This is a genomic window from Butyricimonas sp. DFI.6.44 (genome assembly GCF_022132345.1).
Lineage (GTDB): Bacteria > Bacteroidota > Bacteroidia > Bacteroidales > Marinifilaceae > Butyricimonas > Butyricimonas muris.
In genome coordinates this window covers 111,975-440,702 of the sequence record NZ_JAKNJD010000002.1, presented here as the reverse complement: position 1 = coordinate 440,702, position 328,728 = coordinate 111,975, and the positions used below count along the sequence as shown (strand labels likewise).

276 protein-coding genes, 6 tRNA genes and 7 pseudogenes (1 of these 289 cut by a window edge) are annotated in these 328,728 nt (G+C 47.5%); 159 read left to right on the top strand and 130 right to left on the bottom strand.

The features are described from left to right. Positions 1–141 precede the first annotated feature (141 nt). Positions 142–891: an N-acetyltransferase gene (locus L0M98_RS05205; protein WP_227215274.1), complete on the bottom strand. Its 750-nt coding sequence runs from the start codon at positions 889–891 to the stop codon at positions 142–144. Positions 892–1,247: 356 nt separating this feature from the next. Here L0M98_RS05205 and L0M98_RS05200 point away from each other — a divergent pair, with 356 nt between their 5' ends. From L0M98_RS05200 to L0M98_RS05190, 3 genes are all read left to right on the top strand, one after another. After that, a complete protein-coding gene (locus L0M98_RS05200) occupies positions 1,248–2,309 on the top strand; it encodes an NAD(P)H-dependent flavin oxidoreductase (protein WP_227215273.1) in 1,062 nt (353 codons plus the stop codon). 238 nt (positions 2,310–2,547) lie between these two features. Next, positions 2,548–3,897 (top strand): MATE family efflux transporter, encoded by a 1,350-nt coding sequence (locus L0M98_RS05195; RefSeq protein WP_186975133.1) that lies wholly within the window; start codon positions 2,548–2,550, stop codon positions 3,895–3,897. Then, on the top strand, positions 3,894–4,493 hold the full coding sequence (locus L0M98_RS05190) for a Crp/Fnr family transcriptional regulator (RefSeq protein WP_099292101.1): 600 nt from the start codon (positions 3,894–3,896) through the stop codon (positions 4,491–4,493). Before L0M98_RS05195 ends, L0M98_RS05190 begins: the two co-directional genes overlap by 4 nt. Here L0M98_RS05190 and L0M98_RS05185 read toward each other — a convergent pair. The 4 genes from L0M98_RS05185 to L0M98_RS05170 all read right to left on the bottom strand — a co-directional run bounded on the left by L0M98_RS05185 (position 4,465) and on the right by L0M98_RS05170 (position 7,894). Further along, complete coding sequence (locus L0M98_RS05185; protein WP_227215272.1) at positions 4,465–5,088, bottom strand: phosphoglycerate mutase family protein; 624 nt, start codon at positions 5,086–5,088, stop codon at positions 4,465–4,467. The two genes, L0M98_RS05190 and L0M98_RS05185, sit on opposite strands and share 29 nt — an antisense overlap. A gap of 9 nt (positions 5,089–5,097) precedes the next feature. Then, positions 5,098–5,520, bottom strand: coding sequence for a Fur family transcriptional regulator (locus tag L0M98_RS05180; protein WP_099292099.1), 423 nt, complete (start codon positions 5,518–5,520; stop codon positions 5,098–5,100). A 6-nt stretch (positions 5,521–5,526) separates the two neighbouring features. Continuing rightward, the gene (locus L0M98_RS05175) at positions 5,527–7,398 is read right to left on the bottom strand and encodes a heavy metal translocating P-type ATPase (RefSeq protein ID WP_227215271.1); all 1,872 of its coding nucleotides are present in this window, start codon (positions 7,396–7,398) and stop codon (positions 5,527–5,529) included. A 148-nt stretch (positions 7,399–7,546) separates the two neighbouring features. Beyond that, positions 7,547–7,894, bottom strand: a complete 348-nt coding sequence (locus L0M98_RS05170) for a winged helix-turn-helix transcriptional regulator (protein WP_227215270.1) — start codon at positions 7,892–7,894, stop codon at positions 7,547–7,549. A gap of 166 nt (positions 7,895–8,060) precedes the next feature. On the opposite strand from L0M98_RS05170, the gene L0M98_RS05165 reads away from it, so the two are divergent. Then, on the top strand, positions 8,061–8,594 hold the full coding sequence (locus L0M98_RS05165) for a DJ-1/PfpI family protein (RefSeq protein WP_099292096.1): 534 nt from the start codon (positions 8,061–8,063) through the stop codon (positions 8,592–8,594). A 78-nt stretch (positions 8,595–8,672) separates the two neighbouring features. Here L0M98_RS05165 and L0M98_RS05160 read toward each other — a convergent pair whose 3' ends face one another. From L0M98_RS05160 to L0M98_RS05150, 3 genes are all read right to left on the bottom strand, one after another. Continuing rightward, complete coding sequence (locus tag L0M98_RS05160) at positions 8,673–9,710, bottom strand: inorganic phosphate transporter (protein WP_227215269.1); 1,038 nt, start codon at positions 9,708–9,710, stop codon at positions 8,673–8,675. Positions 9,711–9,715: 5 nt separating this feature from the next. Next, positions 9,716–10,366 (bottom strand): DUF47 domain-containing protein, encoded by a 651-nt coding sequence (locus L0M98_RS05155; RefSeq protein ID WP_099292094.1) that lies wholly within the window; start codon positions 10,364–10,366, stop codon positions 9,716–9,718. An 88-nt stretch (positions 10,367–10,454) separates the two neighbouring features. Continuing rightward, positions 10,455–11,453, bottom strand: coding sequence for a 4Fe-4S binding protein (locus L0M98_RS05150; RefSeq protein WP_227215268.1), 999 nt, complete (start codon positions 11,451–11,453; stop codon positions 10,455–10,457). 133 nt (positions 11,454–11,586) lie between these two features. Between L0M98_RS05150 and L0M98_RS05145 the strand changes: the two genes are divergently transcribed. After that, a complete protein-coding gene (locus L0M98_RS05145; protein ID WP_227215280.1) occupies positions 11,587–13,851 on the top strand; it encodes a cation:proton antiporter domain-containing protein in 2,265 nt (754 codons plus the stop codon). Between the two features lie 72 nt (positions 13,852–13,923). On the opposite strand, the gene L0M98_RS05140 is transcribed toward L0M98_RS05145, so the two are convergent. Both L0M98_RS05140 and L0M98_RS05135 read right to left on the bottom strand, forming a co-directional pair. After that, positions 13,924–14,388 (bottom strand): hypothetical protein, encoded by a 465-nt coding sequence (locus L0M98_RS05140; RefSeq protein WP_141560945.1) that lies wholly within the window; start codon positions 14,386–14,388, stop codon positions 13,924–13,926. Between the two features lie 188 nt (positions 14,389–14,576). Then, a pseudogene (locus L0M98_RS05135) lies at positions 14,577–15,662 on the bottom strand (DNA polymerase III subunit gamma/tau); the annotation flags it as partial. Positions 15,663–16,233: 571 nt separating this feature from the next. Between L0M98_RS05135 and L0M98_RS05130 the strand changes: the two are divergent. The 7 genes from L0M98_RS05130 (at position 16,234) to L0M98_RS05100 (ending at position 24,141) form a co-directional block, all read left to right on the top strand. Then, entirely contained in the window at positions 16,234–17,715 is a 1,482-nt protein-coding gene (locus L0M98_RS05130; protein ID WP_227215267.1) for a 4Fe-4S binding protein, read from the top strand. 20 nt (positions 17,716–17,735) lie between these two features. Beyond that, a complete protein-coding gene (locus L0M98_RS05125) occupies positions 17,736–19,133 on the top strand; it encodes an aldo/keto reductase (protein WP_227215266.1) in 1,398 nt (465 codons plus the stop codon). Between the two features lie 188 nt (positions 19,134–19,321). Then, on the top strand, positions 19,322–21,640 hold the full coding sequence (locus L0M98_RS05120; RefSeq protein ID WP_227215279.1) for a TonB-dependent receptor domain-containing protein: 2,319 nt from the start codon (positions 19,322–19,324) through the stop codon (positions 21,638–21,640). An 11-nt stretch (positions 21,641–21,651) separates the two neighbouring features. Then, the gene (locus L0M98_RS05115; RefSeq protein ID WP_227215265.1) at positions 21,652–22,164 is read left to right on the top strand and encodes an ECF transporter S component; all 513 of its coding nucleotides are present in this window, start codon (positions 21,652–21,654) and stop codon (positions 22,162–22,164) included. Between the two features lie 11 nt (positions 22,165–22,175). Then, complete coding sequence (locus L0M98_RS05110; protein ID WP_099292085.1) at positions 22,176–22,367, top strand: Sec-independent protein translocase subunit TatA/TatB; 192 nt, start codon at positions 22,176–22,178, stop codon at positions 22,365–22,367. After that, positions 22,364–23,155 (top strand): twin-arginine translocase subunit TatC, encoded by a 792-nt coding sequence (gene tatC / locus L0M98_RS05105; protein WP_227215264.1) that lies wholly within the window; start codon positions 22,364–22,366, stop codon positions 23,153–23,155. The genes L0M98_RS05110 and tatC overlap by 4 nt, the downstream gene beginning before the upstream one ends. Before the next feature lie 41 nt (positions 23,156–23,196). Further along, a complete protein-coding gene (locus L0M98_RS05100; RefSeq protein ID WP_370645580.1) occupies positions 23,197–24,141 on the top strand; it encodes a DUF362 domain-containing protein in 945 nt (314 codons plus the stop codon). A 93-nt stretch (positions 24,142–24,234) separates the two neighbouring features. On the opposite strand, the gene L0M98_RS05095 is transcribed toward L0M98_RS05100, so the two are convergent. Further along, positions 24,235–24,423, bottom strand: a complete 189-nt coding sequence (locus tag L0M98_RS05095) for a hypothetical protein (RefSeq protein WP_227215262.1) — start codon at positions 24,421–24,423, stop codon at positions 24,235–24,237. A gap of 218 nt (positions 24,424–24,641) precedes the next feature. Here L0M98_RS05095 and L0M98_RS05090 point away from each other — a divergent pair. Together L0M98_RS05090 and tpx are read left to right on the top strand one after the other, a co-directional pair. After that, positions 24,642–24,718: transfer RNA gene (locus L0M98_RS05090), tRNA-Arg, on the top strand. Between the two features lie 250 nt (positions 24,719–24,968). Then, a complete protein-coding gene (gene tpx / locus L0M98_RS05085) occupies positions 24,969–25,475 on the top strand; it encodes a thiol peroxidase (RefSeq protein ID WP_099292081.1) in 507 nt (168 codons plus the stop codon). 135 nt (positions 25,476–25,610) lie between these two features. On the opposite strand, the gene L0M98_RS05080 is transcribed toward tpx, so the two are convergent. Then, positions 25,611–26,987: a tryptophanase gene (locus L0M98_RS05080; RefSeq protein WP_099292080.1), complete on the bottom strand. Its 1,377-nt coding sequence runs from the start codon at positions 26,985–26,987 to the stop codon at positions 25,611–25,613. 258 nt (positions 26,988–27,245) lie between these two features. Continuing rightward, positions 27,246–28,550 carry a DEAD/DEAH box helicase gene (locus tag L0M98_RS05075; RefSeq protein ID WP_227215261.1) on the bottom strand — a complete coding sequence of 435 codons (1,305 nt, stop codon included), beginning with the start codon at positions 28,548–28,550 and terminating at the stop codon, positions 27,246–27,248. A 236-nt stretch (positions 28,551–28,786) separates the two neighbouring features. Here L0M98_RS05075 and L0M98_RS05070 point away from each other — a divergent pair, with 236 nt between their 5' ends. Together L0M98_RS05070 and L0M98_RS05065 are read left to right on the top strand one after the other, a co-directional pair. Beyond that, on the top strand, positions 28,787–29,035 hold the full coding sequence (locus L0M98_RS05070) for a DNA-binding protein (RefSeq protein WP_099292078.1): 249 nt from the start codon (positions 28,787–28,789) through the stop codon (positions 29,033–29,035). A 148-nt stretch (positions 29,036–29,183) separates the two neighbouring features. After that, positions 29,184–30,362 carry a class I SAM-dependent rRNA methyltransferase gene (locus L0M98_RS05065; RefSeq protein ID WP_227215260.1) on the top strand — a complete coding sequence of 393 codons (1,179 nt, stop codon included), beginning with the start codon at positions 29,184–29,186 and terminating at the stop codon, positions 30,360–30,362. A gap of 81 nt (positions 30,363–30,443) precedes the next feature. Here L0M98_RS05065 and L0M98_RS05060 read toward each other — a convergent pair whose 3' ends face one another. After that, entirely contained in the window at positions 30,444–31,277 is an 834-nt protein-coding gene (locus L0M98_RS05060; RefSeq protein WP_227215259.1) for a PepSY-like domain-containing protein, read from the bottom strand. 151 nt (positions 31,278–31,428) lie between these two features. Here L0M98_RS05060 and L0M98_RS05055 point away from each other — a divergent pair, with 151 nt between their 5' ends. Further along, the gene (locus L0M98_RS05055; RefSeq protein ID WP_227215258.1) at positions 31,429–32,631 is read left to right on the top strand and encodes an MFS transporter; all 1,203 of its coding nucleotides are present in this window, start codon (positions 31,429–31,431) and stop codon (positions 32,629–32,631) included. 149 nt (positions 32,632–32,780) lie between these two features. Here the strand turns inward: L0M98_RS05055 and L0M98_RS05050 are convergent, their stop codons facing one another. Both L0M98_RS05050 and L0M98_RS05045 read right to left on the bottom strand, forming a co-directional pair. Continuing rightward, a complete protein-coding gene (locus L0M98_RS05050; protein ID WP_099292075.1) occupies positions 32,781–33,389 on the bottom strand; it encodes a response regulator transcription factor in 609 nt (202 codons plus the stop codon). Continuing rightward, positions 33,376–34,080 carry a hemerythrin domain-containing protein gene (locus L0M98_RS05045; RefSeq protein ID WP_227215257.1) on the bottom strand — a complete coding sequence of 235 codons (705 nt, stop codon included), beginning with the start codon at positions 34,078–34,080 and terminating at the stop codon, positions 33,376–33,378. Before L0M98_RS05045 ends, L0M98_RS05050 begins: the two co-directional genes overlap by 14 nt. Before the next feature lie 298 nt (positions 34,081–34,378). Between L0M98_RS05045 and L0M98_RS05040 the strand changes: the two genes are divergently transcribed. The 6 genes from L0M98_RS05040 (at position 34,379) to L0M98_RS05015 (ending at position 43,581) form a co-directional block, all read left to right on the top strand. Beyond that, entirely contained in the window at positions 34,379–34,906 is a 528-nt protein-coding gene (locus tag L0M98_RS05040) for a sigma-70 family RNA polymerase sigma factor (protein ID WP_186975092.1), read from the top strand. Positions 34,907–34,979: 73 nt separating this feature from the next. Next, positions 34,980–36,032, top strand: coding sequence for a FecR family protein (locus L0M98_RS05035; protein WP_227215256.1), 1,053 nt, complete (start codon positions 34,980–34,982; stop codon positions 36,030–36,032). A gap of 366 nt (positions 36,033–36,398) precedes the next feature. Continuing rightward, the gene (locus tag L0M98_RS05030) at positions 36,399–39,755 is read left to right on the top strand and encodes a SusC/RagA family TonB-linked outer membrane protein (RefSeq protein ID WP_227215255.1); all 3,357 of its coding nucleotides are present in this window, start codon (positions 36,399–36,401) and stop codon (positions 39,753–39,755) included. Between the two features lie 11 nt (positions 39,756–39,766). After that, a complete protein-coding gene (locus L0M98_RS05025; RefSeq protein WP_227215254.1) occupies positions 39,767–41,236 on the top strand; it encodes a RagB/SusD family nutrient uptake outer membrane protein in 1,470 nt (489 codons plus the stop codon). Positions 41,237–41,255: 19 nt separating this feature from the next. Continuing rightward, positions 41,256–41,954: a DUF4843 domain-containing protein gene (locus tag L0M98_RS05020; RefSeq protein WP_227215253.1), complete on the top strand. Its 699-nt coding sequence runs from the start codon at positions 41,256–41,258 to the stop codon at positions 41,952–41,954. Between the two features lie 25 nt (positions 41,955–41,979). Beyond that, positions 41,980–43,581 carry a PKD-like family lipoprotein gene (locus L0M98_RS05015; protein WP_227215252.1) on the top strand — a complete coding sequence of 534 codons (1,602 nt, stop codon included), beginning with the start codon at positions 41,980–41,982 and terminating at the stop codon, positions 43,579–43,581. 80 nt (positions 43,582–43,661) lie between these two features. Here L0M98_RS05015 and L0M98_RS05010 read toward each other — a convergent pair whose 3' ends face one another. From L0M98_RS05010 to L0M98_RS04985, 6 genes are all read right to left on the bottom strand, one after another. Continuing rightward, positions 43,662–45,728, bottom strand: coding sequence for a cation:proton antiporter (locus L0M98_RS05010; protein WP_099294481.1), 2,067 nt, complete (start codon positions 45,726–45,728; stop codon positions 43,662–43,664). A gap of 15 nt (positions 45,729–45,743) precedes the next feature. After that, positions 45,744–47,645, bottom strand: a complete 1,902-nt coding sequence (locus L0M98_RS05005; protein ID WP_099292067.1) for a dipeptidyl-peptidase 3 family protein — start codon at positions 47,643–47,645, stop codon at positions 45,744–45,746. 2 nt (positions 47,646–47,647) lie between these two features. Further along, the gene (locus L0M98_RS05000; RefSeq protein WP_227215251.1) at positions 47,648–48,496 is read right to left on the bottom strand and encodes a hypothetical protein; all 849 of its coding nucleotides are present in this window, start codon (positions 48,494–48,496) and stop codon (positions 47,648–47,650) included. Positions 48,497–48,499: 3 nt separating this feature from the next. Further along, positions 48,500–49,174: a TrmH family RNA methyltransferase gene (locus L0M98_RS04995; protein ID WP_099292065.1), complete on the bottom strand. Its 675-nt coding sequence runs from the start codon at positions 49,172–49,174 to the stop codon at positions 48,500–48,502. A 161-nt stretch (positions 49,175–49,335) separates the two neighbouring features. Beyond that, a complete protein-coding gene (locus tag L0M98_RS04990) occupies positions 49,336–49,605 on the bottom strand; it encodes an HU family DNA-binding protein (protein WP_099292064.1) in 270 nt (89 codons plus the stop codon). 147 nt (positions 49,606–49,752) lie between these two features. Then, positions 49,753–51,297: an NAD(P)/FAD-dependent oxidoreductase gene (locus L0M98_RS04985; RefSeq protein WP_186975083.1), complete on the bottom strand. Its 1,545-nt coding sequence runs from the start codon at positions 51,295–51,297 to the stop codon at positions 49,753–49,755. A gap of 175 nt (positions 51,298–51,472) precedes the next feature. On the opposite strand from L0M98_RS04985, the gene L0M98_RS04980 reads away from it, so the two are divergent. Further along, the gene (locus L0M98_RS04980) at positions 51,473–52,228 is read left to right on the top strand and encodes an SDR family NAD(P)-dependent oxidoreductase (RefSeq protein WP_186975082.1); all 756 of its coding nucleotides are present in this window, start codon (positions 51,473–51,475) and stop codon (positions 52,226–52,228) included. 150 nt (positions 52,229–52,378) lie between these two features. Here L0M98_RS04980 and pbpC read toward each other — a convergent pair whose 3' ends face one another. The 11 genes from pbpC to L0M98_RS04925 form a co-directional block, all read right to left on the bottom strand. Continuing rightward, positions 52,379–54,748: a penicillin-binding protein 1C gene (gene pbpC, locus L0M98_RS04975; RefSeq protein ID WP_227215250.1), complete on the bottom strand. Its 2,370-nt coding sequence runs from the start codon at positions 54,746–54,748 to the stop codon at positions 52,379–52,381. Positions 54,749–54,759: 11 nt separating this feature from the next. After that, positions 54,760–55,716: a methionyl-tRNA formyltransferase gene (fmt, locus tag L0M98_RS04970; protein WP_099292061.1), complete on the bottom strand. Its 957-nt coding sequence runs from the start codon at positions 55,714–55,716 to the stop codon at positions 54,760–54,762. After that, positions 55,709–57,172 (bottom strand): LptF/LptG family permease, encoded by a 1,464-nt coding sequence (locus L0M98_RS04965; protein ID WP_186975081.1) that lies wholly within the window; start codon positions 57,170–57,172, stop codon positions 55,709–55,711. The genes fmt and L0M98_RS04965 overlap by 8 nt, the downstream gene beginning before the upstream one ends. Before the next feature lie 212 nt (positions 57,173–57,384). Continuing rightward, positions 57,385–57,762 (bottom strand): START-like domain-containing protein, encoded by a 378-nt coding sequence (locus tag L0M98_RS04960; protein ID WP_099292059.1) that lies wholly within the window; start codon positions 57,760–57,762, stop codon positions 57,385–57,387. Positions 57,763–57,895: 133 nt separating this feature from the next. Further along, complete coding sequence (locus L0M98_RS04955; protein ID WP_099292058.1) at positions 57,896–59,224, bottom strand: YihY/virulence factor BrkB family protein; 1,329 nt, start codon at positions 59,222–59,224, stop codon at positions 57,896–57,898. Positions 59,225–59,300: 76 nt separating this feature from the next. Next, the gene (locus L0M98_RS04950; RefSeq protein WP_099294477.1) at positions 59,301–60,581 is read right to left on the bottom strand and encodes a cysteate synthase; all 1,281 of its coding nucleotides are present in this window, start codon (positions 60,579–60,581) and stop codon (positions 59,301–59,303) included. Positions 60,582–60,675: 94 nt separating this feature from the next. Further along, a complete protein-coding gene (locus L0M98_RS04945) occupies positions 60,676–61,770 on the bottom strand; it encodes a hypothetical protein (RefSeq protein WP_227215249.1) in 1,095 nt (364 codons plus the stop codon). Positions 61,771–61,907: 137 nt separating this feature from the next. Further along, positions 61,908–62,873 carry an Acg family FMN-binding oxidoreductase gene (locus L0M98_RS04940; RefSeq protein ID WP_237961670.1) on the bottom strand — a complete coding sequence of 322 codons (966 nt, stop codon included), beginning with the start codon at positions 62,871–62,873 and terminating at the stop codon, positions 61,908–61,910. Beyond that, positions 62,863–63,486: a TetR/AcrR family transcriptional regulator gene (locus tag L0M98_RS04935; RefSeq protein WP_099292056.1), complete on the bottom strand. Its 624-nt coding sequence runs from the start codon at positions 63,484–63,486 to the stop codon at positions 62,863–62,865. The genes L0M98_RS04940 and L0M98_RS04935 overlap by 11 nt, the downstream gene beginning before the upstream one ends. A gap of 303 nt (positions 63,487–63,789) precedes the next feature. Beyond that, positions 63,790–64,032: a helix-turn-helix domain-containing protein gene (locus tag L0M98_RS04930; RefSeq protein ID WP_227215247.1), complete on the bottom strand. Its 243-nt coding sequence runs from the start codon at positions 64,030–64,032 to the stop codon at positions 63,790–63,792. Positions 64,033–64,515: 483 nt separating this feature from the next. Beyond that, positions 64,516–64,588, bottom strand: a tRNA-Lys gene (locus tag L0M98_RS04925). 218 nt (positions 64,589–64,806) lie between these two features. Between L0M98_RS04925 and L0M98_RS04920 the strand changes: the two genes are divergently transcribed. From L0M98_RS04920 to L0M98_RS04910, 3 genes are all read left to right on the top strand, one after another. Beyond that, entirely contained in the window at positions 64,807–66,222 is a 1,416-nt protein-coding gene (locus L0M98_RS04920) for a S41 family peptidase (protein ID WP_227215246.1), read from the top strand. After that, entirely contained in the window at positions 66,213–66,776 is a 564-nt protein-coding gene (locus L0M98_RS04915) for a ComEA family DNA-binding protein (RefSeq protein WP_227215245.1), read from the top strand. Before L0M98_RS04920 ends, L0M98_RS04915 begins: the two co-directional genes overlap by 10 nt. A 69-nt stretch (positions 66,777–66,845) precedes the next feature. Beyond that, the gene (locus tag L0M98_RS04910) at positions 66,846–69,368 is read left to right on the top strand and encodes an AsmA-like C-terminal region-containing protein (protein WP_227215244.1); all 2,523 of its coding nucleotides are present in this window, start codon (positions 66,846–66,848) and stop codon (positions 69,366–69,368) included. A 57-nt stretch (positions 69,369–69,425) separates the two neighbouring features. Here L0M98_RS04910 and L0M98_RS04905 read toward each other — a convergent pair whose 3' ends face one another. Then, positions 69,426–70,391 carry a hypothetical protein gene (locus L0M98_RS04905; protein WP_237961669.1) on the bottom strand — a complete coding sequence of 322 codons (966 nt, stop codon included), beginning with the start codon at positions 70,389–70,391 and terminating at the stop codon, positions 69,426–69,428. Between the two features lie 684 nt (positions 70,392–71,075). Then, positions 71,076–72,056 carry an alpha/beta hydrolase gene (locus L0M98_RS04900; RefSeq protein WP_227215243.1) on the bottom strand — a complete coding sequence of 327 codons (981 nt, stop codon included), beginning with the start codon at positions 72,054–72,056 and terminating at the stop codon, positions 71,076–71,078. A gap of 87 nt (positions 72,057–72,143) precedes the next feature. On the opposite strand from L0M98_RS04900, the gene L0M98_RS04895 reads away from it, so the two are divergent. The 3 genes from L0M98_RS04895 to L0M98_RS04885 all read left to right on the top strand — a co-directional run bounded on the left by L0M98_RS04895 (position 72,144) and on the right by L0M98_RS04885 (position 75,043). After that, positions 72,144–73,034 (top strand): DMT family transporter, encoded by an 891-nt coding sequence (locus tag L0M98_RS04895; protein WP_227215242.1) that lies wholly within the window; start codon positions 72,144–72,146, stop codon positions 73,032–73,034. A 695-nt stretch (positions 73,035–73,729) separates the two neighbouring features. Beyond that, the gene (locus L0M98_RS04890; RefSeq protein ID WP_227215241.1) at positions 73,730–74,365 is read left to right on the top strand and encodes a hypothetical protein; all 636 of its coding nucleotides are present in this window, start codon (positions 73,730–73,732) and stop codon (positions 74,363–74,365) included. A 27-nt stretch (positions 74,366–74,392) separates the two neighbouring features. After that, positions 74,393–75,043, top strand: a complete 651-nt coding sequence (locus L0M98_RS04885) for a hypothetical protein (RefSeq protein ID WP_227215240.1) — start codon at positions 74,393–74,395, stop codon at positions 75,041–75,043. A gap of 149 nt (positions 75,044–75,192) precedes the next feature. On the opposite strand, the gene L0M98_RS04880 is transcribed toward L0M98_RS04885, so the two are convergent. After that, positions 75,193–75,265 (bottom strand) — tRNA-Arg (locus L0M98_RS04880). Between the two features lie 170 nt (positions 75,266–75,435). Here L0M98_RS04880 and L0M98_RS04875 point away from each other — a divergent pair. The 11 genes from L0M98_RS04875 to L0M98_RS04825 all read left to right on the top strand — a co-directional run bounded on the left by L0M98_RS04875 (position 75,436) and on the right by L0M98_RS04825 (position 88,345). Continuing rightward, entirely contained in the window at positions 75,436–76,227 is a 792-nt protein-coding gene (locus L0M98_RS04875; protein WP_099292049.1) for a M48 family metallopeptidase, read from the top strand. 320 nt (positions 76,228–76,547) lie between these two features. Beyond that, the gene (locus tag L0M98_RS04870; RefSeq protein WP_227215239.1) at positions 76,548–79,328 is read left to right on the top strand and encodes a TonB-dependent receptor; all 2,781 of its coding nucleotides are present in this window, start codon (positions 76,548–76,550) and stop codon (positions 79,326–79,328) included. Between the two features lie 20 nt (positions 79,329–79,348). After that, entirely contained in the window at positions 79,349–80,554 is a 1,206-nt protein-coding gene (locus tag L0M98_RS04865) for a DUF4876 domain-containing protein (RefSeq protein WP_227215238.1), read from the top strand. 21 nt (positions 80,555–80,575) lie between these two features. Then, the gene (locus tag L0M98_RS04860) at positions 80,576–82,105 is read left to right on the top strand and encodes a DUF6850 family outer membrane beta-barrel protein (RefSeq protein ID WP_227215237.1); all 1,530 of its coding nucleotides are present in this window, start codon (positions 80,576–80,578) and stop codon (positions 82,103–82,105) included. Positions 82,106–82,119: 14 nt separating this feature from the next. Further along, a complete protein-coding gene (locus L0M98_RS04855) occupies positions 82,120–83,004 on the top strand; it encodes an ABC transporter ATP-binding protein (RefSeq protein ID WP_227215236.1) in 885 nt (294 codons plus the stop codon). A gap of 22 nt (positions 83,005–83,026) precedes the next feature. Further along, entirely contained in the window at positions 83,027–83,695 is a 669-nt protein-coding gene (locus L0M98_RS04850) for a hypothetical protein (protein ID WP_186975070.1), read from the top strand. A gap of 20 nt (positions 83,696–83,715) precedes the next feature. Continuing rightward, a complete protein-coding gene (locus L0M98_RS04845) occupies positions 83,716–84,927 on the top strand; it encodes a DUF4857 domain-containing protein (protein WP_227215235.1) in 1,212 nt (403 codons plus the stop codon). An 11-nt stretch (positions 84,928–84,938) separates the two neighbouring features. After that, the gene (locus L0M98_RS04840) at positions 84,939–85,487 is read left to right on the top strand and encodes a hypothetical protein (RefSeq protein ID WP_186975068.1); all 549 of its coding nucleotides are present in this window, start codon (positions 84,939–84,941) and stop codon (positions 85,485–85,487) included. A 116-nt stretch (positions 85,488–85,603) separates the two neighbouring features. Then, a complete protein-coding gene (gene nudC / locus L0M98_RS04835; RefSeq protein WP_227215234.1) occupies positions 85,604–86,434 on the top strand; it encodes an NAD(+) diphosphatase in 831 nt (276 codons plus the stop codon). 131 nt (positions 86,435–86,565) lie between these two features. Beyond that, on the top strand, positions 86,566–87,588 hold the full coding sequence (locus tag L0M98_RS04830; protein WP_227215233.1) for a sensor histidine kinase: 1,023 nt from the start codon (positions 86,566–86,568) through the stop codon (positions 87,586–87,588). Positions 87,589–87,595: 7 nt separating this feature from the next. Beyond that, complete coding sequence (locus tag L0M98_RS04825; protein WP_227215232.1) at positions 87,596–88,345, top strand: LytR/AlgR family response regulator transcription factor; 750 nt, start codon at positions 87,596–87,598, stop codon at positions 88,343–88,345. Between the two features lie 70 nt (positions 88,346–88,415). On the opposite strand, the gene L0M98_RS04820 is transcribed toward L0M98_RS04825, so the two are convergent. The 13 genes and pseudogenes from L0M98_RS04820 to L0M98_RS04760 all read right to left on the bottom strand — a co-directional run bounded on the left by L0M98_RS04820 (position 88,416) and on the right by L0M98_RS04760 (position 103,579). Next, complete coding sequence (locus L0M98_RS04820) at positions 88,416–89,174, bottom strand: tetratricopeptide repeat protein (RefSeq protein ID WP_099292039.1); 759 nt, start codon at positions 89,172–89,174, stop codon at positions 88,416–88,418. A gap of 31 nt (positions 89,175–89,205) precedes the next feature. After that, positions 89,206–91,035: a BatD family protein gene (locus tag L0M98_RS04815; RefSeq protein WP_227215231.1), complete on the bottom strand. Its 1,830-nt coding sequence runs from the start codon at positions 91,033–91,035 to the stop codon at positions 89,206–89,208. A 50-nt stretch (positions 91,036–91,085) separates the two neighbouring features. Further along, entirely contained in the window at positions 91,086–91,892 is an 807-nt protein-coding gene (locus L0M98_RS04810) for a tetratricopeptide repeat protein (RefSeq protein WP_099292038.1), read from the bottom strand. A 12-nt stretch (positions 91,893–91,904) separates the two neighbouring features. Further along, positions 91,905–92,957 carry a VWA domain-containing protein gene (locus tag L0M98_RS04805; RefSeq protein ID WP_227215229.1) on the bottom strand — a complete coding sequence of 351 codons (1,053 nt, stop codon included), beginning with the start codon at positions 92,955–92,957 and terminating at the stop codon, positions 91,905–91,907. Between the two features lie 149 nt (positions 92,958–93,106). Beyond that, positions 93,107–94,099 carry a vWA domain-containing protein gene (locus L0M98_RS04800; protein WP_099292036.1) on the bottom strand — a complete coding sequence of 331 codons (993 nt, stop codon included), beginning with the start codon at positions 94,097–94,099 and terminating at the stop codon, positions 93,107–93,109. 74 nt (positions 94,100–94,173) lie between these two features. Beyond that, positions 94,174–95,211: a BatD family protein gene (locus L0M98_RS04795; protein ID WP_227215227.1), complete on the bottom strand. Its 1,038-nt coding sequence runs from the start codon at positions 95,209–95,211 to the stop codon at positions 94,174–94,176. A gap of 26 nt (positions 95,212–95,237) precedes the next feature. Next, positions 95,238–96,116, bottom strand: a complete 879-nt coding sequence (locus tag L0M98_RS04790) for a DUF58 domain-containing protein (RefSeq protein ID WP_099292035.1) — start codon at positions 96,114–96,116, stop codon at positions 95,238–95,240. Between the two features lie 167 nt (positions 96,117–96,283). Further along, a complete protein-coding gene (locus L0M98_RS04785) occupies positions 96,284–97,276 on the bottom strand; it encodes an AAA family ATPase (RefSeq protein ID WP_099292034.1) in 993 nt (330 codons plus the stop codon). 369 nt (positions 97,277–97,645) lie between these two features. Beyond that, on the bottom strand, positions 97,646–100,102 hold the full coding sequence (priA, locus tag L0M98_RS04780) for a replication restart helicase PriA (RefSeq protein WP_227215225.1): 2,457 nt from the start codon (positions 100,100–100,102) through the stop codon (positions 97,646–97,648). A gap of 213 nt (positions 100,103–100,315) precedes the next feature. Continuing rightward, the gene (gene pfkA, locus L0M98_RS04775; RefSeq protein ID WP_099294467.1) at positions 100,316–101,296 is read right to left on the bottom strand and encodes a 6-phosphofructokinase; all 981 of its coding nucleotides are present in this window, start codon (positions 101,294–101,296) and stop codon (positions 100,316–100,318) included. A gap of 136 nt (positions 101,297–101,432) precedes the next feature. Beyond that, entirely contained in the window at positions 101,433–102,275 is an 843-nt protein-coding gene (locus L0M98_RS04770) for a 4-hydroxy-3-methylbut-2-enyl diphosphate reductase (protein ID WP_227215223.1), read from the bottom strand. Further along, the gene (gene cmk, locus L0M98_RS04765; protein ID WP_227215221.1) at positions 102,259–102,960 is read right to left on the bottom strand and encodes a (d)CMP kinase; all 702 of its coding nucleotides are present in this window, start codon (positions 102,958–102,960) and stop codon (positions 102,259–102,261) included. The genes L0M98_RS04770 and cmk overlap by 17 nt, the downstream gene beginning before the upstream one ends. A 53-nt stretch (positions 102,961–103,013) precedes the next feature. Further along, positions 103,014–103,579 (bottom strand): annotated as a pseudogene (locus L0M98_RS04760) (virulence RhuM family protein). A 467-nt stretch (positions 103,580–104,046) separates the two neighbouring features. On the opposite strand from L0M98_RS04760, the gene L0M98_RS04755 reads away from it, so the two are divergent. The 11 genes from L0M98_RS04755 to L0M98_RS04705 all read left to right on the top strand — a co-directional run bounded on the left by L0M98_RS04755 (position 104,047) and on the right by L0M98_RS04705 (position 118,440). Further along, positions 104,047–104,592 carry an RNA polymerase sigma factor gene (locus tag L0M98_RS04755; RefSeq protein WP_099292027.1) on the top strand — a complete coding sequence of 182 codons (546 nt, stop codon included), beginning with the start codon at positions 104,047–104,049 and terminating at the stop codon, positions 104,590–104,592. 57 nt (positions 104,593–104,649) lie between these two features. Then, positions 104,650–105,804 (top strand): FecR domain-containing protein, encoded by a 1,155-nt coding sequence (locus L0M98_RS04750; protein WP_227215219.1) that lies wholly within the window; start codon positions 104,650–104,652, stop codon positions 105,802–105,804. 166 nt (positions 105,805–105,970) lie between these two features. Further along, positions 105,971–109,513 carry a SusC/RagA family TonB-linked outer membrane protein gene (locus L0M98_RS04745; RefSeq protein WP_227215217.1) on the top strand — a complete coding sequence of 1,181 codons (3,543 nt, stop codon included), beginning with the start codon at positions 105,971–105,973 and terminating at the stop codon, positions 109,511–109,513. Positions 109,514–109,524: 11 nt separating this feature from the next. Further along, positions 109,525–111,081 (top strand): RagB/SusD family nutrient uptake outer membrane protein, encoded by a 1,557-nt coding sequence (locus tag L0M98_RS04740; RefSeq protein ID WP_227215215.1) that lies wholly within the window; start codon positions 109,525–109,527, stop codon positions 111,079–111,081. 11 nt (positions 111,082–111,092) lie between these two features. Beyond that, positions 111,093–112,109, top strand: coding sequence for a hypothetical protein (locus L0M98_RS04735; RefSeq protein WP_227215213.1), 1,017 nt, complete (start codon positions 111,093–111,095; stop codon positions 112,107–112,109). Positions 112,110–112,124: 15 nt separating this feature from the next. Next, positions 112,125–112,877 (top strand): fibrobacter succinogenes major paralogous domain-containing protein, encoded by a 753-nt coding sequence (locus L0M98_RS04730; protein WP_099292022.1) that lies wholly within the window; start codon positions 112,125–112,127, stop codon positions 112,875–112,877. A gap of 81 nt (positions 112,878–112,958) precedes the next feature. Beyond that, the gene (locus L0M98_RS04725; RefSeq protein WP_227215211.1) at positions 112,959–114,173 is read left to right on the top strand and encodes a TlpA disulfide reductase family protein; all 1,215 of its coding nucleotides are present in this window, start codon (positions 112,959–112,961) and stop codon (positions 114,171–114,173) included. A gap of 27 nt (positions 114,174–114,200) precedes the next feature. Further along, positions 114,201–115,460 (top strand): thioredoxin family protein, encoded by a 1,260-nt coding sequence (locus L0M98_RS04720; protein ID WP_227215209.1) that lies wholly within the window; start codon positions 114,201–114,203, stop codon positions 115,458–115,460. Positions 115,461–115,467: 7 nt separating this feature from the next. Then, complete coding sequence (locus L0M98_RS04715; RefSeq protein WP_227215207.1) at positions 115,468–116,631, top strand: TlpA disulfide reductase family protein; 1,164 nt, start codon at positions 115,468–115,470, stop codon at positions 116,629–116,631. Positions 116,632–116,804: 173 nt separating this feature from the next. Beyond that, complete coding sequence (locus L0M98_RS04710) at positions 116,805–118,082, top strand: sugar MFS transporter (RefSeq protein WP_227215205.1); 1,278 nt, start codon at positions 116,805–116,807, stop codon at positions 118,080–118,082. A 112-nt stretch (positions 118,083–118,194) separates the two neighbouring features. Continuing rightward, positions 118,195–118,440 carry a hypothetical protein gene (locus L0M98_RS04705; protein WP_099292018.1) on the top strand — a complete coding sequence of 82 codons (246 nt, stop codon included), beginning with the start codon at positions 118,195–118,197 and terminating at the stop codon, positions 118,438–118,440. A gap of 4 nt (positions 118,441–118,444) precedes the next feature. Here the strand turns inward: L0M98_RS04705 and L0M98_RS04700 are convergent, their stop codons facing one another. From L0M98_RS04700 to L0M98_RS04685, 4 genes are all read right to left on the bottom strand, one after another. After that, entirely contained in the window at positions 118,445–119,023 is a 579-nt protein-coding gene (locus L0M98_RS04700; RefSeq protein WP_227215203.1) for a LutC/YkgG family protein, read from the bottom strand. Positions 119,024–119,140: 117 nt separating this feature from the next. Continuing rightward, positions 119,141–120,508 carry a lactate utilization protein B gene (locus L0M98_RS04695; RefSeq protein ID WP_227215278.1) on the bottom strand — a complete coding sequence of 456 codons (1,368 nt, stop codon included), beginning with the start codon at positions 120,506–120,508 and terminating at the stop codon, positions 119,141–119,143. Positions 120,509–120,608: 100 nt separating this feature from the next. Then, positions 120,609–121,346 carry a (Fe-S)-binding protein gene (locus L0M98_RS04690; protein WP_186975049.1) on the bottom strand — a complete coding sequence of 246 codons (738 nt, stop codon included), beginning with the start codon at positions 121,344–121,346 and terminating at the stop codon, positions 120,609–120,611. Positions 121,347–121,410: 64 nt separating this feature from the next. Then, the gene (locus tag L0M98_RS04685) at positions 121,411–122,910 is read right to left on the bottom strand and encodes an L-lactate permease (RefSeq protein ID WP_227215201.1); all 1,500 of its coding nucleotides are present in this window, start codon (positions 122,908–122,910) and stop codon (positions 121,411–121,413) included. A gap of 208 nt (positions 122,911–123,118) precedes the next feature. Between L0M98_RS04685 and L0M98_RS04680 the strand changes: the two genes are divergently transcribed. Genes L0M98_RS04680 through L0M98_RS04670 form a run of 3 tightly spaced genes read left to right on the top strand, consistent with a single transcriptional unit; the run spans position 123,119 to position 125,397 of the window. Further along, positions 123,119–123,706, top strand: coding sequence for a YIP1 family protein (locus L0M98_RS04680; RefSeq protein ID WP_099292014.1), 588 nt, complete (start codon positions 123,119–123,121; stop codon positions 123,704–123,706). A gap of 4 nt (positions 123,707–123,710) precedes the next feature. Then, positions 123,711–124,160, top strand: a complete 450-nt coding sequence (gene smpB, locus L0M98_RS04675) for an SsrA-binding protein SmpB (protein ID WP_186975046.1) — start codon at positions 123,711–123,713, stop codon at positions 124,158–124,160. Position 124,161: 1 nt separating this feature from the next. Continuing rightward, complete coding sequence (locus L0M98_RS04670; protein ID WP_227215199.1) at positions 124,162–125,397, top strand: zinc-dependent metalloproteinase lipoprotein; 1,236 nt, start codon at positions 124,162–124,164, stop codon at positions 125,395–125,397. A gap of 205 nt (positions 125,398–125,602) precedes the next feature. On the opposite strand, the gene L0M98_RS04665 is transcribed toward L0M98_RS04670, so the two are convergent. Continuing rightward, positions 125,603–127,489 (bottom strand): amidophosphoribosyltransferase, encoded by a 1,887-nt coding sequence (locus tag L0M98_RS04665; protein ID WP_186975044.1) that lies wholly within the window; start codon positions 127,487–127,489, stop codon positions 125,603–125,605. Positions 127,490–127,824: 335 nt separating this feature from the next. Between L0M98_RS04665 and L0M98_RS04660 the strand changes: the two genes are divergently transcribed. The 15 genes from L0M98_RS04660 (at position 127,825) to L0M98_RS04590 (ending at position 145,191) form a co-directional block, all read left to right on the top strand. Beyond that, positions 127,825–128,241, top strand: a complete 417-nt coding sequence (locus tag L0M98_RS04660) for a DUF1573 domain-containing protein (protein ID WP_227215197.1) — start codon at positions 127,825–127,827, stop codon at positions 128,239–128,241. Between the two features lie 82 nt (positions 128,242–128,323). After that, a complete protein-coding gene (locus L0M98_RS04655; RefSeq protein ID WP_227215195.1) occupies positions 128,324–128,698 on the top strand; it encodes a hypothetical protein in 375 nt (124 codons plus the stop codon). A gap of 132 nt (positions 128,699–128,830) precedes the next feature. Further along, the gene (locus L0M98_RS04650; protein ID WP_099292008.1) at positions 128,831–129,181 is read left to right on the top strand and encodes an NADH-quinone oxidoreductase subunit A; all 351 of its coding nucleotides are present in this window, start codon (positions 128,831–128,833) and stop codon (positions 129,179–129,181) included. Next, positions 129,172–129,735, top strand: a complete 564-nt coding sequence (locus L0M98_RS04645; RefSeq protein WP_227215193.1) for an NADH-quinone oxidoreductase subunit B — start codon at positions 129,172–129,174, stop codon at positions 129,733–129,735. The genes L0M98_RS04650 and L0M98_RS04645 overlap by 10 nt, the downstream gene beginning before the upstream one ends. A gap of 25 nt (positions 129,736–129,760) precedes the next feature. Next, positions 129,761–131,383 carry an NADH-quinone oxidoreductase subunit C gene (locus L0M98_RS04640; RefSeq protein ID WP_227215191.1) on the top strand — a complete coding sequence of 541 codons (1,623 nt, stop codon included), beginning with the start codon at positions 129,761–129,763 and terminating at the stop codon, positions 131,381–131,383. A 112-nt stretch (positions 131,384–131,495) separates the two neighbouring features. After that, entirely contained in the window at positions 131,496–132,572 is a 1,077-nt protein-coding gene (nuoH, locus tag L0M98_RS04635) for an NADH-quinone oxidoreductase subunit NuoH (protein WP_099292006.1), read from the top strand. A 10-nt stretch (positions 132,573–132,582) separates the two neighbouring features. After that, entirely contained in the window at positions 132,583–133,107 is a 525-nt protein-coding gene (locus tag L0M98_RS04630) for a 4Fe-4S binding protein (RefSeq protein ID WP_227215189.1), read from the top strand. A gap of 15 nt (positions 133,108–133,122) precedes the next feature. Next, positions 133,123–133,635, top strand: coding sequence for an NADH-quinone oxidoreductase subunit J family protein (locus L0M98_RS04625; protein WP_099292005.1), 513 nt, complete (start codon positions 133,123–133,125; stop codon positions 133,633–133,635). Positions 133,636–133,710: 75 nt separating this feature from the next. After that, positions 133,711–134,010 carry an NADH-quinone oxidoreductase subunit NuoK gene (gene nuoK / locus L0M98_RS04620; protein WP_099292004.1) on the top strand — a complete coding sequence of 100 codons (300 nt, stop codon included), beginning with the start codon at positions 133,711–133,713 and terminating at the stop codon, positions 134,008–134,010. A gap of 70 nt (positions 134,011–134,080) precedes the next feature. After that, complete coding sequence (gene nuoL, locus L0M98_RS04615) at positions 134,081–135,979, top strand: NADH-quinone oxidoreductase subunit L (RefSeq protein WP_227215187.1); 1,899 nt, start codon at positions 134,081–134,083, stop codon at positions 135,977–135,979. A gap of 95 nt (positions 135,980–136,074) precedes the next feature. Continuing rightward, positions 136,075–137,565, top strand: a complete 1,491-nt coding sequence (locus L0M98_RS04610) for a complex I subunit 4 family protein (protein ID WP_227215185.1) — start codon at positions 136,075–136,077, stop codon at positions 137,563–137,565. 130 nt (positions 137,566–137,695) lie between these two features. Continuing rightward, positions 137,696–139,120: an NADH-quinone oxidoreductase subunit N gene (locus tag L0M98_RS04605; RefSeq protein ID WP_227215183.1), complete on the top strand. Its 1,425-nt coding sequence runs from the start codon at positions 137,696–137,698 to the stop codon at positions 139,118–139,120. 283 nt (positions 139,121–139,403) lie between these two features. Next, entirely contained in the window at positions 139,404–140,561 is a 1,158-nt protein-coding gene (locus L0M98_RS04600; RefSeq protein WP_369860928.1) for an efflux RND transporter periplasmic adaptor subunit, read from the top strand. After that, on the top strand, positions 140,558–143,659 hold the full coding sequence (locus tag L0M98_RS04595; RefSeq protein WP_227215179.1) for an efflux RND transporter permease subunit: 3,102 nt from the start codon (positions 140,558–140,560) through the stop codon (positions 143,657–143,659). The genes L0M98_RS04600 and L0M98_RS04595 overlap by 4 nt, the downstream gene beginning before the upstream one ends. A 158-nt stretch (positions 143,660–143,817) precedes the next feature. Beyond that, entirely contained in the window at positions 143,818–145,191 is a 1,374-nt protein-coding gene (locus tag L0M98_RS04590) for an efflux transporter outer membrane subunit (protein ID WP_227215177.1), read from the top strand. A 690-nt stretch (positions 145,192–145,881) separates the two neighbouring features. Here L0M98_RS04590 and L0M98_RS22650 read toward each other — a convergent pair. Further along, entirely contained in the window at positions 145,882–146,256 is a 375-nt protein-coding gene (locus L0M98_RS22650; protein WP_317198005.1) for a hypothetical protein, read from the bottom strand. On the opposite strand from L0M98_RS22650, the gene L0M98_RS04585 reads away from it, so the two are divergent. The 3 genes from L0M98_RS04585 to L0M98_RS04575 are packed head-to-tail and all read left to right on the top strand — an operon-like array spanning position 146,164 to position 150,014. Then, positions 146,164–146,874, top strand: coding sequence for a FimB/Mfa2 family fimbrial subunit (locus L0M98_RS04585; RefSeq protein WP_317198004.1), 711 nt, complete (start codon positions 146,164–146,166; stop codon positions 146,872–146,874). The genes L0M98_RS22650 and L0M98_RS04585 overlap by 93 nt on opposite strands. A 42-nt stretch (positions 146,875–146,916) precedes the next feature. Beyond that, positions 146,917–149,070, top strand: a complete 2,154-nt coding sequence (locus tag L0M98_RS04580) for a fimbrillin family protein (protein ID WP_227215173.1) — start codon at positions 146,917–146,919, stop codon at positions 149,068–149,070. A gap of 32 nt (positions 149,071–149,102) precedes the next feature. Beyond that, on the top strand, positions 149,103–150,014 hold the full coding sequence (locus L0M98_RS04575; RefSeq protein ID WP_227215171.1) for a hypothetical protein: 912 nt from the start codon (positions 149,103–149,105) through the stop codon (positions 150,012–150,014). Between the two features lie 172 nt (positions 150,015–150,186). On the opposite strand, the gene L0M98_RS04570 is transcribed toward L0M98_RS04575, so the two are convergent. Continuing rightward, positions 150,187–152,487 (bottom strand): bifunctional dihydroorotate dehydrogenase B NAD binding subunit/NADPH-dependent glutamate synthase, encoded by a 2,301-nt coding sequence (locus tag L0M98_RS04570; protein WP_227215169.1) that lies wholly within the window; start codon positions 152,485–152,487, stop codon positions 150,187–150,189. A gap of 172 nt (positions 152,488–152,659) precedes the next feature. Here L0M98_RS04570 and L0M98_RS04565 point away from each other — a divergent pair, with 172 nt between their 5' ends. The 9 genes from L0M98_RS04565 (at position 152,660) to L0M98_RS04525 (ending at position 162,794) form a co-directional block, all read left to right on the top strand. Next, positions 152,660–152,998: a translation initiation factor gene (locus tag L0M98_RS04565; protein ID WP_186975030.1), complete on the top strand. Its 339-nt coding sequence runs from the start codon at positions 152,660–152,662 to the stop codon at positions 152,996–152,998. A gap of 12 nt (positions 152,999–153,010) precedes the next feature. Continuing rightward, complete coding sequence (locus tag L0M98_RS04560) at positions 153,011–154,345, top strand: sigma-54-dependent transcriptional regulator (RefSeq protein ID WP_227215167.1); 1,335 nt, start codon at positions 153,011–153,013, stop codon at positions 154,343–154,345. Positions 154,346–154,707: 362 nt separating this feature from the next. Then, on the top strand, positions 154,708–154,830 hold the full coding sequence (locus L0M98_RS04555) for a potassium-transporting ATPase subunit F (protein WP_222621151.1): 123 nt from the start codon (positions 154,708–154,710) through the stop codon (positions 154,828–154,830). Positions 154,831–154,835: 5 nt separating this feature from the next. Continuing rightward, the gene (kdpA, locus tag L0M98_RS04550) at positions 154,836–156,542 is read left to right on the top strand and encodes a potassium-transporting ATPase subunit KdpA (RefSeq protein ID WP_227215165.1); all 1,707 of its coding nucleotides are present in this window, start codon (positions 154,836–154,838) and stop codon (positions 156,540–156,542) included. Between the two features lie 22 nt (positions 156,543–156,564). Next, positions 156,565–158,598: a potassium-transporting ATPase subunit KdpB gene (gene kdpB, locus L0M98_RS04545; RefSeq protein ID WP_227215163.1), complete on the top strand. Its 2,034-nt coding sequence runs from the start codon at positions 156,565–156,567 to the stop codon at positions 158,596–158,598. A 9-nt stretch (positions 158,599–158,607) separates the two neighbouring features. Continuing rightward, positions 158,608–159,186, top strand: a complete 579-nt coding sequence (locus L0M98_RS04540) for a K(+)-transporting ATPase subunit C (RefSeq protein ID WP_186975026.1) — start codon at positions 158,608–158,610, stop codon at positions 159,184–159,186. A gap of 301 nt (positions 159,187–159,487) precedes the next feature. Then, positions 159,488–160,192 carry a hypothetical protein gene (locus tag L0M98_RS04535; protein ID WP_227215162.1) on the top strand — a complete coding sequence of 235 codons (705 nt, stop codon included), beginning with the start codon at positions 159,488–159,490 and terminating at the stop codon, positions 160,190–160,192. 14 nt (positions 160,193–160,206) lie between these two features. Continuing rightward, positions 160,207–161,331, top strand: a complete 1,125-nt coding sequence (locus L0M98_RS04530; RefSeq protein ID WP_227215160.1) for a sensor protein KdpD — start codon at positions 160,207–160,209, stop codon at positions 161,329–161,331. A 14-nt stretch (positions 161,332–161,345) separates the two neighbouring features. Beyond that, positions 161,346–162,794 (top strand): HAMP domain-containing sensor histidine kinase, encoded by a 1,449-nt coding sequence (locus L0M98_RS04525; RefSeq protein WP_227215158.1) that lies wholly within the window; start codon positions 161,346–161,348, stop codon positions 162,792–162,794. Between the two features lie 171 nt (positions 162,795–162,965). Here L0M98_RS04525 and glgP read toward each other — a convergent pair whose 3' ends face one another. From glgP to L0M98_RS04500, 5 genes are all read right to left on the bottom strand, one after another. Then, positions 162,966–167,210, bottom strand: coding sequence for an alpha-glucan family phosphorylase (gene glgP, locus L0M98_RS04520; protein WP_227215156.1), 4,245 nt, complete (start codon positions 167,208–167,210; stop codon positions 162,966–162,968). Between the two features lie 5 nt (positions 167,211–167,215). Continuing rightward, positions 167,216–168,565, bottom strand: coding sequence for a glycoside hydrolase family 57 protein (locus L0M98_RS04515; protein ID WP_099291987.1), 1,350 nt, complete (start codon positions 168,563–168,565; stop codon positions 167,216–167,218). Between the two features lie 93 nt (positions 168,566–168,658). Further along, positions 168,659–169,942, bottom strand: a complete 1,284-nt coding sequence (locus L0M98_RS04510) for a glycosyltransferase family 4 protein (RefSeq protein ID WP_099291986.1) — start codon at positions 169,940–169,942, stop codon at positions 168,659–168,661. A 35-nt stretch (positions 169,943–169,977) separates the two neighbouring features. Next, entirely contained in the window at positions 169,978–171,921 is a 1,944-nt protein-coding gene (locus L0M98_RS04505; protein ID WP_227215154.1) for an amylo-alpha-1,6-glucosidase, read from the bottom strand. A gap of 85 nt (positions 171,922–172,006) precedes the next feature. Then, complete coding sequence (locus tag L0M98_RS04500) at positions 172,007–173,989, bottom strand: alpha-amylase family glycosyl hydrolase (RefSeq protein WP_227215152.1); 1,983 nt, start codon at positions 173,987–173,989, stop codon at positions 172,007–172,009. 375 nt (positions 173,990–174,364) lie between these two features. Here L0M98_RS04500 and L0M98_RS04495 point away from each other — a divergent pair, with 375 nt between their 5' ends. After that, entirely contained in the window at positions 174,365–174,979 is a 615-nt protein-coding gene (locus tag L0M98_RS04495) for a WbqC family protein (protein ID WP_227215150.1), read from the top strand. A gap of 126 nt (positions 174,980–175,105) precedes the next feature. Here L0M98_RS04495 and lpxB read toward each other — a convergent pair whose 3' ends face one another. Continuing rightward, entirely contained in the window at positions 175,106–176,242 is a 1,137-nt protein-coding gene (lpxB, locus tag L0M98_RS04490; RefSeq protein ID WP_227215148.1) for a lipid-A-disaccharide synthase, read from the bottom strand. 148 nt (positions 176,243–176,390) lie between these two features. Between lpxB and mtaB the strand changes: the two genes are divergently transcribed. The 8 genes from mtaB (at position 176,391) to L0M98_RS04450 (ending at position 184,062) form a co-directional block, all read left to right on the top strand. Next, complete coding sequence (mtaB, locus tag L0M98_RS04485; RefSeq protein WP_227215146.1) at positions 176,391–177,692, top strand: tRNA (N(6)-L-threonylcarbamoyladenosine(37)-C(2))-methylthiotransferase MtaB; 1,302 nt, start codon at positions 176,391–176,393, stop codon at positions 177,690–177,692. A 13-nt stretch (positions 177,693–177,705) separates the two neighbouring features. Further along, on the top strand, positions 177,706–178,725 hold the full coding sequence (locus L0M98_RS04480; protein WP_227215144.1) for an NAD-dependent epimerase/dehydratase family protein: 1,020 nt from the start codon (positions 177,706–177,708) through the stop codon (positions 178,723–178,725). Beyond that, positions 178,722–179,564: an EFR1 family ferrodoxin gene (locus tag L0M98_RS04475; RefSeq protein WP_227215142.1), complete on the top strand. Its 843-nt coding sequence runs from the start codon at positions 178,722–178,724 to the stop codon at positions 179,562–179,564. Before L0M98_RS04480 ends, L0M98_RS04475 begins: the two co-directional genes overlap by 4 nt. 197 nt (positions 179,565–179,761) lie before the next feature. Continuing rightward, a complete protein-coding gene (locus L0M98_RS04470) occupies positions 179,762–180,412 on the top strand; it encodes a hypothetical protein (protein WP_227215139.1) in 651 nt (216 codons plus the stop codon). 67 nt (positions 180,413–180,479) lie between these two features. Next, complete coding sequence (gene nhaA / locus L0M98_RS04465) at positions 180,480–181,817, top strand: Na+/H+ antiporter NhaA (protein ID WP_227215137.1); 1,338 nt, start codon at positions 180,480–180,482, stop codon at positions 181,815–181,817. Positions 181,818–181,859: 42 nt separating this feature from the next. Further along, positions 181,860–181,944: transfer RNA gene (locus L0M98_RS04460), tRNA-Ser, on the top strand. Positions 181,945–182,217: 273 nt separating this feature from the next. After that, complete coding sequence (locus tag L0M98_RS04455) at positions 182,218–183,447, top strand: site-specific integrase (RefSeq protein WP_004309953.1); 1,230 nt, start codon at positions 182,218–182,220, stop codon at positions 183,445–183,447. A gap of 84 nt (positions 183,448–183,531) precedes the next feature. After that, a complete protein-coding gene (locus tag L0M98_RS04450) occupies positions 183,532–184,062 on the top strand; it encodes an ORF6N domain-containing protein (protein WP_004309954.1) in 531 nt (176 codons plus the stop codon). A gap of 96 nt (positions 184,063–184,158) precedes the next feature. On the opposite strand, the gene L0M98_RS04445 is transcribed toward L0M98_RS04450, so the two are convergent. Then, positions 184,159–184,410 carry a hypothetical protein gene (locus L0M98_RS04445; RefSeq protein ID WP_227215135.1) on the bottom strand — a complete coding sequence of 84 codons (252 nt, stop codon included), beginning with the start codon at positions 184,408–184,410 and terminating at the stop codon, positions 184,159–184,161. Between the two features lie 286 nt (positions 184,411–184,696). Here L0M98_RS04445 and L0M98_RS04440 point away from each other — a divergent pair, with 286 nt between their 5' ends. The 4 genes from L0M98_RS04440 to L0M98_RS04425 are packed head-to-tail and all read left to right on the top strand — an operon-like array spanning position 184,697 to position 186,235. After that, a complete protein-coding gene (locus tag L0M98_RS04440) occupies positions 184,697–185,230 on the top strand; it encodes an antirestriction protein ArdA (protein ID WP_227215133.1) in 534 nt (177 codons plus the stop codon). Positions 185,231–185,286: 56 nt separating this feature from the next. Continuing rightward, the gene (locus L0M98_RS04435; RefSeq protein WP_227215131.1) at positions 185,287–185,499 is read left to right on the top strand and encodes a hypothetical protein; all 213 of its coding nucleotides are present in this window, start codon (positions 185,287–185,289) and stop codon (positions 185,497–185,499) included. Positions 185,500–185,519: 20 nt separating this feature from the next. After that, positions 185,520–185,741, top strand: a complete 222-nt coding sequence (locus L0M98_RS04430) for a DUF3873 domain-containing protein (RefSeq protein WP_010803493.1) — start codon at positions 185,520–185,522, stop codon at positions 185,739–185,741. Positions 185,742–185,752: 11 nt separating this feature from the next. Further along, on the top strand, positions 185,753–186,235 hold the full coding sequence (locus L0M98_RS04425) for a DUF7258 domain-containing protein (protein ID WP_227215129.1): 483 nt from the start codon (positions 185,753–185,755) through the stop codon (positions 186,233–186,235). Positions 186,236–186,454: 219 nt separating this feature from the next. On the opposite strand, the gene L0M98_RS04420 is transcribed toward L0M98_RS04425, so the two are convergent. The 10 genes and pseudogenes from L0M98_RS04420 to L0M98_RS04375 form a co-directional block, all read right to left on the bottom strand. Continuing rightward, complete coding sequence (locus L0M98_RS04420) at positions 186,455–186,775, bottom strand: hypothetical protein (RefSeq protein WP_010799827.1); 321 nt, start codon at positions 186,773–186,775, stop codon at positions 186,455–186,457. 6 nt (positions 186,776–186,781) lie between these two features. Continuing rightward, positions 186,782–187,249 (bottom strand): DUF3872 domain-containing protein, encoded by a 468-nt coding sequence (locus L0M98_RS04415; protein ID WP_044214499.1) that lies wholly within the window; start codon positions 187,247–187,249, stop codon positions 186,782–186,784. Positions 187,250–187,262: 13 nt separating this feature from the next. Further along, positions 187,263–187,844, bottom strand: coding sequence for a conjugal transfer protein TraO (locus tag L0M98_RS04410; RefSeq protein ID WP_227215128.1), 582 nt, complete (start codon positions 187,842–187,844; stop codon positions 187,263–187,265). A 3-nt stretch (positions 187,845–187,847) separates the two neighbouring features. Then, on the bottom strand, positions 187,848–188,783 hold the full coding sequence (gene traN / locus L0M98_RS04405; protein WP_227215126.1) for a conjugative transposon protein TraN: 936 nt from the start codon (positions 188,781–188,783) through the stop codon (positions 187,848–187,850). A 33-nt stretch (positions 188,784–188,816) separates the two neighbouring features. Further along, complete coding sequence (traM, locus tag L0M98_RS04400) at positions 188,817–190,142, bottom strand: conjugative transposon protein TraM (protein ID WP_227215124.1); 1,326 nt, start codon at positions 190,140–190,142, stop codon at positions 188,817–188,819. Then, complete coding sequence (locus L0M98_RS04395; protein WP_227215122.1) at positions 190,120–190,416, bottom strand: TraL conjugative transposon family protein; 297 nt, start codon at positions 190,414–190,416, stop codon at positions 190,120–190,122. Before L0M98_RS04395 ends, traM begins: the two co-directional genes overlap by 23 nt. 4 nt (positions 190,417–190,420) lie before the next feature. Continuing rightward, positions 190,421–191,044 carry a conjugative transposon protein TraK gene (gene traK / locus L0M98_RS04390; RefSeq protein ID WP_004309966.1) on the bottom strand — a complete coding sequence of 208 codons (624 nt, stop codon included), beginning with the start codon at positions 191,042–191,044 and terminating at the stop codon, positions 190,421–190,423. Between the two features lie 20 nt (positions 191,045–191,064). Then, positions 191,065–192,047: pseudogene (gene traJ, locus L0M98_RS04385) on the bottom strand (conjugative transposon protein TraJ). A 19-nt stretch (positions 192,048–192,066) separates the two neighbouring features. Then, the gene (locus L0M98_RS04380; RefSeq protein ID WP_227215120.1) at positions 192,067–192,693 is read right to left on the bottom strand and encodes a DUF4141 domain-containing protein; all 627 of its coding nucleotides are present in this window, start codon (positions 192,691–192,693) and stop codon (positions 192,067–192,069) included. 11 nt (positions 192,694–192,704) lie between these two features. Then, positions 192,705–193,916: pseudogene (locus L0M98_RS04375) on the bottom strand (TraG family conjugative transposon ATPase); the annotation flags it as partial. Positions 193,917–194,372: 456 nt separating this feature from the next. Here L0M98_RS04375 and L0M98_RS04370 point away from each other — a divergent pair. Both L0M98_RS04370 and L0M98_RS04365 read left to right on the top strand, forming a co-directional pair. After that, positions 194,373–195,533, top strand: a complete 1,161-nt coding sequence (locus L0M98_RS04370; RefSeq protein ID WP_007665536.1) for an energy transducer TonB — start codon at positions 194,373–194,375, stop codon at positions 195,531–195,533. Between the two features lie 65 nt (positions 195,534–195,598). Continuing rightward, on the top strand, positions 195,599–195,889 hold the full coding sequence (locus L0M98_RS04365) for a hypothetical protein (RefSeq protein WP_005856047.1): 291 nt from the start codon (positions 195,599–195,601) through the stop codon (positions 195,887–195,889). 88 nt (positions 195,890–195,977) lie between these two features. Here L0M98_RS04365 and L0M98_RS04360 read toward each other — a convergent pair whose 3' ends face one another. The 17 genes and pseudogenes from L0M98_RS04360 to L0M98_RS04285 form a co-directional block, all read right to left on the bottom strand. Next, positions 195,978–196,697 carry a hypothetical protein gene (locus L0M98_RS04360; RefSeq protein ID WP_005856055.1) on the bottom strand — a complete coding sequence of 240 codons (720 nt, stop codon included), beginning with the start codon at positions 196,695–196,697 and terminating at the stop codon, positions 195,978–195,980. 4 nt (positions 196,698–196,701) lie between these two features. Beyond that, positions 196,702–197,622, bottom strand: a complete 921-nt coding sequence (locus L0M98_RS04355; protein ID WP_005856057.1) for a relaxase/mobilization nuclease domain-containing protein — start codon at positions 197,620–197,622, stop codon at positions 196,702–196,704. Continuing rightward, positions 197,588–197,971: a MobC family plasmid mobilization relaxosome protein gene (locus L0M98_RS04350; RefSeq protein WP_005856059.1), complete on the bottom strand. Its 384-nt coding sequence runs from the start codon at positions 197,969–197,971 to the stop codon at positions 197,588–197,590. The genes L0M98_RS04355 and L0M98_RS04350 overlap by 35 nt, the downstream gene beginning before the upstream one ends. 145 nt (positions 197,972–198,116) lie before the next feature. Further along, positions 198,117–199,082 carry a toprim domain-containing protein gene (locus tag L0M98_RS04345; RefSeq protein WP_007665528.1) on the bottom strand — a complete coding sequence of 322 codons (966 nt, stop codon included), beginning with the start codon at positions 199,080–199,082 and terminating at the stop codon, positions 198,117–198,119. A gap of 163 nt (positions 199,083–199,245) precedes the next feature. Continuing rightward, positions 199,246–200,319 (bottom strand): AAA family ATPase, encoded by a 1,074-nt coding sequence (locus L0M98_RS04340; protein ID WP_005856070.1) that lies wholly within the window; start codon positions 200,317–200,319, stop codon positions 199,246–199,248. Then, positions 200,309–200,662, bottom strand: a complete 354-nt coding sequence (locus L0M98_RS04335) for a helix-turn-helix domain-containing protein (RefSeq protein WP_005856071.1) — start codon at positions 200,660–200,662, stop codon at positions 200,309–200,311. Before L0M98_RS04335 ends, L0M98_RS04340 begins: the two co-directional genes overlap by 11 nt. A gap of 252 nt (positions 200,663–200,914) precedes the next feature. Further along, positions 200,915–201,319, bottom strand: a complete 405-nt coding sequence (locus L0M98_RS04330) for a helix-turn-helix domain-containing protein (protein ID WP_005856072.1) — start codon at positions 201,317–201,319, stop codon at positions 200,915–200,917. A gap of 3 nt (positions 201,320–201,322) precedes the next feature. Then, positions 201,323–202,552, bottom strand: a complete 1,230-nt coding sequence (locus L0M98_RS04325; RefSeq protein ID WP_005856073.1) for a site-specific integrase — start codon at positions 202,550–202,552, stop codon at positions 201,323–201,325. Between the two features lie 176 nt (positions 202,553–202,728). Beyond that, positions 202,729–204,048 (bottom strand): annotated as a pseudogene (locus L0M98_RS04320) (TraG family conjugative transposon ATPase); the annotation flags it as partial. Beyond that, entirely contained in the window at positions 204,045–204,380 is a 336-nt protein-coding gene (locus L0M98_RS04315) for a DUF4133 domain-containing protein (protein WP_227215118.1), read from the bottom strand. The pseudogene L0M98_RS04320 and the gene L0M98_RS04315, both read right to left, overlap by 4 nt. A gap of 10 nt (positions 204,381–204,390) precedes the next feature. Further along, positions 204,391–204,561 (bottom strand): annotated as a pseudogene (locus L0M98_RS04310) (DUF4134 domain-containing protein); the annotation flags it as partial. Between the two features lie 116 nt (positions 204,562–204,677). Beyond that, on the bottom strand, positions 204,678–206,384 hold the full coding sequence (gene ltrA / locus L0M98_RS04305; protein WP_227215116.1) for a group II intron reverse transcriptase/maturase: 1,707 nt from the start codon (positions 206,382–206,384) through the stop codon (positions 204,678–204,680). Positions 206,385–206,496: 112 nt separating this feature from the next. Further along, positions 206,497–206,631 carry a hypothetical protein gene (locus L0M98_RS22575; protein WP_255723009.1) on the bottom strand — a complete coding sequence of 45 codons (135 nt, stop codon included), beginning with the start codon at positions 206,629–206,631 and terminating at the stop codon, positions 206,497–206,499. A gap of 420 nt (positions 206,632–207,051) precedes the next feature. Continuing rightward, positions 207,052–207,177 (bottom strand): annotated as a pseudogene (locus L0M98_RS04300) (DUF4134 family protein); the annotation flags it as partial. Positions 207,178–207,341: 164 nt separating this feature from the next. Then, the gene (locus L0M98_RS04295) at positions 207,342–207,971 is read right to left on the bottom strand and encodes a hypothetical protein (protein WP_227215115.1); all 630 of its coding nucleotides are present in this window, start codon (positions 207,969–207,971) and stop codon (positions 207,342–207,344) included. 2 nt (positions 207,972–207,973) lie between these two features. After that, positions 207,974–208,402 (bottom strand): DUF3408 domain-containing protein, encoded by a 429-nt coding sequence (locus tag L0M98_RS04290; protein WP_227215113.1) that lies wholly within the window; start codon positions 208,400–208,402, stop codon positions 207,974–207,976. Between the two features lies 1 nt (position 208,403). Then, on the bottom strand, positions 208,404–209,186 hold the full coding sequence (locus L0M98_RS04285; protein ID WP_172344835.1) for a ParA family protein: 783 nt from the start codon (positions 209,184–209,186) through the stop codon (positions 208,404–208,406). A gap of 236 nt (positions 209,187–209,422) precedes the next feature. Between L0M98_RS04285 and L0M98_RS04280 the strand changes: the two genes are divergently transcribed. The 14 genes from L0M98_RS04280 to L0M98_RS04215 all read left to right on the top strand — a co-directional run bounded on the left by L0M98_RS04280 (position 209,423) and on the right by L0M98_RS04215 (position 226,012). Further along, positions 209,423–209,632 (top strand): hypothetical protein, encoded by a 210-nt coding sequence (locus L0M98_RS04280; RefSeq protein WP_124317539.1) that lies wholly within the window; start codon positions 209,423–209,425, stop codon positions 209,630–209,632. Between the two features lie 199 nt (positions 209,633–209,831). Continuing rightward, positions 209,832–210,254, top strand: coding sequence for a conjugal transfer protein MobA (gene mobA, locus L0M98_RS04275; protein ID WP_046151803.1), 423 nt, complete (start codon positions 209,832–209,834; stop codon positions 210,252–210,254). Next, complete coding sequence (gene mobB, locus L0M98_RS04270) at positions 210,239–211,507, top strand: conjugal transfer protein MobB (protein WP_227215104.1); 1,269 nt, start codon at positions 210,239–210,241, stop codon at positions 211,505–211,507. The genes mobA and mobB overlap by 16 nt, the downstream gene beginning before the upstream one ends. Positions 211,508–211,526: 19 nt before the next feature. Continuing rightward, the gene (gene mobC / locus L0M98_RS04265; RefSeq protein WP_227215102.1) at positions 211,527–213,536 is read left to right on the top strand and encodes a conjugal transfer protein MobC; all 2,010 of its coding nucleotides are present in this window, start codon (positions 211,527–211,529) and stop codon (positions 213,534–213,536) included. A 58-nt stretch (positions 213,537–213,594) separates the two neighbouring features. Beyond that, entirely contained in the window at positions 213,595–214,926 is a 1,332-nt protein-coding gene (locus L0M98_RS04260) for an ATP-binding protein (RefSeq protein ID WP_227215100.1), read from the top strand. Between the two features lie 289 nt (positions 214,927–215,215). Continuing rightward, positions 215,216–216,520: a DUF4099 domain-containing protein gene (locus L0M98_RS04255; protein ID WP_227215098.1), complete on the top strand. Its 1,305-nt coding sequence runs from the start codon at positions 215,216–215,218 to the stop codon at positions 216,518–216,520. Between the two features lie 26 nt (positions 216,521–216,546). Continuing rightward, entirely contained in the window at positions 216,547–218,634 is a 2,088-nt protein-coding gene (locus L0M98_RS04250; protein WP_227215096.1) for a type IA DNA topoisomerase, read from the top strand. Positions 218,635–218,944: 310 nt separating this feature from the next. Continuing rightward, a complete protein-coding gene (locus L0M98_RS04245) occupies positions 218,945–219,829 on the top strand; it encodes a radical SAM protein (protein ID WP_059026296.1) in 885 nt (294 codons plus the stop codon). 10 nt (positions 219,830–219,839) lie between these two features. Continuing rightward, positions 219,840–220,262 (top strand): DUF1934 domain-containing protein, encoded by a 423-nt coding sequence (locus L0M98_RS04240; RefSeq protein ID WP_059026297.1) that lies wholly within the window; start codon positions 219,840–219,842, stop codon positions 220,260–220,262. A 19-nt stretch (positions 220,263–220,281) separates the two neighbouring features. After that, a complete protein-coding gene (gene asnS / locus L0M98_RS04235) occupies positions 220,282–221,625 on the top strand; it encodes an asparagine--tRNA ligase (protein ID WP_149919161.1) in 1,344 nt (447 codons plus the stop codon). Between the two features lie 18 nt (positions 221,626–221,643). Then, positions 221,644–222,489 carry an RteC domain-containing protein gene (locus L0M98_RS04230; RefSeq protein WP_059026299.1) on the top strand — a complete coding sequence of 282 codons (846 nt, stop codon included), beginning with the start codon at positions 221,644–221,646 and terminating at the stop codon, positions 222,487–222,489. A gap of 219 nt (positions 222,490–222,708) precedes the next feature. After that, positions 222,709–223,068, top strand: a complete 360-nt coding sequence (locus tag L0M98_RS04225; protein WP_195438395.1) for a helix-turn-helix domain-containing protein — start codon at positions 222,709–222,711, stop codon at positions 223,066–223,068. Continuing rightward, positions 223,031–225,076 carry a bifunctional DNA primase/helicase gene (locus tag L0M98_RS04220; RefSeq protein WP_227215094.1) on the top strand — a complete coding sequence of 682 codons (2,046 nt, stop codon included), beginning with the start codon at positions 223,031–223,033 and terminating at the stop codon, positions 225,074–225,076. Before L0M98_RS04225 ends, L0M98_RS04220 begins: the two co-directional genes overlap by 38 nt. Before the next feature lie 414 nt (positions 225,077–225,490). Further along, complete coding sequence (locus L0M98_RS04215; protein WP_227215092.1) at positions 225,491–226,012, top strand: dihydrofolate reductase family protein; 522 nt, start codon at positions 225,491–225,493, stop codon at positions 226,010–226,012. Here L0M98_RS04215 and L0M98_RS04210 read toward each other — a convergent pair. Next, the gene (locus L0M98_RS04210) at positions 226,009–226,386 is read right to left on the bottom strand and encodes a winged helix-turn-helix transcriptional regulator (protein ID WP_073348143.1); all 378 of its coding nucleotides are present in this window, start codon (positions 226,384–226,386) and stop codon (positions 226,009–226,011) included. The genes L0M98_RS04215 and L0M98_RS04210 overlap by 4 nt on opposite strands. A gap of 171 nt (positions 226,387–226,557) precedes the next feature. On the opposite strand from L0M98_RS04210, the gene L0M98_RS04205 reads away from it, so the two are divergent. Beyond that, positions 226,558–227,457, top strand: coding sequence for a radical SAM protein (locus tag L0M98_RS04205; protein WP_227215090.1), 900 nt, complete (start codon positions 226,558–226,560; stop codon positions 227,455–227,457). Then, positions 227,457–228,371 (top strand): dihydroorotate dehydrogenase, encoded by a 915-nt coding sequence (locus tag L0M98_RS04200; RefSeq protein ID WP_227215089.1) that lies wholly within the window; start codon positions 227,457–227,459, stop codon positions 228,369–228,371. Before L0M98_RS04205 ends, L0M98_RS04200 begins: the two co-directional genes overlap by 1 nt. Positions 228,372–228,723: 352 nt before the next feature. On the opposite strand, the gene L0M98_RS04195 is transcribed toward L0M98_RS04200, so the two are convergent. Beyond that, complete coding sequence (locus tag L0M98_RS04195) at positions 228,724–229,302, bottom strand: DNA-3-methyladenine glycosylase I (RefSeq protein ID WP_227215086.1); 579 nt, start codon at positions 229,300–229,302, stop codon at positions 228,724–228,726. A 138-nt stretch (positions 229,303–229,440) separates the two neighbouring features. On the opposite strand from L0M98_RS04195, the gene L0M98_RS04190 reads away from it, so the two are divergent. Further along, on the top strand, positions 229,441–229,968 hold the full coding sequence (locus tag L0M98_RS04190; protein WP_227215084.1) for a GNAT family N-acetyltransferase: 528 nt from the start codon (positions 229,441–229,443) through the stop codon (positions 229,966–229,968). Between the two features lie 508 nt (positions 229,969–230,476). Here L0M98_RS04190 and L0M98_RS04185 read toward each other — a convergent pair. Together L0M98_RS04185 and L0M98_RS04180 are read right to left on the bottom strand one after the other, a co-directional pair. Continuing rightward, complete coding sequence (locus L0M98_RS04185; RefSeq protein WP_227215082.1) at positions 230,477–231,559, bottom strand: trypsin-like peptidase domain-containing protein; 1,083 nt, start codon at positions 231,557–231,559, stop codon at positions 230,477–230,479. 21 nt (positions 231,560–231,580) lie between these two features. Then, a complete protein-coding gene (locus L0M98_RS04180) occupies positions 231,581–232,939 on the bottom strand; it encodes a YbjN domain-containing protein (RefSeq protein WP_227215081.1) in 1,359 nt (452 codons plus the stop codon). 295 nt (positions 232,940–233,234) lie between these two features. On the opposite strand from L0M98_RS04180, the gene L0M98_RS04175 reads away from it, so the two are divergent. The 6 genes from L0M98_RS04175 (at position 233,235) to L0M98_RS04150 (ending at position 242,215) form a co-directional block, all read left to right on the top strand. After that, on the top strand, positions 233,235–236,099 hold the full coding sequence (locus L0M98_RS04175) for an ATP-binding protein (RefSeq protein WP_227215079.1): 2,865 nt from the start codon (positions 233,235–233,237) through the stop codon (positions 236,097–236,099). Between the two features lie 29 nt (positions 236,100–236,128). After that, complete coding sequence (locus tag L0M98_RS04170; RefSeq protein ID WP_227215077.1) at positions 236,129–237,328, top strand: class I SAM-dependent methyltransferase; 1,200 nt, start codon at positions 236,129–236,131, stop codon at positions 237,326–237,328. Between the two features lie 128 nt (positions 237,329–237,456). After that, complete coding sequence (locus L0M98_RS04165) at positions 237,457–238,665, top strand: MFS transporter (protein ID WP_099291974.1); 1,209 nt, start codon at positions 237,457–237,459, stop codon at positions 238,663–238,665. A gap of 114 nt (positions 238,666–238,779) precedes the next feature. Beyond that, entirely contained in the window at positions 238,780–240,318 is a 1,539-nt protein-coding gene (gene gadC, locus L0M98_RS04160; RefSeq protein ID WP_099291973.1) for a putative glutamine/gamma-aminobutyrate antiporter GadC, read from the top strand. Positions 240,319–240,432: 114 nt separating this feature from the next. Next, positions 240,433–241,395 (top strand): glutaminase A, encoded by a 963-nt coding sequence (gene glsA / locus L0M98_RS04155; protein WP_186978564.1) that lies wholly within the window; start codon positions 240,433–240,435, stop codon positions 241,393–241,395. 142 nt (positions 241,396–241,537) lie between these two features. Then, positions 241,538–242,215, top strand: coding sequence for an ion transporter (locus tag L0M98_RS04150; protein ID WP_186978563.1), 678 nt, complete (start codon positions 241,538–241,540; stop codon positions 242,213–242,215). A gap of 15 nt (positions 242,216–242,230) precedes the next feature. On the opposite strand, the gene L0M98_RS04145 is transcribed toward L0M98_RS04150, so the two are convergent. The 3 genes from L0M98_RS04145 to L0M98_RS04135 all read right to left on the bottom strand — a co-directional run bounded on the left by L0M98_RS04145 (position 242,231) and on the right by L0M98_RS04135 (position 246,129). Then, positions 242,231–243,748, bottom strand: a complete 1,518-nt coding sequence (locus L0M98_RS04145; RefSeq protein ID WP_227215075.1) for a PAS domain-containing sensor histidine kinase — start codon at positions 243,746–243,748, stop codon at positions 242,231–242,233. 173 nt (positions 243,749–243,921) lie between these two features. Beyond that, positions 243,922–245,319, bottom strand: coding sequence for a glutamate decarboxylase (locus tag L0M98_RS04140; protein WP_099291970.1), 1,398 nt, complete (start codon positions 245,317–245,319; stop codon positions 243,922–243,924). Positions 245,320–245,454: 135 nt separating this feature from the next. Further along, positions 245,455–246,129: a pentapeptide repeat-containing protein gene (locus tag L0M98_RS04135; protein ID WP_227215073.1), complete on the bottom strand. Its 675-nt coding sequence runs from the start codon at positions 246,127–246,129 to the stop codon at positions 245,455–245,457. 320 nt (positions 246,130–246,449) lie between these two features. On the opposite strand from L0M98_RS04135, the gene L0M98_RS04130 reads away from it, so the two are divergent. From L0M98_RS04130 to L0M98_RS04120, 3 genes are all read left to right on the top strand, one after another. Then, the gene (locus L0M98_RS04130; RefSeq protein ID WP_227215071.1) at positions 246,450–248,096 is read left to right on the top strand and encodes an AMP-binding protein; all 1,647 of its coding nucleotides are present in this window, start codon (positions 246,450–246,452) and stop codon (positions 248,094–248,096) included. A gap of 169 nt (positions 248,097–248,265) precedes the next feature. Continuing rightward, positions 248,266–248,847: a DUF4251 domain-containing protein gene (locus L0M98_RS04125; protein WP_099291967.1), complete on the top strand. Its 582-nt coding sequence runs from the start codon at positions 248,266–248,268 to the stop codon at positions 248,845–248,847. 192 nt (positions 248,848–249,039) lie between these two features. Further along, positions 249,040–250,689, top strand: coding sequence for an AMP-binding protein (locus L0M98_RS04120; RefSeq protein WP_099291966.1), 1,650 nt, complete (start codon positions 249,040–249,042; stop codon positions 250,687–250,689). 40 nt (positions 250,690–250,729) lie between these two features. Here the strand turns inward: L0M98_RS04120 and L0M98_RS04115 are convergent, their stop codons facing one another. The 8 genes from L0M98_RS04115 to L0M98_RS04080 form a co-directional block, all read right to left on the bottom strand. Continuing rightward, the gene (locus L0M98_RS04115; protein ID WP_227215069.1) at positions 250,730–251,857 is read right to left on the bottom strand and encodes a metallophosphoesterase; all 1,128 of its coding nucleotides are present in this window, start codon (positions 251,855–251,857) and stop codon (positions 250,730–250,732) included. Between the two features lie 67 nt (positions 251,858–251,924). Continuing rightward, positions 251,925–253,292, bottom strand: coding sequence for a DUF4302 domain-containing protein (locus tag L0M98_RS04110; RefSeq protein WP_227215067.1), 1,368 nt, complete (start codon positions 253,290–253,292; stop codon positions 251,925–251,927). Between the two features lie 5 nt (positions 253,293–253,297). Then, positions 253,298–254,158, bottom strand: coding sequence for a zinc-binding metallopeptidase (locus tag L0M98_RS04105; RefSeq protein ID WP_227215065.1), 861 nt, complete (start codon positions 254,156–254,158; stop codon positions 253,298–253,300). A 25-nt stretch (positions 254,159–254,183) separates the two neighbouring features. After that, on the bottom strand, positions 254,184–255,743 hold the full coding sequence (locus L0M98_RS04100; RefSeq protein WP_227215063.1) for a RagB/SusD family nutrient uptake outer membrane protein: 1,560 nt from the start codon (positions 255,741–255,743) through the stop codon (positions 254,184–254,186). Positions 255,744–255,776: 33 nt separating this feature from the next. Beyond that, positions 255,777–259,388: a SusC/RagA family TonB-linked outer membrane protein gene (locus L0M98_RS04095; protein WP_227215061.1), complete on the bottom strand. Its 3,612-nt coding sequence runs from the start codon at positions 259,386–259,388 to the stop codon at positions 255,777–255,779. A 147-nt stretch (positions 259,389–259,535) separates the two neighbouring features. Beyond that, positions 259,536–260,726 (bottom strand): FecR family protein, encoded by a 1,191-nt coding sequence (locus L0M98_RS04090; protein ID WP_227215059.1) that lies wholly within the window; start codon positions 260,724–260,726, stop codon positions 259,536–259,538. Positions 260,727–260,826: 100 nt separating this feature from the next. After that, positions 260,827–261,390, bottom strand: a complete 564-nt coding sequence (locus tag L0M98_RS04085) for an RNA polymerase sigma factor (protein WP_227215058.1) — start codon at positions 261,388–261,390, stop codon at positions 260,827–260,829. A gap of 384 nt (positions 261,391–261,774) precedes the next feature. Then, the gene (locus L0M98_RS04080; protein ID WP_227215056.1) at positions 261,775–262,704 is read right to left on the bottom strand and encodes a calcium/sodium antiporter; all 930 of its coding nucleotides are present in this window, start codon (positions 262,702–262,704) and stop codon (positions 261,775–261,777) included. Positions 262,705–262,860: 156 nt separating this feature from the next. On the opposite strand from L0M98_RS04080, the gene L0M98_RS04075 reads away from it, so the two are divergent. Further along, positions 262,861–264,123: an Nramp family divalent metal transporter gene (locus tag L0M98_RS04075; RefSeq protein WP_227215054.1), complete on the top strand. Its 1,263-nt coding sequence runs from the start codon at positions 262,861–262,863 to the stop codon at positions 264,121–264,123. Positions 264,124–264,128: 5 nt separating this feature from the next. Here the strand turns inward: L0M98_RS04075 and L0M98_RS04070 are convergent, their stop codons facing one another. The 8 genes from L0M98_RS04070 to L0M98_RS04035 all read right to left on the bottom strand — a co-directional run bounded on the left by L0M98_RS04070 (position 264,129) and on the right by L0M98_RS04035 (position 281,009). Continuing rightward, entirely contained in the window at positions 264,129–264,686 is a 558-nt protein-coding gene (locus L0M98_RS04070; protein WP_099291954.1) for an RNA polymerase sigma factor, read from the bottom strand. A gap of 431 nt (positions 264,687–265,117) precedes the next feature. Then, positions 265,118–267,802, bottom strand: a complete 2,685-nt coding sequence (locus tag L0M98_RS04065; RefSeq protein ID WP_227215052.1) for a zinc-dependent metalloprotease — start codon at positions 267,800–267,802, stop codon at positions 265,118–265,120. A gap of 87 nt (positions 267,803–267,889) precedes the next feature. Continuing rightward, positions 267,890–268,765, bottom strand: coding sequence for a putative zinc-binding metallopeptidase (locus tag L0M98_RS04060; RefSeq protein ID WP_227215050.1), 876 nt, complete (start codon positions 268,763–268,765; stop codon positions 267,890–267,892). 20 nt (positions 268,766–268,785) lie between these two features. Next, entirely contained in the window at positions 268,786–270,171 is a 1,386-nt protein-coding gene (locus L0M98_RS04055; protein WP_227215048.1) for a RagB/SusD family nutrient uptake outer membrane protein, read from the bottom strand. 29 nt (positions 270,172–270,200) lie between these two features. Next, positions 270,201–273,827: a SusC/RagA family TonB-linked outer membrane protein gene (locus tag L0M98_RS04050; protein WP_227215045.1), complete on the bottom strand. Its 3,627-nt coding sequence runs from the start codon at positions 273,825–273,827 to the stop codon at positions 270,201–270,203. A gap of 82 nt (positions 273,828–273,909) precedes the next feature. After that, entirely contained in the window at positions 273,910–275,049 is a 1,140-nt protein-coding gene (locus tag L0M98_RS04045; RefSeq protein WP_227215044.1) for a FecR family protein, read from the bottom strand. A gap of 234 nt (positions 275,050–275,283) precedes the next feature. Next, on the bottom strand, positions 275,284–276,495 hold the full coding sequence (gene rocD, locus L0M98_RS04040; RefSeq protein ID WP_227215277.1) for an ornithine--oxo-acid transaminase: 1,212 nt from the start codon (positions 276,493–276,495) through the stop codon (positions 275,284–275,286). Between the two features lie 125 nt (positions 276,496–276,620). Next, a complete protein-coding gene (locus L0M98_RS04035; protein ID WP_237961668.1) occupies positions 276,621–281,009 on the bottom strand; it encodes a translocation/assembly module TamB domain-containing protein in 4,389 nt (1,462 codons plus the stop codon). Positions 281,010–281,365: 356 nt separating this feature from the next. Here L0M98_RS04035 and tsaD point away from each other — a divergent pair, with 356 nt between their 5' ends. Genes tsaD through L0M98_RS04020 form a run of 3 tightly spaced genes read left to right on the top strand, consistent with a single transcriptional unit; the run spans position 281,366 to position 284,011 of the window. Next, positions 281,366–282,436: a tRNA (adenosine(37)-N6)-threonylcarbamoyltransferase complex transferase subunit TsaD gene (gene tsaD / locus L0M98_RS04030; RefSeq protein WP_227215040.1), complete on the top strand. Its 1,071-nt coding sequence runs from the start codon at positions 281,366–281,368 to the stop codon at positions 282,434–282,436. Between the two features lie 16 nt (positions 282,437–282,452). Continuing rightward, positions 282,453–283,382, top strand: a complete 930-nt coding sequence (locus L0M98_RS04025; protein ID WP_099291947.1) for an NAD(P)-dependent oxidoreductase — start codon at positions 282,453–282,455, stop codon at positions 283,380–283,382. Continuing rightward, positions 283,382–284,011: a SagB/ThcOx family dehydrogenase gene (locus L0M98_RS04020; RefSeq protein WP_227215038.1), complete on the top strand. Its 630-nt coding sequence runs from the start codon at positions 283,382–283,384 to the stop codon at positions 284,009–284,011. The genes L0M98_RS04025 and L0M98_RS04020 overlap by 1 nt, the downstream gene beginning before the upstream one ends. Before the next feature lie 88 nt (positions 284,012–284,099). Here L0M98_RS04020 and L0M98_RS04015 read toward each other — a convergent pair whose 3' ends face one another. Continuing rightward, the gene (locus tag L0M98_RS04015; RefSeq protein ID WP_227215036.1) at positions 284,100–284,747 is read right to left on the bottom strand and encodes a hypothetical protein; all 648 of its coding nucleotides are present in this window, start codon (positions 284,745–284,747) and stop codon (positions 284,100–284,102) included. 95 nt (positions 284,748–284,842) lie between these two features. Continuing rightward, positions 284,843–285,484, bottom strand: a complete 642-nt coding sequence (locus L0M98_RS04010) for a DUF6266 family protein (RefSeq protein WP_227215034.1) — start codon at positions 285,482–285,484, stop codon at positions 284,843–284,845. A 718-nt stretch (positions 285,485–286,202) separates the two neighbouring features. Between L0M98_RS04010 and L0M98_RS04005 the strand changes: the two genes are divergently transcribed. The 12 genes from L0M98_RS04005 (at position 286,203) to L0M98_RS03950 (ending at position 296,186) form a co-directional block, all read left to right on the top strand. Continuing rightward, the gene (locus L0M98_RS04005; protein ID WP_227215032.1) at positions 286,203–287,501 is read left to right on the top strand and encodes a hypothetical protein; all 1,299 of its coding nucleotides are present in this window, start codon (positions 286,203–286,205) and stop codon (positions 287,499–287,501) included. Between the two features lie 29 nt (positions 287,502–287,530). Then, the gene (locus L0M98_RS04000; protein ID WP_227215030.1) at positions 287,531–288,502 is read left to right on the top strand and encodes a hypothetical protein; all 972 of its coding nucleotides are present in this window, start codon (positions 287,531–287,533) and stop codon (positions 288,500–288,502) included. A 22-nt stretch (positions 288,503–288,524) separates the two neighbouring features. After that, a complete protein-coding gene (locus L0M98_RS03995) occupies positions 288,525–289,124 on the top strand; it encodes a hypothetical protein (RefSeq protein ID WP_227215028.1) in 600 nt (199 codons plus the stop codon). Between the two features lie 47 nt (positions 289,125–289,171). Next, the gene (locus L0M98_RS03990; protein ID WP_227215026.1) at positions 289,172–289,432 is read left to right on the top strand and encodes a hypothetical protein; all 261 of its coding nucleotides are present in this window, start codon (positions 289,172–289,174) and stop codon (positions 289,430–289,432) included. Continuing rightward, positions 289,429–290,454: an MvdC/MvdD family ATP grasp protein gene (locus L0M98_RS03985; RefSeq protein WP_227215024.1), complete on the top strand. Its 1,026-nt coding sequence runs from the start codon at positions 289,429–289,431 to the stop codon at positions 290,452–290,454. The genes L0M98_RS03990 and L0M98_RS03985 overlap by 4 nt, the downstream gene beginning before the upstream one ends. A 321-nt stretch (positions 290,455–290,775) precedes the next feature. Then, positions 290,776–291,528 carry an outer membrane lipoprotein-sorting protein gene (locus tag L0M98_RS03980; protein WP_099291944.1) on the top strand — a complete coding sequence of 251 codons (753 nt, stop codon included), beginning with the start codon at positions 290,776–290,778 and terminating at the stop codon, positions 291,526–291,528. Position 291,529: 1 nt separating this feature from the next. Continuing rightward, positions 291,530–292,744, top strand: a complete 1,215-nt coding sequence (locus L0M98_RS03975; RefSeq protein ID WP_227215022.1) for an ABC transporter permease — start codon at positions 291,530–291,532, stop codon at positions 292,742–292,744. Beyond that, complete coding sequence (locus L0M98_RS03970; RefSeq protein WP_227215019.1) at positions 292,741–293,973, top strand: ABC transporter permease; 1,233 nt, start codon at positions 292,741–292,743, stop codon at positions 293,971–293,973. The genes L0M98_RS03975 and L0M98_RS03970 overlap by 4 nt, the downstream gene beginning before the upstream one ends. 111 nt (positions 293,974–294,084) lie before the next feature. Then, a complete protein-coding gene (locus L0M98_RS03965; RefSeq protein ID WP_099291941.1) occupies positions 294,085–294,768 on the top strand; it encodes an ABC transporter ATP-binding protein in 684 nt (227 codons plus the stop codon). Then, positions 294,765–295,922, top strand: coding sequence for a hypothetical protein (locus L0M98_RS03960; protein WP_227215017.1), 1,158 nt, complete (start codon positions 294,765–294,767; stop codon positions 295,920–295,922). Before L0M98_RS03965 ends, L0M98_RS03960 begins: the two co-directional genes overlap by 4 nt. A 104-nt stretch (positions 295,923–296,026) precedes the next feature. Beyond that, positions 296,027–296,108: transfer RNA gene (locus L0M98_RS03955), tRNA-Tyr, on the top strand. Between the two features lie 5 nt (positions 296,109–296,113). Beyond that, positions 296,114–296,186: transfer RNA gene (locus L0M98_RS03950), tRNA-Gly, on the top strand. Between the two features lie 130 nt (positions 296,187–296,316). Here L0M98_RS03950 and L0M98_RS03945 read toward each other — a convergent pair. The 3 genes from L0M98_RS03945 to L0M98_RS03935 all read right to left on the bottom strand — a co-directional run bounded on the left by L0M98_RS03945 (position 296,317) and on the right by L0M98_RS03935 (position 298,536). Beyond that, on the bottom strand, positions 296,317–296,514 hold the full coding sequence (locus tag L0M98_RS03945) for a hypothetical protein (RefSeq protein ID WP_099291938.1): 198 nt from the start codon (positions 296,512–296,514) through the stop codon (positions 296,317–296,319). Positions 296,515–296,716: 202 nt separating this feature from the next. Further along, positions 296,717–297,751, bottom strand: a complete 1,035-nt coding sequence (locus tag L0M98_RS03940; protein ID WP_227215015.1) for an AI-2E family transporter — start codon at positions 297,749–297,751, stop codon at positions 296,717–296,719. Positions 297,752–297,867: 116 nt separating this feature from the next. Further along, positions 297,868–298,536: a Crp/Fnr family transcriptional regulator gene (locus tag L0M98_RS03935; RefSeq protein WP_099291936.1), complete on the bottom strand. Its 669-nt coding sequence runs from the start codon at positions 298,534–298,536 to the stop codon at positions 297,868–297,870. Between the two features lie 221 nt (positions 298,537–298,757). Between L0M98_RS03935 and hcp the strand changes: the two genes are divergently transcribed. Next, on the top strand, positions 298,758–300,401 hold the full coding sequence (hcp, locus tag L0M98_RS03930) for a hydroxylamine reductase (RefSeq protein ID WP_227215276.1): 1,644 nt from the start codon (positions 298,758–298,760) through the stop codon (positions 300,399–300,401). 40 nt (positions 300,402–300,441) lie between these two features. Here the strand turns inward: hcp and L0M98_RS03925 are convergent, their stop codons facing one another. Beyond that, entirely contained in the window at positions 300,442–301,230 is a 789-nt protein-coding gene (locus tag L0M98_RS03925; protein WP_099291935.1) for a C40 family peptidase, read from the bottom strand. Positions 301,231–301,363: 133 nt separating this feature from the next. Here L0M98_RS03925 and L0M98_RS03920 point away from each other — a divergent pair, with 133 nt between their 5' ends. Together L0M98_RS03920 and rlmD are read left to right on the top strand one after the other, a co-directional pair. Beyond that, positions 301,364–302,059 carry an SIR2 family NAD-dependent protein deacylase gene (locus tag L0M98_RS03920; RefSeq protein ID WP_099291934.1) on the top strand — a complete coding sequence of 232 codons (696 nt, stop codon included), beginning with the start codon at positions 301,364–301,366 and terminating at the stop codon, positions 302,057–302,059. Between the two features lie 118 nt (positions 302,060–302,177). Next, a complete protein-coding gene (gene rlmD / locus L0M98_RS03915; RefSeq protein ID WP_227215013.1) occupies positions 302,178–303,581 on the top strand; it encodes a 23S rRNA (uracil(1939)-C(5))-methyltransferase RlmD in 1,404 nt (467 codons plus the stop codon). Positions 303,582–303,638: 57 nt separating this feature from the next. Here the strand turns inward: rlmD and L0M98_RS03910 are convergent, their stop codons facing one another. Continuing rightward, entirely contained in the window at positions 303,639–304,283 is a 645-nt protein-coding gene (locus tag L0M98_RS03910; RefSeq protein ID WP_227215011.1) for an LruC domain-containing protein, read from the bottom strand. Between the two features lie 747 nt (positions 304,284–305,030). Between L0M98_RS03910 and L0M98_RS03905 the strand changes: the two genes are divergently transcribed. The 9 genes from L0M98_RS03905 to L0M98_RS03865 all read left to right on the top strand — a co-directional run bounded on the left by L0M98_RS03905 (position 305,031) and on the right by L0M98_RS03865 (position 309,513). Beyond that, positions 305,031–305,324, top strand: a complete 294-nt coding sequence (locus tag L0M98_RS03905; protein ID WP_004289507.1) for a hypothetical protein — start codon at positions 305,031–305,033, stop codon at positions 305,322–305,324. Between the two features lie 18 nt (positions 305,325–305,342). Beyond that, the gene (locus L0M98_RS03900) at positions 305,343–305,519 is read left to right on the top strand and encodes a hypothetical protein (RefSeq protein WP_004289506.1); all 177 of its coding nucleotides are present in this window, start codon (positions 305,343–305,345) and stop codon (positions 305,517–305,519) included. Between the two features lie 14 nt (positions 305,520–305,533). Further along, positions 305,534–305,866, top strand: coding sequence for a hypothetical protein (locus L0M98_RS03895; protein ID WP_004289505.1), 333 nt, complete (start codon positions 305,534–305,536; stop codon positions 305,864–305,866). An 11-nt stretch (positions 305,867–305,877) separates the two neighbouring features. Beyond that, the gene (locus tag L0M98_RS03890) at positions 305,878–306,174 is read left to right on the top strand and encodes a hypothetical protein (RefSeq protein WP_004289504.1); all 297 of its coding nucleotides are present in this window, start codon (positions 305,878–305,880) and stop codon (positions 306,172–306,174) included. Positions 306,175–306,178: 4 nt separating this feature from the next. Further along, positions 306,179–306,436, top strand: a complete 258-nt coding sequence (locus L0M98_RS03885; protein ID WP_004289503.1) for a hypothetical protein — start codon at positions 306,179–306,181, stop codon at positions 306,434–306,436. A gap of 474 nt (positions 306,437–306,910) precedes the next feature. Beyond that, positions 306,911–307,198: an LPD11 domain-containing protein gene (locus L0M98_RS03880; RefSeq protein WP_004289501.1), complete on the top strand. Its 288-nt coding sequence runs from the start codon at positions 306,911–306,913 to the stop codon at positions 307,196–307,198. 36 nt (positions 307,199–307,234) lie between these two features. Further along, positions 307,235–307,468, top strand: a complete 234-nt coding sequence (locus L0M98_RS03875; protein WP_004289500.1) for a hypothetical protein — start codon at positions 307,235–307,237, stop codon at positions 307,466–307,468. A gap of 756 nt (positions 307,469–308,224) precedes the next feature. After that, positions 308,225–308,608, top strand: a complete 384-nt coding sequence (locus tag L0M98_RS03870) for a single-stranded DNA-binding protein (protein ID WP_004289499.1) — start codon at positions 308,225–308,227, stop codon at positions 308,606–308,608. Positions 308,609–308,985: 377 nt separating this feature from the next. Next, a complete protein-coding gene (locus tag L0M98_RS03865; protein ID WP_004289498.1) occupies positions 308,986–309,513 on the top strand; it encodes a hypothetical protein in 528 nt (175 codons plus the stop codon). Positions 309,514–309,789: 276 nt separating this feature from the next. On the opposite strand, the gene L0M98_RS03860 is transcribed toward L0M98_RS03865, so the two are convergent. Then, the gene (locus tag L0M98_RS03860) at positions 309,790–310,179 is read right to left on the bottom strand and encodes a hypothetical protein (RefSeq protein ID WP_004289496.1); all 390 of its coding nucleotides are present in this window, start codon (positions 310,177–310,179) and stop codon (positions 309,790–309,792) included. Between L0M98_RS03860 and L0M98_RS03855 the strand changes: the two genes are divergently transcribed. After that, a complete protein-coding gene (locus L0M98_RS03855) occupies positions 310,173–310,487 on the top strand; it encodes a hypothetical protein (RefSeq protein ID WP_004289495.1) in 315 nt (104 codons plus the stop codon). The two genes, L0M98_RS03860 and L0M98_RS03855, sit on opposite strands and share 7 nt — an antisense overlap. A gap of 181 nt (positions 310,488–310,668) precedes the next feature. Here the strand turns inward: L0M98_RS03855 and L0M98_RS03850 are convergent, their stop codons facing one another. Together L0M98_RS03850 and L0M98_RS03845 are read right to left on the bottom strand one after the other, a co-directional pair. Beyond that, entirely contained in the window at positions 310,669–310,950 is a 282-nt protein-coding gene (locus L0M98_RS03850; protein WP_005777181.1) for an HU family DNA-binding protein, read from the bottom strand. A 434-nt stretch (positions 310,951–311,384) separates the two neighbouring features. Then, positions 311,385–312,017 carry a recombinase family protein gene (locus tag L0M98_RS03845; protein WP_004289492.1) on the bottom strand — a complete coding sequence of 211 codons (633 nt, stop codon included), beginning with the start codon at positions 312,015–312,017 and terminating at the stop codon, positions 311,385–311,387. Positions 312,018–312,252: 235 nt separating this feature from the next. On the opposite strand from L0M98_RS03845, the gene L0M98_RS03840 reads away from it, so the two are divergent. The 7 genes from L0M98_RS03840 to L0M98_RS03810 all read left to right on the top strand — a co-directional run bounded on the left by L0M98_RS03840 (position 312,253) and on the right by L0M98_RS03810 (position 318,835). Next, positions 312,253–313,302: a hypothetical protein gene (locus L0M98_RS03840; RefSeq protein WP_004289491.1), complete on the top strand. Its 1,050-nt coding sequence runs from the start codon at positions 312,253–312,255 to the stop codon at positions 313,300–313,302. Positions 313,303–313,328: 26 nt separating this feature from the next. Then, on the top strand, positions 313,329–313,781 hold the full coding sequence (locus L0M98_RS03835) for a hypothetical protein (RefSeq protein WP_004289490.1): 453 nt from the start codon (positions 313,329–313,331) through the stop codon (positions 313,779–313,781). Positions 313,782–313,791: 10 nt separating this feature from the next. Further along, positions 313,792–314,190, top strand: coding sequence for a hypothetical protein (locus L0M98_RS03830; protein WP_005777184.1), 399 nt, complete (start codon positions 313,792–313,794; stop codon positions 314,188–314,190). Further along, positions 314,187–314,765 (top strand): hypothetical protein, encoded by a 579-nt coding sequence (locus tag L0M98_RS03825; protein WP_004289488.1) that lies wholly within the window; start codon positions 314,187–314,189, stop codon positions 314,763–314,765. Before L0M98_RS03830 ends, L0M98_RS03825 begins: the two co-directional genes overlap by 4 nt. A 2-nt stretch (positions 314,766–314,767) precedes the next feature. Beyond that, the gene (locus L0M98_RS03820; RefSeq protein ID WP_005777197.1) at positions 314,768–315,610 is read left to right on the top strand and encodes a hypothetical protein; all 843 of its coding nucleotides are present in this window, start codon (positions 314,768–314,770) and stop codon (positions 315,608–315,610) included. Between the two features lie 221 nt (positions 315,611–315,831). Further along, positions 315,832–317,289 (top strand): MobV family relaxase, encoded by a 1,458-nt coding sequence (mobV, locus tag L0M98_RS03815; protein ID WP_004289486.1) that lies wholly within the window; start codon positions 315,832–315,834, stop codon positions 317,287–317,289. 55 nt (positions 317,290–317,344) lie between these two features. Beyond that, positions 317,345–318,835, top strand: coding sequence for an OmpA family protein (locus L0M98_RS03810; RefSeq protein ID WP_004289485.1), 1,491 nt, complete (start codon positions 317,345–317,347; stop codon positions 318,833–318,835). A 295-nt stretch (positions 318,836–319,130) separates the two neighbouring features. Here L0M98_RS03810 and L0M98_RS03805 read toward each other — a convergent pair whose 3' ends face one another. The 7 genes from L0M98_RS03805 to L0M98_RS03775 all read right to left on the bottom strand — a co-directional run. Beyond that, the gene (locus L0M98_RS03805) at positions 319,131–322,133 is read right to left on the bottom strand and encodes a fimbrial protein (RefSeq protein WP_227215010.1); all 3,003 of its coding nucleotides are present in this window, start codon (positions 322,131–322,133) and stop codon (positions 319,131–319,133) included. A gap of 54 nt (positions 322,134–322,187) precedes the next feature. Then, entirely contained in the window at positions 322,188–323,234 is a 1,047-nt protein-coding gene (locus L0M98_RS03800) for a FimB/Mfa2 family fimbrial subunit (protein ID WP_227212378.1), read from the bottom strand. Positions 323,235–323,269: 35 nt separating this feature from the next. Beyond that, entirely contained in the window at positions 323,270–324,250 is a 981-nt protein-coding gene (locus L0M98_RS03795; protein ID WP_224200307.1) for a fimbrillin family protein, read from the bottom strand. Positions 324,251–324,521: 271 nt separating this feature from the next. Continuing rightward, complete coding sequence (locus tag L0M98_RS03790) at positions 324,522–325,616, bottom strand: fimbrillin family protein (RefSeq protein ID WP_004289480.1); 1,095 nt, start codon at positions 325,614–325,616, stop codon at positions 324,522–324,524. Between the two features lie 85 nt (positions 325,617–325,701). Continuing rightward, on the bottom strand, positions 325,702–326,727 hold the full coding sequence (locus L0M98_RS03785; RefSeq protein WP_004289479.1) for a DUF5119 domain-containing protein: 1,026 nt from the start codon (positions 326,725–326,727) through the stop codon (positions 325,702–325,704). Continuing rightward, the gene (locus tag L0M98_RS03780) at positions 326,724–327,986 is read right to left on the bottom strand and encodes a DUF3575 domain-containing protein (RefSeq protein ID WP_004289478.1); all 1,263 of its coding nucleotides are present in this window, start codon (positions 327,984–327,986) and stop codon (positions 326,724–326,726) included. Before L0M98_RS03780 ends, L0M98_RS03785 begins: the two co-directional genes overlap by 4 nt. Before the next feature lie 304 nt (positions 327,987–328,290). Further along, positions 328,291–328,728, bottom strand: partial view of a recombinase family protein gene (locus tag L0M98_RS03775; RefSeq protein ID WP_004289476.1) — the 3' portion only. Its footprint extends 222 nt past the window's final position; the window shows 438 of its 660 coding nt (coding positions 223–660); its start codon lies beyond the right edge, outside the window — the gene reads right to left on this strand; it ends in the stop codon at positions 328,291–328,293.

The following is a 328,728-nucleotide window of genomic DNA, read 5'->3' as shown; positions in this document are numbered from 1 at the left end:
TAGAATACATGCCTGTCACGCATGGGGTCGCGGGTTCGAGTCCCGTCCGGACCGCAAAAAGTCTGTAAATCATATGATTTAGAGACTTTTTGCTTTTAGCTACATGACGATTATCAACGAGGAAAAGCTAAAATGATAATTTCATTTTTTGAGGATTCTCTCCAAATAGCTGACATCCAGCAAATTCACCGTCTCGAAATTTCCTTTATAAAACACTCCCCAGTTATTGAAAACGCAAGGTAATTCCTTTGCTTTTTGCAATGTATCCATTTGAATTAAAGACACGGGAACGTTGTTCGTTTCACAATACTGTTTTATGAGCTCGATTTTTTGATAGATATAGGGACATTGCATATCGTAATAAATTGTCAGCACGTTGCTTTCAATCTTCTGCTTTTTGGCATTTGGCGCGAACGCCGGTATTGTTCCGTCAAAAGAAAGTGCAAGCAATTCATATCCATCATCGGTAGCATCAACAACCTCGAAGCCGAATTTCTTCGCGAATGATTGGTCGGAAAGCCAAGATTTTTGCTTCTTTGCCCCGAGCATACAAATGCCGGATTTACCTTTCTCTTTGGCATCAGCCAAACAATACTCCATCAGTAATTTTCCATACCCTTTTCCCTTATCACTACCAAGAACCCACAAGCAATAGACGTAATAATAATTGTTTCCAATCACGGGAACCCAAGCCGTTTCAAGAGGAGCGTATTCAATAAAAACCGTAGCCTTCGCGTTCAATTTTCTAAAGACATGACCTTCACTCAGCCTGTCCGAGAGCCATTGTCGTTTGGCGTCAATACCCTGATGGGGCTTTTTACTGCGGATGATGCAGCATAAATGCTCGTTGGTCAGGTTCTCTGTTGTTAAGTTTACAAAATCAGTATTCATGTGCATCTCGCTTCAAATTAGATATTATCAATCAACCGGTTGCAATTGTATCGCTCTACTATCCATGTTATGAAGTTCAAATGTAGTGAATTTATACCGTTTTCCCGTGTACTATCATCAACTTATTTAGCCTAAAGCTAGTATATTTCATAAATTTATTATTACCTTTACACCCTGAACAGTGTAAGTTTATTCTGATCGTTATCGTATGTATTTTTGTCGGACTGGTGACATCCGCTCTTTTTTCATCGTTGAATCAGACCAGTATGACTTTCCTTGTTTTGTTAGTAATAGCCCTAAAAAACTGTCGTGCGGACTGAAAAGGGCACATGTTAAATATCAACGATGTTGTAAAAATGAAATCATTTTTTATTGGTAAATACGAGATCAAGCTGCCTATTATACAGGGCGGTATGGGTGTCGGTGTATCATTGAACAAACTGGCTTCCGCCGTGGCTAACGAAGGCGGAGTCGGAGTTATCTCGGCAGCGGGATTAGGACTCCTTTACCCTCAATTCAAAGGGAATTATCTGGAAAAATGCATTTACGGGCTTAGCGAGGAACTTCGGAAAGCCCGTGAAAAAACATACGGTGTTATCGGCGTGAATATCATGGTAGCCCTTTCCAACTTTTCGGATATGGTGCGGACGGCTATCGCGGAGAAAGCCGACGTTATCTTTGCCGGGGCGGGGCTTCCGTTGAATCTCCCGTCATTCTTGACAAAGGACAGCAAAACCATGCTGGTACCCATCGTATCCTCGGCACGGGCAGCAAAGCTGATTTGCGAGAAATGGCTGACGAATTATAACTATCTCCCCGATGCACTCGTGGTGGAAGGCCCGAAAGCCGGCGGACACTTGGGTTTCAAAAAGGAACAAATCGAGGATGAAAATTACTCTCTCGAACATTTGATCCCGGAAGTAGTGGAAATAGCGAAAAGTTACGCCGCACAGAAAAACATTCCGGTTATTGCCGCCGGGGGTATATCCACCGGAAAAGACATTGCCCGGTTCTTGAAGCTCGGCGCCTCGGCAGCACAAATGGGTTCCATCTTCGTACCCACGGAAGAGTGCGATGCCTCCACGGAATTTAAAGAAGTGTACATTCACTCGGATAAAAAAGACGTTCGCATCATTCAAAGTCCGGTAGGAATGCCCGGTCGTGCTTTCGACGGGGAGTTTATCCGGGACGTTGCCGAGGGTAAAAAGAAACCTAAATCCTGTCCTTTCCATTGCATCAAAACTTGCGACTACACCAAAAGTCCTTACTGCATTATCAAGGCGCTTTACAATGCCGCAATCGGAAATCTAAAGGAAGGATACGCTTTCGCCGGTCAGAACGCCTACTTGGCGAACAAGATCAGCAGCGTGAAAGAAGTTATCGCCAAACTAAAGGCGGACTTTTCATTGAGTTTATAAAGTTCATAAGGTTTATAAGGTTTATAAAGTAACGGATGTCCTTCGGACAATGCTAATCGGCAGTTTGAGTTGCCGCAAACAAAGCACCCCACGGGGGTCTACGAACTTTATAAACCTTATGAACTTTATAAACTTTATGAACTAAATATATTTTCCCCGCTTTTTTACCATAAAGGTAACTTTTCCCAAAAATCATAGCCGTACCTTTGCAGCCGGAAATAAAAAAAACGAAAAGATTATGATGCAGGACAGTATTGATTTCGGGACGATGAATATTCCCAAGTTGTTTCGCAAGATGTTTATTCCCACCTTGTTGGGAATGGTTCTTTCAGCCACTATCACGATTATCGACGGGATATTTGTGGGACGCGGCGTGGGGAGCGACGCACTTGCGGCGGTAAATATCGTTGCCCCGTTCTTCATGTTGTCGGCGGGTATCGGTCTTATGTTCGGCGTCGGGGCTTCTATCGTCGCATCCATCCACTTGGCACACAACAAGGTGAAAGTTGCCAGTATAAATATCACGCAGGCAATTACCGTATCGTTAAGTATCACGGTTCTGCTGTGCGCCTTGGTCATGCTATTCAGAACAGACATGGCTTACCTGCTCGGCAGTTCCGACCTCTTGCTGCCTCTCGTGTTGGAATACATGAATTGGATCGTGCCTTTCCTTGCCTGCAATATGCTATTGAGCGTGGGATTGTTTGTCATTCGTCTGGACGGTTCCCCGACGTTCGCCATGATGTGTAGTGCCGTTCCCGCGGCGATAAATCTAGTGCTGGACTATGTCCTCGTGTTCCCGTTGCAGCTCGGTTTGGCGGGAGCCGCCATCGCTTCGGTAATCTCGGTCGTGGTCGGGAGTATCATGATACTGGTTTACCTGCTTAAATATAACAAGGTATTGTATCTTTACCGCCCGAAATTTTCCCTCAAAAGCATACGCTTGACGATAAGAAATATCGGGTACATGATAAAACTGGGCTTCTCGGCATTCCTCAACGAGGCCGCCATTGCCTGCATGATGCTCGTCGGTAACTACGTTTTCATCCATTATCTCGGAGAGGACGGCGTGGCGGCGTATAGCGTTGCCTGCTACTGGTTCCCGATTGTTTTCATGGTAAACAACGCCATCGCGCAATCCACCCAACCGATCATCAGTTACAACTACGGCGCGGGACAATGGATACGGGTGAAGCAGGCATTCCGGCTCTCGTTGAAATTCGCTATCATTTGCGGGGCTCTGGCTTGTCTCGTGACCATCGTGCTATGCCCCGCGGTGGTGTCCCTCTTCCTCGGCAGCACGGGTAACGCGCGGGAAATTGCCATACAGGGCATCCCCTACTTCGCGCTCGGCTTCCTGTTCTTCGCGCTTAACATCGTGTGTATCGGGTATTTCCAGAGCATCGAGAAATTCAAACAAGCGACGTTCTTTACCGTCCTCCGGGGTATTGTTATCATCACCGTGTGCTTTGTCAGCCTCCCGCTCCTCTGGGGAATAAAAGGGATATGGCTGGCGGTACCGTTCACGGAATTGATTACCTTTGCCATTATCGTATCGTACTATTTACGCCAGCACTTTAAAAGATGAAAGATACCACTTTGCAGATAATAACGAGTCGTTTGTCCGCCACCGAGCATGAAATACGGACACTCTTGGAGAACGCGGAGGAACAAACGTTCTCCCACAAGGATATCATTGTCCACGAGGGGGAATCGAACAGTAACCTTTATATCATCACCCGCGGCGTGTGGCGTGCTTACACGTTCAAGGACGGTTCGGAAGCCACTCTGTGGTTCGCCGGCGAAGGCGAAATCGCTTTCTCCACGTGGGGATACGTGGCAAACATCCCTTCCCGTCTGACCTTGGAAGCCGTGACGGACAGCGAGGCTTATTGCCTGACCAAAGAGAAACTGGAACAATTGTACCGTTCCTCCGTGCAGTTGGCAAATCTCGGGCGAAGGATTCTTGAAAACTTCATGCTGGAAATCGAAATCTCTTGGCTGGACTCGTATAACCGCACCGCTTTCGAGCGCTACGTGATGCTCCTGCAAAAACAACCGGAAATCATACAGTCCGTTCCCTTGAAGCATATAGCGTCGTACCTTGGTGTCACGGCTCAATCCCTCAGTCGCATCAGGGCACAGTTGGTCCGGCTCACGGAATCCACTCCACCACTCCCGTGACGGGATGACGTTCACGCCAGTTCATGAAATCGGTGTACGTGCGGACGCCGTCCCGAAGGACTGCCTGATAATACTCCACGCCCATGATTTTTTCGTCATCGGGAGTTTCGTGTTTCAGCCTCAATATAGCTCCCCGTGTTTCCGGTGTCAGTACTTGAGTGATTCGCTCCGCCATCCGCTCGAAAAAACCGTCATAACGGGAACCACCCAATATATGAATCATGTCAATCTGCCACTCGTCACCCTCCCGGTCGAGGTAATAAGCGTGCCACTCGATACAGTGCTCGTCGGTATCCAATGAATTGATACATTCCACCCGCCGGATAGCCGGATGCTCTGCCAGCTTCGCCATAGCGGCAAAACTGTCGGCAATCACGACGGGATTGGAATAGACGTGAAAGTCGATATCCAGATGCTTCACCAGTAAACCCGTTTTTACCGATCCTACCAACCGGGGTTCCACTCCCACCGACCGCCAAATAGCCTCGATGCCGGTATCCGCGATAATTTCCTTGGCTCGCCGCAGGTTACGGAAAGCTAAATTTTCGATCGTTTGCCTCGGGCAAGTTGCGGGTTGCAGGTTCTTACTGTCCATAGATATATCTCATTTTTTCAAGGCACAATCTTCACACAAGCCTTTCAGCACGTAATTGATGCTTTCGAGGGTGAAGTTCATCGGTAAATCGACTGTCGGCACGTGTATTTTTCGCAGGCAATAGGTTTTGTGACAATTCCGGCAATAGAAATGGGCGTGCAGGTCGTCGATAGAACAGGTACATTCATTACTGCACACGGAATACTTCAATGAACCGGAACCGTCGTCGATACAATGAATCAAGTGATGATCCAGAAAAAGATTGATCGTCCGGAATATCGTGGACTTATCTACCGTGTCCAGCTCGTTCTCCAGATCAAGCAGGCTGAACGCCCGCGTAAACCGTAACATACCTTTTAATATCAGCAGCCGCATGGCGGTGGGTTTAATTCCCCGCCTTTCCAGTTTATCCAAATATACCGTTTCTTCCATAATCCTTTATTTTACCTGTATCCTTATCGCATTGAGAATCGCCAACAGGGCAACCCCGACATCGGCAAAGACGGCCTCCCACATGGTAGCGACCCCGAATGCCCCAAGCACCAGTACTACCAGCTTCACGCCGAATGCCAACGCAATATTCTGCCACACCACGCGGCGGGTAGCTTTTCCGATCTTGACGGCGGTTGCAATCTTGCCCGGCTGATCGGTCTGTATCACCACGTCGGCAATCTCTATCGCGGCATCGCTCCCGAGTCCGCCCATGGCAATCCCCACGTCAGCGAGGGCAAGTACCGGGGCATCGTTGATCCCGTCACCCGCGAAAGCCACTTTCCTGCCCGGCTCGGCTTTCAACTCTTCCAACCGAGCCACTTTATCTGCCGGGAGTAAATCGCCGTAAGCTCTGTCGATACCCAAACTTTTCGCTAATTTAGTAACAATTGCCTGTTTATCTCCCGATAATAACTCAATATTATTAATATTTAAACTTTTTAATGCCGCAACCGCATCTGCCGCATCTTCCTTCGGCGCATCCGCCAACAAGAGATAGCCCGCGTACACGCCGTCCACCGCGCAAACGACTACCGTTTCCGGCACGCTCGCCAAACCCGCAGGATACGTCACCCCGTTCGCGTCCAGCAACCGCGTGTTCCCGACCAACACTTCCCGCCCGTCGACACGGACACTCAACCCGTGACCGGGTAATTCTTTCGCATCCGTCACCGCCAGCGGCTCGATTCCCCGCAACCGGACGTACCGTACGACCGCTTTCGCCACGGGGTGCGTGCTATTTCCCTCTGCCGCCGCCACGATTGCCAGCATCGTGTCCGCCTCGAAACCGTTCCCGGCGTGTGCCTCCCGTACCTCGAACTCACCCCGCGTGAGTGTACCCGTTTTGTCAAACACGACCGTGTTTACCCGCGTGATCGCATCGAGATAGTTTCCCCCTTTGAACAGGATCCCGTGACGGGATGCCGCCCCGATTCCCCCGAAATACCCCAGCGGGATACTCACCACGAGAGCACACGGGCAAGAGATCACCAGAAACACGAGGGCACGATACAGCCAATCGTCAAAGACATAAGCAAATCCCGGTTGCGCCAGCGAATAGATAAAGGGCAACAACACGATCAATACCGCCAACCCCGTCACCACGGGCGTGTACACCCGGGCGAAACGACGGATAAACAACTCCGTCGGTGCTTTCCGTTCCGTGGCATTCTGCACCATTTCCAGCACGCGCGCCAGCTCGCTCCGGTCATAAGGTCGCATCACCCGTACCCGTACCACCCGATCCATGGCGATCATCCCCGCCAACACGGATTCACCTTGCCGGATATCCCGGGGCAAACTCTCGCCTGTCAACGCCGACGTGTTGAATGCCGCCGTTTCGCCCAGCATCACGCCATCGAGCGGCACCCGTTCCCCCGCCTTCACCTCCACCGTCTCGCCAACCTGCACGTTTGCCGGGACTTCCGCCACGACACTGCCCCCGCGAATCACCGCCGCCACTTCCGGGCGCACGTCAAGCAACGCCTTCACGCGGGAACGAGCACGTTCCACCGCTGCGTCTTGAAACTTCTCCCCGACGGAATAGAACAGCATCACCGCCACTCCCTCCGGGTATTCCCCGATATAAAAAGCCCCGAGTGCCGCCACGCTCATCAACATAAACTCGTTAAAATACTCCCGTTCCCACAGGCAGCCAACAGCTTCCCGCAACACGGGCAAACCTACCGGAAGAAACGCCACCGCGTACCACATCGCCCTCACGTGTCCCTCCCCGAACCACACCGCGTTTCCCCATGTCATCCCGATCCCGCCAACCAACAGGATAAATGACACGATCTCTTTCACGTATTGTTTCATAACCTTTCGTTTTATTTCCGGTAAAGGTACAGAGATAATCTTGCAACCAAATTGCAAAAAAAAACAGAACACACGCGTTCCCGGCATTACCGTTCACACGCGTGTTCTCCGAGTTGACACTCTGTATCCGCTTGAAGACGCTAACGCGTCAGTGTCCTTCCCTGCTTTCCACGATCTCCGGCATGTGCTGCATCGCCCAATCGACGAGCGTCCGGATATGGGGCATCAAGCTTTCGCCCGTTCCCGTCAGTTGATACTCTACCCGCGGGGGTACTTCAGCGTACACCTTGCGCGACACTAACCCGTCCGCCTCGAGGGTACGCAGGGTCACAGTCAGCATTCGCTGCGAGATATCCGCAATAGCGTTGTGAATATCCCGAAAACGCATTGTTCCGTTCGCTTCCAGCGTCACCAGCACCAGCATCGACCATTTGTCCCCCAGACGACTCAACACGTCACGTATGGGACATTTCCCGTTAGCGTGAAAATTTTTCATTTTTTTTATCAATATATCCCGTTTAGTATCAACATTACTAACATCCGTGTAACTATCTTATCTCCAAGTACGTTCTTGTTTTTACGAATTAGATAGCATACTTTTGCTATACAAAAGTAATAAACTTACTTAATAGAACTATTGTTTCACGCTAAAAAAATACATTATGGCAAAGAAAGTTGCAGTTTTGGCAGTAAACCCGGTCAACGGGTTCGGTTTATTCCAGTACTTGGAAGCGTTTTTCGAGAACGGGATACCTTATAAAGTATTCGCGGTTGCCGACACGAAAGAGATCAAAACAAACTCCGGTATCACCCTGTTTGCCGACGACGTGATCGCTCACCTCAAGGGACACGAGGATGAATACGACGCACTCGTGTTCGGTTGTGGCGACGCCATGCCCAAGTTCGGCGAGAATGCCGGGAAACCTTACAATCAGGATATGCTCGCCGTCATCAAGGCTTTCGGCGACAAGGGGAAAATTATTATCGGTCACTGTGCCGCAGCCATGATGTTTGATGCCACGGGTATCAGCACCGGCAAGAAAGTGGCAGTCCATCCGCTGGCAAAAGCCGCCATACAAAAAGGCATCGCTACCGACGAGAAATTCGAGATCGATGGTAATTTCTACACTGCCCAGACTGAAAACACGATCTGGACGATGATGCCGCAATTGATCGAGAGATTGAAAACGAATTGACCCGGTGATTGCCGAATCCCTCATTCTTGAAGTCCCCAAGTGTGGGGACTTCAAGAATAAAGGTATCAAAAGTCAATTTCAATTGCCCGGCATCGTCATGAACAACCCCATGATCCAGTACACGAGTCCGGACATCACGATGGTCGCGGGGATAGTCAATACCCATGCCGCCACGATATTCGTCGCCGTTGCCCAACGGACGGATGCCACACCTTTCGTGATGCCGACGCCGATAATGGCACCGGTGATGGTATGCGTGGTACTCACGGGAATACCCAGAACTGCCGTTCCCATCAACGTCAACGCACCGGATGTTTCGGCACAGAATCCTTGGACGGGTTTCAACCGTGCCAACCCGTCGCCCAAGGTCTTGATCACTTTCTTTCCCCCGACGATGGTACCCAAGGCGATCACCGAGTAGCAAGTGACGATCAACCACACGGGCACGTGGAACGATCCCGTGTTCTCGTACAGGTATTCACTCACGAAAGTGTTGCTACCTGCCACGCTATAAAGCAAAATAGCGATGATACCCATCGTTTTCTGGGCATCGTTCGCACCATGTCCCAAACTGAATATAGCGGAAGAGAATAATTGCAATCCTTTGAACAAGCCCTCGACTTTCAACGGGTGTTTGCGTCTGAATATCAACATCGTCAGGCACATCGTGAAAAAACCGAGTATCATACCGATAAGCGGGGAAAGCACGATGAACACTGCAATCTTGATAATCCCGGAAGCCACGAGAGCATCGCTCCCGAAGGTGAACCACACGGGACCGATCAACCCGCCGATCAAGGCATGGGACACGCTGATAGGCATCCCGAAATGAGTACACAACCATACCCAGACGACCGAGCCGATCAAAGCGGCGAAAATCAGGTATTCATTAATCCGGGAGGCTTCCACGATCCCCTCTCCCATCGTGTACGCCACGCTCACGCCGAAGATAAAAATAGCGGCGAAATTCCAGAACGCCGCCCAAAGCACTGCCATAGTGGGAGAGAATACACGAGTGGCGACGATCGTCGCTATCGAATTTGCCGCATCGTTCATCCCGTTCAGGAAGTCGAACAAGAGAGCGATCACGATGGCTAAAAGAACTATTGTCAGCATAACGATCAGGCAAATTTGATGATAATACCCCTCACGATGTCACTCACGTCCTTTGCCCGGTCGGTAGCATCTTCCAGTACCTGTCCTATATTTTTCAATTTAACCAACTCTATCGCGTCTTTCTCGTTGGCAAACACGTCACTCATGAATTCTTCATACAGGTTATCCACGTCATGCTCTATCTGCTTGATCCGGACACATTTCTCGTTAATCTCCTGCGGTCTTTTCTGGAGTTGATCCAACTCGTCCATGATCTGCCCCAGAATCCGGGCATCCTCGACGATACATTGCGCCATGGCAACCATCAACTGGTTGACGTTTTTCGGCCGATACATCAATACCCTTTTTGCCGCGTCATGGATAAAATCCAACAAAGTATCCATGCTGCTTCCCAGACGATTGATATCCTCCCGGTCGAAAGGGGTCACGAATGTCTTGTTCAATTCCTCGTAGAGCCGTGCCGTGATCTGATCACCACTATGCTCGTAATCTTTGACTTTCTTGTACAAAGTCTTTTGATTTTCAGGTTTCCGCTCTTGCAAAAGTTCAACCAGAAGTTTCGCGGCAGCCTCGATATTAACGGCTTGCTCGATATATAAAGGATAAAACTTTTTTTCCTTTACGACAAATAATTGAAGAAATCGGTCTATTTTCATTTCATTATTGATTAGTACGCAAATGTACAATCCTCCCGCGTATTACAGTGTTAAATTATCACAAAAATATTACATTTTCCGCGAACGTTTACACCCGGGCGATCGAAAGAAAACAAGTGAAAAAGACCAGCGTCGTACCTAGCCATAAACGTTCCGCGGCAAGAGGCGAAAGTCCCCAAAAACGATACTCCAAAGCACCGTGGCGGCACACGGCGAGGCAATCGCCGCACAACGTGCAATTCACCGCCGGACGCCCCTTGAGGATGCTCTCCCGGGGCAAAGCATCATAGCGGCATACCCGCGCACAAGCCATGCAACGCGTGCAACGGTCGTTTACCCGGAAACGCCACGGGGATATATACTTCAAATAAGACACCAAGGTACCCGCCGGACAATAGGTTGAACAATGCGCGGCTATTTTCCGTCCCCGGGATACAAGCACGATTATCCCGACGCCTGCCACTCCCGCAAAGGCAGCTATTAGCGAGGCATAAATCACGGGAACATGAAATAATCTCAATCCCAAAGCCACAAGGATAAACACCGCAAGTACCGTCCAACGGATGCCGGCTCTTGTGCCCGGCTTTATCCCCTGCCGCTTGCCGTTCTTCCCCGCCGCCAGACTGTCCCACGCCCCGAAGTAACACAGCTGACTGCACCACGCCCCCCCGGAAAGCAATATCGTGCTCAAGAACAAGAAGGGCATGAAGGACATTTCTCCCCGGTAGAATACCCCGACCGGAATCAATCCCGGTATCGGGAAGTGTAACTTGCCGGACATGAGGAAAACGGTATCCGCAAAAATACCCAGTGCCAGTTGAAAGAAAAATACCACGGAAAACAATAACCATATCCGCCGCCGCCAAACGGCACGCTTCGCCCTGTCGAACATCTTTAAATAAAGCCACCCGCCGAACAGTGCCGCCAACACGACCTGCAACCAACCACCGCCGGGCAACAAGCGTTCCGCCAGCAATAGCGGCGGTCGCACCATTACCTGCACGAGCGAGAGCAACGCTCCCGTGACCAGCATCGTCACGACGGCACCCGTAACTCCTTCTTTTTTTACATGGTTATTTTTAATCATAACGGGGCAAAGATAATATTTTCGAACCGCAAGCTTTATCCTCGAAATAGAAAATATACAAAAACATGCCGTCATCCCGTATATCCAATCCATAAAAGCATTAACTTTGTCGTCGATAATAATAAACAGCTATATGTCGGGCATTCCTGTTTTAATTTCGGATCTGGCGGTCATTCTTTTTTCTGCAGGACTGATAACCATTATTTTTAAATGGCTAAAACAGCCGGTCGTGTTAGGATATATCATGGCAGGCATCATCGCGGGACCTTACACGTTCGGCGGTCCCATGGTCACAGACTCGGCAAATATCCAAATATGGGCCGATATCGGGGTTATTTTCCTCCTGTTCGCCTTGGGACTCGATTTCAGTTTCAAAAAGCTGATGAATGTCGGCGGTACCGCCATGATTAGCGCCCTCACGATCGTGGGAGCTATGATGATGTTGGGATACTCTGCCGGACTGGCACTCGGCTGGGGGCACATGAACAGCCTCTTCCTCGGGGGTATGCTGTCCATGTCGTCCACGACGATTATTTTCAAGGCTTTCGAGGACATGGGATTACGAGGGCAACGTTTCGCGGGGGTAGTCTTCGGTATCCTCGTCGTGGAAGACCTTTTCGCCGTTGTCTTGATGGTATTGTTGTCCACCTTGGCGGTAAGCAAGCATTTCGAGGGAATGGAAATGGCAAACAGCATACTGAAACTTGTCGCTTTCCTTGTTTTTTGGTCGATCACGGGTATTTTCCTGATACCCACTTTTCTCAAAAAAGCGAAACAGTGGTTGAATGCCGAAACACTGCTCGTCGTGTCGCTAGGTTTATGCCTCGGCATGGTTTTATTGGCAGTTAAGGCGGGTTTCTCTGCGGCATTGGGGGCATTCGTCATGGGTTCGATTCTGGCTGAAACCGTAGAGGCGGAGAATATCGAACACTTGATCAAGCCGGTAAAAGATCTTTTCGGGGCAATATTCTTTGTTTCCGTCGGCATGATGATCGATCCCGCCATGCTGATCGAGTACTGGTTCCCGATCTTGTTGATCACCGTCGTGGTCATGGTGGGACAAATTACCTTTTCCGCTTTCGGAATACTACTTTCCGGTCAGAACTTGAAAATAGCCATCCAGTCCGGTTTTTCGCTCGCGCAAATCGGCGAATTCGCGTTTATCATCGCGTCACTGGGAATGTCGCTGCACGTGACGGACGAATTTCTCTATCCTATCGTTGTTACCGTATCGGTCATTACCACGTTCTTTACCCCCTACATGATCCGGCTATCGGAACCGGCTTACCGGTTCGTGAATAATCATCTGCCCCAAGCATGGATTCGCTTCCTTGACAGGTACAGCACGGGAACAAACACGATACACCATAAAGGGATGTGGACCCGGCTACTGAAGGCCTTATTACGTATCGTGATTACCTACACTATACTCTCTATCTTCACGATCGTCCTTTTCCTGCAATACCTCACGCCGATTATCCGACAGGAATTACCGGGGATACAAGGCGGAATAGTCAGCGCTATTGCCATATTGTTGCTGATTTCCCCGTTTCTCCGTGCCATGATGATGAAGAAAAATCACTCGGAAGAGTTTCAACACCTCTGGAACGACAGTAAATACAACCGGGGACCGCTCGTGTCGCTCATCGTGCTGCGTATAGCCTTGTGTATCGGAATTGTCATGTTCGTGATTTCCAGCCTCGTGAACGTGGCGGCAGGACTTTTATTGCTGATCGCGAGTGCCATTATCCTGTTTTTCATTTATTCCAAACGACTGAAGAAGTATTCTATCCTGCTGGAAAGGCGTTTCCTGCGTAATTTCACGGCACGCCAACAGGAGCAAGAACGCAAATCACCTATCAAACAACGTTTCGTGCAACATTTGCTCAACCGGGATCTTCATTTGGCAGATTTCGAGGTGTCACAATCCTCTCCCAGCGTGGGGAAAACATTAAAAGAATTGAATTTCCGCCAATCCTGCGGGGTTAGCGTGGTAACTATCATCCGCGGCGAGGAACGCATCAATATCCCCGGCGGCGAGGAACGTTTGTACCCGTTTGACCATATCATCGTGGCAGCGACAGATAAAGAGATCGAAGTGTTCCGTAAGTTCGTGGAAGACCGGGTGGAAAAAAGAAAACAGGAACTGGAACAGCAACGCCCGCCCGAAGTCAGTCTGGAACAATTCATAATCGAGGAAAACACCCCGCTGGTAGGGCATTCCATCCGGGAATCCGGCATCCGGGATAAAGCCGCCTGTCTGGTCATCGGTATCGAGCGCAACGGCACGTCCACCATGAATCCCACCCCGGACACCATTTTCGAGGCAGGGGATGTCGTGTGGATCGTGGGCGAAAGGGATAAATTAATCCATTTGGCAGACGGGGAAACGATCTAAATTCCTCCACACAAGCTGACGCTTATTCTGTGATTTAATGCTTTCAGTTCCTGTCATTCTCTAATCACAGAATCACTCTATTTCCAACCCGAAAAGGGCTTTCAATTCACCGACAGCGGGATTAATAGTCACGAAATGTTCAAACTTATCTTTAGAGGTAAACAGACGCTTCTTTTCCTCCCCGTTATTTTTTTCCACGTAGATTTGCACGTTCAGCGTGATATACCCGTTATTCAGTTTCTTCATCAAGAAAGAAAGTAATGCCGGATGTAAATCCATGACTCTGGTCAACAGGAAATCATTATCCACTTCAATCGTAATGACAAATCCCTCCACTTTAGGCGCGTGGGACAAAAGGGCGATCTTCGCCGCCTTATCCTCCTCACCCAAGGTAGCGAGGAATGTTTCCAACGCACCCGACACGTCGGCAAGAGAGAATTCACTTTGAGCCTTCACCCGGTTATCATCAGTTTTTACACTCTGTCTCTCCCGCGGCTCGTTGTGTTTCTCCTTCGTTTCTTCCAATGCCTTTTTCAAATTGAAAGAATGTATATTCTCGGGCTTTCCGCCTGTCTTCGGAGTTACAACGCTGACACGCTTCTCCTCCGCGGGTGGCGTCACACTTACACTGTCCCCGTTCGCTTGCTGGAATTTACCGCTAAATCCTTCGATCTTTAATAACCCGGCAAACTCCTCTATACTAAGGCTTTTTTTTTTAGCTCATTAATCTGGCACAATTTAATCAGAGTGAGTTCCACACACAAGCGTTTCTCCATGCGAATTTTATACTGCATCTCGCATTGCTCGATGACTTTCAAGGCGTCGAAGATGAAATCGGGAGTTACCGTCTGTGCCTGTTGCAGGTAACGCTCTTTGATGGAAGCACTCACTTCCAATAATTGTACTGTTATCGACTCTTTCGCCACTAATAGATCGCGGAAATGTCGACCGAGCCCCGATATCAAGTTTCCGGCATCGAATCCCTTTTCCATGATCTCGTTGAAAAGCAAGAACGTTTCGGCCACCTTCCCGGCATAAAATAAATCGGTTAACCTGAAATAGTAATCGTAATCCAACACGTTCAGATTCTCGATCACTTTATCGTAGGTCAAATTCTTACCGCAGAAACTGACAACCTGATCAAAGATAGAAAGAGCGTCACGCATCGCCCCGTCAGCCTTTTGGGCGATCACGTTCAAAGCCTCCTCCTCGGCCTGTATTCCCTCCTTTGTCGCAATACGCTTCAAATGCTCGATCGTATCGGGCACCTTAATCCGGTTAAAGTCATATATCTGGCAACGCGACAATATGGTCGGCAGAATCTTGTGCTTTTCCGTCGTCGCCAGAATAAATATGGCATGGGCGGGCGGTTCTTCCAATGTCTTCAGAAACGCATTGAAAGCCGAGGCACTCAACATATGCACCTCGTCGATAATATACACGCTGTAACGCCCCACCTGCGGCAATATCCGTACTTGGTCTACCAATCCGCGGATATCATCCACGCTATTGTTCGAGGCGGCATCCAGTTCATGTATGTTCAACGAACGCCCGCTGTTAAACGCCCGGCAGGACTCGCATTCGTTGCAGGGTTCCGCGTTGGGTTGCAAATTCATACAATTAATCGTCTTGGCAAAAATACGGGCACACGTCGTTTTCCCGACACCGCGCGGTCCGCAAAACAAATAAGCCTGTGCCAATTGTTTATTGAGGATAGCGTTTCTCAACGTGGATGTGATCGAGTGTTGCCCTATCACAGTATCGAAACTTGCAGGTCTGTATTTACGCGCCGAAACAATATAATTCTCCATGAATAATAACTTTCTATTTACTTGTGACTTTCTTTGAACATCGGTCTACAAAATTACAAAGTAAAATGAATTATCACTCCACAAAATCAATTTATTTTTCCTACCGACATCAAACAACTGACATTCCACGATTTATGCCCCTTCCCCCCCGACATGTCAAATATTTTCAGGTTTCCTCTCGTTTTCGAGAAAAAATTCTAAAACGCTCCATAATATTATTCTTAATATAAATGATAATAACACGTATTTCCGAATTATTAAATTTTATTTAAATACAATTTAAATTCTATTATTTTCCTATTATAATAGGCTTTGAATAGGAGTTGAATGGGAATTGAATGGGAGATGCTACAAATCAACTACAAGTATGATACATTATATATAAATATAAATTAACTTATTTTACACGAAACTCTGGAGAAAACAGAGCTATATTTTCCCACGACTCCGTTTTAGTGGAATTGATTTATTTTCGTCATTAGTTTACATTTTTTCGCTTTAAAGCAACAAGTGTATTAACCAGAGTATTACCCGGATATCTTTGCCGAGTAAACTCAAAAACAAAGACGTGATGCTACGAAAACTCAGATTGACACTTGCTATGATTTGCTTCGCGCTCATCACCCTCCTCTTCCTCGATTTCACGGGAACGTTGCACGGGTGGTTCGGCTGGCTGGCAAAAATCCAATTCCTCCCCGCCGTTCTGGCACTAAACGCGGGAGTTGTCGTATTCCTCGCCCTCCTCACCCTGTTGTTCGGACGAGTGTATTGCTCCGTGCTCTGCCCCTTGGGTGTATTTCAAGACGTGGTGGCATGGTTCGGGAAACGGCGGAAGAAACTACCCTACTCCTACTCCCCCGCTCTGTCGTGGTTGCGGTACGGCATGCTTGGAGTCTTCATTATCGCGCTCGTCGCCGGGATAGGTTCCGTCGTCGCCCTGCTCGCGCCTTACAGCTCTTACGGGCGTATCGCCGCAAACCTCTTCGCCCCGGTATGGCAATGGGGTAACAACCTACTCGCTTACATGGCACAACGGGCGGACAGCTACGCTTTCTACGAGACGGACGTGTGGCTGAAGAGTCTGCCGACCTTCATCATCGCCGTCGTGACTTTCGCGGTAATCGTCATACTGGCATGGCGCAACGGACGCACGTACTGCAACACCCTCTGTCCCGTGGGCACCGTGCTGGGATTCCTCTCCCGCTACTCGCTCTTCCGGGTAACGATTGATGCCGACAAGTGCAACGGGTGCAGCCTATGTGCCCGCCAATGCAAGGCAGCCTGTATCAATCACAAGGAACACCGCGTGGATTATAGCCGTTGCGTGGCATGCATGGATTGCGTCGCTACTTGCAAACATGGTGCTATCCGTTACGAACGCCGCCACGCGCAACCGTCGCAAGCGGGTGAAACATCCGCGGTAAACAAAACACGCCGCGACTTCCTGTCCGTCGCCACGCTACTGGCAAGCACCACCGTGCTAAAAGCACAGGAGAAGAAAGTGGACGGCGGACTTGCCGTTATCGAGGACAAGAAAATCCCTCATCGCGACACGCCACTCACGCCTCCCGGCTCTCTCGGGGCTCGTAACATGAGCCGGCATTGCACTGCCTGCCAACTATGCGTGACGGCTTGTCCCAATGGAGTGTTGCGCCCGTCGGGCAGCCTGCTCACGCTGATGCAACCGGAAATGTCCTACGAACGGGGGTATTGCCGACCGGAATGTAACCGTTGTTCCGAAGTATGCCCGGCAGGAGCCATCCTCCCCATCACGGCAGCAGACAAATCCTCTATCCAAATCGGTCATGCCGTGTGGGTAAAAGAAAATTGCGTGCCGCTGACCGACGGCGTGGAGTGCGGCAACTGTGCCCGCCACTGCCCCGCGGGAGCTATCGAAATGGTGGCATCGAACCCGGACATGACGGACTCTCCCCGGATACCCGTGGTAAACACCGAACGCTGTATCGGCTGCGGTGCCTGCGAAAACCTGTGCCCGGCACGTCCCTTCAGTGCCATTTACGTGGAAGGACACGAGATGCATAAAACCGTTTAACGTTTAAAAGAGGAAAAGATATGGACAACAAGAATAAAAAAGAGATAAACCGACGGGAATTTTTGAAAGTACTAGGCGCAGGAACGGTCGTCACGGCAGCCGCGTTACACGGTTGCCGTCCGCGGAATAACTCCGCCAACGGCAACATGGCAAACAAACAAACGGGTGAAATGACCTATCGCGTCAACCCGACAACGGGCGACAAAGTTTCGCTGCTCGGGTACGGTTGCATGCGTCTGCCGACCATCGCCAACTCCAGCGCAAGAGATAGCCAAGACGAAATCGACCAAGAAATGGTAAACCGGCAAGTGGACTACGCCCTCGCCCACGGGGTAAACTACTTCGACACGTCGCCCGCCTATTGCCGGGGACTCTCGGAACACGCCATGGGCATAGCCCTCAGCCGACACCCGCGGGACAAGTATTTTATTGCCACTAAATTATCTAACTTCTCGCCCGACACGTGGAACCGGGAATCATCCCTCGCCATATACCGCAATTCGCTTAAAGAATTGCAAACGGATTACCTCGATTACATGCTGCTCCACGGCATCGGCATGGGGGGAATGGAAGCCCTGAAAGGACGTTACCTTGACAACGGCATGCTCGACTTTCTGGTCGCAGAACGTGAAGCGGGACGTATCCGCAATCTCGGTTTCTCCTATCACGGTGATATCGAAGTTTTCGACTATCTGCTATCACGACACGACGAAATCAAATGGGACTTCGTGCAAATCCAACTCAATTACGTGGACTGGAAACATGCCAAGGAGGTAAACACCCGCAACACCGATGCCGAATACCTGTACGGGGAACTCTCCAAACGAGGTATTCCCTCCATCATCATGGAACCCCTGCTGGGCGGACGTCTGGCAAACGTGCCCAATCACATCGTCAGCCGCCTGAAACAACGTCGCCCGACGGATAGCGTGGCATCGTGGGCGTTCCGCTTCGCGGGCTCGCCGGAAGGTGTATTAACCGTATTAAGCGGCATGACTTACATGGAACACTTGCAAGAGAACCTTGCTACTTATTCCCCGCTGGAACCCTTGACCGATGATGAAAAAGTATTTTTGGAAGAAACGGCTCAACTGATGCTGAAATACCCCACGATTCCCTGCAACGACTGCAAATATTGTATGCCCTGCCCGTACGGCATCGACATCCCTTCCATCCTCATTCATTACAACAAATGCGTGAACCAAGGGAATATACCCGCCGGAAAACAGGATGAAAATTACCGTAAAGCACGACGTGCATTTCTCGTCGGTTATGACCGTAGCGTCCCGAAACTACGGCAGGCAAGCCATTGTATCGGTTGCAACCAATGCGCACACCATTGCCCGCAGAACATCGACATTCCCGGCGAACTGCACCGCATCGACAGGTTCGTGGAACAATTGAAAATTGAAAGTTGAAAATTGAAAATTGAAAAATCAATTAACCTGTAAAAATGGTAACAACAACTGTAATTCATGTCACAACAAAGTAAACCGGATAACCTAACTTCGCGTCAAAACAAAAGAACCACATCATGACAGAAAGCACAACAGAACCACAACATGCTGACGCACACAACCTGCAACTCGCCGAAGGCGAATGTAACCTGCAACCTGCAACTTGCCGAAGGCAATCCCTCATCGACTTATTGCACGACGGCGGGTACTCCTGCGTTATCGCGAAAGGAACGGAAACCCGTACTTTCAGCCAACGCGGCGTTGCAGACCTGTACGACCTGCTGGAACAAGAGCCCTCGTTCATGAAAGGAGCGCGGGTAGCGGACAAAGTGATTGGCAAAGCGGCAGCGGCACTCATGGTGTTGGGCGGCGTGGAAAGCGTCTACACGGACACGATTAGCGAACCTGCCCTAGCGCTGTTGCGTGAAGCCAACATAGAGGTATGCTTCACCAGACGCGTCCCTCTCATAGAGAATCGCGCCAAAACAGGCTGGTGCCCGTTGGAATCCGCCTGCCTCGATATTAAATCGGCACGGGACATCTTCCCCGTGATACAAAACTTCATATCAAAAATAAGAATGACTAAAAAATTGGCATGTGCCTTGTTTACATGTATGCTCCTTGGCACGGGGTTACAGGCACAATCACGAAAGGACACGACCGAAGTCGCCCGTAACTACACCATTAACGAGGTCGTGGTCACCGGGACACGCAACGAAACGGATGCACGTCAGCTTCCCATGACCGTCACCGTCGTGAACCGGGAAACAATAGAAAAACGCCTTGAACCCTCGTTACTCCCTATTTTGACGGAACAAATCCCGGGACTGTTCATCACCAGCAGGGGTATCTTGGGATACGGCGTATCGACAGGGGCTGCCGGGGGCATGAACTTGCGGGGTGTCGGGGGAAACTCCACCACCGGGTTGCTCGTGCTCATTGACGGTCACCCGCAATACATGGGACTCATGGGACACCCCATCGCCGACGCCTACCAATCCATGCTAGCAGAACGCGTGGAAGTTGTACGGGGTCCGGCATCCGTGCTCTACGGGTCGAACGCCATGGGCGGTGTAATCAACATCATTACCCGCCAACAACGGGATGACGCGGTGAAGACAAGCGCCCGCCTGAGTTACGGCTCGTACAATACCCTCGTGACCGAAGCCGCGAACAGCGTGAAACGAGGCAGATTCAGCAGCATCGTGACTGGTTCATACAACCGCACCGACGGCCACCGCGAGGACATGGGATTCGAACAATACGGCGGGTACGCCAAACTGGGATACGAATTGAACAACACGTGGAGCATGTACGGCGACGTGAACGTCACACACTTCAACGCCTCGAACCCCGGTACGGTCAACGCCCCCCTCTTGGACAACGATTCCCGCATCACCAGAGGCATGACCTCGTTCGCCCTAACCAACCGTCACGAGAAAACATCCGGTGCGTTGAGTTTCTTTTACAACTGGGGACGCCACGAGATTAACGACGGCTATTCCAGAGGAAAAGAACCGCTGGCGTACCGCTTCCACTCGAAAGACATCATGCTGGGCGTATCCCTGTACCAAAGCACAACCCTGTTCAAGGGCAACCGGATAACCCTAGGCGCTGACTTCCAACACTTCGGCGGTGAAGCTTGGAATCGTTTCGTCACGGACGGGCACGAGGAGGAGATATCCGACAAATCGGAAAACGAAATCGCAGGATACGCGGATTTCCGGCAAGCATTGACAGAATGGCTCACCGTGGATGTAGGAATACGCGTAGACCACCACTCGGTAACGGGTACGGAATGGATACCACAAGCCGGATTGTCGGCATACCTGCCCAACAACAGTAGCCTGAAAGCGATGGTAAGCAAAGGCTTCCGCAACCCGACGATAAAAGAGTTGTACATGTTCCGTGTCGCCAACCCGGATTTATTGCCGGAACGGCTGTGGAACCACGAGCTATCTTACACGCAACGCCTGCTGAACAACAAGCTTCATTACGGGATAAATCTTTTCTATATCAACGGGGAAAATATCATCAGCCCGCAAATGGTAGACGGACGCCGAATGAACATCAATACCGGGAAAATAGAAAACTGGGGAGCGGAAGCCAACGCGGCTTACCGTATCCACCCGGAATGGAATATCACCGCCAATTACAGTTGGCTACGCATGGTACACCCGATAGTGGCGGCACCGGAGCATAAGCTATTCATCGGGGCTGACTTCACGAGGGGACGGTGGAGTGCATCGACAGGCGTACAATACGTGGCAGGACTTTACACCACGGTTGACCCGGTGGAGAAGAAAGAGAGTTTCGTGCAGTGGAACGCGAGAGTCAGTTATCGCCTGAGTCCCTTCACCCATGTCTTCGTACGGGGAGAAAACCTTCTGGCACAACGCTATGAGATAAACGACGGCTTTCCCATGCCCAAGGCTACATTCATGGGGGGAATAAATTTACACTTCTAAAACGAACAAATATGAAAACAACAGCAATTCAATTGTACACCTTAGACTACAAAGAAGCGAAAACCTATCTTGCGACATCGCTCTTCATCGTCGGCAACATGGTGCTGCCACAATTATGCCATCTCGTGCCGCAAGGCGGGACCACGTGGCTGCCGATATATTTCTTTACCCTCATCGGTGCTTATAAATACGGTTGGAAAGTAGGACTGCTCACGGCGGTATTCTCGCCCGTGCTCAACTCCCTGCTGTTCGGTATGCCGCCCGCGGCTGCCTTACCGGCGATTCTGCTGAAATCCGTGCTACTGGCTGTAGCCGCAGGATACGCCGCCCAACGATTCAAACGTGTTTCCATCCCACTTCTCCTTGCGGTTGTATTATCTTACCAAATCACGGGCATACTCGGGGAATGGGCTATGATTGGCGACTTCACCCGTGCCGTGCAGGACTTCCGTATCGGATTGCCGGGAATAGCCCTGCAAATCTTCGGGGGATACTCGTTTATTAAATACATTATTAACAAATAAAAATTCAGCTTATGACATCCATGATTTTATTCCTCATCGGGACACCGGAAATATTGTTTATAGCGCTTATAGTACTGTTACTTTTCGGCGGAAAGAAAATACCCGAATTAATGAAGGGCATCGGTAAAGGTGTTCGCAGCTTCAAGGACGGAATGAACGGTATTGAAACCAAAATAGAAAAAGACACAACCGAAGAGAAATGAATGCGACGGACAACATAAAGGAACAGACCTTTTGGGAGCATCTCGACGAACTGCGCGGCTGCTTGATACGAATAGGCGCGGTCGTCGTGATATTCGGGATAGCGGCGTTTCTGTTCAAGGACGAAACGTTCGCTATCATTCTGGCTCCCAAAAGCGACAGCTTCATCATTTACAAAGCATTCGCCTTTGTAAGCGAACGGCTGTCACTGCCGGGTGTCGCCCCGGAAGCCTTTTCCGTCAAATTAATCAACACCGGACTGGCGGAGCAATTCGTGATACATATGCGGGCAGCCATATACACGGGCATCCTCATCGCTTCACCCTATATCATCTACACCTTGTTCCGGTTCATCTCTCCAGCCCTGTACAGCCAAGAGAAAAAATACGCCGCACGGGTAGTCGGGAGTAGCTACGTGATGTTCATGCTGGGTGTCGCACTAAGCTATTTCCTGATATTTCCACTGACATTCCGCTTTCTCGGTACATATCAAGTGAGTGGCGAGGTGGAAAACATGATTTCCCTGCAATCGTACATGGATACCCTCATGATGATGAACCTGATGATGGGCATCGTCTTCGAGATACCTATCCTATGCTGGCTGCTAGCTAAATTCGGGTTGCTCTCTGCCGCTTTCATGCGCCGTTATCACCGTCACGCGATAGTCGTAATCCTCGTGCTCGCCGCTATCATCACCCCCACGTCGGACGTCTTCACCCTGTTAATGGTATCGCTTCCCATGTGGCTACTGTATGAAATCAGCATTTTAATTGTTAAACATACACGTTAAAAAGTTTATATATGAAAACGAATCTGTTACCTATTTTAATTATGACACTCGTGTCACCACTTACAGCATTCAGCTATAATTCACCCTCGAAAGAGGAAAGCAAAAAAAGCCTTCCCAAAGTTTACATGGTCAAAGAAATCAGCCCGGAAAGCCTTCTCCGCATATACGAAGCACTTGGGCGAGAAGCCACGGGAAAAGTAGCCGTTAAGATTTCTACCGGAGAACCGGGCGGCAACAATTACTTGAAACCCGCGCTTATCGGCGATCTCGTGAAAAAAGTAAACGGTACCATTGTCGAGTGTAACACCGCTTACGGCGGCGGACGGGCAAACACGACCGCCCACCTGCAAGCAGCCAAAGACCACGGTTTCACAGCCATCGCCGAAATCGATATCATGGACGCGGAGGGAGAAACAGCACTCCCGGTCAAGGGTGGCAAGCACCTGAAAGAAGACTTCGTGGGTTCGCACTTTCTGAATTACGACTTCACGATTATCCTTTCGCACTTCAAGGGACACGCGATGGGTGGCTTCGGTGGCGCGATCAAAAATATGTCGATCGGCATCGCTTCCTCGGCAGGAAAAGCATGGATTCATAGCGCCGGAAAGACAAAAGACGACCCGTGGAGCAACCTGCCCGAACAAGACGATTTCTTGGAATCCATGGCTGAAGCCGCCAAAGCCATCGCCGACCATTGTGGCGAAAAGATTCTCTATATCAGCGTAGCCAATAACCTATCGGTCGACTGTGACTGCGCCTCTGCCCCCGAAGATCCAAAAATGGGCGACATCGGCATCCTCGCCTCCCTAGACCCCGTGGCTTTGGACAAAGCGTGTGTCGATCAAGTGTACTCTTCACCTGATCACGGACGTATCCACTTGATCGAACGGATGGAATCCCGCCACGGCATACACACGCTCGTCCACGCCGAGAAATTAGGCATGGGCAGCCAAAAGTATGAATTAATCCTACTGGACAAGGAATAACAAAGGAAGTATTAATCCTCCACCCTGTTTATAAAGGAAATTAAAAACCGCTTACCGGACTCTACCCAAATTAAGAGGCTGCCGAACAGCCTCTTATTTCTCCCGAATCTTCTTCAAAAACGTCATAAAACCATAAACCGTATCAAATATACATCTTTTCCTTCCCGATACTTTCAACTCCGCTTCCAAAACCTTTTCCAACGCAGACAGCACGTTATCACAATCCGAAATACCAAATCCCGACACTTGGGATACTTTTTCCATCAATTCCATTCTGTTCATACTTCCATTATTTAATTATAAAACAAAAATATCCCCTATCTTAATACCATTTCAAATAATAAGACAAAACCACTGATTTACGAGACAAACCACCCCAATTACCAGACAATATCTATATCCTTCTGAAATTTCTGCAAATAATATAATAAAAAGTATCCCTCAAAGTTTGCATTTATAACGGAAAGCACTATATTTGCACCGTCAAAAAAATGACACCCGGTTCGGTAGCTCAGTTGGATAGAGCAACGGCCTTCTAAGCCGTAGGTCTTGGGTTCGAATCCCAACCGGATCACCACATTTAAAACAACTTACTTATTTCCAGTAAGTTGTTTTTTTATTAAGAACATATTTAAAAACGTAACTCTTTACTCTATTTTTAGGTCAAGTTCCTATAGAGAAATATATTTTCATTCTTCATCTCTTTTCGCAAACTTTTTTAAGGAATAACCCGTAGAACAAATTGTAAAATTTCTTTTTGCGAAACAAGAATTAAAATTATACATTTGAAGATACATATTAAGTCAAACATTTAAATTTTAAACACTATGGCAAAAGTAACACTTGCTGGTAACAGTATAAACACGAAAGGTAACTTACCTTCAGTAGGTTCCGCGGCTCCGGATTTCTCGTTAGTAAAAACGGATTTGTCCGAATTGACATTAGCCGACCAAAAAGGAACACGTGTTGTCCTGAATATTTTCCCGAGTCTTGATACAAGCGTATGCGCTACATCCGTACGCACTTTCAATAAATTAGCCGCAGAGATGAAAAATACGGTGGTACTTGCTATATCAAAAGACCTCCCTTTCGCTCACGCGCGTTTCTGCACGACGGAAGGAATTGATAAAGTAATCCCTCTATCTGCATTCAGGGATCATAAATTCGGGGAGAAATACGGGGTGGAAATGATTGACGGCCCATTAGCAGGTCTATTGGCTCGCTCGGTTGTCGTTATTGACGAAAACGGGAAAATCGTTTATGAAGAACTCGTACCGGAAATCACACACGAACCTAACTATGACGCCGCATTGGCATGTTTGAAAAGTTTATAAGGTCCATAAAGTTATAAAGTTCATAAAGTACAAGTAAACACCCAAAGCTTCAACAAGCTAACTTTATGAACTTTAAATTCCGAAGGAATAACTTTACAAACCTTATAAACAAAAAGGGGCTTTCGCCCCTTTTTATTATTTAGCACGCTCTAATTGAACAGTAAAGTGACGCATTAACGGTGCTTCCCAAGTAATTTGGAAACCACGAGTAATCTGCTCACGACGATCAAATACATTTTTCAAGGCAACGGCTATCACGTCCATATGATTGTTCGTGTACACTCTTCTCGGGATAGCCAGACGCAAAAGATCCAAACCACCGAAACGGTTTTCACGAGTTACCGGATCACGGTCAGCCAAGATATAACCGATTTCGCAACCGCGAATACCGGCCTCCAAGTACAATTCTACCGTCAACGTCTGAGCCGGGAATTCTTCTTTCGGTACATGAGTCAATACTTTCGGGGCATCGATAAACAAAGCGTGACCTCCGGCGGGACGTTGATAAGGAATTCCAAATTCATCCAGACGTTTTGCCAAGTATTCCACTTGTTTGATACGGGTTTCAAGATTATCGAACTCTGTATTTTCATCCAAACCGATAGCCAGAGCGTTCATATCGCGACCGTTCATACCACCATAAGTCAAGTACCCCTCGAACTGCACGCAGAAGCCCTTAGCTCCCTCGAACCAGTCTTGGTGGCGGGTAGCGATGAAACCACCCATGTTCACGATAGCATCTTTCTTCGCACTCATGGTCATACCGTCAGCGTTATCGAACATCTCTTTCACGATCTCTTTGATCGTCTTATTTTGATAACCCTCTTCACGAGTCTTGATAAAATAAGCGTTCTCAGCGAAACGAGCCGAATCGAACAACACGCGTTTGCCATATTTATCGGCGATAGCACGCACTTCCTTGATATTTTTCATGGAAACAGGCTGTCCTCCTGCCGTGTTGTTCGTAACCGTCACGATAATAAACGGAATCTTGTCAGCATGTTCTGCCAACACTTTCTCCAATTTCACCGGATCCAAGTTTCCTTTAAACGGAATCTCCAATTGGGTATCTTTTGCCTCGTCGATAGTCACGTCCCAAGCGATAGCCTTACGTCCCTCGATGTGCCCCTTCGTGGTATCGAAGTGAGAGTTACCGGGAACGATATCGCCTTCTTTTACTAAATAAGAGAAAAGCACGTTCTCGGCAGCGCGTCCTTGGTGAGTCGGGATAATATAATCGAATCCGGTCAAACGGGTAATCATATCCTTCAACTTGAAGAAAGAAGATGCCCCGGCATAACTTTCATCACCCAACATCATTCCTGCCCATTGGCGGTCACTCATGGAACCGGTTCCGGAGTCCGTAATCAAGTCTATATACACTTGCTCCGAACGTAATTGAAACACGTTGTAGTGAGCCTCTTTAATCCATTGTTCTCTCTCTTCACGAGTACTTTTACGGATGGGTTCAACCATCTTAATCTTCCAAGATTCTGCAAAAGGTAATTCCATAATCTTTAAACTTTAAATAGTTAATGATATAAATAATTATAATATGATTTTCCAATCAAACAACCTTAAAAGGTCATCATGTTAAATAAGGAAATAATAAATGTGAGGACACGAAAGACCACCACCTCTAATCAACAAAGGTGTCGCGCTTCTTAATATTTAAGAAAAGTTTACTTACTAATATGACGCACTTATCTTTCATCGAAGCAAATTTGGGAAAAATAATAAAAAAGACCAAGGAAATCTTGGTCTTTTTTATTATTTCTTTTTTTTCTTCGCGTTTCGCTTCCGCATCACGTTTCGTCGATTATCTTCCGCCGTGTAACTATTTTTGGCTTTCTTCTGGTGGAAAGCACCTCCCCCTTGTTGTCGTCCCTGCTGGTAAACGATATTACTTGTCTGCACCTGTTCCTCTTCCAGCAACAACTGGGATATTTCCAACTTCTCCGGCAAATCCAACACCTCCACGCTTTGATTAATCAACCGCTCGATATCCATGAAGCGGTCTTCCTCTATCTCGGACACGAAACTGATTGCCACTCCCTCTTTTCCCGCACGAGCCGTACGCCCGATGCGATGCACGTATTCCTCCGCCAAAGAAGGAATATCAAAGTTTATTACATGAGTCACATCCTGCACGTCAATACCGCGTGCCGCCACGTCTGAAGCCACGAGGATACGAGTTTCCCCTTCTTTAAAAGCACGTAAAGCGTTCAACCGGGTATTCTGTGCCTTGTTCGAGTGTATCACGCTCAACTCTCCTTTCCAATGATCCGCCAAGCGTTCCACGATCCGGTCGGCATTCTTCTTTGTCTCCGTAAATATCATCACTTTCTTGTATCTCTCCTTATCCGCGAGCAATACTTTCAACAAATTGATTTTCGTCGTGATATTCGGCACGTCATAACGGAATTGCTCCACGTGTTCCACCGGGGTTGCTTGACGTGCAACTTCCACCCGCACCGGTTCTTTCAAGAAATCACGGGATAGACTTTCTACCGCTTCCGAGAATGTAGCCGAAAACAACATCGTTTGATGCTTCTCCGGTAATACTTCGAATATACCCTTTAATTGCGGCAAGAACCCCAAATCCATTAACCGATCGGCCTCATCCACCACGACCGTTTTAATCATTTTCGTCCGGATGATACCATTATAATATATATCCATAAAACGACCGGGTGTGGCGACCAATAAATCTACCCCCTCGAACACCTTATCTTGTTGAGTCCTTATATTCGTACCGCCATACACGCCCACGCAACGGATATCCATATATTCCGTCAGCAATTCAACACTCTCGCACACCTGCACGACCAACTCCCGCGTAGGCACAACCACCAACGCTCTCGGCACCAACCCTTGCGCGTAATGCAACTTCATCAACATCGGGATCAGATAAGCCAGCGTCTTTCCCGTACCCGTCTGTGCTATACCGATAAGGTCTTTCCCGGAACGACTGACAGAAAAAACCTCTTCCTGAATAGGGGTCGGGTTCTCGAAACCAGCCTCTTCCAACGCCATTAAAATCTGCTTATTTATATTCAAATCCTGAAATCCCATAGGTATCATGTTTTAAGTCTATTTATCCGCGAAGGTACAAAAAAGTAGGCACTCGGCAGAAATAAATTTATTTATAAAATAAATTGCATCTAAATATCAAAAATATCACACTCATATTCAAAACGATACGACAAGACATACCCGTTACAAAAAACGCCATAATCAATCCTATATTTGTTTTTTTCAAAATAATGTTCTAAATTTATTGCAGGTAAAACCTCTAAAATTACTACGCTATGACTTATACTATTACTTTTAACGAGTTAAGGAAGATCAAAGACATGTTACCCCACGGAAGTATGCAAACTATTGCAGACGATTTGGGCATCAGTACTGACACAGTGCGTAACTACTTCGGAGCCGATAATTATGACAACGGAGGTTCTAGTGCCGGAATTCACGTGGAGCAAGGACCGGACGGGGGAATTGTAGTCTTAGATGACACTACCATTCTGGACAAGGCCAAGGAACTCCTGAACGTGTAGAAAAAAATTAGAGCCGGGAACTGTCGAAAAAACGTTCCCGGTATTTTTTTACCGCTTTTTTATCTACTTTTGCAACGGCAAGTTCACGGTATAAACTTGTAACCTGCCAACTTGTAACCTGTAACGTCGCACGGCGACATAATATATTATGAGCAAAATAGTACTAAAAGCCGGTAAAGAGAGATCCTTGTACAGACTTCACCCGTGGGTATTCTCGGGTGCCATCGCCAAAAAAGACAATGACATCCAAGAGGGAGATGTCGTGAATGTATATGACCACGACAATGAATTTCTTGCCGTCGGGCACTACCAGATCGGGAGTATTGCCGTGCGTGTACTCAGTTTCAAAGAAGAAACGATTGATTATCCTTTTTGGGTAGAACGCATCCGTCAAGCATACCACACCCGCGTTGCCATCGGTCTGGCAACGGCATCGAATAATAACGTTTTTCGTTTGGTACATGGTGAAGGAGATGATCTTTCCGGGCTTATCGTGGACTATTATGCCGGGGTAGCCGTGGTACAATTCCACACCGTGGGCATGTACAAGGCAAGAGAAGAGATCACGAAAGCCCTTCTCGAAGTCATGGGCGACAAAATCACCGCCATATATGACAAATCGGAAGGAACTCTCCCCTACAAGGCAGGACTGAACCCGGAAAACGGCTACTTGTACGGACACACTGATAACTTTATCGCCACCGAAAACGGACTGAAATTCAACGTGGACTGGCTCGAAGGCCAAAAAACGGGTTTCTTTATTGACCAACGGGAAAACCGAAGCCTTTTGGAACAATACTCTCAAGGAAAAAACGTACTCAACATGTTCTGTTACACGGGTGGCTTCTCTTTCTACGCCATGCGAGGCGGAGCAAAACTCGTGCATTCGGTTGACGCCTCGGCAAGAGCTATTGAACTGACCAACCAAAACGTGGAACTGAACTTTCCCGGTGATTCCCGCCACGAGGCATTCGTGGAAGACGCTTTCAAATTCTTGAATCAATCCCACGACAAATACGACCTCATTATCCTCGATCCCCCGGCATTCGCCAAACACCAAAACGTACTTGACAATGCCATACAGGGTTACAAAAAACTCAACCGCAAAGGTATCGAAGTCGTGAAACCGGGTGGTATCATCTTCACCTTCTCGTGTTCTCAAGTGATGACGAAAGACTTGTTCCGCCAAACTGTGTTCACTGCGGCGGCAAACACCGGACGCAAAGTCAAAATATTACATCAATTGACACAACCAGCCGATCACCCGATCAGCATTTATCACCCGGAAGGGGAGTATTTGAAAGGATTGGTGTTATACGTGGAATAGCATTTAATGAAAAGAGTATCCGAAAAGTTATTTTTGGATACTCTTTATCAATCTAAAACAGTTCACTAGAAAACAAATATCTTAATCTAATCGAATACTACCATCGGGATAAATCTCCACGGATATATCCATTGAATGTTCTTTCTTTAGCAGGAAATGATACACGTTATCACCGGAAGCATACTGGATAAAATGTATGTTGTCTATCGAAAAAGTATTATACGCTTCACCTTTCAGCACATCCAATACCACTTGCGGCACATTTGCCTCCAGTACAGGCCATGAAGTTTTGATCCAGCTATTATCGCGAGCGAACAGAACTTCTTTTACTTGATTTTCATCAAGGATATCCACTTCCAAGATTCCGTCTTGCCAACGTTCATCATGGACAACCAATGCTTTCGGATAATTTTGCGTGATAAAACTACTGACTGTTGCCGGTAAATCTACCGCGTTTTCCTCCGCTTGTTTTATCAATTCACCCTCTTCATCAAAATAAAGATACATCTCTTGATTAGCATTTTCTATCTCCAGACGATACACGGGAGATGTATTCACCCGATCCACGTACTCCACATCCTCAACTTTCCAAGAGCCGTATATACTTCCGGTAAATCCGGTTTTTACCTTTTCCGGCAGATTAGCGTACAGCATATCTTTCTCCGTCATCACCCATTCGCCGTCTTTACCGAACCAAGCCTCACATTCCTGCCCCGCCTCACGGAATTCAGCTTTCTCATACACACCGTTTTTCTCCCATGTCACGGCTGTCGCGTTCGGGAACTTCGCCGTAAAAGCTTCCACGACACTCTTTCCCGGCTTGTAATTCTTATCATCATCATCGTCATCATGACAAGCGGCAAAAACAAATAACGAGGCAATCCATAGGGTTACCATCAAAATCTTTCCTCTCATAATCTTTCCTATTTATCTGTTTAACATTATGTTCCTACTATCCCTTCTAACGAAAAACAGGAGCAGAAGGTTTCTATCGAAAAAAAACAAAATAACAGGACAATCTGTTCGCGGATTGCTTACTTTTGCACCGGAATTTAAGGACTATGAAATGGATAATTGTCAAGAAATAAGCACATCCGGGAAAAGCACGAAAGACAATATCATCTCGATATGCGTCTTCTTGTCGGGATTCTCTTGTTTTGCACAGTTGTATTATTTTCAACCGTTATTGCCCGATCTTGCACACGAGTTCAACCTATCGGCAAGTTATAGCAGTCTGGCTATTTCGTTTTCAACCTTAGGTATGGTCATCGGACTATTTACCGCCATGTTCGTGGCGGACAGTATCCCAAGAAAAAATTTAATCAGTGCGGCACTATTGTCCTCTTCTGTCGCCTCGGTAATCTGTTCGTATTCAAATTCCTTTTCCTTGCTCGTGGCGCTCAGTGCCTTAAAAGGCTTTTTGCTATCGGGAGCGACATCCGTATCGCTGGCATACATATCGGAAGAAGTATTACCCAAGAACAAAGGTAAAATCACCGGGTTATACATCGCCGGAAACGCACTCGGGGGAATGGGCGGACGCGTGATTTCCTCCTATCTCAGCACGGAATTCTCGTGGCGGACAGCATCCGCTTCTATCGGAGTGTTATGTGCCGTCTTCGCGATCTTATTCTTGATTTTCAGTCCTCGTTCCATTAATTTCAAGCCGAAGAAAGAGAACTTCAAATCACTCATCATTTCCAATTTGCATTTGCTCACTTCAGCCAAATTACTCCCGTTCTATCTGATTGGCTCACTTATGCTGGGAATATTCGTGAGCCTGTACAATTATCTAGGTTTCTACCTCGTGAAAGAGCCTTTCAATTTTCCGGATTACTTGATTCACTACATTTACTTCATGTACATTTTCGGGGTATTCGGTTCTATCGCTACCGCAAAACTCACCGCACGATACAACCATTTCAAGATACAGAAAACCATCGTATTATCGTCCGTGGCGGCACTCCTGCTGTTGTACGTGAACAATTTCTGGATCGTCACTCTGGGGTTAGCTATTTTCACGTTCAATTTCTTTGTGGTGCATGTCATTTGTAACCGTGTCGTGAGCGACTACAATCTACAAAAACGCTCTGTCACCATATCCATATACCTTCTCTTCTATTACATGGGTTCCAGCGTATGGGGATCAGCCACCGGCGTCGTCCTCGACAACTTCGGCTGGCAATGGTTTATCGCCACGCTCATCACCCTAACGTTCATCCTATACGCCATCGCTTACAGGGGCGCACGGTTGATGCGGGAAAATTAAAAAGCTCCCGTCTGTACGACGAGAGCTTTTTGGCAAAATTTTTTCAATGGCTTACGTTGAAAAGAAAAATCATATTATTAACATTACAAAGATCTCGATTTTACTCTTTCCCCACAATCCCCTACATTAGGTATATTTTCGACAAAAAATCATTCCACCTCATTAATATCGATGAGATTATTCAAAATAGCATACACCGTAAGTCCCGATACGGACTTAATCCCGGTTTTCCGGATGATATTTTTCCGGTGCGTGATGACCGTGTGCACGGATATATGATGCTGGTCGGCAATCTCCTTATTGATTTTCCCTTTTGCCAATGACACCAATATTTCTTTCTCCCGCTCGGAAAGTTCATTTTTATCTGCCGCGTCAGACGGAGCATTCAGCGCATCCAGCGATTGCAACAACTTTTGTGCTATCTTCTCCGAATCATCCGAGATGTCGATCACCGTGTGATATTGTTTCAACACTTCCGGTTCTATATATTGATATACCAAAGCTACTAAAGCCGCATTTCTCATTCCCTCGAACAACTCTTCCAAGTGTTGTCGCCTTTTCGGCTCCACGGTCGAAGGATTAATAATAATAATATCCGGTTCGAGATGATTTATCTTCTCCACGCAATGATAGCAATCGGCAAGTGAGGCAACAACCTCAAAATCATGCCTAATCTCTATTAACTTCCGCAAACCGGTCGATATGATCATTGACGGCTCAATAATAACAATCCGATAACATTTATTATTGCTTGCCATACTGTTGTTCTAATTTCTTGACTAACGGGATTAGAATTTTATCCTCGATTAAAGAATGTTTGCTTAAATCCTCTTCTAATGAAAATATACCGAACAGCACCCGGATACGCATTTCCGACAGCGCATCTCCTTGTAAATACTTCATTATAATATTTTTCAAGTCATTCAGTTTATCATCTATATTACTGTGATTCTCCTTGAATTCCTCGATCTCGTAATTTCCCGAACGACTCCCGTGCACGATACCGGAAATATAGGGGAAAACCGTGTCCTCCTCGTAGGCGAAATGTCGGATAACCTCATTCTTATACTCGTTGAAAAAAAGATGAAGTATCTTTTTATGATGTTCCTCGCAATTCTCGGAAATCTCCTTCAACTGTTCCTCTATCACGAACATCCGGCTATTGAGATAATAATCATGAGAATTTTTCAAGTAAGCAATCAACTGGTCTACATCCGGCCCGATACGCTCGATTTCCTTATCCGTGGGCAAATACGCTTCATTGCTGTACACGTTACAGATCATCAGAAACAGAGGGCAAGATACATGATTCGCCTCACAACACTCCTTTACGGTCTTGTCCCCGAATCCCAGATTCAACCCGAAACGATGCAAAAGCAACAAGAGCGAATAATCGGCATGAATAACATCTGCCAGTTTCATATCAGCAGAAAATAAACGTGAATTCATAGTAGTATTTTTATCACAAATATTGGAAATATTCGACTCTCCACCAAGTTTATTCATCAGTTTATAGAATTATTTATAATATTTCACGACATCAAAAGTACAAAAGTATCCGAAGCAATAACATCCTCAAAATCGGGTAAAAGCACGGGCACCCATCCCCATAAATGGGGATTATATCCCTGTAAATCGAATTATCCTTCGTATTTCACACAAGATCGCCAATATATAGTAAATGAAATTTATTGTTCATTAAAGAAGAAATTATAATTTTGTCAGGAATATATCACATAAAAAACAAATGGAAAAGGATCAAGTCATATTACTGGAACAACTTTTCAATCGTTATTTTAGTCATCTGGTTCTTTATTCCAGAAAGCTGATCGGAGCACAAGAACCGGCGGAAGACATTGTTCAAGATGTATTCCTGCACTTGTTCGAAAGTAAACGCCTGAAGTACGCGACTCCTTCATTTTTATTTACTTGTGTGAAAAACGCTTCTTTAAATTACATAAACTTCTCGAAAAAGAGAATGGTTCCCCTCTCTCCCGCTCAAGAATTTATCCCGGATAAAGATGTACAGGAAGAAATCGCCCACATGCAACAACTGGAACGACTGGATACTGCCATTGAATCTTTACCTGCCAAATGCAAAGAGATATTCAAGCGGGTATATTTACAAGGTCAACGCTATGAAGATGTCGCCACACAGTTGGAAATCTCTTATCACACCGTGAAGGCGCACATGACAACCGCCTTTAAACATTTACGAAAACACCTTTTAGTATTACTTTTCCTTCTTCGAAATGTTAAATTCAAGAGAAAGTGAAAAAAAAGTTGGAAAAATGACTAGGTAGATTCTGCGTCATATTTGTTATTATTATAAACAATATCACAGAACCATGCCAAACGAGCAAGAAAATATAGACGAACAAATCATCCGGGATTGGGTTGAAATGAAAAAACTACAACATCCCGGATATTGGACGCAGATGAAGGATAAACTTCAAATTGCCATCCGCCGAAAGCATAAAATACGAATAGTAAAATATGCTGCCATATTCATGTTACCTGTTTTAGCATGCGGACTTTATCTCTTGCTGGATAATCCTCATCACACTCCCCCGCGGACAGAACAAACTTTGGCAAAAATATTACCGGGTGATAAAAAAGCTATTCTATATACATCAGATGGTAGTTCACTCGTCCTTTCCGAGGATACACTCTCGTTGACAGAGATCAACGGAACCCGGATACTATCCGCGAAAGACGAAGGAATTGTCTATACCCCGCAAACAACGAGTAACACGATAGAAATCTATAACACGCTTGTAGTTCCTCTTAAAGGAGAATATAACATCACTCTCTGCGACGGAACCCAAGTATGGCTAAACTCCTCTTCCTCATTGAAGTATCCCGTTATCTTTTCAGATTCCGTTCGGAAAGTACACTTGGAAGGCGAGGCTTTCTTTATCGTGACCGAGAATAAAGAAAAACCGTTTATCGTGACAACAAAAGATTACTCCGTCAAAGTACTGGGAACAGCTTTTAACGTGATGGACTACAATGATGACAATTATTCTCACACGACACTGGCAAAAGGAAAAATCGAAATATTACACGGGGACAAACGCCAAATATTAATCCCGGGCGAGCAGGCAGTTCTGAAAGACGGGAAAATATCCATAAAGAAAGTAGACCCGCACTATTACACCACGTGGATGAACGACCGTTTCTACTTTGACAGCGAATGTCTGGAAAACATCATGAAAAAATTATCCAGATGGTACGATGTACAAGTAACATTCAAGGATGAAGCGGCAAAACAATATCATTTCGAGGGAAGCGTACCTAAATACAGCAGCATCAAAGAAATTTGTAATATTATAGAATTAACGACACACGTGAGGTTTGAACTGGAAAAGAATAATATAATTGTTAAACTAAAGGAATAGAGGATGTAAATGTCATTTCTGTATCTTGATATCAATCTGAAATGACACGATAAACGAATCATTAAAAAACTTAATACTGAACTGAAAAGTATCGGTAAACGGGAGAATTATACAATGAAGTATCACTATCTAAAACGAGAATTTATGTCATTAATCCAACGTTTATTACTTGTTTAAGCGCACGTTTCAAAACGCCGCACAAATAACAAACTATCATCTATATATCAAGTGATTAGCATTTTACTGCAATCCCTATAAAAAAGTTTTTTTCTCTCCTTTTTTACGATTAATAAACGTTCGTTTATTGAGCATGACTTTTATGGTAATTAATACTTAAGATAATTAACATAAACCATAACACAACTTATGAAAAAAAATATCAATAACCTACTAAAACGGTATCTGTTAATTACATTTACCCTATGTTTTGCCTCCCTCTCGTTTGCAGGGAACGGAACTCAAATTCAGGACAAAATCATCAGTGTCGATTTCAAAAATGAAACTTTGGCAAATGTCCTCAAAGAACTAAAAAACAAAACAGGTTACGAATTCCTGTATAACTTGGAAATAGTTAATAAAGCTCCGCTCGTCACCGTGAAAGCAGAAAAGAAACCTTTCACGCAAGTTTTAACCCTCTGCCTTGAAAATACAGATTTCACGTATCAGATTATCGACGATACGGTCGTTATAAAATTAAAGGAAGAAAATGATAATACACCACAGAATAAAGAAATCAACGGTGTCGTACTTGACGAGAACAACTCCCCTTTACCCGGAACAACGATCATGATAAAGGGAACACAAGTAGGTTCCGCCACGGATAAAGACGGCAAATTCAAACTGACACTTCCGAATATCAAGAACATCACACTGGTGGTTAGTTTTCTTGGTTTTGAAACACAAGAAATCGAGCTATCAAACCAGAAAGAGATCAAGATCATTCTCCGGGAGAAAAAAGAAAGTCTGGAAGATGTCGTGATTACCGGTTACGCTAACGTAAAAAAATCCAGCTTCACGGGATCAGCCATCCGGGTAGAGAAAAAAGAATTGTTAAAGGTTGCTTCACGAAATGTCATATCGGCATTACAAGTCTTCGATCCCTCTTTGCGCATCATGAAAAATAACGACATGGGGTCCGACCCGAATACTGTTCCCGAATTTTACATCCGCGGACGTTCCGGCGTGGGCGTTATGGAACTCGACAAAAATTCCGTATCCAAAACGGCCTTACAGAACAACCCCAACTCCCCCCTGTTTATCATGGACGGGTATGAGGTAAAAATAGATAAAGTGTACGATTTCGACCCGAACCGGATAGCGAACATCACGATTCTGAAAGATGCTGCCGCAACGGCCTTGTATGGTTCCCGTGCCGCCAACGGTGTGATTGTGATTGAAACCGTGGCTCCACAACCCGGCAAACTCCGTGTTTCCTACGACTTCATGGGAGAATTAACTGTACCGGATATCTCTGACTACAACTTGATGAACGCAAGTGAGAAGTTGGAGGCTGAACGCTTGGCAGGCTTCTTTGACTCTGAAGCTCCCGTAGAATACCAAAGCCTGCAACAAGAATATATCGAGAAAAGAAACAACATCATGGCAGGCGTGAACACCGATTGGATTTCCTTGCCCTTGAGAAATCCCTTTAATCACAAACACAGCCTGTTTGTCGAGGGTGGTTCCAACGATTTTCGATTCGGCATCACCATGCGTTATGACGTACAAAACGGAGTAATGAAAGAGTCCGGGAGAACTCGTATCGGCTCTTCTTTTATGCTGGATTACCGGGTAAAGAACTTACAATTGCGCAACGAAGTCAGTTATGATGTTACCAAAGGTACAAACTCACCTTACGGGGATTTCAGCGAATATACCCGCCGCCTACCTTACGTGTCTTACAAAGATATTGACGGAAACTACGTGAACGACTTGAAATGGCATATTAACGATACCCGTTTAAATCCTTATTACGAGGCAAAACTAATGAAGAATTTCAGTCACAATAATTACAGTTCACTGACGGATAATCTGGGTGTGAACTGGTATATCATGGACGGATTCCAAATGAAAGCCCAATTCTCAATCACGAAAACAAACGAGTGGTCTTCCGTTTTCGTCGATCCGGAATCTGCCACGTTCAAGAATAGTACCGAGGACTTAAACGTACAAAAAGGGACATTGGACAAGAGCGATTCCGAAACAATAAACTGGAACTTCAAAGCATTCGCCAATTACGTGAAGACGTTAGGCAATCACAACATCAACTTCTCGGTCGGAGTCGAATTAAACGAGAACAAATACAGCTACGAGAGCACCACTTTCCGCGGGTTCCCTTCCGGAGAGCTAAGTTCCCCCATGTACGCTGAAAAATCGGATGCTCCCACATTCTCCGATAATCACACCCGTCTATCCAGCGTGTACGCCGCTTTAAATTATTCTTTTCAAGATATTTATCTACTAGATGCCTCCTACCGCATGGACGGTTCTTCCGAATTCGGGGTAGATAACAAAACAGCTTCATTCTACGCTATCGGTGCGGGAGTCAATTTCCATAAATACGATTTTATGCAGAAATTGGATAAAATCAGCCAGCTAAGATTAACTGGTACTTACGGACAAACCGGTAAAGTAAACTTCCCCGCTTACGCCGCAAAACACACGTATAAAATCTCTGACAAGTATTACGGCACGGGCAACGGACTGACGCTATTCTACATGGGTAATGATAAATTAACATGGGAAAAGACAAACGAATTAAACCTCCGTCTGGTTCTGGGATTATTTAACGACAACATCACATTGGAAGCCGATTGGTATAACAAATTGACTAAAGATTTGATCACGGACGTGACTATTCCGGTATCCACGGGATTCGAGTCTTACAAGGATAATCTTGGAGAAGTACGAAACCGGGGATATGAAATAATCCTGCGTGCCAACGTGTACAAAACGCAAAACTGGGATGTTATCCTGTACGGGAACATGGCACATAACAAGAACCGGATCATGAAAATCTCCGAGTCGTTAAAGGCATACAACACCCGTGTTGACGAGGAATTCGCCAAATTTGAAAATGATAAAAAGAACTTAACCTATGCCAAACCGCTTATAAAATACGAGGAAGGCGGTTCATTAACAGCTATTTGGGGTATGAAATCCTTGGGTATCAACCCCAGCGACGGAAAGGAGATATTTGTAAACCGGGACGGAACAATTTCTTACGATTATGTTTCCTCCCAACAACAGATTCTCGGAGACAAGGAACCGGATGCACAAGGTAGTTTCGGGGTAAACCTGCGTTACAGGAATTTCTCGTTGTTCGCTTCCTTTATGTATGAATTCGGCGCACAAGTATACAACACGACTCTCGTGGAAAAAGTGGAGTGCGTTGACCTGCGTTACCAGAATGCGGATAAACGCGTACTGACACAACGCTGGGAATCAGCCGGACAACGTACCACACTAAAAGACATCAAGGATAGAAGCGAAACTACACGCCCGACGTCCAGATTCGTACAAGACTACAACGCGATAGATTTCACCTCATTGAGTTTAAGTTATGATTTTAATCGTGAATTAATCCATCGTTTCGGTTTGAGTATGCTCCGCCTGCAATTCCAAATGGGTGATGTCGCTCACATCTCGAATGTGAAACAAGAAAGAGGACTATCCTACCCTTTCAGCCGTACATTTAATTTCTCTTTAAATGCAACTTTCTAAATCATGATGCTATGAACAAAATAAAATACTATATCATTCTGGCAACCATCACTTTGTTTACCTTGAACGGTTGTGGAAACTGGTTAGACGTTTCTCCTGAAAATCAGGTAACGGACGAGAAATTATTTGATGATTATTCAGGCTTTCGTAATGCATTGAACGGAATATATCAGGAACTTTCTCAACAAGGTCTATACGGGCGGGAACTATCGTGGGGATTGATAAGCGTACTCGCACAGGATTACAATGCCGACAGGTTGAATAAAGCTTACCCGGAAGTCGCAACTTACAACTACGATCTGGCAGATACCAAAAAAATGATTGACAATCTATGGATACAGATGTATAATGCCATCGCGAACTGTAACAAATTAATTGAAGAGATTCAAAAAAAGGACGGAACATTCTTCCCGTTGGGAAAAGCAGAAAAAGACTTAATCGAGGGAGAAGCCCTTGCCTTGCGCGCATTCATTCACTTCGATTTATTACGTTTATTCGCCCCGTCCCCAAAAGTGAACGCAACCGGTACGTATTTACCTTATTTCACGACTTACCCGTCAAAATATGAACCGAAACAAAAAACATCCGATTTCTTGCAACTCGTGATCGGTGATCTGTCGAAAGCCAAAGATCTGGTAGCCCACTTTGATTCTACCCATGTAACAGAAACCGGTTTGTATTCCGCTACATGGAGATACACCCCGCAAAGTATAAATTTAGGTCGTTTCTTCAATTCCCGCGGTATCCGACTAAATTACATAGCCATTCACGGTTTGCTCGCCCGGGTATACATGTATGCCGGAGATGAACCAAATGCCGAGAAAGAAGCTCGTTTCGTTCTGGAACATTTTGTAGCATCAGAAGGTGGTGAAGACGCGTTACGTTTTGCCTCAACAAGTGAATTAACTTCCGGTAAAGGATTGCATACCAAGTATAAATCGGAAATTATGTTTGCCTTGTATGATGACAAATTAACGGACTTATACGACGAATTTAAAACCACGAACAACACACGTTTCGCACTAAAAGCATGGACGGACTTCTTCACGGAAGACGGGGACGATTCGAGAAAGAATCTGGGTGAATATAATTATGAAACAGGATTGTACAACTTATTAAAGTGGCAATCTTTCGACACGGAAGTTCCCGATGTCACTCCGAATTTTAACCTGATTCCGGTATTGCGTCTGTCTGAAATGTATTATATCATCAGCGAATGTCGCTATAATACCAGCGATGCGACGAACGCCCAAGTATACTTGCAAAAAGTCAGAGACGCGTACCAAGCTGACAACCGGACAGTTGACATGAATCGTTACCAGAAGGAATTAACGCTGGAAATGAAAAAGGAATATTTGACGGAAGGTCAACTGTTTTTCTTTTACAAACGCTTGAACATAGCCATCGAGAATAGCGGAGAAACCGTAAACGTGGGAAACAAATTTGTACTTCCCATCCCGGAAAAAGAAGATGTATTCTAAACGATAAAGGAGAACAACTATGAAAAAAATATTACTATTCGGTTTATTAGCATGGTTATTGAACGCTTGCAGCAAAGAAAATATCCCTTTATATGACTCACAACATTACGTGCAATTCGTGAATGATTACACGGACTCAATGGAGATATCGTTCTTCTTCTACGGTTCGGCACAACAAATAGAAATACCGTTACCCGTAAAACTCGTGGGTATGCCCTTAACCGAGGCAAAAGAAATAGTATTAAAAGCAAACAGCCAATACACGACGGCTTCATCCTCTCAATTCGCACTACCTGACAAAGCTTTGTTTAAAGCCGGACAAACAATGGACACGCTTTACATCACGTTAAAACGGGAAGGCTTGAATCAAAAAGTTCGGCTGGTTGTCGATATCGCTGACGGTACGGAAATACTTAGCGGGCAGAGCCTTTATTCCCGACAAATTATATGGTTCAGCACGGAGATATCCCGTCCGGGATGGTGGGACAGTGACGTGGAAGATGTTTTCTTGGGAAAATACTCCATACCTAAATTCCAGAAATTAATTGACGTCACGGGAACCGGTGACTGGGAAAACAAAAACTATGACGAGCGTAGAGCCCTTGCCTTGCAATTCAAACGGGAATTATTACGGTTACGTTATGCCGGAACGCCTTATCCGGACGAAGAATTGGGATTAGACGATATGTCCACGGATATCCCCGTGTTAGGTTATTAATCATCACATGAAAAGAAAGAATATTATGAGAAAATTAATGATATTATTTTTGGCATGGTTCATCTGCGGATTAAGCGCATGCGTGGACGACGACGGGAATTACAATTATTTGCCTCAAGATTTAGTGACAATAGAATTACCGGGAAGCTCAAACTCCGGCTCCTCCTGTATCGAGGGAACGGAATTTGTTCTCGAACCCAAAATTACTTGGAAGAATCCGGAAGATGAAGCCCACTTCACTTACACGTGGCTCGTTGACAAGGACACCATTTCACATGACAAGGTGTTGAAATATGTTTTCCCGGAGATCAAAGACTTTTACGTGTCATTATACCTGACAGACGAGAGGACAAATATTTCCTATAAAAACAGCGGAATGTTTATCCTCCGCGTGGAAACTCGTTATAAAACCGGATTCATGGTACTTTATAAAGAAAGTAGCGGAACGTCCCGTCTTGGATTCATAAAAGTACCCGGTAACGGTGAAACACCGGATGGATTTGAATACTGGAACGAAAAAGAATTGTACAAACAATTTCACGAGGGAGAAGACCTGGGAAGCAACCCGGTGAGATTAATTCAACATTTCTCTTCAAGTTACAGTGCGGATGATCAGGTTCTCGTTATTCAACGCGGTGGACAAGGTCCTTTAGAACTGGATGGAGTAACCCTAAAGAAAGTTATACTGACAGAACATGAATTTGTAAATGAAAAAGTTCCCGAGATATTCGAACCCGTGGATGTTTGCTACAACGAGAGAATAAACCTGTTGTTAAACAGCGACGGGAGCCTGTACAATCGCATGATTACCGTTTCGAATGCTTTTCAATCCAATGCTTATAGCAATATACCTATGAATATAGACGTGGATAACGGTGTCAGCGGTGGTAATATCACACTATTGGCACAACCGGCAAATTCCTCGATGACAAACACGATTTTAGCGTATGACGCCACACCGGAACACAAACGTTTCATTCTGGTTTCCATGGCAGGAAACAACCGTGCGGGAATGGCTGTCGTATCCTCAAGTACGGGGGAATGGCCAGAAAACTATGTACCACTGGACAATCTGGGTGATTACAATCTGATATACGCCTGTCCTTGTAAAGACGACTTGATGACCAGTTGGAACGACTCCTATTTTTACTTCATCTTAAAAGATGTAAACGGGAAACACTGGATACAATCTTGCTACATGCCGTCTTCATCTATCGGGAAATTACAAATTAACCCCGTTAGTGACATATTGAAAGAATTACCTAAAGGAGATCAGATTACCGCTAAAACAAAATTCTTATGCCACCGCTCCGGTGATTATCTGTTCTTCACAGGGGGCATAAATAACGATATACTCTATTGTTATCAAGTGAACACGAACAAAACAACCGTATTCTTCAACGCGGGAGCCACGATCACGGCTTTAAGTTTCAATGAAGGATACACGATGTTCGGTTATACCGGAATTGCTATCGGAACCGCAAACGGGAAAGTTCATTTTGTCGATGCTTCCAGAAATTCCATTATATCAGAGGGCAACCCGACTATATACAAGGAATTTGAAGGATATGGCGAAGTTGTCGATATTATCTACAAACACACGTCGGCCATGATGCAATACAATTAATTCACCTAAACATAAACACAACGAAGGGGTGACTATCATTTAGAAAGTCACCCCCATTTCTATTTATCTTGTAAATAGCACTAAACAAGATACCTGTTATCCGTTTCTCCCGCCTGAATGGGGTACACCAGCACAAAGCCGTTCATCTGGAAATACTTGCTCAAGTAATTCGGGATACGATTCATACTCGCGTGGTAAGAAATCCGATCTCTCCGGCTCATGATCACCCACAACATATCATTCTCTCTCGTTTCACGGAAAATAATCAAGAAATCGTCCCAATCGTCGAAAACGGTAAATTCCGCTTCAATCGGACGCTTTTTATAGATATCCTTCAAATATCCCAAAGTCGTTTCCGTCCCGTAAAATATAGCCTTACCTCCCGTGTTCTGGATAATATTCCAGACCTTGTTTACCCACATGGAAAAACCGACCTCTTTCTCCGCCTGTTCCGGGACAACAATCAAATGCCGTTTCACCGTGGCAATAGGCTGCATCGGACGATACACCAAAGTATTCACGTTACTCTGCCCTAATATTCCCTCGGTCATATTACCCAAAAATGAAGAAGTCGCTCTTTTTCCTTGGTGCAATCCCAACACGAGATCCGTGATCCCTTGTTCCTTTATCACGCTGATAATAGCGTTTACCACGTTCAAATCGTAGCGTAACAAATCATTTAACCTGTTATCCGTCGCGGATGCCGTCGTCACTGCCATATTCAGCACTTTCTTTGCCTGTTTGAAAGCAGCCTCATCCGACACTTTATTATTAATGACGTTCAAAGCAAATAACCCGTCCTTATTCTTTTTCGATTTAATCGCCGTACTCAAATTTACCAGTTCCGTCACATTTCTTTCGTATGACACGGGAATCAAAATACGCTCTTTATGTTCCTCCATCTCCCCGTTGTCCTCCGGTTCCTCTGCCATCGCTATATTGTGCGCCCCCTTTTGTGCGGCAAAAGAAGCCATCGTACAAGTAACCAAAATCATCAGAATCGTACCGTTCAACACGCTTTCGTTCAACAGCCGAATCGGCTCTCCCGCGGGTGTTTCTCCCAAGATCACGTTATATCCCACCATAACGGCAGCCAAAGTTGCCGCTGCCTGCGCATTACTCAACCCGAAAATCACCCGGCGTTGATCCAGTGACAAGCGAAAAGTCTTTTGTGTCAACCATGCAGCCGCGTATTTAGCAACCGTGGCAACCACAATCATAACGACTCCAACCTTTATTGTTTCTATATTCGTGAAGAAAGCCCGGTAATCAATCAACATCCCCACCCCCAACAGGAAAAAAGGAATAAAAATAGCATTCCCGACGAACTCCACCCGGTTCATCAAAGGAGAAGTCGAGGGTATCAACCGATTGAGAGCCATTCCGGCAAGGAACGCCCCGATAATGGATTCCAGTCCTGCCAGCTCCGCCAGATAAGCACCGAGGAATACCATAACCAACACAAATATATACTGTGAAATATTATCGTCACATCGTTTGAAAAACCAACGTCCGACCAAAGGAAACACGATCATCACGAAAGCGAAGAAAATAATAATTGCCGCCCCCAGCCGATACCAGAACCAATCATCCATATCCCCCACCGCCATCTCGACAATAACCGTCAACACCAACAACGACAAGGTATCCGTGATCATGGTTCCCCCCACAGTAATCCCTACGGACTTATCTTTCGTGATACCTAATTTGCTGATAATCGGGTAAGCGATCAACGTGTGCGATGCGAACATACTCGCCAGCAAAACGGATGTCAACATCGAAAAATTCAACACGTAAAGTCCCACCAATGTCCCCAATGCCATGGGAATTAAAAAGGTGTACATACCGAAAGTCAGACTCTTCCATTTGTTCTTCTTGAAATCGCCCAAATCAATCTCCAGTCCCGCCAAAAACATAATATACAGCAATCCGGCAGTCCCGGAAAGAATGATACTACTATCTCTCAATACCAGATTGAACCCGTTAGGACCAATCACGGCTCCCGCGATAATCAATCCCAACAAATGGGGAATCCTCAATTTATTCAGCAACAACGGGGCTGCCAATATAATAATCAGAATCAACAAAAACTTCAATACCGGATCGGTCAACGGTAAAGTAATATTAGCAAGTATTATTGGTATCATATACATTCTTTATAATCACATATTCCCGTATTCCAGCATCTGTGCCAAGAAATCCGTCGGATACGTTATTTCCACATCCGTGATGTTTCCTTCTTTTTCTACTAATTTATATTCAGGATTCACGAAACCGGCATACGGGGCAACATTCAACTTCCGGTAACGTTCCAAAACTTCTTGATGCAAAACGGGATCAATCCGCACACCATACCCCTCGATCAAATTCCGGGCTCCCTCGAAATCCCCTTCCGACTTCACCCGCTGAATCTCTGCCAGTAACTTACCGAATAGTTGACGTAACGCGTCATAATCCCGAATGGTGAAATAAGTCTTACCGTCACGTACCACCCGTTCGATCACGTTTGACGCTTTCCCTTTTTCATACACCCAAGACGCTATCAATTGACGGTTGCGCATGTGCGACTCTTCCAGATTATTTCCTAACTTCACTCGTGTAAGTTGCACCATCAAACCATTGCGTATATAATTGCAATACTCGCTTTTAGCCACATCCAAAGACGGGATAACCCCCAGTTCGACCAACTTCGGGTCCATGACATAATAGAGCGCGAACAAATCAGCCCTCGTTTCTTCTATCGTGGAATAATAATTCTTCAAAGCCTCTTGTCCCACCCCGGGCAACATTTTGCCGGAACCATGTCCTAGACATTCATGCAAATCCGTGTGCACGTTTCCACCCAGATAACCGTATTTCCGCACCAACTCCTTCTCCTCTTCTGAATAGGCGAACTCGTCCAGCACGCCGGAAGTCAACGAGGTTTGATTGTACGCGTACGTGATATTATCCAAAGTCACGGATTTACTCCCGTAGCGCTCCCGTATCCACTCGGCATTCGGGAGATTGATCCCGATAGGAGTTGCCGGATGACAATCCCCGCCCAACATGGCAGCCTGTACCACACGGGCAATAATCCCCACGACCTCGCTCTTTTTAAAACGTTCGTCTATCGGGGCATTCCGTTCGAACCACAAGGCATTATCCGCCAACTTACGAGTGCGTTTGCAAGCCTCTTCATCCATAATCTGTACCACAGACTCCCAACTTGCCTTGTACGCCAGAGGATCACCGTACACCTCGATAAAACCGTTTATAAAATCAACGGGGGCAGCACTTTCTTTCACCCACTCGATCGAATACCGGTCAAAAAGTGCAAGGTCGCCCGTCCGGTAATATTGTACCAACAAATCTATAATTTCCTTCTGATGCTCGTTACAAGCGTATTCAGCCGCTTTCTCCAAGTTTTCCACAACACGGGTAAGTTCTTTACTATACTTTCCCCCGACATACCACACCTCTTCCCGTAACCGCCCCTGTTCGTCACGCACAAGCGTGGAATTTAATCCCCAAGAAATCAATTCATTCTGTTTCTTTTTCTCCCGATAAAATTCCTCTACCTCCTTTTGCGTCACTCCCTCGTAATAATTATTCGCGGAAGCCTGCACGAGATCTTTTCCATCGTCAAGCACCACCCGTTTAGCCATATAGTCCGGATCAAAAATCACTCTCTCCAATTCCCCGTACATTTCCTCTTCTCCAACCGCCAACAGAAGCGATTTAAAGTATTCCGGGGTAAACTCCGGGATAAATTTCTCCATCGAATAATGATGATGAATCCCGTTAGCAAAAAACACTTTCTTGGCATACACCAGAAAATGCTGAAATTCCTGTGCTTCCAGATCTCCTTTATAATCCCGCAGGATTTTTTCCAACACCTTCCGCAAGCGAAGATTATACCTGTTATTCTGGTCCCAGAGGATGTCCCTTCCCGCCAATGCCGCACGACTCAAGTAATAAACAAACAATTTCTCCTTCAACGTCAAACTGTCGAACACGGGAACATCATAACGCAATATCTTTATATCATCAAATTGCTCCAAAAAATACTTCTTCTCATCCATTTCTACTCTGTTTTAGATTCTTCATGCCCGGCAACTTTAAACGAATCATATATTCGCCGGACAACACCCCGGGCAATATCGTCACCTTTTTTATTACTTGAAACCAACTGGTAAAGTTTCAGTCCGTCGGCATAAATCGTGATATTAAATTCATATTCCGTACCCCCTTTCACGAATGTTCCCTGCATGACAATACCAATCATGTCCCCCATCTGTGCGTACGCCTTATCATTCTTAAAATCAAATACTCCGCGCTGATTCTTTGCATCATTCAAAGCCCCCTCGGCCGCTCCTTCCAAATCAGCTTTTCCGACTTCCGGGACATATTCCGAAAACATGAACGTTAAATCCACCCCGTAACCCGAATACGAATACACATCCATCTCTTTGATTAAGGCTTGTACTTCCTCCGGCAACCGGTTACGGAGCATTGCACCGGCTGATTTCATTGCTTTCGGGGTTGTCAGTGAAACCCCACCGGCATAACTTCCCGTGTACCATTGTTGTTTCAACACCGGAACATCCGAACCCCCGAATTGTGCCTTATATGTTTTGGTAAACTCACCTACCAGCAAACCGATAAACAACACCATCAGCAAAGCCCCTATTGCCCCGGCTATAATCCCTTTCTTGTTTTTCTTTCCCGCGGGTTTTGACAAATCGCCTTTCTTCACCTGCTCTTCCGTCAAACATACCTCCCGTTGAAAATCCTCAAACGTTTTTTCCGGATGACGGACTTTCCAATCTTTAAAGTTATCCTCCAGTTTCCGGTTACACAAGCCGCAAACCACCATGTATTCCGATTTCACCTCGTTAAGATGATTGCAATGTTTACATTTCAAATAGTACATAACTTACTGATTCTGATTAAACCGTTCTAATATCTGTTTTGATGCTTTAACGGAGCGTTTATACCAAGTGAACAACACCCGTTCCCGCTCCTCTTCCGACAGATGCCAGTCGATATCCGTCTGTCGCAACCGTTGCACGACACTATACATCAATAAAGCCGCGCATACACTTACATTATAACTTTCCGTGAAACCGTACATGGGCACTTTCACAAATTCATCCGCTCTCGCCAATACCTCGTCCGACAATCCGGTCAACTCCGTTCCCATGAAAAAAGCCATTTTCCCCGCTTGCAAATCCAACTGATCTATGTATGTATCCCGCTCGTGCGGAGTCGTTGCAATAATCCGATACCCTTGCGCACGCAACGTTTCGATTGCCTCTATCGTGTTATTCTCTTTCTGCCTGTGCCGATGTATCGTCAACCAATCGGAAGCTCCCATAGAAATTTCCGAATTATCGTGAAAACTGTTCTCCCCCTCGATAATATGCACGTTCTGAATCCCGAAACAATCACAAGAACGCAAGACTGCACTGCAATTGTGTTCTTGGTATAAATCCTCCAGCACCATCGTGACATAACTCGTCCGCTCGTTCACCAATCTTGTAAATAAATCATTTTTATAGTCCGTCACGAACTCGCTCAAATACTCTACTTGTTCTCTAATCGAATGCATATAAACAGTTTATAAAGTTACAAAGTTCATAAAGTTTATAAGGTAAAAGTACAAAATTTCATGAATAATACGAACTTTATGAACCTTAAGAACTTCATAAACTTTACAAACACAAAAAAAGGGTGTCTTTCAACACCCTCTTTTTATCTTCAAAATGGTAATTATAGTTGGCCTTCCAATTCAGCACCAGGTCTAAATTTCACCACTTTCTTTGCCGGTATCTGGATAGTCTTTCCCGTTTGTGGGTTTCTTCCGCTTCTTGCACTTCTCTCAGAGATAGAGAAAGAACCGAAACCTACTAATGCTACTTTATCCCCACTTTTCAAAGATTCACCAACAGTAGCAACAAAAGCCTCTAATGCTTTTTTAGAATCTGCTTTAGTCAAACCAGCTTTTTCAGCAATTGCGTCAATTAATTGAGCCTTATTCATAATCAATAGTTTTAGGATTAGAACTAATAAATTTTCTTATATGTCGACAAATGTAGGTATTTTCTCGATTAAAGCAAATTTTTTACGAAAAAAACAAATCAAATTAATACTCGTACAGCCGCTAAGTCGCAAAATCACCCTTTTCTTTTAACAAATGACCTCGGCACACCCTTCCCCGTCCATCGCAGCGGAAACAATCCCTCCAGCATACCCCGCTCCCTCACCACACGGATACAATCCCTTTATTTGGGGATGCTCCATACCTTCCGCCTCCCGCGGAATCCTTAAAGGTGAAGACGTCCGACTCTCCACGCCTAACAGAACAGCCTCTTCCGTGATAAAACCTCTCGCCTTCTTCCCGAATTGCTCCAATCCCGTACAAAGTCGACGGTACACCACTTCCGGCAACCACTCCCCGAACAACGTGGCACGTACTCCCGGTTTATAAGATGTCCTAGGCAAATTCTCGCTCAAATGCCCCCGCAGAAAATGAGTCAATCGTTGTGCCGGAGCGTATAAATTTCGTCCGCCTTCTTCCCATGCCATTCGTTCCAAATCCTCTTGGAACTCCATTCCGGCAAACAAACCGTTATAATTCATCCCGACCAATTCCGCCTCCCCGATAGAGGTCACCATGGCGGAATTTGCCCATGCCGTGTTCCGTCCCGAAGCCGACATACCATTTACCACCTGTTGACCGGGTCCCGTGCAAGCGGGTACAACCACACCTCCCGGACACATGCAAAAGGAATAAACACCCCGACCGTCCACGTTTGTCACGAAACTATACTCCGCGGCAGGCAAGAAATCCCCTCTCCCTCGCGGATTATGATATTGAATCCGGTCAATCAAAGCCTGCGGGTGTTCCAGCCGTAATCCTACTGCAAACTCTTTCGGCTGCATCAACACGTCACGGGCATGCAGCATCCGATACACGTCACGGGCAGAATGTCCCGTCGCCAAAATCACATGCTCCGCCCGAATCTCTTGATTACCAACGACAACACCCCTCACCCGATTTTCCTCTATAATAATATCCGTCACCCGGCTGTTAAACCGTACTTCTCCCCCGTATTGCTCTATCGTTTTACGGATATTGACAATCACCTGCGGCAACTTGTCCGTACCGATGTGCGGGTGCGCGTCTATCAATATACTCTCGGAAGCCCCATGATATACCAGAATTTCCAGAATACGATTTACATTTCCCCGCTTTTTGGAACGTGTAAACAATTTCCCGTCCGAAAAAGTCCCGGCTCCGCCTTCGCCGAAACCGTAATTCGAATCCTCATCGGCAATCCCGGTTTTATACAGACTGTTCAAATCCAACTTCCGCTCTTCCACACGTTTACCTCTCTCCAACACAATCGGTCGTTTCCCCCGCTCGATCAGCCTCAACGCCGCGAACAATCCCGCCGGACCTGCCCCCACGACTACCACCGTTTCCGCTTGTGATACATCTTTGTACAACGGAACAAATTCCCTCTCTTTCTGTTCTATCCGGTCTATATGCACTCCCACTTTCAACTGTATCACAACTTGACGTTGCCGTGCATCAATAGACTTACGAAGAATCTCTATATGTTTGATTCTCTCGCTATCCACGTGCAATCTTTTCGCTAACAAATCATCGACGATTTCTTTATCATGCGCCTCTTCCGGTGTTATTCTTAATTCTATCTCTTTATACATAGTCTTATGTGGCTTCGCCACGTTGCAGGTTACAAGTTACAGGTTACAAGTTGTAAGTTACAAAATCCAAAAGTAAGAAAAATTTCAAGCCCTACCCATTTTTCACATTTCCAAATTTCCAAATTCATCAATTAACACCTACCTTCGCACAACAGATTTTTAAATAAATGTACTTATGAGCAAGATAGCATTAATCACAGGAGCAACTTCCGGTATCGGAAAAGCAACAGCCATTAAATTAGCTGAAATCGGGTATGACATCATCATCACCGGACGTCGGGGTGACCGTTTAACCGCTTTTGAAAACGAATTAAAAGCTAAAGGAACCCGTGTACTGGCACTTCAATTTGACGTCCGCAATCAACAAGAAGTTCACGATGCCATTTCCGGTCTGCCGGATACGTGGAAAAATATAGATGTACTCTTGAACAATGCCGGACTTGCCGTGGGTACTTCTCCTATTCAAGACGGTATTCTGGATGATTGGGAACGCATGATCGACACGAACGTGAAAGGCTTACTCTACATCACACGCGAAGTCGCTCCCTTGATGATTAAAAATAATAAAGGACACATCGTAAATATAGCCTCTGTCGCCGGTAAAGAAGTATATCCCGGCGGAAATGTTTATTGCGCCACCAAACACGCAGTGGACGCCCTTTCCAAAGCCATGCGGATTGACATGCTGAAACACAACATCAAAGTAACCAACATCGCCCCCGGCATGGTAGAAACCGAATTCTCCGTTGTTCGTTACAAGGGTGACCAACAAGCTGCCGATAATGTTTACAAAGGGATCATCCCGCTCACGGGAGAAGACATCGCCGACACCATCGTCTTTGCCGTCACCCGTCCCGCGCATATTTGCCTGAACGACATCCAAATCATGCCTACCGCCCAAGCAAGTTCCAGAGATGTGAATAGACAATAATGGAGTCGAAAGTTCATAAGGTTTATAAAGTTCATAAGGTTCATTGACCCTGCGGGCGCTTTGTTGATGACAGCAAAGCTGTCAATGAATGCTGTCCAAAGGACACCCGTAACTTTATGAACCATATAAACTTTATGAACTTTACAAACCTTACTTTTCTCCATCCACCACCACAAAACTCTGTCGTAGCGTATTCCCCTTGGCATCCACTAAATGCAGAACATGCCGTCCCGGCGCAACATTCACCTCTAATTGGTGATGATAACGGGTTGTTCCCAAAAATTGATTGTCAATATGCCAATAAACCACTGTCGACGGCTCCCGGTGAGCCATTTCAAATACAACCCCTCTCACGATACCCCCTAAATCTTTAGGAATAAACACTCTTAATCCCCGTTGAGGATAAATCATTTCCATCACGTCATCCTGTCCCCGTTGGCAATCCGCACGATAAGGCGGCAATTTCTTGTAATCCGCATGCGTGCGGGCATAATACCACTCCTGCACGGGCGATAACACGAACCAAGGCTCTATCTTCATCTGATTGACGGACTCGCATTCCGAATCGATGCGATACTTCCCCGCCAAATCCAAATTTACCAAACGATGATAAGGACAAACGGCAGTCTTCTCTCCCGCACGGGCTATCCACACGGTATCCGTTTCCGGGCAAATATCGGAAGCCCGATAGCCACTCTTCCGGCACACGGTCATTTCCACCATTTCTTCCCTCGGCATATAAAAACGTTCATCCGTTCGCAACAGGGATGCCACTTCAAACAATATCGGTGCGGCAGCTCTCACCCCGATCAGTCCGGGACGCCCTTCGCCGTCCGCATTACCAACCCACACCCCAACCACGTACTCCGGGTTCACCCCGACCGCCCAAGCATCCCGAAAACCGAAACTCGTTCCCGTCTTCCAAGACAAATTCATTGAAGATGCAAAATTCTTCCACCCCGACTCTAAATCCGGTCGTTCCACGTCCTGTAATGCCTTGAGAGTAAGCCAAACCGCCGAAGCCGTTACCACATTTTGCCTAATAACCGTACTATCTGTCACCTCGTCCCCCCATACCCGCAGACGCCTAAATTCGTGGTCAAAACCAGCCCCGTCACATTCCGAATAATGCCTCAGAATAGAAGCCATCCCCCCGTACATATTACACAAATCCCACAACTTACATTCCGCCCCGCCCAAAATAAGGCTCAACCCGTAATTCTCGGCCTTACGATCCAAGGTGGTTATTCCCATCTTTTTCAAATCATCATAAAAATGCTCCACCCCGTACTCCCGCAGCAAACGAACGAACGGAATATTCAAAGACATGGACAATGCTTTCCCCGCGGGTACAATCCCTTGAAAATCTTTATTAAAATTAGAGGGGGTATAACTCCCGAAACGGGAAGGCACATCCGACACGATTGTCCCCGGCAGGATGTAACCGGATTGCTGCATCAAAGCATACAACGCCGGTTTCAAAATACTACCGGAACTTCGGTTAGAAGTAATAATATCCACTTGATTGCCCCCGTTTTCCCTCACTTTCGGACTATTCCCCACGTATGCCCGCACTTCCCCGGTCGGGATATGTGCCACCAACACGGCAGCGTTATAAATATGATTATGCCTCAATACCTCTATATGCCTCGCCACGATCTCGTTCACCCTAGCCTGCAATCGCGAGTCTATAAAAGTAGAACTGATCTGTCCTCTCCTTTGCCCGTAAGCCTTCGCCAACAAATGCGGGGTTATACACTCCGGGCTGTACACCTGTTCGGGCAAAGGTTCCGCTATGGCAACCGTCAGATCATCTTCACCGAAATACCCCGTTTCGTGAAGCTCCCGCAATAACTTATCCCTTTTCGCCTTCAGTTCCGGCATATTCTTCCCCGGATACATTAACGCGGGAGCATTCGGCAATACCGCCAAAAGAGCCGCTTCCGCCCAACTCAATTCATCCGGTTGACGATTGAAATACTTGAGTGCCGCCGTCTGTATCCCCACGATATTCCCCCCGAAAGGAGCATGATCGGCGTACATATTCAAAATCTCCCATTTATTGTAACTTTGTTCCAACCGAAGCGCGAGGAACATTTCCAGAATCTTCTCCGGAATCGTTCTAGGCGGGTTCTCTCTGGAAAGGCGTACCACCTGCATCGTCAAAGTACTCCCCCCGCTTACCACCGAACCGCTTCGCACGTTCAGCCATAAGGCACGTGCCACAGCCAAAGGGTCAACCCCCTCGTGCGTGAAAAATCGTTTATCCTCAAAACAAAGTAAGGCTGCCACGTACTTTCCCGACAGACGCCCCCGACCGGATACCCGAAACTGCCCGTCCCCGGCAACAGTCATTCCCATGATCTCACCCTCACGGTCAAGAATCACGGTTGAATAAGGAACCCGAAATAAAGGGGCGGGCAAGAAATACCACCATCCCAAGACAAAAGCGAGTAACACGCACCCCCCTATGCACCTTCGGAGCATCGGTCTTCGCATCTTATCCCGCCCGATATGCATACGCGATTATATTACAAGGTATACTCTCCGATATGGAAGCCTCGCAAAAACTCTTCCGTTCCCATCCGCTTCTTACCGGATAACTGCAATTCTTTCACCCGGATAATTCCCCCGTTCACGAGGATATCCAAACTCTTTTTCCCGTCAGACACCAATACAACTTCCTTACCATGCTTTTCCGGAATCCGTTCGGCTACAAATATCTTCAACGAGATACATTCTCCCGTAGTCTTGTGCTTCAATTCCGTCCACGCGGTCGGGAACGGCGACAACCCGCGGATATGGTTATATATCGTATCCAGCTCCCGCTGCCAATCTATCTTCATATCCTCCTTGAAAATCTTGGGAGCATGTTTCGGCTCACGTCCCGACAACAACCCAATCTGATCCTGCAAAGGATACTCCCCCTCTGCCATAGCCTCCACGGTCTTTACCAACAAATCCGCCCCGACAGTCATCAATTGATCATGCAACTCTCCGGCAGTCATGGTATCGCTGATATCCACCCGCTGTTGAAAAATCAGATTTCCCGTATCTATCTCGTGTTTTAAAAGAAAAGTAGTCACTCCGCTATATTTCTCCCCGTTTATCACCGCCCAATTGATCGGTGCGGCCCCACGGTAATCGGGTAACAAAGAAGCATGTAAATTAACCGTACCCAAGGGCGGCATATTCCAAACCACTTCCGGCAACATCTTGAACGCCACCACCAACTGCAAATCCGCCTCAAATGCTTTTAACTCCGCCAGAAATCGCTCGTCACGGAAACGTTCCGGTTGCAACACGGGCAATCCCCGCTCCACGGCAAATTTCTTCACTGCGGACTCCTGCAACTTTTGCCCTCTCCCCGCAGGCTTATCCGGATTCGTCACGACAGCCACGATATTTTGTCCTGCCTCCAATAACTTCTGCAAAGGATACACCGCGAAATCCGGCGTTCCCATGTACACGATTCTCAATTTACGCATCCTTTTTCTTCTTTTTAAAGAATCCGACAATCTTCTTGATAAAATTCATGTAAGACTCACTGCTCATTATAGCCGAATCGGTCATCGCCGTGTAGGTCAATATAGCCCCCAACGGCAAAAGAATCACGGAAGAAATCCACATTCCCTGCCACGGCTCCAATGCTCCCTCGCGTGCCGCACGCTCTCCCATCATCCATATAATGTAATACATGATAAACAAGAATATCGACACAACCACGGGTGCCCCCAGACCTCCTTTTCGGATAATACCTCCCAAAGGCGCACCGATAAAGAAGAAAATAAAACAAGCGAACGAAAGCGTGAACTTCCGGTGCCACTCGATATTGTACCTGCGGATACTCGCCTCGTCCCTAGAATTTACCTGCAAATCCCATCTATGCTTTTCCTGCGCACTCTTGGCAAACTTCAAAGCTGCATCCACGGCACTCTTCTGCTCCTGTATGTCAAAATTCTGATACAAACTATCCAAATCCCTCGCTTCCCCTCTCGTTTCCTCCACGAACACACTATCCCGTTGTGGATTCCGTTCTTTCTTTATCAGATAATTATCACTCAACATACCTTTGATTGTTCCTTTTTTCTGTCCGCTCAATCGTTTCTGCAAAGAATCAACGGCATTCTCCAACTGAACGATATTCAACATCCCGTAACTATCCTTGAACAGATCATCATCCGAACGTTGCAATTGATTATCAGCCAACGGGATCACGAAAAACTGTTTATCGAATTTCACCCTCCGGAAAGGATATGTATCCTTATTCCCCGACTTTCCGCCCTCGTCCGTGTAAGTAAAACCGTTATACAACTGCACTTCCATAAACAGTCCGGACTTATCGGCTTCCATTATCCCGGAATCGGCTATCGTCGTTTCAAAGTTTCCCCTTCTGGTGTTTTTCGGGTGACTGTAAATCAGCATGTCATACATCATCCCCGTCTTCTTGTCTATCTTATCCACCTTAATACTATACCCCTCGATATCATTAATAAACACCCCTTCTTTCAACGACAATTCCGGTTTCTGTTTCTTGATATCATAAAGCAAGGTACTGGCTTTCAGATTCGCGTAAGGAAGCACGTTATTGGAAAAGAAGAAAGCCGCAATCGTGAACAGGATAATTAAAAAAATCAACGGTTGCATGATCCGGTATAAAGAAATACCCGCCGCCTTCAATGCCGTCAACTCGTAATTCTCTCCCAGACTCCCGAAAGTCATGATAGAGGCCAAAAGCACCGCCAGAGGCAATCCCATCGGAACCAAGGTCAAAGCCACGTAAGACAACAAATGTATAATCACGTCACCATCCAATCCTTTCCCCACGAGATCGTCAATGTATCGCCACAAAAATTGCATAATCAAGACGAACATACTAATAAAAAACGTCGCCACGAAAGGACCTACAAAGCTTTTCAGCATATACAGGTGTAGTTTCTTCATCTTTAGCACCTTATATTATTTTTTCTATTTTTCTATCTAACTCTTCACGAATGAATTTACAAAGATAGGAAAAAGTTTATAAGGTTTATAAAGTTCGTAAAGTTTATAAGGTCAATAATTCAATTGACAGCTTTACTGTCATAAACAAAGCGCCCGCAGGGTCTATGAACTTTATAAACCTTATAAACTTTCAACCCGACGTGCTTCGCACGTCATCCCCCCACCGTCCGATGAAGCATCTCGACTTGTTTATTCCACAACTCGATTTCGTCCGCTTCCTCGTCATCATCCACAAAGTCCGTGATAATCAGAGCGACCTCTTCCGTTAAAGGTTCCACGTGCAGAGAAAATTCGAAAAACTCCTCTTCATCGTCCGCGTCCAGCCACTTGAAACGCACGAATGAATTTTTCTTCATATCCACAAGCTCGGCTTGCTCATCAACACCATCCCACACGAATGTGAAGATATTTCCGGCATGTTTCACATCATCGGAAAACCACTCCGCTAACCCCGGCGCGGTACTTAGACGAGAGAACAATATACTTACCGATGATGAGAAAATGTACTCTAAATCGATTCTTTTCCTCATACTTCATTCTATTTGTTCGACAATATATGAAAGTTTTACGGAATATGCAAAAAAATGCTACGTTCCGACCCGTCTTTTTTATCAAGAATCATAGATTGTCCCTACAAATCTGCATGTTACAACTATTTTATTTTCACACCAGAGAATCCCCGGCAAATCCCTTTTGAATAGCTTCCGAAAATTGTTTTTTCCATGCTTCGTTCCTACTCTCGTGGACACGCGAAAAACGAATAATAATATCCCCGACAGACATCGAGTGCAGGTCAAAAGCCGGGTAATAAAAATAATCTTCCTCTTCTTTCGCTTCCACCAACAAATGCAAATCCACCAATTCTTGAAGCACCAGACGCAACTTTCCCGTGTTAATTTTCAATTCCTTGTTAATCATCCCCAGACTGGGACCGCCGTCACCGTTAATATACACCCGTGCCACGTACTTCATGATTTTCAAAGCACATTCCAGCGTTTCCATCCACGCCTCGTCCCCCAGCAACTCATTCCTGTACATGAAATGACGATTGCGAAAAATATAACACAACTCCGTCCCCCACAACACGACACTCCAACTTAACTGCAACCACACCAACAACAACGGCAACGCCGCCAAACTACCATAAATCGCGTTATAAGAACTCACCCCTATCTGGAAACGGATATAAAACCATTGTATCACTTGATACACTGTCCCCGCGATCATCGCCGCCACAAAAGCATGCTTGAACTTGACCGGGGTAGCCGGCATAAACATATACAGGAAAATAAACAACATCCACACCAACAGATAAGGCAACAACTTGATAAACATCGTCAACACGGAACTGATCAAAGGAAAATTATCCTGCCAATAAGAAGAGGTCAGAAAAACATTCACACTACTGATCAAGATCATCAGAATAGGGGCAATAAAAATAATCGAGAAATAATCCGTGAACATCCGCCTTAAATTGCGTCCCTTGCGTACTCCCCAGATCCGGTTCATTGTCAACTCCGTACTATTCAGCACCCGAATAACCGCCCAAAGCAAAATGACAATTCCCACACCGGTCACCACTCCGCCTTTCGCGTTCTGTATAGCCCCGTTCACGTATCCCAACAACTGTTGCGCGAACTCCTGATTATCCCCCAGACGTTTCAAAAACTCATCTTCAAGCGATTTATTCGCCCCGAAACCGGTTGCAATAGCGAACGCCAACGCCATCAAAGGTATAAATGCCAACACGGAATAAAACGTGAGAGCCGAAGCCGAAATCGTACACGCGTCCTTTACAAAACGATTGAGCGAAACGACAAGGATAGACAAGGATTTTTGTAAAAACTCCGTGATAATAAAACGGTTCCCGTAATCCCGGCGCAATACCATATAATGATAATCCAAATCCAATAAACAATCCGTGCGGCGGGCAAACTCTTGCCGATACCGCCGGAATAAGTCCATAACCTTATGTTCCTTGAATACATTCATAATCTCACATTCAAACCCCAAAGATACAAAAAAGGCTTGTTTAACACAAGCCTTTTAGTTTATAAGGTTCTACCCCCTACCGTCCTATCAACTCCCGGACTTGTTTCTTTACCATTTCCGGGTCGGGATTCACGGGGAATACCAAATGGGGCTTCTGTTGCACGGGCTTGAATTCCTTCCTGTAACGCCCGATACCACCACCCGTGATATTCAGCATAATCACGGCATCTTCCTCAACCCGCTGTTCCTTTACCGCTTGCATCAAAGTAGCCGTAGCAACCCCGGCGGCAGGTTCTATATCAATACCTTCCAATTTCTCGAACAACTCCTGCGCCTTCATGGCTTCCTCGTTCGTTGCCAACATCACGTCCCCCCCCGTCGCTTTCAACGCGTCGTAAAGTCCTCCGGTCAAAGAATAAGGCGGTTTACGGTTTGACAACACCTTGGCACACATCTCCTTCACTTCCTCGCGCGCCGTATTCTCGTCCAGTTCCACCAATGCTCTGGAATTTGCTTTCCACGAATCATATATCAACGTGAAAGGAATATTCTGAGAAACAATCAATTTCATCAAATTCGAGCCGTAGCGTCCGTCCGCGATAAAACGCTTGTTAGCTTCCCACGCGGCAATAGCACCCGTTCCGCTTCCCACGGCTTGGAAATAGTAATCCGGGATACGACCAATCTCCTGCACAGCCGACAACACCGTCGTTCCCATCCCGTCACGACGGGCCACGTTCTTGGCTCCTCCCTCCGGAAAAAAATACTCCATCTCACAAATAATATTGGAAAGATGTATCGCATCAAAATAATCACACCCGGCTCCCGCGCAAACCAACTTCACGCAATCATTCCAAGGCTCATCAGCCCAAATTGCATTTAAATTATCTTCCGGTATACACAACAACAACGGAATCCCATTCTCAGAGCATACTCTACCGAAAGCCCTCGCAGTGTTTCCGGCAGAAGCAACTACCATGATCTTATCGCTGTTCCTGTTAATACGGGCACACACGGCATACGCCTCGCATTCCTTAAACGAACCCGTCTTCATCAAAGCACCCCGCTCCGGCCAATAACCGTTGAACGTGATGTACAAATTCGACAATCCCAAATATTCCGCCAGCCCCTCGCTCTTGTAAGTCACGGGCGCACCCGAACCTTCCAGCGTCCGGCAAATCGGTAACCAATTAGCATACTTGTATATACCGGGCAAATCATTTCTCACTTCAAATTGACGATTCGCGTAATTAGCAAAAATCAAAGCCGCACCATCTTTATGGGGGCAGTCCAACTCCCATTGCCCGTCCTCGAAAGATGTTCCACAGCACGATGATTCTAAATGATAACGTGTCATATCTTCACTCCTTGAATTGTACATTTCTTCAGTACAAAAGTAAAGCATTCCGAACACCCGCGATAGGGTATAAATACCACTTTTTATTTTAGATTTAAGATTTTAAATTCTCCACGTATTCCGGCACCGTCAACCGGAATATATCCCGCTCCGTCACGCGGCTGCCGAAAAAATTCTTGTACCGTTCGGCTTCCGCCTCCACGCTGGAACTATGGGGATAAAGCACCACTTGAATTTCAGCATCCGGGCGAATCATCCGGGCTAACAACTGCCGGATCTCGAAATCGGCAGAAGGCAACGAGTAGCCGATAAACACGATACGCTTCGCCTCCGACAGTTCTATCGCCGCATTCTGCCATACCAACTTGATTTGTATATTACTCAAATTCTTCAAATAGGTCGGCAACAAAAGATTACTCTGCAATTTAATCGAACTGATATCCGGCATCCCGTAATTCTTCCGGCAATGCCGGCAATACGCCGCCTTCATAATAGCAATCTCCTCCCCGAAACGCACGTACATACGCTGGCACAAAGGACATTGGAACCAATTCATAGAACCATGCAACTTCAATAACTTGATATTATACCCGCCGTATCCCACGGCAAGCAATCCCGGTTTAATCGTGTCGTCGTTCGCGTCCCACGAACTCACGTAACAACAGTAATCCACCACGCTCAACTTCTCCGGGTGCGTATTCTCGATCGCCCGCTTCAAAGCATGATCGAACAACACGTCCCAATTCGTGGTAATCACCGACACCCGGTCTTCCCCGTCCTCCATGCGACGTCGGGCAATCCCGTTGATATACTCCGCGAACTCGTCGACATAATCACTGCACGCTTCGTTTTTCTTGAAACTATAATTTACCGCGGCACCCATCAGCGCGTTAAACTCCTCCCGCAACTCCACAAGCGCCCGGGAACTGTAACGCCCGATAGAAAGTCCGTCCCAGATACAACGGTCGATAGGCGTGAACACGTCCTCCAGTTGCACCTTACAATAATGATCCTTGTAAATATGTAACTCCTCCTTCAAAAAACCGATAAAACTATCTCTCGCCCGAATCAACCGTTCATCATCCCGCGTAAAATTCTCGTCGAGAATAGTATCAATGATCTCACTCTGAACCAGACCACCTGCCTCTTTCGAAAACCCCGAACCCAAAAAATAAACCGTTTTATTCATATGATCGCATTCTAGTTAGCCTACACAAAAATAACATTTATTCCGTGTATCTTTATGACATTCCGGTTAAATTCACAACTCAAAACTCTATTCCCACCTTCAAGGATATCCCGTCATGATAAAACCTCTCTTTAAATTCAGCCGTGACATACCAACAACTCCCCCACGTTCTTGCGCGGAGAATAAGGCACGGGCTTCGCGTACCCTATCCTGAGAATCAGCGTCGGATACTCCCTGTTTATCGGAAGCAAATCCCGCATTTCCGCGGCTAAAGCATACACTTCACACGGCTGGTTCAGATATGCACAAGCGACACCCGCTTCTGTCGTTTTCAGCAAAAAACGCTGTAACGTTCGTCCCAAACCTATCCACTCCATGAACGTGTTGCTCCGGGTAGTAAACAGAATCAAATGAGAGGACGATTTTATTTTCTCCCCGTCTGTCTTATTCTGCACCGCCGCCTTCAAAAAACAACGGACTATCGGCTTCGCCATCATCCTTGGCAGAGGCGGATTACCGAAGACCTTGTAACTCAATCCGTCGTTAGTCCCGTTAATCTGTTTCGCGTTAAAACGCATCCAAGAAAGCAACTCTCTTTTAAACGCCTTGTCATTCATCTGTACCTCATTACCTTTAATAATATACCCTGTCAAGCTATCGGCAAATGCAGAACCGACAGGCGTCGAATACAACCGGATATTATCCTCCACGGGAAGCGATTCAAACAATCCAAGCACCTCTCCCGACAACTTTCTGCCGTCATAAATACTCCGATTCGTTTGCCGTTTCTCTATCTGATAGAATAAATGCTCCTTGGCGACATCTTCATCCTTCACGCACCGGATTTCTATTCCTTCCGGGTTACATCCGACGACACGAGCCTTGTAACCGAAATGACGGGCAGAGATTAGCAGATTTTCCAACGCGCATCCCAAACTGATAAACAATTCCCTGTTATCAGCATCGACCACAGGCAGGGCAACTTCAAACTTCGGCAAAATAACCATTCCGTCACCCGCGAGCGCAAACCTCCAAGGCTGTGTATTATGTCCCGACGGAGCCTTGGAAGCATATTCAATCATGCTCAGAAAATCAGCGTTCATCACCACCATTTTCAAAATACTTATCCACGAGCGCATCTATTCCTTGACCGATTTGCTCCCAACCGGAATCCTGATTAATGGCAATCCCGTTAAACACCGGGCAGAACTCCTCCAACATCACCAAGTAAGTAATGGAAGCCGTCAGCATCGACGCCATCACCTCTATTTCCTTACGCGGGTAATCGGTCAGTTCACACACCTTCTCTATCAAGTTCACCCCGATCTTTTCCCGCTGTTCCCTCAACTTCACGATCATATCATTACCCGAAGAGAGTTCCCAACGGTAAAGCCTCTTCAACGTGGGATTACTCCGCAATTGTTCGATTTGTCCCCGGAACATTTTTTTCAAGAATCCCGGCAATTGCTCCCGGTCAAGAACCTCGACAGGAAAATTTATCCAAAAATCATGCTGCCGTATATAGGCAGCCATAAGTCCGTCCACCGAACCGAAATAACGATATATCAATATCTTGGAAACACCGGATTGAGCGGCAACAGCATTAACGCCTATCTTCTCGAACCCGTTCTCGATAACCATCTTTTCAATCGTGTCAAGCAAACGTCGTTCCGTCGCCTCCCGATCCCTCTCTCCAAAACTATTTTTTTCTTTCATACATCAATATGTTACCATTCGGAAACAAAAGTATGTTACTTATCGGAAACATACAAGCATATCGACAAATATTTTATTCGATCCCCCTAGATTCCCAAGGTAATCCCACCATACTCCTACCTCTACGGGGTTACAAACTCCTTCTAAAACCCTTACAGCACTATTAACAAAAGGCGAAATAACGGAGTTCAATCCGGTTTGGAAGTAAGTTGAGGTAGGATTACCATAGGATTACCTTGGAATCACGCTAGGATATACCATTATAAATAGTCACCTAACTCGATCACCTGAACCTAAAAACATCTATTCGTTTGAAAATTCGGATATTGGAATATCCTTCAAGAAATCGCTCAATGAAATTTCAAAATAATCACAAATCGCTTTTAAGGTAGACACGGTAATATTAAATTTTGCAAGTTCTATCCGAGAAACATTAATATCCGTCGCAATCAAAAAATCAATTTGCGATATACCTTTCTTATCTCGAAGTTCCTTTATTCTTCGGGCTATCTCCTTCAATAATATCTCATCCCTACGCTTTTTCATGCCCTAAAGAAATAAATCAGCAAACAAAAATTCACCAACTTCTATGTTGGTGTACGAATAATTTATTATCTTTGTAGCACAGTTTTCGTTAAATACCACACATCGAAAATAAATTTTCTTCTAAAAGCATTTAACGGGACTGTTTAAAACCGTGATTTAAAGGGAAAGCCGCAGTGATGTACCTTTCAACCAACCTTTATCTCGCAATAACGGGAACCTTGAGGGTGTTTCTTCTGACAAGTTGGCACCCTCATTTTTTTATATACAATATCAAAAAATCCCCTTCCCTACCCTTAGTCCCCCCTTTCTCCCGACTAAGAACACAGCAACATCGTAGCAAGATGCCCACTGGTACATACTTTTGGGGACACTATCGGACACTATCCACCATCATCTTTTCACGTGAGCCACTATTCTCGTGTTACTATTGTGATACAAATATAAAAAAAGGCTCTCTAAACGATTGTTTTAGAAAGCCTTCCGTGATCCAACTGGGACTCGAACCCAGGACCCCAACATTAAAAGTGTTGTGCTCTACCAGCTGAGCTATTGAATCCTTCAATTGTATTTCTCAATTGCGGATGCAAAGGTATACCTTTTTAGTTTTCTCACAAATTTATTTTCCATTATTTTCTCAGTTTTTTATCTAAACAGAGGTAAAGGATTCATTTTAATTTGTTTAGAGCGGGAATAATTTTATTTTATAATTAATCCTTGGAAGTCTCGTTAATTTTCACGAAATTTAGCAACTCACAACTTTAAACTATACCTAATATGAACGGCGTAAGAAAAATCATGTATTTATTCGCATTATTATCAGTATTTATCGCTTGTCAAGACGATGATGATAATGACAAACTCACGAAAGAAGAAGAACTAACTCTACGGGCTAATCAATTCATTCACGACAACATGTCGATGTTTTACCTTTGGAACAAAGAAATGCCTGCCATTGATCCGCAAAAAGAAAAAGATCCGATTGAATATTTCGAGAAATTACTGTCATCGAAAGACTCTGCCTCCATTATCACGGACGACGCGCAAGGGCTCATGGAATCCCTTACCAACACGGGGGAAACATTCGGTTATGACTTAGCTTACTTCGGTATTGCTGACAACAAATACTGTGCGGTTATTAAATACGTATACCCTAACACTCCCGCCGCAACTGCAAATTTAAAAAGAGGAGATCTTATCGTCAAAATCAATTCCGCTTATATCACAAAAGATAATGCTGACGAATTAAACCAAAACGGAACAATTCAACTTACCAAAGCTAAATTAGAAGGTAATTATCTCATTGAAACGAACGCAGTTACGCTAACTTCAAAGAAAATGGAAACAGATCCTGTACTCATTCGCAAGGTTATCGAAAAAGGAAACCACAAAATCGGCTACCTCATGTACACGGACTTCGCCTCTTCTTTTAACAATAGTCTGGAAGACGCTTTTAATTACTTCAAAACAGAAGGAATCACGGATCTCGTTCTTGACCTCCGGTATAACCACGGGGGTGACGATGCAGCATCTGCCCTGATGTGCAGTGCTATCGCTCCGCCGGATAAAGCGATTGAAGGAGAACTTTTATCATATGAAAAATGGAACTCCGAATGTCAAAAAGCCTTTGAAAGTGATTCCCGATTCGATACACAACTCCACCGTTATTTCAAAAAAGTAGATTGTAATTTGAATTTACCCAACAAACGAGTTTATATACTCACTACCAGAGAAACTATCTCGGCATCCGAATACACAGCAATCTGTCTGGAACCGTTTATGAAAGTCATCCGAATCGGACAAAAAACATATGGCAAGTTTACCACAATGGCATTAATGCAACCCACGAAAGAAGACACTAACGGCAAAATTGTGGCAGATGAAGAACTCTCGAATTGGCTAATGGCACCAATCGTTTCAAGATACACGAATGTCGACGGGTATCCCTCGGACGCAGTGAAAGGATTAGAACCCAACTATAAAGTGGAAGACCAACTCTTACCCCCGGCCTCGACACTAGGTGCGGAAAATGAACCCTTGTTGGCAAAAGCGATAGCCATAATCACGGGAGAAAACAAGTTAAGCCCGAGAAGTGCCTTGCAATCGACACCGGATTTCAAACAAATACACAGAACGTTTAATGATATCAGAAGCAATCGTATCATTATAAAGAACAACAAACTATGCCCTTAAGGAGATCGGAAAAAAGAGGAATTATATTCTTGGGTATCATGATACTTGCCCTTTTCGTCCTGCCCCAAGCAAGCCGAAAACCGGAGTGCGGGTTATTCCTGCTCGCGAGTCCGGAAACACCCGACACGACAACAGCCTCCATCCCGTCCGCCCAAAAACATCTCCCCTCCTCGATTGAATTAAACACGGCGGACAGTTCCATGCTGGTAAAAATAAAGGGAATCGGTCCCTACTATGCCGCAAAAATCATTCGCTACCGGGAGCAACTCGGGGGCTTCCGTTCCGTCACTCAACTCAAAGAAATTAAATTCCAATACCTTGATATAGATACCCTTCTCTCCCGCTTTACGGCAAACCCAGACCTGATCAAGCAAAGAAACCTTGACACAATGGACTTCAAAACCGTACTGAAACATCCCTACCTCGCCTACGAAGACGTGCAACTCATTTTCAATGCCAAACGGAAATTCGGTAAAATCAACTTCTCGATTTTAAACTCGGAAAAAATTTTACCGTTATATAAACTGCAAAAAATAAAACCTTACTTCAAATAATTTGTATAACTTTGTAACAATGGCTTGAATTTGCCTTTGCAATAACACACACGTAAATATATATAAGACATGAAAAAAGTATTTATCACATTAGCAATTATCATCGTGCTGATTATTGTCGCTCTTATGGTTATCCCCGTCTTTTTCAAAAGCGACATACTTCGATTGATCGAGGAAAAATCCTCTAAATATATTCAAGCGGAACTGGCCATCGGCGACGTTGGCTTGAGTATGTTCAAGAATTTCCCGAATCTTAGCGTTACTTTAGACGACGTGATGATTTCCAAGGAAGAAAATAACACCCGCGATACGTTGATCAACATCCCGTATTTCGAGGCATCGGTGAATTTAAAGTCCCTTATTTCAGGGAATGAAATTATTATTAATAACGTTCTGCTCAAAGACTGCTTCTTCAGTCCAAAAGTTAATGCCGAAGGAAAAGCTAATTGGGATATCATGGTACCTTCCGACACAACAGACGTGGAAACGCGAGAACCGGAAGCGACAAAAGAAGAACCGGCTTCCGACTCTGAAACCGCTATCGCTTTCAACAATATCGAGGTCAGAAATCTGGTATTGGATTATAAAGATTATCAAGCCTCAACGTTCGCTCACGTGGACGCGGTGAATTTGAACCTGAAAGGGAACTTCTCGGAAACGAACACCATTCTCAACGTGCTGCTTTCCCTAAAAAACATTTCTTTACGCCAAGGCAACAGCGTGTGGGTAAACAACACGGATTTCAACTGGCAGGCGGACATCGCCGCGAATCTAAAAGAGATGCAATTCAACATTCAGAAGAATGACATGGCGCTCAACGATTTAAAACTTGACCTGATCGGCAGCTTCGGTATCATGGAAAACGAAAAATACTCTATGGACTTGAAACTGAACGCTCCCGACACGAAATTCGAAAGTTTACTCGCTTTAATACCTAAAGATTTCCAAAAAGAACTCGAGGGAGTAAAAACTTCCGGTGAATTCCAACTGAGCATGGAAGCCAAAGGAGAATATTACGAGAATCATCTTCCGGCTATCAACCTGCATTTCAATATCTTGAACGCGAGCCTAAAATACCCGGAATTACCGGAATCGGTAGAAAAAATAAACCTGAAACTGAACGTGACCAACCCGGGCGGGACGGTAGCACAGACCGTGGCAAACCTAAGCACGCTCACGTTCACCGTTGCCAACAACCCGTTTAACATGAATATATTGGTTTCCAACTTGGACGATCCGACATTCAAAGGTGGCATGAAAGGAGTTATCAACTTCGAGAGCTTGAAAAAAGCACTTCCTCTTAAAGACATCACTCTTAGCGGAATATTGACAACCGACCTTTCTTTCGACGGGAAATACCAGTATATAGAAAAAGAACAATACGAGAAATTTACCGCTAACGGTAAAATAGCGTTGAAAAACGTACTGTTCAAGAGTGCGGATTTCCCGGAAGGCATCTCTGTCCCGTCGGGAGAAATAACGATCACACCCGCACGCCTTAACTTACAGAATCTACTGGTCAAAATCAAATCTTCGGATTTCGGGTTACAAGGATACGTGGCAAACTATCTGCCCTACGTGTTTAAAGACCAGACATTAAAAGGTAACTTCACGCTGACATCCAACACGATCAACGTGAATGAATTTATGACAAGCACGACATCCGGTTCGACATCTGATGCCGAAGCCGCCCCGGTAAAAGACACGACGGCAGTTCAATCTTCTGATGCCGAAGCCCCGGAAGGTATCGCCATTCCCAAGAATATCCAATTGGCTTTCAACACGAACATCAAACAAGTCCTGTACGACAGTCTGGTTATCAAAACCATCAAGGGAAGCATCGAAACAAACGGCGGTATCGCCACGCTAAAGAACTTGAGCATGGATATGCTGGAAGGCAATCTGCTCATGAACGGTTCGTACAACACCGCGAATCCGGCGAAACCATCCGTTGATCTCAACCTGCGGATATCGGATATTGATATTAATTCCGCTTACCACGCTTTCTCGTTTGTCAAAGAAAGTATCCCGATCGCCATGAATTGTAGCGGTAAAATCTCGGCAGCCATGAAATTCAGTTCGGAACTGGACAAAGAAATGAGCCCGATCATGACCACGGCAAACGGTGGCGGCAATTTGTCCACAACCGGATTCTTGATCAAGGATAACCCGGCCATGCTGCAACTCGCCAGCTTGCTGAAAAACGACGAATTAAGCCGCCTCAGTATAGCGAACTTGAAAGTTGATTTCAAGATCAACAACGGAAACATCACGGTTGAACCTTTCACGACAAATATAGCGGGTAACCCGACCACGTTTCAAGGAACACAAACGGTTGACGGCAAAATGGATTACGTGATGTCAATGAACATCGCCCGCAAATATTTCGGGAAAGACATTGACAACGTACTCAAAGCCATTCCCGGCGCCGACAATATCAAATCTCTCGACGTGGACGTGAAGATAGGCGGAACCTTATCCAAACCCACGGTGACACCAGACTTGAGCAAGGCGTTGAAATCCATTCAAAAAGAAGCCGGCAAAGAACTCAAAAACAATATCCTGAAAGGATTAGACAAACTATTCAAATAAATAATGCAATTTCCGATTAGGTGGGTTGATACTCACCTAATCGGAAATCATAAACCATCAAAGGCTTCCCACCAACCTCCGTTGTTCCTCGAAAAACATCACCCGTTGTTTCTCTCCGCTAACGGTTATCAGCGTGGAAGAACGTTTCAACGACTGTAACCAACAACGCAACCGCTCGTAAGTATACGAATCCCGTGAAGTGACCATATTCAAGGTAAAAGCCTTCAACATGCTCAGATGAAAATCACGAGAACCGAAATAACAATAATTCGTGTCGAGATTAATATTGGACAGATAAATAAGCATCTCGTTCCCCGTATCCGTAAAACGTCCCTTCGCAGCGAAATGCTCCATATCATCCAACAAATGCATTAAATCCTCCTTCAAAGCAACAACATCTTCCGGGGTAATCAAATTGATACTAGCGAAAAACTTGATATCCGTCACGAGGTAATGGAACACAAGATGATCAAAAATAAAATAACTTGATTTAAGCTGTCGGGTAACCCGCAAGTACTCCTGTTGCATACTTGCCAACTGTGGCGTGATTTTCACTTCGCTGTAATGCTTTAATGAATCGACATGGCTATACTGGTACAACCACTTGAAAAGATAAAAGCGTGTAATGTTGGAATAGTAATAACAAAAAGACCTCGGCAGAATATTGGTCGACTGTCCGGCTTCCCAATCCTCCCCGTCCTTTACCATGGCAAGCAAATTGATAAACTCTCTCATCATCTTATAATCCGACTCTAACGGATTCGCGTACTCCACCAATTTCAATTGAAAAGGTCTGCTCTTCCCGGTATCCGCTTGTGCCAGATTATCGAGCGAGATACCCAGTTCTTTCGAAACAGTCATTACCTCGATAAAAGTAAAAGGAACTTCGCCCCGCAACCTTCGATATACAGCCTCGCGTTCGATATACAGCATATCTACCAAGGTGTTTGTCAGCTCGGCTCCTCTCGGAATTCTCTTTCGCAATTCCGAGAGGAAACCATCATACAGTGTAACTTCTTTCATGTTCATGTGCGATAATTTATTTAACAACCCTCTACAAAAGTAGAGGATTTTCAAGCGAAACCTCTGAAACAAAATAACGATATTATGACTAATTTCGACACAGTACCCTGTTTTTTCCTCTTGAAATAAACATCCAACATTAGCCCCATTCACCCGCTTCTTAAAAATGAAAATCTGACAGGGATGTCCTTTCCTTCTGTCAATCATTCAAGCGAGAAAAAGAACTTCTACAGTTCACGTAAAAACGCTCCCGCGAGTACTTGATTTACGTCTACAAAAACAAAACAATCTTTCATAACTTTACATCAGTTCAAAAAAGATAAATATCAAATAAAAACCTTTGCCATGAAAGCTAACCCTCGAAACACGAATGACCATCACGAATTTAAATATATTATTACTGTATTCGGTTCATTCTTTTTTTCAAATTTGTTTAACACGGGGACAATAAGTCCCCGTGCTTTACACCCTTGGAGTACTTTTACCAACGTAAACGATACAAACTATTCAGATTGTTCACCTCAATGTGTACACGAAGATCTCCAATCGTAGGCAAGAGGACACCTCGTTCCGAACGCGGACTAACGGAACGGGTTTCAAAAGAGCCTCTCGGGGTCCACGCTTCCTTTCGATGATGACCCAAATACTCCATTAACCACGCGTGGACCCCAACCTTACGAATAATTACCCTAAAATCTCCCACCAACGAAAGATTTCCCGGTACACGTTTTCCCGTACCTCTTTCCCGGAAAGCACCAAATCGTGCAAACCGCCGGGAATAGCGACAATATCGACATCGCCCCGGATATTTCGGGCAATCCGTTTGATATCCTCCACGTTCAGAATAGAATCGCGGGTCTGAATCTGTTCCTTGTCTTTAATATCCGTAACCGACTTTTCAGAATGTAGTATTAAAAAGGGAGCATTTACTGAAAACGGCTTCATCAACTCCCGTTGCGCTTTATATATCGCCCGCACCCATCCCAAATTAACACGGGGTGCAACATGCGGTTTCCATGTCAAATCATAATCCCACTCCCCCAGACACACCTGATGAAGATACTTCCCGTACTCCTCCGCGAATCCGCCCGCAACCTTTATTTCCGGCATATATTTACCCACCCAAGCGACCAACGGCAATAACTTTCGCACCACCCGACTCTGGTTAAATTCGAAAAACGGGCTATTCAGCACGAGAGCGTCAAAAAGCGGATTGTCCCGCTTTTCCTTGGCAAAGAGCGTGATGATCAACCCACCCGTGGAATGTCCCATTAACACGGTTTTCCGGATCCCCTCCTCACGGATAATCCTCAACGCCTCCTCTATCTCTTCAAAATAGGTTCTCAAATCCCGGATATCATTGAATTTCTGGCGAGGCAGCCACGAACGACCGTATTTTCTCAAATCCAAAGCATAGAAATGAATCCCCCGTTCATTAAACCGGAATGCCATCTCTTTTTGGAAAAAGTAATCATTAAAACCATGGATGTAGAGTACCGCCAACCCCTTGTCCGTTATTGCCAAACGACGTACCAAAACGCTCACAGCCTTTCCCTCGTAATCATCCCGCAACGAAATACTCCGTTGTTCAAACCCGTCTTTCAAAATATCTTCCGTGTAAGAAGTCGTCATGGCATTCATCGTATTATGGATTACATCTTCCAAATGTATAATTATTTACCGTGATTCATCCTTCTTTTAGAGATTAAATTATAATTTCGCTCCGGACGAAAATCATACAAATAACATAAAATGAAAGAAGCCTTTATCAAACTACACGTATCTATCATTCTTGCCGGGGCAACGGGAATATTCGGGAAACTGATAACGCTGAACGAAGGATTGCTGGTTTGGTATCGCATGATGTTCGCCACTCTTTTATTCTCGATCATATTGTATTTCAAGAAAGAATTACACAAGATCGCTCTCGGGGATACGCTCAAAATAGGTGGTGTCGGGTTACTCCTTGGATTTCATTGGGTTTTCTTCTACGGAAGTATCAAGGCATCCAATGTATCGATCGGGGTGGTATGCTTCTCGCTGACAGGATTCTTCACGGCATTTTTGGAACCCCTAATTTATCGGCGCAGAATATCTATCAGAGAAATACTGTTCAGCTTGTTGACGTTGTTCGGCATTATTCTAATCTTCCATTTCGACACCCGTTATCGTCTCGGGATCTGTCTGGGTGCCATATCTTCCGCCCTCGCCGCCCTTTTCACGATCACGAATAAAAAAATCGGAAGCAAGCACGTGACAAGCACGTTGCTATTGTATGAAATGGCAGGCGGATTTATCGGACTCTCCTGTTTATTACCTCTTTACTTGAGCTACTTTCCCGTACCAACGATACTCCCCGATTTATCGGATTTCATCAACCTGCTGTTATTGGCGTCAATCTGTACGATCGGGTTGTATATTCTCCAGATTCAAGTACTAAAAACAATCTCGGCATTCACCGTCAACCTAAGCTACAATTTGGAACCCGTGTACAGCATCTTACTGGCCATGTTACTCTTCAACGAGGCGAAAGAACTGAACATCTCTTTTTATATCGGACTCATCATCATCATACTCTCGGTTATCCTGCAAACGGGAAGTGTCTTTATCAAAGATTCTACTACGAAAAGAAAAACCGTCTGAATTACCTGTACAATTAAATACACTCTTTATGTTTGGGATTTTTCTTTTCGATTTACCATCAGGCGGTTGTAGGGGTATGTGATATATAAGAATTCGGACAAAATTCGAAGAGAACCCGTGGAAGTCCTGTGTCAAACACGAATCACTTTCGAATCACTCCCGTTTCAAAGGCGCTTGGGAGCGTTTTTGACACGGGAGTAATTCTATAATGATATAGTTGCCTGTACTGATTACGTCGGATTCAGCACGGGATATCGGTTGCTTAAAAGCGTGTTCATGTCTTAAAAGAGGGTGTTCGTGAAAACACGTGAGCTCTTTATGAAATATGGTTGGAAAAGGGTAAAGCGGGAAGTATCTTTGTATTAGAAAAGTTCTTTGACATGTTGATAAATATTATTTGACGAGACTGACAGAATCACAGAATTCAAAGTAAAAAGCGTTTTCATGCATCTACATGCAATAATTCCCAGAAAATAACGCACTATTAAAAATTAGTTGTATATTTGTATTGATCGACATAACGCAAGGGCGGGGAAACCTGCCAATTAATGACAGGCATTTTTTATGCCTGTTATCTCCATACGGCGGTTTCCGTACCCCCGTGAGGAGTGTTAATGCACCCTCGGCCCTTGCGGTGTCGATCAACGGGACAGGCGGAACCGTCTTTTTTTCTGCCTTCACTAATACAGCATATCATGGATGATTTGACTCGTATGAATTCCGTTGTAGAAGGGGATAATTCCAAGAAAAGTTATTGTATCGTTACAAGCAATCAGTTAATGTATGGCATCTCTAGGCAACAACTTGAAACCCTGCAACACAGGATTAAATTATTTCGGGAGCGGGAAAAGACAGCACGCAAAAGAATGAAAGAAGATCGCAAAGATTTTTGGTTTTCTATAGAAATGGATATGAATCTTGGTGAAACGTGCGATGATCCAAGAACTTATTATTACATTTTTTCTTCTGTCGGAAATATTCAGTGTATCACTTATTCACAGGTAAAGGCTCTTTCTGACGCGCTTCAAACTTTTTTAAAGGATAACACGAGGCTATTACGTCTTCAACACATTGATGATTCGACATGGGTTCACGAGGATCGAGAGAATTTTCTGATAGAGATACGGGAAGACGAATTAGCGAACGAGCGCGAAAACCTAATTGATGATAACATGGATGTTTCAAAGGGTATCAATCATGGTTGCTGGGATGCTAAACCTACATTTTACTACACGCTATATATTAACGGACAAAATTCGGACAAATTATCTCCCCCCGAGTTTGAAAAACTTGAAAAAACACTGGCTGATTTTTTACGGGAAAACAAGTGATTTTATAATAACAAAAAACGAATTACCATGAAAAATGACAACATTCCCACTTGTGCCACGAGTCAAGATGAGCCCGGGCAGAGTTATTATTTAAAACTCGGAAGAGAAGCCATTCACGGGTTATCTCTCGAGGATTTGGAATCTCTTTATGAAGCGATAAATGATTTTTTGGATAGAGAAGATGAGATTCTCATGGCTAGCGAGGATTTAACCCCTGATTTTGAAAAGAGTACCGAAATTTATAAGATAACCACTTTTAATGACGGAATTTTTGATGCGAATTATAGCGCTTATGCCTTTAATGTAGAAATAGAAAGTACTCCTTCTTCAGTAATACTGGACTTATTCTTGTCCCTTCTCTCGTTCTTGAATCAAGTCGAGAAAATGGATATACAATGTTCTATCCCGGGGCTGAAACTTCAAAAAATCAAATCAACACAATCGAGAAAAAACAATCTTGACGTCCTGTTACTGGAAGAAAATGACGCTCAAAAGAAAATAGAGGTGATAAAAGATACACCAATGATTGTAAAAAGCGAAACACTAACAAAAATAAGCATGGCTCCCAAGATTAAATATAACGTGCAAATTAACGATCAGGATTTCGATGGTTTATCTCGCGAACAAGTCATAAAAATTCAAACCGCAATCGGTCGTTTTTTAGAAAACGTGGTGTAACAAAACACGGATAATTTGAATTCCCGCAAGCGAGTATAGCAATTGTTCAAACTATACAAATTTCCCGATTGAATCAAAAAAATCAAACCTTGTTTATCGTTGATATACAAGGTTTGATTTTTTATCTTGTCATGTTTCAGACATTCCAGTGAACTCGGCGGGAGTCGAACCCACAACCTCTTGGGCCGTAACCAAGTGCTCTATCCATTAAGCTACGAGTCCTTTTTCTTGAGCGATGCAAAGGTAATATAATTTCTTTTACACGAATCATACGGGGGAAAATATTTTTCAAATAATCTGCAACTATTGCCTTATCTACGGGAAATATATATTTTTGCCCACCAAAATAGAGATACGTAACAAAACATACATAATAACATAAACAATTAAAAATGAAGAATTTATTTATACTTATCTTTTTAGTCGCCGGAGTGACGACATTGCAGGCGCAAATCAAAATCGGTAAAATGAAGATTGACACGAAAAAAGCCATTCAAGCCGGAAAGGACGCGGCAGGAGCAATCACTCTTTCCGATGAGGATATAGCAAGCATGAGCAAAGAGTACATGCAATGGATGGATACTCACAATAAACTAGCCGCACCGGATAGTGAATTAGGTAAACGATTAGCCAAGATCACGGCAAACTTTCCGGAAATAGAAGGTTTAAAGTTGAACTTCGGCGTATATGAAGTCGTGGATGTCAATGCGTTCGCTTGCGGGGACGGTAGCATCCGGGTATGCGCCGGATTAATGGAACTCATGACGGATGACGAAGTACTTGCCGTTATCGGACACGAGATCGGGCACGTGGTTCACCACGACTCCAAAAACGCCATGAAAAACGCTTATCTTCGTTCTGCCGCTAAAAACGCCGCGGGAGCCTTGAACGAGAATGTATCCAAATTAACAGACTCCCAACTAGGCGATTTGGCCGAAGCATTCATGGGTGCCCAATTCTCCCAAAAACAAGAAAATGCCGCGGATGATTACGCTTTTGATTTCTGTATCCGGCAAAATGTCGACCCGTATGCCATGTCAAAAGCTTTAAATAAGCTGGTTGAACTTTCAGCAGCCGGCGGTGAGAAGGCGAATCTCATTCAAAAGATGTTTTCTTCTCACCCCGGAAGTGCCGAAAGAGCTGCCCGTTTAAAAGAAAAAGCCGATAACCTGCAAAAGAAATAATCAAACGTTTTCTATACGGTAAGATGTAGCGGCAGAATAGGTAATTCCCAATCTGCCGCTACATCAATAAATGAAACTCACCTCTATTAGCTATTAATCGCTACGCCAATTCATTACAACACTCGTACAATTATCTTACAACAAGTCTGTTACAAGCCATAAAGACACACCACCACAAATAGGGATGCCGTTTTTTAAATATCCTCATTTATGGTGATGGATTCGTATTTTGTGATGCCGTAATTTTGTGACGTAAAAATATTCACAGGGAATCAACCGTGGCAACCAATAATACACGAGTAACAAATTGTAATAAAGATATGATTATTAATAAATGTATATGGATAAAAAATAACAGATTATGTAGGCTATTTATTCTATTTTCATTTATCCTTTTCACCCTACCCGGTTTCGGGCAAAAAAACACGTGTCATTTACAAGGTACCGTACAAGACAAAGAATCAAAAGAAGTATTGGAATTTACCACCGTATCTCTAAAAAACGACACGATACAATTAAACACGGTCAGCGACAAAACCGGACGTTTCAGTTTCAGAAACATCAAACCGGGAACATACACCTTGAGCCTGTCGTTTATCGGGTATCTTCCCCTTCACCGGACAATCTCAATTCATCGGGACACAACTTTGTCTTTTCACATGCAAATCGACACGATCACGTTACAAGACATCATTGTCACGGCATCCGAATCACGAGGTTTAACCTCCTCTTCCAAAATAAACCGGGAAGCCATGAATCTGCTGCAACCGTCAAGTTTCACGGATATTCTCTCTCTGTTGCCGGGAGGGATGACCAAAGATCCGTCCCTCGGGAGTGTAAACAAAATACGATTGCGTGAAGTAGGGATATCCAGTTCCGATTACGACGTAACTTCACTCGGGGTTTCTTTTCTGATTGACGGTATTCCGTTAAGCACGGACGCGAATATGCAGCAAATACCGGGAAGCTATCAAGGCGAGTACGACTACAATCGCAACAGTATCGGGAAAGGTGTCGATACGAGAACTCTGTCAACCGATTTCATACAGTCGGTGGAAGTCATCCGCGGTATCCCTTCCGTGGAATACGGGGAACTCACGAGCGGACTGGTAAAAATCACCCGTAAAGCGGGAGTCCACCCGTGGGAAATACGCCTAAAAACTGATGCCGGGAGCAAACTCGTCTACGCCGGAAAAGGACTGGCAACCCGAAACGGCTGGACTATCAATTTCGGAATCGACTATATGGACTCTAAAATAGATCCCCGCAATAATCTCGAAACATTCAAGCGCCTCACGGGCTCCGTACGCATCGGGCGTACTTGGAATATATTGACGTGGAACCTGAACGCGGACTACGGAAGTTCGTTCGATAATGCCAAGAACGATCCGGAACTCTCGTACAAAAAAATAGATAAATACAAATCGACTTACAACCGCGTGGCTCTAGCCAATTCTCTATACTGGAATTTCACGAATAACCGATTGCTAAAAAGCCTCTCGCTATCCGCGGCAATAGATTACTCGAAAGACCAAATCAAACGTACGAAATACATTTCCCTTGACAAGGACACCCCTATTCCCGACAACACGGAAGAAGGGGAACACGACGGAATATTTCTTCCCTACCGCTACACGGCACACCTGAAAGTAGACGGTCAACCGTTGAACGCTTATAGCAAAGCGATGGGAGAACTGGGATTCAACATATCGGGAGTAGAAAACGCGATGAAAATAGGTGCCGAATGGAGGATGAATAAAAACTTGGGGAAAGGACAGGTATATGACTTGACCCGTCCTCTCTACCCCTCGATGAAAGCACGTCCCCGCCCGTATGACGACATCCCGGCAGAACACACGCTGGCATTCTTCATCGAAGACAGGATAACCGTACCCGTGGGTACACACAATTTCCAAGCGGCAGGAGGTGTCCGTACCCTTATCCCATTGAACATTGATAAAGAATACAAGATTAACGGTAAAACTTATTTCGACCCGCGGGTAAATTTATTATGGAAATTCCCGACCACCTACTTGTTCAACAGAATCCTGAATATCCAACTTGCCGGGGGTATCGGTTGGAACACGAAAATGCCCGTCATGACACAACTCTACCCGGATACCCGATACGTGGATCTCACACAATTGAATTACTACCACACGAACGAAGAGTACCGCCGATTGAACATGATGACTTATAAAGTAGACGTCACCAATTTTAAACTAGAACCTGCGCGCAATCGCAAATGGGAAGTTCGATTTGACTTCGATTACAGTCAAAACAACTTCTCCATGACCTACTTCAGAGAAAAAATGACATCCGGTTTCCGTACTTCTTCCTTCTGGCGTACTTTCGATTACAAAAAATACGATGCTTCCGCGCTTGATCCCGGTTCCATACAAACACCCCCGGATATCAACACGCTCCCTTACAGCACAGACACCGTGATTTACACCTTCGGTCAAACCACCAACGGCAGCATGATCATCAAGGAAGGAATTGAGTACCATTACACATCCAAACGTATCGAAAGCATTCGCACCAAGATCACGATAAACGGGGCATGGTTCAAATCGACCTATCACAACAGTCATCCCGTCTACCGGAATGAAAGTACGCTCATAAACGGGGCACAAATCAAATACGTCGCCCTGTACCCGGATGATGACGGGTACATCAAACAGCAATTCAACACGAACTTCGCGTTCGACACGTATATCCGTCCCTTGGGACTTAGCTTTGCAACATTCGTGCAGTGCTTGTGGATTTCCAGCCAGCAAAGCAAATGGAAAAGCGGAACGCCATTAAAATACGTGGGTATAGACGGGATAGAACACGATTTCACGGCAGATAATCTCTCTGATCCCGTGCTCCAGTACCTCGTGAAACAGTATAATAAAGAACTATTCATAAAAAGGACAGACCCCATTTCCATTAGCGTACATTTTAAAGCAACCAAAAAATTTATGCGGGATAAAATAAACTTGTCATTGTTCGTGAATAACATACTTGATTATAACCCGGATTACAAGGAAAACAATTTATCCGTCAGACATTACGTGACGCCCTATTTCGGCATGGAACTGAACTTGAATCTATAACCATTAAATAACACCATAAAATGAAACAGTATTTTATTATTTTCAGCTTAATTGTAACAAGCATCTTCAGCTTATCATCCTGTAACGATGATAACAATTCGATCCGGACAACGGTCTTTACCCTTACGACAGAAAACCCGAAAGACCTAACCGATCCGTCGGTTAGCAACCTGACGGCCAGCTTCAAGAACATCAACACGGGAAGAACGACCACGAGTAACGCTTTCTCCGGTAATCAGCTTGAAGTCGAATTAACCGAAGGAATATATCATATCACGATTGAAGGTAACGTGAAATACTCTTTCGAAGAACAAGAAATGAATACCAAAATCAAAGGTTACAAAGAATCCGTGAACATCACCGGAGAAACTGCCTCATCCTCGTTGACCTTGTTCTTATCTCAAGAATTATCGGATTTCGTGATTGCCGAAATATTTTTTACCGGAACAACCACTCCTGAAGGCAAACAATATGACGGGGATAAGTTTATCAAAATCTACAACAACTCCGACACGGTCCTTTACGCTGACGGACTTTCCGTATTGGTGTCAGAATTCCTGACGGTTACCAAACAAGACTACACCCCGGACATCATGAGCAAAGCCATGGCGGTAAATGCTATTATCACCATCCCCGGCGACGGCACGGTGTATCCCGTGCAACCCGGCGAATCGATCATCATCGCCGACAACGGCATCGACCATCGCGAAGCGAACTCGCAGTCGTTCGACTTGAGTAAGGCGGACTTCGAGATATTCTATGACGAAACAAACGATATTGACAACCCCGCTGTAACGAATATCAAGACACCCTACGATAGATTCCTTTTCCACAACCGGGGATCTAAAAGTATGGCCCTCGCCCGTATCCCGAATATAGAGGAGTACGTACTTGATTCTGTCAATATGTATCATTACGAGTACACCTTCGTCTTTGGCGAACACGTGATACCCATGGATGGAGATTGCCTCCAAGTGCCGAACGAGTACATCATCGATGCCGTGAACATGACCATCCCTGCCGAATTCCAATGGATCGTAACCTCTCCTTCCTTGGACATGGGCTGGACTCACTGCGGTGAAATTGACAAAGACCAGAACCGTTACAACAAAAGCGTACGCCGGAAAGTGCTGCCGACCACCGTCAACGGGATAGAGAAATTACAAGACACGAACAATTCGACCTTAGACTTCGAGGCGGATGCCGTTCCTTCATTAGCTAAATAACTATTATTAAACAAGTAAATCATGAGGTCTTTATTCATTCTGATTTTCAGTTTAACCGTTTTATTCTCAAGTAGTCGGGCACAGGATACCCTTTCGGTAAACACCCGCACGCGGGTATTTTTCTCCCCGGGAGAAAACTTCGTGTCACAAGCGTACCGCAACCCGGCATTACAATATTACGCTCATTCTTTTTCATTGACCGAATTACAAATTGGCTGGGAGCAAACGAGTGCCGACAAGGCACTCCTGCCCCAGTTAGGTTCAAAGACTCAGAATTTTAATTTTAACGTATCGTCATATATTTCATTACGGGCAAATAGCAAAACTTGGGGCAATGCATATTACAAAAACGGGAAACGGAACAACGTGCAATGGAACGAGACCTCTGATTTTTTAACCGTCTATCCTTACGTCATGGCGGACACGCTGGGCGGTAACCTGAAAACCGAAGAATACTACTTCGCCGGAGGGTACGCGCAAGCGGGCAAACACTTCACGTGGGGTATATTCGCCAATTACAGGGCACTCATCGAGTATCGTAATCGGGATCCCCGTCCTAAAAACGTGGTTTCCGACCTCAAAGGCTCCGTGGGCATCTCCGCGAGAATAACACGGCGTTATGACGTCGGTCTTGCCATCCACGCGGGCAAATACAAGCAGACAAACGACGTTAAATACTACAATGAACTCGGTACACTTACCGAATACCATCTCTTTGGACTGGGAACGGACTCCCGCCGATTCTACGGTAAAAACTCCAGTGTTTACTATAACGGGCACCGGTACGGGGCAAGCGTCGAACTCTTTCCCCGCGCTAAAAAAGGACTTTCTGCGGCTGTCGAATACGAGCGATTCACTTTCGAGAAAATCATCTCCACCCTCAACAACCTGCCTCTGAACGAACTGAACCAAGACGAAATAAAAGCCGAGGTAGCGTACATGACACGTACCCCTCGCGAACAATGGGGACTAAAACTCAACGGCAGCTACCGGAACCGCAAGGGCACGGAGAACCTTTTCGGCGACCCCACCACGGGTGTTTACCCGCAAATCGGCAGCACGGAACAATTATCCGTCAAGAGAAACAACCTCTCACTCTCTTTCCTGTACGGCAGAGAATACAGGGAAAAGCAATTCTCGTGGAACATTCTGCCGCAAGCAGAGATGAACACGTTCAAGATGACTTACCTCGACCCTGCCCGACTCATGAAACTGAACGACCTGACCGGACGAATGAATGTATCACTCGCTAAAAGCATAAAGAAATCCACTTTCCGCCTCGATGCGGAAGGTGAATACCGCTACAACACGGACGCGGAATTACAATTAACAGATATAGACGAAACCACGCGACGCCTGCTGGAACCGGTAAACACGGTATACGCAAACCTCTCAACCGACAGCTGGGCTTCCGATATTTCACTTCGCTGGGATTACACGCTTTCCCGCGGGGACAAAGGCATTTTTATCAAAATCAACTGGCGGCATGATGCCTTCAAGGGCGACCTTCAACGGGAAACCTTACAGGCACATTGCGGCTTCACGTTTTAAACAACAACAACTACATGGAAAAAGTCATTGAATGTAAAAACATCACCCACTACTACGGCGAGAAACTCATTTACGAGAACTTGAGTTTCGACGTCGAGAAAGGAAAGGTGTTGGGATTACTCGGGAAAAACGGTACCGGGAAAACCACGATCATCAACATCCTCAACGGTTACCTACAACCCCGGTCGGGAGAGTGTTTTCTCCTTGGGGAAAACATGAACCACCTCACTCCCGCCACTAAAGCTAAAATCGGGTTATTGCTGGAAGGACACGTCCAACATTCTTATTTCACGATAGAACAGATTGAAAAATATTACAGCGCCTTCTTTCCCAACTGGAAAAAAGAGGCATTCTACGAACTCATGGAGAAACTGAACGTGGTTCCTCTCCAGAAGATCAACCACATGTCATGCGGTCAGCGTTCGCAAGTGGCACTGGGACTTCTTTTCGCCCAAGACCCGGAACTGCTCATCCTCGATGACTTCTCCATGGGACTCGATCCCGGTTATCGCCGCCTCTTTGTCGAATACCTCAAAGACTTCGCCGCAAAAGGCGACAAGACCATCTTCCTCACGTCGCATATCATTCAAGACATGGAACTCCTGATCGACGACTGTATCATCCTCGACTACGGACGCTTGTTGATACACAAACCGACACGCGAAATCATGGATAACTTCCACCGTTTCCGTTTCTCGCTTCCCGACGGGCAATCCCCTGCGAAACACGACGCCCTGTGGAACACGGAGAAAGTCAACGGCTTATGGACAACTTATTCTTTCGAACCCGCCGACAAAGTCCGGGAAATACTCGTCCCGCGAGGAACGGAACTCCCCGGCTTGCAGATGGAAGAACTAACCCTAGAAGACGCGTTCATCGGGTTGACCGGGAAATATTAATCACTAAAACGACATCAAGATCATGAATAAAGCACTACTTTTTAAAGAGTGGATCAAAACCCGCTGGATACTCCTGCTCATCTTCGCGGTATTCGCGTTGGGCATGGCATACATCGCCCTGCGTATATCCAGCGCCTCCCGCAACGTGGGTATACCCCACCTCTGGGAAGTATTTATCCAGAAGAACGTTGTACTTCTCGATCAATTGAAAATGTTTCCCCTGCTGGCGGGCATCATCCTCGGCATAGCGCAATTCATACCGGAAATGGTAAAGAAACGCTTCAAACTGACCTTGCATCTCCCCTTGGGCGAAAACCGTATCATCTTCTTGATGCTGGCGTACGGGTTTACAGCGTTACTCCTCGCCTTCGCCGTCTGCTACGGTTGTTTTCTCTGGGGACTATCCCTCAACTTCCCCCGTGAAGTCATCGGGGCATGGTTCTCTACCACACTCCCGCACATGCTGGCAGGTCTGGCAGCCTACCTGCTCACCGCTTGGATTATACTCGAACCCACGTGGTTACAGCGCATCTGCAATGCGATTATCGCCCTGCTCCTCCTCTCGCTCTTCATCACGGAAGGCGTACCGAGAGCGTTCACCCCCATGCTTCCCTACCTGTGCGGGGCAATCATAATCCTGTTCCTGTTTCCGAAGATATCCATCCGCCGATTCAAACAGGGTATGCAATAACGATCAAACATCAAGAAAACATGAAAATAAAGATACTATATATCGGGCTTTCCATATTCCTTTTATCATGGATCATCCCGTCACTCGTGCAACTCACCACGGACTCCTCTGTCCGTTACCCGTTCACGTATTACAGTTCCGTGATTAACCAATTCTGTTACATCGATCCCGCTGACGAACGCCTCATGGGCAAGGACCTCGACGGCAACTCGTACACGGACGCTGAATTCAACCGGGTACTCCCCATGTTCTATTACCGGCAATTGGCAATGGAAAACGCCTTGCCCGACTCCATTCAAGGGGTTCCCGTGGATTTACAGGCGATCGCGCGCAATAACTTTTTCTTCTGGTACAAGCCCAAGGACAAAAACACACCCGTGATCGAACTATACCCCATGTTCGAGTCATGTTCCGGGAAAGTAGACCTCGAAAACCCCGACGACATGTTCCGTCTGAAAGAGCGTATCGAATTTATCGACATGGAAACGAACCGGGTGAACGAAGAGAAATCCGCCCGCTTCCAGCAAGCCCTCGATGCAGCCGGATTCTCTGCACCCGCACAATGGGTGGCGGGCATCCCCTCCAGTATGAAATCATACGACGAAGGTTATTTCGTACTCGACAACCGCAATAACCTCTTCCACGTGAAGATGACAAACGGCAAACCTTTCATCAAGGACACGAAAGTCGGAACAAGCATCAAAACGCTCGCCATGTTCCCCAAGGAAATGGAAAACCGGAGCCTCTACGGCTTCCTGTACGACACGGACGGCACCCTCTATTATCTCTCCACCGACGGTTACCGCCTCGTGAAGGTACTGGAAGGCATCAACCCGGACATCGACCGCATATCCGTCATGGCAAATATGTTCTATTGGACAGTTGTCAAGGAATCACCCTCGGGCGAATACACCTATGCCTTGGAAAACGGCACGATGAAGCAAGTGGCAGACCTCTATCGCCCCGCCACTCCCTCGACGTGGGACAAGGTATCTCCTTACCTCTTTCCCTTTACCGTGGGGTTCGGCGACAGCTCCAACAGCTACATCTATCCCCGCGTATCGGCTTACCATTTCACAGCCCTAGGACTCGGCGCTTTGCTGGCGATCATAACACTCGCCCTCTACCGCCGTCAAAAACCTTACGCGAAATACACGGCAGCCGTCATCTCCCTGTTCACGGGCGTAGCGGGTTTTATCACCGTTTGCCTTATAGCAAGAATTAAAAACTAAATTATATCATCATGAAGAAATCAACACTTATAATCATCGCTACCGGCATCGCCGCTTGTTCTATCGTTTCATGCAAAAGCAAACCCAAGAACACCCAAGCCGATGCACAAAAGCAAACCACGAGCATCACCGAGAAAGCATTAAAAGTCAATGATCTCCTCGCCGTGGCTGACCAACGTGTCAATGACACCATTGTCTTCCAAGGCCCCGTGAAGCACACCTGCTCCCACTCCGGACGCCGTTGCTTCATCTCCGACCCCACGGACGAAACCACGATCCGCGTAGAAGTCGGTGGTAACATCAAATCCTTCAACCGGGAATTAGTCAATTCCGAGATCGCGGTAACCGGTGTTCTTAAAGAACAACGCTTCTCGAAAGAATACATCGACAAATGGGAAAAAGAACTGAAAGAAGAAGAAGCCAAAGGTGAAAAAGATGAGGCTCACTGCGATTCCGAGAAAAACAGCATCCTCAAAATGCGCGAATGGATGAAGAAAAACAACAAAGACGCCTACGTCATTTACTACGTCGAAGGCATCGACTACGATATTGTAAAGTAGTTTAAAATCGCATAAAAAGAGAGGATGTCAAAAGTCTGTTGTACTTTTGACATCCTCTCTTTTTATCCTACCTTTGTCCCCTATAAATAGTTATTCAAAACTCAGCGTATAACACCATGATACAGGACATCGCACCACATACATTCTCAAACGCCTATTCCAATCGCAAACCCGAAACAACAGACTTCGCCCTCTGTTTCAATAACCGTACAGTTCTCCTGCACGAGCAAAACGGTGCCATACGTTTCCCCCGCTTCAGCGAGTTGAGAGGTGACACGGACACACTTTTCCAATCCGCCACCTACCTGTTCTCCATAGATGATGACCGATTCTATTGGATAGACCGACCTGCCGAGGAACAAGGCGAGTTCCGTTTAGTCGATATCTCCGTGTTCAGAAAAGCCTTTCCCCGTCATTCCGCTTTCGCCGGAATCACCGCTTACAGCTTGCACAAGTGGTACGACAACCATCGTTTTTGCAGTCATTGCGGGGCAAAAATGTCTGCCCACGACAAAGAACGCATGATGCATTGTGAAAAATGCGGGAACATGGAATACCCCAAGATCATGCCCGCCGTGATCGTTGCCGTCACGAACGGCGACAAAATACTGTTATCCAAATACGCCAACCGCGAATACACGAGATACGCCCTCCTCGCCGGATTCACCGAAATAGGCGAATCCGTGGAAGAAACCGTACGCCGGGAAGTCATGGAAGAAGTCGGCCTGCACGTCAAAAACCTCAAATACTACAAAAGTCAACCTTGGGCATTCTCCGACACCCTACTCATGGGCTTCTTCGCAGAAGTCGAGGGAAATGACCACATCACCCTAGACAAAGACGAACTCGCCGTCGCTGAATGGTTCCCCCGCCGGGAAATCCCCGCCAACGAATCGGACATCAGCCTCACGAGCGAAATGATCGAATATTTCAGAAACAACAATTAGTTCGCCTGCGGCGAGTTGCAAGTTGCAGGCGAACCTTTTTCGCTTTCCCTCCCTCTTTTTTCGTTTTACTTCTCCCGAAAGAGCAAGGTTCAATTATTTTTTTTTTCTTTGTAACGACAAAAAATACGACTATGGATGCTTTTGACCTCTACATATCCCGAAAACTGCCGCTAATCAGTCTGATCAGTGCGATTTTCATCATATATCCCAACCTCTCCTGCCTCCCGTGGGAAATCAACATGATGTCGGCCGAGAGTTACCCGCTGTATTTCACCTACTTCATTTATCGTTTATTATTCTTCTGGGGGTTGATAGCTTGGTTGATACGCTACAACCTACGAACGTTACCCACGGCAGCATTCCGTCAGCGTTTGGGACGTACCTTTCTCGTCACGCTGGCTGTTTACCTCGTCTTTTTGGGAATTTCGTACACGGTATCCCGTTTCGGCATCCGCACGGACTTCCGGGGTAGCACGCTGATCTCCCAGTTCTCCGTGACCTGTGTCCTGTGTACCGTGGTCGGATATATCTCCATGCTCTACTCTAAACAGCGTGAAAAAGAGAACGAAATCGAGCGCTTGCGCTTCGAGAACCTGCAAAGCCGCTGTGACGCCCTCGCGAACCAGATCAACCCGCACTTCTTCTTCAACTCGTTGAACGGCATATCCTCCCTCATCCGCAAAAAAGATGATGAAAAAACATTGACCTACGTCAATCAATTATCGGACATCTTCCGCTATATCCTGCAAAGCGATCACAAGGGACTCGTTTCCCTGCGCGAGGAACTCGAATTCATACAATCCTTCCGGTATGTCATGGAAGTACGTTTCGCCAACAAACTGGTATTCTCCATCGACGTGGATGAACGACAGAAAGACACGCTGGTACTACCGGTACTCTCCCTGCTCCCGATAGTGGAAAACGTTATCGTACACAACCGCATTGACAGCGAGTACAAAATGACGATCTCCATCCGTCTTACCGAAAACGGGGAACTGGTTATCACCAATCCCGTGTACCCGAAATTAACCCCGCCCGACACGAACGGAACGGGACTCAATAATCTTAGAAAACGCTTTGAATTATTAATGAATCAACATATCCGGATAGAACAAGATAACGAGACATTCCGTGTCTGCCTCCCATTAAAATGACATTGCCATGAGAGTATTGATTGTAGAAGACGAAACCGCCGCTTACGAGAACCTCGCCGACATCATCACGAGTGTAAACCCCGGTATCCGGATCGCCGGTAATACGGAAAGTGTCACGCAAACCGTCCACTGGCTGCAATCCAACCCGTCACCCGACCTGATCTTCATGGACATCCACCTCTCCGACGGCTCTGCATTCGCCATCTTCGACAAAATCACCGTGGAAACCCCGATTGTTTTCACCACTGCCTACGACCAGTACGCCATCGAGGCTTTCCGCGTAAACAGCATCGACTACCTGTTGAAACCGGTAAAAGTCGAAGACATCCGCCATGCTCTCGACAAATACAGTAAACTCACCCGCCAAGACATCGTGCAATACCTCGCACAACTAACCCAACTCACTGTATCCCCGAAATACCAAGATCGATTATTAATTCCACACAAGGACAAGCTACTCCCCGTCAACCTGCGTGACGTCGCCTGCTTCTACACGACAGACAAAAACACCTGCATCTACTTGAAAGACGGAAACAAATACCCTTATTCCAAAACACTGGAACAGATCATCACCACTCTCGACCCGGCACGTTTCACCCGGGCAAATAAACAATTCATCGTGGCAAAAGACAGCGTCACGAACATCACCATCTGGTTCGACAACCGTCTACTCGTCACCCTCGACACGGAAGTCCCCGAACGCATATACATCAGCAAAAACAAAGCTTCCGAATTCAAATCGTGGCTCGTCAGCTAAAAAACAAAAGGATTGTTCATTTATTTTGAACAATCCTTTTGCTGAAATCATTTTCTACGAGTAGTTATCTCTATATCTTTTCCAAATCGGCTTTAGTAACCCATCCCTCGTTTCCGTCGGCCAGACGCACGTTGTACCATTCGCCCAAAGAACCGAGAACCTGTACTTTCAATCCCTCGTGGACGACAAACAATTCCGTTCCGCTACTGTCGGGAGCACCGCGTACCACCACGCTAGGAGTCATGATTATACCGCTATCCCTGTTGGTCATACGATGATATTGTTTCGAGGCAAAAAATATCGTCATGATCGACATGAGCAGCAGGATCACTCCCACAGTAAACCAACTCTTCTTTAAAGAAACGGATGTCGCGTAGAAAAACAATGCCGCCATGATCAGAAAACCGATAAAAAGAGCCACGGAAATATAAGCCCACAGATCAGCCGTGAAAGCGGTCACGAACGCATTATACCAACGTACAAGAAACAATTCCGGCAGAACCTTGATATTATCCACCGTGGCCTGTTGTGCCAGTTTTAGATTATACTTGGCGTCTTTATCCCCGGGGTTGAGCAATAAAGCCCGTTCGTAATTCAAAATGGACAGAGCGATCTCTCCCAACTTGTAATAACAGTTTCCCAAGTTATAATACACGGAAGCCGACTCCATGTCATCAGCCAGAATCTCGTTATACAAATCTATCGCTTTCTGGTAATTCCCTTCTTGATACATCTTTGTCGCCTCGTCTTCCAAAGCCTTGGTATCAGTGGCAAACGCAACAATACCGGATAACAGCAAAACCAAAATTATATATACCTTCTTCATCATTTTCAATTTTCAATTGTACATTTTCAATTGCCTAAATCGCTTTATCCAACTTCGTGATAATGGATATACTATCCTTGTATACCTTATCCATTTCCTCCCCTTGGTTCGCCCCGGGAGCGTAACGGGCATATTCACAATGATCAAGTACATCTATAAATCCCTGTATCAAAGCCGCATCTGCCCCTCGACGAGTCAAATGATCGTTAATATTATCCCGGTTCAATTCGGAAGCCGCTATATTCAATTTATAGCTGACGTATCCCCACATTGCGTTCAAAACTTCTTGATAGAATAGTTCGGAATTACCCGCTCTCATGGCAACCGCGGCAGCTCTCAAACGCTTCTGAGCCATTTTGTTTGCCGTCTTACTCTTCACGCGTACCAAATCGGCATTCGCTTTAATCCGGCGACGGTTCAGTATCATTCCGATCACAAACAACACGAAAGGTATGATAAAACTCAACCAATAGGACATCGTCGCGAAATACTGTATCCCTTTCGGACGCAAGTCACTCTTACCGGACTTGATATAACGGATATCCTGTCCCAACACGCGTACATCTTCTTTTTTGAACGACTGTAATGCCGCTTCTCCCGCGTTGGAACTTGCCTCATTCCCTTTCGCCACACGAATCGTGTATTCATCCCCTTTCAGCATCTTGTAGGTACTCGACTTCGGATCGAAATAAGAATATTGCACGGCAGGAATCTTGTATTCACCCGCGTAACGGGGTATCACGATGTACTCGTAAGTAACCGTCCCGGAAGTCCCGGTAACATCTTTCGTGATCTTCGGATCATACACGTCAAAGTCGTGCGGGAAATTAATCTTGGGCGCGTTCAATAATTTCATATTCCCGTTCCCCCGCAAAACCACTTTATAAGTCAACGCGTCATTTGCCCGCAATGTATCGGTAGATATCGACGTGTTCATGGAAAGAGTCCCGACCATACCGCTAAAGCCCAGAGGCTTCCCGGTTTCCGGCAAACTCTTCACGGTAATATTTACCGGATCACTCTCGCAGAGTACCCGCACATCCCGGTATCCTCCGAAGAAATCGTCAAATATACTACCGGAGCGCCCCGTGGTACGCTGCCGAATCAAACAAACAATCTCATACGGGTCGATCGTCAAAGTTCCGGCGTGTTGCGGGAACAGAATCAATTGCTGTAATACTCCCGCCTGATCGTAAATCTTACCATTATACTCTTCCCGGTTCAACCTGATCTGTTGTATCTTTTTCTCCTCGGTCATGAATCCGTCAAAAGCGGGAATCTTCTTCCATTGCAAATCCGCCAGATTCACACGGGAATACACTTTCAATGTCAATTCCAAGCTCTCGCCCACGTACAAAGACTTACGGGATACTTCTACCTTCAAAAACAAATCATCTTTCTTTATTGAAGCACTCCCCCGCTCTTCCCGCTGTTGAGTGGTTCCCCGGTTTCCGCCATTCGTGTTTCCTTGAGTGTTCCCGGAGCCTTTGATTACCTTAATTTTTATAGCCTCTGATTTATGTTCCTTTCCGTCAATGGTGATTGTCGCAGGCTCTATCGTGTATTCACCCTCCTCCCGTGCCTCCAACACGTACGTGTAAGTAAACTGTGAGCTTTGCTCCATTTTACCGTTTATATTGGAGAAACTCATCGAAGTACTTAACGAGGGACCCGCCAGCAGATCGAATCCTTTTAACGTCGGAACCTGCAAATTCTCACCTTGCTTGTTCAACGTGTAGGAAAGTCTGAATTGCTCCCCGACTTCCACCACGGAAGGTGCCGAAACCTCGAATGTCGTCTTTTGGGCAAATACCTTTGTCCCCCCTATAACACATAACAATAATGCTATAATTAATGACCTCATCTTTGTTTATTCTTTTTATTCTGTTATACCCTTTGACACGTACCGCGAAGTTACCAATTCTTTTCAATCTTCATCTTTTTCGCTTTCTGTGCCTGAGCTTTATCTTTTTGTACTTTTTCCTGCGTCTTCTTCTCGTCTTCCCCTAAAGCCTCCAGCAAACGCTCGGCATCCTCTTTGGATATTTTAGGTTGCTGCTGCTGTTGTTGCTGCTCCTTCTTATCCTGCTGATCTTTGTTTTGCTGGTCTTTATTTTGTTGATCCTTATTCTGGTCTTGCTGATCTTTGTTTTGATCTTTATCCTGTTGATCTTTATTTTGATCCTGTTGATCCTTGTTTTGTTGATCTTGATTCTGATCCTTATTTTGGTCTTGGTTCTGGTCTTTATTCTGATCCTTGTTTTGATCCTTGTTCTGGTCTTGGTTTTCTTGTTCCTGCTTCATCTTGCGGGCAAATTCCAGATTATATTTGGTTTCTTGAGAATTAGGACGATTCCTCAGCGATTGCTTGTAAGCCTCAATACTTTCGTCCAACTTATTCATGGACAAAAGGGTATTTCCGATATTGTGGTACAATTCGCCCAGTTTTTCCTTGTTCTTTTCGTTTTGAGCCAAAGATTGGAATTGCTGCAAGGCTTCGTCATATTTCTTTTGCTTGTACAAAGCATCTCCCAGATTAAAGGCTCCCTCGTAAGACTTCACCTCCATGTCCAACGCCTTACGATATTCCACCTCCGCTTTCTCGAAATCCTGATCTTTAAACAAATCATTTCCTCCGCGAATAAATTTCCGTTCCTGTTGCGCCCATACCGGCAAACTTACCAGCACCGCGAATATCATTGTCATTAAAACTTTCATCATAACACGCTCATTTTAATGTTTACTTTCAACACGCTTTTCTTCCGTACCGAAGATATTAATTTTCAAGAAGTTTTTGTTCTTGCGTCCCAATATCATGAAATCCAATAACACGAAAATCAAAGCCATAATCAAAAAATACTGGTACTTATCGGCGTAATCTGCAAAAACCCGTTCTTCCAGCAAAGTCTTATCCATCCGGTTTATCTCGTCCAGCAACGTGTTCAATCCCACGTTAGAATTACTTGCACGGACGAAAATACCTTCCCCCGCTTTAGCAATCGCTTTCAACATATCTTCATCCAACTTGGAGATCACCGGATTGCCGCTCCCGTCTCTCATGTACTGACCGGGGTTACCCTTTTCGGGAACCGGAGCACCTTGCGCCAATCCCATCCCGATCGTGTGGACGTAAATCCCATTCTCCCGGGCCGCCTTTGCCGCCGCAACAGCATCATCCTCGTGATTCTCCCCGTCCGTGATCACGATAATGGCTTTCGACGCTTCCGTGTCCGGGGTAAATGACTTGGCTGCCAGATCTATCGCTGTCCCGATCGCCGTTCCTTGAATCGGAACGATGTCCGTATTGATACCCGACAAGAATAATTTAGCAGAAGAATAATCCGTCGTGATCGGCAGTTGCACGTATGCATCCCCGGCGAACACGATCAACCCGACCTTATCGTCGCTCAATTTCTCCACCATACGGGAAATAGCCTGTTTAGCCGCATCCAACCGGCTGGGCTTTATATCCTGTGCCAGCATGGAATTGGACACATCCAACGCGATAATCAATTCGACACCTTCTTTCTTTACTTGTTGTAACTTGGAACCGAATTGGGGTGCGGCAACTCCAAGAATAACAAAGAACAACGCGAACAATACCATCACGAATTTCCACGTCGCCCGCTTGGGCGATTGCAGAGGCATCAACGTTGCCAACAATTCCGGATTCCCAAATTCCACTATCGCCTTTTTCTTGCGTATCCTAGCCACCACGTAAAACACGATCAGCAAAGGAATTACTAACAGTAAGTATAATAAATCAGGATGTGCAAACCTAAACATAACCCTTTCAATTTTAGATTTAATAATTTTAGATTTTAGATTGATGACTTTCCATGTCCCTCTCCAATCTCTATATTTTCATTTTCACTTTCAGACCTTAGATTAAACCTGCATTCCCAAATTTAAAATCTAAAATCTAAAATTTAAAATCAAGGAATTTTCCTCAATAACGTGTATCTGCCTAACGCTTCCAGTATCAGCAATAAAGCTCCAATCAAGGCAAAATAGAAGAAGTGTTCGTTCTTGCGGCTGAAATGCTTCACCTCCACTTTGCTTTTCTCCAATTGATCTATTTCCTTATATATCTGCTCCAGTTTCTTGTTATCCGTGGCACGGAAATACTTACCTCCGGTCATATCGGCTATCTGAGTCAAAATATCTTCGTCAATCTCCACCGGCATCCGTTGTAACTGCACGCCGAAAGGAGTTTGCACGGGATAAGGAGCCTCTCCCAGCGAACCGACACCTATCGTGTACACCCGGATACCGAAGGTCTTCGCCAATTCCGCCGCCGTCATCGGTGCAATAGCCCCCCGGTTATTGATACCGTCGGTCAAAAGAATAACCACCTTGGATTTCGCTTTGCTGTCTTTCAAACGATTCACGGCATTTGCCAATCCCAGACCGATAGCCGTTCCGTCCTCGATCATCCCGCTTTCAATATCTTTCATCACGTTGACCAACACCGCCTGATCCGTCGTCAAGGGACTCTGCGTGAAACTCTCTCCACTGAATACCACCAACCCGATCCGGTCTTGGGGACGTTCCAGTATGAACTTCGTGGCAACTTCTTTCGCGGCTTCCAATCGGTCGGGAGTAAAGTCCCGAGCCAACATACTACCGGAAATATCCAATGCCAACATGATATCTATACCTTCACTATTATACGTTTGCCAACTCGAACTGGACTGTGGTCTGGCTAAAGCAAATACCAGAAAAACGATAGCGAACACCCGAGCCACAAACAACAGGTGACGCAACCAAATCCGGTTTCCCCGTTTCATCAGCTTGAACACCCGAATAGAAGAAAATTTCATATCGGCATGCGACTGCTTCTCCTTAAAAATATACCAGATAATCATTGGCACCAGTACCAACAATAACCAAAAGTATTCGGGGTTTGCAAATTCATATCCAAACATATTCTCTATTTTAAATTTTAGATTTCTTGATTTTAGATTCTGAGAATCATAAATCAAAAATCATAAATCGTAAATTAATTCTTTTTCTCCTCTTCACTCTTTGCCGCTTCCGCCGCTGCTTTTTCCGCCGCCTCTCTCTCCTGTTGCTCTTTCAACTCTCGTTCCAGACGTTCTTTTTCTTTCTCTTCCCGGATCGTGTCATTCGTTTCCTGCACGAAATCATAAGCGATATCCAAGTTACGCACGTTCTCGTCCTGTAACGGTTCCGCCTTGGCGAACTTCACGTAATCGGCAGTTTCGAACATATCCGCCAACTTATCCCGCTGTTTGGCATTCACCTTTTCGCACTTCTCCAAAGACTGTAAAGTCTCGAAAGAAGTTTGCTCCATCGCCGAAATACCCAACTCACCGTCCAAATAGTTCCGAATCGTATCAGTCAACTGCGTGTAATATTCTTTTGTCTTACCACTTTGCCATAACTTCTCCTTCTTGATCTCTTCCAAAGCCTTCATGGCAAGCACGTAAGGCGGTATAGCCGGTTTCTCGTGCCCGAAGAGTGACTTGCGTGATTTCCGCACCTTGATAATCCAAATTATCAACAGGATTACCACGACACCCAATAGAGTCCATAATAAATAAGGCAGTATCTCCGCGAACGTCCACGGGGCAGCCAAAGGCATCACGATGTCGAAATTCCCTTTCTGCGGATCGACCACGAAAGTATTCACTATCAACTCCAACGGGTCGGTTCGTAGCGTGTTGTTATAACTTTCCTGCTGTATCTCGATAGGCATAGGCGGAATCATGAACACTCCCGAATCGAAAGACGTGATCACGTAACTTTCCTGCACGAGTATCCGTCCGTCTTTCTCTTTGATAGAATCCCGAACAGGTCCGGAAATAATTTCCACACCTTTTGCCAGAGTGTCTTTCAATTGAGGAAACACGATCTTCAATCCCGGTTCAGCCTTTACCTTCATTCTGAAATTGATCTGGTCACCGATCATGATATAATTGGTATCAAGCTCCGCCGCATATTCCCGGCTTTGAGCTTTCAATCCCCCGATACCGTACAGTAGCAATATTACGAATAGAACAACTCTATTTTTCATTTTCAATTCTCCATTTTCAGTTTCAATTAATACCCAGCCCCTCTTCTCTTGAACAATGCTATCAATGATCTCACGTAATCTTCATCCGCGCTGATAGATGCCATATCCACCCCGGAATGTTTGAATATCCTGTCCAGTTCTTTATCCCGTTCCAAAGCGTACGCCTCGAATTGATCACGAACCTTCTTGTCGGAAGTATCCACCCACACGCTCTCTCCCGTTTCGGCATCCGTCAAGTACATTAACCCCACCGGCGGCAACACCTTTTCCCGACGATCATACAATTGCAAAGCCACGACATCATGCTTTTTGTTCGCGATAATCAAAGGATGTTCAAAATCATGTTCATCCATAAAATCGGAAATCAGAAAACAAGTACAACGCTTTTTAATCGCGTTCGTCAAGTATTGCAAAGCCATCGCGATATTAGTCTGCTTGCGTTCCGGGTAGAAATCCACCAGTTCGCGGATAATATGCAGGATATGCGTACGTCCTTTTTTGGGCGGGATAAACTTCTCTATCTGATCCGAGAAAAAGATTACCCCGATCTTATCGTTATTCTGGATAGCCGAGAATGCTAACACGGCAGCGATCTCCGTGATCTGATTCTTCTTCAATTTCGAAACCGTTCCGAAATTACGCGAGGCACTCACGTCAATCAGCAACATCACCGTCAATTCGCGCTCCTCCTCGAATATCTTCACGTAAGGATGATTGTAACGGGCGGTCACGTTCCAGTCTATACTGCGGATATCATCCCCGTACTGGTACGCCCGCACCTCGCTGAAGGTCATACCCCGTCCCTTGAAAGCCGTGTGGTACTCGCCGGCAAAGATATTGCTTGACAACCCCCGCGTCTTTATCTCGATCTGCCTAACACGTTTTAATAAATCTGAAGTCTCCACCTTAATAATTTTAGATTTATAGATTTTAGATTTTAGATTCCAACCGCACAAGACTAACGCTTTTTCACTCTAAATTCTAACTCAATTCTAAACTCTCTCGCCATCAAATTGAAAATCTCAGATTGAAAACATGTCATTTTCAATTTTCAATTTTCAATTTTCAATTTCTAAGGTACTTCAACCGTGTTCAAAATCTCGCTGATAATGTCCTCGCTGGTCAGGCTATTGGCTTCTGCCTCGTAACTCAACCCGATACGGTGGCGCAACACGTCGTGACAAACGGCACGAACATCCTCCGGAATCACGTACCCGCGGCGTTTGATAAACGCGTAAGCTTGAGCCGCTTTCGCCAAACTGATACTTGCACGAGGTGAAGCACCGTAAGCGATCATGGAAACAAATTTCTCCAAACCGTGTTCTTGCGGGTAACGGGTAGCGAACACGATATCCACGATATATTTCTCGATCTTCTCGTCCAGATAAACTTCTTTCACGACCTCACGGGCACGCAAAATATCCTCCGGTTGCAAAATGGTATTGGCTACCGGGAACGTCTTTTCCAGATTCTGCCGAACGATTAGTTTCTCTTCGTCTTTCTTCGGGTAATCAATCACCACTTTCAACATGAAACGGTCAACTTGAGCTTCCGGCAGCGGATAAGTACCCTCTTGCTCTATCGGGTTCTGTGTTGCCATTACCAAGAAAGGCTCATCCAGTTTATAAGTCATATCGCCTATCGTCACCTGACGCTCCTGCATCGCTTCCAACAAAGCGGATTGCACTTTTGCTGGGGCACGGTTAATCTCATCCGCCAGAATAAAGTTAGCGAAAATCGGACCTTTCTTCACCACGAACTCCTCTTTCTTCTGGGAGTAAATCATCGTACCCACCACGTCGGCAGGCAACAAGTCCGGGGTAAACTGGATTCGACTGAATTTAGCGTTAATAATATTGGCAAGGGTATTAATCGCCAAGGTTTTCGCCAACCCCGGAACACCTTCCAACAAAATATGCCCGTTAGAAAGCATACCGATCATAAGTCCCTCCACAAGATGTTTCTGTCCTACAATCACCTTGTTCATCTCCATCGTAATCATATCGACAAAAGAACTCTCTTGTTGTATGCGCTCGTTCAATGCTTTGATATCAACCGTATTCATATCATTGATTTTTATATTTGATTTATTAATACTACATTTTAACGTCAAAATTATCACCTCGGTTTCAAACTTCACGGAAAAGAGTTTTTTTTACTTCTCTTCCCTCGTTTCTGTTTTTCCAAAAATAGGTATTATTCCGGCAAATGTTAAAATCAAGGATACTAAATAATGTTAATGCAAATTTTAAGGTTTTCCCAAATAATTTCTAATCTCGTCTTAAATTACGGATTATTACCGATATACGATTATATTTTTAACATTTGACTTGTTCTACTAGCACATTAATTAACAATCAAACTTCAAAAATCAGCTCAATTCTCCCTTCCGTTCACTTAACAATAAGTAGAAATCTGCCTATTTGCCTTCAGATTATAATGGATCCACGTCAAAATAAACTTTCAATCCCTTGCCGGACTCCCCTTTCAATAACTCGTCACACTTCTGCCGAATAAAAGTCTTCAATTTCGACAACGAAAGTCCCTGCTCCGCCTTGATCAGCACTTGTATACGGTACATTTTCCGCACCCTTGCCACTTCCGGCTCCGCCGGACCGCATACCCGACGTTCCAATCGTTCCCGTAACTTTCGGGCTAATTCATTCGCGGCATTACGCAAAGAATACTCGTTCACGTGCCTTAATTCTATCTGGATTAACCGGGAAAAGGGCGGATAATGAAACATCTCCCGTTCCCGTGACAAGAAAGAATAGAACCCGTGGAAACTCCCTTTTTCCACCAACCGGTACACCCGGTTCTCCCGGTCGGCAACTTGAATAACCACTTTTCCTTGTTCCCCTTTCCGACCGCTACGACCACTTACCTGCATCAACATATCGTAAGCCCGTTCCTCGGCTCGGAAATCGGGAAAACTGACCAAACTGTCGGCATCCATAACTCCCACCAATTTCACCCGCTCGAAATCCAACCCCTTCGAAACCATTTGCGTCCCGATCAATATATCCAGATTCCCCGCCTCGAACTCTTCAATCAAAGCACGAAATTTCACCTTGTTGCTCATCACCTCCAAATCCATGCGTGCCACGCGTGCCTCCGGGAAATACTGTTTCACCTCCTCCTCGATTCGCTCCGTCCCCGGCGTGCGATTCACGTAATGTCCCTGACCGCACTCCTCGCAAACAGTCGGCACCGGACGCAGGCTCCCGCAATAATGGCAATTCAGCGTATTCCGGAAACGATAATAAGTCATGCTTACATCACAATGCTTGCATTTTAAAATAGCCCCGCAATGGTTACACTGCAAAAAAGTGGAATACCCCCGCCTATTCTGGAACAGAATTACCTGCATACCCCTCTCCAGCACCCGCTTCATCTCCTCGTACAACACGGGAGTAAAACTCCCTTTCATCATTTTCTTCCGGCGATATTCTTTCACGTCCACGAACATCAATTCGGGCATCATGACCTCCCCGAAACGGGTGGTCAGCTCCACGAAACCGTATTTACCGCTCATGGCATTCTGGTAACTCTCGAACGAAGGCGTGGCAGAACCCAGCAATATCTTCGCCCCATTCATCTTGCCGAGCATAATAGCCGCGTCCCTGCCATGATAACGGGGAGCGGGTTCTTTCTGCTTGTAAGAAGCCTCGTGCTCCTCGTCGATAATAACCAATCCCAAATCCCGGTAAGGTAGGAAAATAGAAGAACGTACCCCGAGTACCACGGGATAAGGATTCTCCCCGTTCTGCCTGCGCCACATCTCGGCACGGGCACTGTCCGTCATTCCCGAATGGTATACCCCCACCCGGTCGCCGAACACCCGCCTCAACCGTTTCACGATCTGTACCGTCAAAGCAATCTCCGGCAAAAGATACAACACTTGCTTCCCCTGCCGAATCGTTTCCTCTATTAAATGTATATACACCTCCGTCTTTCCCGAGGAAGTCACCCCTTGCAACAACACGCAGTCCCTCTCCTTGAAATGCCCCCGCGCTTGTTCCAACGCCCGTTCCTGCTCTCCCGACAAGGCATGCATCTCCTGCACCTCCTCCCCCGTGCTATCCAAACGGCTTACCTCTATTGTCGCGACTTCCAGCACCCCCCTCTCGCACAATCCCTTCAACGCCGCCGTCGAATTACCGATCACGCCGGTAAACTCCGCCTTAGGCAACGAATCCGTGTGATGCTCGTCGCAATACATAATCCAGTCACACAACATTTTCTGTTGCGCCTTCGCCCGTTTCAACGAATCCATAATCTCCCCCAACTCTTCCCCCGAAAACGCTCTCGCCCAACGCACCAACCGTTCCAATTTAGGTTTGAACAAATCATCCACGGACTCTTTCACTTGAATAATCCCTTGCTCCAACAACGAACGCACCGCCACGTACACGTCTTTCCGTCGCAATAACTTTTCCACCTCCGCCATGCAAATTTCCCCGTTCTGTCGGAATACCCCGATCACCTCCCATTCCATCGGACTCAACTCTACCCCTCCCGTTCCATCTTCCTGCCAATCCGCGGCAAGACAAAGACTCGTGTAACTCTCCAAACGCATGGCGACAGGCAACGCCGCCCGTGTCACCTCTCCCGGCGGAGCCATATAATATTCGCTCAACCACAACAAAAATTTCAAATGAGAAGCGGAAAGAGCGAATCCCTCCTCGATCACCCGCTCTATCGGACGTGTCTCGAATCCCACGGGCGGGTTGGAATGCAACGCATAAACAACCCCCGTGTAACGCTTATTCTTCACGAACGAAACGACAACAAGCCCCCCTACCGCTACCGTTCCCTCGAATTCCGTCGGTACCGAATAAGTAAAAAAATTCTCCACTCCCAAAGGGATGATAACGTCAGCGAACTGCAAAATAATTTATGATTTACGATTTATGATTTACGATTTATGATTTAAATCACCAACTCATCCTCTGTTTATAGAGGAAACCAGCGAGTAAGCGAGGGCAGAAAGAGAGCTTGCTCTCGGTTTGCCGAGCGGGAGCTGGTTCGAGACCGGCTCTCGGGCTCACTTGGCAGCGTAGCTGACGGAGGAGTTTAATCTTAAATCTAAAATCATAAATCACTAAATTGATAAGATTTCCGTCAACCCCAACAAATTATGATTCAACGGTTTGGAATTTTTAATCGCCTTGTTGAACGGCACATGCACGGTATCCTTGTTCATGATACCCACCATGATACTGGTCTGGTCGTCCAGCAAAGCATCTACCGCCGCCACGCCCAACGTGCTTGCCATCACGCGGTCGAATGCCGAAGGAGAACCACCTCGTTGAATATGCCCCAACACGGTCACCCGCACGTCATACTCCGGGTGCTTCTTGGATATCTTATCCGCGATCGTGTAGGCTCCTCCCGACTTGTCACCCTCTGCCACGATCACGATACCACTCGACTTATGAGGTTTATAATCATGTTCCAAAAACTTGTCCAAATCATTCACGTCCGTTTCAATCTCCGGCACCAACACCGCTTCCGCACCCGTGGCAACAGCCGAACGCAAGGCAATAAACCCGGCATCTCGTCCCATCACCTCGATAAAGAACAAGCGGTTGTGGGAACTCGCCGTGTCGCGTATTTTATCGACAGCATCCACCACGGTATTCACCGCCGTATCGTAGCCGATCGTGTAATCCGTACCGTACAGGTCGTTGTCTATCGTACCGGGAACCCCCACGACAGGCACGTTATGCTCTTGACACAACAAGCGGGCGCCGGAGAACGTACCATCTCCACCAATCACCACCAACGCGTCCAACCCGTTCTGTTTCATCTGCTCGTAAGCCTTTGCACGTCCTTCCACCGTGCGGAATTCTGCACTACGGGCTGTCTTCAAGATCGTTCCCCCGCGTTGTATGATATTACTCACGTCATGAGATTCCAGTCTTTTCATGTTTCCCTCGATCAACCCCTCGTAACCGTCATAAATCCCGTATGCCTCACAGCCATTAAAAATCGCCGCTCTCACCACCGCCCGAATAGCGGCATTCATCCCCGGAGCATCCCCCCCGGAGGTCAAAACACCTATTCTTTTAATCTTTCCCATAATCATTCAATTGAAAATTGAAAGTTGAAAATTGAAAATGCCAATTACAACCTATCAATTTATATTCTTACTTGCTCTACTTCAATCCAAAATCGTAACTCCAAAATTTACAATCACAAATCGTAAATCATAAATCTTAAATCACCGCATTCTTTATTTCTTCCATCACCCATCTCGGTGTCGATGTTGCTCCACTGATTCCCACACTTTCCGCCCCCTCGAACATCTCACCGCTCAAATCAGCTACACCTTGCACGAAATAAGTTCTCGGATTCGCTTCCCGACACACGGCAAACAACTGTTTGCCGTTAGAACTCTTCTCCCCGCTCACGAACAGCACCACGTCGTGTCGCACCGCGAACTCCCTCAACTGCGGGATTCGATTTGCCACCTTGCGGCAAATCGTGTCATTCACCTCCACGCCGCCGCGGGCACACGCTCTCACCAACTCCTCGATCCGCTTGAACCCGTCAAGGCTTTTCGTCGTCTGCGAGAACAGGATAACCAATCGTGAAAAATCTATCTCTTTCAAATCTTCCTCCCGCTCCACGACCAACGCTTCCCCGTTCGTCTGCGCTACCAACCCGTTCACCTCGGCATGTCCCCGCTTCCCGTATATCACGATCTGTCCGCCGTTCGCTTTCACCCGTTCGTATGCCGCTCTGATTTTCTGCTGCAAATTTAATACCACGGGGCACGAAGCGTCTATCACTTCAATATTATTTTTTTCCGCCAAAGCGTAGGAACTCGGCGGCTCGCCATGCGCCCGAAACAATACCCGGCAATCCCGCAAGTCGGCAAACGCCTCGTGGTCTATTGTCCGCAACCCCAATCCCTTCAAGCGATCCACCTCCAGATTGTTGTGAACGATATCCCCGATGCAATAAAGTTCCCCCTGCTGCAACTCCTCCTCGGCCTTGGCGATAGCGTTCACCACGCCGAAACAGAAACCGGAATTCTCGTCAATCTCTACTTTCATATCGTGAACGAATGAGCTTTATCATTTCTTCTACTTCCTCCTCCACCGTCATATCGCTATTATCAATCAACACGGCATCCGGCACCCGTACCAACGGGGCTGTTTCCCGGTGCTCATCGATATAATCCCGCTTGCGCACGTTCGCTTCCACTTCCTCGTACGTCACCTGCTCCCCTTTTCCCTTCAACTCCTCGTACCTACGTCGCGCCCGTACCTCCGGACTCGCCGTCATAAAGAATTTCACTTCCGCGTTCGGAAACACCACGCTACCGATGTCCCGACCGTCCATAATCACGCCACCGGCACTCGCCATTTCCCGCTGTTTCTCCACCAGCAACTCCCGCACGTAAGGCAACGAAGCAACCAAACTCACGTTATCCGACACATCCAGTCTCCGGATAGCCTTCTCCACGTACTCCCCGTTCATGTAGGACTCGTAACGTTTCTTCTCGTCATTGTACTTGAAACCGAAAACAATCGACGGAAGTACTCGTTTCAACCCCTCGTCGTCCACCTTGCCGTCACGAATCAACCCGTCCCGCATCGCTCTCAAGGTCACGATCCTGTACATCGCACCCGTATCTATATAAGTATATCCTAAACGTGCCGCCAAAATCTTGGAAACAGTACTTTTTCCCGTCGAAGAATGCCCGTCCACGGCAATTATCAAACCTTTCTTTTCCATTTTCATTCAAATCTATTCAATGTGCGAAGATACAAAGAACTCGCGAAAAAAAATCAATTTTTATCTTTCAACCTCTTTATCTCTCTATCAAAATCACTTTCAAGCAATTCCATTTCTCGTTTACGATATATCTCGAACTCTTTTTCTGCCTTTTCTATAGCCTGTTTATGTGATATGTTACCTTTGCCGACAAGTATTTTTCTTTTATGGGCAATAGATTGCCACCTTGCTTCAATCGTTCATCATCCATTGCAAAGCCCTTTTGGATATATTCATGAAGTCGCTGCGTTGCCCAACGACGGAAGCGAGTCGCAACTTGCGACTGAACACGATAACCTAGAGCAATTACCATATCCAAATTATAATGATCTATATCTCTTTTGACTTGACGCTTACCTTCTTGGCGAACTAACAAGAATTTCTTGTGAGTTGCCTCCACCCCCAACTCCCCATCCTTATAGATATTATCTACATGCTGGCTAATATTCTGTTGAGTTGTACTATAAATCTCAGCCAACTGATTTTGTGTCAGCCATACATCTTCATCGGCAAAACGCACAGATACACGAGTTATTTCGTTATCGTCTTGATAAAGTATAATTTTATTTTCTTCTTTCATTGGTCTATTTTTCTTCTTTAAAGAATGGTTCCAGAAACTAGCAATAAATTATTGATGACATATGCAAAAGTAGTGATAATTTCTGAAAGAAACAGTGATGACCCGACTGCGGTTATCGAGAATTGGTAAACAAGAAAACAGCATGTATTCCTATATAAAAATTAAATATACTATTTATTTCCTTCTTATTTAATTTGTAAAATAACCTTTTCATTTCCTAATTAAATCCTATTATTTTTATATTTTAATAGGGGTTGAATAGGAGTTGAATGGGAGTTGAATAGGAGATGCTATAAAGCAACTATAAATAATATAGATATATTATAACTGTTATTTACTTTGTTTTACACTTTACTTCTTATGAACTTCAAATAAAATAACACCTTTTCCAAGTACACATATCAAAAAAGATAATATTTCGACTTTTAAAATATTAACATTATATTTGTGCATTCAACTCACGAGGCATGGAAAACGGCATTAAAAGCATAGACACGTTCAAGGAATTGTACATGAGTCACTTTCAAGCAGTGGTGGGATTTTGTCATACCTATTTGAAAGACCGGGAACAATCCATGGATGTGACTCAAGAAACCTTCTTCAAACTGTACGAGCGGCTCGATGATGCTTATTCCCGTCAAAATGCCATAGCCTTTCTCTATATCACGGCTAAGAATCTCTGCATGGATGTCCTGAGGCACGAAAAATTCAACACGGAAGACGTCGATGAATTGAAAGAGAAATTATATTCCGATGATTTCTTTCTGGATGAAATCACGAACCAAGAAATGATACGTTTCGTTCAAGCCGCCGTTGCACAATTGACCGGTCGCAGTCTTGAAATAGCCCGTCTTGCACTCGACGGATTGGGGAACCAAGAAATAGCCGACACGTTGGGTATTTCTATCAATTCGGTCAAATCGCTAAAAAAAGAGATGTATTCCAAGCTACGAGAAATTATTGGTAAAGAATACGTTATATTATTCTTCGCGAAATATTTATTAAAAATCTAGAAATCGACTCACCCGCTTTTCGACCTCATCCGTATTCAAAGAGTAGAAAGAATGAATATGGAAAAACAAATTATAAAAAGAATCGAAGTCGCACGTCTGGTTGCCCTGCACAAACTGGGGGTTCTACCGGAGGATGAAGAACGGCGGCTGGCGGCGTGGGCGGCACAAAGCGAGGAAAACCGTCAACTTTACGAGAAACTGCTGCACGCGGAAACTTCCCGGAACAACGGGATGCCAACCACCGAGAAAGCGTGGCAGGACTTCACCCGAAGATACCGGGTACGCCCGAAAAGATACGCCACGTGGCGTCGGGTAAGTTACACGGCTGTCGCCTGCTGCGCGGCAGTATTACTCACGACGGGTATTCTGCATTTCTATTCGCGGGATAAAGCCGATGAAATCATGACGCCACGCCCGCTGAACTCGGTGCAACTCGTGCTCGAGAATGGAAACACCATCACCCTCGACCGGGAAGAACATGCCGCTATCAAACAAACTGCAAGTATCCCTCTCGAGATGAATCAAAAAGAAATTGACTACACGACTGTCGAGCAGGAATCACTCCAAGAAATTCCCGTTTACCACAAAATCATTGTACCCAAATACGGGGAATACACCGTGAAACTCGCGGACAACACGGTCGTGAAACTGAACTCGGAAAGTACCTTGAAATACCCGGTAGCGTTCAACGGGGATACCCGGGAAGTGTGGTTAAGCGGGGAAGCCTATCTTGAAGTAACCCGCGATACATCCAAACAATTTATCGTCCACGCGGCAGGGACAGAGATTGCCGTGCTGGGCACGACATTCAACGTGAACGCGTATGACACGGAAAAAGAAGTAGCCACAACCCTCGTCAACGGTAAGGTTGAAGTAAGCAACGAGGTTACCACTCAGGTCATCAGTCCGGGACAACAAGCCATCACCAGCCGGGATAACCCGCTAATAGAGGTGAAAAAAGTAGACACGCGAGTAGTCACGGCATGGGTACGGGATATGTTCTACTTCGACGAGGAACCCCTTGCCTCAATCATGGAAACTCTCGCCCGCTGGTACGAGTTCCGGGTGGTCTTTGAAAATGAAAATGCCAAACAACGTCGGTTCACCCTTGAAGTATCCCGCTATGCTGATATAGACAAGGTACTCAACTTTATAGAGGAAACCCGGGTGGTCAAATGCAGGAAGGAAGGCAATACCATATACATCAAGTAGATAAAAGAAAACAGGTCATGCTACCAACACGACCTGCCACAAATTTAATGATATACACTCCCCCGTCAAAGCGAGTGTAATTATAAACCTATAAAACAAAAGAATGAAAAATGATTGTTTTATTCATGCCCCCGTGCATGAAAAATTAAAAAAATTGTTGCTAATTATGAAGCTAAACGCATTGTTAATGTTGTTGTTTTGCATGAATCTATCGGCGGGAGTCCTCGCGCAAGAGGCTCTCCTGACGGTAGAGGTCGAGAACGGGAGTATCCGTGACGTGATGCAAACAATTAAACAACAGAGTGAATACACGTTTGTTTACAACGTGGAAGAAGTCGGTCACCTCGGGAACCTATCCGTTCACATGAAGGACGCCGATATACGGTCTATTCTGGACGTATGCCTGAAAGACAGCGGGTTGGAATACAGTATTCACGAGAATGTTATCGTGATCCGCAAGGCTATCATCCAAAAGCAAGAAGAGATACGAAAAATCAAAGGTATCGTCACGGATAAGAATAAAGAACCGCTACCGGGTGTGACGGTTATGATAAAAGGGACAACACTCGGGGTGTCGACCAACGCCGAGGGACGGTTCGAGCTCGTGCAACCGAAAGACACGAACAATATCGAGTTGCTCGTGTCCTTCATCGGGATGAAGACGCAAACGATTCGGTACAAGGGAGAAGAGTTGTTAAAGGTGGTACTGGAAGAAGACACGCAAGAGATGGAGGAAGTAGTGGTGACGGGTTACCAACGGGTGGACCGGAGAAAAAACACGAGTGCCGTCAAAACATTAAACGTTGACAATATCATGATTGCTTCCGCAACATCCATTGACCAAATGCTGGAAGGTCGGGTACCGGGAATGATTTTGATGACCAACTCGGGTGAAGTGGGTGTCGTTCCAAAAATTCGTATCCGTGGTACATCGACATTGGTGGGTAATCGTGAACCATTATGGGTAGTGGACGGAATCATCGTGCAAGACCCCGTGCCAATCCAAGCAGAAGAATTGAATGACCCGGACTATATCAACCGCATCGGTAATGCCATCGCGGGACTAAACCCGCAGGACATCGAGCGTTTGGATATATTGAAAGACGCAGCTGCAACCGCTTTGTACGGGGCAAAAGCTGCCAATGGAGTCATCGTGGTTACAACTAAAAAAGGTCATATCGGGAAACCGGTTATCAATTATAACATGACAGCTACCTTTCGTCAGCGTCCGCGTTATTCCGACCGCAAAATAGACTTGATGAACTCCCGGGAAAGAATCCAAGTGTCGCGGGAACTTCACGAGCAACATTATGAATACGATAATAACGCTAACATGGTCGGATACGAGGGATTATTATCAGACCTCTACCAAGGAAAAATTACGGACAAACAGTTTGCCGAAAAAGTGGCACGCTTGGAAACGGTGAACACGGATTGGTTCGACCTGTTGACCGAAGACACGTTCTCGCACCAACACACGTTAAGCATGTCGGGCGGTTCGGAGAAAACCCGTTATTACTCGTCCATCGGGTTCACCCGTGACAATGACGTCATCAAGGGAAATTATAACCAACGTTACACGGCATCCCTGAATCTTGAAACTACATTCAGTCAATGGTTCACCGCTTCCGTTCAGTTACAAGGAAATATCAGCAAGAAAAAATATAATCAGGATGAAATTGCCCCGATGGATTACGCTTACAATTCCAGTCGTGCTATCCCCGCCTATGATGAAGAGGGAGAATACGCGTACTATGAAAAATATGAAAGCACAAGTAACTCATATTGGAATTACAATATATTGAACGAACTCGAAAACAGTTACTCCAAACAAAACGCCTCCGGTATCACGGTCAATACCAACCTGCAATTCCGTTTTACAGACTGGCTGAACGCACAAGCCATTCTTTCCTACACGAATTCCAACACGGAAATAGAAGGCTACTGGGGTGAACACACATGGCATGTCGCCGCTATTCGTAGAGCTAATTACGGGGAAACTCCATGGAGCGAAGGTACACTTCCTTTCGGGGGCGAATTAAAGCACAACGAAACCCGGCAAAACTCTTACACGGCACGTTTGCAGGTGAATGCCAATAAATACTGGGGAGCAGACGAGCAACATAACATCAATGCCAGCGGCGGTTTCGAGATGAGTTCCACGCATTATAACGGTTTCTCGTCTGTTCACAGGGGATATTATCCCGAACGGGGAAAAATGTTCGTGAACAACATCAACGCGGAAGATTACCCTGCCTATGCGGCTTGGGCTGCCAATAATACTCCCTCGATTAAAGATGACCTGTCCAACATTGTTTCGGGTTATTTGAGCATTTCTTACAGTTACCGGAATTATTTTACCCTAAACGTGAACGGACGTACCGACGGGTCAAACCGATTCGGGGACAAGAGTAATGACAAATTCCTTCCCATTTGGTCGGCATCCGGGAATTACAATCTCACGGAACACGATTTCTTCAAACGGGTGTGGCTCAACTACCTGAGTTTTAAAATGTCGTACGGGTACCAAGGGAATATGCTTTCGGATGTTTCACCGGTGCTATTAATGCAAAAAAATCCTTTCGACCCTTATTACAAGGAGATGACCGCATCGGTGAACCAAGTGCCTAACCCGAACCTCAAATGGGAAAAAACGCAATCGCTCAATCTCGGTCTTACGGTTGCCGCTCTGGACAACCGCATCCAAATCGAGGCGGAATATTACTACAAGCGGACAAAAGATGCCTTCATGACCAAGAAAATCGCTACCATAAACGGATTGGATTCTTATAGCATCAACGGTGGCGACATTGAAAATAAAGGATACGGCATCGATGTTACCTTCAACCCTATCAAGAGTAAAACTTGGAACTGGTTGCTGTCGACCTCGTTCTCGAAAGATTTCAACAAAGTGAAAAGCGACCCGGATTCACAAACCTACGATTACGAAGATTTCCTCGACGGTACCGTGGTCGTGAAAAACAAAGCCGTAAATACTTTCTACTCGTACAAGTTTATCGGACTTAGCCCCGTTAACGGCGGACCGATGTTCGATGACTATGAAGACCGCCAATACGAACTGGACGGATTAAGCAAGTACGATACTTTCAAAAAAGTATTAACTGCTTCCGGACGCCGCGAACCGTATATGTCCGGAAGCCTAAGCACGACTTTACGCTACAAGAACTTGCGCATGAACGGGATGTTTGCCTACAGCTTGGGGTCAAAAGTCCGACTATTTAGAACGTTCCGCTATAATAAAGACCTTACAATCGCACCGGAAAGCAATCTTCATCGTGAATTATTGAACCGTTGGAAAAATCCCGGCGATGAAAAACACACGAATATTCCGGCCATTATAGCTCAAAATAGTGGATATTATTTCGATTACAACGAACATTGGTCAGGTGTCAACTTCTACAATATTCAAACATTTGCCGACAACTTATGGGATATGTACGACTATTCGGATGCACGTGTCGTTAGCGGTAACTACTTGAAATGCTCCAATTTGAGTTTCACGTACGAGTTTGGTGAACGCATTCTGCCCAAATTAAGATTAAGCAGACTTGCCATTTCGTTATCAGGCACCAATTTATTCACGATTTGCTCCAAAAAGTTAAAAGGGCAAACCCCTACACAAGGATTCACGGAAGTGTCCTTGTCCGACCGCCCTACTTATTCGTTTAGTTTGAACGTTTCATTTTAAAACAACCTGCTATGAAAAATATATTTATAGTATTCCTCCTATTCACCCTAACGGCTTGTTCCAGCTTTCTTGAAGAGTATTCTCAAGATTTGGCAAAGGTTGAAACCGTCGACGATTTGAACGAGTTGCTATTGGGAGATGCCTATCTTCCCGTGGGATTTTACGAAGCATATAATTCTTCCGCCCTACAACCTTACAACCTATTCATCCATTTCATGTCGGACGAACTGCAACAAGGACCTATCAACGAGAACCGTTTAGAGGTTGCTGACCCGGAGGCATTGTTCGGTTATTTCACTTGGCAACGCCAAGTGGGTATGAATCCCAAGGGAACAAGTATCAGCTCAGAAGACAGATGTTGGAAAAAGAGCTACAAATACATCAACACGACCAACATGATACTGGACGAACTGGATGGTGTAACCGCACGCAATAAAAGTGAAGAACTCGACAAAATCAGAATCGAAGGCGAAGCGTATTTCCTACGCGCCTTGTATTATTTCACCCTTGCCAATCTCTACGCCGCTCCTTACGAACCATCCAAAGCGGCTTCAACCCCGGGTATCCCGTTAAAATTAACCTCTTATATTGAAGATAAGGATTATCACTTGGGGACGTTATCCGAGGTGTACGCTCAAATCATCGATGATTTGGAAAAAGCAGAAGCCTGCTTGAAACAAACGGAACGAGTATCCATTTATCATGCCGATTTAACGGCTACCTATTTGCTGATGAGCCGGGTTTATCTTTACATGCAGGACTACCCGAATACCCGGAAATACGCCCAACTTGTGCTTGACCGCAACGATGCCCTAACCGATTTGAACGGTTTTGCCGACGAAAATGGCAATTTCCTGAATGCCTCGTTGCCCGAAATTCTGTTTTCCATGGGAGGACACCAATTATCAACCGGCATCATGGGATACGAAGGTCGCCGGCACTACGACAACGAGCGCCCGTTCTACATCTCGGAGGAGTTGTGCAACGCTTTTAATGACAATGATTTGAGAAAGAAACACTACATCAAAAAAGAGGGAGATTATTTCATCTTCCAGAAAGTACGGTGGGATATGAAAGAACATGCGGCATCCAAATGTCCTATCTCAGATAACTACTTGTTCCGCACAACCGAGGCATATTTAAATCTGGCAGAAGCCGCCGCGTTGGACAATGACGAGGATACCGCACGCGAGAAACTCCAATTACTACGCAGCAAACGATACAAAACTCCTCCTGCCCTTAACGCCACGGGAAACGCGCTTGTCGATTCCATACGACTGGAACGTCAACGCGAACTTTGTCTGGAAGGTCATCGCTGGTATGACTTACGCCGCTACACGGTATGCGACAAATATCGTTGGTCCAAAGAGTACACACACGTCTATTATGATTTCAAAATGGACCCGGATACATACTCCCAAGTGATTTCCCAAGCTCGTTACTATCGACTGGAGAAAGACGACAAGGCTTACACGTTGGCTCTTCCGCGAGAAGTAATCGAATTCCAGAACACGCTGGGCAAAAACGAACGCCCGGACCGAGAACCATACGAAACTATTAACTATTAATGGAATACAAGATGGACAAAATATTTTACCTTATTATTTTTAGTTTGCTTTTAGGAGCATGCAGCAAGGAAGATTCACTAGAGCCGACTGGCGAACGCGATGATTATTTCTCCGTGTCGGAAAACGCGACAGACCCAGAATCAGTGATAAGACGCAAATTCTATGAAGACCACGGGGTTCACGTGCTTTTCAATGATACTCTTCGACACGAACAACGGGGCACTTACGCGGACGGCACGCCTTACTGGTACACGGAAACAATAGATTTAGGTTACTCTCTTAGAAGTGATGATGGAAAAGACTTCCAATTCGAGTATATAAATACACAAACGACAAAAGAGGAAGCCATCAAGTTTGTTGAAGATTACATACTTCCGCACTTGGGCAAATCGGTCCGGCCCTATTCATTCCTGTTAGTGGATAATCTCTCCGATTGGTACGGGAAAAAATGGAGAACTATTGATTATTACGAGGGTGAACGTTGTCTGGCTCTGAATATGAAACCGGTTCTTGACACGGAGGACGAACAAGCATATAGTGACTATTGCACGATAATCTTCCAATCCATCGTCACGAATAAAATGGGAAAATTAGACAAAGCTATTTTTGATGAATTCAACGCATTCAGCGATGAATACTATTGGTATGATTACGTTGATTTCTACGAGGATTTTTATGATTATTATGATGATTTTTATGACAATTATAAAGATGATTATGATGATACAAAGGATGCTTACGAAGCAGGAGAAATAAATGAAGAAGAATACCTTCAAAACGAGGCTGTACAAGCTTACAATGAGTATTACGCGTACTGTAAACAAATTGCCAACGAGTGTGGATTCATTTCAGTCAGCACGAGAGGATGGTTTCCCAGTTACGCCTCAGACGATAGAAATACTTACGTTAAAGCTATTTTCAATACTCCGGAGGAAGAATTTATGGAGGAGTATAAAGACTATCCTATCGTTCGCACGAAATACAGCTTAATTAAAAAAATAATTAGTGACATGGGATTTGTTTTTTAAATAAATAAACAGCATATGAAAAAGATATTTGGATATATATTAGTCGTGATACTCTCGGTATGTATCGGATGTAACGACGATGACAATAATCGCCTGCCCGAGATAAAACCGGAAGCGGAAGGAACCGTTAAAGACAATGAAGGTAACGAATACGGGTGGGTTCGTTACGCGGGACTGGATTGGATGACCAGCAATTTCAAGGCGGGAGAACGCTATTACGAACAAAAAAGAGTTGACGATTGGGGAGACCTCGTGTATGTGGTCGATACCGATAGAGAACAGGCCGCCATGGATTGGGATAATTACGGCAACATGTACACTTACGAAGAAGCGTTGAAGAATGCAGAATTACTCCCCGAAGGCTGGCGTCTACCTACCGATGACGATTGGAAAAAACTGGAACAAGCCATGGGTATGTCCGAATCGGAGGCTGAAGCAACCGGAATGCGCGGAAGCGTTGAAGGCGCATTGCTCCAACAAGATGCGACAGGTAGCGGGATGTTGCTACGATTGGGAGGATTCGCTTTAGTGTACGGTCGTCCCGCGGATGTACGTCACCGACACTTGAGAGAACACGGTTATTTCTGGACTGCCACGGAAGCAGTATCCGAAAATGACATGACTCTTGCCCCAACCGTGTATTTCCGAAAAGTATCTTGTACCACCTCGCAAATCGAACGAAACGCTACAAAAAGCTATGACACGAATTACGAAGGCAATTTCTCGAAATACATGAGTGTACGTTACGTGCGTGATGCACAAGACTAAACCGCTACTAGAAATAAAATGAAATCAAACGTGAATAAACACGTTTGATTTCATAATGATATAAATTCAAAAACACTCGCAATGAAATTTTTATACATTTTTATCGGGGCACTTTTATTGAGTGCCGCCTGCACTTCTCATGAAGAGAAATATTCCATCCGGGGTAACTTTCCCGGGCTAAAGGACGGAATGACCGTCACGCTCAGAAATATTGAAGGAGAGGATGCCATACTATTGGCAACAGACACTGTTCGCAACGGACGTTTCGAACTACACGGGCAAGTTGCTTCACCTACTTTTTGTGAATTAACAGTTTCAAACCGCCCGCTCGTGACCGAGAAACGTGATGTAAAAAATCAAAAGACTTGGGTTTTTCTTGACAACTCGTGTTTGACTCTTGATGTTCCCCATTTCGACAGTATAGGTTATGTAAGTACGCTTATGCCTTTTGCGAGCGAACGTGTCGGCGCAGTGACGGGTAGCGCACGACAAAAGGAATTCAACAGTTACAGGGAAGAGTTACTACCGTTAGAGTTGGACGCCTTTCAAGCCAACGACACACTTTCCAAGTTAAACTTTTACCACAAGTACGAGTACCCGAAAGAGTTATATGACAAAATCTACGCTGAATTTTACCCGCAAAAAATAGAGAAAGAAAACATCGTGGATAACGCCCGCATGAATTTCATCCGTCAGCACCCGACTTCTCCCGTGTCATTCTATATCGCAGAGAAAATGATAGAAAAGGACTTCACCCGCACCCGGGAAGAACTGGAAGAACTAGCCCGTGTGGCGGAACAAGTTGAGGACTCAATACGCAGACCTCGGTTCCGGAAAAAAATGGAACTGGCAATGAAACGATACAAGGGAATACGCTACGCCGACTTGGAAATGGAAAACACGAAAGGCGAAAAGGAACAATTGTCCAATCACGCACGACCGGGAAGCTACACGTTAATCGACTTTTGGGCATCGTGGTGTGGTCCATGCCGAGCAGCTATCCCTTCCGTGAAAAAGCTATATGACCAATACAATCGGGAACAATTGAACGTGATCAGCATCTCGATGGACAACAAAAAAGCCAACTGGAAGGAAGCGCTAAAAGAAGAGAATATGCCATGGACGCAATTGACTTACTCGGGTGAAAAAAGCTACAACGACATATTCAAGCACTACAATGTCACCAGCATACCGCGGCTCGTGCTTCTTGACCCGGCAGGAAGGGTAGTGTTCAGTAGTCACGACGCGGACGCCCTGCAATTAACCGTACGCCAATTACTGGAAAATAATCAATAATAAATTCGTATTGTAAAAATTACCTGTATGAAAAAAATCTATTTGTTTATCGCTATCTTGTTTGTGCAAATCACGGTGTTCGCGCAGGAAGGCGTGAACTTCCGTGATTTAACTTTCACTGAAGCCCTAGAGGCAGCGAAAAAAGAGAATAAACTCGTGTTCATGGACTGCTACACCGAGTGGTGCGGACCATGCAAGAACATGGCGAATAACGTGTTCCCGCGAAAAGAGGCGGGAGATTACTTCAATCCCCGTTTCGTGTGCGTGAAATATGACATGGAAAAAGGTGAAGGCGTGGAACTGGCTAAAAAATTCGACGTGCACGCCTACCCCACTTTCGTTATCATCCGTCCCGACGGCACGATACAACACAAATTGGTCGGGGGCGACAAGCTAGAAACCTTTATCGAGAGTGTGGAAAAAGGCTTGAACGAGAAGACCTCGCTACTGTACATGCACCAAGAATACGAGAAAGGCAAGATGAGCAATGCCGAACTTTTGGCATATAAAAATGCCTTATCGGATGCTGCCAGTGACGAGAAAGCCGCTAAGGTGTACAAGGAGTTATTGCAACGCCTCACGGACAAGGAAAAGACCGAGAAAGCATACTGGTCGATTTACGAGGACGAAAGTTGCGTGATCGGTTCTCCCATGTTCGACTTCCTGCTGGCGAACCTCGATGCCATCCGAAAGAACACGGGCGAAGAAATCGTGGAGAAATTCTTGTTCTATCACCATGCTAAGATATTACAGGATTACATCGCCGGGTACGCCAAAGAAGACGCCGCCCCCGTGGAGAAAGTGAAAGCACAAATCAACGGCTTCCGTATCAAGGGACAAGAAAGTCTGGAAAAAATGTTAGCCTTGGCAGAACCTGTCAGCCAACGGGATATCGAAAAGGTTGCCGCCATCGTGAAAGCAAAAATACCACACGTGAATGCCGAAGAATTGAAAATGTACGCTTTCGGATTCCGTGCCATCTTGTGGAAAACCCAAGAACCTTATCCCGCTAACTACGGGAAACTCGGCAAAAAACTCACGCAACAAGTTATCGCCCACATGGAAAAAAAGGCTGAAAACTTATCAAGCAACGACCTCACCACTTATGACATCATATTGTCGTGCTTCGGGGATAGATTGGAAAAAGAAGATTACGCTCGCCTTATCGCCCTAGGGGAAAAAGTACTTCCCAATTTACCCGACGACGACGATAAACGCTACACGAAATGGATATTAGACGGATACAAAAAACGTTTGAACAAGGAAAAACAATCTGATAAAAAATAAGATGAACATGAAAAAAAGATACCTATCATTCCTATTACTGGCAAGCGCCATAAGCGCCTGTGACATGAAACCCATGGATCATTTCGTGCTTCGCGGTACCATTCCCGGGGCAATGGACAGCACGGAAATAGAATTAGCTATCCCCGGGGAAAACAAAGAACGTCTTAAGGGATTTATCGTCAACGAGCGATTCGAATTCCGGGGAAAACTGGAACAACCCACTCTCTGCGAACTACGCTTGAATAACCAAGACATCTGTGACCGGAAAAACATAAAAGAAGAAAACAAAATTATTTACGCGGATATCAATTTCTTCGTGGAGAACGGGGAATTGACATTTACCACACCTCACGTGGACAGTCTGCCTCACTCTTTCTGGAAATACGATATTCGTAAAGAGAAAAACTACACACTAACGGGTTCCCCGGCACAAGATATTTATTATGCCTACCAGCAACAAACTATCCCCGCCCGACATCTTCTCCGAACGTTTAGATTCCAAGAGAACAAACAACCGGAAGACGCCAAAAGAATGATAGCGGCACAAGCAGAACTGGCTCGACAAAACCGGGAATTTATAGCGGGCCACTCGAACCTCGCCGTGAATCTGGTGTTAGTCGAGGAATTGAAAAAAGAACCTTTTACTTACGACCAAGGTTATCTTGATGAACTGGAACAACTCTTCGCTTCCTACCGGGATACTTGCCCGAGGCTTAAAAATTTCCGTCAGTACCTGAAAGAAGCGAGCGCATTCGCCCAAGGCAAACCGTTACAGGAAGGAAAAGTGATAACCCCGAAAGGCGACACGCTATCTCTCCTCGCCCAATTGAAGGCGGGACAATACACGTTGATTGACTTCTGGGCATCGTGGTGCGGACCGTGCCGGGCAAGTTTCCCTCACTTACGAGAGATGTACAAGCTGCACGGGGAAAAAGTCAATTTTATCAGCGTATCGCTGGACAAAGAGGAAAAAGAGTGGCAAAAGGCCATGGGAGAAGAAAAGTTGCCTTGGTCCCAGTTCCTCGCTACCCGTGCTTTGAGCAAAGAAGTCGGCAAATACTATAATCTCAAGTCTATACCGACCTTCTTGTTTATTGACCCCGACGGGAAAATCATTTTCTCGGGGCACAGCAGTGACGAACTGGAAGCGGAATTAGCAAAAACACACTAACTAACATCTCTATTTTCTTTATTAGATTGTAAACGAGGTTGTTTCGGCAGCCTCGTTTTATTATTATCCCCTCTCCGGGCAATAATTTTCTACAATTTCATCCATCATTATCAAAAATTAATAACTTTGTAGGACTCTTATGTGTTTACGTGTTTATGTATATTATTAATTAGATGATGATGGAACAAAAGAAAAATTCTTACAGCATGGGGATTATCATTATTGGAATCCTCTTCTTTATCTTCGGGTTCGTCACGTGGTTGAACGCTACCCTAATCCCTTATCTTAAAATCGCTTGCGAACTGCAACACGAGTGGCAAAGCTACCTCGTGACCTTCGCTTTCTACATTGCCTACTTTGTCATGGCACTACCCTCGTCATGGGTATTGCGCAAGACAGGCTACAAAAACGGCATGATGCTCGGGTTGCTCGTGATGGCAGTCGGGGCATTACTGTTTATACCCGCGGCGATGACTCGCACCTACGGTCTGTTCCTGCTGGGACTTTTTATCATGGGTACGGGATTGTCCGTGCTGCAAACCGCATCCAACCCCTACGTGATTGAATTGGGAGCCCCGGAAAGTGCCGCCCAACGGGTGAGCATCATGGGTATTTGCAACAAGGTGGCAGGAGCCATCAGCCCGCTTATCCTCGGGTCTATCATGTTGAAAAACATCGATGCACTGGAAGCAAGTTTAAAGACAATGGATCCTATCCAAAAAGCGGCAGAACTCGACCTTCTGGCATCGAAATCCATCATACCCTACATCGTGATTATGGTGTCGCTCGTCGTGCTGGCGCTGTTCGTGCGTTTCTCTCCGCTTCCCCAGATCGAAGACCCGGAAGAAGAAGAAGGCAGTATCCAACACGGGGGTAAATCAAGTATATTCAGCTTCCCGCACTTGTGGATCGGTATCGTCACCTTGTTCCTTTACGTGGGAGTCGAGGTTATCGCCATAGACACGGTCATCGGGTACGCTAAATCATTAAACATGAACATGGAAGCCGCCCGGGTATTCCCGACCTTCGGCATGATTGCCATGATCGTCGGTTACATTATCGGTATCATCGCCATCCCGAAATACATCACCCAAGAACGGGCTTTAGCTTACTGTGCCGTCCTCGGCGTCATCCTCGGGATATGCACCGCCGTTCTTCCGGCTAACGTGTCTATCTGGTGTTTGACCTTGTTAAGCCTTGCTAACTCGCTGATGTGGCCGGCAATCTTCCCGCTCGCCATCTTCGGCTTGGGACGTCACACGAAAACCGGATCGGCTCTGCTTATCATGGCTATCGCCGGGGGAGCCTTGCTTCCGATGCTATACGGCTCACTCACCACCTGCATGGGCTTCCAAGGTGCTTACTGGATGGTATTACCGTGCTACCTGTTTATCCTCTACTTCGCCGTAGCGGGACACCGGGTTGGCATTAAACATTTATATAATAAATAGTTACAGGTTGCAAGTTGCATTTACCTCCGGCAAGTTGCAGGTTAATCATGAACTTGTAACCCACGGAAAGCGAATGCAACTTGTAACTTGCCAAAGGCAAAATAACAAATTTATGGAAAAAACGAAAGCACTCAAAAACAGAAAGTTATTCGGCATAGCCGCTATTCTATTCCTATGCGTCGGTATCGTCCACGTCGGCTACAAAGCCCTCCAGTTCGCGGATACCCCGGAATGGGGAGCTCCTTGGTATTTTGCCCTTTTCTCCCCGGGAATTATTTACCTTTTCCCCTTGATAGTATCTTTCGCCGCCTATCGCTTTTTCTCGAAGGCAGCCGATAAGGGAGAGGACGGTTTATAAACCTTTACTCCAGAATCACCGTCACTCCTCTTGCCCCGTGAGCCCCGATAACCAGCGCTTGCTCGATATCGGCAGTCTTTGAAGGTCCGGCGATAAAACTACCGTATTCGTAATCATCGAAATCCGGTTGGGTATACGCCTCGTGCATATTATTCACGAGACGAGTGCGATCCAGTATCACCACCAACGCTTCCGCGATAAAAAGCAATGCCTTGTAACGAGTCTGTCGCTTTATCCACACCATCCCGTTTTCCAACACCCCGAACTCTCCTCGCACAACCCCTACATTCGTACCGTTCAACTCTCTCGGATCATCCAACATATCCGGATTCACCGTCGCACAAGTAATCTCCGGCAAATTCGAAGCTATCGACTTGGCATCCGGGTAAGCCTTCCGGATTACCTCGTTCACGTCCTGCCCCTTATCAAGCAACACGTAATTCGCTCCCACCGCTTTCAATATCTTTTCAAATTGCACCAGCGGATCGGAATAAACTAACGGCGTAAATGTCATCTCCGGGCGTTCCACGCGGTCAATCCCGTGAGCTTTTATCCTTGCAAATATTTCATCTTTACTACCCATAACTTATATATTTATGATTTTAGATTGAAGATTTTAGATTTTAAGCCCCTTTCTACCGACTTTACCGTTCCCCAGCAAATGAAGAGAAATCTGAAATCATCAATCATAAATCGTCAATCATTTAATCTTCCCTTTCTTCCACATCTCGTTAAACGTTTCTTTCGTGAATTGTGGTAATTCCCGTCCGATACCCCACGCGTCGAGGTTGTTGTACAGCACGAAACGAGGCATCTTTTCGGCTATCCGTCCTGCTTTTATTGCCGGATAGAAAAGACCGGGACGCTCCATCACGAATTTCATGCCTTTCTCCATAAACTTTTTCGACGCGGCGGCAAGATGCAACGGTGCCAGATTCTGACGCCACTTGTAGATCTGTTCCGCCAGATCTATCTTCACGGGACACACGTTCGAGCAGGAATAACAAAGTGAACATGCCGACACGTTACCCGAGTACTTCTCCGGCGACTTCAACATTCCTAAATTAATCCCGATAGGGCCAGGAATAAAATAAGAGTAAGAATAACCGCCCGTGCGGCGGTACACCGGACAAGTATTGATACACGACCCGCAACGGATACATTTCAGCATATTCACGTGTTCCGTGCAAGCCAGTATATCGGTACGCCCGTTATCCACGATCACGATATGCATCTCCTGTCCCTCGACGGGCTCCTTGTAATGCGAGGTGTATGTCGTCGACGGCTGCCCCGTGGCAGAGCGGGCCAACAAACGGGTATACAGCGCCAACGCCTTGTAATCCGGGATCACCTTCTCCAACCCCATGATAGCGATATGTACCTTCGGGAACGAAGTGCCCATGTCGGCATTCCCCTCGTTCGTGCATACCACGAAAGCCCCCGACGAAGCCACGGCAAAATTAACTCCCGTCATGGCGATATCCGCGTGCAGGAATTTCTCCCGCAAAGCGGCACGTGCGGCATGCGTCAGGTAAGTCGGATCACTGTTCCCCGGTTCCGTGTGCAACTCTTTCTCGAACACCTTCCCCACTTCCTCCCGCTTCACGTGAATGGCGGGCAACACGATATGACTGGGCGGCGTTCCCATCAACTGCATGATCCGTTCGCCCAAATCCGACTCTACGGCATCCACTCCCCGAGCCTTCAAGTAAGGCGTCAATCCACATTCTTCCGATAACATGGACTTACTCTTCACCAGATTCTTCCCCCCGTGTTTCTGAATAATCCCGTACACGATACGGTTGTGCTCCTCGGCATCCTTCGCCCAATGCACGTGTATACCGTTCGCAGTGGCGTTTCTCTCGAACATATCGAGATAATACCCCAGATTACTGATCGTGTGGCGTTTCATCTGACTCGCCATTTCCCGCAACGCCTCCCATTCGGGTACATCGTTCGCCATTTTGTCTCTTTTCTCCCGCACGAAGTAGAGCGCCTGATCGTGCCATGCCGTCCTCTCCTTGTCCGCGATAAACTTCTTGGCTGCTTTAGCGTGTGAACTCATAATATTTAGATTTACGTTATTTATAAATAGTCCATAAGGTCCATAAAGTCTATAAAGTCCGAAGGACACCATGACCTTACGGACTTTATGGACCTTATAGACTTTACAGACCATTACCTAAAATCTCCACCACGTGTATCGTCTTTATCGGCAACTTCTCCCGGCGGATAATCCCCTCCATGTGCATCAGGCACGAACTGTCGGCACCCGTGATGTATTCCGCCCCGGTGGATATATGATCACGTACCTTGTCCTGTCCCATGCAAACGGAAGTAGCCGCTTCTTCCACGGCAAACATTCCCCCGAAACCGCAACATTCATCCACACGTTTCGGCTCGAACACCTCCACGTCCTTTACCAGTGACAACAAATCCCTCAGCTTCGAGTAGCGGGGTATCACCAACTCGCTCGGTGACGAAAGATGCAGCAACCTCTCCCCGTGGCAACTGTTATGAATACTCACCTTGTGCGGGAAACGGGTATCCAGCTTATCCACTTTCACCACGTCGTGCAGGAACTCGCATATCTCGTATATCCTACTGCTGATACAAGCGTGTTCCTCCTTGTGCAACAGTGTCGGGTAATGCTCTTTCACGAAAACCACGCAACTTGCCGAGGGACCCACCACGTAGTCATATTTCTCGAACAACTGTTCCATTCGCCCCGCCAACTTCGCGGAATCCTTCTGGAATCCGCCATTCGCCATGGGTTGCCCGCAGCACGTCTGATCCAACGGGTAATCAACATCTAACCCCAGCGACTTCAATAATTTATACGACGCTACCCCCACGCCGGGATAGATCGCGTTGATGTAACAGGGAATAAATAATCCAATCTTCATAATATATAATATTAGTTACAAGTTTCATTTGCCTTCGGCAAGTTACAACTTGCCGGCTTTCCCATCATGCAAAAAGATACACTACCACCCCGGCAATAATAACATAAGCCAGCGCGTAAGGAATGGCCGCTTTCAATATGCTTCCCTCCTGTCCCTGCTGGTCGCAGGCGGACGTGGCGATAGCGATACTTTGCGGGGAAATAATCTTTCCTCCCGTGGCTCCCGCCGTGTTCGCCGCCGACAACCACGTGGGATCGACTCCCGTGTGCGCGGCAACCCCGGCCTGCAATTTACCGAACAGGATGTTTGCCGATGTATCACTACCCGTCAAGAAGGTTCCCAATGCCCCGATCATGGGTGCAAACAACGGGTAGAGCGCACCCGTCGCGGCAGCAAGAGCCACCGCCAACTGGTTGATCATCCCCGACGTTTCCATGATGGAAGAGAATCCCACCAGACAGATTACCGTCACGATCGTCTTGCGTAACTGCACAACCGACCGCCACAACAGCACGAGCAAAGCTCCCGCCTTTCCGCCTTGAATCAACCCGCCGACAAAGGAACCGATAAAAAGCAACACACCACCTTGTATCAACCACTGTATCGTGTACACTTTCACCTCTCCGCGTATCGTAATATGCACCGTGGAAACCAATACAGACTGCAATGCCTCCCGGATAACGGGAAACAGCGGACTCGTAACCAGTACAAGTGCCATGATCAACACGTACACCATCCATGCCCGTGCAATCTCTCCGCCGGAATAAATCATCCCCGCGGGTTTCTCTTTCCCCCTGTCAATCAATTTCCCAAGCAGAATAATCACGATAATGGCGGCAATACTACCGATAATAGCGGGAGTTTCCGCCCCGATATAGTGAGCGGCAAGATACTGAGCCACCAACGACACCACTCCCACCGACAAACTCAATAACAGGTTTTTCGGCAACGCCTTCAACCGGGGATCGGCTAAAAACGTGATCACGAAAGGCACCAGCAACATCAACACCGACAACTGCAATACCACCGCCGTACTCAACGGGATCACGGGCAACCCCGTTTCCTGTGCCAGCACGATTACCGGAACTCCCACCGCCCCGAATGCCGTCGGAACACTGTTGGCTATCAAACTGACCACCGCCGAGAACATCGGCTTGAACCCGAGGCTGATCAATATCGCCGCCGGGATAGCCACCGCCGTCCCGAAACCCGCCATACCTTCCAGCAATCCCCCGAATCCCCACGTGATCAGCAACACCTGCACGCTTTTGTCCACCGATATAGCAGAAAACTGTTGCTTCAACACCTCTATCTTCTTCGTTTGCAACAGCACGTTATAACTGTATATCGCCATCAGTATAATAAACAAAATAGGAATCAACGCTTTCAGCATCCCGTAAAGAAAAGAATTAATCGTGTCCGGCACCGATAAATTAAAAGCGAACAATGCCAAAAATGCCGTGATAAACAGCGTTATCACACTACTTTTATCACCGGAAACTTTCATCACTCCCATCAGAATAATCAAAATAATAATCGGTAATGCCGCGTACAACGTTTCCATATACATCATTTTAAAGATTAAAATTCGTCATTATCTCCCGCCGCAATCGCTTTCCGCTAAACTTACTCACGTTTAACACTAACGAAATTAAAGAAAAATATGTTACAATATTATCACGATTTATTAATTCCCAATCACCGAATCCGAAATCACTAAATCACCGAATCGATAGAATCTAAAATCTAAAATTAATTCGTACTTTCGCGATATGATAAAAAGATCGGATATCAGAGGTATATACGCCAGAACACGGGAAATGCTGTTCCACCCGGAAACGGAGTGGCGGGCGGTGAAACGGGAAAACATGAATGGCACGGATGTTTTCCGGGGTTACCTTATCCCCTTGGCGGTAGCGGGTTCCGTCTGCACGTTCCTCCTGCAACTGCTGCACACCCCGCCTTTCTACGCTTTCGCCATAGCTGCCATTACTTTGGTCGCCTCCGTTGGAGGTGCTTACGCCACGTATCGGGTAAGCCGCGAGTATCTCACGGACAAAATCACGGAAGCCAACGAGGTAGCCATTCGTCTTTCAGTCTACTGTTCGGGTATCTTCATCGTTTTTCATTGCCTCTCGCAAGGAATGCCCGAAGGTTTTCTCGGACAGCTGACCGGCTTGCTTAGCCTGCTTTGCCTCCGCACGTTATACGTCGGCATAAACCAAATGGGCGGACTCAACGTACAACTTCGCAAAAGTACCCTTGTTATCGTGGGACTGTTGCTCATCGTTTCGCCGATGATCATACAACGGTTACTGGTAATCATATTCCGTGTTCCCACCATCACGCTTAATATATAAAAATATGCAGAACGACATCAATATAAAAAACAAAAGAGCCTCCTTCGACTACGAATTTCTAGAGGAATACACCGCCGGCATCGTGCTGACGGGAACGGAAATCAAATCTATCCGTGCCGGCAAAGCCAGCCTCGTCGACGCCTATTGCTACTTCCACAACGGGGAATTGTGGGTTAAGGGCATGTACGTCGCCGAATACAAACTGGGCACCTACTACAACCACATCGAGCGCCGTGACCGCAAACTTCTGTTGCAGCACAAGGAACTCGTGAAACTCGAACGCAAGACCAAAGAATCGGGACTCACCATCGTCCCTTTCCGCCTCTTCCTCAACGAGAAAGGCATCGCCAAACTACGCATCGCCCTCGCCCGCGGAAAGAAAGAATACGACAAACGGGAAACCCTCAAACAAAAAGACGCCAAACGGGAAATGGATCGTTACATGAAAAGATAATATGAAAAAACTAATATACTGGACACTCTTTCTCGTCGTCCTCGCCGCTTGCTCGAAAGATGATAACGATAGTCTTGAATTATCTTCCGACAACACTTACAATCTGGATAATAACGAACACGTTCTCCGTATCGGGGTAAACAGCAATTCGGATTGGACGGTATCAGGTGCCGAGCGCTGGTGCTCCACCCGACAACTCAACGGGGATTCCGGTGACTCACTGATCATCACCATTACTCCCAATATCGCACCCGATCAACGTTCCGTCACCCTCTCCCTCGCTAATAAAAGCGGAAGCAAAACAGATATAACCATCCGTCAGGCAAAACGGGACGGCGAATACCATTTCCGTCTCCCAGTTATCTTCCACGTCCTCTATTTAAATCCCGGGAACCCGTACCAAAATATCCCGGCAAACAGGATAGAAGAACTCCTCGATGCGGCAAACAGTTACTACCGGAATTATGACGGACAAGGCGGTGACATGAACCTCACGTTCGAACTTGCCACCCGCGATCCGGACGGTAATCCACTTGACGAAGCCGGAATCCACCGTGTACAACGCTACACGAATTACACCATGGAATGCGAAAAATTCCTTGAAAACCAATACGGGGACATCCATCTCATGTGGGACCCGAATAATTATATCAATGTATTTCTTTTCGAGTTCTCCGAATCAGACGGAAGTACAACGGGGATCAGCTTTCTACCGTTCACGCCCAGCTCCCACTCCTTAGCCGGACTCACCCCCTCGGATAGCTATTACACTAAACTTCCCACGAAACAAGTATATGGAGTGGCATTAAACAACCGTTATATAAATAAACTCCTAGTTTATGCTCCTAATAGCTCTCAAGACATCATGGCGACCACACTTACCCACGAACTGGGACACTATCTTGGTTTATACCACGTTTTCTCCATCGGTGAGGCAGTGGAATCGGACTACTGCGACGACACCCCCGATTATAACCGCCAAGAATACATGGATAAATGGAATCAAAATACACCATGGTCGCAAGCCATTCAACGCACCGATCGTAACGGGGCTCCTTTCACGTCCACCAATATCATGGATTATGACTTCAGCGAGAAAAACCGCTTCACGAACGACCAACGTACCCGTGTACGTCACGTCTTGGAATACAGCCCTTTAATACCCGGTCCAAAAATGCCTATTGCAATTTCCCGCAGTGCCGACATGACTGAAAAGAAGGCCATTACAATCAAATAAGCCTCGCTCCGCGACACTAAACTCAATGCCGATTTTACCAACTCGCCCGTCCGCCGGGTAAGGAATCAAATATCTCCTATCGTCCATCTGCCGCAAAGAGAAGCCAGTTCTTTTCCCAAAGATAATACCACCTTGCTTCGGGAAACTTTTCAATCTAAAATTAGCCAGATCATTCAATCTAAAATTTAAAATCTAAAATCTAAAATTAATAAGATCTCTCGTCACGTCCCTCCACCCAGTTAATAAAGGCGGTATTGACCACCTTGTTTCCGCCGGGAGTGGGGTAATTGCCCGTGAAATACCAGTCGCCCGTGTCGTTAGGACAAGCAAGGTGCAGGTTCTCGACGGTCTGGAATACCACTTTCACCTCGGCGTGCAAGCGTTCGTCACGTACCATTTGTGCGATCTTATCGGAAATTTCCTCGTCGGTAAAGGGTGCGTATATTCGTTTCACGTGGTTCACGATCTCTTCCTTCGGTAATCCTTGCTGCGCCTTACAATCCTTGTACACCTCGTCGATCAGATTCTCCATTCCCCGCTCGCGGATAAGCTCGATAGCGGCATTGAAAGCTATAAACTCGTTCATGCGCGTCATGTCGATACCGTAGCAGTCGGGATAACGGATTTGCGGGGCGGAAGAAACCACCACGATGCGCCGAGGTCCCAGTTGATCGAGGATACGCAGGATACTCCGCCGGAGCGTGGTTCCGCGCACGATGGAATCGTCAATCACCACGAGGTTGTCGTTTTCACTGACCGCCCCATAGGTAACATCGTAAACGTGTCCTACCAGACCGTCGCGCCCGGAATCGGAAGTGATAAAGGTACGCAGCTTGGCATCCTTAATCACGATCTTTTCTATACGGGGTTCCCGGCAAATGATGGCATCCAGCGTCTCCTCGCACCACGAGGCTTTGCCCTCGCGTATCTGGCGCTTCTTCTCCTCCACCATGTATTGCTGTATCCCCTTCACCATGCCGTAGAAAGATGTTTCCGCCGTGTTGGGGATAAAAGAAAACACCGTGTTATCGAGATCACCATCCACCGCACGAATCAATTGCGGCGTCAGTAACTCTCCCAATTTCTTACGCTCTTGATAGATATTCCTGTCATTCCCGCGGGAGAAGTAGATACGTTCGAAAGAACAGCTGCTCCGCTTTTTCGGCTCGCGCACGAGTTCTTCGGTAACAGTACCGTCTTTCTTGATAATCAAAGCATATCCCGGTTTGATCTCCTGTATGTTCATGTTCATCCCTTGGAAGGCTGTCTGTATCACCGAACCTTCCGAGGCGACCACTACCACCTCGTCGTCCTTGTAATAATACGCCGGACGAATCCCCCACGGGTCACGAGCCACGAAAGCATCGCCATGACCGAGTACGCCCGCCACGGCATATCCCCCGTCCCAATCGGCACTGCTCCGTGCCAACACGCCGGGCAGGTCGATTGCCTGCTCGATCAACGGGGTAATCTCCTGCTTGGAAAACCCTTTTTCCTTGAAATAATGGTAAAGGTCCTGTATCTCGTCGTCGAGGAAATAGCCCACCTTCTCGAGCAAAGTCACCGTGTCGGAATAGTTCCGCGGGTGTTGTCCCGCCCGGATTAGGCTGTCGAACAACTCGTCGACGTTCGTCAAGTTGAAGTTTGCCGCCAGAGCCAGATTGTGGCTCCGCCAGTTGCTCGCCCGTTTCAGCGGGTGGACATAGTCTATATTATTCTTCCCGAAAGTGGCATAACGCAAATGCCCGAGGTAAACTTCCGACACGAAAGGCAAGTTCTGTTTCGCCCAATCCGCGTCTTTTTCACTCGTGAGGTCGGGAGGAAAATTAGCGTGTATCTTGTCAAACACCTCTTGTATGGGGTTAGCGTCACACGACCGGGCGCGGTCCATGTACTTGTAGCCCGGCTCCATGTCGAGCTTCACTCCAACAACTCCCGCACCGTCTTGTCCGCGGTTGCGTTGTTTCTCCATTAAAATGTATAACCGATTTAAACCGTAAAGATAAGAGCCGTATTTCTTCTGGTAATAATCCAACGGCTTCAATAAGCGAATCAGTGCGATGCCGCATTCATGATGGATTGTATCACTCATATATATTGATTGTTTGTGGATACAAAATTAGTAAAAAACGAGGGAATTACAACACGAGGGAACGTGAAAGTTTATAAACATTCATTATCTTTACCCCGGACGAAAACTCCTCCGTCTGCTTCGCAGCCAAGTGAGCCCGGAAGCCGGTCTCGAACCAGCTCCCGCTCGGCAAACTGAGAGCTTGCTCTCTTTCTGCCCTCGCTTAATCGCTGGTTTCCTCTATAAACAGAGGAGGAGCTGGAATACAGTCATGAACGCTAGAAAAATAACTTGTAACCTGCCGAAGGCAAATGCAACTTGCAACCTGCAACTTGCCGAAGGCAAAATAAACTTCCATGAAAAAGAAAGGTATAGTTATTACACTCGTAACAAGTATCCTGATCGCCGGAGGAATTTATCTCCGGCAGAGAAACAGCGAATCGCTTACCGGGAAGAATGTACCCAAAACTACCGTGGTATTCTTGAAAGACAGCGTGGATTTCGGGACATTTCCCTACGCGGAAATAAAACGTGCCGTGGTACGGTTTCGTAACACGGGGGAACATCCGTTGATTATAAAGAACGCCGTTTCATCGTGCGGGTGTGCCGAAGTAAAATGGAACAAACGCCCGGTAGCGCCGGGGCAAACGGACTCGCTAACCGTGTCGTTCACCCCGAACTCGCTCGGACAGTTCAACAAAAGCGTGGAGTTGACATGCAACACCGTTCCCGACAACCATCTTTTACATTTGAAAGGTTTCGTCGAAGAATGAAAGATTAACATTCTTTATCACGCGATATTCAACCTTGATTTAAAATTAGCTTATATTCGCGTGCCTTTAGTTAAGAAATAGTATGCAGAATGTGTTGAAGAGTAGTATATTAATCCTGTTATTAACGTTTGCCGGACTGAGTGTTACACCGGCTTCGGGGCAGGAATTGCCTTTACAGGAGATCCGCACGGGAGGCTCATGCAGGCATGAGATATACGATACCTCATCGCCCGTTTCATTCATCGCGTTTCTCACGGAAGAGTGTGAAATCATTCTTGGAAGTACACATTTCACGCCGGACACGAAAACCTATCTCGTGTTGTTTTTCATACAGAGATTTAATAAAGATCATATCACCGATTCCGGACATTCCAAGCGGAACTGGTATTTTCATCCCTATTCGACTTTAGGTAAAACCAAATATTACGTCTTTGCCCTAAGAAAGATTATTGTTTAGCTGACGCTAACCAAGGTACAAGTGGAGCCTCCGGCTCCGCGGGCTGCAAGTTACAAGTTTGCAACTCGCGGTATTACTTGTAACTTTTCGACTTGTAACCCATAACTTGTAATCTGTAATTTTTTTTATATTATGAATCTTACATTATTTGTGGTCGTATTAATCACGGCTATCGTGCTGGTAGTTGCCGCCTTGGGTATTGCCCGGCTCATATCCCCCCGCTCTTACAACAAGCAGAAGGGAGAAGCCTACGAGTGCGGCGTGCCTACGCGAGGGAAGTCGTGGATGCAATTCAAGGCGGGATACTACCTGTTTGCCATCCTGTTCCTGATGTTCGACGTGGAAACCGTGTTCCTCTACCCGTGGGCAGTCACCGTACAGGACGCGGGTATCGACGGGTTGCTGAATGTATTGTTTTTCATGCTGGTCCTGATCTTGGGATTGGCTTACGCGTGGAAGAAAGGAGCTTTGGAATGGAAGTAAAAATCAAATCCATGAAATATGAAGAGTTCAACGATAACGAGTATCTTGAACAATTGCACGCGTCCGGCACCAACGTGGTGGTGGGATGCCTCGACGAAGTTATTAATTGGGGACGCTCGAATTCCCTATGGCCGCTTACATTCGCGACAAGCTGCTGCGGTATTGAATTTATGGCAGTGGGTGCGGCACGTTACGATTTCTCCCGCTTCGGGTTTGAAGTGACGCGCGCCAGTCCCCGGCAAGCCGACTTTATCATGGTTGCCGGAACAATCGTGCATAAGATGGCTCCCGTGTTGAAACGCCTCTATGACCAGATGGCAGAACCGAAATACGTGATTGCCGTGGGCGGCTGTGCCGTGTCGGGCGGTCCGTTCCGCAATTCCTATCACGTGGTGCAAGGCGTGGATACCATACTCCCGGTGGACGTGTACATCCCCGGATGCCCTCCCCGACCGGAGGCACTGCTGTACGGGATGATACAACTGCAACGGAAAGTAAAAGTAGAGAAATTCTTGGGCGGAAAGAACAGGAAGGAAAAGAAAGAGATGGAGTAACTTACGATTTATGATTTCTTGATTTATGATTGATTTGATTAAAAATATATACCCGGAAGCAATCATCGAGGAAGGTGCCATTCCTACCCTGACGGTAGAAGCGGCACGTTACCGGGAAGTAGCCCTACGTTTAAAGAACGACGAGGGGCTGGCTTTCGATTTCATGATCTGCATGACGGGGGTAGACTGGGGCGATTCGCTAGGCGTGACCAGCTTATTGCAATCCACGAAACACGAGCACAAGATTTTCTTGAAAACATTCACTACCGACCGGGAAAACCCGGAATTACCCACGGTGGCGGATATCTGGGAAACGGCAAACTTGAACGAACGGGAAGTGTACGACTTCCTCGGTATCCGGTTTATCAACCATCCCGATATGCGGCGTTTGTTCCTACGTAACGACTGGGTGGGCTATCCCTTGCGCAAAGACTACGACGCCAACCCGGAAATAAACCCGGTACGGTTGTATAGCGAGGAAACATTTGACACTATGCCCACGTTCGAGGCAGACTCGCACGGGGGCGAAGTGAGCGAAAAGGAAAATATTCTTTTCGAGGAAGACGAGTACGTGGTGAACATCGGACCGCAGCATCCCGCCACACACGGGGTTCTCCGTTTCCGCGTATCGCTGGAAGGCGAGATCGTGAAAAAAGTGGACGTGAACTGCGGTTATATCCACCGGGGCATCGAGAAATTGTGCGAGAGCCTGACTTACCCGCAAACGCTGGCGTTGACCGACCGGCTGGATTACCTCGCGGCACACCAGAACCGCCACGCGCTATGCATGTGTATCGAGGAAGCCATGGGACTGGAGATACCCGAGCGAGTGAAATATATCCGCACGATCATGGACGAGTTGAACCGTCTTTCTTCCCACCTGTTGTTCTGGTCTACCCTCTGTATGGACATGGGTGCGTTGACCGCTTTCTTCTACGGTTTCCGTGACCGCGAAAAGGTTCTCGACATCATGGAGGAAACCACCGGGGGACGCTTAATCCAGAATTACAACGTGATCGGCGGAGTGATGGCGGATATTCACCCGAACTTGATACGTCGCGTGAAAGAATTTATCAAGTACCTTCCCCCGATGATCAAGGAATACCACGAAGTATTCACGGGCAACGTGATCGCCCAACAACGTCTGAAAGGCGTGGGTATCCTTACCCGGGAAAACGCCATCGCTTACGGGGCTACCGGACCGACCGGACGTGCCGCCGGGTGGTCATGCGATGTCCGCAAGCACACGCCTTACGGGGTATACGACAAGGTAGATTTCAAGGAGATCATCCACCACGAGGGAGATTCGTTCTCCCGTTATATCGTGCGCATCGAGGAAATCATGGAATCCCTGCATATCCTTGAGCAACTTGTGGATAACATCCCGGAGGGCGACTACGCCGTGAAGACCAAACCGCTGATCAAACTGCCGGAAGGTCGCTATTTCAAGAGCGTCGAAGCAAGCCGGGGCGAGTTCGGAGTATACATCGAGAGCCGGGGTGACAAATATCCCTACCGGATGAAATTCCGCTCCCCCTGTCTGCCCCTCGTGTCCATCGTCGATCAATTGACAAAAGGCAACAAGATTGCCGACTTGATCGCCATCGGCGGAACTCTGGACTACGTGGTACCGGACTTGGACAGATAGCAAACAATTGAAAATTGAGAATTGAAAATTGAAAATGAAAAAAGATTTTAGGATTAGAAAGAACGTGGGCTGTGCAGTGGGAATCTAAAATCATTAAATCTAAAATTAGTACATGTTTGACTTTGCAACAATAACACACTGGGTAGATGAACTTCTGAGAAGTTACCTTCCTCAAGCGGCGGCGACACTGGTAGAGTGTATACTCATCGGGTTGTGCCTGTTGCTGGGGTATGCCCTTATCGCGTTGGTACTGATTTACGTGGAACGTAAAGTTTGTGCCTTTTTTCAATGCCGTATCGGACCGAACCGCGTAGGACCTTACGGGACGATACAGAGTGTCGCCGATATGATCAAGATGCTGACCAAGGAATTGATAGAAATCAACCATATTGACCGCTTCCTTTTCAACCTCGCTCCTTTCGTGGTGATCGTCGCGTCGGTACTTGCTTTCGGGTGTATCCCGTTTGCCAAGGGACTGCACGTGATAGACTTCAACGTGGGAATATTCTTCCTGATCGCCGTTTCATCCATCGGTATCGTGGGAATCCTGCTTGCCGGATGGGCCAGTAACAACAAATACTCGTTGATCGGAGCCATGCGAAGCGGCGCGCAGATGATCAGCTACGAATTGTCAATCGGGTTGTCGATCCTCACGGTGGTTGTCTTTACCGGAAGTATGCAACTCTCCACCATAGTGGAAGGACAGGCTGACGGCTGGCTGCTCTTCAAGGGACATATCCCGGCATGTATCGCGTTTATCGTTTACCTGATTGCCGGAACAGCCGAAACGAACCGGGGTCCCTTCGACTTACCGGAAGCTGATTCCGAATTGACGGCAGGGTATCATACCGAATATTCGGGTATGCACTTCGGCTTCTTTTACCTTGCCGAGTACTTGAATATGTTCGTGGTAGCTTCCGTGGCAACCACGTTGTTTCTGGGTGGTTGGATGCCGTTGCACGTTCCCGGTTGGGAAAGTTTCAACCGAATCATGGACTACATTCCGTCCATCGTTTGGTTCTTCGGTAAAACAGGTGTAATTATATTCATTATCATGTGGTTCAAATGGACATTCCCGCGATTGCGCATCGACCAGTTGCTCCGGTTGGAGTGGCGCTATCTGCTGCCGCTCAACCTGCTCAACCTGTTCCTTATGGTCATCGTGGTGGTATTCAAACTACATTTTTAAAGAAAAGATCATGAATAGTATAGCAAGATATTTTAGCACGTTCTTCAAGGGTTTGTTCTCGTTACTGACGGGAATGAAAGCAACGCTCCGGGAGTTTTTCACCAAGAAAACGACCGAACAGTACCCGGAGAACCGGGCGACATTGAAGATGTTCGACCGTTTCCGCGGTGAACTGGTGATGCCACATGACGAACACGGTAACCACAAGTGCATCGCTTGCGGTATTTGCGAGATGAATTGCCCGAACGGCACGATCAAGATTACTTCCGAATCCGTCACGGACGAGGCTGGGAAAAAGAAAAAAGTATTGGTAAAATATCGCTACGATCTGGGTAGCTGTATGTTCTGCCAACTCTGTGTGAAAATGTGCCCGCAAGGCGCCATTCACTTCGTACCCACGTTCGAACACGCGGTATTCACGAGAGATAAGCTGGTGAAAATGCTTCACGACAATTCAATTGAAAATGGAGAATTGAAAATTGAAAATGAAAAAAGTGATAGCAAGCGGGAGGAAATCATAAATCATAAATCATAAATCTAAAATTAATACATGAGTACAGCAGAATTACAAGAAACGGTCTTTTTCATCTTGGCATCGATTATCGTTGTCTTTTCAATCTTGACCGTGACGACCAACCGGATCCTGAGATCGGCGACATACCTGCTTTTTGTGCTTTTCGCCACTGCCGGTATATATTTCCAGCTGGAATACTCCTTTCTCGGTGCGGTCCAACTAACGATCTACGCCGGGGGTATCATCATTTTGTACGTCTTCTCGATATTGCTGACAACAGTCGATAAGACGAAGGTCACTAAACTGAAAAACAGCAAGATGTTTGCCGGGCTGCTCACGGCTCTGGCAGGTGCTGTTATATGCGTCTACATCACGTTGACCCACTCGTTCGGTCCGTCCCGTTTCACGGGAGGCGAGATCAACATGAAGGTCATAGGAAACGCCCTCATGGGTACGGAGAAATACCAATACCTCCTCCCCTTCGAGGCCATCAGTATCCTTTTGCTGACATGTATCATCGGTGGAATCATGATAGCACGAAAACGATGAAACATGCGTTAGCTCGTGCGGCGGGAATCTAAAATCTAAAATCGATAAATCTAAAATTAGAATATGGAACTACACATGGAATATTACTTGGTGATCAGCACGATCATGCTTTTCGCGGGAATCTACGGTTTTATCACCCGGAGAAACCTGCTGGCAGTATTGATCTCCATCGAGCTGATACTAAACTCGGTAGATATTAACTTCGCCGTGTTCAACCGCTATCTCTTTCCCGATCAGATGGAAGGCTTTTTCTTCACGCTGTTCGCCATCGGGGTATCCGCTTGCGAAACGGCAGTGGCAATAGCTATCATTATCAATATATACCGGAACATCCGGAATATACAGGTAAAGAATTTGAGTGAGATGAAACACTAATATTAATTTATGAATTACGATTTACGAATAACAATCTAAAATCATAAATCAAGAAATCTAAAATTAAAACATGGAATATACAGCACTCATATTAATACTACCGTTACTAACGTTTCTGGCGTTAGGGCTTCTGGGGACGAGATTAAAGTCCGCGGTTGCCGGATACATCGGGACGTTATCGATAGCCGTGGCAGCCCTGCTGGCTTATACCACGGCGTGGCAATACTTCACGATGCCGCGGGTAGACGGGATACATGCTCCCGTCATTCCGTTTAATTTCGAATGGCTGCGTTTCACGCAATACCTGCACATAGACCTCGGTATTCTGCTCGATCCGATCTCGGTCATGATGCTTGTTGTCATCACCACCGTGTCGCTCATGGTACATATATACAGCTTGGGCTACATGCACGGGGAAAGAGGTTTCCAACGTTACTACGCGTTCCTCTCTCTTTTCAGTTTCTCCATGCTGGGATTGGTCGTTGCCACGAATATTTTCCAGATGTATATCTTCTGGGAACTGGTGGGAGTATCTTCCTACCTGCTGATCGGGTTCTACTACACGAAACCCGAGGCGGTGGCGGCTTCCAAAAAAGCCTTTATCGTCACCCGGTTCGCCGACCTCGGCTTTCTTATCGGGATACTGTTATTATCCTTCTACACGAAAACATTCTCGTTCGAGATACTCACCTCCGGCGATACCTCCATCTTCGCCGGGGCTGCCGGAACCACCTTCATGGGTTGCTCCGTCATGAGTTGGGCGATGGCACTGATATTCATGGGTGGTGCCGGAAAATCCGCCATGTTCCCGTTACATATCTGGCTGCCGGACGCCATGGAAGGTCCGACGCCCGTGTCCGCGTTGATACACGCCGCCACCATGGTGGTTGCCGGGGTATTCCTCGTGGCGCGTCTATTCCCGGTCTATTTCTTTGAAGCACCGGATGTACTCGTGCTCATAGCCGTGGTCGGGGCTGTCACCTCGCTCTATGCCGCCGTCGTTGCCTGCGTGCAGACAGACATCAAGCGGGTACTCGCTTTCTCCACGATATCACAAATCGGTTTCATGATGGTTGCCCTCGGGGTTTCCGGCATGGACGGTCACGCCGGGTTGGGATACATGGCTTCCATGTTCCACCTGTTCACGCACGCCATGTTCAAGGCGCTCCTGTTCCTCGGCGCGGGTGCTATCATCCATGCCGTGCACAGCAACGAGATGAGCCACATGGGCGGTCTGCGCAAGTACCTGCCCGTGACACACATCACGTTCCTCGTGGCATGCCTTGCCATATCGGGTATTCCGCCGTTCTCGGGCTTTTTCAGTAAAGACGAGATACTCGCTGCCGCGTTCATGTTCAGTCCGGTCATGGGAGTCGTGATGAGCTTCATCGCCGCCCTCACCGCTTTCTACATGTTCCGGTTGTATTACAATATATTCTGGGGCAAAGAAAGCACGCACGAACATACCCCGCACGAGGCGCCGAAGTCCATGACACTGCCGCTCGTGTTCCTTGCCGCGGTTACCCTTTTTGCCGGATTTATACCTTTCGGTAAGTTCGTCAGCAGCAATGGTCAGGAATACATCATCCACCTCGACTGGACGGTAGCAATCACCAGTATCGTCGTGGCATGCCTCTCCATCGCGCTGGCAACGTTCTTCTACCGGAAACCCAACCCGATACCCGATCGTCTGGCAACGACGTTTGGCGGACTGCACCGCGCGGCATACCGACGGTTCTACATGGATGAATTGTACCTCTTCATCACGAAGCGCGTCATCTTCAACTGTATTTCCCGTCCCCTCGCTTGGTTCGACCGCCATGTCATCGACGGCGCCCTCAACGGCCTCGCCGCCATGTCACAATGGGTATCTTACAATATCCGCGGCTTACAATCCGGTCAGGTACAGCAATACGCTTACGTGATCCTGCTCGGTACGGTATTCATATTAATACTGGTATTGATTTAATTGAAAATGGAGAATTGAAAATTGAAAATGAAAGAAGCGTTAGCAAGTGGGGAGAAATCTAAAATCTAAAATCAAGAAATCTAAAATTAATAAATATGAACTTCTTATCCTTATTCGTTCTAATACCAATCCTCACGATGTGCGGGCTTTTCTTCTCGAAGAACCTGCAACAGATTCGTGTAGCGGTTGCCACGGGAGCCTCGCTGTTGTTGGTTCTCGCCGTGGGATTGGTGTTCGCTTATCTGGGAGAACGAGGAGCCGGCAACACGGCCGAGATGTTATTCACCGCCGACACGGTGTGGTATGCCCCGTTAAATATTCATTATTCTGTCGGGGTGGACGGCATATCGGTAGCCATGTTGCTACTCTCTGCCATTATCGTGTTCACCGGAACATTCGCCTCGTGGAAAATGGAATTTCTGCAAAAGGAATACTTCCTCTGGTTTTATCTCCTGTCCGTCGGGGTATTCGGGTTCTTTATCTCGATAGACCTCTTTACCATGTTCATGTTCTACGAGGTAGCGTTGATTCCCATGTACCTGTTGATCGGGGTATGGGGCAGCGGTAAAAAGGAATATGCCGCGATGAAATTAACCCTCATGCTTATGGGTGGTTCCGCCCTGTTGCTCGTGGGAATACTGGGAATATACTTCCACTCCGCCGCATCGGGCATGCCGTCCATGAACCTGCTCGAGATAGCACAAAACCACGCCATGCCGGTAGCGTTGCAACGCTGGTTCTTCCCGCTTGTATTCGTGGGATTCGGCGTACTGGGAGCCTTGTTCCCGTTCCACACGTGGTCACCCGACGGTCACGCCTCCGCTCCCACTGCCGTTTCCATGCTCCACGCCGGAGTATTGATGAAACTCGGTGGATACGGGTGTTTCCGGGTTGCTATCTACTTGATGCCGGAAGCCGCCAAAGAACTCTCGTGGATATTTATCATCCTCACGGGTATCAGCGTGGTCTACGGTGCTTATTCCGCCATCGTGCAAACCGACTTGAAATATATCAACGCCTACTCCTCGGTGAGCCACTGCGGACTGGTGTTGTTCGCCATACTGATGCTGAACCGGACTGCCATGACGGGAGCCGTCCTGCAAATGCTCTCTCACGGTTTGATGACAGCCCTCTTCTTCGCGCTTATCGGTATGATCTACGGACGTACCCACACGCGTGACATCCGGGAGATGGGCGGATTGATGCGTATCATGCCGTTCCTCGGTGTCTGTTACGTGATCGCCGGTCTGGCTTCCCTCGGGTTACCGGGATTAAGCGGATTCGTGGCGGAAATGACCGTATTCGTCGGCGCGTTCCAGAACACGGACACGTTCCACCGGGTATTCACGCTCATCGCCTGCACGTCCATCGTCATCACGGCGGTGTACATCCTGCGGGTTGTCGGCAAACTGCTTTACGGGAAAGTGGTCAACGACCACCACCTCGCCCTCACCGATGCCGTCTGGTACGAGCGCTTTTCCACCATCGTGCTCATCATCGCCATCGCGGGTATCGGTCTGGCTCCCCTGTGGTTGTCCGACATGATCAGCGGATCATTACAATCGGTAATCACGATGTTATATTAAAATTTAATATGGTTTATAAGGTTCATAAAGTTTATAAAGTTCATAAAGTTACCGAAAATATAATACTTCATGAACCTCACGAACTTTATAAACCTTATGAACCTTATGAACTTTATAAACTCAATTCAACATGGTTTACGCTAATTTCTTACTAATGAAAGAGGAAGTATCACTCATCGCGGTGATCGTTATACTCCTCGTTTATGATATATTCGGTTCCCCGAAAAGCCTGAAATACTTTCAGCCTATCGCTTGCATACTCGTGGGAATCCATACCCTGCTGAACCTCTCGCCCAACGTCGAGATCAGTGCTTTCGGGGGGATGTATCACAACCTGCCCATGGGTAGTATCATGAAGACCATCCTCAACATCGGAACGTTGATTGTCTTCATGCAGGCGAATAACTGGCTCGCCAGCGAACGCACCATCATCCGCCGGGGTGAATTTTACATGATTACCCTCGCAACCTTACTGGGTATGTATTTCATGATCTCCGCCGGCAACTTCCTGATGTTCTTCATCGGACTGGAAACGGCATCCATCCCTATGGCTTGCCTCGCCGCGTTCGACAAGTACAAGCAAAAATCCGCCGAGGCAGGCGCGAAATACATTCTTACCGCCGTGTTCGCTTCCGGACTGTCGCTCTACGGTATATCCCTGATATACGGAACCACGGGAACCCTCTATTTCGAGGACATCCCCGCCGGACTCAACGGCAGCCTCATCCAGCTCATGGCGTTCGTGTTCTTCTTCGTGGGACTCGGTTTCAAACTCTCGCTTGTACCCTTCCACCAGTGGACGCCCGACGTTTACGAGGGAGCCCCGACAAGTGTCACCGCATATCTCTCCGTGATATCCAAAGGTTCGTCAGCCTTCGTGTTTATGGCAATCCTGTACAAAGTATTCGCCCCACTCGCGAATGAATGGCAAAGCATCCTCTACTGGATTATCATCGCTTCCATCACGTTGGCAAACTTCTTCGCGCTACGGCAGCAGAACCTGAAACGTTTCTTCGCTTACTCCTCCATATCGCAAGCCGGATACATCATGCTGGGCATCATCAGCGGCACGGCAATGGGTATGACGGGATTGGTGTACTACGTGCTGGTATACATGCTTTCCAACCTCGCCGCATTCGGCGTGATCGCTATCGTGGAACATCGCTCCGGCAAACTCACCATTGACGACTACAACGGGCTTTATTCCACGAATCCCCGCCTCAGTTTCGTGATGATGCTTGCCCTCTTCTCGCTGGCAGGTATCCCCCCGTTCGCCGGATTCTTCAGCAAGTTCTTCATCTTCGCTGCCGCCGCCGAACAGGGATATTACGTGTTGGTATTTGTCGCGTTGATAAACACGGTAATCTCGCTTTATTACTATCTCCGCGTGATAAAAGCCATGTTCATCAACAAGAGCGAGATGCCGATCGAATCATTCCGCTCCGACGGATACACCCGCGTCAGCTTACTCGCTTGTAGCGCCGGTATCCTTTGCGTGGGCATCCTCAGCATCGTGTACGAAAGCATCGGGACATTCAGCTTCGGGAGTTATTAATTTATGATTCATTATTTACGATTTATGATTAATTGACTTTATGAACTTTAAGAGCGGAAGGCTCAACCTTATAAACTTTATAAACTGGAGGTGTGTTTTGACACACCTCCACTTGTGGTAAGAATATTCCCCACCCCGTGGCAAAATTCCACGATATCCCGATTTACGTTTTCGGAGCATGACAAGGGAAAAAAGAAAAATACTTATTGTCTATCAACAAAATAACCTATTTTTACATTTTAACGTACAAACTAGCACACAATTTTCAATAGAATAAGCCAAAATGAAAACCATAAGGAATATGAAGGTAAGACATGCAGTAACAGTTCTCGCGATAACAGTCGCGTTCGGGGCGTGTAAAGACAAGCAGGAACCCGTGCGGCAAATAGTGACGGTAGAGAAAGCGGGAACAGACAATGTAGAAATTTACGGTGAATACGTGGGGCAAATCCGCGCCAAAAGTGCGGTGGAAATCCGGGCGCGCGTGGAAGGTTACCTCGAAGCGATGCTTTTCGAGGAAGGGAAACGCGTGAAGCGGGGACAACCCCTGTTCAAGATAAACAGCGACTTGTACCGGGCACGGGTGGACAAGGCAAAGGCGCAACTGGCAAAAGACCGGGCGCAGGCTGCCAAGTCGGAACGTGACGAGGAACGGTTGCGCCCGTTGTACGAGCAGAAAGCCGCCAGCCAGTTGGATTTGGACAACGCCGTCGCCGCCCTCGAGAGTGCCAAGGCAAACGTCGCCATGAGCGAGGCCGACCTCAAACAGGCGGAATTGGAACTGGACTACACCACCGTCCGCTCCCCCATCGACGGGTATATCAGCGAGCGTTACGCCGACATCGGTTCACTTGTCGGTCCCGGCGGAAAATCCCAACTGGCAACTGTCGTGGAGAGCGACGAGGTGCTCGTGGACTTCAGCCTTCCGGCTCTCGACTACCTGAAAGGGCAAAAACGCAACGTCACCCTCGGGGAGAAAGACGTCAACCGGTCATGGCAACCCAGCGTGACCATCACCCTTGCCGACAACTCGGTCTACCCGCTGACGGGTATCGTCGATTTCGCCGACCCGCAGGTAAACCCGAAGACGGGAACTTTCGGCGTGCGTGCCGAATTACCCAACCCCGAACGCAGGCTGTTGCCGGGGCAATTCACGAAAGTGAAACTACTGCTCGACGTGCGGGAAAACGCCATCGTCGTACCCACCAAAGCGGTCATTATAGAGAAAGGCGGCGCCTACATCTACGTCGTGCGCAGGGATAGCACGGCAGAAAAGCGCTTTATCGAAATAGGTCCCGAGGTGAACAACACCACCGTCGTGGAACGCGGACTGGGACCCGACGAACTGGTCGTGATAGAAGGCTACCACAAGCTGACCCCGGGAGCACTCGTGAACCCGGTCAACGCCGCTATTAAAGAAGAAGAGGAGGTACAACCATGAAACCGGGCTTCTTTATCGACCGCCCCATCTTCTCGGCGGTACTTTCCATACTGATTGTCATCGTCGGCGTCATCGGTTTGTTTCAGCTGCCCGTTGACCAATACCCGCAAATCACTCCGCCCGTGGTTAAAATCTCGGCATCTTACCCCGGGGCAAGTGCCGTCACCGTGTCACAAGCCGTGGCGACACCCATCGAGCAGGAGTTGAACGGTACGCCGGGTATGCTATACATGGAATCGAGCAGTTCCAACTCGGGAGGCTTGTCCATCACCATCACTTTCGACATCTCCACCGACGCCGAACTGGCGGCAGTGGACGTGCAGAACCGGGTGAAACTGGCAGAATCGCGCCTCCCCGCCGAAGTCGTGCAAAACGGCATCAAGGTGGAAAAACAATCCGCCAGCCAGTTAATGACACTCGCGCTCACCTCCGAAGACCCCCGCTTCGACGAAATATACCTCAGTAACTTCGCCACGATGAACGTGCTCGACGTGCTGAAACGTATCCCCGGCGTGGGACGGGTATCCAACATCGGCAGCCGTTACTACGCCATGCAGATATGGATACTCCCCGACCGTATGGCGAACTTCGGGCTGACCATCAAAGACCTGCAAAACGTGCTTAAAGACCAGAACCGCGAGTCGGCAGCGGGCGTGCTGGGACAACAACCCATGACGGGCGTCGACATCACCATCCCGATTACCGCCCCCGGGCGTCTGTCCTCCGTCGAAGAATTCGAAGACATCGTCGTGCGGGCAAACCCCGACGGTTCCATCATCCGCCTGCGGGACATCGCGCGGGTATCGCTGGAAGCGAGTTCCTACAACACGGAGAGCGGACTCAATGGCGAGAACGCCGCCATTCTCGGCATCTTCATGCTCCCCGGCGCCAACGCCATGGAAGTTGCCGACAACGTGAAAAAAGCCATGGAAGAAATCAGCCGCGACTTCCCCGAGGGCTTGGAATACAACATACCGTTCGACGTCACCACATACATCGCCGAGTCCATCCACGAGGTGTACAAAACCTTGTTCGAGGCACTGTTCCTCGTGATTCTCGTCGTGTTCCTGTCGCTGCAAAGCTGGCGGGCATCCCTTATCCCGCTCGTGGCGGTTCCAGTGTCGCTGGTCGGCACCTTCGGGTTCATGCTGGCGTTCGGGTTCTCCATCAACATGCTGACGCTGCTCGGTCTGGTACTCGCTATCGGTATCGTCGTCGATGACGCCATCGTCGTCGTCGAGGGCGTGGAACGTATCATGGAAGAAGAAGGACTGTCCCCCCGCGAGGCAACGGGTAAAGCCATGAAAGAACTGACGGGAGCGCTCGTCGCCACCTCGCTCGTGCTGGGTGCCGTGTTCGTGCCAGTGAGCTTCCTGCCCGGCATCACGGGGATGCTCTACCGCCAGTTTGCCATCACTATCGTCGTGTCCGTGCTCATATCACTGGTCGTGGCATTAACGCTCAGCCCCGCCATGTGCGCCCTGCTGTTGCGCCCCTCCACGGGCAAAAAAGGCTACGTGTTCCGCAAAATCAACGATTGGTTGGCACGCGGTAACCACAAATACATCCACCTCCTGCAACGGGCACTCGCCCACCCCCGCCGCATCGTCGCCGGGTTCGGCATCGCCATCGTCTTTATCTTCGTGCTTAACCGGGTAATTCCCGGCAGTTTCCTACCCGAGGAAGACCAAGGGTATTTCAAAGTGGAACTGGCACTGCCGGAAGGCGCCACGCTCGAACGCACGCGTAAGGTGACCGACCGGGCCATAGAATATATCAAGCAGCATCCCGCCGTCGCCCACGTGCAGAACGTGACGGGAAGCAGCCCCCGCGTCGGTACGGCACAATCGCGCGCCGAACTGACCGTCATCCTCAAGCCGTGGGAAGAACGCAAGAAAGGCGATATGTCCCTCAAAGAAGTCATGGACGACATCCGCACCGAATTCTTCAAGTACCCGGAAGCACAGGTATTCCTTTCCACGCCGCCCATCATTCCCGGCTTGGGCGCGTCCGGCGGTTTCGAGTTGCAAGTGGAAGCCCGCAACGGCGCCACCTTCGAGAACCTCGTCGACGCCGTTGACACCTTGCTCAAATACGCGGCACAAGACAAGGCTCTCGCCGGGGTATCCTCCTCCCTGCAAGCGGAAATCCCGCAGTTATACTTCGACGTCGACCGCGATAAAGCCCAACTGCTCGGCATCCCGCTGGCGGATATATTCTCGACCATGAAAGCGTACACGGGTTCGGTATACGTCAACGATTTCAACATGTTCAACCGGGTATACAAAGTGTACCTGCAAGCCGAGGCACCCTACCGGATGCACAAGGAAAACCTGAACATGTTCTTCGTCAAGACCTCCGCGGGCGACATGGTTCCCCTCACCGCGCTCGGTGCCCCGCAATACACCACGGGTCCCGGCTCCATCCGCCGTTTCAACATGTTCACGAACGCCATCGTGAACGGCGAGGCAGCCCCCGGGTACAGCTCCGGTGACGCCATGCGGGCGATAGAACGGATTGCCCGCCAGCACCTCCCCGACAACATCGGGCTCGAGTGGAGCGGTCTGTCCTTCCAAGAGAAAAAGGCAGAAGGACAAACCGGAATGGTCATGGCACTCGTGTTCATCTTCGTGTTCCTCTTCCTTGCCGCCCTCTACGAGAGTTGGCTGGTGCCTGTCGCCGTGCTGCTCTCCCTGCCGATAGCCGCCTTGGGCGCGTACCTCGGCGTGTGGGTGTTCGGGTTGGAAAACGACGTCTACTTCCAAATCGGGTTGGTAACCCTGATCGGTCTTGCCGCCAAAAACGCCATCCTAATCGTCGAATTTGCCAAAGTAGAGGTGGACAAAGGAGTCGGTGCCGTCACCGCCGCACTCACTGCCGCGCGTGCCCGCTTCCGTCCCATATTGATGACATCCCTCGCGTTCGTGCTGGGCATGCTCCCCATGGTGCTCGCCAGCGGCCCCGGCTCAGCCAGCCGCCACTCCATCGGTACCGGAATTTTCTTCGGTATGCTCGTCGCCATTACCGTGGGTATCGTCCTCGTGCCGTTCTTCTTCGTGCAAATAGAAAAAGTTGTTCATAAAATGAAAAAACGATGAGAGTTCGTAAAGTTTATAAGGTTCATAAAGTGACGGGTGTCCTTCGGACAATGTTTAACGGCAGCGAAAGCTGCCGTAGACAAAGCGCCCCGCAGGGGTCCATAGAACCTTATGAACCTTATAAACTTTATAAACCTTATAAACTAAAAAACACCACCATGAAACAATATACAACCATAACCCTCCTCTTCCTCGTCGGAGCTACCTTCTTTTCCTCCTGCAAGCTGGGCAAAGAATACACCCGACCGGAACTCGATCTGCCGGAACAGATTGCCGACACGCCCGCCACCGGTACGCGGACGGTCGCCGACATCCAATGGCCGGAGATATACACGGACACCGTGCTGCAAGGCCTGATACGCACCACGCTCTCGTATAACAAGGATTTACTGGCAGCGGCGGCACGGGTAAAAGAGAGCAGCTTCGCCCACCGCGTGGAAAAATCCAAACTATTCCCGCAACTCAGTGCCGACGGACTGGCGGAACGGGAATACGACCGTTCCCCCGGCAACACTTTCAACGCGGAAGCCGTTCTCTCGTGGGAACTCGACCTTTGGGGCAAACTCCGCTGGGGTTCACAAGCCAGCCTTGCCGCCTACCTCCAGACCGTGGAAGGACAACGAGCCATGCAAATGACACTCGTGGCGCAAGTGGCACAAGCCTATTTCGAGTTACAGGCATTAGACATGGAACTGAGCATCGTGCGGCAGACCTACGACGCCCGTGTCGAAAGCGTGCGCCTCGCCAAATTGCGTTTCGAGGGTGGACTGACTTCCGAAACGGCTTACCGTCAGGCGGAAGTGGAGCTTGCCAAGACCCGCACCCTCATACCCGACCTCGAGCGAAAAATACGCCTGAAAGAAAACGATATTTCCCTGCTCACGGGACACTACCCCGGTCGCATTCCCCGCGGCAAGAACATCGACGAACAAACGCTGACTCACGAATTGCCCGTGGGATTGCCCTCCACCCTGCTGGAACGCCGCCCCGACTTGCGGCAGGCTGAATACAAGCTGAAGGCAGCCAACGCGAAGGTCGGTATCGCCTACACCAGTATGTTCCCGCAACTGACGCTCACCGCCCGCTACGGACGCGAGGCAGGTGAATTAAGCGACTTTCTTTCCGCCCCTTACTTTTACGTCGGCGGCAAACTGCTCGCGCCCTTGCTGAACGCCGGGAACAACCGGGCAAAACTCAAGGCATCCCGTGCCGCGCTGGAGGCTGAAACGTACAACTACCAGCAAACCGTCCTCACGGCATTCAAGGAAGTCGACAACGCCCTCACCACCTTCTACAAGATACGCGAAATCCGCGAGTCGCGCTCCCGGCTCGAACAAGCCGCCCGCTCGTACATGGAACTCGCCACCCTGCAATACATCAACGGAGTCATCAGCTACCTCGACGTCCTCGACGCCCAGCGCGGTTACTTCGACGCCCAAATCAGCCTCAACAACGCCGTCCGCGACGAACTCCTCTCCGTGGTCAGTCTGTACTCGGCACTCGGGGGAGGATGGGAGACAATTGAAAATTGAAAATTGAAAATTGAAAATGAACGTGCCGCTGAAGCGGGAAAGCCGGGATATTGCTGAAGGTGGCGGTATCCCGGCTTCTTTTCCGGTCTATTTTAGATTGAAGGATCTTCACTGCAACTTGCGTTTGCCCTCTTTTTTCAAACGACACCATGATGCAATATTAAAACAATCAGATTACAAAACAATGAATACATCAATATGCTTTTGTGCTGTTTTTACAATACTTGTCTAATTTTAACCCAACATTACCCAAAATAAACACAATACACATTACTCTGTTTTATAGCAACTTACACTTTTTTTCCCGTTTTACCCTCTCGAAACCCGCGCCACCAAAGGGCTAGGAACCTTCATAACCTGCCCATAACCTGCTTAAAACCTGCTCATAACCTGCTATAGGCAGGTTATAACAACGTCATTACGACAACATATTTAGTTAATCAGACAGCTCGACGCTTTTCCGGGTTCACACAAGCACGGGTACAAGCACTGTCATGGCTATCGGGCAGGCAGCAAACACATCCACGCTTCAAATACATCGCGTTTTTGTCAAAAAACGACTATTATAGCCCAAAATTGAGCGTTTTTACCTTTTTGCACCAAATTACGATTTGGCAAGTGAAAAAAAATACCCTTATTACGATTTGGCAAGTGATATTTTGTTGAATTGTCTCCCCGTGGATTCTATTTTTACTTAGTTTTACATTCTCGAACCACCGCACGCGGTGCTATCCCGGCGAACAAAACACTTATATATAAAAACAGCTTCATGAAACTTTTTCGACGAACTAAAAACAACCTATGACAACAAAAACAATCATCACACGACTCGGGTGCGCCGCCCTGCTCCTCGGCGGATGCGACGTGAAAGACCCGATTCACGATACCCCGCACCCCGACAGCGGACGAATCACGCTCGTGACCGAGTGGCACGACTGCTCGGCAGGTACCGGTATCCCCGCCACCTACACGGTGAAGGTGGGCGAATATTCCGCGACGGTAAGCGGCACGACGGTCACGGTAGACCACCTCTTCGAGCCGGGCAACTACCGCCTCGTCGTCCACAACACGCCGGACGCCATCACCGTGAACGGCACCGTGGCGACCGCGGCAGCGGCTGCCACCCCCGCGGGACAGACCGGAACATTCATACACGCCACCCCGGGATGGCTGCACGCCGGCGTCACGAATGTCGCGATAGAGAAGGACAAAGAACATACCGTCACGGTGGTCGCGCACCAACAAACGCGCCAACTCACGCTCGTTATCGAACCCGCGGGAGGCACGGCGGGTAAAATCGAAAGCATCGAAGGCACGCTTTCCGGCGTTGCCGGAACGCTGGACATAGACGCCGGAACGTGTACTGCCCCCTCGAACGTGGCACTGGCGTTCACGAAGATAACTGACGGCGCGAATACCGGGAAATGGTCGGCTACCGTACGGCTGCTGGGTGTAGCGGACGGGCAACAGAGGCTAAACGCCAAAATCCGCTTTACCGGCGACACCCCCACCCCCGTCACCCTCGACAGCGACCTTTCCACGGCACTCGCCGCATTCAATACCGACAAGCACATGCCCGTCACGCTGGACGGCGCGGTGGTGGAAACGCCCACGGGTGCGGTACTCTCCGCCACGATTACCGACTGGAATCCCGTCAACGGCAGTCCCGTGGTGGCAGACTGACAACATTGGAAACTGATAAGTAATAATTAAAAAAGCAATGATATGACAATAGCAAATTGCAAGAAACTCCTGCTGCTCGCGGCGCTTCCGGCCATGATGCTGGCATCGTGCAGCAAGGAAGAACCGGGTGGCAACGACGCCGACAGCCGCATCCCCGCGGCATTTACAGCCGTGGTGCAACCCACCGCTTTGCCGCCGCATACGAATACCGGTGGCTCGTCACCTGCCACCCGCACAGCCCTCGGCCCCGATGGCAACACCGTGTGGACCGCGGGCGACGTCGTGAGCATCTCCATGCTCACCCCCGGCGGCACGCTGCCCGACGACCTCGTCCCCGGCCGTGCCAACGTGCTTCACAACGTAAACCCGGAGGACGGAGCACTGACCCCTGCCGACGGCACGCCGATGTATTACCCGCAAAACACAGCGGTGGACATCATCGCTTGGCACACGAGCAAAGCCCCTGACGACAATTATATCCTCACCCTGAACACCACCGACCAGACCACCGTCGAAAAACAGCTCGCGCTCGACCCCCTCTACAGTAAATTCGAGGGCGTTCCCCGCGGCAATAATCTCGTCGTCCTCGTATTTCACCACCTGATGAGCAAAGTCAAGTTCGATATCACCCTCGGATTGGGGCTGTCCGGCGGTACGCTGACGGATGTACGACTGGCAGGCTTCCCCGAAGAAGGAAGTTTCGATATGCGTGATGGTTCTATAAATAAATTGGTTAGCCCCGCCGGGTCTGTTCGTGCGCTGAAATCGGGGGTGGCGGCAGATGGAACGGACGCCAGCTACACCGCCCTGCTTATCCCGCAGGATGCAAATTCCACCCCTCGCACGATAGTGGTCACCGTGAATGGCAAGGAATACACCGGCACCATCCCCGCAACCGATGCCTACGCTGCCAACACGATGTACACTTATCCCGTCACCGTGCGCGAAACCGGCGTTGAAGTGGGGATGCCCACTATTGACGTGCCTTGGACGGAAGGCGAACTACCCACCGTGACCTTCAACGGTAAAATATTCCGAATTATCCGCAATGCCGACGACCTCAAGCGTTTTGCTGACGATGTGAATAACGGACAGCAGAACCTCAATGCCCTGCAAACGGCGGACATCGACTTGGGTGGCATTGACGATTGGAAGCCTATCGGTATGCAGTACCTGTCTGAACTTCGGCCATTTACCGGCATTTATAACGGTAACGGATACACTATCTCCAATCTGAAAATCAATAATGCGCAAAATGGATCAGCTGCCGGCCTTTTCGGGATAACAGACGGCGGTGCTCTGCTGACCGGCATTCACCTGCGCAAGGTGGAGATAATATCAGGCAATGCAATAAATGTCGGAACCCTCGTTGGATTTAATGGTAGTGCTTCCACTGTTTCCCTATGCTCCGCTCAGGGGAAAATCAATACGAGCAAATTTGACCCAAATGTCGGCGGATTAGCGGGAACTAACAATGGTACTATTACCCGTTGCCGGACGGACGTCAAGATAATAGTAGATCGCATAAGACTATCAGGACAAAGTTCAGCATACGCCGGAGGAATAACAGGAAGAAACTCCAATGGCCTACTATTTGCCTGCCACGCCATCGGCAGCGTCACTATGGAGGTAAATACATCTGAAAGTAACTCTATATATGCTGGAGGAATTGCCGGGTATAATTCGAATGATTCTGGCTCCACTATCTACTGTTGTATAGCTGAAGGTGATGTCTCCGTTACATCTGAAACAGAAGACATCAATATCTATGCCGGAGGATTGGTAGGCCGTCACTATGGACACTATGGAGGACTACTCAATAGTTGCTATGCCCGCGGCACCGCTACAGCCAGCACTAAAGGGATAACCATCGGCAATATTGGCGCTATCGTCGGATTCATGAGCGGCGGTAATGTAGATTGCTGCTACGGCGCCGGCGTCGGTGGTAAAGGCACATCCAATTGCGGAAATACAGCACGTCTTATCTGCAATATCAACCCTGGAAAGGGCGATATACTCCAACTCATGAGTAGATCCTATTCGGCGCCCGGTACCATCACTGGTTACGACCCCGACGCCACGCCCGCCTATGGTATCGACATCTCCAAGTCTGCGTCTGTAAGTCCAGTCAACTTCTGGTTAGCAGGCGACGGAACATGGCCAGTCTTGTACTTTACCCGGAATACTCTTAAATAACCCATCCATTCACATTAAAACGTAATAACGATATGAAACATAAACTCCTTTCCACCGCCGCCGTACTCCTCCTCGTCCTGCTGACCTGGAGCTGCACCACAGACAACGACCCCGTGCCGGCGCCCGTCACGTCCGCCCCCCGGGAACTGAGCATCACCATCGGTCCCCGCCCGGCATACACTGCCGGAGCCACCCTCCCTGCCACCCGTGCCGTCCAGACCCCCGACGCCGCGCAGTGGGAAACGGGCGATGTCATCTGGCTCCACGTCGGTTTCGATTGGACACCTGCCGGAGGCACCCAAGCGAATAAAACCTATATCTCCGCCCTCCGCTACAACGGTGCCGGGTGGTCTCCCCTCAGTGTGCAGGACTCTATAGACCTCAATACCTCCGGCATCAAGCCTGCCATTGGCGGACCCATTAATTTCTCCGGCTTCAAACGCCACCCCCGTTGGCCCGCCGAAGCCCTTGCCGACGGCACCACCGATGCAAAAGTCCGGTTCGAAGCATACTATCTGGGCACAAGCATCCCCGTTGATGGCATCCTCTCTCTGGGCTATACCACAGACGTGATGACAGGTAGCGATAGCTTCTCTCCCGGCGTCCCTGCCGTCATCAGCCTTGAACACAGGTATGCCCGTATGCACGTTGCAAACGAGGTTGACGGGGCTGAGCTCATGCTTAGTAATGCAAAATACTATTACGAGTGGAATCTTAGTAACATGACCGCTAAAGAACGGGAAAACGGATATTTCTTAAGCGTCCCCGCCAAAAGTGGATATCACTTCGCGGCGATCGACAACAGCTCCAAAGTCTTTCTTAACCGCCGCAACTACAACCTCCTCCCCGGTCGCACCGACGAGTCCGGCAACGAGGTATACAACGGCTTCACCTACACCCTCATCCCGCTGAAGAACGGCACGGTGACGCCCGGTGACTGGTAAAGGAACAAAAATCGGCCCTCGCTTACTCGCCAGTTTCCTCTATAAACAGAGGAGGAACTGAAATACATTCCGAAACGCTAGAAAAGCGACCTGTAACTTGCCGCCTTCGGCAAATGCAACTTGCAACTTGCAACTTGCAATTCGCCGAAGGCGACTCTAAACAAAGGCGACTTCAAGCTTTGAACATCTCGTCAATATGTCGCGCGGCACGACGACCGTCACCCATGGCGAGAATCACGGTAGCACCACCCCGCACGATGTCACCCCCGGCGAAGAGGTCGGACAGGTTGGATTGCATCGTTTCGTCGTTGACCACGATTGTGCCCTTGCGGGAAACTTCCAGTCCGGCAACAGAATTCGGGATAATCGGGTTGGGCGATACACCCACTGCCACCACCACCACGTCGGCATCAATCGTGTACTCGGAACCTTCCACCGGTACCGGGCTGCGACGTCCGCTGGCATCGGGTTCTCCCAATTCCATCTTCTGCACCCGTACTTGTTTCACGCGTCCCCGTTCGTCAGCGATATACTCCACGGGATTCGTCAACGTGATAAACTCGCATCCTTCTTCCTTGGCGTGTTTCACTTCTTCCAGACGGGCAGGCATTTCCTCCTCGCTCCGACGGTAGACAATCATCGCGCGTTCGGCTCCCAGCCGTTTCGCCGTGCGCACGGAATCCATCGCCGTGTTACCGCCACCCACGACCACCACGTTACGACCGTGATATACCGGGGTATCGGAATCCTCGCTGTCGGCACCCATCAGGTTTACCCGCGTCAGGTACTCGTTGGAGGAAAGGATACCGTTGTAGTTCTCCCCGGGAATATTCATGAAACGGGGAAGTCCCGCTCCCGAAGCCACGTAGAACGCCTTGAACCCTTCCGCTTTCAAATCAGCCACGCTGTCGGTCATTCCCACGATAAAGTTCGTGACGAACTTCACGCCCATTTTCTTCAGGTTCTCGATCTCCACGTCCACCACGCTATTGGGCAAACGAAATTCCGGGATACCGTATTTCAACACGCCGCCAATCTCGTGCAACGCCTCGAACACGGTAACGTCATACCCTCTCTTTGCCAGATCCCCGGCACAAGACAGCCCGGAAGGACCGGAACCGATCACCGCTACTTTTATACCGTTAGCCGGGGCAACCTCGGGCACGGATATATGTCCGGATTCCCGCTCGTAATCCGAGGCGAAACGCTCCAGATAACCGATAGCCACCGACGGCTTTTTCAATTTCTGTAAATAGAAACACTTGGACTCGCATTGTTTCTCCTGCGGGCATACCCGCCCGCACACTGCCGGGAGGGCACTCGTGCGCTTCAACACGGCAGCCGCCTGCAAGAACTCACCCCGCTCGATGTTCTTGATGAAACCGGGGATGTCGATACTCACGGGACAACCTTCCATGCACGTCGGCGTCACGCAGTCCATACAACGCGTTGCCTCCCGCACGGCCATATCCGCCGTCAGCCCCAAGTTTACCTCGATGCGCTGGCTCTTGATACGCTCGGCGGCAGGTGTCTCGGGCATCACCACCCGCTCGATCGCGGTACGTTCTTTTCCCGCCACTTTCTGGCGAAGTTCCTGACGCCACGCCTCGTTACGGTCGCTCACGCCACTCTTCACCTCTATATTCTCGTGTTTTACTTCCGCTTCATGTTGTAATTTAACGGCTTCATCATCCTTGAAACCACCCAGACGGGCAAGAATCTCGTCAAAGTCTATCTGGTGCGCGTCGAACTCCGGACCGTCCACGCAGGTAAAACGGGTCTTCCCGCCTACCGTCACGCGGCAGGCACCGCACATCCCGGTACCGTCGACCATAATGGCGTTCAAACTCGCTACCGTCGGTATGTCGTGTTTCCGGGTTACTTTCTCGCAGAATTTCATCATGATAGCCGGACCGATGGTCACCGCGAAATCCACTTTCTCGCGGGCGATCACTTCCTCCATACCCTCGGTGATTAATCCCTTTTTCCCGTAACTGCCGTCATCCGTCATGACAATCACCTCGTCGGAAGAAGCCCGTATCTCGTCCTCCAGTATCACCAAGTCTTTCGTGCGCCCGGCAATCACGGAGATCACCCGGTTGCCCGCTTCCTTGAACGCTTTCACGATAGGCAACAGGGGAGCTACCCCGACGCCACCGCCACAAGCCAACACGGTACCTACTTTTTCGATATGAGTCGGTTTGCCGAGAGGTCCCACCAAATCCGTCACGTATTCGCCAACCTCCAACGCGCATAATTTCCGGGAAGAAACTCCCATCACCTGTACCACCAGCGTGATCGTTCCTCGCGCCACGTCCGCATCGGCAATCGTCAACGGCATACGTTCCCCTTTTTCCCCGACACGCACGATCACGAAATTACCCGGCTTCCGGGATTTGGCAATCAAGGGAGCCTCCACTTCCAGCTTTACAACCTTCTCTGAAAAATAAGTTTTACTTACAATTTTGTTCATAATCCATCTGTTAGTCCATTGAATTTATTTCTGCCCCGCTATCGTTTTCGACTTCAAGCCGCAAAGATAACGAACACGGTTAAAAAAACAACCAATTCATTTTCAATTTTCAACTTTCAATTTTCAATTGTATATATTACTTTTGCCAAAAGGAACAATAATAAAGACTACCATGAGCAACAAGAACGACAAGAAAGGACGCGTGAACGTGGTGTACTCCACGAACCCGGACTTCCGGTACGAGTATGACGAGGAGAACGAGACGGAAACGCTTGCCCCGGAGAAGCAGAACCTGCGGGTGACGCTCGACTCGAAGCAACGCAAGGGAAAGACGGTGACGCTCGTGCAGGGCTTCGTGGGGACAGAGGACGACTTGAAGGAACTTGCCAAATTGCTGAAGAATAAATGCGGCGTGGGCGGATCGGTGAAGGACGGGGAAATCATTATCCAAGGGGAGCTGAAAGAAAAGATACTCGCTATCCTGCGTGACAACAAATACAGGGCGAAATAGCCCCGTTTCTATATGGACAATATTTTAATCATCGACGACGAACCGCAGATACGCAAATTACTTTCCCGCATCATCGGGCTGGAAGGTTACGAGGTATTCCAAGCGGCTGACTGTCAATCCGCGCTGAAACAACTGAAACTGCACCGCCCGCGAGTCGTGCTGTGTGACGTCTTCCTGCCTGACGGGAACGGGGTTGAACTCGTTTCCGCGATAAAGACGCTTTACCCGGAAATGGAAGTGATCCTGCTCACCGCGCACGGGAATATCCCCGACGGGGTGCAGGCAATCAAGAACGGGGCGTTCGATTACATCACGAAAGGCGACGATAACAACAAAATCATCCCGCTTATCAGCCGTGCCATGGAGCAGGCAAAAAAGAATCTCGGCGAAAGCGTGAAATGCAAAGAGAGCCGCGCTTATTCCTTTGACACGATACTGGGCACGTCGCCCTGCCTGCAAGAAGCCGTGGAACTCGCCCGGAAAGTATCGGCGACTGACGTCACCGTGTTGCTCACCGGCGAAACAGGCACGGGAAAAGAGGTCTTCGCACAAGCCATACACCGGAACAGCCGCCGCGAGGCACGGACTTTTATAGCGGTGAACTGCTCGGCGTTCAGCAAAGATTTGCTGGAAAGCGAGTTATTCGGGCATAAGGCGGGGTCGTTCACGGGAGCCCTCAAGGATAAAAAGGGATTGTTCGAAGCCGCCGACAACGGCACGATCTTCCTCGACGAGATCGGGGAAATGGCTTACGAGTTGCAAGCAAAGCTGTTACGGGTGCTTGAAGCCGGGGAATACATCAAGATCGGCGACACGAAGCCCACGAAAGTGAACGTGCGCATTATTTCCGCCACCAACCGGGATTTGAAGCGGGAGATCGAGGCGGGACATTTCCGGGAAGACCTGTATTATCGCCTTTCCGTGTTTCAAATCCACCTGCCGCCGCTACGGGAACGCAAAGAGGATATCGAAGTTCTGGCACGGTCTTTCGTGCAACATTTCTCCCGACAACTGGGAAAAACGATAGAGGGCATGACACCCGAATACCTGAAAGCCCTGCAAGCTGCCGAGTGGAAAGGTAATATCCGGGAATTGCGCAACGTGGTGGAACGCGGCATGATCGTCTGCGACCGACAACTGACGGTGGAAGACCTTCCTTTCGAATTGCAACATAAGCGAAGCGAAACCACCACACAAAATCATTCCGAATTTGAACTTGCCGCCGTGGAAAAACGTCATATCGCCCGCGTACTCCAACACACCCGGGGCAATAAAACCGAAGCCTCCCGGCTGTTGAAAATCGGGCTCACCACGCTGTATCGAAAAATCGAGGAATACGGACTGTAAACCGGCCACACGAAGCGGGTGCACTATTCGGTGATTTGGTGATTCCAACCGTAAAGGAAAGATTCAGAATTGAAAATCATAAATCACCTAATCGCCAATCTCTGAATCATAGCATCTTTCCATTCTGGTAGGCAACCTTTTCAAAATGGAAGGGTCGCACGCTCGTGCGTTCTCCGCCGCATCGCAATAACACTCTTTATACCAACACATTGCCCCTACTCCACCCGTTTTGGTACGCCGATGGCATACACAAGGGGAGTAAACAACAGTATTCACTAAAAAAGAGTAGTTATGGATTTATTTTCATTCGGATTTCTGGTATGTATCCTAAGCGGCGCGGGCTGCTTCTGGTTTTTCTACAAATGTATCGATTGGTTCGAGAAAATTTAAAAGGGAGATTAATCATGTACACGGCATTATTTATCATTAGTATTATAGCATTCGGGTATTTGATGTATGTTCTTGTCAAACCCGAGAAATTTTAAACGGTATGAATACGGAAATTTTAGGTGTTATCGCGCAAATACTCCTGATGGGACTGATTGCCTACCCGTTGGGAAAATATATTGCCAAAGTTTATAGAGGCGAGCGGACGTGGTCGGATTTCATGAAACCGATCGAACGATTGATTTACAAGTGGAGCGGTATCGACCCGGAAGAGGAGATGAACTGGAAACAATTCTTGAAGGCGTTGTTGATCGTGAACCTTTTCTGGTTTATCTGGGGTATGGTGCTTCTGGTGACGCAAGGTGTGCTGCCGTTGAACCCGGACGGGAACGAGGGACAGACCGCACACCAAGCATTCAACACGTGTATCAGTTTCATGGTGAACTGTAACTTGCAACATTACAGCGGCGAGAGCGGGTTGACGTACTTCACGCAATTGTTCGTTATCATGCTGTTCCAGTTTATCACTGCCGCCTGCGGTATGGCGGCAATGGCAGGAATCATGAAAGCACTTGCCGCCAAGACGACGCGGACGATCGGCAACTTCTGGAAATACTTGGTGTTGAGTTGTACCCGTATCCTGTTGCCGCTGTCGCTAATCGTCGGTTTTATCCTGATTATCGAGGGTACGCCCATGGGATTCGACGGCAAAATGGAAGTAACGACAATGGAAGGCACCACGCAAATGGTATCACAGGGACCGACCGCGGCTATCGTGCCGATCAAGCAATTGGGAACGAACGGGGGAGGTTACTTCGGGGTAAACTCTGCCCACCCGCTGGAAAACCCGACTTACTTGTCCAACATGGTGGAATGTATAGCCATATTACTTATACCCATGGCGATGGCGTTCGCGTTCGGGTTCTACCTGCGCCGCCGGAAACTGGGATATTGCATTTACGGGGTGATGCTTTTCGCTTATCTGGTTGGCGTGTGCATTAACGTGAGTCAGGAAATGGGCGGTAACCCGCGGATTGACGAGCTAGGCATCGCGCAGGAAAACGGAGCGATGGAAGGAAAAGAGGTACGCATCGGCTCTGCCGGTACAGCCTTGTGGAGTATCACCACGACGGTGACTTCCAACGGTTCGGTGAACGGTATGCACGACTCCACGATGCCGCTTTCCGAAATGATGGAGATGTTGAACATGCAAATCAACACGTGGTTCGGTGGTGTCGGCGTGGGTTGGATGAATTACTTCACGTTTATCATTATCGCCGTGTTCATCAGTGGATTGATGGTAGGACGTACCCCCGAATTTCTCGGCAAGAAGGTGGAAGCGCGGGAGATGAAAATAGCATCCATCGTGGCTCTGCTGCACCCGTTCATTATCTTGGTCGGAACGGCGTTAGCGGCTTACCTGTACGTGCATGCCCCACAGTTCGTGGCGAACGAAGGCGGTTGGTTGAACAATCCCGGTTTCCACGGGTTGAGCGAGATGCTCTACGAGTACACGTCATCGGCAGCGAATAACGGTTCCGGTTTCGAGGGATTGGGCGACAACACGTGGTTCTGGAACTATTCTTGCGGTATCGTGCTGATTCTCGGTCGTTTCTTGCCCATCGTCGGGCAGGTCGCCATCGCCGGGTTGCTGGCAAGTAAGAAATTCGTGCCGGAAAGCGCCGGTACACTGAAGACGGACACGGTGACTTTCAGCATGATGACATTTGCCGTTATCTTTATCGTGGCAGCCCTGTCATTCTTCCCCGCGCACGCTTTGAGTACGATTGCCGAGCATTTAAGTTTGTAACATTTATTGGAATTTTTGAGATATGAAAAACAATCAAACCACTTCCCTGTTTCCCAAAGAACAGGTAATGGAAAGTTTAAAACAATCATTCGTGAAATTGAACCCGCGGGTGATGATAAAGAACCCGATCATGTTCATGGTGGAGGTTTGCTCCGTGATCATGTTCGCCGTGATGATATACTCTATATTCAACGATGAGCAGGGTTCATTCGCTTACAACGCTTGCGTGTTCGTCATCCTGTTTATCACGCTGCTATTCGCCAATTTCGCCGAGGCAATCGCCGAAGCACGAGGCAAAGCGCAGGCAGACAGTTTGAGAAAAACGAGAGAGGAAACTCCCGCCAAACGCATCGTGGACGGGAAAATCCAACACGTGAGCAGTTCACAATTGAAGAAAGGCGATGTTTTCGAGTGCGAGGCAGGTGACGTGATTCCCTCGGACGGGGAGATCATCGAGGGACTGGCTTCCATCGACGAGAGTGCTATCACGGGGGAATCCGCTCCCGTTATCCGGGAGGCCGGCGGGGACAAAAGTTCCGTGACAGGCGGTACGAAAGTGCTGTCCGACCGTATCAAGGTACTGGTTACCACCCAACCGGGAGAGAGCTTCCTTGACAAGATGATCGCCCTCGTGGAAGGCGCATCCCGCAAGAAAACCCCGAACGAAATCGCGTTGACTATCTTATTGGCAGCATTCACGCTGGTATTCGTGATCGTGTGCGTGACGTTGAAACCGTTCGCCGACTACACGGGAACGGTAATCACTATCGCGGCTTTCCTATCCTTGTTCGTGTGTCTTATCCCGACCACCATCGGGGGACTACTTTCCGCCATCGGTATCGCCGGAATGGACAGGGCACTACGTGCCAACGTGATTACCAAATCGGGAAAAGCGGTAGAAACAGCCGGGGACATAGATACCCTGTTGTTGGATAAAACGGGAACGATCACTATCGGTAACCGGAAAGCGACACGGTTCTACGCGGTGGAAGGTATGGAAGAGAAAGCATTCATAGAGGCTTGTATGCTCTCGTCCGTGTCTGACGAAACGCCGGAAGGGAAGTCCGTTATCGAGCTGGCTCATGAATCCGGCTTGCGCGTGCGGGGATTGCACACGGAAGGCGCACGGATGATTAAATTCACTGCCGAAACCCGTTGTTCCGGTATCAACCTGAAGGACGGTACCGAGATCCGGAAAGGTGCGTTTGACACGATCCGCAAGTTAACGGAAGAAGCCGGGAATAAATTCCCGACGGAAATCACGAAACTGGTCGAAATGATTTCGGCAAACGGAGGTACCCCGCTAGTGGTAAGCATCAACAAGAAGGTTGCCGGGGTTATCGAGTTGCAAGATATTATCAAACCGGGTATTCAAGAGCGTTTCGAACGCCTGCGTAAAATGGGTGTGAAAACAGTGATGGTGACGGGTGATAACCCGCTGACGGCAAAATACATCGCCGAGAAAGCCGGGGTGGATGACTTCATTGCCGAGGCTAAACCGGAAGACAAAATGGAATACATCAAGAAAGAACAAGCCGCCGGAAAGCTGGTTGCCATGATGGGTGACGGAACGAACGATGCTCCCGCCTTAGCACAAGCCAACGTGGGAGTTGCCATGAACAGCGGTACGCAAGCCGCCAAGGAAGCCGGTAACATGGTAGACCTTGACAACGACCCCACGAAGTTGATTGAAATCGTGGAGATCGGGAAACAGTTGCTCATGACACGAGGTACATTGACAACTTTCTCTATCGCCAACGACGTGGCAAAGTACTTCGCCATCGTTCCCGCCCTGTTCATGCTGTCAATCCCCGAACTTGCCGCGTTGAATATCATGGGATTGCACAGTCCGGAAAGTGCTATTCTCTCTGCCATCATCTTCAACGCGATCATTATCCCCATCTTGATCCCATTGGCACTGAGAGGCGTACAGTACAAACCGATCGGGGCTTCCGCCCTGCTCCGCCGCAACCTGCTGATTTACGGTGCAGGGGGTATCATCGTTCCGTTCGTCGGAATTAAACTGATTGATCTAATTGTTGGTTTATTCTTTTAATTGAAAGTCATGAAAAATTTTATAAAGTCATTTAGAATCACTATCGTCTTCTGTATCTTCTTCTCCGTGTTTTATATCCTCGTACTGTGGTTATTCGCCCAAGTAGCCGCACCAAACGACGGCAACGCGGAAATCATCGAGCTGGACGGCAAAATAGTGGGAGCCGCCAACGTGGGACAAACCTTCACGCGGGACATCTATTTCTGGGGACGACCTTCCTGTGCCGGTGACGGGTATGACGCATCAAGTTCCAGCGGTAGCAACAAAGGACCTACCAACCAAGAATATCTCGACGAGGTAAAAGCACGGGTAGACACCTTCCTCGTGCATCATCCCTACTTGAAACGCAGTGAAGTTCCTGCCGAGATGGTAACCGCAAGCGGTTCCGGGCTAGACCCGAACATCACACCGGAATGCGCTTACGTGCAGGCAAAACGTGTAGCCGAAGCCCGGAAGATGAGCGAAGAAAAAGTGTTGTCCATCGTGGAGGAAGCCGTGGAGAAACCGTTCCTCGGTCTGTTCGGTACGGAAAAAGTAAACGTGTTGAAACTAAATGTAGCATTGGAAAAAGCAGCTAATAATAAATGAAAGTTACCGCTATTCCGCGGTAGGGAGAACCCAAGAATCTGGTAAAACTCCCTCCCGGCTTCGCCGTACTCCCTCTATAAACAGAGGGAGAGCTTAGTTACTCAACGTCTTCGGTATGAGGCTCCAGCTCCTCCTCTGTTTATAGAGGAAACCAGCGATTAAGCGAGTGCAGAAAGAGAGCTTGCTCTCGGTTTGCCGAGCGGGAGCTGGTTCGAGACCGGCTTCCGGGCTCACTTGGCGGCGAAGCAGACGGAGGAGTTTTACCGAAGCGGAAATAGTAGTAACACAAAAAGAATTTAACATGAAAAAGAGTTTTAGAATTATTGCATTGGGACTTCTTATGATGGTTCCGTTTATGACAAAAGCACAAGACAAACTGAAAGTAAACGGTAAAATAGACTTCGCCAGCGATTATATTTGGCGGGGAGCCTACCAAAATTCGGGCTTCTCCGTCCAACCCACGCTGGGACTCGCCTACAAGAACTTCTCGCTGAGCGCGTGGGGCAGCCAGAGTCTGACAAAAGCGGACGGAGCGCAGGAGTTTGACATCAACTTGAGCTACTCGTTCAATCGCTTCTGCCTCACCCTCACTGACTACTGGTGGAACGGCATCACCAATCCCTACGGCGACTACAAGAACGACCACCACTTCGAGGTATCGCTGACGTACACGTTCGGGGAAAAATGCCCCTTGACGCTGGGATGGGCAACGATGTTCGCCGGAAGTGACGATAATGACGAGGGAGAGCGTGCCTACTCGACTTATATCAGCGCATCATACGTGTTCAACTGCCCGGCAGAGATCTCGCTTACTCCTGCCGTCGGTTTTACCCCGTGGAAAGGGATGTATTACGCGGAGAAAGCCGGATTCATGGATATTTCTCTGAAAGCAAGCAAGTCAATCAAACTCGGGGAACGCTTTTCTTTGCCTATATTTGTACAGGCAATCGCTTCCCCGGTTTTTGACAAAACCTATCTTATCGCCGGGTGGTGCATCGAGTTCTAAATAAAAACAAGTTCATGGGCAAAGAAGAAAACGTACAATATTTCCTAGACCTAATCAAACGGTCGCGACGAGGCAAGTTTAAAATCTACATCGGCATGATTGCCGGTGTAGGTAAAACTTACCGTATGTTGCAGGAAGCGCACGAATTACTGGAGAACGGCATCGACGTACAGATCGGGTATATCGAAACACATGGACGTACCGGAACGGAAGCCCTCGCACAAGGGCTTCCCGTCATCCCGAGAAAGAAAATATTCTACAAGGCGAAAGAACTGGAAGAAATGGATCTGGAAGGAATCCTGATGCAACACCCCGAACTGGTGATCGTCGACGAATTGGCACACTCCAACGTGGAAGGCAGCCGGAACGAGAAGCGGTGGCAAGACGTCATAGAGTTACTGAATGCCGGAATCAGCGTGATCTCCGCCGTCAATATCCAACATATCGAGAGCCTAAACGAAGAGGTGAAGAACATTGCCGGAATCGAGGTCAAGGAGCGTATCCCGGACAGCGTGTTACAGGAAGCGGACGAGGTCGTGAACATCGACTTGACCGCCGAAGAACTGATCAACCGATTGAAAGCCGGGAAGATTTACCGTCCAGAAAAGATTCAACTGGCGTTGAATAATTTCTTTAAAACAGAGAATATCCTGCAATTACGGGAATTAGCCTTAAAAGAGGTCGCCTTCCGTGTAGAGAAAAAGGTAGAAACGGAAGTTGTCGCCGGGGATATGGGTATCCGGCACGAGAAATTTCTCGCCTGCGTCAGCAGCAATGAAAAGACTCCCCGCCACATTATCCGCAAAGCCGCCCGACTCGCCGCACATTACAATACCACGTTTATAGCCCTCTACGTGCAAACACCGCGGGAAAACGCCGACCGCATCGGGCTCGCCACGCAACGCCATCTACTGAACCACTTCAAGCTGGCTACCGAACTGGGGGGCGAAGTGATGCAAATCGCTTCCCCGCACGTGTGGAAAACCATCGTCAATACTTGCCGCACGAGGCAAATCACCACCATCTGCATGGGGCAACCGAGTTTCAGAATGCCTGCTTCATGGATAAAAATCAACAGATACAGAAAATTCCTAAACGCAATGAGAGAAATGAACATTGATTTGATTATACTCGCGTAATAAAACTGAGAATCATGAATATAAAGGCAAAATTAACGATAGGGATAGGGGTTCTGGTTGCCATGATCATATTGCTGGTCGCCCTGTCGGTAGTAAACTTACAAATACTGACCGCAACCGAGCCGGACAGTCCGGCTGCCGCCCCCGGTCTGAACCGGGCTTTGTTATGGATCGCTATTGTCGGAATTATATGTATCGGTATAGGGATAACCATGTTGATACGCCTCCCCTCCTCGATTAACAAACCGATCAAGGAATTAACCGACGCCATCACCGAAATCGCAAACCATAACTACGAGAAACGCTTGAATATAAAGGATAATCAAGAATTTTCAGTAGTATCCGAGAACTTCAACCGTATGGCACAACGCCTTGCCGATTATCACGCCAGCACGCTGGCACAGATGATGTCGGCAAAGAAATACATGGAAACCATCATCAACAGCCTCAGCGATCCGATTATCGGACTGAATAACGAGATGAAAATCCTCTTTATCAACGACGAAGCCCTGAATGTACTGAACCTGAAACGAGAGGAAATATTGAACCAAGCGGCACAGGATATTGCCCTACGAAATGATCTGCTGCGCAGACTGATACGGGAACTGGTCGGCGAACACCCGCGGGAGAAGCAGGAACCCTTGAAAATCTATGCCGACAATAAAGAAAGTTATTTCCAAGCCAAATACATGACCATCACCCAACCGGGTAAAAACGGCAAAGCCCCCGAAAAGAAAGGGTACGTGATCATGCTCAAGAATATCACGGAATTTAAAGAACTGGATTCCGCCAAAACTACTTTTATTTCCACGATTTCCCACGAGTTGAAGACACCCCTCTCCGCTATTCTCATGAGCCTGCAATTGCTGGAAGACAAGCGAATCGGTGCACTAAACCCGGAACAAGAGGATTTATCCAATAGTATCAAAGAGAACACGGAACGACTGTTGAACATCACGAGCGAATTGCTGAATATGACTCAAGTCGAGGCGGGTAAACTCCAACTGAAACCAAAAATCACGAAACCGATAGAATTGATAGACTACGCTATAAAAGCGAACCGGGTACAGGCAGAGAAATTCAACATCCAGATTGAAGTGGAATACCCCGAAGATAAAATCGGCAAATTGTTCGTTGACAGCGAGAAGATAGCATGGGTATTGACAAACCTGTTAAGCAATGCCATCCGCTACTCGGCGGAGAACAGTAGAGTTATTATCGGAGCCTGCCAAACACAAGACGGATATATCGAATTGTACGTCCAAGACTTCGGAAAAGGCATCGATCCCCGCTACCACAAAAGCATCTTCGATCACTATTTCCGCGTCCCCGGAACAAAAACACAAGGCAGCGGTCTAGGACTTTCCATCTCCCGCGACTTCGTGGAAGCACACAGCGGAACACTGACGGTACAAAGCGAATTAGGAAAAGGAAGCACGTTTACGATGCGATTGAAAGCCTAGATACCATTTTAGATTTAGCGATTTTAGATTTTAGATTGAACTCCTCCGTCTGCTTCGCAGCCACCTCCTCTATAAACAGAGGAGGAGCTGGAATACCACCTTACGCCCCGGGAAACTTTTCAAGCGTCAATATAAAATTACGAAGTCCTTCAATCTAAAATCTAAAATTAACTAAACCCACTTCACCAAAGCAAAATCCTGCCTGTGCGGTAACAAGATATTCTTCGGGAATATCCGTAAGCCCAGCATGAACTGCCCGGGATCATCGGGAGTTACCTCGATCGAGTAAAGTCCCTTACCATTCTCGAAAGAAACGGGAACGAACTCCTGCGTGAAGCAAACCTCAAGCCGCTCGTCTTTCTTCATCATGGCAACCAACTCGATACCCACGTCGTCAAGAGATAATTCCCCAAGCTCGAGAGTAACTTTGGCCTGATAGGATTTCCCGAGAGAAATAATCTGTTTGGATTTATCCGGTAATATCAAACCGTCTACCTGCACGGAATCCCATTCGCGGCTTACCTTCTTCTTCCACTCCGCAATCTGATTCGCCAAAGCATAGTTATTCTCGCTCAAACGGTGATAACGGCGGGACATCGGAAGATAGAATTTATCCTCGTAATCCGACAACATCCGGTTAGACGTGAAGTTTGCCGCCACCTTGGCAATCGTGTTCTTGATAAACCCTGCCCACGAAGCGGAGATCCCGTCGGCCGCCTTATCGTAGAATGCGGGGGCGATCTCCGACTCGATAATATTGTATATCATCTCGGAATCCAGTTCATTCTGAAATTCCTGATTCTCGTATGCCCGTTCCATCGGCAAAGCCCAACCGGCATCCTTCTGGTAACCTTCCACCCACCATCCGTCAAGGACGCTGAAATGCATCACCCCGTTCATGGCGGCTTTCTCGCCACTCGTACCGGAAGCCTCCTGCGGCCGCGTGGGCGTGTTCATCCAAACATCCACCCCTTGCACCATCAGGCGTGCCAAGTCCATATCGTAATTCGGCAGGAACAATATCTTACCCAAGAACTGCGGGTATTTCGACACTTCCACGATACGTTTAATCAAATCCTGTCCCGCTTGATCCGCCGGATGTGCTTTCCCCGCGAAAATAAACTGCACGGGACGATCCGGGTTATTCACGATCTCGTTCAAACGATCGAGGTTGCGGAACAACAGGTGTGCCCGCTTGTACGTCGCGAAACGACGGGCAAAACCGATCGTCAGTATATCATCCCGCAACGTGTCCTGAATATCCACGATCTGTTTCGGGGTAAAATATGCCGTGACCTGCTCGTCCGCCAAACGATGCTTGATATGACGAATCAACCGGGAACGCAAGATGTTGCGCGTCTCGCTGATGATTGAATCGGGCACTTGATAAATACCCTCGAAACAAGCCTTATCGTAATGATGCGTCTTGAACTTCTCACCGAACACACCCCCCTGTATCTTTTTCCACTCGGGAGCCGCCCACGTCGGGTAGTGCACCCCGTTAGTCACGTAACTGATATGTAACTCTTCCGGCATGTAACCCGGCCACAAGTCCTTGAATATATCCCGGCTCACCTTGCCGTGCAGCCAGCTGACACCGTTCACCTCCTGCGACAGGTTCGCTGCGAGGAAGCTCATGGAGAACTTCTCGTTCGGGTCGTTCGCGTTTACCCGTCCCAAAGCCAACATCTGTTCCCACGTGATCTTCAACCGATCAGGCACGAACCAGAAATAAGTCTTCAACATACCTTCCGAGAACGAATCATGTCCGGCAGGAACCGGGGTATGAGTCGTGAACAACGAAGAAGCGCGAACCACTTCCATCGCTTCCGCGAATGAAAGCTGACCGTCCGCCACGTATTCCCGCAGGCGTTCCAGACCGGTAAACGCGGCATGTCCCTCGTTACAATGATAAACATCCGCCTCGATGCCCAGCTTGCGCAAAGCACGGATTCCACCGATACCCAACAATATCTCCTGCTTCAAACGGTTTTCCCAATCCCCGCCATACAGGAAGTGCGTGATACTACGGTCTGCTTCTTGATTATCCTCGTAATCGGTATCCAACAAATAGAGTTCCACCCGTCCCACGTTCACTTTCCAGATACGGGCATACACATCCCGTCCGGGGAAGGTTAAACTGATAGTCAACCAATTACCATTATCGTCACGCGCCGGGACTACCGGAATTTTCGTGAAATCCTGCGCCTCATACTCCGCTTCCTGATTACCGGCAGCCGAGAATTTCTGGGTAAAGTAACCGTAACGATACAACAAACCTACTCCCGTTATCTTGGTTTTCTTGTCACTTGCCTCTTTCATGTAGTCCCCAGCAAGGACACCCAAACCACCGGAATATATCTTCAATGACGAATGTAACCCGTACTCCATGCTGAAGTAAGCGATAGAAGGCTCACTCATCTGCTTTTTTTCCTCCATGTACTTCGAGAACTTATTGTACACGGCCTCTAAACGTGCCACGAACTCCTCGTCATTCTCCAACTCCTTGTAGCGATTCAAAGAAATCTTGTCCAACAAGGCGATGGGATTATGACGAGTCAACATCCATTGCAACGAGTCGATGCTCTTGAACAAATCAATAGCCTCCTCGTTCCAGCACCACCAGAGATTATTCGTCAACTCCTCCAACGCCCTCAACCGTTCCGGGATGGAACGATGAATGATAACCGAAATCCAGTTCGGCGTGGCAGAAGCGCTCTTCTTCTCGATAAACGACCATTGCTCCTCCTCCACGACCGGAAGTTCGGCGATACGTTCGTTCACCTTGCCGACAGCCATGCGGTAGGCATCGTTGTAATAGGACACCAGATTCTCCCACAAGGCAATCTTGGACACTTCTTTCGCGTTCTTGCATATAGCTTGAAAATCCCGCTTGTTCATGGCGGCAACCTCCTTTATCTTGTCGGCTATCTTCCGTACCACTTCCTCGTTATTCCGGTCATCCCGACGAATCACCTCGATACCGGGATGCGCTTTCTTGTAATGGGATTCCACCCACAACCCGAATCCCGCCAAAGTCGTCGTGATAGTCGGCACCTTGAACGCCAGACTTTCCAGCGGCGTGTATCCCCACGGTTCATAGTACGAGGGAAACACCGTCAGATCCATACCCACGAGCAGGTCATAGTAAGGCATATTGAATACCCCGTCATTCCCGTTCAGGTAACTCGGACAGAAAAATACTTTCACTTTGTCCTCCGCCCGGTTCAACAACTGTTCCTCGCCCAGTTTCCGCAACACGGGATCGTTCTGCGGGTCGGACAATTCGTGTGTCATATAGGGCAACACGGTTTCCACCGCTTGATACGGACGTTCCAGATTATTTACCAATTCCCGGTTCACGCCCTTGAAGCCTGCCGGAACAAGAATGAAAGCAAGTATATCCCGTTTGTTTTCCGCATTCCGGTTCAAACGTCCCAACGCCTCGACAAACACGTCCAGTCCTTTGTTCTTGAACTCGTAACGCCCGCTGATACCCACTATCAACGCGTCTTCCGCCACTGCTCTGCCCAACTGTGCCTGAGCAACTTTCAACAACCTATCACGCCCTTCCTGACGTTTTCTCGGGTAATTCGCCTCGTCCGGCGTAAAACTATTCTCGAACCCGTTCGGGGTAACCGTATCCACGTTCTTGCCCAAGAAATGCGCGCACTCCAACGCCGTGATATCACTCACCGTCGTGAAGGCATCCGCCCATTCCGCCGACTTGCTTTCCAACGACTGTTTGGCAGTCACGCCAAAACGCCTTGCCGTTTCCGCGGGATCATAGTCTTTCATCGGATCGTATAACGGCAACCCGTTCCCGGCGATACTACGCCCGAGTACCGTGGCATGAGTAGTGAACACGCACCCGATCTGCGGCATCACGTCCCGCAAGTAAAGCAACCCGCTTCCGGTCATCCACTCGTGGAATTGCGCTATCACCTGCTGACGCGCAGACACATGGTAACGCACGAAACTCTCTATCACTTTTCCCGCCGTGAACCCGAACAACACGGGTTCGATGTAGTCCCACTGTCCCGTGAGCGAATCCACTTGAAACTTATCCCAGAAAGAGGTCAGTATCTGATCTTTCTGCGGTATAAACGAGGTGAAATCCACGAGTATTACCGCCGGGTTACCCGCGATATTCCAACGTCCCACTTTTATACGCAACCCCTCCTGCGCAGCTTTCAAACGCCACGATTTAAACAAGTGGGGATCTTCCGTGAACTCGGGGTTCGGTACATCATACCGCCACACGTCGGGTCCGATCAATATATGGTTGTTCTTGAATTCCCCGGCCATACTCAACACCTTCGTTGAGATCACCGTGTGTATACCTCCAACCTTATTACACACTTCCCAGCTTACCTCGAACAAATAGGCGGGATTTTTCAATTCCAAATTGTTCATACTTTTTAATGTTTTGACTTAACTTTTTTCTCCTTGTCGTCCACCTTTTTTGATGTCTTCGCAGAACTTTCCGCACTCTTTTTTTGAGGCGTCCTCGTCGTTTTCTTTGATTTCACGGGGCTTTCCTCTTTATCGGTGTCCTTTTCATCTACAAGTATACGCTTTTTTTCCATATCCTCCACCCTCAAGATAACATCACTTAACACATTCATGTAATTAATAAATGCCTCGTAAGGAGTTTCGTAAGGAGATACGTAACGGTGGAAATCATTATCCGAGAATAGTTTTGTCCTCATATAATAGAAATGGTCGCTCGATTGCAAACGCCAGTAATCCTTATCCAGAGCCTGATCGTTCAACGCCCTCACCCGAGGTTGTATCTTGAACAACTCCTCGAATGCCTCCGTTTGCAGTTCGTTCCCTAACCATCCTGTAATATCTTTTTCTTCATCCGACCATGAAATCGGGTATGGCACGTGCAAGGGTGCCACGGGTTGATGCTTCTTCACCACCTCTTTCGGCGTCAAAAACTCGAAATCCGTCATGGAGAATATATATTCCGGCAACGATCGCATAAACTCGAAAATACCCGTTTCTGCGGATTGATTCTCGCCGAACGTTTCGTAATTCATAAACAGATTCACTATCTCGCTCTCCGCCGCACTCTCGTTCAACCAACGGGCGTATTTATCCGCCGTGATCGGCCACTCGTTCCAACCCCGCTCGCCAAAACGCATGGAAAGATCATCGCTCAACCGGGAATTCTTCAACAACAACTTCAGTTTCGGGTTCGCCGCATTCGTGTACAGGAAATTCGGACTCTTCCATCCCAACACATGCTTCGCCCCGTCCGTCAGCATCGCTTCAAATCCCATCGCGGCCACCCGCTCCCCGATCAGATCGGAATATATCAACGAAGAATTGCGCAGCGTCACCGGTTTCTGACCGAACAACTCCTCCATTCTCTCCACGTGCCGCTTCACCTGTAACTCGAATTCATCGGTAGACGAGAGGGATGCCAGCGAATGGGGATAAGTTTCCGCCAGAAACTCCACGCACCCGGTCTTCGCCAACTCTTGGAAACTCTCGATCACCTCCGGGGTATGCAGGGCAAACTGTTCCAATGCCGACCCGGAAATAGAAAAACTCACCTTGAAATTCTCCCCGTAATGCTTAATTATATCCATGATTAACCTGTTCATCGGCAAATAGCATTTCTCCGCCACCCGCCGGATTGTCGAGCGATTCACGTACTCGTCAAAATAATCATGACGTTTGCCTATATCAAAAAAGCGATACCTTCTCAGTCTCACCGGTTGATGTATCTGAAAATAGAAACACAATGTCTTTCTCATAACCATACATTTTTAATTGAGAATTGAAAATTGAAAATTGAAAATGACTTCTCCCTTTTCTTCCTTTTCAACCGTCTATTTTTATTACTTAATTTAAATTCCTAACACGTTTTCGTACACCTCTTTTACTTTTAAAGCGGCATTTTCCCATTTCAACTGATTGACTTCCTCCAATCCTTGTTCACCCGCCATTTTACCCAGTGCAGGGTAAGACAGTAAAGCATACATGGCGTCCGCCAACGCATCCACATCCCAATAATCAACTTTAATAGAATGCTTCAAAACCTCTGCCACCCCGGATTGTTTGGAAATGATAGTGGGTACACCCGCCCTCATTGCCTCCAGCGGAGAGATACCGAAAGGTTCGGAAACAGAAGGCATCACGTACACGTCGCTGTACGAGAACATCTTCTGCACGTCGTCCCCCCGCAAGAATCCGGTGAAATGGAACTTTGTCGCTATCTTCAACTGTGCCACCCGACGGATAGACCGGTTGAACAGGTCACCGCTTCCCGCCATAACGAAACGCACGTTAGGATAACGTTTCAAGACTTTGTACGCTGCTTCTATAAAATACTCGGGACCTTTCTGGAAAGTGATCCGTCCCAAAAACGTAACCACCTTCTCTTTCACGCCCCGTTCAACTTCCATGTCCTCGCGTGTTTGAAAATCCACAGCGTTATGAACGGTCACCACCTTGTCGGGATCAATACCGTAACGATTGATCACGATATTACGCGTCAAGTTACTCACGGTAATCACCCGGTCGGCGACCTCCATTCCCCGCCGTTCGATATCATACACCTGTTGGTTCACATGCTCCCCGCTCCGATCATACTCCGTGGCATGCACGTGAATCACCAGCGGTTTGCCCGAAACCTTCTTTGCCACTATCCCGGCAGCATACGTCAGCCAGTCGTGCGCATGTATAATATCAAAATCCTGTTGCGCCGCTATCGTCCCAGCCACCATGGCGTAGCGTGCAACCTCCTCCATCAGATTCGCCCCGTATTTACCGGAGAACTGAAACTTGTTACGGAAAGTGATATGTTCCCCGTGCTCCCCGGTCTTCACCGCTTCTGTCACCGTTCTCTCGAAAGTTTCCGGATCGAGATAAGGCACCAGATTGGAACCGATCTCCATAAAGTTCACGTTCTGCCAGTATTCGTCCAATGTAGAATACTCGCTCATCATTTCTACATCACTCGCATTAATGATCTTTGCAACACTTTGGTCTTCATCACCCCCGGCCTTAGGCATAACGAACATGATTTTGACTCCATGTTTAGCCAATCCCTTCGTCAAGCCGTAACTGGCCGTTCCCAAGCCCCCTGCAATATGTGGTGGAAACTCCCACCCAAACATCAATACTTTCATATTATATAATTTATATGTGTGGCAACATGAATGATTTATTCATATTTTCTAATTAATTCCATGCTTCTCAAGACTTCTCCCACACTCCAAGCCTGAGATATGCTTCCGTTCGGGTGATGTGGAGGATCACCATCATACACTTCGGCAATCGAATATACCCCGTAAAGCGTCATATCATCCTCGAATCCATCCAACAACTCCTTTGCCTCGGGTAAAAACTGTTTCCCGTACAACTTCAAATTCGCTTCTATATACGCCCCGATCAGCCAAGGCCATACCGTACCTTGATGATACGCTTCGTCCCGGTGATTCTGGTCGCCCTCGTAATGCCCGTGATAATTCGGGTTCTCGGGTGACAAGGTACGGAGTCCCTTGGGGGTCAACAATTCTTTGGTAATCACCCTCAACACGCTTTCTTTCATATCGTCGGTAATCGGGGAATAAGCTAAAGAACAAGCGAATACCTGATTGGGTCTTACCCACAGATTCTGTCCCCGCTCGTCCGCATAATCCGCCAGATACCCCTTTTCCTCGTTCCAGAAAGTTTCCACGAACGACTTCCGTATCAACTCCGGCATATCTTTCCATTCTTCAACAAATTTCTTGTCTTTTGCCTCTTCTGCCAACTTTAACGAGTAGCAAACGGCATTGTACCATAACGCATTGATCTCAACGGCATACCCGGCTCTGGCTGTCACTGGCACACCTTTTACCACGGCGTCCATCCACGTCAACGCTTTGCCGGGCTGCGACGCCCAAATCAGACCGTTACCGTCCATATGCAACCCGGGGTTAATACCGTCCCGGAACGCCGCCAGAATCGCTTTCATCTTGCTCCCGTAGGTCTTCCATATCACTCCCGGTTCGTTCAGTGCCTCGTCATACTGTTGCACTGCCCAGAAGTACCACATCGGGGCATCTATCGAGTTATATGCCGCTTTATCCCCCTTACCGATATTCGGGAACAAGCCGTTGTGTAACTGCCGCGACATCGTGTCGAGCACTTCTTTACACTCCTTCAAGTTGCCGCAAGCAGCCAACGTCAAACCGGGCAAGGCTATAAACGTGTCACGTCCCCATCGCCCGAACCACGGGTAACCTGCCACCACCTCCGTGTCTTTACCGTCATGCACGATAAACTGCGAAGCGGAATAGGTCAAACAACTCTCGCAATCGTCACGGTGTTTCCGTTTTTCTTCCAATTGTTGGAACTTACGTTTCAAACCGCCGGTTTTTATTTCCTCCGTCGAAGCGGAGAAAATGATACTCTCTCCTTTCTTGATCGGCACTTCCAAGTATCCCGGCACGAACAAATCTTCCTTGTAATCATACCCGCGTGCCTTCTCCTCCAAGTATTCTATATTATAATACCAGTCGGGTACCGCCACGAACTCGTTCGCCTTGCTCAACTGCATATTCAACGCCGGAAACCCGACGTAGAGCTTCGAACGGATACCGTTTTCAACCGTCTCGTACTTCGTGTTTGCCATCATATTCGCTCGGCTCAACGCATGCGCGTTGCGATAGGCAAGAAACGGCTTCAAACGCAGAAACGTTTCCGAATGAGCGTCTTCCAATGTATAACGTATCAATAACTGTGCCTCATTGTGCACCATCAAAATTTCTTTTTTCAACACGACGCCTCCTACCCGATACGTCAATGTAAACAGCGGATCATATTCCAGATCCACGATATATTTATGCCCGCGAGGCTCGTATATCCCGGGGTATTTGTGTATACCCAAGTTAAATTCCTTGCCGTGCTGAACTATCGTTTCGTCCAACGAGGACAACAACACGTGGTTCTCCCCGCCGAACTCCTTGATCGGCACTACCAGTAACCCGTGATACTTCCTCGTGTTACAACAGACTATGGTCGTCGAAAAATATCCCCCGGCCCTATTGGTCGAAAGCACCTCTCTTTTTAAGGAATATTCCAAGTTAACCAATTCTTCTTTGTTGAAATTCAAATAACTCATGTTTCAATTTTAGATTTAATGATTTTAGATTTATAATTGCAGATTTCATTAATCGTAAATCGTCAATCATAAATCATAAATTATTCTATGATCGTCGTAAGATCATCCCCGTTCTCGCGGGTATATATAAACTTAACTGTCCCCGACCGGGCGACACGTAACGGGTGAAATGTTCCGTCCCGTGGTTTATTCGTCCCGCCCCGTCAAATGCCTTGTCATCCGTGTCCAGAATATAGGTAAACTTACCGGAAGGTGCGTCAAACTTGTAATCCGGGAAAGACTTCTCCGGGTTGAAGTTAAACACGAACATCACGTCCCCCCGCGTAAAGATCAATATCTGCCGCTCGTTATCCCGAACCAGCGGTTCCGGACGCCAATCGAACACGCGGTTATCCGTTACAGCCTGCAACATGGCTTTATCGAAAACGTTGAGGAAACGGAAACGCAGGTTCTCGTCGTCAACCAGACTCCACAACCTCCGGGCATGCTCGTAGCTCCAACCGTTGCCCTCCCGCGGGAAATCTATCCATTCCGGGTGTCCCCACTCGTTACCCATGAAATTCAGATAACCGTCCGCCGCCGTGCCTATCGTCACCAATCGGATCATCTTGTGAAGCGCCATGCCCCGGTCTACAATGACATTCGAGTCAAACACACTCATCGAAGTGTAAACGGCCTTATCCACCAGCCGGAAAAAGATCGTCTTGTCACCCACCAACGCTTGATCGTGACTCTCGGCGTAACTAATCGTGTGTTCCTCATCCCGCTTGTTCGTCAACTCGTAGAACAGATCGCCCACGTGCCAATCCTCGTCCCGTTTCTCTTTCAGCAATTTAATCCAGTAATCCGGCGTACCCATGTTCATCCGGTAATCGAAACCCATCCCCCCGTCCTCTATCGGGGAAGCCACGCCGGGCATACCGCTCACGTCTTCGGCTATGGAAATCGCGTCGGGCAATACTTGATGAATCACCCGGTTTGCCAAAGCCAGATAAGTAATCGCGTTCTCGTCCTCGTTCCCGTCGTAATACATCGAGTATTCCGTGAAACTCCGTTCGATACCGTGATCCCAGTAGAGCATACTCGTGATCCCGTCAAAACGAAAACCGTCAAAATGAAACTCCTCCAACCAGTATTTACAGTTCGACAACAGGAAATTCAACACTTCATGCTTCCCGTAATCAAAACAACGCGAATCCCACAACGGGTGGTGTCCCCTCGCGCCGGGATAGAAATACTGGTCTTCCGTACCGTCAAAACGACTTAACCCCTCCTCCTCATTGTTCACCGCGTGGGAATGCACGATATCCATGATCACCCGAATCCCCATACCGTGTGCCGCGTCAATCAAGGCCCTCAACTCTTCCGGAGTCCCGAAACGGGAACTCACGGCAAAGAAATTAGCCACTTGATAACCGAACGAACCGTAATACGGGTGTTCCTGTATCGCCATCAATTGTATCGTGTTATACCCCAAGTCCACGATCCGGGGCAACACGAACAAACGAAATTCCGTGAATGTCGCCACCCTCCGGTGCTCCGTCGCCATACCGATATGCGCCTCGTAAATCAGGGGATTCTCCGCGCGAGGCGGTCGCTCATTGTGCATCAAATAGGGATGCAGCGGCTCCCATACCTGCGCGCTGTACACTTTCGTGTATTCGTCCTGTACCACCCGTCTGACGTGCGAAGGCAGACGTTCGCCACTCCCGCCGTCCCATTCCACCAGTAGACGATACAGCATCTCGTGAGCCAATACATCCGCCGGAAGACGAATTTCCCAATTCCCGCTGCCCGCTTTGGTAAGCGCGTAATCGGGATGCTTCCGCCAATCATTAAACTCCCCGAGGAAATAAATCGCCGTGGCGTTCGGTGCCCATTCCCGGAACACCCATTCGTTCGCCGTCCGGTGTAACCCGTAATATAAATAAGAGTTACACGAATCAGCCAACCGTGTAGTCCTGTACGTGAACTCCCGCTCCATATCCAGCACCTGACGGTGCCTCCGCTCGATAATCCCCTCGTACGGCTGTAATAATTTATCTTGTTCCACGAGTTTTAGCATCATATATCTTTTTTTAATCAATTACTTTTCAAATCAACCGCTTTAATGTTACAATCCGGTTAGAAAACGGTTACCATTAATTTACGTGGAATCATGGCTTTTGTTCTATTCACGGGTAAAAAATTATCCTCCTTTCTTGCCAACCCGTGAAGTCCCCCACCGAACCGGGACAATATTCTTTTCGCCTTACAATATACAACAATTGAACCACATTCCATACTTTTTAGGTATATATTTGTCAAAAAAGAGAAAATATTACAGATTTCCGTTCAAATGAAAAATTCTTATCTTTGCCACGCTAAAAAAGCCACAAAGCCGACACGTTTGATTTTTCAATCATAAATCAAAAAATCATAAATCGTAAATGAACAAAAATATATGAATATACTCGTCAACACCGCCTATTTTCCCCCGATTCAATACTTCTCGGAGATTAAGAACTGTTCGGAAATACTCGTCGAACAACACGAGAGTTACGGGAAACAAAGTTATCGTAACCGTTGCGATATCATGACCGCCAACGGCGTCATGACCCTCTCCGTTCCTGTCGTGAAAGGGGCTTCCCTCAAGATTCTCACGAAAGACGTACTCGTTGACTATTCCACCAACTGGCAGAAACTCCACTTCAAGGGCATCGAATCCGCCTACAAAAATTCGCCTTATTACGACTATTATATTGACAACCTTCTTCCCTTCTTCGAGCGAAAAGAAAAATACCTCCTCGACCTCAACACGAAAATATTACGCGAGCTCATGGAAAACATCGGTCTTAACCGCCCCCTCGCGTTCACGGAAGATTATTACCCCATCACCGCGAACCACGACGACCTCCGTGACGTCATCCACCCAAAACCGTCCCGCCGCCGCGCAGAACGCCCTTTCACGCCCAAACCATACCACCAGACCTTTGCCGAGCGTTTCCCATTTACCCCTAATCTCAGTATCATAGACCTGCTTTTTAACATGGGGCCGGAAACGGGAGGTTATCTTTAATTCGCTTTCAGCGAATTAAAGGTTACATTTGCCTTCAGCAAGTTGCAGGTTACATTCGCCTTCGGCGGGTTGCATTTGCCTACGGCAAGTTACAAGTTGCTTCGGGAATCTTTTCAATCACTCAATCTAAAATCTAAAATCAGCAAGTTCCTTTATCATCATCTCCGCGAACCGCTCCGACGCACCGGGTTCTCCCAACCGTCCGTTCACTTCACGATAACCGGACAGCATCCGCTCGCGGTTTTCCCCGTTGGGCAGGATAGCGGAAAGTTCCCGCAGGATATTGCGTTCGTTCAGCTTTTGCATAAGCAACTCGGGCACCACCTCCCTCCCCGCGATCAGATTCACGAGAGAGATATATTTCACTTTCACGAAAGTCTTGAACAGGAAATAACTGAGAGCACCACCTTCCCCACTATAACAAACCACTTGCGGAGTTCCGAGGATAGCGGTTTCCAGCGTCGCCGTGCCGGACGTGACCAGCGCGGCACGGGCTTGCTTCACGAGGCGATAAGTCTGCCCGTAAACAATCCGCACGTTCTTCCCTTGAATATAAGGAGCGTAATCGGCATCCATCATCGAGGGCGCCCCCGCGATCACGAACTCGTGGTCGGGGAAATGAGGCATCATCAGCAACATCTTCGGCAGCACGTGCTTCAACTCCTGCGCACGGCTACCCGCCACGAGAGCGATAATCGGTTTGCCCGACAACCCGTTCACGCGGGTAAACTCCTCGAATGATTCATTCTTGTGATCCCGATCGTGGATAGCATCCACCAGCGGGTTGCCCGCGTAATAAACCGGGTAACCGTACCGGGCGTAGAAATCCACCTCGAAAGGGAAAATCACGAACATCCGATCGACCAATCGTTTGATCTTCTTCACCCGTCCCGTGTTCCACGCCCATATCTTCGGCGATATATAATAATAGACAGGGATACCCGCCTCCTTGATAAACTTCGCCACGCGCAAGTTAAAGCCACCGTAATCGACGAGAATCACGACATCCGGTCGCCACGCGAGAATATCCCGGCGACACTCGTCGATATTCGCCTTAATCTTGTCGAGATTCTTCAACACGGTAAGAAACCCCATGATAGCGGTATCCTTGTAATGACGCACGATGTCACACCCGGCGGCACGCATCAAATCCCCACCCCACCCGCGCACCTCGGCGGCAGAGTCATGGTGTCTTAATCCCTTGATCAAATTCGAGGCGTGCAAATCACCCGATGCCTCCCCGGCTATAACGTAATATCTCATCTCTTCCAATATATTATTGACGCGGCAAGTTACAAATTATTTCATCATCGCGCAAAACCGTCCCACCTCGTCATTTTCAATTTTCAACTTTCAATTTTCAATTGCATATCGTATCTTTGCCCCCCTAAGATGTAAAAAACAATCACGCATGAATATAGCAGGGAAGAGAGTGGCGTACGTCACTTTAGGATGCAAACTGAATTTCTCGGAAACCTCCACGATCAAGCACAGCCTCGAACAGGCGGGAGCGGTGACCGCGGGAGAAAAAGAGGGAGCGGACATCTTCGTCATCAACACGTGCAGCGTCACCGACATAGCGGAGAAAAAGGGACGGCAACTGATACGGAAAATCGTGCACCGGAACCCCGGCGCCTACATAGTCGTGGTAGGATGCTACGCGCAGTTGCGGGCACGGGAAATCATGGCTATCGAGGGAGTGAACCTCGTGCTCGGCGCGCGGGACAAATTCAACGTGGCACATTACCTCACCCACCTCGAAGAACAGGAAAAACAAGAACCGCACTCGTGCGACATCTTTAAAGTGGGCAACTTCGACCTCGCTTACTCCTATGGCGACCGCACCCGCAGCTTCCTCAAGATACAGGACGGTTGCGACTATTTCTGCACCTATTGCACCATTCCTTTCGCTCGCGGGCGAAGCCGCAGCGCCACCATCCGCGCCGTACTCGATGCTGCACGGGATGCCGCCGCGCGAGGCATACGGGAAATCATCCTCACGGGCGTGAACACGGGCGACTTCGGGCGGGGCACGGGCGAAACCTTCTTCCAGCTCCTGCAAGCCTTGGACGAGGTGGAAGAAGTCGAGCGTTTCCGGGTATCGTCCATCGAGCCGAACCTATTGACGGACGAAATCATCCGCTTCGTGGCATCGTCGCGCCGTTTTATGCCGCACTTCCACGTGCCGCTGCAATCGGGCAGCAACGAGGTGTTGCACCTCATGAAGCGCCGCTACGACCGGGAACTGTTCGCCGCCAAGGTACGGGAAATCAAAACCCTTCGCCCCGACGCCTTCATCGGCGTGGACGTGATAGCGGGAGCGCGGGGAGAAACGCCCGAGGCATTCGAGGACGCGCGGGAATTTATCGCGGGACTCGACGTGTCGCAACTGCACGTGTTCCCTTACTCGGAACGCGCCGGAACCAAAGCACTCGAAATCCCGTATATCGTGTCGCAAGCGGAAAAACACCGCCGGGTAAACGTCCTGCTCGACATATCCGAACAGAAACTGCGCTCGTTCTACACGGCACACGAGAACGAAACGCGCCCCGTGCTGTTCGAGGACAGCGAAACGGACGGGTCTATACTCGGGTTCACGGATAACTACATCCGGGTGGAACTGCCTTACGACCGGACACTGGCCAACCGCGTCGTGCCCGTCAAGTTAGGCACGATAAACGCGAACGACAACATGAACGGAACAATAAACTAAAACGACAAGCAACATGAATATCCTAGTAACGGGAACAGCGGGTTTCATCGGTTTCTACTTAGCGCGGAAACTACTGGCATCGGGACATACCGTGTATGGTATCGACTCTATCAACCATTATTACGACGTATCACTCAAACTCGACCGCCTGCACGAGTGCGGGATAGACCATCCCGCACCGAAAAAAGAAATCGTGTCCGCGCGATACCCCGCTTACACCTTTTGCCAGATAGACCTCTGCGACGCGGAAGCCGTGAACCAGCTGATGGAAACCCGCCACTTCGACGCCGTGGTGAACCTCGCGGCGCAGGCAGGCGTGCGCTACAGCCTGACGAACCCGGAGAGCTACGTGCAAAGTAACGTGGTAGGCTTCCTCAACCTATTGGAAACGAGCAAAAAAGCAAACTGCAAGAAATTCATATACGCCTCGTCATCGTCCGTGTACGGGAACAACCCATCCGTACCCTTCAAGGAAACGGACAACGTAGACCACCCTATCAGCATCTATGCCGCCACGAAGAAGGGCAACGAACTGATGGCGTTCACCTACGCCCATCTCTACAAGCTGCAAACCATCGGGCTGCGCTTCTTCACGGTATACGGGCCGTTCGGTCGCCCGGACATGGCGCCCATGCTCTTCGCCAACGCCATACGGAACGACGAAACCATACGCGTCTTTAACAACGGCGACCTGTCGCGCGACTTCACCTATATCGACGATATCGTCACGGGAATCGAGAAAATCGTCACCACTCCCGGCGTAATTCGGGAAGATGTACCCGGCGTACCCGCTACCATATATAACATAGGGCACGGCTCCCCCGTGCAACTCATGGATTTCGTCCACCTGCTGGAAGAAAACATGGGACGCGTTGCCCGCAAAGAATTCGTGGGGATGCAGGCGGGTGACGTCTACCGGACATGGGCGGACACCACCCGGTTGAAAGAAGACTACGATTACACGCCCTACACCTCACTGGAAACGGGTATCGCCCGCTTCGCGCGATGGTTCAAAGAATACTACAAGAAATGAGAACGATAAAACGAGTGCGGGCGGTCTACTTCAGCCCGACGGGAACCACGCGGAAAGTGGTCGCCACCGTGGCAAAGCACATCGCGCGGGCGTTGAACGCCACTCCCGGCGAGTATGATTTCACCTTGCCCGAGGCAAGAACCGCCCCGTTGACCTTCGCCGACGACGAACTCGTCGTTTTCGGTACCCCCGTCTATGCCGGACGAGTACCCAACGTGCTACTCCCCTACCTCGCCACCATAGCGGGTAACGGGGCTTTGGCAGTACCCGTCACCGTGTTCGGAAACCGGAATTACGACGATGCCCTCGTCGAACTTCGGGACATCCTCGCCCGCGGCGGGCTCAACCCCGTCGCCGCCGCCGCTTTCGTCGGGGAACACTCGTTCTCCCGCGTCCTCGCGAAAGACCGTCCCGACACGCGCGACCTCGACACCGCCGCCGCCTTCGCGCTTGACGTTGCCGCCACGTGCAACACGCTCCCCACGGAACCGCCCCTCGTCGAAGTACCCGGCACCCCTTATCCCTATCGCGGGTATTACACACCCCGCGACCGTCACGGCAACCCGATAGACATACGCAAGGTGAAACCCCTTACCAACGACCGCTGCAATGACTGCGGACTGTGCGCCAAAGTCTGCCCCATGGGCTCGATTAACCCCGACAATGTGAAAGAAATCACGGGTATCTGTATCAAATGCGGTGCCTGCATCAAGAAATGCCCCCGGGATGCCAAATATTACGATGACGCCGGATACCTCTATCACCAGCACGAACTGGAAGAAACGTACCCGGGAAGAGCCGCGGTCGGCCTTTTCTATTCGGGGACTTATGATTTATGATTTATGATTTTAGATTGAAGGATTTATGAGAGTCGCCTTCGGCGACTCCCCCACGCTTACTTATCTGTAACTTACCTGTAACTTATCTATAACTTATCTGCAAATTCAGATAAATACTTGATAAAGTAAATATTTTTTACTAATTTTAAGTCGTTGAGGAACGTGGGAGGATATGTTACACCTTAAAATCGGCTACCATGAAAACAGAAGACGAATCAAACGAACGACCGCGCAAGTACCGGGTAAACGGAATCACGTTCTACTACCGCAACGGGAAACTATGCGCCATGCCAAGTACCCGGGAAAAAACGAAAAAACCGCCGACGGAAAAACAAATCGAATCGAGGGAAGCCCTCGAAATCGCGACAGATTGCGCGATTAACTTTTTCAGAACCAACGGTATACTGTGCATAGCGTGGGACGCTTACGCGAAGCTATTCCGAAAAAACCGCCTCGATATCTTCAAGATGATTAACTACCCCGTGCTTGACGCTAAATTGCTAGGCGTGGACTACTTCCCCGATTTCTTTTTCTGCAAGGGCAAACTCGTGCCCCCGCGGGAAACACGGGTAAACCGCGAAGACCTGTTGCTCTTTCCCACGTGGGAACATCCCGACAGGGAATACGGCTTATCAAACCCGGACGACCTGCTGATGATGGGGTATTTCTACGAATCGCGCCCCGACATACCGTTGCTCGTCATGACGGATGTCACCCGCGGCGAACGTTTCGCCCAAATCCAACTGCCCGACCTCGGCTACCCGTCGACGGAGACGCTCCACCTCTACCTCTTTTTCTGCTCGCCAGACTGGACGACATTCTCGGACAGCAGGTACGTGAAAGCATGATAATTCTAAATTCTAAATTTTATTTATTAGATTCGCGACGAATTAAATTTCATAAACCGCATGTAAAATGGTCAAAGAAACTTTCAAGTTTTCCATTAGAAGACTGATACAAACCAAGATTAACGGGGGTATTATTCTTCTATTCGTGGCAGTGGCGGCAATGCTTATCGCTAATTCCCCCCTGCAAGAGCATTATGCCTCCCTCTTGTCGAAAAACATTTCCCTCACTATCGGGAATTTCAACCTTTTTGACCGCCATGACGGCAATCCGATGACGTTACTCGACTTCATCAACGATGCTCTCATGGCTATTTTCTTTTTCTCCGTGGGACTGGAAATCAAACGGGAACTACTCGTCGGCGAACTTTCCACCCCGCGCAAAGCCCTGCTCCCGGTGGTAGCAGCCTGCGGGGGTATGATTATGCCCGTTCTCCTGTTCTGCCTCATCGGGCAACCCGGTCTTGCCATGCGGGGAGCCGCCATACCTATGGCGACCGACATCGCGTTCTCGCTCGGGGTGCTTTCCCTGTTGGGTAAGAAAGTCCCCCTCAGCCTCAAGATATTCCTGACCGCTTTCGCCGTGGTGGACGATATCGGGGGTATCATCATCATTGCCCTGTTCTACAGTTCCCACCTCGTGATGAACTACATTATCGCCGCCGCCGCGGTGGTGGCACTCCTTTACATCGGGGGACGGCAAGGCATACACAACAAGTTGTTTTTTATCTTTTTCGGTATTGTCGTCTGGTGCCTGTTCATCAACGCGGGGATACACCCCACCATCGCGGGGGTTATCGTGGCGTTCACCGTGCCCGCCCGCCCGAAACTGCATATATACAAATACGTCAACAACATCCGGGAGAGCCTCAAACGCCTCCCCGAAGACTCGAACGAAATCATTCTCAGCAACTCGGAATTATCCATACTGAAAAGTATCGAGTCGGCGTCCGACAAAGTGGTCAGCCCGCTACAAGCCATGGATGACGACCTGCGCACGCTTGTCAACTATATCATCATGCCGCTTTTCGCTTTCGCCAACGCCAGCATTTCGTTCGAGGGAGTCACGCTCGCCTCGCTGCAAGGCGTGTCGGTAACAATCTTCATATCGCTCGTCGTCGGCAAACTGGTCGGCATCTTCTCGTTCACCTACCTCAGCATCAAGGCGGGGTGGCTCACGATGCCCGACAAAATGAACACTCACACGCTTTTCGGCATCTCCCTGCTCGGGGGTATCGGCTTCACGGTTTCCCTGTTTATCGCCAACCTCTCGTATTCCGGCATAGGCGACGAAGGAGCCATGTTGCTCAATCAAGCCAAGATCGGGATCATCGGTGCCTCTTTATTCGCAGGAGTATGCGGTTACTTTTACTTGAAATACGCGCTGAATAAAAAAACACGAAAATAATTTTGAAAGCCCGATAAAGTCTTTATATTTGCATCCGCATCTGGAGAGGTGGCAGAGTGGTCGATTGCGGCGGTCTTGAAAACCGTTGTACCGCGAGGTACCGGGGGTTCGAATCCCTCCCTCTCCGCTGAACTTACTGGACAGAAATGGTCAGTAAACGGACAAAAAGCTACAAATCAATGATTTGTGGCTTTTTTTATTGCCCGAAAGTCCTGCTTCCAAGACTTCAAAAGTACGGTAAAAGACAAAGTTTCGTTACTAAATCGTTACCTATTCCCTACCGGACAAAAACGGTAACGATTTGTCCTCAAATGACCTGATAATGACTTGATTAGTCCATAGTCTGCATAACTCGAAAACGAGAGGTAAAAATTAATTTTGCAACTAAAAAAAGTGAGTTATGAAATCGACATTCAAGGTTCTTTTTTATTTGAAGAAAGGTTCTGAAAAGAAAAACGGCGAGGTTATGATTATGGCACGCATCACCATAGACGGCAAACTTTGCCAGTTCAGCACGAAACAGAGCATCCAGCCCGACAACTGGAACACGGCTGCGGGCAAAGCCAAAGGCAGGGATGCCGGGAGGATAAACGCCCTTTTGGACGACATACGTTCTTCCCTGAATACCATTTACCACGAAATGCAGCGGCGTGACAACTATGTGACCGCCGAGAAAGTGAAGAACGAGTTCTTGGGACACAGCGAGAGCCACGAAACAATCCTTTCATTGTTCCAAAAGCACAATGACGATGTGAAGCAGCTTGTGGGCATATCCAAGACGATAGCGACCTACCGCAAGTATGAAGTGACCCGCCGCCACCTCGCCGAGTTCATCCGCAGCAAGTACAACGTATCGGACATATCCATAAAGGAGATAAGCCCGATGTTCATTACCGATTTTGAGTTGTATTTGCGTACAGCCTGCAAGTGCGGCTACAACACCACCGCCAAGTTCATGCAGTTCTTCAAGCGCATCATCATCATTGCCCGCAACAACGGCATACTGGTGGGCGACCCGTTCGCCAGCTACAAAATCCGGCTGGAGAAAGTGGACAGGGGTTATCTGACAGAGGACGAAATAAAAATCATCCTTAAAAAGAAAATGGTTTCCGAGCGGCTGGAACACGTCAGGGACTTGTTCGTCTTTGCCTGCTTCACCGGGCTTGCCTATATAGATGTAGCCGGGCTTACGCAAGATAATATATGCAAATCCTTTGACGGCAACCTTTGGATAATGACAAAGCGGCAAAAGACGAATACGGACGTTAATGTTCCCCTGCTGGATATTCCCAAGATGATTTTGAAGAAGTACAAGGGCAAGTTACCGAACGGCAAGATACTTCCCGTAATCAGCAATCAGAAACTAAATGCGTACCTGAAAGAGATTGCCGATGTGTGCGGTATTAAAAAGAACCTGACATTTCACCTTGCCCGCCACACTTTCGCAACGACTACCACGTTGTCAAAGGGCGTACCTATTGAAACGGTGTCCAAGATGCTGGGACACACAAACATAGAAACTACGCAAATTTACGCCCGCATCACCAATAGCAAGATAGGCAGCGATATGCAGGGGCTTGACAAGAAGTTTGTCGGCATCGAAAAGATTTACAAGGAAGTCGCCATGTAATCTTGATTATTGGGAACTGGTCACAATTTGTGACCAGTCCTTACTATTATTCCAACATTGCTAAATCTCCTAAAATATACGATTATGGATTTGCAGATTATCCAAAACAAGATTTTTGAGGTCAGAGGTTGCCGGGTGATGCTCGATTATCATTTGGCAGAACTCTACCAAGTGGAAACACGAGCCTTGAAACAGGCGGTCAAGCGCAATATCAAGCGTTTTCCCAGTGATTTTATGTTTGTTCTCACCAAAGAGGAAGCTAACTTACTGTTATCCATAGGGGTATCACAAAATGTGATACCTCCTGATTATAACTTCGGTGTAGCCATGCCTATGGCTTTCACCGAACAGGGCGTAGCCATGCTTTCTTCGGTTCTCCGTTCCAAAGTAGCCATAGAAGTAAACATTTCAATCATGCGGGCTTTTGTCCTCATGCGCCAAATGGTAATCGGTTACGAGGAACTGTTAAAGCGTATCGAGGAACTGGAGGTAAGCACCGATGTGCAGTTCAACGAGCTGTACCAAGCCCTTACCCAGCTTCTAAGCCAGTCAAAGCAGCAGAAAGAACGCCGTCCGGTAGGTTTCGTTACCTATAACCGTAGCAAAAACGAATAGGTAACGATTTTGGTAACGAAATTCCACCTAACAAACTATATCCCAGTATTGTACATTCTTTCACCTTGCGGGCAGTCCACCGACTACCCGCATTTTTTATATCCTTTTCCACTGGCACATTCCCCGAAACGCCAGCCGTGCGTGGCATGGCTGACTGTATTTCGTGAAAAGAGCCGTTGGAAACCCGCACAAGCGTACCGCAAGGTGAACTTGCCATACCCTTGCCTTTCCCGCCCGCATGGAGTGTTCCCTAAAGGATGAAAGGGAACAAGCACTTTTCCCCTGTTTCCCTATCTGTAAATCTTCCTCATTATGCAGTCCCCCAGCCGGGACAGTCGTTTTTATCATTTCAATAGGCAAAGGTAGCTACGGGGGCTTTTGGCTCTGCAAATTGGGTTTCATCGAAAAAAATTGTTCCAGCTTCCCGTTGGTCGGAAAAAATTTTTGTCGGAAAAATTTGCATAGCAAGACCCCTTCACAAACCAGCCTATGTGAAACGAAAACGACCGACCCGACCGGAAGACGCATAAAAAAAAAGTCGGATTTACGGGAAACAGGAAAAAAGTTCAGTGAAACTTCAACTCCCTCACCTCTCAAATCCGCATAAAATCAAAAACTTAAAAATTACAGCAATATGGAAGCAAAGGTATTATCGGAAGCAAAAGTTTATGTAGGCACTTACGCCAAGTATAACAACGGTTCATTGTTTGGGGCATGGCTCGACCTTTCGGACTATTCGGACAAGGAAGAATTTTACGAAGCCTGCCGGGAACTGCACAAGGACGAGGAAGATGCGGAATATATGTTTCAGGATTACGAGAATATCCCGGAAGCCCTGATTTCTGAAAGCTGGATTTCTGAAAACTTCTTCACCCTGCGTGATGCGGTGGAGGATTTGAGCGACACCGAGCAGGAAGCCTTTTTCGTGTGGTGCAACTACAAAAGCCATGATTTGAGCGAGGAAGATGCGGACGACCTTGTACGTGATTTCCGGGACGAGTATCGGGGACAATATGACGATGAAGAAGATTTCGCCTATGAAATTATCGAGGAATGTTACGACCTGCCGGAGTTCGCAAAGACCTATTTCGATTATGAAAAGTTCGCCCGTGACCTGTTTATGTGCGATTACTGGTTTGATGACGGTTTTGTGTTCCGTGCGGCATAGCCGAATACCAATCCGGGCGGGGTGTCAAAGCCCTGCCCGCTAAAAACGACCAAGCGATGAAACGGAAAAGCATTTGTAAAATCCTTTGGCGGGTGTTCCTGCTCTGCCTTGCATGGCGGTTCACCAGTGTAGCCGGAGCAGGCACGGCGATAACGGCGTATATCGTATTTCGTGCCGCCTGTTTCCTGCTCCGTGTCTGCCTTTCAGTCGTTTATGCGCTGGGCGTAGCTCTGCTTTTCCTGTCGTTGCTTTTCTTACTGATATTATAACCATAAAAAAATAGAACATCATGCAGTCACTTAACAAAAACGGGGTAAGCATTACCCAAACACCGGGAGAAGAAAAGTTCGTGAAATGCTGTTTAGGGGCTTTCAGGGGACAGATTTATTTTCAATATGACTACCGCCACACGGACGGCGAACTTTTCAGCACGGTAGCCAAAACGCTGGACGAGTGCCGCCGCAGGCGTGACGGGTGGATAGCGAAGAAGAACGGAGTAATAAATAAGTAAATTTCAGGGACATGAAAACGACAGAAGTAAACAAGGAGCTTATCGGCAGGCGTTGCGAGTGCATTTTTACGGGCTTAATGGTAACGGGGGTTATTGAGGGCATCCAAGACGACCCGCATTCCACAGCGGTCAAAGTCCGTTTCGACCACCCGCACCAGTGGGGCGATGATTTGTATAATGATGTGTGGGCGTGGGGGCGCAAAACTGACGAGTTCGGCACGCTGCACCATTTGCAACTGTTAGAGGACAAACCGGACTTTCAGATAATGACGGTAGTTTTCGGCGAGCCAATCAGCCGGATAGACCGCAGTGTTTTTGAAGATGTGGAAACGTGGGGTGTCTGTTCCCTGCAAGGCTGGGTAAATAGCTACGAGAGTGTCCGGTTTGTAGCCATAAACGACCATACGGCAATCATTACGGGCGAATACAACATGGAACAGGTAAAGGTGTGGTTAGAGAAGTATGTACCCATAAAGAGCTTAAAAATTAGTTGAGAGAGAACGGCGGCTGTTTGCCGCCGCCACTTTCTTTCGTGAGTGCCGGGAAATAAAGTGGCAAAGAAACCCGCCCTGTTCCCTAACATGAAAAGTCCACCCGCCGAACTGTCAGCGGGTGGACTGCCATAACATACGCCTTGCGTATCATTCCCTATTTGGTGTTCCCTGCCTATCGTTGCTTTTCACGTATATATGCAACCGATAAGGAAATAAAACCTATAAATCTTCATGTTGGAAGAATTTTACACCAAGTATGCACACGGTTTCTTCTTCCTCGATGTCATATTTCCATGTTCGTTTATAGACAAGCATTTCCGTGTCGCAGTCGAACCATTCCATTACAGGCGCATCATCTTCTTCGTCCGCCCATTTGAAAACCTGATTGGACGGCGTTTTCCACAATTCAGCCCTGTCACGTGCTGAAATGCAGTCCTTATCCACAATGATAATGTCACCTACTGCCGGAACTGTATCTGTTTCCAACGTGGTTTCTATGTACCACGAGATACCTTTTATATCCAATTCTATTTTTACCATGTCATTTTATTGTTTAGGGGTCGTTATTGTTTCCGTTTCTTCCTTGCCGTTGTCATTATTGAACGATAGCGAAAGTTGCTGCACCTGTCCAAAGCTATCAATCACATAAATGTCTATCGTCTGCTGGTCTGTCGATGCCGAGGTGTAGTAGAGCCTGAACGTTTCTTTCTCCAGCGGGTACAGGTCATTGGGCAGGAACACCGTGCCGTTATCCATTTCCAGCTTCCCTTTGCCGTCCGGCTGGAAATACCGTATCTGATAGGTAGTCGGCTGGTAATAGCCGCCACGCACCAGTCGGCAGCGTATTTCGGCTGTTTCCCCGACTTTCAGCCTTTTGGGTACTGGCAGCGTTTCGATGCTGAACGGGTACGCCTGCTGAATATCCAAGTTGTCATTACAGGCGGTGACAAGCACAAGGGCGGCCACGATGTAGCAGCCCATGATGATTTTATACATTACATTCTTCATATACATTGTTATATAGCGGTCAGTTGATAATGAATTTCAGTCCCAAAGATACCTGCGAGTGGAATTTGCCTATGTCCGAGCCGAACAACGCCCGTTCCCTTGCGCTGACAAGCAAGGCTATCCGGTCGGTCAGGTAGGCTTCCAGTTCCAGCGTCAGCGCACCGCCGTAAATGAAGCAGTCCTTATCCAGCAGCGTAGAGCCGTCCGGCAACAGCTTTTCGCTTCGGTTGCTTGTTTCATACCCGGCGAGTGCCGACAGTCCCAGCGAGAGAAAAAAGGTCTTTCGCCTGTCCGATAGGAATTTCAGGTAATAGCCGCCCTCTGCGGTGAACTGTTCGACTGGTATTCTCATATCCTTGTAGTCATACTTCTTGTGCAAGTACTCCCCGCCAATCACCCAGCGGTTTGCGTTCTTGGTATAAACGCTGTACGCCGCCCCGATATGGTAGGCAAAATCCGTGTTATCATTCCAGTGTACCCCGTCCGCCATGCCTGCCGTGACCTGCAAGCCTTTCATGCCCGGCAGGTATCTTTGTGCGTGTGCCTGAAACGAGGTCAGGCACAGCGCAAAGAGCATCATTATAAAGATGTGTTTTTTCATTCCCTACTTGATTTTGAGTTCGTTAATCACTTCGGCGGTCACGATGTCGGCGTTCTCCACCCGGATAACCTGATGCCGCCCGCCGTTCTTCTCGTAGAGTTCCACCAACAGCAGCTTGTCGTCAGGAATGGTGAACTTCGGCAGGGCGTACACCGTGCGCACGGTTGTTTTCCCGGCAATCTCTATAACCTCGTTGTAACTTCTGACTGCATCCAGTACCGTTTCCTGAATAGCCGTGCGCTTGGGTACTTTCTTATCGACTATCTTAAACTTGATGAAGTCGGTATCGAAAGGCACGTTGGAACTGTTCTTTGTCTGCGTGTGTACATAGAGCATTCCGTTATAGGTGTAAATCCCCTTGATTAAGAACTGTATGCCGAAACGCTTGCTACCCAAGTGGCGCACTTTCCGGTCGTTGTTCTTGTAGATGCTCTGCATTATCAGCTTCACCAGCAGCGGGCTTTCATTACCCAATTCCCGGAAATAGATGTTCATGCGGGTATGCGAAAAGTCGCTGGTGTCCTCGTTCTCCAAGAAGTCTTTCATTTCGATGTTGAGCATTTCCGGTTCACGGGCGTACTTGGCGTTGAATGAAAAGAAACTCCCGTCCTCGCAGATAACGGAGAAGTTCGTTTCGCCCGGAAAGCCCTCTGTCGTGGCTTTCACCCGGATTACGTTCTCCGCACCGTCCGCCTTGCCCGCTATGATGTGGTTGCTTCCCAAATCCACGTAGCGGACGGCGGCGGGGAAGATGATATGCACCGTCTTGGCAAAGGTCACTTCCACGCCGTAGGGCGTAACCATTTGGCGGTACGGGAGTTTCCGGGTGATGCCCCGGTACAAGTCGTTGCCAGCCGCATACTTCACGGTGTCAGTGGTTTGTGCGTCTGCTGCACACACGCCCAGCAAGAGGGCGAAAAATACAAAAATCTGTTTCATTGTTAATTGAAATTTTAACGGTTGATAAAATGGTTATTGTTGTTTGGCGTAAAGCATCACCTTGTACCCGGCTTTCAGCTTTACTTTTACGGTTCGGAACTTTTTCGCAAGATAGCCGGACGTTCCTTGCAGCAAGCCCCTTGTCACGTCCATAGCCACCTGCTGCCCGGCACTCCGTGCAAAGGAAATGCTTGTACCCAGCCCGCTGCCGATATTCGCCATAGCTTCGTTGAACGCTTCCTGCTCCATAGAGGACGGCACAGATAATCCCTTTTGCCCGTCCGTATCGAACACTGCAAGTTCCACCGGGATGATGTTGCCCGCATACTCAATCGAGGACACCAGTATGTCGAGCCGTTCACCCTGCACCTTTGCCGTCCCCGCCACAAGGGTATTCTTCGGCACAACGATGTTTCCCGCCTGCATGGGTTCGAGCAGCCGGAGTTTCACCGCCTGCCCGTCCGTCAGGGTTTGGTCTTGGTGGATGCAGGCGGCTACCGTGTTCTTTCCCATAGCGTAGCCTGTTCCTACCGCCGTGTTGAAGCCGTAGTTTCGTGGCTGGCTGTAAGCACGGATGAAGTCGGCATCGCTCATGGGCTGCTGCAATCCCGATACGGTTGTTTCCCGGATTGCCTGCACGGGCTGGGCTTGCGGCATTTGGGTGACAGTCCCGGCAACAGGCACTTGTGCCGTTTGCCCGTTCTGCCCGCCGTCATTCATGTATTTTGCCGCCAGCTCGTAGGACTTTTCCAAGAGTGCCATTTGGTCGTCAGCGGTGGGTGTGGCGTTCTGCTGCTGTTGCAGTCGGTCGGTCAGTTCCGCCACCTGCCGCTTCAAGTCCTCTTTTTCCTCGTCCACTGGGGGCGTTTCGTAGAACGTGCTTAACTGGCGATTGATGTCCCGGTAAGCGTTTGCCGAATAAGAAGCACCGCCGCCCCTTTGTGGCTTCGGATCTTCTTCCGGCATCAGGTCAATTTCCGCTTGCGGTTCTTCAGTTTCATCGTCCCCCGTGAAACCGAAGTCCTGCAAGGATTGTATCTTGTCCTGCTGTTTGCGGTTCAGCATCGCCTGCTCGTAAGCCTTTTGCTTGTCGGCTATAATCCCGTCCTCTGCGGGCAGGGGGATGTCGGCGTTGAAACCGCCCACGCTTTCCACATTCACGTCCTCTTTGCCGGAGGGGGCGAATATCAGGTATATGCACCCGGCAAAGGCAAGGAACATCAGCGGGAAGACTATCATTTTCCTGCGCTGCTGCACCTGCTGCGGAGTAAGTTCCCGTTTGGACTTCTTTTCCTTTTCAGGCTTCCCGTCCGTCTGTGGTACGGTCGTGCCGTTCTCATTCTTCTGTACTTCTTCCATATTCCGGTCTGTTTAAGGGGTTGATACTGTTGATTGTGTCATTGCCCTGCAATGGCAGTTGTTTGATATGTTCTATTTGCAGCCGCCTGCCGTCCCGTTTCCCGATATTGTAGATTGATGAAACGGTGATGTAGATAGACAAGCCGCCGAAAAAGAAGAACATCACGAGGATAACCGCCAGCCTTTTGCCCGGCGTAATCCGTCCGCACATTCGGTGCAGGCAGTCGTCCGCCCAGTCCTGCACCTGTTCGATATAGTTTCGTTTCCTTTCCATACGGCTATCTCTTAACGGTTTGCAAATCCTTGTTCTCGGTAATGGTGAACGCTTCGATGATGAAGCCGTGCGGGTTGTTGTCGCTCCGTGTGGCGTTGAGCAGGCGGCACGAGGTCACAAGGCTTCGCACCGTCAGGCTGCTTTCCCGGACAATCAACTGGCGGGCATACGTGTTCACCTTGTAGGGGTACTGGTCGAAGTCGCATTTCACGCTGTCAATCTCCACCGTCTGCGTGACGTTTCCGGAAATCACCCGATTGTAGTAGCCCTTTTCCGCCAAGTCCTTGTAATAGTTGAAAGCGGTCTTGTCGGCGAGGAACAGCGAGCGTTTGATGTTGCTTTCGATAGCCCCCTTGTCGGGTGATAAGGTGAAGAAAAGCTCGTGGAAACGCCGCACGTGCGATTTGGCTTCCACGGGTCTGTTCTGTGCCATGTCCTGCGAGAGTGCCAGCATCAGGCTTTTGCCGTTGTCGAGGACGTATATCTTCTGCCGCTGCTTTTCGGCGAAGCTGTACGAGTTCCACACGGCAAAGCCCGTCACCAGTGCGCACAGGCAGATGAATACCAGCGCAAAGAGCCGGATTTGCCGGAAACTCGTTTCGATGTTCGTTAATGATTTAAATTCCATATACTAAATTTTGATGTTGGTTATTTGAGTAGTTTTCCGGCTACTTTCCCGGTTGCCGCACCCGTCACAGCCCCGGCGATTGCTCCTGCCCTTGTCACGTTGCGGCTGTAAGCCGATGTACCGCCAGCAGATACCACCCAGCCAGCCACCGAGGGAATAGTGAAGTAGCCCACGATACCGATTATCATAAAGATTACATACACGGTGCTGCTCCCGTCAGGTATGAAATTCGGGTCTGAAAGTTCCTGAATGTCCTTTTGGAGCATCAGCGTTTGTATGCGTGCCAGCACGCTGCTGAACAAGTCCGATACGGGCAACCACAGGTAAATGGAGATATAGCGTGAAATCCACCGGGTCAGCGTGCTTTGGAAACCGTCATAGACGGAAATCGCAAACGCCAGCGGACCCAGTATCGAAAGCACAATCAGGAAGAACGTGCGTAGCGTGTCTATAATCAGCCCTGCCGCCTGAAAGAGCATTTCCAGCAACTCCCTGAACCAGTCCCGGACGGACTTCTTGATATTGTAAGCCGCCCTGTCCATGTACATACCCGTCATAGTCACCATGTCGGAGGGCGACCAGCCCAGTTCTTCCAGTTGTCGGTCAAATTCCTCGTCCGATGCGAGGTAAGCCGTTTCAGGGCTTCATATTCCAGTCGGTCTTTCTGCGCCCGGTACTCGTTCATGTCGAAAGTCTGCGTTTCCATAAGCTGGTTGCACCCTTTCACCACTGGCGACAGTACCGTGTTGATAGTCCCTAATACGAACGTGGGAAAGAACATGATGCACAGCCCCAGCGCAAAGAGGCGCAGAAGCGGGTACACGTCTATGGGTTCGGCACGTGCGAGCGACTGCCATACTTTTGCCGCCACGTAGAACAAAGCCCCCAATCCGGCAATACCTTTCGCTACCCCCGTCATGTTGCTGCACAAGGGCATCATTTCATTGTACAGCACCCGCAACACCTGGTGCAGGTTGTCAAAATCCACTGCTGCTAATAACATAGGCATACCGATTTATATGTTACCAGTAGCGTTCATCCGCCGAGCCGTAGAGAGCCAGCACCCGGTCGGTGTCGTTCTTCTTCTTTGCCCGCAGGTAGGACACGGATATGTTCTTGCGGGTGTAGTAGTTCACGAGGTTGCGGTAATTCAATAGGCTTCGGTAGGCATTATCAATAATAGCCAGCCGTTCGGCATCCGTCAGCGACATACCCGTGATGTTCACTACATTCTTCAAGTCCTGCAACACGTCCGAGCTTTCCGACATCAGCTTGGCATAGCCGAACGAGATTGCCGACAGTTCGTCAGGCGTGAAATTCGGGTCTGCCAGCATACTTTGGAAGTTGCGCACGTAGATTTCGGATATTTCCGCCACCAGTTCAATGGACTTCTTCACCTTGATGCCGCCCTTGACAACATCGTGTACCGCTTTGAGCGCATCGTAATAGACTTTTCCCTGCTGGAAAATCTTCTGCGCTTCCATGAAGCCGTCCAGCGTGTTTTTAGCTGTGGTGGAAGTCTGCACTATCTGTTTGGTGGTGTTGATGATGCCCTGCGCCAAGTTGCCGGGGTCTGACACCACCCACTGGGCGGATGCCTTGCCGATGAAGCAAAGGCATACCGCCATAAGGAGAATTGTTTTCTTCATGTTCCTGATTTTTAAGTTGTTGATGATTGTGGACTGCGTTTGCTTTCCGCAAGCCGCTTGATAGCCAGTTCAAGGTTGCCGCCCAGCTTCTCGGCAAGAGCGAACAGTTCCATTTTCTCGCTTTCCTCTGTCGTGAACGTGTAATATTCTTCCAACGAAACTTCTGTGGCGTACACCGCCGACTGCGTGCCGTCCAGCGAGAAGAAAACTTCCTTGTACTTCCGTCCGGGGTGGTTTGCCATGTTGATAGACAATATCTGCGAACGCTCCTTGTCGGTCAGTCCAAGCAGGTTTTGTATGCTGTCGAACTTATTCAAGTATTTTCTTTGGTCTAACAAAATCTTGCAGTCCGAGTTATTGATGATACTCTCTTTCACTATGGGCGAGGAAATAATATCTTCCACTTCCTGCGTTACCACAATCGCTTCCCCGAAATACTTTCGGACGGTTTTGTACAGATATTTTATGTAGTCCGCCATGTTCGCCGATGCAATCGCTTTCCACGCTTCCTCGATTAGTATTAACTTCCTTATACCCTTTAACTTGCGCATCTTGTTTATAAAGGCTTCCATGATGATGATAGTCGTTATCGGGAATAAAATCTTATGGTCTTTGATATTGTCCAATTCAAAGACTATGAAGCGTTTATGCAGCAAATCCAGCTCCTTGTCGGAGTTCAGCAGGTAATCGTACTCACCACCACGATAGTACGGTTCAAGCACGTTCAGGAAGTTGTCTATATCAAAATCCTTTTCCCTGACGTTCTTCTGTTCAAGCTGTCGGCGGTAATCATCCCGGACAAACTCGTAGAACGTGTTGAAGCAGGGCGTTACCGATTTATCCCCCGTGATACGTTCGATATAGGCACTTACTGCATTGGACAACGCCACTTCTTCCGACCGCTTGGGGGCTTCATCGTCCCGCTTCCACAGGGTGAGTATAAGGGTTTTTATACTCTCTTTCTTCTCAATGTCGAATACCCCGTCCTCGACATAGAACGGGTTGAACGCTATCGGGTTCTCGTTGGTGTAGGTGAAATAAATCCCGTCCTCGCCGTGCGTGCGGTTGTGGATAAGCTGGGACAGCCCCAAGTAGCTGTTACCCGTATCGACCAGCAGCACGTGCGCGCCCTGCTCGTAATACTGGCGCACCATGTGGTTGGTGAAGAAAGACTTCCCGCTACCGCTCGGCCCAAGTATGAACTTGTTGCGGTTCGCTATAATTAATGTGTATAATTTTCTATCTATTTAATACTGAATATCATGGATTTATAGCGTAGAATATATCAATATTAACATTTTACAAACATGCAATTTGCATACAAATAGAGTGGTTATAAGAAAACAGAAAAGGATATTTGTTGTTAATGGGTAAATGTGGTAGGAGATGTTTTTATATCTGTTTTCCCTCGTTTTTCAGTGAAAAATAGACATGATACAGGCGAAAAGAAGAATACTGTTTTTCTTTTCGCCTGTATATATATTTTGCTGTCTATAAAAGTAGGTTTAGTTCGTTTTGGATATATAGACAAAGGGATAAACTAAACTTGCAATGTATAGGAAAGCCTTTTCTTGAATATTAAAAGTTAATTTGTTCAAACTTAATAAGAAAAAAATAGCTTAACAAGCTGTTCTATTATTAACTTTCCCTATATTTGAGTGTTGTTTATATAACTGGTTATGAAACATTTTCTACCCATATTATTTATATTTTCTTTCAATCTTGTCAGCCCACTTTTAGCACAAGACAAGAATTGTGCAGATATGTCTGCTTTATTAGAGAACAAAATATGGAAAGTGCAACTTCCTAAAGACAAACAATATGCAATGGAAATGGAATTTCGTAGTGCCGGATGGAGAACTACGTTTCTATATGATGAAAAACAAACCAAAACATTTTATTCCTATTCTTTGCATGGAGATACTATCAAAGTTTTTGAATCGGGTAAAAATTGTATCATTCAAGAACTTACAGATAGTACTCTGACATTCCTTTATCTACCGGAAAGTTTGACAATCGGAGTTGCGCCTGTCAGATGTACAACAGATAACAGTATTCAAGGGCTACGAGAGAACGAAAAACGATTGGATAGTATTTGGCGCAAAGAAGATATTTGGAACAAGGGTACTGCTCCTATCAATAAAACTCAGGCTATCAAAGAATATCCCCGATGGGCTGTATGGGATTATGACTTGGAAAAGTATTTCGTTTCTCAAATGAAATACCCCAAAGAGTTACTGAAAAAGAATGTGGCAGGTCATTCTGTTGTGATGTTTTCCATCGACACACTGGGTTTACCTCGTGAAATCAATATTCTGACTACTATCCATAAAGAGTTTGACAAAGAAATAATTAGATTAACAAAAGAACTTCCACACTGTCTGCCTTGCAGGGATAAGAACGGTAAACGAATAGAATGCTTCCATACAGTATATGTACCATTCTTACCACAACATTATAGAGATAGAGTAAAATCGGACAGCATTGCAGAGGAAGAATTGAAACAAAGTTTTGTGGAATGGGAAACTGTGTCTTATTTTGAAAAAGCAAATCCGTATGCAGTTACCAACTACATCAATGAACGCCTAACATACGACCCCAAGCTATTGAACGGCAAAAAAGAAGCCAAAGGGATTTATACGATACGAATTGATTCTTACGGAGAAATAATAAAGGTAGAAACCTTACGAAGTTGTGGCATACCTGAATGGGATAAGCAAGTATTGCAAATCATAAAAGGTATGCCACGGTGGACTCCTACCATCAATTATTACGGGAAAGGTGAATATCACAACTCCGTTTGGACTGTACCTGTTTTATTTAAAAATGATAATCGGTAAATCCTTGAATGAACATCGTGATTATAATTGAATTATCAAAACAGAAATTAAATTTAAACTAAAAAATGGGAACATTAGGCTGTATAAATGATATGCTACAACGGGACAAAGAGAACCGTGAGCTTCGCAAATTGAATAAAGAAAGGATGAAAGAACATCATAAATACCTCGTAAACAAGGGAAAAAATATTAATTTATCCAACATTTCCATTGAAACGATAGAGGAAATCCGTAAAAATACCATAGCAAAAGAACAGTCAGACCAAATTTATCTATTCAAGGCATATATAATTTTTGCAATATGCCTTTTAGGATTATTTTTATTGGGCATACTTTGTTATAAATTATTCTTCTGAATACCTAACGACATGCTGTCCGAAGAAAAATAAATGAATTTGAAAAGCCGGGCGATAAACATGATTCATCACTCCGGCTTTACTCCACTTATGGCTTACCTAGTTTATCGGCTTCCTTTCTCAACAGCTCGGCTTGTTCATTGAGTAGCCTTGCACGCTCCAACGCTTCCGCCTGCTTCCTGCTGCGATACTCAAAATCTATCACAGAATCGGTTAGACTTTGGATAAAACCGTTATCCCTCTGCCAATTGAATTTGGTTTCCAGTATATCAAAGACTTCCCCGTCTGCCTGTCCTTGCATCAGCAAATAGCGGTATTTCATATCGTTGTCCTGCAACTGCTGCATACGTTCAGCCAAACGGACATTCAAGAATATGGAAACGGAACAGACAACCAGCACTGCCGAAAAAACAAACAATTCCGGACGAATCCAAGAAGCGACCTTGTTGTAAATCCGTTGATAGAACGGTAAGGGCGTAGCTTCCTCTTTATCCGTCCTGCAAGAGCCCAAAGTATCAATCATCACCTTGAAACAACGGTAGGTTTCCAATGTTATTTTCTTGGTGTCCTCTATGTTCTTCTGCTGACCTTGCATCCTGCTCCTTATGTCGTCAAGTTGGCTTTGAATAACCTGCAACTTTTCTTCGGGAACAGCCGAATTACTGTGCAGTTCCGACAACGCTTGTTCGATTGTTCCCAGCCGTTCGAGAGTTTCCTCCCGGCTGGCTGGCGTTACCTGTGCTTCCAGCTTCTCTTTCAGTTCCGTAACCATAGAGAGAAGCCCCTCTAAAATCAAATTGTCTTCCATGTCTTTACAATTTAAGTTGTTTTTTCTTTTTCTTCTTCTTTCTCAAATTAAAATTAGGTTCTTCATCCACTGGGGGAGAAGAAGCGGAAAACAGACCGAGTGAACCTGTTATCAACGGGCTGTCAGCCTTGCTCGGTGCAGGTGCCTGCTCCCGAACGGGTGCGAAAGTTGTTTGCCGTTGGCTTTCGGCAACATTCATTCCTGCATCCCCGAAACATTTATCCAGTTTGGAAAAACTGAAACTGCGGTCTATCTCCGAACCCTTGAACGTGTATTCGCCTTTGGAAATGGATATGCCCTGTATCTCGCTTGTCTGTCCCTTATACTTGAACTGGATAGCAATACCCATTTCCGCTAACCGCTGCTGTAACTGCTGCCAGTTACGGGATTTGCCGATTTCATTCTTCACAGCCGTGTAAATCTCGTATTTCGACTTGTCCGGCTCTTTCAATCGGTGCTGCTTCACCTGCTCTTTCCCCTTGGCGAAATAAAGCCCGTGTTTGGCTTTCAGCTTCTTGCATACCTGTTCGTTACGGTACATGTCGTTCCTGTCCGAAATGCTCTTGCCGTTGTTGTCTATGCGGTTGAACACGATATGCACATGTGGATGTTCCCGGTCTTGGTGGCGCACGATGATATACTGCGTATCGGTGATTTTCATTTCACGCATATACTCCTGCGCAAGCTGTATCATCTTCCCGTCCGTCAATTTAGGTGCATCCACTGCCGAATAGCTTAACGCAATATGTCCTACCGGCTTTTTCAAGTCGGGATTCATCCCGGTCTGCATACAGAAGCTGCGGATTATATCGCTCCGGCTTTCCGTCAGAACCCCGTCCGCATGAAGCAAAACCGCCTGCTCCTTGCCAAGCACATAGTTCACACAGCCCTTAAAACCGCTTCCCTTTTTTATTTTTCCAATCATCCGACAAATGGTTTATGATTTCAACAATCCTATCTTTGAGCTTCAAAAGTTCCACCGCAACCAGTGCGAAACCTCCGGCATTCGCCCGGTGCGCCAACTGATTGATGTTGTTGGCTTCCCCTGCCAGCTTGCGGATGGTGTCCGCATCCTGCCTGTTCAGCCGGGGGATGACCTCTGCCGAAACAACCGCCTGCCGGACATACTCACTGATACGTAACCCGGCTTCCCCGGCTCGCTTTCTGATGGCGTAATACTGCAACTCGGTCAGTTTCGTACTGACTACTTTTTTCTGCTTGTCCGTCCGTTTTTTTGCCGGACGACCGCCCGGCTTGTCCTGTATCTTCTTCATGTCTTTTTACTTTTAGGTGGTATATTAGAAATTGCGACCAACGGGAGCGATTTCCTTTGCGGTGAGCAAAGCAAGATGGTTTCGGTATACCGAAACATAACCTTGCTCTCCAAATAAACCGCCAGCCGTTGGTAGTCCTGCCGGATTAAATGCCCCTGCCTCTCTTTTGTCTTGGGGCGGCACGTTGTCCGGTTTCCTGCTTCGTTTCCTGCACTTGGCTGGCTGCGTTTTTCCGTTCCTGCTTCCTGCCGCACAGGTAATCGTTCAAGTCCGAATATCCCCTGTAATTGTGTGAGAAGTCACGTACACGGTAGGAGTATTCCAACTCGATATCCCGTGTCGCTTCATATCCAGCCTTGTCATTGTCAAGCATACAGTGGATGCGTTCATACGGGGACATCACGTCAAGGGCTTTCGACACATTGGCGGTAGAGTTAAGAATGACATAATCCTGCCTGTCAAGGTCGGGCATGGTCGGACAGTTCCTCATGCGGAGCGTAAGGAAAGAGAGGTAGTCCATGAAACCCTCGAACACCAGACATTTCTCTCTCGGCTCTCCCTGCTGCCGTATATGGGTGATGTCTTTCGGGGCGATGCAGCCTTTGAAAAAAGAGTTGCGCACCTCATAACCTCCTGTCATGTTCGGGAAACCGATAGCGAAGAACGGTCTGCCGTTATTGGTAAAATGGAGTTCCTTACATTCTCTTTTTGCCAGTTCGATATTGATACCCCGTCCCTGCAAGTAACGGAGCAATGCCGGATGGGTAAGGTCACGGACTTCCAAATGCTGGAAACTCGGTTCTTTCCTACGCTGGGGAAAAGAAAAACTGACCGGACGGATGTGCGGTGTCTGTTCCGCTATCCGGTTTAAAAGGTATGGCAAGCTGTCGGAACAATAGAGTTCCTTTGCCAGTGCGATGATGTTGCCGCCCTTGCCTGCGCCAAAGTCATACCAAAGGTTGCGGTCAGTGTTCACCTTGAAAGACGGTTCGTGTTCCTCCCTTAACGGTGATTTGTACCATAAGCCGTTACCCTGCTGCTTGACAGGAGAGTAACCTAAACTATGCAGATAGTCTGCGATGGGTATTTGTTTTACATCTTCGATGTTCATAACATTTTCTTTTTTGGGGATTAAAAAATAGTTGAAAAATGCGCCAGTCCTGTTTAGTTCGTTATATATATACCCGTACCATACTAAACCTGCTTGTTCCGATACAGGGAAATAGTAAGTCCGTTCCTCTTATATATACACCCGGACTAAACCAAACTGACTTTTAATAATGGAAATCGGGATTATAGCGGTAACCCTTGCCCTCTTTCACAATCATGCGCTTGTTCACAAGGAACTTGTTCAGTTCCACATGGATATTGCGCCCACGCTCGTAGCCGATACTTGCATAGCCTTGTTTCAAGGTCTTTAGGACATTCTCGTAACCATATATAACCTGTTTGCCAAAACCGTTTTCCAAAGCCGTCCTGTGCTGTTGCTCCGTCAGTTCTGCCAGTGGAAAGCCCCTGTCTTGGCTGGGCTGCTTGAATACATAACCGTCCACAGCTTCCGGCAATGCGCTGTCGTTGATACGGAATGCGAACGGGTCAAACTCCCGGTCACGTATGTGCATCGCCTTTACCTCGCTTATGTTACCGTCCTGCTGGCTTTTCGTGATTTGCAGGACGGTTTCAGCCTTGTTGTTCAACTCCGTACCGATATGCCCCCTTGTGTTGTCATCCCCCTTGTTCAAATGCAGTACGGTATGGATATGCAGGTTATATCCGCTTGACCAGCGCATTAAGAGGTTGATTAGGTCTGTCGATTCGCTGGGGCTGTTGATGTCGTACATCAAATCACGGATTCCGTCAATGATGAGCAACCCCACATCGGGCATATTTTCCAGCATATAGCCGATAATCTGCTTCCGCTTGTCGGGTGTCTGCTCCCTTAGCACGATGAAAACAAAATCCTCCCTGTCCTTGTCGGTAGGCAGTCCTGCAAGCCGCAAAATACGCTCCATTACCTTATGGCAATGGTATTTGCTCTGCTCGGTATCTACATAGAGGATTTTCCGTTTGTTCGGTGGCAGGCATGCCGAATACTTCAGTACCTCGTCATTCTTCAACGCTGCCGCAACGATAGCGGAGATGTTGAATGTCTTTTTGCTCTTGGCTTTACCCGTGGATGCGCTGAAATTACCCAGCGTGCCAATGGTAGAGCCGTTCACCCAAAGTATTTCGGGCGGCACTTCATAAGTGTCCGTCACTTTCAGATGAATGGTTTTCCAAAGGGCTGCGAAATCCTCTTTCTGCATGGTGACATCCTGCCCGGCTTCTTCTTTCCTCTTATTTTCCATAATTACGGATTTTCCGGTTTGCGCTCTTGGCGATGGCGAGTGCCGCCTCGTCCTTGTCGTTTACCCTTTTTGCAAGGTTTTCCGCCCACGTGAGAAGCTCTTTCCGTGAGAAAAGCAATTTGTTCCCGTATTTGCGGAACGGCACTTCCTTTTTGGCGGTCAGCTTGTAGAGCCGTGCCTTTGAAATCAGAAAACCGTGTCGTTCCAGCACCTCTACCGCCACATCGGGCGTGAGGTTGTCGGGTTCGTTCCTCGGCTGGGTGAATCCAGCCAATGACTGGGAAACGGTTTCGCTCACGATAGCCCGGAGTTCTTCGGGCGTTGTCAAAATAATGTTTGTCATATTTTCTTCCTTTTTTAGTTATTACTTGGCTACCGTCATAGCCGTTGCAACCGGTTGATGCCGCAAAGGAAGAATAAAAGAAACCGATTATTCAATTACTAATCACTTGACACAGACCGGACAACTTGGGACAATGCAGGACATCCGGCAAGATTGGAACGGGATAAAAAAGGGACAAACGATGTATTGGCGATTTTTGTCCTTCCAACACACCGTTTGTCCTATGTATGTTAAGTGATTATGCGAATGCCGCTATTTTACATCCTTTAACCTTTCAAGTTGGGAAACGACTTCTTTTATTACGAAATATTTGCTTCCCGACAGCCCTATGTCCGAACGGGATATGAAACCGAGTTCCTCCCACCGGGCTACGGTCTGCCTGCTCACGCCCGCCATTTTCGCCAATGTCTTTTGGTCTATCAGTTCCCTGCCCTCGAATACGGGGTACTTGTATTTACGGGTGGCATGGCTGAACCTTATTTTCTCTATCGCCTTGTCCACGTCTTTGACGGCGGGGGGAATATATGATTTTACTTGCAGTACGGCTTCTTCTATTTCGTAGCCTGCATATTCGGGATTCTGCGCCAGTTCCCCGTAAATGGCACTGAAACATTCAAGGTGTCTAATCTTCACCGTCTTGGTTTTCTTGTTCGGCATGGCTCAATCGAATTTGGTTAATAACTGCGCATTCCTTATCCGCTCCTCCTGCTCGAAACTGGCGAGGTAGTTCTCCGTGATGGCAAGGCTTGAATGCCCCAAACTCTCGGATATGTAAGCGATGTTCGTTCCGCTACGTTTTAAGACAGTCGCATAGGAATGCCGGGCGGAATAGGTCGTGAAACGGGGGACACCGACAGCTTGGGCTATTTTAGCCAAAGCGATGTTGCAACGGTGCGTTACCCGTCTGACAATATTGGAAATGACAAATTCGTCCTCCGTGTCTTTGGCATACTTGAAAAGGAAAGTATCGGGATTCCCTTCGTCCGGGTTTCCCCACCGTTTTATAATATCCCGCATTTCGGGAGTGAGCACCGCCCTTATTTCCCGTATATGGTTGGACGTGTGCGATGTCTTGGAGCGTACAAAGCAGATTTCACCGTCCACGATGTTCCCATACCGCAAGAAAAGCATATCCCTGAAATTGATTCCGTTGCACAGGTAGGAGAAAAACCAAAAGTCCCGGTACTTTTCAACGGTCTTGCTGCCCTTGTATGTCACGACTTTTTTTATCTGTTCCATCGTCAAGGCTAACTTTCGGCTGTTACCGCTCGGAATCTCGTACTTTCCCCTGCCGAACGGGTATTGGGCTTCTTTCAAAATCCCGTTGCGCCTTGCGTCATTCACCACGCATTTAAGGGCTTTCATATAGAAATTTATGGTGGTGACGGTCTTGCCCTCGTTCCGCAGGAACTTGTCAAGGCGTGACAGCCAGTCCGCAGAAACCGCAGAGAACGGCACGCTGCCGCCTGCGAACCGTTCTATGCTTTTCAACGTGCTGCGATAGTTATAATAGGAATTTACCTGCCCGTTGAGTTTGAATGCGTCTATTTTCCCCTGTATGGCTGTGTTAAGGGTTGTACCAGTACATCTGCCCAACCTCATGCTGAGCGCATCGAAACAGAAGTCCCCACGTTCCGCAAGGGCTTCCACTTGGCTTTTTATGATGGAGAAACTGTTTTCCACGCTTGCCCGTATCTCAATCAGTCTGCGGCTCTTGCTTTCGGCAAGGATTTCCCAGTCCTCTTTGGACAATTCCTTTCCGGTGGAATAATATTTCTGCTTGCGGTTGTGTATCACTTGTATCTTGACAGGGAACAGACCGCTTTTCTTCGCCCTGCGTGCATCCAGTACCGACAGTACGGATATGCCATCTTTTGAATACTTGAACATAGGCTGCCTTGTTTATTGTTATATGTCTATTTTGTACATACGATTTGCATACAAAAATAGAGATTATCGGAAAAAATAGCAAATCAAAAGCCAAATCATTTTCCTAACAATCTCTAAATATCAGCTATTTATATATAAATTCAAACAATATAAAAACGGCAAAAATATAGGGTATTATTACGGTTGGTGGTGATGCCTTTCTTCATGGGCAAATCCGATATGTCGATGTGCAGCGGGCGACCGCTCACCCTGTCCACCATTTTGATGCCGAACGGCGAAAGCGAACTCTTGTAGTTAGTTTCTTCCACGAACAGGCAGAGAGCCTGCCCCAAGAACGTGTAGAAACTTTCCTCTGCCGGGAAATCGGCTTCGTTGCCGGGTATGCCCGCCCAAAAGAGCGTGGGCGTGTCGGTGGTGTTGTGGCGTGGCTTGCACTCCATTAGTGCAAGCTGGCTTCCCACATCGTTGCGTATGCGTTTGAGTTCGTCCCTATCGTCACTCCATGCCATGACGTTGCAGTGGCAGCGCACCGAGATAAGCCCCTTGCTGTGGGCTTCGTTCAGGTACTCGTCTATCCACTCCTTGTTCACTTGGTTGGCACGGGAGTAGCGGGAGAGCGATTGCATATTCCGGGCGGTCTGCTCGAAGTTCTTCAGGTTTTCGGCGTGGTCGTCTATGAAGATGAACTGGTTATAGACGTGGTTACACGACAACAGCACGCCCACCGGGGCGGCAAAACTTAACCTGCAATCGCTTCTGTCTGTGGACAGCTTCTCAAATCGGCAGTCCGTCCCGACCTTTCCGGGCAAATCTTCCACGTCCGAAAGCGTGTGCAGGCACAGAATATCGTCCCCGACACGCATTTCTTCCGGGTACAGCCCGATGTCTTTCAGGCAAGTAGTGTCGGTTTGCGAGAGCGAGAAGTATTTCTCGATGATGCCCGCCTTTCCGTCCTGCCCGGTGATTTCCGATGCCGCCAGCCGGGTAAGTGTGACAAAACCGCTGTCGTTCATAATCCTTTCAAACTGCCCGACCGCTTCGATGAACTTTGCCGCCGCTTCCCTGTCGGCTATCTCCTGCGGGACAATCCTGCCCCGGCAGAGGGTGGAGAAGTCGCTCTGTCGGCGGCTTCTCTCCCTTGTCGTTTTCGTCAGGAACAGGTAGCAGTAATGGTTCAGGAACGGGCGTTCATTGAAGTGCCGTTCAAAACTCCGGGACAGGAAACTAAGCTCGTCCCTTTCCGTGTCGGGCTGGTAGTTCTCCTTGATGAAGAAGTCCTGCTTGTGTACTATGGAGTAGTCGGGCAGCACCTTGATTGCCTTGTACCATGCCGAGTGTATGGCTTCGTACTCGGCACTGGTGACGGTGAACAGTTCGGGCAGTTCCACCCTGAAAGCCACCGTTATGTCTGCATCTTTTGAAATGATGCAGCCGTTCTCCACCGCCAAAAGTGGAAATTTCCTTTCCAGCGTGGTAGCCTTTAATGTATTCCTCATGTTCTTTCTTCCTTTCTTCTTTTGTAGTTGAACAGCCGGGGTATCGCCTTTCGGCTGATAATGAAGCGTGGGTGTCTTTTGCGTGCGGCTGCTTTCATCAGCCCGTGCGTGCCGTACCGTGCGTTGAGCCGGAACGTCTGCCACACGAGCAGCAGCGAAGCCGACACGATGAAACCGATACATAGCCACTGGTTCACGCCTGCCATGAACAGGACGATGAACACCACGAACACGGCGAGCAAGCCGCCGCAAAAGACAAAGAGGTACTGGCTTTTTAAGCCCTTGAATTCCACTGGCTTCCCGATACCCCTGTTTACCGGATATTCAGACATAGCCGCTGGTTTAGAGGAAGAACGACCGCAGGATAGTGGCGGCGACAATCAGGAAGATGCACGCCCCGAACCAACTGGCGGCGGTCTTTGAGGTGTCGGGGTCGCCGCTCGAAAATTTGTTATATACTTTTACCCCGCCAATCAAGCCGCAGACCGCCCCGATTGCGTACACCAGTTTTGTGTCGAGTAGGTCAGCCCCATTGCTGGGGCTTTCCCCTCTAAGAACCGTGCATGAGAGTTTCCCCTCACACGGCTCAAGCAACGCATTGCCATTCTTACTGAAGGAATAGTTCTGCCTCATTTCCTACTAATATTATCAGGGTTAAACTTCTTGTTCTTACATGAGCTGTGTATGAGAATCTTAAACGGTTTTCCGTTGACAGTCTTCTTGATAGTCGTCCATCTTCGTTCATCGTCAATAATCTCTCCACAGATTGGACAGCGCATTTCTTGATGAATCCAAATCATACGCAACAGGTCGTCAATCTCACGTAGTTGGTTCTCCGTGTTCTTTGACTTACGCCGTGCATAGTAAGGAGCATCGGCAGGGTCGTATGGATTAGTATTGGTTCTAACACGCACGTACTTCAATATGGGAGTGTCCGCCAGCCTTTTAAGACTTAAAGTCGTTTCCTTGCCCGACTTCTTGTTCTTGGTTATAGTGGCGAAACACCACTCACGTCCATGCAGTTGTTTGAAATACCTGTCTTTAATCCAGTGCATACCCTTTTTCGGATGCCTGCGTTTTGCCCATTGCCAAAGTGTTTTGTACACCTCGTAGTCCACACGTGAGAATGCTTTCGATGATGCCCCGTAACGGTAATAATTTGTCCATCCGGGAATCATGTGGTTGAGCATCCTTATAAGTGAGGAAGCCTTTGCCGACTTGTTGCCCTTAATCTTCGTGCGAACCTTATCGCAGAATTGCTTCATCGCATCCTTGGACGGTTTGGTCAGAAGTTTGCCGTTGGACTTGTATTCTCGGATGTTGAAGCCAAGAAAATCGAAACCCTCACTGATGTGGGTTATCTTTGTCTTTTCTTCCGATAGCATCAGTCCACGTTCTGCCATAAACTGCCGTATAAGGGGCAGGATAACATTCTCAATTGTTTCCTTATCCTTTGCAGTGACAATAAAATCATCAGCATAGCGCACGAGATTGATTTTAGGTTCAATCCACTTGCGTCCATAAGCAGTAGGCACTGGTTGCCAGTAAGGCTTGACCGCCTTTTGGACGAGGGATTGAAGCCCGTCAAGAGTCATATTGGCAAGAGTGGGAGAAATTATGCCGCCTTGTGGAGTTCCCTCCTCGGTCGGAAAAAGACTTCCATTGAATACATAACCGCTTTTGAGCCATTTTCTTAATACTTCCTTATCCATAGGGATATTGTTAAGAAGCCATTCATGGCTGATGTGGTCGAAGCATCCTTTGATGTCTCCCTCCAGAATCCATTTAGGGGCAACATCCCTTGAAAGGACATTGTGACATTGGGCTATTGCATCTTGGCAACTGCGATACTTACGGAAACCGTAGGAATGTTGGTCGCCTGTCGTTTCCGCAATAGGGTCGAGAGCCATCAGATAGAGAGCCTGCATCGCGCGGTCTTTCATCGTAGGGATTCCCAAGGGGCGTTTCTTCCCGTTCTTCTTCGGTATTTCCACACGACGCAGGGGCATCGGTTGATAGCCACGGCGTTTGAGTGTGTCAATAGCTTTGACTTTTGCCGCATCGGATGACCATCTTACATGGTCAACTCCTGCGGTGTTTTTACCCTTATTAGTAGTAACCCGAACTACGGCAAGATAGCGACCGTAGAACGAGTGGGTCAACAGCCATTGCAAGGATTTGACCTTGCCGTGTCTGCCTTCCCTTTGAGCCTTTACAATACGTGCTTGCAGCTTCCGAACATACTCCTCTGCCTTGTGTCGGTCAATGCTTTTCCAACGTTCGGTATCAGAGAGGACCATATTTTCAGGCGCACACTTTTCTTTCGATTTGTTCATTTGCATTCCTTTCTTTAGAAGTTCTATAAGTTTATTGTAAAGAGTTACCTTGTGGAAGTGGGCACACTTTCGTGTCGGATGATGTGACTCTCTGCCATACATGGCAATGAGGTCAATCCGTATCCGCTCCATTACAGAACGGCATTCGCTTTTTCCACGTTCCTATACCCGCACCCCATATAGGCTTGCCTTGCGGCTTGCTTACCTCCTCAAAGAGGGGGAGAGATACGGGCTTACCACGTTCCATGCAAGTGACGATAATGGGTTAGGTCTGTCCTATCCACCGGCAGTCATTATGTCCGTGCAACCCCACCTGGACAGGGAGTTGACCGACTGCACACCTTTTGGTTCAAGCCTACAGCCTCGCTTTTGGAGCGAAGCCCTCATCATCATTTGGCTTGTTCTTCGTAACGATGTTTATCAGACATTCACATTGGTTGACCATACCATCAAGTCTCGCCCCTCGGCAGAACGATGTTATCTGCCTTAACCTCCACTCACGCTTCGGTCTATTCCTTTCGGAAAGGGTACTTTGTCAGAGCAGCTTCGCACAAAGAGATTACTCGCAATGCACGTACTCTCAGACTACTGCAAACGGAATTGCAGGTGTAATCAATAAATTAAATCATAGTTACACAATCACTTACACGGCTTTCACGTGTCACACTCCGGGGTCGAAATACCCTGTGATTAGGTTCGTGGCTTCGGTGATACCCGCCTGCCCGTTGCCCTGTGCGTAGACACTTACCGCTGCGGCAAGGATAGCCGCCGACAAAAAGATTTTCTTTCTCATTGTGATTTGTTTTTAATGCCGGGCGGCGGGTGGGAAGTCCGCCTTTCCCGGCTGGTGAATAATTTGAAATTTTAGTGGTCGGGAGCAGTCCCGTTTGTCTGTTTGGTTTTCAGGTTGCCAATCAACCGTAGTCACGTTGCTTCATATTGTTACACATTATTATATTACAGGAAATCGTTCATGTCGAACGCTTCGTGTTCCTCGCTTATGTTACCAGTTCCGGCAGGGACAGCAGCCGTAGCCAGTTCCGCTTCGTTGCGCCCCAGCAGTTCCGCCACCTTTGCCAGCCCGCCGTTGATGTTCTCCACCACCGCATCGTAGAGGTTCGTTCCCTCAATAATTGCCAGTGTCCCGGCGGTTTGCCGTTTCTCCGCTTCGGTGGGGTTGTCGGCGTTCGACGTGCGTACAGCTTCGCCCAGTTCGTCAAAGCTCACGCCCGTAGCCCACCCGGTATCATCGTCACCGTCCATGTACCCGGCTATTTCCTCGTCCTCGTAGTCGGGTTCGTCATTCTCGTAACCGGGCGTTTCTTCCGGCTGTCCGTCAGCTTGCGGCGCAAAAATAGTATCATTTTCAGCCGCTTGCGGGAGGTGTCCCGATTTGTCCTGCGCTGTCCCGATTAGTCCGCCCTTGTATCGGCTTTCACCTATCAGCGTGTAGCCTGAAACCCCGTTTCGTGGAAACGGCGTATCATCCGTTCTGCCCGGTGATGTCCGGCTGTCCGTGTAGCGATACCACAGCCATAAGGCGATATAGTACACCAAAAGCCCGGTAAGTATGCAATAGATTACCATAGTCAGACAGGCTTTTGAAAATTACTTTCGTACAGGGTGTTTATCTCGTCTTGGTATTGCTCGAAGTGGCGCAGAAGAATGTTTTCCACGTAGCTGCTTACAGTTACCTTTCGACCGCCTATCACCGTCACGATACGCATCAGCTTCTCGTGCGTGGTACGGCTCACGTACAAGGGCTGTCGGTCTGCCAGTTCCACTTTCTGAAAGTAGGTTTCCCGGTAGTCACCCGAACCGCCCTTGCGTTTGCGGTTTGTCGTTTTCTCCACCCGCACCGTTTCAGTCTGCCGTCCCTCGTGGGCGGTTCCCGTTTCGCCGCCGGGCTGCGGTGCATCATCCGGCTGGCTCTCCCGCTTGGCGGGTACGCCCTGCGAGATAAGTTCTTTCATGAAATCCTCGTCTATCTTCGGCATCCCGCCGCTTTGCTTTGCCATATCATTGTAATTTGATGTAGTACACTATTTCCGTTATCAGTTCTTCCAAGTTGCTTCCCCTTACCAGCGGGCGGCTGGCGGGAAAGAGCGTGGAGCGGAACACCGCCTTTTTATCCGCCACCAGTTCCTTTTTGTAGCGTTTGGTATCGGGGATAAAGGTTTTCATCAGCGGTAGTTCCAGTTCCTTAATGGTCTTGTCATAGGCGGTGTAAAGGTCTGTTTTCTCCCGCCCGTCCACCATGTTCCAAAAGAGGTACAGCCCGGCAAGTCGGCAGGCTTCATTCCTCACCAATAGCTTTTGGATAGCCATTGCGAACGACAGGCTGCTTTCCAGCACCACCTTGTCGGCTGAAATGGGGGTGAAGATATAGTCCATGCCCGCAAGGGAGTTTATCACGCCCTCGCTGTTCACCGTGCCGGGCAGGTCGAAAAACACAATATCCGGCACGTGTCCGGCGGCTATATGTTCGTCAGCCGTTGCAATCGCTTTTTCAGGTGAACTGCACAATACCGGGTAGGCTTTCTTCCCCAGCCGGGTAAACTGTTCATATGCCATTCGCTTGTAATCTTCATCCGCACCGACCTGTTCGGCATCCCGTTTTCGCATTCCGGCAATGGAGTGTTGCGGGTAGTCGCAATCGACCACCGCCACATCGTAGCCTTTGAGGTAGTAGAGGTAACTCGCCGCCAGCACGGTAAAGGTGGTTTTTCCGACCCCGCCCTTTTGGGTGGAAAAGGCGACATAAAGGGGTGTTTTCTCGTTTTCCATATTGCTTTCGTTCATTATTGGTTGATAGATTTATTTATTGCTTTCAATCAATCCAGCCATATGGCTTTCTTTGTTTCCATATTGCAATCTTGAAATATTGAAAGACTGTTTTATTTCAATCTTGTTTTCTTGCTTTCATTCTTTCTTGAAATATTGAAATCCTGCAATCACGTTTTCTTGAAATCATGCTTTCAATCATTCTTTCCTGATTGGAATATTTCTTTCAATCTTGCTTTCAATCTTGAAATCCGATGCAAAAAAAGGGAGAAAAAACGTCCCCTGAAAACCTTGTCCCGATTTGTCCTGCGCTGTCCCGATTTGTCCACCAACTGCCTATTTTACAGCATTATAAATCACCGTTACTTTGCAGCGGAGTAACGAACCGCCGGGGGCGCAGGTGTAAAACCGGGCTGGTGAACGGCAGGGCTTACCGCTTCACGCTAACCCCAATCCGTCCGTGACGGATTTCGATTTTCGTCAGAAAATTCCGATTAAGCGAGAGCAAAGCGAGCTTGCTTGTTTTGCCGAGCGTGAGGAATTTATACAAAATAGCAAGGTGTGTTTTGTAGCATACAAAACCGTTTTCCGTGCCTGAAAACGCCTTGCCCCTTGCGGGGGTAAAAATCACTCCGAAGTCGTAATTTTTTAATTCAAAGAAGTATGGAAACAAGAAGAACCAACAAGGGCGGTCGCCCCGCCCTCGCAGACCCGGCGAAGCATCGCCATGTCCTTTACCTGAATGACCGGGAGAACGCCCGCTTCCTCTCGCAATGGGAACAGTCGGGCGTCACGAGCAAGTCCCGTTTCATCGCCGCCCGGCTGTTCGGCGAGCCGTTCCGGGTGGTGAAAGTGGACAAGTCGGCAGTAGAATATTGCGCCCGGCTGACCGAATTTTATGCCCAGTTCAGAGCCGTGGCGGTCAATTACAACCAAGTTGTTAAGGTGTTGCACGGCAATTTTTCGGAGAAAAAGGCGCTGGCTTTTCTCTATAAACTGGAAAAAGCAACCACCGAATTATCTATGTTAAACCGTCAGGTTATCGACCTGACAAACGAGTGCAAGGAACTATGGTTGCCAAAATAAGCACGGGCGGCAATATGTTCGGCGCACTGGCTTACAACCAAAACAAGGTGGACAGCGAGGAAGCAAAGGTGCTTTTCTCCAACCGGATGCTGTTGAGCGAGGACGGGAATTTCTCTATCGGCGGGTGTATGCGCAGCTTTGAAATGCAGATGCCCGTCCAGCTTTCCACCAAGAAGCCGATACTTCATATTTCCATAAACCCGCACCCGGAAGACGTGCTGACAGACCAGCAGCTTTCCGACATCGCCAAAGAGTATATGCGGAAGTTGGGCTATGGCGACCAGCCTTATTTGGTGTACAAGCATACCGACATCGACCGCCACCATATCCACATCGTGGGGTTGCGGGTGGACGAGAACGGCAAGCCGCTGAATGACAGGTTCGAGCATCGGCGCAGCAAGCAAATCACCCGTGAACTGGAAAAGAAATACGGGCTGCACCCGGCAGAGCGAAAGGAACGTGCCGAACGCCCGGAACTTAAAAAGGTGGACTATGCCGCCGGGGACGTGAAGCACCAAATCGGCAATACCGTGAAAGCGGCTTGCCACGGCTACCGCTTCCAGTCGTTCGGGGAGTACAAGGCTTTGCTTGCCACTTACAACGTGTGCGCCGAGGAAGTCAAGGGGGAGATAAACGGCAAGCCCTATCAGGGCATTGTCTATTCCGCCATGAATGACAAGGGCGAAAAGGTGGGCAACCCGGTAAAGGCTTCCCGCATCGGCAAGTCGGTAGGTTATGAAGCGGTGCAGCGCAGAATGGAAAAATCGGGCGAAGCAATCAAGAACGGGAAACTGAAAGAGCGCACCCGGAAGATTGTAGCCACTGCCATGCAGACCGCCCGCAGCCGTAAGGAACTGGAACAACAGCTAAGGAAGCGGGGTATTGACGTGGTATTCCGTCAGAATGACAGCGGGCGCATCTATGGCGTTACGTTCATCGACCACGACAGCCGGGTGGTGCTGAACGGTTCACGCTTGGGCAAGGAGTATTCGGCGAACGTGTTCAACGAACGTTTTTCGGGCGAAACCGGAAATATACACCAGCCCGAAGTGGCAGCACCACAGCAAGACCAGCCCACGCATCAGGAACAGCCGGGCTTCACGCCGAAAGCCGACATCGTTCCGGGCGTGGCTTCCGTGCTGGGTGCTTTCGGCGGTTTGCTGGGCGGCGGTGCATCAGGCGGTGACGAGCCGCAGGACATCGCCCGCCAAAAGAGAAAGAAGAAAAAGAAGCGCACGAGGCGCATTGACTAACTTAAAAAACATTACAATCATGCAACAGGAAGATGATTTGAGAGGGCTTGCACGGGTCATGGACTTTATGCGGGCAATCAGCATTTTATTCGTGGGAATAAACGTGTACTGGTTCTGTTACTCCACCCTGAAAGAGTGGGGAGTGACCTTTGAAGTGATAGACAAGATACTGTGGAACTTCCAGCGCACCACCGGGTTGTTCTCGTCCGTCCTTTGGACGAAACTTTTTGCGGTGGTGTTCCTCGCCCTGTCGTGCATCGGCACTAAGGGCGTGAAAGAGGAAAAGATAACGTGGACGAAGATACATTGCAGCCTTGCGGCGGGTGTCGTGTTGTTTTTCCTGAACTGGTGGCTGCTGGAACTTCCGCTGCCACACACGGTGGATGCCGTGTTTTATATCGCCACGTTGTCGGTGGGCTATATCTGTATGCTCATGGCAGGTACATGGATGTCCCGGTTGTTGAAAAACAACCTCATGGATGATGTCTTTAATACCGAGAACGAAAGTTTCCAGCAGGAAACAAGGCTTATCGAGAACGAGTATTCGGTAAATCTGCCTACCCGGTTTTACTATAAGAAGAAGTGGAACAACGGCTATATTAACGTTGTAAACGTTTTTCGTGCGAGCATCGTGTTAGGAACGCCGGGCAGTGGGAAATCATACGCAGTAGTAAATAATTACATAAAACAGCAAATCGAAAAAGGTTTTGCGCTCTACCTGTATGATTATAAGTTCCCCGACCTTTCGGAAATCGCTTACAATCATTTACTTAACCACTTGGACGGCTACAAGGTCAAGCCGAAATTTTACGTTATCAATTTTGACGACCCCCGCAAGAGCCACCGATGCAACCCTATAAACGCCAGCTTTATGTCGGACATTGCAGATGCTTATGAAGCCAGTTATACGATTATGCTTAACCTCAATCGCTCTTGGATAAGCAAGCAGGGTGACTTCTTCGTGGAAAGCCCGATTATCCTGCTTGCAGCCATTATTTGGTACTTGCGCATCTATCAGGGCGGCAGGTATTGCACCTTCCCGCACGCCATTGAACTGTTGAACAAGAAATACGCCGATGTTTTCACTATTTTGCGTAGTTATCCCGAACTGGAAAATTATCTTTCTCCATTCGTAGATGCTTGGGAATCAGATGCCCAAGAGCAGTTGCAGGGGCAGATTGCCAGTGCGAAAATCCCACTTTCAAGGATGATTTCACCCGCCCTTTACTGGGTAATGACGGGCGATGATTTTTCGCTGGATATAAACAACCCGAAAGAGCCTAAAATACTGGTAGTCGGCAACAATCCCGACCGTCAGAACATCTATTCAGCGGCACTGGGATTATATAACAGTAGAATAGTGAAGCTGATAAACAAGAAAGGTCAGCTTAAAAGTTCGGTGATAATAGATGAATTACCGACCATATATTTTCGTGGGCTTGACAATTTGATTGCCACCGCCCGAAGCAACAAGGTTGCTGTTTTGCTGGGCTTTCAGGATTACAGCCAGCTTACCCGTGACTACGGGGATAAGGAAAGTAAAGTAATCCAAAATACTGTGGGTAACGTGTTTAGCGGTCAGGTAGTCGGTGAAACAGCGAAAATCCTTTCCGAGCGTTTCGGAAAGGTGTTGCAGAAACGGCAGAGCATGACAATCAACCAGCGGGAGAAATCCACCTCGATAAGCACCCAAATGGACAGCCTGATACCCGCCAGCAAAATATCCAACCTCACGCAAGGTATGTTCGTGGGTGCTGTGGCGGACAATTTCGATGAACGGATAGAGCAGAAGATTTTCCACTGTGAAATCGTGGTGGATAATGAAAAGGTGAAACGGGAAACCGCTCGCTACGTGAAGTTACCGCAGATTATCGACTTCACCGACAAGGACGGCAACGACCGGATGCAGGAAGAGATACAAGCCAACTATGACCGCATCCGTCAGGAAGTCCGGCAGATTGTCGAGGACGAGATAACCCGGATTAAGAACGACCCGGAGCTATGCCACCTTATAAAAGAGGAAGAATAACCGATATTCTTTCCTGACAGACAGTATTTTTACTAATTTTGTAGACAAAGAAATGATTATGAACGAAAACCAAAATACGGAATGGAAAGAAAGCTGGCGTGACGAGTATCTGAAATGGATATGCGGCTTTGCCAACGCCACAGGCGGCAAGATATATATAGGTATGAATGACAACGGTAAGGTAGTCGGCGTTGCCGATGCCGACAAACTGCTGGAGGACATACCGAACAAAGTACGTGACGTGCTGGGTATCATCGTGGACGTGAACCTGCTGGAAGAAAACGGGCTGAAATATATCGAGATTGACGTGCCGCCTTATTCCAATCCTATCAATTATAAAGGTCAGTACCACTATCGCAGCGGCAGCACGAAACAGGAGTTGAAAGGTGCGGCGTTGAACCGTTTTATCCTGCAACGCACTGGTAGGCATTGGGACGAGTTTCCCATAGAGTGGGCAGGCATAGAGGAACTTTCCCCCAGTGCATTAGACCGTTTCCGCAAGGAAGCGGCGAGAAGCGGGCGTGTGGACGAAGATGTGTTGAAAGATACTACCGAAAATTTGCTGCGCGATTTGAGGCTGATTGACACCCAAACCAACCGCCCTACCCGTGCCGCCTTGCTGTTGTTCCACCCCGACCCGGAACGCTTTGTAACCGGGGCTTATATCAAGATAGGTTTCTTCCGGGATGATAAGGGTAACTTAGAGTTTCAGGACGAGGTTCACGGCTCTTTAATGGAGCAGGTGGATAAGGCAATGGATTTGATAAAGACCAAATACCTGATTTACCGCATTTCATACGAGGGCATTTCCCGGCGTGAAACACCGCAGTTCCCGGTGGAAGCTATCAGGGAATCACTGATGAATTGTGTGGCACATAAAGACTATGCCAGTGCCGTACCCATTCAGATTAGCGTGTTCCCCGACCATATCACCTTTTGGAACGCCGGACAGTTACCGGAAAGCTGGACGACCGAAAAACTTTTTGAAAGCCACCCGTCCTCTCCCTATAACCCGCTAATCGCCAACGCCTTTTTCAGAAGCGGGGATATTGAAAGCTGGGGACGTGGCTACAAGCGTATCTTGGAAGCTGTCAGCGCATACAAGTTGTTGCCGCCCAAACTTGAAATGTTAAGCGGTCTGATGATTACCTATTATACCGATATACGTTCGCAGCTATTGGCGCAGCGGGTGGATGAAAGGTATATACCCATTATTGAGTATGCCGCCCAAAATGGGAGTATAAATAATTCAGATGTGCAGAATTTGTTAAATACCAGTAAAACTACTGCTTATCGAATTTTGTCGCAACTGGATAACTGGCTGGAAATACAAGGAACAACAGGAAAAGGCACTCATTATACACTTAAAGGGTTCACAAAGGGTTCATAATTGAATGTTTTTGCTTTTATAAAATGCGAAACTTCCTGTTTAACAAGTATTTGAAAACCATTAAAAGGGTTCACAAAGGGTTCATCGAAAGAGAGTGAAATCAATCACTCTCTTTTTTTATGCCCTTTTCAATTCTGCAACCAATGGTTGCGGAATTTCATCCCACCCGGACAATTTCAGACATCGCAGGACAAATGCGGACACTCTTTTCTGCCTATCCAAATATAGCATATTTAGTCGCTACCTTTGGGCGGGACTATTCCCGTAACCGCTAAAATTTCAATTATTTATGGCAAACAGAATGACCCCGCCCGCAGAGGGGCAGGAAAAAGACGTGCTGCTGGTCTTGGATAAACAGCAGGGCAAGGTGAGTGCCGTCAAGGGTATCGACAAGGAGGGCAATTTGCAGACCGTGCCGCCGACACACGGCGGCGAGTTCATGCAGGTGGACAAGAACAGCGATGTGTTCAGCAACTTCATTTCCAATTTCTTCCGCAAGTTTCAGGACACTTCCGGGCTGGAACTGTTCAGCGTCAGGGCTTCCCAAGCGGAGCAGGACGCAAAGGCAATCGAGGACAACCACCGCAACCCGACACCGGAGGGCGACAAGCGGGCTGAAATGCTTCGAGTACCGAAGCCCGACTTCCACGAGTTCAAGCAGGGCTACCGCTTCGACCCGGCAAAAATCGACTGGGAGAACCTGAAAAAAGTCGGCATCACCGCCGACACCCTGAAAAACACGAATGACTTCGACCGGGTGATGCGTGGCTACAAGTCCCGCAACACCTATACCGTTTCGGGGACGGTGGGCGGCTTCTACCTCAAACCTACCGATGTCAAGCTTTCTTTCTATCAGGCAAAGGACGGCACGGTAGTACCCAAGCTGCACGGCGTGCAGCAGGACGAGAAACTGTTGCAACGCCCGTTCCACGAACACGGGTTCACCAAGCAGGAACAGGGCAACTTGCAAGGCACTGGCAACTTGGGCGGCATCGCCCGAATCAAAGACCCGAAAAGCGGCGAGCAAATCCCCGTGTTCGTCAGCCGGGACAGGTACACGCACGAACTGGAATATATGCGGGCTGACAAGTGGAAATGCCCCGACACCATTTGCGGCGTGCAAGTCAGCCCGGAGCAGAAAGCCGCCTTTGAAGCCGGGCAAGCGGTGAAAATGGAAAACCTGCAATTCAGGGACGGCACACGGCGCAGTGCCTATTTGCAGGTCAGCGCAGTAGAGCGTGGCTTGGAGTTCCTGCCGAAGTCTGCCGTCCAGTTCTTGCAGCCGGGGCAACAGCCCGCAGAGCAGCAGGTAGCCGGGTTAAAGGACGGAAAGGGTGTTGAGTTCAACGGTCATGTGCAGCCCGGCGCACAAGGCAAATCCCCCGACAAGGTGCAGCCGAAAGACGTTACCCCCGCCGCCGAGAGCCGGACGCAGGTAGCGGTCAATTCGGAGGGCAAGACCAACGAAGCCACCAAGCAGGGCAAAGAGCCGTTGAAACAGGGTCAGGACAAGCCCACCGCCAAGCAGAAAGAGAAGCAGGACAAGAGCCTGAAAGCGGACAAGCCCAAGAAGTCCAAAGGAATAAAAATGTAATATCCACCATTAAAAAGTAGAGAATTATGATTGCATTGATAGCAGAAAAGCCCAGCGTGGCAAAGGACATCGCCCGCATCATCGGGGCGACCCAGCGTAATGACGGTTATCTTTCCGGCAATGGGTATATGGTGACATGGGCGTTCGGCCACTTAATCCAGCTTGCCATGCCGGAAGCCTACGGCGTGGCGAACTTCCGCAGGGAGAGCCTGCCCATACTGCCGCCCGATTTCCAGCTAATCCCCCGTCAGGTGAAAGCCGAGAAAGGCTACAAGGCAGACCCCGGCGTTCTGAAACAGTTGAAAGTGATAAAGGAAGTTTTCGACCAATGCGACAAGATTATTGTCGCCACCGATGCCGGGCGTGAGGGTGAATTGATACACCGCTACATCTATAACTATTTGGGCTGTACCAAGCCCTTTGTGCGCCTGTGGATAAGCAGCCTTACCGACAAGGCAATCCGTGAGGGGCTGGATAACTTACAGCCGGGAGAGCGTTACGATAACCTCTACCTCTCCGCCAAGTCCCGCAGCGAAGCGGACTGGCTGGTAGGGATAAACGCCACCCAAGCGTTGAGCGTAGCCGCCGGGCAGGGCGTGTTCTCGCTGGGCAGGGTGCAGACACCCACGCTCGTGATGATATGCAGCCGCTATTTGGAGAACAAGAATTTCGTACCCGCCAAGTTTTGGCAACTCAAAGCGGCGACCGCCAGCGGGGGAATAGTTTTCACCGTCCAATCTACCGCCAAATGGGAGCAACAGCCCGAAGCCATAGCCGCCCTGCAACGGGTAAAGGATGCCGGGCGGCTTTCCGTGAAATCCGTTGAGAGGAAAGAAGTCAGCCAAGAACCGCCGCTTTTGTACGACCTTACCACGCTGCAAAAGGAAGCGAACACGAAGCTGAACTTTTCGGCTGACAAGACGCTTTCCATAGCACAAAGCCTGTATGAAAAGAAAGTGATGTCCTACCCGAGAACCGGAAGCCGCTATATATCGGAGGACGTTTTCGATGAAATGCCGGAGCGTGTCGCCCTGCTGGGGCAATACCCCCGCTTTGCCGGGTATGCCGCCGGGCTGGATGGTGCAGCACTGAACCGCCGCAGCGTAAACGACAGCAAAGTGACCGACCACCACGCCTTAATCATTACCGAGAACCTGCCCGGCGAACTCTCCAAAGACGAGCGGGCGGTTTACGAGCTGGTAGCCGGGCGTATGCTGGAAGCCTTTTCGGGCAAGTGCGTGAAAGACGTTACCACCGCCGTGCTATCGGCGGGAGATACCGATTTCACGGTGAAAGGGTCTGTGATGAAAGTAGCAGGCTGGCGTGCCGTGTTCGGCGAGCAGGAAACGGGCGGGGATGAAGACGCCGCCAGCCTGCCGCCACTCCGAGAGGGCGAAAGCCTGCCGATTTCCAACGTGGAACTGTTGGAGAAGCAGACCAAGCCGAAACCGCTGCACACGGAAAGCAGCCTGCTTGCGGCAATGGAGAACGCCGGAAAGGAACTGGAGGATGCCGAACTGAAAGCCAGCCTGAAAGATGCCGGGATAGGCACGCCCGCCACCCGTGCGGCGATTATCGAAACGCTGTTCGCCCGCCAGTACATCGTGCGTGAGAAGAAGAACCTTGTGCCTACCGACAAGGGGCTTGCCGTTTACAAGATAGTTAAGGACAAGAAGATTGCCAATGTCGAAATGACGGGCATGTGGGAAACCGCCCTTGCCAAGATAGAAGCGGGAAGCATGGATGCCGACACGTTCCGAAAGGGCATCGAGGTGTACGCAACGCAAATCACCGCAGAACTGCTATCGGTGCAGCTATCTGTCGCTACTGGTGAAACCTGTCCCTGCCCCAAATGCAATAACGGGCGCATCCTGTTCTACCCGAAAGTGGCGAAGTGTTCCAACGTGGACTGCACGCTTACCATATTCCGCAACAAGTGCGACAAGCAGCTTTCCGACAAGCAGATTGTCGAACTGGTGACGAAACGCAAGACCGGGCTAATCAAGGGCTTCAAGGGCAAGAACGGCAAGGCTTTCGATGCCTCGCTTGTGCTGGACGAGCAGTTCAATGTCGGTTTTTCATTCCCCGAAAAGAAAGCGAAACCGAAGAAATAGCCTATCTTTGCCACTGAAATTTCATTGTGATAGGTTTTACAACTTATAATAATTGAAATTTTAGTGGTTGCGCCCGGCGGGAACCGGGCGCATTTTCAAAAAACTTTTCAATTTTTTTCTGTTATAACTTCCTAATATACAAAAAGAGTTACCTTTTTGTAACTATCTTACTGTCTTGTAACTTCTTTTTTTATACTAAGTATATTTATATCTTTGCAATCGAAAAAGATACTTAATATATCATGTTTACCACATTGGTATATTTGTTTGGTGTCTTAACAATACATTATTAACTAATAAAAAAAGAATTATGCACTACACTGGAACTATTTGGCGACCGCCTTACGAAGCATACTCAATGCTCATTCAAGTAACAGCTGGATGTACTCACCATTCCTGCAAATTTTGTACTTTATACGAGGATTTACCTTTCAAATTTAGGCTATCACCAATTGAAGAGGTAAAATCGGATTTAAAGGAAGCAAGTTATTATTATAGACACGCACAAAGGGTGTTTTTCACAGGTGCAAACCCATTTGTGCTTAGTGTGAATAAGCTTAAAACACTTGCGAAAATGGTACATCAATACTTCCCTGCTTGTCAGAGTATAGGGTGTTTTGCACGAATTACGGACATTACCCCTAAATCTGTTACAGAATTAAAAGAATTGCGAGAACTTGGATATGATGGAATTACAATCGGAGTTGAAACTGGATATGATGAATCTTTGATTTTCATGAGAAAGGGATTTCTATCAAAGGACATCATTGAGCAATGTAAGAAATTGGAAGAAGCAAATATTACCTATAACTTCTTTTATTTGACAGGAATTTATGGTAGTGGAAAAGGCAAGATGGGTGCAAAGGTAACAGCAGAAATTTTCAATCAGCTTCATCCGCAAATAATTGAATCTTCAATGCTAACAATTTATCCGACTTCGGAACTGTATAAGGAAATACAGGCTGGTAATTGGAAAGAAGAAACTGAAATTGAGAAGTTGGAGGAAATGAAGACTTTGATTGAAAATCTTAAAATTGATGCTCGATTTGTAACGGATGGGGCGTCCAACTTAATTCAGGTTAGAGGCAATTTGAAAACAGATAAACAAAAAATGATTGCTTTTCTAAAACAACAAATAGCAGAGCAAGACGAAGCTTATTTGAGAAGCTATCGTGAAAATCTGCCACATTTATAAAATCTATCTAATGAAAGCGGATATTAGAGTTATAGTAAAAGGTGTTCAACAATATGCTGATTATATTGACGAGATAGTGACTAATGCTATTGGAAAATATTCTATTGTTAATGGTCTGCATATTGTTGAATATCGAGAACTATGTAAAGGTGGACATATCATTGAAAACAAATTGGTAATCAGTAATAAATCTGTTTGTTTATACCGAAGTGGGAGTTTGTTCTCTGAAATGTCTTTCATAGAGGGAGAATGTACGGAATCTGATTATATTAATACAGATGGAGAACTCAATGTAAAAATCAAAACATTGTCTTACCATCCTACAATTGGTGATAACAATATTCATATTGAGTTGAATTATGACTTATTCATAAATAACCAGTTCCTCTCGAATAACTCCCTTACCATATTTATTAATGAAATGGCATTGTAAACTATAATATTATGACTTTATGAAAATAAGAATAATTGATTTGTTGAAAACAACTACCTATAATATTAATGTAAGCGTAAACGGCTGGGTACGAACGCATAGACAAAGTAAAAACATTAGTTTCATTGCAATAAATGATGGTTCAACTGTTCATAATCTGCAAATTGTGGCTGAACATGAAAAGATAAAAAAAGATTTTCTTAAATTGGTAACTACCGGAAGTGCCATTCGGGTAGATGGTATGTTTGTACTATCTACTGGAAATCAGCAGCATGGAGAAATAATAGCCCAAAATATAGTTTTATATGGCACTGCCGACCCACAGGAATATCCTTTACAAAAGAAAGAACACTCGTTAGATTTTTTGCGGAATATTGCTCATTTGCGGATGCGAACAAATATTTTTGGAGCGATATTTAGAGTTCGTCATAATTTAGCTTTTGCTATACATAAATACTTTCATGAAAAAGGTTTTTTCTATTTTAATACTCCCATAATAACTACATCTGATGCAGAAGGAGCAGGAAAATTGTTTGAAGTAACAACGGGTGATAATCAAGATTTTTTTGGTGTCCCGGCGAATCTAACTGTATCAGGGCAATTGGAGGGTGAACTGGGGGCTTTGGGATTAGGGGCTATTTACACATTCGGACCAACTTTTAGGGCTGAAAACTCGAATACTTATCGCCATTTAGCTGAATTTTGGATGGTGGAACCCGAAATGGCGTTTATTGACATCAACGATAACATGGATTTAGCGGAGGACTTCTTGAAATATGTAATTCGCTATGCTATTGAAGCGTGTGAAAGTGATTTGATTTTTTTGAATAATACAGTAAATAGTGGTTTAATCGAAAGGTTACATTCAGTAGTAAATAACAAATTTGTTCGATTGCCATATTCACAAGCAATAGAAATATTGAAACAATCAAACAGAGAATTTGAAATTCCAATAGTGCAAGGCATGGATTTAAGCTCTGAACATGAACGTTTTTTAGTTGAAGAATATTTTTGTTGCCCTATCATTGTTACGGACTATCCTAAAGAAATAAAAGCTTTTTATATGAAGTTGAATGAAGACGGTAAAACTGTACGAGCAATGGATATTTTATTTCCACAGATAGGAGAGATAATAGGAGGTTCCGAGCGTGAATCAGATTACCTGAAATTACGCCAGCGAATGGAAGAATTGGGTATGAATATGAAACAATTATGGTGGTATCTTGAAACACGAAAGTTCGGAACTGTTCCTCATGCAGGATTTGGGTTAGGATTTGAAAGATTAGTGTTATTTGTTACAGGAATGTCAAATATTCGTGATGTGATACCATTTCCACGTACACCGAAAAATGCCAATTTTTAAATCTTTTAAGTTTGAACGGTGCAAAAATACATCAATGAAATATTACTTCGCATTAATGAAGAAATGGAATTGCGTGGTATTGATGAGAATGTCAATACAGAAGATGCATTATATATGATAGACGTTATACGTCCATTGTTTGAAAAATTGCGAGAAATGACTATCGCATACGAATTTCAGAGTGAACAAGAAGAAATTCACTTTTTCAAAGAAATAAAGCCAGATATTCTTGGTAGGTACATATTCTTTCATAAAGTTGTTAGAATTGAAATGAAACGTCCTATTGGCAGTGATGATGTACAGAGAGAATATCTTCATAGCCAATTAAATAGTCTGAAATATTTTTTTGACCAAAATCTTGATTTTTACCAGTATTACCGTTCAAGAGCAACGCATTTAGATACTTATTACTTTGTTCGATATAAAAGTAACTTTCGGTTATGTTTAGATTGCAATTTTTTGGATAAAGACCCTGCTTTTTCAACCGGGTTTGACTATAAAGTGGCAAAAATATTATCTAATGAAATGTTGCGCATATATTTAAATCGCCAGTTACAGTTATTAGATAGAAAAACGCAGATTGCGGAAATACGAACTTCGCTTTCAGATTTTAGTTTAAAATGGACTGGCTCGAAATCTGAAGCAATAGAATGGGGATATGGATTGTTTGCTGCAAAATCCTTGAATTATGGAAATGCTACGATAAAAGAAATTATGGCGTTTATCGAAGCAGCATTTGGCATTGAACTGGGAGATTACTACCGAACCTATTTAAGCCTTAAAAATCGAAAGAAAGACAGAACTGCTTTTTTCACATTCATAGTAGAGCAACTGCAAAAGCGTATGGATGATGATAATCTGTAGATAAGATATTTAGCCAATTAGAAAACTACCATATTATTACCAACTTGGTAGTTTTTCTTTTTATACAGATTAGCAATATGAATAGGACTAAAATATGTAATTTCCCTCTAAAATTCACTCCAAAAGACATTGAGAAAATTTCAACCAAGTTGATATAATCTTGTATTTTTTATCTTAAAGAAAGATGCAATTTTGCGGCAAATCAATTAGTTATCATTTATGGAAATAATAACATTCGAGTCCAAAGCCTATAAAGAACTGGACAATAAGATTACCGCTATTGCCGATTACATCTTCAACCATGCGGAAACGGCAAAACAAAGTGAAGAAGATATGTGGGTGGACAGCTATGAGGTCTGCACGTTCCTGAAAATAAGCGAAAAGACCCTGCAACGCCTGCGGGTATCGGGAACTATCGCCTATTCCAATATCAGGGGACGCTATTTTTACAAGGTCAGCGAGATACGCCGGATGCTGGAAGAACGCCTGATAAGGAGCAACAAGGAGAACATCGACAACTTGATAACCAACCACCAGTTGTATGCTAAGGAAAGAGGAAATCTTAGAAAGAACAAGTAACGGGCTGGCGGTGTTCAAACACTACCTGCCCGGAAACTGGCGCATAGGTCGCAACTTTCTTAACCCGCTGTACGAGGACAGCAAGGCTTCTTGCAACATCTATTTCGACCGCCGGGGTGGCATCTACAAGATGAAAGATTTCGGCAACGACAGTTACAGCGGTGACTGTTTCTTCCTCGTGGGGCAGTTAAAGGGGCTGGACTGCAATAGGGCGGCAGACTTCGTGGAGATACTGGAAATCATCGACCGAGATTTGGGCTTGGGGCTGGCTTCCGGCACTCCAGTTTCCATTCCCCCGGCAACCGTCCGCCGGGCAGTGCCGAACAAACCCGAAGAAAAGCCAGTCAAGCCCTACCACTTCCGGGAACAAAAGTTCCCGCTTGCCGAACTGGTGTACTGGCAACAGTATGGCATCACGCCCGAATTACTGGAACATTACAAGGTCTGTTCACTTCGGGAATATAGCAGCGAAACGGCAGAGGGCAAACCGTACACATACACTTCATCGGTGGCAGAACCTATTTACGGCTACAAGGGGAAACAGCACATCAAGCTGTACCGCCCGTTCTCCACGCCCCGCTTCCTCTACGGCGGCAGCTTCGGCGAAAACTACTGTTTCGGGCTGGAACAACTGCCAGCCAAAGGCGACACGCTATTCATCACGGGCGGCGAGAAAGACGTGCTTTCGCTGGCGGCGCACGGTTTTCACGCTATCTGCTTCAACAGCGAAACGGTGACGATACCGCCCACGCTGGTTTATCGGCTGACGTTTCGCTTCAAGCACATCGTCCTGCTCTTTGACATGGACAAGACGGGCAGGGAAAGCTCACGCAAGCAAGAAAAGCTGTTAGAAGAATTTGGCGTGAAACGCCTGCTGCTGCCGCTTCTGGGAACGAAAGAGGAAAAGGACATATCCGACTACTTCAAAGCCGGGAACACCCGTGAAGATTTCCTGAAACTGTTTATCGAATTTTTAGACAACCTGTATAGCGACACATTGATTATGCTAAAATCATGCGAGATAGATTTCAACAACCCGCCCGCCAAAGCGCAAGAGATTATTTCGGCGGGTGACGTTCCGCTGGGGACACAAGGCAACCTGTTCGGTATCACCGGAGGCGAGGGAACGGGCAAGAGCAATTATGTAGCTGCAATTGTGGCGGGCTGCATCTGTCCGGCTGGTGCGGAAGTAGATACGCTGGGCGTACAGATAACCGCCAACGGCAGGCACAAGGCGGTTTTGCTCTATGATACCGAACAGTCAGAAGTACAACTGTTCAAGAATGTAAGCAACCTGCTGACACGTGCCAAACAGCCGGACAAACCCGATGAACTGAAAGCATTCTGCCTGACGGGTATGTCACGTAAGGAACGCTTACACGCCATAGTACAGAGCATGGATAAATTCTACTACCAGTACGGCGGTATCCAGTTGGTCGTCATCGACGGCATCGCAGACCTTGTAAAGAGTGCTAACGATGAAGCGGAAAGCGTGGCGGTGATAGATGAACTTTATCGGCTGGCGGGTATCTACAACACCTGTATTCTTTGTGTGCTGCACTTCGTTCCGAACGGCTTGAAGTTACGGGGACATTTGGGTAGTGAGTTGCAGCGTAAGGCGGCTACAATCCTTTCGATAGAGAAAGACGAAGAACCCGCCCAGTCGGTGGTAAAAGCTCTGAAAGTAAGGGACGGAAGCCCGTTGGACGTTCCTTTGATGCTCTTTGCATGGGACAAGGAAGCCGGGATGCACGTGTACAAGGGCGAGAAACCACGTGAGGAAAAGGAGAAGCGTAAGGAAAGGGAACTGGTGAATGTCGCACGTGACATCTTCGGTCGGCAGACACGCATCACCTATATAGACCTTTGCGAACAGTTGCAGCAGGTCTTGGACATCAAGGAACGTACTGCAAAGAGTTATATCCGATTCATGCGGGAAAGGGACATCATCACCAAAGACACGGCAAACCAAAGTTTCTTTGTTATAGGTTCATATAATCTTCAATAGAACATAACAAACCATAAACGTATGGACGAAACTTGTGTGGTTCATGTGCTTGTGTCCTGCCATGTTGTGATAACACGGCAGGATTTCTATTATTTGCAAGGTTATTCCAGTGATTTTTACTACTTTTGCAAAAGTAACATAAGAAAATAACGGCGATTGAACAGCTTCGGCTGTGATTTCGTCTTTATATATAACATATACGTTCGCCGAACGTCCCAATGCGAAAACTGGCACTTTTCAAAACGAGGGGATATTCAGCGCAGGATATGCTATGTTTTATCATAGCGTGGTCTTGCCTGTTCCTCGTTTGGGTATTGCCAGTACCTCGCATTGAAGCAGTGTAAGAGCCACGCTTCTTTTTGGGGGTATTGGCGGGCAGTTATCAAAGATTATTAACTGTTAAAACCAATATTTATGGGGCAGATAAAATCATTTATAGCACTATCTCTTGACGGTTTTATTGCGTCTGTCGATGGAGAATTGGATTGGATTCCACAAAGCGTAAGGGCGATACCTAAAAGTTTATTCGAAAATGCTTCTTGCTTATTACTCGGTGCTAATACATACAATTATCTTTTTGAGCATTTAGATGGGCAGGTTTATAAAACAAAGCCTATTTATGTCGTTTCACATTCCGATTATAATATACTCCCCAATAGCAATATTTCATTTCTTACTGAAAAGCCATTGGATGCAATAAGAGGATTAAAGCAGCACCATGAAATATTAGTTATAGGAAGTGCTAAATTATTAACGGAATTAATTCAATTAGAATTATTGGATGAAATAACTATTTGCCATATTCCGGTTTTTGTAGGAAAAGGAATAGGCTTTATCGGAGAAACATTTGGTTCTTATTGGCAGTTAGTAAAATGTCAATCGAATAAGGACGCAATATTTGCGACCTACAACTATAAGAAAAAGCAGGATAGTTAATCATCCTGCTTTTTCTTAATTGATTCCATTTTATTACGATGTTTCAAGATTTCATCGGAATGTTCCAATGCCCATTGGATAATCCCATCTAAAGGCAACATAAGACTTTCACCAAGTGGTGTAAGGCTATACTCTACTTTGGGAGGTATTTCGGGGTATAATTTACGATTTACCAACATATCCGCTTCTAATTTTTTCAATGCTGTAGTCAGCATCTTTTGAGATATGTTAGGAACATTGCGCATTAATTCATTAAAACGCATTGTCCCATTTTTTTGCAATAAGACCAGTATTCTTAAAGACCATTTATCACCAAAACGGTCTATAATACCACACGCTGGACATACCGCTTCTCTATAATGATTTTCTTCCATATTTTTTATCTTTAAATAATTGTCAATCAACAAGAGTTACCTTGTGGTAAGCATCTTACCTTTATGTAAGTTCTTTTTTTATACTAAGTAACTTTATATCTTTGTTTGCGCAAAAGTAACTAAATATATTGGAAATACAAAATTTGGTGTGATTATAAAATGGATAAATCAATGGAATTAAAAAGAATGCAATTTACTGGTTCTGTTTGGAGACCGCCTTACGAAGCAAATTCACTATTGCTTCAAGCCACTATAGGATGTTCACATCATAGGTGTAAATTCTGTAGTTTGTATAAAGACACGCAGTTTAGAGTTGCTTCCCGTGAGGAAGTTGAAAGGAATTTAGAAATAGCCCAGCTATATCAACCAAAGGCACGAAGAGTATTTTTAACTGGTGCAAATCCGTTTGTACTTAGCTTTGAAAAGCTGAAAATACTTGCCACTTTAATAAAGATATATCTTCCGGAAGTGCAAAATATCGGCTGTTTCGCTCGAATTAGCGATATAAAACAAAAGACAATAGAGCAATTGATGGAATTACGTCAATTAGGATATGACCGGATTTCTATCGGGACAGAAAGTGGAGATAATATTACGCTGTCACAAATGAATAAAGGGTATTCTGTTATGGATATTGTTGAACAATGTCGAAAATTGGAGAATGCTGGCATTGAATATAATTTCACGTATTTGATTGGGCTTGCAGGAAAGGGACAAGGGGAACGCAATGCTATTAATACGGCTGATACCTTTAGTTTGTTGCATCCGTATATTATCAATGTACTTTCTTTAACCGTATTTCCCGATACAGTTCTTTATGAGGAAATAGGAACGGGGACATTTGTTGATGCATCGGAATATGAACGGATAGAAGAAATGGAAATGTTTATTGAACGATTCCAACCGTCTAATTGTGTTCATCTTTTAGCAAACACTGTATCTAATCCCATACCTTTTATTGGAGTTCTACCCAAAGAAAGAGAACGGATATTAAAAGAAATACAGTCCATTAAAAATAATTTCCGGGAAGAGGATTTAAGAGATTATCGTAAACACATAAAATCGTTATAATGGCAAAATTAGAAACAAAAATAAGTGGTATTGATTTTAAAAATCCTGTAACAGTTGCATCGGGAACTTTTGGATATGGAACGGAGTTTTCAGATTTCTTTGATGTGTCTTTATTAGGAGGAATATTTGTAAAAGGAACAACACTGTATGCGCAAGAGGGTAATCCGTACCCTCGAATGGCGGAAACTCCATCAGGAATGTTGAATGCAGTTGGGCTTCAAAATAAAGGTGTAGATTATTTTGTGAATAATATATATCCAACAATAAAAGACATAGATACAAATATGATTGTAAATGTTGGAGGAACGACCATCGAATCTTATGTAAAATGTGCCGAAACAGTAGCTACATTAGATAAAATTCCGGCAATAGAGTTAAATATAAGTTGTCCGAATGTAAAACATGGAGGTATGGAGTTTGGAGTAACAACTAAAGGTGCAGCATCCGTTGTTAATGCAGTCAGACAGGTTTACAATAAGCCGTTGATTGTTAAGCTATCCCCAAATGTAACAAATATTGCAGATATTGCTAAAGCAGTAGAAGATGCAGGGGCAGACGCTATTTCTATGATAAATACAATTATGGGGATGGCTATTGACATAAATTCTCGTAAACCTATCTTATCTACTGTAACTGGTGGGTTGTCCGGCTCTTGCATCAAACCTGTTGCATTACGAATGGTTTGGCAAACATATAAGGCTGTTAAAGTTCCGATTATAGGTTTAGGTGGAATATCGTCATGGCAAGATGCAATAGAATTTTTCCTTGCTGGTGCTACCGCTATTCAAATAGGGACATATAATTTTATAGACCCGACTATAAGCCTAAAAGTAATAAACGGCATCAATTCATATCTTGACGAAAATGGTTTTTCTGATATACAGGATTTGACAGGTGCATTAGGAGAGATTTAAGCCAAAATCTTAGTGCAAGGTGCAAGTATATATTTATATATATAGCTTGCACCTTGCACTAACCGCAGAATATTTATTTTCAATGATTTGCATATTTCAAAAGAAAGCCATATCTTTGAATCCGAAAGTTAGGCAGACAAACAGCGGTCAAAGTTGGACAGGCTTAACGGTTGAAAATCGTTACTGTTTCGTTACCTATTTGAAATTTTGAAAGCAAAGTAGCTGACACATAAGCGGTTAGAGTTATAGGTTCAAAATCCTCTCTCTCCGCGAAAGCAAGTCACTGAAAGAGAGTTAGTACACGAAAACTGACTCTCTTTTTGTATCTAAAGGGATTCGAACCCTTTCTAATTCATACATTATCTTTCCGGCAAATGCAATCCGTCAGGTGGTCGTTGATAAACCCCGAAGCCTGCAAGTGGGCGTAACAAATCGTCGTTCCGAAGAATTTGAAGCCGCGCTTTTTCATATCCTTGCTCATCGCGTCGGACACGGGAGAAGATGCCGGGATATCACTCAATGACCGCACGGTGTTGATAATCGGTTTTCTGTCGGGAAAGAAAGAGAGCGTATAGTCGTAGAAACTCCCGAACTCCTTTTGCAACGCAAGGAACAATCTCGCGTTGGTGATTGTCGATTTGATTTTCAGGCGGTTTTTCACGATGCCGTCAAACTGCATCAACCGCTCGACATCTTCATCAGTCATTCGTGCCACCCGCCCGGCATCGAAATCACAAAAAGCCTCACGATATCCTTCCCGCTTCCGAAGAATGGTTATCCAACTCAACCCGGCTTGGGCACTCTCCAGTACAAGAAACTCGAATAGCTTCTTGTCATCGGTTACTAACCTTCCCCATTCCTCGTCATGGTATTTCACGTACAACTCATCGGTTCCGCACCAACCACAGCGTTCGTTTACTATATCTTGCATAATCATATTACATGTTTTCGAGTTTAATTATCCGGTAAATATAGCGTATATTTACCGGATAGTAAAAACAATTACCGAATAGCGAGTAATTTCCCTACCTTTGTCCTCAAACTTATAAATAATCAACGTCAGGCAAACATGGAAAATATAAGTATTCAAAGAGTGACTTCCGGTGATATCCGTCGGTTACAGGAAATCGGCAGGCAGACTTTCTCCGAAACATTTGCCGAGGTAAATACTGCCGAAGACATGGAGAAATACCTGCAAGAGAGCTTCTCTTCAGAAAAATTGTCGGAAGAACTTCATGACCGGAACTCGGAGTTCTACTTCGCGGCTGTTGACGACCATATTATCGGTTATTTGAAACTGAACTTCGGGGCGTCCCAAACGGAACTGAAAGACTGCAAGGCGCTGGAGATAGAACGGATTTACGTGCTACGGGAATTTCACGGGAAAAAAGTCGGGCAACTACTTTACGAAAAAGCCATACAAGTGGCAAAGCAGATGAACGTCGATTATATCTGGCTGGGAGTCTGGGAAGAGAACCCGAGAGCCATAAAATTTTACAAGAAAAACGGCTTTGTCGCATTCGACAAACATATTTTCAAGTTGGGTAACGACGAACAAACCGATATTATGATGAAACTGCAATTGGAAAAACACTGAACGCGAAAAACTGTCGGACTACAGCCTCGCTAAAAAACGATAACTTGCCGAAGACAAAATTCGTCCATTCGTCGATAAAATCAGCCTATTCGTTGATTATATTTTGAAGATCGGGTATTCGGTTATACTTTTACTACACAACTAAAAATAGAAACAAGAGAATAGTGTTTATCATTAAACTTAGACGGCAATAAAGTTTGCAACCACCAGAGGCGGGCGGCACACACAACCCCTCCAATTGATATTCATCCCAACACAAAATTGGTACCTGTGCCACCGCCTCATTTCTTTTCAAAATAACACGGCGAGCCGGGAGGAAGTTCTTTGATTAGGTGATTTAATAAAGCGTTGCTCGTGCGGCAGGAATCATTCAATCTAAAATCTCTAAATCTAAAATTAATAAACTCCTCCGTCTGCTTCGCAGCCACCTCCTCTATAAACAGAGGAGGTGCTGGAATACAGTCTTAAACGCCAGAGAAGCAACTTGTAACTTGCCGAAGGCGCCCCCCTAAATGGCGTCCTTCTTCGCGTATTCGGAGAATTCACAACCGAAGGTGTCGGCGAGGTAATTATCCAATTCGTCGGCTTTGAAAGCCATATTTGTCAAGTTTTTCTGAACTTCCTCGCCGTATTCGGAGAACACATCCGAGATATGTACCCGATAGGAAATGTAAATCTGATTACCGTCCAAACCGAATTGATAAGGACGCACGTCCGCGTTGAGCAAGTATGAAAGCACGGGTTCGAGATTCTTTTTCGGCAACACGTTGAGCGGTGAAGTGCAGAACAGGTATTGGCGATTGTAAACAAACATACGGATCTCGGAACTTCCTTTATGGAATACCCAACTCTCGTATCCCACGCGGGCAAGCACGGGATTAATGCCCATCGCCCCGATGGCTTCCTCGCAGAACACGGCAAGGTCGGTCAACGTTCTTTCCTTGAACACGTTTTCCGGCAATTTGTCACCGCAAGAGGGGCAATATTCTTCCTCCTCGGATATGAACTCGTCGCAACTGTTACACTGCACGTTAAATATCGAGGTATCGAGGTCGGCAATCTGCTCGAGCAACTCGCGCAAAGAGGCAACCGGAATACCGAATCCCATGTTATCGGCATTATTGAGTTTACTTACCGTGATAGCCACCAGCTCGTTGCTGTCGTTGAACATCGGTCCCCCGCTGTTACCGGGATTCACTGCCGCGTCGGTCTGGATATAGTAACTGTCATTCATCAACTGACGGGGCGAAGATACAGTACCCTCGGTAACCGTGAAAGGCATACCGAAAGGATATCCAGCCACGTTGATTCTCTGCCCGATAGAAACTTCGTCGAGGGCGGATAACGCGATCTCGGGAAGCGCGGAGAAATCACCGTCCGCTTTCAGTAAAGCGATATCGCGCGCGGGATTGACCAATACCACACGGGCGTAAAATCTGTTTTTGTCGTTATCTTGCAGAGCCACTTCACGGAACCCTTCCACGACATGATAATTTGTTACAAATAAATCATAGTTTTTCAGGTAGAAACAACTGCCTGATCCGCCGGCATGGTTTACTTTATAGACGGCTTTAAATATATTCTGTTCCATAATGTCAAAATTTCATCCTTGTTATTGATTGTTTCCCAACCCGGCAGCCAGTTCCTGTACTCTACGCGTGTATTCCTCCACGCTAATCTGCCCTTGCATCATCTGCATCTGCAAAGTCTGCACGTTGGCCAGATATTCCTGCATACCGCCCTGCATGGCTTGTTGCATTGCCTGTTGCATATTCTGGGCTACCTGATTCATATCCACGTTAGCGAAAGCGTTGTTCACCATCGTTCCGAAATCCACGTCCTCGTCATCATCATCCGCGTCGAGTTCTCCTTCCATGATGTTATCCATTGCCTCGTGAAGAATCCGCGCCGCCTCATCCCACGGCATGGCCGAAGTCTTCGTCAACGCTCTCGTTACAACAGTATTCACGTCGTCCTGCACGTCATTGTAGAAATACATCTCGTAGAACTTGTACACGATCATCAAGCAACACGTCTGGTAATCCCTCGCCTCGAACGCTTGGGTGGCGCGGTCGTATGTTCCCTCGAAATTCTCCTGTATATTCTTTAGATTGGAACGACGTTTCGGAGAGATAAAAGTTTCCACGAAATACAAGTCTTCCGCCAATTCTTCTTTCGTCATTGCTTGGACACGGGCAACCACGGACTTACCGTAATTCACCACTTCCGGCAGCGGGATGTCCTCCCGGTCCATTTCCCTAACCGCTTTATTCAAGTCATTGAGTAACTGTCCTTGCGGGTGAGCGTAGTAAAGGATTTTCAACAGGGTAGTGTCGAGCACGTTCCACGCGAAACCGTATTTACGGTCAGCCTCGAAGCCTTTCACCGCGTCCATACATTCCCGACAACTCAACTGAATGACCTCGTACACGTTATCAAGCGTTTCCGCGTCGAAAGGCGTTACCTTGGGTTCATAAATACGTACTGCCCCGAACTTCGTTTCGAACTCGTCGTCGTATTTATCTCCCGTGCGGCATATCTCTTCCAACACGTAATACATCTTGTAAGGCTGTGCTAACGCAAGCGGGCAGCTGTATTTGAAGAACAGTTTTTCATCCCGCAACTCAATCTGTGCCAGATCCATGTCATTAAAATTCAAGCCTGCTACCTGACGCAACAAAGGTACTCTGCCTTTGTCCGGCAATGCAAGGAACGGTGCCATAACGTTTACTTGCCCGTCCTCGATCTTTATCGATACCACGATCGAACCGTGCGGAACGTTAAACTCTGTTCCTGCCGAATTACCGTATTTCTCCCGCAAGTCCGGGTTCACGTAATCGAGCAAGGTATGGAAAGCTTTCAGGTAATCTCCGTTCTCGAAGGCTTCCAAGCTTTCGTCGAAGGCATCGACGTTGATTTTACTTTCCGTTGATGTTATCGTGGAAAGATTAAATGTCAAGGTTTGTTTCATGACTTATAAGGTATTAAATAATTAATAACAACTTCACGCACTCATCCACGCCATACACGCGGAAAGTGCGATAAAAGTAGGGAAAAATCTTTTCCCTTCACAGACTGGCGAAAGTTTTTTTTGTTTTCTCTGTAAATATCATCATATTTGATTCGTCCGCAGGACAGGGCAAAACACGGAAGATTAATAAAAGCCTTTTCACAACTAAATAGTGGTATTTTGAGATTAATTATTTACTTTTGCCGGGAAATAGATTGGCAAAATAGAATAGATCCCATTTCCAAAAGACGTGATTATGTCAAAAACAGGTAATACCACTATCTCGAATAGCGAATTAGAGAGTTTGCGAGAAAAAGAACTTATACTCCAAGAACTGCAAAAAACAGCCAAGATCGGGTGGTGGAAAGTGAATTTCGAAACACATGAAATCCAATGCTCGGATTACGTGGTGGATATACTGGGACTTAAAGGGAACACGCTAACAACAAATCAAGTTCTGAACTTGATTAACGAGAAATACCGTCAACGGGTGAGCGCAAACCTCCCGCACTTGAGAAACCAAAACTTCTACGATGAAATATTCCCTATTATGACAAGATTCGGGGAAATGTGGATACATTCCAAAATCGGGAATAGAGTCATTGAAGAGGACGGGACGGTCACGGCTACCGGTTATTCCAAGATTCTGGAAGAAGAAGAGAATATTCTCATATCAAAAGCAAGAGAAGAGAACCAGTTGAAAGAACTGATGTTACGCCAGTATTCCCTGTCACAATCCTTATCCAAATTTCTTAAAAACCCGGATTCAGACCAAGTGATTACCGATACGTTGAAAGAGGTTCTTAAACAATTTGACGGGGATAGAACCTATATTTTCAAGTACGATAAAAAAAAGGACACGCAAAGTTGTATATACGAGGCGACAAAACCCGGCGTGCAACCGGAAATAGATACATTACAAGACATGGATTCCAATCATATCGGGTGGTGGAGCAAACAGATACTCAATAATATCCCGATTATTATCAATCATCTCGACGAGTTGCCCCCCGAGGCAGAAACGGACAGACAAGTACTGGCACGTCAGAATATTGCCTCCCTGTTGGTCATTCCCCTCGCCTCCAGCGACGGGATATGGGGATACATGGGCATCGACATCGTCAATCGTCCCCGCTTGTGGACTCACATCGATAAAGAATGGTTTTTCGCCATATCGAATATCATCAATATTTGTATAGAATTACGCACCTCGGAGAGAGAAGCACGGGAACAACAACAATATTTACAAAAACTATACGATCACATACCTATCGGCTATCTCCGTTTGCAACTGATTTATGACGAGAACGGACAACCGTGCGATTTTAAATACCTTGACTCCAATCCCGCTTTCAACAGAATATCAGGAACACCCCCGAATTATTTCGACGGTAAAAATGCCAAAGATTTCGGAATAGAAGATCCAGAGAGCTTGCTCCGCCTGCATAATATCGTTTTGCAAAAGCAAGCAACGGAAAGCACCCGATTCATGGAAAAAACAGGTTTACAATACCGCCTGACTCTTTATTCGCCGGGAGAAAACGAGGTTGTGGCCTTATTCACGGATATCACGGAGCAACAAAAAGCGATCAAAGCACTCCGGCACAGCGAGGAAGCCCTGCGCAATATATATAAAAACATCCCCGTGGGTATCGAAATATATGACAAGAACGGTGATCTGCTCGACTTGAACGACATAGAAGCCGAGATGTTCGGTTTCAACCGGAAAGAAGACGTGCTCGGGGTGAACTTGTTCGAAAACCCCAATCTTCCGGCAGATAAACTGGAAGAACTACGGCAGGGTAAAGAGATCATGTTTCCGCTTATATACAAATTCTCGAAGATCGACAAGGTATATTACAGCACAAAATACACGGGAAGCAAGAACTTGACCGTGAAAGGTACCTGCCTTTATGACACAAACCATAACGTTGAGAATTACTTGCTTATCGTGATAGACAACACGGAAGCGTTCGAGAACTACCGGAAGATCGAAGAATTTGAAACCTTATTCAACAATATCGCTGAATTTTCCAAAGTGGGTATATGCAGGTGGAACCCGTTACAAAAGACATTCTTCGGCTCGGATGTCTGGTTTTACAACCTCAACCAACAACCCCGTCATGTTCAGGATATCGAGGATGTCCACGAGTTCGTATGCCCCGAGGACACCGTGAAATTGCAAGGGTTTCACCAGCAAGTACTGGAAGGGAAAAGCCGGGAATTCGCGGACGAGGTGAGAGTGCGGGTCGGGCAAGAATGGCGCTGGTTACGTGTCCGCTTTAAAGTCAAAGAATACAACCCGCAAAACGAGATAATCGAAGTGATCGGGTTGAATATAGATATTACCGAATCGAAAGAAACGGAACAGCACCTTCTGAAAGCCAAGTTACGGGCGGAAGAATCCGACCGGTTGAAGTCCGCGTTTCTCGCTAACATGAGTCATGAAATACGTACCCCGTTGAATGCCATCGTGGGGTTCTCGGCTCTCGTCGCGGAAACGGAAAGTATAGAAGAACGGGAACAATATCTTTCCGTTATCCAGAAAAACAATGAACTGCTCCTGCAATTGATTTCCGATATATTGGATCTCTCGAAGATCGAAGCCGGGACATTTGATATTTCTCTCGCTGTTTTTGATGTCAATAACCTGTGCAAGGAAGTCGTTTGCCTGCACACGATGAAATTAACGACAGAGGACGTGACACTCTCGTTTGAGGAGCATATTCCCCGATGTTTTATTTATAGTGACAGAAACCGGATCGCTCAAATCTTATCCAACTTTATCAATAACGCGATCAAATTCACGGAAAAGGGAAGCATCCGCCTCGGGTACCATGTCACGGGCGAACGCATCGAATTTCACGTGCAGGACACGGGAATCGGCATCCCAAAAGAAAATATCGGGCACGTGTTCGAACGTTTCGTGAAACTCAACTCGTTTATACGAGGCACGGGGTTGGGGCTGCCTATCTGCAAAAGCATTATCGAGAAGTTGGGCGGAGAAATCGGGGTGGAATCAACCGTGGGCAAAGGATCTCGTTTCTGGTTCAGCTTACCCTATAATCCGACAATGGAACCCAAAGAAATTGATGAGCAAGCGTTGTTTTTACCGGATTAATTTCCCTATTTTTGCACGAGTAAAAAACAATGTCCGACACGATGCTATTGTCTTCCGAAATACTTGACTTCGTCAGGGAACATCTCGATGATGAGCCCGCTCGATTGCAATTTCAAAGAAAGAACTACCCGGATAACCGGGTGGATATAGCTGTCGAACAAATCCATGCCCGTGCAAGAATCAAAGACAAGCTTCCCTCGTGGTTCGCTCATCCCGGTATATTTTACCCCTCGGCATTAGCAACGGAACAATGTTCGTCGGAACTTACTGCCGGCTACAAGGCATGCTTGATATCGGGCAACACGCTCTGTGACCTCACGGGGGGAATGGGTGTCGATTCTTATTTCTTTTCCCGTTCGACGGGTAAAGTAACCTACGTGGAACAGAATCCCTCGTATTGTGAAGCTGCACGTTATAATTTCAGCATACTGGGAGCGAATAACATAGAAGTAATACACGGGAATGGCACACAAGTAGCGGGGACTCTCGCGGCAGACACGTATTATATAGACCCCTCCCGCCGGACTCATGATAACAAGCGTATCTTCGCTCTTGCCGATTACGAACCTAACGTACTGGAAATAAAAGAGAACATACTCTCCCGCGGCAGCCGCTTGATCGTGAAAATATCTCCCATGGCCGATATCACGGCAGTCCTGCGCCTCCTGCCGGAGACGACCGAGGTACATGCGTTGTCGGTGAAAAACGAGTGCAAGGAGCTTTTGTTTGTACTGGACACGACGCCGGAGCAACACGCGTTAACGATACACGCCGTCAACTTTCCCGCTTCACGAATCGTGCAGAGATTCACTTTCACGCCGGAAGACGAGAGAGAAGCGCAACCCGACATGACGGATACGGTGGGTCAATACCTTTATGAACCCAATAGTTCCATATTAAAAAGCGGTGCGTTCAAGATTCCGGCAAATCGTTATGGGCTAAAGAAATTACATCGGCACAGCCATTTATATACCGGAGATACGTTAATCCATGATTTCCCCGGTAGAATATTTCAAGTGGAAGAAGTCTTCGACTTCTCCAGCAAATGGCTGAAACAGATAGCTAGAACAATCCCGAAAGCAAACATCACTACCCGAAATTTCAAAATATCGGCAAACGAAATCCGTTCCCGAAGCAAGATGAAAGAAGGTGGAGATATATTCCTACTAGCCACGACATTGAATAATGAAAAGGCGGTCGTCATTCGATGCCGCAAACCCGAGAATTGACGATTTCTCGATTTATGATTAGCACAAATAAACGGAGCAAGCGGGGAGAAATCTAATATTTAAAATCTAAAATTAATAATCTTTTCCTTCTCTCTCCCGTATAGGGACTAGAACTAAACGATACCAAAATGAAGATACAAACAGGTCATGGTACGATCACGCTGACTGCGCTTCTTGCCATTTATTCTATTTCTATGGTTACTTCCCTGCCGGGATTAGCCATATCCCCTATCTTGGGCGATCTCGAACATATTTTCAAAGGAGCAAGCGATTTGGAATTACAAATGCTGGAATCCCTTCCCTCGTTTATTATTGTACCCTTTATCCTGCTGGCGGGACGACTTTCCCTACATGTGAACAAAAAACGGATTCTCATTATCGGGTTAGCTATCTTCTTCGGGTGTAGTGTCGTGTACCCTTTCAGCAATTCTCTCGCGCTATTACTTGTTATCAGCGCATTGTTGGGAATTGGTGCCGGAATGATCATTCCTTTTTCCACGGGACTTATCGCGGATAACTTTTCCAAACGCTATCGTACCCGGCAATTGGGTATTGCCTCATCAATCACGAACTTAACGCTCGTATTGGCGACATTCCTCGCCGGAGTCCTTGCCGATATCAACTGGCATTACGCCTTTCTGGTATATTGCCTGTCGGGGATTTCTCTGTTATTCGCCTTTAAACTGGACTCCACACCACATACTGTTGCACCCAAAACGACGACCGCCTCCACTACCCCATCCGCATCAAGCACGAAACACAATTGGCCTGTTTCTTTGATGCTTCTTTATTATTTCATCACCTTTTTGGTTTTAACCGTACCGTTCAATCTCTCCATTTACATGGAAACAATGAAACACTACAAGGATCCGGACATTGCCGGTACGCTTATTTCCGTGTTCTTCCTCGCCATGACAATACCGGGATTTTTTATCAACAACATTATTTCAGTTTTGAAAACATACACGAACTTTATCGCCCTTTGCGCTATTGCCGTCGGTTTTATTTTATTCATACTGAAAGCAGGTCCCGTTATACTGACGATAGGCATTATACTCATCGGGTTAGGTTACGGAGCCATGCAACCGATCATATACGACAAAACTTCCTCAAGCACGGTGGAATCACACGCGACATTTGCCCTTGCACTCGTTATGTCAATGAATTACGTCGCGATTATCACCTATCCGTTCATCACCCAATGGCTGCAAGACCTCTTCTCCACGGACGCCTCCTACTTCCCGTTCCTGCTAAGCATGATACTGGGTGGAGCCTTTACCGTGTACGCTTATTTCAGAAGAAACAGTGCCGCCCTCGGTATGCAAACTCAAAGTTAAATATTGTGAGTAGAACAACCTTCATTTCCCTACTCCCGTATTTATCCCATGCAAGAGAGCAAAATGAACTAACCATCATATTAAATATAACATTCTAAACTAAATTAATTTAAGATGACAACAAATTCAAACACGAAAAGTACCGCGATGAAACTCGGCGTAATGACCTTGGCGATCATGAACGTCGCGGCGGTAGTGAGTCTCCGTGGACTTCCGGCAGAAGCCGTCTACGGATTGAGTTCCGCGTTCTACTACTTGTTCGCGGCCATCGTATTCTTAGTTCCAACAGCACTGGTAGCGGCAGAACTTGCCGCCATGTTCTCCCAAAAAGAGGGTGGAGTTTTCCGTTGGGTCGGAGAAGCTTACGGGAAAAGAGTAGGATTCCTCGCCATATTCCTACAATGGATCGAGAGTACGATATGGTATCCTACCGTGCTGACTTTCGGTGCCGTGTCTATCGCTTACATCGGTCTGGACACGTCAGAGGATGCTCTGCTTGCTTCAAACAAGCTCTTCACGTTGATAACCGTGTTGGCTATCTACTGGATTGCCACGTTTATCTCCCTGAAAGGTTTGGGCTGGGTTGGTAAAGTTTCCAAAATCGGTGCCATGGTCGGAACCATTATCCCGGCAGGGTTACTGATTATCTTCGGAATCATCTACATCTCCACGGGCGGACACAACAACATGGACATGAGCCAAGGTTTCTTCCCTGACCTGACCAATTTCGACAACCTCGTACTGGCATCGGGAATCTTCCTGTTCTACGCGGGTATGGAGATGATGGGTATCCACGTCATGGACGTGAAAGCACCCGCCTCCAAGAATTACCCGAAAGCCATCTTCATCGGCGCGGGTATCACCGTTATTATCTTCGTGCTCGGTACTTTCGCCTTGGGTTTGATCATTCCGGCAAAAGACATCAATTTGACGCAGAGTTTGCTTGTCGGGTTTGACGGTTATCTGAAATACCTGCACATCAGTTGGGCTTCTCCCGTTATCGCCATCGCTTTGATGTTCGGTGTGCTGGCAGGAGTATTGACATGGGTTGCCGGTCCGTCCAAAGGTATCTTCACCGTGGGTAAAGCCGGGTATCTGCCACCGTTCTTCCAAAGAACCAATAAAATTGGCGTACAAAAGAACATTCTTTTCATACAGGGGGCTGTCGTTACTATTCTGGCTCTCTTGTTCGTGGTTATGCCTTCCGTGCAATCATTCTACCAAATTCTGTCACAGTTGACCGTACTATTGTACCTCATCATGTACCTGTTGATGTTCTCCGGGGCTATCGTACTTCGCTACAAGATGAAAAAAGCCGAGCGTCCCTTCGCTATCGGTAGAAAGAGCAACGTAGGCATTTGGATCATCGGCGGACTCGGTTTCTGCGGTGCTTTGCTGGCATTCGTGTTGAGCTTTATCCCGCCTTCCCAGATCAACGTGGGTAGTAACACGGTTTGGTTCTCCGTATTGATCATCGGTTGTATCGTGGTAGTAGCCACCCCGTTTATCATCTACAGTCTACGTAAACCGTCATGGAAAGACCCGAACGCCCAGATCGCTCCTTTCCACTGGGAAGAACAACCGGTACAAGCCGCAACCACGGCTCAAACCACGACCGGAACCACAACTCAAACAACAAACACAACAAAATAGTCTATAAGGTCCATAAAGTAGTATTCCAGCTCCTCCTCTGTTTATAGAGGAAGAGATAGAATACTATCTTACCAACCACTTTACAAACCTTATAAACTATAATAAATTACAGGTATGAAAAAGACAATTACAATGAATGACCTCAAGAACTTAGTTCAAGAGGCACACGCGCAAGTGAAAGATTTGAAGGGAGGAAAAAACGCGAATTACATACCCTTCCTAGACAAGATTGATTCCAACCTATTCGGTATTTCCGTCTGTCTTCCCTCGGGAGAAGTAATCACGGTTGGCGACACGGACTACGTTTTCGGTATAGAATCTGTGTCCAAGGTCTACACGGCAATACTCGTGCTACGTCAATACGGGGCTCAAGCCGTTCTCGACCAGATCGGGGCTGACGCCACGGGATTACCTTTCAATTCCATCATGGCCATATTACTCGAAAACGATCACCCGAGTACCCCGTTGGTAAATGCCGGGGCTATCTCCGCCGACAGTATGGTGAAACCTATCGGTAATAGCGACGCCAAATGGAAAGCCATCACGGATAACATGAAAGAATTGAGCGGTAGTGACTTGCAACTACTGGACGAACTATACAAGTCCGAATCGGAAACCAATTTCAATAACCGTTCTATCGCGTGGTTGCTGAAGAATTTCAACCGGATATATGATGAGCCGAATATGGCTCTCGACTTGTACACCCGTCAATGTTCCATGGGAGTAACGGCAAAACAATTGTCTATCGCAGCTTGTACCATCGCTAACGGGGGACTGAACCCGGTAACAAAACAACAGGTATTCGATGCCTCTTTAGCCCCGAAAATCACCTCTCTAATCGCCACCGTCGGATTCTACGAGCACACGGGCGATTGGCTGTACACGAGTGGTGTCCCCGCTAAATCGGGTGTCGGCGGTGGAGTCCTTGGAGTCGTTCCGGGCATCTTCGGCATCGCCGCTTTCGCTCCTCCATTGGATGAAGCCGGTAACTCCGTGAAAGCACAAGCCGCTATCAAATATATCGCACAAAAGTTGAATATCAACGTATTCGGCGGTGACTATTTGGAAATAAAATAGAAATTGCCCGCGGCAATTTCTAAGTTTCAAGTTGAATTTGCCTACGGCAAGTTACAAGTTGCATTTGCTTTCAGCAAGTTTAAATGTTCAAGTGAAAAACAACTTATAATTTGCCGCGGGCAAACTTATAAATTCATTTATCATGGAAAGAAGTAAAGTTCTGGAAAAAATCCTCAATGCTCTTGTTTTAATAGGTAGTATGGCTATCATCGTGGTGGCATCTATTGAATTATTAAAAGGCAATAACGCGCTAAGTGAAACATTCATACTAAAATTCCACCTGTGGGTATGTTCCCTGTTCCTCGCCGATTTCTTCGTGAGGTGGCACACGAACGGTTGGACGTCTCGTTTCTTCCGGGATAATTTCCTTTTCTTGCTCGTGTCCATTCCTTATTTGAATATCGTGTACGGTTTATCGACGCATATATCCCATTCGGCATGGATCGCCTTGAGGCTTATCCCGCTTGCCCGGGGCATATACGGTGTATCCCTTATCGTCAGTTGGATGACCCGCAGCAAAATCACGAATTTGCTTATCACTTATCTGACCATTTTATTCACGACAATATACTTTTGCAGTATCATCTTCTACTACATGGAACATGACGTCAATCCACCCGTGAAGACCTACTGGGATGCGTTCGATTGGGCTCTCATGAACGTAACGACCGTGGGTTCCAATATTTTTGGCGTCACGAAACTAGGGCAAGTCCTCGCCGTCGTCCTCGCCGCCGCCGGAATGATCTTTTTCCCCATATTCACTGCCTACGTGACAACCAAGTTCCAGAACAAAAGACAAGGAAAAAACGGGAATCAATAAACCGGACAAAACACATCATGCACAACATGACAACGGATGCCGTGCCACGAAACAAGTTCCTTGTCCCAGATCGAAATTCAATTCGATATTGCCACCAAAGTACCTCATGATCGTCTGGCTGATAGATAACCCCAGTCCAACTCCACCTTTGAATGAATCCGCTTTATAGAAACGTTCAAATATTTTCTTCCGGGATTCTTCCGGGATTCCCGGTCCCGTGTCTTGAACGTACAAGCAAACCTCTTTCCCGTTTCTCGCCATGCGATAACCGAAACTGATATAACCTTCGGCGGTAAATTTGATCGCATTATTAATCAAATTGTTTATCACTTGTTTCAATCTCATCGGATCGGTTCTCAGATAGAAACTATTCTCCGGTATCTCCATCCTAAGCTCCACGTTCGGGGGCATATTCAACACTTGCGCGTGATAAATATCCGTGAACAAATCATTTAATGACTGTTCCGAGTAATGAAATTCCATCGTATTCGCCTCAATCTTCGACAAGTCGAGGATATCCGAAATCAGCAATAACAACTGCTCGCTATTGGTATTGATTAATTTGGCATACTCCTTCTTCTCCTCCGTATCAAGTCCCGCATCAGGATCGGTCAACAAATTGGAAAAACCAACGATAGCGTTCAACGGGGTACGTATCTCGTGACTCATGTTCGCGAGGAAAGCACTCTTCAACTTATCGCTCACCAATGCCTTATCCCGCGCATCCATCAGGTTATTCTCTATCATCTTGTGTTCGTGTATACTTTGGCACACACCCACGATACGGTAAGGCATCCCGTTCACTTCTCCCAAGTAAACCGACTGAGCCTCGAACCATTCCCATGTGCCATCCGCACGATGCAAACGGTAGGTATACGGCTTCTTGTTCAAGCTACCCGCAACTTGCCCCGCCAAGGCTCCAAGTAACGTTTCCCGGTCATCGGGATGCACCATATCCGAAAACTCCGCCGAGGATAGATAATCGCTCGCGGGATACCCCAAGTGTATAAACCAACGGGGATCTATAACCATTTTATTCCGTTCCAAATCAAAGAACCAAGGGAATATCTTCGTTTTCGCCAAAGCAAGGTTCAACAGGTATTCTTGCGTCAGTTCACGCTCGTAATTCCGGAAAAGAAAAATAATCTTTGACAAATATCCATTTTCCCTTAACCCGAGGAATTGCCCGTTTATATAGAACTTATCACACCCGTTTAAAACACGAATATAGGTATTAGGTACAAGTTCTATAAATTTCGTCCCTTGATTCAATCGATGAATAATCTCGGGCAAAACATTCCGCATTTCCGAAAACACACCTAGTATTTCAAAAAGATTCTTACCGATAACCTCTTCCCTCTTCCAATTCAAATCCTCCAAAGCACGGGTATTCATTTGTCTGACAACACCGTCATGATTAAAAATAATACTGCCTACAGATAAGGCACTAAAAATAACATCATTAGCGATCATCTGATCACAAACTTGTGACAAAAACACATTTCCCTCTTTTTCGGAATAATGATCTTCCATTACAACAAACGCATTAAAAAAACTTCACATGAACTGTTTATCAAAAGTATATAAAAAAAACATCCAACTATTGATTTATTTAAATTAACAGTGTTATTTTATATTACACGCTACATACTAACAAAGGGGACTTGTAACAAGTCCCCTTTGTTAGTATCATCGAAATGCCCTGATTAACGAGAGTGGTTGAATACTCTTGGTTTCTGCGGTTCTTTCTTGCTCCACATAATAGCACTGTTGGTCGGTTCTTTCAACGTATCGAGTTGTTTCACGCAACGTTTGATGTCTTCCATCAACAAATCGGCAAGGTCAATACCTGTACCTTGACGAACAACGACACGCATGATAATCACGTCTTCCATCGCTTTCGGCATCGTGTAAGCAGGCACTTGCCATCCTTCCACATGCAGGGCGTCGGATAAATCGTAAAGCGTCCAGTTCCGTTTCTTGTCTTCTTTCAATTTCCAGATAAACAACGGGTTCGGCATATCGTTACTGAAGAACTCGAATATACCCATGTCTTGCAATTGTTTTTTCAAGTACAAGCACACGTTGATACAGTTCTGTTGAACTTTCTTGTATCCCTCCTTACCCAAACGCAGGAATTGATAGTATTGAGCCAATACTTGATTACCCGGACGAGAGAAGTTGATAGAAATACTCGGGATATTGGCACCAAGATAATTCACTGCAAAGTTCATCTCCTCGGGCAAATATTGTTTGTCTTTCCATACCACCCAGCCCACACCGGGATACACCATACCGAATTTGTGACCGGAAGTACTGATAGAAAGTACCCATTTCAGACGGAAATCCCACAACGTGTCGGGATCGATGAACGGGTGAATGAAACCTCCCGTGGCAGCATCCACGTGGATACAAATTTCCCAACCCTTCTCGGCATTCAATTTATCCAACGCATCATTGATCTCTTTCACGTTATCATTCAAACCGGTAATCGTTACACCTTGAATAGGCACGACACAGATCGTGTTCTCGTCACACATCTTCACCACATCCTGCGGGTCAAGCGTGATCTTATCCATCGTCACGGGCACCATACGCATCTCCACGTCCCAGTAGATAGCGAATTTCTCCCATACCACCTGCATACAAGTTGAAATAATGAAATTCGGTTTATCGGTGGGAAGCCCTTTTGCCCGACGTCTTTTTTGCCAACGTTTCAACGCAGAGATTCCACCCAACATACAAGCCTCGGAAGAACCGACGGTACTCGTACCCGTGCAATACGGTTTCTCCGGGGAGTTCCATAATTTAGCAAGGATATTCACGCAACGACGCTCGATTTCAGCGGTCTGCGGGTATTCCGTCTTATCGATCATGTTTTTATCCATGTTCTCGGTCATCACTCTACGGGCGTAATCATCCATCCAAGTGGTTACAAATGTCGCCAAATTCAAACGTGAATTCCCGTCAAGCATGGCCTCGTCATGAACCATTTGATAAGCCACTTCGCCCGGCATCATTCCCTCAGGCATCTCGTACTTAGGCGCTACTCGTGCCTCTTCATCCGTCCCAAAAACCGGTGTGATAGGATTTTCTGTCTTCATAATTTAATTAGTTTAGTTTATTTTATAACGAAAAATAAATCGTCGTTCTTTCCGACGGTCGCTAATAATTACGTGATGAAAGCCCGAAGGTTTCAGCCTCGCACCACATTTAACACCCCTTGTTATTTATTGATTCTACTCGTCCTTCACGACAAGCCCTAACAAACGGGACAAATCCAACGCCTGCAATGAAGTAACAACGACTCCCCGCAAATCCTCCGGGTTCAATCGGATTCCCGCCAACTGTGAAGAACGAAAATCCATCCCCTGCAACGTGGCACGGGAAAACTCCGCCTCGGTCAAGTTGCACGTGTCAAAATTCGCCGGGGAAAAAGAACAACGCTCGAAACTGCCGCTCTGCATATCACTATGGGCGAATAACACCTGCTTCATCTTCCCCATGGAAAAATTCACGTACCGGGCATTACAATGATGCAAAAGCACGTGATTTAGACTGCACTCCCCAAAATTCGTCCCCAATAATTTGCAAGCAACAAATTCCACCCGATAAAAGGAACTCTCGAAAAAAGAGACATTCGACAAATCACAATTCTCGAAACGCACGTCACTCACCTGCGCCCCCCGGAACTGGCAACCACTGAACGTCACCCCGTTAAACACACAGTGATTTATTTCCAAATCTCCCGCGTTCGCCCCCTCTACAATTTCTTTCCTGAATATCCGGTCACAAACCTCTTCTTCCGCCAATAACTCGCCCAACATCTCCCCACTCTCCCTTGCGCTCTGCACCATAGGCGGGGCTATCTTCACTTCTCCTTTTTCTTTACCGTTCTTCTGTCTTAATACCATAACTTCTTCGTTCTACCAAAATTTATTTTCCATGGAACACGTTCCAAAAATACGAATAACAATTGAAAATGGGAAATTGAAGATCATTCAATCTAAAATCAATAAACTCCTCCGGCACTCCGTGCCACCTCCTCTATAAACAGAGGAGGAGCTGGAATACAGTCCCTAACGCTAGAAAAGCAACTTGCAACTTGCCGAAGGCAAATTCAACCTGTAACCTGCAACTTGCCGAAGGCAATCTTTATCACCTCCTCGAACTTTTCCGTGCTATTTTCAGTATAACCAAGGATAACATTCTTAACCGATTAATTAGATTTGTCATGGAACAAAGTTTCTTAAAACTAATAGAACACAGCATAAAAGAACACTGGCACCTCCCCTCTCTCACGGATTATCAAGGTGCGGAACATAACTATAAAGACGTGGCTCGTTGGATCGAAAAATTGCATATCTTGTTCGAAAGAAGCGGCATCCGTCCGGGTGACAAAATCGCCTTGTGCAGCCGCAATACTTCAAACTGGGGAATAACCTTTCTTGCCACGCTGACTTACGGTGCCGTAGCCGTGCCCATATTGAACGAATTCCGACCGGACACCATACACCATATCATTAATCACTCCGAGGCTCGCCTGCTCTTTGTGGGTAAATCCGTGTGGGACAACATCGACCACGAGCAAATGCCTAATCTCACGGGAATAATCGCCATGGCGGACTATTCCGTTATCTCCTCGGAGAATGCCTCTTTGCGGGAAACGGCTCTTATCTTGGAAGAACTGTTCAAGTTAAAGCACCCGGAAGGTCTTCAATTAAAAGACATACACTACCGGGTGGAACGTCCCGGGGAACTGGCAATGATTAACTATACCTCGGGGACAACCAGTTCCCCCAAAGGCGTGATGCTACCTTATCGCAGTATGTGGTCGAATCTTCGCTACGCCCTCGACCAGATGGGATACACACCCGGCGAGAAACTCGTGTCCATCCTTACCATGGCACACATGTACGGGCTTGCTTTCGAGTTTATTTACCCGTTCGCCAGCGGCATACATATCTATTTCTTACAGAAGATGCCCTCCCCGAAGATTCTGGGAGAAGTCTTTGCCGACATCCGTCCGCACCTCATCGTGGCAGTACCGCTGATCATCGAGAAAATCATCAAGAGTCGGGTATTACCCCAATTGGAACGTTTCCATATCAAACTGATGCTGAAAATACCCGTGCTCGGCGGTAAAATCCGTCATAAAATCAAACAACAGATACTTGACGCTTTCGGCGGACGTTTCAAACTACTCGCCGTCGGCGGTGCGGCATTGAATAAAGAAGTGGAAGCCTTCCTCCATTCCGTGAAATTCCCTTACACCGTGGGATACGGCATGACGGAATGTGGTCCGGCAATTGCTTTCGACCATTGGCAAACCTTCCGTCCCACCTCTTGCGGCAAAGCCGTCAACCGGATGGAGATCAAAATTGACTCTGATGATCCTTTTAATAAAGTGGGTGAAATATTCACGAAAGGAGCAAACGTCATGGACGGTTACTATAACAATTCCGAAGCGACAGAAGCCGTACTCGCCCCGGACGGCTGGCTTCATACCGGAGATCTGGGGGTATTGGACGCGGACGGTTATCTCTATATCAAAGGACGTAGCAAAAGCCTTATCCTCGGTCCCAGCGGGCAGAATATCTACCCGGAAGAAATTGAAGACATCTTGAACGCACAACCCTACGTGGCGGAATCACTCGTCATCGAACGGGAAGGCAAACTCGTCGCCCTCGTCTATCCCGATGCGGAAGCGATGAAACAAAACAAAGTCACAAAAGAAACCCTTAACAAGATTATCAATGAAACACGCAAGACTATCAACCAGCAACTCCCTGCATACAGCCAGATTGCCCGCATACAAATCCACGAGGAAGAGTTCGAGAAAACCCCGAAACGAAGTATAAAGAGATTTTTATATCAATAACGGTTTTGCCGAAAGCAAAAACATCATTTGCAAAAAACAAATATATTTCGTAACTTAGCAAAAGTAAATATAAACTTGCCACAGGCAAATGCAACTCGCCGAAGGCGTATGAAACCTGAAACTCGCTGAAAGCGAATGTAACTTTGCCTTCGGCAAAACAAGTAACACCATGAAAACATTGAAAAGAATCATTCCAATAGGAATACTTTTATTCTCCTGCCTTTTCGCAGTAGCAGAGAAAAAACAAAAAGCGGACACGGCCGCGTTGAACAAGATCGAGAAACTGATGAAAAGCCGGATGTTCTACATCGAAGTAGACGCGGCATACCCTAGTGGCAGCGGTAGCATAACCATCAACTCCAAATACGGGCAAAAACGTATCGGTGGTGACGGCTATGTTTCTCTGGCAACCAACCAAGGGCAAATATTCATGCTCGACACGGTGGCCACGGGACGCCTGCCGTTCTTCGGACGGGCATATTCGGTACCTTACGGTGAAGGCGGTGGCGTGGAATTCGAGAAAGCCGAAATAAAAGACGAGTCGTTCAAAGTAATCAACAAGCGGAAAAAGAACTATATCGAGTACAAGTTCAATGTCCGCAATAATAACGATGTCTTCAATTTCTATATCGAGGTATACGGCAACGGGAAATGCACGGTCAACGTGACCAGCAACAACCGGGCATCCATCTCTTACAGCGGCAAATTAACCCCGATACCTGAAGACAAGAAAAAAGCGATGGGGCTATAAGGTTTGTAAGGTTTATAAAGTTTATAAGGTTCATAAAGTGACGGGAGTCCTTCGGACAGTGTTTATCGGTAGCAAACGCTGCCGTAGACAAAGCGTCCCGCAGGGGTCTATGAACCTTATAAACTTTACAAACCTTATGGACTTTACAAACTTATTCGTACCTTTGCTATTTGTTTGAAAGTTACCTGAGAGATGGAAGAAAGTTTTATCTATTATATTGAAAGTAGTATCAAGGAAAACTGGGAACGTCCGGCACTGACGGACTACCAAGGAGTAAATTGCAACTACAAAGACGTTGCCCGTAAGATCGAGAAGTTACATATCTTGTTCGAACACGCGGGCATCAAGAAAGGAGATAAAATCGCATTGTGCGGTAGAAACTCCACGAACTGGGGAATCGCGTTCCTCGCCACGCTTACTTACGGGGCGGTTGCCATTCCTATCCTTAACGAATTTAAACCGGATAATATCCACAACATCGTCAACCACTCGGAAGCCCGTTTGCTTTTCGTGGGCAGTGTCGTGTGGGAAGGTCTGAACGAGGCGTCCATGGAAGCGCTGGAAGGGATCCTTGCCATAGAGGATTATTCGACAATCGTATCACGCAGCCATACATTGACGCACGCGCGGGAACGATTGAACGAACTGTTCGGGAAGAAATATCCCGATCGGTTCCGACCGGAAGACGTTTCGTACACGTATGACAAGCCGGAAGAACTGGCGATCATCAACTACACGTCGGGAACAACCAGTTTCTCAAAAGGAGTTATGCTCCCCTACCGCAGTTTATGGTCGAACTTGGCGTTCGCGTTCGGCGTATTCGGGAAAATGCCCGGCGAACAAGTGATCTCCATGTTGCCCATGGCTCACATGTACGGGCTAGCTTTCGAGTTTATATACGAGTTTGCCAGCGGGGCACACGTGTTCTTCCTGACACGTACCCCTTCCCCCAAGATCATAGCGGATGCGTTCTCGACAATCCGCCCGAACCTGATTATTTCAGTTCCCCTGATTATAGAAAAAATCATCCGGAAGAAAGTATTACCTTCTTTGGAAAAGCCGCTGATCAAACTTATGCTGAATCTGCCGTTACTTGACAAGAAAGTAAAAAACTCCATCCGTCAAAAGGTGATCGATGCATTCGGGGGCAACTTCAAGGAATTGATCATCGGGGGTGCCGCACTCAACAAAGAAGTGGAAGAATTCCTTCGTTCCATCAATTTTCCCTACACCGTGGGTTACGGGATGACGGAATGTGGCCCAATACTCTCCTATGCGGGATGGGAAACCTTCAAAAAAGGCTCCTGCGGACGGGCTGTACCCCGCATGGAATTGAAAATTGATTCTCCCGATCCCGCCCATATTGTCGGTGAGATTCTTGCCAAGGGGGACAACGTGATGCTCGGGTATTACAAAAACGAATCGGCAACACACGCCGCATTCACTCCCGACGGATGGTTACGCACGGGTGACCTCGGGTTAATTGACGAAGAAGGCAACCTCTTTATCAAAGGACGTTCCAAGAACATGATTCTAGGTCCCAGCGGACAGAATATCTACCCGGAAGAGATCGAAGACCAATTGAACAACCTGCCCTACGTCTGCGAATCCATCGTCGTGGAAAAAGACGGAAAACTGACCGCCTTAATCTACCCGGATTTCGAGGCAATCAACGCCGATCACAAAAATTCGGACGAGATGATTGCCGCCATCATGGAAGAGAATAAAAAGCAAGTAAACGAAACACTCCCGGCATACAGCCAAATCACCAACGTGAAAATATACAACGAGGAGTTCGAGAAAACCCCCAAGAAAAGCATAAAACGTTTCTTGTATCAATAAAAATATTAAGGCTGCCCGTGCATGGGCAGCCTTAATATTTTTATTCAAATTCACGAGGTTTGCCTTTGTCGTACACCACGTACAACTTATCACCTTGCATCAAAATCCCCCTTCCTTTACCCGCTTCACGGTTCTTTCGGTTATTCACGTTCACGGCAACGACCTTCCCGTCAAAGAAAGAAGTCACGTCGTCAAATATCGTGTGTCCCACGAATACACGCCCTACACCATATCGAGATAAAATCCGATCAACATCGGCGGGCGTAGACGGGCGGTATTTTTCGTCGTCTTTCACCATGCCCCGGAACCAGAAGGGCCCCCGGTCACAATAAATAGAATCGGATAGCGCGGACAAAACCTTCCGCTCCTCCTTATCCAAGAAAACAGAACGCCCCATCTCCTCGTTTACCTCCATCACGCTATTCCCCATACCGGTAAACTCCTTGCTTAACCCAGCATGCACGAAAAGATTATTGCCCACGATCTGCATCAGGTTGCGGGAACGCAACCAACGCCCCAACTCGCTATTCCCGTGCCATAAATCAGCATACTTCATGCCAAGAGAATCCGCCAGATTCGTATATTTACCACGGGTATATTTCAGATTATTGCGCAACACCATTTCTTCGTGATTCCCCAACATGAAAGTCATCACCCCTCCGGCTTCACGTGCTTCCTGTTCCAGTTTATAGATCAGCCAGAAGATAGGCAACACGTCTTTTCCCCGGTCAAATACATCACCAATGATGATAACCTGATTTTTCCCGAATTTCCAATTATAATCTTTCCCGATCACGCCATTGTTACGTAACACGGAAATAAAACTTTCGAGATCACCGTGAGGATCCGAAATAATCAACGTTTTCTCCTTCTGTCCCGTCTTCCATGCCGGGCGTTCTATCGGATGAAGCGGTACCCGAAAACGATGCCCGCCTTTCTCGGACACCACTTCAAGGGTAAACCCCGCGGGCAGGTCGGCGTACACCGTATCCCGCAAAACTCCCCGTTCGTCTACCCGCACCACACGTACTCCCCCGGTAGAATCATACATCACGTAAGGTCCGTCAACCGACAACCCGTCCTGCTGCTTTTCTTTATCTTGGGCAATACACAACCCACTACATAACAGGAAAAATAAAAAAAATATATATTCTCTAAACCATTTCATAATTCAAGCTTTAAAAAACTACCGGGAATCCTCCGTACCCTAATTCCCGGTAAGATATACAAAAAAACTAATCGGCTTCCAATTTCATCCACTTGTTCGGGTCTGCAATACTTCTGATCCAGAACACCTCTTCCGTATCCCGGATAACCGTGAAACCTTTGCTACTAAAAAATGCATCGTAAATAACTCCCACGTGCTCGTTTTTATCCTTGTCATACAAATCTTTATCCGTGAAACCGGAAGACGTGGAATGACTCTTCTTGCTGTTATCGAACCGCACTTGGTTTATCGCGTTATTCAATAAAGTAAATGTACCGAAATCGTAATTATGGCTCTTCTCCTTTCCGTCCGCACTATTAACAGCCGTCACTCGGAATGATCCCTCGTAACCGGATTTACGATCCATCTCCAGCGTAAATTTAACGAAATTCGGATATTCTTCTTTCAAAGCCTCCCATTCCGCTTTCAAGCCATCGCTCATGTCCGTGATAATATACTCGTCATTATTCTTCAACATATCGACAGAAGCGATATACTTGTTAGGGACAAATGTCGGCACCTGTTCGGGAATCAAGTCCAGAGGAGAAAGATCCATGATAAAGAAACGAATCGCCCCGTCGGCATCGTTAGACACGAACTCCCGATTGGTAACGCCATTGCTCAAATCAATTTCCAACCCGTTGAATTTCACCCCGGCAACTTCCACGTCATTATCGAAGCGGCATCCCTCCGCCGTGATGATATACGGGACAGACACCGTGACGGTATTCCCCTCCCCGTCTTTGTAAGCCATCGTGCAAATATGGAATATATCATCCAGTTCCACGTGTCCGCCAACAACCAGTTCACCGTTTACCATCATACCCAATCCGGCATTTCCCAACACGAAATACCCGGCCATTTCCGCCAACTTCTCCACGGTACTCCAATCCGCGGCAGTGGCTTTCTCCATGTTCAACTCCACCCGTGTCTTTTTCCCGATCAATTCAATCACACCGTCCCCCACGTCTTTTACGATAAACTCGAAATCTCCCTCCAGACCGAACCCTTTATTACCGTCCCGGACGGGAGACGCATACCCCGGGTTCGCCAGACGGTGTATCGGACTGTACGAGTCGAACGTCAGCACCAGCCCCTCCGAGAGATTAAGATTGTAAGAATAATCCCCCACCTCCGTCTCGAAATCACTCGTCATTTCCACCCGGTTTTTCTCCTTGAACCGGAACAGGAAAGTAAAACCGCCATAACTCCCTTTCTGGGGATAATAAACAAACTTCCACCCGTCGGCAGCCCCTCTCAAGGCTGTTTCACATTCCGTCCGAAAAGCCTCTATCCGCTCGCTCGGCAACTCGGAAAACACGTACTCATCATCGTCCGAACAAGCTGTCGCCAGCAACATACCGGCAATCATACATAGATATATCAATTTTTTCATACTCATCAAGGATTAACAATTACACCATTCACCACGTCATTCAAAGCCTGCTCGCATCTCGCCTGTAAAGCGTATAAATCAACATTCCAGTTATCCCGGTAATACACGACCACCATTTCCACCTTCTGTTTCAACTTATCCTTCGCCTCCTGCGAGGAAGGCAAATCCAACATGGCCTCCCAATCCTCCACGCTGTTGGAAAGCATAAACCCTACAATCTCCGCGAAATCCTCTCCCGGTTCACTCATCGCGTAACCGGAAAGAAATCCTTGGTCATAAGCATCCTGATCTTTAATTTTATCCCACTCTTCCACGTAATTGGGCGTGATCGTTTCAAACTCTTTCGGGTACTCGATCGTCTGTGCCGCAATATGGGCAAACTCGTGGTGTACGGTCTTCATGTACCGTTTCAGACGAGTCGCGTTCGTCCGGTCGTACTGGTCTACTTCAAAAATCACGATTTTACGTCCTCCCTCGGCAGTACCCTTGGTCACCGTTCCGCTACTCGTGTAGCGCGAAGAACCGATAAACAACAATTGTTTCGGCGATACGCTCTTGAAAAAGGTTGCTCCGCCGACCTCCATGTAAGGTTCACACCAGATATTCAGCAACACATTTGCCAATCCTTTCGCGTTCTCCTCCTTGGGCGGAGTAAGATTATACCCCATACTGGTCTCGACATCCTTCCACTTGTAAATCACCTCTATGTTATAAGGATCCACAAATTTCTCCTGCAACCAAAGGTCCAACTCTGTCAACTCATCACCGGAAGTATCAAAAATAGAGGGTCCCAGATCATCATCGGAACATGCCGTCGCGAAAGCCAGTAACACGAACAACAACAAGCTAAATATATACTTTTTCATAATCTACTGTTTTTAAATTAATACACTACCGGGGATTAGCCTCTACCCCGAAAGCCTGCGCCTCGGACGGGATCTGTATGGCTCGTCGTAAATCATCTCCCGTGAGCGTGATTGCCGGTTCGCCGGAAACCTCGAACGTGTGAACCACGGGTAAATGAAAACGCTTGATATCGAACCAGCGCAAACCTTCCTGCATAAATTCTTTCCTTCTCCAATCGACCACACACTTCAACATGGACATCTGGTCTTCGGATATCGTACCGGAATAAAAAGGCTGCAGATCGGGATACGCTTCCTGACCGTCGTAAAAAGCCTTAATCTTAGCCAAGTCCACCTTGTAAGGGGTAAAATCGGCATGCGCATCATCATTGTTCACCCGAACCCGTTCTCCAAGATACAAGTTGATATCCTCCAAGGCCAGATCAAACTGATTCTTCATGATATACGCTTCTGCACGGTTCAACAAAGCCTCTTCACTCGATAAAAGAGTGGAAACCGCATATCCAACCCCTGTACTAGCACCGATTGTCGTTCGAATAAACAACTCATCAAACTTATACATACGAGCACAACCAGCTGAATTAGTCGAGATTACAAAAAATGTAGCATATGTCCCGGTCACCGGACTACCTGTCACGTTTTTATCCATGAACAAAGAAGCATGTTCATTCTTCTTCATACCATAATGCAAACTAAAAGACTGTGCATCCCTCGCCCACCAACTTTTGGCAGATATCATTAGGAATGGCGACGGTTGGTCTACTTTAAAGTATTTCGAGGCATACGCATCCTTGTCCCCCCATCGCCCGTTCGCTTGAGCAGGATTCCTCAAATCGCGTAACTTGCTTTTCGGGCTGCTCCCCAAGGCAGCTGTCGTATGCACGATAACACTATCCCATTCCGCCTTATACTGGTAAAAACGAGCCGCAAAAGCGTGAGCCGCCGCCTTCGTGAAATGATACTTCGGCACCTCGTACGATTGATCCTGCAACAAAGGCAAACCCGTTTGCAAATCCTCTTCGATCCGATCGTACACCTCTTTCAAGCTATTCCGTTTATAATGCACGATCGCCTCCGTTTCCGGTTTCACGCAATACGGGATTCCTAACATCTGTTCCGCCTTATCCGGATCATAGTGCTCCGCGAAAAGGTTCACCAAAAGAAAATGGCAGAACGCCCTGCACACCAACGCTTCACCCCTGATGGCAGCGTACTCCTTTGTATCCTCTTCATGTTCCAACGCTTCCAGTGCGATATTGGCTGCCGCTATAGACTCGTAATAATTTGTCCACACGTAAATGGGATTATCCGTTCCCGTCCCTGTGCCGTCCTCCCACATGTACATCTGCCTATTCAACGTGGCACGGCTATGCGTTCCGGTTACGAGACGCTCCGCGACATTGTCACTCATCACCTCGCACACGTGATAATAATGTGCCCTCGGGTACGCCGACACCAGCAACTCCTTCATCGCCTCGGGACTGTCCAATTCAGTACGGTTATCCGGGGTCACGTCCAGAAACGAGTTACACGCCGTTGCTGACAAGGCTAACATCCCGACCGTTAATATTTTATATGCTTTCATCTTATCTATTTTAACGATTTACCAATCTTTTCATCAAAATCCCACTCTCAGGGAGAACGTCACTTGTCGAGGGACAGGCAGCGCCACACCGCCCGAACGGAAGAACTCCGGATCCTGCCCGTGCAATTTCTTGTCACTGTACAACAACGCCACGTTAGACATGATACACTTCAACGACATCGAACTCAACCCGATATTTCTCACCCATTTATCATCGAACTTATACGTCAGGCTGATATCCTTCAACCGGATAAAAGAGCCGTCGGCAATCCGTTCCGTGGAATAATTATAAGCATTATAAACTTCCTTGTACTCACTGTTCTTCCGCTCATTCTGACGAACGGAAAGAATAGCGGGTACCGATGTAATATTCTCGTCGCCCGGAATCATCCACCGGTCGAGAAAATCTTTCGGCATAGCCGACAAATCATTATACTCGCTCTTGAAATAATCGTGTAACCGCACCTTGTTCCCAAACTGATAATTCAAGAAAACGGCAAAAGAGAAATTCCCGTACTTGAACGTGTTTTCAAAACCACCAGAGATCTTCGGGTCTACCGGTCCCTCGTATTTCAAGAAGTCCAACTTATTTGTTTCTTGAAAATTAATATCACCTATACAGGAATTACCGTCGGAATCCATCACAGTGGGAATACCTTCACTCGTCAACCCGAGGAAAGGAACAGAGAAAATAGCCCTCACCGGATATCCCTGCCGGGGAGCTCCCTCCGCCTTTACCAGATCCATCACGCGGGGACGGGACTCCAGATTCGTGATCTTGTTCTTGTTATAAGAGAACGTCCAGTTCGTCGTCCAACTAAAAGAAGAATATACCACATTCTTCGTGTTCAATGTAAATTCAACCCCGTGAGACCTCATATCCGCATAGTTAGCGCTCTTCGACTGCTGTCCGCCGATACCGGAAACTCGTACTTTACCGATTAGATCGAATCCTTTTCTCCAGTAGAAATCGGCACTCAAGCTAATCCGGTTATCGAATACACCCAAATCCATCCCCACGTTCGTCTCGTACTGCTTTTCCCATGTCAGATCCTTGTTTTCCAAGGCTCCGATATAAATACTGTTCTCTTTTTCCTGCTGCGTCGGACGTTGTGTTACATCGTTGTACAACACCACCCGCGAATTACTCGACGGTCCCATGCTTGCCGTCAACCCGTAAGTGGCACGCAAGGTCAAGCGGGAAATCTTCTCCAGCGGCTCCATGAACGCCTCGTTCGATATATGCCATGCCCCGCTGACATTCCACGTCGGCAACCAACGGGCGGAAGGAGATTTTCCCAAACGATTGGAACCGTCATAACGCCCCGTGGCATTGAAAACATAAGTTCCCTTGTAACTATACCCCGCCGTGGCAAAAAACGCCACGAAACGGTCGAACTCCTCTTCCATGCCGTAATAAGAAACTCCGGCTTCAATCTGTTGCTTCAACAAATCCGGGTCAAGAAAAGGTACACCCCCGCGCTCCCACTGGTAACCGAATCCCTGATTACTGGATTTCGTGCGGTTCGTGTAACGCAATTCCTCCCCTCCCATCACATTCAACGTGTGTATTCCTTCATTAAAAGAAGTGTTATAATTCACCATTATCCGTTGGTAATAATTCAGCATCGAATTTTCACTCCGGTTATAAAGTCCCCCCTTGGGCATCACCACCTTGGCAGGATATCCCGGCATATCCGGGTCCTCGTACAAAAGTTTGTTCCCGTCCCGAATCGTGGCATCGCCTGCCGCCCGGTAAGCCTCCGCCGCGTTGGAATTATCATACACCCGGTGTTCCCGTGTCGTCTTCACGTAACGAACAGCCCCCAGCACTTTCACGTCCAACCCTTTCAACGGTCGGAATTCCAATTCCGTCTGGAATTTCGTATCCAACATATCGATCTTCAACTTGTTCGTTTCCAACTCGTGCAGAATACTGAACGGGGCATAATTCATCGTGTAATACTCGTAATTACCGTCATCGTCATAAGCCCGCAGCGTCCGGCTCGTGTTCAACGCGTAACTGAAAGGATTGATATCGAAATCACGTTCCACCTCCCCGCTAACGGCATTCGTTCTACGGCTGTTCGTACCCGGTGCATCCTGCATACGCAGTGAACCATTCGTCAACAGATTCACGGTCAACCATTTCTTTATATCAAAAGAAGCATTCATATTCGCCGTGTACCGTTCCACCTTATCCGCTACCGACCAACCGGCATCGTTGAAATAACTCATGGAAGCGTAGAAACGTGATTTATCCGTACCGGAAGACAAACTCACGGAATGCACCTGTTGCAAAGAATTACGGAAAAGAACATCAAACCAGTCCGTGTTCGCCATTTCATACTTTTGCAGGAAAGCGTTCTTCGCTTGTCGCGTATTCTTCAAGCCGAACTTCCCGCTCGTTTCATCGTACATGGAAACCATATCCGCCATCTTCTTGTAAACACCGCCATTTTTCTTCCGGGACACGTCCGCGTAATTCAACCACCCTTTCTCCTCCATCTCCTTGTACACCATCATCTGCTCCTGCGAGTTCATCAAATTATATTGCTCGTAATCCGGCTTCATCCGTATCGTGAACTCCCCACTATAATTCACCTTCATCGTTCCCTTCTTCCCTCTTTTCGTCGTGATCACCACCACGCCGTTCATCGCCCGCGCCCCGTACAACGCTGTCGCCGAAGCATCCTTCAATATCTGGAAACTCTCGATATCGTCGGCATTCAAACCCGCTATGGCTGAACTGATCAGGGTCTCCGAGTCGCCCGAGGATAAATCGTCGGCAGAAAGCTCCACCACGTCCTCCAGTACCAGACCGTCTATCACCCACAACGGTTTCTGGTTACCGTTGATAGAAGAAGCACCGCGTACCCTCAACTTCGGGGATGCCCCGAAAGTACCCGAAACATTCTGTATCTGCACCCCGGCAGCTTTTCCTTGCAGCATACGGCTGATATCATTCGATCCTTCCACCATTACATCTTCCGCCTTCACGATGGCTGCCGCTCCCGTGAACAACTTGCGGTCGATTCTCTGGTATCCCGTCACGACCACCTCCTCGATGCTCTTCAATTCCTCTTTCAACACCACCCGTTTCAACGCCGTCGTGTCGGAAGCCGCTATCAACTGCGTCACGTAACCCACGAAAGAAAATTCCAGCATGGTTTTCGGATCGGTTACCTTCACCGTAAACTTCCCGTCCGCGTCCGTCACCGTTCCCCGCACAACACCCTGCCCGCCGGTACCGTTCTCTTTCACCTTTACCGTCGCTCCCGGCAAAGGCTCGCCTTCCTCGTCAACGACCTTCCCTTTCACCGTGATCTCTTTCTTTACCTTCTCGTCCGCACCGAACAGGATAATCGTGTTGTCCTTGATCCGGAACGAAATCCCCGTACCCTTCAGGCAAGCCTCCAACACCGTTTCAATAGCCAACTGCTTCACGTGCAGGGTAATATTCTTCACCCCCATGATCATGCCATCGTTAAAGAAAAAGGTAAAATCCGACTGGCGCTTCACCTGCTCCATGAATTGCGCGAAACTCCCGTTATTCAAGCTAATATCCAGCTTGACCTGTTGCGCATGTACCGTTCCGAAAGACTGGTACATCGTGAACAAGAGGAGTAGCATTGTTACTTTCATAATTCTGCACATTTTTTTTAATGACCCGTTTTTAGGAGGGTCATATTCTCCATTTTTTTTCATACCTTTGTTTCGTTTAAGTTATTATTGCTGATTAACTTACTCTTGAAGCAAACCGCGTGCCCGCGCAGTTTGCTTCTTTTCTATTTATTTTAATACAATTACAATCCTGTCCTTCACTTGAAAGTGAGCGGTCCGGGTAGATTCGATTACCTCCAGAATCTCCGTGAAATCCTCGTACTTCTTCACCTCACCCGTGAACGTGACATCCTTCAACGACTCTTCGCTGAACACGACATCCACGTTATACCAACGTGCCAAGCGGCGCAACATATCCTCCAGTCGCACGCTCTTGAACACCAACCGCCCCTTCATCCATGCCGTGTAGATTTCCGTATCCACTTCCCGTTTTGTTATTTTATTCCCGACCAGACAAGCCTGTTCACCGGGTTCCAAGCGCACCCGTTCCTTCGTCCCTTTCACTTTTATCCCCACGGATCCCTTCACGAGTGTTGTCGTGATCTCCCGCTCGTCCTTGTACGCCAGAATATTAAATTCAGTACCGTAAACCCGTATTTCCGCGCTCTCCGTTTGTACCTCGAAGCGTTTCTCCGGATCGCAGCTCACGTCAAAGTAAGCCTCCCCCTCAAGATACACTTTCCGGTGCCTCCCGACGAACTCCTCCGGGAAGCGCAAACGACTCTCCGCATTCAACCACACCCGTGTTCCGTCACTCAATTCCAACGAGAACTCGGCGCCTCTCGGAACCGTGATCGTGTTGAACCGTTCTTTCTGCCTCATCGTGCTACCATCCACTTTATACTTGATAATACCGGAGTCCTGCTTTATCGTCACCCTGTCACCCCGGGCAATATGCCGGGAGGACTCCGGCGTCAATTCCACGACCTTGCCGTCAGCCAGTTGAAGAATCGCCTTACTCTCCCCCGCAGGAAGTTCCACCCGAGCCTCTAACCGCGGTTCTGCCGGCAGTACGCCTCGCCCCGGACGGATGTAGAAATAAAAAACAACTGCCAACGGCAATAATATAGCGGCGGCATAACCGACAACACGTGTTACCCGACGCCGTCGAACGGAGCGCTCCAACTGTTTTTTCCGATTTAACAACTCTTCCAAAGGCTCTTTCCGGTTAATCCGCCCGTAGGCCCGCACTTTCTCCGAGAGCATCTTCTCCCCGACAAGCCTGTCAAACAACTCCTTATTCTCCGGAGATACCCCTACCCACTTTTCCAACCATAACTTCTCCGCATCGGTCAACTCCCCCAGTATACACCGGGAAATCATCTCCGACACGCAAAAAACTTCATCTGCCCTGTTCATATTTCTATAATTACGTTTCTATAGAAGAAACACCTCAGGAAATAAAACGGGGGGATGAAAATCAAAAAAAAATAAAAGAAATTTACAAACTTATTAGAAATCAAAGAAAAACATACACGAACATACCCATTCCCAACGCCTGCAAACGGGCTCCCAGCCGTTTCTTTCCCTCCTTCTTGTACTCTTTCGCCGTATCGAGCGCTATTCCCATCCGCTCCGCCACTTCCGATATCTTGTACCCTTCCAGTGAAAGCGTCATCACGTTCCTGTATTGTTGCGGCAATTCCTCTACCACGTGCATCACCCGTGCGTACACGTCTTCCTCCATCACCCTGTCCCAAAAAAGATCCACATCGTCAAATTCCCGTGTAACCATCGCCTCGTATTCCTCCCTCACCCGTTCGTGCCGGAGATAATTGAGACACCTGTTTTTTACCGAATTATAAAGATAGACTTTCAACGCGATCATGTTCTCGAAACGCTTCTTCTGCCCCAGCATCGAAATAAAAAACTCTTGAACCACATCCTTTGCCGCCTCCTCGTCACGAATATACTTCCCGGCAAAAAGTACCATCGGAACATAAAACTGCTCGTACAATATCGTATAAGCCATGTCATCCTCCTTGGCTAAATGTTCTAATAATATTTTTTGCTCATTCTGCATGATCCCTCTTTCAAACACTCGGTTAACAATAAAATATCCGCCATAAACACACGCTCAAATTTCGAAACCAAATTTAAGAAAAATAACTCATACTCTCCAAACAAAGTTTCCTTTTTTGTCCTATATCCGGATTTATTTACCGTCACTTCAAGATACACGTACCCATGGTTCCCCCGTGGGAACTCCTGACCAGATCCTGACTAAGTCCTGATAGCCGGGAAACACCCGAAGAACTCCCGTTGAGATAAGGGAGTAATAAGGGAACAAAGACGTTTCACCTTCGATACAAAGACGTTTCAAAGACGTTCACGAACGTAAATGAATGGTCTTTGACTGGAGAGTGAAAAGGATGTGAAAAATGATTACCCCGGTTATAGTATCTGATTACACGAGCAAGTAAAGCGTATATGCCGCATAAATGGCAAACAACACGATTCCCTCCCCCCGTCCGATACGGAAACCCGTGCGCATAAAAGGCAAAAGGAGTAAGGAAGAACCCACCATAACCCCCATGTCCAGCCAATTGATCTGGTTCGTTTCCACGGGAGCGATAGTTGCAGTCAATCCAAGTACCGCCAGTAAATTGAAAATATTCGAACCGACCACGTTGCCGATAGCTATATCCGTCCGCCCCTTGACAGCTGCCACCACGGAAGTTGCCAACTCCGGCATACTCGTGCCTGCCGCCACGATCGTCAACCCGATGACCGCCTCACTCCAACCCAAGGTTTTCGCGATAATCACGGCATTATCCACGAGTAATCCCGATCCCCAGACAAGCAATCCCAACCCCGCGACCATAAACACGATATCCAACACCCAACTCTTTGTCGGTCGAATCTCTTCATCGGTTTCAGCCACTTCACCCCGTTTCGCCTTGTAAATACAATACACCATATACGCGCAAATCCCGGCAAAAAACAATATTCCCGCCCATCGGGCAAATACCCCGTTACGGAAAATGACAACGAACAGAACCGTCGCCAATAACATCACCGGCATATCAAACCGGATCAACCGGGGATTCACCCGCAAGGGATAAATCATCGCCGAAATACCGAGTATCACGCATATATTGAAAATATTCGATCCCATGACGTTCCCCACGGCAATCCCCGGCGTACCGTCCAACGCGGACTGCACGCTCACGAGTAACTCCGGGGCACTCGTCCCGAACGCCACGACAGTCAATCCCACCACCAGCGGTGAAATTCCCAAACGAACGGCAAGCGAAGAACTCCCTTTCACCAAAAAGTCCGCCCCGAAATAAAGCACCGCGAGCGAAGCAACTACAAGAAGAACCGGTACAAGCATAAAAGCTAAAAGTTAAAAGTTAAAAACTAAAAGTTCATGTTCACGGAACAATTATTCATCGTTATTCGTACTTTTGAAGTTTCAAAAATAGAAATAAATTTACACTATCAGCTCTTAACTTTTAGTTTTTAGCTTTTAGTTTTTAACTCAATCGGCATGTTAAAGCATTTCAAGGAATTACTCAACACGGCAAAGCATACCCCGAAACTGGGGGGACTGGAAATATTCAAGTATATCGGACCGGGGCTACTCGTCACCGTGGGATTTATCGATCCCGGTAACTGGGCGTCCAATCTTGCCGCAGGAGCTGAATTCGGTTATGCCTTATTGTGGATGGTTACACTCTCGACAGTCATGCTTATCGTCCTGCAACACAACGTGGCGCACCTCGGGATTGCCTCCGGATTGTGCCTTTCGGAAGCCGCCAGCGAACACTTGAAGCCCCGCTATGCTAAGGGGATTCTCTATTCCGCCATGCTCGCCTCCATATCCACCTCGCTCGCCGAGATTCTGGGCGGCGCCATTGCCTTGCAAATGCTATTCGATATTCCCGTACGTGCCGGCTCCTTACTCGTGTTGGTGTTCGTTGTCATCATGCTTTTCACGAATACTTACCGGGTGATCGAGAAATGGATCATCGCTTTCGTGTCAATCATAGGCTTGTCATTCATATACGAACTTTCACTGGTAGACATTGACTGGAACGAGGCACTTCCCGCGTGGGTAACGCCCGCTTTCCCCGAAGGCTCCATGGTCGTGATCATGAGCGTGCTCGGTGCCGTGGTTATGCCTCACAATCTCTTCCTGCACTCGGAAATTATCCAGAGCCGACAATGGAACATACAGGACGATAAAATCATCAAGAAACAACTGCGTTACGAGTATGCCGACACGATACTCTCCATGGTCATCGGTTGGGCAATCAACAGCGCCATGATACTGCTTGCCGCCGCCACGTTTTTCCGTAGCGGAACTCCCGTCACGGAGTTAGAGCAAGCCAACTCATTACTCACGCCGCTGTTGGGTAATAACGCCGCCCTAATCTTTGCCGTGGCACTTCTGTTTGCCGGAATTTCCTCAACCATCACTTCCGGTATGGCTGCAGGATCTATCTTCGCCGGCATATACAAGGAGCCTTATGATATTAAAGACAGTCACTCCAAAATCGGCGTACTGTCTTCCCTTATTCTCGCCTTTGCACTAATCATGTTAATATCCAACCCGTTCCAAGGACTGATTTACTCGCAAATGGCTCTTAGCGTACAACTCCCGATCACGATCTTCACGCAGGTACACCTTACCTCGTCCTCCAAGGTCATGGGAAAATACAAAAACTCCACTTACACGAAATGGCTGCTGTACGTCATCGGGGGAATCGTCACGGCATTGAACGTGATGCTGTTGATCAGTTTCTTTTAAATCATTCAGAGCAGGAACAACAACACGGAATCTTTCAGTTTTTCACGCAAGAATTTAAAACTACGGCTCTTTTGCGTTTTCACCGTGTGGATTGTTATGCCCAGCTTTATAGCGATCTCCGGACCGGTAAACCCTTGAATACTCAACTCCATAATCTCCCTAGCTCCCTCGGGCAACTCTTTCATATAATTGTAAAGCTGACGTAATAACTCGTCCCTCACGGTAACGGCAAACATCTCGTCAGAAAACTCTTCTTCTGTTTCCTGTATGATTTTCTGTTCTATCCCCTTGCGGATTTGTAGATTTCTCAGATAAATCAACGCATTATTGTAACACGCCCGGTAAAAGTAAGAGGTCAACTCTTTCATATCCGGAAAGTGCCTGGAAGATTTCCAAACAGCCACCAACACCTCCTGCACGATATCCTGCGCCTGATCTTTATCCCGTATAATACCGTTCACATACGAACAGAGAACTGAATAATACTTCTCATACAATTCTTCCCATGCCCGTATATTCTTTTTATTAATACCTTCCAGTAAAGAATCAAAATCAAACGACATAAACAGGATTTTTAAGATCGTAACAAAGATATGGATAAAATCAATATCTTCCATTATGCTCTCCACAAATATAAACCAATAAACACGGCTCTTTCATTTAAGAAAGAATTACACAATCTTTCTTGATATTAAATAATTGAACTAATGAAATTTAACTACAAAAAGCAACAAATAAAACTACACTTTCCTTGCTCTCTCGTATCACTCTCTTTTCCCCCTCGTTCCCGAAGGTCTTTAAAAGGACTTTAAAACGTGTTTAAAAGGACTTTGTTCCCTAACTTCAGTGGGAACTCTACGGGAATATCATGGGAATACATCGAAATCACCCCGGTGAAAACTGGGTATGATTCCAAAAAACTTCCCCTTCTGTACAGAGAGTTGGAAGGGGAAGTTTCAACATCAAACTTTAAATTTTGAACTCTAAACTTCTACTATTTGCTAAATGAATAACTCGTATCCAAACTAGTCAGTATATACTCGTAAAGTCCCCTGTCCGCAGGATCAGCTGTTGCAATCTTACTCTTTACCAAAGCATAGATTTTTTTTAACATAGGAACGATCTCGTTTTGCATATTTGCCAGAAACATCGAATTTATATCACCTTGGAAAGGAAATTCATTTTCTCCAAAACGATTCTTTAGTATTGAGCAAGCCACGGTTCCTTTACCTTCACGATTTTCTATCTCTTTCAACTTGTTATAAACCATATCACTCATTCTTATATCACCTATTCCATAGGCACGAATCTCTTCTAACGAGGGGTACAACATCTTGGTAAAGCACGGGTCGCTTTGTGCCGAAGTGACACCCACCATATTGTTACGTACGACACGATAAAACATATTCACATGCATGACCGTCCACTTTTGCATAATTTGCTCCTCTTCCGACAACTTTTTTCCCAGCCGAGTAGAAGCAAATATTCCCGTGTACAAATCATCATAATATTCCCGAAGCGAGTAAGCCTTCTGGTCCCCAGCGATATGTGACGACCGTATCACATTCGATGTGTAAGTCCTTTGTAATAATGTCATAAAATGTCCACAAAACTCGCTTGAAATATTCTCGTGTAAACCGAACTTGCCAGTCAATTCGGGAGCGTTAATCCAACCACAATCACGCAATTGCCCGATTACCCAAGCTACAGCTTTCTTTTGCACCTCTCGGTCTACCGGTTTAACAGCCTCCCCCTTCGTACCATCTTTCACCTGTGTCAATTGAATCCCGCCAATTTGGTAAGCCACGTTCATCAAGTAACGCATATATTGCATAACTATATTCCCGTAAATCTCTTTCCGGTACCTGAAATCCGGGTCATCCGTGATCCACTCGTCGAGATGTGCCAAAATGTATTTCAAATTCTTAATACCGTATTCACTGGCTTTTAAAGGGTCATCCCCCAAATCTTCCTCAAGGGACGAAGGGTCGCACCGAATTATAATCTGCTGGCGACCGTAACGGTAAAAAGGATCGCCCGCCTTCTCGTCTATCCACCGCTCGGCGATTGCCGCCTCTTCCCACTTATCTTTTGCATCGGGAATCGGGGTATAGAGCCACTTGATAACATACTCGTCATACACACCCAACTCGGGAGGTGTCAACTTCACACCCCGGTCCCCCGGTTGCGCCACGTAATTGTAACGGGCGTAATCCATGATAGAAGACGTTGTCCCGTATTTTTGGGTAAAGGAAGCAGAACGCAACGAATCGACCGGGATAGCGGCAGAACCGGCCATATTATGCATCAGTCCCAGCGTGTGCCCGATCTCGTGCGCCACGACGTAAGTCATCGATTCATCAAAGATCTCTTTCGGCATCTTCTTTGTCCTTACCCGGGGATCGACTTGCGCGGTCTGCACGAAACGCCAGTTATTAATCAACTTGACGATATCATTGTAAATAATCACAGAAGCATTGATAATCTCTCCGGTTATAGGATCCACCCAAGAGGGTCCCATAGCGTTCGCTACCGCCGTAGGAGAGTAACGCACGCAGGAATACTTCAAGTTATCCGGGTCAAAAGTCGTATCGGCTACCGGGAAATCCCGTACCTGCACCGCATTCTTGAACCCAATCTTTTCGAAAGCCTTGTTCCAAGTCAAGATACCAGCCTTTATGGGAGCTTTCCACTCTTCCGGAAAAGCATCGTCCACGTACCACACGATTGGCTTCACGGGTTCTACCAACTCCCCCCGTTTCCATGCTTCCATGTTCTTGGGCTCCAAACGCCAGCGGTTGGCAAGATAATAAGGGCGCAATCCATCCTCTTTCTGCGACAACTCGAATTTTGAAAGAGCAATCTCCCCGTATTTATCATTCATGGTTGGGAACACACCGACTCGGGAATCCTGTATCCTTGGTTTCATCTTATCCTCCGGCAGCAGAAGCATCGAAATATTGGAACGCACGGAAATCTTTCCAAGCTGTGCCATATACATTCCTAGACCTAATTCCAACGAAACCCGCTGATTTATCTCCACGGAAACATTATCATCAAAAACTTTTATTTTCCCGAAATAAGGCTTCTCGTTCTCTTTCTCGTTCTCCACTAAAGAAAAATTTCCCAATAGTCCCCCTCCTTGCGGAGAGAGCTCCGGATTATTGTACAACAAATCCGTCACCTCGAACACGATAGCCGTGCTATCGTCATTATAAGTCTTCACGGGGAAACGCTTGTAAAAATCCGACATATAATTCTGTTCCAAGGCTTTCTTCGCCCAAGGCTCGTCAGTCCCTAACGTAACTGCCCGGTTCGGGATATTGAACAACACGGAAGAATCCTGCAACTCAATTTTCAAATGCAAGGGATTGAGGTATTTATACCCCACGTTCACAGCCATTGCGTCTGAAGAAGCCGAGATCGTTCCGCCCAACAGAACTTCCCGCCCCAAGTGCTTTAAAGGATACTCGAAATAAATCTTTTCTCCCACTCTATGGATGGTCATCAGACCGCCCTTCACTTCCACTCTTCCAGGTTCCTGGAGAAATTCCGCATATTTACTTAAAGGTTGCGGACTTTCCGCTTTCTTGTTCTTTTTCCTGTTGCCCGTTCCATCCGCGGCAAGACAAGGGAATCCCAGTGCTACTAAAAGTAGCATCACATACAATCTTTTCATTTTAAACATTTTTAAATTAAACAATGATTATTGCCGCACAAGGCGACGTTTATTCCGTGATTCTATGATTCCTTTAATTGGTAATCGTTAATCCTTTTTATTTTCAATTGTTTTATTTCCGATCTCTCGTAAATCAATTTTGTAATTTTCCAAAATATACTCTCGCAAAATATCGTACTTCTGTTGCACCAACGGGTATTCCAAATCCGACGCCCACTCCTCCGCGGTTCGGCTGACCATGCTATCAATAAAATATCTCAAGTCTTCACTCTTATCCAACATACCTGTCTGCCAATCCACCCGACCGCACCACTCGGTACCGTTACTCATCGCAACAAACCCTCTGGCACGGGCATAATTGGGAGAATCAGGGTTATCAGTGTCCGCCTCGTAAGAATAATCACTTACCGCATAAAACTCGTCCGGTATCGTGATTATTCCCCGGGTAATCCAATCTCTCAACAATACTCTTTGAAGCTCGGATTTAAAAGCCTGCTTCATTTCCCCCGGCATATCGACCAACACGTCCGAACAGCAACCGACCGCAATCTGCCCCTGGGCTACACGAGCGTAAATAGTGCCACTGCCACCCTCCAGCGTTCCTGCGAGAAAGACCTTCCGGGGCATATACTTTTTATGAAATTCCTCCGGGTAAAACCTGAACCAGATTTCATCCAGCAAATCCAGCATATTCCCCGCGTATAGCGGGTCGGGAGCCGTGTAAGAGTAAATCAAACTGCCGCCCCCCTGTCGCCAACTGAAATCAGCCTCCGTGTACTCGTACAAGAAATAAGTCCCGTACTTGTCAAATAAACTCACGATGCGGTCATCCGCCGGGGATTTGCCTTGCGGCAACACGTAACCCTGCTCCAAAGGTTCGACGTCCCCGAGTTGCTTATCCTCGGCACAAGCACCCGTTAAAAGGGCACTCCATAATATCAAATACAATCTTATCGCTTTCATAATATTTTCAATTATCAGTTTTACTCTATGACACCTTTCCTTGCCGGGACATAAGCCGACGGGTTCTGTTTCAACAGGACATTATTACTTATTGCCGTATTGGGAATCGGTATCGTGTAAAGCGGATCCCTCTCCTCCAACGTGTAGACAACCCACGGGTCGTATTCTGTCACTTTGTATTTATGCGATATGGAAGGCATCCCGTAGCGGCGCAAATCAAACCAACGCAGCTCGTCAAAACAGAGTTCCCGGCGACGTTCCAGACGGATTTCATCCAATAGGACAGCCTCATCCGTGATAGACGCATCCTCGTATCCCTCTATCCGGTAACGACGCAATGTATTCAAATCTGACAAGGCTTCCGTTTGCTCTTTCTGCTGCGCATAAGCCTCCGCCCGGTTCAGGTAAGCCTCCGAAAGCCGGATCGTGTTCACCGGGGCTCCCCAGTCCATAACCGTTTTCTTCGTGCACATCCCCCACGGGAACCATAAATCCAGACGCCTGTCCTCACCCGTGAACTTCGACATCAAATCCTCGGACGGAACATATCCATAGGGAATCTCTATCCAAGCATTATACACCCACTCCACCTCGGTATGCTTGTAACTTGCCATCTCGAACTCGGAATACATCCCTACTCGCGTGTAATCCGTCAATCCCGCTCCGGTCTTTATCGCCGCCGTGGCTGCATCTATCGCCTCCTGCCACTCCTCCATATACAGGAACACCCGGGACAGCAGCACCTGTGCCGCGGAAATATTGATCCGGAAACTTCCTCTCTTCTTCGGGTATTTCTCGAACAATTCGATAGATGCCTTCAAATCTTCGACGATCTGCCGGTACACGTCCTCCACCGTACCCCGGTCTATCCCGTTTTCCGTCAGATCGGCAGTCAGCTTCAACGGTACCCCAAGAGCATTTTTATTGTAATTATAAGGCTCGCTGTACAAATTCACCAGCATAAAATAGTAGTACCCACGTAACGCGTAAGCCTCCGCTTTTACCTGTTCCTTCTCTTCCGGGGAACCTATCGCCCCGTCAATCCCATCTAGGGTTGCATTCACACCCACAATCTTTTTGTAAGTCAGCGTGTACGCGTCTACCGCGTAAGACTCTCCACCCCACATACTCGGCTGCCACGTGTAATGACCGAAAAACTGTGTCGCGAAAGTATTCTCTTCGTCGCCCCAATAGTAAGACGGGTCCAATTCCAAATCATCATCAAAATAATAAAGCGCATCATAAGCAACATCCACGTACCCGGAACCCAGCAATAACTGGCTAAAATCAGACACAGTCGTCACGATTACCTCGTCCTGTGACTTTTCCTCTAGGAAATCAGAACACGCCGCCAACAAGAACACGCCCATCCATACTATATCCTTTATAAACTTAAATCTTTTCATGATCTTATCGTTTTCCATTATTCAATCCACTAAAATACCACTTGCAATGACAACGAGGTCACGCGCCGCGCCGGCCAATTCCGTGTTTCCGGATCCAGACCGTCCCATTTCTTGTCCGAAACCCACATGAACGGGTTCGTCATACTCGCTTTTACCTGCATCCGCTGAATGTAAGCCCGTTTTAACCATTCAGGGTTCATCTCGTAAGACAGCGAGAGTGAACGGCAACGAATAAAATCCGTGTTAGCGACCCATACATCAGACATATTATACATCTCGTACAAATTCTTGTTACCATAACCGCCCCGCTCTACCGCCGGCAACAATATCTGCTCTTTGCCCGCACCCGGGAGGGAAGGGATGCTCGTGTAAGCATCATCACCCGGTTTCTTCCAGCGACCGAGTAATTTCCTTGACACATTTTGTTCCGGCTTAGGCAATCCCGAACCATCTGAAAAAGAAGCCGTGTACAGCTCCGGCAAACGATCATGCCCGCCCCATTGCACGGCAAACAAAGCGTACAACGAAAGCCGTTTATACTTGAACAGCATATTGAAACCTCCCGAGAAATCCGGCACAAGTTTCCCGGACTTCACCAAATAGGCAGTCGGGTCAAAACCGTTCTCCACGTCCATATTTTTAAACACCGGCAACCCGTTCTCCGGGTTCAATTTATCGAACTCGAAAGAATAGAACGTGGAAAAAGGACGCCCTTCCATCACGGCGGAACCATCCAAGTAACTATCAACAGAATTCCAACGGTCATTCTTGTCCACCTTATTGCGTGTCACGGAGGTATTAACCGAAAGCTGCCACGTGAAATTCTCCGTCCGGACTGGAACCACATCAATCACGAAATCATACCCGTAATTCTTCATCGAAGTACCGGAAACAACTCCACTCGATGTTCCATTCTCGACAGCCACCCCACGGGCTGCAAGCACGTCGCTCACCTTTTCAAAATAATTAGCCGTAAAATTCAACCTCCCCTCAAACAAGGAACCATCAATCCCGATATTATAAGTTTTCGTCTTCTCCCATCCCAAATTCGGGTAGGGCAACGAGCTCACGATCAAGACATAATCCTTGTACGCCCCGTCAATTCCCCCGTCCCTTGCTGTCAGGTAAGGCGAAACCGAAGAAACAGCATTTCCCTGATAGCCATAAGAACCGTACAAATCCAGATTATCGATCCAAAATTGTCCCAACAGGAAACTCTCCTGCCCGAGCCGCCATTTCGCCCCGATCGACCACGTCGGTTCAAAGCGTTTATTCTTATCCTGAGCGAAACGGTTGGAAGCATCCAAGCGAGCGCTAAAATTCATCACGTAACGTTCCTGGTAAGTATAAGCCGCCAACATATATTCGCTGAGTTTATTATCCACCCGGTTAATCACCCGTGTTTCCCCATTCACGTAAACACTGTTATCCAAACGTTCACCCTCGCTACTTTCAAAAAAGGAAGGAGGAGTGGTAAATGTCTCACCCCGATTCGGCAAATAACCGTAACGCTTTTGCGTGTTTCCCTTGGTCGTGAGAGCATTGGTCTCGATACCCACTTGCAACGTCATCCGGTGCTTTACCCCGAACAAACAGTCATACACCAGACTATTCCGGATCATGATAGAAGTATTGTTCGTCAGGTCTGTTTCCAGAATACCGCCATTAGGCAGAGGGGTCTGTTTTGCCATATCATCCGTCGTGGCAATCGAACCGAACTCGTACCCCCGGATCTGCGTGATATAGAACGAACGTTCATCCGCGTACTTCTTGGAATCGGCAGAAGAAGACGTGTAAGAAACCAGCCCCTGGTATTCCAATCCCGGCAGTATCCGCCATTTCAAATCTATCGTCGTACCCCATGTCCTCGTGCTATTCTTGCTTCCCGTGTTTTCCAACTCGTTCAGGATATTATAATTATACTTGCCACTCATATGCATAGCCCCTTCATTCCGTGCTCCCTCTTTCTCGTGGTAATAATAAGAACCGTCCTCGTTATACGCTGGGATTACCCTCGTCGTGTTGTACGCGTAAGAGAAAGGATCCACCCCGTAAGCAAAACCCCGCACGTCCCGTACCGTTCCTTTCAACAACATATTGATCATCAAACGCTCCCCGAAATTCACGGTCGTGTTGGATGTCGCCGTGAACGTCGTCATATTATTCCCTTTCGCTTCCCCTTTTTCTTCCGTGTACCCGAAAGAAGTCCGGTTCTGTATTTTCTCCGAACCACCGCTGATACTCACGTTATGCAAGTGATTGAACGAATTGCGGAACAACAGTTTAAACCAATCTGTGTTCTGTTTAGCCATCCTCGCGTACTCCTGCTCCATCGCCTCCTCCGTGATCTCCTTGTTCAGCCATTTCTGGAGCAAACCGGCGTAACCGACAGGCAAAACCGTGGAAGGATATACCCGCCGTTCATCATATATCTCCTTCGAGAACTGCATCATCTCCCGGGAATTCATCAAATCGTACAATCCGTAGCGAGGTCTTTGCCCGATCGAGAGATTGCCGCTATAATTCACGTTTATCCTTCCCGCCCTCGCTTTCTTCGTGGTAATCACGATCACCCCGTTCGCCGCCTTGGAACCGTAAATAGCCGTGGCAGAAGCGTCTTTCAACACCGTGATTGTTTCTATATCATTCGGGTTCAACCACGAGATGGCATTACCCGCCAATTGCTTGATGTCATCCGCGTCCACGGAAAACTTCGTGTTGTCCTCCGAGTTAAAAGGCTGCGGGTCTTGCTGGATCACCCCGTCGACCACCCACACAGGTTCCTGACTCCCGAGCAACGTGGAAGTCCCCCGTACCCGGATCTTCGAGGTTGCCCCGACCTGTCCCGTCGTGTTCCACACCAGCATCCCGGGCACAACACCCTGCAACATCTGGTCGATAGAGGAAACTCCCGCCATCAGGACATCCTCTGCTTTTACCGTCGTGGAGGCTCCCGTGTAATTACCTTTCGACACGTTGCCGTATCCCGTCACCACCACCTCTTCCACCGCCTTCACGTCCTCCTTCATCACGACATCAAGTGTCTTTTGTCCCGTGTACTTGATCTCCCGCAAAACCATTCCAACAAAAGAAAAGATCACGAAGACATTCTCGCCCTCCGGCACCATGATCGAGTATTTCCCGTCCGTATCGGTAGCGGTCCCCATGACGACCGACATCCCCGTGGTATTCTCCGTCTTCTGGCGCACTAAAACAGTGACACCCGGTAATGGCACACCTTGTTCATCTTTAACGATTCCCTTCAACACACTTTGCTGCTTCACGACCGCTTGTCCCTTGCCGGGACGGATCAGTACCGTGTTATTCTCGAACTCGTACACGAGATTGGCTTTTTTCAACACGGTGTCCAACACACTCTTCAACTCCATCTTTTCCACCTTGATCGTGATTTCTCCCGCGGCGGCAACCAACGACGAGTTGTACATGAAGTTGATGTTTGTCTGTTTCTTCACCGCTTGAACGAACTCGTCAAGGTTCACGCCCTTCAAATCCAGCGTCACCGGATTTGTCTGGGCATACACGCCCAAATTCAGCGTGAGCAAGAAAACAAAGACGACACAGCACTTCATAATCCTTGAATTGTTCCTGTACCTACCCATTAGGTCAAGAAACTTGATTACTCGATTTTTTTTCATACTTTTGTATTGTTTATTTAAAACATGGACTTAAAGGGGAATAGGTTTAAAACCTGAGAAATTTGCGACCTATCCCTCTTTTTTATTTATATAAAATAATCACATCTTCCCTTATTTCATAATGTACATCGTTTAACTTCTCCAACAACCGCAGGAACGTGTTGATATTATCGTACCGTTCAAGGCTTCCCGTGTACTCCAATTCCTTCACTTCCTCATCTTTAAATACCGCCTTTATCCCGTACCAGCGTTCCAGAACGTGCATGATATTCCCCAAAGATTTATTCTTGAAGACAAACTTTCCATCTTTCCATCCCACGAACTCCTCCACGTCAACGGCACGTACTTCAACCTCTCCGGACAAAAGGACGACAGCCTGCTCTCCCGGGGATAATATCACGCTTTCCTTATTCTTCGACGTGAAACTTACCTTGCCGGAAACCAACGTCGTGTACCCGACCTCTCCCCGGTAAGCGGTAACGCCGAAAGACGTACCGAGTACCGTAATATCTCCCGTTTCCACACCCACGATAAAAGGCAAGGTATCTTTCTTCACCTTAAAGAATCCCTCCCCGCTTAACTCCACCTTCCGTTCCTTTCCCGTGAAGGCAACCGGGTACTTTAATTCAGACCCCGCATTCAACCACACTTCCGTCCCGTCGTTCAACACCACGTAGCACTCTCCCCCGATAGGCACTTTCAATTCATTGTAGAGCTCTTTTTCCATCGGATTCACGGAAGTATAGGAAAGTTGCCCATCCTCGTACTTTACCACATTCCCGTCGTCTTCCATGATTGCGACAGGTTCTTTCCCAATCCTCACCATCCGTCCGTCTGCCAGTTTCAATACTGCCGCAGTTTCTCCCGGCGGAACAATTTCTCGGTTGACGACAACCAGCTCCCCGGTTGAAAGACTGAAGTTCTCCAGGAGCATGAACCCCAAGACCAACACTGCCGCCACGGATGCCCCCCATGCCATCCAACGCCGGAAACGCCCCCGGTACACCTGTTTCTTTAATGCCTCGAAAGCTGGCTTATACTCGTAACTCTCGAACTCCTTAAACTTCCCGGTTACAAAAGCCTCGTCAAACAACTCTTCGTACGCTTTCCGTAAAGAATTATCCTGCAACAAAACATCCATTTCTTGTCGTTCATCATCGGAAAGGGCATTCCCAAAAGACTTCTTAAACAGTTCTATGACCTTATACAAATCCCGCTTCATACTTATTTCATGTTATTACCACTATACCATTTCATCGCACATCCGGTTTTTATGAATGAAATTTTCAGTTGTATAATACATGAACTTACAAAGAGTATGACAAAAAAAAGAAAAAAATTCAACTACTACCGATTTATTTTAGATTCCGACAAGAAAATATGCCGGAATAAAAAAAGAGGTAGCTATCAATAAACTTGTTAGCTACCTCCCCTCTAATATTCAGTTTATCGCAAACTACTCAAATTCCTTCAACGTCTTCTCGATAACTCCGATTGCTTCCAGCAACTGTTCCTCGTTGATAACCAGAGGCGGGGCGAAACGGATGATATGATCGTGTGTCGGTTTTGCCAACAAGCCGTTGTCACGGAGTTTCAAACAAACATCCCAAGCGGTCTTGCCGTTTTTCGGGGTAACCACGACGGCGTTCAACAAACCTTTACCGCGCACGAGTCCGATCATATCCGATTTGATCTGTCCCATGCGTTCACGGAATATCTTACCCAATCTCTCGGCATTCTCGGCAAGTTTCTCGTCTTTAATCACTTGCAATGCAGCCATGGATACCCGACAAGCGATCGGATTACCGCCATAAGTGGAACCGTGTTCTCCCGGTTTGATCGTCATCATGATCTCGTCGTCCGCCAACACGCAGGAAACGGGCATCAAACCGCCGGAAATAGCTTTACCGAGAATCAACACGTCGGGACGTACCCCCTCGTGATCGCACGCCAGCATCTTACCCGTGCGGGCAATACCGGTCTGCACCTCATCGGCCATAAACAACACGTTGTGTGCCTTACACAAATCATAAGCTTTCTTCAAATAGCCCTCGTGCGGCACGTAAACCCCGGCTTCTCCCTGAATAGGCTCCAACAGGAATCCCGCCACGTTCGGGTCTTTTAAAGCCTCTTCCAACGCGGGAATGTCATCGTAAGGAATACGCACGAATCCGGGTGTAAACGGTCCGAATCCGGCATACGAAGAGGGATCGTTGGAAAGCGTCACGATAGTAATCGTACGACCGTGGAAATTGTTCTCGCACACGATAATCTTTGCCTGATCGGCAGGAATACCTTTCACGTCATATCCCCAACGGCGACAAAGTTTCAGGGCTGTCTCGTCCGCCTCTGCACCGCTATTCATCGGCAGCACCTTGTCGTACCCAAAATACTTGGTGATGTATTCTTCCCACTCTCCCAACACGTTGTTGTAAAAGGCACGGGAAGTCAGCGCCAGCGTTTTCGCCTGCTCGGTCATAGCCTCAACAATCTTCGGGTGGCTATGTCCTTGATTCACGGCAGAATAAGCCGAAAGGAAATCAAAATAACGTTTCCCGTTGACATCCCACACGTAGATTCCTTCTCCTTTTTCCAACACCACGGGTAGCGGGTGATAATTGTGGGCGCCATATTTCGCCTCACGATCCATGTACTCTTGTTCGGTCATTTTTTTCATAATATCATTTTAGTTAGGTTCGACGTTTTCACGTAACGAGCCCAATTTCACGAAAAAAAACCAAAAAAACAATGACAAACAATTGAAAATTGAAAATTGAAAGTTGAAAATTACAATTACTGCTTATTATCAGATGATTGCGAAGACTTCTTTTTCCGTTTAAAAATAGCCGTGTACTTGCGGAAGAGTTCCCGGAAGGTATCAAAGGCTTCCTGATAGGAAACACCGACACCCTGCACGGTCTCCGTGGCGTTATACGTGATCTTTTCGTTCGTGTGGGAATAAGCCTTCAGCTTCAACGTTCCCTGCTGGTTCAGCTTCACGTCCACGTCAAAGTCACCCGTGATAGAGGTATTCGAGTTCGTTTTCGACCCTTCCACCATGTTGCCGTTGGCGGAAATGGTCACGCGGTTGTTCCATATCTGGGTAGACAATGCCAACTCGAACTCGTTCGTCGTCACTTGGTCACCCGGGCGGTACGAGAAACCGATATCCAAATTATTGCTGATCTGCGACAACCAACGGGACACTTGATTCGACAGCAACTCGCTCGCCGTCGTTACCCCCATCTGGTAGCCCGTGTTGCGTTCCTCCTGCTCCGCGTCCTTATCCAAATAATCGGGCGTGTAGAACTTGTTCAGCAACAAAAGCGAGAACATTTGTTTGTTTACCTCGTCCTGACTGGAGAAAAGACTCTGCATCAAACTCCGCATCTGCACGTCGAGGGAGGGAAAATTAATCCCGAATTGCACGTTCGGGTTCATCAGATTGTCCCCCAGTTTCAACACGCATTCCACGGGAACTTTCGTGTTCTTGTCCATTGTCGTGTTCGTCCCCGCCAACAAATCACTCAGAGAAGTACGCAGGTTATAAATCGCGTTCACGTCAATCGTGGCGTCGTAAGGCGAACCGTTCCATTTGATACTTCCGCCGGGAGTCAACACGAACTTCTTGTTTATCAAGTTACTCAACGTGAAAAGATAATCTCCTTTCGCGATCTTGTACTCCCCGAACAGGTCCAACTCGTTGTCCTTACCCAAGGTAAAACGCAGATTACCGCTTCCCACAGTTTTCAGTATATCCCCGATCGTGGGGTCGAATATGATCTGCACCTCCAGATTGTCGTTCACCTCGATATTCGCGTTCAAGTCGAAATCGGATATCAGAGAAGACCGCTCCTCGTGCATCGCAGACTGTTCGCCGGTTTGACGGTTATTTATAAACCGCAGGATACTGCCGTCCTCCTCCGTCAAGGCAGAAGTCAAGGGTATATACAGCACGGAATGGGGTTCCGGCTTCAAATTGACAGACAACGCGGAATTACCCGACAGATTATTCATCCGGGTTTGTCCCGTGATATACAACTGCCCGTAAAACGTCTCGCCTTGGGATTGCTTCGTGTTCAACACGCGGAAATTATTGAACTTCAAGTTTACATCATACTTGTTCTGTTGCAAATCGTAGAACCCGGAACAGACGGACGCCCGCCCCTTGGCATCGTATATTTTGAAATCATCAAGCACGATCCGATTATCCTTCACCGGGATACGGTCATGAATCATAAACGGCGTGTTCAGCATACTCAAGGTCAAAGCCACCGAGTCCATGGCCAGAAAACCGTTGATCGCCGCCGTCCGGCTCGTCCCTTTCATTTCCAACTCGCCGGACAATGTACCCTCCCCGCTTTTCAACATATCCGGGAAATAACGGGTCAGGTAATTCACGTCTATTCCCGAAAGCACGAGATTCATGTTCAGGCTGTCCGTGGACGGTTTATAATAACCGAACACGCTGAACGGCGCCTCATCGTTCTTCATCTGGTTGATCACGCTGACCTGCAAGGCACTGTTCGCCGCATCCCACTGGGACATCAGGTTCAACGTCCCCAAAGTATCCCGGTTAAGCCCCCAGCGGTCGATCTCCATATTCGCGTAAATAAGACGGTCGTTATACGCGTCCTGTATCGTGGCTTTCCCGTTTACCAACCCGAAAAGCTTCACTTTATTGTCAAAAAGAATATTATTGAACTCCGCCAGATTGAAATTATGGAACGCCATGGAGAGGGTATCCCGCTTGTTCCCGCTCACCCGTCCCCGCAGGGAAAAACTTTGCTCTCCCCGGCTGATCTTGAAATTATTCACGAAAATATCATCTCCCTCCTTCAATATCATGGAACGTCCCACCTGCCACACGCTATCCGCCATCACGATCGTGCTGGGCTGGATAAGCACCTGTGTCATGTGCCTGCCCCTGTAATTCAACAACCGGAGATTGGCGACCAGCGAGCCGCAATACGTTTCTTTCTCCCAGTTACTCCACGTCAGACGGTTCGTGACATTGTTCGTGTACACGTTCATCGTGTTGCGCACGTTATACAGTTTCCCGAAATTCAAGTATTTCAACTCATCGGCAGCACAGGTACAGATCAAGTTGGTACCGTTACCCGTTACTTTCACCCTCGCATCCCGAGTCTTCAGATCCCCGAAAGAAATCGTATCCGCTTCCAGTAACAGGTTCGTCCGCCGGTCGGCATAATTGTATTCACATGATAAATTGACACCGCTCGAAAGTTTCAATCGCGGGTAAGCGACCCGCAGCAAAGGATTGACATTCTTTAACTGCGCTTCGGCAATCAGATTGGTTCCTTCCGGCAATGGTTTATCCACCGCGTAGCGGTAAGCGGGCAAATAGGTCATGACAAAACTATTCCACAAATCCGACAATTCCAGCGAATGGAAAAATCCCTCCATGGTGACATCCCCCACTTCCGATTGCAGGTTCGAGTAACTATATTCTCCCAGCACGGTATTCGTCAATCTCACCGAATCCGTCGTGAACACCCCCCTCGTGTTCTCGTATTTCAAACGGGGTATGATTGCCTCGAACCAATTGTTGTCCTCTTGCATTTTCAGGTTCCCCGAGAAATCAAATTCAAACGATTCCTTTTCCCCGCAAACGGACGGTCCCCATGAATCCCATTGCCGGACATTCACGTACCCCCGCGCGTCCGCGATTTGAAGAGAATCCCCCATGACATAATTCAATTCGAAATCAGCTTGCAAACTATCGTTCTTCACGGACGACAGCAAATACAGGCGATCGTTTTCCGTCCCCACCGAGAGGCGTACCCCCCGTAGCCGACCGTCGTACACGTCGAGGTATCCTAACGCACTCGACATCCCGAAACGAGAGGTGGAGTCACCCAGTACCCCGTTAAAGTTCGCGAACAGCGAACCGTTCTTCAAGAAAGACTGCCCCGTCAGAAAACCGAAATTCACCCGGAACAGGTTAGCCCGTCCCCCGTAACGATAATCTCCCGCGCTATCCAAAACATAGTTGAACACGAGAGAACCTTCCATTCCCGGGGTAACGCTTTTCGCGTCCACGACAAAATCCTCGATCTTCCCCTTGAAAGTACCGTCAAAAGTGAAATAATCATACTTGTGCAGCATTTCCGGTATCTTCACGTAACGGCTTTCCAGCCACGGCATATAAATAGCTTCCAGTTCGGGCGGCGAAATCCGCATATCGGTAAATTCGATAGTGAAGTCCGTATCGAAAAAACGGGGCAACCCCTTGGAAACAAATGAACCGTGGAACACACTTTTCTCACCCAGATACACTTCCAGATTCTCGCCCTGCAAATTACTTATCGTGTTGAAAACCACGCCGCTCCCGTACAACACATTATTCATTCCCAGCAACTTGCCGTTAAAATAAGCTATATCATCGAAATGTACCCTTGAAGAGGTGAACACATATCGTTGTTGCATCTTCGTGGTAAAATTACGCCAGTACTCCTGATCCGGAACCCAATTATACTCCAACGTATCCAGATGAGCCTCACTCCGTTCGGTCTGAATCAAGGTATTCGTGACCAACAGGTTATTATTCGTCGCAACAACCCTTCCCCCCATGTTAATCACCTCGAATCCGGATTTCTCCCTGAAACTCAACCCAGTAACCGTGGCCTCGTAACGTCCCTCCTTCGAGAACCTGATTCCGGAAATCATCACGTTTAAATCCCGGCAATCGACATCCGTCCAGTTAATCCCGTAGTCCACGGGTTCATAATCGTTCTCTATATACCGGAAACGACTGTTGAACAACGATATTCGGGTCAGGTTCACTTTCCACCCCAAAGGAGAGGCGGGCACCGTGTCCGTCATCGAGGCGGAAAGGGAATTGATTAACTCCTCAACGTTCGTGACGCTCTCCCCCCCGTCTTTCCTACGCTCGATCCACAAGTTAAACACGGCATTGTCGAAAGTCGCCTCCGTGATCGTGAATTTCCGTTTCACGAAACTCACCGAATCCACCCGCATCACGAGCCGCTCGCAAAACATCAGCGTATCCTGACGGCAGTCTTTCACGAACACGTCACTCAGTATCAATGATTCTATCGGGCGAAATTCCACCCTCCCGATCGTGATCGTCGTTCCCGTCCGATCCTCCAAAATACGGGTAAAATAATCCACCAACTTCGTCTGAACGTACGGAGTCATCAAGGCAAAATAGGCCGCAAATGCCAAAAGCACAAGCACCATTACACACCGGGACAATATGGAGATTATTTTTTTTATACTTTCACCATTTAGTTTGCTTGCAAATTTAGTAATATTGCAGGAATAAATTCAATTGAAAATGGAAAGAGTTTATAAAGTTCATAAAGTTTATAAGGTTTATAAAGTTACGGGAGTCCTTCGGACTGTGTTTAATGGTAGCTTACGCTACCGTGGACAAAGCGCCCCGCAGGGGTCCATTTACTTTATGAACTTTATAAACCTTATAAACTTTATAAACCCCAAAGCCCGTGCGGCTGACAATCTAAAATCTAAAATCATTAAATCTAAAATATACCATGGGCGTTGTTATTCTAGGAATTGAATCATCTTGCGACGATACCTCGGCCGCGATACTAAAAGACGGGGTGGTACTCTCTAATGTCATTGCCAGTCAAAAAGTACACGAGGCTTACGGGGGAGTCGTTCCCGAACTGGCATCGAGAGCGCATCAACAAAATATTATCCCGGTCGTGGCGCAGGCCTTAAAAGTCGCAGGCGTCAATGCAGACGAAATCAATGCCGTCGCTTTCACCCGCGGACCGGGACTGCTGGGCTCTCTCCTTGTGGGAACTTCCTTCGCCAAGGGATTCGCTATCGCGAAACAAATTCCCATGATCGAGGTCAACCACTTGCAGGCACACATCCTCGCCAATTTCATCAAAGAACCGGGAGTGGAAGCTCGCCACCCGAAATTCCCGTTCCTGACGCTACTCGTGTCGGGCGGTAATTCCCAGATCATCGTGGTTCGCGACTATCTGGACATGGAAGTCATCGGGCAAACAATCGACGACGCCGCCGGCGAAGCCTACGACAAATGCGCCAAAGTCATGGGATTGTCCTATCCCGGGGGACCCGTGATCGACCGTCTGGCGAAAGAAGGGAACCCAGACCGTTTCACGTTCAACAAACCCAATATCCCGGGACTGGATTACAGCTTCAGCGGGTTGAAAACCTCGTTCCTGTACTTCATCCGAGACGAACTCAAAAACGATCCGGACTTCATCCAACATAACCTGAACGACCTTTGTGCCTCTTTACAGAAAACGATCGTCGATATACTCATGGCCAAACTTAAAAAGGCCGCCAAACAAACCGGAATAAAACAAATCGCCATCGGTGGCGGTGTGTCGGCGAACTCCGGGTTGCAAAAAGCCGTGTACGACGAGGGAACCCGCGCGGGCTGGGACGTATTTATCCCCCGCCTCGGCTTCTCGCTCGACAACGCCGGCATGGTTGCCGTCACCGGGTACTACAAATACCTCGCTTCGCGATTCATCGGATTGGACGCACCTGCTGACGCAAGAATGAGCTTGAACAATGCGTTAGTCTGTCATAAATCAAGGAATCAACAGAATCTAAAATCATAAATCTTAAATCTTAAATATGAAAGTTCTTGTTACTTACAACATTCCCCGCGAGTCATTTGCGAAACTTGGAAAAGAGCATACCGTAACTATGCCCGACGGCGAGTATTTCACCACCGAAGAATTAATCAAACTGGTACCCGATCACGATGTCATTCTCGGGATATTCACCCGCCCTATTGACAACAGCGTTATCGAGGCAGGCAAAAACCTGAAACTGATCAGTAATTTCGGCGTGGGCTACAACAACATTGACACCAAATTTGCCCGCTCGAAAGGAATAGCGGTATGCAATACCCCGAAAGCCGTTTGTTTCCCGACCGCGGAAATGGCAATGGGGCTCATGCTGAGCGCCGCCCGCCGTATCACGGAATGCGACCGCCGCATACGGGTAGAGAAAGAGAGCATGTGGGGCGTGATGAAAAACCTAGGCTTCACGCTGGAAGGACGCACCCTCGGGATCATCGGCATGGGAAATATCGGCAAGACCGTGGCACGACTGGCAGAAGCGTTCCACATGAACGTGATTTATTACAACCGCCGGAGCACGGTAGAAGGATACGAGAGAGTCGATCTCGACACCTTGCTGAAAAGATCGGATTTCGTTTCTATCCATACCCCGTTGACGGACGAAACCCGCCACATGATCGGCAAGCGGGAAATAGAACTGATGAAGCCGACCGCTATCCTCGTGAACACCGCCCGCGGAGCCGTCATTAACGAAAAAGAACTGGCAACCTGCTTACAAAACAAAACGATAGCCGGGGCAGCCCTCGACGTTTTCGAAGACGAACCACACGTGACGGAAATGCTCTACGGACTGGATAACGTGATCCTCGCCCCGCACAACGCAACAGGCACTATCGACACGCGTATAGCCACCGGGCAGGAAGCTGTCGATAACATCCTGAATTTCTTTAACGGTACACCAACTAACGTAGTAAACTAATGAAAACAATTATTACAATGCTCGTGCTTACATTCATGGGAAGCGCCATGAATGCTCAAAACATCAAGTTACCCGCACCGCAGAAAACCGGGGGAAAATCACTCGCCGAATGCCTGAACGAACGGCAAACATCCCGTGATTTTGACACGAAAAAACTATCCCTGCAAGACCTTTCCGACCTCGTGTGGGCAGCGAACGGTCTTAACCGCCCGGAGATCGGCAAACGTACCGTTCCGACCGCCACGAACTGGCAGGAAATGGTACTCTACGTGGCGACAGCCGACGGCATCTACCGCTACAACGCCGAAAAACACGAACTGAAACTCGTGAAGAAAGGCGACTACCGGAAAGAATGCGGCCCGCAACCTTTCATGACGGTAGCTCCCGTGTGTTTCATCTATGTAGCCAACCACGACAAAGAGGGACGTATCTCCGATCCGGAGCAAAAGCTACTGTACTCCAACCACCACGCCGGGTACATGGCTCAAAACGTGTACCTCGTTTGTGCCGCCAAGGACATGGCAACCGTGACAATCGGTTCCGTCAACAGAGAGGCTCTAGCGAAAGTGATCGGTTTACCCAAGAACAACTTCGTGATCTACACCCAACCTATCGGGTACAAGAAGTAACTTATCCAATCTTAAAATTAAGCACGGCTACGCTCCTATTATTAGCGACATGCCGTGCTTATTCATTTTCACCGTGTACCATCACACGCTATTCCACGCGCAAGTACCAAGATGGCGAGAACGCGGTATTACCCGCGCTCGCGAAAAAAATATAGACGTGAGCGCTTCCGCCTATCGATTCATTCAACACGAATTCCCCTCGTAAATCTCCCCTCCTCCCGGTAACCTCAAGCGCCAACCGGGGCGAACGCACCAAATTATCGTACAACACCCCCACTTGCATCACGTCACCCCGTGCCGCCGTGCTCCAATCACGCTCCTCCCGCCACGTCACTCGGAACCGCTTGCCCTCGCGTACAATTCTTATCTCTCTCGGCAAAGCCAACACTCCCTCCGTGAAACGGAATCCCTCGAAATCCACCATCTTCCCCTCGCCGTCGAAACAATTAAAATTCATCGAGTTGAACAAATTAGGTGCCATTTTTCCCCGTGCTTTAGCGACACACCTCCACACCTCGGGCGACACCTGCTTGGCATACTCGGCATAAAACATCTGTACCGCCTTGAACCTTGCCACCGCCGCCTTCTGCCCCGGGCTACGCCCTTCCGTTTCCCACTTCCGCTTCTTCCCGGGAATGGCATACCTCCTCATGTACAAACGCCCGGCTCGCTCGTAATAAATAACGTTTCCCCGTCTTCCGACGATGATACCGTTAATAAAATCACGTACTTTCATAAAAAAATATTTTAGATTCATAGTGTTTATACTTCAAAATTCAACTAAAAGGGAAGCCGGGGGAGAAACCCGAAAGTCCCTCCCCCCGGCAACCATTAACTCCCCGCCTCAACCGTCAAATACAGAGATGTCGAAGCCTTCTTCCCGTCGGCACTAACCGCGAAACAATACACCACCACGTTATCCCCGTTCCAATTCTTCGGCAAAGCCACAGAAGTAGAACCTCCCTCTCCTCGTTTGCGAAGTCGCACCAACCGACAGAATCCCTTCTCGCACTCCAACAACACGGCTCGTACCGCATCATCGGCATTACAACCCATCTCCTCCTCCTCCATCTGTTCTTGCACGAAGGAAAACTTCCCCGCCACGGCATCGAAAGAAACCGTCACATCCGGCGGAACCAACGACCCGTTCGAGCACAGCAGATTTTCATAATCCACCACAACCATCTCCCCCTCCACCGTGCACACGTCCTTGTTCAACTGGTGAAACGCGTTTCTCGCCGACTGCCCCCGCTTACGCTGCGGGAACCCGAGCTCTATCGCCGGTTGTAACACCGTCGATAGATGCGCAAGCATCCCGAACTTCTGCCGTTGCTCCACGAGAGCAGGCGCGTTAGAAACTTTTCGTTCCTCGCCTTTGCGACGAGCGATATTATCACTGTATCGCATGTAATACGATACCTTACCGACGGAACCAATTAGGGCTCCTAAATAGTCAAGATATACCTTGGCCATAATTTTTTAATTTTTATTTAACATAAATTTATCCGCTAACTCACTTAGCCGGACTATATAGAGAGCCACGACTTTTTTCTAAAAAAATATAAACAGAACAAAAATATTAACATCATTTTAACACAAATAACCTCCCAAATTACCAATCTTAACAAATATAAAATTTAATATTAGCAATTATATCAAACTCAAATCCGTGGAAAAGTACCTACCATATCACGAATCAATTGTTAAATACTTCTTACCCCACCTTCTTTTATTCTTAACACATATTCCCTGCAAGTTGACACAAACAACACTAAAAAAACATCACCACAAGAATAGCCATAACATACTGAAAATAAAATAGCAATATTATAACATTAAAGATTTATATTTGCGTCCGGCAACAATCTCTTTCAAGAGTAAAACGCTTCATGTTTAAAAATTATTTATATTTGCATTGCCGAATCGAAAGATTGGGCAAACATATTGTTTAAACGGAAAGCGTTTAAACTTGTTCTCGTTGACGAATCTAGCAAATTTAACAAGGGAGAACGAGTTAATGCTCTTGCGTATGTATGTACGTGCAATTTTGCATAAGTATATAACGTGGGATTGTTGCTTGTTTTACCTTTAGGCTTTGCTAGAGCCCGTCAACTAAAGCAAGTTTACGATACCCACGTTTTCTACAAATATAATTTCCTTCCGGGGTATCGAGGAAAATAAAATTACAGGTATGAAAAAATCACTATTTTTTTTACTTGCTACCATAATATTTGGTTGTGGTAAAAACGATACCTCTTACAAAATCGAGAAAGCAACAGTCAAGAATGCCCAATTAATCTACGCGCAACAAGCAACTTCTCGTGCGGGAAACGACTACACCGGTTACGTTTCCATGGATGCCCGAGGCAACATCAATCCCATACGCTTCATCAACGAACATGGCGACAGCGTTGACATGTTCATATCTCGCATTCGCCCTGCCAACAATAACTACTTACTATTCGAGGGAGACTTTTATATCACGGGGGCAAGCTACAAACAATACAGCTACTTATTCGTCGATAAACAAACGGAATTACTATGGGCCCTTCCCGTGGACCATGACAAATACGGAGTATATTTCAATATCATGTATCGTTTCTGCACCGACGAAAATAACGATATCTACTTTTCCGCTGCCAACAAAGTGTTCAAAGTAAACACATCACATCCCGGAAATCTCACCATGGAAGACTACACACCCGACAAACAAACAATCGAAAGTTTCAATGTCAGTGCAAAAGGTACATGTGCTTTTAGTTGCAATACCGATGGGATTATCAATAATGAAATGAAATTCAAATGCAAAGGTGGTTCCATACACAACATCAAAACACTAATTTCCGATGATGGCGATGGTAGTATCTTTAGAGGCCGAAGTACTTTTGTTGCCCCCGACGGTCAATTACACGTCGTCAATTTTTGGAATCCTTATAACAATATATACGACATCAACGTGTACAGAATCGAAGAAATAGGAGATAATGAACTACATGCAGAAAAGGTAGGTTCAATCAGATGTCCTAATTCCACTTATCATTGTGTCGATTTTTATAAGAATCCAGCTAAAAACACCATGCTATTCTCAACAAAAGAAGAGTTAATAGAATTCGATCCCGTCACAGGCATTTTTAACCGACACACAATGGAAATACCAGACTTTAACATGGACGAAGATTTGCACAACTCCAAGATAATTAACACATGGATCACGAACGATGCATTGTTCTCTATAAATAACGATATAATATATTGCATTGATTTGCGTTCTCTCGAGTTGAAAACACTAGATATACTTGCATGCGGGTTTGAAATAAAACCGGTAAACGTCACCGGATCAACATCAACCGGATCAATAACATTCTCGGGAATACGCTACTCGGACGGGGCAACCGTAATGGGAGAAGTTAGCGACGACCTGCAAATCACAATCTACCCGCTGACATTCAATTACGGCACCAACATAACCTCACTCGTGAAACTCAACTAAATTTACAACACAAAATACTCGTTTACAACATGGCAAACGTGAACATGTTCAAGCAGGCTGTAGTCAACAATATTTTACTGGAGGCATACCCGTTTCCCTCGGAATTAGGCATGGAAGCCTATTTGATGGATAATCCCTGCATCTTGGGCTTCATGGAAAACAAGACCCTCGATTTTCCCAAAGTCATAGATTGCGAGATTAGCTTGAAAAATTGCAAAGCATCCGGGAACGGCAGAATTGACATCCTTATACAATACGACAAACGCACGTTCGGTATCGTGGAACTGAAAAAACACATAATCGATTATAAAGCATTGCGCCAATTATGCGATTATCTTTGCGAGAAGGAGCAAATTATAGAAGGATTAAGAAACATCGATGTCATAACAGATGACCTCGAAAACTCACAAATAAAATTCATCGGGGTTCTCGTGGGCTCTAAACTCGATGCGAACATAGAAAACGAATTACCACTGCCGAAAGGAATAAAAGATAATTTATTATCCTTGCTTCCGGGAGAAAAATACCTTCCGGAAAAACAGGAAAAACTGAAAAACATCCCCATCCACGCGATTACCTTAAACAGGTTCAAGAATAGCATCACGAGCGAGATTTTCGTACTAGCGGATTCTTATATAAAGGAAAAGTCTGACGGTAAAGATTACACGAAATACCGTTTCAACGGAAACATATACAACAAATCGAAACTCGTGCATTCCGTGGTTAAAGAATACATCAGCCGACACCCCATACCACTTACGACGAGCAAACTACAAGACATATTCCCCTACACGATACAAGGCACCCCATCTTTCGGTGTGTTCAAACCGATCGACTACGCCTTGAAGAAAGGCAACGTGTACTATTACATCAAAGACGACCAGCAACTCAAACTTGCTGACGGGATTATCGCCACATGCAAGCAGTGGAGAGTCGACAACATCGGGCGTTTTATAGAGAAAGCCCGCGAGTTAGGATTTGAAATTACCGATATTGAATAACATTCAAAAAAAATCGAATACCATGGGATTCAGCAAATCATTTTTCAACCAGTTAGGCCGCGACACGGGTAGAGCCGTATCCAACGCCCTGTACAAAGACAAACACGCTATCGTTTACCGGAGAGCAGGCGACACAAGCAAGAGAGAAGCCGCGAAAGAAGAACTCAAATTGCATAAACAAAAATTAGAACTGGAACAAGAGGAACGAGAGCAAAGACAACTAGAAATACGTTTAACCAAACTTTCCAAAGAAATCACACAGAAAATTGAACAAATCGAACAAATCGAAATCCCGGAAGACAACCCGGCACTAATTCGCGTTCTAAACGATTTGACCTACTTGCTAAAAGCCAACTCGTGGAAAATGTGTGTAAATGGAGAGGAAGCAGAAGAAAGTCTTTACAACCGCTATGCGGATACCATTTTGGCAAAATACGAGCATGCTTTAATCACACTCGAAACTTATTCTCCAACGGACCTAAACCTTCCCCGCTACCAGCAACAACTGAAAGTATTCAGGAGAAATAGATTCTGGGGAAAATACAAATTTTACATTCTAGCCATAACGGCAGTTCTCTGCTTCCCACTATTCGGTTACATCCTCGATTTACTAGACAAATAAATCATCTATAGCTATAAATAACATGTTTTACCTTAAAATTTAAAATCATGAACCTTTACACGAGAAACACAGCGGGCAACAACATCATGCCTTTGTTAATCAACTACACGCCTTTTTCAAAAATTGAAGAAATTGAAGACCCGAAAATCATCTACGATGAAAAACGACAAATCACGGAGTATAACGCCCGTACCGTTGGCACCCGTTGCTTGAAAAGCGAATTAACCAGAAAACGAGTACCTAGTGGAGGTACCAGTACTTGTTCTGACAAAAAAAATGCCATCGACGACAGCAAATCCGTGAAATGATTCTCATCATAACAAACAAAGAAGATGTGCACCCGACGCCAGTCATCGAATACTTGAACAATCGGAAAATTCCGCTCTTCCGTCTTAACACGGAAGCATTACTCACCGATTATGAATTCTGCTGGCAAGGTAGCACTAAAAGTCTGGATTTTTACATCAAAAACATCCGGACCGGATTGGAATTACACGGGCACGACGTTTCCTCCGTATGGGAACGTCGTCCCGTTCTCCCCTCGGAATTACCGTACGATAACGGACAGGAAATCAACAAGCACAACTTGGAAGAAGCCGGAGGCTTTCTATCCTTCTTGCTCTACTACATTTCGGACAAATTTTCGATAGGCAATCATTTGTACGACAGAAGTGCCGCTTCCAAAATGTTACAACTAAAAATAGCCCAAGAACTAGACATGCAAATACCCGCCACGTGCTTTTCCAACCGGAAAGCGGATATTGTCACTTTCGCCCGCAAACATGAATACATCGTGTTAAAATCTATCGAGAGTGATAATCTCTGGCTCGGAGATGAGCACGAGTACGTCTTCTACGCCCAAAAAATAAAATCGACTCTCCTCGACACGAACCCGGATGAGTCGTTTTACCAGACCGTCAGTTTCGTCCAGAATTATATTGAAAAACAATTCGAACTCCGTGTCACCGTTGTCGGCAACACCGTGTTCGCATGCAAAATAGATTCACAAGCAATGGAAGACGACAAAGGGAAAATAGACTGGCGACAAGGTTATGACCACGGTTTAAAACACGAGAAATATGAACTACCGACACACGTAATTAATTTCTGTCGTGAATTTTTAAAACGGATGCACCTCCATTTCGGATGCTTTGATTTCATCGTCACGCCAACCGGAGAGTTCGTTTTTCTCGAATGCAACCCCAACGGCCAGTGGTTATGGATAGAGCGACAAACTGGAATGAAAATTTCCGAAGCTATCGCCAATTGCCTAATAAAGGGAACGGTATACCCCACCTCTTCCCACGCTATTCCGGCGGACATCTATTGACCACGAGTTCAACACGACCTTATCATCTACTGGTATAGCAAGTCGTGACCAACTCGTGACCAGTAGATGATCAGGTTATCACCGCCGGAACAGTGCCGGAGGAGCGGGAATTCACCCGTGTAACTTTACTATAAACAAGCTCCCGGAAACACTCTTCCCCATTTTCAACTTTCAATTTTCAATTAAATCTTGTCACCCGTTTTCTAATTTTTCCTGTCGTAAATAAGACTTCAAAAAATAACGCAAATGAAGTACCCTATTTTAAGACCTCGTTCGTTATAGACGAGAAAGACGAAATATAACTAAACTAATAACAGCAAGATGACTAGAAGATTAATCATTACCTGTTGCGTGTTGCTATTCGGCGGAAGCCTGCACGCACAAGAACTCACCGCGAAGGAAATCATGGAGAAAGTGACGAGTAACAAACAAGGAGAAACTCTTTACTCGGAAGTCACCATGACAATCGTACGCCCGACGTGGACAAGGGAAGTCGGTATAAAAAACTGGACGAAAGGAGAGAAATATTCACTCATCCTCATCACCTCACCAGCGAAGGACAAAGGACAAGCGTTCTTGAAAAGAGAAAAAGACTTGTGGAACTGGATGCCGAGCATCGACCGGATGGTAAAAATGTCCTCGTCCGTTATGGGACAATCGTGGATGGGAAGCGATTTCACGAACGACGATATGACGAAACACTCGTCCAAGATAGAAGACTACACGCACGAACTAAACGGAACGGAAGAAGTGAGAGGACACGAGTGCTACAAACTGACGCTGGTTCCCAAGGAAGACGCCGCCGTGGTGTGGGGCAAAATCGTGGTGTGGATTACCAAGAAAGACTTTATCGAGGTCAAATCCGAATTTTACGACGAGGACGGCGTGCTGATCAACACGTACAACGGTCATGACATCAAAGAAATACAGGGACGGAAAATTCCCACCCGACTGGAAGTTATCCCGGCTGACAAGCCGAACCAGAAGACCGTTCTGACCGTGCACAAGAACGAGTTCGACAAGCCCATGAGTGATAGTTTCTTTTCCCAACAAAACATGAAAAAACTCCGGTAACATGATAAAACTCGCTTGGCGAAATATATGGCGTAATTCCCGCAGAACGGGAATCACGGTGGCATCCGTGTTTTCCGCCGTGTTATTCAGCATTTTGACAATATCCTTGTCCGATGGCAGCTGGAACAAGTTAATGGATAACTTGTTGCGCACGCAAGTCGGACACATCGAAATTCACCGGCAGGGATACTGGGAAGAGAAGAGTATCGACAATTACATGACCATGGATGCCGCCATGATCGAACAACTCCGCACCCTCCCCCACATCACGAACGTATCGCCCCGGGTAGAAACGTTCGCCATGATTTCCTCGGACAAAACCACGAAAGGCGTCGGTATCGTGGGCATCGATCCCGCACAGGAAGAACTCAAATCGTCGTTGTCACAACGAGTGACGCAAGGGAAATACCTCCGGCAAGACGACGACGGGATACTGCTCGGCAAGGGGTTGAGCGAATACCTGCAAGTGGAAGTCGGCGACACGGTAGCCCTCATGGGACAGGGATACCACGGGACGAACGCTATCGGGTTGTTCCCGGTACGCGGGATCGTGTCGATCATTATCCCGGAAATGGACAAAGGATTCCTCTACATGACATTGCCCGCCGCCCACGCGTACATCAATATGCCGGACGGGTACAGCGGGATGCTCATCTCCATTGACGAGGACGAGAACCAAGAGGAAGCCTTTGCCGCCGTGCAGGAGCGGGTGGCGGGCGCGCCGTACGACGTGATGCGCTGGCAGGAATCAATGGAGAGCCTGCTGACACAGTCGAGAGCGAACAAAGTATTCTCGAAAATCATTATGTTTATCCTATACGTGATCGTGGGCTTCGGCATCCTCGGGACGGTGATCATGATGACGAACGAACGCCGGCACGAGTTCGGGGTGGTCGTGGCACTGGGAATGAAACGGCAAATCCTGTCAAACGTGGTATGCCTTGAACTGTTTTTCATGACGCTGCTGGGCGCGTGTCTGGCTATCGCGGTGAGCATTCCTATCACGTATTATTTCAGCTATTACCCGATACAGCTCACGGGAGAACTGGCGGAAATCGCCCTCGGTTACGGCATGGAGCCCGTGATACCCACGGCGACAAGCACGTATATTTACGTGAATCAAGCCCTAGTGATCTTGTTTATCACGTGCCTGACAAGCATTTACCCCATCAGTAAAATACTCCGTTTAAAAGTCAATAAAGCCATACGCCCATGAAAATAACTTTAATGCTCGTGCGCCTGTCATGGAAAAACATCTGGCGCAATAAATTCCGCAGTATACTTATCCTTAGCGCGATAGCTATCGGGTTGTTCGCGGGAACCTTCACCATAGCATTCGTCACGGGTTGGGGACGGGCAACAATCGAGACAGAAATATGCAATCAACTATCGCACACGCAGATACACACGCCGGAATTTAGCTACAATTACGACATCAACTCGTACTTCACGCGGGATAGGGTGAAACCGATAATAGATTCCGTGACGGGATTGGAAAGCGTCACGTATCGCTTGAAACTGTACGGGGTGCTTGCCTCCGCCTCGAATACCGTGGGGGCTTTCGTGCACGCTATCGACCCGGCGGAAGAGAAAGCAACCACCACGCTCCACCAGTATATCCCCGATTCGCTGGGGACATTTCTGAAAAGCGGCAAATTACCCGTAGTCATCAGCCAACGGGTAGCCAAGAAACTGAAAGCGCGCTTGCGGTCAAAAGTAGTACTTTCCATTCAAGACGTGAACGGTGATATGCAAAGCATGGCGTTCCGCGTGGGCGGAATATTCAAAACAAATAACAGCATGTTCGACGAATCCACGATCTTTGTCAGGAAAAGCGACATCCTCCCCTACACCGGTCTGCCGGAAGGCGCCGCCCACGAGGTCGCGATACTCGCCGCCAGTGTTGACGAGGGGAAAAAGGTCACGGAAGCCGTGACTGCCGCGCTCCCGGACATGGACGTGCAAGGATGGAACAAACTCCAACCCGCCCTCGGGCTGATGTACGCGTGGACAGACCTGATCAACGTGATCATTCTGTCGATATTCCTGATAGCCCTCTCGTTCGGTATCGTGAACACGATGCTCATGGCTGTACTGGAACGGACGAAAGAACTGGGGGTACTCGCCTGCATCGGGATGAACAAACGAAACATATTCAAAATGGTGATGTTCGAGACACTATGCCTCACCGTCGTGGGGAGTGCCGCCGGTATCCTGCTGGCACTCTGGGTAATCGGGTACACGGGGCAACATGGCATAGATCTCGGGTTCATGCTCAACGCGAATTACGAACGATTCGGGTTCAGTTCGGTCGTCTACCCGTTCTTATTCCCTAAAGCCTTCATGGAAATCGTTATACTCGTGGTTATCACGGGCATCGTGTCAGCGATCTACCCCGCCCGAAAAGCGCTGAAGATCAATTCATGGGAAGCTACAAAGAGTTAAAGAGAGCTTGAAAGACGGTAATAGAAATCAAGAATGTAGAATGAAGCGTTGGCAAGTGGGGAGAAATTTAAAATTTAAAATCTAAAATTTAAAATCTAAAATTAATGTGTCATGCCAATTATAGAAACTAAAAACTTATACAAGACTTACAAAGACGAAATGTCTGAAGTACACGCTGTCGATGATGTCAATATCAGTATCTCCGAGGGAGAATTCACGGCCATCGTGGGACCTTCGGGTTCCGGGAAGACCACCTTGTTGAACCTAATCGGGGGACTGGACACGCCGACCTCCGGCAACTTATATATCGACGGGCAGGATATCTCGCTATTGAAACCCAAAGAAATGGTCGATTTCCGTTTACATAATATCGGGTTTGTATTCCAGTCTTTCAATCTTATCCCCGTATTGAGCGCCAAGGAAAACGTCGCGTTCGTCATGGAATTGCAAGGACGCAAAAAAAGCGAACGGGACGAGCGTGCCCAAGAATTGCTGGAATCCGTCGGTTTGGGAGATCGCGTCAACAGCCGCCCCTCCAAGCTTTCCGGGGGACAACAGCAACGCGTGGCAGTAGCCCGCGCGCTGGCATCAAAACCCAAATTCATCCTCGCCGACGAACCGACAGCAAACTTGGATAGTAAATCCGCGGAGAATCTTCTGGACATGATGGAAAAGCTGAACGAGAAGGAGAATATCACGTTCGTGTTCTCCACGCATGACCCTCGAATCATGGCAAAAGCAAGGCGAATCATTACCCTTGAAGACGGTAAAATCATAAACGACATCGTGAAATGAAAAAATATATTGTTCTTTTTTGTGTTATCATTTTGTCAAAGAACCTCTTCTCGCAAGAGGTTCAAAAACCCGAATTCTCGGGCTACGTGAACGAAATGTTTTCCATGTTCACCGAGAATCTGGACGATTCATGGTACTGGCAAAACATCGTGCACAACCGCCTGACATTCGGTTGGCAACCCGGGGAGTGTTGGAGAATCGACGCAGGAATACGAAACCGATTGTTTAGCGGCGACTTTCTCGACATTCCCGGGTACGCCAAAAGAATGGAAACGGACAATGGCTACATGGATTTATCGTGGAACATCATGGACGAAAAGAATGCCCTGTTGAACCTGACCTGCGACCGCCTCTATTTCACTTTTGAGAAAGGGAGATGGTGCCTGAAACTGGGCAGGCAACGGGTAAACTGGGGACAAACTTTCGTGTGGAACGCGAATGACTTCTTCAACAGTTACTCGTTCTTCGACTTCGACTACATCGAGCGTCCCGGTTGCGACGCGTTCCGGGGAACGTATTATCACGACGAAACTTCTTTCAGCGAAGTCGTTGTTTCTCTCGACAACTCGAAAAAGGTTACCGCCGCCTTTTTACACCACGGTACGATCAAAAACTTCGACTTCCAAGTCATGGCAGGGATTCAATCGGAAGACGACTTTGTCATCGGCGGGGCCATGACCGGAGATATCAGAGGCGTGAACCTGCGCGGGGAATTCGCTTATCGCCAACCACTGGACAACTTCGGTAAATCGAGCGGTATCATCGAGGCTTCCTTCGGTGCCGATTACCTGTTTTCCAATAAAATCATGTTACAAGGAGAAGTGATGTACAATAATAAAGAGAGTATTTTCTCGTTGAAGAATATCCTCAAATTCGTACTCAATCCCTCGTCGGCAAACATCATGACCGCCATGAACGATTGGAACGCCGTCGCGATGGTCTTCTATCCCCCGACCGACCGATTGTCACTATCCCTGTCGGGGATGTACATGTCCGGACTGGAAACTTGTTTTGCCGGGTTTATCATGGATTATTCCCTGTGGAACAACCTCGATTTCTCCATTATCTCACAGTATTTCACCACAGTAGGCGACACTATCCCCATCGACGTGAGAGCGTGGTTCGGTTTCGCCCGCCTAAAGTTTTCATTCTAACCCCAAGATTTATCGCTAAAAACTACAAAAAAAATAACTCTAACTATTGCGTCAAAACCAAAAAGCTGTATATTTGCAGCCGAAACAAATGTTCTTTGAACAAAGGGGAGATACCAAAGTGGCCAACTGGGGCTGACTGTAACTCAGCTGACATCGTCTTCGTAGGTTCGAATCCTGCTCTCCCCACATTCGCGGAAATAGCTCAGTCGATAGAGCACTAGCCTTCCAAGCTGGGGGTCGCGGGTTTGAGTCCCGTTTTCCGCTCTCATTTTAAAGCACTTACAAAAGTAAGTGCTTTTTGCTTTTAAACGGTTTTCATGAAGTTTTGAGCATTTATTTAAACCAAGGTTTAAACCGAATTCAGGATAGTGTAATGCCTCCTGAAATATAATATTCACGGATGTCTTTTTTTATAATTCTCTATACGAATATCTCTTTCTTCTTGAGGCATATCGGCAGGAAATTCAAAGGTTGTTCGTGCACTGATTGTCACGTGAACTACCTCTCCGACTTTTTTCTTGTACTCTTTAAGTACGTTATCTACTGACTGCATAGATTGATATTTCTCGGGACGCACGTTATCACTTTTCATTTCTTGAATTTTATATATTAAAATACATTACCTTCATCAAGTACAGATTTTTATTTGTACTTGGTCTAAAACCACGGATTAGAGAAAGAGGACAATTAAAGGTGAGCGCTACTTTATAATAATAAAAAGAAGGACTGAAACAATAATGATTCAAAACTCTAAATCGTATCAAAGATAATACAATATTTGAATAAAACAAATTCTATTCCTTGATTTTATGAATATAACGTGAATCACCCCCCAAATACTCTTCTTTAAATATATTCACGCAGAAAGCGAAAATAGCCAACAAGAGGGGACCGAAAATCACACCCATAAAACCGAATAACGAAAGCCCGATAATCACACCGAAGATCGTGATCAAAGGATGCGTGTCCGCCATTTTCTTTTGCAGCATAAAACGCACGAGATTATCCACGTTGGCAATCACGACAACCGCATAAATTGTCAAACCGATAGCGGCACCCCAGTGTCCCGAAAGCCCGAGAAACAGAGCCAGCGGTATCCATATTAATGCAGTCCCCACGATCGGGATAATCGTGGCAAAACAAGAAAGGAATCCCCAAAGAAAAGGGTTCGGCACCCCGAAAATAAAATACCCGATCATTGCGACTATCCCTTGTATCAAAGCCAACAACGGAATACCAATGGCATTGGACTTCACGATCATGTTGAACTCGTGCAGAATATTCCGTTTATTCCGTTTATTAAAAGGCAGAATATCACTCACGTACTCTTCCATTCGGGTTCCCCCGATCAGCATAAAATAAAGCACGAAAAGAAGCACGATTACATTCATGGCGAAACTACTGATACTCCCCATTAACATTTGCCCTATCTTGGGCAACATCGCGAGTAAAGAATCCACGTTTTCCTTACTCATCACGTCATACCCGACACGTTGTTCGATAAGATCCGCCACGTGTTCGACAGGTGCGATCAGACTATGGGGATCGAGATTGATTGCCTGCAACTTGTTCACGAATACCCAAACCACCAAAGACAAAGGCACGAGGAAGCAAAGAATGGTTTCCATAAGCAAGAGCACCGCCATCCAACTCCGACGCATACGTTTTTTTACTGTTAGGTATAACATCTGACCGCGTAACAAGATATAAATAGTCATCGCTCCCAGTATACCGCTGATAAACGGTAACGCCTCAAAAAATATAATCGTCCCCAACAACAGAATAATGATCACGAGGGAATATCTCCAATATTGTTCTTTCAAGCTCATATTACTTTATTTACAGTTAATCAAATCGTCAGCAAACAGATGAATCCTACTGTCCGCCTACACCGTTTTTTAACGAAATAAAGAATAAAAATGTTATTATTAAACTGCTGAAATTATTACATCATTGCCCGGCGCAAAGCTTGTCGGTCGAGAATGGCTATCTCCCGGCGATTCACGACAATTAATCCCTCATCCGCCAACTCGTACAATACCTTTGCCAACGCGGGACGGGTAACCCCGAAATACTCTGCCAGTTCTTGTTGCGATTTATCCAACACGACGTTCTCGTTCCCGGCAGAAGCCAGCTCCAGTATATAATGGATTAATTTTCCCCGAATCGTTTTGAAAGAAAGGAATTGCAATCGTCCCGTCAAGAATGTTGTCCGGTTGGAGTTGACGGAAAGAAAGTTCCGCATGAAGACTTCGTAACGCGCCAACTGTCGGAATACCGATTCTTTCGTGGCGATAAAAACCTCGGTTGCTTCCGCCACCGTTGCCGTCACCGGGAAATGGTTGTCTCCGGCGAAAAGGAACGCGGGAGCAAGAGCCCGCGGCGCCCGTATCGTTTCAATACGCAACATAGCTCCCGAATCGTCGGTCATCTCCGCCTTTACTTCCCCTTCCAACAGAATATACAGAAAACGGCAAGCTTCCCCCTGCCGGAACACGACCTCGTCCCGACCGTAATTTTTGACCGTGTAATCAAACCCCTCTAAAAAGCGTTCCCGTTCATTCTCCGGGATACCGACACATAGCGGACAATCAAAAAAACGAACTAATGCCATACCTGTAAACTTTTGATACTCTCGCGAATGTAGTACTTTATCCCCGGCATTCCATTTTTACCCGTCCTCTTTTTTAACCTTTACACGAATTCACCGTACAAATTATTGAAATTTAAACTCGGTTTGTAATTTATATTACAATTATTGTTTCCTCGCACCCTTACATTCGCGATAAACAAGAGAAAAATAATATTCATTTAACACGCTAGACTATGGAAAAAATGTTTTGTTATCAATGCCAAGAAACCGCGAAAGGTACGGGATGCTCCGTACGCGGCGTATGTGGAAAAACTCCCGACGTGGCTAATTTACAGGATTTACTGTTATTTGTACTGAAAGGAATCGCCCATTACCGGGTACAATTACGAGCTTTAAACGCCGTGGACCACACTGCCGACCGTTTCATGCTCGATGGTCTTTTCATGACAATCACGAATGCCAATTTCGACAAGCAACGTTTCATCGACAAGATCAAAGCGGCACTCGAATTGCGGGAGCAATTGAAACAAACCTTCCTCGCAAAAGGCGGAAAAATCGAAAACATCACTTTTGAAGGTGCACACTGGACAGCCTCCACGCCGGAAGAAATGGAAGCAAAAGCCGGAAACGTCGGGGTATTATCCACTGAAAACGAAGACATCCGTTCTTTACGCGAATTGCTTACCTACGGCATGAAAGGTATGGCAGCCTACACGGAGCACGCTCACAATCTCGGTCACGAGAATCCCGGCATATACGAATTTATAGACCGGGGATTGGTTGCCACGACCATTCCGCTCTCCGCCGATCAACTCGTGCAGATGGTTCTGGAATGCGGTAAAAACGGGGTGGACGCCATGGCATTACTTGACAAAGCAAACACGGACACGTACGGGAACCCGGAAATCACGAAAGTGGATATCGGTGTCAGAAAGAACCCGGGCATATTGATTAGCGGACATGACTTGAGGGATTTATACGAATTGCTAGAACAAACCGAAGGCACAGGAGTTGACGTGTACACGCACAGCGAGATGCTTCCCGCCCACTATTATCCCGCTTTCAAGAAATACAAACATTTCGCCGGGAACTATGGTAACTCGTGGTGGCGTCAGGTATATGAATTCCAACACTTCAACGGTCCGATGCTTTTCACCACGAACTGTATCGTTCCCCCGCATCCGGATGCCAACTACAAAGATCGGGTATACACGACCGGCTCAGCCGGATTCCCCGGCTTCAAACACATCGAGAGAAAACCGGGACAACCCAAGGATTTCAGCGAGATCATAGAGCACGCGAAGAAATGCCCGCCACCGGAAGAAATCGAAAATGGCAGCATCATTGGCGGATTCGCCCACAACCAAGTATTCGCTTTAGCTGACAAGGTTGTAGAAGCCGTAAAATCAGGTGCTATCCGCAAATTCTTTGTTATGGCAGGATGTGACGGTAGAATGAAGGGGCGTGAATACTATACCGAGTTCGCGCAAAAACTCCCGAAAGATACAGTAATCCTTACCGCCGGGTGTGCCAAGTACCGTTATAACAAACTTCCCCTTGGAGATATCAACGGGATACCCCGTGTATTGGACGCCGGACAATGTAACGACAGTTACTCGCTCGCCGTTATCGCACTCAAATTGAAAGAAATATTCGGCGTGGAAGACGTTAACCAGCTTCCTATCGTTTACAACATCGCGTGGTACGAGCAAAAAGCTGTTATCGTACTTCTGGCGCTACTTTATCTTGGCGTGAAGAATATCCACCTCGGACCGACACTCCCGGGATTCCTTTCCCCGAACGTGGCAAAGGTTCTGATCGACAAATTCGGCATCGCCGGTATAACCACGGCAGACGATGACTTGAAATTTTTCTTGGAGAACTAAGAAAGAATTTATAAAGTAATAGACGCCCTAAGGGCGTCTATTACTTTATAAATTCCTTTACCACTTTCAACGTATGCGTGTATCTTTTTATATCCTCGTTAAAGATACCATGGTGATCAATTTTATCTATTCGTACCCGTCCCGAAGCATGGATGATTCTTCCTTGTTCCCATAGAATACCGACATGTGTAATACAACCGGAAGTATCCCCGAAGAATGCCAGATCACCGGGTTGAGCTTCTTCCAGAAAAGATAAAGTCTGTCCCTCGTTTACCTGTTTTTCCGCTTCCCGGGGAATAGTGATTCCGGCAAGCCGATACACCATTTGCACGAAACCGGAACAGTCAATTCCCTTTGGAGTCCGCCCCCCCCAAAGGTAAGGCGCGTTAAAATACATCAAAGCATATTGTATCAATAAATCCCGCACACTCTCGATGCCCACTTCACGCGGCCCCCCAAGCACAACATACTCCTCATCCCCCAAAAACATTCTTTTCGTGTAAGCATCGTAAAAAGGAAGTACGCTTCCGGCTACAATCAGACGGTTTTCCCAATCTCCTTTCTTCATGACCAAATTGAAAACCTCCCCCATAATCAGCTGGTCGGAAGCCCTATAGTTTTGCACGTAAGCCTCGTCCACTTCCCTGAATACCTTTTTCTCCACCCAACCTTCACAATTGTCATGCAACAAGCGGATGTAGAGCCACTTCTCGTCTGTTTCCAACACCTCGTATACCTCACCGAACAGCATCTGGGAAACCATCTCGCTTCGCTCCGACCGTTCCCTTCGCATAGGGGTAATACTTAAATCCGCTATTCCATAACTCATAATAATGCAAAAACCATTTTCAATCCCGCAAAAATAGGGCAAAGTTTTGAAATATCATAACGGAACATCTTTCATCCGTAAGATTTTTTAGCTAACTTGCTGACGCATTTTAGAAATAAAATCCTATTTGATTATGAAGAAGTTAGTCATTTTAACCGGGGCAGGCATGAGTGCCGAAAGCGGAATCCGTACTTTTAGGGACAGTGACGGGTTATGGGAAGAATACAATGTTATGGATGTATGTACCCCTGAAGCATGGGAACGTGATCCGGAATTAGTAAACCGTTTCTATAACGAACGCCGGAAGCAACTCTACGAGGCGCAACCGAATAACGGACATTACGGGCTTGCCGATCTGGAAAAAGACTATGACGTACAAATCATAACGCAAAACATTGACGACTTGCACGAAAGAGCCGGGAGTACCAAAGTATTACACTTGCATGGTGAACTCAAGAAAGTAAGAAGCAGCCGGAATCCCAACCTGATTTATGACCTTGACGGTTGGGAATTGAAATTCGGCACGAAAGCCGACGACGGTTCTATCCTCCGTCCCCACATTGTTTGGTTCGGGGAGGCAGTTCCCAACATAGAACCTGCCATCGACCTCGTCCGTCAAGCTGACATTCTGGTCATCATAGGGACTTCCCTAGCCGTGTACCCCGCGGCAAGCCTGTTGCATTACGCGCCCGCCGGATGCCGTATCTTGTTGATCGATCCGAAAGTCCCCGAAAGCGTCAGAACCAGCAAAATCGAATTCATCGAGAAAGGTGCCTCCGAAGGCGTCAAAATCCTAAAAGAAAAACTAGCAACAATTTCAGATTTATGAATTACGATTTATGATTAAACAAAAACATTCACGTTCAAAAAAGAATCATAAATCCAAAATCATAAATCAAGAAATTGACCAAATCGTAAATCTAAAATCATAAATCTAAAATCAATTTATGTCTCGCGGTAAAAAGCCCTTACTAGAAAACGTTGAAATAAAAAAAATAGCAGCAGAAGGAAAATCCATAGCTTACGTGGATGAAAAAGTACTGTTCGTACCGAACACCGTTCCCGGCGATATCGTGGACGTGCAAGTCACCCGGAAACGTAAAAGTTTCATGGAAGGCTTTATCGTCAACTTCCGGAAATATTCCGATATCCGGACAGAACCCTTTTGTGCCCACTTCGGCGTGTGCGGCGGTTGTAAATGGCAAAACCTGCCATACCAACTGCAAACCGAGTTCAAACAGCAGGAAGTTATCGACAACTTGGAAAGAATCGGTAAAGTAAAATTGCGAAACATCGCCCCGATCATCGGTTCGCCCAAAACAACCTATTACCGGAATAAACTGGAATTCACGTTCTGCAACAAACGCTTCCTCACCCGTGAGGAAATAGCAGAGGGGAATGACTTGAACCGTACTCCGGCAGTCGGTTTCCACGTTCCGGGACTCTTTGATAAAGTCATAGACATTGATAAATGTTACTTGCAAGCGGAACCTTCAAACGCTATCCGCAACTTTATCCGGGAATACGCCCTCGCACGGAGTCTGAACTTCTACGACATCCGGGAACAAGCGGGATTCCTGCGCACATTGATTATCCGCACCTCTTCCACGGGAGAAGTGATGGTTATCGTTACTTTCGGCAGAGAAGACCGGGAAACAAGAGAAGCCCTGCTCCATGCTCTCGAGGAACAATTCCCGGAAATCACCTCGTTGATGTACGTCATCAACGAAAAGATGAATGACACGATCACGGATCAGGAAGTCGTGTGTTTCCACGGGCAAGATCATATCTTCGAACAAATGGAAGACTTGAAATTCAAGATAGGTCCTAAGTCTTTCTACCAAACCAACTCGGAACAGGCCTATAACCTATACGCGAAAACGAGAGAACTTGCCGGACTTACCGGAAAGGAAATCGTTTATGACTTGTACACGGGTACGGGAACCATCGCCAATTTTATTGCCCGCGATGCACAAAAAGTTATCGGTATCGAATACGTGCCGGAAGCCATCGAGGATGCGAAAATAAACTCAGCCCTCAACGGTATTGATAATACATCCTTCTACGCCGGCGACATGAAAGACGTGCTTAATGAAGAATTTATCGCCCGTCACGGTCGTCCGAATGTCATCATCACCGACCCTCCCCGTGCCGGAATGCACAAGGATGTCGTGGACACGATACTAAAAGCCGCACCGGAACGCATCGTGTACGTGAGTTGCAATTCCGCCACACAAGCCCGTGACTTGAACCTCATGGATAGCGATTACAGGGTCATGGCCGTGCAAGCCGTCGATATGTTTCCTCACACACATCACGTGGAAAATATCGTTCTCTTGCAACGCAGGTAAGACAAAAAGAGAGTGTGTCACTTCACACACAGACACACTCTCTTTTCATTACTTCATTTATTCTTTCGGATTCAAATACCAATCAGAATTTTCTTTACCGTTGGTTTTTACCCAATTCAAAAAACCGGGATACTTGATATTTATCAAGGCTGATTCTTCAGGAATCACAAAAGAATCCATATCCTCATCATTTTCAAAAACGAGATTTATAGCAAACGGCATTTGTTGCCCGTTCTTATCGTAAGTAATATAATAAAGATTTGCATCCGGTTCCGATCTGTCATGCCCATATCCTAAATTTTCTGTATTCAATTTTTCAGTAGGACGCATATTAGTCAGGTGCACCTCTATATCTTCCCTAGTCGTTGTGATAAAAGGATTATAAGGAGGCAAAATGAAATCTTCTTTAGATATTTTACGCCCCGTGTACTTGGTCACAACAGTAAATGTTTCCTTCTCCAGATTATTTGCATATCCCGACACCTTATTAGCCAAACGAATCGTAGCCTTATCCAACTCGGGATCGACATAAGCACCTCCATTTCCACCCAAAGAAGATAAAATAGTCACCTCAACCTCACTACGCCTTACATCCAATTGATAAGCAAAACTATTATCATAAGCCGCACCCGACCACAATATGGTATAAACATCTTTCGTCTCAACCACTTCATTTTTTTGATAATAAATCCAATCTCTCAAAAATAGTATATATAATGATTTGAAATTCAGTGTGTTGAAAATTTTATAGTTTTAATTGAGGAACAAATAAGAAACAAAATTGCTAATTAAAGGCATTTCCCGATTTTTTGTTTTCACTCTGTTTCTTTCCTTGCACTTACTTATAATCGGGACTTCTTGAACCAGCTTCCTACCAGAATTTTTTTCCTCGTCCGACGGTTGTATTTGAACTTCCAAGAACCATTGCAGCCAAAAGAAAAGCAAGCCTTCTTTAATTCATACAAAGATAAGGAAAAACTTATAGGCAGGCAAATTTGTCTGCCTAAATATAGTTTACTTTGATTTAGCATATATATAGGCTAATGGACTAAACTAAACCTTTTCCCGAACTTCGTAAAACACTCTGGTCCCATTGTGCAGCCAAAAGAAAAAAAGATTCCACGGCATATTTTTCTTTTCGCTGCAACTCCCTTTTTATAAACCATCAACCTTTTACACGAGATCTTCTCTTCCCTGTATTCGCACATCCGCTTTCGGGCTGTCTGATATGAATTGTGTCGCAAAGGTACTTGACATGTCTTTCTTGTATGCAAGGTCACAGCCTGACGGTTCACGACAAAATCTCCACGCTCCGCTTTGCGGAGGTAGTATTTGGTTGTGAAACCCTGCATAAAGAGCCATGTCACCTTTTGAAGCGACATAATTAAATCAAGCCCGAAAGTAGCTGATGCTACAAGAGGGAAAAAAGAAAACTCAAAATTTAAGATTATGGCGAACTATGCAACAAACATTTTTCACGCAAGTACGGAAAACAAGCAAGACCTCGATAAAATAGAGGCATTTCTGGACGATAATTTCAACGGTTTTGTCAATCGGTATGGCGACACTGTAGATGCAGAATTTTCTTCCCGTTGGGAATACCCAGAAAAAGAAATCGACGAACTGGTAGCTTCTTTGGAAGCCAAAGATAAAATCTATATCCGCATACTGACATACGAGTTAGAGGACGAATACGTGAGCTTTCGGATATTCTCGCAAGGCAAGTGGGACATTAAGCTGTAACCTAAAAACGCATTCACTATGTACGAATACGAAGAAGACAGCGATATTATCGGTTTGTCTTGCACACTGCTCAATCCATACAAAGGTTACACGGAAGGTACAATCGTGGGCAACTATGGTAACACCATAGTTGTCCGCCTTGAAAGCGGCAAGGAAATTTCAGAATACCGTGATGAAGTGATTATCCATGATTAAACGATAGCAAACGTATGACACAGATAGCAACAAAATTCGTCAAATGGGATATTCCCGAACTGGCGACATTACAGGACAGCAAGGTTTACAAATTGCGGGTACACCTGAACAACGGAGGCAAGTTAAACCGGAAAGAAAAGAACTGGATTACCCGTAACGTGTGGGAAAGCATCTATTTCAAACGTGGAATTGCCTTGAGCGGTTATCATTTTGATTTTTCCGACGTTCTCAAACGGTATTTCGTCAAACAGCACGGAAGCATTCACGAGTATTATGCGATTGACAAAACAGCGTTACGCTCGATACTGTACGGCAGAATCGAGGATATTGTAGAAGTAAACAGTTAAACAACAAGGATATGGGAGAATACAAATTTTATCAAGACCGTAAGGTTACAAGTTGGGAACGGGATTATTTCAGTGTAAAAGCAAATAGTTACGAAGAAGCCGAGGCAATCGTCCGCTCATGGAACTGTGAGGACGTGTCGAACATCATTGACAACCGTCTTTGCTATGAAGAGTGGCAAGCATTGACCGATACATCGGAATCTATGCTCCCCGAAGAAAACGACGGCAACCCGACAATAGAGATTTTCAACGAAGACGGAGAATCAATAATGACCAATGTACCTAAAACACCTCAATCAAACCAATAGAACCATGAACGTAACAATCGAACACGTCTTTTGCCGCTATAGCGATGAAGCGGAAGAAATCTATTTCCGAATCATGAACACGATTCTTTTTGCAACTGACGAAACCGAACTTCGTGCAAGTATGGAACGTTTGAAGAACGAGACCTCACTCGATGAGTATTTTATATTCGGATACGGAGCACACCATATCTGGATAAACCAACGGCGACCGAGTGATAAAAACAGAATTTTCAAAAATCGGATTATGGTAGCCCATTTCTGACGGGAACGGGCAAGAGACCTCCGATGTACTTTTGCGGGCTAAACCGGAACTGCCAGTTTCAGCCCGTTTCTTTTTCTCTCGGCAGACATGCCGGCGCAATACCTTTTTTATCCTCATAATTAAAATTCTTATACAACCCGGAGGCCCATTTATATTTTCTTTTCGCTGCAACCCTTTTATATAAGCTATCGAACCTTTTGCAAGAGACCTTCTTTTCCCTGTGTTCGCACGTCGCTTTCGGGCTGCCTGATATGAATTGTGTCGCAAAGGTACTTGTCATGTCATTCTTGTATGCAAGGTCAAAGACTGACGGTTCACGACAAAATCTCCACCCTTCGCTCCGCACGGGTAGTATTTAATCGTGAAACCTTGCATAAAGAGCCATGACACCTTTCGAGGCGACATAATTAAATCAGGCCCGAAAGTAGCTGGTGCTACAAGAGGGAAAAAAGAAAACTCAAAATTTTATAGATTATGGCAAACGATGTAACAAATTCAAATGGACGAGTAACGGCAGACGAAGTAATACACAAGGATTCGGTTTTCAGATACCAACTGTTAGACCGCTTACGGTCAGATTGCGAGTATTACCTTAATTACGGTAACAGACACCCGAAATCCTTATGGGCTGGCGACGAAAAATTGCAAATTGAATTTATGATAAAACTGCATGAGAGTTTCAAAGAGGACGAAAAACCAGAATGGCTTACGATGGATGAGATTTTAGAATACAGCAAGAAAATGATAGCTCAAGAAGAATAAAATTACAACTAAGGAACAGACTAAAAATGTGATTTTATGGCATGGTTAGCAGTAAATAAAGACGGAACAGAATGGATAATGCCCGGAAAGCCCGTTCGAGGCTGGTGCGGGCATTGGGAGTACTCGGAAAAAGTGTACGTCGAGAGCGAGCAAGGGTACGTATCAATCGAGATAGAACTCCCCAAGGGGTCTGTTTACAAACTACTCGGTAAGGAGCTGACATGGGATGATGAACCGGTGGAATTGCAGACCGAAACAGAAAAGAGGTAAAAGCAAGCGGGCTGAACGTAGCATCGGTTTCAGCCCGCTTATACCGGCTAAACAGGTACACACCGGCGGGAATCCCTTTTTTATCTCCGTAACAGACATCCATACCGTTTCCTTCGGAAATAACCTTTTATACCTTTTGGCAGGCTATATCCTTTTGTAGAAAACGTCCGTTCGTGCGAAGGCGGTTCCTCCGCTTTGTTTCAAGACAGACTTCAGCCCTTTTTCCTTTTCCTCTTCTTTCCCTCATTTCTCTTGCCGGATAGAGACAGCGACATCAATACGCTGCATACATCTTTTGTCGGCTCTTCGTTTGGGCCCCCTTTCCACTATGCAGCGTACATGGTTGTATAAACGGTATATCGTTCTTGCCGCTTCAACCCCAAACAACCGATACGCTTTCTTGCCAGATGTTCTTCCCGCCCACCTGCCGGAACGGGAGCGGTCTTGTGTCAGTGGACGGACAGGTCTTTCATGTCTCCGAATCCGCTGCGGATTGTTTCGCCTCGACTTTTTCGCGACCGCTTTCTATTTGAAGTCGCCATATCGTTTTTCGTTGCAAAGTTAGTATGCAGACGGGCGCGACCTGGTGGTCTTGACCAATGGCGTATCGCACAAATCTTCCTTTATCGGGCCTGCGGTTTGGGGCTTCGCCTCCAAAATAAAGAGTATTTATGCGCTATCCTTGGTGCAGCCCTTTACTGCACCTACTTTTTATGCACCGTAAAACTGATTTATTAACTTCAAAAAGCAATCGCAATGAAAAAGATCGAGAACAATTTCGCAGTAACCGGATTCGTGGCAAAAGATGCCGAAGTCCGTCAGTTCACCACCACAAGTGTCGCACGTTTCCCGCTGGCAGTAGCCCGTCAGGAGAAGAACGGCGAAGAAACCAAGCGCATATCCGCTTTCATGAACATTGAAGCGTGGCGCAAGAACGAGAATACCGGGTCGTTCGACCAGCTCACCAAGGGCACGCTGCTTACCGTGGAGGGCTACTTCAAGCCCGAAGAGTGGACCGACAAAGACGGCGTGCTGCACAACCGCATCGTAACGGTCGCCGTCAAGTTCTATCCCGCTGTCGAGAAAGAGGAGGAAGCTCCTGCGGAACCGGTAAAGAAGCAGGAAAAAGGCAAGAAGTAATTCCTGCCTTATCCGGACAAAGCGGCTTGAAAGCCGCTTTTGTTTTACTCGTTACCGTTCCGGAACGTCCACACTTTTATACTCCTTCATACTCCACACGAAGAGTCCGCCGCCGTCCATTGATTTTCCCGTGCAAAGTTAAGGCGGTCGGGAATCGGCAAGGCGCGGCTTCATTTGTCGTTAACAACCATCAACTCGCAAGCTCGTCAATACTTGTTCAACACAAATGAAATCGTCCACGGGACTATCCGCTTCCTCCTTGCCTTATTTCCCTTCTGTCCGCCTTGTGGCCCGCACGTAAATCAAATCCCGCCGGACGAGGGAAACCCTCCGAAAGCAGGGATAAAAACGAAAGTCAAACTTAAAATTCAAAATGTATGAAACAGATGATTTGGTCAAGCTATGACCTGTTGGACGAAACGGCAAAAGAAGAATATCAAAATTCCCAGCGGGAAATATTGGACGATGACAGTTACGAGGTCAGCGATGAAGAATGGGCAGAAGAAGTATATTGCCGGCTGGACGACGAACGAAGCAATCTGAATAAAGAAGTGGACGGCATTATTGTCGTGTTCGGCAACTTGGGATTATGGAACGGCCGGAGACGAGGCTATCAAATATTGGGCAGCACCATTGCCGATATTTTGAAATCCCAGTGCGACGATGCAGAATGGTACGGCGACGGCTACAACATTCGCGGACGGATGGACCATCATGACGGTACGAACTATACCTTATACCGTATCGCCAAAGGCCGTGACGAAGCGGAACGTATCGCCGATAAGATTTACAACCGTGAAATCGACGAAGAAGGCTTCCGCCGGAGAACACGTTCCCTCTATCCGTATGTAGCCGCCGTGTACGGCTGGAAAACAAGGCAGCGCAAGCCGGACAAGGCCGCATAAAAATGCTGCCCGCAAAATACCGCAACGCACCCGCCAGAGGTGGTTGCGGTATCCTTTATTGAATGACTGAAATACAGAACCATCACCTTTTATAATCAGCTTCGTTCCTTTTTTATCTCATGTTTTTTGTGAAACCGGGAATGGACGAATATTTTGAACTGACGGACGAAGGTTACGAGTGGGTCTCCTAAACATTCGGTACAGATAATGACAGGTACGGGTTCGGGATACATTGGCAATGGATGTGTCCTGAATCCTTTTGCCGGAATTACCCTTTTATATCTTCATGACTCTTTCCCTTTTATCGAAGCGTATTCCGTACCCCATTGTACTCCGGCTAACCAACCGGAAAGCAATCCTCTTATAACACCTTAGCTTCCCCATTTTACTCCTTACAGCCGTTCCCCAGACACACTCCATGCCGAAAGCCCGCTTATTTTTTCTGCAAAGTTCGATTGCCGGCTGCCAGTCCCGGCAAGGACCGCTGGCGCTTGCAACCGGAAAATCTTCCTCTCCGACTTCGTTGGAGAGCGTATTTCCCGTTGCCTCCTTGTCTGGACTGACCGTCAATCCTGTGGCAGAAAAATAACCAGCCTCTCGGTACGAGATTGTACCAAAGGGAAAAACAAAAAATAGTTCAAACTTAAAATTTAAAGCGTATGACATTTAGAGAATTTATGCGAGAAAACGGTTACGAGTTACAGACAACTTTTTGGGAGGACTTCTCAATAGCGGACCGATTCGGTCTGTCAGCTATACAAGACACTTTCAAACGTGCTTTCGAGGAATGGAAAAATAACTATAAATACCTCACGGAACTGATATTGGTACTCAATCATAAAATCTGGCAGTATTATGAAACGAAACCGGAATTTGCGACACTTTACAATACCCTTTGGGAACAGGCAGGTCAATATGCGGTAGAGAACCTGAAAGATGACGAGTTAAGTTATTATTACGAGGTGACGGATTAAGCAAGGGAACACAAAGAGTCGGCTTTCATCGGCGGCTCTTTGTGCCACTTCCTTTTTTATAGCATACGGCAAAACAAATACCGCAACCGTCCGCAAAAGACAGTCGCGGTATCGTGTTATCCTGTATAACCATTGTCAACGGTCTCCCGAAACACTATGAAGAAAACCGTTTATACTTTCTTTATTTTCCCTCTTTTACCGCATCTAAGAATGTCTTTGCAGGCTTGAACGCAGGAACAGAGTGAGCCGGAATCACGATGGTCGTATTCTTTGAAATGTTACGAGCCTTTTTCTCTGCCCTTTGTTTGATGATGAAACTTCCGAATCCTCGCAGGAACACCTCGTTCCCGGCAATCATCGACTCCCTGACACTCTCCATGAATGCCTCCACTACAGTTGTCGCTACCGACTTTTCTATTCCGGTCTCCTGTGCGATCCGGGCAATAATATCTGCTTTTGTCAGACTGTTTTATTATAAAATCCGTTGCAAAGATAATAACATATCTCTTTGTCGTCTGGATTGCCAGCCTGATAATGTTACGGAAAACGATAATCCACCTTTATCTCACGGTGTTCCTTCGGCACGAACCAGACAATCGGAAAGCCCCGATAAAAGGAGAGAAACATAAAAAACATACAAATCCGTATCCTGTAGTCAAGGCAGGCAAACACCCGATCACCATTTATCGGTCATGATGGTAATCACTCTTGCTGAAACCACCGAATATAGCTTTCAGAATCTTTCCGATAACATAGAAAACCACTATAAAAACGATAAGTTCTCCCATATTCTATACTACTTAAAGTTAATATAAAGATACTAAAAATCAACGAGAACAGAAAACATATAGCCCTGATTCTCAAAAAAATCCATTTCAATCCGGCTAATACGAAAGCTCATTGCCCATCTTTCGGCTTACGCTTGCCCAACGGTCCTTTGAATTTTCCCCTATTGAGCTTTACCCCGTGCCGGTTGAGCACACTGAACACCGAACTCCGGCTGTTGTACCCGCTTACCGCCATGATGTCCTCGAAAGAATGACCGTTGACATACATATCAACGATGGTATTCTCCCGGTCGGCCTTATCCATCGCCTTCATCGTTTTTCTCGGGACCTTCGCTTTCTGTTGCAGATTCATGACATGTGCGGACGAATACCGCAATACCGCCACCTCTTCGGGTAGCGCCCCGAACATATCCAGTACATCGGCTGCCGTCGTTTCGGGGAACAGTTTTCCCCGCGAGTCGATCCGGTCATGGATGGAAATGATACGCACCACTTTGATTCGGCACAACTCAATAAACGCGGACAATTCGCGCGACCCACGGAGAGCGTTGCTGAATTTGGCCACGACAATCTCGTCACCTCTTTCGAGATTCGCTACAAGCTGTTTCCATCTGGGGCGCAGAGCCTCGTTTTCGACAAGTTCCTCTATCACTTGTACACAACCGTATTTCTGCATCCACTCTTTATCAGCCTCGAATCCGTCGTAACGATCCGCCTTGAATATGTAACCTACTTTTGCCATATCATTGTGCACTTCTATAAGAATAAGTACAAATATAAGAGTTTTATTTTAAACTAAACCATACTTTGAACGAAAATGATATGAAGGGCTTTCTGTGTCCTTCGTTTCTTTCACTTATTTTCATTGAAAATCAAACTATTAAGTGCAATGTTAAAAATGGTTTATAAAACGATTTTCGGCGCTTGTCATCTTGAAAAGAATACTTAGATTTGTGCTGTAAAATACAAAATGAACTATGAATTGTAAAAATCAATACTTAAAAATTGTACTATCGATTGCTGGACTTTCTGCCGTTCCGATTGCCATTTTCACACTTACATCGTGCGACGGTTCGAACGTCAAATCACTGGTTGAAGCCCAACCTACTCCAGCCGGTCTGTATCGGGAGTATCTGTCCGAAACACGCGGGCAAAAAGAACTTTCCTTTGAGGATTTGACCGCGTATATCGGGAAGTGGCAGACCTTGAAAGATTCCGTGACCGCAACCATGCGCCGGGACACGACCTATCGGGCACATTCCGACATACGTGAAGAGTGCATTCTGCTGCACGATTCCGTCCGTGCGGAACTTTCTCGGCTGGCGATGTCGAAACCTCGCACCTATAAAGAAGTGCTGATTCTGAAAGAACGTTTCTCTTCCTATACCGGAGACGTGGAACTGCATCGTTCCGCCGAAGAAATCCGTCCGTTTTTCGCAGAATTGGATAAACGTCCGGCCTGTCGGGGTAACAAGGAGCAAATTCTGTCAGCATATCGTAACGTGCTTGCCGAAACCCTGAACAATGGAATACATGGGAACGGCGACCTCAAAAAATTCATCGAAAGGGAGGATGCCGCTTTTCGAGCTTTCCTGTCCGGGTTGCACGAGCTTGGCGAAGCGAATATGGCCGACATCACCCGTGACACAGAGAAATGCTGCTCCGAGGTGTTTTTCGCCGCTGGGCGCAAGGAAATCACTTACAAGGACGCCACGATATACATGGCCTTACGTACCGACCGTCGGCTGATCCAGAACGTGCGTGCCTGTCTTGACAACATACGCCGTGGAAAGGTCGTAACGCCCGAACAGGCACAAGCCTATGTCTGGATGATTCTACAGCCCTACGCTTCCTTGGACGGCCTCTGCATGACGCTATTGTCCCCGGAAGATAAGGAAACCCTTTACAGGATGGCCGCAGAAACACCCGCCGCATTCGAGAAACTGCGCAGAATCCTGCCGTCGGAGGGCGACCGGTTGGACGAACTGCCCGGTATGCTCATGGAGATATTCATCGCCTCGTTGTAAAAGCCTATTCACAAAATAAACGATATATGATTATGTTACGACACTTTCTGGATGACTTCATGTCGTTCGTACCCCTGCAAATGCCGCAGCTTCTCAATGTGGCAACGATGGAGGAGCCGCAGTTCTACGGTGACTATGTTCTGCTCACATTCCCGCTGCGGGACCCCTATGATCTGGAGGAGGTCATGGACATATTCGAGGACGACATGGAGCTGATTACACTCTACCACCATGTGCCGGTCGGACTGGAGAAATCCGGTCATAGCACCTGTGCCTACTCCAATCCCGCTTTCGGGCAGATGTTCAAGATGAACGCCCGGACAGACGCGGACGGCAAGGTAAACCGTATCATCGCGACCATTTACGATTCGTTGGAGCTGATGTACGGCGACCTGTGTCTCGATCTGAAACTCCACGCCGGGAACGGCAGCTTCAAGTACAAAAAGAATCAGGAAGACGTGTTGTTGGATTTCATGTAAAACAACCCCTATGCGAAACACGATATACCGCCAAATGGTTTTCTGTATCGACACGTACCGCACGTGGATAGAAGTGGCCGATGACAACCTCTACAAGGAACACGTCATTTCGAGAAACACCCGGACCGACTTCCTTGTGACCCGCACGCTGGTACTGCGGGCCTACAAACCGCATGGTCCATACGAAAAGGGCATGACGTGGACGATTCCGGAGCATGATCTGGACACGGCACTGGCTACATATCGTAAGCAGAACGGCACATTCAAATCCCGGATGAAGAAAGGCGCGTCGTCCCTGACAGCCGAAGACACCGAGAACATTATCCGCTTGGCCACCCACGGGATTGTCCGATTGGAACTCGTGGTACGGCCCGTTCATATACCTTCAAAACCCTATTACCTGTTATGACCTGGATTATATTACAATTCGTATTTCTTGCAATGCCTGTCGTCCTTCCGGCACTGTTGTACAGAAGCAGGCGTTGCTTCATGGCAAGATTCTACGATAAAATGGTGTGGAGCGAAAAGGCCCGCAGGCTGTACGCCCATGTGCTGCTTATCGTATTACTCTTGTTTCATTATGTCTATACGAGTGGACACCCCGGCGAGTTCGGTATCGTGCCATCTACCATCGTGTGTGCCGCATGGGTCTCTTTCAGGCGGGCGGACCGATGGATGCGCGGCTTGCTCGACCGGCCGAAACGTTTCGTCTGGTTTGCGCTCTTGGCATTGGTCATCGGCTTCGTGCCGCATCTGTACACGATGGCCGTAACAATCGCCTTTGTTCTTTTGGCTGCCCTGTTCTACCCGTCGGCAAGGGTCATGTCCGAAAAGACAGACATACGCAAATTCCTCGAATGGCTGGAATGTCCCGGAGCATTAGCCGACAGTTATCATAGTATCATCACGCGAGGCTGCCACGATAATGCGGATAATGGCAACCTGAAACTATCCGCACATTATGAATCATCAAAAACAGAATGAAAATGAGAAATAGAAATGAAGCGCCCGCCGCCATACTGGCGAACGTGGAAGTGTTCGACTACCTGAAAGAAAAAGTCGGCGAGCGGAAAACGAGAACGGAAGCCTACTGCGATTTGTTGGATAAATCGCTGGCAGGTTTCGTCTCCCCGTTTTTAAGAAGGCAGGACTACGACCTCTCTCCCTGCCAGTGCCATGTAACCGTTTCCGACCTTGCATCGGAGTGGCATTGGCATCGGGCTACTGTCCGCTCGTTTCTGGACACGCTCGAAGCGCTCGGACAGTTAGAACGCATCCGGCTGGCAAAAAGCGTCGTCATTACCATGCCCCTGCGGACCGGCACGCCTGCCATGCCGGACAGCGGACGGGAAGAAGCGGACTTTGCCACAAGAATACAGGAAGCATTGTACGACTGGATAATCGGCAAAGCAACCTCTTTCGATGTGGGTAAATCATGTGGACAAATCATGCGCCAGACCTTGACGGAGATAGCCGGACGGGACAGTCGTATCTATCCGGACAGTCATTCCGACACGGCATCGGCACAGACCGTCCGGTCGGAAGAACAGCTGTGTGAGACCGTCTTGGAATGTATTGCCCATGCCGCCCTCTGGCGGGTTCTGCGTAAATCGAGGTTCGACGACGGCTCGCCGCTCGTGCAGTTCTTCCGGCTCGACCTCAGCGGGGAATGGGCGGCGTTCATCGAGGCCTCGAAAGAGCTTGCAGAGCTTGTTATCGACGGAAAACCGGACGGGACAGGCTTCGGTACGGACGAAGAGACGGAACGCCTTGAATCGCTTCGCAAACCCTTTTTATCGCTTCTGGCGAAGGCGCAGGAGGAAAGCTGAACGGGGATTCGCGGACAGAGATTGTATAACCACGGGCAATTCTCCCCAGTTCAGGTTCAAATATCCTTCCAGTTATAGCAGGCATCCGGGCTTGCCCGTCTGCCACTGAACAAAGGGAAGGGGGAGCCTAATACCCCTGCTGACTGACGTCGCAGGGAGAAGTGTCCAAGCAAGCAGCAAGCTGGGACACGGGGAATTGTCCGAAACAACACGAAAACAGTATGGCAAATGCAAAACAGGTTCTCGATGTTCAGGTATCGAAAGGGATCACCGCCGCCCAAGGCAACGAACACCTGCGTAATCGCAGCGAAGAGGCGGAGAAGTACGCCATGAGCAAGGGCAACTACGACCCCACCCGCAAACATCTGAACTTCGAGATTGTGCCCGGAGGCAAGGTTCGCCCCATCGACACGAGCCGCAATATCCCGGAACGGATAGCGGACATATTGGGCCGTCGCGGGATCAAAGACCCCAACGAGGGATTGGTTGAACCGAAATACCGCACGGTGGTAAACATCATTTTCGGCGGTTCGCGGAAGCGGATGCACGAACTCGCTTTCGGCACGCAGAAGGTGGATTTTGAAAAAGGTGCGGACAATACCCGCATCAAAAGGAAGAGCGACATCGAACGTTGGGCGAAGGATGTCTATGCATTCGTTTGCGGCAGATACGGCGAGCAGAATATAGCCGCCTTCATTGTACACCTCGACGAATTAAATCCGCACGTGCATTGTACGCTTCTGCCAATCAAAGACGGGAGGTTTGCGTACAAGGAGATATTCGCCGGAAAGGACAAGTTCGAATATAGCGCGAGGATGAAACAGCTCCATACGGACTTTTTCGCCGAGGTCAACACGAAGTGGGGAATGGAGAGAGGCCGGAGCGTCGCCGAGACCGGCGCACGGCACAGGACGACGGAAGAATACCGCCGTATGCTCTCGGAAGAATGTACCACCATTGAGCAACAGATTGGCCGACATCAGGAAGTCCTGTCCGCCCTCCATTCGGACATTCGGCTGGCAGAGCGCAGAGTCAAAGGTTTGACCTCGATGGTGGAAAACTTGAAAAGGGAGAAGAGCGAAAAAGAGGCTCAATTGTCGGCACTCGAAAATGATATGGATACCCGGAAAGGTGATGCTTTGACCCTATCTGCCGAGAAAGAAAAGCTCGAAAAAGAGCTGACTGCTATCCAAGGGAAACTGGCAGACAAACAGGAGAAGCTACAAACCGCCGACCGACAGCTTTCCGACCTCAAGGCAAACATGGATGCCATTGAGGAACGCACGGAACAGCTCAAGGAGGAAGCCTACGAATACTCCCGTGATGTCCACTCCAAAGTGGACAGCCTACTCAAGGACGTCATGCTGGAAAATATGGTCGATGAGTGGAGGGAACTGTCGGCGCGGATGAAGCCTTCCGAACGGCAACTTTTCGACGACACACTCGTGCGTTCCGTGGCGGAACGGGGAGCGGAAGTCATGCGCTGCGCCACGATGCTCTTTCTCGGTATGGTCGATGATGCCACTACGTTTGCCGAAACACGTGGCGGAGGAGGTGGCGGAAGCGACCTCAAATGGGGACGTGATGAAGACGAGGACAACCGGGCATGGGCGCTTCGCTGCATGAGGATGGCGAGCCGCATGATGCGCCCTTCCATCGGCAAGAAGCCCAAGCGTTGAATGGCAAGGTTTATAATAAAGAATCAGATAAACAACAAATTAAGGATATAAGAATATGACGAAAAATATCATTTTCATTATTGCGGCGCTTTGTTCGCTGCAAGCCCGTGCGGATGTACAACCTACGGAAAGGGATACTGTACACCGCACGTACCGTTACGATGACACAGAACTGCTGCAGCCGTTACAGCCCTTATACCTTGACGGAGTGGTTGTTCCGGCACGGGGAAACGGCAATTGGTTTGTCAGTATCGCCGGAGGTGCGACAGCCTTTCTCGGCACGCCGCTCGGTTGCGAAGACCTGTTCGGGAGGTTGAAACCCTCGTACAGCCTTGCCCTCGGCAAGTGGTTTACCCCGTGGGTAGGTGCACGCATAAATTACAACGGGTTGCAGTTCAAGGACGGCACGCTGGCCGTGCAGGAGTACCATTATCTCCATGCGGATCTGCTGTGGAATGTGCTTGGCGGTAGCTATGTCCGGCAGAAACTGGTGCGCTGGCATCTGGCACCCTTTGCGGGTATCGGACTGCTGCACCATGCGACCAACGGGCATAACCCGTTTGCAATCTCCTACGGCATACAAGGGCAGTATCGCATTTCCAAAAGGGTAAGCGCCCTCATGGAACTCTCCGGTACGACCACCTTCCAAGACTTCGACGGGTATGGCAAGGCGAATCGGTTAGGCGACCACATGCTTTCACTCACTGCCGGATTCTCTTTCCATATCGGCAAGGTCGGCTGGAAACGGGCCATAGACCCAAGCCCCTATATCCGCCGCGATCGGCAGCTCGTCGATTATATCAATGTACTGTCGGAACAGAACAGCCGCTACGCGGGACAGCATGACAAGGATAGCCGGACGCTGGCCGAGCTGAAGAAGATACTGGAAATCGAAGGATTGCTCGACACGTACAGCCATTTCTTCGATGATGACGATGCTATCGAGCGCAAAGGTTATCCGAGGAACAATTACAGCGGGCTGAACTCCCTGCGGGCAAGGTTGAAGAACAAGCATTGGAACGGAAAATCACCATTGGAAGGACAAGCCCCGAATGGGAATGGCCGGGCAGACAGCCTGCAGCACTGGCCGGATAGCGTGCCTGGTCTCGGAACAGGACAGTTCGAGAATCTTCCCGACAGCACTTTGGCAGACTATGCCGTTCGGATGCAGTCCGGACGGGAATGCATCGGTGCTCCCATCTTCTTTTTCTTCGAACTCGGCACGTCGCACCTGACAGACCCCTCCCAATTGGTCAATCTCGACGAACTGGCACGGGTGGCAAAGAAATACGGTCTGAAAGTTAAAGTCACGGGAGCGGCCGATAGTGCGACCGGAACAATTGGTATCAACAATGCCTTGAGTGCTTCGAGAGCCGACTATATCGCCTCGGAGCTGAACAAGCGGGGTTTGTCGCCCGACAGGATGACCAAGACCGGCGAAGGTGGCATTTCCGATTACGCCCCCACGGAAGCCAACCGACATACAAGGGTGGAACTGTTCTTCGGCAAATGTGAAGAAAACGAATGTTCGTCCGTAAACAGGTAGAAAGCAAGAGAGTACCGATGATAAATATCGGTACTCTCTTTATTTGTTATGTGCTGTATCCCGGATTCTTTAAGCAGACCGTATCAGTTGTCCGGATTGAAATTCTTGTCGTAATCCAAAAGGAACTTTGCCAGTACAGGGTTGTTGTGGTCCACTTTCAACTTGCCGGTGTCCAGACGGCGAATTGCCTTTCTGTCTTCTTCCGTTAACTCGAAATCGAGATACAAGATAAAAGAAACGGTTCTGTCCCGATGATAGGAACGGAGCCGTTTCTTTTATCGACTGGCTTACTATGTTATTGTTCGTCTTTCACGCCGCGTACATACCCGCCGTCGGCATCTGAACTGGTCGCACCGATGGAGTGGTCTTGGGCATTGAAACGGAAACCGCCGTTCTTGCCTGAAATGGAGCCGTCTCCGTCATAAGTTCCGCGGCTGAAGCTGGTATAGGTCATGTACATGGCTTTGCTCTCATGTCTGTAAAGAAGCCATCGACCCTCATACGTTTGCCATGCGTCATCGGGTAAGCGGGTACCCATGATAAGCAGCTCGCGCAAGTTGGGCACGCGATAGCCGCTCGGTGTAATAGAAGCGGTCTGATACCATCTCCAATCCTGAACGCCTTCCCAACTCCAACGATTTAGTGCATTCACATCTATGCTCGGTGTAGGATAGTCTGCGTCATTTGCCGCTACCCGGAACTTGGCATACGGTCGGTTATAAGGCGACAGGTCATTATGCGTGGGCAACGAACTGGCTTCATAGCTTAGGCGGCGTGCCTTCTCGCTAAGGTTGGAGACATCAATCAGGTAGGTACCGTCGGGTTCGGCCTGTGTCACTTTGGGAATGAGTGGTGTGGGTTCAACATTCGGATCGTCAAGACCGATACCGAGGTTGCGTATGCAACGGTAGGCATATTGTCCGCCCACGGTGTTGTGCGAGCCGTCGTAGTTACCCAATGCGGCACATTCTTCTGCCCACAACACCCACGAATGGTCGCCGTCAGCGGAACTACTGGTATAGTGCCAATAGGTCTGGTAATCCCTGTCCGCGGGATTTTGGGGATAGAGGCGCGAAGCGTCGTCCAGCGCATATTCGCCGATATAGAGATCCACGAGCTGGTCGATGGCGGCCAGATACCAGCGTATTTCGTTAGGCTGCACGATGTTGTCGCCGTTCAGGTCGCGGTTACGCAACAGCACAGCGTGCAGGGCGTCTTGGTGGTCATCGGTCAGACCGTAGTGCTCGGAGGGGTTGAGCACCTCCGTCCAATGCAGGGATCTGTTGGATACATAGTTTTCGCCCAGAATACAACGTATGGTATTGAGCCGGCCGTTGCTGGAGGAAGTACTGTTTCTCACGTCACCTTCCTTCCAACGCGTGCCCTCCATGCGGCTTTCAAGCCCCCATGCGGTGGACAATTCATTCTCGCTCTTTTTCACGTTGTACACCGTGCGTATGGACTTCTGCTTGAAAGTCTGTATGGCTTCCACCACGCTCGACGCGCCATCGGGACTGTAATGCGAGTTGTCTCCGTTGATAAAATAGAGCAGGCGGTCTTCGGCCTCCACGTATCGGCGCCACTGCGACAAAAGCGGGGTATTGTCCTCGTCTGTATTGGGGTCATCCGGCTCGCGCACGTACACGTACTCGTCGATGAAAGCGGTAACGGTAACCGTACCGGTGGTCTTTCCTTCCTCGTACTCCTGCTTCAGGCGTTGCAGCAACTGGTGTACGTCGAGTAGGCGGGCGTCAGAATGGCCCGCATGTCCGTCATACCCCGAAGGTTGGTTCTTTCCGCCCTTGTAGTTCTGGTCACCGGGGTATTTCACGAACAGCTCGTCGTCTTGGCCATAGTCCTCGTTGATGGCGAACTTGATCCACTTGTAGTCATGGATACCTGTACTTTCCGGACTGTCCGTTTCGCCGAAACCGCCCGCATAGATGGCCTTGTCGAAAGCTGTCTGCACGCCCCATGTCATGGTTGGAACCATGCTTCGGTTTATCGTAATGAGCTCGCGGTCGTAGTGTGCATCCAGCTCGTACAGCCCATCTTGACTGAATATCACGTTGCCTTCGTAGCCGGGCCTCTGTTCGTTCTCCTCCCCATCGGACTCCACTTCAAGCCGTATATCGTTGATACCACGCAGGGTGACGGTGTAGATGTAGCGGGTATTGCGGCGGGTGTCGTAGTCGTTGGGGTTGCCGTCGGCGTAGCCCAGATGTACGGTGAAGGTCACGTCGGCATTGACGGTATTGCCTTTGTCATCCTTATAGGACAGTGTGCCGGACATTTCCACGTAGGTGGCGTTGGCGGGGGCGTAGGCAAAGTCGCCGTTCTCGAACTGCTGACCGGGTTTGTCCGTATAGTCGCCCGTGTTTTTGTGTTCGCGTTCCTCGCGTAGGGCGTACTGTTCCGCAGCGCTAAGCCCTTCGCCGGAGATGGCCTGTTTGGGAGTCTTGCGGTTTTCCGGCATGTAGAACACGAAGCCACCGGAAGTGTAGAGGTAATTGTCATCCCGCTCGGTAGTCTCGAAAGGCATCTCCTCGGTTGTGAAGTAGGTGCAACCGTCACCATCGGCATCGCCTGTCCCGTGGGGCAGCAGCAACGACTGGGCCGGCACGTTCACCACCCGCCAGCCGCGCGGACGGAAGTCAAGTGCCGTCCAGTTCTTATCGGAGGGTTTCTCGGTTTTCACCACGAACTCCACCCTCGCGTCCGTCCGCTCGGGCCGCAGCGTACACTCCAGCGAGGCGGGACCGCTTTCCGTACCGGGAATGTTGACAAGGTTGCTCGTGGAATTTTTATCATCGTAAGCATAGCCTGTCATCATGAACTGCGTGGAGCGTTCCACGGTATGCTCGTCCATCTTCATTACGAAGGCTTCGAGGTCTGACCGCGATGTTATAGACTCCATGTCCGATTTTTTGACATCATAGCCGGAACTTACGGATTCAGTAGATAGATTGGCGATGCAGACTATCTGTACCTTGTTCAGAGAGGTGGTCTCTATCATGACGGAACCTTTGCTGTAGTCTCCGTTATAGCTGATGTCGTCAGTAAAGAAATTGCGGTAATGCACCTCCCCGGCGGGGTTGAAGATGAACATGTAGAGGTTGTTCACACGGTTCTCGTAGGTAGCGTCCTGCGCGGCACGGGTCTCCACGCAGCTCTTCTCGGACCGGAAGTCCAGCATTACACGTGCGGGAAGCCCCTCTGCCACGCGGGCACGCTCCTCGAACAACGGGTCCTCGGTACACGAGTACAGTCCTACCGCCAGCAGCATGGCCGCCAGCAAGGTCAATATGTTTTTATGTCTTGTTCTCATAACTCAAATGACATGCAGTTTCGTTTAATTGAACGGGGGAACGGTTATCTCTTCCGTATCCCAGTCCTTTACTTCAAATTTTAGCGTGAGGTTGGCCTCCGAACTGAGTGTGGCGTGTATGTTCACTTGCTTGTTACGGGCGATAGAGTTCAGAGCGCCGCCGTATTCGTTGATGAAAGGTATGGCGTCATAGGGAGCTGTACTTGTGGTGAAACCGATGGTATATGGCGAGTCCTTGCTTGCATCCGTCCATGCGTATGAGGGATAGATGTAAAGGGCCAGCGTCTTGCTGCCGTAACCTCCGATTTCGACAGAGAGGCTCTCGTAGTTTTGAACATCATACTCCGTGTCGTCGGGAACGTCAAGGGTCTGCTCGCGGAACAGGTAGAGCCGGTCGCCGAAGAACTCGCCGAAAGTCATGGAAGTGATGGTAATCGGGTGGCTCAGCGTGTTGTTCATAATGACGTTGAGCTTGGCCACGGAGCGCTCCAGTTCCACTTCGATGGTCTGCGGCGTGCCGTCGGATGGAATTATCTGCACATCGCGATGCCAGCTCATGGGTAGGCCGTGTTGTGCGATTTCCTGCTCCGTAAAGCGTTTTGGGAAGTGCGTGCGGTGTTCATCCATCACCAAAGCTTTTTTGGTGTTGCCGACCTGCACGAGGTTGTCCTCGAAGTCTGCCATGTCGGAATAGTCCTTGCCGAGGGCGGCCTCGTTGGCCACGGCATAGATGTCCACAGTACCTACCGGCACACCCTCGATGGTGACACTGCCGCCGGAGAGGTCGGCTTCCTTGAACTGTTTGTTGATGACAGGTTTGTCCTGCGAGAATACCAATATGCGCAAGGTGTTTATCTTCTCTTCAGCGGCCTTGTACTCCTCGTCCGTGGTGTGCGTGGAACGTATATCGGCCATTGGTACGTGCAGGGTAACGGAGGCTGTGCGTCCGTCGGGTATCCATTCGTCCACTCGGTCCGTGCAGCCGGCCAACAGGCTGGCAGCCCATGCGAGGGCGGCTGGCAGAAGCAGGGAGAAAGGATGCGGTAAATATCGTTTTATATATGCTTTCATACACCGTATGTATTGTTGTCTATAAATTTCTCATTTTATTGCCATGACACGGAGGTGTCCTGTTCATCCCAGTCGAGAACCTTCACGTTGATTGCGAGCGAAGCGGCCGAAACGGTCAGGGTGTAGGCATATTGGCTGCCTGCATCCCATTGTTTCGCATTCCCGCCAGAGAGGTTGACCGTGGAATTCCGGTCGGCGGTCTCGCCCTCGAAACGGTAGCTCACGGCGATTTCGGTACCAGTCAGGTCGGTGTGCGGGAGTAACAGCACGTCGCCCAGCATGTTGCGGGTCTCGCCGGCTGTGATGGAAATATCCTTTGCGGCCAACAGGGCATCGCTGTCGTTTGTCTTGGCGGTGTTGCTCCACGAGCTTCCACCGGAGGCATTCCAAGTAAGGTCGCCTTTGTAAGTCACGCCGTTCACTTTGAAGGAAGTAACCGTTACACCGCGCCCCACGGCCCTGATATTGAAGGCCAGCCTTGTGAGCCGATGGGAGAATTTGAAGCTGACAGATTCGGGGGCTTTGTCTGCCTCGATTACTATATTTGTTCGTTCCGCCGTCATCAGGTCGTGCCCTTTCGTGGCGACGAAGTTCTTGACGGTAAAGGTGCCGTCCGTGCAGGCGACGGACACGGCATCGCCCAGCGTTCCGGTGGACGGATAGAGGGCGTAGAAGTCGTAGGTGTTGCCCGACTGCCAGTACAGCAGGCCGCCTCCGTAGGTCCAGCCTGTACCGGAACCGTAGGTCACGGTCGTGTTGTCGAATATCTGCACGTCGTTGTCCGTGCCGCTGGTGTGGCGGTAGCTGCCCCACACGCTGAACGACTGGCCGTCGGTGTTCAGGTCGTCCGCACTCCCGATGGCGGAGCGTGTCAGCGTGGGTAGCGAAAAACGTATCGCCCCGCTGTCTCCGGCTGTCTCCATGTCCTGCACCACGCTTTCCGTGCAGGAAGCCGCTGACAACAGCACCGTCGCCAGCAGGGGCAGGATTCCGAGGGTGTTCTTTCTTCTGTTCATATATCTCATCATATAAAGGTTATTCCGTTCTTGCAGGAAAGCTGCATGTGTGCGGTCTGTCCTGTATCATTGTGGCCGGGAAGGGAACATTCAACCCCGCCCGGCCTGTATTCTTCGGTCCGATTGGCCTAACCGGCCGAGCTGCGTATCTCGTTTCGCTGAGTTAAGTTTCTCGTCATGGTGAGTTGCTCAACTCGCCGCGCTGAGTTGCTCAACTCACGGAAGTGGGTCGCGCAACTCACGGAAACGGATTGGCTGGTACGGTAAGCGTTTAGTTCTTTTTATCAGTCAAATTAAGGTCATCACCCGGCGTAGTATCTTTCCACTTATCTACGGTTACATCAAACTTGATAGGCTTGGCGTTCGGGTCGGTGTTGATGTCTTCCATCTTCAGCTCTGCCGTGTAGTTGTAGTAGTACCCGGCTGTCCATGTGTTCTTCTGCAAGCTGGTTTCGCTGTTGCTCGGATTGTAGCTCAATGTGGCACTGAAATCCTGCTGTCCTATCGTTTCTTGGGCAGCGTTCTTTACCACTGCGGTGAATTGGACGCTCAACGTGCCGCAGGTCTGCGGAATAACGAACAGCGGTGCGCATGTCTGGCTGAAGTATCCCTGTTCGTTGGCAGCGTCGGCAGTCACGTCGGTGATGTTGTCGAAAGTGTATGTGCCCGTAGTGTTTGAGAGCTGGTCAGTACTCCACGTGATTGTGCCTTCGTTGGCCTTGTGGTACGTTCCCGTGGACTTGGTCGTTGCGCTCTCTATCCGTAGGTTGTTCACAGCCACGGTGTAGGTGTTGGCCATCTTGGTCTTGAACGTGAAGGTCAGCTTGGACAGCATGTGCCGGAACGTCATGCTTACTTTCGGGGCTTCGCCCGACGCTGTGCCGTCCCATGTGTAGTTGGACTCGTTGCCCATTGCGGCTACGAGGTCGTTCTTCCCGTCCGTGCTGTACGCCGTGAAAGTCAGCAGGCCGGAGGTCGATCCTCCGCTCTGCGAGCCCGCATCGTAGCTGACAATCGACTTGTTAAGCTGGCTTTCCCCGTTGGCATAGCCCGCAAAGCGGAATTCCTTGTTTTTTTCCCAGTAGTAGGTGTTTATGGGTAGCCATTCGTTGTCGCCTGCTTTGCTCACCTGCACGTTGGTAAAGGCGTCTGCCCAGTTCTGGTCGCCTGTGCCTTTGTTCTGTGCGAATACCCAGAACTTCTGGAAATTTTGTGATGTGACATCACCGGAACGGGTGGTCTTGTCCACAAAAGTTGTAAACTCGATGGGCTGGTTGGCGTATTCGGCCACGTCCATCACTTCCTGATTGCTACAGCCGGAGAACACCGCTGCGGCGACTCCCAGCAAAAATAAACTCTTTTTCATGATGCAAAAGCTTAAATTAAAAATACATTATTGTTTGGTTAATCATTTAGTTATCAATACATCTGTTTTATACAGGTCACCCTTCTTACAATGGCAGGGGGATGTCGATGTAATCGCCCCATCCCTCCACGTCGATGTCGAAACCGCTGTCGAAGCCTGCCGCACCTTCCTCGTCGGTGATGACAAGGCCGTCGGAGACGATAATCACGCCGCCACGGGGCTGGGCCTTCACTTGGTCCGTCACATCGAACTCGAAGGTCTTCATCGCGCCGTTGTGCAGACGCACTTCGAGATTGAGGTGGTAGGAGCGTTCCGTGGTGCGGGTGCCGTCGCCGTAGTGGTCGCCGGGGTAGTCGGGAATGCCGAAGGATTTCACTGTGGCCTCCGGACCGTAGTCACGCAGGGTACAGTCGAACATCACGGTAGCCGCTTCCGGTCCGGTGTGTCCGTCGTTCAGATAGACGCTCTCGGCCATGCCTGCCAATGCTCCGCGTGCGAGGGCCACGTACTGAAACCCCTGTTGGAACTCGTAGCGCACGAGGTAGGTATAGGTGAGCGGCTGCAAACGCACGGGCAGACCGACAGTCTCCTGCGTGGGCAGGGCCTCGTAGCTGCCTATGTATGCGCCGTAAAGCATGTCGGGCTGGTTCACGGTACGTTCCCCCGCGTGCAGGGCTTCGAAAGCCCCCCGCGTCAGGCTACGGGTGGTGGCACTTGCGGAAGCCAGTGCGGCGATGTCGTTGAAGACGATGTATTCCGTGTCATTGTTGTAGAACAACAGGTCGTGCGTACCTTCGTTCATATAAAGACGGCCTCCTTCGGGCGACAGGTTGCCCTCGTTCTCGGCGGTGCCGCCGGTATAGATGCGTGCACGGATGCCGGTGGGCACGTCGGGGCGAAGGTCGTCATAGCGTTGGGGCCATGCAGGGTTCCACACGGACTGCCAGTCGGTCTGGTAGCTGCGTTCCCATTCCTGCTCCCACGTGGCGGTGAGGTTTACCTGAACGGAGAAAGCATGGTCGGGGTGGTCGTAACAGAGATCCTTTCGGCAACCGCCCAACAACAGAAGCGTGGCGGCGTATAATGCCATATATAGCGGTGTGCGTCTCATCGTGCGCCTCCTTTCTTCTTATCCGTGTCCCACAAACGCCAAACGAGCGTCAGTTTCAACTTCAGCGGCCCGAAGTAGTCCAGCTTGCTGGTCTGCCGATAGACGTAATGTGTGCCGCCCAGATAAGGTATCGGGTCGTACACCTCATACTTGCTGTGCATGTACCCCACGCCGATACCGGCTTCTAAGGAGAGCCGCCGTCCGATGGGGAACATGTAGCCGTAGCTGACTCCGACCATTTCGGCTTCGCCCTGATAGCCCTCCTTGCCGTTTTCGAGGTCGTACCACGTGAAGCCTCCGAACACGCCGAGGTAGTGGCCGTGCCACGGGCTGCCTTGCTTTTGCCCGAACCACCAGCGTCCCTCCGGGCTGATTGTTGCCACTTGATAATACCTGTGCTTGCCGTCGTTCTTCCACCATGCCATCTCGCCTTCAAGGTTCACCGTCCAGCGGTCGGCGATGCGGTACTCTACTTCGAGCGAGGGCATCAGTATCGCATCGTAAAGCAGGTTGGTCTTGATGGCCAGTCGCTGCACCATCGCTCTCTGAGGTTGCACGGTCGCTTCCTGCCGCACCGTTGCTGGTTCGGAGGTCGTTTCCGCCACGCTATCGGGTTGCAGGACCGGTTCCGGTTCTTTCACTTCCGACTCTTTTTGGGGAATGACTTTTACAGGCGGTTCGGGTTTCCGGTAGCAGACCACCGAAAGGCTGGAGCGTAAATCTGGGAAGAAGTTCTCCAGCATGTAGGTGTACGGCATACCGCCGCGCAGGTCCATGAGCTGCTTTTTTCGTCCGTCCACTACGCGACCCGCCTTGTCGAACACCCATACCGGTGTATGGTCGAGGATGTGCAATACCTCTTTTTTATAGAGCATATCCGATGCGGCGACCATCCGGCGCAACATATCCCATGCGATGCCCTCGCCATGTATACAGACCAAGTTGTCGGGAATTTCGGCGTGGCGCACGAGATAGGTTTTCAGGGAATCGGCCCTGCGATCTGACAACACCTCGTTGAGATGGTTCACACCTTCGGGCGATGACCACGAACGTACCACAACGCCTTCAAGTCGGTTCGCCCCGTATTCTTCGCGTAGAATGCGGATAAAACGCTCCAATTCCGCGCGATTATCCCTGAAGAGCACGTCCACTTCTCTGTGGCCCTGCCGGTAATAGATACGGACCGAGTCCAACTCTTGTGCATGAACATACCCGCCGCAGAACAAGAGAAATAATAACAGTATTCGTTTCATTGTCATAGTCTATGCCTATTTATATATCAGCTATTTATTCAATTCTCTCGTGCCATGCCTTTTCATTTAAAGGCAAAAAAACACCAAACCAACAAATAATCAGCCTGATAACTGTCTGTTATGCCGATTTATTTGTTCATTAAAAAAGCTATCGAAAAAAGGTCGTATTATTCGGACACTCCGGGAAAATTCGCCCTACTCAAAGAGCTGAAACGCAATTTTTTGCAGATTTTTGTTGTGGATAGCTCATGTTTTTGTAATTTTGTGGCTGAAAACGAACGATTTAACCAACGATTTAACCAACGTAAAATCATACCGTCCGTTTTTGTGACATTCCTTTTCGTCTTATCTCTTTTTCTTTCATGGCTTTATCTATTTCTTTATAGCGGCTGCGGAATTTCAGAAATGTATCTCGCGAGATGTTGAAACGCCTACATATATCGGCAATCGTGCAGTCCCGTTTCAACATGCCGACGACGACTTTCCGGTTTTCGATCAGCACATTCATTTTCGTGTAGCTGCCTTTTTTTCGTCCGAGGACGACACCCTCGGCTTTCCGCAGGGCGAGCGCCTCTTTGGTGCGCATCGAAATTAGATTGCGTTCAATCTCCGCTACCAAGCCGAAAGCGAAGCAGAGCACCTTGCTGTTGATGGAGTTGTCAAACGAATACCCCTCCTTGGTCGTGTAAAGGTTGATTCCTTTCTCCAGACATTTGCCCATGATGGCCATGAGGTCCGTTAGCGTGCG

Coding starts and splice junctions, on each gene's coding strand:
- L0M98_RS03830 (WP_005777184.1), top strand. CDS start 313,792: ATGCGAAACACGATATACCGCCAAATGGTTTTCTGTATCGACACGTAC.
- fmt (WP_099292061.1), bottom strand. CDS start 55,716: ATGCGTAAATTGAGAATCGTGTACATGGGAACGCCGGATTTCGCGGTG.
- kdpB (WP_227215163.1), top strand. CDS start 156,565: ATGAAAAACAATCAAACCACTTCCCTGTTTCCCAAAGAACAGGTAATG.
- L0M98_RS04740 (WP_227215215.1), top strand. CDS start 109,525: ATGAAAAATATATTTATAGTATTCCTCCTATTCACCCTAACGGCTTGT.
- L0M98_RS04735 (WP_227215213.1), top strand. CDS start 111,093: ATGGACAAAATATTTTACCTTATTATTTTTAGTTTGCTTTTAGGAGCA.
- L0M98_RS04940 (WP_237961670.1), bottom strand. CDS start 62,873: ATGAACGCTGATTTTCTGAGCATGATTGAATATGCTTCCAAGGCTCCG.
- L0M98_RS04245 (WP_059026296.1), top strand. CDS start 218,945: ATGCACTACACTGGAACTATTTGGCGACCGCCTTACGAAGCATACTCA.
- L0M98_RS04115 (WP_227215069.1), bottom strand. CDS start 251,857: ATGAAATGGTTTAGAGAATATATATTTTTTTTATTTTTCCTGTTATGT.
- L0M98_RS05000 (WP_227215251.1), bottom strand. CDS start 48,496: ATGTACTATTTGAAATGTAAACATTGCAATCATCTTAACGAGGTGAAA.
- L0M98_RS04325 (WP_005856073.1), bottom strand. CDS start 202,552: ATGTTCAAGTATTCAAAAGATGGCATATCCGTACTGTCGGTACTGGAT.
- L0M98_RS04420 (WP_010799827.1), bottom strand. CDS start 186,775: ATGGTAAAAATAGAATTGGATATAAAAGGTATCTCGTGGTACATAGAA.
- nudC (WP_227215234.1), top strand. CDS start 85,604: ATGATACAGGACATCGCACCACATACATTCTCAAACGCCTATTCCAAT.
- L0M98_RS04755 (WP_099292027.1), top strand. CDS start 104,047: ATGGAAAACGGCATTAAAAGCATAGACACGTTCAAGGAATTGTACATG.
- L0M98_RS04135 (WP_227215073.1), bottom strand. CDS start 246,129: ATGGTATTAAGACAGAAGAACGGTAAAGAAAAAGGAGAAGTGAAGATA.
- rlmD (WP_227215013.1), top strand. CDS start 302,178: ATGTCTCGCGGTAAAAAGCCCTTACTAGAAAACGTTGAAATAAAAAAA.
- L0M98_RS04350 (WP_005856059.1), bottom strand. CDS start 197,971: ATGAAGAAGATACAGGACAAGCCGGGCGGTCGTCCGGCAAAAAAACGG.
- traK (WP_004309966.1), bottom strand. CDS start 191,044: ATGGAATTTAAATCATTAACGAACATCGAAACGAGTTTCCGGCAAATC.
- L0M98_RS04600 (WP_369860928.1), top strand. CDS start 139,404: ATGAAAACCATAAGGAATATGAAGGTAAGACATGCAGTAACAGTTCTC.
- L0M98_RS04140 (WP_099291970.1), bottom strand. CDS start 245,319: ATGAAGACAGAAAATCCTATCACACCGGTTTTTGGGACGGATGAAGAG.
- glgP (WP_227215156.1), bottom strand. CDS start 167,210: ATGAACAATTTGGAATTGAAAAATCCCGCCTATTTGTTCGAGGTAAGC.
- L0M98_RS04980 (WP_186975082.1), top strand. CDS start 51,473: ATGAGCAAGATAGCATTAATCACAGGAGCAACTTCCGGTATCGGAAAA.
- L0M98_RS04540 (WP_186975026.1), top strand. CDS start 158,608: ATGAAAAATTTTATAAAGTCATTTAGAATCACTATCGTCTTCTGTATC.
- L0M98_RS03900 (WP_004289506.1), top strand. CDS start 305,343: ATGTACGAATACGAAGAAGACAGCGATATTATCGGTTTGTCTTGCACA.
- L0M98_RS04120 (WP_099291966.1), top strand. CDS start 249,040: ATGGAAGAAAGTTTTATCTATTATATTGAAAGTAGTATCAAGGAAAAC.
- L0M98_RS03940 (WP_227215015.1), bottom strand. CDS start 297,751: ATGAGCTTGAAAGAACAATATTGGAGATATTCCCTCGTGATCATTATT.
- nuoH (WP_099292006.1), top strand. CDS start 131,496: ATGTTTGACTTTGCAACAATAACACACTGGGTAGATGAACTTCTGAGA.
- L0M98_RS04175 (WP_227215079.1), top strand. CDS start 233,235: ATGTCAAAAACAGGTAATACCACTATCTCGAATAGCGAATTAGAGAGT.
- L0M98_RS04180 (WP_227215081.1), bottom strand. CDS start 232,939: ATGAAACAAACCTTGACATTTAATCTTTCCACGATAACATCAACGGAA.
- smpB (WP_186975046.1), top strand. CDS start 123,711: ATGCAGAACGACATCAATATAAAAAACAAAAGAGCCTCCTTCGACTAC.
- L0M98_RS05175 (WP_227215271.1), bottom strand. CDS start 7,398: ATGAAACAATACGTGAAAGAGATCGTGTCATTTATCCTGTTGGTTGGC.
- L0M98_RS04200 (WP_227215089.1), top strand. CDS start 227,457: ATGGCAAAATTAGAAACAAAAATAAGTGGTATTGATTTTAAAAATCCT.
- L0M98_RS04575 (WP_227215171.1), top strand. CDS start 149,103: ATGAAACATAAACTCCTTTCCACCGCCGCCGTACTCCTCCTCGTCCTG.
- L0M98_RS04630 (WP_227215189.1), top strand. CDS start 132,583: ATGAATAGTATAGCAAGATATTTTAGCACGTTCTTCAAGGGTTTGTTC.
- L0M98_RS04085 (WP_227215058.1), bottom strand. CDS start 261,390: ATGCAGAATGAGCAAAAAATATTATTAGAACATTTAGCCAAGGAGGAT.
- L0M98_RS04415 (WP_044214499.1), bottom strand. CDS start 187,249: ATGTATATGAAGAATGTAATGTATAAAATCATCATGGGCTGCTACATC.
- L0M98_RS04645 (WP_227215193.1), top strand. CDS start 129,172: ATGGAAGTAAAAATCAAATCCATGAAATATGAAGAGTTCAACGATAAC.
- L0M98_RS04185 (WP_227215082.1), bottom strand. CDS start 231,559: ATGGAACAGAATATATTTAAAGCCGTCTATAAAGTAAACCATGCCGGC.
- L0M98_RS04985 (WP_186975083.1), bottom strand. CDS start 51,297: ATGTATAAAGAGATAGAATTAAGAATAACACCGGAAGAGGCGCATGAT.
- L0M98_RS04935 (WP_099292056.1), bottom strand. CDS start 63,486: ATGAAAGAAAAAAATAGTTTTGGAGAGAGGGATCGGGAGGCGACGGAA.
- L0M98_RS05125 (WP_227215266.1), top strand. CDS start 17,736: ATGGACAACAAGAATAAAAAAGAGATAAACCGACGGGAATTTTTGAAA.
- L0M98_RS04510 (WP_099291986.1), bottom strand. CDS start 169,942: ATGAAAGTATTGATGTTTGGGTGGGAGTTTCCACCACATATTGCAGGG.
- L0M98_RS05040 (WP_186975092.1), top strand. CDS start 34,379: ATGGAAAAGGATCAAGTCATATTACTGGAACAACTTTTCAATCGTTAT.
- L0M98_RS05065 (WP_227215260.1), top strand. CDS start 29,184: ATGAGCAAAATAGTACTAAAAGCCGGTAAAGAGAGATCCTTGTACAGA.
- L0M98_RS04660 (WP_227215197.1), top strand. CDS start 127,825: ATGAAAAAGAAAGGTATAGTTATTACACTCGTAACAAGTATCCTGATC.
- pfkA (WP_099294467.1), bottom strand. CDS start 101,296: ATGGGAAAGATTAAAAGAATAGGTGTTTTGACCTCCGGGGGGGATGCT.
- asnS (WP_149919161.1), top strand. CDS start 220,282: ATGAAAATAAGAATAATTGATTTGTTGAAAACAACTACCTATAATATT.
- L0M98_RS04295 (WP_227215115.1), bottom strand. CDS start 207,971: ATGGTAATCTATTGCATACTTACCGGGCTTTTGGTGTACTATATCGCC.
- L0M98_RS04440 (WP_227215133.1), top strand. CDS start 184,697: ATGGAAGCAAAGGTATTATCGGAAGCAAAAGTTTATGTAGGCACTTAC.
- L0M98_RS04365 (WP_005856047.1), top strand. CDS start 195,599: ATGGGAACATTAGGCTGTATAAATGATATGCTACAACGGGACAAAGAG.
- L0M98_RS04000 (WP_227215030.1), top strand. CDS start 287,531: ATGGCAAACGTGAACATGTTCAAGCAGGCTGTAGTCAACAATATTTTA.
- L0M98_RS04895 (WP_227215242.1), top strand. CDS start 72,144: ATGAAAGAAGCCTTTATCAAACTACACGTATCTATCATTCTTGCCGGG.
- glsA (WP_186978564.1), top strand. CDS start 240,433: ATGAAAAAGACAATTACAATGAATGACCTCAAGAACTTAGTTCAAGAG.
- L0M98_RS04915 (WP_227215245.1), top strand. CDS start 66,213: ATGCCCTTAAGGAGATCGGAAAAAAGAGGAATTATATTCTTGGGTATC.
- L0M98_RS04250 (WP_227215096.1), top strand. CDS start 216,547: ATGATTGCATTGATAGCAGAAAAGCCCAGCGTGGCAAAGGACATCGCC.
- L0M98_RS04850 (WP_186975070.1), top strand. CDS start 83,027: ATGAATAAAGCACTACTTTTTAAAGAGTGGATCAAAACCCGCTGGATA.
- mtaB (WP_227215146.1), top strand. CDS start 176,391: ATGAATATAGCAGGGAAGAGAGTGGCGTACGTCACTTTAGGATGCAAA.
- mobB (WP_227215104.1), top strand. CDS start 210,239: ATGGTTGCCAAAATAAGCACGGGCGGCAATATGTTCGGCGCACTGGCT.
- L0M98_RS04690 (WP_186975049.1), bottom strand. CDS start 121,346: ATGAAGATTGGATTATTTATTCCCTGTTACATCAACGCGATCTATCCC.
- L0M98_RS04910 (WP_227215244.1), top strand. CDS start 66,846: ATGAAAAAAGTATTTATCACATTAGCAATTATCATCGTGCTGATTATT.
- L0M98_RS04075 (WP_227215054.1), top strand. CDS start 262,861: ATGTTAAAGCATTTCAAGGAATTACTCAACACGGCAAAGCATACCCCG.
- L0M98_RS04640 (WP_227215191.1), top strand. CDS start 129,761: ATGATTGATTTGATTAAAAATATATACCCGGAAGCAATCATCGAGGAA.
- mobA (WP_046151803.1), top strand. CDS start 209,832: ATGGAAACAAGAAGAACCAACAAGGGCGGTCGCCCCGCCCTCGCAGAC.
- L0M98_RS04945 (WP_227215249.1), bottom strand. CDS start 61,770: ATGAATAAAACGGTTTATTTTTTGGGTTCGGGGTTTTCGAAAGAGGCA.
- L0M98_RS04565 (WP_186975030.1), top strand. CDS start 152,660: ATGAGCAACAAGAACGACAAGAAAGGACGCGTGAACGTGGTGTACTCC.
- L0M98_RS03970 (WP_227215019.1), top strand. CDS start 292,741: ATGAAAATAACTTTAATGCTCGTGCGCCTGTCATGGAAAAACATCTGG.
- L0M98_RS05115 (WP_227215265.1), top strand. CDS start 21,652: ATGAAAACAACAGCAATTCAATTGTACACCTTAGACTACAAAGAAGCG.
- L0M98_RS04215 (WP_227215092.1), top strand. CDS start 225,491: ATGGGGCAGATAAAATCATTTATAGCACTATCTCTTGACGGTTTTATT.
- L0M98_RS04815 (WP_227215231.1), bottom strand. CDS start 91,035: ATGAGGTCATTAATTATAGCATTATTGTTATGTGTTATAGGGGGGACA.
- L0M98_RS04965 (WP_186975081.1), bottom strand. CDS start 57,172: ATGAAGAAACTACACCTGTATATGCTGAAAAGCTTTGTAGGTCCTTTC.
- L0M98_RS05060 (WP_227215259.1), bottom strand. CDS start 31,277: ATGAGAGGAAAGATTTTGATGGTAACCCTATGGATTGCCTCGTTATTT.
- L0M98_RS04845 (WP_227215235.1), top strand. CDS start 83,716: ATGAAAATAAAGATACTATATATCGGGCTTTCCATATTCCTTTTATCA.
- L0M98_RS04165 (WP_099291974.1), top strand. CDS start 237,457: ATGAAGATACAAACAGGTCATGGTACGATCACGCTGACTGCGCTTCTT.
- kdpA (WP_227215165.1), top strand. CDS start 154,836: ATGAATACGGAAATTTTAGGTGTTATCGCGCAAATACTCCTGATGGGA.
- L0M98_RS04005 (WP_227215032.1), top strand. CDS start 286,203: ATGAAAAAATCACTATTTTTTTTACTTGCTACCATAATATTTGGTTGT.
- L0M98_RS05080 (WP_099292080.1), bottom strand. CDS start 26,987: ATGGAATTACCTTTTGCAGAATCTTGGAAGATTAAGATGGTTGAACCC.
- L0M98_RS04555 (WP_222621151.1), top strand. CDS start 154,708: ATGTATCGATTGGTTCGAGAAAATTTAAAAGGGAGATTAATCATGTAC.
- traM (WP_227215124.1), bottom strand. CDS start 190,142: ATGGAAGAAGTACAGAAGAATGAGAACGGCACGACCGTACCACAGACG.
- L0M98_RS04860 (WP_227215237.1), top strand. CDS start 80,576: ATGAGGTCTTTATTCATTCTGATTTTCAGTTTAACCGTTTTATTCTCA.
- L0M98_RS04870 (WP_227215239.1), top strand. CDS start 76,548: ATGATTATTAATAAATGTATATGGATAAAAAATAACAGATTATGTAGG.
- L0M98_RS04750 (WP_227215219.1), top strand. CDS start 104,650: ATGGAAAAACAAATTATAAAAAGAATCGAAGTCGCACGTCTGGTTGCC.
- L0M98_RS04890 (WP_227215241.1), top strand. CDS start 73,730: ATGGATGATTTGACTCGTATGAATTCCGTTGTAGAAGGGGATAATTCC.
- L0M98_RS04045 (WP_227215044.1), bottom strand. CDS start 275,049: ATGAAGCGGGATTTGTATAAGGTCATAGAACTGTTTAAGAAGTCTTTT.
- L0M98_RS05075 (WP_227215261.1), bottom strand. CDS start 28,550: ATGGGATTTCAGGATTTGAATATAAATAAGCAGATTTTAATGGCGTTG.
- L0M98_RS04530 (WP_227215160.1), top strand. CDS start 160,207: ATGGGCAAAGAAGAAAACGTACAATATTTCCTAGACCTAATCAAACGG.
- L0M98_RS04130 (WP_227215071.1), top strand. CDS start 246,450: ATGGAACAAAGTTTCTTAAAACTAATAGAACACAGCATAAAAGAACAC.
- L0M98_RS03870 (WP_004289499.1), top strand. CDS start 308,225: ATGAAAAAGATCGAGAACAATTTCGCAGTAACCGGATTCGTGGCAAAA.
- L0M98_RS04700 (WP_227215203.1), bottom strand. CDS start 119,023: ATGGGTAGTAAAGATGAAATATTTGCAAGGATAAAAGCTCACGGGATT.
- L0M98_RS04020 (WP_227215038.1), top strand. CDS start 283,382: ATGAAAACAATTATTACAATGCTCGTGCTTACATTCATGGGAAGCGCC.
- L0M98_RS03980 (WP_099291944.1), top strand. CDS start 290,776: ATGACTAGAAGATTAATCATTACCTGTTGCGTGTTGCTATTCGGCGGA.
- L0M98_RS04280 (WP_124317539.1), top strand. CDS start 209,423: ATGCAAAAAAAGGGAGAAAAAACGTCCCCTGAAAACCTTGTCCCGATT.
- L0M98_RS04830 (WP_227215233.1), top strand. CDS start 86,566: ATGGATGCTTTTGACCTCTACATATCCCGAAAACTGCCGCTAATCAGT.
- L0M98_RS04335 (WP_005856071.1), bottom strand. CDS start 200,662: ATGACAAACATTATTTTGACAACGCCCGAAGAACTCCGGGCTATCGTG.
- L0M98_RS04080 (WP_227215056.1), bottom strand. CDS start 262,704: ATGCTTGTACCGGTTCTTCTTGTAGTTGCTTCGCTCGCGGTGCTTTAT.
- nhaA (WP_227215137.1), top strand. CDS start 180,480: ATGGTCAAAGAAACTTTCAAGTTTTCCATTAGAAGACTGATACAAACC.
- L0M98_RS04560 (WP_227215167.1), top strand. CDS start 153,011: ATGGACAATATTTTAATCATCGACGACGAACCGCAGATACGCAAATTA.
- L0M98_RS04015 (WP_227215036.1), bottom strand. CDS start 284,747: ATGAAAGTACGTGATTTTATTAACGGTATCATCGTCGGAAGACGGGGA.
- L0M98_RS05005 (WP_099292067.1), bottom strand. CDS start 47,645: ATGGATGAGAAGAAGTATTTTTTGGAGCAATTTGATGATATAAAGATA.
- L0M98_RS05050 (WP_099292075.1), bottom strand. CDS start 33,389: ATGGCAAGCAATAATAAATGTTATCGGATTGTTATTATTGAGCCGTCA.
- L0M98_RS04055 (WP_227215048.1), bottom strand. CDS start 270,171: ATGAAAAGATTTAAGTTTATAAAGGATATAGTATGGATGGGCGTGTTC.
- L0M98_RS04035 (WP_237961668.1), bottom strand. CDS start 281,009: ATGACTCCGTACGTTCAGACGAAGTTGGTGGATTATTTTACCCGTATT.
- L0M98_RS04710 (WP_227215205.1), top strand. CDS start 116,805: ATGATGATGGAACAAAAGAAAAATTCTTACAGCATGGGGATTATCATT.
- L0M98_RS05160 (WP_227215269.1), bottom strand. CDS start 9,710: ATGCTGACAATAGTTCTTTTAGCCATCGTGATCGCTCTCTTGTTCGAC.
- L0M98_RS04210 (WP_073348143.1), bottom strand. CDS start 226,386: ATGGAAGAAAATCATTATAGAGAAGCGGTATGTCCAGCGTGTGGTATT.
- L0M98_RS03925 (WP_099291935.1), bottom strand. CDS start 301,230: ATGAGTTATGGAATAGCGGATTTAAGTATTACCCCTATGCGAAGGGAA.
- L0M98_RS04150 (WP_186978563.1), top strand. CDS start 241,538: ATGGAAAGAAGTAAAGTTCTGGAAAAAATCCTCAATGCTCTTGTTTTA.
- L0M98_RS04025 (WP_099291947.1), top strand. CDS start 282,453: ATGAAAGTTCTTGTTACTTACAACATTCCCCGCGAGTCATTTGCGAAA.
- L0M98_RS04225 (WP_195438395.1), top strand. CDS start 222,709: ATGGAAATAATAACATTCGAGTCCAAAGCCTATAAAGAACTGGACAAT.
- L0M98_RS03855 (WP_004289495.1), top strand. CDS start 310,173: ATGACATTTAGAGAATTTATGCGAGAAAACGGTTACGAGTTACAGACA.
- L0M98_RS04590 (WP_227215177.1), top strand. CDS start 143,818: ATGAAACAATATACAACCATAACCCTCCTCTTCCTCGTCGGAGCTACC.
- L0M98_RS03990 (WP_227215026.1), top strand. CDS start 289,172: ATGAACCTTTACACGAGAAACACAGCGGGCAACAACATCATGCCTTTG.
- L0M98_RS03825 (WP_004289488.1), top strand. CDS start 314,187: ATGACCTGGATTATATTACAATTCGTATTTCTTGCAATGCCTGTCGTC.
- L0M98_RS04285 (WP_172344835.1), bottom strand. CDS start 209,186: ATGAACGAAAGCAATATGGAAAACGAGAAAACACCCCTTTATGTCGCC.
- L0M98_RS05165 (WP_099292096.1), top strand. CDS start 8,061: ATGGCAAAGAAAGTTGCAGTTTTGGCAGTAAACCCGGTCAACGGGTTC.
- L0M98_RS03985 (WP_227215024.1), top strand. CDS start 289,429: ATGATTCTCATCATAACAAACAAAGAAGATGTGCACCCGACGCCAGTC.
- L0M98_RS04705 (WP_099292018.1), top strand. CDS start 118,195: ATGGAAAAAACGAAAGCACTCAAAAACAGAAAGTTATTCGGCATAGCC.
- L0M98_RS04770 (WP_227215223.1), bottom strand. CDS start 102,275: ATGAAAGTAGAGATTGACGAGAATTCCGGTTTCTGTTTCGGCGTGGTG.
- L0M98_RS03905 (WP_004289507.1), top strand. CDS start 305,031: ATGGCGAACTATGCAACAAACATTTTTCACGCAAGTACGGAAAACAAG.
- L0M98_RS04260 (WP_227215100.1), top strand. CDS start 213,595: ATGAACGAAAACCAAAATACGGAATGGAAAGAAAGCTGGCGTGACGAG.
- L0M98_RS04885 (WP_227215240.1), top strand. CDS start 74,393: ATGAAAAATGACAACATTCCCACTTGTGCCACGAGTCAAGATGAGCCC.
- nuoL (WP_227215187.1), top strand. CDS start 134,081: ATGGAATATACAGCACTCATATTAATACTACCGTTACTAACGTTTCTG.
- lpxB (WP_227215148.1), bottom strand. CDS start 176,242: ATGAGATATTACGTTATAGCCGGGGAGGCATCGGGTGATTTGCACGCC.
- L0M98_RS05100 (WP_370645580.1), top strand. CDS start 23,197: ATGACACTCGTGTCACCACTTACAGCATTCAGCTATAATTCACCCTCG.
- L0M98_RS04380 (WP_227215120.1), bottom strand. CDS start 192,693: ATGAAGAAAACAATTCTCCTTATGGCGGTATGCCTTTGCTTCATCGGC.
- L0M98_RS04125 (WP_099291967.1), top strand. CDS start 248,266: ATGAAAACATTGAAAAGAATCATTCCAATAGGAATACTTTTATTCTCC.
- L0M98_RS03945 (WP_099291938.1), bottom strand. CDS start 296,514: ATGAAAAGTGATAACGTGCGTCCCGAGAAATATCAATCTATGCAGTCA.
- L0M98_RS05045 (WP_227215257.1), bottom strand. CDS start 34,080: ATGAATTCACGTTTATTTTCTGCTGATATGAAACTGGCAGATGTTATT.
- L0M98_RS05030 (WP_227215255.1), top strand. CDS start 36,399: ATGAAAAAAAATATCAATAACCTACTAAAACGGTATCTGTTAATTACA.
- L0M98_RS03785 (WP_004289479.1), bottom strand. CDS start 326,727: ATGAGACGCACACCGCTATATATGGCATTATACGCCGCCACGCTTCTG.
- L0M98_RS04110 (WP_227215067.1), bottom strand. CDS start 253,292: ATGAAAAAATTGATATATCTATGTATGATTGCCGGTATGTTGCTGGCG.
- L0M98_RS03875 (WP_004289500.1), top strand. CDS start 307,235: ATGGCATGGTTAGCAGTAAATAAAGACGGAACAGAATGGATAATGCCC.
- L0M98_RS04795 (WP_227215227.1), bottom strand. CDS start 95,211: ATGAAAAATAGAGTTGTTCTATTCGTAATATTGCTACTGTACGGTATC.
- L0M98_RS03860 (WP_004289496.1), bottom strand. CDS start 310,179: ATGTCATACGCTTTAAATTTTAAGTTTGAACTATTTTTTGTTTTTCCC.
- rocD (WP_227215277.1), bottom strand. CDS start 276,495: ATGACCGAACAAGAGTACATGGATCGTGAGGCGAAATATGGCGCCCAC.
- L0M98_RS03810 (WP_004289485.1), top strand. CDS start 317,345: ATGACGAAAAATATCATTTTCATTATTGCGGCGCTTTGTTCGCTGCAA.
- L0M98_RS04220 (WP_227215094.1), top strand. CDS start 223,031: ATGCTAAGGAAAGAGGAAATCTTAGAAAGAACAAGTAACGGGCTGGCG.
- L0M98_RS05070 (WP_099292078.1), top strand. CDS start 28,787: ATGACTTATACTATTACTTTTAACGAGTTAAGGAAGATCAAAGACATG.
- L0M98_RS04855 (WP_227215236.1), top strand. CDS start 82,120: ATGGAAAAAGTCATTGAATGTAAAAACATCACCCACTACTACGGCGAG.
- L0M98_RS04445 (WP_227215135.1), bottom strand. CDS start 184,410: ATGATAAAAACGACTGTCCCGGCTGGGGGACTGCATAATGAGGAAGAT.
- L0M98_RS04410 (WP_227215128.1), bottom strand. CDS start 187,844: ATGAAAAAACACATCTTTATAATGATGCTCTTTGCGCTGTGCCTGACC.
- L0M98_RS04605 (WP_227215183.1), top strand. CDS start 137,696: ATGGTTTACGCTAATTTCTTACTAATGAAAGAGGAAGTATCACTCATC.
- L0M98_RS03790 (WP_004289480.1), bottom strand. CDS start 325,616: ATGAAAAAGAGTTTATTTTTGCTGGGAGTCGCCGCAGCGGTGTTCTCC.
- L0M98_RS04340 (WP_005856070.1), bottom strand. CDS start 200,319: ATGGAAAATAAGAGGAAAGAAGAAGCCGGGCAGGATGTCACCATGCAG.
- L0M98_RS22575 (WP_255723009.1), bottom strand. CDS start 206,631: ATGGAACGTGGTAAGCCCGTATCTCTCCCCCTCTTTGAGGAGGTAAGC.
- L0M98_RS05020 (WP_227215253.1), top strand. CDS start 41,256: ATGAAAAAAATATTACTATTCGGTTTATTAGCATGGTTATTGAACGCT.
- L0M98_RS04100 (WP_227215063.1), bottom strand. CDS start 255,743: ATGAAAGCATATAAAATATTAACGGTCGGGATGTTAGCCTTGTCAGCA.
- L0M98_RS03890 (WP_004289504.1), top strand. CDS start 305,878: ATGGGAGAATACAAATTTTATCAAGACCGTAAGGTTACAAGTTGGGAA.
- L0M98_RS04950 (WP_099294477.1), bottom strand. CDS start 60,581: ATGACACGTTATCATTTAGAATCATCGTGCTGTGGAACATCTTTCGAG.
- L0M98_RS04680 (WP_099292014.1), top strand. CDS start 123,119: ATGATAAAAAGATCGGATATCAGAGGTATATACGCCAGAACACGGGAA.
- L0M98_RS04825 (WP_227215232.1), top strand. CDS start 87,596: ATGAGAGTATTGATTGTAGAAGACGAAACCGCCGCTTACGAGAACCTC.
- L0M98_RS04455 (WP_004309953.1), top strand. CDS start 182,218: ATGAAATCGACATTCAAGGTTCTTTTTTATTTGAAGAAAGGTTCTGAA.
- L0M98_RS05110 (WP_099292085.1), top strand. CDS start 22,176: ATGACATCCATGATTTTATTCCTCATCGGGACACCGGAAATATTGTTT.
- L0M98_RS04955 (WP_099292058.1), bottom strand. CDS start 59,224: ATGAATGTATTCAAGGAACATAAGGTTATGGACTTATTCCGGCGGTAT.
- L0M98_RS05200 (WP_227215273.1), top strand. CDS start 1,248: ATGAAATCATTTTTTATTGGTAAATACGAGATCAAGCTGCCTATTATA.
- L0M98_RS05180 (WP_099292099.1), bottom strand. CDS start 5,520: ATGGAAGAAACGGTATATTTGGATAAACTGGAAAGGCGGGGAATTAAA.
- L0M98_RS05205 (WP_227215274.1), bottom strand. CDS start 891: ATGAATACTGATTTTGTAAACTTAACAACAGAGAACCTGACCAACGAG.
- mobV (WP_004289486.1), top strand. CDS start 315,832: ATGGCAAATGCAAAACAGGTTCTCGATGTTCAGGTATCGAAAGGGATC.
- L0M98_RS03965 (WP_099291941.1), top strand. CDS start 294,085: ATGCCAATTATAGAAACTAAAAACTTATACAAGACTTACAAAGACGAA.
- L0M98_RS04355 (WP_005856057.1), bottom strand. CDS start 197,622: ATGATTGGAAAAATAAAAAAGGGAAGCGGTTTTAAGGGCTGTGTGAAC.
- L0M98_RS04595 (WP_227215179.1), top strand. CDS start 140,558: ATGAAACCGGGCTTCTTTATCGACCGCCCCATCTTCTCGGCGGTACTT.
- L0M98_RS04195 (WP_227215086.1), bottom strand. CDS start 229,302: ATGCAAGATATAGTAAACGAACGCTGTGGTTGGTGCGGAACCGATGAG.
- L0M98_RS04515 (WP_099291987.1), bottom strand. CDS start 168,565: ATGAGAAAGACATTGTGTTTCTATTTTCAGATACATCAACCGGTGAGA.
- L0M98_RS04430 (WP_010803493.1), top strand. CDS start 185,520: ATGCAGTCACTTAACAAAAACGGGGTAAGCATTACCCAAACACCGGGA.
- L0M98_RS04805 (WP_227215229.1), bottom strand. CDS start 92,957: ATGTTTAGGTTTGCACATCCTGATTTATTATACTTACTGTTAGTAATT.
- L0M98_RS03835 (WP_004289490.1), top strand. CDS start 313,329: ATGATTATGTTACGACACTTTCTGGATGACTTCATGTCGTTCGTACCC.
- L0M98_RS04065 (WP_227215052.1), bottom strand. CDS start 267,802: ATGAAAAGATTGTATGTGATGCTACTTTTAGTAGCACTGGGATTCCCT.
- L0M98_RS04995 (WP_099292065.1), bottom strand. CDS start 49,174: ATGCATTCGATTAGAGAACAAGTAGAGTATTTGAGCGAGTTCGTGACG.
- L0M98_RS04810 (WP_099292038.1), bottom strand. CDS start 91,892: ATGATGAAAGTTTTAATGACAATGATATTCGCGGTGCTGGTAAGTTTG.
- L0M98_RS04240 (WP_059026297.1), top strand. CDS start 219,840: ATGAAAGCGGATATTAGAGTTATAGTAAAAGGTGTTCAACAATATGCT.
- L0M98_RS04255 (WP_227215098.1), top strand. CDS start 215,216: ATGGCAAACAGAATGACCCCGCCCGCAGAGGGGCAGGAAAAAGACGTG.
- L0M98_RS04625 (WP_099292005.1), top strand. CDS start 133,123: ATGAGTACAGCAGAATTACAAGAAACGGTCTTTTTCATCTTGGCATCG.
- nuoK (WP_099292004.1), top strand. CDS start 133,711: ATGGAATATTACTTGGTGATCAGCACGATCATGCTTTTCGCGGGAATC.
- mobC (WP_227215102.1), top strand. CDS start 211,527: ATGCAACAGGAAGATGATTTGAGAGGGCTTGCACGGGTCATGGACTTT.
- L0M98_RS04480 (WP_227215144.1), top strand. CDS start 177,706: ATGAATATCCTAGTAACGGGAACAGCGGGTTTCATCGGTTTCTACTTA.
- traN (WP_227215126.1), bottom strand. CDS start 188,783: ATGAAACAGATTTTTGTATTTTTCGCCCTCTTGCTGGGCGTGTGTGCA.
- L0M98_RS04570 (WP_227215169.1), bottom strand. CDS start 152,487: ATGAACAAAATTGTAAGTAAAACTTATTTTTCAGAGAAGGTTGTAAAG.
- L0M98_RS05170 (WP_227215270.1), bottom strand. CDS start 7,894: ATGAAAAATTTTCACGCTAACGGGAAATGTCCCATACGTGACGTGTTG.
- L0M98_RS04580 (WP_227215173.1), top strand. CDS start 146,917: ATGACAATAGCAAATTGCAAGAAACTCCTGCTGCTCGCGGCGCTTCCG.
- L0M98_RS04315 (WP_227215118.1), bottom strand. CDS start 204,380: ATGTCTGAATATCCGGTAAACAGGGGTATCGGGAAGCCAGTGGAATTC.
- L0M98_RS04360 (WP_005856055.1), bottom strand. CDS start 196,697: ATGGAAGACAATTTGATTTTAGAGGGGCTTCTCTCTATGGTTACGGAA.
- L0M98_RS03885 (WP_004289503.1), top strand. CDS start 306,179: ATGAACGTAACAATCGAACACGTCTTTTGCCGCTATAGCGATGAAGCG.
- L0M98_RS04745 (WP_227215217.1), top strand. CDS start 105,971: ATGAAGCTAAACGCATTGTTAATGTTGTTGTTTTGCATGAATCTATCG.
- L0M98_RS04170 (WP_227215077.1), top strand. CDS start 236,129: ATGTCCGACACGATGCTATTGTCTTCCGAAATACTTGACTTCGTCAGG.
- L0M98_RS04905 (WP_237961669.1), bottom strand. CDS start 70,391: ATGAAAGAAGTTACACTGTATGATGGTTTCCTCTCGGAATTGCGAAAG.
- L0M98_RS05015 (WP_227215252.1), top strand. CDS start 41,980: ATGAGAAAATTAATGATATTATTTTTGGCATGGTTCATCTGCGGATTA.
- L0M98_RS04840 (WP_186975068.1), top strand. CDS start 84,939: ATGAAGAAATCAACACTTATAATCATCGCTACCGGCATCGCCGCTTGT.
- tsaD (WP_227215040.1), top strand. CDS start 281,366: ATGGGCGTTGTTATTCTAGGAATTGAATCATCTTGCGACGATACCTCG.
- tatC (WP_227215264.1), top strand. CDS start 22,364: ATGAATGCGACGGACAACATAAAGGAACAGACCTTTTGGGAGCATCTC.
- L0M98_RS04475 (WP_227215142.1), top strand. CDS start 178,722: ATGAGAACGATAAAACGAGTGCGGGCGGTCTACTTCAGCCCGACGGGA.
- L0M98_RS04205 (WP_227215090.1), top strand. CDS start 226,558: ATGGAATTAAAAAGAATGCAATTTACTGGTTCTGTTTGGAGACCGCCT.
- L0M98_RS04435 (WP_227215131.1), top strand. CDS start 185,287: ATGAAACGGAAAAGCATTTGTAAAATCCTTTGGCGGGTGTTCCTGCTC.
- L0M98_RS04865 (WP_227215238.1), top strand. CDS start 79,349: ATGAAACAGTATTTTATTATTTTCAGCTTAATTGTAACAAGCATCTTC.
- L0M98_RS04330 (WP_005856072.1), bottom strand. CDS start 201,319: ATGCCGAACAAGAAAACCAAGACGGTGAAGATTAGACACCTTGAATGT.
- cmk (WP_227215221.1), bottom strand. CDS start 102,960: ATGGAAAAGAAAGGTTTGATAATTGCCGTGGACGGGCATTCTTCGACG.
- L0M98_RS04500 (WP_227215152.1), bottom strand. CDS start 173,989: ATGATGCTAAAACTCGTGGAACAAGATAAATTATTACAGCCGTACGAG.
- L0M98_RS04010 (WP_227215034.1), bottom strand. CDS start 285,484: ATGGCCAAGGTATATCTTGACTATTTAGGAGCCCTAATTGGTTCCGTC.
- L0M98_RS05055 (WP_227215258.1), top strand. CDS start 31,429: ATGGATAATTGTCAAGAAATAAGCACATCCGGGAAAAGCACGAAAGAC.
- L0M98_RS03845 (WP_004289492.1), bottom strand. CDS start 312,017: ATGGCAAAAGTAGGTTACATATTCAAGGCGGATCGTTACGACGGATTC.
- L0M98_RS04715 (WP_227215207.1), top strand. CDS start 115,468: ATGAAAAAAAGATACCTATCATTCCTATTACTGGCAAGCGCCATAAGC.
- L0M98_RS05185 (WP_227215272.1), bottom strand. CDS start 5,088: ATGGACAGTAAGAACCTGCAACCCGCAACTTGCCCGAGGCAAACGATC.
- L0M98_RS03895 (WP_004289505.1), top strand. CDS start 305,534: ATGACACAGATAGCAACAAAATTCGTCAAATGGGATATTCCCGAACTG.
- L0M98_RS04050 (WP_227215045.1), bottom strand. CDS start 273,827: ATGAAAAAAAATCGAGTAATCAAGTTTCTTGACCTAATGGGTAGGTAC.
- L0M98_RS04725 (WP_227215211.1), top strand. CDS start 112,959: ATGAAATTTTTATACATTTTTATCGGGGCACTTTTATTGAGTGCCGCC.
- L0M98_RS04495 (WP_227215150.1), top strand. CDS start 174,365: ATGAATATACTCGTCAACACCGCCTATTTTCCCCCGATTCAATACTTC.
- L0M98_RS04670 (WP_227215199.1), top strand. CDS start 124,162: ATGAAAAAACTAATATACTGGACACTCTTTCTCGTCGTCCTCGCCGCT.
- L0M98_RS04470 (WP_227215139.1), top strand. CDS start 179,762: ATGAAAACAGAAGACGAATCAAACGAACGACCGCGCAAGTACCGGGTA.
- L0M98_RS05025 (WP_227215254.1), top strand. CDS start 39,767: ATGAACAAAATAAAATACTATATCATTCTGGCAACCATCACTTTGTTT.
- L0M98_RS04535 (WP_227215162.1), top strand. CDS start 159,488: ATGAAAAAGAGTTTTAGAATTATTGCATTGGGACTTCTTATGATGGTT.
- L0M98_RS04395 (WP_227215122.1), bottom strand. CDS start 190,416: ATGGAAAGGAAACGAAACTATATCGAACAGGTGCAGGACTGGGCGGAC.
- L0M98_RS04665 (WP_186975044.1), bottom strand. CDS start 127,489: ATGAGTGATACAATCCATCATGAATGCGGCATCGCACTGATTCGCTTA.
- L0M98_RS04875 (WP_099292049.1), top strand. CDS start 75,436: ATGAAGAATTTATTTATACTTATCTTTTTAGTCGCCGGAGTGACGACA.
- L0M98_RS04070 (WP_099291954.1), bottom strand. CDS start 264,686: ATGTCGTTTGATTTTGATTCTTTACTGGAAGGTATTAATAAAAAGAAT.
- ltrA (WP_227215116.1), bottom strand. CDS start 206,384: ATGAACAAATCGAAAGAAAAGTGTGCGCCTGAAAATATGGTCCTCTCT.
- L0M98_RS04685 (WP_227215201.1), bottom strand. CDS start 122,910: ATGGAAACGTTGTACGCGGCATTACCGATTATTATTTTGATTATTCTG.
- L0M98_RS04095 (WP_227215061.1), bottom strand. CDS start 259,388: ATGAAAGTAACAATGCTACTCCTCTTGTTCACGATGTACCAGTCTTTC.
- L0M98_RS04290 (WP_227215113.1), bottom strand. CDS start 208,402: ATGGCAAAGCAAAGCGGCGGGATGCCGAAGATAGACGAGGATTTCATG.
- L0M98_RS04820 (WP_099292039.1), bottom strand. CDS start 89,174: ATGATGAAGAAGGTATATATAATTTTGGTTTTGCTGTTATCCGGTATT.
- L0M98_RS04190 (WP_227215084.1), top strand. CDS start 229,441: ATGGAAAATATAAGTATTCAAAGAGTGACTTCCGGTGATATCCGTCGG.
- pbpC (WP_227215250.1), bottom strand. CDS start 54,748: ATGCATATCGGGCGGGATAAGATGCGAAGACCGATGCTCCGAAGGTGC.
- L0M98_RS04920 (WP_227215246.1), top strand. CDS start 64,807: ATGAACGGCGTAAGAAAAATCATGTATTTATTCGCATTATTATCAGTA.
- L0M98_RS05150 (WP_227215268.1), bottom strand. CDS start 11,453: ATGATTAAAAATAACCATGTAAAAAAAGAAGGAGTTACGGGTGCCGTC.
- L0M98_RS03975 (WP_227215022.1), top strand. CDS start 291,530: ATGATAAAACTCGCTTGGCGAAATATATGGCGTAATTCCCGCAGAACG.
- L0M98_RS04990 (WP_099292064.1), bottom strand. CDS start 49,605: ATGAATAAGGCTCAATTAATTGACGCAATTGCTGAAAAAGCTGGTTTG.
- L0M98_RS04720 (WP_227215209.1), top strand. CDS start 114,201: ATGAAAAAAATCTATTTGTTTATCGCTATCTTGTTTGTGCAAATCACG.
- L0M98_RS04930 (WP_227215247.1), bottom strand. CDS start 64,032: ATGAAAAAGCGTAGGGATGAGATATTATTGAAGGAGATAGCCCGAAGA.
- L0M98_RS03920 (WP_099291934.1), top strand. CDS start 301,364: ATGAAGAAGTTAGTCATTTTAACCGGGGCAGGCATGAGTGCCGAAAGC.
- L0M98_RS04655 (WP_227215195.1), top strand. CDS start 128,324: ATGCAGAATGTGTTGAAGAGTAGTATATTAATCCTGTTATTAACGTTT.
- L0M98_RS03960 (WP_227215017.1), top strand. CDS start 294,765: ATGAAAAAATATATTGTTCTTTTTTGTGTTATCATTTTGTCAAAGAAC.
- L0M98_RS03840 (WP_004289491.1), top strand. CDS start 312,253: ATGAATTGTAAAAATCAATACTTAAAAATTGTACTATCGATTGCTGGA.
- L0M98_RS05035 (WP_227215256.1), top strand. CDS start 34,980: ATGCCAAACGAGCAAGAAAATATAGACGAACAAATCATCCGGGATTGG.
- L0M98_RS04525 (WP_227215158.1), top strand. CDS start 161,346: ATGAATATAAAGGCAAAATTAACGATAGGGATAGGGGTTCTGGTTGCC.
- L0M98_RS04505 (WP_227215154.1), bottom strand. CDS start 171,921: ATGAGTTATTTGAATTTCAACAAAGAAGAATTGGTTAACTTGGAATAT.
- L0M98_RS04145 (WP_227215075.1), bottom strand. CDS start 243,748: ATGGAAGATCATTATTCCGAAAAAGAGGGAAATGTGTTTTTGTCACAA.
- L0M98_RS04370 (WP_007665536.1), top strand. CDS start 194,373: ATGAAACATTTTCTACCCATATTATTTATATTTTCTTTCAATCTTGTC.
- L0M98_RS04650 (WP_099292008.1), top strand. CDS start 128,831: ATGAATCTTACATTATTTGTGGTCGTATTAATCACGGCTATCGTGCTG.
- L0M98_RS04960 (WP_099292059.1), bottom strand. CDS start 57,762: ATGAGGAAAAGAATCGATTTAGAGTACATTTTCTCATCATCGGTAAGT.
- L0M98_RS03995 (WP_227215028.1), top strand. CDS start 288,525: ATGGGATTCAGCAAATCATTTTTCAACCAGTTAGGCCGCGACACGGGT.
- L0M98_RS05130 (WP_227215267.1), top strand. CDS start 16,234: ATGCTACGAAAACTCAGATTGACACTTGCTATGATTTGCTTCGCGCTC.
- L0M98_RS03795 (WP_224200307.1), bottom strand. CDS start 324,250: ATGAACAGAAGAAAGAACACCCTCGGAATCCTGCCCCTGCTGGCGACG.
- hcp (WP_227215276.1), top strand. CDS start 298,758: ATGTTTTGTTATCAATGCCAAGAAACCGCGAAAGGTACGGGATGCTCC.
- L0M98_RS05155 (WP_099292094.1), bottom strand. CDS start 10,366: ATGAAAATAGACCGATTTCTTCAATTATTTGTCGTAAAGGAAAAAAAG.
- L0M98_RS03780 (WP_004289478.1), bottom strand. CDS start 327,986: ATGACAATGAAACGAATACTGTTATTATTTCTCTTGTTCTGCGGCGGG.
- L0M98_RS04090 (WP_227215059.1), bottom strand. CDS start 260,726: ATGAACAGGGCAGATGAAGTTTTTTGCGTGTCGGAGATGATTTCCCGG.
- gadC (WP_099291973.1), top strand. CDS start 238,780: ATGACAACAAATTCAAACACGAAAAGTACCGCGATGAAACTCGGCGTA.
- L0M98_RS03880 (WP_004289501.1), top strand. CDS start 306,911: ATGGCAAACGATGTAACAAATTCAAATGGACGAGTAACGGCAGACGAA.
- L0M98_RS05010 (WP_099294481.1), bottom strand. CDS start 45,728: ATGATACCAATAATACTTGCTAATATTACTTTACCGTTGACCGATCCG.
- tpx (WP_099292081.1), top strand. CDS start 24,969: ATGGCAAAAGTAACACTTGCTGGTAACAGTATAAACACGAAAGGTAAC.
- L0M98_RS05095 (WP_227215262.1), bottom strand. CDS start 24,423: ATGAACAGAATGGAATTGATGGAAAAAGTATCCCAAGTGTCGGGATTT.
- L0M98_RS04060 (WP_227215050.1), bottom strand. CDS start 268,765: ATGAAAGCGATAAGATTGTATTTGATATTATGGAGTGCCCTTTTAACG.
- L0M98_RS03865 (WP_004289498.1), top strand. CDS start 308,986: ATGAAACAGATGATTTGGTCAAGCTATGACCTGTTGGACGAAACGGCA.
- L0M98_RS04450 (WP_004309954.1), top strand. CDS start 183,532: ATGGATTTGCAGATTATCCAAAACAAGATTTTTGAGGTCAGAGGTTGC.
- L0M98_RS03935 (WP_099291936.1), bottom strand. CDS start 298,536: ATGGCATTAGTTCGTTTTTTTGATTGTCCGCTATGTGTCGGTATCCCG.
- L0M98_RS05195 (WP_186975133.1), top strand. CDS start 2,548: ATGATGCAGGACAGTATTGATTTCGGGACGATGAATATTCCCAAGTTG.
- L0M98_RS03820 (WP_005777197.1), top strand. CDS start 314,768: ATGAGAAATAGAAATGAAGCGCCCGCCGCCATACTGGCGAACGTGGAA.
- L0M98_RS04105 (WP_227215065.1), bottom strand. CDS start 254,158: ATGAAAAAGTATATATTTAGCTTGTTGTTGTTCGTGTTACTGGCTTTC.
- L0M98_RS04425 (WP_227215129.1), top strand. CDS start 185,753: ATGAAAACGACAGAAGTAAACAAGGAGCTTATCGGCAGGCGTTGCGAG.
- L0M98_RS05190 (WP_099292101.1), top strand. CDS start 3,894: ATGAAAGATACCACTTTGCAGATAATAACGAGTCGTTTGTCCGCCACC.
- L0M98_RS05145 (WP_227215280.1), top strand. CDS start 11,587: ATGTCGGGCATTCCTGTTTTAATTTCGGATCTGGCGGTCATTCTTTTT.
- L0M98_RS04785 (WP_099292034.1), bottom strand. CDS start 97,276: ATGAATACGGTTGATATCAAAGCATTGAACGAGCGCATACAACAAGAG.
- L0M98_RS04730 (WP_099292022.1), top strand. CDS start 112,125: ATGAAAAAGATATTTGGATATATATTAGTCGTGATACTCTCGGTATGT.
- L0M98_RS04800 (WP_099292036.1), bottom strand. CDS start 94,099: ATGTTTGGATATGAATTTGCAAACCCCGAATACTTTTGGTTATTGTTG.
- L0M98_RS03800 (WP_227212378.1), bottom strand. CDS start 323,234: ATGAAAGCATATATAAAACGATATTTACCGCATCCTTTCTCCCTGCTT.
- L0M98_RS04610 (WP_227215185.1), top strand. CDS start 136,075: ATGAACTTCTTATCCTTATTCGTTCTAATACCAATCCTCACGATGTGC.
- L0M98_RS04345 (WP_007665528.1), bottom strand. CDS start 199,082: ATGAACATCGAAGATGTAAAACAAATACCCATCGCAGACTATCTGCAT.